Here is a 357,013-nt window from a genome sequence, read left to right on the forward strand (position 1 = left end):
TCTCCGCCAGGGAACTCACCGGTCTGCTCCTCGAAGCGTGCGGCGCGGGCTGGGAGCGCGTGCGGGGCGCGGGGGAGCGCGAGGGGCGTGGCGGGAGCGGGCCGCGGTACGCCGTCGACTGGCGCCGGGCCCGCGACGAACTCGGCTACCGGCCGCGCCACGGCCTCGCCGACGGACTGGCCCGCACCGTCGCCTGGTACCGCGCCCGCCGTGACTGGTGGGAGCCGCTCACCTGACCGCTCACCTGACCGCTCACCGACCGTTCACCCGGCCGCTCACCTGCCCGCTCCGGTGCTCCTTCCCCTACGGATACGGAGTGTTGACGGGTCGCGGACAGATCCGGCGCGTCAAGGCAGTGTCCTAAGCCTGCGTCACTCGGTTAGATGAGCGTGGACACCAGAACACCCGGGTTCGACAACCTGCCCGCGCTGAGCATGGTCAAGGTGCCGTGCGATCCCGCACAGGTCGTCGTCAACCACGCCAGCTTCCGGGTGCAGCTCGCACCGAACTCGATCCGCAGGCCCGCCGGTTCGGGCCTGACGGATACGGCAAGGATGCCCGCGGGCGCACGCGCGCGGCGCAGGGCGCCCGTCGTGTGGAGTGGGAAGTCCGCCCCGGACGACACCGGCGCCATCAGACTCCTGCAGGCCGTACGGAACTCCGGCGTCCAGGAGGTCGGTTACGCCTCCGGCCAGGACGCCGGAGCCACCCAGGTCATCCCGCGCATCTCGGTCGACGACCCGGGCACCGCGGGCACGGCGCTGCTGCCCCGGATGCGGGAGGCGGTCGGCGCGTACGACGAGCCGGAGCGGTACCGGCGCGAGGAGTTCGACGGGCCGCACGAGTACGGCGATCACCACGCGTACGGCGAGTTCGACGAGTTCGACGACGACGGCCAGGACGGCACCCGCCGCCACGGCTCCGACAACGTCCGGCACGCCTACTACCCCGGCCGCCGGATGAACCTCGGCGTGGTGCTGCTGCCGCTCCGGGTGTTCCTCGGGCTCATCTCGATGTACGCCGGAATGGGCAAGCTCTGCGACCCCGTCTACTTCGACGGCGGCGAGCGCGGCTCGATGGTCAAGTGGCTGCACTCGCTGCACCCTTGGGCCCTCGCCGAACCCCTCCGAGACTTCGCGCTCTCGCATCCGGTGGGCGCCGGGCTCACCATCGCGTTCCTTCAGGTCGTCGTCGGAGTGCTCACCGTCCTGGGGCTCTGGCAGCGCGTCGCCGCCGTGTTCGGGGCGCTGCTCTCGATCGCGCTCCTGGTGACGGTCACGTGGCGGACCGTACCGGCGTACGACGCACCGGACATCATCTACCTCGCCGCCTGGTCCCCGCTGATCATCGCCGGAGCGCCCGTCTACTCGGTCGACGGCCGCCTCGCGGGCGAGGCCTGGCGCAAGCTCGGACCGCGCTCCGAACTGACCGAACTGCGGCGGCGGGTGCTGCGGCGCGGCACCGTCGTGGCCACCGTGGTGGTGGGGCTGACGCTGCTCATCGGCTCGCTCCTCGGCGGCGCCGTCCGCTCCGCGCAGGTCGTGACCGTACCGGGCCCGAACACCGATCCCACCAACCGGCTGCCCGGACAGGTGCTGCCGCAGGAGCCCGGCTCGTCCGGCAGCCCGGCGCAGCAGCGCACGTCGAGGCACCCGTCGCCGTCCGCGAGCGGTGCGGCGAGCCCCTCGGGGAAGTCCTCGGCGCCGGGCACGGTACGGGAGAGCGCGACCGCGGGCACCGTCGGCGGGCAGCCCAGCCAGACGCAGGGCACCGCGCAACTGCCGCCGTCGCAGCGGCAGCAACAGCAGGCTCCGCCGCCTCCGGCGACGACCAGCGCGGGCCCGTCGGCCACGGCCGGGACGAGCGGCGGCGGCAGCGGCGGCACGGCGTCCGGCGGCGGGTCCGGGGGCACCTCGGGCGGCGGCAGCAACAAGAACCCGATCGGCGGCCTTCTCGGCTGACGGCCGTACCGGGGGTGCTGACGGTCGTACCGGGGTACCGCGGGACGGATCCGGCCGCCTGATCCGGTGGGCGTAGGACGCAGGCCCGAGGCGGCCGGGACGCCGGACCGAGGCGCTCCGGCGGGGACGCGGGTGAGATGGGGGAATGAGCGATTCCTCGTCCCTTCCCGAGTCTCATCCCGAGCCCCGTCCCGAGCCCCGTCCCGAGTCCCTCACCGATTCCCTCGATGGAGCGGTGCGTGACCGCCTGTACCGGGAGAAGCACGTCTGGCTGTGCACCGTGCGTCCGGACGGGTCCACCCATGTGACGCCCGTCTGGTTCGTCTTCCTGAAGGACAGCTGGTGGATCGGTGCGGACGGAGCGTCGGTCAAGGTCCGCAACATCGAGGCGTTCCCGCGGGTGTCCCTGGCGCTGGAGGACGGCCGGCTTCCCGTCGTGGCCGAGGGGGAGGCGGTGGTGCACCGCGGCCGGTTCCCGGAGCGGATCCTGGATGCCTTCGCCGCGAAGTACGCCTGGGACGCCTCCACCCCGTACCGGCCGGACGGGGAGCGGGTACTGCTCGAAGTCCCGGTCCGGCGCTGGCTGTTGGCCGGTGCGGCCCAGTGACCGCCGGGCGTGGTCCGGTCAGGACCGGCCGAGTTCCCTGGCTGCCTCGGTGAGGTCCTTGGCGGTGTCGATGGCCCGCCAGTACGCCCCGTGCGGCAGCGGATACCCGGCCAGCTTGCGCTCGCGGGCGAGCCGCGGGAAGGTGGTCCGCTCGTGGTCGCCGCGGTCCGGCAGCAGCGCCCTGAAGGCCGCGGAGAAGACGTACACCCCGGCGTTGATGAGATACGGCGAGGGCGGCGCCTCGATGAAGTCGAGGACCTGCCCGAACTCGTTCGTCTCGACGGCGCCCCACGGGATGCGGGGGCGGGCGAGGGCCAGGGTGGCGGTGGCGTCGCGTTCGGCGTGGAAGGCGGCCATCTCGCGCAGCGAGAAGCGCGTCCAGATGTCACCGTTCGTCGCGTACCAGGGGCGGTCGGGGTGCGGGAGATGCCCTGCGGCGTACTTGAGACCGCCGCCGCGGCCCAGCGGTTCGGACTCGACGACCGTCGTGACCCGGAGGGGCAGGGTGCTGGACTCCAGCCATTCCTGGAGCACTTCGGCGAGATGGCCGCAGGAGATGACCGCGTCGGTCACGCCCTCGGCGGCCAGCCAGGCCAGTTGATGGCCGATGATCGGCGTCCCGGTGCCCGGGATCTCGACCATCGGCTTGGGGCGGTCGTCGGTGTACGGGCGCAGCCGGGAACCCTGGCCGCCCGCCAGGATCACGGCCTGGGTGGGCAGTGCGGACGCAGGCGCATGCGCATGCGGTTCAGCGGTCGTCGTCATGAGGCGCACCCTAGACCGGCCTGCACATGGGAGCGGCCCCGACGCCCACGCCGGTGGCGCGCGGCAGCCCCTCCCTCACGGACCGGTGTCCGACGGGTCAGCGCTGGTGGGCCACCCCGGAGGCGAAGGACGTGTCGCAGACCGGGCGGGAGTACGCCTGGGCGCGCGCCGGCCCGTAGTGCTCGACCGCGGCGCGGCCCAGCGAGCGGGCGATCGACATGCAGTGGCTCGCCAGCGAAGGGCGGTTCTCGACCTCGCGCTGGAGGTGCGTGAGGGCGACGCCGGGGTTCTTCTCCTGGAGTTCGGTCAGGAGCTGGTCGCGCAGAACGTCCTGCGGGGTGCGGGTCTTGGCGCGTACCGACACTTCCTTGGAGGAAGCGGTCAGCATCTGCGAGTCGTTGGAGGTGCCTGCCCACGGGACGCGGGTGACCGCGAGCGTCCCGGAGAGAACCAGGACGACGGGCAGGACGAGTGCGAGAGTTCGGCCGATTCGGCGGGCTGTGTGGGTCACGCAGCGAGCGTAGCGGTCGGTGATGAATCGGAGACATTCAGTCACTCTTGTGGGGGATGGTTCGAGTCCGCTTTTCGAATCGGGCGTTGACCCGCCTCCGGCGAAATGCCCGTTCCGGTGGGGTATTTGTCGACAACGCACTGCGGCCCCGCACCTCCGGGAAGGGAGGTGCGGGGCCGCAGTGAGGCGGGAGCGTCAGTCGCTGAGGCGCTCGCCGGTGGAGGTCGAGAAGACGTGGATCTCGCCGGTGCGCGGGACGACGTTGAGCTTGCTGCCCTTGTCCGGGACCTTGCGGCCGTTGACGCGGACGACCAGCTCCTTGGTCACGCCGTTCACCTCGGCGGAGCCGTAGACGTAGGCGTCGGCGCCGAGCTCCTCGACGACGTTGACCGCGACGGCCAGGCCGGCCGGGGCGTCGGCGCTCTCCTTGGTGAGCGTCTTCGAGACCTCGCCGTGCTCGACGACCTCGAAGTGCTCGGGGCGGACACCGACGGTGACCGTGGTGTCACCCTTGTCGGCCGCGGCGGCGAGCGCCTCGCGGGAGACGGGGACGACGCTGTTGCCGAACTTCACGCCACCGTCGGCGATCGGGACCTCGACCAGGTTCATGGCCGGGGAGCCGATGAATCCGGCGACGAAGAGGTTGTTGGGGCGGTCGTACATGTTGCGCGGCGAGTCGATCTGCTGGAGCAGGCCGTCCTTCAGCACGACGACGCGGTCACCCATGGTCATGGCCTCGACCTGGTCGTGGGTGACGTACACGGTGGTGATGCCGAGGCGGCGCTGGAGCGACGCGATCTGCGTACGGGTGGAGACACGGAGCTTGGCGTCGAGGTTCGACAGCGGCTCGTCCATGAGGAAGACCTGCGGCTCACGCACGATGGCGCGGCCCATCGCGACACGCTGACGCTGACCACCGGAGAGCGCCTTCGGCTTGCGGTCCAGGTACTCGGTGAGGTCGAGGATCTTCGCGGCCTCTTCGACCTTGGCGCGGATCTCGGTCTTGTTGATCCCGGCGATCTTGAGCGCGAAGCCCATGTTGTCGGCGACCGTCATGTGCGGGTACAGCGCGTAGTTCTGGAACACCATCGCGATGTCCCGGTCCTTCGGCGGCAGGTGCGTGACGTCGCGGTCACCGATGCGGATCGCGCCGCCGTTGACGTCCTCAAGACCCGCGAGCATGCGCAGGGAGGTCGACTTGCCGCAACCGGAAGGACCGACGAGGACGAGGAACTCGCCGTCCGCGACATCGATCTCCAGCGCGTCCACGGCGGGCTTGGTGGAGCCGGGGTATATCCGGGTCGCCTTGTCGAACGTGACTGTTGCCATGAGCGTGTGCTCCTTCACCGGCAGGAACGTGCCGGACGATCCGAGTAAAGGTGAGTGGTGTAGTCCACATAGGTGAACTGAAACGAGACGGTACCTGGCCGTTTGCGGTATGTCAGTAGTTCCGGGCCGGGGAAATTTTCGACTTGGTCACGTCCGCGGTCCGGTTAGAATGCTGCGACGCGCCTCCTTAGCTCAGCTGGCCAGAGCAACGCACTTGTAATGCGTAGGTCATCGGTTCGAATCCGATAGGGGGCTCCGGAGAGGGCCAGGTCACGTAGTCCGTGACCTGGCCCTTCTTGTGCATGGGGGGGGATTCGTGGTGGGTTCAGGGCCTGCGGGGATCCCTGGCTCCGGTCCGGCAGGTACTGCAAGTGGTGTCGCGATCACCGTGAATCACCGCCGCGGGGGGACCTGGGTCAGGACGGGAGCGATTCCGTCCGCGCACGCGCCTTTTCCAGGTCACGTACCAGGGGTGGGGCGCACAGGCCGAGCAGGATGAACAGTGCTGCCAGGACCAGCCACCCGGTCACCGCGGCGCCGACGATCAGCGAGGTCATCAGCCAGGGGCCGGTGAACTGCTGGAGTCCACGCCCGAGGGAGAAGACCGCCTGGTATTCGCCCTGCCGGTCCGGCCGGGCGAGGCCGAAGGACAGTCCCCACCCCGCGGACGCCTGGTACAGCTCGCCGCACGCGAGGATCAGTACGCCGCCCAGCAGAACCGCGCTGTCGAAGAGCCTGCCGTGGTTCCCACTCAGCGCGAACACCAGGCAGGACGCCCCCAGCAACCAGCCCGCCCGGCGCAGCATGCGGGCCGCTCCGGCGGGGGTTCGCGCGCCTCGGCTGACCGTGACCTGGAAGAGGAGCACCAGGACGGTATCGAGGGTCAGCAGGGCCGACACCATGAGGGCGGGAGCGTCTGTACTGGTCACGATCCACAGCGGCAGGCCGACGGTGAGCAGCGGGTTGTACAGCTCCAGCGCCCCGCAGGCCAGGGCGACCGCGACGTAACGCACGTCCCGCAGTGCCGAGTTGCGCAGCAGACCTCCCGCCTCCTCGCCGTCCGGGCGCTCCGAGGTATCGACGTCGGCGAGGATTTCTTCCGGTGCCCTCGCCGGTGTCCCCGCCGGTACCTTCACCGGTGTCTTCAAGCCCAGGAGCAGTGCTACGGAGACCAGTTGGATGGCGGCGGTGGCAAGGAACATGGCGTACAGAGCGGTCGCGCTGTCGGCTGCCAGCGCGACCCCGGCCAGCGCGGCACCTCCCAGGAAGCCCAGGTTGAAAAGGCTGCGCATCTGCGCGCTGACCCTGAGCCGTTGGTCCGCGCCCACCAGGTCGTTGGTCAGCGACGCCTGTAGGGCGCTCGCGGAGTTCTCCAGCACCGCGACAGCGCAGGCGACAGCTGCGAACCCGGCGAAATTCTCCACCAGGCAATAGGCGGTGAAGCAAGCGGAGGCGAGGAGGAAGTTGGCCGTCAGTACCCGGCGCGGACCGTGCCGGTCGGCGAGCCTGCCGATCGGCACGGTACAGACCAGCCCGCAGAGCCCGGCGACCGACAGTGCGAGACCGACGCGCTGTGCGGGAATGCCGATGGTCCGGGTGAAGAACACCGCGCTGGAGGTGAGGAAGATCCCGAGCCCCAGGGACTGTACGAGGGCGAGACCACCGAGTCGGCGCGCGGGTCCGGACGCTGGGAGGGTTTCCCGCAGCCAGGTGCGCAGGGCGGGTCCGGGCCTGCGGTCGAGGCCGGTCACGGTGCCGTCCCCAGGGACGCCCCCGGGGCCGTGCCGGAGGCATCCACGAGTTCGGTCCGCAGGTCGTAGCGGTCGAGCACCGTGTGTACGGCATCCAGCACGCCGGCCGGGTCGTCCCCCCTGAACCGGAAGGTGCCACAGCCGTTGTCGTAGCCGCCGGGGCTGGTGATGGTCCACCCGACGGGCGGCAGTTCCTCGTGGTACACCTCGGGGACGGTGGCCCGCAGCGAGGTGCGACGGGTGACCCGGCTGGGCAGCCGGCCGGGTGTCGGGTAGATGAGCCATCCGCCGGTGGCGCCCTGGGGGCCGGCACCCGGCTGCCACAGCGGAGGCAGTCCGATGGCTGCCCGGAAGGCCTCGGCGAACAAGTCGATGCCGAAGAGGTCGGCATGGAGGAACGGCACCTGGGCCCCACCCGGCCGCAGACCGACCTCCAGGAACACGAGTTCACCGTCCGGGCGCCGGATCAGCTCCAGGTGGAAGGCGCCGTCGGTGAGCCCGAGGGCCCTGAGGCAGCGTTCGGCGAACTCGGTGAGTTCGGCCCGCTCCCGCCCTTCGCCCAGCAGTACGGACCCGAGCGGCCGGCCGTGCGCGTAGTCCAGGCAGGTGTTGACGTACCGCGACGCGGTGACGAAGTGGAAGCTGTGGGAGCGGTAGACGCCATCGACGTGGAAGACGGCGCCTTCTATGTACTCCTCGCACTCGTACGCGGCAGGGTCGACGCCACTCAGCGCCTGCTCCAGCTGCTCCGTGCTCTCGACCAGAGTGACTCCCTCGGAGCCGGCCGAGGCACGGGGTTTGAGGATCAGGGGGAGGCTCCCGAGTGCCTCGATGACCGCTTCGGCCCGGAGTCCGCCGCCCGAGCCGCCCGAGCCGCCCGAGCTGCCCGAGCGGTCCAGGGGGCAGAAGTCCGGTACGCGCAGTCCGGCACCGCGCACAGCGCTCTTCATGGTGGGCTTGTCCTTGAACCGCCGTACCAGGTCGAGGCCGTGTCCTCCGCGTACGCCGAGTCCGTCCGAAAGCAGGGCGGCGGTGAGGATGTCGTACTCGGACTGCCCGAAGACCGCATCGGGGGTCCCGTGCCGGCCCACCAGCTCGCGTACGACAGGCAGGACGTCCTCGTGGGCGAGGCTGTCGAGCACCCGGATCTCCACGGCCTCGCTCTTCCTGAGCGGGGCCAGGCCGCCGGGGGTGGTGAGGTACACCATCCGGCAAGGGGTGCCGTCGAGGAAGCGCTGGTACTCCCCGAACTCGTCACCGGAGCGGTTGAGTACGACGTACAGCGGAGCCGGGCCGGCGGTCATGAGCGCGCCCCCGATCGCAGCGCGAGCGGCATGCAGGCGTCGAGGTCGTCGGCTTCGGCCCGTACGAAGCCGGGGGCGGCCGGTGTCCCATCGGGTGGCGTCGGCCTGAGGAAGGCCGCCGCTGTGGGCTCTCCGGTGCCACCGAGCCGCAGCCAGAGCTGCTCGGCGAGGTCCGGGACCACCGGGAACCCGAGCAGGCACACACCCTTGAGCCACCAGTAGGCACCGTCCTCGGCCGAGTGGATCAACGCGTCGTCGGCGCACCAGCGGTCGAGTGCGGCGACCGCGCGGGCCGTGGAGATCCGGGAGGAGTCCAGGGCCGCGGACTGCTCGGCGAGCAGGGATTCCAGCAGGTCGGCGACGGCGGGTGCGGGGGGACGGGGAGGCCCGTCGGGCAGGAGCGTCCAGGCGGTGTCGAGGCGCTTGCCGAGGCCATCGGCGAGCGTCACGCGGGCAGTTGTGAGGAAGTCCGCCGACTCGAAGCTCGCAGGGCCCGACTCCAGATCGGCGCGGGCGAGGAAATATCGCACCGTGTCGGCGCCGATGGTGGGTGCTGCCGCGATGTCCGAGGCCCAGATGGCATGGCGGGCGCTGGTGGAGAACTTGCGGCCGGCCAGCCGGTAGAAGTGGTTGACGAGGCACCGGTCGTAGGGCTTCATGTCGCCGTGCAGCAGGCTGGTGCCGACGATGCCGACCAGGGTGGGGATCACGTTGTCGATGCCCAGGGTGGTGATGGTGGTGACCCCGGAGTCCGGGTCGAACGCGTTCACTCCGGTACCCGACAGCTGTCCGTGGACGGCGCCGGCGAGCCGCGCGAACATGAAGATGCCGGCGTAGGGGAACAGCGCGTGCGGTACGCCCGCCTCGGGCGCGGGCAGTGGTACACCCCACGTCTGCGGCGCGCTGAGCCGGAGCGTCAGGCCGTCCCGCTCCAGGAAGCGCGCCACGCTCCGCCGGTAGCGGCGGGCGATGTCCAGGCGCGCGAGTGCGGCATCGAGGACGTCGCGTTCCGGCACGCGCAGGAAGAGGCTGGATATCTCCCGCCAGGTCAGTGGCCCCTCGTCGAGCAAGGGGCGCGGTTCGACGACGGATTCGGGCAGGAAATGGGCACTGCACTCCTCACAGAAGTAGCTGGCCACTCCGGCGCCGCACTCGGGACAGCGGCCCAGCAGCCAACCGCCCACGACCCAGCGGTCCGACGCGGCGCAGTACGGCACGCGCTCGGTACGGCTCAGCACGGCGCCCCTGTCCTTCAGGCGCCCCGACGCGGTGGCCACCTCCGCTTCGAAGAGATCCCGCCAGGGCTCCTGGTCCGGGCTGATGAAGGTGTCGATGCCGATGCGGAGGGCGGCCAGATCGTCCTGGATCCGCCGGCCGTAGCGGGCGGCGACCTCGCTGGGGGTGGATCCCTCGGCGTGGGCCGTCAGGGCGACGTACGACTCGTACACATCGCTTCCGGTGATCACGAGCGGCAGGTCGCCCCGTACACGCAGATGGCGCGCGATCATGTCGGCCCACAGGAACGGTCCGCCGATGTGGCCCAGGTGAAGGGGGCCGTTCGGAGTGGCCTCGGGTGGTACCAGCAGGTAGTGCTTCGGGACGTGTGCGTCCCCCGTCAGCAGTGCGCTCACGTTCACGTTCTCCCATCGAGCAGTTTCAGCGCGTCCTCGGCCATGGCCGGGGCGAGCCGGTAACCGGACCCTGATCCACCGATCGCCATCACCACGCCGTCGTCACCGGCTGTGTCCACGAGAGGCAGATGGCCGGGTGTGAAGCAGTCGCTGAAGACCCGCCCGCCGGACAAGTGCGGGAGGAATCCCGGCACATGGCGTGCGAGCAGGGCGCGGGCGAGCGACCGGTCGCGGGCATCGATGACCAGGGGGCCGTCCGGGCCGCGGTCCCAGTCGGGTGACGTGACGCTGAGAATCCAGTGGCCACGGTTGTGGTCCGGCAGCAGAAAGGCGTCCTCGTCCTCAAGGACGAGGGCGGGTGCGTGCGGCGCGGGCCGCGACCTGACATGGAAGGCCACCACCTTCTTGACCCGGGCGCCCCGGTCGCGGGCTGCTCGCGCCACCGGTCCTTCCAGGGCCCACGGGCCGGGGGCGATGACGGTCCGGTCCGCGGTGACGCGGCTTCCGTCGGTGGCGACCAGCTCGATGTGCTTTCCGACGCGGCGTACGGACGCGACCCGGAAGCCCTCCCACAGGGCGCGGCCGGGTGCGCCGAGCGCCTGGTCCAGCAACAGGTCCGTCAGCGACTGCGCGGAGCCGACCGTCATCGGAGGGGAGGCCAGCAGCACCTCGTCGTCACCGTGGGCGAGCCCGGGAAACGTCTCGGCGAGCATGCGCCGCTGCCGGGGAGTGGGAGGGCAGGTCCGTCTGCCCCCGACCAGACTCTCGTCGAGGGCTGCCGTACCGTCCCGGTTCACCAACCAGTAGGTGTCGACCGGTTCTCGCGGTACGGCAGGCAGTTCGGCCGAGAGTTCGGTGAACAGAGCGGTACTGCGCGCGGCGAGCGCCCGCTGGGCGCTGCCGCGTCCGGTCGGTGTGTCGAACCCCGCGGACAGGCGGGTGGCGCCCACCCCGCGGGTGGCATGGGTGAGGGCGAGTACGCGCCGGCCGGGGTTCTGGCGCACGGCGTAGTACAGGGTCAGGGCGCCCACGATGCCGATGCCGACGACGGCCAGGTCGTAGTGCGGGACGCCACCGGACACAGCGGAGCGCTCAGCCACGGGGCACCGGCCACCAGAAGGAGAAGACGGTCAGTTCCTCGCCCCGGTCGGCGAAGGCTTCGTGGACCGCGTGCGAGGGGAAGCCGACCGTCGAGCCGGGGCCGATGGGCAGTTGCTCCCCATCGACCACCAGCGTGCCGTGTCCGGTATGGACCACCCAGATCTCCCGTACCTCGTGCACATCGGGGGAGGATGTTCCGCCGGGCGGCACGGTGAAGCGGGCCATCTTGAACGGGACCGAGGGGAAGCACGACCGGGCCAGGTCCGCCTCGGCGACGGTCACACCGTCCGGCTCGGTCTCCGTGGGCAGGAAGGGCAACTCGCTCCGATGGGACGCGTGTTGATCGGACGTCATGGGATGTACCTCGTCTCGCCGGGGACGCGATCGGCCTTCTCCGTGTGAGGGTTCGCGCGTGCCTGAGCCGTCAGTTCAGGGCGATGGCGTCCCCCAGCGCCCGCCAGCGATCCGACGCGCTCCGGGGGGAGTCCGCGGTGAACAGGGCGTGGCCGATGCGCGAGCGGCAGTCCTCGACCGCGGGAATGGATTCGCCGGATGCGAAGTAGAGCGAGGTCTCAGTGACCCCGGGCAGTTCCGTCATGTCCTGCCAGCCCGTCAACTCCCGGTAGGACGTACGCCCTTCGGCGGAGAAGAAGCGAATGCCGGCGCTCTTCGCCGACGGAGCGGAGAAGACTCCGGCCTCTTCGGGGGCGAGTCCGAGGGACGCGGCGATCGCCATCCTGGGAAGGCTGACTCCGGTGACGAGCCGCAGCAGTTCCACGATCCGGTCCCCGGGCAGCCGTGCGCCGATCTCGATGAGGACCGGCCCGTCGGCGGTCAGCCGCAGCTCGCAGTGGAACGTGCCCCCTGTCAGGCGCACCGCGCGGACGACGGCGCGGACGTACGCCGTAACGGCTTCCAGCGTGTTGTCGTCGACCTCGGCCGGGGTGAGGTGGCCCATCTCCACGAAGTCCGGCTCGGGACCGAGCAGCGTGCGGGTGAGGGCGATGACCGTGGCTTCCTCGCCGGGCAGGACGTATCCGTCGGCGCTGAACTCGGGGCCGTCGACGTACTCCTCGACGAGCACACGGTGCTCGTGCGGCTGCCCCATGTCCGGGACGGGGTCGGTGACCAGGCGGTGGAACGCGGCGGAGAGCCGGTCCATGTCGTCCGCCCGGCTGACATGGATGCTGCCGGAGCAGGCCACCGGCTTCATCACGCAGGGGAACCCGACATGCGCCGCTGCCGCGCGCAGTTCCTCGTCGGTGGTGGCTTGAGCGAAGCGCGGAGTACGCAGCCCCGCCCCGGCGACGGCGGCCCGCATGACGCTCTTGTCCCTGACGCGGTCGACGGTGTCCACTTCCAGCCCCGGCAGGCCCAGCGCGTCGGCGACGCGGGCGGCCGCGGGCACGTAGATGTCCGATCCGGCCAGGACCGCTTCGAAGGGCTCGCGCCGGTGCAGGTCCCGTACGGCCGCTTCGAGCGCGGCCTGGTCATTGGTCTCCACGGTGAGGACCGTCTCGGCCGCGGCCCGTACGGCGTCGGGGAGCCGGCGGTCGCCGGTGTCCGCCGAGGCCACGACCACCCTCAGTCCCATGCCGGCTGCGACACCGATCAGGGTGGTTCCTCCGGAAGAGGCGGGTTCGACCACGAGGACGTGTGCCGGGTGACGGGAACGCAGGGGTGACAAGGCAGACCTCTCGGGTCAGGGGCGGGTCGGGCAGGGTGCGCGGACGGCCGGGGCACGGGCGGTCCGCGACGCGGCACCGCGAGGAGCGCGGGGAGGCGTCGCCGTGGCGGACCGCGCGGCCCGCCACGGCGTATCACCGGTTCAGCCACCGCTCGGACTCACGGTGAGTCGGGCGGTGCCCCGGCCCTTGCCCTTGACGGAGACGTCAAGGCGGCCCACCTCGCCGGTACGGCGGACATGGGTGCCCCCGCAGGCGATGGCCGCGTGCCCCTCCACCCGCCACTCCCACCGGCCGGCGGCCAGGTCGACGACGTACCGCTCGATGGGCAGGTCGGCCTCGGTGAGGGCGGCCAGCCGGGCGGTGAGAGCGTCGGCGGCGGGCCGCTGTGCGGCATCCCAGACGACATCGAGCCGTGCTTTGTCCGGCCGGATCTCGCCACCGCTGTCCTTCTGCCCCTCGCCGTACTCCCCGACGAGGGCCAGCCACAGCAGATGCTGCGCGCTGTGCATCCGCATCGTGGCGTATCTGCGGTCCCAGTCGATGCGCCCTGTCACCTGCCGGCCCACGCGCAGGGGTTCTCCCGACCACTCCACCCGGTGCAGGACACTGTCCCGGCCGGGCGACACCACCGTATCGACGACCCGGTGACCGCCGAGGTCTCCCTGATCTCCCACCTGGCCACCGCCCCGGGCGTAGAAGGCCGTGGAGTCGAGTTCGACCACGTCGTCCTCGACCCCGGTCACGTTCGCCGTGAACTCGCTGAGGTAGGGGTCCTCACGGTGAAGTTCATGTGTGCGCATATGTCCTCTCCTTTCCTTTCCCGGTTCGTGTCCCACGATCCGTACGACGGGCATCGGGGGAACGGGTCCGGGCAGCTCCCGGAAGCTCTGCTACGACCAGAGCACGATCTTGTTCTCGGTGGTGACACCGCAGAAGAAGGACAGCGATAGCCGGCGCCCTTCCGAATTGGGCTTGATGGCATGGAAGTTGCGTGAGTCGAACCAGATGGAGTCGCCGAGACCCGGCTTGATCTCGACCCGGGGCTCGTCCGCGGCGACGGATTCCGACCAGCCGTAGCCGACCCGGTGCGCTTCGTCGCTCGGCTTCCAGCGGCGCCTGTAGACCACCAGCTCACCGCCGTCGTCCGGGACGGCGATGTAGCAGTTGAAGCCGAACTGGGCGACGAGCTGCTGGTCCAGGACGCCGGGGAACTCCCGCATCAGCTCGTCGAAGTGCATACGCGCACCACCCGTCAGCTCCCTGACCATGCCCACGAAGAGTTCCCGGCCGTCCACGGTGGCCGGCTCCACCGAGCCGCCCCAGATCCGCCGTAGTTCACCGACCAGAAGGTCCAGCGGATCGTGATCTCCGACCAACTGCTTCCAGGTGCGGCGGGATTCAGCGGCGTGTTCCCAGTACTCGTCCCGGATGCCGTCATCCAGGTAGTAGTCGAAGACGGCAGGGCCGAGCTTCATCACCGGGGGATAGATCCTGCGCTCGTCGTAGGTGTCGAACTCATGGCTGTCCAGCGCCTGTACCAGGGCTTTGCAGTCGACGTCCCGCAGATGGGCGGGGATGCGTACGGCCGCCAGCGTGCCTGCCGCGAGGCGCAGCAGGTCGGAGCGGGTCGGGTTCTCCAGCGACAGCGCGTCGAACATCGGGTCGATCCGCTGGACGACCTCCGTGTTCTCGGCTATTCGAGTCCTGTCGTCCTGCAAATTGCTGAACATCGGTTCTCTCCCTGTGAGTAGACAGTGAGGTGCAGAGTTCTCGGTCGGCAGGTGGACAGCGCCTGCTCGCGCGGGTGCCCACCGGAGGAGCGATCCGTCGGCCGTCTCCGTGACGGCCTCCGGAGACCTGCGGTCAGCGCTCACCCGCTCCCTTCGGGTACGAGCCCCTCCGCACCTGGGCCGAGCGCCAGGGCCGACGCGTATCCGTCCGTCTTGAAGACGGGCTCACCCACGAGCGCATTGAGGATGGTGGCGCTGCGCCAGGCCGACAGGCTCAGGTTCGGGTCGGCGACGCCGTGACTGTGACGCGCCGCGTTCTGGACGTAGATCTGTCCGCCGTCGCTGCCTGCCCGGTCCAGGCTGTAGTCCAGGCGGGTGCGGAAGGTTCCGTCGTCGTTCAGCGGCAGGTCCGCCAGCAGGGGCGCCAGGAAGGAAGGGACATACGGCTCGAACCCGGTGGCCAGGACGACCGTGTCCACGTCCAGGGTCGCTTCGTTCCCCGGGGCCGTCCCGGCGACGAGTGCCTGGTAGCCGGACGTTCCCCGCGTGAGACCGACCAGGCGGTGGCCGGGCAGGATCGCGTGGTCGAACTCGCCCGGCTCCAGGTAGTCGAGCTCGTAGAGACGCCGGTAGATGTCGTCGAGCAGGCCGGCGCTCACCCCGTCACTGGCGTATCTCTGTGAATCCAGCAACTGTGCTCGTTCCTTGTCGTCCAACTCGTGGAAGTAGCGGACTGCCTGGGGGGTGAACCAGTCGTTGCTGAACGGCGAGTCGTCCAGCGGTGGCAGGCCGAGCCGGCCCGGCGCCCACACGAGACAGCCGGGGAGGGCGCTGCGGTCGCCTCCCAGCAGGTGCCGCACCACTTCGGCGGCGCTCTGTCCGCCACCCACCACCAGCACGCGGCGGCCGGCCGTACGGCGGGGGGCCCTGAGGTAGTCGACGGCGTGGAAGACATCGGCACCGAGGTGGTTCCGCGCGAAGGACGGGACACGGGGACGCTGCCCGACACCGAGCACGAGGCTGCGGGCCAGGTGGGTCTCGTCGCCGGCGTGGACGCGAAAGCCGCGTGGTGCCCGTTCGACGGACCAGGTCTGCTGACCGAACCGGATCGAGTCCAGTCTTTCCGCGGCCCACGCGTAGTACTGCTCGAACTCCCGGCGGCTCACCGTCGTGCGCGAGGCGATGAGGGACCGGTAGATCCTGCCGCTGGAGACCAGGTAGTTGAGAAACGAGTAGGGGTTGGTGGGGGACACCAGGCTCACCAGGTCCTTCACCGGCGAGACCTGGAGCGCCGCGTCCGGGACCATGAGCCCCGGATGCCAGCTCATGGAGTCGTTCCGTTCCAGCACCAGGAGATCGAATCCGCTGATCTCGGTGGCCAGGGCGGCAAGGCTGAGGTTGGAGGGGCCGCAGCCCACCGCTATCGCGTCATGCATACGTTCACTGGACAACCGTGAGCTCCCCGTTCCACCGATTGCTGGTCCGTATCGCGCCCGCACCTCGTCCGAGGTCATTCCACGAGGAAGAGGATCACTCCCAGCGAGATCAGCACCAGGCCCGTGGCGATGTTCAGGACCCGGCGGGCGGCGGGCTTGCGGAAGACCGCCTGGAGGGCCCCGACGGCCAGGGCCACGACGCTGAACCACAGGAGGACGGCCAGGACCGTGATGACACCCAGGACGGTCTTGTCCAGCCAGGTCGACCGGTCCGTCAGGAACTGCGGCAGCAGCGCGACCAGGAAGACGACGGATTTCGGGTTGAGGACATTGGTGATCAGCCCCTGGCGGAACGCCATGGCGGAGGATTCCGTCGCGGAGACCGCAGGCTCCGCCGCGGTCGGGGAACCGACGCCGCTCTCCCGCGCGGCCAGCAGGGAGCGGACACCCAGGTAGAACAGGTAGACCGCCCCCACGATGGCCACGGCCTTGAAGAGAGTGGGGGACGCGGCCACGACCGCGCCGACCCCGAACACCGCTGCCAGTGTGTTGACGGCCATGCCCGCGGCGACACCCGCGGATGCCCCGAGCCCCACACGGCGCCCTCGCAGTGCTGCGAAGCGGCTCACCAGAGCGAAGTCCGGTCCTGGCGACATCGCGCCCAGCAGGGCGACCACCGCGTAGGACCCCACTGCCCCCGCGCCGGTCATCGCGCCGGCTGATCTGCGGACGCCGGCTCCGCCGTCAGGTGCGTGATCTCGCTGTCGACGATGGCGGTGATGTCCGCGAGGTCGGTCCGGGACGGCAGGGCGGCGATGCCGACCGTCCTCCCGGTGAGGGGCTGGCGCATGTCTCTCCACTGTGATTGAGGTGAGTGGGTGGGTGTTCCCGGGGCGCTGGGCGATACGCGCATCAGCGGGCACCGAGGCTCTTGGAGGCGGCGGCGCCGGTTGGCTGCCCGGCAGTCGGAGCCTCCTCGGCGGCGCTGTTGCCGGATCGGCCGATTCTCAGCAGTACGACAACGAAGGTCAGCACGCAGAGGGCAGACACATAGACGGCAAAGGTGTTGCTGGAACCGGAATCGGCCAGCCACACGCTGACGAAGGGAGCCGTCCCGCCGAAGACGGCAACGGTCGCCGCGTAGGGGAGGCCGATCCCGGTGCCTCGCGCCCTGGTGGGAAACAGGCTGGACATCACGGCTGCGGCAGTCGCTCCGTAGCCGCTGAACAGCAGCAGCCCCACCAGTTCGCTGACGAACAGCCATCCGGCGGAGGCACGGGCCAGTGAGTACAACGGCACGCACAGCACCGCGAAGCTGCCGGAGAAGCCGAGGAGCAGCCGGCGCACGCCGACCCGGTCGGCCAGACCGCCGACGAAGGGCAGGGCGGCCAGCAGCGCGACCTGAGCAAGGGTGGAGGCCAGCAGGGCGTCGCCCTTGTCGAGGTGTCCGCCGTCCGCGGCGGTGGCCGGCAGAGCGACGATCCAGGTGTAGTACACGACCGTGGCGCTGGCGGTGATTCCGCAGACCGTGAACACCGCGGCCCTGTTCCGGCGGAACTGGACCAGGGCGGTGCGCAGCGAGGACCGGGGGGCCGCGGCATCGGCCGGGGGCAGCGTCTCGTCCATCTGTCTCCGCAGGAAGGCGATGACCAGTGCTGCCACCCCGCCGATGAGGAAGGGAACGCGCCAGCCCCAGGCGGACAGGGAGGACGTACTCAGGGTGTTGGACAGCAGAGCGCCGAGTCCCGCCGCGAGCAGCGTCCCGGTGACATTCCCGATGTACAGGAAGCTGGAGTACAGGCCCTTGCGGTGGGGCGGCGCCGCCTCGACCAGATAGGCCGCCGACGCCCCGAACTCGCCTCCTGCGGACAGCCCTTGGGCCAGCCGGGAGAGGACGAGCACCAGCGGGGCGAAGATCCCGATCGTCCCGTGCGCGGGGGTCAGTCCGATCAGGAGACTGCCGGCCGCCATCAGCCCGATCGACCACAGCATCGCGGTTCTCCGCCCGAGCCGGTCGCTGATCACACCGAAGACCAAGCCGCCGACCGGCCTGGCCACGAATCCGACGGCGAAGACCGCCAGCGAGGACAGCAGGGCCGAGGTCTGACTCCCGGCGACGAAGAACCGGGCCGCGAAGAACGGCGCCATCAAGGCGTAGACGTTCCAGTCGTACCACTCCAGGGCGTTTCCCACGGTGGCGGCAGCAAGATTACGTCGGCCTGCCGCAGCTGTCGCCCGGTGTTCGGTACCTGTCGGCACGGCTCCCCCTCGCTCTGTGCGAACGAGCAGTCACCCTGACACCGGGAGAATCAATCCGTCAAGGGGATAGTGTCCTCTGCATGATTGCGCCACACTGGGTTCATCCATGAATAAATCTGATGACTTGAGTCTGACTGACAGACGGATCGCGTCCGCTCTCCAGACGCACGGAAGAGCATCCTGGGACCAGATCAGCCAGGTGCTGGGCCTCTCCGACCGCACGGTCGCGCGGCGGGGGCAGCGGCTCCTGGAACGCGGGACGATCCGGGTCGTCGGCGTCCTGGACACCCAGCTGATCGGGCGCCCGGCACCTGTACTCCTGCGGCTCCGCGGTGAGACGGGTGCCGCCCTGGAGAGCATCCGTGCCCTGTCGGCGATCGATGAGACCAGGACCGTGATAGCCCTGCTGGGCTCGTCGGACTACTTCATCGAAGTCATCCCGATCAGTCAGGAGTCGCTGCGGGAGCTGCTGTACAAGGGGATGCCGCCTCAAGTGCGCAGCTCCTCCTCGTACCCCGTGCTGAGGTACTACACGGTGGCGCACGCGTGGAACGGTGGCGCCCTGACGGCCGGGGAGGCGGCGGCGCTCCGATGCCCCGCGCTCCCGCCCTTCGGCAGCCGCCGGATCGACACACCGCTCCAGAACGACGAACTGGAGATCACCACCCTGCTCGCGCAGGACGGCAGGATCTCGACGACCAGGCTCGCCGCCGAACTCGGGGTCAGCCAGGCCACCGCCTCACGCAAGCTCTCCGCGCTGCTGGAATCCGGCGTTTCGCGGATACGGGCGGATGTCGACCCCTCCCTGTTCGGTCTCGGTACGGAAGCCCTGCTCTGGCTCCAGGTCTCCTTCCGTCAGCTGGACAAGGTCGGTATCGCCCTGTCGCGACGGCCCGAAGTCATGACGCTGGCCACGGTCAGCGGGGACTACCAGATCTGCGCTCATGTGGCAGTGGAGGACCACCACGCCCTGCAGACGTTCCTCACCGAGGTCGTCGGCGCCCTGGAAGAGGTGACGGAGACCGACGTGACGATCGTGCTGGAGACCTTCAAACGGGGTGGATTCACCGTGCGCCGGCCTGTACCCGCAGGCAGGCCCTAGGACCTGCTGTTCGGACTCTTCCGCAATCACCGCACAGAAATGGAGCCGCCCCATGCCGTCCGGCACCGAGACGATGACCGCAGAAGAATCGCCGGTAGTCCAGTACTGTTCCGATCTCATACGGCTGGACACCACCGTGGGCCGCCGGTCCGAGAGGTCCGCGGCGGAGTACGTGGCCGCTCATCTCGCCGGAGCGGGTCTCACGCCCCTTCTCCTGGAAGGGGCGCCCGGAAGGACCAATGTGGTGGCCCGCATGGCCGGCCGTGAGCCGGACCTGCCACCACTTCTTCTCCACTGCCATCTCGACGTGGTGCCTGCGGACCCCGCTCCGTGGACCGTCCATCCCTTCTCCGGCGAAGTCATCGGCGGCCATGTCTGGGGCCGTGGGGCCGTCGACATGAAGGACATGGTGGCCATGACACTGGATGTGGTGACCACCCTGGCCGCCTCCGGGCGCAAACCTCGCCGCGATGTCGTTCTCGCCTTCGTCGCGGACGAGGAGGACGGCGGCACACACGGTGCCCAGTGGCTCGTCGAGCACCATCCGGATCTCTTCGCCGACTGCGAGACAGCCATCGGCGAGGTGGGCGGATTCAGCGTGCCGTCTCCCCAGGGTTCGCTCTACCTGCTGGAGACCGCCCAGAAGGGCGCGTTCACACTGGAGCTGACCGCGCAGGGACTGGCCGGCCACGGCTCGATGCTCAACGACCGCAATGCCGTGCAGGTCCTGAGCAGGACCGTTGCCGCCATCGCGGACCATCCCTTTCCGCTGCGCCTGATCGACACCACGAGGACCTTCCTGGAGCGCATCGGGGAGGCGTTCGGTATCGAGGAAGCGGCCCAGCACCCCGAGAAGGCCCTGGCCGCCCTGGGCATGGTGGGCCGCATTGTCGGTGCCACCCTCCGGCACACGGCGACTCCGGTGGTCATTCAGGCGGGCTCCGCCCCCAACGTTGTTCCGTCCCGCGCCCGTGCACAGATCGACTGTCGTGCCGTGCCCGGCTTCGAGGACGAATTCCTGGCCGAACTGCGGCGCCTCATCCCGCCCGAGATCATCTGGAACACCGTTCCCCGGGGCTCCGGGCACGAGAACGCCATGGACACCGCGCTGACGGCCGTGGTGACGGATGCGCTGCTCGCCGAAGATCCCACGGCCCAGGTCGTCCCCTTCTGCATGTCCTCGGCCACCGACGCACGCCACTTCTCCCGCCTCGGCCTCACCTGCTACGGCTTCGTCCCACTCCGGCTTCCGCCCGGCACCGACTTCGCCGCGATGTTCCATGGCGTCGACGAACGCGTTTCCGTCGATTCCCTGGTCTTCGGCAGCCGGGTGCTCGACCGGTTCCTCTCCGCCTTCTGACCCGTGGTCCGGTGGGGGCTCAGCGCGCCGCCGCCGCCAGCAGCGCGGGCAGTTCGCGCATGTCGTCGAAGACGACGGTGGCCGGTCCTTCCAGGCGGGAGGCCGCGGTGAGGCCGCCGCAGTAGCCGAAGGCCCGCATCCCGGCGGCGCGGGCGGCCTGGACTCCGTACGCGCTGTCCTCGATCACCACGCACCGCCCGGGTTCCACGCCCAGGGTGCGGGCCGCGTGCAGGAAGAGGTCGGGGGCGGGCTTGCCCCGGGGGACGTCGGAGGCGCTGAAGACGCGGTCCTCGAAGTGGGCGGACAGCTCGGTGATCTCCAGGTTGCGGCGGATACCGGGGTGGTCGCCGTTCGACGCCACGCAGGCAGGTGTGGTGAGCCCGCGCAGCACCTCCGCGACGCCGTCGACAGCGGTCAGTTCGGCGTCGAAGGCGGCCCGGTACAGGTGGCTGTACTTCTTCTGCCAGCCCTTCTCCAGCCGCCGGCCGAGCCGTTCCTCCACGGCGGCGGTGTAGACCTCGTCGGACGAGCCCACGAAGCGCTCGATGATTTCGGCCTCGGTGAAGGGGCACCCCAGGTCCGCCGTGATGTGCGCGTCCACCTTGACGCATATGCGCTCGCTGTCCACCAGCGTGCCGTCACAGTCGAAGATCACGAGTTCAATGGGGTTCGGAGTCCTGTTCGGAGTCATGATCGGCAGCATAGGGGGCGGTGGGGCGGCCGTGCCGGTCGATTCCCGTGGGGCGGGCGTAGGGCGGGCATGGGGCGGGCGGCTCCTGCGGGCCGGTCAACTCCCTTGCCACGGAAGGCCGTCGACGGATACCGCGGCCCGGGTGCCGGTCGGCTGAGACAGGCGCCCGGGGCCGCGGATCCGCTGCGGGCTACTTCGGCGGTACGGACAGGTGGAGCGCCGCCGACGCCAGGCGCGGAGTGGTCCGGGCCTGGAGGATCCTGATCCGGATGCGGTCGGTGCTCACCGGCGCGGGCAGCGTCAGGATGCGGGCGTAGCCGATGGTGGTGCCGGTCGCGGTCTGCTGCCAGGCGGTGCCGGTCCAGATGTCGACCGCGAACTGTTCCACCTGCTGGCCCCGGGTGATGTCCTCACCGAGCCGGATGCGGTCGAAGGCGCCGGCCGCGGGCAGCTTCAGGGTGACGGCGCCGGTGGTGGCCGCGTGGGACGGCGACCAGGCGGTGGTGAGGCGCCCGTCGGTGAGGGTGCGCAGCACGGGGTCGCGGCGGCCTCGTCCGGCGGCGAGCAGGTCGGGGCCGTACGTCGCGGTGATGGCGTCGCCGAACCTGGTGAGGGAGTCGACGTCCGCCGCGGCGATGCGGCCGTCCTGGGCCGGCGGAACGTTCAGCAGGAGTACGGCGTTGCGGCCCACCGACTGCTCGTAGAGGGTGACCAGTTGCTGGGGTGTCTTGGGCTTCTGGTCCGCGTGGAAGAACCAGCCGGGGCGCAGCGAGACGTCCGCCTCGGCGGGGAACCACTGGAGGTACTCGATCCCGGGCGCGGTGATCTTCTCGCGGGAGCCGATGTCGGCGGCCTCGGGGCCGCCCGGGATCAGTCCTTCGCCGTGTGCGGTGTGGGGGTCGGCGGTGGCGGGGGTGACGCTCCACTCCGTGGTGCGGGCCACCCCGCTCTCGTTGCCGACCCAGCGGGTCCCCTGCGGGCCCGCGAAGGTGACGGTGTCCGGGGAGAGCGCGTGGATGAGCCGGAACCAGGCGGTGAAGTCGTACTTCTCGGTGATCCCCGCGTCGGTCCAGGGGTTGGCGCCATCGAGCCACAGTTCGTCGATGGGGCCGTACTGGGTGAACAGTTCGTAGATCTGGTTCAGGTAGTACGCGTTGTAGTCGTCGGCCTGCACCGTGAAGGACGGGATCCGGTGTGCGGCCAGCGCGGCGGCCCGGTCGTCGTCGGGGACCAGGGTGGGGATCGTGCGGCTGACGATGCTGCTCCCGCTGCCGTAGCGGCCCTGGCCGCCGGGGGCGCGGTCGCCGTCGTCCACGGTGGCCTGTTCCTCGATGCTGAGCCACTGCCCCGAGGCCTGCTTCGCGCGGATCTTCTCGACGTACTGCGCGTGCCAGGCGTGCGGCTGCTCGGAGCCGTCGGCGGGGGAGAGGTACACGCCCACCTTGAGACCGGCCCGGCGGGCGGCCTTGAGGTAGGTGCCGAGGACGTCTCCCTGCGGGTTGTTGCACCCGGCGTTCCGGGCCCGCCAGTACGCGGCCGGGTCGTCGGTGCGGTGGGCCTCGGCCTCGGCGCGGGCCTTGGTGGTGGCGTCGCGTTCGGCGTCGGAGCAGCCGTCGGTACGGATCCACCAGGGGCTGGCGATCACCGAGTGGTTGGTGTAGCGGGTCGGGAAGAGGACGAAGCCGTCGTGGTGCTTGGCCGTGAACATCACCTGCCGGGCGCCCGCCGCCTTGTAGGCGCGCATCCACTGGTCGGCGTCCATGCCGGAAGGGTCGAAGGTCGCCTCGTCCTCGGCGCCGGAGCCCCACTCGCGGTCGGTGAAGGTGTTCATGCCGAAGTGCGTGAAGGCGGTCACCTCCCGCTGCTGCCAGGCGACTTGAGAGGGGCGTGGCACGACGTGGGCGGCCTTGCGGACGATGATGTCCGGGGTGTCGGACGCGTTGATCGCGATCTGCGATGCGGAAGTAATCCGATCTTTGCCGAGCGGGAGGCCGCTGGGGCTGCCCTTCGCCGAGGAGGCGGTCGCGGGTGCGGCGACTGCGGGTGCGGCGGCGAGGAGCGGCAGCGAAGCCGCGCCTACTCCCAGGGCCAGTACGGTTCGTCGCCCGACAGGCGTTCCCATGAATGCTCCTTCGGTCCGTGGACGCAGAGTGCAACGAATGGTCCGACAAGGGCTGACAAGGGATCTGTCAGGACCTGGCAGGACCTGACGAAGGCCTGGAAAATGGTCTAGACATCCAATGTCTGCCCGGCAGCAGTCTGATGGGCGTCCAGTGGCCCTGACAAGGGTTCGTATCGGAAGTTCCGTACGGCGGAGGTTCTGTACGGCGGAAGTTCCGTACGGCGGGAGTTCTGGACGGCGGAAGTTCCGTACGGCGGGAGCCCCGCACCGCGGGCACGCGTACGGCCGACAGCCCCGCACCGCGAGCACCGCGTACGCCGAGGGCCCCGTACGGAAGGTTCCGTACGGGGCCCGTTGCGCGCGGCGGTCGGTCAGGACGTGTAGCCCGAACCGATGCCGCTGACCACGTACGCGCACTCCGTGTACGAGTAGCCCGGCCGGATCTTGGCCGTGCTGCCGCCGGAGCTGGTGGTCGAGTTGTCCAGGGACTTGTGCAGGAAGTACGTGGTGCCCGGCGGGAGGTAGATCGTCTTCTTCGGGTAACTCTTGTTCGCCTTGCACGCGGAGAGCTGGGCCAGCGAGTCGCTGGAGTACCTCGAACAGCCCTTGCACGCCTTGAGCTTGAAGCTGCCGGTGACCGGCCCGGTGTAGAGGATCTCGACCTCGTCGGGGCTGTCGTTGCTGACGGTGACGGAGAGGCTGCCGCCGGTCGACATCGAGGGCAGGTGCTTGCCGGCCGCGGCGTTGGTCTTGGCGATCTCGGCGGCGATGGCGATCTTCTGCGCGTGGGCCCGGTTCTTGTCGTGCGGGTAGGCGCTGGTGAAGCCGTTCAGTGTGGTGAGCGACCCGTCGAAGTCACCGCTCTTGTACTGGTCCACCCCGCAGGCGTACGTCCCGGACTGCACCTTCTTCTCGGCGGTGGCGGCGTCCTTGCTCAGGGCGTCGGTCAGCGAGGCGTCCACCCCCGCCTCCTTGCCGGGCAGGCCCACGGCCTGGCCCTTGAGGATCTTCAGCCGCTCGTTGGCCGCGCACGGCTTGTCGCCCCCGAGGGCCTTCCCGGCCTTGTCGATCTCGGCGCTGACGGCCGGTTCCACCTGGGCGGCCTGCTTCGACGCGGGGAACGTGGTGAGCAGTTCGCCGAGGTTCCCGGTCGGGGACACCACGTCCTTGCCGGTGCCGAGGCCGGTGATCCCGCACGCGTAGAGCGAGGTGGCGAGCCGGTCGTCCGGCCAGCCCGCCAGCGAGCCCAGCCGCTGCTTGCCGAAGGTGTCGGGCACCGTACGGAGGTACTTCAGCGGGGCTATGGCGTCGCAGTACTCTTTCTCGCCGAACGGGGTGCCGACCGCCTCGTAGTACGTCCTGAGGCTGGCCGGGACGCGCTTGGCCGCCCGGGAGCCCGGGTGGGCGGCGTCCAGGTCGTGGTACGTGGACAGCGCCTTGCGGTAGTCGGACTCCGAGGTGGCGAACGGCTCGCCCTTGGCCGCGGTGACCAGCTGGTCCGCCTTGTCCAGCCGGTCCAGCAGCATCTTCTGGGTGGCCTCGTCCCGCGCCCCGTCGTACAGGACGGCCCCGCCGACGGGTGCGGCGAGCAGGACCAGACCGAGCACGATCGCCACCGGGCTCTGCGGCGGCCAGGACAGCGGGGTGCGCAGACCGCGGTACGCGCCGTGGGCGGCTGCCGCCACCAGGAGGACGAGGTAGCCGACGAGGACACCGCCCGGGACGCCGTCCGGGTCGGCGGGCAGGGCGATCACCAGCAGAGCGACGGTCGCGAGCAGACACCCGGCGAGCGGGATCCAGCGGCGCACGAGGAGGTAACCGAGCCCGAGACCGGTGAGGTTGAGCAGGGCCACGGCTATCGCCCGCAGCGGGTCGGCGGGGCCGAGCGGGACAGGGGGAGGCGGGGGAGCGGCGGGCGGGAAGGACGGCATCGGCGGCGGTGCGCCGAATCCGCCGGACCCGCCGGGGGTGTCCGGGCCGCTCGGTGCGCCGAATCCGCCGGGGGCGCCGGTGCTGCCGTATCCACCGGTGCTGCCGTACTCACCGGAGCCGCTGTATCCACCGGAGTCGCCGGATCCGCCCGGGGCGCCCGGTGCGCCGAAGGGCCCGGGGGCCGCCGGTGCACCGAAGCCGACCGGCGGCCCGAACCCGCCCTGCACGCCAGGCGCGTCCGGTGTGCCGTGCACGCCCTGTGTGCCTGCTGCGGCCCCTGTCTCCCTTGTTTCCGCTGCGTTCCCTGCGTTCCCTCTGCCGTCTCCGGTGTCTCCGGTGTCTCTGCCGTCTCCGGCGGCTCTTCCCCCTGCGTCCTGCTGGTCCTGCTGGTCCTCAGACATGGCGACTCCCCCGGCCGTCGGACGCCAACGGCGCCCTTCCCCGTACGGTCTCTCGTGGTGGTTGGTTCCCGTGCTGTGTGTCTACCACGGGCCGGGTACCGACGAACTCCCGATTACGGCCCGTGGCACGGGACTTGGACCGCCGGAAGCCCCAGCGGTCACCGGGATCACCGGGATCACCGGGATCACCGGGATCACCGGGGCAACCAGCGGCCCCCGGTGGCCCCGGCGCCCCCTCGACGTACGTACCCCTCAGCGTCCCGAGATCCGGTCCGCGAGCGCGGCGATGCGGTGGGTGTCCTTGCCGCGCGCGGTGAGTTCACGCCGGTCCGCCGCCCGGTACGCCCGGTACATCCCGTGCACGCCCAGCCAGCGCAGCGGCTCCGGCTCCCACTTGCGGACCTTGTGGTTCACCCAGGGCAGCGTGGTGAGATCGGTCGGTCCCGCCTGGCCGGAGTCCTGCTGGATGAGGTCGCGCAGGGTGCGGGCGGCGAGGTTGGCGGTGGCGACGCCCGAACCGACGTAGCCGCCCGCCCAGCCGAGGCCCGTCGAGCGGTCCAGCGCGACGGTCGCGCACCAGTCGCGCGGCACGCCCAGCACCCCGGACCAGGCGTGGTCGATCCGTACGCCCGCCGTGGTGGGGAAGAAGCGGACCAGGATCTCGCGGAGCGCCTCGATGGTGGCGGGCTCGGTGTGTCCCGCGTTGTCGGCGGTGGCCGCGCGGGAGCCGAACCGGTACGGGACGCCGCGTCCGCCGAGCGCGATCCGGCCGTCGGCGGTGCGCTGCGCGTACATGTACGCGTGCGCCATGTCGCCGAGCGTCTCGCCGCCGTCCCAGCCGATGGTGTCCCAGACGGACTGCGGCAGCGGTTCGGTGGCGATCATGGAGGAGTTCATCGGCAGCCAGGTGCGCCGGTCGCCCTTGAGCGCGGCCGTGAATCCCTCGGTGCAGCGCAGCACGTAGGGGGCGCGGACCGTTCCGTACGGGGTGACCGCGTGCTTGGGCCTGATCTCGGTGACCGGTGTCGACTCGTGGATGGTGACGCCGAGCGCCTCCACGGTCTCGGCCAGCCCCTTGACCAGCTTCGCCGGGTGCAGCCGCGCGCCGTGCGGGGACCAGGTGGAGCCGACGGCGCCGGTCACCCGGATGCGTTCGGCGGTCTCCCGGGCGCCGCGCAGCACGCGATCGGTCTCGCCGAACGCGATCTCCACCGAGTGGAAGTCCTTGAGGCGCTGCAACTGGGCCGGGGTGTGCGCGACTTCGAGGACGCCGCCCTGGTGGATGTCGGCGTCGATGGACTCGTCCGCCGCTGTCCTGACGACTTCGGTGACGGTCTCGTTCATGGCCTGCTGGAGGCGGACGGCGGCTTCGTGGCCGTGCAGTTTCGCGTAACGGTCGCGGCCCGCGATGCCGTTGTAGAGCCAGCCGCCGTTGCGGCCGGACGCGCCGTAGCCGCAGAACCGGGCTTCCAGGACGGTGATGTCGAGGAACGGGACGGCCTTCTTGAGGTAGTACGCCGTCCAGAGCCCGGTGTACCCGCCGCCGACGATCACCACGTCCGCGCTGGTGTCGCCGGGCAGCGGCTCCCGTGCGAGGGGGGTGCCCTGGTCCGCGTACCAGAACGATATGCCGCCGTTGACAGTGCTCATGGTCTCTCTGCCTTCTGAACCGGCCTGCTGGACCGGTCTGTTCGTTCAGGGCCGTCCGGTGTCCCGTCGGCGGTTGCCGGGAGCGTAGCGCCGGACCCGGGTGAGCAGACTCATCGGGTTCCACGGCGCCCCGCCCCGGCCCCGGGTGAGCGGGTAGCAGGCCAGGCCGATGAGCACGGCGACGAAGTGACCCAGGTCGGTGAAGGTGCGGCCGGTGATCAGCGGGGTGCCGTAGACGACGAGAACCCCGGCCAGGTAGAGGTACCGCCAGGGCGGCGCGATCCGGTACGTCAGTACGGCGACGACCCCGGCCAGCGCGTAACTCACCCCCACATCGAGGGTGTGGACGGCCGATTCGGGTGCTCGGTCGTGATGGATGCCCCACAGCAGGGCGCCCTCGCTGATGAACGAGGCGAGGACGTGCGCCAGGACGACCACGGCCAGCCACCGCACGGTGCCGAGCCAGCGTTCGGCCTGGGCGTGGAAGACGGTGTAGAGCACGGCGTACGGGAGCCAGCTGCCGCCGTCGATGTACATCGCGCTCTGGAACAGCACCCGGACCGGATGGGTGGACAGCTCATGGATGTTGGTGGAGCGCCTGTAGAGGAAGTGTCTCTCGAACCGGGGTGACATCTGGTGCAGGGCGATGGTGGTGAAGAAGAGGACCAGGAGCCAGAGGTAGGTGCCCGGGGCGCTGCGGATGTACGCGAGGACGGCGTGGAGGGCGCGCTTCATGGGCTGATTGTGCGGGTCTGCCCTCCGTAGGGTGGAGGTCACCGCGCCGGGGGACGCGCGGGGGAAGGGCAGCGAGCGGGAGGGGACGTCATGAGCGGGCCGGTGGGCGAGCGCGGGCCGGTGGACTGTGGGCTGGTGTCGGGCGGGCTGGTGTCGGGCGGGCCGGTGGAGCCGGTGCCGCCCGGGGCGCGTGCGGCGGAGTTCCTGGAGCGGTGGGGGCTGCGCCAGGAGGGGCCGCCGATGCGCGGACAGGTCGCGGTCGTGCTGCCGGTGGTGCGCACGGCCGACGGGGCGCGGGCCGCGCTGAAGCTCCAGGACGTGGACGAGGAGACCGCCGGGGAGCCGGTCGCGCTGCGGGCGTGGGGCGGGGCGGGCGCGGTACGGCTGCTCGACCACGACCCGGCGACCGGCACGCTGCTGCTGGAACGGCTCGACGAGACCCGGCCGCTGTCCCGCGTACCGGACGTGCTGGCGGCGACCGAGGTGATCGCGGGGCTGCTCGCGAGGCTGACGTCGGTGCCCGCGCCCGAGGGGGTGCGGCGGCTGAGTGACATCGCGGCCCGGATGCTCGACGGCGTACCGGAGGCGGTGGCGTCCCTGGCCGACGCGGCGGACCGGCGGCTGCTGGTGAGTTGCGCGGCTGCCGTGCGTGAGGTCGCCGGGGAGCCCGGGGACCGGCTGCTGCACTGGGACCTGCACTTCGACAACGTCCTGGCGGCCGGACGTGAACCCTGGCTGGCCATCGACCCGAAACCTCTTGCGGGCGACCCGGGCTTCGAACTGCTGCCCGCGCTGTGGAACCGGTTCGGGGAAGGGCAGTTGCTGCGCCGCTTCGACCTGATGACCGAGGTGCTGGGCCTGTCCGGTGAGCGGGAGCGCGCACGGGCCTGGACGCTGGGGCGGGTCCTCCAGAACGGCCTGTGGGATGCGCGCGAGGGTGCGTCGCGGCTGCGGCCGGAGCTGGCGGAGATCGCCCGTCTCCTGCTGCGCTGACCGGCCCTGACTCCCCGCCCTCCGGACGGTCTTAGGCTGCCTGCATGATTCGCAACGCCACACCCGCCGATGTCCCCGTCATCCACGCGATGGTCCAGGACCTCGCGGAGTACGAGAAGGCCCTGCACGAGGTCCGTGCCACCGAGGCGCAGTTGCACGAGGCGCTGTTCGGGGAGCGCCCGGCCGCGTTCGCGTTCATCGCGGAGACACCGGACGGGCAGGTCGCCGGGTTCGCCCTGTGGTTCCTCAACTTCTCCACCTGGCGCGGGGTGCATGGCATCTACCTGGAGGACCTGTACGTACGCCCGGAGCTGCGCGGCGGAGGCTACGGCAAGGCCCTGCTGACGGAGCTGGCCCGGACCTGCGTGGAGCGCGGGTACGAGCGTCTGGAGTGGTCCGTACTGAACTGGAACGAGCCGTCCATCACGTTCTACGAGGCGCTGGGCGCCCGGCCGCAGGACGAGTGGACGGTGTACCGGCTGACGGACGGGGCGCTGGCCGCGCTGGGGTCGTAGCACGCCCCGGAGGGGGCCGCGTGGGTGGCCTGGCGGGGTCTTGAGGGCCCTGGTGCGGGTCAGCCGGATGCGGCCTCCGCCTCGGCCTCCCGGGTCTTCGGTGCCCGTCCCGTCACCATGGTGAACGCGACCACCGCCCCCGCCACCATGAAGATCGCGGCCCAGCCGGTGGCCACGGTGAAGCCGTGCACCACACCGGTGTTCGTGATCTGCGCCTGTTGCTGCTTGCTGTGGGCGGACGCCAGGTGGCTCGCGAGATAGGTGGCGGTGGTGGTGGTCGCGATCGTGTTGAGCAGTGAGGTACCGATCGAACCTCCCACCTGCTGGGCGGTGTTGACGGTCGCCGAGGTGACGCCCGAGTCCTGCGGGGCGACGCCCGCGGTGGCCGTCGCCATCACCGGCATGAAGACGAGGCCTATGCCGAAGCCGAGCAGCAGGGTGCCGGGGAGGATGTGCGTCGGGTAGTCCGAGCGCGTCCCGATGAAGGTCAGGGCGTAGAGCCCGCCCGCGCCGATCAGCATGCCGGGGGCCATGAGCAGGCGCGGCGGTATGAAGTGGAGCAGCCGCGCGGCGATCTGGGTGGAGGCGATGATGAGCATCGCGGACATCGGGAGGTAGGCGAAGCCCGTCTTCATCGGGGAGTAGTCGAGGACGGTCTGCATGTAGTACGTCAGGAACAGGAACATCCCGAACATGGCCAGCGTGGCCAGGGCCATCGTGATGATCGAGCCGCTGCGGTTGCGGTCCTCGATGATGTGCAGCGGCAGCATGGGGTGCGCGGCGTGCTTCTGCCACCAGCCGAAGGTGACGAGCAGGACGACGCCCACGATGAGCAGGGTGATGACGAGCGGTGCGGACCAGCCGTCCGTCTCGGCCTGACTCACCCCGTAGACGATGGCGACCAGGCCGCCGCAGCCGAGGAGCGCGCCGAGGATGTCGAGGTGGCTCTCCTGCTGGCCCTGGCGGTCGCTGAGCTGGGTGACGGCGCCGGTGACGGCGAGGACCGCGATGAGCACGTTGACGTACAGGCACCACCGCCAGTCGAGGTACTCGGTGAGGATGCCGCCGAGGAGCAGGCCGATCGCCGCGCCGGCGCCCGCGATGGCGCCGTAGATGCCGAAGGCCTTGGCCCGATCCCTGCCCCCGGAGAAGGTCGTGGTCAGCAGGGAGAGCGCGGACGGCGCGAGGACGGCGGCGAACGCGCCCTGGAGCGCGCGGGCGCCGAAGAGCATCGCACCGTTGACCGAAGCGCCGCCGAGCGCGGAGGCGACCGCGAATCCGACCAGGCCGAAGATGAAGGTGCGTTTACGGCCGACGAGGTCGGCGACGCGGCCACCGAGCAGCAGCAGCCCGCCGAAGGCGAGGGTGTACGCGGTGACGACCCACTGGCGGTTGCCGTTCGTGAGGTGCAGGTCGTGCTGGGCCGAGGGGAGGGCGATGTTCACGATGGTGGCGTCGAGCACCACCATCAGCTGGGCCAGGGCGATGACGGCCAGGGCCCACCAGCGGTGCGGATCGGGCTGGTCGGGTGTGCCCGGGGGCCCGTCGGGCTCCGGGGTGGATATCGCCGCGTGACTCATCTGTCCAGAGGATCACAGGATGTTGCCGATCGCCCCTTTTGTGCACCCTCTGGTCCGGCCCCGCCTGCGCCCCGTCGTCCGGCCCTGCCCGCGCCCTCCTCCGTCCGGCCCTGTTGCGCCCCTCGTCCTCACCAAGGCGTGATCAGGACGTGCTCTCCAGCCTGCTCGACGCCAGAGCCAGGCCTGCGGCCTCGATCGCACTGTTGAAGGAGACCTCGGCCAGCAGGCCGGGCGCGGCCACCTGGTCGCCCGCGAGGAAGACCCCGTCGCCCCTGCGGACGGCGGGCCGGTCGCGCCAGGTGGTACAGGGGAGGTCGACCGCCCCCGTACGCCCCGCCGAGACGGACGACCGCCGCCAGGTGACGCGCTCCCGCCAGCCGGGGAAGCCCACGTCGAGGAGGCGCTCGGCGTGCGCCACACCGGCCTCCTTGGACTCCTCGGGGGCGAGGGGCAGCTGCGCCTGGAGGAGCTGCTCGCCCGCCGGGGCGAGGGTGGGGTCCTGCGCGGTGAACCGTTCGATCCAGCCGGGGGCGTCGAGGTCGGAGATCACCCAGGGGTCGCCGCGCCGGGTCCTGAGCGCCATGTCGACCAGGGCCGTACGGCCACCGGTCCAGTGGAGGCTCTCGTCGCGCAGCAGCCGCCGGGCCGCGTCGAGGGAGGTGGCGACGATCACCGGCCCCTCCCCGGTGGGGAGTTCGGTCACCCGGGCGTCGGTCTCGATCCGTACGCCCAACTCCCGGGCGCGGCCCGCCATCCGGTCGATGAGGGTGCCCCAGCCGCCCCGTACGAAGCGCGCCTCGGGCGGCACCTTGGCGACGCGGCGCAGCCGGGGCTGGACGAACGCGGCGGACAGCGAGCCGGGGTCGTGGTGGTAGAGGGCCACGCCGATGAAGTGCGCGGCGGCGCGGGCGCCGTCCGCGCCGACCTCACCGGTGGCCCAGGTGAGGAAGTCCTGGTCCACGGGGGCCTGTTCGGGCGCGCGGCGGGCCAGCCTGAGCAGGGCGAACGGGGGCGTCCTGCGCAGCGTCCCGCCGAGGTGCATCCGCAGCCGGGCCAGCGCCAGGGGCGGAGCGGCGACGACCGGGTCGAGCAGCTGCCGCTGCTTGAGCCAGGTCCAGTTCGGGCCGTCGCTGTACAGGGCGTGCGGCCCCTCGTTGGTGCGGTACGGGCCTTCGGCCGTACGGGCACGGCCGCCCAGGGTCCGGTGTGCCTCCCACAGGGTCACCTCGGCGCCCGACTCGGCTGCGGTGATGGCGGCGGTGAGTCCGGCGAATCCGCCGCCGATGACAGTGATGCGTCGCATGGGGTCGCTCCTTGTGCTTCAGCTGCTGCCTGAATGCTCCGTGTTCACCGGGACGGATGGCGCGGGGGCAGATGTGACATCCGGATGGGGGCGATGTCAGTGGCGTGGTTCACCATGGAAGGCATGGCAGCACGGAACGGCGCGAAGAGAACCCCACAGGTGCGGCGGCCGGAGGTGCGGCTTCCGCCGCTCAGCCCGTACTCGGGCCGCGGGCTGGAGCCCGACGGCGACTACGACGGACTGGAGTTCACCGGTGAGGACTTCACCGGCCAGTCGGGCGCGGGAGCGCGCTTCATGGACTGCGCCCTCAGGGAGTGCGTACTCGAAGGGACGGAGCTGGTACGGGCCCGCTTCATCGACTCCGTACTTTCCGGGGCGAGAGGCGTGGGCACGGACCTCGCGGGTGCGTCCCTGCGCGATGTGGAGGTGCTGGACGCGCGGCTCGGCGGCGTGCAGATGCACGGGGCGGTACTGGAGCGGGTGGTGGTGCGCGGCGGGAAGATCGACTATCTGAATCTGCGCGAGGCGCGGCTCAAGGACGTGGTCTTCGAGGGGTGTGTCCTGGCGGAGCCGGACTTCGGGTCGGCGCGGCTGGAGCGGGTGGAGTTCGTGGGGTGCACGCTGCGGGGGGTGGACTTCAGCGGGGTGCGGCTGAAGGACGTGGACCTCAGGACGGTTGCCGCGATGGACATCGCGCGGGGGGTCGAGCGGCTGGCGGGAGCGGTGATCAGCCCGGCACAGCTGCTGGAACTGGCACCGGCGTTCGCGGCACAGATCGGGGTGCGGGTGGCGGGGGCGGGCGAGTAGTCCGGCGGGGGCGCGCGTGGCCGGGTGGAAGCACAGGTCGCCCGGCTCCTGGACGCCGTTGTCCGGCGGGGGCGCGCGGGGCCGGGTGGCGCCTCCCGGCGGCACCTTCCCTGGCGTTGCCTGCACCGCCTGCACCCGGGGGACGCCTGCACCCGGGGACGCCTACACCCGGGGGAACCGCGCCTGGAGCCCCCAGACCGCCGGGTTGTCCACCAGGCCCTCGTGCATGTCGCCCAGATCCGCGATCAGATCGTGCAGGAAGTCCCGCGCCTCCCGACGCAGCACCTTGTGCCCGAACGTGAGCGGCGGCTCCTCGACCGGCATCCAGTCGGCGGCGACATCCACCCACCCGAACCGCCGCTCGAAGAACATCCGGTCCGTCGACTCGGTGAAGTCCAGCTCGGCATGTTGCGGCCGGGCCGCCCGGTTACCGCGAGGGTCCTGGTCGATCTGCTCGACGATGTCGCACAGCGCCCACGCGAAGTCGAGCACCGGCACCCATCCCCAGGCTGTGGACACCTCGCGGTCCGCCTTGGTGTCGGCGAGGTAGACGTCGCCGCAGAACAGGTCGTGCCGCAGCGCGCGGACGTCCGCGCGCCGGTAGTCCGTCTGCGGGGGGTCCGGGAAGCGGCGGGAGAGGGAGTAGCCGATGTCGAGCACGGTTCGATGGTGTCACGGCTGAGAGGCCGTCCCGTCCGGCGGAGCGCACTCGTCCGGATGCGCCCCACCCGGTTGCGCCCCGTCCGGCGGAGCGCAACCGCCCGGTCGCACTCCGTCCCGTGGCCGACGCGGGCCCGGTCACGTTCCGTCCGTACACGGCCCGCCCGGCGGTGCCCCCCGGCCGTCCCCTCCGGCCCTCCCCGTGGGCCGGGCGCCCGGGCCCGTCCGGCGTACGGGAACGGAACACGAGCCGGACGGCTCACGCCCTCGGCGGCACGGGCAGGGAGTCCCGCTCATAGGATCGCGGACGTGGACCAGTACAGACGCCGTACCGCCGCGCCCGCCGCGCTGACCGCTGTCCTGTCCCTGCTCGCGGCGTGCAGCGCGGGTGTGCACGGCAGACCCGGTGGCGACGCGCTGCACGACCCGTACTTCCCCCGGGTCGGCAACGGCGGCTACGACGTCCAGCACTACGGCCTCACCCTCGACTACGACCCGGACACCGACCGGCTCCGGGGCACCGCCGACATCACGGCCCGCGCCAACGAGGACCTCTCGGCGTTCAACCTGGACTTCACGGGGATGAAGGTGGACGGCGCGACCGTCGACGGCGCGTACGCCCCCGCGAACCGGGCGGGCAGCGAGTTGACGCTCCGCCCGCACCACGACCTCGACCGGGGCGCGACCTTCCGTACCGTCGTCCGCTACTCGGGCGAGCCGGAGACCCTCACCGACCCGGACTCCTCGCAGGAGGGCTGGCTGCCCAACGGCGGCGGCGCGCTCGCGCTAGGTGAGCCGGTCGGCTCGATGGCCTGGTTCCCGGGCAACGACCACCCGTCGGACAAGGCGACGTACGACATCACGGTCACCGTCCCGGAAGGCCTCCAGGCCGTCTCCAACGGCGAGTTGACCTCGCAGCGGACCACCGCCGGCCGCACCACCTTCCACTGGCACTGCGCCGAGCCGATGGCGACCTATCTGGCGACCGTGGCGATCGGCCCGTACAAGACCCACTCCTACAAGGCACCTTCGGGACTGCCGGTCTTCACGGCGGTCGACCCGGACGAGGAGGAGAAGACCGCCTCGGTCGTGGCCCGGGTGCCGGAGATCGTCGCCTGGGAGAGCAAGAAGTTCGGCCCGTACCCCTTCGATTCGACGGGCGTGATCATCGCCCCCGAGAAGTCCGCCGGTTACTCGCTGGAGACCCAGACCCGCCCGGTGCTCCCCGGCGACCAGGCCAGCCTCTCGACGCTCGTCCACGAACTGTCCCACCAGTGGTTCGGCGACTCGGTCACTCCGGAGTCCTGGCGGGACATGTGGCTGAACGAGGGCTTCGCGACGTACGCGGCGTGGATGTGGGACGAGGACCACGGCGGCAAGAGCGTCGAGGACCACTTCGATGACGCCTACCAGGAAGCCGCCAACTGGGCCTTCCCGCCAGCGGATCCGCCGGGCCCGAAGGACATCTCCGCCTCGCCGGTCTACGGCCGGGGCGCGATGGTCCTCGACCGGATCCGCCGGACGGTCGGCGACGACGCGTTCTTCGCGATGGTGCGGGGCTGGGCGAAGGACCACCGCTACGGCAACGTCTCGACGTCGGACTTCACCGCGTACGCCGAGAAGAAGACCGGCAAGGACCTGAGCGGGATCTGGGCCACGTGGCTGTACGGCAAGGACAAACCGGCGGAGCCGTAGACCGGCCGTTACCTGGGGGCCCCGCCGGGGCAGATTCCAGGTGGCAGTCTCGCTCGGTCAGGTCGAGTAAGAAATTCAGCTGGTGGGGTCAGAGTTCGGAATCACGTCCGCGTGGTCGCGCCTCTCCGGTGGACCTCATGCTCAGGACGGCCGCGACAGCGAAGAGGCACACTGCTGCGATCGCTGAGAGGGCCGATGTGCTCCCGTGCAGTGGCCAGGCCCACGGATAGGGTCTTCCTCCCGGGCCCATGCCGATGAGGGCACAGCCCACGGGAACCATGGCCACTGCCAGCGGACCGTACCGGGGGCCGAAGAAGTACTGCACGATGAGACCCACACCGATGTATCCGACCAGGTTGCGTGCGACTCCCGGTGCCAGGTCGAAGTCGAGCCACCACATCTCGACCAGCCCAAGAACGAGAGCAACCAGAGCAGTTCCGGCGACCGCGCTGGTCCGGTAGGCCGCGACGGGGCGGACAGCCACAGCATCCGAATCCCACGGCGTCCTGCTCAGTGCGTGCAGGAGTACGCACGCCGGTACTACCGGTAGGGCCAGAGGAATGGGGATGCCGGTTCCCAGACCGCCGAGAAGGGAGGGGATGGGCAGTGCGGAACCAGCCAGTAGGGGTGCTACCGCGAAACTGGCCAGCAAGGTAGCCGCGTACGTGTGCACCATATGGGCGCGCAGCCACCAGATCACGAGTTCCCCGCCAACGGGCCTCGGAAGGAAGCAGGGTTGAGGTCAGGATCCACCGCGCAGTCCAGGACGGATCGCATGTTCCGCTCGTACCAGGCGTGTTGCTGTGCAGGGCGCAACTTCCGCACCTCCTCAGCCAGGTCGACAGCGTCGCTCACCCAATGTTGCACCAGGTCGGCCTTGGTCTCGCCGCCCGTCAGCGCGAGCCACGCGTAGATCGCGGTGTGGGCAGCATCTCCCGGATACTCGGCCCGGGGGCGCATCGCACATGCAGGAGGAGCTGTGGGCAGGACACTTGTGGCCACAGTTGCCCGAATGCTGGCCTCACTGGGCTGGGGCTGGCCGAATTCAATTCGTGCCGCAGTGGAAACACCCACGCTGTGCACGCGCTGACCGGCATCCTTCGCCCAACGCGTGATCTCTTTCCGGCGGTCGTACTGCTCGGGCCATACGCACACCACGGGTTGGGTGCCGGCGCACTTCAGGAGATTCTGATTCCGTGCTTGCGTTCCTTGGAACTCAAGTGGCACCGCGAGCCCTACCGCTCCAGCAGTTCCCAGGACCACGGCAGAGATCACATAGATACGATGCCGTCGTTGCTTTGTCCCGAAAGCGGTGGCCAGGAGAGCAGCGGCCAACAGTCCGGCGGAGAAGGTGATCGTGGCAGCCATGCTGCGCACGGAGGCGGTCTGGTCAAGACCGCAACACTCGACGATGCCCTGGCCGTTCAAGTGCCGCAACCACGGCACTTCCCCCAGGGCCGCAGGCCAGAAGCCCCAGAGATACCCGAAGATCAGCATGGACGCCGCACCCAGCATGCGTGGCATCAGCGGACCGATGAGCCAGCCGAGTGCGATGTGGGAAACGACCACGGCGTAGGCGGTGACCAGTACCCCCAGGCTGGGGAATCCAGGTGCCCCTACAGCGGATGTGGAGATCGCCGCGAGGGAAGCGAGCAGTCCCAACAGCCCCAGTGCTGCGACCGGGGCGAGATGCATCCAAGCGACCTGGAGAGGGTTGCGCGCCGGCGCCCAGCCGTCCACGCCTGCTCGGTGGATCCTTGCTGCCTCCCAAGCGGCGCACGCGCCACAGGCCGCACTCACGAAGCCGAGGACGATCAGGGACTGAGTGGTCGCCGACTCCCAGTACGCGATCACGGAGTCGGTGTTCTGTGCGCCGAACCAGAACAGAACGGGAACGAGGACAAGGGCAATCCAGGCAGCCGGGCCCGATCGCAACAGTGTAGTGATCCGCATGGTTCAGACCTCCCCACGGACCATGGCGCGGTACGCGCTCTCAGCGCGCCGCTCGATTGCCATTCCTTCGGGAGCTCTGGCGAAGAACTCGCCAACAGTGCCTTGAAACACGGCCTGTCCCCGGTCCAGGACCACGACCGTGTCGTACACGTCCGCCAGATCCTCGGTTTGGTGAGTGGACACCACGAAGCTGACGGAGCCGGACAGTTCAGCCAGCAGGTCCCGGAAGACTCCCCGCTGTACGGGGTCGAGTCCGGCAGTGGGCTCATCAAGCAGTACGACGTCGGCCTCGTGGATCAGGGCCTGTGCGATTCCCAAGCGTCGCAGTTGCCCGCCGGACAGCTCGTGACTGCGCCGTTTCGCCAGTTCCGTGAGGCGTACCTGCTCCAGAGCTCCGACCGATCGTTCCCACGCTTCGGACTTCGACAGGCCCTTCAGCCAGCCTGCGTACGCGGCCTGTTCTCGCACGGTCAGGGATGGCACGGGCTTGATCTGCTGTGGCAGCCACCCCACCTTCTGACGGAATGCCCTGCGGTGTTTTCTATCGGTGCTGATCAGGTTGCCCAGCTGGACACGGCCGGTGGCCGGGTACTGAACAGATGCTCCCAGGGACAACAGAGTTGATTTTCCGGCTCCGTTGGGGCCGAGTAGCACGCTGCATCCTGAAGGGAACTCCAGCGTCAAATGATCGAGAACGGGGACTCCCGCGCGATACGCGAAGGAGCAATCGGCGAAGCGAAGCGGCACAGCACGTCCAGGTGGTCAGTCGGAACGATGTAGGTACGGGCAGTGTGCCCGGCCTGCTCACATGCAGAGCCGGGCACAATGCTGGTGGGCCAGAGTCAGTACTTGACAACCACGCTGGAGACACTGAGGTGCCAGCTGGTCTGGTCGGTGCCGTTGAGACCCGAGTAGTTGAAGTAGTACGAGCCGGACGCTACGTCACCGAAGCTGGAGGTGCCGCAGTAGTTGTTATTCCGGGCCACGACCGGGTCCGGAAGGTTCGCCCGCTCCTTCTTCAGCTGGAGTGTGGCGTACTTGAAGGTTCCGCTGGTGCCGCCGTTGGTCAGTGAGCAGCCGGAGAACTTGATGCTCGTCGAGACGCCGTCAGCATTGTTGTCCTTCCAGTGGCGTGACTCCTTGCCCGGCAGCCAACCCCCGATCGAACTGTTGAAGCCCCCCTCAGCCAGAGCTGGTCCAATCCCCAACACGGTGATGACTCCAGCTCCCAGGGCTGCTACAGCCATCTTGCGATACTTGTTCATTTTCCCCTCCGTTTTCAACACTCCGGCACTGGGCACGGTGCGTGACCCCCAGTCACGGATTGAATTCAGCGGTGTGATCATAGGCATCCACCCTCAGTTCCTCGCTAGCAAATATGTTTGATTTGAGCTGGATTTGAGGTTGCGGTGTGAAGGTGATCTGGAGAGCACCCCGGGGGTGTTGTTGCCGGTGGGTTCCAGGATGGGCTTCTCCGGGGCGTTGGTGCCCGCGGCGATGGGCTGGCTCAAGGGTCTGGCCGGTCACTCGGTATTCCTCTACGGTTCACGGCTTCTCTTCGTAGGCCGGTGCGGGCAGGCGTGCCCCGCGGCTTTCCGCGATGCGGTGTACGTCGGTGAGTGACTGCGTCATCAGGCCGCGCATGGAGCGGAGTTGGTCCCGGGGCGCCGTACGGTCGGCCAGTGCTTCCGCCGCGTCGTCGAGGAGATCGTCCGCCATGCCGAGCTGGTCACGCTCGATGGTGTCCGCGATGCGGGAGATGCGGCCGGCGCCGCCGCCGAGGAGGTAGGCGGGTTTGCCGGCCGGCCCCGTCCACGGCAGTAGTCGCGGTACGTGCGTGTGGCTGATCATGCGGACACCTCCACGGTGACGGTGTGGGCGATGTCTTGGTCCAAGTCGACCTGTTCCTTCAGGTTGGCCGCGCCCCCGGGTCGCCTTCGAGCGGCTGCGGAGATCTTGCGTGGGTCCGTCGTCATTCGGACGGCGATTTCACTGTCCGGGACCAGGATTCAGTGACGGCGCGTAACCTGACTAGTAGGTCAAAGGTGACAAGTCGGCGGTCTCGAAGGGGAGTTACGTCATGGCCAATGCTTACGGTGACTGGGTCAAGCAGCAACGCGAAGCGGCTGGGCTGACCCAGCAGGCGCTGGCCGATGCGGCCGTCATGACTCGTTCGCACATCTCGCACATCGAGGCGGGGCGACGCATTCCCTGCAAGGAGGATGCGAAGCGGCTGGACCTGGCGCTGAACACGGGGAACGTGTTGTTGAATTTCCTGCCGAGCGGGGACGAGCGGGCGGTTGCCGATCACTTCGAGGCCGCCCGACAGCTGGAGCAACAGGCGACTGTCATCCGGGAGTTCGACCCGTCCATTGTCCCTGGGCTGCTGCAGACCGAGGCGTATGCGCAAGCGGTCCTGCGCACCAGCTACCCCCCGCTGAGCGATGCGGAGCGTGACAGGGCTGTCGTCACGCGATTGGAGCGGGCTGAGGTCCTCTCCGGCGCGGTGGCCCCCGTGCTGTGGGTGCTTCTCGACGAGGCGGTCATCCGGCGCCCCTTCGGCGACCCGGGCGTCATGGCTGAACAGCTCACCCGTATCGCTGATTTGATCGAGAGTGAGCGCATCCGCCTGCACGTGTTGCCGTTCAGTATGGGGGGCTACATGCTCCTGCAGAGCGCGCTCAAACTCATGTGGTTCGAGGACCAGCCGCCGGTGGCCTACGTGGAGGGCCTGTTCGCCGGAAAGGTCCACGACTCCCCCTCCCTGGTTCAGCGTTACCAGGCCACATACGATCTCGCGCTAGGCGACGCATTGCCGCTGAAGGAGACACTGGCCCTCCTGAGGGCAACAGCGAAGGAATACGAAGACCATGACAATTGAGCGCCACATTCCCCGCGCCTCCGCACTGAGCGGATGGCGGAAGTCCAGCCACAGCGGTGCCGACCAGGGCAATTGCATCGAGGTCGTCGACGGTTTCCCCGCCGCCGTCCCCGTCCGTGACTCGAAGGACCCGCACGGCCCCGCTCTGCTCTTCCCGACGAGTGGCTGGTCCTCGTTCGTGGCAGCCGTCAAGGGTGGCGAGTTCGCCGCCTGAGTCGGTAGGCGTCGGTAGGCGGCAGGAGTCACCGGTACGCACCGAGCCCCCGGCGGGAAAAGCCGGGGGCTCGGTCAGGTCGTGGCAGGCGTGGGTGTCAGACGCTGACGCCGAAGTCCTGGGCGATGCCGACGAGGCCCGAGGCGTAGCCCTGGCCGACCGCGCGGAACTTCCACTCCGCGCCGTTGCGGTAGAGCTCGCCGAAGACCATGGCGGTCTCGGTGGCGGCGTCCTCGCTCAGGTCGTAGCGGGCGATCTCGGCGTCGCCCGCCTGGTTGATGATGCGGATGAAGGCGTTCCGCACCTGGCCGAAGTTCTGCGAGCGGTTCTCCGCGTCGTAGATCGAGACCGGGAAGACGATCTTCTCGATGTCGGCGGGCAGACCGGCCAGGTTGACCTTGATCTGCTCGTCGTCGCCCTCGCCCTGGCCCGTGACGTTGTCGCCGGTGTGGACGATGGTCTGGTCCGGGGTCGCCTTGTTGTTGAAGAAGACGAAGTGGCCGTCGGAGTAGACCTTGCCCTCGCCGTTCACCGCGATGGCCGAGGCGTCGAGGTCGAAGTCGGTGCCGGTGGTCGTACGGACGTCCCAGCCGAGGCCCACCGTGACGGCGGTCAGGCCCGGGGCCTCCTTGGTGAGGGAGACGTTGCCGCCCTTGGACAGGCTTACAGCCATGGGGATGTCCCTTTCCGTTTGGTGCACGGGCTCCGTGTGGTTCACGACGCTACCGTCACCCGACATAACGTCGGCAGAGGACCGAGAGGTTCCAACTCTCTTTACTTTCTTTGCCCTCCCCGCGCGGCCCGGCCGGAAATGCGGGTGACGCGGGCCGTCCGGACCAGCGACCATGGACACATGTCCGGTCCTTACGTCGTCCGTGGTTCCGTCTCCCTGCCGGAGGCCGAACTCATGTGGCGCTTCTCGCGCTCCTCGGGACCCGGCGGCCAGCACGTCAACACCAGTGATACGCAGGTCGAGCTCCGCTTCGACCTCGCGAACACGGAGGCGCTGCCACCGGTGTGGAAGGAGCGTGCCCTGGAGCGGCTGGCCTCGCGGCTGGTGGGTGGCGTCGTCACCGTACGGGCGTCGGAGCACCGTTCCCAGTGGCGTAACCGGGAGATGGCCGCCGTCCGGCTCGCCTCGCTGCTCGCGGAGGCGACCGCGCCGCCGCCGAAGCCGCGGCGGGCGACGAAGATTCCGCGCGGCATCAATGAGCGGCGGCTGCGGAACAAGAAGCAGCGCAGTGACACGAAGCGGGGGAGGACCGGGCGGGGCTGGGAGTGACGCCCCTGCCCTGCACCGCCCCTCCCCGGACCCCCCGGATCCCCCGGGCGCTCGACCGCCCGGCGCGCCTCAGGCCTTCGGCTGGGTGAAGCGGATGCGGTTGCCGAAGGGGTCGCGGAGGCCGCAGTCCGTGCCGTACGGGCGTTCCGTGGGCTCCTCGGTGAACTCGACGCCCTGGCTCAGCAGCGTCTCGTACGTCTTGCGGCAGTCCTCCGTGGTGAAGATCAGCCAGCCGCCCATGGCTCCCTTGGTCACCAATTCGCGGACCTGCTCCGCGGTCTCCTCGGACATCGCCGGGGCGCCCGGCTTCTCCAGCAGGATCTGACGCTCGGGGTGACCGGGCACGCTGACGGCGAGCCAGCGCATGAAGCCCATGTCGACATCGGCGGTGACTTCCAGACCGAGCTTGCCGACGTAGAAGTCGAGGGCCTGGTCCTGGTCGAGGACGTATATCTGCGAGTGCGTGATGGCGTTGAACATGTGCATCACGCTACGGGGGGAGCCGCGCGGAAACTTATCCAAAACTGCTCAGTCGGCTGCGGCGGTCGGCAGTCGGTGCGGGGAGGTCGGTACGGGAGGTCTGTACGGGGAGGTCGGTACGGGGTGGTCGGTACGGGGTGGTCGGTACGGGGTGGTCGGTACGGGGTGGTCGGTACGGGGAGGCCGGTACGGGGTGGTCGGCCCGGACCGTACGGGAAGCGCGGCCGGGGCCGCGGTCAGCCGCTCGGCCGCATCCACGCCATCGCGAAGCACGTCGGCACACCCACGGCCGGCGTCTCCTTGCGGTACGTCCTCGGCGACCGGCCCACGATGTCGCGGAACGTGCGGCTGAAGGTCCCCGGGCTGCCGAAGCCGATCTCGAAGCAGATGTCCGTCACGCTGCGGTCGGTCTCCCGCAGCAGGAACATCGCCCGCTCCACCCGGCGCCGCTGGAGGTAGCGGTGCGGCGTCTCGCCGAACGTGGCCCGGAAGGTGCGCGCGAAGTGGGCCTGCGACACATGGGCGATCCGGGCCAGCGCCGGTACGTCCAGGGGCTGCGCGTAGGCGCGGTCCATTGCGTCCCGGGCCCGCAGCATGCGGCGGTTGGTCTCTTCCGAAGCGCGGCTCACGGCGCCATCACACCACGGGGTCATGACAGCAACGGCGCCATCACACCACGGCTCCGTCGCACCACACTCCGCGCGTACGGGACAGATAGGGGAGAGGTGCGGGGCAGATCAGTCCAGGCGCCGGTAGCGTCCCCGGAAGTACGCCAGCGGTGCGCCCTCCGCGCTCGGCAGCCCGACCGTGAGGACCCGGCCGATCACCAGGGTGTGGTCCCCCGCGACCACCCGCTGCTCGGTCACGCACTCCATCGTCGCCAGTGCGCCGCCCACCACCGGCGCCCCCGACGCCTCGCCGCGGGTGAACGGGATGTCCTGGAACAGCAGCCGGTCGCTGATGCGGCCCTTCATCGCGAACCGGCCCGCGATGTGCCGCTGGCTCTCGGCCAGCAGGGAGGCCGCCCAGCGGGGCTGTTCGGCGAGCAGGTCGTCCATCCGGGAGCCGTTGCGCAGGCTCACCATCGCCAGGGGCGGGTCGAGGGACACCGACATGAACGCGGTCGCCGTCATACCGACGTCCTCGCCGTGCGGACCGCCGTCCGCGTCGTGGGCCGTCACCAGCACCACTCCGGCGGTCAGTCGGGACATGGCGGCACGGAAGTCGTCGTTGCTCACGCCCTCAGGATGGGGGCTCGCGCCCTCGGGGTGGGGGACGGGCTCGGTACGCGGGGTGGGGATCGTCTGGAACACATCAAGAACGCTAGCCGTGGAAGCCAAGCTTCCGCATCGGACCGGAGGACCAGCCTGGTCCTAGGACCTCGCGCGCGCACCAACCCCGTGCGGCCACCGCGCGCAAGAATCCTGCGCGCGTTCAAGAAGCGACTGTCGCTTCCCACCTGCTGTCGCGTTCAACCCTTCATCCCCTGATGTGACTTGAGTCACGACGGACACAAATTGTTGACCCTGTGTACCTGCGGCACAGCTCGCTGTGATTCAGTGGCTGAGACCACTGCACCAAGAGCGCCGATAAGAACCCTGGAGTTGCTGTCGAGGTCTCGGGGGGAGCGAGCGATGGAGACCGAGTCGGAGCCGTACGTCCGTCTTGCGGCCCTGCGGCAGCTGCATCAAGCGGTCGCCAACCTCAACCAGGCCCGCAGCCTCGCGGACACCTTGCAGACCGTGGCCGACGGCATCGTGGCCGGGCTCGGTTACGAACTGGCCTGCGTCAATCTCGTACGGCCCGACGGTGACCTCATGGTCGCCGCGTTCGCCGGGGACGACTCCGCCGCCGCCCTGATGACCGGACGGGTCGGCCCGCGCGCGTCCTGGGAGCGCAGGCTCTCGATGGGCGAGGCCTGGGGCGACCTCCGTTTCATCCCGTACACCGAGGGCTGGGTCCTCGACAGCGACGACGTGCCGCAGGTGTACAACGACGGCCCCGAGCCGCGCTTCGAGGACGAGTGGCACCCCTCCGACCGGCTCTTCGCGCCGATGTACGCGACCGACGCGTCCGGCGGCGAGCTGCTAGGCGTCATATCCGTCGACCGTCCGCGCAACGGCCGCCACCCCGGCGCCTGGGGCCAGGAAGCGCTCCAGATGTACGCGTTCCAGGCCGCCATCGCGATCTCCAACGCCCGGCTGCGCGCCAATATGCAGCGCGCCCTGGTCCGGCTGGAGCGCGAGCAGCAGGCCCTGCGCGCCAGTGAGGAATCCTTCCGGCAGGCGTTCGAGTACGCGCCGAGCGGGATGGCCATCGCCGAGATGGGCGGTGACCAGCACGGGCGGCTGCTGCGCGCCAACGACGCGCTCTGCCGGCTGCTCGGGCGGCCCGCCTCCGCGATGCGCCGCTACTCCTTCGCCGATCTGGTCCACCCCGAGGACGTCGGCACCCTGCTCCGTACGTCCGCCGAGGGGGGCAGGGCCGAGCTGCGGCTGCGGCGGCGCGACACCTCGTACATCTGGGTCTCGCTGCGCAACTCCGTCGTCGCGGACACCGCCGACGGCCCCCGCTTCCTGCTCACCCACGTCGAGGACGTCGAGGAGCGCAAGCGCCACGAACTCGCCCTCGCCCACCGCGCCTCCCACGACTCGCTCACCGGGCTGCCCAACAGCGCCGAGCTGCGCGCCCGGCTCAGCGCCCGGCTCTGCGCCCGGCCGGACGCGGTGCGGGAGACGGCGATCGAGGCGCTCGACGCGGCGTACGAACAGGGCGGTGCCGGGTACGAACAGGGCGGCGCGGGCCTGGACCGGCAGTACGGGGTGGGCGCCTTCGAGTTCGGGAGTGCGCAGGCGGGGGCCGGGTTCCACGACCACGTGCACACCGTCGCCCCGACCGGGGCCGACGCGGAGCCCGGCGGCGAGGCGGAGGCCGACGACGGTACGAAGGGCCTCGCGGTGCTCTTCTGCGACCTCGACGGTTTCAAGTCGATCAACGACCGGTTCGGCCACCACACCGGCGACGCGGTGCTCATCGAGGTGGCCCGCCGGCTGACCTCGGGCGTGCGGGACGGGGACACGGTGGCCAGGCTCGGCGGCGACGAGTTCGTCGTGCTGGCGGACGGCCTCGGTGCGGCGGACGCGGCGGACCTGGCCGTCCGGCTGCGGAACGCGATCATTCCGCCGATCCGGGTCGACGGCCGGGCCGTCCGGGTGGGGGCCAGTTTCGGTATCGGCTGGGCCAGCTGCGGGATGACCGTCGAAGAGGTGCTGCGCTCCGCCGACCAGCGGATGTACGTGGAGAAGCGGTCGCGTTCGAAGGTGCACCGGCGGGCGGGGTAGGCGAAACCCCGCCGGGTGCCCGCACCGGGGCCCGGCCCGGCGGCCGACCGAACCGTTCATCCGTACGGGGTAGGCTCGCCCGCGTCAGCGATGTGTGAGGAGTACTTAGGGATGACGGCCGGCAACAACGGCGCGAGCACGCCCGAGGACGACGATCCGTTCGGTTATCTGTACGAGGACGGCCAGGCGGCAGGTGCCGTCCCGCCGCCCGGTGGCGGCGGATACGGCTACCCGGGTCCGACGTCCGGCGGTCAGCCCGGGGTGCCTCGGACGTCGTACAACCAGGTGCGTGCGGTCGGCGAGCGTCAGTACGGACAGCAGCAGGCGCCGCAGCAGGCCTACGGTCAGCCGCAGCAGGGGTACGGCCAGAACCCGCAGTACGGCCAGCCCCCGCAGCAGCAGTACGGTCAGCCGGCCCCGCAGTACGCCGCGCCCGAGACGTACCCCGGCGGCCCTCCGCCCCAACGGCCCCCGCAGAACAACGGCGGCGGACGCGGTGGCGGCCCCAACCACAAGGGGTTGCTGATCGGCGCGGTCGCGGTGGTCGCGGTCGTCGTCATCGGCATCGGTGCGGCCCTGGTGACCAACGGGGACGACAAGAACAAGGACGCCAAGGCGGGCGGCACCGGCAGCGGTCAGACGTCCTCCGAGTCGGTCGCGCCCAGCGATAAAGCTTCGCCCCCGCCCTCGAAGGCGGCGGACCTGCCGAAGCAGGACGCGGCGACCCTGAAGCTCGACGGCGGTGCCATCACCGACAAGACGGTCAAGGGCGCGCAGGGTCCGGACGGTTCGTACATCAACGGCTTCAACAACGTGGGCGCGTCGGTCACCTGGCAGGCCAACGTCGAGAAGGCCGGTGATTACAAGCTGTCCGTGCGCTACGCCATCCCGGCCCAGGACGCCAACGCCACGCTGACGGTGAACGACAAGGTCAACGGCTCGCCGCTGGGGCTGAAGAACTTCATCAACGGCAGCGATCCCGACTGGGCGAAGAACTGGCAGACCACCTGGGCGCCGGTCACGCTCAAGCAGGGCGAGAACACCATCAAGCTCTCCTGCGAGGACGGCAATCAGTGCAACGCCATCCTCGACTGGCTCCAGATCAAGCCGGTGTAGGACCGCAGGACCTGCACCTGCCGATCGCGTAGTCGATCGCGTATCGCGTGCCCGAGGGGCGTCGCAGCAGCCGGACACCGGCCGCCGCGGCGCCCCTCGGGCGTTGCGGGCTCAAGGATGCGTCGCCCTCGGGCGCGCGGGCTCAGGCCCCGGCCGGTGACGCGATGACCTCGACCTGCGGGAGCAGGTCCTCGTACGCGTCCCGGTCGAACTCGCCCGCCGCGGGCGCCAGTACCGTCGCCGCCGACAGGGCGACCGCGCGGGCCAGCCGCTCCGGCCACGGGAGGTCTTCCACCAGGCCCGACAGCAGTCCGGCGACCGCGGAGTCGCCCGCGCCCGTCGGGTTGCCCTGGAAGCGGGCGGGCGGCAGGGCCTGCCAGTTGCCGTCCGGGGTGGCGGCCAGCATGCCCTCGGCGCCCAGTGAGGCGACCACCGTGTGCGCGCCGCGGCGGCGGGCGTCGCGGGTGGCGCGCAGGGGTTCGCGGGAACCGGTCAGCTGGGCCAGTTCGTCGGCGTTCGGCTTGACCAGGTCGGGGCGGGCGGCGATGCCCCGGCGCAGCGGTTCGCCGCTGGTGTCGAGGAGCACCGGGACGCCCGCGCCGCGGGCCTGCTTGACCAGCTGGGCGTACGCGCCGACCGGGACGCCCGGCGGCAGGCTGCCGCAGAGGGCCACCGCCTCGGCGTCGGCCAGCAGCTTCCCGTACGAGGAGAGGAAGGTGTCCCACTCGGCGGCCGAGACGGACGGGCCCGGCTCGTTCAGCTGGGTGGTGTCGCCGGACGCGGCGTCGACGACCGCGATGGTGCGCCGGGTGGTCCCGGCGACCGGGACGAGCGCGTCGGTGGGCGGCAGATCGGCGAGCAGCTCACGCAGCACCTCGCCCGTCGTGCCGCCGGCGAAGCCGGTCACGACCGTGTCGTGGCCGAGCGCGGAGAGCACCCGGGCCACGTTCAGGCCCTTGCCGCCCGCACGCTCGGTGACCGATTCGACTCGGTGACTGGCGTGCGGTATCAGCGCGGGGACGTGGTAGGTGATGTCGAGCGCGGTGTTCAGGGTGACGGTCAGAAGCACTTGATCGATCATGCCAAAGCGGAAGCGGCAGGCACAGTGTGTGGACCTACCGCTTCCGCTTCGATCGTGCATCAATGCCGCCGCTTAACGGACTATTTCGGCTCAACCACCCAATTGCCCTTGCGCATCACGCCGGCCAGCGCGAAGTCCGCGTCCAGGACGACCAGGTCGGCGTCCTTGCCGGGCTCCAGCGAACCGACCTTGTCGTACACGCCGAGCAGCTTCGCCGGGTTGGCGGAGATGGACCGTACGACGTCCTCCACGGGGAGCTTGTCGACGGTCACCGCGCGCCGGAAAGCGGTGTCCAGGGTGAGCGTGGAACCGGCGATCGAGCCGCCTCCCGCCAGCCGGGCGACGCCGTCCTTCACCTCGACCTCCAGCGGGCCGAGCAGGTAGACCCCGTCGCCGAAGCCCGCCGCGTCCATCGCGTCGGTGATGAAGGCGACCCGTGCGGAGCCCGCCGAGCGGTACGCCAGTTCCAGCGCGGCCGGGTGCAGGTGCGTGCCGTCGTTGATCAGCTCGACGGTGACCCGCTCGTCCTCCAGGAGGGCGGCGATCGGGCCGGGGGCGCGGTGGCCCAGGCCCGGCATCGCGTTGTAGAGGTGGGTGGCGACGCTCGCGCCCGCCTCGATCGCCTCGACGGTCTGGTCGTACGTGGCGTCGGTGTGGCCGATGGCCGCGATGACCCCGTTCTCCTTGAGGAGGCGTACGGAGTCGATGCCGCCGGTCATCTCGGTGGCGAGGGTGAACATCTTGGCCGTACCGCGCGCCGCGTCCATCAGCTTGCGGACGTCGGCCGGGTCCGGGTCGCGCAGCAGCGCCTCGCTGTGGGCGCCCTTGCGGCACGGGGAGATGAACGGGCCCTCGAAGTGGATGCCCGCCAGGTCGCCCTGCTCGACCAGTTCGGAGAGCAGCGCGGCGCGCTCGGCGAGGAAGTCCATCTCGCCGGTGACGGTCGAGGCGACCATCGTCGTGGTGCCGTGCTGCCGGTGGGTGTCGATGCCCTTGAGCACGTCGTCCTGGGTGCCGGACGTGAAGGACGCGCCGCCGCCGCCGTGGACGTGCATGTCGACGAATCCGGGGACCACCCAGTGGCCGGTGAGGTCGAGCACGGTCGCGCTCTCGGGTGAGCTTCCCGCGATGCGTGAACCCTCCACGATGACCCGGCCGCTCTCGACGGTCCCGGTCGGCAGCACCACCCGGGCTCCGGAGAGGACTGTGCTTGCTTCGCTTCCGGCCATCAGGCGGATACCTCCGTGGAGAGAAGATCCCAGGCGAGCAGCCCTGCGCCCAGGCACCCGGCGGTGTCCCCGAGGGCCGCCGGGACGATGTGGGGCGGCTTCTGGAACGTCAGGCGTTCCTCCACCGCTGCCTTCAGTGGGACGAACAGCGTGTCCCCGGCCTCGGCGAGACCGCCGCCGATGATCAGGGTGCGGGGGTCGAGCAGGGTGAGCGCGGTGACCAGGCCGTCGGCGAGGGCGTCCACCGCGTTCTGCCAGACGGCGACGGCCTTCGGGTCGCCGGACTCGACGGCCTTGGCGCAGTCGGCCGCGTCGGCCTCCGGGTCGCCGGACGCCTCGGCCCAGGCCAGCGAGACCGCGGACGCGGAGGCGTACCGCTCCAGACAGCCGCGCTGGCCGCAGCCGCAGGCGACACCGCCGTGCCGGACGATGATGTGGCCGATCTCGCCCGCGTAACCGTGGGCGCCCGCCTCGATGGAGCCCTCGATGCCGATGGCGCCCGCGATACCGGTGCCGAGCGGCATGAAGAGGAACCGGTCGGCGCCCTTGCCCGCCCCGATCCGGCCCTCGGCGAGGCCGCCGGTGCGGACGTCGTGGCCGAGGGCGACCGGGATGCCGTGCAGCCGGGTGCTCAGCAGTTCGCGCATCGGGACGTCGCGCCAGCCGAGGTTGGAGGCGTAGACGGCGATGCCGTTCTCGGCGTCCACGATGCCGGGGATGGCGACACCGGCCGCCGACGCGGTCCGGCCGAGGTGTTCCTCGCCGTACGCGCGCAGCTCGGCGGCGAAGTCGAGGATCGACTCGACGACGGCCTCGGGGCCGCGCTCTCTGTTGGTGGCCCGCCGCGCCTCGTGGAGCAGGGAGCCGTCGGCCCCGACCAGTGCGGCTTTCATGCCGGTGCCGCCCACGTCGAGGGCGATGACATGGTTTTCGGCCGGGGAACCGGGGGTGGATCCCCGGGGGAGTGCAGTCACAGGGACAGTGTGTCTCGGATAACCGAAAAAGGTCTAGTCCACCTGTACCGGATTGTTGCGCGCCCATACAAAGTGCGGGCAAAGTCCCGGCAAAACGCGGCTGCCTGCGAGGACGCGGGTGAGGGCGTGGACGAGGGCGGCGAAGGGGGCGGGGCCGGGGTGCCGGCGGGGCGTGGGCGGGGCGTGGGCGGAGGCGCGCGCCGCTGAACTGGGCCTGGGGCCCGTGGGGTTCGTGTTGCTGAAGCGAGACCCGGCAGCTGTAGACCTCGCAGGTGGCGTACGGGAAGATCCGGCTTAGACCGACCGGCAATTGGGGGGCGGCGTCGCATGGTCTGGCACGCACGCTCGCCGCGTTGTCGTCAATCACCATGGCTCCGCCATGCCTCAATCCTCCGCCTTGCGACCGCACGCACCAGACCACGCTCCTTCCCCACCCCCCAATTGCCGGTCGGTCTTGATGCGACGGGATGACATGGGGGCCCTCGGTGGGCTGTCGCAGGGGATCCAACTGAACACAAGGGTGGTAAAGGGCTGTGCAGCGGCGCTTTTTGGGTCTTACCGCGGCGGCTGCCGCACTCGGTATGACAGCAGTGCTCTCGGGATGCGGATCCGACAGCGGACCGGGCGACGTCACGCTGAAGGTCGTCGCCGCGAACTACGATCCGGCGGACGGGCCGAGCAACCAGCAGTACTGGGACAGACTGGCCGCCGCCTTCGAGGCCAAGAACCCGCACATCAAGGTCGACGTCTCCGTCTACCCCTGGCCGGTCGTCGACGCGAAGGTCGCCGCGATGGTCAAATCCGGCCACGCCCCCGACATCGCCCAGGTCGGCTCCTACTCCGACTACGCGGCTGCGGGCAAGCTCTACAGCGCCGACGACCTGCTCTCCATCGCCGTCCAGTCCAACTTCCTCTCCTCGCTCTCCGACGCGGGTGAGCAGGACCGGGTGCAGTACGGCCTGCCGTTCGTCGCCTCGACCCGGCTCCTCTTCTACAACGAGAAGATGTTCGCGAACGCCGGGATCAAGCCGCCGAAGACCTGGGCCGAGCTCAAGGCCGACGCCGAGGTGCTCAAGGCGCAGGGGGTGAAGTACCCGTACGCGCTGCCGCTCGGCCCGGAGGAGGCCCAGGTCGAGACCATGCAGTGGATGCTCAGCGGGAACGGCGGCTACACCGACGGCGTCGGTACGTACACGCTCGACTCGGCCGAGAACGCCAAGACCTTCAACTGGCTGAAGAACGACCTCGTCGGCGCCCATCTCACCGGCCCGGTGGCCCCCGGCGAGTTCAGTCGTAAGCAGGCGTACGCGGCCTTCACCAAGGGCGAGGTCGGCATGCTCAACGGCCACCCGCAGCTGGTGCAGCAGGCCGTCGCCAAGGGCGTCAAGGTCGGCATGGTCTCGATGCCCGGTATCAACGGCCCGGCCAAGTCGGCCACGGGCGTCGCCGACTGGATCATGGGCTTCAAGCAGAACGGCCACCGCGAGGAGATAGGCAAGTTCCTCAACGACGTCTTCAGCGACAAGAACGTCCTGGACCTCACCGAGAGGTACAACCTGCTGCCGTCCACCACCTCGGCGTCCGGGATGCTGGCGGACGAACCGAAGTACAAGTTCCTCAAGACCTTCCTCGACCAGCTGCCCACCGCGCAGCTGCCGCCCGTCGGCAAGACGTCCTGGTCGCAGGTGAGCACCGACGTCAAGAAGGAGATCGGCAAGGCCGTGCGGCCGGGTGGCAATCCGGTGAGCGTCCTCAACCAGCTCCAGACCCAGGCGTCGACCGCGCAGAACGCCGAGTAGCCCCGGCCCGCTGCCGGGTACGAACGCCGAGCAGCCCGGTCCCGCTGCCGGGGAGGAGCACCGGGTAGCCCCGGCCCCGGGCTCCCCAGTACGTTGGCTCATATGACTGGCGACGACGTGCACGGCCCCGCGCTCTCCGAGCGCGACCGTGCCGTACTCGCCGTGGAACGCCACCCCTGGCCCGGCACCGGCGCCAAGGAGCGGGCCATCAGGGAGCGGCTGGGGATCTCGCCGGTCCGCTACTACCAGCTTCTCAACGCCCTGCTGGACGACGAGGGCGCGCTGGCCCACGACCCGGTGACGATCAACCGCCTCCGCCGGATACGCACGGCGCGCCGCGAACGCCGCTGACGGGCTCCTCCGAGCCCGGCTAGGGTCACCCCCATGGGCAGCTCACCGCACCCCTTGCCGACCCCCGCCACCGACGCCGGCCGCGAAGGCCTCGCGGCTCTCCTCGCCGGGCCCGAAAAGGCCGTCGTGGCCCTCGACTTCGACGGCACGCTCGCCGACATCGTGCCCGACCCCGAACAGGCCCGCGCCCACCCCGACGTCGTCCCGGCGCTCGCCGCGCTCGCCCCACGGGTCGCCTCGGTGGCCGTGGTCACCGGCCGCCCGGCCGACCTCGCCGTCCGGTACGGCGGCTTCGCGGGCGTACCCGGCCTGGAGCGCCTGGTGGTCCTCGGCCACTACGGCGCCGAGCGCTGGGACGCCGTCACCGCCACGGTCCACGCCCCCGCCCCGCACCCGGGCGTCGCCGCGGCCCGTGCGGAGCTTCCCGCCCTCCTCGACGGGGTGGCCGCCGCGCGCGGCGCTTGGACCGAGGAGAAGGGCGGCCGGGCCGTCGCGGTCCACACCCGCCGCGCCGCCGACCCGGCCGCGGCCTTCGCGGCCCTGCGCACCCCGCTGGCCGGACTCGCCGCCCGGCACGGGCTGATCGTCGAACCGGGCCGGATGGTCCTGGAGCTGCGCCCGCCCGGCGTCGACAAGGGCGTGGCGCTGACGGAGCACGTACGGGGAACGGGCGCCGGGGTTGTCCTCTACGCCGGTGACGACCTCGGGGACCTGCCCGCCTACGCCGCGGTCGAGAGCCTCCGCACGGAGGGCGTCCGGGGCCTGCTGGTGTGCGTCGGGGGCGACGAGGTACCCGAACTGGCCGCGCGGGCCGATCTGTTGCTGCCGGATCCGGAGGCGCTCGCGGGGTTCCTGGGGGGACTGGCCTCGGCCCTGGCGGCGCGCTGACCCCCGCCAGGATCGCATCAAGGATCCGGGCGGCCGATGGCAGCGGCAGCGGCGGGGCCACAGGCTGGGACGATGCCTACCGTCTCCTCCACGAACTCCCCGGAACCCACCGGGGGCTACCGCAACAACCCGCTGTCGCTCACCGCCCCGGACTCCACCGTCGGCGGTGGGTACAGCCACGACAACAGCGTCGACTGGTCGGGGGTCCTCGTCGTCGACCTCGGGGAACTGAAGAACGCCCGCGCCGTTTTCGACGACGCCCGAGCCGTCGCACACGACTGCGCCGCCGCCCTGGACCGTACGGTCACGGCCCCCGCGCTGGGGGACCGGCCGTGGGGGACCGACCCGCTGGGGAAGACCTTCGAGGCGAACTACGCGGGGGACGACGGCAGCGGTCCGGCAGTCGTCGTCCAGGGGGCGATCGACACGCTGGAGGCCATCTTCCGGAAGCTGGTGGACGACATCGGCGCCGTGCACGGGGTGCTGGAGGGCGCGGAGGGCCATGCCTCCGCGTTGGCGGACACCGCGTTCGGCGGGGAACAGGGCGAGGCGGAGTAGATGGCGGCCACCACCGTTCCCCCGGGCGTGCAGACCCTGCTGGAGATCCTGGTCGGCAACGACTGGCCGGAGGGCAACCCGGACGACCTGCGGTACCTGGCCACCGGCTGGCGCGACGCGGAGACAGCGGTCAACGACATCGTGGCGCTGGTGGTCTCGGCGTCGGCGGCGGTCGACCGGGGCGTGACCGGGCAGACCGGGGCCGCATTCCACGCGTACGCCGACGACCTCACCCGGGGCGCGGAACCGTACCTCCCGGCCATCGCCGATGCCTGTGAGGCGCTCGCCGGGGCGCTGGAGGCGATGGCGCTGGAGATCGAGACCCTGCGCATCGAGATCATCGGGATGCTGGTGGCCCTGGCGGTGGAGATCGCCATCGCCGTGGCCATGTCGTTCTTCACCTTCGGGGCCAGCGAGGCGGCCATCCCGGCGGAGATGGCACTCACCCGTGCCGTCATCGTCCGCTTCATCCGCAAGGCGATCATCAGGCTCGTCGCGCACGTGGTGGACTCCGAACTCCAGCAGGTGGGCTGGGACCTGGTCGCCCAGCTCGACGAGATGCGCCGCGGCCACCGGCCGGCCGGCATCGACTGGGGCGAGGTCGGCAAGGCGGCGACCGCGGGCGCGGTCGGCGCGCTCGTGGGCTTCGGCACGGGCGGCCTCGGCAAGGGGATCGGCAAGGGGCTGACCAAGGGGGGCGGGAAGCTGCTCGGGGACGCGTTCCCCACGAAGCTCTTCGACGGGTCGACGCCCAAGGGATTCCGGAACAACCTCACCAAGTTCGGCGCCGGCGCACCGTTCGCCGCGCTCTGGGGAGCGGCGTCCGGTACGGCGGAGGCGGCTGCCCAGGACGCGGCGATGGGCAACGCCCCGGGCTCCGACGTGACGTACGGGGCGATGAACGGGGCGTTCGGCGGGATCAAGGGGAAGGGACTGAGCACCCTGAACCCGCACGACTTCGGGTCCCTCTCACCGGGGAAGTACCTCGACGACTACGGGCAGAAGGCGGGCGACAAGCTCTTCGGGGGCGATCCCGCGGGCGGCTCCGGGGGCCGTTCCGCGGGCGGCACGGTCACGACGTACGAGAACGGTGCCCGGATCACCACCACCGCCGACGGTTCGACGATCACCTGGCCGGACGGGGTACGGGGAGAGAGTGCGGCCCCCGGGGAGACGGGAACCGTCCACTGGGGCGACGGCAGCACCACCACCCATCTCGGGGAGGGGATCAGGGTCGACAGCGCGCCCGGCGGTACGGAGACCGTGCACTGGGGCGACGGCACCAGCACGAGCACCCTGGCGGACGGTACGAAGGTGGAGAGCACGGCCGACGGGACCGCGACGGTCCACTGGGGTGACGGTACGACGACGGTCACCCGGCCCGACGGCATCTGGATCGAGACCGCACCCGACGGGACCGAGACGGTCCACTGGGGAGACGGCACGACGACCGTCAACCGGCCGGAGGCCGTGCCCACCGCCGACGACATCACGCGGATCCTCAACCCCTGAGGGGCACCGCGGTCACGAGCCCCTGAGAAGTACTGCGGTCACGACCCTCACGAGCCCCTCAGGGGGTCACTTCTGCTCGGGCATCCCGCGCAGGGACCGCTTCAGCTCCTCCAGCGCGGCCAGGTCCTCCGGCCCCGCGCTCGCCGCCACCACGGGCGCGAACGCCTCCCGCACCTTCGCCGAGGCCTGCTGCCTGACCTCGGCGATCGTCCCCACCAGGAGCGCGCCCAGCTCGGCGGGGGCCATGTCGCGGAAGTCGTCGGTGTCGAACGTGATCTGCCGGATGCCGCCCCGGACATCCCCCACGACCGTCACCGACCGGTCCTTGGAACGGGCGGTGACGGACTGCCCTTCGAGTGACTCCTGCGCGCCGCGGACGAGTGACATGCGCTCGGTGAACTCGCCCATCAGCGCCGCGAGTCGGTTGTCGTACGCGGAACTCATTCTTCGGTCACTCCTGCTGTTCGCCCACGTCTCGGGTGCATTCGGCACCACGCTAAGCGCGCGCGGAGGGCACCGGCCGGGGCGCCGGAGATCTTTGACGCGTGCTTGATCCGCAGGGCATTTCAGGGCGTTCCATGAGCGTTCGCCGAGTCCCGGCCCGAGCGCGCGCGGTCAGTCGCCCGTCCGTTCTCCCGAGGTCAGCCGCCGCCCTGCTCTCCCGAGGTCAGCGCGTTCAACTGGTCCAGGAACCACTGCTGCGGCGGCAGCGCGGTCGCCGCGGCGGCCAGCCGGCCGGTGCGTTCGGCGCGTTCGGCGTCCGGCATGGTGAGCGCCCGGTGCAGGGCGTCGGCGGTGGCGCTCACGTCGTACGGGTTCACGGTGATCGCGTCGTCGCCCAGCTCCTCGTACGCCCCCGCCTCCCGGGAGAGCACCAGGGCGCACCCGTGGTCCGAGACGACCGGGACCTCCTTCGCGACCAGGTTCATCCCGTCGCGGATCGGGTTGACGAGCGCGACGTCCGCCAGCCGGTACGCGGCCAGCGAGCGCGCGAAGTCGTCCTTCAGGTAGAGCGCGACCGGGGTCCAGTCGGGCGTCCCGTAACGGGAGTTGATGTCGTCGGCGACGCGTCGCACCTCGGTCATGTAGTCGCGGTAGACCGCGAGGTCCTGCCGGGACGGGTACGCGAACGCCATGTGCACCACCCGGCCGCGCCACTCGGGCCGGGTGTCGAGCAGTTCCCGGAAGGCGAGCAGCCCGCGCACGATGTTCTTCGACAGCTCGGTGCGGTCCACCCGGACGATCGTCTTCCGGTCCCCCGCACTCTCACCACCACCACCACCACCACCACCGCCGCCGATCCGCTCGCGCAGCGCCGTCATCCGTTCGTCCACGTCCGGCCGGTGGGACCGCTCCCGCAGGAAGTCGGCGTCGGCGCCGAGGCCGTGCACCGAGACCGCGGTGTCCCCGGTGCCGCCCACGACCGCCGTGCAGCAGGCGACGAAGGCGTCGGCCCAGCGCCGGGTCAGGAATCCCGCCCGGTCGGCGCCCAGGATGCCGTGCAGCAGCTCCGCACCGATGTCGTCGGGCAGCAGCCGGAAGTACTCGACCGGCGCCCACGGGGTGTGCGAGAAGTGCGAGATCCGCAGGTCGGGCCGGAGCTCGCGCAGCATGCCGGGCACCAGGGCCAGGTGGTAGTCCTGCACCAGCACGGCGGCCCCGTCGGCGGCCTCGGCGGCCAGCGCGTCGGCGAAGGCGCGGTTGTACGTGCGGTACGCGTCCCACTGGCGCCGGAACGCCACGTCGAACACGGGCTCCAGCGGCGTCTGGTAGAGCATGTGGTGGACGAACCACAGCACGGAGTTGGCGATGCCGTTGTACGCGGCGGCGTGCACCTCGGCGTCGATGTCGAGCATCCGCACACCGTCCTCGCCGACCCCGCGCCGGACTGCCGCGCGGTCGCCGTCACCGAGCGCGGCACACACCCAGAGGGAGTCGGTGTCGCCCTCGATCGCGGAGAGCCCGGAGACGAGCCCGCCGCCACCGCGTGCGGCCTCCAGCTCGCCGTCGTCACGGAGGGTGTACGAGACGGGCCCCCGGTTGGAGGCGACGAGGACGCGGGCGGCATGTACACGGGCGGCATGCGGAGAGGCCATGACGCGAACCTAGCCCGCGCCGGAAGCGGGCAAACCTCGGGCGGGCGAAGCGTGCGTGCCACACCCCGTGAGCCCGGCGTGATCCAGACGAGAGGCCCTACGCCGCCCGCCGGGCCGCGTACTCCTCGATGTCGCGCATCGGCGGCCGTTCCTCCGTGTCCACCGTGTAGGTACGGGGCGTGAAGCCGCCCGGACCCCGCTCGAACTGGGTGAGCCGGGGCCGCACCAGGTGCCCGCGCGACAGCCGCAGTTGCGCGGTCCGGTAGATCGCGGCGGCCATCCGCCCCAGCGCCAGCCCGTCCTGGTGGCGGTGGACGCGCGAGCCGACGTCGACCTGGGCCAGGGCGTCCAGCCCCACCGTGTGCAGCGCGTCGACGAGCAGGCCCAGCTCGACCCCGTAACCGACGGGGAAGGGGAGCTGTTCGAGGAGCGAGCGGCGTACCGCGTACTCACCGCCGAGCGGCTGGACGAAACCGGCCAGCAGGGGCCAGTGCAGGTTGAGCAGCGGCCGGGCCACCAGCTCGGTCACCCGCCCGCCCTGGCCCGGCTCCTCGCCGAGCGGCCGGTCGTACATGGCCTTCACGAACTGCACATCGGGGTCGGTCAGCAGCGGCCCGACGATCCCCGAGACGAAGTCCGCCGAGAAGTCCCTGAGGTCGGCGTCGACGAAGCAGACGATGTCGCCGCCGGTCACCAGCAGTGAGCGCCACAGCACCTCGCCCTTGCCGGGGACGGCCGGAATGCGCGGCAGGATCTCGTCCCGGTGCACCACCCGTGCGCCCGCCGCGGCGGCCTCCTCGGCCGTGCGGTCGGTGGAACCGGAGTCGATGACGACCAGCTCGTCGACCAGCGGCACGGCCTCCATCAGCTCGCGCCGGATGGTCCTGACGATCGCGCCGACCGTCGCCTCCTCGTTGAGCGCGGGGAGCACGACACTCACTCCGACGCCCCGTTTGGCGGCGGTCAGCCGGTCCAGCGGGCGATCGGCCGCCGACCAGGAACGCCTGGTCAGCCAGCGGTCCACCTCATCCAGCACGGCGCGTCTCCTTGACTGTGAGCCATCTCGCGGTTCGGACGACTATCTCAACCGTCCTTGCCTTCGGTTACAGTCTTGAACAACGCGAATGACCGTCGCATGCCGGGGGTCAGCTCGCTGACAAACACCCGGGCCTCGTGGCCCGGCGTCATAAGCGCTCATCCAGAGGGACTGAGGGAACGGCCCGTTGAAGTCCCGGCAACCCTCCTGCCGACCGCGAGGTCATGGTGGGGAAGGTGCCAATTCCGTCTTGCGGCGAAGTACGTCGCGAGGAAGATGAGGAGAGGACCTCGCCAGCATGACTGTGCCGACTGTCGCAAGCACCACCTCCGAGAACGCCGGGACCGCTTCGGACACCGTGGATCTCGGACCCGCCGCCGCTCTTTCCTGCCGCGAGTGCGGAGAGCGTTTCCCGCTGGGCCCCCTGTTCGCCTGCGCGTCCTGTTTCGGGCCGCTCGAAGTGGCGTACGACCTGCCGAGCGGCTCCCCCGACGAGCTGAAGAAGCGCATCGAGGCCGGGCCGAACAACATCTGGCGCTACGCCCCGCTGCTGCCCGTCCCCGCCGACGTGGCCTCGCACCCCAGCCTCAACCCGGGCTTCACCAAGCTCGTCAAGGCCGACAACCTGGCCCGCGAGCTGGGCATCACCGGCGGCCTGCACATCAAGGACGACTCGGGCAATCCGACGCACTCCTTCAAGGACCGCGTCGTCGCCATCGCCGTCGAGGCCGCGCGCGCCTTCGGCTTCACCACGCTCTCCTGCTCGTCGACCGGCAACCTGGCCGGTGCGGTGGGCGCCGCCGCCGCCCGCGCCGGCTTCCGCTCCTGCGTGTTCATCCCGCACGACCTGGAGCAGGGCAAGGTCGTCATGGCCGCGGTGTACGGCGGTGAGCTGGTCGGCATCGAGGGCAACTACGACGACGTCAACCGCTTCTGCTCCGAGCTGATCGGTGACCCGATCGGCGAGGGCTGGGGCTTCGTCAACGTCAACCTCCGCCCGTACTACGGCGAGGGCTCCAAGACCCTGGCGTACGAGATCTGCGAGCAGCTCGGCTGGCAGCTGCCGGACCAGATCGTCATCCCGATCGCCTCGGGATCGCAGCTCACGAAGATCGACAAGGGGCTCCAGGAGCTGATCAAGCTCGGTCTGGTCGAGGACAAGCCGTACCGGATCTTCGGGGCGCAGGCGGAGGGCTGCTCGCCGGTCTCCACCGCGTTCAAGGCCGGACAGGACGTCGTACGGCCGCAGAAGCCGAACACCATCGCCAAGTCCCTGGCCATCGGGAACCCGGCGGACGGGCCGTACGTCCTGGACATCGCCCGGCGTACCGGCGGCGCGGTCGAGGACGTCGACGACGAGCAGATCGTCGACGCGATCAAGCTGCTGGCCCGGACCGAGGGCATCTTCGCGGAGACCGCGGGCGGGGTGACGGTCGGGGTGACGAAGAAGCTGCTCGAAGCCGGGCTGCTCGACCCGGCGCTCAGCACCGTCGTGCTCAACACCGGCGACGGCCTCAAGACGCTGGACGCGGTCGCGCCGACGTCCGGCCCCACCGCGACGATCCGTCCGACCCTGGACGCGTTCCGCGAGGCCGGACTGGCGAAGAGCTGAGGTCTGCGGCCCCCCGGCCGCCCCTCCCGCCGGTCCCGTCCGTCCCGCACCCCGCCACCCGACTCCTGGAAGGCAACCCGCATGAGCGTCAAGGTCCGCATCCCCACCATCCTCCGTACGTACACCGGCGGCCAGGCCGAGGTCGCCGCCGACGGCGGCACCCTCTCCGAGGTCATCGCCGACCTGGAGAAGAACCACACGGGCATCGCGGCCCGCGTCCTGGACGACCAGGGCAAGCTGCGCCGCTTCGTGAACGTGTACGTGAACGACGACGACGTCCGCTTCGAGCAGGGCCTGGAGACGGCCACGCCGGACGGCGCGGGCATCTCGATCATCCCGGCCGTCGCCGGCGGCTGAGCAAGCCCCCACCGTCTTCCTGTTGCCCCCTCCGCGAACGAAGCGGAGGGGGCAATTCCGTAGGGTTGAACGGGGTAGAGTTGGGGCAGCCCCCTTGATCGTCCGTGCCGCGCGCATATGAGAACGCGACAAGCTGTGGGCAAAGTGTTGGATCCCTTTGCGTCGTAAGTGCCCTTTGCCTGGCCTGACTTGCCCGAGGATCCCCGGAAATCCGCCCAATGGGGCGTTCGGCCATGCACAGAATTCTCGTCCGATTGACCTGTTGCAGAGGGCAGTTGGGCAGATACATTCAGCCGCGGTCGACGCGCTCCGGCGCAAGGTCTGACCCGGGTCCCGCGGAGTGCGGGCCTCTGCAAGGGCCAGTTATAGGGGAGTTAGGCATGGCTCAGGGCACCGTCAAGTGGTTCAACGCGGAGAAGGGGTACGGCTTCATCGCGGTCGACGGTGGTGCGGATGTTTTCGTCCACTACAGCGCGATTCAGATGGACGGCTACCGCACCCTTGAAGAGGGTCAGCGAGTTGAGTTCGAGATCTCGCAGGGCCAGAAGGGTCCGCAGGCGGACATGGTCAAACTCGCCGTCTGATCCAAGGCGCGATCGGCCACCGACGCACTCACGCCGAGAGGCCCGTACCCCACAGCGGGGTACGGGCCTCTCGTGCGTCCGCGCGCGTCCACAGATCCTTGAAGGCGCTTGCACTCAAGGGGGTCGAGTGCTAATCATTGCGTTAGCACTCTCCCAGTGAGAGTGACAGAAAGACCGGGTTGGCGAGGCCCGCAGGCCAGGTGGGGCAAGGAACCACCAGGCACGCAGGCCGTCCGTCGCGGGCGCCGCCAGGTCTGACGCATCCACCCCTGTCCGGGAGGACCACTTCACATGGCCAAGATCATCGCGTTCGACGAGGAGGCACGGCGCGGTCTCGAGCGCGGGATGAACCAGCTCGCCGACGCCGTCAAGGTCACCCTCGGCCCCAAGGGCCGTAACGTCGTCCTCGAGAAGAAGTGGGGCGCCCCCACGATCACCAACGATGGTGTTTCCATCGCCAAGGAGATCGAGCTCGAGGACCCGTACGAGAAGATCGGCGCCGAGCTGGTCAAGGAAGTCGCCAAGAAGACGGACGACGTCGCCGGTGACGGTACGACCACCGCGACCGTCCTCGCCCAGGCGCTGGTCCGTGAGGGCCTCCGTAACGTCGCCGCCGGTGCCAACCCGATGGCCCTCAAGCGTGGCATCGAGAAGGCCGTCGAGGCCGTCTCCGCCGCTCTGCTGGAGCAGGCCAAGGACGTGGAGACCAAGGAGCAGATCGCTTCGACCGCCTCCATCTCCGCCGCTGACACCCAGATCGGCGAGCTCATCGCCGAGGCGATGGACAAGGTCGGCAAGGAAGGCGTCATCACCGTCGAGGAGTCGCAGACCTTCGGTCTTGAGCTTGAGCTCACCGAGGGCATGCGCTTCGACAAGGGCTACATCTCGGCGTACTTCGCCACCGACATGGAGCGGATGGAGGCGTCGCTCGACGACCCCTACATCCTGATCGTCAACTCCAAGATCGGCAACGTGAAGGACCTGCTCCCCCTTCTCGAGAAGGTCATGCAGTCCGGCAAGCCGCTGCTGATCATCGCGGAGGACGTCGAGGGCGAGGCCCTGTCCACGCTGGTCGTGAACAAGATCCGTGGCACCTTCAAGTCCGTTGCCGTCAAGGCCCCGGGCTTCGGCGACCGCCGCAAGGCCATGCTCGGTGACATCGCCATCCTCACGGGCGGCACGGTCATCTCCGAGGAGGTCGGCCTCAAGCTGGAGAACGCCGGGCTGGACCTGCTCGGCCGCGCCCGCAAGGTCGTCATCACCAAGGACGAGACCACGATCGTCGACGGCTCCGGTGAGAGCGACCAGGTCCAGGGTCGCGTCAACCAGATCCGCGCCGAGATCGAGAACTCCGACTCGGACTACGACCGCGAGAAGCTCCAGGAGCGCCTCGCGAAGCTGGCCGGCGGCGTGGCCGTCATCAAGGCCGGTGCCGCGACCGAGGTCGAGCTCAAGGAGCGCAAGCACCGCATCGAGGACGCCGTTCGCAACGCGAAGGCGGCCGTCGAGGAGGGCATCGTCGCCGGTGGTGGCGTGGCCCTGCTCCAGGCTTCCGCGGTGTTCGAGAAGCTTGAGCTCGAAGGTGACGAGGCGACCGGCGCCAACGCCGTGAAGCTCGCGCTGGAGGCCCCGCTGAAGCAGATCGCCGTCAACGGTGGTCTCGAAGGCGGAGTCATCGTCGAGAAGGTGCGCAACCTCCCGATCGGTCACGGCCTGAACGCCGCGACCGGCGAGTACGTCGACATGATCGCCGAGGGCATCATCGACCCGGCGAAGGTCACGCGCTCCGCGCTGCAGAACGCCGCGTCGATCGCCGCGCTGTTCCTCACCACCGAGGCCGTCATCGCCGACAAGCCGGAGAAGGCCGCCCCCGGCGGCGCTCCGGGCGGCATGCCGGGCGGTGACATGGACTTCTGAGCCCCGGCTCAGTAGCTCCATCGCTGTACGAACCGAGGGCGGTACCCCTGTTTTCACAGGGGTACCGCCCTCGGGCGTTTCCGCCGGACCTCACCCAGGCGTGTGTGCATCTCACCGAGGAGTGCACACGGCCTAGGCGTTCATGAACTCGCCCGGTTCGAGGGCCCGGCCGGTGATGCGGACATCGCCGATGGTGCCGTGGAAGACCTGGTCGAGCGCACCGTCCCACTGGTAACCGCCGAGCAGGAACGGCATGTTGAGGGTGGTCAGGCCGACGGCGGCGCCGGCGGGGTTGCGGCCCTCTTCGCAGCCGTTGACGTAGAGCTTGCTGGTCCGCCCGTCGTTGGCGACGGCGACGTGCCACCACTGCTCCTTCTGCAGCAGGTGGCTCCAGGCGGTCGTCGGCCCGTTCCGGTTGAGCGGGTAGGCGTTCCACTGCAGCTCGATGCCGGTGGACAGGCTGAGGGCGAGGACGGGCTCCTCCGCGGTGGCGGAGGGGCCGTTCTTGCCCGCCCGGCCCGCGCTGCCCACGCGGCTGAGCATCGACGACCAGCCGTTGCGGTCCCCGTCCCAGTCGGCGGGCACCTTGAAGAACACCTCGAAGGTGTAACCGTGCGCGAACGTCTCACGGTTGACCGGTGCCTTGTCGACCGTCTGCAGGTACACCCCGCTGGCCGGCTTGCCCCCGCCCGCGAAGACCAGACCGGCGTGGCCGGGCTGGTCCGGGTGGTGGTCACCGGTCCAGGTGAGCGCGTGTGCCGGGGTGCCGGGCACGGTGCACAGGACGAGGTCGTTGCCCTTGCCCGTCTGGTCCTTGACGACCGTGCCGGGGGCGACATCGCGTCCGGCGGCGCCGCCCTCGTCGAACCGCCAGTAGGCGAGCGTGCCGGGCAGCAGCATCCGCCGGGCCGGCCGGGCCTTGCGGGGCGGTACGGGCGCGAACCCGGCGAAGCGCTGGTCGAAGTCGATCTCCATCGAGAAGTAGTCGACCTTCGAGGTCAGTTCGATCTCCTTCGCGGCGAGGGCGTTCAGCTCGTTCTTCGCCGCCAGCTCGCGGACCCACGGGGAGAAGGTGGCGACGTCGATCGTGCCGCGGTTGAGGTCGAAGCGGTACGAGCGGATCATGCCGGAGCCGCCGTAGTACCGGTCCTGGTAGTTGGTGATGTGCAGGTGCACGTCGTTGCCCGCGCTGTTCTTCAGGACCGTGCTGCCGGGCGGCCAGTAGTGCCCGTTGAGGGTCAGGAAGATCTGGTCGTTGTCCTTGATCAGCCGGTCCCACAACTGGTGCCCGTAGTCGGACAGTTCGGCCTCGCCGCCGTCGTCGGCGCCGACGATCTCGTGGGTGGTCACGATCACCGGCAGCGTCGGATCGGCCGCGATGACCGTGTTGGCCCACGCGAAGCCCTTGTCCGACAGGCGCCAGTCCAGCGACAGGAGCATCCACTTGCGGCTGCCCGCCCTGAAGATGTGGGCGGTGTTGTACCCGTCGGGGCTGGAGGAGTGGTAGCCGGGTGTCTTCCTGGCCCGCTTCGGGCTGAAGGTGTCCAGGTACGGGGTGGCGCCCCGCTGGTCGTCGTCGTGGACGTCGTGGTTGCCGGCCAGCACGCTGTAGGAGGCGCCCGCCCGGTCCAGCATGTCGAACACCTTCGTCACCGCGGCGTACTCCTCGGGGAGACCGTTCTGGGTCACGTCGCCGAGGTGGGCCAGGAACACGATGTTCTCGTCGTGGCCGTTCGCGCGGCCCTTCGGGTCGAGGACGTACCGGAACGACGCCTCCATCGGCGCCGGGTGGATGCGGTCCTGATCGAACATGTACTGCGTGTCGGGCATCACGACGACGGTGAACCGCGGATCGTCCGGGTCCGGGCTCCACTTGCCGCGCGGTGAGTGAGCCGTCGTGGTCACGTCGTACGGGTCCTCGTGCTTGCCGCTCGGGCCGGACGCGTACGCGGGCGCCGAACCCAGTAGCCCCGCAGTGGTCGCACCGGCGCCGAGCACACCGGCCCGGTGCAGGAAGGTGCGACGGCTGGACGCGGCGACGCCGTTCCCGTCGAGGTCCGCGGTGCGCGGGCACGCGCACCCGGACCGGTGCTCGCCGGGCCCGTTGTGCCCAGTCCCCGCATCCCGGTCCGCCTCCAGGGCCGCCACAGGTATCGGTCCGGCGCCACCGGCGTTGCCGCCTGCGGGAGAACTGTGCATTTCCGCTCCTATGCTGAATATTCGAACGGCTCACCCTAGGGATCACTCCACGACCGCAGAATTGCGCGCCGGGTACCGGATGCCGAACGCTCTCCCAACACCACCTCTGGCCCCGGGCACGGCCCGGCGGACCCGCCACCGGGCTGCACCTCCTGGACATCGGAGCCGAAGAGCCCGCCCGGCCGTTCCTGGCCACAGCTGAACGCCCGGTGTGACCGACGGATGCGCATGGGCCCCGTCCCCGCCCGAGTCGCTCCGGGATCCGCCCGCGCCCTGACCGGTCAGGAATGGAGAAGCGGAACCCGCGCCCCGCCCGTAGCTTGAAATGCAGGGGAAACGACCGCCCAAGACTTCAGGAGTGACGACCATGACCAGCTCTTCCACTCAGGGGATCAAGACCGTCCTGCACCCCGTGTCCGACCTGGCGAAGGCCAAAGCGGTGTACGCCGCCCTGCTCGGCGTGGAGCCGGTGGCCGACGCGGAGTACTACGTCGGCTTCGAGGCCGGGGGCCAGCACATCGGGCTGGTGCCGGGCGGTGCGGCGCAGGGCATGACCGGGCCGGTGGCCTACTGGCACGTGCCGGACATCGAGGCGAAGCTCGCCGAGGTGACCGCCGCGGGGGGCACCGTGAAGGAGGCCGCGCACGATGTCGGCGGGGGCCGCCTGGTGGCCACCTTCACCGACCCCGACGGCAATGTTCTCGGAGTGCTCGAGGACCGGTAGGGTCCGATCCCGCTGCGGTGCCCGGCGTCGTCGTGCGACACCGGGCACCGGCTCACGACCGGAGCCACCGACGCAGACGTAGATGCAGACGCCGACGCAGACGCCGACGCCGACGCAGACGTAGATGCAGACGCAGACCGCGAAGCCGCCCGCGTACACAGATGGAGACACCACGAGCATGGCCACCAGGAAGAACGCGCGGGCGTCTGCGCCGCACGATGCCGACAGCCACGACATGATCCGCGTGCACGGCGCGCGCGTGAACAACCTGAAGGACGTCAGCGTCGAGCTCCCGAAGCGCCGGCTGACGGTGTTCACCGGTGTCTCCGGCTCCGGCAAGAGCTCGCTGGTGTTCGGCACCATCGCCGCCGAGTCGCAGCGGCTGATCAACGAGACGTACAGCACCTTCGTCCAGGGCTTCATGCCGACGCTGGCCCGCCCCGAGGTCGACGTGCTCGACGGGCTGACGACGGCGATCATCGTCGATCAGGAGCGGATGGGCAGCGACCCCCGTTCCACGGTCGGCACCGCCACCGATGCCAACGCCATGCTGCGCATCCTCTTCAGCCGCCTCGGGAAGCCGCACATCGGCTCGCCCCAGGCGTTCTCCTTCAACGTCGCCTCGATCTCCGGGGCGGGCGCGGTCACCATGGAGCGCGGCGGCCGTACGACGAAGGAGCGGCGGAGCTTCAGCGTCCTCGGCGGCATGTGCCCGCGCTGCGAGGGCCGGGGCACGGTCAACGACATCGACCTCACCCAGCTGTACGACGAGACCAAGTCGCTCAACGAGGGCGCGCTCACCATCCCCGGCTACAGCATGGACGGCTGGTACGGCCGGATCTTCGGCGGCTGCGGCTTCTTCTCCCCGGACAAGCCGATCAAGAAGTTCACCAAGCGGGAACTCGCCGACCTGCTCTACAAGGAGCCGACCAAGATCAAGGTCGACGGCGTCAACCTGACCTACGAAGGCCTGATCCCGAAGATCCAGAAGTCGATGCTGTCCAAGGACATCGACGCGCTCCAGCCGCACATCCGCGCCTTCGTGGAGCGGGCGATCACCTTCGACACCTGCCCCGAGTGCGACGGCACCCGGCTCAGCGCGGAGGCCAGGTCGTCGAAGCTCAACAAGATCAACATCGCGGACGCCTGCGCGATGCAGATCAGCGACCTGGCCGCATGGGCCCGGGGCCTCGACGAGCCCTCGGTGGCGCCCCTGGTCACCGCGTTGCGGGACACCCTCGACTCGTTCGTGGAGATCGGGCTGGGCTACCTCTCGCTCGACCGCCCGGCGGGCACGCTCTCCGGCGGCGAGGCGCAGCGCACCAAGATGATCCGCCACCTCGGTTCGTCGCTGACCGACGTGACGTACGTCTTCGACGAGCCGACGATCGGACTTCATCCGCACGACATCGAGCGGATGAACGAACTGCTGCTGCAACTGCGGGACAAGGGCAACACGGTGCTCGTCGTGGAGCACAAGCCGGAGGCCATCGCCATCGCCGACCACGTCGTCGACCTCGGCCCGAAGGCCGGGACCGAGGGCGGCCAGGTGATGTACGAGGGGACCGTCGAGGGCCTGCGGGCGAGCGACACCGTGACCGGCCGCCACCTCGACGACCGGGCCGCCCTCAAGGACGAGGTACGCACCTCGTCGGAGGCGCTGGAGGTCCGGGGCGCCGACACCCACAACCTCCGGGACGTCGACGTCGACATCCCGCTCGGTGTCCTCACCGTCGTCACCGGGGTGGCGGGCTCGGGAAAGAGTTCGCTGATCAGCGGCTCGGTGTCCGGGCGGGACGGCGTGGTGACGGTCGACCAGGGCGCGATCCGGGGCTCGCGGCGGAGCAACCCGGCGACGTACACGGGTCTCCTCGACCCGATCCGCAAGGCGTTCGCCAAGGAGAACGGCGTGAAGCCGGCGCTGTTCAGCGCCAACTCCGAGGGCGCCTGCCCCCATTGCAACGGCGCCGGGGTCATCTACACGGACCTGGGGATGATGGCCGGTGTCTCCACCACCTGCGAGGTGTGCGAGGGGAAGCGGTTCCAGGCCTCGGTACTGGAGTACCGGCTCGGCGGCAAGGACATCAGCGAGGTGCTCACGATGTCGGTCGCCGAGGCGGAGGAGTTCTTCGGCGACGGCGAGGCGAAGCTCCCGGCCGCCCACCGGATCCTCGAACGTCTCGCCGACGTCGGGCTCGGCTACCTCAGGCTCGGCCAGCCGCTCACCACGCTGTCCGGCGGCGAGCGGCAGCGCATCAAGCTGGCCACGCACCTGGGGGAGAAGGGCGGTGTCTACGTCCTCGACGAGCCGACCACCGGCCTCCACCTCGCGGACGTCGAGCGGCTGCTCGGCCTGCTCGACCGGCTCGTCGACTCCGGCAAGTCGGTGATCGTCGTCGAGCACCACCAGGCGGTCATGGCCCACGCCGACTGGATCATCGACCTCGGCCCCGGCGCGGGTCACGACGGCGGGACGATCGTCTTCGAGGGCACCCCCGCCGACCTGGTCGCCGCCCGCTCGACGCTGACGGGCGAGCACCTGGCGGCGTACGTGGGGGGCTGACCGGGAGGTGCCCCGGGGCGCGAACGGTTCGCGCTGGTACGGGCGCCCGGCTGAATAGGGGTGCCCGGATGGTAGGGGTGCCCGTACCGCAGCAGCGGCGCCCGGCACCTTTGGTGCCTACCCGGCGCGGACGACCAGAGCGAATGACGTCCGTAGCCGCCGGAACGACTTGTGCGCGCTGCGGCCCGTGTGGCTCAGGCACTCGACATCGACCGCCGCCGGGTCGGCCGAGGGCTTTGCCTTCCACTCACACCACAAGCACTCGGCCTCAAAGGTCACGTCGGTGTCCGGATGCTCCGTGATGGTGTGCTGGACGTATCGGTACGCGGCCCGTACAGCCCCGCTCACGCGTGCTGCCCAGCACGGTGGCGGCCGATCTCCACGTGGGCGTCGGAGACCTTCGACCAGTCGCCGACCCTGGCCGAATCGGCCCGCGCCCGCGCCAGTGCGGAGCACACGTCGCACCCGGCAACGGGTTCCGGCGAAGCCGAAGGCTCCGTCAGGTGCACCGGGGGTTCCATCGTCGTCCGTCGCTTGCTCATGAACGGGAGGCTAGACGGGCGCAGCGGGAGGAAGCGGGCGATATTCTCGATTATTCTCACGCCAGTGCTCGCTATGCGTCGACATTCCCGTTCCAGCTCGGAGATCCTTTGAGCGGGAAGGCTTCCACGAGGAGGACGCTCGAATGGCACGCAGGTTGCAGTTCAACGGCACGGGCAGCGGCGGCACCGGATGCCCGTCGGTCCATGAAGACCTCGACAGCCGGGAAGTGATTGTTCACGGACCGCCGCTCACCGATCCCCAGGACGTAGCACGGCTCCAGCATCTCTCCGAGGGCGAAGTCGCGGTCGTGGTACCGCGTGAACTGCTGGTCGACTACGCCCCGAAGGACGCCACCCGCGCCGCGCGGATCATCGATCTGGACGAGTTCGAAGGCCTGTTCCGGACGTTCAAGTACACAGCCTGGCGGTTGGAGACCCGACGACGCTACGCGAGCGACGAAACCACCGACACCTACCGCCAGTTCATGGAGACCGGCAGCGCACGGTGGGACCTCGAAGACCCGTACTGCACCATGATCCGTGCGCAGACGGGCGCAGGTAAGCGGGTCGAGCGCGTACGTATCGCCGACGACCCGCCGACGCCCGGCCAGCTGTACCTGCTCGACAACGCGAAGCGCAACAGCGCCATCGGTGAAAGCATCAGGAGTCTGCGGCGCGCGGACGCCGAACGGCTTCACCTGCCCCAGGAAGACTTCTGGATCTTCGACTCGCGGATCGTGGCCAAGCTGAACTTCGACTCCGACGACCAGCTCTTGAACGTCGAACTCATCTCGGAGCCCGCAGAGGTGGTGCGCTGCTCCCTCGTACGTGACGAGGCGTGGCACCACGCGGTGCCGTATGAAGCGTTCGAGGCGTAACCAGCCTTACCGAAGGCGTGTGTTGAACCGTTGAGCACGGACTACCAGCAAGCACGGTCAGCCCTGGGTTCCAGGCTCCGGGAACTCCGGGTGTCGTGTCCAGGTGGCCGCCTCACCGGTACTCAGCTGGCCGCGCGTCTCGGCTGGACACAGTCGAAGGTGAGCAAGCTGGAGAACGGGCGGCAGACAGCGACGGCCGAGGACTTGAGACTCTGGACGGTCGCTACACGCCAGCCCGAGACCTTCGACGAACTCCACGCACGGCTACGGGGGTTCGAGTCCCACATTCGTTCGTGGCGGAGGCAGCTCGCCTCCGGGCACCGACCGGTGCAGGACACGTGGAACGAGCTGGTGGCCGAGACGTCCGTCATCCACGAATGGGAACCGACCATGGTGTCGGGGCTGCTCCAGACCGCCGACTACGCCCGCCACGTCTTCCTCAGCTACTCGGAGCTTCAGAACTCGGTGCGCGATACAGAGGCCGCCGTGCGCTCACGCATGAAGCGGCAGGAGTGGCTCTACCAACCGGGCAAGAAGCTCCAGGTCCTGCTGTGGGAGGCCGCCTTGCGCACCTTGATCTGTCCGCCGTCCGTACTGGCCGCGCAGTTGGACCGCCTCGTGGGCGTCATCGGCATGGACACGGTGACGCTCGGCATCGTCCCTCTGGGGTCCACGGTGAAAGTCCCTCCTGCCAATGGGTTCTACATCCTCGACGGCCGCCTCGCGATCACCGAGGACTGGCACGCCGAACTGTGGCTGGACGATGCGGACAGCGTCTCGACCTATCAGCGGGTGTGGCAGGCGCTGAGGCGGTCAGCTGTCTCCGGGGCCGACGCCCAACGGGTACTCGCCGAGGCACGGCGTGCCCTGTACTGATTTCGGGCAACCCGCCGGGCTACGTGGATCCCTCACCTGGAGACGCAGTCGCGACGCGACGTGACCCGTACCGCAGCAGCGGCGCCCGGTCCGGCAGACCGGGCGCCGCTGCCGCTCACCGTCAGGCCGGTGAGTTGGCCGGTGAGTTGGCCGTCCGGCCGAGGTGCCGGGCGAAGAACCGGACCGCGCTGTCGGCCTCGAACCGGGGGAAGTCGAAGTGCTTGCCCGCGTTGGCGTGCAGCGTCTTCTCCTTCGAGGCGAAGGCGTCGAACAGCGCGAGGCCGGCCTCGCGCGGGATGATCTCGTCGTCCCACTGGATGTCGTACTCGACCGGGACGGTGATCTGCTGCGCCGCCTCGGCCACGGCATCGGGCCACATCAGGCCGAAGACCGCAGCCGTGATCCTGGGCTCGGCCGCCACCAGCGGCACCCCGATCGCGGTGCCCAGGGTGAGGCCGAAGTAGCCCACCGGCCCGTCGGTACCGATCTCCGGAAGTTCCTGGAGGGCGTCCAGGGTCGCCTGCCACTCGGGCACGGCGAGCTCCGCCAGGCGGGCGTTGTAACGGACGACGACCGGGCCTTGCGTGCCCGTCGCCTGTGCCTTGCGCAGCTCGGCGATGTCCTGCTCGTCGTGCGCGGTGCGCGGCCGGTCGCCGTGACCGGGCGCGTCGATGACGACGACGTGGAAGCCGCAGGCGGTCAGGCGCTGTGCCCGGCCCGACATCGAGGGGTGCTTCTTGTGGCCGCCGCCGTTGTGGCCCATCAGGACCAGGGGCGCGCGGTCGGTGCCGGAAGAGGCCGGCGACCAGAGAACACCGGGGACGTCGCCCACGGTGAAGTCGCGCTCGATCATGCCGTTCGACGACGACTCGGCGGTGAACTGCAGAGAGGGCAGAGAGTGCAGAGAATTCATGGGTATTGCCTTTCGGGAGTGCCTTGTTGTCGAGGCGCTCCCGGCGATACCTACGTCAATCGCCCGACCGTGACGGCAAGGGGGAGCACCCACATCGATACTGCGTTCATGGGTCTCACCTCCTCGGGCGTGTCGCGGTCGAGTGCAAAGTACAAGCCCGAGCGTCGTTCCGTCCAATCCTTTTCCCCGGCACGCAGGGGCGCGTATGCCCGGCGTCAGGGACGTACGGACGGCCGTATCGGACGTGTCAACGCCTCTGGAGTGGCCGGGGGGCGGGTGGTCTTCTGTGGGGAGCCGGCGGAACGATCACGGCCGCCGCGCTCTCCCCTCCCCCTCGGAAAGAGGTTTCTCATGTCCACCATGTCCAACCGGGCCAAGCTCCTCGCGTGTACGGCCGCCGCTGCCGGACTCCTCGCGCTCTCCCCGGCCGTCGCGTCCGCCGCGACCGTCGACCCGTCGGCGGCTTCGCACCGGTCCGCCGCCGCTGTCTCGAACGTCCCATCGGCGAAGGCCGAACTGGGCGGTGGCATCCACCCGTTGTTCTGCAGCGAGAACAACCCCTGCATCATGTAGCGGGCGGGAGCGTCGGCGGACGCGCTGAGTGGAGTCAGGGCGCGATCCGCGCCACCGCGTGACGGGCGCGGTGCGCGGGTTGCGCCTTGCCCGTTGCTGCCTTCAGCGGGCGTAGTCCTTGAGCCTCCCGGTCCTCTCGGGTCGCCGGAATGCCGCCGCGCGGGCCTCTGCCGCGCGGGAGCGGACCTGGTCCGGGGTGAGCGGGGCCGGGCGGCGTGCCGGTACGCCCCGGCACTGGGCGCATTCGCCGCCGGGCAGGGTTTCCGGGCGGCCGGGTGCGCCGCACTTGCCGCATTCCAGGATGCGCAGCGGCGGGCGCGGGGCGCGTTCCGGCGGGAGTTTGCCGGTGAGCCGGGTGCGGACGAGGCCGGCGGCGCGGTGTACGGGGGTGGGCAGCCCCTCCGTGAGGGCGTGCAGCAGCTCGGCCTCGCTCGCGCCACGGTCGAACCACAGGGCGGCCAGCGGCTCCAGCGCGGCACAGTCCGCCGCCGACAGGCTCAGCGCGGGCGCGGTACGGCCGAGCGCGGCCAGCAGGATGTACGCGCGGGACCGCGCAGGCCGCTTCGGCGGCGGGGCGTCGTCCGGTACGTCGCCGGAGGCGAACCCCGCCCACCAGGCGTCGTCGCGCGGCGTACGGGAGAACCAGGTGCGCGTCACCCAGCGGGCGCTGCCCGTACCGGTGACGTGTTCGCTGCCCCGGCGCAGATTCCCGGCCGTCTGGAGGCGGTTGAGCGCGGTCCGCAGTGCGCACTGTCCGTACGGCAGCACCTTGGCCAGCGTCTTCACGGAGATGTCCGCGCCGTCCGGGAGCCGGTCGATGTACGCGGCCACGGCTGCTTCGCGCGGCGGGAGGTGGTCGAAGTCCTGTGCGGTACGGGCGTGTTGGTCCGATGCGGTGCGTTTGCCGTAACCCGGATTTGCCATCGGGTGAGGGGCTCCGGACGTGCTGCGGGAGGCAGCATTAAGGTGGCTGTCAGCCATGGGATCGAACCTGTCTCTTCAGCGATCTCGTGGTCAGACCCCCGCAGGTGTTTGCTGACACCGGGCGGGGGTCGTTCGTTATCCGGAACGCTAGACCGCCGCGACGCTCCGTTGCAAGCCGAACGCGGAAAGTCAACAGCCGGGGAGGGTGGGCGGGTTGAGGACCTCCTCCCGTTCCTTGTAAAGAGGGCTCGGAGCGCGGGGCTTGAGCCCCGGGAGCCTTACCCGGAGCCGGATGCCGCGGGACCTCTGGCCGCACGCCGGGCGGCCAGAGGTCCGAGAGTGAGCCGAGGGCGCGGACCGCTACGCGTCCGGCCGCCAGTCGAACGGGAAGTGCTTGCTGGACCCGCCACGGTATTCGCGGGAGAAGTCGAAGCCTTCGGCGTGGTCCGCGCTCACCACACCCCAGGTCGCCACCTGACCCGGTCCCACCTCCGCCCCGGGGGCGTTGATCAGCTGCACCCGGCGCCCGGGGTCCGAGGTGGGGCCGGTCAGCGCCGTGGCGCCCACGCTCACCTTGTCGGACACGGTCGCGCGCCAGTACGCGAGATCCGGTGCGGCATCGAAGAGGATCGGGGCGTACTGCACGCTGCGCACTTCGCTGATCAGTGAGCCGAACTTCCCCGGCCACCCTCCGACGTTGCCACGGAATATCTCCTCCAGGGCGTCCCGCTGCGCCGGCGTGCCCTGCGCGTCGATGTAGAACATCGCCGTCATCGTGGCGTCGGGGTCGTTCACCCACATGTTCCCGGCGAACTCGCCGAGCGCCACGATGCCCAGGCCGTCCAGCCGTACATCCCCGAAGTGCCCTTCGTGGATCTTCCACACGAGCGTGAACAGGCAGGCGCCGTCCGTCGGAGCCTGCGCAAAGGTGCAGGGGCAGGGCGTCGAGCAGCTGCATACGTCGAACCACTCGCCCTTGAGGTGCCAGTTCGTCTCGCTCATTGCTCTCCTCCTCCTGATACCCGCCGGGGGTATCTGTCGGAGGTGAGGCTAGCCCGGCGCTCGCGGCTGCGTCAATTACCCGTGGGGGGTATGTGGGTGCCGGTGGTAGCGGCCCCAATTCGCCCGAATGTCAGGCAAGTTGGCATATCGCACTCTGTGCGGCGGGTACGGGTGCGGCTGCGGATGGGGATGCGGATGAGGTCGACGGTCAGCCGCTCCTCGGGGGACAATCGGCCGCCATGCGGAAGAACAGAGCCACAGTGATCACCCTGCTGATCTCGATCGTCGTCCTGCTGGTGCTCCTGGCCGTCACGAACTGGCCGTTCGCGGGCGGTGTCGCGATAGGCAAGGCCGCCCCCCGGGATGTGGCCGCCAACATTCCGGAACTCAAGGACGGGGCGATCCTGGCCGCGAATCGGTGGCCGGACGCGTGCTCGTTCGTGGACCAGAAGGAGATCAAGGCGATCTTCCCTGACGCCAAGGACATCGGGCAGGAAAGCCGCCCGGTCTACGCCTTGTCGATCAAGGACTTCGCTGCGGACTCCTCGTGGAAGGCGAGGGACGCGTCCGAGTCCGGCCAGTGCCTCTACAGCATGCGCCTCCCGGGCGAGACCTACGCCGCTACCCAGTTCTGGCTCCGCATCGAGGCCGTGGCCGACCCCAAGCTGATTGCCGGCTACGACGACCGTGTCGGGTCAGGAATCAAGACCCCCCAGGGAGCGGGGGGCGCGGACCGCTGTGTCATCACCGGGCTCGCCGAGGGCAGTTGGCACTGCCGTAAAGGTCCGCTGCTGTTCTCCGTGGGCGGGCAGACCACCGTGACCTTCAAGGGCGAGCAGGATGCGGCACCCTTCGCCTGGCGGGACGATGTACTCCCTGAGTTCGTCCGTACCGTCGCCGCGAAGATCAAATAACGCCCTCGGCATCCCCGGCATCCCCGGCATCCCGGCTTCCCAGGCATCCCGGCATCCCCGGGTGGCAGAACTGCGTGCGTCCGAGTCAGCCCAGCCTGAGCAGGAGTTCGGCCAGCTCGACCGGCATGGTGACCATGCAGTCGTGGCCGGTCGGCAGTTCCCACACCTGTGACGGCGTGCCGTTGGGCTGGATCGCGGGGATGGGGCGCCGGCTGATGCCTGCCGGTTGGCCGACCGTGCAGTGGATGTGCGTCCTCGGGATCGTGCGCACGGCGGGGTTGTCCAACCGGACCGGTTGTTGGAGGCAGCGCACCGGCAGATCCGACAGCATCGTGCGCAGCCAGGCGACGTCCGTCGGATCGGTGACCCCGAACAGGCCCATGGGCGGCGGCATTTCGGGGAGCGGCGGAACCCGCCAGCCACTGTCGGACGTCAGCGCGAGGTTGATCCCGGTCTGACTCGCGGGAAGGGCGTCGACCGCGTTCTCGCCGTCCTCCGGGACCATCGCATCCAGGTAGACCAGAGCCGCGATCCGGTCCGGGACCTGGTTGGCGGCGGACGAGATGACCAGGCCCGCGTAGCTGTGCCCGACGAGTACCACCTCGGTGAGGTCTTCCGTCGTGATCAGCCGGGCTATGTCGTCGGCGTGGGTGTCGAGCCCCACCTCGGGGCCGAGCAGATGTGCCTTGTCGCCGAAGCCGGTCAGCGACGGGGCGATCACCCGATGCCCGGCCGACGTCAGCAGCGGGACCACCCGCTCCCAGCACTCTCCGCTGTGCCAGGCGCCGTGTACCAGCAGATACGTGGACATGATTGCGCTCCTTGAGGTCGGTCCGGTGGGGCGCCGACCACGCTGCCGCCGAGACGCCGACCGAGCCAGGGCCCCCGCGACCCTGGGGGTGACAGGGCCAGGCACGCGCGCGATGGCGTCCCTACAGTGGAGAGATGACCGACGGACCGAACCTGCTGGGCGCGTACGTACGCGCCCGCCGTGAGCTGGTCACCCCCGACCAGGCCGGTATCCCCGTGCACGGGGTACGGCGCGTGCCGGGGCTGCGCCGGGAGGAGGTCGCGATGCTCGCGGGCATCAGCGCCGACTACTACCTGCGCCTGGAACAGGGTCGCGACCGCAACCCCTCCGTACAGGTCCTGGAATCCCTCGCCCGCGTCCTCCGGCTCGACGACGACGCGACGGCGTACCTGCTGCGCCTCGGCGCCGACAGACCCCGGCGGAACCGGCGCCGCCGCCGGAAGGAGACCGTTCCCCCGGGCATCGCGAAGCTCGTCGCCACGCTCCCGCTGCCCGCGCTGGTCGAAGGCCGCTACTTCGACGTACTCGCCGCCAACGCCCTGGCGACGGCCCTGTCACCGCGCCTCGTGGTGGGGGCCAACCGGCTGCGGGACGTGTTCCTCGACCCCGCCGAACAGGCCCTCGTACCGGACTGGGAGAACGCCACCGGGGGCATGGTCGCGGGCTTCCGCGAGTCCGTGGGCACCGACACCGACGACCCCCGCTTCATCGAGCTGGTCGGCGAACTCTCCCTCGCCAGCCCCCACTTCAGCCGACTCTGGGCGCGCCACGACGTGGAGGCGTGCGCGGGCGAACCCAAGTACCTGGACCACCCGCAGGTCGGCGGTCTGTCGCTGAACCGGGAGCGGCTGGGCATCGGCGGCGCGGTGGGCCAGTCGCTCGTCATCTACCACCCGGACCCCGGCACCGACAGCGCCGACAAACTGGCCCTCCTCGCCTCCGCCGCACAAGGCACCACGGACGTCGGCGCCCGGCGCGTTACCGGTCGCTCTTGACGTCCTCCACGAACGCGGCCCAGGCCGCCGCCCGGAACACGAGCCCCGGGGTGTCCGGGGTCTTGGAGTCGCGGACGGGGGCGACACCGGGGTGGTCGTCGGAGACTTCGAGGCAGTTGCCGCCGTCGCCGCCGCTGTGGGTGGACTTGCGCCAGGTGGCTACTTCGAGGCAGTCGCCGCCGCTGCCGCCGCTGTAACTGGACTTGTGCCAGGTGGCGATCTCCAGGCAGTTACCACCCTCGCCGCCGCTGTAGCTGGACTTGTGCCAGGTTGCCGTGGACAGGTCGTACTCAGGGCTGGTCTTCATGTTCGTAATCCTCTGCCACTGATTCGATCAGGGCCAGGGAAGCTTCCGGTGACAATGCGCTGGCCCCGAGCAGATCGTAAGTCAGTTCGTGTCGAGCAACGGTGGCAGGACCGTCCTCCAACTGCCCCCACCCTGGGCCGTCCAGATAGGCCAGCGGGGGAGCATCGGAGAAGGCCATCAGTTTGAGTGCGCCGTCCAGGGCTGCGTGCGCACCCGCCGCGAACGGCAACACCTGCACGATCACCCGATGCCGGCGGATCATCTCCGCCACCTTCCGCAGCGCCTCCGCCATCACCTTCGGGCCGCCCGTGGCCCGGCGGAGTACCGCCTCGTCCAGAACGGCCCACAACAACGGCCGTGTTGGATCGTCGAGGAGGTGGCCGCGTTCGAGTCGGGCCTCCACCAGTTCGTCGATCACGTCCTCCGTGGCCGTCGGCTGGTACGCGCGGAACACCGCTCGGGCGTACGCCTCCGTCTGCAACAGGCCCGGGATGAGCTGGGGCGCGTACTCCTTGATGGTCTCCGCGTGTGCCTCGGCCTCCGCCGCCTCCGCGAAGTGGTCCGGGTACTTGGATTTGTTCGCCGCCTTGCAGTTCCGGGCGAAGAAACCCTCCGTGCCGAGGACTTCGTCTATCCGGGAGGCGTACTCCGGCTGCATGCGGCGGGTGCCCGCTTCGAGCTGGCCGATGAACGAGCCGCTCACGAAGAGCGGGGCGCCCAGTTCCTCCTGGGTGAAGCCCGCGCGCTCGCGCGGTGACGCAGCTCGGCGCCGAGCAGAGCGCGCGGAGAAGATGACGGATCGAGTGGTTTCGGGCCGGACATGGTGCCTCCTGGCTGAACGCACGGAGTTGTTGGGCCTTTTGTACTGTTCAGGCTAGCCGGATCTGGACACGCTGTGTGTGGCAGAGCAATACACAGAGTGGAGGACAGTGGTCATGGTGAGGGCGGCGAGCGAGGGGCTCAAGGCGGCGGAGGATGCGGTGGACCAGCTGCGAGCGGGGTTCGCCGGGGTGGGGGTGGTGCTCCCGTCGCTGCGGGTGGACCTGCTGTCGTACGCGAGCAGCGACCCGTTTCCGCTGGTGGAGCTGGGTCGCTGCAATCTCGACACGGCGCTGAGGCTCGCGGACGCGCTGCGGGAGGTGCGGTCATGAACGGTCAGCCGGTGGAGTACGCGATCGACGCGCGGAACGGACGGGTCGGGCAGGTGATGGCACGCGAGGGCGGTTACGTACAGCTGCGGCCGGTGGGCGGTGGCCTGGAATGGGACTGTCCCCCGGAGGCCGTGACCGACGCGCCGCTCGGGGAGGTACTGCGGGCGCGGGTACGGGAGATCAACCGGGCGGGGAGGCTGCCGTGATACGGGCGGGCCCCGCGGGGGAGAAGCCGCCGCGGGGTCCTGGTCGGTCTGCCTCTTGCCGTCGGACGGCTTTCGGACAGTGTGTGGACGCGTGCCGCTGTCCGGAAGGTGGCAGGAGGTGATCTCGGGATTTCGATCGGCGGGCCGGAGCGGGCCATTTATGTACACTCAAGAGAAAGAGTAGGTCGTTTCATGTACATCGAAGGAGGTTCGGTCATGTCTCTCACGCATATCGACATCGATGACGACGCTCTGGACACGGCCAAGCGCTTGGGTGGCCATCGGACCAAGACGGCAGCGGTTGCGCAGGCACTGGAGGAGTACAACAAGCGGTTGGCGCGGGCAGCTGCCTACGACAAATACTTCGAGCTTGCCCAGGACTGGGACCTGGAAGGGGCCGAGGCCGCGCATCGTGCAGACAAGGGAGCCTTCTCGCAGTGAGTGGCTATCTGCTGGATTCCTCTGCGCTCTGGCGCATGCTGCGGGACAAGGATCTCCACGCTGTGTGGCGGGAGTCGGCTACGGATGGCGACGTCCGCTCCTGCTATCCGCAGCGCGCGGAGTTTCTGAGGTCGGCGCGTGGACCAAAGGAGTACGTCGCGTACGAGGCCATGTTCACCGACCTCTACGACGACGTTCCCCTTCCCAAGTCGGCAGCTCGGTGGGTCAGTAGCCTGCATAGGCGTGCTGTCGAGAACGGTGCGCATCAAGCTCTGTCGGCCGTCGATCTCATGGTCTGCGCGACTGCGGCCCATCACGGACTCACGGTTCTTCACGACGACAACGACTTCGTGACCGCAGCTCGCTTCGCGGTTGAGCTTCGTCAGCGCAATGTGCACGACGGTCCTGTCTGAGACAGCCGTTGTGGCCGTGGTCGGTCAGGCGTGGAACCGCGCCGACCCCGGCAACCGTCACCCCGGGCATGACCTCCGTACTCGTACTCGGTATCGACCCGCACTCCGTCCCCGTCCCCGGCATGGACGGGGGCGTCCTGCGTGCCGCGCTCGACGAGGAGTTGGCCCGCTTCGGTGAGTACGGCGTCGATGCGGTGATGACGCTGGTCGCGCTGGACGGGACGGCCGAGGCCGTGATGGTCGCGGCGCTGAGTGCGCGGGCGTGGGACGTCGTCGTCATCGGGGGTGGGATCCGCAAGCCGGAGCCGCTGCTGACCTTCTTCGAGCAGGTCGTGAACCTGGTGCGGCGGCACGCTCCGGGGGCCGCCCTCGCGTTCAACACCAGTGGCGGGGACAGCGTCGAAGCGGCGAAGCGGTGGTGGTGAGCCGGGCTGGTGGGCCGGGGCCGGGACGGTACGACGGCCGAGGGCGGCATCCCTGACCCTCAGGGGTGCCGCCCTCGTGCGTCGGGTCCGTGCTGGCCGTACGGTCCGTATGGTCAGACCCCGGCCGGTTCCTTCAGTGGGCCGCCGTCCGCCGGGCCCGGGTCCGTGCCGTTGCCGGGGAGCAGCGGCGAAGTGGCATCCGAGGCCGTCTCCTCGGTGTTCACGTTGAACTCCGCGAGCAGGGTGCGGCTGAAGCCGAAGAAGTACGTCGCCACGAAGCCCGCGAGGTACCCGGCCAGCAGCCCGCCCGCGTAGATCGCGATCGAGGTGGGCAGCGTGTGGTCGCCCTTGAGCAGCGGGAACAGGGCCCAGCCGGACGGGCCGATCGCCGTCGAACCGACCGTGGTGCCCAGCTGGTTGAAGAGGCCGATGAAGCCGCCGCCGAACGCGCCGCCGATGCACGCCGTGATGAACGGGCGGCCCAGCGGGAGCGAGACACCGTAGATCAGCGGCTCGCCCACGCCCAGGAAGCCCGCCGGGAGCGCGGACTTGATGGTCCGGCGGATCGATACGTTCTTCGGGAGGCGGAGGTAGACCGCGATGGCCGAACCGACCTGGCCCGCGCCCGCCATGGCGAGGATGGGGAGCAGCACGGTGTAGCCCTGCTGCTCGATCAGGGTGGTGTGGATGGGGATCAGGGCCTGGTGCAGACCCAGCATCACCAGCGGGAGGAAGAGCCCGCCGAGGATGAAGCCCGCGCCCGCGCCGCCGTGTGCCAGCAGCCAGGTGGCGAAGTCGCCGATGGCGGTGGAGATCTCACCGGCCACGAACATCAGGCCGAAGAGGGTGACCAGGCCGGAGACCAGCACCGTGATCGTCGGCGTGAGCAGGACGTCCAGGGACTGCGGTACGACCTTGCGGCACCACTTCTCCACGTACACCGCGAGGACCGCCGCGCCCAGGGCGCCCAGCACGCCGCCCTGGCCGGGGGAGAGCTTCTCGCCGAAGGCGGACACGTTCGTCACGCCCGCGTAGACGATGATCGCCGCGACCGCGCCGCCCAGGATGGGGGTGCCGCCGAACTCCTTCGCCGTGTTGTAGCCGACGAACACCGTGATCAGCGACATGAAGCCGGAGGCGATCGCGGCGAGCGCCGGGGTGATGCCGGGCAGCCAGCCCGCGTTGACCAGCAGGCCGTTGATCCCGGCGATGATGCCGCAGCCGATGAGAGCGGGGATCAGCGGGACGAAGATGTTCGCGATCTTGCGCAGGAAGAGCTTGAACGGCGTCGCGTTCTTCGCCTTGCGGGCGGCCCTGATGGCGGCGCCCTGGGCGGCGAGTTCGTCGGCCGTGTGAGCGGTGGGGGTGGCGGCGCTGGGGGGAGTCGCGGCCGGGGCGGTCGTGGCGGCGGCTTGTGCGGTGGCGGCTTGTGCGGTGGCGGTGCGGCCCTCCGCGACCAGTGCCTCGAACTCCGGCGTGACCCGGGCGACCGTGCCGGGGCCCAGCACGATCTGGTACGTGTCGTCATCGACCACACCCATGACGGCGGGCAGAGCCTTCAGCGCCTCTTCCTGCACGAGCGAACGGTCGGCGAGGCCGAGCCGGAGCCGGGTCATGCAGTGGACGGCGGAGGTGACGTTCTGCGCGCCGCCTACGAGAGGCAGGATCGCGGCAGCGGTGGCGCGGTTCTTGTCTTCGGGTGTGCTCATGGTGCGTGGTGCCTTTGGTTCTGGTTCAGGTGGTGCGGGGGTTCCAGATTCAACTGGTGCGGGGGGTGGAACTGAGTGCGGCGCGCAGGTGACCCTTGTTCTCTTCGAGGAGTCGTGTCGCGGTGGGGGCGTCCACGGAGCCCAGGACGATGAGGATGGCGGTCTTCACTTCCCCCTCGGCGGCGGTCAGCGCGGCCTCGATCTCCGTGTCGTCGGCGCCCGTGGCGAGCGCGACGATGCGGCGGGAGCGGGCCTGGAGCTTCTCGTTGGAGGCCCGGACGTCGACCATGAGGTTCCCGTACGTCTTGCCCAGCCGGATCATGGTGATCGTCGAGAGCATGTTGAGCACGAGCTTCTGCGAGGTGCCCGCCTTGAGGCGGGTCGAGCCGGTGAGCAGCTCGGGGCCGACGACGACCTCGATGGGGTGCTCGGCGGCGGCGCCCAGCGCGCTGTCCGCGTTGCAGGACAGGCCGATGGTGAGGGCGCCGAGGGCGCGGGCGTGCTCGACCGCGCCGATCGCGTACGGGGTGCGGCCGGAGGCGGAGATGCCGACGACGGTGTCGTCCGCGGTGAGCTGCAGGGCGTCCAGGTCCTGGGCGGCGAGTTCCTTGGAGTCCTCGGCGCCCTCGACCGCCCTGACCATGGCGGTCGGGCCGCCCGCGATGAGGCCGACGACCTCGGACGGGTCGGTGTTGAAGGTGGGCGGGCACTCGCTGGCGTCCAGCACGCCCATCCGGCCCGCGGTGCCCGCGCCCGCGTAGACGAGCCGGCCGCCGCGGGCCATGCGGGCGGCCGTGGCGTCGATCGCGGCGGCGATCTCCGGGAGGCGCGCGGCGACGGCGGCCGGGACGCTGGTGTCCTCGCCGTTCATCAGCCGGGCGATCTCCTCGGTGGGCAGCTGGTCGATCTCGGCCAGCTCGGGCCGGAACGCCTCGGTGGTGAGGGTGGCCAGCTGGGCGCGGAGCGCGCCGTAGGTGCCGGAGTCGGAGGCGGAGGCGGGGGTGGTGGAGGTCATGATGTGTGCGGCTCTTTCTGGTTCAGCGGTTCAGCAGGAGCGGTTCGGCAGGGGCAGTGCGGCTTGGGGCGGTTCGTCAGGAGCGACGGTGCTTGCGCGGCGGGTGCGTGCGCGGCGGTGCGTGCGCGGTGGTCCCTGCGCGGCGGTCAGCGGTTGCTGCGCGGGGTGTGGCGGTGGGCGAGTGCCTCGTACGAGGCGGACAGCGCAGGGGCCGCCCGGTCGTACGTCCGCTGCATGACCCCGATGAACAGGCAGTCCACGACCAGCAGTTGGCTGGTACGGGAGGACATCGCGGCGGGCCGCAGTTCGCTCTCGCGGGCCGTGGACGTGGTGAGTATGTGGTCGGCGTACTGCGAGACGCGGGCGTCCGGGCGGCCGGTGATCGCGATGGTCGTCGCGCCGTGCTCGAAGGCGGTGTGCAGCGGCTCTATGACGTCACCGGTGGAGCCCGAGTGGCTGATCGCGATCGCCACGTCGCCGGAGCGGAGCTGTACGGCGTTGGTGACGGCGAGGTGCGGGTCGGAGTGCGCGTGCGCGATCAGGCCGATGCGCAGCAGCTTCTGGGCGAGGTCCTGGCCGACCAGGGACGAGGCGCCGACGCCGTAGATGTCGATCCGGCGGGCGGCGGACAGCGCGGTGACCGCGGCGCCGAGCTGGACGGTGTCGAGCGCGGCGGCGGTGTCGGCGAGGGTCTGCTGCTCGTCGTAGGCGAGCTTGGCGACGACGTCCGCGATCGGGTCGTCGACGGCGATGTCGGCGGTGACCGCGGGGGCCCGCCCCGACTGCTGCTGGGCGGCGAGCCCGGCGAGCGCGAGGCGCAGGTCGCGGTAGCCGGGGTAGCCGAGGATGCGGGCGGTACGGACGACGGTGGCCTCGCTGGTGCCGGTGAGCTCGGCGAGACCGGTGACTGTGAGGGCCGCGCAGCCCGCCGGGTCGCCCGCCACGGCCTCGGCGACCAGCTGCATCGAGCGGGTCATGGACGGCGCGAGGGTGCGGACCTTGGCCGCCAGGGCAGCGGGGGCGGGTGGGGCGGAAGTGTCGGTGAAAATTTCCTTCACATTGTTGGTCACCTCTGAAAGATATTTTCGGTCCCGGGTGTCGTCAACCCCCCCTCGGTATGCCGATCCCCTCTCCTGCGCGACCGGGGCCCTTCCGTGCGAGCGGGGACAATGGAGCCATGGATCCCGTGACTCCCCTGGAACAGTCCCTGCACGAAGCGCGCGCCAAGGTGCTCGCCGACCTCGCCCGGCGCGATGTGGCGGAAGCGGACGTCGTGTCGCTGGTGGAGGACGCGGTGGCGCACCGGCGCTGGTGGGTCGAGCAGTGGCCGGACGGCGTGGAGTTCGTCGCCGGGCTGGTCGCCCAGGACGTCCAGGACGCGCTCCTGGAGGAGCACGGTCGCTGGCCGCTCTGTCCTGTTTGCGAAGAACCTCACGCCTTGGAGGTCGAGCCCGAACTGGGCCCCGACCCGCACTGGGTGTGCGCGAAGGAAGCCGTGATCGTGGCCCCGGTGGGCTCGCTCTCATGACGCTGTACATCGACCCGCCGACCTGGCCGGGCCACGGCCGGATGTGGTCGCACCTGGTCAGCGACGTCTCGTACGAGGAACTGCACACGTTCGCGGCCGGCCTGGGCTGCCCGCCGCGCGCCTTCGAACGGGACCACTACGACCTGCCGTCGCACCGGTACGCGGACGCGGTGGCGGCGGGAGCGGTCGAGATCGGCTCGAAGGAACTGGTACGGAGGCTGACGGGGGCGGGACTGCGACGGCCGAAGGGGCGGCCGGCGGCGTAGGGCCCGCGCTGTTCGCCCGGTCCGGATCGGCCTGGTCCGCTTCGGATCAGTCCGGATCAGCCCGGGAAGGCGGCGGTGTCCAGCAGGCAGCCGAACGGCTCCGGCAGTTTGATCTGCTCCCCGAACGGGACGCGCTCGCTGTGCTTGTACGCCCCGTTGAGTGGCGTGGTGAACAGCGTGGCCGTCGGGCCGTGCTCGTCGAACCGGTCGATCAGGAGGTACGTGGGGACGGGCGCGTGGGCGTAGGACCAGAGCTTCTTGGTCCGGTCGTCCTTGGCATTGCTCTTCGAGGTGATCTCGACGACCAGGAGCGCTTCGGCCGCGTCGACGGGGTCGCTGGTGTCCGGATCGGCCGCATCGATCAGCGCGGTCGGCATGACGACGAGATCCGGCACGTAGAGCTTGTCCAGCGGGGCGATGTGGATGCCGAGGGTCTGATAGATCTCCAGTTCCTCGGGCAGAGTGCGGTACAGCAGGCGCTGCACCTTTGCAGCGATGCCGTTGTGATGTGCGTGCGGCGGCGGTACCACGACGATCTGCCCTCCGTCGATCTCGGCGCGCCACCCCTCGGGCACGTCCAGCTCCCGCCAGGCCCGCAGTAGGTCGTCCCAGGGACGACGGTGCGGCATCCGGTCGTTCTCGGCCATCGCGGCGGTCATCGCGACTCCCTTCTCCGGTGGGCCTGACGGGGCGAGCGTAGATCGACTGCACTGCAGCACAGTGCCGTTGTTCTCAGCGTCCCACGGACGAGTGAACGACGCACCGACCCCGCCCCCGTCCGGTCAGACGGAGTCCGCCGTGACCGGCTCGGCAGCCAGGTCCGACGACCGGGCCACCACCAGCGACCCCGACTTCTTCTGGAGCCGCAGGGACACCGCCACCGCCACGATCGCCACCGCCGTCATCGCCGCGCCCGCCCAGGCCGTCGCCGCGTAGCCGAGGCCCGCGCTGATCACCACGCCGCCCAGCCAGGGGCCGCCCGTGTTGCCCAGGTTGAAGGCGGCCGTCGTGGTCGCACCGGCCAGGGTGGGGGCCGCGCCCGCCACGTTGAACATCCGGGCGTTCAGCGCCGGGGCCGTGTAGAAGGCCGACGTGCCCAGCAGGAACGAGAGGATCACCACGGCGGCCGAGTAGTGGGCCAGCAGCGTGAGGGCCACCAGGAACGTCGTCGACGCGGCGATCCCGGTCAGCAGCACACCGAAGAGGTGCGCGTCCGCGACCCGGCCGCCGATCGTCGTACCGACCAGGGCGCCGATCCCGAAGAGCGCGAGGACCATCGGCACCCAGCTGTCGGCCAGGCCCGCCACATCCGTCAGCAGCGGTGCCAGATAGCTGAAGGCGCAGAAGACCCCGCCCGCGGCGAGCGCGGTGATCACGATGGAGAGCCAGACCTGACGGTCCCGGTAGATGGCCAGTTCGCTGCGGAGCCGGGGCCGTTCCGCCGGGAGCGGGATCTTCGGGATCAGCGTGGCCACCCCGGCGAGCGCGACCGCGGAGGCCACGCCGACCGCCCAGAACGCCGAGCGCCAGCCGAAGCTCTCGCCGAGGAACGCTCCTGCGGGGACCCCGAGGACGTTGGCGACCGACAGGCCGCCGATCATCACCGCCATCGCGCGGGCGCGGGCGTTCACCGGCACCATCGCGATGGCCACCGCCGCGCCGACGGCCCAGAAGCCCGCGCAGGCGAACGCGCTGACCACCCGGGAGACGAGGAGCATCGCGTAGTTGGGGGACAGCGCACCGGCCACCTGGCCGAGGCCGAAGACCGTGATGAGGGCGATCAGGGTGGTGCGCCGGGGCAGCCGCAGCGTCGCCACGGCGAGCAGCGGGGCGCCCACCACCATGCCGATCGCGAAGGCCGAGATCAGCAGCCCGGCCCGGGGGATGGACACGTTCATGTCGTCGGCTATGTCCGGCAGCAGCCCGGACAGCATGAATTCGCTGGTGCCCAGGGCGAAGACCGCCAGGCCCAGGATGCGGACGGCGAGGGGCAGGCGGGCGCGTTCATTCGTATCGGACACGCCAGGTGGCAACAGCCGGGTGGCAGACGACATTCCCGGGCGGCCGGGTGGTGCGTGGTCACGCTGTGCATGCGACGGGGGAGTTGGGGGAGGAGAGAGTCATGACGGTGAGCACAGACGCCCAGGAGGCGGACGGCGGGCCGGTGCACGGCTCGTACGTCATGGACACCCGGCGCGAGAAGGTCGGCGAGGTCATCGGGCGCGACGGCGCTTTCGTACGCCTCCGCCCGCCGGCGGGCGGTCCGGAGTGGATCTGCCCGGCGGCTTTCCTGCGGGTGACTACTGCGCGTGAGCAACTCGTCGCACGGAACGCGCTGGCGAACGCGCGCAGCCGGGGCGAGGTCTGCCGCTGAGGGTGGGCCGGACCGCCCCGCCGCCCGGCTCTCAGAGGGTGAGCAGCTCCAGTTCCGTGGCCAGGTTCTGGCGCGCCCGCGTCTCCCACACCGCCCGCCCGTGGGCCGTACGGAACAGGGCGGGCAGCCCGAGCAGTTCGCGCAGCACCGCAGCGCGCCCTTCGCGGAACGCCTCGTCGGGGACGAACGCGTACTCCTCCCGGACGGCAGCCGCGTAGGCCGCGTACGCCGCGGGGGCCGTGCCCAGGATGGCCAGGTCCGCGTCGCAGAGCACCTCGCCGTTGGTGTCGCCGGGCTGCGGATCGTGGCCCACGGTCAGCCTGACCAGCCGGGCCACCTCCTCCGTACGGTCCACCGGGACCGCCGCCTCGGCGAGCGCCCGCTCGGCCAGCTGCGCGCTGCGCTCCTCGTTCTCCGAACGGTCGGGGCGGTACACGGCGTCGTGGAACCAGGCGGCGAGCCGTACGACGGCCGGGTCGGCGGCGTGGTCGGCGAGGGTGTCGATGTGGTCGAGGACCGCGGTGAGGTGGGCGGTGGTGTGGTACTTGCGGTGCGGTTCGGCCCAGCGGGCGAGGAGGTTCTCGGCGTACGGGGCCGGGTCGGGGGTGGTGGCGCCGTCGCGGGCTGCGGTGAGGGTGTGGTGCCAGTGGGTGCGGAGGTCTTCGGGCATCTGGCCATTGTGAGGGTGCGGGTTGCGGTGCGGGTGCGGGTGCGGGTGCCGGTGCGGGTGTGCTGGTGCGGTGCGGTGCGGGCCGTTGCCGGGGCTCCGCCCCGGACCCCGCTCCTCAATCGCCGGAGGGGCTTGAGCGGCTCGCCCGGCCGGGCAGAACGAAATCGCCGGAGGGGCTTGATTTCCAAGCCCCTCCGGTAGAGCGGTCAGGCCTGGGCCTTGAACCCCCGCAGCCGCAGGCTGTTGCCCACCACGAAGACCGACGAGAAGGCCATCGCCGCCCCCGCGATCATCGGGTTCAGCAGCCCCGCCGCCGCCAGTGGAAGCGCCGCGACGTTGTACGCGAAGGCCCAGAACAGGTTCGACCGGATCGTGCCCAGGGTCCGCCGCGCCAGCCTGATCGCGTCGGCCGCCGCCCGCAGGTCGCCGCGGACCAGGGTCAGGTCGCCCGCCTCGATCGCGGCGTCCGTGCCGGTTCCCATGGCCAGGCCCAGGTCGGCCTGGGCGAGAGCCGCCGCGTCGTTGACGCCGTCGCCGACCATCGCGACCGCCCGGCCCGCGGCCTGGAGCCGCTTGACCACGTCGACCTTGTCCTGCGGGAGGACTTCCGCGTACACCTCGTCGATGCCGACCTGGGCCGCCACGGACTCGGCCACCGCCTTGTTGTCACCGGTCAGGAGGATCGGGGTGAGCCCCAGGGCGCGCAGCCGCTGTACGGCCTCCGCACTGGTCTCCTTCACCGCGTCGGCGACTTCGAGTACCGCCCGCGCCTCGCCGTCCCAGGCCACCGCGATAGCCGTACGCCCTGCGGCCTCGGCTTCCGCCTTGAGCTGTGCCAGCTCCGCGGGCAGCGTGATCGCCCACTCGCCGAGCAGCTTCTCCCGGCCCACCAGTACCGCGTGGCCGTCCACCACGCCCTGCACGCCGAGCCCGGCGAGGTTGACGAAGTCCTCGGGGGTGGGCAGCGCGCCGACCCGCTCGGTCGCACCGGCTGCCACCGCCTGGGCGATCGGGTGCTCGGACGCGTGCTCCAGGGCGCCTGCCAGCCGCAGGACCTCCGCCTCGTCGGTGGAGGCGGCCGGGTGCACGGCGAGCAGGGTCATCCGGCCCGTCGTCACGGTGCCCGTCTTGTCGAGCACGATGGTGTCCACGCGGTGCGTCGACTCCAGTACCTCAGGGCCCTTGATCAGGATGCCGAGCTGCGCCCCGCGTCCCGTACCGACCATCAGCGCGGTCGGCGTGGCCAGGCCCAGGGCGCACGGGCAGGCGATGATCAGTACGGCCACGGCTGCGGTGAAGGCGGCCGTCGGGTCGCCGGTGACCAGCAGCCAGCCGGCCAGCGTGGCCAGCGCGAGGGCGATGACGACCGGCACGAAGACCGCCGAGATGCGGTCGGCGAGCCGCTGGGCCGCCGCCTTGCCGTTCTGGGCGTCCTCGACGAGCCGGGCCATTCGGGACAGCTGGGTGTCGGCCCCGACGCGGGTCGCCTCGACGACCAGGCGTCCGCCCGCGTTGAGGGTGGCGCCGGTGACCGGGTCGCCCGGGGCGACCTCCACGGGTACGGACTCGCCGGTGAGCATCGAGGCGTCCACGGCGGACGAACCCTCGATCACCCGGCCGTCGGTGGCGATCTTCTCGCCGGGGCGGACCAGGAAGTGGTCACCGGGCTTCAGATCGGCGACGGGGATCCGGACCTCGGCCGGGCCGCGCAGGACCGTGACCTCCTTGGCGCCCAGTTCCAGCAGCGCCCGGAGCGCGGCGCCCGCCTTGCGCTTGGAGCGGGCCTCGAAGTACCGGCCGGCCAGGATGAACGTCGTCACGCCCGCGGCGGCTTCGAGGTAGATGTTGCCCGCGCCGTCGCTGCGCCCGATGGTCAGCTCGAACGGGTGGGTCATGCCGGTCATCCCGGCCGTACCGAAGAACAGGGCCCACAGCGACCAGCCGAACGCGGCGAGCGTGCCGACCGAGATGAGCGTGTCCATGGTGGCGGCGCCGTGCCGCAGATTGGTCCAGGCGGCGCGGTGGAAGGGCAGCGCGCCCCAGACGACGACCGGCGCGGCGAGGGTGAGGGACAGCCACTGCCAGTTGTCGAACTGCAGCGCGGGGATCATCGCGAGCAGCACGACCGGCAGGCTGAGCAGCGCGGAGACCAGCAGACGCTGCCGGAGCGCGGCCAGCTTGGGATCGGCGGCCCCGGCCCCTTCGGCTCCCTCGGGACCCGACTCCGTACCCCGGTCGGTTACCGGTGCGGGTGCCGGGGGCTCCGGTTCGGCGGCCGTGTAGCCGGTCTTCTCGACCGTGGCGATCAGGTCGGAGACGTCCACGCCCTCCCCGAAGGAGACGCGTGCCTTCTCCGTCGCATAGTTGACGGTGGCCTCGACCCCGTCCATGCGGTTGAGTTTCTTCTCGATACGGGCCGCGCACGAGGCGCAGGTCATCCCCCCGATGGCGAGCTCGACCTGGGTTCCTGTCGGTGCCGACACGGTCTCCTCCTCGGGATCCTGGAGTCATACCCATGGGGGGTATCTCTTCCTTCATGTATACCCCCCAAGGGTATGGGATGCAAGGGACGCCCGTTGACAGTGCAAGCTGCGGAGACAGGAATCAGGACCGTAGGCTGTCTATTGGACTAGACCTATGGCTCACGAAGATGGGGATTTGATGAGCAACCGTGCAGTTCTGGAGGTGATCGCGCTCTCCGCCGAGGACGCGGTCGCCGCCCAGACCGGTGGTGCCGACCGCCTTGAGCTGGTCACCGACATGGCAGCCGATGGGCTGACGCCGACCCGCGAGACGTTCGCGGCGATCCGCGCGGCCGTCGACATCCCGCTGCGCGTGATGCTGCGCCTGGCGGACGGGTTCGCCGCCGGGGACGTCGACGCGCTCGTGGAGCAGGTGCGGACGCTGCGCGGCGAGGGCGCCGACCAGTTCGTACTCGGCTTCCTGGACGCCGACGGCAACCCCGACCTGGTCGCGGTCGAGCGGCTCGTCGCGGAGTTCGAAGGCTGCCCGTGGACCTTCCACCGGGCCATCGACCGCGCGGCCGACCGCGACGCGCTCCGCAAGGAACTCGCCGCGCTGCCCGGCCTCGACACCTACCTCACGGCGGGCTCCCCGTCCGGTGTGTCCGACGGGATGCCCACGCTGCTCGCGGAGGCGGCGCGCGCGGGAGAGCCCGGGTACGAGGCGCGGATGCTGGTGGGCGGCGGGCTCCGGCTCGGCCACCTGCCGGAGCTGCGGGCGGCCGGGATCGACGCGTTCCACATCGGCGGGGCGGCCCGGCCGTCCGGGTGGTCACTGCCGGTCGACGCGGACGCGGTACGGGAGTGGCGGGCAGCGCTGGACGCCTGAGGCCCGCCCGGCAGTACAGCCCCTGAGGCTGCTGGGTGACCTCTGAGGCTGCCGCACCTTCCGGCCCGGCCGGGCCGGAAGGTGGCCGCAGTTCTTCAGACGGTCCGTACGCGGGCGGGGTTCACGGCCCTGGGGTGCACAGTGCTGAGGTTCATAGCACTGAGTTCATAGCGCTGGGACTCACAGTGCGCCGAGCTGCTCCGGCAGCTCCGTCGCGTGCGTCACGATCAGGCCGGACACCGCCCGGGTGAGGGCGACGTACAGGCGGCGCAGGCCGGTCCGTTCGTCGGGTTCGCCGTCGACCACGGCGGACGGCTCGTCCAGTACCACGTAGTCGTACTCCAGGCCCTTGGCGAGCGACGCGGGCACCAGGGTCAGCCGGGACTCGGCGCTGGTCTCCTCACCGGGGTCGAGATACGCGAGCCCCGCCGCCGTCAGCGCCTCCGCCAGCGCGGGGATGCGCGCGTCGGCGGCGATCAGGCCGGTCGAGCCCTCGTGGCGCAGCGAGTCCCGGCAGGCGGTGACGGCCGCCGCGTCCAGGTCCGCCGTCGGCCGCACCTCCAGCGAGCCGGGGTTCTCCCGTACGGAGGAGACCGGCGCCAGCCCCGGCGACATGTGCGGCAGCAGCCGGGACGCGTACGCGATGACCTCGCGCGGCACGCGGAAACCGGCCGTCAGCTCCTCCACGTGCGCGTCGCCCTTGCCCAGATGCCGCAGCGCCTCGTCCCAACTCGACGTCGCCCAGGGCGTGGTGCCCTGCGCGAGGTCGCCGAGGACCGTCGCCGAACCGGTCGTGCAGCGGCGGCCCACCGCGCGGTACTGCATGGGGGAGAGGTCCTGGGCCTCGTCGAGCACGACATGGCCCAGCGAGTGCGTACGGGTGACCAGGTCGGTCGCCTCGTCGATCAGTACGGCGTCCGCGAGCGACCACTTGGCGGACTTCACCGACCGGGCGGGCTTCACCCAGAGGATCGTCTTCTGTTCCTCGTCGGTCAGGATGCCCTCCGCGTGCGCGGCCAGGAACTCCGCGTCGGAGAGCAGCCGCAGCACCAGCTTGGCCGGATCGACCTGCGGCCAGGCCGACTTGACGACGGCCTTCACGGCGGGGTTACGGGCCACCGCGTTCTGCACCCGGTCGTCGGGGGCCTCTCCCGCCTCCTCCATCCGTACGAGCACGGCGTGCGCGATGCGCTGCGGGAGGGCGTCGTGGGCGGCGCCGTACCGGATGTCGCGGGCCAGCAACTCGCGCACCATCTCTTCGAGTTCGTACACCGGTACGCGCCAGCGGCGGGAACCCCGGACGACCACGGCGGGCTCGGTCGGCACGGTCACGTGCGAGCGCAGGGCCCGGCGCAGCACCTCCGCCATCCGGGCGTCGCCCTTGATCACGGCGGCGTCGGCGGCGTCCGCCCCCTTGACCTCGACGGCCGTCACGAGGCTGTCGACCGTCGCCTGCTTGACGTCCAACTCACCCAGCGCGGGCAGCACTTGCTCGATGTAGTGCAGGAATGACTTGTTCGGCCCGATGACCAGGGTGCCGGTGCGGGCGAGCCGCTCGCGGTGCGCGTACAGCAGATACGCGACCCGGTGCAGGCCGACGGCGGTCTTCCCGGTGCCGGGCCCGCCCTGCACGCAGACGGTGCCGCCGAGGTCCGACCGTACGATCTCGTCCTGCTCCGGCTGGATCGTCGCCACGATGTCCCGCATCGGTCCGACGCGGGGCCGCTCGATCTCGGCCTGGAGCAGCTTGCTGGTCTGCTGGTCGCCGACGGCCGGGGAGGTGAGGTGCTCGTCCTCGTACGCCGTGAGGTCACCGGCGGTGTAGCCGAAACGGCGCCGCAGCCCGATGTCCATGGGGTTCTTGGCCGACGCCCGGTAGAAGGGCTGGGAGACCGGCGCGCGCCAGTCGATCACCATCGGGTCGCCGTCGGCGTCGTGCACATGGCGCCGGCCGATGTAGAAGCGCTCCCCCTCGGCTCCTTCGGCGAGGTCGGCGCCGGGGGTGTGCAGGTAGTCGAGCCGCCCGAAGAAGAGCGGGGTGTGGGCGAGATCGGCGAGCGCCTTGATGCGTTCATCCATCTGTGCGGAGAGGACCGCCGCGTTGACCCAGTTCGCCGTGACGTCGCGGATGTCGAGCCCTTCGACGTCCTCGCGCATCGCCCGCAGGGCCGCGCGCGAACCGGTGAGGTGGGCGCGTTCGCGTGCGAGCGGATCGTCGGGGGCGCCGTCGCGGGGGGCCGGTGCGTGTGTGAGTGCGCTGTCGTGCGGATCGTCGGGGGTGTCCTGCGGGACGTGCGTGGGCACGGTGTTGCCTCCGGGCGGGTACGGCTGATCACGGCGTGGCAGCCTCCGGTTCCGGCCGGACGGCGACGCTCCCTGGGGGAGGCGGGGAAGGGGCGATTGTAGTCACCGGGCAGGGGTGGGGGCGAACGGATTTCGCCGGAGCCCCGCCGTCCGGAACGGCGTGCGGAACGGCGTGCGGAACGCCGTCCGGAACGCCGTCCGGAACGGCGTGCGGGTCAGGAGGCCGGTGCGGCCAGGTAGTCGCCGTACTCCAGGTCTTCGAGCAGGGTCGGGTTGGTGGGCGACCAGCCGAGCAGCTCCTGTGTGTGAGCGCTGGAGACGGGCGCGTCGAAGCCGTAGACCGTGGCCATGAACGGGCTGACGTAGTGCCCGGCGGCCTCGTCGGGGGTCAGCGAGACCGTCGGCAGGTCCAGGCCCCGGGCGATCGTCTGCGCGATGCTCTTCATGGTGACGCCGCTCTCGGCCACTCCGTGCAGCACGCTGCCCGCCGGAGCCTGCTCCACTGCCAGGCGGAACAGGACCGCTGCGTCGAGCCGGTGGACCGCGGGCCACCGGTTGGTGCCGTCGCCGACGTGGGCCGAGACGCCGGTCTTCCGTGCGGTGGCGATCAGCATGGGGATGAAGCCGTGGTCCTGGGGGCCGTGCACGGTGGGAGCGAGGCGGACCACGCTCGCGCGTACTCCCCGGGTGGCGAAGTCCAGGCCGGCTCGCTCGCCCGCGATACGGAAGGCCGCGATCCCGGCCGTGTCGGGCTCGTCGTTCTCGGTGGTCTCCCGGCCGGCGGGCATGACCAGCGTGCCCGAGGTGATGACGAGCGGCTTGCCCGAGTGTTCCAACGGCCGTCCGAGGGCCTCGATCGCGGTCCGGTCGCGCCGCATCATGTCGTCGAGGTCGGAGAAGTCGCCGCCGTACGCCATGTGCAGGACGCCGTCGGCGGCCTCGGCGCCACGGCGCAGGCTGTCGTGGTCGTCCAGGGAGCCGCGGTGCGGTGTGGCGCCCAGCGACTCCAGCCGGGCGGCGGCGGCATCCGAGCGCGCCAGCCCGGTGACGTGGTGGCCTGCCGCGACGAGCTCGGCGACGACGGCGGGGCCGGTCTGGCCGGAACCGCCGGTGACGAAGATCTGCATGAACGCTCTCCCTGTGGATGTGTGCACCGGGGTGGCCGAACGGGTCCGGTGGCGGGTGAGGCGGTAACGGCCTGCCTTTCGAGGGCGGCGGCGCAGCGACGCGTCGCATGCGCGCCCTGGCAGCCACCGTCCCGGTAGCGCCAGTCACTGACGTTACGTAGCGCCAGTGACTGGCGTCAAGTAGTGCCAGTCACTGGCGTGTGCGGTATCTTCGAGGGATGCCGAGAAGCGGAGCAGAAGCGCGCAGCCGCCTCAAGCAGGCGGCTCTGGAGCTGTACCAGGAGCGCGGGTTCGACCGGACCACCACGGCCGAGATCGCCGCTCGGGCAGGCGTCAACGAGCGCACCTTCTTCCGGCACTTCCCGGACAAGCGCGAGGTGCTCTTCGACGGCGAGGCCGACCTGCGCGCCGCGCTGACGCAGGAGATCGCCGACGCCCCCGACGGCCTGCAGCCACTCGGTGTTCTGCTGTGCGCCTTCCGGAAAGCCGGACGCGTCCTTGAGGACAACCGCCCGTTCGCCGAGCCGCGGCTGGCGGTCATCGCCAGGACTCCGGTGCTCCGGGAGCGCGACCTGGCCAAGGGCGCGGCCCTCACCGAAGCCGTGGCGGAGGCGCTACGTCTGCGCCACGTCCCCGACCGGCTGGCCGACCTGGCCGCGCGCACCGGCTGGGCCACCTTCCACCACGCGGCGCAAGCCTGGATCGCCGACTCCGCGCGGAGCCTGGACGCACATGTCCTCCAGGCCTTCGACGATCTGCACACCCTCTCCGAGCCCGTCCCGCCGGCGCAGGAGCAGCCCGAAAGCTGACACCGCCGCGCCCCGGCGGCCGGGGCGCGGCGGTGCGGGTGGAGGCGTGGTCAGAGCGTGAGCAGGATCCTGCCGTGGGTGTGGCGTGCGGCTTGCAGCGCCACGGCGTCACGGATCTGCTCGACCGGGAAGGTCGCGGCGATGGGCACGGTGATCCGGCCGGCGAGGATCGCCCCGGTGATCCGGTCCAGGTCGGCCGGCCCGGCGTCGCTGCCCCCGGTCGCGCGCACGCCGCCGGGAGGGTTCGGGCCCGCGGCGATCGTGGAGATCCGCTCGGGCGGTACGCCGAGGGCGAGCGCGGCCCCGGCGGTCTCCGTGCCGAACAGGTCCGTCGCGGCGGTCACGCCGTCGGGAACCAGCGCCCGCACCCGGTCCGCGAGCCCCGGGCCGTACGTCACGGGCTCGGCGCCCAACTGCCGCAGGAAATCGAACGTGCCCTCCGAGGCGGTCCCGATCACTCTGGCGCCGGCGAGCTTCGCGAGCTGTACGGCGAACACGCCCACACCCCCGGCGGCGCCGCCGATCAGGACGGTGTCACCGGCCCGCAGGCCGATCGCCTGGAGAGCGGCGGCGGCGGTCAGTCCGGTCACCGGAAGCGTGGCAGCCACCTCGTCGCTGATGCCGTCCGGTGTGCGGTACAGCGCGTCGGGCGCCTGGGCCGGAGCCCCCACGACCAGGAAGTCGGCGGCGGCCTTCGCCATCGCTCCTCCGTAGACGCGATCACCCACGGCGAAGCCGTCGGCGCCGGGCCCGGCCTCGTCGACGACACCGGCGAATTCGTACCCGAAGCCGGCCGGCGCGGTGACGCCGAACATCGCCGCCGCCTCGGGCGACGAGGAGACGATCCAGTCCATCGGGTTCAGACCGGCGACCGACACGCGGACGCGCACTTCGCCCGGTCCGGCGTGCGGTTCCGGAACGTCCCGCAGCTCCAGCACCTCGGGGTCTCCGAACGTCTGATAGATGACGGCTCGACTCATGGGCGTACCTCCAGATGGACACACGGAACCGTGACGGCACTTGGTCCCATCACCGTACATGAGTGACGGGACCAAGTGCCGTAGGCTTTCCTCATGGCCCGCTGGCAACCCAACGCATCAGAGCGACTCGTTGTCGCCGCCGTCGAACTGTTCGAGGAGCGGGGCTACGAGCGCACGACGGTGATCGAGATCGCGGAGCGTGCGGGGCTGACGAAGAGCACCTTCTTCCGGCACTTCCAGGACAAGCGGGAAGTGCTCTTCGGCGGGCAAGCGGTGACCGGGCTGCTCGTCGAGGGGATCGTCGCGGCGCCCGCGAGCGCCACACCGTTCGAAGCCGTGATGCATGCCCTGGACACGGTCGGGAGGGAAGCCTTCACACCCGAGCGGCGTGAATTCACCGCCCGCAGGGGGGCGGTGATCGCCGCCAGTCCGGAACTGCGGGAACGCGAAGCGCTGAAGGGCCTCGGTCTTGTCGCGGCGATGACCGACGCGCTCAAGCGGCGCGGCGTTCCCGACCTGACGGCGTGCGTGGCCGCGGAACTGAGCGCGCTCGCTCTGAAGATCGCCCATGAGCGCTGGAGCGGCACCACGGACGGCGACGGCTTCGGTGAAGTCGCGCGGCAGGCGTTCGGTGATCTGCGGGCGGCCGGCGCCTTGTGCTGACGCGAGCGGAGCCGGTGTGGTGAACCGGGACGGCCCTCGACTCGGCCCGATGGCTGTCTACTTGTCGAAAACAAGCAGAATGTGGTCATCGTCCAGGTACTTGATATCGACCTCGCAGCCTTTCTGTACCTTCGGAAAGCGAACAGCGGAAATGGTGTCCCTGCCTTCCACGTGCCTGGTTGCACCGTCCTCCCGCCATGAAAGCCGGTATCTTATTTCGATGCTCCCGCTGTCATTCGAGCCGACGTGACGGACATCCTCCACCAGGGCCTTGATGTCTCGCCCCTGTGACATGATTTTTTGGGTGCGCTTGAAAAGGTGAACGATATAGGCGATGGGGGACGCGATGATAATGACGGATAGAGCGATAACGAAATTCATGAACGCATTCCTCGCGTGAACAGTTCCGTACTGGGAACCGGTGCCATGACTCGGACGGCCGCGGAACCGGGGCGCGGACGGCTTCCGGGTCCGCGCGGTCGGCTGTCGGGTCCGTGCAGCCGAGTGTCGGAGTCCCATGGGTGGACAGGGCGTGGCTCCTGTCCTCAGGTACCGGTCGGCCCATCCTCCCGTAGGGGATCGTATGGACCTTGAGTCGTAGGCGACGGCCCTTTACGTTCCGACCCCAGCCGGACGTTTCCGGAGGGCCGGAAAATCATCATGGAGCCATGACCACAGCAGCCAGCACTCAGGCCCGTACCGACGCCGCCCACCCCGTCCGCAGCACGATCCGCGCGGTCAAGGCGTTCGCCTCCGCCGTGTTCAGCGTCGTCATCCTCGGCGAGCACGACAGCGACGGACATGTGGTGACGCGCACGCGTTGACAGGCATACGTGACGCGCACGCGTTGACAGGGATACGTGACGCGCACGCGTTGACAGGGATACGTGACGCGCACGCGCTGACAGGCACAGGCTGACGCGCACGCGCACGTGCTCACACACGCGCACGGTGACGTGCACGCTCCGGCCGGTACGCCTCACGCAGCCCCGTCCCCCGACCCGCTCAGCAGATCGTCCGCGTCCACGATCCGGTACGCGTACCCCTGCTCGGCCAGGAACCGCTGGCGGTGCGCCGCGAAGTCCTGGTCGATCGTGTCCCTCGCCACCACCGAGTAGAAACGGGCCTCGTGCCCGTCCGCCTTCGGGCGCAGCACGCGTCCCAGCCGCTGTGCCTCCTCCTGGCGTGAGCCGAAGGTTCCCGAGACCTGGATCGCGACCGTCGCCTCGGGCAGGTCGATGGAGAAGTTCGCGACCTTCGAGACGACGAGCACGCTGATCTCGCCCTCGCGGAACGCGCCGAAGAGCTTCTCGCGCTGCGCGTTCGACGTCTCGCCCTTGATGACCGGCGCGTTCAGATGCTCGCCCAGTTCGTCGAGCTGGTCGATGTACTGGCCGATGACCAGGGTCTGCTCCCCCTGGTGCTTACGGACCAGCGCCTCCGTGACCTTCCGCTTGGTCGCGGTCGTCGCGCAGAAACGGTACTTCTCCTCCGCCTCGGCGGTGGCGTACGCGAGCCGCTCGGTGTCCGTCAGATTGACCCGGACCTCGACACAGTCGGCGGGCGCGATGTATCCCTGCGCCTCGATCTCCTTCCACGGCGCGTCGAACCGCTTGGGCCCGATCAGCGAGAAGACGTCCGACTCGCGGCCGTCCTCCCGTACGAGCGTCGCGGTGAGCCCGAGCCGGCGGCGGGCCTGGAGGTCGGCGGTGAACTTGAAGACGGGGGCGGGCAGCAGATGCACCTCGTCGTAGATGACCAGACCCCAGTCGCGCGAGTCGAAGAGCTCCAGGTGCGGGTAGACGCCCTTCCTGCGGGTCGTCAGCACCTGGTACGTCGCGATCGTGACCGGGCGGATCTCCTTCTTCGTACCGCTGTACTCACCGATCTCGTCCTCCGTGAGGGAGGTCCGCTTCACCAGCTCGTGCTTCCACTGGCGGGCCGAGACGGTGTTGGTGACCAGGATCAGCGTGGTCGCCTTGGCCTCGGCCATCGCACCGGCGCCGACCAGCGTCTTCCCCGCGCCACAGGGCAGGACGACGACGCCGGAGCCGCCGTGCCAGAAGTTCTCGACGGCCTGCTTCTGGTACGGGCGCAGGGTCCAGCCGTCCTCGGCCAGATCGATCTGGTGCGCCTCGCCGTCGACGTACCCGGCCAGGTCCTCGGCGGGCCAGCCCAGCTTCAGCAGCGTCTGCTTGATCTGCCCCCGCTCGGAGGGATGCACGGCGACCGTGTCCGGGTCGAGCCGCGCACCGACCAGCGGCGCGACCTTCTTCGAGCGCAGGATCTCCTCCAGGACCGGCCGGTCGGTCGAGGTGAGGACCAGCCCGTGCACCGGGTGCTTGGAGAGGGTGAGGCGGCCGTAGCGGGCCATGGTCTCGGCGACGTCCACGAGCAGCGCGTGCGGCACGGGATAGCGGGAGAACTCGACGAGCGCGTCCACGACCTGCTCGGCGTCGTGCCCGGCGGCACGGGCGTTCCACAGACCGAGCGGGGTCAGCCGGTAGGTATGGATGTGCTCCGGCGCACGCTCCAGCTCCGCGAACGGCGCGATGGCCCGGCGGCAGGCGTCGGCCTGCTCGTGGTCCACCTCCAAGAGCAAGGTTTTGTCGCTTTGGACGATGAGCGGTCCATTCACGCGGTGAGTCCCTTCGCGCAGTGAGGCCTTTCCGTACGGGCCAAACCACCAGTGTCGCGCATGGCGCGGTCGCCGCGCGGCTGAGTGCGGGGTGCGGTGGGCGTACCGGGCGCGGGAACTCGTCGGGGTGACGACCGGATCACACCCTGTGCAATGTCGTTGGAGTGGCAGTAGGGTCAAATTCTGACGCCAGGGCCGGTCTGACGACATGCCTCACGCCATCAATCAGTGCTTGGAGGACTGCCTTGCTGCTTCGGTTCCAGGTCACCAATCACGCGTCGTTGCGCGATGAGCAGGAGCTCTCACTGATCGCCGCCGACCGGCATCCGGACCGCGTCGAAACGGAGCTGCCGGGCACTGGCCATCGGGTGGTGCCGGTCGCCGTGGTCTACGGCACGAATGCCTCCGGAAAGTCGAATGTGATCGACGCCCTGCGGTGGATGCGCTCCGCTGTGCTGTCGTCCTTCCGTACGTGGGATCCCAGCGGGGGTGTCCCGCGCCGCCCCTTCGCGATGCGCCAGGACACCACGGCGCATCCGAGTGTGTTCGAGGCTGAATTCGCCCTCGACGGCGTGCGCCACGAGTTCGGCTTCTCCGTGGACGACGACCGGGTCATCGAGGAATGGCTCTTCTACTACCCCGAGGGGAGGCAACGCCGCCTGTACGAGCGCAAGGCGGGTGAGCCCATGATCTTCGGGCGCTGGCTGACCGGGCAGCGCAAGGTCATTGCGGAGCTGCTGCGGCCGAACAGTCTCTACCTGTCCGTAGCGGCGGCGCAGGGTCACAAGCAACTCGGCGCCGTCTACCGCTGGTTCCAGCAGAGCCTGCGAGTGGCCACCGACAACGACTTCGGGCAGCGCCTCGGCCACACCGTCAGCCTCTGCCTCGACGACAGGGGCCAGGGGGGCGGGGCACCCGTGATGGCTCTGCTCCGCTTCGCCGACCTCGGGGTGTCCGGCCTGGAGGTGGCAGAACCCGACGAAGCGGCTCGTGAGGAGTACCGGCGGATCACCCAGGCCGTCAGGGAAGTTCTCGGTGACAAGGGGCGGGTGCAGGAACAGATCCCGGCTCCGGTCCGGGTCGAACACACAACGGCGGACGGTGTCTTCCCGCTGGATCTCGCGGAGGAATCGAGCGGCACGCGCACCTGGATCGGGCTGATCGGCCCTGTTGTCACCGTGCTTTCCTCGGGGTCGGTGCTGTGCGTGGATGAACTGGACGCGCGCCTCCATCCCTACCTGGTGGATGCTCTGGTCGGAATGTTCCAATCACCCGAGGTGAACAGCAGGGGCGCGCAGCTGATTTTCAGTACGCATGAGGCGGCGCTTCTCGGCCGCAATGTGCGGACACAACTGTTCCGGGACCAGGTGTGGTTCACCGAGAAGGATCCGGCGACTCTGGCGACGAGGCTCTTCCCGATGACGGAATTCCGGGTGCGTGATTCTGCCGAGAACCTTGAGAAGCGCTATCTGACCGGGCGTTACGGCGCGGTGCCGTATTTGGACGACGATGCGCTGCGGGACATCGCCGCGGCGTTCCAGCTTGTTGGGGGCGGGCATGGGGCGGGGCAAGCCGCTGGGGCGGACGAAGGGCGCACGCCCGGAGCAGCGTAGGTTCCTGATCTACTCGGAGGGGGAGTGCACGGAGGACCAGTATTTCCGGGGGCTGCGCGGCGATCTGCGCGCGCTTCCGGTGAACATCCAGATCGGTGGGGTGCACGGGGAGCCCAAGTCGCTGGTCAGGGCTGCGATCGCACACAAGGAGCGCGCGGTCGCATCGGTTGCGGTCCGCTTCACCGCGTACGACGAGGTCTGGTGCGTGGTGGACGTCGAAGCGCCTCGCGCGCATGCGTCTCTGGACGAAGCGCTGTCGCTCGCGTCCCGCTCCGGAGTCCAAGTGGCGCTCACCAACCCGTGTTTCGAACTCTGGGTGTTGCTGCACTTCGCCCCGGTCACCGGGTACTGCACCTCGGGAGCGGTGCAGAAGGCCCTGGAAGGGCTGGGGAGTTGTGGCTATACGACGAGCCGCAAGCACCTGGACTACGAGCGTCTGCGCGACCGGCACGAGCAGGCGAGGGAACGGGCCGTGGAGCTGAGGCGGCGGGGTACGAACGGTCGATCGGTGAATCCGTGGACCGAGGTGGACCGGCTGGTGGACTTGTTGAAGGCGGCCCGCGCGAAACGCTGACGCCCGAAACGCTGACGCCCGAAACGTGCGGGGGAGGAGCGGCACTTTCCAACAGGCCCTGTGCCGCCGGAGGTTGCTCAAGGCGTGTCCCCGTAACGCGCGGGTACACGCTGACTCATGGACTCCGAACCGCGACTGCAACGACGGACATGGGGCTCGACCGTGATGCGCGTGCTCGTGCTGCTGGCCGGCTTCTTCTGCATGGTGGGGTTCGCGGTGGCGCTGGCGAAGGTGACGCTTGAGCCTTCTGCCGCCTCGGTGGACCTCACGCACACCAATCTGAAGCCCGGCGATTCGATCCGGACGTACGTCGACCAACCGGCGTTCCGCGACACGGTCAAGCAGATCGGCGGCAATCTGTTGCTCGGCGTGCCGTTCGGTGTGCTGCTGCCGGTGCTGATTCCCAAGGCGCGCGGGCTGCTGCGGGTGGTGCTGGTGACTGCCTTCGTGATGTTCCTCGTCGAGTCGGCGCAGGGGCTCTTCATCACCGGGCGGGCCTTCGACATCGACGACGTGATCCTGAACACGACGGGTGCGCTGATCGGTTACCTGCTGCTGGGGCGGCGGCTGGGACGTGCGCTGCACCCGCGGCGTACGCACTGGTGGCAGCGGTCGGGCGGGGTGGCTGCGGCTGGGCCGCCGGTGGCTGAGTCGAAGCCGAAGCCGAAGCCGTCGCCGACGCCGAGCCCGAAGCCGAGGTCGAGGCCGAAACGGGGTCCGAGTCCGAAGTCGAAACTGAAGGCGGTGCTGGCGGGGAGGCTGAAGTCCCAGCCGAAGAAATCCCAGTCGAAGAAATCCCAGTCAAAGTCTGTGGCCAGGAAGACTGCGGCCAAGAAAGCCTCGGCTGCGAAGGGTGCGGCCAAGAAGACCCCGGCCAAGAAGACCCCGGCCAAGAAGACCGCAGCCAAGCCTGCTGCCGGGACCTCCTCGCGTTGACGGGGTGCGGGCCGGGTGGAGGTCCCCCGCCGGTCCGCACTCCGTGTTCGTGGGGTCTGCCGTGACGGCTACCGCGGTTACTGCGGCTTGAAGGAGCGGATCTGGTAGCTCCCCTGGAGGTTGCCGCCGTGGCCGGCCGGGGTGGATCCGACCCGGTGGTTGTAGTTGGTGTTCGTGTAGTACTGAATGCGGTGGCCTGTCCCGTTCCACAGGGAGCGGACCTTCTCGCCCTTCTGGATGAACGGGCAGTCGTCGGCGGTGTTCGCCTTCTGCCGGGTCGTCCAATGGCAGTAGTGCCCGCTGCCGTTCCAACCGCTGTAGATGCAGAAGTTCCCCGGGCGGCAGTTGTAGGAAGCGCTCGGGCTGTGGACGGTGGGGGACCGGACTTCCGCGGTCGCGGTGGGTCCGGTGCAGAGGCTGACGGCCGCGGCGATCGAGACGAGGCCGAGCGTGGCGATGCGGTTCATGGAGAAACCCCTTTTCCGTGATCCTGATCACCAGCAGCGTGGCATGCCGACAACTTGCCCGGAAAGGGGCGAATCGGGAGCGAATCAGGGGCGCCCGAAGCGCGCGCCCGGGGCCCGAAGCGCGTGTCCCGGACCCGGAACGCATCGCCGTACCCCGGCGTGATCTCGGCGGGCCGGGCCCTCGCCTCTGCCCCACCCTCACCTCCAACCCCAGCCCCGCCTCCGCTCAGGCCGGGTCGTCCGTCAGCTCCGCGACCCCCGTGATGCGGTGCAGCGGATACGTGCGGACGTCGTCCGCCGTGTGGTCGTACGCCGTCACGAAGCCGCCCTCCACCCGGACCGGTGCGATGACCCGTCTGCTCGCCGCGCCGTCGGCGTTGACGTAGCCGATCCAGAGCGCCGCGCCCGTCATGGCCGCGGCCTGCACCGTGGCGAGGGTCTCGGCGGACGGGGTGCGCGGCAGGTTGCCGTACTCCGGTACCGGTTCGTGGACCACCGTGGCGGCCGTGTCACCGGCCCTGATCGCTCGCAGCGCCGCGCCGAGCAGCGTGTCGTCGGGGACCGGCGGACCCTCGGGGACCGGCGCGGGGGCGGTCCGGGGCGGGGTGCGGTAGGCGTCCTGGCGGGTGATCAGGACGTCGCCCTCGGCGGACTCCGCGGCCGGGGCGAAGCCCATCGAGCGCAGCCCGTCGAGGAGCGTGACCGGGTCGGCCGCGGAGGCCAGCACCGTGGGGGCGAGCCGGCGCAGTCGCAGCGACTGGGAGCGGGTGTCCGCCAGGATCTCGCTCAGGACGGCGTCGTCGTCGCAGCGCACGTACGAGGACGCTGCCCCGACCCGCAGATGGCCGTGTTTACGGGCCACGTCGTCGATGAGGTACGTGAGCGGCTGCGGCACCGGCGTACGGCTGTGCGCCGCGAGGAAGGCGTGCAGGTCGGAGGCCGTCTGCCCGGCGTCGAGCGCGCGGCGTACGGAGCCCTGGGTGAAGCGGTAGACGGTGGCGCCGCCCTTGGACTCGACGTCCGCCGCGACGTCGAGCAGTTCGGCGAGCGGGCGCTCCAGCGGGCCGGGTGCGACGGCGGTGAGGTCGGCCTGGAGGAGTACGTGGTCGAGGGGCTCGGGGATGAGCGTGGCGATCGCGGCGGCGGCGCGCTCGCGGGAAGCGGCCACCTCCGCGGCGGTGGGGGCGGGCCGGGCGCCGGTGCCCGGCCCGGACGCTGCGGACTCGCCCAGCAGGGCCCTGCCGTGCGTGGACAGGGCGCCGCGGCCGGTGACGCCCAGCAGTTCCGCCTCGTTCAGCGTCCACCGGGCGATGCGGGAGCGCAGGTCGCCGACGGCGGTCGCGCCGTACGTGTGGCGGGCCGACGGGATGTCCGCCGCCGTGCCCGCGCCCCGGCCCGCCGCCGCACCGCCGGATTGCGCGCCGGAGGCCGTACCGCGCACCGGGCGCTCCCAGCGGAGCCGGGCCAGCAGGGACTCCGGGTCGGGCGCGGTGCCTTCGGGGAGCGTGGCCATCAGGGCCAGGGTTCTGCGGCGCACCTCGGGAGCTGCCGAGCGGTCCAGGTCGGTGCCCAGGGTCGACAGGGCGCGGCCCTTGGCGTCCAGGCCGCCGATGAGCCCGGGGGTGCGGGTGGCGGTGAGCCAGCTGGTGGCCAGGACCGACCACCGTTCCTGGGCGGGGGATTCGAGCCAGGCGTCGTACGCGGGGGTGGCCGCGAAGCGTTCGTCGTCCCCCGCGGACTTCGAGGAGCGGGACGGGCTGCTGCCGCCGTCCGCCGCCAACAGGCCTGCGGCGTAAGCGAGTTCGACCCAGAAGGCGGCCAGTTGTTCGGTCGTGTCCAGTGCGGTGGCGGTCCGCTTCAGATCGCGGACGCTGAGGCCGCCGGAGCGCATGACGGTGGGGCCGCCCTCGTTCCAGTCCTTGAACAGGTCCTCGATGGTGGAGAGCGCCATGAACGCCTGGCCCGCCGCCGCTGCGTCCACAGCCTGTGGACCGTACTCCCGCGTCGGTGCGACGGCGGGCGGCACCGGCTCGGCGTGGCGGTGCGCGCGCCCGGCGCGCAGATGCAGCGCGGCCTCCCGGGGGAGTACCACCGTGCGCGCGCTGGCGGGCAGCAGCAGCCCGTGGTCGCGCAGCCAGCGCACCGGCGGGGTGGGATCGGCGGCCACCTCTCCGTACGGCGGCCCCCAGACCAGCCTGCTCAGTACGTTCAGCGACTCCACGGGCGCCTCGTCGAGCAGCGCCGACATCCGCGTCCGGTCGGTGAACAACGAGGTCAGCGCGGCGACCGCGGACACCGAGTCATGGGTCCCGGCAAGCCCGGCCGCGGTGACGATCTCCTGCACGCGGCCCGGCGACATGCCGACCGTCGCCTCCGCCACGGTCGGTCCGAGACCGGTCGGGGAGGGGTGCGCCGGGGACGGCGCGAGGAGCTCGCGGGCGGTGCGCACCAGCCGGAGCCGGTCGTCCGCGCCCCAGATCAGGGCCTGTTCGCGCAGTACGTCCACCGCGCCGGGCAGCGCGGACGCCACCGCGGGGTCGCACTCGTCACCGCCCATGAGGGCGAGGAGCGTGGTGTACGGCGCGGGGTCCGGCGCGACGGCCAGCGCCTCCGCCGTCTGGAGCGTGAACCGGTCGAGATGTTCGAGCGCCCGGACCACCGAGGCGCGGGTGCCCGCCCGGGTGGCGAGCTGGCCCAGATCGCCCGGCACCGGCGCCAACAGGTCGGGCCGTGCCCGCAGCAGACCCGCCAGGGACGCGTCGTCGCGGATGCGCAGGGCCTCGGCGAGGGTGCGCGGTGGCGTGCTGCGTGTTCGTTCCGGCACGTGCGCCTCCCGTAGTACTGACTAGTGCTGACCGGTCCCCATCCGGCCCACGTTACTGAGATTTGCGTGGAGATGACGCACCGCCCCACTCGGGGCCCGCCGACTTCGGCCCGCTCCGGGGTGTGCGGGAGCGGCGGAGCGGCGCGGAACAGCCGTGCGGGGAGGGCGTGATGAGCGACGGCGCGCGGTGGGGGCGCTACCGTCGGGGCAGAGCGGCTTGAAGGGGAGCGAACTCCGTGGGGATCGAGAGCGATCAGCTCGTCTACGACTATCTGAGCCGGGTCGGCGACCTGGCCCAGCGGCAACTGCCCTCCGCGGAGCGGATGCGGCTGGTGTCCTCGCTGCGCAGCGAGATCGACCGGCAGCGGGCCTCGGCCGACGCGGGGACTCCGGCCGGCGTGCGCCGCATCCTGGGCAGACTCGGCACGCCCGCCGAACAGGTGGCCGCGGCGGCGGGAGGCACGCCACTGGATACCGGGCGCGCCGAGCCGGAGCAGGCCGTACGGGAACGGACCCGCCGGATCCCGCGCCCCCGCAGGACGGAGAAGGCCGAGCCGCCGCCCGCCCGCTCGACCGCCGCGTCCCCGCCGCACCTCGCGGGCGAGGACGAACTCGGTACGGGTGGCGGCGAGCCCGACTGGTGGCGCATCCAGCCGGGCCCCTTCGGCGCCGGTGACGCCGTGCACGGTTTCACGGGCGGGGTGGAGATCCCGGAGATACTGAAGCCGCCGCCCGAGGACGAGGACGCGAACGGGGCTGCTGACGAAGACGGCGCCGACGGACCGGACGGGGAGGGCGCGGAGCCCGTCGAGGCGGCGCCCCGCGGCCGGGCGCTGCTGGGCCGCCGCCGGGCAGCCGGGGGCGGCGACGCGACCGGCGACGAGGGCGACGCGGGCGGCGGGGACGGAGCGGCCGGTGGGCGCGCCGCGTATCTGCGTACCTTCACGGGGGTCTTCTCCAGCCCGGTCCTGCTGCTCGCCGCGGTCCTGCTCGTCGTCGGCGCGGTGCTCGGCTCGCTGCTGGTGCTCGGCGCGGGCTGGATCATCGCGTACATGTCGCGCAGGCTCAGCCGCGCCGAGGCGAAATGGGCGGTGCTCGGGCTCCCGGGCACGGTCGCGCTGGGCGGCATCGTCTGGCTGTGGGGGCGGTCCAGCGGGCACTGGGGTTCGGCGATCCCGGAGCACGGGATGGGCGGCGCGATCTCCGGGGTGTGGCCGGTCGCCCTGCGGGCCGCCGCCGGTGCCTCCGCGCTCTACCTGGTCTGGCGGTCGCGGAGGCGGGCGTAGGGAGGCGTCGCTACCTGGTGAGGTCGGCCCGGAGTTCGTCGAGGATCTTGCCGGCGGCGGTGTATCCGATGCCCTGGAACCACAACTGGTCGTCCACGGCGAAGGACTTGCCGTTCTTCACCGCGGTCAGGTTCTTCCACAGACCGCTGCTCGTGGTCTGCGTCTCCTTGGCCTTCGCCGGGTCGCCGTACGTGGCGTGGAAGAGGACGTCGGCGTTCGCCAGGTCGATCCTCTCCGGGCTGACGTCGTACGAGAAGCCGTCCTTGGCCTTGTCGACGACGGCCGGGCGGCCGACGCCGAGATCGGTGAGGATCGTGCCGATGTAGTTCTTCCTGCCGTAGATGCGGATGTCGGCGCCCTCGACGAACCGCACCGTGTCGACGTCGGTGGCGGCGGCCTTCGCGGGTCCGCCCAGCGCCGCGACGACCCGCTTGGTGTGCGCGGTGTACGCGGCGACGACCTTCCTCGCCTCGGCCTGCCTGCCGAGCGCGTCGGCGTGCACCTGGAAGTTGGCCTTCCAGGGGTAGCCGGTGCTCTCCGTCATCACGGTCGGCGCGATGGCGCTGAGCTGCTGGTACTTGTCGCCGTGCCGGATCTTGCTGGTGAGGATCAGATCGGGCTTGAGCGCGGCGATGGCCTCCAGGTCCGGCGACAGCATCGCGCCGACGTCCTTGATGCCCGCGACCTTGTCCCTGGGCAGGTAGTCGAGGAACCCGGACTTCACGTCGGCGTGCGTGGAGCCGACCGGCCGCACGCCGAGGGTGATGGCGGAGTCCAGCTCGGCGGTGTCCAGGACGACGACCCGGCGGGGGTGGTCGGGGACCTTCACCCGGCCCATGGCGGTGTCCATGGTGTGGGTGCCGGTGCCCGCCGTACCTGCTGAGCCGCCGGAGCCCCCGGTACCGCCGGACCCGCACGCGGCGAGGACCAGGCCACCGGCCAGGACGAGGGCGACCGCGGTGGCGCTGCGGGGGCGGAACGTGCGGGTGCGCGTGCGCGTCATGAGGCAGACCTTTCGACGACGGTGCGAGGACAGTGCGACGACGGTTCAGCGACGGTGCGGGAGCAGCTCAGCGGTGGTGCAGCAGCGGTGCGGCGGCGGTGCGGCGGCGGTGCGGGGGCAGGGAGTTGTTACCCGGCCGGGACCGCGGGGACCCCCGGGGCCCCGGCCGTCGTACCCGCGTACGGCGCGCCCGGCACGACCAGCGGGGACCCCGTGACCGGGTCCGGGATCACCACCGAGTCCAGTCCGAACACCTCCCGTACGAGCTCCGCGGTGACGATCTCCTTCGGGTGCCCCTCGGCGACGATCCGGCCGCTCTTCATCGCCACCAGGTGGTCCGCGTACCGGGCCGCCTGGTTGAGGTCGTGCAGCACCGCCACGACCGTCCTGCCGCGCTCGTGGTTGAGCTGGCGGACCAGGTCGAGCACCTCCACCTGGTGGGCGATGTCGAGGTACGTGGTGGGCTCGTCGAGCAGCAGCAGGTCCGTCTCCTGGGCGAGCGCCATCGCGATCCAGACCCGCTGGCGCTGCCCGCCGGACAGCTCGTCGACGGACCGTTCGGCCAGCGCGGCGGTGTCCGTGCGCTCCATGGCGTCGGTGACCGCCCGCTCGTCCTCCTCGGACCACTGCTGCCACCAGTGCTGGTGCGGCTGCCGGCCGCGTGCCACCAGGTCGGCGACGGTGATCGCCTCGGGCGCGGACGGGGACTGCGGGAGCAGCCCTATCGCCTGGGCGATCTTCCTGGTGGGGATGCGGGCCAGCTCGGCGCCGTCCAGCAGTACGGCGCCGCTGCGCGGCTTCAGCAGCCGTCCCAGCGCCCGCAGAGTGGTGGACTTGCCGCAGGCGTTGGGGCCGACGATGACGGTCACCCGCCCGTCGGGCACGGCCAGGTCGAGTTCCTGGACGACGGTGCGGTCGTCGTAGGCGAGCGTCAGCTCACGGGCCGTCAGCCTGGTGGTCATGCGGTGCCTCCACTACGGCCGCGGGAACCGTGGTTCTTCGCGATCAGCCAGATCAGGTACGGGGCGCCGACCGCCGCCGTGAGGACGCCCACCGGCAGTTCGGTGGGCGCCAGGAGCTTGCGGGCGAGCAGGTCGGCGAGGACGACGACGAACGCGCCCGTCAGCGCCGAGGAGAGCAGCGGGATCTGCGCGGTCCTGGTCATCCGGCGGGCGATCTGCGGGGCGAGCAGCGCGACGAAGTCGACGGGCCCGGCAGCCCCGGTCGCCACCGACGCCAGCACCACGCCGATCAGGACGAGACCGAGCCGTACCCGGCCGAGCCGGACGCCGAGCGCGGTCGCCGTGTCGTCGTCCATGGAGACCGTGCGCTGGGCGTACGCGGCCCACAGGACGGCCGGTACGAGCGCGAGCAGCACCCAGCCGAGCAGAGTGGCCTGGTCCCAGCCGCGGCCGTTCAGGGAGCCCGTCAGCCAGATCTGGGCCTGCTGGGCGACCAGGTAGTCGCCCTTGGTCAGGAAGAGCTGGGTGACCGAGCCGAGGGCGATGGCGAAGCCGATGCCGATGAGTACGAACCGGGTGGCGTGCAGCCCGCCGCGCCAGGCGAAGGCGTACACCAGGGCCGCCGCGACGATCCCGCCGATGACGGAGAGGTAGGGCAGTACGGCCGTCGACGTCACCCCGAGGGACATCGCGCCCACGGTGAGCGCGCCCGCGCCCTTGCTGATGCCGATGATGTCGGGGCTGGCCAGCGGGTTGCGCGCGACGGTCTGGATGAGCGCCCCGGCCACCCCGAACGCGGCGCCGACGAGCAGCCCGACGACCATGCGCGGCAGCCGCAGCGTGCCGACGACGAGTTCGTCCGGCGAGGGGCTCCCGACGATCACCTTGACCACCTCGGCGGGCGACACGAAGCTCTCGCCGACGCAGAGGTACGCGACACAGGTGGCGGCCAGTACGAGGGCGAGTGCCACGGCGACGGCTGCGGCGCGCCGGTGCAGCAGGAACGTTCCCCGGCCGATCCGTACGACGGAGTAACCGGCGGGCCGGATGCGCCCGGTCCGGCCGGCCGCGGGCGCTGCCGCCGTCGTGGCTGTGGGTGCGGTTGTCACGCCGGGACCGCCTTCCGGCGTACGAGGGCGACCAGGAACGGCACCCCGATGAGGGCCGTCATCACCCCGGCCGGGACCTCGCCCGGCGGGAAGATCACCCGGCCGATGACGTCGGAGACCAGCAGCATCACCGGTCCGATGAGTGCCGCCATCGGCAGCACCCAGCGGTGGTCGCTGCCCACGAGCGCGCGGGCGATGTGCGGCACGGCGAGGCCGATGAAGGCGATCGGCCCGGCGGCGGCGACCCCGACGCCGGTCAGTACGGTCGCGCCGATGCCCCCGACGATCCGTACCGTGGCGACCTTCTGGCCGAGCCCCTTCGCCATGTCGTCGCCGAGCGCCAGTGCGTCCAGACCGCGGGCGACCGAGGCCACCAGCACCACGCCCACCAGCAGGAACGGCCAGATCTGACCGACGATGTCGGTCTCCCGGCCGCTGATCGAACCGACCTGCCAGAAGCGGAACTCGTCGAGCGCGGAGGCCTTCGTGGTGAGGACCCCCTGCACCACGGAGACCAGCAGCGCGTTGATCGCGGCGCCGCCGAGCGCGAGTTTCACCGGGGTCGCGCCGCCGCGCCCGCGGGAGGCGATGGCGTACACCGCGACGGACGCGAGCGCCGCGCCCGCGAAGGCGAACCAGACGTACCCGGTGAGCGTGTGGATCCCGGCGAAGGCGATGGCCAGCACCACGCCCACCGAGGCGCCCTGGCTGATGCCGAGGATGCCCGGGTCGGCGATGGGGTTGCGGGTGATGCCCTGGAGCACCGTGCCGGCGAGGGCGAGTGCGACGCCGACCATGAGGCCGATCAGCGTGCGCGGGACCCGCAGCTGGCGGACGACCTCGGCCGTGTTGCTGTGCCCGCCGTGCAGCAGTGCGTCGATCACGGCGGAGGGTGCGATGGCCCGTGCCCCGACCGCGAGGCTGAGCAGGACCGCGAGCAGCAGGGCCACGACGGCGGCGGCCGTCCAGGCGATGCGGCGGCGGGCCACGGGAGTTGACATCTGACCCATTCCGAAGGTTGGTAAGGCTTGGCTAAGCCTAATCGGAGCCGCTTCGGACGGACCGGCCAGGTGGCGGACGCGGGAGAGGGAGGATGGAGGGCATGGCTTCCCCAGCGCTGACGGTCGGCTTCGACCTCGACATGACCCTGATCGACTCCCGGCCCGGCATCAAGGCCGCCTACCAGGCGCTTTCCGCCGAGACCGGTACGTACATCGACGCCGACCTGGCGGTGACCCGGCTCGGCCCGCCGCTGGAGCTGGAGCTGGCGGAGTGGTTCCCCGAGGACCGGATCGAGGCCGTGCGCGACCACTACCGTGAGATCTACCCCACACACGCGATAGAGCCGTCCACGGCGATGGCGGGCGCCGCCGAGGCGGTGGCCGCGGTGCGCCGGCTCGGCGGCCGGGCGATCGTCGTCACGGCCAAGAACCAGCCGGACGCCGTACGCCACCTCGTGCACCTCGGCATCGAGCCGGACGCCGTGGTCGGCTGGCTCTGGGCGGAGGCCAAGGCGGAGGCGCTGAAGGAGCACGGCGCGTCGGTGTACGTCGGCGACCACGTCGGCGACGTACGCGGGGCGCTCACCGCGGGCGCGCTCTCCGTCGCCGTACCCACGGGCCCGATCGGCGCGGACGAACTGCGGGCGGCCGGGGCCGACGTGGTCCTGACCGACCTGACCGAGTTCCCGGCCTGGCTGGAGAGCTACGCGGCGGGGCTCGCCGCGCAGGCCTGAGCCGTAGCCGTGAGAACCGCTACGTAGCCGGAGTGGCCGCGGGCGCCTGGGCGGCAGCCGCCCGGCGGGAGAGCGCGGCGCGGGCCCGGCGGCGCTGGTCCGCGATGGACCGCAGCACTCCGGCCGCCGCCACCAGGAACCCGACGCCCATCAGCATGCACACCGCGTAGGCGATGGACGGGAACGGACGGGTCCCCAGGAAGAGGGGGGCCACCGTGACCAGTGTGGCCACGGCGCCGACGAAGAAGATGATCGCGCCGACCTGGACCAGCCGGTCACCGGCACGGGCGTCGGTCGATTGGGTTTCATTGCTCACCCCGCCAGGGTAGTTCCCTGCGCGGAGGAACTAGCCAGTGACGTCTTGTCACCGGTCCCAGGACCATTAGCCTGAGTCCTGGCGGGTCGAGTGACCCGCTGTAGTGCTATCCAGAGCCGTTTTCTACGACTACGGGGACGAGGACAGACGGTGCCCACCGGCAAGGTCAAATGGTTCAATTCGGAAAAAGGCTTCGGCTTTCTTTCCCGCGACGACGGCGGCGATGTCTTCGTCCATTCGTCGGTGCTCCCGGCCGGAGTGGATGCACTCAAGCCGGGCCAGCGTGTGGAGTTCGGTGTCGTCGCGGGCCAGCGCGGTGACCAGGCCCTGACTGTGACCGTCATCGACCCGACGCCGTCGGTGGCCGCGGCGCAGCGGCGCAAGCCGGACGAACTGGCGTCCATCGTCCAGGACTTGACGACGCTGCTGGAGAACATCACGCCCAGCCTGGAGCGGGGCCGGTACCCCGACAAGGCGGCGGGGGCGAAGATCGCGGGTCTGCTGCGGGCGGTCGCCGACCAGCTGGACGTCTGACCGGACGAGCCTGCGGTCACCCGGTGGGCCGGGTCGGGAGAGGTCTCCCGACCCGGCCCACCGCTCCGTTCACGCCATTTCCCGCAGGCCCGCCGTACGCGCGTCCGCCGCGCCCCGCCGCGCTCGCACCCTGCCGCGTCCGCCCGGTGCGCACCGCTCAGCGCCCGCCGCTCACGGCCGGGGCCAGGGCTGGCCGATGATCGTCTCGATGCTGGAGTTGAAGCGTTCCAGCGCCGCCGCGAAGTCGGCGGCCTCCTCCGGCGTCCAGTCGGCGAGTACCCGTTGCAGGTTGTTCACCGCGTCCTCGCGGTCGGCGGCCAGCTTCCGGGCGCCCTCGTCCGTCATGCGGAACTTCCGGGCGAGCCCGCCCTCCGGGTCCGGGATGCGCTCGACCAGGCCGGCCCGGGTCATGGCGGCGGTCTGCCGGTTGAGGGTCGAGGTGTCCAGGTCCAGGGCGTCGACGAGCTGTCCGATGGACAGCGGTCCGTCGAGCTCGATCCTGCAGAGCAGGATGTAGGCGCTCCGGTCGAGCTGCGTCGTCTGGGCCATGGCCATGTACCGGTACCTGGCCAGCAGGGTCATTTCCCGCTCGATGTTCTCGGTCGCCTGACGCACGCGGCTTGTCCTCTCCGACGTTCTGATCTGCCCCTCGGCATGTATAGCACGCGCAATGTGCATCATGCATGAGGTGTGTAGAATGCATATCGTTGTCATCGACCCCCTGGGCCGAGCCTGAATCCAGATCCGTCTGAACCCAGGGCCGGAGCCCGAGTCCGAGTCCACGAGGAGAACCCGTGACCACCCCCGTTCCGGTGCCGCAGCAGCACACGAGACCCGGTGCCGTCGTCGCCGTACTGGCGGGCGCCGGCATCGTCGCCGCGCTGATGCAGACCCTGGTCGTCCCGCTCATCGCGAAGTTTCCCGAGCTGCTCGGCACCACGCCGGGCAACGCCTCCTGGGTCGTCACCGCGACGCTGCTCGCCGGTGCCGTCGCCACCCCGGTCACCGGGCGGCTGGGAGACCTGTACGGCAAGCGACGGCTGATGCTGGTCTGCATCGGGCTGCTCGTGGCGGGCTCGGTGATCTGCGCGCTGGCGGGCTCGCTGGCCCCGATGGTCATCGGCCGGGCGCTCCAGGGCACCAGCATGGGCATCATCCCGCTCGGCATCAGCATGATGCGTGACCTGCTGCCGCCGGAGAAGGTCGGCTCGTCGGTCGCGCTGATGAGTTCCTCGCTCGGCATCGGCGGTGCACTCGGCCTGCCGATCGCCGCGGCCATCGCGCAGAACACCGACTGGCACACGCTGTTCTGGGGCTCGGCGGTGCTGAGCATCCTCCTGGGCATCCTGATCGTCCTGTTCGTCCCCGCGGCGCCGGTCCGTACCGAGGGCCGGTTCGACTACATCGGAGCCGTCGGGCTCTGCGCGGGCCTGGTCGCCCTGCTGATCGGCGTCTCCAAGGGCAGTGACTGGGGCTGGACCAGCGGCAGCACGCTGGGGCTGTTCGCCGCCGCGGTGGTCGTCCTGCTCGTCTGGGGCCTCTTCGAGCTGCGCACCGGGCACCCGCTCGTCGACCTCCGTACCACCGCGAAGCGCCAGGTCCTGCTGACCAACGTGGCGTCCGTCGTGGTCGGCTTCGCGATGTACGCGCAGTCGCTCGTCTCGCCGCAGCTGCTCCAGCTCCCCGAGGCCACCGGGTACGGCCTCGGCCAGTCGATGGTCGCCGCAGGGCTCTGGATGGCCCCGGCCGGGCTGGTGATGATGGCCGTGTCCCCGCTCGGCGCCAAGCTCTCGGCGGCCCGCGGCCCCAAGATCTCGCTCCTCGTCGGCTCCGTGATCATCGCCGTCGGCTACGCCCTCGCGCTCGCCCTGATGGGCTCCGCCTGGGGCCTGGTGGTCTTCTCGTGCGTGATCAGCGTCGGGGTGGCCTTCGCCTACGGAGCCATGCCCGCCCTGATCATGGGCGCGGTACCGCTCTCCCAGACGGCCGCGGCCAACGGCTTCAACTCGCTGTCGCGGGCGGTCGGTACGGCGGTGTCCGCAGCGGTGATGGGCGTCGTGCTGGCCCAGATGACCGTCTCGATGGGCAGCTTCTCGGTGCCGTCCGAGAAGGGCTTCCGTACGACGTTCGTCATCGGCGCCGCGGTGGCGCTGGTGGCCGCGCTGGTGGTGCTGGCGATCCCCGGCCGCAGCAGGAAGAACGTGGCGGCAGCCACGGAACCGGTGCTGGCCGAGAGCGTGTAGCTTTCCCGCGGCGGTATGTCCGACAGGACCTCGCCGTGACCGCCGACGGCCCCCGCTCCGTACACCTGCCGGCCGGCAGGCGGGGAGCGGGGGCCGTCGGCCGATTCCTGATCCGGCCCGGTCCGGGCCCGCCTCTCAGGCGAAGGTCAGCGCGTCCGGTCCCAGCGCGGGGACCAGGCCCTCCGCCGCCGCGCGGGTCAGCAGACCGCGCACCGCCGCGTACCCGTCCTCGCCGAGGTCCGCCGTGAACTCGTTGACGTACAGCCCGATGTGCTGGTCGGCCACCGCCGGGTCCATCTCCTGGGCGTGCCCGAGCACGTAGGGACGCGAGACCTCCGGGTCGTCCCAGGCCTGCCGTACCGACGCCCGTACCGACTCCGCCAGTTCGCGCAGCCGGGTCGCGCCCAGCGAACGCTTCGCGATGATCGCGCCGAGCGGGATCGGCAGGCCGGTCGTCGACTCCCAGTGCTGCCCCATGTCGGCCAGCGAGTGCAGCCCGTACTCCTGGTACGTGAACCGCGCCTCGTGGATGACCAGACCCGCGTCCACCTTGCCGTCGCGCACGGCCGGCATGATCTCGTTGAACGGCATGACGACGATCTCGCCGACCCCGCCGGGCACCACGTCGGCCGCCCACAGCCGGAAGAGCAGATACGCCGTCGAGCGCTCGCTCGGCACGGCGACGGTCCTGCCGGTGAGGTCGACACCGGCTTCCCTGGTGAGGACCAGCGGCCCGCAGCCCCGGCCGAGTGCCCCGCCGCACGGCAGCAGCGCGTACTCGTCGAGCACCCACGGCAGCACCGCGTACGACACCTTCAGGACGTCGAACTCACCGCGCTCCGCCATCCCGTTGGTGATGTCGATGTCCGCGAAGGTCACATCGAGCGCGGGCGCGCCGGGCACCCGGCCGTGCGCCCAGGCGTCGAAGACGAAGGTGTCGTTGGGGCAGGGCGAGAACGCGATCTGCAGCGGCTGCTCGGTCATATGGTGTCGGTCCAACCTTCCAGTACGGGCGGGAGCTTCGCGAAAGCCCCGGTGAGCGCGGCCAGCGCGTCCCCGATGCGCCAGGCGTCCCGGTCGCGGGGGCCGACGGCGTTGGAGACCGCGCGGATCTCCAGCACCGGGAGCCCGGCCTGGACGGCGGCCTCGGCGACCCCGAAGCCCTCCATCGCCTCGGCGACGGCGCCGGGGTGCGCGGCCAGCAGAGCGGCTGCCCGTCCGGCGGTGCCGGTGACGGTGGAGACGGTCAGTACGGTGCCGGTCGTCGCGGCCGTGGCGTCGGCCACGGCCCGCACCAGCGAGGCCGGCGGGCGGTGTTCCACCGTGCCGAAGCCCAGACCGGTGACCGGGACGAAACCCTCGGGCGTCTCGGCGCCCAGGTCGGCGGCCACGATCGCGTCCGCGACCAGCAGTGCGCCGGGCGGTGCGTGGAATCCGCCGCCGATGCCCGCCGAGACCACCAGGTCGTACGGGGCACGGGCGAGCGCCGTCGCCGCTCCGGCCGCCGCGGCGGCCGGGCCGACCCCGGCCGCGATCACCTCGTACTCCCCGGAGCTTCCGGGAGTGTCCCCGAACGCGCGCGTGACCGCGTCCCGCTCGGCGGGAACCGCGGTCACGACCAGTACACGCAAGGCGTCAGTCGTTCTTCTTGAAGGTGAACGACCACAGGCCGTAGACCTTGGTGGTGCCGTCGCCCTCGGCGATGGCGACGGTCGAGGTGTTGCCCTTGGCGCCGTACTGGGCGTTGAAGAACACGTTGCCCGGGATGGTGGTGTAGGTCTTCTTGCTCACGCCGGTCAGCTGCTGACCGTTCAGCAGGAGCGTCCAGCCCTTGTCGGCGATCTTCGGGTCGACGCCGATGCGCACGGTCGCCTCCGGGTCCACCTTGATGGTCGGAGTGTGCTTCTTCTTTTCGGCGCAGGACTTCGACGCGGCCATGTCCAGCGCCTTGCCGTCGTTGTAGCAAGCGGCGGCGGTGTTCACCGACTTGGTGCCGACCGTCACGGTCGCGAGGGGCGTCGGCTTGTCGCAGGCGGACAGGACGAGGAGTCCGGCGGACACGGCAGCGACGGCGGCTGCGGTGCGGCGGCCCTTACCGGTAAGAAGCGCAACGGTCATGGGGCGAAGGCTATCGTCCGGCGCAGGTCACGCCACGCGGGGGTGCGGCGAGCCGCGTCGCGCGGCCGTGAGGAGCCCTCGAACGGTCGTGATCGCCCCCACCGCGACCAGCGTGGCGCCCACCGAAACCCCCAGTACGCCGTTGAGCGGCACCACCATCGCGATGGCGCCGCCCACCACCCAGGCCATCTGGAGCAGCGTCTCCGACCGGGCGAACGCCGAGGTCCGTACGGACTCCGGCACATCCCGCTGGATCATCGCGTCCAGCGACAGCTTGGCCAGCGCCTGCGCGAACCCGGCGACCGCCGCCACCACCGCGACCAGTACGGAGCTGAAGAAGACCGCCGTCAGCACCGCCGTGGCCAGCACCACCCCGAGCAGGCTCGCGATCATGATCTCCGGACCACGCGAACGGAGCAGCGCGCCGACCGCGGTTCCCAGCGCGTTGCCCGTACCGGCCGAGACCCCGACGATCGTCATGGACACGGCCACACTGAGGCCGGGCATCGGCTGGTCCCGCAGCAGAAAGGCCAGGAAGAAGATCAGGAAGCCGGAGAGCGAGCGCAGCGCGGCGTTCGCCACGAGTCCGTTCAGTACGGAGGGGCCGACGGTGCGCAGCGACGGCTTGCGCTCGTCACGCTCCACCAGCCGCGCCTTGCCCTCGCCCTTCGCGGAGTCCACCTTGCGCGGCAGGGTGAACGCCAGGAACGCGCCGAACAGGAAGACGACGGACGCCCCGTAGAGCGGCCAGGGGGGCCCGATGCGGTGCAGCCCCGCACCGATGGGCGCCCCGATGCCGGTCGCCAGCAGCCCCCCGAGCGTCACCCGGGAATTGGCCCGGACCAGTGAGAACCGGGGTGGCAGCAGCCGGGGGACCACCGCGCTGCGCACCACTCCGTACGCCTTCGACGCCACCAGTACGCCCAGCGCGGCCGGATAGAGCTCCAGCCCGCCGGAGGCCACCGCACCCGACATCACCAGCGCCAGCACCGTCCTGGCCGCCATCGCCGCAGCCATCGCCGCCCTGCGGCCGTGCGGCAGCCGGTCGAGCAGCGGGCCGATCACCGGGGCGAGCACCGCGAAGGGCGCCATGGTGACCGCGAGATAGAGCGCGACCCGGCCGCGGGCCTCGTCCGTGGGCACCGAGAAGAAAACCGTCGAGGCGAGCGCAACCGTGATCATCACGTCACCCGCGCTGTTCACGGCGTGCAGTTCGATCAGCTTGCCGAGCCCCGACTCACCCGCTCCATGGGCGTGCGTCGCCCGTCTGATCCCTTTTGCGGTACCGGTAAACGGACGTTGGAGGGCATGCCCGACAGCCCGGCCCGCCCTGCGCACCGGGCTGAATCCGTCGGACGGCCTTGCGGTGGTCACCCCGTCATAGTGCCCCAAGCCCGTACGACCCGAACCGGGATTCGGACGCGCAGGTGGGACGAGAGCCGGAGAGGGGGTAGCGTGCACGGAGGCTGCCGACCACTCCCGGGCGGGCCCGCGACGCCTGTCACCGCACCTCGCTGCGTTGTCGGAGCCGCCCAGTGACTTCGGTCGTGGGCGATCCTCCGCCTTGCGACGGACGGTGCCGGACGCCGCGGGCTCCTCCGCCCGGGAGCGGTCGGCAGCCACCAGCGCGCCACCGGCGGTTGTCCTTGGCTGTGCGCCTCTCCGTTATCCCGCAGAATGGGTAGGAGAAGGTGCGCCCCCGGGCATGTCGGGCGCGGACGTTGACGCGGTCCCCTGGTCCGCTCCGCCCGTAGCTCGTACGCGATGTTCGTCCGGCGCACCCGTGAGACGGCGTAGGAGAGAAGCGAGACCTGTGAGTGCTGCGACGACGCGAAGCCGTACCCCCGACCGCCTGTGCGCCGAGGCGGTAGACCTCGCCCGCGAGGCCGCCGAGGAAGCCGCCTTCCCCGGGGTGGTCGGTGAGCATGTCTCCGTGGTGGCGGAGGGCGACCGGGTCGTCACCCACTACTTCGAGTGCAAGGAACCCGGCTACCGGGGCTGGCGCTGGGCGGTGACGGTCGCCCGTGCGTCCCGGGCGAAGCTCGTCACGCTCGACGAGACGGTCCTGCTGCCCGGCCCCGACTCGCTGCTGGCCCCCGAGTGGGTGCCGTGGAGCGAGCGGCTGCGCCCCGGCGACATGGGCCCCGGCGATCTGCTGCCCACCGAGGCCGAGGACCTGCGCCTGGAGCCGGGCTACTCCGGCGAGGACGCGCCCCCGCCGAACTCCGTGGTCTCCGAGGAACTGGCCGAGCGGGTCGACGCGGAGGACGCCGAGGTCACCGACCGCACGGCGGTCCCGGCCCGTGGCACGCTCACCGCGGTCGCCGAGGAACTGGGCATGCGTCGTGCGCGGGTCCTGTCCCGCTACGGGCTGCACCTGGCGGCCGACCGCTGGGACGAGGAGTACGGCGCGAAGACCCCGATGGCGCAGGCAGCGCCCGCGTCCTGCGTGACGTGCGCCTTCCTGGTGCCGCTCGCCGGTTCGCTGAAGCAGGCCTTCGGGGTGTGCACGAACGAATTCGGTCCCGCGGACGGGCATGTCGTGTCGCTGGCGTACGGGTGCGGTGGGCACTCGGAGGCGGCGGTCATGCCGAAGCCGCTGCGGCCCGCGCCGCTGGTGCTGGACTCGACGGCCGCGGATCCCTTCACGCTGCGGCCGGACCCCGAGGGCGGGTCGGTGCCGGTGGAGGCGTCCGGGGTGGAGGACCTGGGGCACTCCTGAGGGAGCGGCGGGGCGGGGGTGTTCCGCGGGGGTGAGCCCCCGGGCCTCCCTGTCCTCAAGCGCCGGACGGGCTCGAAGGTGTCCTCAAGCGCCGGACGGGCTGGATTTTCCCCGGCATGGTCCTGCCCGGCCGGCTCGTCTCAGCCCCTCCGGCGTTCGAGGAGCGGGGTCCCGGGGCGGAGCCCCGGTTACCGGAAGGGGCGGGCTGGGGAACGCCCGCCGCAGGCGACCCGCACCCCCGTCACGCGGTACGTTCACCCCCGGCCCCCGCCCCACCCCGCCCCACACGAGGAGCACGAGCCGTGATCGTGAAAGCGACGGACGCAGCCGACCCCTTCGGGACGGCCCGGCTACGGCGCGGTGTGCTCGACGCCTGGTCCGCCACTCCCGCCCGGTTCCGTGAGGACGCCAACGCCGAGGAAGACCTCGCCCTGGGCGGCTACCGCGACCGCCTCGTCGTCGAGCTCGCCCAGAACGCCGCCGACGCGGCGGCCCGCGCGGGCGTACCGGGACGGTTCCGGCTCACGCTGCGGCCGGGCGCGGGCGACGAGCCCGCCGTTCTCGTCGCCGCCAACACCGGCGCCCCGCTGGACGCACCCGGCGTCGAGTCGCTGAGCACGCTCCGCGCCTCCGCCAAGCGCACCGACGCCGACACGGAGGGCGCGGTGGGCCGCTTCGGTGTCGGCTTCGCGGCCGTCCTCGCGGTGAGCGACGAGCCCGCCGTCGTCGGCAGGCACGGCGGTGTGCGGTGGTCCCTCGCGGAGGCCCGCGAGCTGGCCGCCGAGGCCGCGCGGTCCGCCGCCGCCCCGGGTGCGGACACCGAGGCGGCCCGCGCCGCCGAGGGCCTCGCCGACGAACTGCGCCGCCGCGACGGACACGTGCCGCTGCTCCGCCTCCCGCTGCCCGCCGAGGGCACCGCCCCCGACGGCTACGACACCGTCGTCATCCTGCCGCTGCGGGACGGCGGCGCGGAGGACCTGGCCCAGCGGCTGATCGCCGCGATCGACGACGCGCTGCTGCTGACGCTCCCCGGGCTGGCCGAGATCGTGGTCGAGACCCCGGACGGCACCCGCACGCTGACCCGTTCGGCGCACGGCCCGTACGTCCACATCACGGATACGGCCGATGTCACCGAGACGGCCGACGAAGGCGTGGCCGACCGGGCGGCGGACGCGGGCACCGACGCGGGTCCCGCCCCCCACCGCTGGCGCACCGTCGCCCACCACGGCCCGCTGGAGCGGTCGCTCCTCGAAGGGCGTCCCGTCGAGGAACGGCTGCGCCCGCACTGGTCGGTGACCTGGGCCGTCCCGGTGGACGCCGAGGGCGCGCCGGTACGGCCCCGTACCGCCCCCGTCGTGCACGCGCCCACCCCGACCGATGAGCCGCTGGGCGTGCCCGCGCTGCTGATCGCCTCGCTGCCGCTGGACACCGCCCGGCGCCATCCCGCCCCGGGACCGCTGACCGACTTCCTGGTGCAGCGCGCGGCCGACGCGTACGCGGAACTGCTCGGCGACTGGGAGCCGGTGTCCGTCGCCACCATCGACCTGGTGCCGGGACCGCTGGGCAAGGGCGAACTGGACGGCGCGCTGCGGGCCGCGATCCTGGAGCGGCTGGCGCGCGTGGCGTTCCTCGCGCCGGCAGCGCCCGTCGCACCGGCAGCCGGATCCGCCGAGTTCGCCGAGCCCCGGGACGGGGACGCGGCGGGCGAGGACCCGGGCCGCGGGCCCAGGGCCCTGCGGCCCTTCGAGGCCGAGGTCGTCGAGGGCGCGGGCGCCGACACCGTACGGGTACTGGCCGAGGTGCTGCCCACCCTGCTGCCCGCCGGTCTGGAACGCCGCGCCGAGCTGCGCACGCTGGGCGTCGGCCGGCTGCCGCTCGGCGACGCGATCGACCGCATCGGCGGCGCCGAACGCGAACCGTCCTGGTGGCGGCGGCTGTACGAGACCCTCGCCGGCGTCGACCCGGACCGGCTGTCCGGGCTGCCCGTGCCGCTCGCCTCGGGGCGTACGGCCGTCGGCCCCCGGCAGGTCCTGCTGCCGCTGGCCGACACCCCGGCCGACCTCGCCCGGCTCGGCCTCAAAGTCGCGCACCCGGACGCCGCGCATCCGCTCCTGGAGAAGCTGGGGGCCCTGCCCGCCACGCCGCGCGCGGTACTGACGACCCCCCAGGTGCGGGCCGCCGTCGCGGCCTCCCTGGACGACGGCGAGGCCTGGGACAGCGACGCGCTCGACCCGGACGAGCTGGCCGAGGTCGTCCTGGCCCTCGTCCGGGAGGCGGATCTGGAGCCCGGGGACGAACCGTGGCTGGCCGCGCTCGCCCTGCCCGACGAGGACGGCGAGTCCGCCCCGGCCGGTGAACTGGTCCTGCCCGGCAGCCCGTTCGCGCAGCTCATGCGCGAGGGCGAACTGGCCCTCTGCGACAGCGAACTGGCCGACCGCTGGGGCGAACAGCCGCTGACCGCCTGCGGGGTGCTGGCCACCTTCGCCCTCGTACGCACCACGGATGTCGTCCTCGACCCCGACGAACTCGACCCGCGCGAGGGCGACTTCGCGGAACCGGACGACGCCGGGCTGCTGGACGCCGTGGACGTCTGGTGCGAGGACGTGCTCGACCAGCTGCCGGAGACCCCGGTGCCGCCGGTCGCGACGGAGCTGGTCGCGGTACGGGACCTGGACCTGGTCGACGACGACAAGTGGCCGCAGGCCCTCGCCCTGCTCGCCCGGCCGCCGCTGCGGGACGCGCTGACCCAGCCGGTGCGGGTGCTGCTGCCGGACGGGACGACGGCCTCCGTACGTCCGTACACCGCCTGGTGGCTGCGCGATCACCCGGTGCTCGACGGCCGCCGTCCGGCGGGGCTGCGGTCGGCGGGCGGCGATCCGCTGCTGGCCGGGCTGTACGACGAGGTGGACGCGACCGGCTTCGACGACGAGCAGGTGCTGCGCGCCCTCGGCGTGCGGACCTCGGTGGCCGCCCTGCTCGACGAGCCCGGCGGCGCGGCCGAGCTGCTGAACCGGCTCGCCGACCCGGACCGTGAGGTGTCGTCCCGTCAGCTGCACGCGCTGTACGGGGAGTTGGCCCTGCTCGATCCCGAACAGGTCACCCTCGCGGACGAGTTGCGGGCCGTGGTGGACGGAGAAGTACGGGTGGTGGACGCGGCCGATGCGCTGGTCGCCGACGCGCCCGACCTGCTCCCGCTGACGTCCGGGGCCCCGCTGCTCCCGGTCGCCCCGGCGCGCGCCGCGGAGCTGGCCGAGCTGCTCCAGATCAGGCGGCTGAGCGAGACGGTGGACGCCGAGGTGACCACGGCGGGCGAGGAGCACCCGGTGCCGGAAGCGGTCCGTACGCTGCTCGGCCCCGGCACCCCGGCGACGTACCTGGAACACGAGGAACTCCTCGCGGGCGGCGTCGAACTGGACTGGCACCGGACCCGCGACGGGGTGCTCCACGCGGCCACCCTGGAGGGTGTGGCCGCGGGCCTCGCCTGGGCGGCCGGACAGTGGCCGCGCCGGTTCGAGGTCGCGGCGCTGCTGGAGGACCCGTCACGTAAGGAGGAGCTGGCGCGGGACCGCTGGTTCGACTGAGGGTTGTTTGCGCGGCGTACGGCGTGGTTCACCACACGGTTTCGAAATCTTCACACCTGGTACAACCATTCACGCGCGTCGCAGGTCTGGTCTGTGAAGCCACCAGGCTTCGCAGACCACATGGGCCACGCGGATGGACGAAACCTCCGCGGGTCCCCTTCTCCACATGGGGAACAAAAACATGCGTATACGTGCCACTGTCGTTGCCGTCTCCGGCGCCCTGGCCCTCTCCGCTCTCGCCTTCCCGGCCTCCGCGCAGGCGGACGAAACCCCCGTCGCCCGGCTCGCGGCCTCGCCGTTCGGAGCGAAGGCGAAGATCAGCCGCGCCGTAGCCGACACGAAGATCACCAGCGTCGTCGTGAACGGCGGCAAGGACATCACCCTCGGCACCACGGTCCCGAAGACCATCACGGCGACCGTCACCGCCACCGACGACTCGGGCATCCAGGACGCCATCGTCTACCTCTGGCACGGCGCCGACATCGACCACGTCGACGGGTACCTCGGCCCGGACGTGTCCGACGACACGGCCCAGATCGCCAAGTGCACCAAGGTCAACGCCACCACCTCGACCTGCAAGATCACCTTCAAGGTCGACCCGCACTACGACCTGTACAAGAACGACCTCGCCGGTACGTGGAAGGTCGCCGCGGCGGCGCTCGCCAAGGACTACGACTCGGTCGACAACGACAAGTTCAGGACGATGCACGTCCAGCGCGTCTCGACGCTGAACGTCAACGCCGCACCGGAGCCGGTGAAGAAGGGCAAGACGATCACGGTGACGGGCAAGCTCGCCCGCGCCAACTGGGAGACGTACAAGTACCAGGGCTACACCGGCCAGCCGGTCAAGCTGCAGTTCCGCAAGAAGAACAGCAACACGTACACCACGGTCAAGACGATCAAGACGAACAGCACCGGCAACCTGAAGACGACCGTCAAGGCGGTCGAGGACGGCTACTGGCGCTACAACTTCGCGGGTACGACCACCACTCCGGCGGTCGTCGCCACCGGTGACTTCGTCGACGTGAAGTAACAAGCACTGCCGCGAGCGGCCCGTGTCCCGGGGTGGATCCACCACTCCGGGGCACGGGCCCCGTTGCGCCCGGACCCTGCCGGGTGTCAGCCCGGGTACCGCCGGTCGACCCACCGCCAGGCCACCTCGACGCAGAGCGAGGCGACGGCCGCGACACCCACCGCCGTCCACGGCATGGTCGTGCCCTCCAGCTTCAGCGCGAAGAAACGCTGGAGCGCGGGGACCACCAGGACCAGGACGAAGGCCCCGCCCATGGCCAGTACCAGGCAGACCCGCCACCAGGTGTAGGGGCGGGCGATGATCGCCAGGACCCACATCGAGACCAGGAAGAGCGTCAGCGTCGCCACGCTCGTCTCCGCGGTCAGGGCGTCGGCCCCGGTGTAGTAGCTCCGCGCGATCATGTACACCACGAAGGTGGCGACGGCCGCGATGATGCCGCAGGGGATCGAGTACCGCAGCACCCGCCGTACGAAGTGCGGTTTCGCCCGTTCCCTGTTGGGGGCCAGGGCCAGGAAGAAGGCCGGGACGCCGATGGTCAGGGTCGACAGCATCGTCAAGTGCCGTGGCAGGAACGGGTACTCGATCTGGAAGCAGGCCACCAGGATCGCCAGCAGCACCGAGTAGACGGTCTTCACCAGGAAGAGCGTGGCCACCCGGGTGATGTTCCCGATGACCCGTCGGCCCTCCGCGACCACCGAGGGCAGCGTCGCGAAGCTGTTGTTGAGCAGCACGATCTGGGCGACGGCCCGGGTCGCCTCCGAACCCGAGCCCATGCTCACGCCGATGTCGGCGTCCTTCAGGGCCAGTACGTCGTTGACGCCGTCACCCGTCATCGCCACCGTGTGCCCGCGCGACTGGAGAGCGGCGACCATGTCCCGCTTCTGCTGCGGGGTGACCCGGCCGAAGACCGAGTTGCTCTCCAGCGACTGCGCCATCGCCTCCTGGTCGGTGGGCAGGCGGCGGGCATCGATCGTGTTCTGCGCACCGGGCATGCCCAGCTTCGCGGCGACCGCGCCGACCGAGACCGCGTTGTCGCCGGAGATCACCTTGGCGGCGACGTTCTGCTCCGCGAAGTACGCCAGGGTGTCAGCGGCTTCGGGCCGCAGCCGCTGCTCCAGCACCACCAGCGCCGCCGGACGGGCGCCCGCGGCCACCTCTTCGTCGTCCAGACCGCCCGCGGCCCGCGCGAGCAACAGCACCCGCAGGCCCTCCTGGTTGAGCTGCTCGATCTCCTGGAGCGCCGGGTCGTGCTCGGGCAGCAGCACATCGGGCGCGCCGAGCAGCCAGGTGGAGGTCTCCCCGTCGCTCTCGCCGAACGCGGCACCGCTGTACTTGCGCGCCGACGAGAAGGGCAGCGCCTGGGTGCAGCGCCAGCCGGCGGTGTCCGGGTAGGAGTCGATGATCGCCTGGAGACTGGCGTTGGGCCGCGGGTCGGACGCCCCCAGCGCGCCGAGCACCCGCCCGATGTACGCCTCGTCCGCGCCGCCCAGCATCCGCAGCCCGGTGACGTTCATCCCGCCCTCGGTGAGCGTGCCCGTCTTGTCCAGGCAGACCACGTCGACCCGGGCGAGGCCCTCGATCGCGGGGAGTTCCTGGACGAGGCACTGCTGGCGGGCCAGCCGGATCACGCCGATCGCGAAGGCGACCGAGGTGAGCAGCACGAGCCCTTCGGGGATCATCGGGATGATGCCGCCGATGGTGCGGGCGATGGAGTCCTTGATGTCGTGCCGTTCGTGCACGAGCGCGCTGACGACGAGACCCGCCGCCGTCGGGACCATCATCCACGTCACGTACTTGAGGATCGTGGAGATGCCGCTGCGCAGCTCGGAGTGGACGAGGGTGAAGCGGGACGCCTCCTCGGCGAGCTGCGCCGCGTACGCCTCACGGCCGACCCGGGTGGCGGTGAACGCCCCGCCGCCCGCGACCACGAAGCTGCCGGACATCATCGGGTCGCCCGGCTTCTTGTGCACCGGGTCGGCCTCCCCGGTGAGCAGCGACTCGTCGATTTCGAGACCGTCGGCCTCGACGGTCTCGCCGTCGACCACGACCTTGTCGCCCGGACCCAGTTCGATGAGGTCGCCGAGGACGAGTTCGGAGGTGGAGATCTCGCCGGGCACCCCGTCCCGCCGTACGGTCGGTTTGGCCTCGCCGATGACGGCGAGCCCGTCCAGGGTCTTCTTGGCGCGGTACTCCTGGAAGATGCCGATGCCGGTGTTGGCGATGATCACGAAGCCGAAGAGGCTGTCCTGGATCGGCGCGACGAACATCATGATCACCCAGAGCACACCGATGATCGCGTTGAACCGGGTGAAGACGTTCGCCCGGACGATCTCGGCGGTGGACCGGCTGGAGCGCACGGGTACGTCGTTGACCTCGCCCCGGGCCACACGTTCGGCCACTTCGGCGGTGGTCAGCCCGGTGGCGCGGGCGGGCTCCGGCAGCTCGACGGGGTGGACGGGGTCGAGTTCGGACCCTGCGTCGATATACGGCCCATGCGTCATGGATCCGACGTTAAGGCCCGAAGTGCCCCTTCACCCGGCGAGCGGACGGAAGATCAGACCTCGGGAGGAGACGGATCGTCCTGCCGTTGTACAGACCCGCAGCCGGGTCCAGCCCCTTACGCGGACGCGGCCCCTCCGGCGGCTGTGGATCCGCCGCCGGACGCCGGACCACTGCCGGATGCCGGTCCGCTGCCGGTCGTGGGCCCGCCACCGTCCGTGGAACCGCCGCCACCGGCCGCGGCCCGCTTGAGTGCGGCGTCCCGGCCCCGTACGTACCAGATACCGATCAGCCCGAGACCGGCCCCGGCCGCGCAGGTCCAGAGCCACCACAGGTGCCCGTGGTCGTCGAACCAGCCGTAGAAGGGGAGCTGTACCAGGAAGAGGACGAACCAGAGGATCGTGCCGCCGGTGATCGTGGCGACGACGGGCCCCTCAAGGGGCTCGGGTGCCTCGTGTGTTGGTGTCCACTTCGCCATGGCCGACAGTCTATGCGGGGGTGCGGAGGGGGGACGGATAAAGGCCGTCGGGCCAGGTGGCCCAAGGCTCTACGCGCGGAGATAGCGATCTTCGACTTATGTATTCATACTGAAACGGCTTTCGAATGTCTTGTTCCATTCGTGCAAACGTCCAAATCTGGCCGTTTTTCATCGCCCCATGACAACTGAGGTCACGCGCATGTCCCCCTCGGCCACCGCTCCGGTCGACGCCGTCCCGCCGCCTCCCGGTGGTCAGCCGCAGAGTGCCTTCGACCGTTTCTTCAAGATCTCCGAGCGTGGCTCCAGCGTCGCCCGTGAGGTCCGCGGTGGTTTCGCCACCTTCTTCGCGATGGCCTACATCATCGTGCTGAACCCGATCATCCTGGGCAGCGCGAAGGACCTGTACGGGCACCACCTCGACAGTGGCCAGCTGGTCACCGCCACCGTGCTGACCGCGGCCTTCTCCACTCTCCTGATGGGTGTCATCGGCAATGTGCCGATCGCGCTGGCGGCCGGGCTCGGTGTCAACACCGTCGTCGCGCTCCAGCTCGCGCCCCGGATGAGCTGGCCCGACGCGATGGGCCTGGTCGTGCTGGCCGGCATCGTCGTGATGCTGCTCGTCGCCACCGGGCTGCGGGAGCGCGTGATGAACGCCGTTCCGCTCAGTCTGCGCAAGGGCATCGCCATCGGCATCGGCTTCTTCATCATGCTGATCGGCCTCGTCGACTCGGGCTTCGTCTCCCGCATTCCGGACAAGGCGAACACCACGGTGCCCCTCCAGCTCGGCTCCGACGGCCATCTCCACGGCTGGCCGATCCTGATCTTCGTGATCGGCGCGCTGCTCACACTCGCGCTGATCATCCGCAAGGTGTCGGGCGCGATCCTGATCTCCATCGTCACCATGACGATCGTGGCGCTGATCGTCAACGCGGTCACCACGGTGCCCAGCTGGGGCCTGACGACGCCGAAGTGGCCGGGCAACCCGGTCGCCTCCCCGGACTTCGGGCTGCTCGGCAAGGTCAGCCTGTTCGGCGGCTTCGACAAGGTCGGGATACTGACCGGCATCCTCTTCGTCTTCACCGTGCTGCTGTCCTGCTTCTTCGACGCGATGGGCACCATCCTCGGTGTCGGCGACGAGGCGAAGCTGATGGACAAGGACGGCAAGTTCCCCGGTATCAACAGGGTGCTGTTCGTCGACGGCGTCGCGGTCGCGGCGGGCGGTGCCACCTCGGCCTCGGCCGGTACCTGCTTCGTGGAGTCCACGGCCGGTGTCGGTGAAGGCGCCCGCACGGGACTGGCGAGCATCGTCACCGGGCTGCTCTTCACGGTGGCGCTGTTCCTCACCCCGGTGGCGACCATGGTGCCCTCGCAGGCGGCGACCCCGGCACTGCTGGCGGTCGGCTTCCTGATCCTGGCGGGCTCCATCAGGGACATCGACTGGACGGACTTCACGCTCGCCGTCCCGGCGTTCCTGGCCATGGTGATGATGCCGTTCACCTACTCGATCACCAACGGCATCGGCATCGGCTTCATCGCCTTCACCGTGCTGCGGATCGCGGCCGGACGCTGGCGCGAGGTGCCGGTCGCGATGTACATCGTGTCGGCGGTCTTCGTCTTCTACTACGCGATGCCCGCGCTGGGGCTCACGTAGAGAGCGGGGCCTCATACAGCCCCGCTCTCCACCCCGCGGGTCGCCGTCACGTGCGCCCGTAGAACTTCTCTGTCTCGTCGACGGCCGCCTGGAAGCGCTCGTCGAAGTCGTCGCGAATGAGCGTCCGGACCACATAGTCCTGGACGCTCATTCCGCGTTTGGCCGCATGATTCCGGAGCCGGTCGAGCAGCTCACCGTCTATGCGCAGGCTGAGCACGGTCGATCCCATGCCGAACAGGGTCGCGGCACACCGCGGCGCCGCGCGTCACTTTCCTGCCTCGTCTCACTCATATGGGTGACATCGCTCACCGGGAGGCATACCCGGTTGGTCTTTAGCATAGGTAATGAGTTACGCTAACAAACATGCCTGCCCTTCTGCCCGACGACAAGGCTGCGGCCGTCGACTCACTGCGCTCCACGGTGATGCGCCTGAGCCGTCGCCTCAAGCACCAGCGCGTCGACGAGTCACTGAGCCCCACCGAGATGTCGGTGCTCGCGACCCTCGCACGCTGCGGCTCCGCCACCCCGGGGGAGCTGGCCCGCAAGGAGCATGTGCAGCCGCCGTCCATGACCCGCATCGTGGCGCTCCTGGAGGCCAAGGGGCTGGTCAGGCTGGAGCCGCATCCCGACGACCGCCGGCAGAAGGTGGTCAGTCAGACCGAAGAGGCCCAGGCGATGCTCGTGGAGAGCAGGCGCAGGCGCAACGTCTGGCTGGCCGAGCTGGCCGAGGGCCTGGACGAGGAGGAGTGGGCGAAGGTGCTCGCTGCCGCCCCCGTCCTGGAGAAGCTCGCCCAGCTGTAACACCGCAGCACCTGCTGCAACACCGCACCACCAGCTGTAACTCCGCACCACCCGCTGTAACTCCGCACCACCTGCTGCAACACCGCACCACCTGCGTGCAACTCCGCACCACCCGCTCGCTGTAGCACCGCACCACCCGTAAGCCCTTTTTGACCCTGTTGATCTTGTCTACGCCCAGGAGGCGACCACTGTTGAGTTCGGGACCCGGAGCAGACTCCGCCCCCGCACCGCAAGAAACCTCTACCCGGACCTCGATGTTCAGCTCGCTGAAGATCCGTAACTACCGGCTCTTCGCCACCGGTGCGGTCGTCTCCAACACCGGTACCTGGATGGCGCGCATCACCCAGGACTGGCTGGTCCTGAGCATCACCGGTTCCTCCGCAGCCGTCGGTATCACCACGGCCATGCAGTTTCTGCCGATGCTGCTGTTCGGCCTGTACGGCGGCGTCATAGCCGACCGCTTCCCGAAGCGGACCCTGCTCTTCTTCACCCAGGGCGCGATGAGCCTGGGTGGTCTCTTCCTCGCCGTACTGACCCTCACCGGTCACGTCGAGGTGTGGCACGTCTACGTCACCGCCTTCTTCACCGGACTCGTCACGGTCGTGGACAACCCGACCCGTCAGTCCTTCGTCTCCGAGATGGTCGGCCCGGACCAGGTCCGTAACGCCGTCAGTCTCAACTCGGCGAACTTCCAGTCCGCCCGCCTCATCGGCCCCGCCGTCGCGAGTGGTCTCACCGCGGCCGTCGGCCCCGGCTGGGCGTTCCTCGCCAACGGCCTCTCGTTCCTCGCCCCGCTCACCGGCCTGATGCTGATGCGCACGAGCGAGCTGCACCACACCAAACTCAAGGCCCGGGGCAAGGGGCAGCTGCGCGACGGCCTGAACTACGTCTCCAAGCACCCCGACCTGATCTGGCCGATCGTCCTGGTCGGCTTCGTCGGCACCTTCGGCTTCAACTTCCCGATCTGGCTCAGCGCCTTCGCCAACGACACCTTCCACGGTGGCGTCGGCATGTACGGCCTGTTCAACACCCTGATGGCGGTCGGCTCCCTGGTCGGCGCCCTGCTCGCGGCCCGGCGCGGAACGTCGCGGCTACGGGTGCTCGTCGGCGCCGCGATCGGCTTCGGCCTGCTCCAGGTGGTGGCCGCGTGGATGCCGTCCGTCTGGATCTTCACCCCGCTGATCGTGGTGATCGGCATCCTCGGCCTCACCACGAACGTCACCGCCAACTCCACGGTCCAGATGGGCACCGAACCGGAGATGCGGGGCCGGGTGATGAGCCTCTTCATGATGGTCTTCACCGGCGGTACGCCCCTGGGCGGCCCGCTCTTCGGCTGGCTCACCGATACCTACGGGGTCCGGATCAGCTTCACCCTCGGCGGTGGGATCTGTGCGCTGGCGGCGATGGGCGTCGGCCTGATGCTGGCCCGCGCGGCCAACCTCCGCCTGGAAGTGGACCTCAGGCGCGGACGCCGCCACGTCGCGTTCGTACCGCGCGAGCAGCTGGCCACGGCGGCGTAGGACGTCAGTACGGTGCCGGGCGTCCGATCCGGTCGCAGGCGTCCGGTCAGTCGCGGGGGAAGTCGTCGGTCTCCAGGGTGAGACCGACGACGGTCGCCGTCAGGTCGACGGGATAACCGAAGTCGAACGTCACCAGGCCGTGGTAGCCGTCGTCCTTCGGGAGGGTGTGCAGGTGTCACTTGCCGGTGCAGGGGTCGGCGATGAGATACACGGGGACACCGGCGGTGGCGTACGTCGCCGGCTTCGGGCCGTAGTCGTTGGCCGCGGTGTTCTTGGAGACCACTTCGGCGACGAACTCGATGTCCTGGTAGCGCCAGCGGCCTTTCTCGTCCTTCTCGGCGCCGTCGCAGAGTTTGGCCACATCCGGAGCGAACCCATTCAGATGCCCGGGGAAGTCGATACGGACATCCGAGGTCACCTGGACGCCCATGCCGAATTCGTCCTCCATCGCTCGCACGATCCTGCGGATGATCTGCCAGTGTGCGTCCGGCTGCGGCGACGTGAAGATGTTCCCCTCGACGATCTCGACCCTGATTCCCTCGGGGGTCGGCTCAAGCCACTCGAACATCATGTCCAGAGTGCGCTCGTCGCTCGTCCCGGCCATCTCGATCCTGTCGTCGACGGCGGTCATCGTGGCGCTCCTCCCCGCTGCCGCAAGGCTGCGGGCAGTCGCGCGGTACAACGATATGCGCGGAGGCATAGTCACGCCGGGCCGTAGCGGCAGTGGGTCAGAGGTCAGACCCGCCGGGCCAGGATCTGGCCCGGCCAGTCGCCCTCGCTGAAGGCTTCGGTCCGGGTGAAGCCGTTGCGCTCGTAGTACGCGACGAGCGCGCCCCCGCTGCCCGCGTAGCAGTCGACCCGCAGCAGGGAGACGCCCTGCTGGACCGTCTCCGCCGCGGCGTGTTCGAGGAGGGCGCTGCCCACACCCCGGCCCGCGAAGCGGCGGTCGTTGACCAGGAAGTGCACATACACCTCGGGCTCGTCGGCCGGCGCGATCGACGGGCCCGGTGCGGAGGTGAGGATCACGGCCCCGGCCACGGCGCCGTCGATGTCGGCGATCCACAGCGTGCCCTGGTCGAGGTACCCCTGGACCTGCTGCACCGCCTTGGGCCGGGCGGATATCGGCCCGGTGCCCCACTGGCCGTCGCGGCCGTGGGCGACCAGCCAGGCGACCGCCCCGTCCAGCATCGCGAACACCGCGGGGACGTCGTCCGCCCCGCCCTCCCTGATTCTCACCTGGCTGCTCTTCATCCGGACGACACTAGCGTGATGAGACTGTTCGCCGCAGTGCTGCCGCCGGAGCAGGCCGTCAGCCAACTCGCCCTCGTCGTAGAGCCGTTGCACGCCCTTCCGGGGGCCGCCGGGCTCCGCTGGACGGACCGTCCCGGCTGGCACTTCACGCTCGCGTTCCTGGGGGAGGTCGACGACGCCCTGGTCCCCGCCGTCGAGGACCGTCTCGCGCAGGCCGCCCGGGACCACCGTCCCTTCGGGCTCGGCCTGGCCGGTGGCGGGTGCTTCGGGCGGCGGTCGCTGTGGGCGGGGGCCACCGGGGAGGTGGCCGCGATGGCCCGGCTCGCCGCCGCCGCGGAGAGGGCGGCGCGGGACGCGGGGGTCCGTACGGAAGATCCGCACCCCTACGTGCCGCATCTCACCCTCGCCCGCAACGACGCCCGCACCGACCTGCGGCCGTACGCGGAAGCGCTGGACGGGTTCACGAGCGACCCCTGGACCGTGCGGGAGCTGGCTCTCGTACGCAGCGGGGGCAGCCCCCGGTACGAGGTGGTCGCTGCCTGGCCGCTCGGGCCGGGCAAGTAACCTCGCAGCGTGGACCCGAAAACCAGGAACCGGATCATGGCCGGTGCACTCGTGCTGCTGTTCGTCGTCGTCGCCGTGGCGGCTGCCGTCGGTCAGTGACGGCAGCCGCACCGGGGAACCGCCGGGCGGTGATGCACCGGACGGGATCCATCAGGTGGTGATCCACCGCGTGGCGAGCCGGCGCATGGGAAACCAGCGCCTGGGAATCCACCGCATGGGAATCCGCCGCATGGCGAACTACCAGGCGAACGCCTCGGGCGACGGCCCCGGCCCCGGGAAGATCTCGTCGAGCCCGGACAGTACGGCCTCGGGCAGCTCCAGCTCGACCGCGCGCAGCGCCGACTCCAGCTGCTCCTGCGTACGCGGGCCGACGATCGGTCCCGTCACACCCGGACGCGTCAGCAGCCACGCCAGCCCGGCCTCGCCCGGCTGAAGGCCGTGCTTGTCGAGCAGGTCCTCGTACGCCTGGATCTGCGCCCGCACCGTCGGGTTCGCCAGCGCCTCCGCCGATCGCCCCGTCGTGCTGCGCGCGGAGCCGCCCTCGCGCTCCTTGCGGAGCGCGCCGCCGAGCAGCCCGCCGTGCAGCGGGGACCAGGGGATGACCCCGAGGCCGTACTCCTGCGCGGCCGGGATGACCTCCATCTCGGCGCGGCGCTCCATCAGGTTGTAGATGCACTGCTCGCTGACCAGCCCGACCGAGCCGCGCCGGGCGGCCAGCTCATTGGCCTGCGCGATCTTGTATCCGGCGAAGTTCGACGAGCCCGCGTAGAGGATCTTGCCCTGCTGGATCAGGACGTCGATCGCCTGCCAGATCTCCTCGAACGGGGTGTTCCGGTCGACGTGGTGGAACTGGTACAGGTCGATGTGGTCCGTCTGGAGCCGCTTCAGCGAGGCCTCGACGGACCGGCGGATGTTGACCGCCGAGAGCTTGTCGTGGTTGGGCCAGGCGTCGCCCTCGGCGGCCATGTTCCCGTACATCTTGGTGGCGAGCACGACCTTGTCGCGCCGTTCACCGCCCTTCGCGAACCAGGTGCCGATGATCTCCTCGGTGCGGCCCTTGTTCTCGCCCCAGCCGTAGACATTGGCGGTGTCGAAGAAGTTGACGCCCGCGGCGAGCGCGGAGTCCATGATCGTGTGACTGTCGGCCTCGGTGGTCTGCGGGCCGAAGTTCATCGTCCCGAGGACCAGTCGGCTGACCTTGAGTCCGGTGCGTCCAAGCTGCGTGTACTCCATGAGGTCCTAGCCAACCCCTTGGAGTGCGCTCGAATCAAGGATGCGCGGGCCATCCGGGGCGGTGGCCCGCGGAGGGGTGCGGATTCCCGAGCGGCGCGGCCGACGGGCCATCGGGGTCAGACGCGGCCCAGGCGTTGCAGCACCGTCGCCCAGGTGTCCTCGGTGCCCGCTCCGGTGAACTCCCGGTAGCCGGCACCGAAGGCTCTGTCGAGCAGGAAGCTGTCCAGACTGTCGCCGAGCTTCTCGAATCTCTCGCTCTGCCACCAGACGATCCCGGTGTCGGGGAAGCCTCGGACCGCGCCGGTCGCGCGCTCCAGGAACAGCGGATCCTCGTCGGCCTTGCCGAAGCAGAACCAGTCCGACCGGTTCAACTGAACGGGAGTGCCCTCTTGCGGGTCGGCGTAGAACTGGGAGCCGGCAACTACCTCCGCATCGAAGAGCACCAAACGACCGAAGACCGCGCCGTTGCACTTCCGCAGGAAGTCCTTGTAGCTGGTGGGCACTTCCGTGGGCAGTGGCCCTGCGTATCCCTCGGGGACGTCGTTCAGCATGCTCAACTCGAAGTCACTGGACAGCAAGCAGCGGGCGGCTGAGAGGAGTTCAACCAGTTTCCCGAAGCTCATCAGAACTTTGAGGTCTCGTCTTCGGCGCTTCCCATGGGCGGCGGGGCGGTAAGTGCCTTTCCTGGACGGAGAAACCGGACGGAGGTTCCGGTCAATCGGACCTTTGCCTGGTGGGGAGGGTCCACGAAGTCGATCTTTCGCCCGTAGCGGTCGATCCACTCCAGCTTCACCAGAGAGTCTTCGTTCGGGTGCTGGCCACAATGAATTGGTTGGGCGACGGATCGATCGGCAGGAGATGCCCGGACAGCGCCGTCGAGGTCACCGTCGGCTTCGTGTTCGGCTTGATGAACCTCGGTGCAGGGCGCGGCGAACAGCCCTCCAAGCCACGGATGCTCGAATGATGTGCGAGGGGCGATGTGGTCATGGTCGCCGAGAGAATATCTGCCTAGGTGGATCCTCGCCCCCATTCATGGACTCATCATAGGTGATCCAGGAAATGGAGCAAGATTTCAATCGTTTGTTGTATTGATTTCGCCTCCCTGTCCGCCGTGTCTGAATTTGTTAGCTTAATGCGATATCGAGAATCAGGCAAAGGGGTGATCCAGATTTCTCCGGCAGTCCTATCTGAATGGTCCTTGGCGAGACGCAGCACGCCATGACTGAAAAATGGGAAAAGCGCACGCAATTGATCGTTCGAATGGATCTCTTGCAGTAGGGGGCGACTGGAGTGGAAATCAGAGTCAGACAGGAGTAGGCGCCACTGTGTTTTGACTGGATCGCCACTTTCGTACGCCTGAGCCAGCTCACTGTGATGCATGAATGGGAATTTCCTGCCTATCTCATTCAAGCTCGCGCCTTCATGACGCGAATTCGCCACTCTGACCGCAGTCATGAGATCGTCGGTGCCGCCCGACGCCCATGGGTGACCATCACATTCAATGCTGATGGAAAACCAACGCTCGTCCAATCCAAGAAGAATCAAAACTACGCAGTCTGTTGATTCTAGTCGCGCCGTGCTGAACCTTGCTCGACCAGACTGAGATTGCGGGCGGATCGAAGGCAAATCAATCTCGGCCATCTCGGCGACATGAACCATGGCTGGGACGAGGCCACCCAACTGAATCAAGTCAGGGTAGAGAGAAGCATCCAGGAAGCTTGATGATTTCAGATTTGAATCATCATTTTCGAATTCCATCTCAGGTGAAGTCCTTCCGAGTGAATATCAATAGCTTGCATCCATGGTAGCAGTGAACTTCGAAGTGTCGGCCCATGGCTCAATCGATAAAATCGCGAACTCTTCCAAAATTAGGCCAGTCAGGTTCGGGAACATCGACCCTCTTCCCGTCCCTGTCGTAGAACTTAACGGAGTCCCAGTCCCGTCGCCCATGGGCCACGGACCTGGCTATCCATCCCATTTCTTCTTCAGTTGCATGTGGAGCGACCCCTTTTTCGTGACCGAGACCTCGTTTCGCCATGCCTTCGAATCCGCCGGAGAATCCCTTCATGTTCACATGAAGTTTTATCGATCCGTCTTTTATGGCATCCAGAACGGGGCCACGCCATACGTCGGGTGAGAGGTCGAGGAAGTGTTTGAAACCTTTAACCCGCGCGAATGCCTCGGTTCCTTCATTTCTGTATCCGAGCGCCACGTCTTCGCAGGGTGTGAGACCCAGAGGGTCTGCCCAGCTGTGTGGATTGTCGACGTAGGTGACCGGGTTGGGTGCCGGGTTGAGGCCGAGAGGGTCGGGGGAGAAATAGCGGGCTGTTTCAGGATCATAGTGACGGTGATGGTTGTAGTGAAGGCCCGTTTCCGGATCGAAGTACTGGCCTGCGAAGCGCAACGGTGTGTAGGTCGGGCTGTTCGCAGGCCACGTAGTTACGCCCCAGAGAGTGCTGCGGGATTGCCATGCCACCTCGCCGCGTTCGTCGATCAGCTCAGCGGGTGCACCTACGAGATCAGTGACAATGGCGAAGAAGCGGCTATCGATCTCCTCCTGAGAAGCATCGGCTGGGCATGCCTCCGTCGAGGAGGGTGCTGCCGTAGTGATGCGTTCCGTCTGTGCGATGGGGATTAGGCCCCGGTAATCCCAAGTGAGCGTGATGGGGTGGGGCAAGCTGGGGCCGGTAGCCGTCTGCTCGCAGAGGGTGGAGCCGTCCCAGGAGAAGACCGTCTGCTCGACAACCGTCGTACCGTCGGGTGCGAGACGTTGCTTCGCGGTGCGGCGGCCCAGAGGATCGTACTGGTAGCGCCAGCGCGTACCGTCCGGCGTGGTGACAGCCGTAAGACGGTCTTCGGCATCCCATTTGTAACGCCAGGTGTCTGCCTTACGGGAGAGTCGGGTCTTCTGGCGCAAGGTGATGCGCCCTTGGGCGTCATGCTCATAGCGAACGTTGCCGGCACGGGTGATGCGCGTGCCTGTGTAGGCGCGGGGACCTTGTGCCTCGTGACCGGCATGGACCGTGGGCCACGAGGCCGTCGCTTGGTTTCCGGTTTCGTCGTAGCTGTATTTCTCGGTCCACGCCTCGCCGTCGACTTTCGTGACACGACCTGCTGCATCGAGTTCGAAGTGGCGATTGCCGGAGGCTTGATCCTGGATGCGCGTGAGACTGCCATCCGCCCGGTATGAGTAGGCGCGGCGTTGGACAGAGCGGCCGTGAACATTGGCCACCAGCTGAGTAGTGAGGCGGCCCACTTGGTCGAATGTATGCGCAAGGGTGGCGAAGTCACCGAAGTGCCGGGTCACCTCCTGTCCGAGCAGGTCGAACTCGAAGTCGATCACGCGGCCAGAAGTGTTGAGCTGAGTTTGGTTTCCTGCCGCATCGTACGACCAGGTGCTGGTCGCGCCGGTGTGTGTAGTGCGACTTGTGCGGCGGCCTACCTCGTCGTAGGTATAGCTGAGGGTGCGGCCGTCGACTGTCTCCGACAGAAGTTCACCGAAGCGGCCGCGCTCCAGCACAAGGGTGGAGTCGGGATTGGTCGCCCGAGTGAGATGACCGTTCCGGTCATAGGCGAAAGTGGTAACGACTCCGGCGGCGTCCTTGCGGACGGTCTGGCCGAGTGCATCGCGCTCGAACGACAGGGTCTCGCCGAGGCTGTTCGTTTGCGACGCCAGTAGTCCGACTGCGTCATGTGTATAGGTGAGTGTGCGGTTGTCAAAGTCGGTTTCGGAAACCAGCTGCCCGGCTGAATCGTAGGCGTAATTCCATTGAGATCCGAGGGGGTTGGTGACCTGTGTAAGGCGAAGCTCGGTGTCGTGGGTGAATGTGTAGCGGATGCCGTCCGAACTGTTGCGGGCCGCTGTCAGGCCGAAGTCGGTGTACTCAAAGGTAGAGACCGCACCCATGGCATCTGTGTGGCTGGTGCAATTGCCTTCGCCGTCATATTTCCATGACTCGGTGGATCCGTCCGAGACCGTACGACGGGCCGGCTTGCCCTCGACCGTCCACTCCAGACGGGTAGTATTGCCATGCGCATCGGTAATGGCAGTGGTGCGCCCGAAACCATCACGCTCATAGTTGGTGGCTGCCCCCGTCGGGCCGATGATCTCGACGGGTATACCGCGCGGATCGCATCGTACGTGCGTTGTACGCCTGAGCGGGTCGATTACCTCCGTGAGGTGTCCCAACCTGTTGTACGAGAAGTGTGTGACTGCGCCTGTCGGGTCGGTCACCACAATGGGATTGCCGCGCTTATCGCACTCCTGGGACCAGATACCGCTATCCGGTCCAGTCACCGTCGTCGGAAATCCGAGTGCGTTGTATTCGGCTCTCGCCTCGTGGCCGTCCGGACGGATGACCGCTACGGTACGGCCTTCATCATCGTAGGCGTATTGGGTGGTGTGGCCGAGTGGGTCGGTGATGGTGGTGAGTTGGTGGTGGTTGTTCCATTGTTGGTGGGTGGTGTGGCCGAGTGGGTTGGTTTCGCGGATGAGGCGGTAGGCGTTGTTGTGTTCGTAGGTGGTGGTGTGGCCGAGGGAGTTGGTGACGGTGGTGGTGTGGGTGGTGTCGTTGTAGGTGAGGGTGCCGGAGAGGTATCCGCCGCTGCCTTCGGTGCGGATGACCCGGCCGCGCTCGTCGTAGGTGTAGGCGTACCGGGTGTTGTTGCGGTCGGTCCAGGAGGTGATGCGGCCTTCTGTGTCGTAGGTGAAGTGGAGGGGGAGGCCGGAGCTGTTGGTGACGTCGGTGAGGTGGCCGTGTTGGTTGTAGGCGTAGGTGAGGAGTGTGGTGCCGGGGGTGTGGGGGTGTTGGGGGTTGATGAGGCGTAGGGCGGTGATGCGGGGTTGGGTGGGGTGGTGGTCGAGGGCGATGTGGTAGCCGCCGGTGTGGGTGATGTGGGTGGGTGCGCCGTGGTCGTTGTAGTGGAGGGTGATGCGTTGGTTGTTGCGGTCGGTGATGGTCTGTAGGGGGAGGTCGACGGCTTGGGCGTCGTCGGTGGGCTGGGGGGTGTGGAAGACGTGGGTGAGGCCGGTGTCGGGGTCGGTGATGCGCAGGGCGCCGTCGGTTTCGGTGTCCCAGGTCAGTGCGAGGCGTGAACCGGTTTCCGGGTAGACGGGGTTGTTGGTCTCGGTGCCGGTGGGTGGCAGGGGGTAGGTGAGGCGGGCGCCGTCGGGGGTGGTGTAGGTGATGCCTTCGTCGTCGATCTGGAGGCGTTGGTCGAGGGTGGAGGCCCAGGAGGAGCCGAACCAGCCGCCCCACCGGTAGGAGGAGAGGTGGGTGCGTTCCAGGATGAGGGGGAGGGTGCCGGGGAGTTGGACGTCGGTCTGGGGGAGGAGCATGTCGCCGGTGGCGACGTCGATGGGGTCGAGTTTGCATTCCTTGAAGAGGCCGCGGATGGAGGCGGGGAGTTTCTCCCATTCCGAGGGCCGTAGTTTCAGGCGGGAGAGTCCTGATCCGTTGAGTTTGAGGGCTTTCGCGAGGTCGGCTATCTCACCGGGTTTGAGGGCTTTGAGTCCTTTGCCGAGGGCTTTGCCGAGGAACCCGAGCCCGACGCCTGCGATGGCGCCTTCGCTGAGGAGTTTCGCGAGTTTCCCGGGGTCCTTGAATGCGCCGGGGTCTTCGAGGGCGGTGGTGAACGCGGTGAACTTCATGCCCTCGCCGGCGAGTTTCCCGACCTTCGCGACGGTCTTGATGTCTTTGAGGGCTTTCAGGGCGCGTTCGACGTTGCGGACGGCTTCCATGACGGTGCGGACGGTTGTGCCGAGCGCGCCGCCTTCTTCTTCGATCCGGGCGACCAGTGCGATGACCTTCAGTGCCCGCTCTCCGGCGACGAGGGTGGAGGCGACCTCGGACAGTCCGGCGGTGAGGATGGACAGGGCGAGGCCGGCGATCTCGAATTCGGCGATCTCGGCGAGCATCACGCCGATCTGTGAGATCAGTTCGTGTGCCTCGTCGGCGAACTTGTCCAGGGCGGTGGCGCCGTCGCGCAGGGAGTGGGCCATGTCGGTGGCGTGTGTGCGCATGGTGCGGGCGCGTTTGGAGAAGGCTTTGGCGGTTTTGCCTTCCCAGGTCACGTCGGACATGGCGGTCTCGGCGGCTTGGGCGGCGTCTTCGAGGCCTTTGGCGAGGGCCCGCCAGTGTTTGGCGATCTCCCGGACTCCGTCGGGGTCGACGGCCGGGTCGGTGATGCCGAGGAACTCCAGGCCGCTGGCCATGGTGTTCCCGAAGGCGTGGTTGGCCTTGCTGATCCAGTGGAGCGGGTTGAGATCGACCACCGGGTTCAGCCCTTCTTCGTGCGGGCCGCCTGGCTCAACAGCACATCCAGCAGATCGAACGCATCCGAGACATCACCCAGGAGTTTCGCCTCGTCGTCCCATTCGTCGTTCAGGCTCTTCGTCAGCTCCGACAAGGTCTTCATACCGTCACGCACCTCACCGGTCGCCTTCAGCAACGAACCCAACGCGCCCAGCGCGGACAGGTCATGCGAAGCGGCCTTGAAATCCTGCAACGGCTTCGCCGTGTGATGCGGCGCCCCACGTAACCCCGACGCCGCCTTCGCCATCGACGCGGCATCCTTCGCCAAATCCGACACAACAACCACCCCCGTTTACAACCGAGTACACACCAACCAACCCAACTTACGCAGCAAGGTTTTCGGGAAGATATGGCGGACGTCAAGAGGGGGTGAAGTGCATACCGGCAGTCGCTGCCCAGCGGACATCCTGATTTCCGGCAGGTACGTCGACGTGTGCCCGGAGCTCAGTGGTTGACGGCCTGGATCTCCTGGGCGGTGACGTCCCGGGTTGCGCCGAACTCGCCGTCGGGCAGGGGCTGGCCACCGGCGACTCCGGTGCCGGTCCGGTGGATCTTCCAGGTGACGGTGGCGTTGAGTGTGTACTACCGGTTCCGGAGGAGCGTAGGTACTCCACGCCACAGGGCGGAGTTCTGTCTTCCTTGCCCCTGGCGTAGGGCGCACCGATGCGGCCGTTGACGATCGGGCACTCGCCGGAGGCCGGGAACGTGGCAATCCGCGCCGCATCCCGTTCGCCGGCGTCAGCCCGCCGCAGGGGCCGCGGCCTCCAGTTCGTCGATGTTGCCGGACATCAGGGCGCGTACGTGGTCGGTGATGTGTTCGGCGGGCCAGTCCCACCAGGCCAGGGCGAGGAGTCGGGCGATGTCCGGGTCGCTGAAGCGGTGGCGGATGAGGCGGGCCGGGTTGCCTCCGACGATGCCGTAGTCGGGGACGTCGTCGACGACGACCGCGCCGGAGGCGATGATCGCGCCGTGGCCGATCCGGACTCCGGGCATGACCGTGGTGCGGTACCCGAACCAGACGTCGTTGCCGACGACGGTGTCTCCCCGGCCCGGCAGGCCGGTGAGCAGGTCGAAGTGGTCGCCCCAGGAGCCGCCCATGATGGGGAAGGGGAAGGTCGACGGGCCGTCCATCCGGTGGTTCGCGCCGTTCATGATGAACCGCACTCCTTCGCCCAGTGCGCAGTACTTGCCGATGACCAGGCGCTCCGGGCCGTAGTGGTACAGCACGTTGCGGGTCTCGAACGCGGTCGGGTCGTCGGGGTCGTCGTAGTACGAGAAGTCCCCCACCTCGACCAGCGGGGACGTCACCAGGGGCTTGAGGAGCACCACTCGTGGCTGGCCGGGCATCGGGTGGATGGTGTTCGGGTCGGGAGCGGGCATGGGTCCTTCTCTCGGTGCGTGCGGCGCGTATGGCGTGTATGGCGTGTGCGGTGCGTGCGGTGCGTGCGGTGCGTGCGGTGCGTGCGGTGCATGCGGTGCGTGTTGCGGTACTTCGGCTCTTGGGGTGGGGGCACGGGGTGCCGTGAGGCTCGTAACCGGTGTGTGCTGTAAGGGAGTTCGCCCGCGCGTCGGGACAGTGCCCACGCTCACACGAGGTGCACGCCAGGCCGCCCGTCCGGGCGTGCCCGGTACCGCCCGCCCACGCCCCACGCCTGGTGCAGCGCGTCGGCGAAGGCGCCCGCCAGCTTGTGCTCGCCGCTCGCGTTCGGGTGTGTGCCGTCGTACGTGTCCTGGTGGATGTCGTACGACTCCGGGCGCGAGGCCAGCAGCAGCGGTGATGCCGGGGTGTCGAGGTCCGCGACCGTTTTCGCCAGCAGCACGTTGAACCGGGCCACCTCCGCCGCGAAGGGTGCGTCCGTCTCGGCCCGGACGTTCGGGATCACCGGGAGGATCACGGCCTGCACCCGGGGGTTGGCCGCGCGGGCCTCCGCCAGGAAGGTGCGGACGTTGCGGGCGGTCTGGTCGGCGTCCGTGTAGAAGCCGAGGTCTATCAGGCCCAGCGAGATCAGCAGCAGGTCGGCGCGGTGGGTCCGTACCGTTTCGCGGATCACCGGGGCCATGTGCTGCCAGCCCTCGCCCCAGCCCGCCAGATGGCGACGTGCCTCGGCCGGGAAGGCGGGGTCGGCGTAGGCGGTGCTCGACTCGTAGAGCTCGGTGCGGGGGCCGACCGTCTCGTATCCGACGCCGGGGGACCCGCCCAGGTGCTGCCACATGCGGTAGCGCCAGGTGTAGTCGCCGGCGCGGCCTATGGTCATCGAATCACCGACGAACATCATCCTCGGACGCATCCCGTCATCATCGCCGATGCCCTGCGGATGGCAGTCTTGGGGGCATGCGTTCGCTTCCGTACGTCGCCGGGGCCGCGGCCACCGTCCTGTTCGCCGTTCTGCCTGCCACGCCCGCTGCCGCCGACGGCGGGGGCGGGGCTGGGGGCGGGGGCGGGTTCACGATCAAGGACCCCCGGATCGCCGAGTCCAGCGGGCTGGCCGCCAGCCGTCTGCACCCCGGTATCTACTGGACGCACAACGACAGCGGCGACGGGCCGTACGTCTACGCGGTCGATTCGAGGACCGGGCAGACGGTCGCCACCGTGACCATGAGCGGGGTCGGCGCGCCCCGCGACGTGGAGGCGATCTCCATCGGGCCGGACGGTGACATCTACGTCGGGGACATCGGCGACAACCTCGACGGGTCCTGGGACCACGTCTGGATCTACCGATTCCCCGAGCCGAAGCAGTTGCGGAACGAGACGGTCCGGGCGACCCAGTTCACCGTGAAGTACGCCGACGGGCCGCGCAACGCCGAGGCGCTGATGGTGCACCCGAAGACCGGCCGGGTCTACATCGCGTCGAAGAACCAGACCAAGGGCGGGCTGTACGTGGGGCCCGAGAAGCTCTCCACGACCAGCACCAACGTCTTCCGGCGGATCGACAAGGTGCCGTGGGTGACCGACGGCGCGTTCTCCCCGGACGGGAAGCAGTTGACGCTGCGCGGGTACCTCGGGGCGGAGACGTACGACTGGAAGGCCTCCGGCGGGCTCGGTAAGGAGCACGTACTGAACGTGCCGTTCCAGGGACAGGCCGAGTCGGTGACGTACACGCTGGACGGCAAGGCGCTGATGATGGGTTCGGAGGGGGCGCAGAGCAAGGTGCTGCGGTTCCCGGTGGACACCCCGGGCACGACCGAGGACGGGGCCAGGGCGCCCGGCCGGAAGGGGAGTTCGCAGCGGGTCGCGGGGGACAGCGACGACTCGGGGCACTCCGGCATCACCTGGGGCGGCGCGGCGGTGCTGATCGCGCTGTTCGTGGTGTTCCTGGGGGTGCGGAGGCGGTCGGGGAAGAGGTGAAGGACGCGGGTTCGTTTCCGCGGCCCCCGGTCAGGTAAGTACGTCCTACGGCGTCCAGTGCGCCGGCCTGACCAGCGACGGAGGCAGTTTCGTCGTCGCGTCGCCCCGTGCCGCGTTCAGCTGGGGCTGGGTGAGGAAGAAGCAGCCGGTGAGGTCCGCGCCGGTGAGGTCCGTGTCGCGGAGGTCCGCTCCGATGAAGTCGGCGGTGCGCAGGTCCGCGCCGGTGAGGTCCGCGGCTATCAGACAGGCCCCGCGGAGGTCGGCGCCCCTGAGGTCCGCGCCCCGGAGCCGGGCGCCCATCAGGTCGGCGCCCCTGCGATTCTTCTTCTTGCGGCCGGTGGGTCCGGCTCCGGCTCCGGCGCGTACGAGTTCGCTGGTGCGCAGGAGGAGGACGTTGACCTCCGCGCGGTGCGCCGCCACGTCCAGGTCCGCGAGTGCCTCGGGGGTGCCGTGGGTGAGGGCTTCGGTGGCGTCGAGGAGGCGGCGGAGCTCCGGGTGGAGGGGGCGGGCCGGGTCCAGGGTCAGCGCCTCGGTCAAGTACCAGAGCAGTTCGTGGAGTTGGCGGACGACGGGGAACGTGTCGAACATCTGCTGGGCGGTCTCCGGGGCCTGCCGCCAGTCCTGGCCGCCGAAGGTGACCTGCGAGACCTGCTGGCCCGCGCCGAAGCAGTCGTACACCGTGCAGCCCGGGAAGCCCTGGTCGCGCAGCCGGGTGTGGATCCCGCAGCGGAAGTCGGTCCGGAGATGGGTACAGGGCTGGCCGGCGCGCTTGTCGGCCGCGAAGTCGGCGGACGCGGCGAAGGGGAGCGCTACGCAGCACAGCCCGAAGCAGTTCGCGCAGTCGCCCTGCAGGGTGAGTTGTCGGGGCGGGGACGGGGGCTGGGGCACGGGGACGGGGCCTCCGGGGTGTGGGCGCGCGGGACCGGTTGCTCCGGGCTGCCCATGGTAAAGGCCCCAGGCCCTTCGGTTTCGGTGACCCGGACGGAGCTCTCGTCGGTGGCCTGGCCGATGGTCCCATCGGTGGTCCCGTCGGCGGCCCTGCCGCCGGTGGTCCTGTCCCCAGCGACAGGACCACCGCACCCTTCCTGCGCCGCCTGCGCCCCGGCCCGCGTCATGTCCTACGTCACGGTGATGGCCTGCACCGGACAGGCGCGGGCGGCCTCCTTGACCATCGGGTCGGCGGTGCCGTCCTCGTTGCCCGGCAGGAGTTCGCTGAAGCCGTCGTCGTCCTGGGTGAAGACCTTCGGCGCTGTCAGCGCGCACTGACCGGCGCCGATGCACACATCTGTGTCGATATTGATTTCTGTCACAACAGGCGCCTCTCGACGGGGAGTTGGATCATTCGAGTTGCATGGGGAAGTCGGAGAAGTGGGGGAAGTGGGGACTGGCGGGGCAGCAGGGGCAGCAGGGGCGACCGGGGAAGTAGGGATGGCCGGGTCAGCGGAGTCACCACGTCACGGGCAGTTCGAGCATGCCCTGGAGCGTGTCGCCCGGCTTGAACGGGATCTCGTCGGCCGGGGCCGCCAGCCGCAGCTCCGGCAGCCGGTGGAAGAGGGTGCGCAGCGCGATCTCGATCTCGGCCCGCGCGAGGTTCTGGCCGAGGCACTGGTGGACGCCGAATCCGAAGGCGACGTGGTGCCGGGCCTCCCGGGACAGGTCCAGTTCGTCCGGTGACGGGTAGGTGGAACCGTCGCGGTTGATCACCGAGGTGGAGAGGACCACCCCGTCACCGGCCCGGATCGTTTCCCCGCCCACCTCGATGTCCTCCGTCGCCAGCCGCGCCATGCCGTCGGCGATGGACAGGAAGCGCAGCAACTCCTCCACGGCGGTCGGCATCAGGGTGTCGGAGGAACGCAACAGGGCGAGCTGGTCCGGGTGTTGGAGGAGGGTGAAGGTCCCCAGCGAGATCATGTTCGCGGTCGTCTCGTGCCCGGCGACGAGCAGGATCACGGCCATCTGGACGAGTTCCTCGCGGTCGACGGCACCGGTTTCGAGCCGCTGGGCTATCAGTTCGTCGAGCAGCCCTTCGCCCCGGTCGGTGCGTTTGCGCTCGATCAGCGACCGGAAGTAGTCGTTGAGCGCGTCCCGGGCGGCCTCCACCTCGGTGACCCCGGGGCCGCGCAGCAGTTTGCGGGACTGGGCCTCGAAGAACTCGTGGTCGGCGTACGGGACGCCGAGCAGCGCGCAGATCACCATCGAGGGAACCGGCAGGGCGAAGGCGCTGACCAGATCGGCGGACGGCCCCCGCTCGATCATCGCGTCCAGCAGCCGGTCGACGGTCTCCTGGATCTGGGGCCGCAGTGCGGCGGTCCGCTTGACGCTGAAGCTCGGGATGAGCATCCGGCGCTGGGTGTGGTGCTCGGGGTCGTCCATGCCGATCAGCGCGACCCGTTGATCGGAGCTCCTGGCCACCCGCTCGGTGATCCGGGGGAACGCCGGGTTCTCCCGGTCGGACGACAGCCGCCGGTCGACCAGCAGCGCACGCGCCTCGGCGTGCCCGGTGACCAGCCACACCCGGCGGCCGTCGAAGAGGGTGGCGGCCGTCAGCGGCTGTTGCCCGTCGTCCGGGAGCCGGTATCCGGTCGGCGGGTGGTAGGGACAGGTACGGTCCTGCGGGAACGAGACGGCGGTCTCGATGTCTGCCATGGCGGGCCTCACAAACAGATGTGGAGGGTGTCCTACCGGTCCCCTCCACTAGATGCCTCCGGCACCTAATGCTGCTACGCCATGTTCGGCCAACTAGGTTGATTCGTACTCAGGTCGGGCGGCTGGATCTGTACCTGGGCCGGGCCCGCACCCGTGTCAGGCCGGGGCCCGCACCCGTACTCGCATCAGGCCGAACTTGTACCTGTGCCCGTATCAGGCCCGATATCCGTACCCGTACCCGTATCAGGGCCGGGTGGCTGTCCGGGGTCGCCCACCCGTTGCGTAATCTCGCGGCATGACTGTCCTGACGGCCGAGCCCGCGGCCTTTTCCACCGAACGCCTCGATCTGCTGCCGCTGCGCGTGGCGTACGCCGGGGAGATGGCCGAGGTGCTCGCCGACCCCGCCCTCCACGCGTTCATCGGCGGCGACCCGGCGACCGTGGACGAGCTGCGCGCCCGGTACGTACGGCAGGTCGCCGGTTCCCCCGACCCTGCGGTGACCTGGTGGAACTGGGTGATCCGGCTGCGTACGGAAGGGTGCCTGGCCGGGACCGTGCAGGCGACGGTCGAGCCGCCGGTCGCGGAGATCGCCTGGGTGGTGGGGACACCGTGGCAGGGCCGTGGCATCGCCAAGGAGGCCGCGGCGGGGCTGGTCGCGCACCTCGGGTCGGTACCCGGTGTGCGGGACGTGATCGCGCACATCCACCCGGACCACGCGGCGTCCGCCGCTGTGGCCGGGGCGGTCGGTCTCCGGCCGACGGGGGAGTGGCAGGACGGGGAGGTGCGGTGGCAGTCGTCGTTGCCCGTGTCACTGCCTGCATCGCCGACCGGGTCGTCGTCCCCGTACCCGCTGTAACCGTCACCGGCCCGTGCGGTCGGTCGCCTGCCAGCCGTGTTCGAGGAGGTCGAAGGCGGCCCGCACGGCCTGTTGGGCATCGGACCGGTCCCGGGCCAGGCTCGGTGCTTCGAGGGCGAAGCAGGCCAGGGCCGCGCAGGCCGGGGCTGACGGGAGCGGTGGTGGGCGCTGCTGCTTTTGCCGCGGCGCTGCGCGTCAGGGAGGTCCCGCTGTGCGCCGGGCCGGTACGGCCGAAGCAGGCGGGGGAGCCGGTCGGGGCTCCGGCCGACTCGAAGCCCCGGTTCGCCGGTCAGTCGTCGTACGGGTCATCGAGCCACATCGGCTGTCGCAACTCCTCCAGCACGGGCGCCGGGAAGCGTGGGCCCGGGACGTAGTACCGGGCCTTCGTGTTCCCCACCGGCAGGAGCAATTCGGCCTCCACGAGCGCGCGGATGTCCCGGACGGACTGCTGATTGCTGAGATTCTCCGCGCGCTGATAGCGGGCCCGGCGGACGCGTCCAGCCAGAGCGGCGTCGTGCAGCGCCGTGACCTGGCGTTCGTCGACGCCGTTGTGTTCCCCGAATTCGGCGAGCTGGATCCAGCAGCGGGTGGACCGGTCGATGCGGTGCTGCACCGTCTGGGTCTGCTGGTGGTACGCGAGCAGGTTGAACCGGATCCAGAGGGCGGTGTCGCGCCCAGGGGACCACTCGCGGCCTCCCACCTGCTTGAGAACTTTGTAGTACTCCCAGGTGTTGCCCGGCGCGCCCAGCCAGGACTCGATCGAGGAGAACTCCGGGGCCAGGACCCCGCCGCGTGCGATGACCAGGGTCTGCAGGGAGCGTGACATCCGGCCGTTGCCGTCGGACCACGGGTGGATCTTGACCAGGTTCAGATGGGCCATCGCGGCCCGGACCAGGGTGTGGGCTTCCAGGTCGCCCTCGTTGAGCCACGTGATCAACTCATGTGTCAGCGACGGGAGTTCGTCGGCGTCCGGGGCGACGTACGCCGCCTGTGCCGGCTGGCCGGGTTCGTTGATCCAGACTCCGCCCTTGCGCCACCGGCCCGCGGTCATGCCCGGATGGTGATGGCCCTGGAGCATCCAGTGCAAGCTGTTGAGCAGCGACTTCTCGTAGCGGAAGTCGGGGGTGTCGTGCAATGACTGCACGTAGGCCATGGCGTGCTGGTAGGCGAGCGTCTCCGCCCGGTTCTCCGCGGAGACGGCGACTTCCTGTTCGCCGTCCAGCAGGTCTTCGACGTCGACGGAGTCGACCGTGTAGCCCTCGATGCTGTTCGATCCGGCAATGGCCTGCGCGGTGAGGGTCTTGCGCAGGTCGGCCGTCCACTTGGTCGGCGTGCGCTGTACCTGGTGCCGGAGGCTCTCCCGCATCACGTCGACATGCGCGAGGACGTCGCGGTCCTGAGGCGTGAGTGCAGGAGTCTCGTAGAGCATGATTCGACAATACCCAGTGGGTGTCATGGTGCCGCTTCCCCGCTTCCCCGCTTCCCCGCTTCCCCGCTTCCCCGCTTCCCCGCTTCCCCGCGTATCCCTGTGCGCTCCTGGGGTGCACAAGCGTTTACCCTGGGGTGAACGTCTGTGCACCCCAGTCGCGGTGCGCAGCTCCCACGCCAGCCGCAAGCCCGACGGAGAGCCATGTCCCCAGCGATACCCGGACCCGCAGAGCCGACAGCGCTCGCGGGATCCGACGAACCCGGCAGAGCCGCCCACCCCCGCATGTTCGTCGGCGTTCTCGCCTTCTGCGGTGTGGTCGTCGCCGTCATGCAGACGCTCGTCGTGCCGCTGCTGCCGCACGTGCCCGCGCTCACCGGGTCCACCCCCGCCGCCGCCAGCTGGCTGGTCACCGTCACGCTGCTCACCGGCGCCGTCTGTACGCCGGTGCTCGGGCGGGTCGGGGACATGTACGGGAAGCGGCGGGTGCTCGTCGCCGCGCTCGGGGTGCTCGTCGTCGGGTCCGTGCTCTGCGCGGTCAGCTCCCAGATCGGGGTGCTCATCGCCGGGCGCGCGCTCCAAGGGGCCGCGCTCGCCGTCGTACCGCTGGGCATCAGCATCATGCGGGACGAGCTGCCGCCCGCCCGGGTGCTGTCGTCCGTCGCGCTGATGAGTTCGACGCTGGGGATCGGTGCGGCCGTCGGGCTGCCCATCGCCGCGTTCGTCATCGAGCACTACAACTGGCACACCATGTTCTGGGCCTCGGCCGGGCTGGGCGTGCTGGACATCGTGCTGGTACTGATCTTCGTGCCGGAGTCCCCGCTGCGTACGCGTGGCCGGTTCGACGCGCTGGGAGCGCTCGGGCTGAGCGGGGCGCTGGTCTGTCTGCTGCTGGCCACCACCCAGGGCGGCGAGTGGGGCTGGGGTTCCGCCCGGGTCATCGGGCTGTTCGTCGCCGCCGTCGTGATCGGGCTCGTCTGGGGCCGTTACGAGCTGGGCGTCTCCTCGCCCATGGTCGACCTGCGGGTCTCGGCGCGGCCCGCGGTGCTGTTCGCCAACCTGGCCGCGCTGTTCATCGGCTTCGCCTTCTACGCCAACTCCCTGTCCACCGCCCAGATGGTGCAGGAACCCAAGGACACCGGGTACGGCCTCGGCGCCTCGATCGTGGTCGGCGGGCTGTGCCTGCTGCCCGGCGGGCTCTCCATGGTGGCGCTGTCGCCGGTCTCCGCGCGGCTCTCCGCCAGGTACGGCCCGAAGTTCACCCTCGCGCTCGCCTCGGGCGTCCTGGCCGTGGGGTATCTGGTGCGCTTCTTCACCAGCCACAGCCTGTGGCTGATCATCGTGGGCGCCACCGTGGTGGCCTCCGGCACCGCCCTCGCGTACTCCGCGCTGCCCTCGCTGGTGATGCGCGCGGTCCCGGTCAGCGAGACCGGGGCGGCCAACGGGCTCAACACCCTGATGCGCTCGGTCGGACAGGCCTTCTGCTCCGCCGTGGTCGCCGCCGTCCTGGCCAACGTCACCTTCCAGGTCGGAGGCCGCACCGCGCCCACCCTGCACGCGTACCTGCTGGTCTTCCTGATCGCGGGGGCCGTCGCACTCGCCGCGCTGGCCGTCACACTGTGCATTCCGGGCAAGACGTCCGCCGCGGCCGGTAGCGTCGGGGAGCGGGGTACGAAGGTGCTTGTTCGGGAGGACGCATGACCGTCGGCGGTACGGACACGGGTACGGATGCGGATGCGGGGGCCGGTACGGATACGGCGACCGCTGCGGGTACAGGTACAGGTACAGGTACGGGTACGGGTACGGGCCCGAGCGGCCGGGACGCCATCCTGTTCGCCGCCCGGCGGGCGTTCACCCAGCGCCCGTACGCCGAGGTGACCATGCGCGGGATCGCCGCCGACGCCGGGGTCAGTGCCTCGCTGATCGTCAAGCGGTTCGGGACGAAGGAGCAACTGTTCAACAAGGTCGCCGACTTCGGGGCGGCGGCCGACACACTCTTCGACGCGCCCCTGGACGAACTGGGCCGCCACCTGGTGCTCACTCTCGTACGAAGCCGGCGCGCCCAGCAGGCCGACCCGCTGCTGCGCGTCGTGTTCTCCCTCGGCAACCGTGACGAGCGCTCCCTGCTCAAGGAGCGCTTCCGCGAGCAGGTCACCTCCCGGCTGGCCGCCCGCCTCACCGGCGAGGACCACGAACTGCGCGCGGAACTGATCGCCGGCCAACTGCTGGGCATCGGTGCGGCGCTCAGCCTGCACCGGCCCGGCGCCGGTGAACTGGCCACGCCCGAACGGCTGGCCGAGCTCTGCGGGCCTTCGCTCCAGCGGTTGATCGACGGGTGAGCGGACGGCCTTCCCGTACGGGAGAGGCCGTACGGGAGACGCGCTGACCGCAGGGTGCCGCGTTCTGATCAGAGGGTGGCGCGCCAGGCCCCTCGGGCGAGCCGTGTCCGCCCGTCGGGGGTGATCAGGACGTGGGCACCGCGTGCAGGAAGCTCGCCGTGCTGAAGCCAGTAGGAGCGGATCTTGTCGAGGACGTCCCAGAGGTGGCGGGAACCGCTCTGGTGAATGACCGGGGTACCGCCGTCACGGCTGGTGGCACGAGCCCACGAACCGTCCGGGTGAGCGAGCCAGGCCGTACACCGCTCCCCGTCTTCCTCGTATCCGTGGACGACACCGGGCACCTCGATCCCCAGCATCGACGACAGGTCCCACGCCTGTTCCACATCCACCACCGGATACCGGCCCGCGGTGACGAACTCTCCTTCCTGCGTGCGGGCTGCGTCGCCGAGGCCAACCGGCAGGGCGTGGTAGTCGGCACTGTGCCGGGCGTCCATGAAACCCGCCCGGTCCCATTCGACCCGCCCCCTGGCGGTGCCATCGGCCTGTTTCTCCGCAGTGACGATGAGCGTCGTACCGGCGATGGTCGTCACCAGTCGTCCGCCCGGCTTGAGCGCTGTCAGCCAGCTCGTGGGTACGGGCCGGACGCCCACGGTGGCCACGATCCGGTCGTAGGCGTCCGGCAGTTCGCTGCTCGCGTCCAGGGCGTGCAGCCGGGGGTGCAGTCCAACCTCGGCGAGACGCTGCCCAGCTGCCTCGGTGAGGTAGGCGTCCACGTCGATGCTGCTGACCCGGCGTTCTCCCAGGCGCATACAGGCGAGGGCAGTGCCGTATCCCGAGCCGGTGCCGACATCCAGGAGAGTGTCGTCGTCGCCGAACCGGGCGTGCTGGAACATGCGCACCAGTAGCGACGGGAGCGTTGCTGAGGAAGTCGGTCGGCCCACGGGCCGGTCGCCGGGCTGCGCGTGGTCCGCGTGAGCGGTTCCGACGCGGGTGACGAGTGACGTGTCCGTGTACGCGGCGGCCCGCCACCCCTCCTCGGTGTCAGCCCCTGCGCGTAACGACCAACCATCCTCTCCCGCCCACCAGTTCGGAACGAAAAGATGCCGTGGGAGCGCCGCGACAGGTGTCCGCCAGCGTGACCCGGCGTGGGTGACGCTGTCCGCCAGGACTGCGGCAAGGGGTTTCCAGTTCACCGGTGCTTCTCCTGGAACTTCGGGTTGCAAGCAGGGGTGTTGGCGGGACTGCAATCGCCGCCGTCGTTGGGCGGGCACGCGTGGGTAGCCGCTTTGGGCACGGCGGACCGCGCTTCGGCCCACCGGGGGCCGGCCAGGACCTCACGCAGACGTGTCGTGCGTACGTTCCCCGTGGGCAGGTGCCGGGACAGGATGCAGCCGTACACATCACCGTCCGGGGACACTGCGACGCGCTCGTGGAAGCACCGCCCGCACAGCTCACTCACGTGGGGAATGGTGGCGGAATCCGATGCCGCGCGTCCAACTGCGCGTACCCGGTCCACTCGGATGTTCTGCACGCCGAGCGCCCGTAGTTGGGCTTCGGCTTCGGCGACGCGCTGCCCGTCACCGAGGTCGACCAGGCCGACACGCAGCGGGATGCCCCGGCGCAGTACCTCGGTGATGTTGGCCAGGGTGCGGGCATGGCTGCCCCTGCCTCCGGTGATCGTGTCGTGCTGCTCCGGGTCGTCGCTGTAGTAGCTGGTCGCGACACGAACACCGGCCTGGTCCAAGGCAGTCCACAGAGAGGGACGGACATGCGCGAGGTTCGAGTAGACCTCGACGACCAGACCATGCCCGAGCGCGCGGTCGACGAGGGAGACCAAGGACGGGGAGAGAGTCGGCTCACCGCCGATGAACTGGACGGCGGGGATACCGGCAGCGGCGATGTCGTCCACGACGTCAAGCCAGTCGGCGCGAGTCATCGTGCCGTGGCCGGCCTTCGGTCCGGACAAGTGCAGCAGTGCGAGCATTCCAACTGGCAGCGGCCTGTCAGCTCGCACTCGACGGAAAGAATTCCGTCAGCGGGAGAAGTGTTCAATCCCGGACTGTCGATGGTGATGGTCATGCCGAGCCTTTCGATGTGAGACCGGTGGGGTGCGAAGAAGCTCTTCGCTTTTCCTCCTTGGCGGTGTCTCTTCCTGATGCGTTGCGGTGGGAGAGCCGCCCCGGCCGGGTCTTACGGGACTCCGGCCGGGGCGGGTGTTGTCGGGTGCGACCCTTGAACCCGATTCGGTCGCCATGGGGTGTGGTGCTGGGTTATACGGCCAGGTCGTGTACGCGGCACATGAGGAGCGGGACAGCCAGGAGGCAGGAGAGCACTGTCAGGGCGGCGAGGCGGTTCTTCGGCTCACGCATCGCTACTCCGGATGAGCTGGTGATCGCAGGGGCAGGGCCGGGGCGCACTCGGGCGCATCCGTCTGCCCTGCAACTCCGTACTGCTGACGCCTGTGCACCCGTCATGGCTCGTCTCGAAGAGCCGGGCGTGCATGCACGGTTCGCATGCCAGTAGGGTTCGCGGGCCGAGCACCGCGTCCAACTCCTCCTCAAGTACGGCCTTCAGCAGGTCCGCGTCGGTGAGGTAGCGCAGCGGCTCAAGCGGGACCTTCCACCACAGGCCCGGCCCCTCGGTACGTTCCACCGAAGGTACGAACACGTACGAGGCGGTACCCAGGACCGTCACGGACGACCCTGCCTGGTGCTGCCATGTATCGGCCGTGCGGGGCTTGATGAGCCAGTACAGCTTCTGTGCGTAGCCGTCCTGGATCACCGCGCCGCAGTTCTCGCCGAGTTGGTCGACGACGGTGGCTCCGATGCTGCACGGGGCACGGACGGCGTCCCAGGAGCGTCCGGCGGCCACCAGCTCGCCCACGGTTCCCTGCGGAGGCTTCCACGGTGCGACGCAGTCACTCACCGCACGCCTCCAGGTTCTCCAGGTGCGTGCACAGGGCCAGCACCGACCGGGACAGGCGCTGGGCCTCCGCGAGCAGCACGGGTGCGCGGTGCCCGGTGGTGTGGTTCAGGCGGCGACGGGCCTCACCGATTCCGGCCTGCGCGGCGGCCCGCCATACGTCGTCCACGGGACGTCCGGCGGCCAGTGCGCGGACCTCGGGGATGAGCAGGGCGAGGAATCCGCGCAGCATCATGACCAGGGTGAGGAGATCATCCGTCGAGGGCGCCTCTTCCAGGGCGAGAAGCCGATCCGCTACGGCCCGCATCGTTTCGAGATCCACGGGCCTGGGATCCTCTGCCTCTGACCACTGTGAGCCGGTGGCGACTGGCCCCTCGATGGTTTGTTGCGTGTCGGTAGTCGTTTGCACGGTGCCTCCGGTCGTCGGCGTCTTCCCTTCGGGTATCCAGATTCGGTCTGGGGGATCAATATGCCTATGACCAGCGGGTGTTACCGACTCGGCAATGCACTCGTTTCTCTATCGATACGCTATCCATCCCCCATAAGATCGCCTCGGAGTCGACCTATGGACGTCATCTCGCCTGGCCCGCTTGCTCTGGAAGTCCTTGAACGTGAGGAAGTCGGGCGAGCTCTCGCAGAGCACGACTTCGCCACGGCGTTCGCCCTGTTCAAAAAGTGGGGCGGACTGTCGCAGAACAAGATCGCGTCGGCGTGTCAGCTCACGCCCGGCAAGGTCTCGAACATCATTAGCGGGCAGCAACAGGTCACTGCATTCACGGTGATTTGTCGTATCTCCGACGGGCTTTGTATCCCCGGCCCCATGCTCGGTCTCGCTCGTCGGCCGTGGGAGGCGAAACCCGACGAGCAACAGCAGGCCGTAGAGCCGGAGAGACGTACGCCGACAGGAGAGACCCCGTGGAACCCCGACCGCACGGTTGAGCTTGCGGCAGACGTGACCAGGAGTGATCTCGTGATGGATCGGCGCGCGGCAACTCGCGCACTTGCAGGGGCAGCCGTGACCGGATCCGGGCTGCTCAACTCGCTCGAAGGCTGGATGCAGCCAGCTGCAGCTGTCGTACCACGATTGCGCCGAGGTCGACTTGGCGAGAATGACATAGAGCAACTGGAACGCACCACGCGTCATTTCCGGTCATGGGACCACCAGTACGGCGGAGGATTGCGACGCAAAGCAGTGGTTGGACAGCTGAATGAAGTTGCGTCGAATCTCGAAGAGCAGCAGCGGCCGGATGTCGAACGCCGCCTCTATCGGGTGATGGCGCAGCTTTCGGGAACTGCCGCGACGATGGCTTGGGACTTGGGGCAGCAGCGGCAGGCACAGCAGTACTACGTGCTTGCCTTGCGGTCTGCGCACGCTGGCGGCGACACCGTATTCGGGGCGAATGTGCTTGCCGGCATGGCACGGCAGATGTTGTATCGCGATCGGCCGCAGGATGCCCTCGATCTTGTGCGACTTGCGCAGGACGGGGCACGACATGAGCTTGGTCCGCGGGTACGTGCCATGCTCCATACCCGCGAGGCATGGTGCTACGCGGCGCAGGGGCGCCCTGGAGCATTCCATCGGGCAACGGGACAGGCTGTCGATGCACTCGCTGACGCTGACGACGGTGAAGAGCCCTACTGGATCCACTACTTCGATCGTGCAGAGCTCGCGGGTGTGACGGGCGGAAGGCTGCTCGACATGGCACGCACGGACCCCCGGGCACATGCGGAGACAGCTGCCGCAGAGATCAGGCAGGCGCTCGCTGCACGTGGTGTCGAGGCCAGCCGGTCACACGCGCTCGACTGGATCGGGCTTGCTGAGTGCTCGTTTCTCGCAGGGGATGTGTCAGATGCGGCTGACTACACGTACCGCGCTGTCGAGGCAGCCTCGCTCACCCGTTCCGGTCGGGTGCGTAGAAAACTCGGCTCGCTCTATCCCTATACCGTGGGCCGTAGTTCGTCGCCGTCGGTGCGAGGGGCGCGCGATAGTATCCGCGATCTGCTGGCGAGCTGATCGGAGAGTGCACGTGACAACCACCCTTGCCGTCACTGGGCATATGGACATCACAGCCGAAAGTGTCCCGCTCGTGCGTAACGCGCTTCGTGAGGTGCTGGAGTCGCATGCTGACCGGCTGGTCGGGGTGTCGTGCATCGCTGCCGGAGCCGACAGCTTGTTCGCCGAGATGGTGATCGAGGTCGGCGGTCGGCTCGTGGCGGTGATTCCGTCGAGGAACTACCGGGCGACCAAGGTGCACGGCGAGCACGCCCAGGTATTCGATCGTCTGGTCGGGGCTGCCGCCGAAGTCGTTGTGCTGCCCTACGACACTGCGGACCGGAAGGCGTACGAGGCTGCGAACTCCGTCCTTCTGGAGCGCGCCGATCGGCTCGTCGCCGTGTGGGACGGAATGCCCCCGTCGGGCAAGGGCGGAGGCACCGCCGACACGGTGCTCGAAGCGCGCAAGGCCGGACTCGCCGTCGATGTGGTCTGGCCCACGGGTGCCGCACGGCGAGGCTGAGGTTCCCCACCGCACGCGAAGTAGCCCCCTACCGCGCGAGGTAGGGGGCTACTTGGGAGGACAGGGTGTCGGCGAGAGGCCCCGAGGCCTCAGAGCTGCCCGATCACGTAGTCGATGCAGGCCGTCAGCGCCAGGACGTCCGTCGGGTCGATCGCCGGGAACATCGCTACCCGGAGCTGGTTGCGGCCCAGCTTGCGGTACGGCTCGGTGTCCACGATGCCGTTGGCGCGCAGCGCCTTGGCGACCGCCGTGGCGTCGATCTCGTCCGCGAAGTCGATCGTGCCGATGACCTGCGAGCGCTTCGCCGGGTCCGTCACGAACGGGGTCGCGTACTTCGAGTCCTCGGCCCAGCCGTACAGGTGGCCGGACGAGGCGGCCGTGCGGCCGGTGGTGAAGTCCAGGCCGCCCTGGGTGTTCATCCAGGTCAGCTGCTCGTTCAGCAGGAACAGCGTGGCGAGGGCCGGGGTGTTGTACGTCTGGTTCTTGAGGGAGTTGTCGATCGCCGTCGGCAGGCTGAAGAACTCCGGGATGTGCCGTCCCGAGGCGTGGACGCGCGCCGCGCGCTCCAGGGCTGCCGGGGAGAACACGCCGATCCACAGGCCGCCGTCGGAGGCGAAGGACTTCTGCGGGGCGAAGTAGTAGACGTCCGTCTCGGTGATGTCGACCGGCAGGCCGCCCGCGCCCGAGGTGGCGTCCACCAGGACGAGAGCGCCTTCGTCGGCGCCCGCGACCCGCTTGACGGGGGCCGCGACGCCCGTCGACGTCTCGTTGTGCGTGAGCGCGTAGACGTCCACGCCCGCCTCGGCCTTCGGGTCCGGGTGGGTGCCCGGGTCGGAGGCGATCACGGTCGGGTCGGCCAGCCACGGGGCGAGCTTCGACGCCTTCGCGAACTTGGACGAGAACTCACCGAAGTTGAGGTGCTGCGACTTGGACTCGATGAGTCCGTGCGTCGCGACGTCCCAGAAGGCGGTGGAGCCGCCGTTGCCCAGGATCACCTCGTAGCCCTCGGGGAGCTGGAAGAGGTCGCGTACGCCTTGCCGTACCGCACCGACCAGGTTCTTCACCGGGGCCTGGCGGTGGGACGTACCCATGAGAGAAGTGCCGGTCGCGGCGAGGGCGTCCAGCGCCTCCGTGCGCACCTTGGAGGGGCCCGCGCCGAAACGGCCGTCGGCGGGCTTGATGTCAGCGGGAATCCGGATCTCAGCCACGAGCCGGAGCGTAGCCGGTTCCGGGCGGTAACGGACAGCAGGTCCGCCCGGTGAGACGGACGGACCTGCTGGCCGAACGGGTGTACGGGCAGAGGCCCCTGGGGGGACCTGCCCGGCAGCCGCTCAGCCGCCGAGCTTCACCGGCAGTTCGTACAGGTCGTTCTGGGTGACGACCGGCTTGTTGCGCAGTTCCGTCGCGGGAACCGCCAGCCGCAGTTCGGGGAAGCGGTCGAACAGTGCGGGCAGCGCGACACCGGCCTCCAGGCGGGACAGCGCGGCGCCGGGGCAGACGTGCGGGCCGTGGCCGAAGGAGATGTGCCGGTTGGGGGTGCGGGTGACGTCGAAGTCACCGGCCGTCGGTCCGTGCGCCTCCTCGTCGCGGCCGATCGCGCCGAACGAGACGATCAGGCCCTCGCCCTTGGGCAGGACCGCGTCGCCGACCTCGATGTCCTCGGCGGCGAAACGGATCAGGACGTGCGAGGTCGGGGTGGACCAGCGCAGCGTCTCCTCGATGACGTTCTCCCACGGCACCTCGCCGCCGAGCACCAGCTTGCGCTGCTCGGGGTGGGCCTGCAGGGCGACCACCGCGTTCACGATCAGGCTGATCGTCGTCTCGTGCCCGGCCGCGATCATCAGCTGGAGGGTGTTGGTGATCTCCTCCGTGGTGAGCTGGTCACCGTCCTCCGAGGCCGCGATCAGCGCACTGGTCAGGTCGTCGCCCGGGTTCTCCCGCTTCGAATCGACGATCTTGGCGAAGAGCGTGCCGAGGTCCGCCATCATCTGCGGGACCTCCTCCGGCGGCGTCTGCGTCGAGAAGAACTTCTCGAAGAGGGTCTTCAGCCGCGGGTGGTCCGCCGCGTCCACGCCCATCAGTTCGCTGACCACGTTCATCGGCAGCGGGTACGCGAACTCCGCCTTCAGGTCGACGGTCTCGCCGGCGGGGATCTCGGCCAGCCGGTCCAGCATGCCGGTGGTGAGCTTCTCGATGCCCGCGCGCAGCCGCTCCACCCGGCGTACGGTCAGCGCCTGCGCGACCAGCGTACGGAGCCTGCGGTGCTCGCTGCCGTCGACCGTCAGCATCGAACGGCCCGGGTTGGCCAGCCCGATCAGCGGCCAGTCCAGCGGGATCTCGCCGCGCTGCCAGGCACCCCACACGTTGATGTCCTTCACCAGCCGGGCATCGGTGAGGAGTTGCCTGGCCTCCGCGTGACGCGTCACCGCGTAACAGGCCACCCCGCCGGGCAGCACGACCCTGGCGAGCGGGCCCGCCGCGCGCAGGGCGGCGCTCTCCCCGTCCAGGTCCTGGACGAACGGGTCCAGGGCGATGCTCTCGGTGGGTGTTCCGTGGTCGACCGGGCAGGTCATCTGTGGCTCCTGGGTCTTTCGTTGGGGCCGGGCCGGGACGGTCTTCGCGTCACAGCGCCGGTACCGGGGTGAAGGTGACGGGCAGGGTGGACAGACCGCGCAGCCACGGCGAGGGGCGCCGCGTGAGGCTCTCCTCGGGTGCCGCGAGGTCGACGTCGGGGAGGCGGTCGAGGATGACCTCGATGCCCGTACGCGCGATGACCTCCGCGATCTCCTGGGCCGGGAACGGGCAGCGGTGCTCGCCGTGGCCGAAGGAGAAGAAGGCGTTGTTGCCCCCGGTGAGGGCCGAACCGTCGGTGCGTACCTGCGGATCGGCGTTGGCGGCGGCGATGCCGAGCAGCAGCATGTCGCCGGACTGGATGTGCCGACCGCCGAGCGTGGTGTCGCGGGAGGCCCAGCGGCCCGCGACGTTCTGGGTGGGGGTGTCCTCCCAGAGGACCTCGTTCATGGCCTCGGCGACGCTGTGCCGGCCGCCGGACAGCGACGCGGCGAACCGGTCGTCGGTCAGCATCAGCCGCAGCGAGTTGCCGATCCAGTCGGCGGTGGGCTGGTGGCCCGCGGCCATCATGACCATCAGGTCCTGGGCGATCTCCTCGGCGGTGAAGCCCGCGTTGTTGCCCAGCATGTGCGAGGCGACGTCCTCGGCGGGCTGCTCCTGCCGCGAGATGAGCAGGTTCACCATCGACTGCGCGAGGTGCTGCTGCCCGGCGAGGGCGTGCTCCCGGCCGTCGATCATGTCGTTCAACGCCTTGACCAGGGCCGGGCCCTCGTCGTCCGTGAAGCCGTAGATCCGGGCGAGCACCCGGACCGGCAGCATCATCGCGTACCGGCCGATGATCTCCGTCTCTCCGGCGCCGCAGAAGGAGTTGACCAGTTCGTCGGCGAACTGCTCGGAGATCCGGCGCAGTTCGAACGGGTCGACCGACTCCAGCGCGTCGCCGATCATCGCGGCGCGCTCGCGGTGCCGCTCGCCCACGGTGTAGAGGATCGACGGCTGCTTACGGCCGATCATCGGCAGCAGCGGCCAGTCGTCGGGGATGCGGTCCCACTGGCTCCACAGGTCGGAGTCCCGGCTGAAGAGCACCGGGTCGGCGGTGACCTGGTGCAGCTCGCGGTAGTCGAGCACCAGCCAGGCCGGTACGTCGCCGTCGAGGATCACCGGCGCGACCGGGCCGTGGTCGCGGCGCATCTCCCGGTAGAGCTGGGTGGGATCCGTCTGGAAACGCGGGCCGCTCAGCGGGGTGGGCGGGGTTTCGGTGGTCATGTGGTGCTCGGCTCCCGGGCGGAGGACGCGGCAGATGCGGAGGATGACGTGGCAGATGCGGAGGACGCGGCAGAGGAGGCGGACGCGTCGGACGTGGTGGCTGTGTCGGACGTGGCGGAAGCGGCGGACGCGGTGGACAGGGCGTGGAGGTGCTGGAGGAGCGTGATCAGTACGTACTTGCTCGACGTACGGTCCCGCGCGTCGCAGTCGATCAGCGGGATCTCCGGGGAGAGGTCCAGCGCCTCCCTGAGCTGCTCCAGGGAGTGCACCGGGCCGCCGAAGTCGTTGCAGGCGACGATGAACGGGGTGCCGTGGTGCTCCAGGCGGTCGATCGCGTACCAGGAGTCGGCGAGCCTGCGGGTGTCGACGAGGACGACCGCGCCGAGCGTGCCGGAGAACAGCCGGTCCCAGAGGAACCAGAAGCGCTCCTGGCCCGGTGCGCCGAAGAGGTACAGGATCGTGCGCTCGTCGATGGTGATGCGGCCGAAGTCGAAGGCGACGGTGGTGGAGGTCTTGGCCTGCACACCGCTGAGATCGTCGACGGCCGCCCCCGCCTGCGTCATCGTCTCCTCGGTGTTCAGCGGACGGATCTCGCTGACGGACCTGACCATGGTGGTCTTCCCTGCGCCGAACCCGCCGACGATGACGATCTTGAGACCGTTGTCGGCGGTGCCGGCCAGGGCGTTCGGGTTAGAGGTTGCGGAGTCCAACGAGCACCTGCTCCAGGATGTGAGGGTCGGGAAGGCTGTCGGCGCCGCGTGCCGTGCGCGGATGGCGGGCGCTGATCCGGCCGGTGTCGAGCAGGTCGCAGAGCAGGATCCGGGTGATGGACACGGGCAGCTTCAGCTCCGCCGCGATCTCGACGACGGCCGTGGGACGGCCGCACATCCGCAGGATCGAGACGTGCTCGGACTGCATGCCCGGCGTCGGGTCGCACTCGCTGACCACCAGGGTCACCAGGTCGAACACGGTGGCGTCCGACCTGGTGCGCCCGCCGGTGACGGTGTAGAGGCGGTCCGGGTCGTCGTCGCGTCCCGGCCTGGCCCTGCTCAACGGGGGGTTCATGCGCGGGGCTCCGCGCTGAGGTGTTCGCCCAGCTGCTCGACCAGCTCGCTCATGTTGTGCCCGATGAGGCCGACGTCGGCCGACTCGTCGGCGATCACCGAGAGATGCGCGCCGTCGCCCGCCTCCACGATGAACAGCACGCCGCCGTAGAACTCGGCCATCGCGGTGCGTACGCCGCCGCTGCCGTCGCCGAACTCCATGGAGGCGCCGTGCGACAGGCTCTGGATACCGGCCGAGATGGCGGCGAGCTGGTCGGCCTGGTCGACGGAGAGACCGGGCGTACGGCAGAGCTTGAGGCCGTCACGGGAGAGGACCAGGGCGTGCCGGGTGCCGGGAGTGCGCTCAAGGAGGCTCTCCAGCAGCCAGTTGAGCCGCTCGTCGGTGGTGGTCGTGCTCATGAGGTGCTGCCTTCCGGGTTCGGGGATTCGCCACGTACGGCCTGGCGGAAGGTGCTGAACCTGGCGGCGGATGTCGTGGGTGTGGTGGTGGTACGCGGCTGGGTGGAGCCGGGGATCTGGGTTCCTGCCGGGTGCGCCGCGGCCATGGTCCGGCCGCGCTGCCGCTTGGGGAGACCGCTCTCGCCCAACTCGGCGGTGGCGTGATCGGGTTCGGGCTCCGGGGTTCCGGCGGGCTTGGTGACCTCGGTGACGTCTGCGGCGTCTGAGGCTTCTGCGGTGTCTGCGGCTTCTGCGGCTTCTGCAGAGGTGGCGGACGCCGTGGTTCCGGCGGCCGTGTCCGTGCCCCGTACCGGCAGGGGCTCCGCCTCCGTACGGGACCGGGTCTCCGGAGCTGCCGTGGCGGCAGGCGCGGGAGCTGGTGCCGCCGCGCCCGGCGCCGTACCCCGGGACTGGCGGGAGATCAGTTCCTGCGGGAGCAGCACCAGGACGCCGGTGCCGCCGCGCGCGGACGGGCGGAAGGACACGGTCAGCCCGTGCTTGCGGGCCAGCCGCCCCACCACGGCGAGGCCGAGGCGGGTGCCGGAGAGCCCGGCGAGGTCGGTCTGCTGGGTGGTCTCCGCGGTCACGGCCCGCTCGGCGCGGCGCAGCTGGACGTCGCTCATGACCAGGCCGCTGTCCTCGATGGTGAGGATCACCCCGGCCGGTACCTCCTCGACGTACACGTGCACTTCGGCCGTGGGCGGCGAGAAGTTCGCCGCGTTGTCGAGGAGTTCGGCGAGCGCGTGCATGACGCCCTCGGCCGCGTGGCCCGCGATGGAGACCTCACTGGTCGAGTGCAGCCGTACGCGCTGGTACCCGGCGATCCGGCCCATCGCGCCGCGCAGGATCGACTCCATGACGATGGGCTTGGCCCAGCGGCGCCCGGAACGGGCCCCGGTCAGTACGGCGATGGAGTCGGCGAGCCGTCCCGCCTGGGCGGTGCGGTGGTCGAGGTGCAGCAGGTCGCCCAGTACGTCCTCGTCGGTGTGCCGGTGCTCCATCTCGCGCAGGTCGGCGAGCATGCCGGTGGCGAGGGCCTGCATGCGGCCCGCGGCGTTGGCGGCTGCCGACATGGCGGCGGCGCGGACCGATTCGGCGCGGGCGGTGCGGGCGGCCAGCTCGACGGTCTTCGCGTCGAACTGCGCGGTGAGCCCGGCGGCAGTGGCCTCGCGCTGGGCCGTGAGTTCGGCGACCTTCGCCCGGTGCTCGGCGGTGAGCTGCGCGGTCCGCTGCTCGAAGTCGGTGGCGAGCTGGGCGGCGCGCAGTCCGGACTGGGCGGACTCCTCGGTCAGTTGGCCGATACGCGCACCGAGCCTGCGCGAGGTGAGGGTGGCGAGCCGCACGGCGTGCACGGCGGTGGTGACGGCGGCGCTGAACAGCAGGGCGGCCACCGCCGAGCACCAGCCGAGAGGGGTACGTATCTGGTCCGGGGCGGCGGACACCGCCCAGACGCACAGCAGGCCCGAAATGATCACGGAGATCAGCAGAGCCAGCGCGGTCGGGCGGAGCGGGGGGCGCTCTGTCATCTGGCGGAGTCCTCATGGACGGATGGGGCAGAAGGGGGGAAGGTGAAAGCGGCAAGTAGTGGCAAGTGGTGCGGGCGTGACGGAATGGGATGAACGGGATGCATAGGTTGCCGGGCAACGCTTGTCAACTATAGGAGGGTTGGTGATTGGTTTGGGAAGTTCCTGGTGTGGAATTTGTTGACTCGGGTACGCATTTTGCGCAGGGGTGCGGAGAGACCATGAGCGGGCAGCCGGACAGAGGCGAGCTGGCGCACGCGTTGCGTCGCGCGGCACGCGGTGACGTCGAATTCGGGACCGCCGCACGGGCCCTGACGACCATGGACGCCTCCAACTACCGCCGGGTCCCGCTGGGCGTCGTCGCGCCCCGGGACGCCGAGGACGTGGCCGCGGTGCTCACCGTCTGCCGGCTGCACGGCGTACCCGTCGTCCCGCGCGGCGGCGGCACCTCGATCGCCGGACAGGCCACCGGCACCGGTGTCGTACTCGACTTCACCCGGCACATGCGGTCGATCCTCTCGGTGGACCCGGAGGCCAGGACCGCGGTCGTGCAGCCGGGCGTGGTCCTCGACGACCTCCGGGCGGCGGCGGGCGCGCACGGTCTGACCTTCGGCCCCGACCCGTCCACGCACAGCCGCTGCACGCTCGGCGGGATGATCGGCAACAACTCCTGCGGCGCGCACTCCGTGGCCTGGGGCACCACCGCCGACAACGTCCACCGGCTGACCACCACCGGGTTCTGGGGCGACACCCACCACCTCGCCCGGGGCTGGGCCGGAGCACCGGCCGGGCTGCGCGAACTGGTCGACGGCCACCTCGCGCTGCTGCGCACCGGCTACCCCACCGGGCTGCCGCGCCGTATCTCCGGATACGCCGTCGACGCCCTGCTCCCCGAGAACGGCACCGATCTGGCCCGCGCCTTCTGCGGCAGCGAGGGCACCCTCGGCGTGCTGACCGAGGCGACCGTACGGCTGGTCGAGGCGCCCCGCGCCCGCGCGCTCGCCGTACTCGGCTACGCCGACGAGGGCGACGCCGCCGACGCGGCGGCCGGACTCCTCCCGTACCGCCCGCTGACCGTCGAGGGCATGGCCGCCGACCTGGTGCGCGAGCCCGCCGGACTGCCGCGCGGCGGCGCCTGGCTCTTCGTGGAGACCGGCGGCGACAGCCCGGCCGAGGCCCGCGCGCAGGCGGCCGAACTGGTACGGGCGGCGGGCGCCCTGGACGGACTGGTCGTCGACGACCCGGCCGAGCAGCGCGCCCTGTGGCGCATCCGCGAGGACGCCAGCGGCACCGCGACCCGGATGCGGGACGGCAGCGAGGCCTGGCCCGGCTGGGAGGACTGCGCGGTACCGCCCGCCCGGCTCGGCGCGTACCTGCGCGACTTCCGCGCCCTGCTCGGCGCCCACGGCCTGCACGGCACCCCGTACGGGCACTTCGGCGACGGCTGCATCCATGTCCGCATCGACTTCGACCTGTTGACCGCGGGCGGCGTCGCCCGCTTCCGTACCTTCTCCGAGGAACTGGCGGACCTGGTCGTCGCCCACGGCGGCTCCCTCTCCGGCGAACACGGCGACGGACAGGCCCGCGCCGAACTGCTCCCGAAGATGTACGGCGACGAACTGGTCGCCCTCTTCGGCCGGTTCAAGGACATCTGGGACCCGGACGGCCTGCTGAACCCGGGCATGCTCGCCCGCCCGCACCGCCTCGACGAGAACCTCCGCTTCGCGGTGCTGCCGCGCGAACCGGTGGACGTGGAGTTCGGCTACCCGCACGACAACGGCGACTTCTCCGCCGCCGTACGCCGCTGCGTGGGCGTCGCCAAGTGCCGTACAGAGGGGACGTCCGGCGCCGATGTCATGTGCCCGTCGTTCCGCGCGACCGGCGACGAACAGCACTCCACGCGCGGGCGCGCCCGGCTGCTGCACGAAATGCTCGCGGGCGAGATCGTCACCGACGGCTGGCGCTCGACGGAGGTGCGCGACGCCCTCGACCTCTGCCTCTCCTGCAAGGGCTGCCGCAGCGACTGCCCGGTCGGCGTCGACATGGCCACGTACAAGGCGGAATTCCTGCACCACCACTACGCGGGCCGGATCCGCCCCGCCGCCCACTACTCGATGGGCCGGCTGCCACGCTGGCTGCGCGCCGCCGCCCCGTACGCCCGCACGGTCAACGCCCTGGCCCGGGTCCGGCCGCTGGCGGCGCTCGCCAAACGGCTCGGCGGGATCGCCCCCGAACGGGACATTCCGGAGCTCGCCCCGCAGACCTTCCGCCGCTGGTTCGGCACCCGGGCACAGCCGCCCGCGCAGGTCGTCCTGTGGCCCGACACGTTCACCGACCACCTCTCGCCCTCGGTGGGCCGGGCGGCGGTCCGCGTCCTGGAATCGGCCGGGCTCGGCATCGCGCTGCCGCCGGAGGGCGTGTGCTGCGGCCTGACCTACGTCTCGACGGGCCAGCTCGACCGCGCCCGTACGGTCCTGCGCCGCACCCTCGACCGGGTGGAGCCGCTGCTCGACGCGGGCCTGCCGGTCGTCGTACTGGAACCGAGCTGCGCCGCCGCGCTCCGGACCGACCTCCCGGAACTGCTGGCCGACGACCCGCGCGCGGCGCGGCTGGCGGACGCGGTACGGACCTTCGCGCAGGCGCTGGAGGAGTACGCACCACAGTGGCAGCCGCCACGGCTCGACCGCCCGGTGGCGGGCCAGACCCACTGCCACCAGCACGCGGTCCTCGGCGACGCGGCGGAACGGCGCCTGCGCGCGAAGGCGGGCCTGACGGGCGAGCTGAGCGGGGGGTGCTGCGGGCTGGCGGGGAACTTCGGGTTCGAGCGGGGGCGGGGGCGGGGGGACGGGGCGGATTCGGGCTCGGGTCCGGGGATGGGGCACTACGAGGTGTCGGTGGCCTGCGCGGAGGAACAGCTGCTGCCGTCGGTACGGGCGGCAGCGGAGGGGACGGAACTCCTGGCGGACGGCTTCTCGTGCCGTACCCAGCTGGCCCAGCTGGAGGGACGGACGGCACGGCACCTGGCGGAGGTACTGGCGGAGGGGCTGCCCGGTGATCCCCTCCGCTGATGTCGTGCGTCAGGCGCGGCCGAGATTACCTAAGGGCTGTCCCGTAATTCCTGGCGGGCGCACGACGACAGCTACGGCACCTCGCGGCGTTGTCGGAACGCCCGAATACATCCAGTATTCGGGCGCCCCTCCGCCTTGCGATGCACCGCATCTGACGCCGTGCGCTGATCCACCAGGAATTACGGGACAGCCCTTAGTGCGGTGTAGTGCGCAGTAGTGCGCACTCATGTGATGTGGGGGTGTGCGTGCGTCGACGCCCCGGCACGGACGGTTCGACGGGTCTGCTGGGCCGGGAGCCCGCCCCCTGTCCCGGCCAGTGGTCGGTAAGTGAGGGATCCGGCAAACGCCCCTTACTGTAGACAGCATGGATCCGATAGCCCCCGCCGACGCCAAGGCGCTCGATACCGCTCTGACCGCCTCAGCTGACACGGTCGCCGAGCAGCCTGCCGCCGAAGGGCTGCGCGGGAGGTTCGGGCCGCTGGGTCTGGTGCTGGCCGGGGGAATATCGGTGCAGTTCGGGGCGGCCATCGCCGTCTGGCTGATGCCGCGGGCCGGAGCGGTCGGCGTCGTCTCCCTGCGGCTGACCGTCTCCGCGATCGTGCTGCTCATCGCCTGCCGCCCCAAGGTGCGCGGGCTCTCGCGCGCCGACTGGGGCACGGTCCTCGTCTTCGGCATCGCGATGGCCGGCATGAACGGCCTCTTCTACCAGGCGGCGGACCGTATCCCGCTCGGCACGGCGGTGACCCTGGAGGTCCTGGGCCCGCTCGCCCTGTCGGTCGTGGCCTCGCGCCGGCTGGTGAACTTCCTCTGGGCCGGGCTGGCGCTCTGTGGGGTGGCGCTGCTCAGCGGCGGCGGCTTCGGCGGGCTGGACCCGGTGGGAGCGGCCTTCGCGCTCGGCGCGGGCGGGATGTGGGCCGCGTACATCATCTTCAGCGCCCGCACCGGCGCCCGCTTCCCGCGCGCGGACGGTCTGGCCCTGGCGATGACGGTCGGCGCGCTGCTGATCCTGCCGCTGGGCATCATCGACGCGGGCTCGAAACTGCTGGTGCCGAGCACGCTGGGGCTGGGGGCGGCGGTCGCGCTGCTGTCGTCCGTACTCCCGTACACGCTGGAACTGCTCGCACTGCGACGGCTGCCCGCGTCGACCTTCGCCGTACTGATGAGCCTGGAACCCGCGATCGCGGCGACTGCGGGCTTCTTCGTCCTGCACCAGGAGCTGTCCGCCGTCGACGCGCTGGCGATCGCGCTGGTGATCGTGGCGAGCATGGGCGCGGTACGGACGCAGATCTCCGGCAAGTAGACGCGCCCTTCGTCACCGGCGCACCGGCTGGTACGCGGCGCGGAGCCGACCGCCGCATACCGGTCAGCACCGCCGTTGGACGGGTCCTAGAAGATCGTGATCTGCCGGACGTAGAGCCGGTTGTGCCGCACGACCACCAGGTACTCGAACATGCCGCCCGTGATGTACGCCGTAGCACCCTTGGGGTTGTCTCCCTGGTACGTCGTGCCGTCGAGTTAGAGGGCCTCGGCGGCACGGACCAGTTCGTCCGCCCGCTCCCCGATGCGGGCCACGTCGGCGGGGTCCACACCGCCGACGAGGTACTCCTCGCTGGGGTCGTACTCCCAAGCCCAGGTCAAGAGTCCAGCTCCCCGTACACGGCGCGGAGGATGTCACCGGACTCCCGGACATGGCGGCGGGAGGTCTCGGGGTCGGCGGAGACCTGGGCGAGGTACTCGGCCCGGTGGAAACGCTGTGCGGTCGCGGGGTGCCGCTCGATCTCGATCACGACGGCCCAGCGCAACAGAAAGCCGCGCAGCGGGTCGATGCTGCTCTGTCGCACGGCCTCGGCGAGTGCCTTGTCCTTCTCCCGCTCCATCTCCGGCATCCGCGCGGGCGCAACGACGGCCAGTGCCTCCCGGAGTGCGTCGGGGGTGCGGTCCGGGCGGGGAATCAGTTCTCCGCCGGAATGTTCTGGCTGTGCGCTCACGGTGTCCTCCTCGGATGCCCAGCCAGCGTAGCTGTGACCGGAGTGCCTTGTGTGGGTTCCGGGCTTCGGCCGTTCTCGCGAGCGGTCCGGCTACCGCGTCGTGAAGGCGCCGCCGTTGACGTGGATGGTCTGGCCGGTGACGTGCCGGGCGCCGGGGGAGGCGAGGAAGTAGGCGGTCTCGGTGATGTCGTCCAGCGTGCCCGGCCGCTTGTCGTGGGTTTCCTGGACGAGCGCCTGGTGGCGTTCGTCGGTCATCTGCCCGCGGAAGAAGTTGGTGCCCGCGATGTAGCCGGCCGAGATGACGTTGCTGGTGATGCCGCGCGGGCCGAGCTCGGAGGAGAGCGAGGCGTTCCAGGCGGCGAGGGCGGCCTTGGACGCCCCGTAGGAGCCGCCTCGCCGTTCGGCTCCGATCGAGCCGATGCTGAGGATCGAGCTGCCAGGGGTGAGCTTGTCCTGGACCGAGGCGGTGGTCAGGACCGCGCCGAGGAGGTTCTGGGCCAGGTTGGCGTGCCACTGGGCGAGCAGCGATTCCAGCGGCGGGGCGTCGGTGGGTGCGTGGCGCCTGGCGAAGCTCTTCGCGGATGACCGCAACCGGGTCCTGCGCGCCGCCGGGATCGACGGGGCCACCCTCGACCTGTTGTCCGTCATCCGCCGTTCCGGGCCGCCGTACACCCTCAGCACCCGTCAGATCGCACAGCGGACGCTGGTGACCGCCGACGCCATCTCGCAGCGCGTCGCCCGAGCCGAGCGGAGCGGATTCGTACGGCGAGGACCGGGGGCTACCGGGCGCCGAACCGTCCTGGTGTCGTTGACGGCCGAAGGCCAGACGCTCATCGAGTCGTCCGTCGACGCGGTGCTCGGCCGCGAATCCACCCTCGTCGCAGGTCTGTCGAAGTCGGAACGAGCCGTACTCATAGGGCTGTTGGAGAAACTGATGACGGACGTCAGGGGTCGCACGGGCAGCGGGGGCTGAGCCGGTCCTCCGGAAACGGTATGCAGGTCAGGAACCAGGTGGGTGCGCCGACGTTCCGGCGTCGGCACACAACCGCTCACCGAGGACGTGGAAGCACCGCTCCTGAACCAATGCGGGCCGGTGACACCCGACGGCTTTGCTGCCACCCTGAAGGCATGAGCACGGGGAAGACCCAGCTGCTGAGCAGGAACCTGACTCCAGGAACCCGACACCGACCCCGGCCGAACCACCCATCCTGCAATCGAGATGCACGGAGGCACGGTGACCGGTCGAGTGATCTACGCGTCGTTCGAGTTCCAATTCCCGCTGGGCGGCATTCGCGTACTGAACCAACAGGTCAAGCTGCTGCGGTCCATCGGCGTCGAGGCGTACCGCTGGACGCCCACGCCGGGATTCCGCTACACGTGGTTCGACGACGACGTGCCGACGCTGTCCGGCATGACCCTGGATCTCGGGCCCGAGGACGTGCTCGTACTGCACGAGGTCAGCGTGGTCCCGAACCACGACCCGGCGCCCGGCGGCCACAAGGTCATCTACTCGCAGGGGCATTACGTCAACTTCCTGACCTGCCCTGGTCCCGGCCCCTATCCGGGCTGGTCGGAGCGCCCGGCCCTGTGGACGATCTCGCAGGCGGGCGCCGAAATGCTCCGCCGCGCCCTGCCTGAATTCGAACCGCACCTGGTGCCGAACATCATTGACACCGAGTTGTTCCGACCGGCATCGACCGGGCGGGTCAGGCGCATTGCGTGGATGTCCCGCAAGCGCCCGATCGAAAGCACGCTGCTTCGCCGCCTGATCCACGCCGATCCGCGGTCCAAGGACATCGATCTGTACGACATCCACGCGGTTCCCCACGAGGAAGTCGCTCGCGTGCTGTCGGACACGTCGGTGTTCATCGCGTTGGGAGCACCCGAGGGCGAGGGCTTCGGACTACCACCGGCCGAGGCGATGGCCAGCGGCTGCCTGGTGACCGGATATGCCGGTGGCGGCGGTGCGGAAGTGTTCGAGTCGCCGTCTGCGTGGCGAATTCCGGAACTCGAAACGGCGCAGCTGGCCGACAAGGCTCTTGAGCTGCTCGACCTGCCCGACCAGGACGAGGTGCGGCAGGCGGGCCGCCAGTGGATCGCCGACCGCTACACCACCGAGGCCGCCACCGCCGCACTGATCGAGGGCATCCGCAAAGCACGGGCCCTCCCCGGCGGCGCTGCTCCGGCCACCCATCCGGCTGCCTGGATGGAGGAGTTGCTGAGGCACTTCCCGGTGCCGCCGGAGAGGAACACCCGGGTGGAACCATCAGCCGCTTCTCCGAACGGCACTCGTGTCGGCCCGGCGGACGACCTTCCCGTTGAACTCGGCGAACCCGGGTGAGCGGTAGAAGCCAAGCGGAGTGGATTCGTACGGCGAGGACCGGGGCCGACCGGACGCCGAGGTCTGAGCAGGACACCCGGTGTCCGGGCTTCTTGCCCCGGCTCATGCCCGGACTTCGGATGTTGGACGACTACCGGGACATGAACCGCTGAGTGCAGTCGAGTCGGCTGCACCGACCGGCGGAGGTTCCTGCCAGCAGGCTGGCCGGCATCGCCGTACCGCTCTTCGGCGGGCGCGACGCCGCACGGCAAAAACAATGCAAGCACGCTTGATTGTTTTTCGGCGCACTGCCATGCTCCGGGGCACGAAGCCGTGTCCCGGAGGGAGCGTTCCGTGTCCGATGCAGGTGTCGTGCTCGATGATCTGGGCAGTGAGTCCGGCGAACTGGACGCCATCGTCGGTGAGTTGAGCGACGAGACGTGGGCGCGGCCCACCCCCGCGACCGGCTGGACCATTGCCCATCAGATCGCTCATCTCGCCTGGACGGACCGGGCCGCGTTGCTCGCCGTGACCGATGCGGGGGCGTTCGCCGGGGAGGTCGAGAAGGCGCTCGCCGCGCCGGACGCGTTCGTGGACGAGGGGGCGGCGGAGGGCGCGGTGCTCGAACCCGCTGTGCTGCTCGACCGTTGGCGTGCCGGGCGCGAAGGGCTTCGGCGGGCGTTGCGGGCCGCGCCGGGCGGGGTGCGGTTTCCCTGGTACGGGCCGCCGATGAGTGCCGCGTCGATGGCCACCGGTCGGCTGATGGAGACCTGGGCGCACGGTCAGGACGTGGCGGACGCGCTCGGTGTGCGGCGGCAGCCGACCGCGCGGCTGCGGCATGTGGCGCGGATCGGCGTGCGGGCGCGGGACTTCGCCTTCGCGGTACGGGAACTTCCGGTACCCGACGAGGAGTTCCGCATCGAATTGACCGCACCTGGCGGTGAGTTGTGGTCGTACGGTTCCGTCGACGCCGTCCAGCGGGTGACCGGGCCTGCGCTCGACTTCTGCCTTCTCGTCACCCAGCGTGCGCACCGTGACGATCTGTCCCTGCGGGTGGAGGGCGCCGACGCCGATCTGTGGCTGGGTATCGCGCAGGCCTTCGCCGGGCCGCCGGGCCCCGGGCGCGCGCCGCAACAGGGACGTGGAGGTGTCGGGAGTGCGCCGCAGCAGGAGGCCGCCGACCGCACGCCGCGACAAGGGACCGCCGGGTGAGGCCGCTCCGGATAGGCAACGCCTCCGGTTTCTACGGAGACCGTTTCGACGCGATGCGGGAGATGCTCACCGGCGGGCAGCTCGACGTCCTGACCGGCGACTACCTCGCCGAGCTGACCATGCTCATCCTCGGCCGCGACCGCCTGAAGAACCCCGCCCTCGGCTACGCCAAGACCTTCCTGCGTCAGCTGGAGGAGAACCTGGGCGAGGCGCACGACCGGGGCGTGCGGATCGTGGTCAACGCGGGAGGTCTCAACCCGGCCGGTCTCGCCGACGCCGTAAGGGAGTTGAGTACGCGGGTGGGGGTGCCCACGCGCGTCGCGCACGTGGAGGGTGATGCGCTGCCGTTGCCCGAAGGCGCGCTCACCGCCAACGCCTACCTCGGCGGCGCCGGGATCGCGGAGTGCCTGCGGGCCGGCGCGGAGGTGGTGGTGACGGGGCGCGTCACGGACGCGGCGCTGGTCACCGGCCCCGCCGCCTGGCACTTCGGCTGGGGCCCCGACGACCTGGACCGGCTGGCCGGGGCGGTGGTCGCCGGGCATGTGCTGGAGTGCGGCACCCAGGCGACCGGCGGCAACTACTCCTTCTTCACCGGGCACGACGTACGACATCCGGGCTTCCCGCTGGCCGAGCTGTACGAGGACGGCTCGTCGGTCGTGACCAAGCACCCCGGCACGGGCGGCATCGTCGACGTCGGAACGGTCACCGCGCAGCTGCTGTACGAGACGGGCGGCGCCCGGTACGCGGGACCCGACGTCACGGCGCGGCTCGACACCGTACGGCTGACCCAGGACGGACCCGACCGGGTGCGGATCGACGGCACAGGGGGCGGGGGTGAAGGAGCCGGTGGTGCAGGGGGCGACGGTGCGCTGAGCGAAGGTGCGGCGGGCAGCGGCATACGCGGCGAGGCGCCCCCGCCGACGCTCAAGGCCGGCGTGACCCGGATCGGGGGCTGGCGGAACGAAGTGGTGTTCGTCCTGACCGGCCTCGACATCGACGCCAAGGCCGCGCTGGTGCGCGAGCAGGTGACGGATGCGTTCGGCAAGTCCCGTCCGGGCGAGGTGTGTTGGGAGCTGTCCCGGACGGACCGGCCCGATGCGGCGACCGAGGAGTGCGCGAGTGCGCTGCTGCGGCTCGTGGTGCGGGACGGGTCGGCGGAGGCCGTGGGGCGGGGGGTGACCGGGGCCGCGATCGAGCTGGCGCTCGGGAGCTACCCCGGGTTCCATGTGACGGCCCCGCCGGGGAAGGGCGCGCCGTACGGGGTCTTCGACGCGGTGTACGTGGACCGGGCGGAGGTGCGGCAGGTGGCCGTACTGCCGGACGGGCGGCGGGTGACGGTACCCGACCCGCCGGTGACCCGCCCGTTGGAACCGGTGCCGGATCCCCTGGTGCCCAGGCCGCCCGCCCCACCGGTGACCCGCCCGCTGGAGCCGGTGGCCGATCCTGCCCTGCCCGACCCACCGCCCGCGAACACCCCCGTACGCCGCGCCCCGCTCGGCCGCGTCGCCGGAGCACGCAGCGGCGACAAGGGCGGGGACGCGAACGTCGGCGTTTGGGTGCGTACCGACGACGCCTGGCGCTGGCTGGCGCACACCCTGACCGTGGAGCGGTTCAAGGAACTGCTCCCGGAGACGGGCCGGTTGACCGTCACCCGCCACCCCCTGCCGAATCTGCGCGCCCTGAACTTCGTGGTCGAGGGGCTGCTGGGCGAGGGCGTCGCCGCGCAGGCCCGCTTCGACCCGCAGGCCAAGGCCCTGGGCGAGTGGCTGCGCTCCCGTGAACTGGACATCCCGGAAGCCCTGCTTCTGGACATACCGGAAGCCCTGTTGGCGGGGCAGGAAGAGGCGGCCCGATGACGACGCTGCGTACCGCGATCGACCCCACCTCCACCGAGTACACCGCCCACCGCGAAGCCATGCTCGCCAAGATCGCCGCGCTGGAGGCCGAACACACCAAGTCCCTGGCCGGGGGCGGCGAGAAGTACGTCGCCCGGCACCGCAAGCGCGGCAAACTCCTCGCCCGCGAACGCATCGAGCTGCTCATCGACGAGGACACCCCCTTCCTGGAGCTGTCCCCGCTGGCCGCCTGGGGCACCGACTACCCGCTCGGTGCGTCCATGGTCACCGGCATCGGCACCGTCGAGGGCGTCGAGTGCCTGATCACCGCCAACGACCCCACCGTGCGGGGCGGCGCGAGCAACGCCTGGACGCTCAAGAAGGCCTTCCGGGCCAACGAGATCGCGTACGCCAACCGCCTCCCGTGCATCAGCCTGGTCGAGTCCGGCGGCGCCGATCTGCCGTCCCAGAAGGAGATCTTCATCCCCGGCGGCGCGCTCTTCCGGGACCTCACCCGGCTCTCCGCCGCCGGAATCCCCACCATCGCCGTCGTCTTCGGCAATTCCACGGCGGGCGGCGCGTACGTCCCCGGCATGTCCGACCACGTCATCATGATCAAGGAACGGTCCAAGGTCTTCCTCGGCGGTCCGCCGCTGGTCAAGATGGCGACCGGCGAGGAGTCCGACGACGAGTCGCTCGGCGGCGCCGAGATGCACGCCCGGGTCTCCGGCCTCGCCGACTACCTCGCGCACGACGAACCGGACGCCCTGCGTCAGGCCCGCCGGGTCGTCGCCCGCCTCAACTGGCGCAAGGCGCAAGCCGATCCGCCGGGACCGGCTGTCCCGCCGAAGCACGACGAGGACGAACTCCTCGGCATCGTCCCCGGCGACCTGAAGACCCCCTTCGACCCGCTGGAGGTCATCGCCCGCATCACCGACGGCTCGGACTTCGACGCGTTCAAGCCGCTCTACGGCCCGAGCCTCGTCACCGGCTGGGCCGAGCTGCACGGCTACCCCGTCGGCATCCTCGCCAACGCGCAGGGCGTGCTGTTCTCCGAGGAGTCGCAGAAGGCCGCCCAGTTCATCCAGCTGGCCAACCAGCGCGACATCCCGCTGCTCTTCCTGCACAACACCACCGGCTACATGGTCGGCAAGGAGTACGAGCAGGGCGGCATCATCAAACACGGCGCGATGATGATCAACGCCGTCTCCAACTCGAAGGTCCCGCACCTCTCCGTCCTGATGGGCGCCTCGTACGGCGCGGGCCACTACGGCATGTGCGGGAGGGCCTACGACCCCCGGTTCCTCTTCGCCTGGCCCAGCGCCAAGTCCGCCGTGATGGGCCCGCAGCAGCTCGCGGGCGTGCTGTCGATCGTCGCCCGCGCCTCCGCGCAGGCCAAGGGGCAGCCGTACGACGACGAGGCGGACGCCGCGCTGCGCGCCATGGTCGAGCAGCAGATCGAGTCGGAGTCGCTGCCGATGTTCCTGTCCGGGCGGCTGTACGACGACGGGGTCATCGACCCGCGCGACACCAGGACCGTCCTCGGACTGTGCCTGTCCGCCATCCACAACGCACCGGTCGAGGGCGCCCGCGGCGGCTTCGGCATCTTCCGGATGTGAGGACGAGATGTTGAGGACGTCAGATGTTGAGGACGCGAGATGTTGAGGACGCCAGATGTTGAGGACGCCAGATGTTGAGGACGCGATGTTGAGGACGAACGTGATCACCTCCCTCCTGGTCGCCAACCGCGGCGAGATCGCCTGCCGCATCTTCCGCACCTGCCGTGAGCTGGGCATCTCCACGGTCGCCGTCCACTCGGACGCCGACGCGGACGCCCTGCACGTACGGGAGGCCGACACCGCCGTACGGCTGCCGGGCACCGCCCCCGCCGACACGTATCTGCGCGGCGACCTCCTCGTGGCGGCGGCCCGCGCGGCCGGGGCCGACGCCGTCCACCCCGGCTACGGCTTCCTCTCCGAGAACGCCGCCTTCGCCCGCGCCGTCACCGACGCCGGTCTGACCTGGATCGGCCCGTCCGCCGAGGCCATCGAGTCGATGGCCTCCAAGACCCGCGCCAAGAAGCTGATGGCCGACGCCGGGGTCCCGCTGCTCGCCCCCGTCGACCCGGACACCGCGACCGCAGCCGACCTGCCGCTCCTCCTCAAGGCAGCGGCGGGCGGGGGTGGGCGCGGCATGCGCGTCGTACGGGAACTGAGCTGCCTGGAAGGCGAGTTGGAGGCAGCTGTCGCCGAGGCGCGGTCGGCCTTCGGGGACGGTGAGGTCTTCGCCGAGCCGTACGTGGAGCGCGGGCGGCACGTCGAGGTGCAGGTCATGGCCGACGCGTACGGCACGGTCTGGACGCTCGGCACCCGTGACTGCTCCCTCCAGCGCCGCCACCAGAAGGTCATCGAGGAGGCCCCCGCGCCCGGCCTGTCCGACGCGCTGCGCCGTACTCTCCGCGAGGCCGCCACCGCGGCGGCCCGCGCGGTCGACTACCAGGGCGCGGGCACCGTGGAGTTCCTGGTGGCGGAGGGCGGCGACCGGGCGTACTTCCTGGAGATGAACACCCGCCTCCAGGTCGAACACCCCGTCACCGAGGCGGTGTTCGGCCTCGACCTGGTCGCGCTCCAGATCCGTACCGCGGAGGGCGCACCGCTCCCGCCCGACGGCCCGCCGCCCCCGAACGGCCATGCCGTCGAGGCCCGGCTGTACGCGGAGGACCCGGCCCACGACTGGGCCCCGCAGACCGGCGTCCTGCACCGGCTCCGCCTACCGGACCTACCGGTAGGCGGGGCGCCTGCCCTGCGTCTCGACACCGGCTACACCGACGGCGACACGGTGTCCGTCCACTACGACCCGATGCTCGCCAAGGTCATCGCCCACGCGCCCACCCGCGCCGAAGCCGTCCGCAAGCTCGCCCACGCCCTCGACCGGGCGCACGTGCACGGCCCGGCCACCAACCGTGACCTGCTCGTACGGTCCCTGCGCCACCCGGACTTCACCGCGGCCCGCATCGACACCGGCTTCTACGACCGCCATCTGCCCGAACTCACCACCCCCGCCCCCGACCCGCTCGCCGCCCTCGCCGCGGCCCTCGCCGACGCGGCCCGCGCGCGGATCGGCGGCTGGCGGAACGTCCCGTCCCAGCCGCAGACCAAGACGTACCGCTCGGAGCCGGACGGCGCCACGCACGAGATCCGCTACCGGGTCACCCGCGACGGGCTGCACGCCGAGGGCTTCCCGGATGTGCGGCTGCACCGCGCGGCGCCCGACCGTGTGGCGCTCGAAGTCGACGGCGTACTGAGGAAGTTCGACGTCGCGGTGTACGGCGACCGGACCCACGTCGGCCCGCACACCTTCACCCGGCTGCCCCGCTTCCCCGACCCCACGACCCGTACCGCCCCGGGATCGCTGCTGGCCCCGATGCCCGGCACCGTCGTCCGTGTCGCGGAAGGGCTCGCGGTCGGGGCCGAGGTCGCCGCCGGGCAGCCGCTGATCTGGCTGGAGGCGATGAAGATGGAGCACCGCATCACGGCTCCCGCCTCCGGCACGCTCACCGCACTCCACGCCGCCCCCGGCCGCCAGGTCGAGGTCGGCGCGCTGCTCGCCGTCGTACGCGAACCGGCAGAAGACGCCCTGCCCGACGCCTAGCTCGACGGCCGATGCAACACCCCTGCCCGTCGCTCAGTCCGCTGTCCAGTCCGCCGTTCAGGAGGAACCGAAGCCATGAGCACCGCCCGCAACAGCACCGCCGGCAAGAGCACCGCAGGCAAGAGCACCGCCCATAAGAGCACTGTCCTCGAAACCGAGGAGCACCAGGCGCTGCGCGCCGCCGTCGCCGCACTCGGCAAGCGGCACGCGGGCGGCACCCACCGTGACTACGACCGGCAGGCCCTGTGGACCGAGGCCGCCAAGCTCGGCTACCTCGGTGTGAGCCTCCCCGAGGAGTACGGCGGCGGAGGCGGCGGGATCACCGAACTCTCCATCGTGCTGGAGGAGTTGGGTGCCGCCGGCTGCCCGTTGCTGATGATGGTCGTCTCGCCCGCCATCTGCGGCACGGTCATCGCCCGCTTCGGTACCGAGGCACAGAAGCAGAAGTGGTTGCCCGGCCTCGCCGACGGCAGCCTCACCCTGGCCTTCGGCATCACCGAACCCGACGCAGGGTCCAACTCGCACCGCATCACCACCACCGCCCGCCGCGACGGCGAGGACTGGCTGCTCACCGGGCGGAAGGTCTTCATATCCGGGGTGGACATGGCCGACGCGACGCTCATCGTCGGCCGCACCGAGGACGCCAGGACCGGGCGTCTCAAGCCCTGCCTCTTCCTCGTGCCGCGCGACGCCCCCGGCTTCGGGCGGACGCAGATCGACATGGAGATCCAGGCCCCGGAGAAGCAGTTCGAACTGGTTCTGGACGACGTACGGGTGCCCGCCGACGCCTTGGTCGGCAACGAGGACGCCGGGCTGCTCCAGCTCTTCGCCGGGCTCAACCCCGAACGCATCATGACCGCCGCCTTCGCGATCGGCATGGGCCGCTACGCGCTCGCCAAGGCCGTCGACTACGCGAAGACCCGGCAGGTCTGGAAGGAGCCCATCGGCTCCCACCAGGCCATCGCGCACCCGCTCGCACAGGCCCACATCGAGCTGGAGACGGCCAAGCTGATGATGCAGAAGGCGGCGGCCCTGTGCGACGCGGGCGACGACCTCGGCGCGGGGGAGGCCGCCAACATGGCCAAGTACGCGGCGGGCGAGGCCTGCGTGAAGGCCGTGGACCAGTCCGTACACACCCTCGGCGGCAACGGCCTCACCCGGGAGTACGGCCTCGCCGCGCTCATCACCGCGTCCCGCGTCGCGCGGATCGCGCCGGTCAGCCGGGAGATGATCCTGAACTTCATCTCCCACCAGACGCTGGGCCTGCCCAAGTCGTACTGACAGCCGCTCCGAGGTAGTGCGAGATCGAGAGAGGTAGTGCGAGATCGAGAGAGGAAGCGCGCATGCCGACGTCCGAACCGAAGGCCGTCAGGACCGCCCACGAGCGGGGAATCACCACCCTGACCCTGGACTCGCCGAAGAACCGCAACGCGCTCTCCGCGCGTCTCGTCGCCGAACTCGGGGAGGCGCTGGAGACGGCCCGCTCGGACGATTCGGTACGCGCGGTGCTGCTCGCCCACACCGGGAACACCTTCTGCGCGGGCGCGGACCTGAAGGCACCGGCGGACCCCGGGGCGTTCGTGGCGCTGATGCGGGCGGTCGTCGCCCACCCGAAGCCGGTCGTCGCCCGCGTCACCGGCCACGTCCGGGCGGGCGGGCTCGGCCTGCTCGGCTCGTGCGACATCGCACTGGCCGGGCCTGCGGCCGACTTCGCGTTCACCGAGTCCCGGCTCGGCCTGGCCCCCGCCGTCATCTCGATGCCGCTGCTCCCGCGCATGGACCCGCGCGCGGCGGGCCGCTACTACCTCACCGGGGAACGTTTCGACGCGGCGGAAGCGGCCCGTACCGGACTGGTCACCGCGGTCGCCGACGATGTCGACGAGGTGCTGGCCGCCGTACTCGACGGGCTCCGCAGAGCCTCCCCGCAGGGCCTGGCCGCATCGAAGTCCCTGGTCACCGCTACGGTGCTGGAGAACTTCGACCGCAATACGGAAGACCTGACCGCCCGCTCGGCGGCCCTCTTCGCCTCGGCGGAGGCCCAGGAGGGTGTGCAGGCCTTCCTCGAACGACGGGATCCCGCATGGGTGTGGTGAGCAGAGGCCCCGACGGCGGCCCCCGGCAGAACGGCAGCGGCGGACAGGCCGGCACCGGCCCTCACCTCCGAGGCCCCAAACAGGACCGCAGCCGCGCCACCCGGCAGCGGCTCCTGGAGGCCGCCGTGTCCTGCCTGGCCGAACACGGCTGGGCAGGCTCCACGGTGTCCGCCGTCGCCGAACGCGCGGGCGTCTCACGCGGCGCGGCCCAGCACCACTTCCCCACCCGCGAGGATCTGTTCACGGCGGCGGTCGAGTACGTGGCCGAGGAACGCTCCACGGCCCTGCGCACCCTCCCCCCGCAGGACCGCCGGACGGTGGTGGCCGCCCTGGTCGACCTGTACACCGGCCCGCTGTTCCGCGCGGCGCTGCACCTGTGGGTCGCGGCGTCCAACGAGCCGCAGCTGCACGCCCGGGTCACGGAACTGGAGGCCCGGGTGGGCCGCGAGTCGCACCGCATCGCGGTGGAACTGCTCCGCGCGGACGAGTCCGTGCCGGGGGTACGCGAGACGGTGCAGGGCCTGCTCGACATGGCCCGGGGCCTGGGCCTCGCCAACCTGCTGACGGACGACGCGGGGCGGCGGCAGCGCGTGGTGGCGCAGTGGGGAGAGCTGCTGGAGGGCGCGCTGGGGTGAGCGGGACCCACCCCGGCGCGCCCTCCACCCACCCCGCTCACTTCATCCCACCCACCCCACCCGCTCACCTCACCCCGCGAGGTCGGCGAGGTCCTTGATGTCCGCGAACCCCTCGATCTCCCGGGGGTTCCGCGACCCGGGTCCCACGTACCGCGCCGACGGCCGCACCAGCCGCCCCGTCCGCTTCTGCTCCAGGATGTGCGCGCTCCAGCCCGCCGTACGCGCGCAGGTGAACATCGACGTGAACATGTGCGCCGGGACCTCCGCGAAGTCCAGCATGATCGCCGCCCAGAACTCCACGTTCGTGGCCAGCACCCGGTCCGGGCGCCGCGCGTGGAGTTCCTCCAGCGCCGCCTTCTCCAGTGCCTCCGCGACCTCGAACCGCGGCGCGCCCAGCTCCTTGGCCGTACGGCGCAGCACCCGGGCGCGGGGGTCCTCGGCGCGGTAGACGCGGTGGCCGAAGCCCATCAGCCGCTCACCGTTGTCCAGGGCCCGCCTGACGTACGCGTGGGCGTCGCCCGTCCGCTCGATCTCCTCGATCATGCCGAGGACGCGCGAGGGCGCCCCACCGTGCAGCGGCCCGGACATGGCGCCCACGGCCCCCGACAGCGCGGCGGCGACGTCCGCGCCGGTCGACGCGATGACCCGGGCGGTGAAGGTGGAGGCGTTCATCCCGTGCTCGGCGGCGGACGTCCAGTAGGCGTCAACTGCCTTGACGTGCTTGGGATCGGGCTCCCCGCGCCACCGGATCATGAACCGCTCGACGACGGTGTCGGCCTTGTCGATCTCGCTCTGCGGAACCATCGGGCTGCCCTGCCCGCGGGCCGACTGGGCGACGTACGAGAGCGCCATGACGGCGGCCCGCGCCAGGTTGTCGCGGGCGGTCGCCTCGTCGATGTCGAGCAGCGGCTTCAGCCCCCAGACCGGCGCGAGCATCGCCAGCGCGGACTGCACGTCCACCCGGACGTCACCGGAGTGGACGGGGATCGGGAAGGGCTCGGCGGGCGGCAGCCCCGGGCTGAACGCACCGTCGACGAGCAGGCCCCACACGTTCTCGTAGGAGACGTGGCCCACCAGGTCCTCGATGTCGACACCGCGGTACCGGAGCGAGCCGCCCTCCTTGTCAGGTTCGGCGATCTCGGTCTCGAACGCGACGACCCCTTCGAGCCCGGGGACGAAGGCGGGTGCGGGGGCGGCAGCGGAGTCGGTAACGGGGTCGGACATCGGGCGGCTCCTCGTGACGGGGACGATGTACGGAGAGACGAGTCTGCTGGCTCCCGCCGGTGGGGGGAAGCGTGACATCCGGCACACCCCCCGCTTGGGGCAGGATGGCCCCGTGCCGAAACCTGATCTGGACCCCGCCGCGATGCGCGAGCAGTACCGCACCACCGTCCTCGCGGAGAAGGACCTCGCCGCCGGGCCGATGGAGCAGTTCACCCGCTGGTTCGCCGAGGCCGTCGCCGGTGGCCTGCACGAGCCGAACGCGATGGTGGTCTCGACGGCGACCCCGCAGGGCAGCCCCTCGGCCCGTACGGTCCTGCTCAAGCGGTACGACCGGGACGGCTTCGTCTTCTTCACCAACTACGACTCCCGCAAGGGCCGCGAACTGGCGGTGAACCCGCGGGTGTCGCTGCTCTTCCCCTGGCACCAGATCGCCCGCCAGGTCATCGTCACGGGCACGGCGTCCCGGGTCTCCCGCGCGGAGACGGCAGCGTACTTCCGCACCCGCCCGCACGGCTCCCAGCTCGGCGCCTGGGCCAGCGCCCAGTCCGCGGTGATCTCCTCGCGCGAGGAACTGACGGATCAGTACGAGGAGTTGGCGTCCCGCTACCCCCTGGGTACGGAGGTCCCGGTGCCGGAGGACTGGGGCGGCATCCGGGTGGTCCCGTTCGCGGTCGAGTTCTGGCAGGGCCACGAGAACCGGCTGCACGACCGGCTGCGGTACGTGAGCGAGGACACGGGGTGGCGGGTGGAACGGCTCTGCCCGTGAGCGCCCGGCGTCAGGGTGTCCGGCGGTCCGCGCGGCCCCGGCGGCGTACGGTCGGCACCCGCCGTACGGTCGGCACCCGCCGTACGGTCGGCACCCGCCGTACGGTCGGCACACCCCGGCCGCGTACGGAACGCAGAAACCCGCGGGCTCTGGTCCCTCCGGAGAGGGGCCGGCCGGACTAACCGGCGAGCCCGCGGGTCGGTGACTGCTTGGGATTGCGGCCGGCGGTCTGCCGGCACTGCACAGAGTGCGACGACGGGCCGTCAGCCCGCAGCCACCTCGCAAGTCCGAGAAGAAATCACTTCCGGAACACCTCCCTTCTAGCGTGCGGCTTACGTTAGGCACCGCCGCGGCGGCCATCAAGCGATTTATTCGGGGCGGATCCCCGCGCTCGGAGTTCCCCGCAAGGAGCAGCCAGGTGATCACTCAAGGAGCGCAGGTCACAGCGCGATGCGAGGACTGCGGCGGCGTACTGATACGCGACACCGGCCAGTACATCGACCACGGGCAGTTGTGGTGGAGCACCGAAGGTGCCTGCGAGTCCTGCCCCAACAGGTGGTGCGAGCAGGACACGGGCGGAGCGACGCCCGAGGAGATCCGGAACGCCCTGCTGGCAGAGCACGGGCCCGCCCGACTCCGTATCGCGGACAACGAACTGCACCGCCTCCCCGTGCTGCGGGCCCTGCGTGAGGTGCTCCACCTGTCCCTGCACCAGGCACGTGCGACGGCCTGCACTCTCAGAGAGACAGGCCTGGTCGGCACGCTGGTCGAGATGGAGTTCGTCGCCGCCGGGCTGCATCGCCGGTCGGTGGCCACATCGATCGAGACGTGCGGAACGCAGCCCGACTGAACCCCCACACACACCCTCAGAGTTGAACGCCATGCTCCGCCCCGGACCGGGCTGCTGCTGCCGCCTTGAGCAGGGTCTGCTCGCGCTCGGGCGTGAGGGTTTCGACCTTTCCGAAGGCGCGGTATTCGCCGAATGCCTCGTCGAGGCCGGAGGGGCCGAAGAGCCAGGCGGCGGTGTCGTGAACGGACTCGTCGACCGGGCGACAGGTCAGGCCTGCGGCGATGGCCTTGGCGGAGCTGGCCTGCCAGACCGCGGCCGTTGCGTCCCGCTGTGGGGCCCACAGCGGAAGCTCGGTCCAGATCGCGACCTCGTGTTCCGTCAGGATGTCGTCGCCGACCCAGACCAGTTCGGCACCGCCCCCGGTCTCGGTAACGCAGGCTGCGAGGAAGTCGCCCCAGGTCGTGTTCGCGGGCGTGCCGGTGACCAGGTATGTTCCGGCGTCCTCGGCCTCGATCCGGTCCAGGCCGAAGGCCGCGACGTCGCGGGCGTCGATCAACTGCATTACATCTGTGGGGGCTCCCGGGGCGACCATCCGGCCTCCCTGAGCGGCGCGGCGCAGCCACCACGTGGCCCGGCGGCTGCGGTCCTGCGGGCCAATGATCAGGCCGGGTTCAAGGATGAGCGCCCGCCCGGGAAATCCCTCCTCGACGGCCATCTCGCAGCCGACTTTCAGCCGGCCGTAGTCACCGTCGTCCGGACCCGCCTGCGGACTGCCGTCGTGACGGGGTGCGTTCTCGTCCACCGGCTCGGCCGGCCAGTCGGGGCGGGCGTTGACCGAGGAGATGAAGAGATACGTCGATGCCGATGCGGACAGCGCCGCAACCGAGGCCCCGACGACGCGGGGGACGTAGCCGCAGACGTCCACGATCGCGTCCCAGGGGCCGGACCCGGCGAGCCGGGCGAGGTCCGCTTCGTCCTCCCGGTTGCCTCGCAGTGCCTGAACACCGTCCAGGTCGGCTTGGCTCATCCCCCGGTTGAAGGTGGTCACCTCCCACCCGCGCTGCAGCGCCTCCTGGACAAATGTCCTTCCGAGAAACACGGATCCACCGATCACCAGAAGTTTCATGCGGCGAGTCTGCACGCTCGGTACCTGGCACAGAGCCGGACTTAGCCCACAGCAGAGCATGCGTACCAGGCACGAACACCCAGTGACCGACCGGTACGGCGAGCAGGGGAAAATGCGGCGGCACTCTCCAGCAGGCCATGGACAATGTGTCCATGCGTATGCGACACGTGCGCCTGGAGGAACTGCCGCTCCTCCAGGACATCGAAAGGGCCGCCGGACGGTGCTTCCGGGACATCGGGATGCCGGAGATCGCCGACGACGAACCGTTGCCGCTCGATGAGTTGGCCCGCTACCGGCACGCCGGTCTCGCCCGGGTCGCGGTCACCGATGCCGACACTCCGGTTGCCTACCTGATCGCCGACCGCGTCGACGGCAACCTCCACGTGGAGCAGGTCTCGGTGCACCCGGACAGCGCGCGCCACGGCATCGGCCGGGCCCTGCTGGAGCGTCTGGCCGAGCAGGCCGTGCGCGAGGGGGTGCCCGCCCTGACGCTCACCACGTTCATCGAAGTCCCGTGGAACGCCCCGTACTACGCGCGCTGTGGCTTCCAGCTGCTGGATGACAGCAGCCTTACTCCTGGACTGCGGAAGATCCGCGAGCAAGAAGCGGCGCACGGATTGGACCGGTGGCCTCGGGCCTGCATGCGACGGGTGCTGTGACGCCTGGGCGGCTCGCGCGTGAGCGTGGGCGAACCTGCCGACGGTGATGCCGCAGGGGCGGCGACGCGGAGGCTCGCCCGCGAGCGTGGACGAACCTGGTTCCGCCGTGGACATGAGGCGCCGGTCAGCCGGTCGGCGCCCGTCACTCGACCGGCTTCTCCCACACCGAGATGTGCTGGGTGCTGTCCTCCGTGAAGGGTTCGCGTGCCCAGCCGCCCCAGCGTTCGCGCAGGCGCAGCCCCGCGAGCTGGGCCATGAGGTCCAGCTCGGCGGGCCAGACGTAGCGGAAGGGCGTCGAATGGGCCTCGCCTCGACCGTCCTCCGTGATGTCGATGTAGTGGCAGGTCGCGTCCTGCGTGACCGTGTCGTAGACGGTGTAGGCCCACCCGGTCGGGCTCGTGTGGAACGGGACGATGTTCTGCCCGGCCGGGATCTTGCGCAGCTCCGGGACCATGACCTCGATGACGAAGCAGCCGCCCGGCGCGAGGTGCCGTGCGGCGTTGCGGAAGCAGGCGACCTGGCCCTCCTGGTCGGCCACATTCATGATCGTGTTGAAGACCAGGTACGCAAGAGCGAAGGGCCCGTCCGCCTCCGTGTCCACCGTCGTGGTGGTGAAGTCGCCGATCGAGACGCCGATGTCCCTGCCCTCCGGCTTGGCGTGCAAACGGGCCACCATCGCCCTGGACATGTCGATGCCATGGACCGGAACGCCCCGTCGCGCGAGCGGCACGGCAATGCGCCCCGTGCCGATCGCCAACTCCAACGCCCGGCCACCATCAGCGAGTTCGGACAGAAACCCCACGGTCCTGTCGATGGCATCCGGTTGGAACTCGGAGCCCGTGGACTGGTCGTACCGGTCAGCTACTGCTTCTCCGAAGTACCCGTCTTCATCAGTCACCGCCGGACGATATCCCGGTGCCGGGCCCCGGTGCAGATATTTTCGCGGCCGAGAGCAACAACTGGCCCCCCGGAGGCGGCCGTTGACATGGACGGGGGCCTCACCGGCCGGGAAGCTGCACCGCGAGGGCATGGTGGAAGACGTTGCGCGGGTCCCAGCGCGCCTTCACCCGCTGTAGGCGCGGGTAGTTGTCCTTGTAGTAGAGGGTGGTCCAGGGCACCCCCGAGGTGTTCCACGCGGGGTCGGCCAGGTCGGTGTCCGGGTAGTTGATGTACGACCCGTCGCAGTTCCTGCCGGACACGGGTACGCCTCCGGTGTCCTGGTACACGTCACGGTAGAAGTCCCGTACCCAGGTGAGGTTGGCCGCGTCGTCGGCCTCGTCGGTCCAGATGGTGTGGAAGTCGGCCTTCATGACCGCGTCGCGCTGGGCCACCGCGGTCGCCCCCGGCCGGACCGTGTTCACCTGGCCTCCGTACCCGAACAGTTCCAGGGAACCGGCCATCAGGCGTGTACGGGACGCGAGTTCACCCGTTTCCGAACGCGTACGGCTGCGTTCGTGCGCGTACCGGGCGTACGGGATTCTGACCTGGGCCGACCGTCCTCACGGGGTCCGGGTCAGGGCGCGCAGGGCGTCGACCCGTTGGTGTACGTGGTGCGCTACCGCCGATGCGGCCGGTTCGGGTGGGGTCGGCGTACCGGGGCGGCAGGTGCGGCAGAGACCGTCGGGGAGTGCTTCGGGGCGGCCGGGGGTGCCGCACTTGGTGCATTCCACGAGGAGGCGCGGCGGTGCGGTGCTGGTGTTGGTGGTGGTGGGCCGGTGTGGTGGCTTCTTGTCCGTGAGCCTGCGGCGGACGAAGCCCCGGGGCGAGATGATCGGTTCGGCCGGGAGTCCTGTGGTGAGGGCCTGGACGAGGTGGGCGGGGGTGGCACCGCGCTCCAGCCACTCCTGTGCGAGACCTTCCAGGGTTGCGCAGTCGGCAGCCGAGAGGGCTAACCGGGGGTCGGTGCAGCCGAGTTGGGACAGTGCGTCGTACGCGGGCGAGGGGCGGCCGGGGTGTGGTGCCGGGTCCGGTGCCGGGTCTGATGCAGGGTCTGGTTCCGGCTGCTGCGGTACGGGGGGCGGGGCGGGCGCGGGGCTCGCCGATACCTGCGTCTCGGACGGGGATCGGCCGTCCTCGGCGGCAAGGAAGGTGGTCCACCATTCGTTGTCGCGTGCGGTCCGCGACCAGAACGTCCGGAAGACCCAGCGGACTTGGTCGCCGTCTCCGGCCAGGCGGCGGATGCGCCGCAGGTATCCGGCGACGGACAGCGCCGTGAGGGCCGTGCTGACGGCTTGCTGTCCGTAGCGCGGGAGTTGCCGGGCGAGGGTCTTGACCGTCATCGCCGCGCCCTCGGGCAGCCGGTCGATGAACGCGGCGATGTACCGCTCACGCTCGGGCAGAAGAAGGAAGTCGTCCGTACGGCGGGGAGCCTGGTCCGGGGCGGAGCGTTTGCCGTAGCCGGGAGCTGCCATCGGATGGGCGGTGGAGGGTACGGATGATGCGGATGCGGGCGCGCGCAGGGCGGCGCTAAAATTCTCGTTAGCCACGGGATCGTCCTGTTCGATCTTGAGGTGAGACCCCGGCTTGGTGCTGAGAACACCGCGTCGGGGTCGCTTAGTTGTCGTTGTCGGAACGGTAAGCAGCCGCGCCCGCGCGCCGCAAGTTGGTCCCAACTAGTCGTACTTACGCGACGCAGCGGGGTAGGGAGGGGCGGGGAGGACTTCCCTAACCCCCACCCACCTACCAGACTTGGGAAGAAGCTCGACCCTCGAATCCCGCGTCGCGGCTCTCGAATCCCGAGCCCCGAGCTTCGGGCGCACCGACCCCGTACGTACCCCCGAACGAGTGACCGGCCGCTTCACGTGAGGCCCCCGGCCCTCGACTCCCGAGTCTCAAGTCCCGAGTTCCGGGCGCGCGGTCGCAGGTCCGGGCTGAACACGGCGATATCGGCGGCGTTGCGCCGTGGCAGCAACGGTCACGGCCTACTCGCCCGGGTCCCAGGCGCTGAGCTGGTCGAAGAGGCGTCGGTCGCCGTCGAGTTGCAGGGCGTTGAACGGGATGCGGTCGTGCAGGATGAGGACCAGCTCGCTGGCCGTGCCTCGGGCGGAGGCGTTGGCCGCGTCCGGGTCCTGGCCGGCAGCGGTGGCCGATATGGTGCCGGGCCCGGGGAGACGGGTGGTGCGTGCGCCGTCGGCGGAGAGCAAGAGGCGCCAGGAGCGGCCCTCGGAGGCGTGGAAGTCGATGGCAGCGGGCTTGTGCGGCCAGGCACTCGTCGTTGCGACGCAGGTGGACAGGAACTCGTCGACACCATCGAGCGCCACCTCGGCCGGCAGCGGCTGCGGGGCACCCACGGTGATCTGGGCGTCGTACGTGTGCACCGCGAACTGCTGGAGCTGGTGCCGAGCTACGGCACCGGAGGTATGCGGCGACTGCGAGGTCTCCCACCACGTCCAGCAACCGCGATCCGGGCCGGCCTCCCGCAGTGCGTCCACCAGTTGCTCCGTGGACTCCGCCAGCCAGGCCAGCAGGGCCTCGCGCTCCCGAGGCGCAGCCGGGGCGCCCTCCGCTGCGGACTTGGCCGGAGCAGGTCCTGCGGCGACGGTGGCGGCCCAGTCGCGGCGCCCCTCGCCGATGTGCTGCGCCAGATCGAACAGCGTCCACTCGGGGCAGGTCGGCACCTGTACGTCGAGGCTGGGCGCGGAGGCGACCGCGGCGCGGAAGGCGGTCGACCGTTCGTCTATCAGTCGCAGCAGGTCAGGAAGCTCAAGATTCTTTTCCACACCGGCTTTCTACACCGTGCTCCGATCAACCGGAATCGGTTTTTCACGGCCGACGCTGCGGACGCGCAGCACGGCCGCGAGGCACTCGGGTGACGCGGTGTCCTACTCGGACCGAGCGAGCTTCGGCAACGAGAGCACCGCGGCTACGAGGCGTGCGGTAGTGGTGGAGCGGCGCCCGAAACCGTCGTAATACGGAGTGTGCGTGTGGCTCCGAAGCGTTCCTGATCGGTCAGTTGAGCGCCTTCTCGATGGCTTCGAAGATGTCGGCGTCGGTCTCCTGCTGCCAGGACGGCAGGTCGGGCCAGTCCGCTACATAGCCAGGCTTCGGGTCCTCGAAGTGCTTGAACATCTGGGCCGTCCAACACGTCGCGACGAATCGGCTCTTCTGCTCGCGGGACAGCCTCGACGTGTGGCCGGCGCTGAGCTCGATGAACTGCTGGACCTGGTCGTGGACCGATCCGGCGGCTTCCCGCTCCCACTGCGGGGTGTCGTCCCACGGGGTGACGTAGCCGGCCTTCGGCTCTCCGGGGAAGTGCTGGTGCACTCCCGCGATCCAGGTTTCCCGGAACAGTCGTGCACCTTCGGTCAGAGCGTTTTTCAGTGCGCCCTCCGCCAGGTCGAGGCGGCCGAGCTGTACGTATCGCGATCCCCGCGCCTCGGCGAGGCGCGTGTCATCGAATCGGAGCCGTCCTCCGTTGGCGCTGTCAGCACTGAGCTCGCGGACGGTCTCCGCCCAGTCCATGGCGCGCTCGCACCTTTCCAGGTCGCCGAGACCCGCGTACGCCTCGGCCTGGACCGAAGCCACCCAATGCCGCGTCGAGAGGTTGTTGTCACCCCGGACCGCCAGTCGTTCGGCCACGCCGAGCATCTGCGCTGCCTGGTGGTAGCGCTGCTCAGACATGTCCACGTAAGCGTGACGGACGAGCGCGCACGCCCACGGGTCGTACTCTTTCGCGTCCTTGCTGATTGACGCCGCCAGCGAGTACGACGCGGCTGCGTCGGAGTACCGGTTGCCGTCGAACGTCACCTCGCCGGCCAACTGGAAGAGGTCGGCAGCCGCGTTGAGTAGAGGGCGGGTGCTTCCGCGTTACCTGCAAGGGCCTCGTTCAGCGTCGTCAGCTGGTCGCGGATGACGGGGTAGACGGAACCCTTGGAACGAGCCAGTTGATAGACCTGCAAGCGTGTTCGGCCTGGCTGACCTGCTCGTTTCCCATCCTCGGGGCTCCTCGCTGCCGATGGCGGTACACACCTGGCCCGCTGTTCCGCGAGAGGGGGGTTCTACCGTCGGGGCCCTTGGCAGACGAGTATGCCGCCCAGACAGGTCGCCCGAAATGCGCCCTCTGCCTGAATGGCCTCCTGGACCCGCTCTCGGGCGCGCTCGATCGTCTCCTGGAACGGAACGCCCATCTTGTCCGCCCAGGCTTCGTAAGAGGCCAAGTGGGCGACGACCGGTTCAGCGTCGGTCACCTCGATCACCCCGGGTAGAGGGATCGTGCGGATGTCACCGAAGACCGCGCCGAGGATCGCTGGGGCATCCTCCAAGGTGAAACGGGCGGACAACTGAAATCGACCCGGCCCTTCCGGAGTACCCAGCACATCCCCTGCGGCCTGGCGCCAGAGGTGTTCCAGTTCCCTCTTGTCGGTCCGGCTGTTGGTGGAGACGATCGCGATGCCGCCGGGTTCCAGGACGCGGCCCAGTTCCCGTACGGCCTGGGCCTGGTCTTCGACGTGGTAGAGCATGTGCAGCGCAAGGGCCGCGCCAAGTGCGCCATCTGCGATGGGCAGCTGTTGGGCGTCCGCGACGACGGCTCCGGGGATGGCGTCGAGAATGCCGTGGGAGACGTCCACGGGGAGCACGCTCAGTTCGGGACGGTCTTCCCGCACACGGGTGACGAACTTCCCGTTACCGCAACCCACGTCAGCGACCACACCGCGTACGTCGGCCAGTTCGTTCACGACGATGCCCGGTAGGTCGTGGCTCGGGGTCTGCCATTGGTAGAGGGACTGACGGGCGGCCAGGTGCTGACCCGTGCCGTACGCCTTGGTGGAGAGAAGACTGCGGTCGGTGACCAACCGGTCGTGTGAGGGCTTCGCGGTCATCGTGGCTCCGTCGGGTTGCTGGCGAGAGCGGGACGGACAGTCACCTCGTGAATGTGCGCGCGGAGATCGACTGCCGACTGTGCGCCACGGTACGGGTCGCTTCCGAGGAGCGCGGCCAGATTGCGAAGCCTGATGGTGATGCTCGCCGTGTATCCGTCGGCGGTGAACACCTCCGAGAGCTTCGCACCGGCTCCCTCGACCTCACCGCTGGCAAGGTAGGCCGTGGCCAGGTCCAGATGGGAGGCCTGTAGATCGCCGGGGGAGCGGTCGCCTTCCGGCCCGGCCCGGTACAGCTCCACGGCGCGATCGGACGCGCTTATAGCGTGCCGGATCTGCTCGTCGCCCCCGACGGCCAACAGGGTGGTCCCGGCGTAGGCCCACTGCTTGGCCTCGGGAAACGAGAAGACCCCGGGCAACTCGTCGGGTCCCGCAGCACCCCGTGCCTCATGGGCCAGTGCAAGTATCCTCAGCGCGCTGTGGTTGTCCCCTTCGGCTGCGCGGGCCCGTGCCTCCAAGCTCAGCAGCCGAGCCTTGATCGTTCCCGTACCGGGGCCTCGACCCTCGCTCTGCCCGGCCTGCCGCCCTCGGCCCGCCGAGCGGCTCTGCCCGTCGCGACCGCGTCGATCACCGCCGTCCACGACCTCGACGTGATCGTGGAGAGCGCGGAGTGCTCCTGCGACGCCGGTGACGACAACCCCCACTGACCGGCACGATCCGGTCAACTCCGTTCAGGCCCCGGCGTGCTCGCGTCGGGGCCTGAGCCCTGCCCGGCTCGCCGCTAGGGTGCCGCTCATGTTCTTCCGCTGGGACTGGCTCCGGCCCCAACTGACCGCGCCGATCGTGCCGGCCTTCGGCCCTGTCCACCCCGATGCCCTGACCGCCGGCCTCTTCGAGGACGTCCTGGGAGCGGCCGTCACCGGGGACTTCCTGCCCTACGACAAGGATGGGCGCTGGGGCGGCGAGAAGGACGAGAAAGTTCTCCGCGAGGACGTGGTGCACCAACCCGAGCACACCCTCGTCCCCACCCTGAATCGGCGCGGACGTGGCACCGTCAAGGTCTTCGCCTACGGCCTCTGCGACAACGTCGTGGACGAAGCGGCCGAACTGGCTGCGAAGCTCGCAGCCGCGCATGACATGGTCAACGCCCGGGTCGTACGACCCCTCGGTCCCGAGACCACACACCTGCGTGGCACCCGCATCCAGCTGAAGGACTTCACCGCAGGCCTCTGCCCCGCCCCCGGCGGCCCGGTCTGCCCCGTCACCGACTGGCCGACCACTGTGCAGGAGACCTTCGCCCCCTTCGCCCAGGCCATGGCCGCTGACGGCCTGGCATTCCTCCGCACGCAGATGCAGGCCGGCCGGTGCGGCCCCGTCCTTGCCGCCGCCGTTGCGGACCGCATCGTGGGTGCGATCGGCCCCATGGAGGTACGGCCCGACGCCATCGGGCGCCCTCAGCTCATGCCTCAGTACTTCGCCGTCCTGCCCGAGGCCCGAGGCCAGGGCCTGGGGCGTCTCCTGTGGCGGGCCGCCATGCACTGGGGCGAGTCCCATGGCGCCGCCTACCAACTCCTCCAGACTGAGGTCGGCGGCCCCTCCGACAGGCTGTGCCAGGCAGAAGGACTGACCTCTCTCGGTTTCACCCACACCACACGGGCGTAACCGCTGGATCCAACGGCGGAGAGGCGCTCGAAACCGTCGTAATACGGCGTGTGGATGTGGCGACCGCCGGATGATGAGTGATGAGTGGAGGCCTGCACGCCCCCGCTGCCGCAGTTCACCGATGGCGATGACCGGGGGGAATCTTGCTGAAACTGGACGCTCCGAACGGCAGTGTGGCCGAGTCCGCGATCTCCAACCACGATTACCCGGAGTCCTTTTCAGGGCGTACCGGCCCGGGATGGAGCTGGATGTGGGTTCCGTTTCCCTTCAACTCCCAATTTGTGCAGGCACGGTTCGACAGCAGGGTGTACCGGCGGTACCAGACGGCACACACCGACCTCCGGGCCTTCATCGGTGAGAACCTCGTGGGGAACGACGAGCGCTGGTCAAAGGCCGCCGTTGCCGCCCTCCGGGACGTCACCGCGCAGGAATTCGTCCTGGTCTGCTCGCACGTCTGGGCGTTCGCCTCGTTCGAGGTCCGCGCGGGCGGGAGCGCGGAGGCGGGAACGGCCTTCTACAACGGGTGGGTGGGTGCGGTGAACGCCGATCCGCGGGCCTCGTACGCGCTGATGACCTCCGGGAAACCTACGCTCATGGTGTGGGGGTGAGCGGGGTGCCCGACGGTCACCGTCGGCCCGGTCCGGGGGATGCGGACTACGTACGGCTTCGCCTCGATGCGGGCACGAGGGCATAGGCTTGTCGGCCATGGAAGAGACTCCGCACGAGGTCGGCGCATGGCGTCAGGGACGGAATCCGCAGCGCCGGAAGGTCGGGGTGCTCGGCTGGGCGTTGCTGGTGTTGTTGCTGGTGGCCCTGTTCACCCTGTGGCCGCGCTGAGCCGATCCGTTCGCCGGGAGGCAGCGGGCCCGGACTTGGCCTGAGATCGCTTTTCCCCGCAACGATTTCCGAAAGTCGAGTGTGGGCCGCGTCACGTTCGCGTTGAATGATCTGACGTGCGGTACATGCGGTTCACGCGGAGGACGCTTCCTGTTGGGGGTGCCGGATGAGTGGTTCCCGGATCGAGACGAGCAGTGCGCTGGGGCCCGACGAGCCGGAGCACGATGCGGGCTCCGTGGGCGCCTCGGCGGTGCCGGGTCCCGCCCCGGGAGTCTCTGACGAGTCCGGCCGCCCCGGCGCCGATCTGCTCGCCGCGCTGCTCGACGGGATGGACGCCGCGCTCTGCGCGTTCGGCGCGGACGGGGTGATCACCCACTGGAACCGTGAGGCCGAGCGGATCCTCGGCTGGTCCGCCGGCGAGGCCGTCGGGCGGGCCGGTTTCGCGGGCTGGGCGGTGCGGACCGCCGACGCCGACGAGGTGCACGGCCGGCTGATGGCGGTGATGGACCGGCCGGGTCGGCAGGTCCACGAGTTCGCGCTGCTGCGCAAGGACGGCGGGCGGGTGCTCGTACGGACCCAGTCCGCCGGGGTGCGCGGCGCGGACGGGACACCGGCCGGGGTGTACTGCGCGTTCAGTGAGGTCCATACGCAGATCGATCTGGAGCGGGCGATCGCGCTCAGCGAGGCGATGTTCGACGACGCTTCGTGGGGGGTGGTCCTGGTCGATGCCGATCTGCGGCCGACCGTCGTCAACGCCCATGCGGCGCGGGCGCTCTCCACCGGGCGTACCACGCTGCTCGGCCGTCCGCTGGGCGAGTTGATCGTGCAGGGCGTCGAGGAGTTGGAGGGTGCGCTCCAGCACGTACTCGCGGAGGGGGCGCTGCCCGCGCCCGCCGAGATGTGGGTGACCGTACGGACCGCGGAAGGTGAGCGGCGGCGCTGCTGGCGCAGCGGGTTTCTGCGGCTGGCCTCACCGCTCGCGGAAGAACCGGTTCCGCTGGGGGTGGGCTGGCTCTTCCGGGACGTCACCGCGGCCAAGCAGGCCGAGCAGGAGGCGGACCAACTGCGCTTCCGCGGCAATCAGTTGACCCGGGCTTCGCGGACGGCCGCCGAGTGCGAGGATCCGATGGAGGCGGCGACGGCGTATCTGGACTTCGCGCTCGCCGGGTTCGCCGACCATGCGCTGATCGATCTTGCTCCCCGGGGTGGGGAGAAGGCGGACAGCTCGGGTGCTTCGGACGGGCGGTTGGTGCGGGTGGCCGAGACGCCGTCCGGGGGCGCGCCGGGCCCGTGCCTGCCGGGCGCGGGCGCCCTTCCGGTGCGGTACGCGGCCGGGCATCCGGCACGCCAGGCGGTGGACCGGGTGGGCGCGGTACGGGCCAGTGCGGCGGCGGCTTCCCCGGCGGCGGAGTGGGCGGTGGAGCGGCGGTGGCCACGGGACACCGCGCACGCGCTGTGCGTGGTGCTGCGGAGCCGGGGGAGGACGCTGGGGGTGGTGACGTTCCTGCGCGGGGCGAGCCGCAGCGCGTTCGAGCGGCCCGACGCGGTGTACGCGGAGAGCGTGGCGGTACGGGTGGCTTCGGCGGTCGACCTGGCGCAGGCACTGGCAGCGGGCGGCGGGGAGCGGGACGGACGGTAGGGCGCGAGGGGGAAAGGGGGAGAGGGGGGCGCGGGCAGGGCACGGCCCGCCGCGCCCGCCGTGCCCTCGGTGTCAGTGCCGGTAGAAGATCCGGTCGCCGTACTCCGTCATCACCCGGCGGTTCCACTCGTGGCCACCGTCGACGTTTCCGGACCGCAGTAGCGGCGGCTCGATGCCGCGCCGGGCCAGCTCGCCCGCTGCGGACGCCATCATCGCCTGCATCAGCGCGCTGGTGACCACGGTCGAGGCGGGCGCGAACGGTGCCTCGACGCCCTCGGCGGTCAGCTCCGCGTCACCCACCGCGATCCGGCTGTCCAGCACGATGTCGCAGTGGTCCTTCAGGAAGGTGCCCGAGGAGTGCAGGGACGTGGTCTCCTTCGCGTACGCGACCGAGGTCACGCCGATGACCTTCATGCCCAGGGCGCGGGCGTGCGTCGCCATCTCCACCGGGAGGGTGTTCCGCCCGGAGAGCGAGATGATCACGAGTACGTCCCCCGACTGCGCCGGGCCGGAGTCGAGCACGGCGCCCGCGAGGCCGCCGACGCGTTCCAGGGCCGAGCCGAGCGTGGCCGGCATGACGTCGACGCCGAGGGTGCCGGGTACGGCGAGGATGTTCATCAGGGCGAGACCGCCCGCGCGGTAGACGACGTCCTGCGCGGCGAGCGACGAGTGGCCCGCGCCGAAGGCGAAGAGCCGGCCGCCCGCCTCCACGGTGTCGGCGATGGCGGCACCGGCCGCCGCCACGTTCTCCGACTCCTCGTCCCGGACCTGCCGCAGCAGGCCGATCGCGGCATCGAAGAACTCCCCGGCAAGGCTGCTGCTTCCGCTGCTCTCGCTGCTCATGCCGATCACGGTGCGGTCCGGACCAGTGTGGTGTCAATACCGCTTCGGCACGCGCGGCCCGGTTGTCGGAGGTATGCGTCAGAATTGGATGAGGGCCAAAGCAGTAGCGGAACATAGGGGCACGTATGAGTGGGCTGATCGACACTACGGAGATGTACCTCCGCACCATCCTCGAACTGGAGGAGGAAGGTGTGGTTCCCATGCGGGCCCGGATCGCGGAGCGGCTCGACCAGAGCGGCCCCACGGTGAGCCAGACCGTGGCGCGTATGGAGCGCGACGGTCTGGTGGCCGTAGCCAGCGACCGGCATCTGGAGCTGACCGAGGAGGGGCGCAGGCTGGCGACGCGCGTCATGCGCAAGCACCGGCTGGCCGAGTGTCTCCTCGTCGACGTGATCGGCCTGGAGTGGGAGCAGGTCCACGCCGAGGCGTGCCGCTGGGAGCACGTGATGAGCGAGGCGGTGGAGAAGCGGGTGCTGGAACTGCTCCGCCACCCGACGGAGTCTCCGTACGGGAATCCGATTCCGGGCCTGGAGGAGCTGGGCGAGAAGGCCGAGGCGGATCCCTTCCTGAACGAGGGCATGGTGAGCCTGGCGGAGCTGGACCCGGGTGCGGACGGGAAGAACGTGGTCGTACGGCGGATCGGTGAGCCCATCCAGACGGACGCCCAGCTGATGTACACGCTGCGTCGCGCGGGTGTGCAGCCCGGCTCGGTGGTGAGCGTCACGGAGTCGCCCGGCGGGGTACTGGTCGGGAGCGGCGGGGAGGCCGCGGAGCTCAACCCCGAGGTGGCTTCGCACGTGTTCGTGGCCAAGCAGTAGTCCGCTTCGTGGCCTAGCAGTAGTCCGGGCAGTAGTCCGCGCGGTAGTCCGCGAGGGCCGGAGCCGCTTTGCGCGGCAACCTTCTGCAACCCCTGTGCAATGGCGCAGGAACGGCCCCGGCTGTGGGCAACCCGTGCAAGGCTGAGGCTTGTGACCTGACGGCTGCCGGTACGACTCGGCTCGCCCGTCCGGTCGGGGAGGGAGCAGGTGGATGCGTCCGTCGCACACGCACCGCGTCTCACAAGGGGAGGGCCCCGGCGCTCTGGAGCGCCGGGGCCTGACCTCCCCTGTCCCGACCTGGAGCCCCGAGCTCTCAAGGTCGGTCGTGCCGGACCCTCATCCCCGAGTGGTCCGCCCCCGCAGAAAATCTCCCCTGGCCAGCAACCCTCAATCCTTGCGGGGTGTCACTCGAAGGTGGGGTGTTGCGCGAGGAAACCGCGTTTTCGAATGCGGGTTCGATACTCTGCGGTGTGGCGACATCGACCACAGGATCGACCACAGTGGCGAGCACAGGGGCGAGCAGAACGGCCACTGAACGGAACGGCCACGAACGGCCACTGAACGGGAACGGCCACTGAACGGCCACGAACGGCCTGCGGCACTTGCGGGGCCGATCCACTCGGGGGACTGAAGGGGGTGCCAGATCACATGGTGCGGCGCATCGACGTGACCGGACCGGACGGCGTACACCTTGCTGCCTGGGAGTTCGCCGACCCGCCCAAGGAGCCCGGCAGTGACGCCGAGCGTGCTCCCGGCGTCTTACTGCTGCACGGCCTGATGGGCCGCGCCTCGCACTGGGCGTCCACGGCGCGCTGGCTCTCCGAACGCCACCGCGCGATAGCCCTCGACCAGCGGGGTCACGGCCGCAGCGACAAGCCCGCCGACGGTCCGTACACCCGCGATGCGTACGTCGCCGACGCCGAGGCGGCGATCGAGCAGCTGGGCCTGGCGCCCGTGACTCTCATCGGCCACGCGATGGGTGCGCTCACCGCCTGGCAGCTCGCCGCCAAGCGCCCCGACCTGGTCCGGGCCGTGATCATCTGCGACATGCGGGCCTCGGCCCTGGGGACGGCCACCCAGCGCGAGTGGGAGGACTGGTTCGCGTCCTGGCCGGTCCCCTTCGCGACGCTCGCCGACGTCCGGAAGTGGTTCGGCGAGGACGATCCCTGGGTGGAGCGCCCGAACCCGGCCAGGGGCGAGTTCTTCGCCGAGGTCATGGCCGAGCAGGCCGACGGCTGGCGCCCCGTGTTCTCCCCCCGCCAGATGCTGAAGTCCCGCGAGACCTGGGTCTTCGACGCGCACTGGGAGGAGCTGGCCCAGGTCCGGTGCCCGGCCCTGGTGGTCCGTGGCCTGGACGGTGAGCTGGGCCGCGCGGAGTCCCAGGAGATGGTCCGGGTGCTGACCCGCGGTGAGTACGCGGAGGTGGCGGACGCGGCCCACCTGGTCCACTACGACCAGCCCGACGCCTGGCGCGCCGCGATAGAGCCGTTCCTGGACGCGGTGGCCGTGAAGTAGTCCCGGGGCGACCGTGACCGACGGACCGACGGACCGACGGACCGACCGGCCGACGGACCGACCGGCCGACGGACCGACCGGCCGACGGACCGACCGGCCGACGGACCGACCGACCCCCGGTGCCGTCAGCCCTTGCTGACGGCCGTCAGGATCTCCGGGAGCCGGGAGGCCGCCTGCGGTGCGGCCACCCGCAGGCCGGCCCAGGCGGCCAGCGCGCCGTACCCGGTGCCCACCGGCAGCAGGATCCACAGCAACGGCTCGTTGCCCGTGGTGTGCAGCGTGATCAGCAGGACGATCACCGGGGAGCAGAGCAGCGACGCCGAGACCATGCCGCCGAAGATGGAGATCCAGGCGAGGCCCGCCTGGCCGGGGGCCACGTTCTTGTGGGCGTTGTCCTGGGGGATCGAGTACGGGAAGCGCGCCGAGGTCACGGCGCCCGTCGCCAGCATCGCGCCGAGCAGCGCGAAGGCCAGGCCCATCGCCTCCGGCAGCGCCCGCCAGTCGCCGAGCAGCCCGGCCGTGACGACGGTGACCAGGGCGGTGTACGGGAGGGTGACCACGAGCAACGCCAGTGCCCGCGAACGCAGTTCGGTGTAGGCGTCCTGCGGGGTGGAGATCGTCTGCGCGACCATCCAGAACGCCGAGGTGTCCTGGCCGAACTGGTTGTACATCTGGATGCCGAGCATCCCCGACGCGAAGCAGGAGAAGTAGATCGACCCGCTGCCCTGGACCGCGTTGAGGACCGGGACGATCAGCCCGATCGCGAGCGATGCGATCCAGGCGGCCTTGGTCTTCGGGTCGCGCCAGATGTAGCGCAGGGTACGCAGCATCACGGTGCCGGTACGCCCCTCCGGGAGGAAGCGGGAGAGGCCCGCCGCCGACTCCTTGCGGCTCGGTTCGCCCGCCGCGATCGTCGAGCCGTCCGGGGACGTCATCAGCCGGACCAGGGTGCGCTGCCAGGCGAGGAGGAGCACCACCAGGGCCGCGGCGGCGATGAGGAGTTGGGCGGCGGCCTGCCCGTACGAGCCGCGGCCCGCCGAGTCCACCGCGCCGATCGCGGACGCCGGTGGCAGCCACCGCACCACGTCCCCGGCCGGGTCGAGCGCGGAGAGCCCGCCCGCCCTGCCGAGCCGCTGGACGCCGAAGTTGACCGCCTGGATGCCCACCGCGATGACCAGGCCGCTCAGTACGGCCAGATCGCGGCCCTTGCGCGAGGTGAGCAGCCGGACGTTGGCCGCCGCGACCGTCCGGGCCAGCGCCACACAGACCAGCACCGTGAGGGGCACCGCGACCACCGCCACCACCGCGCCCGCCGGGCCCGTCGCCACCGCGACGGCCGAGCCCAGGACGAGGCAGAGCGTGAACAGCGGGCCGATGCCCACGAGTGAGGTGACGAGCAGCGCCCGTACCAGCGGTTCGGGGCGCAGCGGCAGCATCACCAGACGGCTGGGGTCCAGCGTCTCGTCGCCGCCGGGGAAGAAGAGCGGCATCGCCGACCAGCCCACCGCCAGGACGGTGACGAGGATGACGGTCAGGGTGCCCGCGTGGGCGTTGCCGTGCAGGGCGATCAGCCCGAGGAGCAGCAGCACGGCGAGGAACAGTGCGAGCACCACCGAGGCGAGGTACGCGGCCCGGCGGCCCGACGACTGGCGCAGGCCGTTGCGCAGCAGCGACAGCTTGAGCCGGACGAAGACGGCGGTGAGGGGTTCGGCGGGTTGCTGGACGGTCGGCCCGGCGGGCGCGACCGGGGCCGCGGTCATCGGGGGCCACCGCCCAGCCAGTCGAGGCTGTCCCCGGTGTTCCTGCCGTGCGCGCCGACCAGTTCCAGAAAGGCCTGCTGGAGCGAGGGGGCGGCCCCGCGCACCTCGGCGAGCGGACCCTGCGCGCGGATGCGGCCCGCCGCCATCACCGCCACCCAGTCGCAGAGCGACTCGACCAGCTCCATCACATGGCTGGAGAAGACGACGGTCGCACCGGAGTGCGTGTAGCGCTCCAGGACGGTGCGGATCGTCTGGGCGGACACCGGGTCGACACCCTCGAACGGCTCGTCCAGGAAGAGCACTTCGGGGTTGTGGAGCAGCGCGGCGGCCAGCCCGATCTTCTTGCGCATCCCGGTCGAGTAGTCGACGACCAGCTTGTGCTGGGCGCCCGCCAGGTCCAGTACGTCCAGCAGCTGGGTCGCCCGTTTGTCGACCTCGGTGCCGGGCAGACCGCGCAACCGCCCGCTGTACGCGAGGAGTTCACGTCCGGAGAGGCGCTCGAACAGCCGCAGCCCCTCGGGCAGTACGCCGATCCGGGACTTGACCGCGACCGGGTCCTGCCAGACGTCGTGACCCGCCACCTCGATGGTGCCCTGATCGGGCCGGAGCAGCCCGGTCACCATGGACAGGGTGGTGGTCTTGCCCGCGCCGTTCGGCCCGACCAGACCGATGAACTGGCCTGCGGGCAGTTCGAGATCGATCCCGGCGACCGCGATCTGTTCCCCGAACCGCTTCCACAGTCCCTCTACCCGTACGGCTGCCTGGTCCGGCATGGTGCAGCGCCTCTCGGAGTCCCAGCTCTTGGGGCCACCCTACGGGCGGACGCTGCACGACCCGGCGTTCCCGGGCGGTCGGACCCGTTGCGGGAGGGCAGGTCCTACGCGCGGCGGTCCCGTGTCTCCTGGCCGCAGGCGTACGCGAGCGGGCCGGTCAGCTCGTCCGCGTCCGGCAGCCAGCGGTTGGCGGCCGTCGGGCGGCGCACCCACTGCACCGCGCCGCCCGCCCCGACCCGGGTCGGCGGCGCCGCCAGGAAGCCGCCCTCGCCCCGCACCGTGAGGTCGATCGCCGCCGGGTCCCAGCCCAACCTCCGTACCAGGAACGGCACTTTGGCGCCGGTGCCGGGAAGTACGAAGAACTGCATCCGGCGGTCGGGCGTGCGGGTGACCGGACCGAGCGTCACCTCCATGCGTTCCATCCGCGCCAACGCCAGGAATCCGGCCGTCTCGGGGACGTCGACGGCGTCGAAGGCCCGCCCGGTCGGCAGCAGTACGGAGGCCGTCGGCTGCTCGGACCACTGGGCGCGGGCGACGACGGCGCTGCCGGTCGCCTGCGCCGCCCAGTCGGGGCGCGTGGGGTGCGCGCCGGGCGCGGAACACCCCGTATCGGCGCAGGAGCACCGTTCGACACCCTCTTTCGCCACCAGCCAGGTGCCGGAGAGCACGTCCCAGTGCCGTTGTTCGGCGTACCGTACGGCGGTGTCCAGCAGCGTTTCTCCGCGCTGCCCGGGGATCTGTGCGGCTTCCGTGCCCGTGGTGGTGTCATTCACGTTCAGCTCAACTCCCGCTGTCACCCGGGGTTACGGGCGCACCGCACCCGTCGCGGGGGCGGGCTCCCGGCATATGGGGCGCATGGAGGCACGAACGGGGGCGCGTACGCGAATGCACCCCGCGAGCGGGTATCCATGCCGATGTCCATCTGCGGGGGTGCACGGAGAATGCCGGGATTACTCCCGCTTTTCAGCGCATTCTCCCGACATTTGCCGGGCAGTGATCAGCCTGACCGCATCATTGATCGCCGCACGTCTCAGGGGGTACTCATGGCCGCCAGGCCTCTCGTCGCCCGCCAGCCGAACGAACGGCTGCAGACACTCATCCAGGAAGCGGGCTGCTCGAACGCGGGCCTCGCCCGCCGCGTCAACATGGTCGGCGCGGAACGCGGTATCGATCTCCGTTACGACAAGACGTCCGTCGCGCGATGGCTGCGCGGGCAGCAGCCCCGGGGCCGGGCACCGGGCGTCATCGCCGAAGCGCTGGGCCGCAAGCTCACCCGTACGGTCACGATCGACGAGATCGGCATGGCCGACGGCAAGAACCTCGCGTCCGGCGTCGGGCTCCACTTCGCGCCGACGGTGATCGGTGCGATCGAGCAGGTCTGCGAGTTGTGGCGCAGCGACGTGGGGCGCCGGGACTTCCTCTCGGGTTCCACGGTCGCCGCTTCGGCGCTGGTCGAGCCGAGCCGCGACTGGCTGATCACCGGCGCGGACCCACAGGTGGCGCGGGCCGCCGGGGCGCGGGTCGGCAGGTCGGACGTCGAGGCGGTGCGGGCCACGACCGCCGCGCTCACCGAACTCGACCACCGTTTCGGCAGCGGACATGTGCGCCCGATCGTCGTCCACTACCTGAACAGTGTGGTGTCCGGGCTGCTGGCCGGTTCGTACCGGGACGGGGTGGGCCGGGAGTTGTTCGGCGCGGTCGCCCGGCTGACCGAACTCGCCGGGTACATGGCGGTCGACACGGGCCAGCCCGGACTTGCCCAGCGCTACTACATCCAGGCCCTGCGGCTGGCCCAGGCGGCGGGCGACCGCGGTTACGGGGGATATGTGCTGGCCGCCTCGATGAGCCATCTCGCGGCCCAGCTGGGCAACCCGCGCGAGATCGCCCAACTGGCGCGGGCCGCCCAGGAGGGCGCGCGCGGGCGGGTCACGTCCCGTGTGGAGTCGATGTTCTACGCGGCGGAGGCGCGCGGTCACGCGCTGATGGGTGACGCCCGTACGACCCAGGCGGTGGCGGCCCAGGCGCTCGCCGCGATGGACCGCGCCGAGTCCGGCAAGGAATCCGGCGACGACCCGGAGTGGATCACCCACTTCGATCCCGCGTACCTGGCCGACGAACTGGCCCACTGCCACCGCGATCTCGGCCAGGGCGCGGCGGGTGTCCGGCGTGCGGAGGAGGCTCTGGCCGGCCTCCCGGTGACCAAGACCCGCCGCAGGGCGATCGGCCTGGTGCTGCTGGCGACGGCGCACGTCCAGGAACGAGAGGTGGAGGAGGCCTGCCGGACGGGGACGCGGGCGGTGGAGCTGCTGAGCACGGTGCGCTCGCACCGGGGGGCGGACTATCTGGACGATCTGCGGGAGCGGCTGGAACCGTTCGGGGAGGAGAAGTCGGTGCGGGAACTGGGGGCGCGGATGGAGATCCAGGCGGCGTAGCGGTTGTCCGGGACCGCGCCGGGAACGGGGGCGGGAACGGGGGCGGTGGGCGGCCATCGACCGGACAGGTCCTGGACCCGGCCGGTGGCCGTCGTCGATCTCCGGGTGACCACCTGGTGGGGGCGGGAGGGAACAAGCCACGCGAAGCGCCCGCCCGCCTCCACCGCCCCCATATCAGCGCCCCGCACGGCCCATGTGTTACATCCCACACCCCGGTCCGGCGCCCCGTGGCAGACGCGTCGGTTCACCCGGTAGCGTGAACCGACGATTCCGTAGGTCCACGTGCAGTAGGAGTCCCGGTGACGCAGAACGGACAGGGCGACGAGCCGCAGCTTCCCGCTGTACGGCGCGCGCACGAAGGTGTCGTACTGCCCTCGGACGGAAGTGGGCCGTGGGTGCCCGAGGTTGCCGGTGAGCACACGGTGCCCGCCGGTGGGCAGCCGTGGGGTCAGCCCTGGGGGCCGCAGGACGCGCAGGCGCTGCCGCCGCAGCAGATACCGGCGCAACAGCCGCAGTCCCAGCCGTACATGCAGTCGCCCCACCAGCCTCAGGCGCTGTCCCAGCCCCACCAGCCTCAGGCGCTGCCGCAGGCGCAGCAGCCGCAGCAGCACCTCCCGCAGCCGCAGCAGCACCTCCCGCAGCAGCCGCAGCAGCCGCAGCAGCACCTGCCGTACCAGGCCCCTCAGGCCCCTCAGGCCCCCCAGGCGCAGCCGATGCCGCAGATGCAGCACCCGATGCACCCGCAGGCGCAGCCGCAATCGCCTTCGTACGCCCAGCCGTTGCCTCCCGAGGCCGTTCCCGGAATGGGAATGGGGCTGGGGCTGGGGGACAGCGACGCCACCCAGTTCATCGCGCCCATCTCCGTACCGCCCGAGAGCCCGGCGGAATCGACGCAGTTCCTCGGCCACCACCCGCAGCCCGGCGCGGCCCCCGGTTCGGACGCCGACGCGACGCAGTTCCTGCCGCCCGTCCCGGCCGCGCCCGCCGCCGCTCCGTACGACATCAGGCCGGGCGCCCCCGAGGACCGCGTGCCGCCCGCCGAGTTCGACAGCCTCTTCCGTTCGGACGCCGCGTCCGGCCCGCAAGCGGCGGGTGAGACACAGCAGTTGCCGGTCTTCGACGCGCAGCAGCCGTACGGGAACGACCGCCCGGGGAACGGCCCGGCAGGGAACGGCCCGGGGAACGGCCGGGGGAACGCCCCGTACGGCAACGGTGCGTACGGGCAGCAGCCCCCGCCTCCGCCGCAGCAGCAGTACGCCCCGCAGCCCCCGCCGCCCGGCTCCCGCGCCGCCGCCGGCGCGGACCGGCGCAGGTCCTCCCGGGTGCCCCTCATCGCCGCGGCCGTCGTCGGTATCGCCGTCGTGGGGCTGGGAGTGGGCGCACTGCTCAGTGGCGGCGGTTCGGACACCAAGGACGACAAGCAGCCCGCGGCCTCCACCGAGACCGCGGCGTCGAAGCCCGCGCAGGCCGCCGAGGACCCCGCGAAGGCGCAGGCGGTCGCGCTCGACAAGCTCCTCGCCGACAGCAACAGCAGCCGCTCCGCGGTGATCGCGGCGGTCGCCCACATCAACTCCTGCCAGAACCTGGACCAGGCGGAGCAGGACCTGAGCGGCGCGGCGAAGCAGCGGCACTCGCTGGTGACCCGGCTGGGCGCCCTCTCGGTCGACCAGCTCCCGGACCACGCGCAGTTGACGTCCTCCCTCACCACGGCGTGGAACGCGTCGGCCACCGCGGACGAGCAGTACGCCGCGTGGGCCCGCAACGTCGCGGACAAGGGCAAGAAGGGCTGCAAGCACGGCCGCGCCAAGCGGACCGAGGCGGCGGGCCGGGGCGACGCGGCCAGTGGTCAGGCGACCGCGGCGAAGAAGCAGGCGTCGGGCCTGTGGAACACCATCGCGGAGAAGTACAGCCTGACGACGCGCAGGGTCGACCAGCTCTGACGGTGCCAGGGCCGGCGGAAAGGCCGTAACCCGGCGGGACGGCTCTCGCCCCGGCGGGTGGCCGTCACCCCGGCGGGACAGTTCACCCGCCGGGGGACAGGACCGCCCCCCGCCGGGCCGGGCCGTCACCCGGTGAGTGAGGCTTTCTCCAGCGTCGGCCCCACATCCACCGCGCCCTTGCGCAGCGCCACCAGCCGCCCCTCGCGCACCACTTGGTACGTCACCTCGCGGTTGACGAGCCGCGGGAAGTCCCGGGACGCCAGCATGTCCTGGACGCCCCAGCGCAGCGTCGGGGTGAGCCCGCCCGTGCGGACGGCGAGTCCGCCGTCCAGCGCCCGGGTGAGGTCGTCGGCCGTGACGCGGTTCCTGTCGAGCGACTCGACGGCCTGCTTCAGCGCGGTGTACGCGATCCAGGTGGTCTGCACGCCCGCGTCGGCCGGGTCGAGGCTGTTGTCCCCGAAGGCGTACTCCGTGATCACGTCCCGCATCGGCTGCCAGCGCGCGTCCGTGGACTCCGGGTACCAGCCGGTGACGTACGCCCCTTCGTAGGGGCCGTTCTTGCCGCCCGTGCTGTCGACGACGCCCTGCCCGATGCTGCCGAGCACCGAGGCGATCCTGACCTGCTGGCCGGGGCGCTCCAGTCGCCGGAAGGAGTCGAAGAAGGTTTCCGTACGGCCGCCGAGCGCCGCCGTCACGCACCCCTTGGCCGCCTGTTCGGCCGCTCCCGCCCGGCCGAGCCGCGCGGGCTCGTCGGGCCCGGCGCCCACCGCCCGCAGCGCCGCGGCGGCCTGGGCGCCGTACTCGCCCGCGTTCTCGGTGGCCCGGATGTCGGCCGCCGGGGCCTTGCCGGTCTCGGCCAGGCCGGTGTCGAGGAGGACGGGGAGCTCGTCGCCGTCGACGGTCTCGGGGCGGACCAGCGCGACCCGTTCGCAGTCCCGGGCGAGCTGTTTGCCGTTGCCGGCCAGCAGCGCCGCCTGGCCGCCGTTGACCGGGTAGGAGAGCGCCGAGCGGAACTCCTCCGTGGAGACGCCGTAGCCGCCGAGGTACGGGATGCCCGCCGCTTCGAGCACCGGCATGAACGACTGCCCGTAGAGGCTGTACGAGCCGACGACCGCGACCGCGCCCTCGGTGACCGCCCGCCGGGCGCAGGTCCCGGCGGCGATCAGCTCGTTGCGGTCGTTGCAGGTGATGATCCTCAGCCGGTGCCCGTCGATGCCGCCCCGGGCGTTGACCGCGCGGGCGTACGCCCTCGCCAGGGCGGGCATTCCCGGCATGTTCGTCCCGCTGGTGCCCTCGGGTGCCCAGGTCATGACGGTGAGGGGCTCCCGGGAGCCGCCCGAACCGCCCGGCAGTACCCCGCAGCCGGTGAGCGAGGGGACCACGACGGCGGTGCTGAGTGCGAGGACGGTGAGGAAACGTCGCCAACCGGTCATGGACCGGAACACTTCCGCCCCAGGGGTAACGCGACGGTGGTCGGGCCTCGACACAGGGTGACGGCAGGGTGAATTGCGGGGGTCCGACAGGCGCCCCGCGCCAGGAACGTACGATCGAAATCGTGCAAGGTTCCCCGAACGCTTCCCGCCGCGGCCGTAGCTCCACCACCATGGGCGGCATGCCGCTCACCGACATGCCGTGGTGGCGCTGGCGCGCCAATGTGCGCTCTGCGCTGCATATGCTCTCCGACCCCGTCTTCCACCAGGAGTTCTGGCTGACCGGCCGTGAGGAGTACGGGGACGTCACCGACGCCGTGTACCGGCTGGTCGAGGACACCTGGCTCGACAACTGGTCCGCCGAGAAGTACGTCGGGACCGTCTTCCGCGATTCCGGCGAGGCCGCCCTGGTCGATGTGGCCGTGCTGCGGGTGCTCCGCATCATGCACCAGGTGGGCGCGGACGCCCAGGTGTCGGTCTACATGGAGCACCACGGCTGGCCGGAGGCGGTACGGGCCGCGCGCGAGGCGCACGTCAGGCTGGCCGCGGCCGACGGTGACGACCCGGACGTACCGCCCCGCACCCTCGAAGTGCTCCGCATCGTGACCGGCGCCGCCTGACGGCGGACAGGTTGTGGCACCCTACTGGGCATGACCGACCAGTACGTCCTCACCCTTTCCTGCCCGGACAAGCAGGGCATCGTGCATGCCGTGTCGAGCTCCTTGTTCATCACCGGGTGCAACATCGAGGACAGCCAGCAGTTCGGGGACCGCGACACCGGTCTCTTCTTCATGCGCGTGCACTTCGCGGCCGAGCAGCCGGTGACGGTGGAGAAGCTGCGGGCCGGCTTCGCCGCCGTCGGCGACACCTTCGGGATGGACTGGCAGATCCACCGCGCCGAGGAGCGGATGCGGATCGTCCTGATGGTCAGCAAGTTCGGCCACTGCCTGAACGACCTGATGTTCCGCTCCCGTACGGGTGCGCTGCCGGTGGAGATCGCCGCGGTCGTCTCCAACCACCCGGACTTCGCCGAGCTGGTCGGTTCGTACGGGATTCCCTTCCACCACATCCCGGTGACGAAGGACAACAAGGCCGAGGCCGAGGCCGAACTGCTGGAGATCGTCCGCAGGGAGGACGTCGAGCTGGTGGTGCTCGCCCGCTACATGCAGGTCGTCTCCGACGATCTCTGCAAGGCGCTGAACGGCCGGATCATCAACATCCACCACTCCTTCCTGCCGAGCTTCAAGGGCGCGAAGCCGTACCACCAGGCGCACGCCCGGGGCGTGAAGGTGATCGGCGCGACCGCGCACTATGTGACGGCGGACCTCGACGAGGGCCCGATCATCGAGCAGGAGGTCCAGCGGGTGGGCCACCAGGTCACCCCGGACCAACTGGTGGCGATCGGGCGCGATGTGGAGTGCCAGGCGCTGGCGCGGGCGGTGAAGTGGCATGCGGAGCACCGGATCCTGCTCAACGGCAGCCGTACGGTGGTCTTCGCGTAACCCCCGGGCGCGCCCGGCGATCCCGGGCCTTTCGCGAAAGGCCCGGGGCCCGGGGGCGGAGCGCGCGGCTACATCCGGCTCAGCGAAGCCGCCGCGAAGAGTACGTCGCGGATCGCCTCCCGGTCTCCCTCCTGACCGGCCACCGCCTCCTCGGGCTTCACGTGTCCTGCCGCCAGCTGGCAGAACTCCACGCCGTCCAGCGCCACATGCGCCACCGCGTGGTCCGGTGAGCCCGGCGCCGGGGAGTCCAGGGCGATGTACCACTCGCCGCCCCCGATGCCCTCGATCTCCAGCCGCAGCGAACGGCCCGGTGTGCCCGCGACCGGTTCGCGGGGCGGGCCCGCCAGGCCGGTGCTGCGGCGGCCCGCCAGGGTGACCGGGAGCATCCGGGCCGCCAGGTCGATCATCCGGTAGAGGTGCGCGGAGGTCGGCGGGTCGTACGGATAGTCCACCGCGTTCGCGATGTCGTCCGCGTGCACCCAGCACTCGAAGGCCCGGTCGAGGAGCGAGTCGCCCAGCGGGAGGGCGAAGCCCCCGTACGGTACGGCGAATTCGGTGGCCCGGGGGCCCGCGAAGGAAGCCGCGCGGATCAGCGAGTGGGACTGCGCGCGCCACGGCTCCCGGATCGTCCGGGTCGCGGGCTCGGTGAGCGTGCGCCAGTACCGGGCGGTGCGCTCCGCCGGGGAGCGCGGCGCGTCGTCGCCGAGGGCGCCGTTCAGGCCGTCGTCGAGTCCGAGCGCCGTGGACACCAGGCCGTCCACGGCGAGCAGGTGACCGATGACTCCGGCCACCGTCGTCCGCCGGGAGGTCGGGTGCTCCTCCTCGAACCACTTCAGCCGGACCGGGGCGTGCCACTCCGCGTCGCCGAAGTCGTTCAGCAGGGCGTCGAGCCTGGCGGTCTCCGTCTCGTAGGGCGCGGCCCACTCCGGTACCGGGATACGGGCGGGCCTTCGGCCCAGGCAGCCCTGAAGGACCCGGGAACGCAGCAGCGGGTCGAGGTCCAGGCTCCGCTCGGTGTGCAGCAGCGCCACCGCGTCCCGCAGCCGCAGCGCCTCTTCGGCGCAGGGCGCGCACTCGGGGAGATGGGCCTCGACGGACTCCGTCTCCTCCGGCGAGCAGGCCGACAGCGCCCAGGCCCCGAGCAGCGAGCGCAGCACCTTGTGCGAGAGCTCCACCGGCGGCGTGGGCAGGAACGCGAGGTCGTCGGCGGCCCCGCGTGGTCCCGGTATCCGCGAGGGGAGTTCCTCACCGGGGCGTCCGGACCGCTCCTCGGCCGGCCCGGTCACAGCGCACGGCCGTATCCGGGCGGTGGCGCCCCGTCCGCCGGGCGGGTGTTGGCCGTGGAGAGCAGCTGGAGTCCCAGCCGCAGCCGTCTGCGCGCCTCGTCCTCGGTCACGCCGAGGTCGGCGGCGGTCTGCCGGTAGTCCCTGCGCTGGAAGTACGCGAGTTCCAGCGCCTTCCGCAGCGGAGCGGGCATGGAGGTGACGATGTAGTCCGCGCGGGCTGCGGCGGATGCTCTGCGCACTTTCTGCTCCAGCTCCTCCGTGGTGCCTTCGCCGCTGGTGGCGAGTGACGCCGTCTCCGCCAGCCGCAGTTGCTGAACGGCCTGCCGGTGCGCGAGTGCGGCGACCCAGGACCGCATCGGTCCGTGCTTGGGCTCGTACTCGTCGGGGTGCTCCCAGATGTGGACGAAGACCTCGCGGGTGATCCGGTCGGCGGCCTCGTCGTCGTCGAGCACGCGGTGGGCCAGGCTGTGTACGAGGGACGCGAACCGGTCGTAGAGCTCTCCGAGCGCGGCGGCCTCGCCCCGTGCGAGTCGCTGCTGCATCCTGCGGTCCCAGCGGGGTGGTGCGTCCTTCGGCATTAGGCCCCCAAACATCTGCCCCTCGTCGCTCCGACAGTAGTCGGACGGGCAGTGGAGTGCGCCTCTTTGCACCAAGTGCGGCCTCTGGGCGGCCCGAGGTGGTAAAGGGGCCGACAGCGACAGCTTTTGGCCAGACCTGGGCGGTCAAATATGATCTTTCTGTCCGAAACCTTCCGCGTGTTCCCTGTGCGCACGGTGTTTCATGAGGGGGTGGTGGGGCAGCCGCGAGGTGGAACGGAAACTTCCGGATCTTCCGGACCGACAGCTGAAAGGTCCAGTCCCGTGATGCTGAACGTGAGGGAAGCCGAACACGGTGTATGGCTCGTGCTGCGCATATCGGGCGAAATGGATCTGGTCAGCTCGCCCGCTGTCCGCCAGCGCGTGCACGACGCGGTCGCGGTCGGCTGCCACGACGTGGTGCTCGACCTCTCGGACGTGGTGTTCTGCGACTCCAGCGGCGTCAGTGTCCTGATCGCGGCCCGCCGGCTGATGCGCTCCTGTCAGGGACGGCTGCGGCTGATCCTGCCGTCCGACGGTTCGGTGGGCGGCATGTCCGGCCGGGGCGGCGCCGCACACGTCAACAAAGTGCTGGCCGCGCTGGGCGTGCGCCGCCTCTTCGACGTGTACGCGGACGTGTACGAGGCCACGGCGGAGGACGACGCCCACCCGATCTCGGCCTGACCCCGCACCGGGCGCCGCCCACCCGATCTCGGCCTGACCCCGCACCGGACAACGGCCGTCAGCTGTCGGCCCGCCCCCGCACCGGACGGCAGCCGTCAGCTGTACCGCTCCCGCAGCTTGTACTTGAGCACCTTCCGCAGCGCGTCGTTGCGCGGCAGCGCGTCCACCACCTCCAGCTGCTCCGGCAGCTTGTACACCGAGAGCCCCTGGCCGCGCAGGAACGCCGAGACCTCGGCCAGCGTCAACTCCCCGGCGCCGGGCGCCCGCTCGACCACCGCGCAGACCCGCTCCCCGCGCTCCGGGTCCGGCAGCCCGATCACCGCCGCGTCCCCCACCCCCGGGTGTTCATGGAGCAGATCCTCGATCTCCTTGGCGGAGATGTTCTCGCCCTTGCGGATGATGATGTCCTTCACGCGCCCGGTGAGCACGAGGTGGCCGCTCTCCGTGAGGTGCCCGACGTCGCCGGTGATCAGGAACCCGTCCGCGTCGAAGGTGTCCGCCGCCAGGGCCGGGTCCGCGTACCCCTGGCAGACCGCCTCCCCGTGCAGCCGCACGTCCCCGTCCACCCCGGCAGGTACCGGCTTGCCCGCCTCGTCCACGATGCGGATCTCCATCCCGGCAGGCGGACGGCCCTCCGTCGTGGCCAGGTTCTCCGCCGTGTCGTCGGGCGCCCCCATGGTGATCATGGGGACCTCGGTCATGCCGTACCCGTGGGTGAGCTGGACGCCCATCTCGCGTACGACCGCGTGGTAGATCTCCGGCGGTTTCGGCGCCCCGCCCCCGGCCAGCAGCCGCAGGGTGGGGATCAGCTTCCGGTCCGGGTCCTTGCGCTGCTCGGTGAGGAACATCGAGTAGAACGCGGTGGACCCGCCCGCGACCGTGACCCCGTGCCTGCGGTAGCCCTCCAGCGCCGCGGGCATCGCGAAGTGCTCGAACATCACGGCGGGGAAGCCGTAGAGGAGCAGCATCACCGTGTAGTCGGGGCCCGCGATGTGCGCGAAGGGGAAGGCCATCGAGCCGACGTCGGACGCCGACAGCTGGAGCGCGTGGGCCAGGCAGGAGCCGCCCGCGATCAGTGAACGGTCGGTGTGCAGCACGCCCTTGGGGTCGGACGTGGTGCCCGAGGTCCAGTAGATCCACCGCACCGCCGTACCGTCGGTGGGCGGCGGCGGGAGGACGGCGGGGTCGCCGTCCGGCAGGTCGTCGTACGCCTCGAACACCCCGCGCGCGCCCAGTCGTTCGGCCATCGCCCCGTGGTCGAAGCCGCGCCAGGTGCCCGGTACGGCGAAGAAGTCGGCCCGCGACTCGCGCAGCGCGAAGCCGACCTCGCGGTCCCGGTAGAAGGGGATCACCGGGGACTGCACCGCGCCGATCCTGGCCAGCGCGAAGGAGAGCAGCGCGGTCTCGATCCGGGTGGGCAGCTGCCAGGTGACGACGCTTCCCGGCCGTACGCCCATGCCGTACAGCCCGGCGGCGACCCGTTCCGAGCGGTCCCGCAGTTCGCCGAAGGTCAGGCGGCGGTCCTCCTGGAGCAGGACCGGCCGGTCCGGGGTGAGCGCGGCCCGGCGCTCGATGAGCTCCCAGAGCGTGCGGGACGCGCCCAGTGCGTGCGCGGTTTCGTCCATGCGGCGAACTCCCTCGCGGCAGACAGTACAACTGACGGGTAGTCAGATCGTGCGGAGAGCGTAGGGCTCTGCGCCTTGTCGGTCCAGAGGGTCGGGGCTAGCCTGGTTTCTGACGGGCCATCAGATATCCGCGCACCGGATGTCCGGCCACCGGATACGCCGGAAGGGACACCATGACCGAACTGCCCCGGATCATCAGCGTCGACGACCATGTGATCGAACCGGCGCATCTCTTCGAGACCTGGCTGCCCGCGAAGTACCGGGACCGCGGGCCGAAGCCGCTGACGGCGGGCATCGGCGAGCTGGCCTATGTGGCGGGGAAGTACCAGATCACCATGGACCCGGCGGGCCCGCCGACCGACTGGTGGATCTACGAGGACCTGAAGTTCCCGTACAAGCGCAACATCGCCGCCGTCGGCTTCGACCGCGACGAGATGACCCTGGAGGGCATCACCCGCGCCGAGATGCGGCGCGGCTGCTGGGACCCGGCCGCGCGGCTGAAGGACATGGACCTCAACCACGTCGAGGCCTCGCTCTGCTTCCCGACCTTCCCGCGCTTCTGCGGCCAGACCTTCGCGGAGGCGCACGACAAGGAGGTCGCGCTCGCCTGCGTCCGCGCCTACAACGACTGGATGGTCGAGGAGTGGTGCGGTGACAGCGGCGGCCGGCTGATCCCGCTCTGCCTGATACCGCTCTGGGACATCGACCTCGCGGTCGCCGAGATCCGGCGCAACGCCGCGCGCGGGGTGCGGGCGGTGACGTTCAGCGAGATCCCCACCTATCTGGGGCTGCCGTCGATCCACTCCGGGTACTGGGACCCGTTCTTCGCGGTCTGCGAGGAGACCGGGACCGTCGTCAACATGCACATCGGCTCGTCCTCGCAGATGCCCGCCGCCTCCCCGGACGCACCGCCCGCGGTGCAGGCCTCGCTGTCGTTCAACAACGCGATGGCGTCGATGATGGACTTCCTGTTCTCCGGGGTGCTGGTGAAGTTCCCGGCGCTCAAGCTGGCGTACAGCGAGGGCCAGATGGGCTGGATCCCGTACGCCCTGGAGCGCGCCGACGACGTCTGGCAGGAGCACCGGGCCTGGGGCGGGGTGAAGGACCTGATCCCCGAGCCGCCGTCGACGTACTACTACCGGCAGATCTTCTGCTGCTTCTTCCGCGACATGCACGGGGTCGCGTCGCTGGACACCGTCGGCCGGGACAACGCCACCTTCGAGACGGACTACCCGCACGTCGACTCGACCTTCCCGAACACCAAGGAGGTCGCCCTGGAGCACGTCAAGGGGCTCGACGACGAGACCGTCTACAAGCTGATGCGCGGCAACGCGATCCGCATGCTGGACCTCGACTTCGACAAGCCGGGCAGGACCGGCCGCTGATGGACCTCACGTACACGGCGGAGGAGGAGGTCTTCCGCGGGCAGCTGAAGGAGTGGCTGGCCAAGGCCCTCCCGACGCTGCCGCCCGCGCCGGATCCGCTGGACTGGCCGGGACGGCGGGCGTACGACACGGCGTGGCAGCGGATGCTGTACGACGCCGGGTACGCGGGGCTGCACTGGCCCGCCGACGCGGGCGGGCGCGGCGCCACCCCCACCCAGCACCTGATCTTCCTGGAGGAGACGGAGCGGGCCGGGGCGCCGTACGTCGGGGCGAACTTCGTCGGGCTGCTGCACGCGGGCCCGACCGTCGCCGCCGAGGGCACCGCCGAGCAGCGGGCCCGCTGGCTGCCGCCGGTGCTGCGCGGCGACGAGATCTGGTGCCAGGGGTTCAGCGAACCGGACGCGGGCTCCGACCTGGCCTCGCTGCGGACCCGCGCGGTCCGCGACGGCGACCACTACGTGGTCAGCGGGTCCAAGATCTGGACCTCGCACGCCGAGGTCGCGGACTGGTGCGAACTGCTGGTCCGTACCGAGCCGGTCAGCGAGAGCGTCCCCAAGCACCGGGGGATCACCTGGCTGGCGATGCGGATGGACGCGCCCGGGGTGACCGTACGGCCGCTGCGGACCCTCGCCGGATCCACCGAGTTCGCCGAGATGTTCCTCGACGAGGTACGGATCCCGGTGACCGACCGGGTCGGCGAGGAGAACGACGGCTGGCGCGTCACCATGGTGACCCTGTCCTTCGAACGCGGCACCGCCTTCGTCGGCGAAGTGGTCGCCTGCCGCCGCGCGCTGGGCGAACTGGCGCGCGCCGCACGGGAGAACGGCCGCTGGTCCGGCACCGTGCTCCGCCGCCGACTGGGCAGGATCGGCGCCGAGTTCGCCGCGCTGTGGCGGCTCACCCAGTGGAACGTGAGCGAGGCCCAGCGCAGCGGCGGGGTGCCGGGTACCGGTGGTTCGGTATTCAAACTCCGTTACTCGCACGCCCGCCAGGAGTTGTACGAGGTGGCTGCCGAGGTGCTGGGACCGGACGCGCTGGACCTCTCGCACCCCTGGAACCAGGACCGGCTGTCCTCGCTCTCGTACACGATCGCCGCCGGTACCTCGCAGATCCAGCAGAACATCGTCGCCGAGCGCATCCTCGGCCTCCCCAAGGGGCGCTGATGGACTTCCGGCTCACCGACGATCAACTGGCCCTGCGCAACGGCTTCCGTGAGCTGCTCGCCGGACGCTTCGACCGGGAGGCACTGCGGGCGGCCGTGGACCGGGGCACCCTGGACCGGGCGCTGTGGCGGGAGCTGGGCGACGCCGGGCTGTTCTCGCTGCGGCTCCCCGAGGCGCGGGGCGGTGTCGGGCTCGGACTGCCCGAGGCCGTACTCGTCTTCGAGGAGGCGGGGCGGGCGCTGCTGCCGGGCCCGCTGGTCGCCACGCACCTCGCGGCCGGCGCGGTGCCGGGCGCCGACACCGGGGAGGCGGTGGTCACCGCGTCGGACGGCGCCCTGGTGGAGTGGCTGGCGGAAGCCGACGACGTGCTGGGCCAGGACCTCGCCCAGGGCGCCCGCCCCATCCGGTCGGTGGACCCGCTGACCCCGCTGCACCGGGTGGGCGGGGAACGGACCGCCGGGCCGGACGTGGTCCTGCCGCCGGGCACGAACGTGGTGACCCTGACGCTGCCACCGGACGCGCCCGCGCTGACCGCGGCGCTGCTGACGGCGGCGCTCCAGCTCGGCAGCGCCGCCCGCACCACCGAGCTGGCCGTCCAACACGCCCGGCAGCGCGAACAGTTCGGACAGCCCATCGGAGCATTCCAAGCCGTCAAACATCTGTGCGCGCAGATGCTGGTACGGACCGAGATCGCCAGGGCGGCCGTGTACGCGGCTGCCGTCACCGCCGAGGCGGCGGCGGACGAGGCGGACGTGACGGGCGCGTGCGTGCCCGACGCGTACGAGGCGGCCGGTGCGAAGCTGCTCGCCGACGACGCGGCCGTCCGTAACGCCCGGGACTGTCTCCAGGTCCACGGCGGTATGGGATTCACCTGGGAGGCAGATGTTCATCTCCACCTGAAGCGGGCCTGGGTCAGGGCCGGGCAGTGGATCACCGCGGCCGAGGCCGAGGAACTGGTCGCGTCCCGGTTGTGAGGCGCCGGGGGCTCCGCCACCGACGCCGCCGCCGCTGTCCGGCGGGCGCCACGGCGGCCGTCGCGGCGGGGTCACCGAGCGTTGATATCGGGTTGTGTCCTCCGGCGGACTCGTCACGGGCCGGAGTCGGGGCCGCGCTCCGGTACGCTCCGAGTGATGCGAACGACCGTGTTGCGCGGATGTCCCGGTGTTGCCTGTGAGGTGGACACCGGGCGGGGAATGCGTGCCGTTCGCACCGTACGTGGGTGCGAGAAGTGCCCTCGTTCGACTGTCCGCAACAGGCGTCGCACAGTATGCACCACGCCTACTCCTTCGCGCTGGAATATGCCCGAAGCGCTTGTTGCGGTGACTGTACGTCAACCATGCTGTCTCTCAAGGGAATCACGGTCCGTGACTCCTGGGAGGCGCTAGGCGATGTTCCCCCGGTGCTTGAAAAGGGTGGGGGTACCCCCGGCCGGTTCGGATGGTGTGAGCGGTGCAGGTGCTTCAGGTGCAGCTGGAGATCGGACCCGATCCCGCGGAGGTGGGACGGGCCCGTAGATGGGCGCGGTCCAGGCTCGTCGGATGTGGAATAAAGGTCGACGAGCCACTGGCCGAGACGCTCATTCTGTTGATCTCGGAACTGGTCACCAACGCCGTGGTGCACACCGGTTGTCCGGCTGTGCTGCGGATGCTGTTCGGCCCGGCCGACGACGCGGGCACGGTACGGGTCGAGGTCGCCGACACCAGCGCCTGCCCGCCCCGGCCGCGGCACGCGGAGGGCGAGGACACCAACGGCCGTGGCCTGGAGCTGGTCGACGGGCTCGCGGACCGCTGGGGCTGGCAGGCCGAGGGGCGCGGCAAGTCCATCTGGTGCGAGGTGGACCGGGGCGTGTGCGAGGCCGCGGGTGGTGCGCCGGGGCGCACGGAAGGCACCTGCGAGCCCAGGTATCAGCCCGTACGCCAGGTCACCCGTCCTGCGTGACGCGCAAAAGGTAATAAGTCGGTCGTAATGGTGCGGAGATGGCGGGCGGTTCTGCCGTCATCCGGAACGCACCTCCAGCCGGTCGCCCGTCACAGGACGGCCACCGGCGCGACCGGTGATCCCGTGCCACCCGCGAAGGGTTCGGGTGTCGCGGTGAGCAGGAAGGCGTACCGCCGCTCTTCTGCACAGGCTGTGGACAACTTTTCGAGATTCCAGTTCTGGCCCTGGAGCATGCCCATCTCCACCAGGTCCAGGGCGTGCACGGGCATCCAGAGATCCTCGATCTCGGGCGGGAACACCTCGAACGTGACGGTGTCGTTGGCGACCGCGGCGACATCCCTGGCGTGGAACCACTCCGGCGTACGGACGGACAGTCCCGGCGACGGATAGGTGTAGCCGTGCTTGTCGCCGCCCAGGTAGAGCTGCATCTGACCGGTCCGTACGAGCACGACGTCCCCGGCGCGCACCTTGACTCCGCCGAACTCCTCCGCCGCCTCCAGATCTTCGGGCGTCACCGCATGACCTCCCTCCAGGCGGTCCACGCCCCGGGCGCGCGCCACGTCCAGCAGTACGCCGCGCGAGACCAGGTGCCGCACGGTCCCGATCCCGCTGAACTCGGCTCCCGCGTGCGCGGTGACGGAGGTCGCGGGGCGGCCGTTGTAGATCTTCCCGGAGTGCGACGCATGGGTGAGCGCGTCCCAGTGGGTCGCCGTCTGGAGGCTCATCGTCACGATGTCGTCGCTGGTGGCGACGGTGCCGGGGCCGAAGAGCTCCTGGTTGATCTGGACCATCGCGTGCAGCGGGTTCACCCGCCCCGGGATCATGCCGGTCTGTACGCCGTCGTGCTCCAGCGGTATCGCGAGGGGGATCCGGCGGCCGGTGCGCACGGTCGCCGCGGCCTCCCGTACGACCTCGTCGGTGATCAGGTTCAGGGTGCCGATCTGGTCCTCGGAGCCCCAACGCCCCCAGTTGTTCACACGTTTGGCGATGTCGTGGAATTCCGCCGGCAGGGACATCGGGCCTCCAGGGGGCTTGTGCTCGGCTGACTGGCTACCCGTAAAATCTAACGGTCCGTCAGAAACCGCGGGAAGGGGCCGGACATGGGGAACTTCTTGGCAGGCAAAGTCATCGCCGTGACAGGTGCCGGGCGTGGCATCGGCAGGGCGGTCGCATGCGCCGCCGCAGCCGAGGGCGCGAAGGTCGTCGTCAACGACTACGGCGTCTCCATCGAGGGAGGTGAACCCGCCAGCGAGGTCGCCGAGTCCGTCGTCAAGGAGATCGAGGCGGCGGGCGGCGAAGCGGTCGCGGTCGCCGACGACATCTCGACGATGGCGGGCGGTCAGCGGATCGTCGATGTCGCACTGGAGCGGTACGGGCGGATCGACGGCGTCGTGTGCGTCGCCGGGATCCTCCGCGAACGCATGCTCTTCAACATGTCCGAGGAGGAGTGGGACCCGGTGGTCGCCACCCATCTGAAGGGCACGTTCACCGTCTTCCGGGCCGCGTCGGCGGTGATGCGCAAACAGGGCTCGGGCACCCTCATCGGCTTCACCAGCGGCAACCACCAGGGCAGCGTCGCCCAGGCCAACTACAGCGCGGCCAAGGGCGGCATCATCTCGCTGGTCCGCAGTGCGGCGCTCGGCCTCAACAAGTACGGCGTGACCGCGAACGCGGTGGCCCCGGTGGCCCGGACCCGGATGTCCGCGAACGTACCCATGGAGCTGAAGGAGATCGGCGAACCGGAGGACGTGGCCGCCCTGGTGACGTACCTGCTCTCCGACCGGGCGCGCGCGGAGAAGATCACCGGGCAGGTGTACACGATCGCGGGCCCGAAGATCGCGGTCTGGGCCCAGCCGAGGGAGCTGCGGGCCGGTTACGCGGAGGGCGCGCCCTGGACGCCCGAGCGGATCGCGGACTTCCTGCCGGGGACGGTGGGGGTGGACCCGATGCCGATGCTGGCCCAGCTGGAGGAGATGGCGCGGGCGGCGGCGGCGAAGGAGCGGCCCAATGGGTGATCCGGCGGCCGTCCGCCGAGCCGGCCGCCCGTACGCTCCCGTGGAGGAGGCGCACCGTGGACTTCACCCCCGGGCCTGAGGACAGCGCCTTCCGCGCGGAGGCCCGCGCCTGGCTCGAAAGCCACTTCGTGGGCGAGTTCACCGCCGCCGAATCCATCGGCGGACCCGGCACCGAACACGAGGCACCGGAGCTGCGCCGCGCCTGGGAACGCGAACTGGGCGCGGGCGGCTGGGTCGGCATCGGCTGGGACGGCGAAGGTCGGGGCGGCGCCGGTCAGGGCGAAGGCCCGGCCGGTACGGGCCGTGGCCCGTACGGGAACCGGCGCGCCACCCTCACCCAACAGGTCGTCTGGGCCGAGGAGTACGCCAGGATCCGCGCCCCCGGCCGGGTCGGCCACATCGGCGAGAACCTGCTCGCCCCCACCCTCATCGCCTTCGGCGACGACGAACAGCGGGCCCGCTTCCTGCCGCCGATCGCCCGTGGCGAGGCCCTCTGGTGCCAGGGCTACAGCGAGCCGGGCGCCGGTTCCGACCTGGCGGCGGTGCGCACCGCCGCCGTACCGGACGGGGGCGGCGGCTACCGCGTCACCGGCCAGAAGATCTGGACCTCGCTCGCCCGGGAGGCCGACTGGTGCTTCGTACTGGCCCGCACCGAGGCGGGCAGCCGCGGCCACCGCGGGCTGTCGTTCCTGCTGGTCCCGATGGACCAGCCGGGCCGGATCGACGTACGGCCGATCCGCCAGCTCTCCGGCACCAGCGAGTTCAACGAGGTCTTCTTCGACGGTGCGCGGGCGGACTGCGTGGTCGGCGGCGAGGGCAACGGCTGGCGCGTCGCCACCGGCCTGCTCGCGCTGGAGCGCGGGGTCTCCACACTCGTCCAGCAGATCGGCTTCGCCGCCGAACTGGCCGAGGTGGTGCGCACCGCCGTCACGTCCGGGGCCGCCGACGACCCGGTGCTGCGCGACCGGCTGGTACGCCAGTGGGCCGAGCTGCGCACGATGCGCTGGAACGCCCTGCGCACCCTGGGCCGCACCGACGACATCGGCGCCCCGAGCGTGGCCAAGCTGCTCTGGGGCGGCTGGCACCAGCGTCTCGGCGAGCTGGCCGTACAGGTGCGGGGGGCGGGCGGCGCCGTCGGACCGTACGACTGGGAGCCGGCGAACCCGTACCGACTCGACGCACAGCAGAGCCAGTTCCTCTTCAGCCGGGCCGACACGATCTACGGCGGCTCGGACGAGATCCAGCGCACCATCATCGCCGAGCGGGTGCTCGGCCTACCGAGGGAGCCGAGATGAGGGGTGTCGTCTTCGACGGCAAGCAGGCCCGGGTGGTCGACGACCTGGAGATACGTGACCCGGGGCCCGGCGAGGTCCTGGTGGACATCGCGGCGGCCGGTCTCTGCCACAGCGATCTGTCCGTGATCGACGGGACGATTCCCTTTCCCGCACCGGTCGTTCTCGGCCACGAGGGCGCGGGCGTCGTCGAGGCGGTCGGTGCGGGCGTGAAGCACGTGGCGCCTGGTGACCACGTGTCGCTGTCCACGCTGGCCAACTGCGGCGCGTGCGCGGACTGCGACCGGGGCCGCCCGACGATGTGCCGCAAGGCGATCGGCCGGCCGGGGCAGCCGTTCTCGCGCGGTGGCCAACCGCTGTACCAGTTCGCGTCCAACTCGGCCTTCGCCGAACGCACGGTGGTCAAGGCGGTCCAGGCCGTCAAGATCCCCCAGGACATCCCGCTGACCTCGGCCGCCCTGATCGGCTGCGGGGTACTGACGGGTGTGGGGGCGGTACTGAACCGGGCGAAGGTCGACCGCGGCGACTCCGTGGTGGTCATCGGCACCGGCGGCATCGGCCTCAACGTCCTCCAGGGCGCGCGGATCGCGGGCGCGGCGACCGTCGTCGCGGTCGACGCGAACCCCGACAAGGAGGCGGTGGCCCGGCAGTTCGGGGCGACGCACTTCCTGACGTCGGTGGAGGGCGTACGGGAGATCCTGCCCAAGGGCGCCGACCACGCCTTCGAGTGCGTGGGCCGGGTGGAGCTGATCCGCCAGGCGATCGACCTCCTCGACCGGCACGGCCAGGCGATCATGCTGGGCACCCCGCCCGCGACGGCGGAGGCGTCGTTCCTGGTGTCGTCGATGTTCCTGGACAAGTCGATCCTGGGCTGCCGGTACGGGGCCTCGCGCCCGCAGCGGGACATTCCGCTGTACGCCGGGCTGTACCAGCAGGGGCGGCTGCTGCTCGACGAACTGGTGACGGAGACCTACCCGGTGGAGGACTTCGCGAAGGCGGTGGACGACGCGGAGCACGGGCGGGTGGCACGCGGGGTCCTGACGTTCTGATGCTCAGACGTTCTGAAACTCGGACGTTCAGACTCTCTGACTCTCTGACTCTCTGACTCTCTGACGTTCTGAGCCTCGGACTCTCCGACGTTCGTAAGCTCCGATGTCCGGACCTTCCGGCTACCCGGCCTTCCGGCTATCCGGATACCCGGCTATCCGGCCTTCTGACTGTCCGGATACCCGGCTATCCGGCCTTCTGACTGTCCGGTGATCCGGCTGCTCGTTCGGAGCAGCCGGATTCGGCCGGGTTTCGGCCCGCCACGTGCCTTCCCCGCGTGCTCCGTCCAGTCGCTGCGGCCCCGGCGGCGGTACCCGGGGCTCGCGATCGCGCCTTTCCGGCAACCGTCACACGCACGATGCGTGGCGTTCAGCGGTACGGCCACTCGGTCCTGTGACTCTCGTTCGCGACAAGAGGCCCCAGGAGCCAGGGAGTCAATTCGCATGCCCGCAGCAGACGCAGCACGCTCCGCTCTCACCGGCCGCCGCCGGTTCCTCGCAGGTTCCGCCGTCGCGCTCGGCGCCGCGGCCACCGTCCAACTTCCGTTCTCCGGCGCCGCATCCGCCGCCGCACCGGCCCTCCCCGACGGGCTGTTCCGGCTCGGCATTGCGTCCGGCGACCCGCTGCCGGACGCCGTCGTCCTCTGGACCAGGCTCGCACCCGACCCGCTGAACGGCGGCGGGATGCCGGACGCCCCGGTCACCGTCGAATGGCAGATCGCCGAGGACGAGCGCTTCCGCACCATCGTGCGCCACGGCACCGAGAGCGCCGTACCGGAGCGTGCCCACAGCGTGCACGCCGACGCCAAGGGGCTGAAGCCGGACCACAGATACTGGTACCGGTTCCGCTGCGGCGGCCAGGTCTCGCCCGTCGGCCGCACCCGGACCGCGCCGGATCCGCTCTCCTCCGGCGGCAAGCTCCGCATCGCCCTCGCCTCCTGCCAGAACTGGCAGCAGGGGTACTTCACCCCGTACGCGGACATGCGCGCCCAGGACCCCGACCTGGTCCTCTTCGTCGGCGACTACATCTACGAGTCCACCCCGTCGGCCGCCGCCGTGCGCGTCCACGAGGGCCACGGCGAGCCGTACACCCTGGGCCAGTACCGCAACCGCTACGCCCAGTACCGCACCGACCCCGACCTCCAGGCGATCCACGCGCAGGCGCCCTGGGTGGTGACCTTCGACGACCACGAGGTCGACAACGACTACGCCGGCCAGGTCCCGCAGGATCCGGCCAAGCAGTCGCACGAGGCGTTCGTCGCCCGGATCACCGCCGCCTACCAGGCGTACTACGAGCACATGCCGGTGCGCGCCGCGCAGGTCCCGAACGGGCCGCACGTCCAGATGTACCGGCGCTTCGACTACGGCCGCCTCGTCCGGCTGAACGTCCTGGACACCCGCCAGTTCCGCAGCAACCAGGTCAGCACCCAGGCGGGCGCGGAGGACCCGAAGCTCACCATGCTCGGCGCGCGGCAGAAGGAGTGGCTGCTGCAGGGGCTGCACCGCTCACCGGCCCAGTGGAACATCATCGCCTCGCAGATCATGATGGCCGAGACCGACCTGAAGCTCGGGGCGGGCAAGCTCTGGTACTACGACGCCTGGGACGGCTACCAGGTCGAACGCAACGCCCTGATGGCCGAGTTGCAGAAGGTCCACAACCCGGTGGTGCTCTCCGGCGACCGCCATCTGACGATGATCAGCGACCTGAAGAAGGACTTCGCGCACCCGTCGTCGGCGGTGGTCGGCGCGGAGTTCGTCGGTACGTCCATCTCCAGCGGCGGCGACCAGGACCTGGCGGCGTTCCACAAGGAGTGGGACCCGCTGAAGGCCGACAACCCGCACTGGAAGGTCATCGACGCGCACCGCGGCTACCACCTGTTCGACATCGGGCAGTCGTCGGTGGACGCGCAGGTGCGGGTGGTGGACACGGTGCTCAGCCGGAAGGCGAAGGCGAGCACCCTGGCCCGGCTGCAGGTGCGGTCGGGGCGGCCGGGGGTGCAGCTGCTGCGCTGAGCCCGGTCTTACGGTCCCGGCCGGTTCACGGTGCCACGCTCCCGGCCGGGGTGCCGTGTGCCTGGCGGTCCCCGGCCGGGGCGCCGTGTGCCGTACGGAACGTCCGCCGGTACGCGGTCGGCGTCACTCCCAGCGCCGCCTGGAAGTGCTGGCGCAGCGACTGCGCGGTGCCGAACCCCGCGTCCTGTGCCACCTCGTCGACCGACAGGTCCGAGGACTCCAGCAGATACCGGGCACGCTCCACCCGCTGACGGGTCAGCCACTGACCGGGGCTGATGCCCGCCTCCTCCCGGAAGCGGCGGGTGAAGGTGCGGACGGACATCGACTCCCGCGCGGCCAGGTCCCGCAGCCGGATCGGCTCGTGCAGCCGGCCCAGCGCCCAGGCCCGTGCCCCGGTCGTCGTCGCCGACTGCGCGTCCGGCAGCGGGCGTTGGATGTACTGGGCCTGTCCGCCGTCCCGGTGCGGCGGGACGACCGTACGGCGGGCCACGTCGTTGGCGACCGCCGTTCCGTGGTCGCGGCGCACGATGTGCAGACACAGGTCGATGCCCGCGGCCACGCCCGCCGAGGTCAGTACGTCGCCGTCGTCGACGAACAGGACGTCGGGGTCGACGCGCACGGCGGGGAACAGCCGCTGGAAGTGCTCGGCGGACGACCAGTGCGTGGTCGCGGGGCGCCCGTCGAGGTATCCGGCCGCGGCGAGGACGTATCCGCCGGTGCAGATGGAGACGAGCCGGGTGCCGGGCCGGATGTGGGCAAGGGCGGCGGCCAGCTCGCCGGTGAGCCTGCCCTCGGTGTGCACCGGGCCGAGTTCGTACGAGGCGGGGACGACGACGGTGTCGGCGGTGGCGAGCGCCTCGGGTCCGTTCTCGACGCTGATGGAGAAATCGGCGTCGGTACGGACGGGGCCCGGCGGGCGCACGGAGCAGGTGACGACCTCGTAGAGCGGGCGCCCGTCGGGGCCGTGCGGGCGGTCGAAGATGCGGTGCGGGATGCCGAGTTCGAAGGGGAGCAGCCCGTCGAGGGCGAGCACGACGATCCGGTGGGGCCGGGGCATGGGGCTCTCCGTTCCTCCTTGTGAGACAGGACTGGTGGTCCAGACCACTCCTTGATATGCATCAGACACTGTGACTGAAAAGCACCTGACCGACCAGGTCATTCCCGAACTCCCTTCCCCGCTCTCCCCGGCAGGCTTCGACAGTGAGCCGCTGACTCTCTGGAACCGCAACTTCCGCTACTTCTTCACCGCCCGTACCGTGGCCCGCTTCGGCGACGGCATGGTGCCCGTCGCCCTCGCCGCAGGGCTGCTGGACACCGGTCATGGCGCCTCCGCCGTGAGCTTCGCGCTCGGGGCCTGGACGGTGAGCTTCGCCGGGTTCGTCATCGTGGGCGGAGTGCTGGCGGACCGCTTCACCCCTCGCCGGATGATGGTGCTCGCGGATGCGATGCGCCTCGTCGCCACCACGGTGCTCGCGCTGGTCTTCGTGACGGGCGCGCCGCCGCTCTGGCTCGTGTACGGGCTGAGCGCGGTCAACGGCCTGGGCGCCGCGCTCTTCCAGCCGGGCGTCGCGAGCATGCTGCCCAAGGTCGTCCCCGACGTGCAGCGCGGCAACGCACTGCTGCGGGTCGCCGAATCGCTGACGACGATGGCGGGCCCCGCGGTGGCGGGCGCCCTGGCCGGAATGGGCGGCCCCGGCACGGTCTTCGGCCTGAACGCGGCGACCTTCGCGGTCAGCGGCATCTGCCTCTTCCTGATCCGGATGGCCCCGATGGCCCGCAGTCACGGCGAGTCGCTGGTGGCGGAAATCGTGGGCGGCTGGAAGGAGTTCAAGGCACGTACCTGGCTCTGGGGTGTCATCGCCGTCTGGACGGTGTACGGGGTGATGGTCCTGGGCCCGCTGATCCCGCTGGAGGCGGTCGTCGTCACCGGGCGGCACAGCTCCGCGATGTACGGCCTGATGATGACGGTCAACGGCGCGGGCAACGCGGTCGGCGGCCTGATCGCCATGCGCGCCCGCCCCCGCCGCCCGCTCTTCGCCGGTACCTTCGCCCTCTTCGGGATGATCGCCAACCTGCTGGTCCTGGCCTACGACGTACCGCTGGCGCTGCTCTCCCTGGGCTTCTTCATCGGCGGTGTGGCGTCCGCGTTCTGGCTGGTGATGTGGTCGACGACGGTCCAGACCCACGTACCGACGGAGGCCCTGAACCGGCTGCACGCGTACGACGTGGCGGGCTCGATGATCATGCTCGCGGTCGGCCGGGCGCTGGCCGGACCGGTCGCCGACGCGGTCGGTATGAAGCAGGTGCTGGTGACCGGGGTGGTGATCAACGTGCTGGTGTGCGCGGTGCTGTTCGCGGTCCCGGCGATACGGGGGCTGCGGCGCAAGGTGTAGGCGCAGGCCGCGGGGCGTGCAGGCCGTACGGAGGGCGCGCACGCCGTCCGGGTCGCTCAGGGCCGTAACGGTCGCGCAGGCCACTCGGACCCGGTGGCCCGATCGTATCGAAGGCTGTCCCCCGGGCCACTCGTACGGCCCGGCCGCCCGCGTGATGCTGGGCCGCGTGACGCAGACAAGCGAACATCTCGCCGCCCCCGAACGGCCACCCCTCGGCCGCCGACCGCGCCTGCACCGCGCCTGGTTCGTCGCCGCGGTGACCTTTGTGACGATCATCGGCGCCGCGGCCTTCGCGTCGCTGCCGGGGCTCCTGATCGATCCGTTGCATCGGGAGTTCCACTGGTCGCGCGGCACGATCGGCTTCGCGGTCTCGGTGAACCTCGCGCTGTACGGGCTCACGGCGCCGTTCGCCGCGGCCCTGATGGACCGCTTCGGGATCCGCCGGGTGGTGGCGGTCGCGCTCACCGTCATCGCGGTCGGCTCGGTGCTGACGGTGTGGATGACGGCCGCCTGGCAGCTGATCCTCTACTGGGGCGTCCTGGTCGGTCTGGGCAGCGGCTCGATGGCGCTGGCGTTCGCGGCTACGGTCACCAACCGTTGGTTCGTCGCCAAGAGGGGCCTGGTCACCGGCGTCCTCACCGCGGCGGGCGCCTCCGGCCAACTGGTCTTCCTACCGTTCCTGTCCTGGCTGGTCGAACACCACGGCTGGCGCCCGGCCGCGGTCACCGTGGCACTGGCGGCGCTCGCGGTGGTGCCGCTGGTCTGGATCCTGCTGCGCGACCATCCGGCGGACGTCGGCCAATCTCCCTACGGTGCAACAGAGTTCGTACCGAAGCCGCCGTCGGCCACGGGTGCGGCCCGCCGTACCCTGGACGTGTTGTTCCGGGCGGCCCGTACGGGGCCGTTCTGGCTGCTGGCCGGTACGTTCGCGATCTGCGGCGCGTCCACCAACGGCCTGGTGAAGACCCACTTCGTCCCGGCCGCCCACGACCACGGCATGCCCGTCACGGCCGCCGCCTCGCTGCTCGCGGTGATCGGCGTCTTCGACATCATGGGCACGATCGCGTCGGGCTGGTTCACCGACCGCTTCGAGTCCCGCCGGCTGCTGGCGGTCTACTACGCGCTGCGCGGCATCTCGCTGCTCTTCCTCCCGATGCTGCTCGCTCCGTCCGTCCACCCGCCGATGGTCTTCTTCATCGTCTTCTACGGCCTCGACTGGGTGGCCACGGTCCCGCCGACCATCGCCCTCTGCCGTGAGCACTACGGCGAGGACAGCGCGATCGTCTTCGGCTGGGTGCTGGCCTCGCACCAGGTGGGCGCGGCACTGGTCGCGTACCTGGGCGGTCTGGCGCGGGACGTCTTCGGCTCGTACGACGTGATCTGGTACGCGTCGGGGGCGCTCTGCGCGGCGGCGGCGCTGATGGCACTGGTGATCAGGCAGCGGCCGGTGATGGCAGTCGCGGCGGGCTGAAACCTAGAGGGGGGGGAGCTCCTCAGGCCGAGAAGCGGCTGCCCGGGTTCATGCACCGAGGTTCCAGCGTCGGCCGTCCGGTGCGTACCAGGCGTGCACATGGCCGTCCGGTGCACGAGTGATTCCGTAACGGGACTGGTCGGGCATCCCTTGCTCGGTCCACCACCTCCAGGCAGCTTCGACCTCCTCCCACAGCTCTCCGGGGCCGCCCCAGGTGACGGTCGCGCCTCCGTGTGGCGCTGTCAGCGGTGTGCGCGCCCATGCTCCGTCCGGTGTCTGGAGTTGCAGAGCGGTCCGGCCGTCGTCGTCGATGTGGTAGACGAGTTCGGCGTCAGGCAGGGTGAAACCGAGCAGCAGCCGGAACGGGTAGCAGCCACGGATGTCGGTGGCCGTCACCACGGTCGGTCGCGTTCCGGTCTCCGTCGCGTACGGCGCGCGTTGACGGTTCGGGTAGGTCGTGGGTGCGCTCCGTGCGGGCATGAAGCGCCCGCTCGTGCGGGTGTAGTGCCCGGTTGCCGTGCCGTCCGCTTCGACGGCGAGGCGGACGATCCCCCCGTCGATCCCGCACGCGAGGTCGGTGAGGACGAACCCGCCCGGCTCTGTCTGCTCGATCCACGCATCCGGGATCCGGGGCACCGAGCACGTGGCAATGATCCGGTCGAACCGTCCCCCTCCCGGGAAGCCGCTCTGCCCGTCTCCGACTGCGAGGTGCGGATGGAAGCCCAGCTGTCCGAGACGGGTCCGCGCGAGCTGTACGAAGTCCGGGTCCACGTCGACGGAGTGCACCAGATGGTCAGCGAGGCGGGCAGAGAGCAGGCCCGCGTTGTATCCGGTACCCGTTCCGATTTCCAGGACGCGCTGCCCGTCCTGCACCGACAGGTCGTCCAGCATTCCCGCCATCAGGCTCGGCAGAGTGCTGGACGACGTGGGGATCCCCGTCCACGCCTGGTCATCCACCTTCTCGGCCGAAGCCGGGTCGAGGGCCGTGACGAGCGTGCGGTCGCGGTAGACATCCTCAAGCCCGCCCTCGTGGACGGTGTGCCGCAGGCGCCACACCGTGATGCCCCTGGCATTGGTCTCCTGTTCGTACCAGCGGGGCACGAGAACGTGCCGGGGGACCTTGGAGAACGCCTCGGCCCACTGCGGCGTGCGGATCACGCCGGCCTTGGCCAGTTCGTCGGAGAGCACGGCCAGGTGCGGTCGTGCGATGTCGGCAGCTGACTGATTCACGCGGCTGCTCCTTGCAGTTCGTCGGCGATGGCTTCCGCGATCGGCAGATCCGTGGCGTGCGCGATCCAGTCCCCCGTACCTCGGCCGCGAAGGCCCGTACGGATTCAGGTCGGTTGGTGATGAGGGTCGGAGCGATCCGCAGGCCGGCTTCCCGGGCTGCGGCCAGCTGGACCGGCTTGTACTCGGCGCGGGACATGGCAGCTGGGTTGCTGACCCACCGGCAGCCCACCAGAGCAGTGATGACCCCGCCGAGCCCGGCGCGGCCTGCGCGGCGGCGAAACGCCGCTCAGGCCCGGACATGTCTTCGGGGAAGGAGAATCCTCCCGGCGCCCGGAAGTAGACAGCGTCGATGTCCATCGCGCCTCGTTCGTCGTCGCGGTGACCGCACTCGGTGGCCAGGGGCCCGCACGGCCGCTGCCGCTGCTTCCTTGCAGGGGAGCGACCCGATCCCTCACTGACGTGTAGTCGAGTACCGCTCAATGCTCGCGCGGCCTGTCGACCGGTCGAGTAGACGCAGCTCCCACGGGCCCGTGTTCACATCGAATTCCTTGCCGAACCCGACCCACTTGCCCGCCATCCGTCGGCCTGTCGGCTCGACGAGTAGCTGAATCGCACCGTGGTACCGGGCGCCCTGGTAGTACCCGTTGGCCGCCGTCTGCTCGGTCCACGTACCGGTGACGACGTTCCGGTCAACGGTGAGGTCCAGGGACAACGGACTGTCCGGGTTGGTCGATGCTCCGGGCAGGCTCTGGGCTGTCAGCCGGTTGCCGTGCTGGACGATCACGACGTGATGCTTGCAGCCGTATGTCTCGTCGCGGCTGGACGAGTAGAACTCGTACCGGGACAACCAGATGCCCGCGTACTCGCTCTGCGGCTCCGGCTCCGGGCTCGTGGCAGCGTCAGCCGTGCCGATTTCCCCAGCCTCCATGTCGTGACCTCCCGCGCCGTCTGAATGGATGCGTGCCATCGGGATCGCGAACCCCAGCAGTTCAGGGGTGCGGCCGGTGAACCGCTTCAGCGCCCGTGCGTACAGCGGGCGGCACGTCTTGGTCTCCCCGGACTCCCAGCGCTGCACGAGTCGCTTGGAAGCGTCGTTCGGTTCCCCAAGTTCCTCGCCCGTGCCCCGCAGGCCCTGGGCGAACTCGTCTTGGCTCAGGTTCATCGACTTGCGTACGGAGGTCAGCACGTCGTTGGGGATTCGCTCATGCTCGGCCGCAGTTGTCATGATCCGAGGGTAGCCACGTCACGCCTCCAATGACACCGGTTTGACGCCTTCGGCGTGACACCGACATGACGTCCGAGGGACGCCTTGAACGTCGCCGCAATGGTCACGCCCGATGCGGAACATGGACGTCATGTCCATCAGCATCAGCGCTTACCTGGTGAGAGTCGACGGCACTCGGACCGAGCCACGAACCCTGTACGAGGGGGAGGGCGGGGAGCCTCTCGCTACTGGTCTCATGCCGCCGTGCCTGTGTCCCAGGTGTGCGGGTGGACGACGTGACCGGAGCACCACGGAACCCCAATTACGTGGAGGTAAGCCAGCATGAGCACGGTAGTAGTGATTCGCGATCCGAAGGCGTACGTCACCCCGGACGTGTGGGAGCGGGAGGTGGCCCTCCTCCTCCGCAACCCGGAGAACACGCGCGAACTGGCAGAAGCCAAGTTCGGGCAGGCCATCGCCTACCTGGTCACGTGCGGTGAGAACCCGGACCTTCTCATGGGCCCGTCCGGGCAGGTGGACGAGGCCTGGCACTCATTCATGCTCGACTCGATCCCGTACCACCACTTCACCAACCGGCACTTCGGCCGCTACATCCACCACGTTCCGGAGCTTCCCGGTGCGACGGCGGGGGTCCAGTGCGTCAGCGACGACAAGGCGACGCGGGACGGGCACGACTCCGAGACCGGCGGCCCGCTCGTTCTGGAACAGACGATCAAGGCCATCAAGGCGGCCGGGTTCGAGATCGACGCCGACCTGTGGGGCATGGAGAACGCGGCCGACTGCAACCAGTGCCACGCCGGGTGCCACGACTCGCCCAAGTAGCAACACACAGCATGTGAGTTGGGGCCTACTCCGTACGTTGGGGGTGGGCCCCTTTTGCCGGAAAGGATCACCGCATGTCATTGGCTGAGTCCTGGGACAGGTACGCGGTCGGGAGCAAGCCACGCAGGACAGTGAACGCCAAGGGCGAAACGACCTGGCTGAACTGGACCCAGTACGCCGATCACGGGCCGAACGAGAGCGTTCTGGGTCCCGTGGCCGGACGTCGGGTTCTGGAACTCGGCTCGGGGAGCGGTAGCAACCTCGCGCACCTCGTGACGCTTGGCGCGACTGGCCAAGGGGTGGACATCGCCCCCGCCCGAGAGGCGGTCGCGCGGGAACACTGGGGCAGTCTGCCCGGCCTTGAGTTCCGTACGGCGGAGGCGACGGCGTTCCTGAACGAGACGGACGAGACGTTCGATGTCGTGCTCTCGATCTTCGGCGCTGTGTGGTTCGTCGATCCGGACACCCTGCTCCCGCTGATCCGCTCGCGTATGGCGCCAGGAGGCATCCTGGCCTTTTCGCATGTGCCTCCGGGCGGCCAGGGGCCCAAGCCCGCCAGAGCCGGACTGCGGTACGACCGCACCTCGGACGAGTGGGGACACATCCTGACGGTGTACGGCTTCTCTGACGTGCGTGTGTCTCTGATCGACCCGCCAGAGGGCAGGGCCGTGGGCACGATGCTTGTCCGCGCCTTGGCGGGCTCCCTACGGTGCGCCGGAGCTCGTGAGTAGCCGCCGCCCACGACCACGGCATGCCCGTCACGGCCGCTGCTTCGGTGCGCTGGCGCGGGACGTGTTCGGCTCGTACGACGTGATCTGGTACGCGTCGGGGGCGCTCTGCGCGGCGGCGCTGATGGCACTGGTGATCAGGCAGCGGCCGGTGGCGGCAGTCGCGGCGGGCTGAAGGGTGAGGCGGGCCGAGGCCTGAGGAGGCAGCCCCCTCAGGCCGTGAAGCGGCCGAACTTCCCCTGGTGGAACAGCAGCGGCGCACCCTCGCCCGTGCCGCCCAGTGCCTCCACCCGGCCCACCACGATCAGGTGGTCGCCGCCCGTGTGCACGGCGTGGATGCGGCAGTCGATCCAGGCCGGTACGTCCGCGAGCAGCGGTGCGCCCGTCACGGGTGCGGGGGTGTGGACGACGCCCGCGAACTTGTCCGCGCCGCTCACCGCGAAGCCGCGGCACAGTGGGCCCTGGTCCGCGCCCAGGATGTTGACGCAGAAGGTTCCGGCGCGGGCGATGCGGGGCCAGGTCGTCGACGTACGGGCGACCATGAACGCGACCAGTGGCGGGTCCAGGGACAGTGAGGCGAACGACTGGCAGGCGAAGCCGGTCGGGCCGTCGGCGTCGGTGGCCGTGATGACCGTGACGCCGCTGGCGAAGTTGCCCAGTACGCGGCGGAATTCGGCCGGGTCGACCGGCAGCCGCTCGTCGTCCGCGACGGCCCGCAGGTCGGGGCGGGGGAGCGGGTCGACCGGCTGTGCCGTCGTCGGGGCGCCCACGGACCTGAGGTATCGGACGGCGGTGACCGCCATCCCTGCGTGTCCCATCACTCCTCCATTGAAGCTGACGGTGCGTCAGATGGGAACCCCCGGGCGCCCGGACGGCTTGTGGGGGTACCTGTCGGCGTTGCCCTGAGTCTGTGTCATCATCCTTTCACTAACACGTTAGTGAAAGAGGGTGGAGATGGTCGCATTCCGGATCGACCGGCACAGCGGGGTCGCCACGTACCTGCAGATCGTCCATCAGGTGAAGACCGCGCTGCGCCTCGGTGCACTGGAGCCGGGGGACCGGCTCCCCACGACCCGGCAGGTGGTGGAGGCCACCGCGATCAACCCCAACACCGTGCTCAAGGCCTACCGCGAGCTGGAGCGGGAAGGGCTCGTCGAGCCACGGCCCGGCAAGGGGACCTTCGTGTCCCGCTCGCTCTCCAGACCGGAGGCCGCGGCGGGCTCCCCGCTCCGCGCGGAGCTTGCCGACTGGCTGGCGCGGGCCCGCGAGGCCGGGCTCGAACGCGAGGACGTGACGGCCCTGGTGGCCGACGCGCTGGACGAGAGCCATCCGCGTACCCAGAACATCCCGCGCTCCCAGGGCACCCCGCGTTCCCAGGACTCCCCGCGCTCGTCGAAGCCGCGCTCATCGAAGCCGCGCTCATCGAAGCCGGGCTCATCGAAGCCGGACTCGTCGGAGCCGGACTCATTGGAGGAAGAAGAGTGACTGTTCCGACCGCAGACACAGCGGTGCGGGCGCAAGGCCTCGGGCTCAGGTTCGGCAGCGGATGGGCCCTGCGTGACTGCGACTTCGCGGTACCGGCGGGCCGGATCACCGGCCTCGTCGGCCCCAACGGCGCGGGCAAGAGCACCCTGCTGCACCTCGTCTCGGACCTGATGCGCCCCACGACCGGCGAGGTCCGCGTCTTCGGTGCCCTGCCCGGCGCCCCCGGGGCCCGTGACCGTACGGCCTTCCTCGCCCAGGACAAACCGCTCTACGCCGGCTTCACCGTCGCCGACACCCTCCGGTTGGGGCGCAAGCTCAACCGTGGCTGGGACGCCGCCCTGGCCGAGAGCGTCGTACGGGCCGGGGACATCTCCCCGCACGCCCGGGTGGGCACCCTCTCGCCGGGGCAGCGCACCCGGATCGCGCTGGCCGTGGTACTCGGCAAGAAGCCCGATCTGCTGCTGCTCGACGAGCCGTTGGCCGACCTCGACCCCGTCGTACGCCACGAGGTCATGGGCCTGCTGATGGCCGAGGTCGCCGAGCGTTCCATCAGCGTCGTCATGTCCTCGCACGTGCTCGCCGAGCTGGAGAACGTCTGCGACCACGTCCTGCTGCTCAAGGGCGGCGGCGTCCGGCTGACCGGTGACGCCCAGGACCTGTGCGACAGCCACACCCTGCTCACCGGCCGCGCCGACGAGGGCGCCGCCGACGGGCTGCCGCCCGAACTGGACCGCGCCACGGTCGTGGAAGTCACCGTCACCGGGCGCCAGGTCACCGCCATGGTCCGCGGCGGCGGTCCCGCCGGAAGCCGCTGGGACACCGCCCGCCCCTCGCTGGAAGAACTCCTGCTCGCCCACCTCCGCGCCCCGGTGCCGCCGCTCCCGGGCCAGGGCGCCGCACCGTCCGTACCCACCACAGAGGAGGCCGAAGCGTGAGGGGCACCCTCTGGCTGGCCTGGCGCCAGCAGCGCATCCAGATAGCCGTCGGCGTGGTCGTCGTCGCGGCCTGCGCGCTCTATGTCGCGCTGCAGCGCGCGGACATGACGTCGTTCATCGACAGTCATCACGTCGCTCTCTGCAAGGGGTGGAACGGCCCCTGCGTCGACAGCCCGTACGTTCTCGAACTGCTCTACACCCACGCCGACCACATCAGGATGCTCGGCTGGATCAGCGCGGCCCTGCCGGTGCTCATCGGCCTCTTCTGGGGTGCGCCCCTGATCGGCCGCGAGCTGGAGAGCGGCACCTACCGGCTGGCGCTCACCCAGGGCGTGGGACCGGTCCGCTGGTTCGTCTCCCGCTTCGGTCTCGCCGCGCTCTGCACGGTGGTGGGCTCGGCCGCGTTCGCCGGGCTCGTCGCCTGGTGGTGGGCGCCGATCTCCAACATGCTCGACGGCCCCTACTGGTACGACAGCGCCATCTTCGACGCCACCGGCCCGGCCGCCGTGGCCGGCGCCCTCTTCGGCCTCGCCGCCGGAACCGCGGCCGGGCTGCTGGTGCGCCGGGTGCTGCCTGCGATGGGGGTGACGCTGGTCGTCGTCCTGGGCGTCCGCGCCGTACTGGACGCGTGCCGCTTCCACCTCGGCTGGCTCACCCCGCTCACCCGGACCAGCCCCGGTATGCAGCCCAAGGCGCTGATCGGCAGCGCCAGGTCCGCCGGGGACTGGGGATACCTCACCCCGTCCGGCAAGCACGAGGGGATCGTCAACTGCGAGTTCTCGGGCGCCGAACTCAAGCGGTGCATGGCTGAACACGGTTATGTCGGCCGCTTCTACAAGGTCTATCCCAGCAGCGACTTCTGGTCCTTGCAGGCGATCGAGTCGGCCGTCTTCCTGGTGCTGGCCGTGGCGCTGATCGCGCTGATCGTCGTGAGGCTGCGCGGCCGGCGCTTCTAGGACGGGTCCCGGGGGCCGGCCCGACTCAGCCCGTCCCCGCCCGCCCGTCTCCGTTTCCCCGTCTCTGCCTCCCCGTCCACCCGTCCACCCGTCCATCCGTCCACCCGTCCATCCGTACGCACGTCACACCACACCCGCCGTCACCTCGGAGGTCCGCACCGTGTCGTCCAAAGCCATGCTCAAAAACCGAACCAGCTTGTCCCACAAGGTCCGTTATGCAGTGATGAATCCCGCTCGGGTCGCGCCGTACGTGAAGCGGACCGCGCGGGACAGCTGGCTCCGTATCAAGCACCCGAACCACGTCGACTACTACCGCGCCGTCATGGCCTCCGACACTGCCCGCAACCCGGAGGCGGCCGTCGGCAGTCAGACCCACGACCGGTGGCTGGCGCTCGGCAAGATGCAGTTCGACTACCTCGGCGAGCACGGGCTCACTCCCGCGCACCGGATGCTCGACATCGGCTGCGGCAACCTCCGTGCGGGCTGGCGCTTCATCGATTACCTGGACAGCGGCCACTACTACGGCATCGACATCTCGCCCGACATCCTCATATCCGCCAAGGAGACCCTGACCAGGTACAACCTCCAGGCGAAGCTGCCGCACCTGACCATCACCCAGAACCTGAAGCTGGAATTCCTCCCGGACGCCCACTTCGACGTGGTGCATGCGCACAGCGTCTTCTCGCACTCGCCGCTCGACGTCATCGACGAGTGCTTCTCCCACGTCGGCCGCATCCTGGCACCCGGCGGCTTCTTCGACTTCACCTTCGACCGGACCGAGGGGACCGAACACCAGGTACTGCGGGAGGACTTCTACTACCGCACCGGGACACTGATCGCGCTGGCCGAGAAGCGGGGGCTGCGCGGCCGGTTCATGGACGACTGGGAGACCCGCAAGCACGGCCAGTCGAAGATCCGGGTCAGCAACCCGGAGTAGGACCGACCGGCATGGGGGCGGCGGCCGGGCGGCATACGCGCGCCCGGCCCGCTTTCCACCGGCCGGGCGCCCGCTCCGCCTTCCATCGAGAGGGTGCCCGGTCCGCCTTCTACCGGCCCCGGTACTCCGGCGCCCTCCGCTCCACGAAGCTCGCCACTCCCTCGTTCGCGTCGGCCGTCGTCATGTTGATCTCCTGGGCGGCGGCCTCGGCGGCGAACGCGGTGGCGCGGTCCGACTCCAGTGAGCTGTTCACCAGTTGCTTGGTGAGGGCGAGGGCGCGGGTGGGCCCCTGCGCGAGGCGCTCGGCCCAGGCGTGGGCGGTCTTCAGCAGCTCCTCGTCGGGCACCACCCGGTTGACCAGGCCCATCCGTTCCGCGTCGGCCGCCGGGAGCGAGTCGCCGAAGAACATCAGCTCCTTGGCGCGCTGCGGGCCGACCAGCCGGGGCAACAGATACGCGCCGCCGCCGTCCGGGACCAGCCCGCGGCGGACGAACACCTCGATGAACTTGGCGGATTCCGCGGCCAGTACGAGATCACAGGCCAGCGCGAGGTGGGCGCCGATCCCGGCCGCGGTGCCGTTGACCGCGGCGATCACCGGCTTCTCGCAGTCGAGTACGGCGGCTACGAGGCGCTGCGCGCCCAGCCGGATCGTGCGGGCCACATCGCCGGGGACCCGCTCGCCGGTGGCGGGCGCGCCCCGGAGGTCGGCGCCCGCGCAGAATCCCCTGCCGGTCGCGGTGATGACGACCGCCCGGATGTCCGGGTCGGCGGTGGCCTCCGCCAGCAGGCCGATGATGCGCTCGCGCTGCGACCAGGTGACCGCGTTCATCGCCTCGGGCCGGTTGAGGGTGATGAGGGAGACGGAGTCACGGACGGTGTGCAGGACGGTGTCCGGGACGGAGGTGGGGGCCGAGGTCGGGGCTTCGGGCGTCGTGCTCTCGGAAGTCATCGGGGCCTTTCGGCAGTCGGGCGGCCGGGTCACGGCGCCGGGGCGGGCGGGGCGTAACCGCGTGCGCGGACCAGTTCACGGGTCAGGTCGGTGAAGGCGCGGGCGGCGGCGCTCCGGTAGGCGCCCTCACGTCGCAGCAGCGTGACGGTTCGGGCCGGGAGGGGCGGTTCGAGGGGGACGGGCGTCAGATGGGGGTGGTCGTGGGTGATGGCGTCGGGCAGGACCGTGGCCAGCGGGGTGCGCCGGACGATTTCGGTCAGGGCCTGGATGGAGTTGGCCTCCACCGCGATGTGCGGTCGCACCCGGTGGGCCGCGAAGTAGGCATCGATGTGGCCACGGGTGGCGAAGTCCGCGCTGAGCAGCGCGAGTTGTTGTGCGGTCAGCTCCTGTACGGAGCGGGGCGCGCCGGGTTCGGCAGCGGCGCCCGGCCGGTGGTCGCCCACGACCAAGCTCAGGGTCTCGGTGAACAGTGCCGTCGAGGCGATACCGGCCGGACGGGGGCCGTCGAAGGCGATACCGAGGTCGACCGTGTCGGCCAGCAGCCCGGACTCGATGCGGTCCTGGGTCGTCTCCCGCACGTCCAGCGTGATGCCGGGGTGCCGGGTGTGGAGTTCGGCGACCAGGGGACCCACCAGGTAGGCGGTGAAGGTCGGGGTGACCGCCAGCCGCAGCGTTCCCCGCGAGAGGTCGGCGACATCCAGTACGGCGCGTTCGGCCGCAGCCAGATCCCGCAGGGCGCGGCGCGCGTAGTGCGTGTACGCCCGGCCCGCGTCGGTGAGCCGTACGGTGCGGCCCGTGCGGTCGAGGAGCTGGGCTCCCACCGTCCGCTCCAGCTGCCTGACCTGCTGGGACAGGGTGGGCTGGGAGACGCGCAGGTCTTCCGCCGCGCGGGTGAAGCTGCCGTGCTCGGCGACGGCGAGCAGATAGCGCAGATGACGGAGTTCCGGAGCCATGGCCGCAACTATAGATGTCACCAATGGCTGACATGTGTAGTGCGTCTTGGACGCTATAGGGCCAGCTCATGCATGGTGGATTCCGTCGGCCCCGCAGGACCGGCAGCCACCGAAGGGAGTGACCATGCATGACCTTGCCGAAGGCGTCGCCCGATTCCAGCACGACGTCTTCCCCGCCAAGGCGGAACTCTTCACGCACCTCGCCGGTACCCACCGCCCGACGACCCTGTTCATCAGCTGCTCCGACGCCCGGGTGGTGCCCGAGCTGATCACCCAGAGCGAGCCGGGCGAGCTGTTCGTCATCCGGACCGCGGGCAACCTCGTACCGGCGCACGCCCCCGGCCCGGACGGCGTCGCGGCCAGTATCGAGTACGCCGTCGCCGTCCTGGGGGTGTCCGAGATCGTGGTGTGCGGGCACTCCGCCTGCGGCGCCATGACCGCCCTCGCCGAGCAGCACGACCTCACCGGGCTGCCGGCGGTCGCCGACTGGCTGCGGCACGCCGATGCCTCCCGGGCGCGTGCCACCGCCGCGAACGGCGCGATGGACGCGGCTGCTCTGGTGCGCGAGAACGTACGGGCGCAGCTGGTGAACCTCGCGACCCACCCCTCGGTGGCCCGCGCCCTCGCCGAGCGCACGCTGAGCCTGCACGGCTGGGTCTACGACATCCCGGCCGGGACCGTCGAGGTGCTCGACCCCGCGGGGCCGCCACCTGCCATGGGCGCCACCGATTCCACCGATTCCACCGGCTTCACCGATTCCCTGGGCCACCCGGCTGCCCTCGCGGCCTGACCGTTCGCCCGTACCCCCCACCCCGAACCCCCCGCCGCGCCCCGAACCCGGCGCACGGCACCCCTCCGGAAGGAAGTCCCTCCCATGCTGCACGCCCAGCTCGACCCCACCGCCCGCCAGGCCCTGGCCGTGACCGCCGTCGAGGCGAAGGTGCGCAAGGACCTGTCCTGGCAGCAGATCGCCGACGCCGCCGGTCTGTCGGTCGCCTTCGTCACCGCCGCCGTGCTCGGCCAGCACGCCCTGCCCGAGGAGTCCGCGCGCGCCGTCGCCGAGCTGCTGGGCCTGGACGACGATGCGGCGCTGCTGCTCCGTACCGTCCCGATGCGCGGCTCCATCGAGGGCGGCATCCCGACCGACCCGACCATCTACCGCTTCTACGAAATGCTCCAGGTCTACGGCACCACGCTGAAGGCGCTGGTCCACGAGCAGTTCGGCGACGGCATCATCAGCGCGATCAACTTCCGGCTGGACGTGCAGAAGGTCGCCGACCCCGAGGGCGGGGAGCGCGCGGTCATCACCCTGGACGGCAAGTACCTCCCGACGAAGCCCTTCTGAAGGCCGCATCGGTGACTGCCGAGCCGGTGACTGCCGCATCGCGGTGGTCACCGGCGCCCGGCCCCGGCCCCGCCCCTCACGCCCCCTGAAGGAGACCCGATGGACTTCGCACAGCGCACGATCGACCTCGCCCGCCGCAACGTCGAGGAGGGCGGGCGCCCCTTCGCGACCGTCATCGTCAAGGACGGCGAGATCCTGGCCGAGAGCGGCAACAAGGTCGCCCAGACCTCCGACCCCACCGCGCACGCCGAGGTGCTCGCCATCCGCGAGGCGTGCACGAAGCTCGGCACCGAGCACCTGACCGGCACGGTCATCTACGTACTCGCCCACCCGTGCCCGATGTGCCTGGGCGCGCTGTACTACTGCTCCCCGGACGAGGTGGTGTTCCTGACCACCCGCGACGCCTACGAACCGCACTACGTGGACGACCGCAAGTACTTCGAACTGGACACCTTCTACGGTGAGTTCGCCAAGGACTACACCCAGCGCCGCCTGCCGATGCGCCACGAGCCGCGCGAGGCGGCCACTGATGTGTACCGGACGTGGCAGGAGCGCAACGGCGGTGAGCGCCGGGTACCGGGCGCCCCCACCGCCTGACCGCCCACCGCCTGACCGCCCACCGCCTGACGGCCCGCAATCCGGCCGCCGATGGGGCGCCGGGTCCCCACGCCCCGGCGCCCCCGCTCGCGTCACCGGAACCGGAACCGTCACCGGAACCGTCACCGGCACACCGCGAGCGCGTCCAGCGCCACCGCCCCCTGCCCGCGTCCCAGCACCATCAGCGGATTCACATCCAGTTCCGCCAGCTGGTCCCCCAGCTCCAGCGCCATCCGCTGCACCCGGAGCACCACCTCCACCAGCGCGTCCACGTCCGCCGGCGGCGCCCCCCGTACCCCGCCCTCCAGCAGCGGGTGGCCGCGCAGTTCGCCGAGCATCGCCCGTGCCTGGTCCTCGCCGAACGGGGGCACCCGCACCGCCGTGTCGCCGAGCAGTTCGACCAGGACGCCGCCCAGGCCGACCGTCACCGTCGGGCCGAACAGGGCGTCCGTGGTGACGCCCACGACCATCTCCACCCCGCGTTCCACCATCTGGCAGACCAGGATGCCATCCAGTTCGATCCCTTCGTACCGGGCGATGTCGGTCAGCTCGCGGTACGCGTCCCGCACCTGGCTGGCCGAGGTCAACCCGACCTTCACCAGGCCGAGTTCGGTCTTGTGGGCCAGCTGCGCCCCCGACGCCTTCATGACGACCGGGTAGCCGACGAGACCGGCCGCCCGTACCGCGGCGGCGGCGCTCGTCACCAGCTGTTCGCGCGGGACGCGGATCCCGTACGCCCGCAGCAGTTGCTTCGCCGCGTGCTCGCTGAGCTGCTGGTTCGGGCGCATCAGGGCCTGCGCCTTGCGGAAGGAGGGGGACGGGGTGCGGGGCGCCTCGTCGAAGGGGGAGGTGTAGTGGGCGGTGAAGCGGTGGTGGTCCAGGTACGCCTTCACCGCGGTGACGCAGTTGCCGAAGGTACGGAAGGTGGCCACCCGGGACGAGCCGAGCAGCGTCGTGCGGTACGCCTCCTCGGTGCCGACCGGCGACCCCCACACCACACACACCAGCTTGTCCGTGGCCTCGGCCGCGTCCACCAGGTCCTGGGCCAGTTTGTCGCTCATCGGCGGGAACGGGCCGGTGATCGGACAGATCAGGACCCCCACCTCCGGGTCGGCGAGAATCGCGTCGATGATCTTCCGGCCGCGCCAGTCGCCCACCGGGTGGCCGCCGTTGTCGACGGGGTTCGCGACGTTCAGGTACTCCGGTATCCAGGTGTGCAGCTCGTCCTGTTTGTCGGCGGACAGCGTCGGCAGCGCGATGCCCGCCGCCGTCGCCAGGTCGGCGAAGTGCGCACCCGTGCCGCCGGAGATCGAGTAGACCACCACGCCTTCGGCCTGCGGCTTCCTGGCACGGGCCAACAGGGCGGAGGTGTCCTGGAGTTCGTCCAGCCCGTTCACCCGGACCACCCCGAACTGCCGCATGGCCGCGTCGACCACCTGGTCCGCGCCGGTGAGCTTGCCGGTGTGGGAAGCGGCCGACCTGGCGCCAAGCTCCGTACGCCCCACCTTGACCGCGACCACCGGCACCCCCGCGCGCGCCGCCCGGTCCGCGGCGAGCAGGAAGGAACGGCCGTCCTTCAGGCCCTCGACGTAGCACGCGATGGCCCCGACCTCGGGGCGCTCGGCGAAGTACGAGATGAAGTCGGAGGTCTCCAGGTCGGCCTCGTTGCCGGTGGGCGCCCAGTGCGAGAGGCGTATGCCCAGCTCCTGCATGGCGAAGACCGGGCGGCCCTGGTGGCCGGACTGGGTGATCAGCGCGACCGCCGGGCCCTCCAGGTCGTCGCGGAACTTCTCGAAGGCGTTGAGATTGGTGTTCGGGCCCAGCAGCCGCAGGCCCGAGCGCTCCACGGCCGCCGTCAGCCGGGTCTGGGCGCTCGCGCCCTCCTCGCCGGTCTCGGCGAACCCGGAGGCGAAGGCCACCGCGAACTTCACCTTGGCCTCGGCCAGTTGCTGGATGACCGGCAGTGGGTCGGCGACCAGCAGGACGGCCAGGTCGACCTGTTCGGGCAGCGCGGCCACGGTGGGCGAGCAGGGGATGCCGAAGACCGACTCGCGCGTCGGATGTACGGGGAACAGCCGGGCGCCCACCCGTTCCGACCAGGCCATCAGCTGGCGGGTGATCCCGGTGTTGGGCCGCCCTTCGGCGTCGGACGCGCCGATGACGGCCACCGACTCGGGCCGGAAGAACCGGTCCAGGTCGGGCACGGACGCGTACAGCGGGCGCCCGCTGACGTCCAGGTCGCCTTCCGCTGCTGCCGTGCCGTGGACGGCGACGGGGGGCTGCTCCCCGCAGGCCACCACGCGCGCACGGAAGTCGGTGGTGAGGGTGCCGTGAGTCGATCCAAGCATCGTTTCCGCCCGCTCCTGCTCGATGGCCGAAGAACCTGACACTTAGTCAGGTTACTGAACTGACGGCCCGTCAGGAACAGTGCTGCAAGCAAAGACTGTGGCGGAGGGGGCGGCGTGGCCCGTCCCGCTCGGCCGGGCGAGGCGCCCCGGCCCGTCCCGGTCAGCCGGCCGAGGCGGCCCGGCGGTGGCCGCGCAGGGCGTGCACTCCCGCCGCTGCGGTGCCGACGCACAGGGCGGCGGCGCTGAAGCCCAGCGACGCGTGGACGCCGATGGCGGCGCCCAGCAGGCCGACGGTGAAGCCGCTGCCCGCGCGCAGTCCGTTGGCGGACATGCCGTAGACGCCGAGGACCCGGCCGCGGTCGGCGGCGGGGGCGACCAGCTGCACGACGGTCTGGCCGATCGACATCGAGGCCAGGTTGGCGACGCCGCCGACCAGCAGCAGCATCAGGGCCACCGGGTAGCTGGTGGTGAGGGCGAAGAAGAGGCTGGTCACGCCGTACACGGCGGTACTGATGACGGCGGCGGGCACATGGGGTTTGATCCACCCGGTCGCCTCCAGGACGATGCCGCCGACGACTCCGCCCGCACCGTTGGCGAACAGCAGGACCCCGTAGGCGAGTCCGGCACTTCCGGCGCCGAGGTCGTGGGCGAAGATCGGCATCGAGGACTGGAGCGAGGCGCCGACGAAGAAGGAGCCCAGACCGCCCAGGATGATCATGCTGACCAGGGTGCGGTTGGCCGCGATCTGCCGTATGACACGCAGCGATTCCAGTGGTCCCACCCGTGGCCGGCTGTGCCGGTCGCGGGTGTGGCCGGTGAATTTGGTACGGAAGAGGAAGAGCGTCAGCGGCAGGTAGAACGCGACGTTGGCGAAGATGCCGGCGGTGGGGCCGAGCCCCAGCAGCAGCGCGGATCCGACGACCGGGCCGAACAGGACGCCCAGGCTGCGGAAGGTGGCGTTCAGCCGTACCGCGCTGGGCAGTTCGGTGGGGCCGACGAAGTCGTGCAGCATCAACTGCTCGCCCGGACTCCACAGCGAACCGGCCAGGCCGTGCAGGACGAGCAGGACGCACGCCTCCCACATGTGGAGGGAGTCGGTGAGGAACAGGATGCCCCAGGTGACGGAGACCGCCATGAACAGGCCCTGCGCCGCCTGGATGATGCGGCGGCAGTCGTAGCGGTCGGCCAGCGAGCCGAACCACATCGAGAGCAGCAGGAACGGCACCCAGTGGCTGATGACCTGGAACCCGGTCAGCGCCGGGGAGTGGAACGTCTGCCACAGCACCCAGTAGGTGATGACGTGTTCGATGTTGTCGGCCATCATCGAGAGCGCCGCGCCGAACAGGTACGGACGGCAGTCGCGGTTACGCAGCGCGGCGAACCGCTGGGGCGGGCCCGCGGGCGGGGCGGAGTTCAGGGTCTTGTCGGTCAACGCCCCGGTGGGCGGGCCCTCTTCCGGCTCCGCCAGGTGGGTGGAAATGCCGCAGGCGGCACACATCCTCGGTTGTCTCCTCATGAGATTCAGGCTGTGAACGTGTGAGCGAAGGTGTAGCCGCTAGAGTAGACGCACCGTTGCGTGAGGTCTAGGGCGGCTGACTATCCTGGGGTAAAGGGAGGCGCCATGGGAGTTGCGGCAGGATCCGCCCGGGGTGGGGCCGTCGGTACGTCGGGCCGACGCCACCACGGCAATCGGCACGGGCGCAGCGAGATCGCCCGGTTCGCGGTGCTGGAGGCGGCCGACGACCTGCTCGCCGAGAAGGGCTTCGCGGGCGTCACGATGGAGGGCATCGCGGCGCGGGCCGGGGTCGCCAAGCAGACCATCTACCGCTGGTGGCGCACCAAGACCGACGTCCTGATGGACGCCTTCCTGCAGGATGTGGCGGAGGAGCCGCCTTCGCTCGACCACGGCGATGTCGCGCGCGACCTGAGCGATCACCTGGGCCGGCTGGGCCACTTCCTCGGCGGGACCGATCCCGGGGCTGTCTTCAAGGCGCTGATGGCACAGAGCCAGCACGACCCGGCGTTCGCCGAGGTCTTCCGGGCCAGGTACCTCGACGAGCAGCGCCGCCGCGACCGTGCGCCGCTGGAGCGCGCCGTACTGCGCGGGGAGCTGCCCGCGGACCTCGACGTGGCCGCCGAGACCGACCAGATCGTGGGCCCGCTCTACTACCGCGTCCTGGTCACGGACGAGCCGGTCGGCAAGGACTTCACCGACCGGCTGGTCGAATCCTTCCTGCGCCGCCTGGGCTGACAGGGCGGCTGGCAGGGCGAGTGACGGGGCGGGTGACGGGGCGGCGCCCGTCGGGCCGGGCCGGTAGCGCCGTGCTCACCGCCGGGCTATGGCCGAAGCGATCTTCCGCGCGTCGATGGCCAGCTCGCGGAGCATCCCGCTGATCGGGTTGGTGAACCCGGTGAAGTAGAGCCCCGGCGCCTGCTTCGGCGTGCGGCGCCCGTGCGTGACCGGCCGCCCCCGTCCGTCCAGTACGCCCAAGTGCCCCACCAGCGGCTCCAGTCCGCGCCGGTAGCCGGTCGCCGCTATCACCGCGTCCGGTTGGATCCGGGCGCCGTCGGCCAGGACCACCGTGCCGCCGTCGAAGGAGTCCACGGCCGCGACCGGTTCGACCCGTCCGGTGCGCACCGCGGCGATCAGCCCGACGTCCTGCACGGGGATCGCCCCCTGGCGCACCCGCGAGTACAGACCGGTGTCGGGGCGCGGCAGCCCCTGCGCGGAGAGGTCGGGCACCGCGATCCGGCTCATCAGCCCGGCGGCCCGGTCCACCAGCCGGGTCGGCAGTCTGCGGACCAGGATGCCGGTGTACTGCGCGGGCCACCCGGCCGTCGAGCGCCGGAGGATGTGCGGAACCGTACGGATCGCCAGCCGTACCCGGGCCGCGCCGCCCTCCACCAGGTCGACGGCGATCTCCGCACCGGTGTTCCCCGCGCCGACGACGAGCACGTCCCGGCCCGCGTACGGACCCGCCTCGCGGTACTCGCCCGCGTGCAGCAGCTCCCCGCTGTACGTGTCCGCGCCCGCCCGGTCCGGCAGCGCCGGGGTGTGGTTGTAGCCGGTGGCCACGACCACCGCGCGCCCGTTCAACTGCCGCCCGCCGGTGGCGTGCAGCAGCCAGCCGGAGCCCTCGGCGGGGGTGATGCGGGAGACCTCGACCCCCGTGACGATCTCCAGCTCCTGGTGCCGCGCGTACGTCTCCAGGTACCGCACGACGTCCTCGCGCGCCACCCAGCGCCCGAAGGAGCGCGGCATCCGCAGCCCCGGCAGGGACGAGTGCCGCCGGGTGGTGTGCAGGTGCAGCCGGTTGTAGTGGCGGCGCCAGGAGGCCCCGACGGCGTCGGACTTCTCCAGTACGACGGCCCGTACTCCCTGGTCGCGCAGCGCGGCGGCAACGGCCAGGCCACCCGGTCCGGCGCCGATGACGTAGACGGGCCGGGCGTCGTTCGTGTCGTCCATGAATCGGAGCGTAACCGCCCATTCCGTTGATAGGTCACGGTCAAGGTCACAACCGGTTGCGAATCGATCACGCCTGCACGCCCCTTGCGCGCGACACCTTCCATCGGCTGAACTGACGTACCGTCAGAAAGCTGATGGGTACGTTCGGAAGGCGAGTGAGGAAGCCCCGATGCATTCGATCTGGCTCAGCGGCGCCGAATGGCTCGCCGTACTCCGTATCGGACTCGGTCTGTGGTGGCTGGAGAGCTGGCGCCACAAGGACAAGTCGGCCTGGTTCGAACGGGGTACGGGCATCGCCTGGGCGGCGGACGTCGCGGGCAAGCACAAGTGGCCGGTGGTGAAGCGCGGCTTCGAGAAGGTGGTCGCGCCCCGCCCCAAGGTGATGGCATACGTCGTCGTCTACGCCGAACTCGCCCTGGGACTCGGCCTGGTGGTCGGCCTCCTGACCCCCGTGGCGCTCGTCGCGGGCCTCCTCCTGAACCTCCTCTACCTGGTGCTGATGATCCACGACTGGGCCGAACAGGGGCAGAACGCGATGATGGCGCTGATCTCCCTGGCCGCCCTCGGCGCGATGGCCTGGCAGACCTGGTCCCTCGACCACGCGATCGGACTCTTCTCATGACCAAGCCCGCGACCCCGTCCGCGACCCCGCCCGCCACGCCTGCCGCGACCCCGCCCGCGCGCCCGGCCGCACGGTTCGACCTCCCCGAACCCGACGCCTTCACCGAGCCCTACTGGGACGCCGCCCGCGAGGGCCACCTGCTGATCCGGCGCTGCGGCGCCTGCGCGAAGCCGCACCACTATCCGCGCGAGTTCTGCCCGCACTGCTGGAGCGAGGACGTCACCTGGGAACGGGCGAGCGGCCGGGCCACCCTCTACACCTGGTCCGTCGTCCACCGCAACGACCTGCCCCCCTTCGGCTCCCGCGTCCCGTACACGGCCGCGGTCGTCGACCTGGCCGAGGGGCCGCGCATGATGACGGAGATCGTCGACTGCCCGGAGGACGACCTGCGGATCGGCATGGCGCTGGACGTCACCTTCCGGGAGCTGACCCCCGGTACGTCCGTACCGGTCTTCCGGAAGGCTGCGACGCCGGACGCCGCGCGGTAGTCGCCGGAACGGCGGTCGGCGAAAAGGCCTGTGCAGGAAGCCACTTGGACCGCCAAAAGGCAACTTCGACATGGCCCGCAAAGGCAGCTAACTTCACCTGGCGTTCGGCGGTCGCCCATGGTCGTACAGGGGTTCCTTCAGGCTGAGCCACCTGTCACGGGACGAGTGGGTCACACCCCACGAATCCTCGCCCATGCGTAGTCCACCGAATCGGGTCCGCACCAGGCACCCCCGACCAGGGAGAGACGCATGCCCCATCTTGCTCTGTACACCTTCGGCGTCCTGAAATCACCCCTCGCCGATCCCGCACGTCTGACGAGGGAGTTCCACGAGAGCGGTGCGGCCGTCTACCGGGAGATCGGCGGGCACCCCGCGTACATCGCTCGTGCTGAAGCGGCAGATCGCAGCCTGGGCGCACGGACGGATTTCGAATCGGACTGGGGTGAGTGGGGAGAGTTCGCTGTTCCGGCCTGGTACGAGAAGGGCCGCACCCCGGAAACCATCGCCCTGGCCGCGACCCTCTCGCTCTGGACCGACCTGCGCCCCGCCTTCGACTCCCTCTACACCGGTCCGCACCGCGCGGCGCTCAGCAGGCGTTCCGACTGGTTCGAGAGGACGGGACACCCGGGTCATGTGCTCTGGTGGGTCGCCGACGGCACGATACCCACCTGGCAGGAGGGGGTTTCCGGGCTGGAACACCTCCACGACCACGGACCCGCGCCGCACGCCTTCACCTTCCACCACTCGTTCGCACCGGACGGAACTCCGACCAGGAGCGAAGGCGGCGGGCCGGGACCGACGCGCGTCGAAGTGCATTGAGCCGCAGATTCTCTAGAGTTGCCAAGAGCCCCGGCAAGGTCACGGCGGCGTAGAGGCAGCAGCCCGTGAGCCACGCCCTGGGTATCCCCGACGACCAGGACCTGTCCGGTCACGGCCGCAGCGATGAGTTCGGCCGATCCGGCGAGTCTCATCACCGTTGTCGACAACACAGGAGGAACACGTGGCTCAGCTACTGAGAGTCCAGAACATCACCGTCTCCAGTGACGGGATCGGTGCCGGTGAGGACCAGACCCTTGAGAGGCCGTTCGGGCATGTCGATCCCGAGAGGCTGTTCTCCTGGGCCGGCGCCACAGCCAGCTGGCCCATGCGCACCGACTCCGGCGGGAGCCGCGGCATCGACGACTACTTCACTCGGGACTTCACCCGCAACATCGGCGCCGAGATCATGGGCCGCAACAAGTTCGGACCCCAGCGCGGGCCCTGGCAGGACCACGACTGGCTCGGCTGGTGGGGCGACGAGCCGCCGTTCCACACCCCGGTGTTCGTCATGACCCACCACGAGCGGCCTTCGTTCTCGCTCTCCGACACCACGTTCCACTTCGTCGACGGCGACCCGGCCACCGTCCTCGAACAGGCGCGGGAGGCGGCGCAGGGCAAGGACGTCCGACTCGGCGGTGGCGTCACCACCATCCGGGAGTTCCTGGACGCCGACCTCGTCGACACCATGCACGTGGCGGTCTCGCCGGTGGAGCTCGGGTCCGGAGTGCACCTCTGGGAGTCACCCGACGAGCTGCTCGACCGGTTCCACCTCGAGGTCGTGGCCAGCCCGAGTGGTATGTCGCACCACCTGTTCTGGCGGAAGTGACGCGGGGACCCATCCGGGGGTGAGCGGGGTCAGCTGCTGGTTGCCGACCCCGCACATCCACGACGTGGACGGATCCCGGAGTCGAACATCCGGGAGACATCCGGGAGACATCCGCAAAGCCTGAACACCCGCCCCCTCGGCGGACCCCCACCGCCCCCGCGTGTTCAATAGCCGTATGACCGACATGCGGAACCAGCCGGAGGTGTACGGACTCGGCCTCGGCCTGCGCCCCTGGGACGTGGCCGATGCCGCCGTGCTGCTGCGTGGTGTCACCGACCCCGAGTTCCGGCGCTGGAACACCGTCCGGCGCCCCGTCACCGATCTCGAATCCGCCCGCGCCGCGATCGAGAGGCGGGCCGAGGCCTGGCGCCGCGACGAGCTCGCGCAGTTCGCCGTCCTGGAGGACGGAGCGGTCGTCGGGGGCGTGGGGATCACCCGCATCGACCGTCATATGCGCCGCTCGGGCGTCGGCTACTGGGTGCTGCCGGAGCGCCGCCGCCGGGGCATCGCCACCCGCGCGCTGGAGCTGTGCAGCCGCTGGGCCTTCGAGCAGGAGAACCTCCACCGCATCGAGCTGGGCCACGCCCTGGAGAACGCCGGGTCCTGCCGGGTCGCGGAGCGCTGCGGCTATCTGTACGAGGGAACCCGGCGCGGGGCCATGCACCAGGCCCAGCGGATCGGCACCTACCGCGACCAGCATCTGCATGCCCGGCTGGCCTCGGACGCGTATCCGGAAGTCGACCAGCCGTGCCCACCTCGCCCCGGAGCGTAACGCTCCACCGGTCGAGGACGCAGGAACAGATGACGAAGGGGGTCCGGAAATGGGCGAGGGACGCGCGCTGACGGTCACTGGGTGGGTGCTGGGCGGAATCGGTGTCGTACTTCTGGCCGTCGCCGCCTACTGGGGATTCCGGGGGTACGAGTCGGTCACCATGTCGACCGACTCGATGGCACCGACCTTCCGCAAGGGGGACCGGGTGGCCGTCGAGAAGAGCAACGGCAACGGACTGCACCACGGTGAGATGGTCATCTACCGCACCTCCGACCGCTACGACGGCGCCGACGTACTGCAACGCGTCATCGCGCTCGGCGGCGACCACCTCGTCTTCGACGGGACCCAGCTCCTGCTCAACGGCTCGGCACTGGTCGAGCCGTACCTCGACGGCGGGAACCAGGGCACGTCGCCCGCCTACGACGTACAGGTCCCGAAGGGCCGGATGTTCACCCTCGGCGACAACCGCGCCGACTCGATGGACTCCCGCTTCTTCCTGGCCGACCAGTCGGGAACCCTCTCCGTACGGGTGGTGCGCGGCCGGACCATCGACAACCCCGCCATGACGCTGCTGCTGGGCGGGAGCGCCCTCGGCGGCACGCTCCTCGCCCTCGCGGGCGCCGGGTTCGGACTCGCGGGCCGGGTGGTCCGCCGCCGGCACCTGGCCGCCGTGGTGCCCTACGGCCAGAGCAGCTCCCGCCCCCAGCTGCGCCCCTTCGTACGCCGGTAACGCAGCCGCACATGACGCCGCCGGGCGTCGCCCTGGAAGAACTCGACCTCGACCGGGTCCAGTACGTACCGCGTCCAGGACGGCACCGGCGCCTCCGGCTCGGCCTGCGCCCGCTCCCACGCCGCGGCCGAGGCCCGCTCCAACTCGCCGAGCGAGCCCAGCACCTCACTCATCCGCCCGGTCAGCGCGGCGGCCAGCGCCCCCGTCGACCGCCCGTGCAGATCGGCCTGTCCCTCCGCCGACGGCGCCGCCGTCACCGGCCCGCGCACCCGCACCTGCCGGGCCTGCGCCGCCCAGTAGAACCCGAGCGCGGCAGCGGGCCGCTCGGCGAGCTGGCGCCCCTTCGCGCTGCCGGAGTGCGAGGCGAAGTGCCAGCCGCGCTCGTCCGCCCCGTGCAGCATCAGGGTCCGTACGTCGGGACACCCCTCGGCATCGACGGTGGCGAGCGTCATGGTGTGCGGCTCGGGCTGCCCGGCAGCGGCGGCGGAGCGCAGCCACTCCCGGAAGAGGGGGAGCGGCGCGTCGGGGGCCGAGTCCGGGTCGAACTGCGGAAGTTCGGGCAGGTCCCAGACGCGCAGGGTGTGCAGGAACTCGGTGAAGTCGTCCATACGGACATTGTGGCCATGCCGGGCCCCGGTCACCTCATGGTCTCCTCCGGATCGCGGCAGAGCTGCGCCGTGATCACCCCGTGCAGCAGCTCCGGATCGACGAACGTCCCCTCCACCGGCGGATCGCACCGCCACTGGAGCGGATACGTGTTGCCGTCCGGCGCCGGGATCCCGATGTACTGATCCCGCGCGGACGGCCCGTAACAGGTCACCCCCGGCGGCCAGTCGAACTCGTGCGAGGACCCCGGCGGAATCAGGAAGTACGTCCACCGGCCCCCGGCGATCTCCCGCACGACGGGCCCCGGGAACCCGTCGGTGAGCGTGGCGAGATGGTGCAGTACGGCCTCGCCGCGCACACCCCGGACCCGGATGGCATCGAAGTGCACCCCGGTCAGTCGGAGTTGGTGGCCCGTGGCCGGTACCCAATCAGGGAGATTTTCCGTCGTCATGGCTACGAGCATCGGGCCGATTGCGTAGCGTGACCAGAGGAATCCGGTGCACATCGGGACGATGTGGAAAGGCAGGATGATCTTGTGGCAACCAGCAAGCCGAGTGAAGTGAACGCGGCCCAGCCGTCCCCGGCGAGGCGGCACGTAGGGGACCTGATCAGGAACTTCCGCTCCCGGGCGGGCCTGACCCGGCAGGACGTGGGCGAACGCCTGCTCATCTCGGAGTCCCTGGCCGGGGCGTACGAACGGGGCGAGCGCATCCCGACGACGAGCTTCCTGCACGACGCGGACGGGGTACTGGACGCGCGGGGCGCGCTCAAGTCCTGCATCCCGCTGATGGAGGACGAGAAGTACCCGCGCACGTTCGTGGGGTGGGTACGGCTGGAGAAGATCGCGTCCAGCATCAGCGCGTACGAGAACATGTTCTTCCCGGGTCTGTTGCAGACCGAGGAGTACATCCAGGCGCTGTACGAGGAGCGCGTCCCGCAGTTCTCCGAGGCGGAGATCGAGAAGCACGTCGAGGCGCGGCTGGAACGACAGGCGGTGCTGATGCGGGACCCGCTGCCGATCGTCTCGTACGTCATCGAGGAGTCGGTACTTGAGCGCCCGATCGGCGGGCGGACGGTACTGCGGAACCAGATGCTGCACATGCTGAAGTGCATGCAGACGATGCACCATCTGATGGTGCAGGTGATGCCTACGGCGAGGCCTGCGCATGCGGGGTTGAACGGTCCGTTCCAGATGGCCAGCACGCCGGACGGGCGTAATTGGGCCTACGACGAGAGCCAGGCGGGAGGTACGTTGATTTCCAAGCCGCAGCAGGTCAACCAACTGATCGACCGCTTCGGAAAGTTGCGGGCCCAGGCACTTACCCCCTGGGAGTCCGCAGAACTGATCGAGAGGATGGCGGATCGGCTATGAGAACCGAGCTGGCCTGGTTCAAGAGCAGCTACAGCAACAACGAGGGCGGGGCGTGCCTCGAAGTCGCCTGTGAGTGGCGCAAGTCGAGCTACAGCGGCAACGAGGGCGGTGCCTGCGTAGAGGTGGCAGCCCACCCCCACGCCATCCACATCCGCGACTCCAAGGTCCCCGACGGCCCGACCTTCACGGTCGCCCCGGCGGCCTGGACGACCTTCGTGGAGCAGCTCCCCGGCTGACCGCATCGAAGCAGGGCGGCGATCTCCGTACCGTCGACGGCGACACACGAGGTACGGAGAAGCCGCCCGTGCGGGACAGCGGGCTACGAGCACCGGCCGACGCGTTCGGCGGCCAGGCAGGTGCGGACGATCGCCACCCGGATCGTCGGTCCGCCGATGCCGCACTTGATCACGTAGAACAGGAAGACGTTGGTCGAGGCGACGGCGAGCGCGTACACGTAGGTGTCGTGCAGGAGTTGCAGGTAGAGAAAAGTGCCGATGGTCAGTACGGCCGTGGCGTAGAAGAGCGAGGTCGGCACCCACTGGGTGAACTGGGACAGGCCGGTGATCTTGCTGTCGTCGGAGGGGACCGTGCTGAGCCCGAGGTGTCGTGAACGGGCGATGACCGCGCGGATGTAGGCCAGGGTCAGGAAGTTCGCGAGCCAGGTCAGGCACTGCCCGATCGCGGAGTTGATCGGCCACCAGCGTGGCTCGACCAGGGTGATCGCCAGCACGAGCATGCACGGCGCGACGGCCATGATCCGCATGATCGTCTCCGTTGCCAGGGCAAGGCGGCTGAGCGCACCGGCTCTCCATCCGATCACGATGGGCGTGAGGCCGGAGAACAGCATCTGGTAGTACTTGGGCGCCGCGATCGCGTAGGAGAGCCCGACAATCCGGGCAGGCAGGTTCGCCCGCCAGTCGGGCACCCGGTAGTCGCTCGCCCGCCAGGAGTCGACGATCGGCAGGCCCGTGGGGTTGTGGCTGGCGTGCTGCACCAGGTCGACCAGTGAGTTTCCCCAGGAGAGGTTCAGGTCCCGCAGGATCCAGGTGAGGACGACGGTGTTCGTCACTGCCCAGATCAGCGCCGACAGCAGGGACCAGAAGAGCAGCCAGTTGGTGAACTGGCTGCGGTGTGCGTCCGGGCGGTCGCCCTGTCGCCTCCGCATCTGCCACAGCCGCCATTCCCGGCCCGGATCCCCGGCCAGCGGGCGCAGCAGCTTGGGCAGCGCCCGCCAACCGGCCTCGACCCGCAGAACGGTCTCGTCCCGCTCGGCGGCCTGCACCATGTCGAGCTCCGTCAGGAAGCCGCTCTTCAGCTCCGCGAAGGAGAATGCCGGCTCGGGTCCGGTCCCGGGTCCGGTGGAGAAGATGAGCAGTCTGCGCGCCGGGTCGGCATCGATCAGATCCTCGATGAAACGCGCGAGCGGCGTGGCGCGCATGTAGAAGATGTCCGGCACCACGCCGTCGGTGCCTGCTCGTCCGCTGCCGAAGAGGATCAGCAGCTGGCCGAGCGAGTAGAGGTCGGCCCGGCCGATCTCGTTGTCCCCGGCCTTCGCTTCCGGCGCGACGTAACAGGACTCGGCACCCGTCGTCCCCGTGATGGTGTGGGTGTAGAGGTAGTTCCGGCCGAGGTCGATGAGTTTGAAGGTGCCGTCGGCGTCGGACACGATGATGTTGGACGGCGAGAGGTCCGCGTGGAGGCCCTTGACCCGACTGTGCTCCGGACTGTCCTCCGCGATGCGCTGGAGCTCCTCCATCGCCTCGAAGAGCAGCAGCCCCTTTGTTCTGAGCCTGTCGAGCCGGAGCGTGGGTACCTGCCCTGCGGATGATTCCTGTTCCGACTCCTCGCGGACGACCTCGGCGAGCGTCTTGCCCTTGATGAAGTCCATCAGGATCCAGCTGTCGAAGCTGGCCCAGACGCGCACCAGGTGCTGTGAAGCGGTGCTCGAAGTGCCGTACGTCTCCGCGTACGTGCGCGTGGCATGCGCGAGGGTGCTGATCCGGGTGAACGGATAGAGGATGAGCTTGAGAGCGAATTCCGGCCGGGTTCCATGAACGGAACTCGCTGTGTTTCCGCGCAGGATCATGGACGTGGTGCCGTGCCGGTGGAACCGTAACTTCCGGTCCAGGGCCCGCCATTCGCGCTCGGCGGGATCCAGGTTCGCGTCGGCCCGTCGGCGGCCGGTGACCGGCTGCGGGCTGTAGACGGCGCTGACGGCTTCCGCGACCGCGTCCTCGGCGATGAGCACGCCGCAGATGCTGCCGCAGTCATGAGTCAGCGCCTGACCACTGCCGCCGGGGGGCGCCGAAGACTGCGGGAGCGAGCGCTGGGCCTCGGACTCCGCGAGGCCGAGCAGGGTCAGCAGGAACAGGCCGACGAACCCGAACAGCGCGTCCGGCCCCGCCTGGCGCCGCCTGCTCGGCGCGAGGTAGCCGAGGCACCAGGGGACCAGGCTCGCGAGGGTCGCCCGTCTGCTGCCGAGTCCGAACCGGCCGTCGAAGGAGACCTCGTCCAGCGATATGTCCTGGAGCAGCCGCCGCCACAACTTGAGGCGGCGGGTCCGCTGCCTAGCGGTCTCCGGCCGGCCGTCCGTGTCCAGCTCCAACAGGGTCCGCAGGGGAGCCAGACGCCGTTCGCTATACCCCGCCAGCTCGCGAAGTGCCGCTACCAGCAGATCCAGCGTCGCGCCTTGGCTCTCCATCCGCGCTCTCCACCACCATCAGTCTCGGCATGGCCCGTATGCTCCCCCGGCGAATCAGCTCGGGTGGCCTGCCTTCGGTGGCGCAGAACGCCGTCTCGTACGCCATCCGCGCGCTCTCCAGGATTTCGTGCTGGTCCAGTTCGTGGCGCTTGAGTTCGGGCATCCAGGGCAGCGGCGCCAGATCGAGGACGTACGGGGTGCCGGCCTCGGGTGCTGTGCGCATCCGGCGCAGCCATTCCTGGTCCCGGTGCTTCTGGCGGATCGCTGCCAGGTAGCCGCTGCCGAGGCCACGGCGCATGCGCTCAAGGTGCAGGTAGGTGTAGCGGTGCAGCAAGGAGAGCCCGGTACCGCTCGGACGCATCGGCCGCGTACTGAGGGACAGGATGTGCGTGCAGCCGTCGTCGACCGCCAGCCGGAACGGCAGCGCCGTGAGCACCCCTCCGTCGACGGCGCGTCGTCCGTCCGGTGTCCGCGCGGTGCCGGGAACGGCGATCGGCAGCCAGGCGGACGCGCGCAGCGCGGACTTGAGGTCCTGTGCGGAGGAGAACTCCCGCAGGACGACGGTCTCCAGGGCATCCACATCGGTGATCGGAACAGCCAGCCTTATCGGAGAGGCGATGACCGCCTCGTAGTCCAGTGGCTTGACGCGTTCCATGATGCGGTCGAAGGAGTAGCCCAGGTCCAGGATCGGGCGGCGGCGCAGAGCGCGGGAGAAGTCGACGAACTGCTTGGTCGTCAGGTCGTCGTAGTAGATCGAGAGCGGATACCAGGTCTCCCCGGCCAGGAAATAAGCTCCGTTGATTCCGCCGGAGGAGCAGCCGTACACCACGTCGAAGGCGTTCTTGAAGCCGTAGTCCTCAAGTTGGGACAGCATCGCCGCCGACACCACCCCGCGCATGCCGCCGCCCTCGACGGCCAGGGCGACGGTCGCACCGTCGTCGCGCTGCCCCGGTAAGCTCCCGGAATCCCGCCGGGCACGCAGGATCTCCAGAACAGGATGCTCCGGATCCCAGTATTCGAGCGTGCTCTTGGCATCACCGGTCTGCATGGTTCCCCCGCAGGATCAGGTCCTTGGACTCCCGCCACCGCACATCAGCACTCTGGCAGAAACGGCTTCCACCGGCCACGGATTCCCCGAAAATCAGTTCGCAGTAGGGAAATCCGCGAACGAGCGGGAGGTGCCGCCCGGGTACCGCCTCGCCGGTCCCTTCGGTGCGCTGGTCGGTGCGCTGGTCGATGGGCTGGTCGGTGGGCTGGTCGGTGGGCTGGAAATCCCACTCGCCGTCGATCAAGGTTTCTGGAACCATTCCGACATGCACACCGACCCCGTTGACCAGGCACGACGTGTCGCCCGCGACCGTTTCCCCGATGCACTCGCAGTGATCCTCGCCGGTTCGACGGCTGCCGGACGGGCCACCGCCGGCAGCGACTTGGACATCGTGGTTCTGGTCGAGGACGGTGCCGAGGCATGCCGGGAGACCATCCGGTTCGAGGGGCGCGTCGTGGAATTCTTCGTCCAGACCCGTGCGAGCCTCGCTTACTTCTTCGCTTCGGACGTCGCCGCACTTCGCCCGGTCATGCAGACCATGTGCGCCGCCGGTCTCGTCCTGGTCGATACGGATGGTGAGGCCGGGCGTGCCCGCGCCCTGGCCGAGGCGGACCTCAGGAACGGCCCTCCGGCACTGGACCCGCAGGCGGTGGAAACCCAGAGGTACCTGCTGACCGACGCACTGGACGACCTCACCGACGCGACCGACCGCATCGAGCGCCTGGCGGTGGCCGGGTACGTCCTCAACGCTGCGGCCGAACTGCTCTGCGGCTACCACCGCGCCTGGACCGGCAGCGGAAAGTGGCTGCCGCGCCGTGTGCTGGAGGCGGACGAACCGCGTGGGGGCGCCCTGTTGGACGGTCACTTGCACCTGTGCGAGTCGGGCGACCCCGCGCGCCTCATCGACGCGGCGTCGGAGATCCTCGCCCTGGTCGGTGGTCCGCTCCGCGAGGGGTATCGCCGGGTCTGGCACGGCGACACCGAGCCGGTGGGCGCGGCGGTCGGGGGCTGACCGGAGGTCGCGACGCCTCTGACGACGACCTTCGCGGAGCAGCCTCCGGCCTGGCTCACGCCACGGTGTACTCGGCGTCGCCGAAGTCGGCGACCACGCGGAGACGCCCGCCGAGTGCCTGGACGTACGTGGTTTACGTGTCGAGCGTGGGCGCGGCCGGTACTGGTCCCGTGGCGTACTGCCTGCGCCGATCGGCGAGGCTGCGGTCGGTCACATCGGTGCTGTCGATGTACTGGTCGATCGCCCCGACAGGCGGCAGCGCCCTGACCCGGGGGTCGTTGACCGTGGCCATCAGGGCATCGGTGAAGCGGTAGCCGTCGATGACCAGGAACGGCCGGGTGTGGAAGTAGCGGGGTTCTGTCTCCAGCGGTTCGGTCAGGCCCAGGTCGTTGTGCATACCTGCGGCGATCTCGTAGGCCGGGGCCAGATGCCGCTCGCGTTCCTGCCAACTGCGCGCCGCCAGCGCGGCGGAGAGGAGCGGCTTGAGCGTCGCAGCGCACGGAAGTTCGGAGAACGCGGTGCCCAGCCATTTGCTGTAGGGCGGATAGACCCGGTTCATCAGCAGACAGAGCTTCATCAGGTCGCGTACCTGTCGGGCGGCCACCACTGCGGAACCCAGGTCGTCACCGACCTCACCGCAGCGCCCGACGAACGGTTCCTCCTGTGACAGGCGCATCCACTGAGAGGCCAGGACGTAGCGCCAGATGTCGTCCGGATACCAGGCGAGTTCCTTGCGGTAGGAATCCAGCAGGCCGAGCCCGTCGTGGAAGACCGTGCCCCCGGTCAGCTCGCGCAGGACCTGCGTCGGCGTCGTCAGCCAGCCGGACGGCGACAGGCCGGCGGCCGGGTCCTCGCCGAGCTGCTCGGTGAAGAAGGCCTGAAGGTCGTTGACGTGCACCCAGTGCCGGGCCGGTGCGTTGTCGGGAAAGGGGAAGCGGACCGGGTATCCGCGGAACGTCTGCGGCAGCTCGCGGTCCAGCTGGGCATCGAGTGCGTCCGCGTGCGTACGGAAGTCGTCGCTGCTGAGGAACACCTGCATCCTGGGGCCCCAGGCGTGGTCGGTGGAGCGCGCGGTGTCGAAACCCTGCACTTCGGAGCCCCAGCCGAGCAGCGCTGCCGAATACGGCACCCCGCCCAGCGCCGTGCTCAGGATGGGGGCGACGACCTCGGTGTGAAACAGCCGCGCCAGCTCAAGACCGGGCAGGAAGACACGTGTCATGGCCGCCACCCTGACAGAAGCGTGCGACCCGCAGCCAACCGATATCGAGCGCGTTTGTGACGCTCCAGTGGGCGACCGGGCTGCCGCGCTTCAGGCTGGTCTCGTTGTCAACAGGGCGGAAGCCGAATTCCGGCCCTCGATCCACGCCCACGGGAAGCCGTTCTCGCGCGCTGGCTGGCCGTGGCGTGAGGCACCGGCCCAGCTGTCAGGTACGGAGAGCGGCGACCAGCGCAGGCAGTTGATCCAGTTCGCGGTAGGTGCCGAGGCTGTCCATGTAGTCGCGGGCTTGGACGATCCGGCCGTCCCGTACCTGGAGGATCAGAAGCCCGGTTGCCGAGAAGGTACGGGCCTCGGGCGCCGAGGTGCTGCAGGAGCCCATGGACCAGCCCTGGGGCCCACGCGACTGCGCGTTCCGGGACCCCTCGGGCAACATGGTGCGCATCTCGCAGGCGCCGAAGGGGTAGCGCGGCGGGCCGTCGGCATCAGTAGGGGCGCATCCGGTCGAGTACCCGCGCCCCGAGCTTGACGATCTGCTCGGCCTTGGGAAGGTCGTTCTCGACGTCCTCTGCCGTGATCTCGGGTGTGTCACGGTCCGGGTACTCGGCCCCGTTCCGCCGACGCCGCATGCGGTCGAAGGGGCGCAGGATCTTGCCCAGCGGCGGCTCGAACTGTGCCAGAGCCGCGTCGCGGATGGCGAGGTGCCCGCCTCTGCTCGTGGCCCTGAGCCCCTGGTTCTCCAGGGTGGCCGACAGCGCTTTACGCGCGGCGTCGTAGACGAGTTGGTAGGCCCCCACCGCATCGTTGGCTGCCGCTGCGCGCGCCGTTTCGAGGTGTCTGACCGCCTGCGCCATGAGGCGGTCCGCCTGCTCGCGGCTGGCCGCGACCTTCTGCAGTTCACCCTTGCTCAGCATGGCGTCGATTTCCGAACGCCCTTGTTCCCACCGCATGTCGGACCCTCCCCGGTCTCACTCCTCGGGGAGAACGAGCGGGACCATGGGCTGGGTACGCACGGTCTCCAGAAAGGGGCCGCCGTCCGTCTCGGCCCAGCTGCGGCGGGACACGCGGTGGATGTTCACCTCACGGCCCAGCCGGGATTCCGCGGACCGCGCGGCGTCGTCCAGGTCGTCTTCGTCGGCGGTGCCGATCACGAGGACGTCGATGTCGCGGGGGACCGGCCCCGGTACGCCTTCGTGGCGTGCGGCCCACGAGCCGTAGATGTACGCCTCGGCCACCCCGGCCACCTCTGCGAGCAGTTCTCCGAGTACGGGCAGCGGGCCGAAGGTGGCGGCCAGCAGATCCGTCAGTGGGCGGGAGACCACCGTGTCGGTGGCAGCCCGCACGAGCCGCATGTTGCCGTACCTGCGCTCCTTGATCAGCCCGGCCGCGCCCAGACGGTCGGCCTCGCGGCTGACCGTGGCCACGGACACCTGCAGCTGGGCGGCCAGTTCGGAGAGGGAGTACTCCTGCTCCGGGTGGAGGTAGAGCAGAGCGAGCAGCTCGCCCTGTGTCTGCGAGCGCAGTAGAGGCAGGAGCAGCGACACCGGCGTTTGCATAAGATGAAGCTTAGCTTGCATGTTATGCAAACGCCCGGAAGGCCTTCCGGCCGAGAACGCCGTGTGGCTTCAGCTGCGCCATGCCCCCGGTACCTGGTGGATCCCCCTCAGGGCTCTGTCAGTGCTCGCGTCTAGGTTCATGGGCGTGACTGAACCCACCTACCTCACCGCGGTCCGCGAGTCGTACGACACCGTCGCCGCCGACTACGTGGCGCGCGTCAAGAATCCCGCCGAGCTCGATCCCGTGTCGCGCGCGATGCTGGCCGCGTTCGCCGAACTCGTGCGGACCGCCGGCCGGGGGCCGGTCGCGGATCTGGGCTGCGGTCCGGGGAAGGTGACTGCGCACCTGGCGGGGCTGGGGGTGACGGCCTTCGGTGTCGACGTGTCACCGAGGATGGTCGAGCTGGCCCGGGAGGCCTACCCGGAACTGCGGTTCGCCGTGGGCTCGATGACCGCGCTGGAGCTGGAGGACGACGGACTCGGCGGCATTCTCGCCTACTACTCCACTCACCACACGCCGCCGGAACTGCTGCCGGTGGTGTTCGCCGAGTTCCACCGCACCCTGGTGCCCGGTGGCCATCTGATGCTCGCCGGCCATGTGGGCAACGACGAGGTCCGGCGGCCCGTGCAGGCCTACGGCGGTCATCCGGTGTCCTACGAGTCCCACCTGCTGCCACCGGCCCGGATCGCCGACCTGCTGGGCCGGGCCGGACTCGCCGTCAGCGCGCAGCTGGTGGAGGCGCCGGAAGAGGGGGCGACGCGGACGTACGCCACCTTCATGGCCCGCAAACCGGAGTCCGTGGCCGGTTGACGGGATCCCTGGCCCGGCGGGGGCCGGAATCCGCGGGCCTTTGAACGGAGGCCGGAATCCGGGGCCCTCTGGCCGGGGGTCGGCCCCCGTAGCCCGCCGACCGGCGTCCGCCTTCCGGCCGCCGCGCAGGGTCACCCCCGCCCCAGTACCACCGTCCCCGACGAGCAGAACCAGCCGCCCGTGCCCGACGCCACCGCGATCTCCGGGAGGCGTCCGCCCGACTTCAGGACCTGGCGGCCCTCGCCCGCCTCGCCGCGGAGCTGGCGTACCGCCTCCACCAGGAGGAACAGCCCGCGCATCCCCGGATGGCAGGCCGAGAGGCCGCCGCCGTCCGTGTTCACCGGGAGGTCGCCGTCGCGCAGCAGGCGGCCCTTCTCGACGAACGCGCCGCCCTCGCCCTTCGCGCAGAAGCCCAGGTCCTCCAGCGTCACCAGCGTCATATAGGTGAACGCGTCGTAGATCTCCGCGAGGTCCACGTCCGCCGGGCGTACCCCCGCGCGTTCGAAGGCCAGCCGACCGCTCACCGCCGCCGGGGAGACCGTGAAGTCGTCCCACTCGGACATCGTGGTGTGCGAGACGTGTTCGCCCGTGCCCAGCACCCACACCGGGGCCTTCGCGCAGTCCGCCACGTACTCCTCGGCGACCAGCAGGACCGCGCAGCCGCCGTCGCTCCTGATGCAGCAGTGCAGCTTGGTGAACGGGTCCGCGATCATCGGGCCCGCCAGGACCTCGTCCACGGTGATCGGGGTGCGGTACATCGCGTCCGGGTTGTGGGCCGCGTTGGCCCGTGCCTGGACGGCCACCGATGCCAGCTGCTCCAGGGTGGTGCCGTACTCGTGCATGTGGCGGCGGGCGGCCATCGCGTACTTGGCGATGAGCGAGTGGCCGTGGGGCACCTCGAACTGGAGCGGGCCGCGCGCGCCGAACGAGAGGTTGGACGTGCGGCGCTTGGCCTTGATGTCGGCGCGGGCGGTCGAACCGTAGACGAGCAGAACCGCGTTGGCGTGGCCCGCGGCGATCGCGTCGGCCGCGTGGGCCGCCATGACCTCCCAGGTGGAGCCGCCGACAGCGGTGGAGTCCACCCAGGTGGGTTTCAGGCCCAGGTACTCGGCGACCTCCACCGGGGCGAGGGTGCCGAGGCCCGCCGAGCCGAAGCCGTCGATCAGGTCGCGGCTCAGTCCCGAGTCGGCGAGCGCGCGGCGCGCGGCCTGGGCGTGCAGGGCGTAGGGGGTGGCGTCGTCGACCTTGCCGCAGTCCGACAGGGAGACACCGGCGACGGCAACTCGGCGCCGTGGCAGGGCAGATATGACAGAGGACATGAATCTGACGGTACATCAGATTTGGTGGGTGGTGCCGGTCCCGCGGGATCCGTGTACCGGCCGCCTCGTGAATCCCGCCACCGGCCGCCCGGCGCATCTCGCGGACCGGCCGCCTGGCACATCTCCTGCACCGGCTGCCTGGCGCATCTCGTGTACGGACCCTGTGCATCTGGGACGGCGCGCTCTAGTATGACGCGCCGTCAGATCAGGAGAGGGGCCCGCCCATGGATGCCGCCTTCACCGCGGAGCAGGACGAGATCCGTCGTACCCTGCGCGAACTGCTCACCAAGCGATGCGGTCCGGACGAAGTCAAGGCCGCGGCGGCCACCGCTGCCGGGTACGACCGGGAACTCTGGGGGGCCCTCGCCGAGCAGCTGGGGCTGCCCGGCCTCGCGATCCCCGCGGAGTACGGGGGAGTGGGGTGCGGCACCGCCGAACTCGTGCTCGCCTGCGAGGAGACCGGGCGGGCGCTGCTGCCGTCCCCGCTGTTCGCGACCGCCGCGCTCGCCGCGCCGCTGATCGCCGCACTCGGTACGGAGGAACAGCGCGCCGACCTGCTGCCCCGGCTGGCCTGCGGGGAGCTGACCGCCACCCTGGCCGCACCGCTGGGGGCCGCGCTCGGACTGGTCGGTGCCAACACGGGCGACTGGGCGGGCGGCGGCCGGGCCGGTGGCGTACAGGCGCGGCCCGTGTCCGGCGCGTGGCGGCTGTACGGGCAGGCCGAGCAGGTCATCGACGGCCACAGCGCGGGGCTGCTGCTCGTGGCCGCGCACACCGGGGGGTTCGCCCGGAGCCGGACGCTGCTCTTCCTCGTACGGCCGGACGCCGCCGGGGTGTCCCGCGTACGGCAGACCGCCCTGGACGCGACCCGGCCGCAGGCCAGAATCGAACTTCGGGACGCAGAGGCGGAGTTGCTCGGCGGGAGTGACGAGGCCGATGTGCCGGGGGCGTTGGCACGCACCGGGTGCGTGGCGGCGGCCGTCCTGGCCGCCGAGGCGGTCGGCGCGGCGGACCGGGCGCTGGCGCGGACCGTGGAGTACGTCCAGCAGCGCGAGCAGTTCGGGCGGGCGATCGGTTCGTTCCAGGCGGTGAAGCACCGGCTGGCGGGGCTGTACGTCCAGGTGCAGGCGGCCAGGTCGGCCGCGTACTACGCCTCCTGGGACCCCACGGCGGGCGGGCTGGCGCTGGCACAGGGGCTGGAGGCGCTGCGCAGCGCGGCCTCCGAGGCGATCCAGCTGCACGGCGGGATCGGCTTCACCTGGGAGCACGAGGTGCAGCTGTACTTCAAGCGCGCGGCGTCCGACGAGCTGCTGTTCGGGCCGGTGCACGGGCTGCGCGCGCACGCGGCGGAGAGTGCGGGGCTGTTCACCGGCCCAGAGGCGGTCGCGGTCTGATGCTGCCGGGAAAACGACTGGTCCAGAAAGTCTCGTCCACGCGGACGTTCGCGAAGTTCGCGCCGCACGTCGTGCCGGTCATGGACCGCACGGTGCACCGGCTGACCCGCGGAAAGGTGCTGCTCAGCGCCCAGATGCTGCCGGGGGTGATCCTGACGGCGACGGGTGCGAAGTCGGGGCAGCCGCGGGTGACGCCGCTGGCGTGCATGCCGGAGACGGCCACCGGTACGTGGATCCTCGTCGGGTCGAACTTCGGGCGTCCCGGGCATCCCGCGTGGACGGCGAACCTGCTGGCGCACCCGGAGGCCGAGGTGAACTGGAAGGGGCAGGACATCAAGGTCACAGCGCGGTTGCTGCAGGGGGAGGAGCGGCTGCGGGTGTGGGACCGGGCGCTGGTGTTCTGGCCGCCGTACGCCGCGTACCAGGAGCGGGTGGACCGCGAGATCCGGCTGTTCAGGCTGGAGCGCCGCGGCTGAACGGGGGCTGCGGGGTGCCTTTGCGCTGCGGGGTGTCTCCGTGCCGCGGGGTGTCTCCCGGCAGGTACCCGCGGGGTGTCTCCGTGCCGTGGGTGTGGTGCCTCCCGGCAGGAACACCGACGGCGGACCACCTCGGTGGTCCGCCGTCGGCGCGACAGGACGAAGGACGTGGTGCCGTCCCGAGGCCGTTACTTGGTCGGCTTCTTGCCCGTGATGCCCAGATGGACCAACATGGCGAGGTTCGGGCGGAGTTCGGCCTGTTTGACGCCCCAGGTCTGGAACCCCTTCTGGTGCGCGGCCACCGCGGCGAGCATCGCGACCAGGGAGCCCGCCATCGCGGCCGGGCTGACGTCCTTGTCGACCTTGCCCTTGGCCTGGAGCTCCTTGACCGAGTCGGTGAGGGAGTTGGTGACGGAGTTCAGGATCTTCATGCGGATCTTGTAGAACCGCTTGTCGCCCTCCGCCGCACCGAGGTCCACGACCCGGAGGATCGCGTCGTGGCGCCGCCAGAAGTCGAGGAATCCCTCGACGAGTTCTTCGGCGGTCTGCCACCCGGCCTTGCCGACCCAGGAACGGCCGGAGACCAGCTCGGTCAACCCGGCGCCCTCCTTGGCCATTTCCTCCGCGATCTCCAGGACCGCGCCCTCGACGTCGGGGAAGTACTGGTAGAAGGTCGCGGGCGAAGTCCCCGCCTTCCGGGCCACGTCGATGACTTTGACGTCCCGGTACGGCGAGGAGCTGAGCATCTCGCTGAGGCAGTCGAGCAGCTTCTGCCGCGTCGCCTGGCCTCGTCGTCCGGCCACGCGGCCGTCGACGGTGCGTACTTGTCCTGTCATGCCGTCAGCTTACCGAGGGGTGATCGGAGCGCGATTCGGCCGACTGCAAATGGGGTTCGGGCTGGTATTGGGGCGGCTCGTGAGAGCGGCATTGTTATCAACAGCCTGTGGACAACTTCAGTGGACAACTTTGCGAGGGGTGGTTTTCCGAGGGGGCGATGTCCGGGTAATGGGGCAAATGTTCGAATCTGATGGCTGTGGGTAACCGGTAGAAGCTGTGTGGCGATGGTGTGACGGGGGTCACCGTACCCGGGGCTCCGGGCCTGTTCGGCGCTGCTCGGCCCCGTTCGGCGCGTGAGGGCGTCCGGTACGGGCCGGTGCGCCGCCTGTCGGCCCCGGCGTACGCCGCGTCGTGTCCGGATCGCGGTAGGACACCCCGATCCGCCCCCGGGTTCGCCACCACCGCCCCAGCCAGGAACAATCGGGGTGCGCACCGCCAGGTGGTGCCCAGTGGTGAGACGCTGAACTCAGCTGTATGTCGCGGACCCCTTCCGTCGGGGCCGTACGGGGAGGTGGCAAGCGCGTGATGGAGCAGCTGACGCAGCACGATCCGAGGCGGATCGGCCCGTTCGAGGTGCTCGGGCGGCTCGGCGCCGGTGGTATGGGCCTCGTCTATCTGGCGCGTTCCGCGTCGGGCCGCCGGGTGGCGATCAAGACCGTACGGACCGAGCTCGCCGAGGACCAGCTGTTCCGCGTCCGCTTCTCGCGCGAGGTGGAGGCCGCCAGGGCCGTCAGCGGCTTCTACACGGCGGCCGTCGTGGACGCCGACGCACGGGCCGCGGTGCCGTGGCTGGCCACCGCGTACGTACCGGCGCCCTCCCTCGAAGAAATAGTGAACGAGTGCGGGCCGATGCCCGCCCAGGCGGTGCGCTGGCTGGCGGCCGGGATCGCCGAGGCGCTCCAGTCGATCCACGGCGCGGGCCTGGTGCACCGGGACCTGAAGCCGTCCAACGTCCTGGTGGTGGAGGACGGGCCGCGCGTCATCGACTTCGGGATCGCGTCCGGCGTCTCCAACACCCGGCTGACCATGACCAATGTCGCGGTGGGCACGCCCGCGTACATGTCGCCCGAGCAGGCCAAGGACTCGCGCAACGTGAAGGGCGCGAGCGATGTGTTCTCGCTGGGGTCGACGCTGGTGTTCGCGGCCACCGGGCACGCGCCGTTCCACGGGGGGAACCCGGTCGAGACGGTCTTCATGCTGCTGCGCGAAGGTCCCAACCTGGAGGGGCTGCCGGAGGAGCTGAGGCCGCTCATCGAGGCGTGCATGCAGCAGGACTTCAGGCAGCGGCCGAGCCCGGAGGACCTGCAGGCGCAGCTGGCCCCGCACCTGTTCTCCTCGGGCGGTGACGACAGCGGGACCGCGTCCGCGTGGCTGCCCGAGCGGGCCACCGCGATGATCGAGACCCGGCGCGGCGGACGGCCGCCCGCGGCGCCGAGGCCCGCACAGCCGTCCCCGCCGCCGAGGCCGACGTACGACCCGCCGCCGCCCCGCCGCAGGCCCGATGCCGGCCCGCAGCCGCAGCACCAGCCGCAACATCAGCAGCCCCAGCACCAGCAGCCGCAGGCTCCTCCGGGGCATCCGCAGTCCGACTGGCGGGACGGACCGGTACGGCTGCCCGGCGCGCAGGTGCCGATCGGCCCCGGGCCGCGCGTCTCGGAGGCCCGCGCGCACGCCGGCCTGCAGGCCGGACCCGCGACCGGCTGGGTACGGCCCCCCACCGGTCAGACCGGCGCGGAAGGAGCGCCCCCGGCGCCCGTACCGCCGCCGCAGCGCGCCCCCGAGGACCCCGTGCGCTGGCGCCCGTGGCGGTTCCGGATGTCGAACGACGTGTGGGGGACCCCGGCCGTCGAGGGCGACCTGCTGTACGTCACCTCCTTCGAGGTGCACGCCCTGGACGTGGGCAGCGGGCGGCGCCAGTTCAAGACCCGGGACGTGGCCTGGGCGATGGCCGTGTCCGCCGGCCGGATCCACGCCTCCGACGGGCCGACGCTGTACGCACTGGACGGCACCGACGGCTCCGACCGCTGGCGGGTGTCGACGGACGCCTGGGTGTACTCGCTCCAGGCCGTCCGGGGCACGGTCCTCACCGGTACGCGCGGTGGCGGTGTCCAGGCGTGGGAGGCGTCCAACGGCGAGAAGCTGTGGGAACTGACCGGCGCCCAGACCGACTTCGAGACACCGGAGTCAGGGCCCGCGATCCACGACGACACGGTGTACGTCTGGAAGGACGCCAGGCTCTTCGCGCTCGACCCCCGTACGGGCACCGAGCGCTGGTCGTACCCGGTCGGCGACGCGGCCTCGTGCGGGGGCGTGCCCGTCCGCGTGACGTCCGCCGACGACGGCTGCGTGTACATCGCGGCGGGCACCCGCGTCCTGTCCATCGACCGCGTCTCGGGCCTCGTCCGCTGGCACTTCGAGGCCCCCGCGGTGTTCCTCTCCGCCCCGGCCTTCGCCCCGGGACCCGCGGTGGCCGGGGGCGGCGTCTACCTCGCCGACTACCTCGGCACGGTGTACGCGCTCGACGCCACGACCGGCAAGGACCGCTGGCGCATCGCGACGGAGTCCCGGCAGTCGCTCCACCCGGTCCTGGTCACCCAGGGCAACGTCCATGTCGGCAGCGGCAGCGCGCTCTACACGCTGGACGCCGTGACGGGCACGCCGAAGTGGCGGTTCGCGGCGGGCGGCGAGGTGGTCGGCGCACCGGTGGTGGCCGACGGCCGTCTGCACTTCGGCTCGGCGGACCACTGCCTCTACACCCTGGACGCGGTCGGCGGACAGCTGCGCTGGAAGCTCGCGACGGGCGGTGAGATCACCGGGTCGCCGGTGGTCCGCGCGGGCGTCGTCTACGCGTGCAGCAAGGACCGGTGCGTGTACGCGCTGGACGCGGTGAAGGGAACGGGCACGGGGCGCAGCTGACCCCGGGGTCCGGCTCCCGGGGGACTCGTCTACTCCCCGGGCCGCCGCGCCCGCGTCGCCCCGCCAGGCTGGTCGTCCGCCCGCGCCCCCGAGCTCCCCGGCGCCGATTCCGGAGCGCCTTCAGGAGTCCCTTCCGGGGCGCCGTCCGGGGCCGTGAGCTCCGCCGGCAGATCGGCCGAACTGAACGACACGGTGTCGTGCTCCGTCCCCGGCTCGTACGGCTCGTACGGCTGGTACGGCGGCGGCTCCGTCCGCGGCCCCGGTCCCGGCTGCGGGGCGGACTCGTACGGACCGGGCTCGTACGGGGAAGCCCCGTACGGAGCGTCCTGGTACGGGGGAGGCGGGGGCGGCGGAGGCGCGTACCCCGCATCCGGCCCGGCCTGCTGCCGAGCCGCACTCCGCCGTCCGCTCATCAACGCCGAGCCCAGCAGCATCAGCACCCCGCCCGCCAGCGCGTACGCGACGCCGATCCCCAGGCCCGTACCGTCCGAACTGATCGCCAGGGTGTGCTGCGCCATACCGACCCGGACCATCCACAGCACGGTGAAGCCGATGGTGATCACCCCGGCGAGCGCGATCAGCCAACGGGTGCGCAACAGGACGCCGATCACGGTGACCAGCGCGGCGAACGCGAACGGGATCAGGATGGATCCGCCCCAGTCCGGTCTGGTCGCGGTGATCCCGTCGAACAGGTCCTGGATCCGGTACGCACTGCCGTGGCGGCCGTCGTACCAGTTACGGAAGGGGCTGTATACGGCGGCCGCCGCTCCGACGAGAGCGACGAGGGAGCCGGTGACGTTGCGGATCATCTACGGTCTCCTCGCCGGGTCTCGGTTCCGACGCTACGCCGGGGGTGTGGGCGACGCCACCAGGGAACACCCCGCCCGGTTGCGCTCCACATGCGGAGATTCCGTAGGCGCCGGACATCAATTCGGTGACGGAGCCCCCGCACCGGCATCTGCGCCCTCCCGCCCGCGAATTCCGGCCCCGGACGCCTGTTACGGTGACGCCCGAATCCGGGGGAGACAACATGATCGTGCGACGTTTGAAGTTCGGGGCCGTCCTGGTGGGCGTGGTCCTCTCATTGACCGGCTTCTCACGAGGCCACGGCTCCAGCCACGGTTCCAGCCACAGTCACAGCTACGGTCACGGCTCCAGCCACAGTTCCAGCGGGGGCGGCTGCTCCAGCCACAAGACCCACAACAACGACTACAGCTCGTCGAACCGCAACAGTTACGACTCCACGCCCACCCACGCGGCGAAGCCCACGACCACTCCGTCGGCCACCGGCACGGTCGTCACCTGCGTACGGCCGGGCACGACATCGGCCACCGTCCGGGTGTCCGCCACCTCGGGAAGCGGGAAGCGCACCTACCGCGTGAACATGAGCTTCCTGGGGGCGAACGGTTCCGTGGTCGACACCGGCATGGCGGACGTCGATCTGTCCGGCAGCAGAGGCGCGACAGCGACCGTGAAGGTACCGATGAACGTGGCGTCGGAGGTCGCGTCGGTCGACCACTGCCGGGTCGACTCGGTGTCGTTCCAGTACCAGTACTAGCGAGTACCGGTACTGGTGCCAGGGCCGCCTCACCGCACCCTGAACTCGGGCCTCCCGTCCCCCTTCCCCTTCCGCGCCCCGAACAGCTCCGCCTGCCGGTCGGCCGGGAGGTTGCCGAGGGCCACCAGGTGGGGGGCCTGTGCCAGGGCCTGGGTGCGGGCGCTCTCCTTCGCGGCCCATACCGCCCGTACCGTTCCCTGGACCGCATCCGTGGGGTACGAGGCGATCGTCGTCGCGCAGGTGACCGCGGCAGCCAACTCGTCCCCGTCCGGGGTGACTTCGCTGACCAGTCCCGTCTCGTACGCCCGCCGGGCCGAGATGCGTTCCGCCGTGCCCATCAGTGCCATCCGGGCGACCTCCCCGAACGGCATCCGCTGGGCGAGGTAGATGGTCTCGTACGCGCTGACCATCCCGTACGTCGTGTGCGGGTCGAAGAACGTCGCCGTTTCGCCCGCGATGACGAACTCCGCCTCGCCCAGCAGGTAGAACGCCCCGCCGCAGGCCATCCCGCGCACCGCGGCGATCACCGGTTTCCACAGGTCGTTGGCCTTCGGGCCGATGGCGATCATCGGGTCGTCGATGGAGTACGGGGACGGCGGCTGCGCCACCGACACCGAGCGGTCGATCCCCGTGCAGAAGGCCCGGGTGCCCGCGCCGGTGACGACGGCCGCACGTATCGAGTCGTCGAAGCGCAACTCCCGCCAGACCGTGGAGAGTTCCACCGCCGTGGTCAGGTCGATGGCGTTCAGCCGGTCCGGCCGGTCGATGGTGACGACCGCGACGCCGGTCCCGGTGTCCCGCTCCACGCGCAGGCTCATGACCGCTCCTGTCGCCGGTGCGGCACCGTCGCGCCGCTCATGACCGCTCCCGCCGTCGGTCCGGCACCGTCACGCCGCTCATGACCGCTCCAGCAGCCAGCGCGGCAGGGTCATGCCGTCCACCTCGGTGAACGCCACCTGCACCCGCGCCCCGATGCGCAGCCGCGCCGGGTCCACGGAGTTCAGCGGGGCGTCGGCGTCGGCCACGACGTTGCCGACGAGGCGGATCTGCGGGGCGTCGGCGAGTTCCACCAGGACCGCGTTGTACGGGGCCATCGCGGCGTAGTCGGGGAGCAGCGGCGGATGGGGGAGTACGTACGACCAGATACGGCCGCGTCCGCTCATCAGGCGCCACTCGCTGTCGAAGGACTGGCAGTGCGGGCAGCAGGGGCGGGGCGGGAAGCGCGGGGTGTCGCAGTCGGCGCAGCACTGGACGCGGAGCTCGTGCTGTGCGGTGTACTCCCAGAAGGGGGCGCCGTCGTCGTCGGGGACTGGCTGGAGCATCTCTGTCTCAACTCCTCAGGAGCAGTGCGGAGGTGGGGACTCCTTCACCCGCCGTGACCAGGCAGGTGGCGGCGTCGGGGACCTGGGCGGTGGAGTTGCCGCGCAGTTGCTTGACGCCTTCGTTGATGAGGTTGAAGCCGTGGACGTACGCCTCGCTGAGTCCGCCGCCGCCGGTGTTGAGCGGCAGCCGCCCGCCGATCTCCAGGGCGCCGCCCTCGGTGAACGCGCCGCCCTCGCCGCGCCCGCAGAAGCCGTAGCCCTCCAGGGAGAGCGGGATGAGGGGCGTGAAGGCGTCGTAGATCTGTGCGACATCCACGTCTTCGGGGCCGAAATCCGCCTGCTTCCACAGGTGCCGGGCGGCGGTCCAGGCAGGGCCGGTGAGCGGGTCGTCGTTCCAGTAGTTGACCATGCCGTGGTGCTGGGCGGGCAGGCCCTGGGCGGCGGAGTGCACGTACACGGGTTTCTGCCGGCAGTCGCGGGCCCGTTCGGCGGAGACGATCACGCAGGCCAGCGCGCCGTCCGTCTCCAGGCAGTTGTCGAAGAGGCAGAGCGGTTCGCTGATCCAGCGCGAGGTCATATACATGTCGCGGGTCATCGGGCGTTCGTACATCATCGCCGCGGGGTTCTGGTTGGCGCGGTTGCGGCAGGCCAGGGCGACGTTGAAGAGATGGTCGCGGGTGGCGCCGTACTCGTGCATGTAGCGGCGGGCCAGCATCCCGATCTCGTCGGCGGGCCGCAGCAGGCCGAACGGGCGGGTCCACTGGGCCGGGGTGGGGAGTTGGACGGCCGTGTTCTTCCAGGGGCGCGGACCGCTGCCGCGTTTGCGGGAGCGCCAGGCGACCCCGACGGTCGCCTGCCCGGTCGCGACGGCCGCCGCGAGGTGCGCGACGGTGGCGCAGGATCCGCCGCCGCCGTATCCGATCTTGGAGAAGAAGGTCACGTCACCGGCGCCGACGGCCTTGGCGACCTCGACCTCGTCGGTCTCCTCCATGGTGTACGAGGAGAACGCGTCCACCTCGGACGGTGCGATCCCGGCGTCGTCCAGCGCGGCGAGGATCGCCCGGCAGGCCAACGTCTTCTCGGATTCGGGGAGTTGTTTGGCGAAGGGGGTCTGACCGACCCCGACTATCGCTGTTGCGTCTTTGAGCGTCGCCACTGCCATCGGCCACCTCCGGGGACGTCCTGACTGCTGACAGCGGAGAAGGCTACAGCTAATCTGACGGATAGTCAGCTACTGGGTTCTGGGAGGCATGCGATGCGCGGGGACTTGGAGTGGGGCAGCATTCCGGCGCTGGTGCGGTCCGCTGCCGAACGGTACGGGGACCGGGAGGCCGTCGTCGACGGCCGTACCCGGATTTCGTACACGGAACTCGGCGAACGGGTCGAGCGGGCGGCGGCGGCGTGCATGGCGTCGGGGGTCCGCGCGGGCGACCGGGTGGCGGTCTGGGCGCCGAACACCGTCGACTGGATCGTCTCGGCGCTGGGCGCGGTGACGGCGGGCGCGGTGCTCGTTCCGCTGAACACGCGCTTCAAGGGCGCGGAGGCGGCGTACGTACTGGAGCAGAGCCGCGCGCGGATGCTCTTCGTCACCGGCACCTTCCTCGGCACCTCGTACGTGGCGTCCCTGCGGCGGGCCACGGCGAAGGGCCCGGGAACCGGCCCGCTGCCCTCGCTCCCGCATCTGGAGGAGGTGGTGGTCCTGGCGGACGACGCCCCCGACACCTTCCGGACCTGGAAGGACTTCCTGGCCGACGGCGAACACATCCCGGCGGCAGCCGTACGGGAACGGGCGGACGCGGTAGCCACCGACGACCCCTCCGACATCATCTTCACCTCGGGCACCACGGGCCGCCCCAAGGGCGCGGTGATCACCCACGCCCAGACCCTGCGCGGCTACGGCATCTGGTGCGACCTCGCCGGTCTGCGCGAAGGCGACCGCTACCTCATCGTCAACCCCTTCTTCCACACCTTCGGCTACAAGGCGGGCGTCATCGCCTGTCTGATGCGGGGCGCCACGATGGTCCCGCAGCCGGTCTTCAACGTGGACACGGCGCTCGCCAACATCGCGGCCGAACGCATCTCGGTGCTGCCGGGACCGCCCACCCTCCACCAGTCGCTCCTCGACCACCCGGCCCGCGACCAGCACGACCTCAGCGCGCTGCGGCTGGTGGTGACGGGAGCCGCGGTGGTGCCGCTGCGGCTCGTCGAGCGGCTGCGCGGGGAGCTGCACATCTCGACGGTGCTGACCGCGTACGGCCTCTCCGAGGCGAGCGGCATCGTGACGATGTGCCGCCGGGGCGACGAGGCGGAGGTGATCGCCTCGACCTCGGGGCGGGCGATCCCGGACACGGAGGTGCGCGTGGTGTCCGCCGACCCGGACGGGCCCGGCGAGGTGCAGGTACGCGGATTCCACGTCATGCAGGGGTACTTCGAGGCACCCGAGGAGACGGCGGAGGCCTTCACGGAGGACGGCTGGCTGCGGACGGGCGACGTGGGGGTACTGGACGCGGCGGGCAATCTGCGGATCACCGACCGGATCAAGGACATGTTCATCGTCGGCGGCTTCAACGCGTACCCGGCGGAGATAGAGCAACTGCTCGGGCTGCACCCGGACGTGGCCGACGTCGCAGTGATCGGCGTACCGGACGGCCGGCTGGGCGAGGTCGGCAAGGCGTACGCGGTACGGCGCCCTGGCTCGACGCTCACCTCGGACGACCTGATCGCCTGGGCGCGGCGCGAGATGGCGAACTACAAGGTGCCCCGGGCGGTCGAGTTCGTGGCGGAACTGCCGCGGAACGCGAGCGGGAAGGTGCTGAAGACGGTGCTGCGGGGGCAGGGGCAGGGGCTGCGCGCGGAGTGACGGGCCGCGGGCCCCGCATGCCCCTGGGCCTGGCGATCACTGACCGACGGCCTGAAGAAGAAGCTCCGCGGCCCGCGGCCCGCGGGTACCGGTGCGGTCCGTCCGGGGCCGGTGCGGTCCGTCCGGAGCCGTGGGACCGGCAGCGCGTGCCGGTCCCACGGCCGACGGGTTCGTCACCCGGCGCGGGACTCCAGCGGGACCGAAGTGATGTGGCCGTTGTCCGGGCCCACGGTGGGGCCGGTCCGGACGCGGACGGTGTCCGGGCCGGGGGCCGTCGCATGGGCGTTGGCCAGGGCCGGCGCCGCGGACACCGCGGCTGTGGCGACCACTAAGGCGGCGGTGGTGAACAGCTTCTTCGTCAGGGTCATGGCAGCTCTTTTCTTTACGGGTGGGTGCGGACATGCGGCAGTGGCCGTGGTGGCTCCCCCTCCGGGCCACCACAGCCACTGTTCCCCCGGTTCCCCCGTGCCCCGTCGTGATGGTCTCGGCTCACGCGAACCCGGTCCCGGTTCGCGGACTCGATCTCAGCTCACGCGGTCTTGTCGGTGATGTGCGCGTTGGCGGGCTTCACCGTGGCCTTCGCAGCAGTCGGCTTGTCCGTGATGTGCGCGTTGGCAGGCGCGACAGTCGGCTTGTCCGTGATGTGCGCGTTGTCCGGATCGGTGGGCGCATCAGTCTTCGGCTCTGCGGCCATGGTGCTCAACTCCCTGAAAGTATGCGCGGGATGGATATCGAGGTCCGTCCGGCTGCTCCCCCGAGCGCTGCCGGACGGACCTTGCACAGATCCGTCACCCTGGTCCGCGGGTGTGGGACCTGTTCTGACGACCCGTGTACCCCCCGTTGCGGCGGGTCGTCGATGGAATGAAGTATGTCGGACCGCGATAAACAAACGATGAACGGCAACGGCGTTCCGCCTCCGGCCGTACAGCGGGGCCCCTGGGCGGGCCAGGCCGCCGACGACGCGTCAGGCCACCGCTGTCGGGTCTCAGGCCGCCGCTGACGGGGCCTCGGACCACCGCCGACGACGGGCCTCAGGCCGCCGCGGCGGGCGTCAGCAGGGCGCGTACCCCGTCCGCCTCCGGTGACTTCAGCTCCTCGTAGATGGTCAGCGCCTCCAGCCAGCAGACCCGCGCGCGGTCGGACTGCCCTATGCCGGTCAGCGCGCGGCCCAGCGCGGTGAGTACGTTCCCGCGCCGCCACTGGCCACCGATGCCGCGCAGCACGGTCAGCGCCATCTCCGCCCCGGCCGCCGCCTGGGCCGGGCGGCCCGCCGCGATGTCGACCTCGGCCAGCCGGAAGAGAGCCATCCCCTCCCACAGGCGCTGGCGGCTGTCACGGAACACGTCCAAGGCCTCCTTCAGCTGGTCCGCGGCGGCGGTGAGCTGACCGCTCTGGGTCAGCGCGAGCCCCAGCGCGTAGCGGCCGTTGGCCCCCTTGAGCGCGTGTCCCATGCGGTCGTACATCTCCGTGCCCTGACGGGAGAGCAACACCGCGTCGGTGACGTCTCCGGTGACGAGGCGCAGCCGCGACAGATTGCACAGCGCGCTGGCCTCGCCCGCCATGTCCCCGCAGTCGCGGAACCCTTCGAGGGCCCGGGTGAGATGCTCCGTCCCGGTGTCGAAGTGGCCCTGGTAGAACGCCATGATGCCCAGCAGGTTGGCCGCCCAGCACGCGGACAGCCGGTCCGCGGTCCGCAGGGCGAGCCGGTCCGCCTCCTGCGCCTCCTGGCCGGCCTGCTCGAACCGCCCCGCGACATGGTGCACATAGGTCAGCGTGATGGCCGCCCGTCCCTCGGCGTGCTCGTCCCGTCCGGCGCGCGCCGCGTCCCGCAGCAGGGTGGCGGCGTAGCTGTACTCCTTCGAGTTGGCCCCCGACTCGGCCAGGTCCAGCGAGGCCCAGAGCAGGTCCACCGCCCGCCGCAGCGTGCCCGGCTGCGTCGACTGGCGTACGCAGGCCAGCAGCGACATCGCCTCCGAGTACAGCCAGTCCTGCGCGTCGTGCCGGTGCGTGAAGACCAGGCCCTGGTACGTCGTCGGCTCCAGGTGGTCCACCAGCCGGTCGCCGGGCCGCTCGATCGCGTACACCCGCGCCGCCGTCGCCAGATAGAAGTCCAGCAGCCGCGACAGCGCCAGCTCCCGCTCCACCGGCGGGTGTTCGTCGCGCTCGGCGCACGCACGCGCGTAGAGCCGTACGAGGTCGTGGTAGCGGTACCGGCCGGGCGCCGCCGACTCCAGCAGTGAGGTGTCGACCAGCGACTCCAGCAGGTCCTCGGCCTCCCTGGCCGGCATGTTCAGTACGGAGGCGGCAGCCGCCAGTGAGATGTCCGGGCCGTCCGCCAGGCCCAGCAGGCGGAACGCGCGGGCCTGCTGCGGCTCCAGCTGGCCGTAGCCCAGCTCGAACGTCGCCTTCACCGCGAGGTCGCCCGCCTGGAGCTCGTCCAGCCTGCGCCGCTCGTCGGCGAGCTTCGCGGCCAGCACCGAGACCGTCCAGGTGCGGCGGGCGGCCAGGCGGGAGGCCGCGATGCGGATGGCCAGCGGCAGGAAGCCGCAGGCGGCCACCACGTCCAGGGACGCCTGGCGTTCGCTGGTGACCCGCTCCTCGCCGACGATCTTCGTGAAGAGCTGGAGCGCCTCCTCGGGCGACATCACGTCCAGGTCGATCAGGTGCGCGCCCGCCAGGTCGACCATCCGGGCGCGGCTGGTGACCAGTGCCGCCGAGCCCGTCGTACCGGGCAGCAGCGGGCGGATCTGGGCCGCGTCCCGGGCGTTGTCGAGCAGGACCAGCACCCGGCGGCCGTCGAGCGCGGTGCGGTAGAGCGCGGCGCGTTCGTCGAGGGAGTCCGGGATGGCGGAGTCCTGCGTACCGAGGGCGCGCAGGAACGAGCCGAGTACGGTCTCCGGTTCGGCGGCCCGTGCCCCCGCGCCCTGGAGGTCGACGTACAGCTGGCCGTCCGGGAAGTACGGCCGGGCCGCGTGCGCCACGTGCACGGCGAGCGTGGTCTTGCCCACGCCGCCGATGCCCGCCAGCGCCGACACGGCCATCACGGATCCCTCGTCGGTGGCGAGCCGTTCGCTCAGCTCCTTGACGAAGGAGGCCCGGCCGGTGAAGTCCGGGACGGTGGCCGGGAGCTGTGCCGGGCGCGCGGCGGTGGGCGCGGCGGGTTCGGGTTCCTCGGCGGGGCGGGCCAGCTCCGCGTCGGCCTGCAGGATGCGCTGCTGGAGCCTGGCCAGCTCCGGTCTCGGGTCGACGCCCAGTTCGTCGGCGAGCAGCCGGCGCGTGTCGGCGTACACGGCCAGCGCCTCCGCCTGCCGCCCGCTGCGGTACAGCGCCAGCATGAGGAGCTCCCGCAGGCGTTCGCGCAGCGGGTGGGCCGCGGTCAGGGCCGTCAGCTCGGAGACCGCCTCCGCGTGGGCGCCGACCTCCAGGTCCATGTCCAGCCGCGACTCGGTGAGCTGGAGCCGCCACTCCTCCAGGCGGGCGCGCTGGGTCTCGGCGTACGGCCCCGGCACGTTCGCCAGCGGCTCGCCGTCCCACAGTTCGAGGGCCTCGTCGATCAGGGCGCGGGCCGCCGCGCGGTCACCGGACGCGGTGGCCTTCTCGGCGCTCACGGCCAGCTGCTGGGCCCGGTTGAGGTCGACGGCCTCGGCCCGGATCCGGATCGCGTACCCGCCCGACTCGCTGACCAGGACCCCCGGATCGAGGATCTTGCGCAGCCGGGAGGCGTACGTCCGTACCGCGGCCAGCGCCTGCGAGGGCGGGTCGTCGCCCCAGATCGCGTCGATCAGCTCGCCCGCGGTGGCCGTGCGGCCGTCCCGTGTCAGCAGTGCGGCCAGCAGCGCGCGCTGCTGCGGGGAACCCGGCGGCAGCGCCTCGCCGTTCCGCCAGGCGCGTACCGGTCCGAGCACGCTGAAGCAGAGCCCCTGGTCCGGGGTCTGCCGCGGTGTCCGCTGCTCCGGTACGCGCGGCCCGCTGTCACGGTCCATAGCTGCCTCTGCCTCCTGCCGCATGCCCTGCTGCCCGTACCGCTCGTATGGCACAGGCCAGTTTGCCTTGTTCATGGCGACTGCGTCAGCTCTGGGTGGTCCCTCTCCACAAGCTCTTCGCCGAGCTCCTCGCCGAGCTCTTCGCCGACGTACGACGGTACGACGGCGGGACGACCACGGTACAGAGAGCTGACGGTTCGTCAGATCGGCGCTACGGTGGAGGACATGGAGACCTTCCCGAAGATCATCTCGGTGGACGACCACACGGTGGAACCTCCCCATGTCTGGCAGGACCGGCTCCCGTCGAAGTACCGGGACGTCGGCCCGCGTATCGTTCGCGCACCTTTGAAGGAAATGACCTTCATGGGCGGAAAGTTCGCCCCGGTCATGGGTGCCAAGGGCGACGACGGGCCGATCGGCGACTGGTGGGTGTACGAGGACCTGCACCGGCCGCTGACCCGCCTGGACACGGCGGTCGGCTACGACAGGGACGACATCAAACTCGAAGTCATCACCTACGAACAGATGCGGCCCGGCTCCTTCTCGGTGCCCGACCGCCTCGCCGACATGGACGTCAACCACGTCCAGTCCGCCCTCTGCTTCCCGACCTTCCCGCGCTTCTGCGGCCAGACCTTCACCGAGGCGAAGGACCGGGAGCTGGGGCTCCTCGGTGTACGCGCCTACAACGACTGGATGGTCGAGGAGTGGTGCGGCCCCGAGGCGCACGGCCGCCTCATCCCGCTGCCGATCGTCCCGCTGTGGGACGCGGAGCTCGCGGCGGCCGAGGTCAGGCGCAACGCCGCACGCGGGGTGCGCGCGGTGGCGTTCTCCGAGATACCCCCGCACCTGGGACTGCCGTCCATCCACTCGGACGACTGGGACCCCTTCCTCGCCGCGTGCGACGAGACGGGCACGGTCATCGGGATGCACATCGGCTCCTCGTCGAAGATGCCCTCGACCTCGGCGGACGCCCCGCCCGCGGTGGGTTCGACGATCACCTTCGCCAACTGCTGCTACTCGATGGTCGACTGGCTGATGAGCGGCAAGTTCGAGCGCTTCCCGAACCTGAAGATCATGTACGCCGAGGGGCAGATCGGCTGGATCCCGTACATCCTGGAGCGCGCCGACGTGGTCTGGGAGGAGAACCGCGGCTGGGGCGGGGTGGCGGACAAGGTGCACCGGCCGCCGTCCGAGCTGTTCACCGAGCACGTCTACGGCTGCTTCTTCGACGACGCGTTCGGCCTGAAGAACCTCGACTCGATCGGGGTGGGGAACGTGCTGTACGAGACGGACTACCCGCACTCCGACTCGACCTGGCCGAAGTCCAGGGAGGTCGGCGAGGCGCAGATGGGGCACCTCGCGCCCGACGTGGTGGACCGCATCGTCCGCGGCAACGCGATCGACCTGCTCGGCCTCACCCCGGACGGGCTCTGGCCCGGGGCGTAGGACGTGTCCGCAGTGTCCCGCCGTGTCCGCGTCGCACCGACCGGTCGCCGAGCACCGGTCGCTTACTGAGAGGGCTCCCATGACACGGGTCTTTCCCGAAGGGCGGCTGGTGTACGGGATGCAGTTGCCCGTGCAGTCGCAGAGCAGCATCTACGCGGAGGACTGGGAGGCGGCGGCCACCCCCGGTGACCTCGTCGAGATCGCCAGGACCGCCGACCGCAGTGGATTCGCGTACATCGCGTCCTGCGACCACGTCGCCATCCCGCGGCGGCTCGCGGACGCGATGGGCACCGTCTGGTACGACCCGGTCGCCACCCTCGGCTTCCTGGCCGGGGTCACCGAGCGGGTCCGGCTGATGAGCCATGTCGCCGTGGCCGGGCTGCGGCACCCGCTGCTGTCCGCCAAGCAGTACGCGACCCTCGACCACCTCAGCGGGGGCCGGCTGATCCTCGGGGTGGGGGCCGGGCACGTGCCCGAGGAGTTCGACGCCGTCGGCGCCGACTTCCCCGGGCGCGGGGCGGTGCTCAACGAGACCATCGACGCGCTGCGGGCGGCGCTCGGCCCCGAGGAGTACCCCGAGCACCACGGGGAGCGGTACGACTTCGAAGGGCTCGGGCAAATGCCCAGGCCCGCCCAGCGGCAGGTGCCGCTCTGGGTCGGCGGGTCCTCGCCCGCCGCGGTGCGCAGGGCGGCCGAACGCGGCGACGGCTGGCTGCCGCAGGGCGATCCGCGCAGCAGGCTGCCCGAACAGATCGCCCGGGTGAAGGCGCTCCGGGAGGCGGCCGGGGTGAGCGGACCGATCGAGATCGGGGCCATCACCGAGCCGCTGTACGTGGGGGAGCCCGGCTGGCCGACCGGCCGCCGGACGCTCACCGGCAAGGCCGACGCCCTCGCCGAGTCGCTGCGCGCGTACGCGGCGATGGGCGTCGACCAGATCCAGGTGCGGTTCCGCAGCCGGAGCCGCACCGAACTGACCGATCAGATGGCGGCGTTCGCCGCCGACGTGGCTCCGCACCTCAACGAGTAGGACCGGCAGGTCCAGGCAGGGAGAGCGGTATGGGCAAGCTCGACGGGCGGGTCGTCGTCATCACCGGCGCGGCGCGCGGGCAGGGCGAGCAGGAGGCACGGCTGTTCGTCGCCGAGGGGGCGAAGGTCCTCCTCGGCGACGTACTGGACGAGCAGGGATCGGCGCTGGCCAAGGAGTTGGGGGAGGCCGCCGTCTACGTCCACCTCGACGTGACGCAGGAGGCGGACTGGACGGCCGCCGCCGCCGCGGGCAAGGCGGCCTTCGGCAAGATCGACGGGCTGGTCAACAACGCGGGCATCCTGCGCTTCAACGAGCTGGTGTCGACGCCGCTGGACGAGTTCCAGCAGGTGGTGCAGGTCAACCAGGTCGGCGCGTTCCTCGGGATACGCACCATCGCCCCCGAGATCGAGGCGGCGGGCGGCGGGACCATCGTGAACACCGCCTCGTACACGGCGCTGACCGGCATGGCCTTCGTGGGTTCGTACGCCGCGACCAAGGCCGCCATCGTCGGGCTGACCCGGGTGGCGGCGATGGAACTGGCCGCGAAGGGGATCCGGGTCAACGCGATGTGCCCGGGGGCCATCGACACCCCCATGAGCAACCCGGCGCAGCTCGACCCCACCGCGGACCCCGCCGAGTCCTCGGCGGCCCTCGACGAGCTGTACAAGAAGCTGGTGCCGCTTGGGCGGGTGGGCAAGCCGGACGAGGTCGCCAAGCTGGCGCTCTTCCTGTCCGGCGAGGACTCCTCGTACATCACCGGGCAGCCGTTCGTCATCGACGGCGGCTGGCTGGCCGGCGTGAGCATCTTCTGACTCGCTTTCTGACTGACCGTCAGCTATTGACGGCCCATGCGCACGGTGCCACAGTCGACTCCATCGCAAACTGACGGTGTGTCAGATCAAGTTGGATGCGCCGGACGAGTCCCAGAACAGTGGGACAGAGACCTAGGGACGGTGAACCCCTTTGGAATTCGGGCTCTTTGTACAGGGATACGTACCGAAGAAGCGCGCCCAGGCCGATCCCGAGGCCGAGCACAAGGCGCTCATCGAGGAGACCGAGTACGTCATCCAGGCGGACAAGTCCAACTTCAAGTACGCCTGGGTCTCCGAGCACCACTTCCTGGAGGAGTACTCGCACATCTCCGCCAGTGACGTGTACCTCGGGTACCTCGCACACGCCACGGACCGCATCCACCTCGGATCGGGCATCTTCAACCCGCTGGCACCCGTCAACCACCCCGTCAAGGTCGCCGAGAAGGTGGCCATGATGGACCACCTGTCGCGGGGCCGCTTCGAGTTCGGCTCGGGGCGCGGCGCCGGGAGCCACGAGATCCTGGGGTTCATGCCGGGTATCACCGACATGAACCACACCAAGGAGATCTGGGAAGAGACGATCGCCGAGTTCCCCAAGATGTGGCTCCAGGACGAGTACACCGGCTTCCAGGGCAAGCACTGGTCCCTGCCGCCGCGCAAGGTCCTGCCCAAGCCGTACGGGAAGTCGCACCCGGCCATGTGGTACGCCGCCGGGTCGCCCGCCTCGTACGCCATGGCGGGCCGGAAGGGCCTCGGCGTACTGGGGTTCAGCGTCCAGAAGGTCTCGGACATGGAGTGGGTCGTCGAGTCCTACAAGAACGCGGTGAAGGAGGCCAAGGCGGTCGGCGACTTCGTCAACGACAACGTCATGGTGACCTCGACCGCGATCTGCGCCGAGACGCACGACAAGGCGGTGGAGATCGCCGTCAACGGCGGGCTGAACTACCTGCAGTCGCTGCTGTTCCGCTACCACGACACCTTCCCGAGGCCGGAGGGCATTCCGGAGTGGCCGGAACTCCTGCCGGAGTACAGCGCGGAGATCATCGAGCTGCTGATCGCCGAGGAGCTGATGATCTGCGGCGATCCCGGTGAGGTGCTCCAGCAGTGCAAGCGGTGGGAGCAGGCGGGGGCGGACCAGCTGTCGTTCGGGCTGCCGATCGGGATCTCGCCCGAGGACACGCTCAACTCGATCAAGCTGATCGGTGAGCACGTGATCCCGCAGATCGACACGGATCCGGTGCACCGGACGACCCGCTTCCGCCAGGCGGCGGGGGCCTGAGCGGGTCCCATGTCGGACGGCGACCTCATCCCGGAGGGGTGCTGTCCGGTTCCGGCCGGGGCGTACGGGGTGCGCGGCCTGCCCGTACGGCCCGGCCGGAGCCATGTGCGGTGACGGGGGCCTGGCCTGCCCGGCCGGGGTGTGGCCTCAATCGCCGGCCGGGCTCGATGTGGTTGCGCATGCTCCGTCGCCCGCCGGAAGTTACTGCCGGAAGTCGGCGCACGTCGGGCCCGCTCCCAGCCCGTCCGGCGCCTGAGGACGAAAACCTCCCGCCGGACGCGCCAGGCCACTCTCAGCCCGTCCGGCGCCTGAGGACAAGGGGCCCGACCGCCACCCCAGGTCGCACCCCGCCCCGACCACCCCATCCGTACAGAAGGGACCCACCCCCATGCTCGACCACCTCATCCGCAACGCAACCGTCGTGGACGGCACCGGCGCCCCCTCGTACGTCGCCGACCTCGGCATCCGGGACGGCCGTATCGCCGTCATCGCCGAACCCGGCACCGTCCCCGAGCCCGCCACCACCACCGAGGACGCCACCGGCCTCGTCCTCGCCCCGGGTTTCGTCGACCCGCACACGCACTACGACGCCCAGCTGTTCTGGGACCCGTACGCCACCCCGTCCATGAACCACGGCGTGACCACCGTCGCCGGGGGCAACTGCGGCTTCACCCTCGCCCCGCTCAACCCGGACCGGCCCGACGACGCCGACTACACGCGCCGCATGATGTCCAAGGTCGAGGGCATGTCGCTGGTCGCGCTGGAAGAGGGCGCGCCCTGGAACTGGTCGACGTTCGCCGAGTACCTGGACGCCCTGGACGGCCGTACCGCGGTCAACGCCGGTTTCATGGTGGGACACTGCGCCCTGCGCAGGCACGTCATGGGCCCCGACGCGATCGGCGGGCAGCCCACCGGGGAGCAACTGGCCGAGATGCTGCGGATCTTCCACGAGGCGATGGACGCGGGCGCCTGGGGGTTCTCCACCACGCAGTCCTCCACCCACTCCGACGGTGACGGCAAGCCCGTCGCCTCCCGGCACGCCGGGCCCGCCGAACTGCTCGCCCTGTCGAAGGCGGTCGGGGAGCACGAGGGCACCCAGATCGAGGCGATCGTCTCCGGGTGCCTCGACCAGTTCAGCGACGCGGAGATCGATCTCTTCGTGGAGATGAGCGCAGCCGCGGGCCGGCCGCTCAACTGGAACGTGCTGACGATCGACGCCGCCGAACCCGACCGCGTACCGCGCCAGCTCGGCGCCAGCGAACGGGCGCGCGCCGCGGGCGGCCGGATCGTCGCGCTGACCATGCCGATCCTCACCCCGATGAACATGTCGCTGGGCACCTTCTGCGCGCTGAACCTGATCCCCGGCTGGGGCGACATCCTGTCGCTGCCGGTGCCCGAGCGGATCGCGAAGCTGCGCGACCCCGACGTACGGGCGGAGATGCTGCGCCGCGCGGACAGCAAGGAGGCCGGGGTCTTCCGGCGGCTCGCCAACTTCGGGCGGTACGTCATCGGCGACACCTACTCCGACGCCAACGAAGGACTCAGCGGCCGGGTGGTGAACGACATCGCCGCCGAGCGCGGCCAGGAGCCGTTCCACTGCCTCGTCGAGATCTGCGCCAACGACCAGCTGCGCACGGTCCTCTGGCCGATGCCCACCGACAACGACCCGGACTCCTGGGCGCTGCGGCAGCGGACCTGGGAACACGAGGACGTCATGCTCGGCGGTTCGGACGCGGGCGCGCACCTGGACCGGATGTGCGGCGCCCCGTACACCACCCGTTTCCTCGGGGACTGCCTGCGCGGCCGGAAGCTCGTCGGCCTCGAAGCGGCGGTGAAGATGCTGACGGACGACCCGGCGCAGCTGTTCGGGCTGCGTGAGCGGGGCCGGATCGAGGAGGGCTTCCACGCGGACCTGGTGCTCTTCGACCCGGAACGGATAGCGGCGGGGCCCGCGACGCTCGTGCACGACCTGCCCGGCGACAGCCCCCGCCTCGACTCGCGGGCCATCGGCATCGTGTCGGTACGGGTCAACGGGGTCGAGACCATCAGGGACGACGAGATCACCGGCGCGGTACCGGGCACGGTGCTCCGCTCCGGCCGCGACACCAGGACGGTGGCCACCAAGTGAGTGCGGAACAAGTGAGCGCAGAGCAAGGTCTGTTCATCGACGGCGAGTGGGTCGCACCCGACCGCGGCCACTACGACGTGATCAACCCGGCGACCGAGGAGAGCGTGGGCCCGGCGCCGGAGGCCAGCCGCGAGCAGGTGTACGCGGCGGCGGCAGCCGCCCGAGCGGCCTTCGCCGGCTGGTCGCGTACGAAGCCGGAGGAGCGGGCGGCGATCCTCGACCGGGCCGCCGGCATCATGCAGCGGGAGTTCCTGCCGTACGCGGAACTCGCCCAGGCGGAGAGCGGCGCCACCACCGGCACCGCGCGCGGGATGCAGGTCGGGGTGGGCGTGTCCCGCTTCCGGCGGTACGCGAAGGGCGCCCTGGAACCGGTCGAGACCGGGCTGCCCCCGCAGATCAACGAAGCCGGGCCGATGGGCAAGGCGGGCGTCTTCGGCGCGCTCGCCGTGCGCCAGCCGGTCGGGGTCGTCACCTGCATCACCTCGTACAACAACCCCTGGGCCAACCCGGCGGGCAAGATCGCACCCGCGCTCGCCATGGGCAACACGGTGGTCGTGAAACCCGCCCCGCAGGACCCGCTCTCCGTCTACCGCATGGCGGAGGCGCTGGCCGAGGCCGGTGTGCCGCGCGGGGTGGTGAACGTGGTGAGCGGGACCCGTACGGAGGTGGGCGAGGCGGCCGTCGACTCCCCGGACGTCGACATGGTCAGCTTCACCGGCTCCACCGGCGTCGGCCGGAGCATCGCGGAGGTCTGCGGCCGGGGCATGAAACGGCAGCTGATGGAGCTCGGCGGCAAGGGCGCGGCCGTGGTCTTCGACGACGCGGACCTCGACTCGGCGGTCGCCGGGATCGGCACGACGTTCGCCTTCTACAGCGGCCAGATCTGCACGGCCCCCACCCGCGTCCTGGCCCAGCGCGGCATCTACGACCAGCTGGTCACCCAACTGACCGCGTACATGGGCTACTTGAAGGTCGGCGACCCGACGGTACGGGGCACGGTCGTCGGCCCGGTCATCTCGGCGGCGCACCGCGACCGCATCGAGTCGTACGTCGAACTCGGCCGCAAGGAAGGCGCGACCGTCGTCGCGGGCGGCGAACGCCCCGCCTTCGACAAGGGCTTCTACGTCACGCCCACGCTGCTCGCCGACTGCACGAACGACATGCGGGTGGTACGCGAGGAGATCTTCGGCCCGGTCGTCGTGGTCGTCCCCTTCGACGACGAGGACGAGGGCATCGCCCTGGCCAACGACAGCGAGTACGGCCTGCTCGACTATGTCTGGTCGGGCGACGTGGCGAAGGCGTTCCGGGTGGCGCGGCAGCTGCGGGCGGGCGGGGTGGGCGTGAACACCATCGGCCGCAACATGGAGGCGCCGTTCGGCGGGTTCAAGCAGAGCGGGGTGGGCCGGGACGTGGGCTCGTACGCGCTGCACGCGTACAGCGAGACGCAGTCGATCGTCTGGCCGGGATAGGACCTTTCCGGTGCGCTGACTTCCGGAGTTCACCAGGGCGGACGGGTCTCCCGCACCGAAGGGACGGCACGGGCCGGGACGGCACGGCACAGGATGGCACGGGCTTCCGGTCCGTGCCATCCGTCGTTCCCGAAGGCCCGCCTGCTTCCGCGCGGCGGCGAGACGGCCGGGCCGGTCGGGCTATCCATCGAGATACCGGTGTCCGACATGGCCTGCTGACTGGTCTGCCGCGTTGCCCCCTCAGGCGTTCCCCCCTCAGGCGTTCCCCCTCTCAGGCGTTCTCCTCCCCGACGGCTCCCCCGTAGGACCGCGCCTCGGAGGACCGCGCCGCGGCGAGCACCGCAGGGGGCTCGGGCCGGGGGCGGCGGTCGCCGCGGGCCGGGATGCGGAGTCCGCGTTTGCGCATGCGGTCCAGTGCGGCCCCCGGGCTTCGTACCGGCAGGGGTTGCGGCAGGTCCGGCTGGTCGGTCATCGTCGGCCTCCTACGGATGACGTTCTCGGTAGAGACGGATGAATCGCTTCGCGAGGCGGGCGAGTTCGCTCATCTCGTACAGGGCGGAGTACAGCGCGGAGTACGGCGTGCCGTCCGCCGACCGGCCGGTCAGGTCCAGCAGGCGCCGGCCCGCGCGGTACATCTCCAGGGCGGCGGGGTCGGTCTCGTAGCCCAGGTCTTCGCTCATGAAGAGGTGGAGCGCGCGTCTCAGGCGCAGCGTCGTGGCGTGAACGGCCTGCCGGTCGGGCGGGGACAGCCGGATGGACAGGGCGTCCGCGATGGCGGCGCTGATCTCCGCGATGTCGACGGCACCGGGGTGGGGACCGGGGCGGGGACAGGGGTGGCCGTCGGCGGAGTCGGCCTGCTCGGAGCGGTGGTCCTTGTTCGTCGCGGTGGTCATCGCGCGTTCCTCGTTCTGCTCCCCCGGTGGGGAGCGGGTGGGGTGCGAGGCGTCGATCTGCTCGTTCCGCGCACCGATCGATGCGGTACGTGATCGACTGACTCCAGCGTGGCAGCAGAACCGCTAATCTTGAATGCCATCAGCAGAATTCTGATCTCAACTTTCGACGGCAAGTTCCATTGGCATGCGCCCAGTTCGTGGGGGAACGTGCAGCCTTCTGCTGGGACGCAGAACGTTTTTCGCCCGCGTGTGACGTCTTTCGCCGCACTGGGCGATGCCTACAGGGAGGTAGCAAATGATCACGGACATAGAGTCGGCCACGCCCGCTCTGTGCCGCCTGCAACTGGGTAGTGAACTGCGCCAGTTACGCATCGCGGCCGGGATGAAGGCGTCTCAGGTCGTGAAGCAGCTCCTGTGGAGCCCCTCGAAACTGACGAGACTGGAGACCGGCGAGAACGCGTCGGTCGAGAAGCCCGACGTGATGGCGCTCTGCGAGATCTACGGAGCCAGCGCCGAGAAGCGCGCCTTGCTCATCGGGTACGCGGCGGTCACGAAGACACGCCAGGACTGGTGGCAGTCGCCCGAGTACCGGCCGGTCATCAGCCCGGGATTCAAGGCGTTCCTCGGGCTGGAGGCGACCGCGTCCACGCTCCAGACGTACGAGTCCGAGTTCGTGCCGGGGCTGCTCCAGACCGAGTCGTACGTACGGGTCATCCACCAGCGGGCCCATGAGCGTCTCGGCACGGGCGAGGTCGACCGGCTCGTCGCGGTGCGGGTGACCCGGCAGGAGGTACTCCGCCGCGAGGTGGCTCCGCTCAAGTTCACGGCCATCATCAACGAGGCCGTGATCCGCCGGAGAGTGGGCTCCGCCGACATCATGCGTGAACAGCTCCGGCACATCGTCGACATGGCCGAGTCCATGCCCCATGTCCGGGTGCAGGTCGTCCCCTTCGGGCACGGTGCGCACTCCGGGATGAACGGCCCCTTCGTGCTCCTGCAATTTCCGGACAGATCGGTACTCAAGCCCATCGTCTACCTGGAGAACCTGGCGGACGCGTGGATCGCGCGACGGGACGCCACCGTCGAGCGCTACGCCGAAGTGTTCGCGGACCTGACTGCCTTGGCTCCGGGACCGCAGGAGTCCCTGCGCCTGATCAAGACAGTACTCAAGGAGTTTTGAACATCCATGCCCATGAGCACCATGGCTGAGACCGCGATAGTGCGCGGAGCCGACTGGTTCACGTCGTCGTACAGCAACGACCTGGGCGGCAACTGCGTGGAGGGCGCCAGGATAGAAGGGCGCGGGATGGCCGTCCGCGACTCCAAGGACGCCGGGCGCGGCGCGTTCGTGGTCCGGGCCCCTGCCTGGCAGGCGTTCCTCGACGACGTCAAGGCCGGTGTCGGTGCGGGTGCCGGTGCCGGTGCCGTGGTCGCGGACGGGCCGCGCGGCTGACGGATCCCTCCTGCAACCGGAGCCCTCAGCCGGCGGCGTCTCACTCAGCCCCCCAGGAACACCGGGTTCGTGAGCGCGGCCAGCGGTCCCGGCAGCCCCGCCGCCTTCGGGGCGTGCCGCACCTCGGCCCGTACGTAGGCGGCGTACGAGGGAGTCGTCTGCCACTCCACCGTGCCCGAGCCCGAAGCGGGCAGCTCGGTGCTGAAGAGCGTGCCCTGGTCCGTCACGAAGTTCGCCGTGCAGCCGGGCGCGCCGGTGACCTCCAGGCGGACGGTCACCGGGGTGTCGGCCGCCACCCGCAGCCGCTCGCCGATGCCCGCGTGTTGGGCCCGGCCGCCCGAGGCGCCGAAGGTGAGGGAGATCGCCGAGGACTCGGTGATGTACGAGTGGCCCGCGCGGATACCGGCCAGGATCGCGTCCCGGCTGAGGTCGTCTGCGAGGACGACGGTCTGCGGGGTGCCGATCGCGTCGGGGTCCTTGTGGGCGTCGCTGTTGCCCATGGCAGGCGTCCAACTGGCCCCGCTCACGAGCGTGTTGTCCCAGTCGGCCACCGACACCTCGTCGTCCAGGGTGTACGGGCCGTTCCACACCTCCACCGCGTCCGCCTCACCGAAGCCGAACTTCCAGTTGCAGCCGATGCAGGTCGCGTGCGGGTGCGCGGGCACCACCAGGCCGCCCGCGCGGCGGATCTCCCGGGCGTAGTGACCGAAACGGTTGTCGCGGGCCCGGTAGCGCCAGTCCACCCAGGTGCCGTGGTCGGTGGAGATCCCCAGTACATGGCCGTTGCGGGTGGTGATCTCCTCGCCGGTCAGGATCAGCAGGTCGTCACCCCACAGCCCGTCCCACGCGCTGTGCCCCGAACTGGTGTTGTGCTCACTGGTGTTGATGAAGTCCAGCCCCGCCGTGCGGGCCAGCGCGGCGATCTCGGCCGGGGTGCGCTTCCCGTCCGAGTGCACGGAGTGGATGTGGCAGTCGCCCCGGTACCAGGCCCGGCCGCGCCCCTTGGCCCGCACCGGCGGATACACCGGCTTCGGCGAAGCGGGCGTCGGACCGAACCGCAGGGTGATCGTCACGGCGTACGGCAGGCCCCCGGGCGCCGTGGTGTACGGGCCGAGCGCGATGTTCCACCGCCCCGCGCGGACCGGACCCGGCAGATAGCCGGGCGTAGCCGCGTCGGCCCGGATGAAGAACTCGCTGCGCGCCCCGCCCGACCAGCCCCGGAACCCCTGCCCGCCGAGCGCGGTGCCCCGCTCGTCGAAGATGCCGATGTCCAGGGCATTGCCCTGGGTGCCCGCCGGGACGGGCGTCTTCTCGTACGTGTAGGAGACGGCCAGCTCCCGTACGCCACTCGGCACGTCCACCGGGAGATAGACGTAGTCGGGCGAACCGGGCGGGAGCGTGCCCCGCACGGTCTTCGTCCGGTCGGCCTGCGCCCCGCCGTTGTCCGCGCCGTCTGCCGGGGTTGCCGCGCTCGCGAAGCTCACGCTTCCCAACGTAAGCGCGCCGGCGGCTCCCGTCACCAGCAGGCCGCGCCTGCCCATCTCTCCAGTGGTCATGCCAACGGCTCCAAGGTCTGTGGGGGACACGAGCGATGCAGTTGAACCCTGGTATTCAGCCGTGAACCGGGAGAGAAGGGAAGAGGGCGTACGGGGGGCCGGGGCGCGGCGCCCGGACTTCGTTCGCCGCGCGTTCTCCGTACGCACTCGGAATTCCCACCCGTACGTCATAACCTCGCGCCCACGGGCCACCGAGGCCACGCGGCACCGAGGGATGAGGGCAGAAGTCATGCGGCTGAGCACCACGATCTTCCTGACCGACCGGACAGTCACCCCCGTACGACTCGCCCGCGAGCTGGAGCAGCGGGGGTTCGCCGGGCTGTATCTGCCCGAGCACACCCACATCCCGGTGGAGCGGACCACCCCGTACCCGATGGGCGGCGAACTGCCCGAGGAGTACGGCAGGACGCTGGACCCGTTCGTCGCGCTGGGCCAGGCCGCGGCCGTGACGGAGACCCTGACCCTGGGCACCGGCATCACGCTGATCGCCCAGCACGACCCGATCGACCTGGCCAAGCAGATCGCGACCCTCGACCACCTCTCGGGTGGCCGGTTCACACTCGGTCTCGGCTTCGGCTGGAACAAGGAGGAGGCCGCCGACCACGGAGTGAAGTGGACGACCCGGCGCGAACTCGGCAAGGACCGGATGGCGCTGATGCGGGCGTTGTGGGCAGCCGAACCGGCTTCGTACAACGGTGAGTTCGGCTCGGTCCGGGCCAGTCACGCGTACCCGAAACCGCAGGGCGGCAGCGTACGCACCCTGGTCGGCGGGGCGGCCGGTCCGAAGCTGTTCGCGGACATCGTGGAGTACGCGGACGGCTGGATGCCGATCGGCGGGCGCGGCCTGAGCGAGTCGATGCCGGTGCTGCGCCAGGCCTGGACGGACGCGGGCCGCGACCCGTCGAAGCTCCAGGTCGTGCCGTACGCGGTACTGCCGTCGCCCGGAAAGCTGGCGCACTACGCGGAGTTGGGCATCGAGGAGACCGTGCTGCAACTGCCTTCGGAGGGCGAGAAGGGCGTACTGGACGTGCTCGACGCGTACGCCCCTTTTCTGGGCTGAGCACCGTCCGGGGGACCTGCCTGAAAGACCCGAGCCCCGGGCTTCGGGTGTCGGGCTTCGAGTTCCGGTACCGGCCGGTTCACTCTTTCGTGGGTACGAGGTGGGGGCCGGGCCCGGCGCTTGAGCTTCGGGATCCGGCGGCCGGGACCCGGGCTCCGGGATCCGAGCGCTCTCTTCAACCGATGGGTGGGGGAGGGGGGTTGGGGAATCCTCCCTCCCCTCCCGGACCCGTCGCGACCGGTAAGTATGACTATCGTGAGCGGCTTGCGACGCACCGTAACGGCTGCGTACGTTGCCCTCAACGAAAAAAACGACCCCGACGCGGTGCTCACAACACCAGGCCGGGGTCTCACCACAAGATCGATGAAAGGTCGAAAGGTCGACCCCGTGGCTACCGAGAACCATAGCTCTGCCCTGCACGCACCCGCGTCGTCCCGCCCGTACCCGAAGGCCAACCACGGCTACGGCAAGCGATCCGCGTCGGACCAACTGCCTCCGTGTCCCGTGGACTTCACGATGCTGCCCGAACGGGAGCGCTACATCGCCGGTTACGTCGACCGTCTCCCCGACGGTGCGGCGATGGACATCAAGACGCTGGCCAAGAACATCCCGCTGTACGGGCAGATGGCCGTCGGCAGCGCCCTCAAGGCCCTGACCGTGGCCGGTTATCTCCGGCGCGCGCAGTGCCGGACCGGCGGGAGCGACAGCCGCTGGGTCACCCTCACGTACTGGTCCCGCACCGCGCGCGACAACGAGTGGTGGGACGCCTTCGCCGAAGCCGAGAACCACCGGGTCGTGGAGGACGTTACGGCGGCCGAACCCGAGGTTCCGCCGCCGTGGGCCCAGGCGGAAGCTCCCGTGGAGCAGGTCCGTGCGGAAGCCTCCGTGGCACTGCCCGCTCCTACGGCTCCCGTACTTTCCGTGCTTCCCGTGCCTTCCGTACCGTCCGCACCTTCCGTACCGCAGCAGCGAACCGCCGGAACGGTGGCGGCCCCGGACCACTCCTCGCCCGCCTATCTCGCCCTGGCCAGCCTCGGCCGTACCGACCCGCGGCTGGCGCTCTCCGCCGCCGACTGTGCGGTACTGGAGCCTCTGGCCGCCGCCTGGCTGGACCGGGGCGTGAACCCGGACTACCTGACGCACGCGCTCAGTTCGGGCCTCCCGGCCCAGGTCGGCTCTCCTGTCGGCTTCGTACGCCGCCGCCTCCGCGACAAGATCCCGCCGCACCTGCCCGCCATCCCCGCACCGGCCGCGCCCGGCACTCCCGTACAACGCCGACTGCTGCTGGAATGCACGGAGTGCGGCGCCCCCGGACCGTCCGGCGCCCTCCCCGACGGCCTCTGCCGTCTCTGCCGCACACCCGTACCGGGGGCGGCCCCGGTGGCACCTGCTGACGCGCCCGCCGAACGTGACATCCACGCGTTGGTCGGCAACCTCCGCCGACGGATCACCGCCCGGGGCAGGTCCTAGCCGGTCTCGCTGACAGCCGGGCGTACGCGCGCGTGGTTTTCGGCGGCCGGCACGATCCCCGCCAGCAGTGCAGCGCAGGCCGCCAAGACCTGGGGGTAGCCCCACCAAGAACCCGGAGTCCAGGTGCACCGGACACTCACCGTGCAGCCCCATCGTTCGGCGGCCCGCGCCTGGCGAGACTTGAGGAGTTCGCAGCAAGCGTCGAAAGCATTCAACAAGCCGATCGGCGCCCGGTGTTTTCCTCTCCCTCTGGAGCAGAGTCATGAGTGTCATGAATTCATCCGCATCATCGTCGCGCCGCCGCCGCCGCCGTCAGGCAGCATTGACGACCGTGGCCTTGGCCGCTGTGGTGACCGGGGCCCTCGTCGCGTGCGGGAATTCCACGGGCTCGGCTGTCGCCGCCACACCGGCCGCAGCAGGTCGGCATTCGGCCACCGCAGCTGCTACCGGTACCGCAGCCGCTGATCCTTCGCTGCACATGATCGAGAACAACGGGCACAAGCTGGCCTTCCACGTCACGCCCGGCCACCTCCCGGCCATCGTCCTGGATGCCGGGGGCGGTCTGGACTCGTCGCAGTGGAAGAAGATCGCGCCCGCCCTGGCCAAGAAGACCGGATCCGAGGTCATCACCTATGACCGGACCGGAATGGGAAAGAGCGAAGAAATCATCGGCTCCTGGAATGCGGAGAATGCCGCATCGGATCTGGAGGCCGGTCTCACCAAGCTCGGTGTCACCCACAACGTGATTCTCGTATCGCATTCCCAGGCGGGCGAGGTGGCCACCTATTTCGCGAAGAAGAATCCGCGCCGGCTGTCCGGTGCCGTGCTTGTGGACGCGAGCCTGCCCAATTTCTACACGGACAGCGAAACTGCGCGAATCGAGGCGGCGAACCAGGGGCAGGTGGCGGCGCTCGACGGTCAGCTCTCGACGAGGGTGACCCGCCAGCTCCTGGCCACGGCAAGCAACTACGGGCCGATGCACCGGGCTTACCACGCGGTCTCGTGGCCGAAGAGCGTCCCTGCGACCGTTATCGCGTCGTCGGCGACGCCGTTCGACACGCCCGAGGACGCGCAGCTGTGGCGGGACGCGCTGCGGCAGTTCGCGGACGCGTCCGCCAACCGGCAGCTCGTCGTCGCGGAGAAGACCTCGCACGACATTCCGGCCGAGCGTCCGGATGTCGTCATCAAGGCCGTCGAGAACATGGTGAAGGCTCACGGGTGACGTCACGACAACACGGGTGACGTCACCACGACCGGGTGGTCAGGCTGTTCGGTCGACGGCTGTGGTGCACCAGATGTCTGACCTGTCGGGAGCCCTGACCTGTCGGCTCCCGGAGGTCAGCTGTCGGTCAGCAGCGGCCCGAAGGTCGTCCGGCCGATCCTCTCGGCACTCGCCTGGTCGACGACGGTGCCGTTCACATCGGGGTGCTGACCGGCCCAGGCCGAAGCGGAGGTCCGGTCGGCGAAGAAGTTCAGGGTGTCGCAGCAGACGTCGGCAGCCGGCGCCGGGAGACTGCCCCGGCGGCCGACGAACACCACCGCCGAAGAGGGCTCCCACACCGTTCTCCCGCCCTCGCAGGTGACGGTGACCGTCTCGCCGGTGGCCGGGTCGGCGGAGGTGATCACCACGTCCTGGCCCAGCATGGCGGGAATGCCGAGCGCGTCGATCGCACACATCGACCAGAGCCGGACTCCACCGTCGACCACCACCCGATGCGGGGTCGGCACGGCGGAGAACGGATAGGCGGCCCGGATCTGTTCGTCCCGGTCGACGGTCAGGAAGTCCTCCCGCGCCAGCTCGGCCAGGACATCCGCGGCCCTGCGGCCCACGGCCGCCGCGACCGGCTCAAGGACCGCGAGTTCGGGAGCGCTGCCGGTGGCGGCGAAGTGCCGCAGTACCGCCTGATGTACCGCCCGCAACCCGCCCTCGACGGGCGCGAGGCGCCCCCGACCGCCCCGGCCGACCAGGTCCAGCGCGTCCCCCGCGCAGCAGTCGCCGTCCGCCGGGTCGGGCAGGCCCGTCGAAGTCAGGTCCGTTGCAGCCAGGCCCGCCGCAGTCAGGACCGTGCGCAGTTCGTCCACCCTCGGCGCCCCGTCGACTTCGCCACCGGCGTGCCGGTAGATCCGGCACGACACGCTCGGCGTCGCCCCGGCGCTCCCGAACGGGTCGACGCCGTCGAGCAGGACGGTCGGCGAGCCGGACATCCCCGCCCGTTCGGCCTCGGCCTGCTCGGATACCTCGACCAGCTCCATCTCGGCGTCCCGGCCACCCAGCGCGGTCGTGATCCGCGCTTGCACGACCGGCCCGTTGGGACAGTCCGGAACCGTCAGCACCGTGATCCGCATGGCGTCATCCTCCTGGTCGTCCGAAGCCTTTGCAGGCCCGTAGACCTCTGCTGGTCCGTAAGCCTCTGCAGTCGACGCTAGACCTTCCACCGCACTGGAAGGTCAAGAGCTATGGCTCTAGGCTCGTCCGCATGCTGAACCGGCTTCCGTTCGACGAAGCGCTGCGCTCCACCGTGGGCATCCCCAAGCAGAGCAAACTTCTGGACAGCAGTCCGCGGTCACGGGTGTGGCGGGTCCGGCTGGCCGACCGGAGTCTGGTGATCGTGAAACAGATCACCGATGACGGGGACACGGGCGCCGACGCGGACACGCGCTTCGCGCGGGAGGTCGCGGGGCTGCGCCTGGCGGGGCGGGCGATCGGGCCTGCCGTGGCTCCCGCGGTGCTCGCCACGGACCTGCCCGCGCGGGTGATGGTTCTCGATCACCTGGACGACCTCGGCAAGACGGACGACTGGATGCCGGGGTACGCCGAGTCGCTCGCCCGACTGCACGCCCTGACCGGACCCGCCGACGCGGGCGTGCTTCCGGCCTGGTCGGGGCCCACGGCCGCCGACGTGGAGTCCTTCCTCACCCTGGCCCGGGCGCTCGACGTGCCCGTCCCGTCCGCCGTGCTCGATGAACTCACCGCTCTCCTGGACCGCTTGGACCCCACCCCGCATCATGCGCTGCTGCACGGTGACCCATGCCCTGGCAACGACCTGCGCACCACCGACGGTGTCCGTTTCGTCGACTTCGAACGGGCCTCGCTTGGCAACGGACTGGTCGAACTCGCCTACTTCCGCATCGGCTTCCCCACCTGCTGGTGCGCGATGTCGGTCAACGCGGCCCCGCTCGCGGAGGTCGAGGACATCTACCGGACCACCTGGCGCGGGCTCACCGGCAGGGATGTGCCGGGCGACCTCGCTGACGCGTGCGCCGGCTGGCTGATCCAGGGAGACGCGCTCGTCGAGCGGGCCCACCGCGGGACGGTCGACCAGCTCGCTCGGGTACCCACCGAGGACTTCGAGTGGGGCTACATCTCCGCCCGCGAGCGGCTCGTCCACCGCCTCGGCGTGGTCGCCGACATGACCCGCGACCACGACCACCTGCACGCTGTGGGCCGCCTCAGTTCCACCCTGGCCGTGCGCCTGTTGGAATGCTGGCCGAAACTGCGGCCGCTGCCCGCGCACGACACCCGCCCTTGGTTCTAGAAGACATGCGCATCGGGGAACTCGCCGCACGGAGCGGACTGACCACCAAGACGATCCGCTACTACGAACAGGCCGGCCTGATGCCGGAACCGCCACGGACCCCGGGCGGCTACCGCGACTACCCGGCCACCGCCGAGCCCCGCCTCGCGTTCATCCGCGACGCCCAGCACGCCGGCCTCACCCTCGCCGAGATCCGTGGCGTCCTCGCCCTCCGTGACAGTGGCGAGGCACCCTGCGGCCACGTCACCGACCTCATCCACCGGCACCTCGAAGAGATCGACCGGCGCATGGCAGAGCTCCGCAAGACCCGCACCGCCCTGCGTGGCCTCGCCCGGCTGGCCGATGAGACCGACCCGCAGTCCTGCAGCGACGCCGAGAACATCTGCCGCATCATCAGCCCACCCCGGCGGGACGAATCCTGAACTCCGGCTGCTCCGGCTGATCCAGCTACTCCGGCCGCACCGTCCACTTCGGCCAGTCCCGCTACTTCGGCTACTCCGGCCCAGCCGCACCCGCGTGCTCCGCTACCTCGGCGTGTCCGGAACACGCGCGTTGAGATGCCGGTCCCGGCTGTGCCAGCGGCGGGACACCGTGCGCAGGTTGCCCTCCGGGGTGGTGGCGTCCTCGGGGTGGACCGCATACAGCCGCGTGAACGAGCTGGCGGCGAACACGCACAGCCAGGTGGTGACGACGAAGGGCGCCGTCAGGACCGGCAGTCCCACCGGGGCGAGGACCGTGGTGAATGTGCCCTCCACGACGACGCTCAGCGCGGCGGCCACCGCGGCGAACACTGCCGAGCGGTAGCTGAGCAGGTAGTACAGACCTGCGAGGGCGATGGCGGTCAGTACCCCGTTGTACCCGGCCAGCCCGGACCGCAGCGTCGCCTCCGAGGCGCCGAGCCCCCACGCCACGAGCAGCCCGATCAGGCTCCCGGCCACCGTGGCCGCCGCGGAGATCCGCGAGTTGACGGCGATCCCGACCAGCAGCGCCACCCCGGTCCACAGGCCGGTCTGCAGCGGCACCTCGGCGATGCCGTTGAACAAGCCGTGCAGCAGATCGCTCGCTGTCAGGTCCTGCGCCCCGGACAGCGATTCGGTCGGCAGCCGCGCCGCGGGCAGGGCCGTGCTCCCGGACAGCCGGCCGAACTGGCGCAGTCCGGCGAGGAACACCCAGGTCGTCGCCACGAACGCGGCGGTCAGCGTCGGGATGTGCGCGGAGTTCACGAAGTTGTGGACGGCCGCGGTGAAGGCCGTGACGGCGACGCAGGCGAACACGACATAGCCGAACCGCGCGTATCCGTGGGTGGCGTAGGCGGACAGGGCGATCCCGGTCAGCGTGCCGTTGAATCCGTACAGGCCGTGGCGGACCGCTGCCCGGTCCACCCCCGCCAGCATCGCCGTGGCGGTGGCCACCGCGGTGCCCAGCAACGCGTACAGCCCCGCGGTCGTACTGCTCAGGAAGATCCCCACCAGGAAGATCGCCCCGGTCAGCGGGTTGTCCTGCAGCATCACCTGCCCCACACCGCGCAGCACCGCCTCGACGAAACTCCCCACCGGGGAGCGCACCACCGATGTCACCAGGCCCGATGCCACTCCGGTTCACCCCCGGTCCGCTGATGGGTCTTGTGCACGGCGGTCCCCTAACTGAATCTGTATTGATCTGGACGGATCTGTCTCTCTCTGTGAGAGATGTCTGATGTGCTTGATGGTGTCCCGTATCCGTCGTTCTCCAGATGCCTACCAGCCGGCAGGCACCCGGCGTCGGAGACCGGCCGGGGAAGGCGCCGGAGACAGTGCCAAATGACGCTCGTATGCTCGGTTCATGACTGATCCGCAGCCCGCAGGACCCACCGCAAATGCCATGCGTCGCGCGCTCAAGCGGGCCAGGGACGGCGTCGCCCTCGATGCGGGGGAAGCAGCCGTACTGCTCCAGGCGCGCGGCGACGACCTGCGCGATCTCGCCGCTTCGGCCGCCCGCGTCCGGGACGCCGGACTGGAAGCGGCCGGGCGGCCCGGCGTCATCACGTACTCGCGCAAGGTGTTCATCCCGCTGACCCGGCTGTGCCGGGACAAGTGCCACTACTGCACCTTCGTCACCGTGCCCGGCAAGCTCAGGGGTGCTGGACACGGCATGTACCTGTCCCCCGATGAGGTACTGGAGATCGCCCGGCAGGGCGCCGAACTCGGCTGCAAGGAAGCCCTGTTCACCCTCGGTGACCGCCCCGAGGAGCGCTGGCCCGAGGCGCGCGAGTGGCTGGAGGCCGAGGGGTACGACGACACCCTCGCGTACGTCAGGGCCATGGCCGTCCGCGTCCTGGAGGAGACCGGCCTGCTGCCGCACCTCAACCCCGGCGTCATGACCTGGACCGACCTCCAGCGCCTCAAGCCGGTCGCCCCCTCGATGGGCATGATGCTGGAGACCACCGCCACCCGCCTCTGGAGCGAACCGGGCGGCCCCCACCACGGCTCGCCCGACAAGGAACCCGCCGTACGGCTGCGCGTCCTGGAGGACGCCGGGCGCTCCAACGTGCCCTTCACCACCGGGGTGCTGATCGGCATCGGCGAGTCGTACGAGGAGCGCGCCGACGCCTTCTTCGAGCTGCGCAGGACCGCCCGCTCCTACCACGGCATCCAGGAAGTCATCGTCCAGAACTTCCGTGCCAAGCCGGACACCGCGATGCGCGCGATGCCCGACGCGGAGCTGGAGGAACTGGCCGCAGCCATCGCGGTGGCCCGGCACATCCTCGGCCCGTCCGCCCGTATCCAGGCCCCGCCGAACCTGGTCGACGCGGAGTACGCGCTGCTCATCGGCGCGGGCATCGACGACTGGGGTGGCGTCTCCCCGCTGACCCCCGACCACGTCAACCCCGAGCGTCCCTGGCCGCACATCGACGAACTGGCCGCGCGGACCGCCGACGCCGGGTTCCAGCTGCGTGAACGCCTCACCATCTACCCGGAGTTCATCCAGCGTGGCGAACCCTGGCTGGACCCCCGGCTGCTGCCGCACGTCCGGGCGCTGGCCGACCCGGAGACCGGGCTGGCCCGCGAGGGCGTCAAGCCGTCCGGGCTGCCCTGGCAGGAGCCCGACGAGGGCTTCACCGCGACCGGCCGCACCGACCTGCACCACACCATCGACACCGAGGGCCGCACCTCCGACCGGCGCGACGACTTCGACGAGGTGTACGGGGACTGGGAGGCGCTGCGCGAGCAGGCCGCCCCCGGCATGGTCCCGTCCCGTATCGACACGGACGTCAAGCAGGCCCTCAGCCAGGCCGCCGCCGACCCGACGCTGCTCACCGACGACGAGGCCCTCGCCCTGCTGCACGCGGACGGCCCGGCGCTGGACGCCCTGACCCGGATCGCGGACGAGCTGCGCCGGGACGTGTCCGGTGACGACGTCACGTACATCGTCACCAGGAACATCAACTTCACCAACGTCTGCTACACCGGCTGCCGTTTCTGCGCGTTCGCCCAGCGCCGTACGGACGCCGACGCGTACACCCTCTCCCTGGACCAGGTCGCCGACCGCGCCGCCCAGGCGTGGGACGTCGGCGCCGTCGAGGTCTGCATGCAGGGCGGCATCCACCCGGACCTGCCCGGCACGGCGTACTTCGACATCGCGAAGGCGGTCAGGGAGCGCGTCCCGGACATGCACGTCCACGCGTTCTCCCCGATGGAGGTCGTGAACGGCGCGACCCGCACCGGTATGTCCATCCGCGAGTGGCTGATCGCCGCCAAGGAGGCGGGCCTCGGCTCGATCCCCGGCACGGCGGCGGAGATCCTGGACGACGAGGTCCGCTGGGTCCTCACCAAGGGCAAACTGCCCACGGCCACCTGGATCGAGGTCATCACCACCGCCCACGAACTGGGCATCCGCTCCTCGTCCACGATGATGTACGGCCACGTCGACCAGCCCCGCCACTGGCTCGGCCACTTCCGCACCCTGGCGCAGATCCAGCAGACGGCGCTGGCGAAGGGCGTCGAGGGCTTCACGGAGTTCGTGACGCTCCCCTTCATCCACACCAACGCCCCGGTCTACCTGGCCGGAATCGCCCGGCCGGGCCCGACCACCCGCGACAACCGCGCGGTCACCGCGATGGCCCGGCTGCTGCTCCACCCGTACATCCCCAACATCCAGACCAGCTGGGTGAAACTGGGCGCGGAGGGCGCGGCGGAGATGCTCCGCTCCGGGGCGAACGACCTGGGCGGCACGCTCATGGAGGAGACCATCTCCCGCATGGCCGGGTCGAGTTACGGCTCGTACCGCTCGATCCAGGACCTGATCGCCATCGCGGACCTGGCGGGCCGCCCGTCGCGCCCCCGGACGACGCTGTACGGCGAGGTGCCGGAGGAACGGGTGGCGGCGGCGACGGCCTCGGACGGTCATCTGCCGGAGCTGCTACCGGTGTTGGGGGACTGAGAGCTGTGGCATGAGCCGGTCCGCGCGGTGCGGTGCGCGCGGACCGGCTCACGGCTCGGGGCTGTTCGACGCCGTGGCCTCAGCAGAGAAGACCCTGTACGCCAACCCTTGCGAGCCCGGTGAGATCCTGGCATTCGAACTCGACAGCACACTGCGAGTCTTGATCGCTGCCGAGTCTGTTGATTGGCTGGCCGACATGACTGAACTCGGACCCGTCGCCTGGCCGCCTGCCCCGATCCGGACCGAGAGGCTCGTGCTCCGTGAGTCCGAGGCCCGGGACCGTGCGGCGTTCGTCGAGCTGCTGGCGTCGCCAGAGGTGCACACCTACCTCGGCGGTCCCCGCCCTCGCGATGAGCTTGAGCGGGAGATGCCCGGGGTGCCCGAGCGGTGGCCCGGGAGTTTCGTCGTTGATCTCGACGGGGCGATGATCGGCCAGATCCTGCTCAGGAGAGCACCGGAGCACGGTCGCCCGGCTGCCGCGGGGAAGGTCGATCTCGGCTACCTGTTCCTGCCGGGGGCGTGGGGATTCGGGTACGCCGCCGAGGCGTGCGCGGCGGCACTCGACTGGTTCGACGGCGTCCTTCCCGGGAATCCGGTGGTGCTCCACACCCAGAGCGCCAACGTCGGCTCGATGCGCCTCGCGGCAAAGCTGGGATTCACCGAGGTGGAGCGGTTCCGGGCCTGGGACGCCGAGCAGTGGCTCGGCCTGCGGTCCCCGGTCCCGCCGTCCGCTTGAGCTCGTGCTCGACCCAGCCGGGACAGCGCCGGGATCGGTCCCAACAGTGCCGAGCCGACGTCACACATCCGAATTCGGCAGCAGCCCCTGGGCCACCGCCGCGTCCCTGACTTCCCGGTACAGCGTGGTCAGGGCCTCGCTCGCCTGGACGCGCGGCAGCTGGAGCCGGTCCAGTGCGGTCGCGTCGGCGCCGACGTCCTGCCAGCCCTGACCGGTCAGGAGACGCATCAGCGCGGGGTTGAGCCGGTCCACTCCGCGTACGAGCCGGGCCTCGGGCGTCGCGCCCTCCTCGTACTCGTGCCACAGCCCGAGGAACTCGGCACCGAGCCCGTCCGGGAGCCCGGAGAACCGGCGCTGGGCGACCTCCTCCTCGATCCGGGCCTTGTCGCCGTCGGGCTGCGCGCTCCAGGCCGACGGGTCGCCCGCGTCGATCTCCACGAGGTCGTGCATCAGGCACAGCTTGAGCATCTTCTCCAGATCGAGCGCATGGCCGTATTCCCGCTCGAACTCGCGGTGCAGGATCCAGCTGACCAGCGCCAGGTGCCACGAGTGCTCGGCCACGCTCTCCTTCCTGGCGGAGGTGGCGTTGTTGTGCCGTTCGACTTCCCGCAGCCGGGCGGTGAAGGCGATGAAGTCGAAGAGTTCGCGGAGGTTGTCGTCCATGGCATCTGCCCTGCCTTTCCGTGACGTTGCCGAGCCCTGTCCAGCAGTCCGCCGTGAACAGCTTGGCCGGCGCGGGATCAGCACACTTCTACGCCGCCGTCAGCGTGGCGGCCAACTCATCCAGGCTGTTCGACCGCCAGCTGAAGGTGTCGGTCCTCTTCGGAGGATCCCCGACCGGTCTCCGAACGTATGCGGTTCGCATTCCGACCGTCTGAGCTCCGCGAAGGTCCCAGGCGTGGGCGGCGACCATCAATACGCGCTCCGGCGGGCATCCTGCCGCGTCGACCGCGAGCCGGTAGACGTCCGGCGCGGGCTTGTAGGCCTGGGCGTCTTCGGCGGAGAGAGCTTGGTGCCAGCGCAGCCCGGCGTACGCGTTGAGGCGGAGCAGGGTTGCGCGACTGGCGTTGGAGAGCCCCAGTACGGGAAATCGCCGCGCGAGGCGCGTGAGTCCGGAATGGGAGTCGTCCCAGGGACTCAGGCGCTGCCCTGCGGTCGCCAGTCGCTCGATGACCGTCGGATCGGTGAGTCCGGCGCGGGCGGCCACGCGTTGAGCTGCCTCACGGTCGATGATCTCGGTGTTGGCGTATGCCCGGCTGTCTTCGCCGATGCGTTGCTGCTCGTGCTCGACATGCTCTTGCCACACGGTGAGCAGGTGGTCGACAGACGCATCGTCGGACGCGGGCACCGCCTCGCGAATGGCTGCTCGAAGTCCGCCTTGCTCGTCGACCATCGTTCCGAGGACGTCGAAGACGACGACTTCGACGTCGCACACCTCGGCCATCCGGCCTCCTCCCGATGGTTGCGTCACTGGTTCAACCGGTGACGAGTGTTGCTCGACCTCGCGTCACCGGTCAAGATGGTGACGTGAGATTCGCATTCGTGAGTGGCAACCCAGCTCTGGACCTGGTGGGCACCGTGGGGTCCCGTCGGGACAAGCCCGTCGACCTCCTGGTCGCCCCCGCCGATCTCGAGCAGTGGGTCCTCGAATGCGACGAACTCCCCGACCAGGTGACCGCCGATGCCGCGACCTTCACAGCCGCGCTGCAGCTCCGCGAGGCGATCCACCAACTGGCGCTCGATCGCATGCGGGATCGTCGCTTCGCGCCGACCGCCCTGGAGATCGTCAATGACGCAGCCGTCGGGCCGGAACCCACGGTCGAACTCAGCGATGCAGGCTTGCATCTGTCAGGGGATCTCCGCTCCGCGCTGGCCCACGTCGCACGCAGCGGGATCGCCGTGCTCGCCGACCGCCACGCGTGCTTGAAGGAGTGCGGTCGCTCGGGCTGTACTCGCCTCTATCTCGACCGCTCCCGTGGTGCACGTCGCACGTGGTGCGGCATGGAGGCTTGCGGCAATCGCGTAAAAGCCGCGGCCTATCGAGCCCGCAGGCAAGCCGCCGAACAGGGACGCGATGTCGGGGGGAATCAGTCGCCGATGTTCCGGGAGCCGCGGCACCCGGAGTGAGAGCAACTCCCGTCCCGATCAGCCCCGATCAGTCCCGATCGGCCCCAATCGGCCCCGATCAGGCCGGAGATCTGGTCGACCGTTGCCGCCGGACCCTCCGCCACGGGTGCGCCCCACCGGCCGCGGTTCAGTCGTCCTCGCCGTCCTTCAGGGCGAGCAGCACGGTACGGAGGTCGTTGTTCAGGCGGTGCTGGCGCTCCGCGGACAGCGCTGAGAGCAGCCGCAGTTCGGTCTCGGTCTTGGTGGCGAACACTTCCTCGGCGCGGGCGGCCCCCTCCGCAGTGAGGGTGACCGTGACCGAGCGGCGGTCGTGCGGTGCGAAATCGCGTACCAGCCAGCCCTTGGCCTCCAGCCTTCCCACCCGGTTGCTGACGGCTCCCGAGGTCAGCTGCATTTCGGTGGCCAGGGCTCCGGCGGTCAGTTGTCGCTGCGGCGCCCGGAGCAGGCATGCCAGGAGTTCCAGTTCCCACAACTCGATTCCGTGCGGAGCCAGTTCGCGCTTGAGTTCCGTCTCCAGGCGGTGGGCGACCCGGCGCAGCCGGTAGGCGAGCGCCTTGGCCTCCAGCAGTGCGGGGTCGTGCGTCGGCGCGAGGGTGGAAATCAGGCGGTCGATACCGTCGGTGCCACCGGCGCCCTCGATACCGTCGGCATCCTTGACGCCTTTGGCACCCTCGATACCGCCCGCGCCCCCGGTGCCCCCCGCGCCCTCGGTGCCGGATTTCTGGGTCATGTGATGCAGCGCTTCCTCTGTTGCAGCTCGTCTTGCCGGGCGAGTGCCGGAAAGCCCATATGTACAGGGTGAGTTGACCGAACGGCAGTGGCCGGAAGAGGTCTTCCGCCCGCCGAATCACCCGGCATAGGGTTCATTATCTTAACGTTCACAGGTTAGGGGAGAAGCCGATGCGAACAGCTCGGAAGAACGCCGGATCCCTGCCCCCGTCGCCACCGCGCCCGCGAGGAACAGCCCGATGAACGCGGACGTCGTCGTCGCCGGGGCGGGCCCGGTCGGCCTGCTGACCGCCGCACTGCTGGACGCCGCCGGGCTGAGCGTGCAGGTCTTCGAGCGCAACGCCGGGCCCAGCGCGCACTCCAAGGCCATCACCATGCATCCCCGCACGCTGGAGGCGCTCTCCACGCTCGAAGCCGGGGGACAGCGGCTGTCCGAGGTCCTGGTGGAACAGGGCCGGCCGACACCCCGCGCCCATTTCGCGGTGCTGCCCGAGATGCTGGACTACTCGGCGCTCGACACTCCGTATCCCTTCGTGCTGATGATCCCGCAGGCACGCACCGAGCGGATCCTCGCCGACCTCCTGCGCGAGCGCGCGGTCCCGGTGCACTACGGCCAGGCCGTCACCGGGTTCGAGCAGGACGCGTCGGCCGTACGGGTCAGGGTCGGGGACGCGGCGTACGAGGCCCGCTATCTGGTGGCCGCGGACGGTGGGCACAGTCTGCTGCGCGGCCTCGCCGGAATCGACTTCCCGGGCAGCCCGCCGACGACTGCGGGCTTCACGGCCGACGTGGAACTCGCGGATCCGCCCGCTGCGCCGCAGCACCGCTGGCACCGGGACACCGGCAGCCTGAGCATCGTGCCGCTGCCCGACGGGCAGTACCGGATCTTCGGCACCGAGGCCGTGGACACCGGCCTGGCGCCCGACGAGGTACGCAAGGTGCGGGCCGAACCGCTGACGCTGCCCGAGCTGCGGGCGAAGGTGCGGCGGATCACCGGGACCGACTGCGGGATACGGGACGTCTTCTGGAGCTCATGGGCGACGGACAGCACCCGGCACGCCGACCGGTACCGGTCCGGGCGGGTCCTCCTTGCCGGGGACGCCGCACACATCCATCTGCCCGCGGGCGGCCAGGGGATGAACGTCGGGATGCAGGACGCTGCCAACCTCTGCTGGAAACTGGCCGCCGAGCACCACGGCTGGGCCCCGGCCCACCTGGTCGACGGCCCCTTCGACTACACCCACGAACGCCAGCCAATAGCGGCCCGGCTGGCCGCCAACACCCTTGCCCAGGGCGTCCTGATGAACACCTTCACGCCCGGGGTCGAGGCCCTGCGGACGCTCTTCAGCGATCTGATCGCGCGGGGCGGCGACACCGCGCGAGAGCTGGCCGGCTGGCTCTCGGGACTGGACCTGGCCTACCCGGCCCCGGCGGGCGCCCACCCGCTGACCGGCACCAGGGCCCCCGACCTGACGCTGACCGGCGGCACGCTGCTGCACGCACTGCGGCAGGACCGTTTCGTACTGGCGGACTTCACACCGGAGCAGCGCTTCGCCGGGCTCGGTTCGCCCCGCGTGGACGTACGGTCCGCACGCCCGCGCCCCGGCGCCTGGTCGGAGCTGGAGGCCGCCCTGATCCGGCCCGACGGCTACACCGCCGTGGCCACCGGGTCGGCCTCCCCGGACGAACTGTCGGCAGTGGTCGCCGAGTGGACCACGCCTGGCCAGGCCTGCTGACCCGTGCGGGCGGATCACTCGCCGCCCTGACCGGCGCTTCCGATCGGGCCGATCTTCACCGGCTCACCGGAGCCGTCCGTGGCGGGCAGCGAGGCCTCGCCCGGCCAGTTGAGGGCGACCGAGTGCGTCTCGTCCGGCGGGGTCACGACGAGACCCGTGATGCGGACACCGGTGCCGCCCGTCTTGTTGAACGGGTAGTTGATCGGGAAGTCGATCTCCTTCCCGTTCTTGAGGACGGTCGAGATGGTCTCCTGGCCCGTGCGCTTCGCGGAAATGGTCCCCGCGTTGGTCTTCAGGTCGACGCCCGCGTATCCGGAGATCCGGCAGTCGTGGCCGCTGGCGTTCGTGAGCGCCACCACGACGGTGGCGTCGGGGTCGCCGTCGATGGTGTTGTCCGTCGCCGAGATCTTCAGGTCGGAGGTGAGGCACTTGCCGATGCCGCTGCCGCTCGCGTGGGAGCCCGTACCAGCGGCCGTGCCCTTCCCGTTGGCGCTGGTCTCGGTAGCCGTGCCCTTCCCGCTGGTGGAGCTCGTTCCGGCGGCCGTACCCTTCCCGCCGCCCTGATCCGAACTGCCCGAGTCCGAACCGCTGCCCGAGGTGGACGCGGCAGCATCGGTGGACGTGGACGACTGGTCGCTCTTTCCGGTGGCGGCGGCGTTGTCGCTCTGGCAGGCCGTGAGCGAGAGACCGGCGGCAACGGCCAGGGCGGCGATGGTGAGCTTGTGAACGCGCATCGTTTCTTCCTCAGTGTCGGTTGGCAGTGCCGGCCGCTCGGTACGTGTCGGTACGAGCGAACGTTTCTGAACACCAGGACCCACCCGACCCGGTCAGCCGTTCCGCCCAACCACGCCCTAAGACACTCCTGTTACACGTGCGGTCGGGCACGATGCGCACCCACACCGGGCGCACCGTGCAGGGGCCCGCCGGAACGGCGGTTCCTGCCATCTCTCGGCATCCGGTGGCGGTTGCCGTCCCCTGGGACAGACCCGTGACCCGGCGGATCTTGACCGCGGCTGGTGGCATGCCGTCCTCAAGTTGCCTCGCCTGCGCCCGGGGGTAGCCGTCTGACCGTATCGCCCGGCCCGCGAACCGAAAGCGTCGATACATCTGAGTGACGTCGAATCTCTCTGCAACCTGGCCGTAGTGGCCACAAGTGGGACGGCCTGCGAAGCGGTGAAGCTTCTGGCAGACGGTGCCACGCCCAAGAACCACCTGGAAGTTCGGTCAGGCGGAGGCGAGCCCGCGCCCGAGCGTTCGATCGCAGGCGATGCGGGTGAGCCAGCCGAGGCCGACCGTGAAGAGCGGTGGCCACACGATTGGCCCAAGGGAGTAGCCGACCAGCACCACGAGTGGGATCCACCCACGGTTCACGGCCTGGTGGAGCAAGCCGGGCGGGTGGATGCCGACGAGCCGCGCCAGGTCGGGCATCACGAAGAACACCAGCGCCGCGGCCGTGGTTGGCAGGCCGTACTTCTGACTCTCGAAAACGGCGAACGCCAGCAGCGACGCGAGTGCCCCAGGCGGTTCGTCTGTGCCAACTGCGTCTGTGCACAACAGAGGTGGGCAACCTGGCGGCGGTGCCCGAGGGCTCAGTGGTCACGCGCGCCGAGCGTCCAGATGACATCGCATCAGCCAGTCGGAAATCCGCGGGAGCCAGGGATAGCAACGCGTTCAGCAGGGGCGGTGTGCGGCCGGATCGGCGGAACATCACCGGGGCGCCTGGCACCTCGACTGCCATGATTTCTGCCATCTCAGGGCTGGCCCGATGTGAACTCCCCGAGAAGAACCGCACTTTCGTGGAGGCTGTGACCGCACCGGTCGGAGGCCCGTTCACATCGACACTCGTACATCCCTTTCCCGCAAACAATGCAGTGACCGGATAGCAGGCACATTGACTTCCGGTTCCTCATCTGCGCCCGATGGGCGAACTCCGCGGAAATGCTGGTGTATCCGCACGACGGTGTACCGAGGATCGGAACGGTTCAGTGAGGTTGATATGCGAGCTTTCTACCTACTCGCGTGGAGTTCGCTCTGTTGAGGTCGTCACTCCACCGACAGCGTCGATTCATCTGAGTTACATTGACCTCGCGGGGGGAGTCGCCGCAGAACAGCCTCTGTCCGACGGTGGATTGGCCGTGACGTGCGGCGGCGGTGTTTTAACCTCGATCGTTCATGGGTCCTCGTCGGTTCGCTGATGGGGACTCTGTGCTTGCGAGGTGCGGAATTTCGTGGGCTGGGGCAGGTTGGCGGCCCGGCTGTCGCGTCGGGTGGGCGCTGGGTTCCACTGCTCCGGGATGTTGCTGGTTCGTCGGGATGGTTGAAGTGGTTGGTCAGCCGGGGTTCGGCAGGGCTGCGAGTCGCTGGATCGCGCGGGTGATTACATCCGTCCAGGGCCATCGGGCGGTGAAGCGGAGCCAGCGGCGGCGGCCGGTGGTGACCAGCTGGGCAGCAGCGGAGAACAGCCGAAGGCGGAGCCGCTTGGGTTCCCAGCGGCGGGTTTTGCTGGTCAGGGCGAGCATCGGCATCCAGGCGAGGAGGTCGAGTGCGAGGGAGACGATCTCCAGCCAGATCTGGTTCTGTGCGGTGTCGTGCAGCGGCAGGTTGCGCAGGCCGGTGTCGCGGGCGTTTCGGATCCGGTCCTCGCAGCGGCCCCGCCGTCGATGACGTAGTTCCAGGTCGGCGAGCTGGCCGCCCTTGGTGTTCGTCGCGAAGCAGGTGAGCCGGAGTCCGTCGAGGTCGGTGAAGCGCAACTGGGCTCCGGGGTGCGGGCGTTCTTTGCGGACGATCAGCCGCATCCCTTTCGGCCAGGTGGTCAGGTCGGGCATGTCGGTGATCTCTGCGACCCAGGCGCCGGGCCGCTCGGTGCCGTCGGCGTCGTAGGCCGGCGTCCATGCCTTCTTCGGGATCTTCAGCACGGCCTGGTGGATGGCGTCAGTGATGGTCATGCCGACGGAATACGACAGCCACCGGCCCGGCTTGGAGAGCCAGTCCAGGAAGGCATGGGTCCCGCCGGCGGAGTCGGTGCGGATCAGCGTCTGCCGTCCCCGCCGCAGGTACTTGGGAAGTTGAGCCACGGCGAGGCGGGTGGTCTCGATGTGATCGCTCGCGGTGTTGGACCCGGCGTTGCCGGGCCTCAGCAGCGCGGCCACCGGTTCCCCGGACCCGCTCTGGCCGTGGTCGACGAACGCGACGAGCGGATGATGACCGAAGGTCTTCTTCCAGGTCGCGGTGGCGTCCTGCTTCTCGGAGTGCGCAAGGACGAGCACGCCGTCGATGTCCACGATCACCTGGCCGTCGGCGGCCGGACCGTTCGCCCCGGCCAGTTCCCAGACATGCGAGCGTACTTCCGCCCGAGCCGACCGGATCGCGGTGAGCGACTTCGGTCCGGCAGCGGCAAGGGCGTCAATGAGCCGTGAAACCGTCGGGTCGGATGCCACTGGTCCGAACACGTCGGGCTCGGCCCGCAGCATGGCGACATCGGCGAGGCAGTCCCCGCCCAGAGCGACTCCGAGCGCGACATCCAGAAGGATCTTGCCTGGATCATGCACCGTCCGCGGTTTGCGCCACGGCTCCAACGCCGTCGCTATCGCGGTGTCCAGACCCAACTTGCGGACCGTCTCGACCAACAGCACCGCGCCGGCCTGCGAGACCGTCCCGCTGCCACCGCCCTCGACACGGACACGCGGGTACAACCCGATACGCTTACTCACCTGGAGAGTGCTTCTTTCCGTGCAGCCAACAGGACCCTAGACAAGTCCCACCGTTGCAGGTCAGAAGCACTCTCCGCTTATTTGATCAAGACCCGGACAGGCTCACTCGCGAAAGCCCGAGGTTAAGAGGCCCGAGCCATCAACCGGTAAGTCAGTAACGGGGGAAACGATGAGTGATATACGCGTAGATGCCGATGTTCTCCACCGTGTCCGTGGCAATCTCAGGCATATATCCGACATTATGGAGCGGCCTGGCCGGGAGATGGAAACGGTCGACGGGGTATCCATGGGCGTCGCCGAGCTGGCACTGCGGATGAGCGACTTCGGACACGAGTGGTCGTACGGGATCAAGCAGATCAGTAAATTCTCCAGTGCTGCTGTTAAGGCGTTGGACAAGATCGAGGAAGCCTTTGACGGGCTCGACGAAAGGGTGGCGAAGGCGCTTGCGGAGTCCGGGGCAGGCTGCCAGTGACCAGTACCCCGGGGCCGATCTCTGATCCCACCTACAACTCCCCTTTGCTGGTGCGGTTCCCGGCCCTCGGGTTTGTACCCTGCCCCGGGGACGCCCCGGAGGCGAAGCACATCACCGCCATCGTCACCCGGACTGCCAAGGCTTTGGACGGGATCTCCAACGTTCTTCACGGCACAGGAGACGGCGACTGGCAGGGGAAGCATGCCGAAGCATTTCGTGAGCAGTTCGACGACAACTTCCGCCCCAAGATCGATACGGCGAAGAAGTCGTTCCGGAAGGCAGCCGCCGCCCTGCGGGACTGGTCCGAAAGTATGCCGGAGTGGCAGAGCAAGGCCGCTGGCCTGGAGAGCCGAGCCCAGGACGCGCGCGATAAACACGAGGTGATGAGGCACAGGCTGGCCGAACTCCCGCCTAAACACGCATCCTTCGACCTACCGAAGGATGACGCCGAAGCGCTCAAGCGTGAGCGGGTCGAGACGGACCGTTCATCCGCCGAACTGGCTTCCAGTACCGCAGAAGCCGAACTGGAAGTGATCCGCGCACAGGCGCGCAAGCTTGCCAGTGACTACATCCTGGAAGGCCAGTCGGTTGCACGGCGCCTGGACAAGGCGATGGATATCGCACCCAACGAGCCGGGCGCGCTGCACAAGCTCGGTGATGCCATCAAGTCGATCAGCAAGGCGCTGGAGCAACTGGACGACCTTGTGCTCAACGCCATCGACGGCGTTGTGGCAGAGGCCGTCCAATGGATCAAGGAACACGCCAACGCCATCGCTGGCCTTGGTGACATGCTCGGCTTCGTCAGCACGGTGCTGGCCGTGGTGGGCATTGGCCTTCACATTGCCGGGATCTTCTTCCCACCCTTGGAGGTAGCTGCGGGAGGTGTTGACATAGCTTCAGGTGTGACCGCCCTTGGCGCGTTGGGGCTCCACGTCACGGCAAAGCTGGCTGGAGCCGATGTTTCGACCCGTGCTCTCGTCGATGACGGCCTTGGAGCGCTATCGCTGTTCGCCTCACCCAACGTTGCGGCAGCCGCTAAAGCGCCGAGGATGGTGACTGCGTTCACCCGTTTTGGAGAGCGCGCAGGAGGGGCTTCCGTGATCGACGGCACCTTGGGTGCATTTCAGGATCATTCGATTCTCGACAACTTCAAGATCCACAACAGCCGACAGGCGTTGGAGGCCGGCACGGGAAACATACTTCTTGTCGGCTTTGAAAACGTCTGGAACTCTGGCAGCGGAGAAGATCGTGCCGTTGCGAAGGACGGAAAGTAGAACCTCATGGATCCGTACAGCGTCATCGCGCAGTTGGATGGGCGGGAGAAAGTCGCTGTTTCCTGCAAGAGAGGCGATCTCCCAGAGCAGTACGTCTGGCTGGCCCGGTTGTACGGCTACAAGTACTCGCACCTGTATCAGGGCGGAGGAAAGGCGAATCCCTACATTGTGCATTGCGTGCGCGACGAGAGTGAGCAGGCAATGCGTATCGCCTCATGGATGCGGTTCCCGACCTTCGTCCCCGGGGCGCCAGCTCCGGTGGCCTGGTCGTACGGGCAGGCTGGTTGGGCCAGCTGGGCGCCCCCGGGATGGCCGCCGGGCTACACCGCACAGGGCGCGACGCAGGAGCAATTGAGGCTCATACGGGCTGAGTTGGGTGCAGACGTTCTCGGGACCGAGAAGGCCCTGGCGGCCGGGTCTTTCGTTGTGGCCCTCACGGTCTTCTTCCTGTGCGGCGCGGTCGTACGCGTGGGCAATCCGTCCTCCATGGTCGGATGGCTGGTCGCGTTCGCCGTACTCGGTGGGCTTCTGGGCGTGACAGTCCCGCTGCTTCGGCGTAGGAGGCAACAAGACGAGGCTCTGCTCACGCAAGCGGGGCTGAACTTTGACGCCGGACGCTTCGAACGGCAATTCAACGGCGGTCCGCAGGTGGTCGTAGATCTATTTCGGTACGACATGGACAACATGCGGGCCCTGGCAGGTCTTGCAAGAAGTCGTGGTTACGGTCTGTCAGGTGTCCAAGTGGTCGAGGGGCGTACCGCGCGAATGGAATGGCAGTACCTGATGCAAGCTGCTCCAATCCCCGTCTCCCGCAACAGCCAGGCGCAGGAAGATGCTTGGATTACCGCCACGGGATTTTCCCATCAGCGAGTCAGAAGTGTGGTGCTCACATTTCTCATCATGGCAGTGATTTCCATGGGGAATGGGATCTTCGCGCACTCCTCGGCATTCCGTTTGCATACTATTACTGCGGGCGTAGTGCTGACTGCTATCGCCATCGGGTATGCGTTGCTGCATGAGCGGAATTATCTTTCTGCTGCCCGCCTCCTCAAGGGGATCGGGTTCCAGCGGGTGGTCGATGCGTCCGGGCAGCCTCGCTTTCTGCCGCCAGGATCAGTTGTGGATGGCGAGCAGAATTCTGCTCCAGGCCGCCTCGGCGGCGATTGGAGGAATTCACAGTGAATGGACCTGTTCGTGTGGATTTCGCGCTCCCGGAGGACTTCACGGAGATCCGGATCGGCTTGAGTCCGGAGGAGGTGAGGGAAGAAGTTATCCGCCAGGTGGGCGCCGCTGCCTCAACGAGATTCTCTCGGTCCGTCGACGAACTAACCCTCGCATACATGCAGAGCACGTGGCTTCTTGAGCAGCAGGGAGCCTTTTACGCGGCATCCTGCTTCGGTTTGATCGGTCAAGAAGTGTCCAGTGGAACGTTGGTTTTGACATCTAGCCCTCTTGATGATGCCGACCCGCTGGTAGTCGCTCAAGGGATATCCAAGGCAATCGCAGATCATGGGGCACCTGACTGTGGAACCAAGGTTCTTGAAATCCCGATGGGGCCTGCTGCGATTTCTGTAGATCGACGGCAGAGTATCGAGATCCCTAACGAGTACTCGCTGAGTGGATACGCAGAGGAAATTCCGCTTCTGCAATTCAAAGCGTTCGTGCCAGTGTCCAGCTTGAATTCTCTCGAAACTGCAAGTCTTCTCGCTTTGACGTTCACTACTCCTAATATCGGCCACTGGGATTCATATGCTCGCATGCTTGCTGATCTGCTGCGTACTCTCAGATGCTCAGCCGAAACCAGTGAGCCCTTTCCAGTCTGAGGGTGGGAAAGGCTCACTGGACGACTCTGTCTGGAACCTTGGAATCTTTCAGGTTCGGCGGCCTCGGCGTCGCCAGTTACGGTGTGTCCGTCCGTCGTACGTTCTGGATGAAAGTGGTCCAGGCGGTGTCAGGGAAGACGAGCGCGGGGCCAGTGGGTGCCTTGCTGTCGCGTACGGGGATGAGGCTGGGGAAGTTGTCGGCTACCTCGACGCAGTTCGTGTCGCCGCCGTCGCTGTAGGTCGACTTGCGCCAGGTTGCAGTGGATAGGTCGATCACGGTGCGTCCTTCCGTTGTAGGTCCTGGACGAAGGCCGTCCATGCGGCAGCCGGGAAGATGAGTGCGGGGCCGGTGGCGGCCGTCTTGCTGTCGCGTACGGGGGTGAGGCCGGGGTAGTTGTCCGCGATCTCGACGCAGTTGTTCGCTCCGCCGTCGCTGTAACTGGATTTGCGCCAGGAGGCGTTGGAGAGGTCGGGCGTGCGATTCATTCTCTGTGCTCCTTCAGGACGCCCCTGATGAAGGCAATGGAGTCCGACGGGGGCAGCGCCAGATCTCGCAGCCGATCGTAGGACAGACGGGCACGTGTGACGGAGGCCGGATCTTCCATCAGCTCAGCGCATCGATTGCCTTCCGTGTAGGCAACAGCGCTCCCGTCCTCCTCCCACAGCAAGGTCAGCGAGCCGTCCATCAGGTGATGGGCCCCTGCCGAGAGGGGCAGGATCTGAAGCGTGACCATGGGCAACTCGGCCATCGTGACTAGGTGTTCGAGTTGGGCCTCCCACGCCTTGTGGTCGGATACGGGGCGACGGAGAGCGTATTCGTCCATGATGATCCGGACGGAAGGAGCGGGGTTGCGGTGAAGTAGTTGCTGTCGGCCCAGGCGCGCTATGACCTGCTCCTCGACTTGCTCCGCTTCGCTCTCTGTTTCCTGATCACCGGACAACAGCGCACGAGCTACCTCTTCGGTCTGTAGCAGCCCCGGAATCCCCAGCGTGAAGATGTGCATGATCCGAGCAGCCTGCTCCAGGTTCATGAACTCCTTGTACTTGTTCTTGAACACCTCCCGCCGAGCCACCTTCCATAGCTGCACCAGCAACCCCCCGGTCTCGTAGTGCCGATCCAGGTCCTCCATCACCGCGAGCTTCGACAGCCGCTGGCTCACCTCCAGCCGGTACAGATAGCTCTTGTCGTACCGCGTCTCACTGGCCAGCTGGCTCAGTGATTTCCCGGCTTTCTCTCGCAGATACCGCAGGGTCCTCCCGAGCGCCGCGCGCCCCGATCCCTGTTCCACAGCGGTGACTTCGTCGGCCATCGCGTCCCTCCCGTTGCCGTGCGCGAAGGCAATCGCGCGTCTCTTTCCGAGCGTAGGGGCAAGCCGTAATCATCGGGACACGAACGGTAATCGCCGCTCGTCAGTGTGATCTCGACCCGTCCACCCCCACTCCCGTGAGGCACCGACATGTCTGATTCCCTGCTCCGTCTGCTCCCGTGGACCACCCCGGAAGGCAAGCCCTGCTACCTCAGCAGCGACAACCCCCGCAGCATGCTGTCCCGGCTGGCCGACGACCTGGAGGAGCGGCAAATCGACTCCGCCGAGCTGGTGTTGGAGGGGTCGCTCGCCGTGCTTGCCGATCGGGCGGCGGGTGAGCGCGCCGTGCGGTTCGCGCTCACCCGGGCCGCCGAGTCGCTGGGGGATGTGCTCCGTGTCGCGTGCAGCCGGGGTGCCCGCATCGGTGACGACGGGGCGGGTGCGGCGCACTGCGGAGTCGAGGGGGAGTGATGACGGTGACCGACGCGCCTGAGCTATTTGCCTAAAGGTGTTAGGTAAATGCATACTGGCTTCTGGTGAACGGGAGGCAGGATATGGCACGTGTAGGACTGACCAGGGAACGCCTGATCCAGGCGGGAGCGGAACTGGCCGACGAGGTCGGCTTCGAGCAGGTGACCGTCTCGGAGCTGGCCAGGCGGTTCGACGTCAAGGTCGCGAGTCTCTACTCGCACGTGAAGAACTCGCAGGACCTCAAGACGGGCATCGCCCTCTTCGCCCTGGAGGAGCTGGCCGACCGGGGCGCCGCCGCCATGGCGGGCCGGGCTGGGAAGGACGCCCTGGCCGCCCTCGGGAACGTCTACCGCGACTACGCGCAGGAGCACCCCGGCCGTTACGCCGCGACCCGGATGAGGCTCGACCCGGAGACGGCAGCCGCCAGCGCGGGCGTCCGGCACGCGCAGATGACGCGGGCCATCCTGCGTGGTTACGACCTGACGGAGCCGGACGAGACGCACGCGGTCCGGCTCCTCGGCGGCACTTTCCACGGCTACATCAGCCTGGAGCTGGGGGGCGGCTTCAGCCACAGCGCCCCCGACTCGCAGGAGACGTGGTCGCGGATCATCGACGCCCTCGACGCCCTGCTGCGGAACTGGCCCGCGCCCTGACCGGGGCTGTTACGGACGGCGCGAGCCCCGACCCGGGCCGACCTCGCCTCTCGCCCCTCACGACTCATTGACCACCAGGTGGAGAAGAGGAGAAGACCTGAGATGACCACGGACCCGACGGACACCACGGACACCACGGACACCATGGACACCACGGACACAGAGCAGAACTGGATCACGACGCCCGTCACCGAGGACCTGCTGCGCGGCGCCCTGGACCTGGAGCGCACCGAGCACGGGCTCCTGCCGCACCGGCTGCCCGCGCGGGCCCGTGCGCAGTGCGCCGACGGGCAGTTGGCCATGGCGGAGGCCCAGCCCTCCGGCGTACGGCTGGTGTTCCGTACCCGTGCCACTGCCGTCGAGCTGGACACCCTCCGTACGAAGATGGCCTACGTGGGCGCCCCGCCCCGGCCCGACGGGGTGTACGACCTGCTCGTCGACGGCCGCCTCGCCGGGCAGGCCGGTGTGAACGGCGGGAACGTACGGCTGGTGGACATGACCACCGGGTCCGTGGAGAACCGTCCGGGGCCGGTCGGCACCGTACGGTTCCCGGGGCTGCCCGAGGGCGTCAAGGACGTCGAGATCTGGCTGCCGTACAACGAGATCACCGAACTCGTCGCGCTGCGCACCGACGCCCCCGTCGAGCCCGCGACGGACCGGGGACGCAAGGTGTGGCTGCACCACGGGAGTTCGATCAGCCACGGCTCGGACGCCGCCAGCCCGACCACCATCTGGCCCGCGCTCGCCGCCTCGCGCGGTGGCGTGGAACTGATCAACCTGGGCCTGGGCGGCAGCGCGCTGCTCGACCCGTTCACCGCCCGTGCGCTGCGCGATACCCCCGCGGACCTGATCAGCGTCAAGATCGGCATCAACATCGTCAACGCCGACCTGATGCGCCTTCGCGCCTTCGGCCCGGCGGTGCACGGCTTCCTCGACACGATCCGCGAGGGGCACCCGACCACGCCGCTCCTGGTCGTCTCGCCCGTCCTGTGCCCCATCCACGAGGACACCCCGGGCCCCAGCGCACCGGACTTCAGCAACCTCAGCGAGGGGAGGCTCCAGTTCATGGCCGCGGGCGACCCCGCCGAGCGGGCGGCCGGGAAGCTGACGCTCAACGTCGTCCGGGACGAGCTGAGCCGCATCGTGAAGCAGCGGGCGACGGACGACCCGCACCTGTACTACCTCGACGGCCGCGAGCTGTACGGCGAGGCCGACTTCGCCGAACTGCCGCTGCCCGACCAGCTCCACCCGGACGCGGCCACCCACCACCGCATCGGCGAACGGTTCGGCGCGCTGGTCTTCGGGCCCCGGGGGCCGTTCACCACGGACGGTGCCTGAGGCGTCCGGCGTCCGGCGTCGACTGCGGCGCCGGCCGCGCCGGTCACTGTTCGGATCGGCCCTTCACGCAGATCAGTGTCTGCTGACCGGTCGCCACGAGCGTCCGCCGGTCGCCCTCGACCCCGAACGCTTCCAACTGGCAGACGGTCAGCGTCCGTCCGGGCTTCAGGACCGTACCGACCGCCTCGATGTGATCGCTCTCGGCGGGTGCCAGGAGGTTGATCTTGTACTCCACCGTGAGCACCGAGGTGTCCTCGGGGAACAGGGTGAACGCGGCGTAGCCGCCCGCGCTGTCGGCGACGGCGCTGGTGGCGCCCGCGTGGAAGTAGCCGTGCTGCTGGGTCAGTTCCGGCCGATTCGGGAGCACGATGTGCACGCGGCCGAGCCCGATGTGCGCCAGGCGCGCGCCGAGATGGGCCATCAGCCCCTGACGTTCGAAACTGGCCTGGACCCGGGCCTGTACCTCAGCGCTCGCCGGTTCGTGCGGTGTCTGGTCTTCCACGGGCGCTCCTTCAGTGGACGGACGGATGAGATGGACGGACGGGGCAGGGAAGCGGAGACGGTGATTTACGCTCCTCGGGTCCATTCCGAGTGCATCTTCCCGGCGGCCAGGGCGTACACATGGGCCAGTACGTTCGGGCCCTGCTCGCATTCCTCGTCGGTCAGAGTGCAGCCCATGCGGTCCCGCAGCACTTGCCGGGTGGTCGCAACACGCTCGGCGATCTGGGCGGCGCCGGGCTGCCGCGCGGCGATCTGCGCGACGAGTCGGCCCAGGCCCAGGCCCCGTTCCTCGGCGAGTTGGGCAAGATGATCGCGGGTCTCTTCCGGAACCTGGATGGTCGTGGTTGTCATGACGCCACTATGGAGGAGCCTTCGTGGTCCCTGGATGTCGTACATCGTGGGACCGTCCTCTGCCGGTCAAAAACGACCAGCAGGACGCTGAATCACATTCCTACGCGTACCCGGATCGCACCTTCAACCGACCGTTCCGGTTCGATTACAGTGCTGCGCAGTCGCACACGGACGGACCGACGGGGAGGGGCCGGGTGAGCACAGGGACCGCTGCCCTCTGGGGCCGTGCGGAGCAGCAGGACTTCCGCAGTCGTGTTCGCGGCTGTTTGCTCGGCGGTGCTCTCGGTGACGCGCTCGGCGCCGGTGTCGCCGGGCTCAGCCTGGCAGCGATACGGGAGGCCCACGGCGCCGGCGCCCTCACCGACCTCACTCCCGTACACGGCCGACGTGGTGCGGTGACCGCCGTCACCCAGCTCTCCCTGTTCACCGTGGACGGGCTGATCCGGGCCCAGGTGCGCCGCGACACGGGCGCCTGGCACCCGCCCACCGATGTGCACCGCGCGCATCTGCGGTGGGCCGCCACCCAGCGCGACTGGGGGCCCGACGAGCGCCGTGCGGACAACGGCTGGCTCGGCTGCGAGGAGTGGCTGTACCAGCGCAGGGACCCGGCGCGGGCCTGTCTGAACGGGTTCGGCGACGAGGTGATGGGGACCCTGGAGAAGCCCAAGAACCCCGAGGCCCGGGACGCCTCTGCCGTCAGCCGGTCCGCGCCCTTCGGGCTGCTCGTCGGGTGGGAGCCGGGGCTCGTCTTCCAACTGGCCGTCGAGTGCGCCGCGCAGACCCACGGCCATCCGACCGGGTGTCTCAGCGCCGGGGCGTTCGCCGTGATCGTGCACGGGCTGGCGCGCGGGGACAGCCTCGACGCGGCCGTGCAGCAGGCGCTCGGGCAGCTGACTCCGCGCCCGGGGCACCAGCCGGTCACGGACGCCCTGCAGCACGCGCTCGGCACCGTACGCCAGGGCATGCCGAACCCGGAGCGGGTCGAGAAGCTCGGCGACGGCTCGCTGGCCGAGGACGCGCTCGCGATCGGGGTGTACTGCGCGCTGGTCGGCGAGGACGTACGGCACGGGCTGCGGCTCGCGGTGAACCACAGCGGTCCCTCGCAGGCGACCGGCGCGATCTGTGGCAGCCTGCTGGGCGCCCTGCACGGCGAGACCGCGCTGCCGCCCGCCTGGCTGTCGGAGCTGGAGGGCCGGGCCACCGTGCTCGAACTCGCCGACGACTTCGCCATGGAGATGACCCAGGGTCCGGCACTGCACGGGCCCGCACTCACCACACCGGGGTGGCTGGCGCGGTACCCACGGGGGTGACCGGGCACGTGAGTACGGGTGGGCACGTACGGATGGGGCTTGTACCGGTGGAGCACGTACGGGTGGAGCACGTACGGGTGGGGCCCGCCCCTGAAGCCGCTCGGGCTGTCAGAGGCGGGCCCCACCGGGTCCGTAAGGCCAACTGCCGTCAGCCAACTGCCGTCAGCCGTCAGCCGTCAGCCGTCAGCCGTCAGCCGTCCGCGCCTTCGCGCCCCGTCACTTTCCCGTCCCGCGCCCCGGCCTGCGCCGGCACAGCCGCCCCGGCCCCGTCCGGACCGTCGCCGTCCGCGTTCACCTTCGCGATGATCGCGTCGCGTTCCGGGGTGTCCTCCGGCTTCACGAAGCCGATGAGGACGTAGAGCACCAGCGAGATCGCCAGCGGCAGCGAGACCTGCCACTCCAGCGCGACACCGGTGTTGACCGAGCCGTCCAGGTGGTAGTTGGTGAAGTAGAACGCGAGCAGCCCGGCCGCCCAGCTGACCAGCGCCGCCGTCGGCCCGGACTTCCGGAAGCTGCGCAGCAGGCCGAGCATGAACGGGATCGCGATCGGGCCCATCAGACCGGCGACCCACTTGATGACCACCGAGATGATGTCCTTGAACGTCGGCGAGTTGATCTGCGTCGCCAGCGCCATCGACAGGGCCAGGAAGCCGAGCGTCGAGACCCGCGCGGCCAGCAGACCGGTGCGGCTGCTCCACTCGCGGGCCGCCCGGGAGACGGCCGGGGCGATGTCCCGGGTGAAGACGGCCGAGATGGCGTTGGCGTCGGAGGAGCACATGGCCATCGTGTGCGAGAAGAAGCCGACGACGACCAGGCCCAGCAGCCCGTGCGGCAGCAGCGACTCGGTCATCAGGGCGTACGAGTCGGACGCGTCCGGCTTCTGCGCGTGCACCAGCAGCGGGGCACACCACATGGGGAAGAAGAGGACCACGGGCCACACCAGCCACAGCAGGGAGGAGAGCGTGGCCGAACGGGTCGCGGAGCGTGCGGAGTCGGTGGCCATGTAGCGCTGGGCCTGGTTCCACATGCCGCCGTTGTACTCGAAGGTCTTGATGAAGAGGTACGCCAGCAGGAAAGTCACCGTGTACGGCCCGGCCGTCGGGTCGGTGTGGCCGCTGGGCAACTTGTCCCAGACGGTCCAGATCGCGCTGAAGCCGCCCAGCTTGCCCATGGTGGCGACCAGCATCGCGACACCGGCGATCAGCTGGATGATGAACTGCCCCAGCTCCGTGAGCGCGTCGGCCCACAGGCCGCCGACCGTGCAGTAGACGGCCGTGATCACGCCGGTGATCAGGATGCCCTGGGTGATGGTGATGCCGGTGAACACGGCCAACAGGGTGGCGATGGCCGCCCACTTGGCGCCGACGTCCACGATCTTCAGCAGCAGACCGGACCAGGCGAGCGCCTGCTGGGTCTGGATGTTGTAGCGGTCCTTCAGGTACTCCAGCGGCGATGCCACGTGCAGACGTGAGCGGAGCCGGTTGAGCCGGGGGGCGAAGAGCTTCGCGCCGATCCCGATGCCGATGGCGATCGGCAGCGACCAGGTCACCATGGAGGTGAGGCCGTACTGGTAGGAGATTCCGGCGTACCCGGTGAACATCACCGCGCTGTAGCCGGACATGTGGTGCGAGATACCCGACAGCCACCAGGGCATTCTGCCGCCGGCGGTGAAGAAGTCGCTGACGTCGTCCACACGTTTGTGGGACCAGACGCCGATCGCGATCATCACGCCGAAGTAACCGATGAGCACGGTCCAGTCGAGACTGTTCATGTGCCCCCTCCAGGGGTCCGCCTGTACTGAGTTCATCTCGATGAACCTCGATGAACGGGAAACGCTTCGCCAGTACGTCGTGCGGGCCAAGTCCCCGTGCGGGACCGGGGACTTCACGGATTGAACCCTCTGCGCCAAGGGCGGGTCAAGGGTTTCAATGGTCACAAGCATGAACACGGATCAGCAAGTAGAACGAATTTACTCGCTCTTGACCTCTGGACCGGTTGCTCTCGGAGTGACGGGGGCCACACCATGAGCGGGCACTTCGCCAGACACAGCCGGAAGGCAGAGGCCAAAGGGCAGAAGCCGGAAGGAAGAGGTCGGTACGGAGAGGCCGGTACGAAGCGGTCTCGGCGGCCGAACGGAAAGACCGCACGGGATGCGGGTCCCGTGCGGTCGAGAAGAGGAGGTGTCGACGTTCCTGTTCAGTACATCGGTTCAGCGCATCCGTTCAGCGCATCAGTTCACCGGCGTTGACCAGCAGCGACTGGCCGGTGATCGCTCGCGAGCGGTCGGAGGCCAGGAAGATCGCGGCCTCCGCCACGTCTCCGTCCGTGGCGAGTTCGGGCAGTGCCATCCGGTCGGTGAGCCGCGCCAGGACGTCTGCCTCCGGGATCTGCTCGGTGTGCGCGGTGAACTGGACGAACGCCTGCACCGGCGGGCCCCACATCCAGCCGGGCAGCACGGTGTTGACCCGGATCCGGTACGGCCCCAGCTCGCGCGCCATCGAGTACATCGCCGAGGTGAGCGCCCCCTTCGACGCGGCGTACGCGGCCTGGTGCACCTCTGACGGGGCGGCGACGGCCGACTGCGTCCCCACGATGACGACCGCCCCGCCCCGCGCCTTGAGGCCCGGCAGGCAGGCCCGCGTCATCCGCAGCGTGCCGAGCAGATTGACGTCGATGACGCCCTGCCAGGTGCTGAAGTCGGCGTCCTGGATTCCACCGAAGTAGCTGTCCCAGGCGGCGACATGGACGACCGCGTCGATCCCTCCGAACCGCTCGACCGCCAGCGCGGCCAGTGCGTCGCACTGTGCCTCGTCGCCGATGTCCGTGGCCAGCAGGGCGGTGCGCGCGCCCGACGGGTCGATCTCGGCGGCGCACTTCACGAGGTTCGCCTCGGTGCGGGCGCCGAGCACGGCGTTGCCCCCGTCCCGTACGACGGCCGCGGCCACCTGATGACCGAGCCCGGCGCCCACGCCCGACACGACGACGGTCTTCCCGGCGAGCGAACCGGAAGGCGATCCGCCGGGCTGTTCGCCGGGCTGTTCGCCGGGCTGTCCGGTAGCGCGGGTTTCCAGGGGGTCGGTTTCCATGGTCGGGCCCTCCGGACTCTGGCAGTTTGTCTGACGGAGCGTCAGAGTAGGGCGGTCCGGTGGAGGAAGGAAGACGGAGGAAGCGGAAGGATGGCGGATCGGATGAGCCAGTCAGCAGGTGCCGGGAAGGCCGGGGAAGCCGAGAAGGCCGGGGGAGCCGAGAAGGCCGGGAAAGAGGACACCCGCAGCGGGACGTACGCCGAACTGGCGTCGGTCGGGCCGTACGGGGTGCGCCCCGGCCACGCGCTGATCACCATGGTGGAGCCGCACCCGGGCCACGAGTACGCGTACAACCGCTGGTACGAGGACGATCACTTCTACGCGGGCGCCATGGCGATGCCGTGGATGCAGGCGGGCCGCCGCTGGGTCGCCACCCGGGAACTCCAGGAGCTGCGCTACCCGGAGAAGTCGGCGGTCGCCCAGCCGGTGACGGCCGGCTGCTACCTCTCGACGTACTGGGTGACCGAGGGCCGCTACGACGAGCACATGAAGTGGACCGTCGGCATCAACAAGCGGCTGAACCGCGACGGCCGGGTCCATCAGGAACGTACGCATGTCTTCACGTCGTTCCAGGACCACGAGGCGACGGTCTACCGGGACGGGGACACCGGGCCGCGGGACTTCCACGCGCTCGACCATCCGTACGCCGGGCTGGTCCTTGAGGTGATCGACGCCGAAAGGCCCGCGCAGCGCGCCGAGTTGCTGGAGTGGCTGCGGACCTCACACCTGCCGGAGCGGCTGTCCGGCGGGCCCGCAGCGATGGTGACGGTCTTCCGGCCGACACCGTTGCCGGGCGACCGGATGACGTACGTCAAGCAGGTGGAGGGGGTCGATACCCGGCTCACCCTGCTGTGGTTCCTTGAGGCCGACCCGCGGGAGGTCTGGCAGTCGCACTTCGCCGCGCTCGACGGGGACCTGGTCGAGCGCGGCCTCGGGCGGGTGGAGCTGGTCGCGCCTTTCGTACCTACCGTGCCGGGCACCGACCGCTATGTGGATCAGCTGCGGTAGCCCACCACTGCTGTACTCGGCAGCGGTGCGCTCGGTGGCGGCATGCTCGGCAGGGATGCGCTCGTTCGGGAGGAGCCCCCTCGGCTGGGACGGCGATCCAGTCGAGAGGGTCCTGTCCGATGCGCTGGTGAAAGGAGGCCCGGCATCAGCCGAGGTCGAAGGCGCCCCGGCTCACGTCCGTGACGAACGCAGTCCATGATCCGGGGGCGAAATCGATACGGGGCCCCGCGGTGACCTTGGAATCCCGTACGGAAATGGCCTGAACGGAGGGGGACTTGACCTCCACGCACGCGCCATTTCCGGCGGAATACGACGACTTGATCCAGTTCGTTGCTGCGCCTTGCTGAATTGCCATTTTCGCTCCGGTCTCGCCAGTGTCGATGGGTGCCAGCGTTCTCGATGACACGATCGACGCTACTCGTGAACCCTCAGCCACAAGACGGGCGTTCACTCGACCGGATGACATGTCCCCTCGAAGTCTTCCCTTGCCTGCGGGGAGGCCTGTACTCTTCGCCCGCTGCAATGGAATCCCTGTGTCAGAGAGCGAATTCCTTCGCGACCTTCGAGATGAACTCACGGGTCTGGTCGGCGTTCAGGGCCTGCGCCCGCAAGTGCTCGTACATGACGCTGTACCGCTGCACATCCGGCGATTTCTCCAGATACAGATCGCTGGTGACGCCCTCGATGTAGACCACGCTCGAATCGCCGGCGTCGGGGAACTCAAGAATGGCGTACTGCCCGGTCACTCCCGGATGCGCGCCCACCGCGAACGGCAGCACCTGCAGGGTGACATGCGGGAGTTGCGACCATTCGATGAGGGATTCCAGCTGCTCGATCATCGCCTGGCGGTCTCCCACGAGGCGGCGCAGGGTCGCCTCGTCGAGCACCGCCCACAGCCGCAGTGGGGAATCGGCGGCCCGGAGCCGGTCCTGACGGCGCAGGCGGACCTGCACGCGCTTCTCGATGTCGGTCGTCGAGGTCTCCGGCATGGCGCCGGTGATCAGCGCCTCCGCGTACCGGCTGGTCTGCAACAGCCCCGGCAGGACCTGCGACTCGTACACGCGGATCGAGGCGGCGTCCGTCTCCAGGCCGATGTAGACGCTGTACGGGATGTCGCCGAAGGCGTGCCACCAGCCCTGCTGGCGGGAGTCCTTGGCCATCTGCATCAGCGAGTCGACGATCCGGAGGTCCTCGACCTCGTACACCCCGCAGAGGTCGCGGACATCGCGCTGGCTGATGGAACGGCGGCCGTTCTCCAGGCGGCTGATCTTCGACTGGGAGACCAGCAGACGCTCGGCGACCTGCTCGGCCGTCATGTTCTTCTGCTCACGCAGTTTGCGGAGCTCCTGGCCGAGTCGGCGTCGCCTGACTGTGGGATTGACGTTGGACGCCACGGGAACAGCACCTCCGGCTTTTGACGTACACAGACCCACCTTGAGGGGGCGCGGTAGGTCTTACTGCTCAGCAGATTGCCACCAATGCAACGCGCTGCGCTGGGAAATGGCCAGAGAGTGAGCGCGCGGGGCCGACGACGTGTCGGCCCCGCGCGCTCGTGTTGCGGCTCCCGAACCGGGTCTGTGGGGACGTCGGTGCGGCGGTTCGCGTGGTGCTGGTGGTGCCGGCGCCCGGGTGGACCGGGCGCTCCGGTGGTGCGGGTCGCTCGTGTGACGCGTGTGCGGTGATGCGGTGTGCGGTTGCGCTCAGTGCGCCGCCACGCGGGCCATCGGCCCGTGGTGCGACTGCATCGGCGCGGCGTTACCCGGTGCCGGTGCTGTCCGGCGCGGCTGTGCGACCGCTCCGTTCTGGACGTCCATCACGGCGTGCGCCACGAGACCGCCCATGGGGTCGTGTCTGATCAGGTCCCGGAGGCGGGAGCGCGATGAACGCCCCTCGTTGCCGGGGTAGAGGTGCTTGCCGAGCCCCACTGCGTGAGCGAGCGCGGCGAGCGCCGCGGTCCGCGGGTCCGGCGGTACGCCGGTGCGGATCGCACTGTCCAACCGGGCGCGGATGTCCCGGCTGATGGCTGTCTCCGTCGCCTGGTAGCGAGTCGTCGGCAGCACTCCGCACATCTGGCCCGCCACGGCATGCACCATGCCGCACCGCTCCAGATGAGCGAGATAAATCTGGCGGAGCCCCAGCCGGGGCCCGCCGATCCAGTGGACTGCCCGAACCGGGCTGCCACGCCTGCGCAGCAGTTCCAGTGCGGAGTCCAGTGTCGGATCTCCTGTCGGCCGTGCCATCACCACGGCGATACGATCCCCGTCCGGGGCTATCCGTCCTGCCAGAGCCAGCTCTACTAGCTGGGCCCCGGCCAGGCCGAGGTCGAGCGACTGCGGCTGCGCTGTGGTACCCGTGGTCGGGTCCAGAGCGAGCAGTAGAAGCTCTTCCGGAATCGTTCTGCGGCTCCTGCCCATCCATGCCTCCCCGCGTGGATGAGTGACAGGGTGACCCCTCTCACATTGGTCTGTCGAGAGCGCCTGGGTGTTTTGTGCGTCAATCAAGACGTATGTCGTTCTCGTCCAGTGCAGCGGTTAAGCGCCCACACAGGACACTGGTAGATGGTTCGGACAGGCGGGATTTCCCGCGCGGCGTATCGCAGGAGGCATCGGTGGCGGGCGAGTCCCCCGACAAGTCGGAGCAGCGGAAGTCGTCGGGGGTGACGACTCCGGATACCAGCGATCCGAGGCTTGCGGTCTTCCGCGACGCATCGGAACCCGAAGCGAGTGCGGTGTCCGGCTCGCAGTCGGGTGACGCACGGCTGCGCGCGGCGGTCGCCGCGTGGGTGGCGAAGGCGGACGGGCCGTCTTCCCCGGACGCGGAGCCGTCGGAGCCGTCGGGGGAGGACGGCGACGCGGATGCCTCTGCGGCTGCTGACGGCGGCGCGGAGCCCGCAGGGGAGCGCGAGGGGCGCGAAGGTAGCGAACCGGCGGAGGAGGGCGCTCAGGGCGCCTCAGCCGCCGCGCCCGCGGACGTCGCTTCCTCGGGCGCCTCCGAGAGCGCGGAGGCCCGTACGGACGCTTCCGGCGACGCGGATGACGTGGACGACTCGGACGGCGTGGACAGCTCGGACGGTTCGGGTGACGACGGGGATGCGGTGGCCGACGCGCCGAAGGGCGAGGCGTCGAACGATGAGGCGCGTGCGGACGACGCGGAGGAGCCGGAGGCCGCCGACGCGAAGGCGGACACCGCCGAAGCGGATGCCGAGTCCGAGCCCGAGCCCGAGTCCGGGGTCGGCCCCGAGGCGGACTCCACCGCCGATGCCGGTAAGGCGAAGCCGGAGGCGGACGCGAAGTCCGACACGGACGCGGACGACGGCGGGGCCGACGACTCCGACGACACCGAGGGTGACGGCGCGAAGCCGGATGCCAAGGCAAAGGCCAAGGTCAAGGCCGAGTCGGATGCCGACGACGCCCCTGAAGCGGACCTCCCTGAAGCCGACGCCCCTGAAGCGGACGCGAAGGCGACCGCTGGCGACACCGACGCGAAGAAGCCGGCTGCCGACGACACCGACGACGCTGGCGACGGCGACACCGACGACGCCGAGGACTCCTCCGACGTCACGCAAGCAAACCCCGTCGACCAGCCCACCGGCGTCTTCCGTGTGCCCACGCGCCCCGTGGTCGACCGGCCCACCACCACCCTGAAGCGCAGCACCTTCGTGCCGCTGCGCCCCGACGACGTACCCGGTGAGCGGAAGAAGAAGCCCGCACCGGTCCCCGCGCCGGCCGGACCTCCGAGCGAGGCGCCCGCCGCCACGCTCACCGTTCCGACCTGGGCCGCTGGTGGCACCGGCACCGCGGAGGCCGCGCCCGCGGACATCGTCGAGCCGACCCGGCAGCAGCCGATGCCGCCCAAGCCGCCGCTCGATCTGCTGGCCGAGCTGACCAACACGCCGCCCCCGCGGCAGACCCCGGTACGCACCGTCGTGCGCCGGTTCAAGATCTGGACACCGCTGGTCGTACTGCTCCTGATCATCTTTGCGGTTGCGCAGGCCGTACGGCCGCTGCCGACGCCGACCCTCGGGCTCTCCGCGGAGCCGACGTACACCTTCTCCGGCGGCAAGCTCTCCATGCCGTGGCCCGGCCAGGGCCAGTCGGCCGTCACGGTCGACGGCGTCGGCAGCATGGGTACGGACGGGACGCAGACGCCCGCACCCATCGCGAGCATGGCCAAGGTGATGACGGCGTACGTGGTCCTCAAGGACCACCCGCTCAGCGGAAAGCAGCAGGGCCCGGAGATCACGGTCGACAAGCAGGCGGGCGACGAGGCCAATTCGCCCGACGAGTCGACCGCGCCGATCAAGGAGGGGCAGCACTTCACCGAGCGCCAGATGCTCGAACTGCTGCTGGTCCCCTCGGGCAACAACGCGGCCCGGCTGTTCTCCCGCTGGGACGGTCCCTCGGCGGACTTCGTCAAGAAGATGAACGCCGCGGCCAAGGACCTCGGGATGACGCACACCACGTACACCGACCCGAGCGGCCTGAACCGTACGACCCAGAGCACCGCGTCCGACCAGCTCAAGCTGGCCGCCGCGGTCATGAAGAACGACGTCTTCGCCGAGATCGTCAATCTGCCCCAGGTCAAGGTCCCCGGCATCGACACGACGATCTACAACAACAACACCCTGCTGCTGAACCCGGGAGTGAGCGGCATCAAGACCGGTTCGTCCACCCCGGCGGGCGGCAACCTGCTGTGGGCCGCCGACACGGTCGTCGACGGCAAGACGCGCCGGATCCTCGGTGTGGTGATGGGGCAGCAGAGCCCCACGAAGGTCGTGAACGACAGTCTCGACCTGGCGAAGGCCAACGGTCTCAAGCTGATCCAGCACTCCCAGAAGACCGTCACCTCGGCCACGGTCGTGAAGAAGGGTGACGTCGTCGGGTACGTCGACGACGGGCTCGGCGGGAAGACCCCCGTCGTCGCCACCAAGGACCTGAAGGCGGTCGGCTGGCCGGGCCTGAAGGTCGACCTCGAGATCGGCGACGGCGGCAAGGCCGTACCGCACTCCGCGAAGGCGGGCACGGTGGTCGGCCAGGTGACGGTCGGTTCCGGCACCGGCCAGGTGGCCGCCCCCGTCGCCCTCCAGAAGGACCTCGCCGAGCCCGGGTTCGGCGCCAAGCTGACCCGTCTGGGCTGAGGGCCGGCCGAGCGAGAGCCGGGCCGGGCCGCAGCCGCCCGCCGGGCCGAGCGAACGGGATGCAAGGAGATACCCCCGCCGGGGTTCACAACCGGCGGGGGTATCCCATATCCGGAGGGGGCGTCCCATTTCGTACGTGTTAGCGTCGCTGGGCAACTCTGGGCGCGGGGACTGCGTCCTCCTTCGCAGGAGAGCGAGCCTTGGTGACCACTGCAGAACCGACACGTGAAGAAGACGGGAGCAGCCCCCGCGCCGGGGGCCGGATACGCCTGCCCTCATGGGGCGAGTCGCCGCCCGGATCGCGCCCTTCCGGCCGCATGCCGTGGTCCTGGCTGACCCGCCACCCGGTCGTCACGGTGACCGCCGTGGCGGCGGTCACGCACATCCTCTGGTTCTTCTTCTTCGCCAACAGCGGCGGCGACATCGCGGCGCAGGACGCCTGGGCGGAGTTCGTCGGCCGGCACCCGGCGTCCGCGTACAACCTCGCCTGGTACGGCGGGATGCACCCCGTCTCGTACAGCGTCGTCTCCCCGTACCTGATGTCGGTGCTCGGCGTCCGGTCCACGATGATGATCGCCGGTACGGTCTCGGCCGCGCTGACCACGCTGATCCTGGTCCGCCTCCGCGCGGTCCGCAATCCGCTGCTGTGCGGGCTCGCCGCCGACTTCGCGCTGCTCTGCAACGCCCTGTCGGGGCGGGTGACGTTCGGGCTCGGCACGATGTTCGGGCTGGGCGCGGTGGCGGCGGTGTTCTGCTGGCCGCACCGCTGGCGGACGAAGCGCTGGGCGAAGGCCGCGGTCGCCGCCCCGCTCGCCGGGCTCGCGACGGCGAGCAGCCCGGTGGCCGGTCTGTTCCTGGGCGTGGTGGCCACCGCCCTCTTCCTCAACAAACGGCGCCCCGGCGCGTACGCCCTGGGGCTCGCCCCGGTCGCCGTGGTCGCGCTCTCCGCCTGGCTGTTCCCGTTCTCCGGCACCCAGCCGATGTCGGTGGGCACGGTCTCACTGCCCCTCCTGTACGGGATCCTCGTCCTCCTGCTGGTCCCGAAGAAGTGGCGGACCGTCCGTACGGGCGCGGCCGTCTACTCGGTGGGCGTCGTCCTGACGTGGCTGATCGACTCGCAGATCGGCTCGAACATCTCGCGCCTCCCGATGGTCTTCGCCGGGGTGGTGCTGCTGGCGGCGCTGCCGTACACGGTGCCGCGCTCCCGCAAGTGGTACGCGGTGGTGATCGCGTTCATCGGCCTCAACGTGTGGATCGGCTTCAAGGGCGTCGACGACGTGGTGCGCACCGCGCCCGCCGCTTCCTGGAGCCGCGAACTCGCCCCGCTGGTCAACGAACTCCAGAAGCTGGGCGCGGAGAAGGGCCGGGTCGAGGTGGTCCCGGCCAGCAGCCACCGTGAGGCGTCGGCGCTCTCCCCGTACGTCAACCTGGCCCGCGGCTGGAACCGTCAGGCCGACATGCAGCGCAACCCGCTCTTCTACGACGACACCCTGGACTCTGCCAGCTACCGCGCCTGGCTGAGCCGCTGGGCGGTGCGGTACGTGGTGCTGCCGATGGGCCAGCCGGACTCCACCGGGGCGGGCCAGGAGGAGAAGCTGGTCCAGGACGGGCTGCCGTATCTGAAGCGGCTCTGGGGCGACGAGAACTGGCAGCTGTTCGCGGTCGACCGGCCCACTCCGATGGCCGACCCGCCGGGGACGGTGGAGCGGGCGGCGGAGGGCGAGTTGACGCTCCGGGTGAAGAAGGCGGGCCGGGTGCTGATCCGGATTCCGTACTCGCCGTGGCTGGGGCTGGTGGACGAGCACGGCAAGAGCGTCGAGCCGCCGCAGGAGACCGAGGCTTCCAAGGGCCGGGCGGACGGGGAGCCGAAGGTCTTCTCCAACGTCAACGGCTGTCTGGTGAAGACGGACAAGGACGCGGACGGCGACGAATGGACGGAGCTGCTCGCGCCGAAGCCGGGGGTCTACCACCTGGCTTCCCCCTACCAGCTGCCGCGCGGCACCCCGTGCCCGGACGAGCTGAAGGACACGCTTCCGGCGGGCGGCGCGGTCCCCGGGGGCGATGTGCTCCCGGCGGCGAGCAGCGCGAGCGGTCCGGGCGGCTGAGGTAGCGGCAGGTGATCGCTTGCGGTGTTCGCTGCGGTTGCTGGAGAAGCACGTCGCGCCGGTCGGGGACATCCCTGATCCGGATCACTCCACCATCGGGCGGGTCACTGGCACTTCACCACCCACGACGCACGCATCGAACTCCGCCACCGCTGCCCAAAACATCAGCTGCGATGGTCTGCTAGGACACGTCGATGCCGTACTCCTGGACCAGTTCCTCCAGCCCGCCCCGGTATCCCTTGCCGCCGAGGACGAAGTCCCAGTCCCCGCTGGAGCGGCGGCGGAAGGAGCCGAGCACCAGGGCGGTTTCATCCGGACGGCCGTCGGAGACCTCCAGCCGGTCCAGTTGGGTTCCCGCGGAGTCCAGCAGCCGGATACCGGCCAGGGTGAACCCGGACAGGTCAGCCGTGGGATTTGCCTCAGGATCGACTGCGGCAACGATGACGAGGCGGTCGGCTCGTTCGGGCAGTGCGTCGAAGGACACTCGGATGGCAGCCCTGTCCGGAAGGGCGGGAGGGAGCGCGCGGACCGCGCCGTCGGGTGTCTGGGGGTTGTTGAAGAAGACGAAGTGGTGGTCGTCCAAGACCTGACTGCCGTGGCAGACGAGCGCGCACACGTCCAGGGCGACGCTGCCCGACCAGTACATGCCCAACATGTTGTGGTCGTCCGTGCTCGTGCCGGTGCCGTTGTCCGGCGCTGTCCGTGGGGCCGGTACGGTGCGGTCACCGCTGCCCAGTCGTCCGCCCAGTCCGTGCCGGTGGAGCAGGTCGACCAATTCCGGGCCCGAGACCAGTTCCAGGGGCTTGCCATTGGCGAATGTGTGCGAGCCGGGGCCGAATCCGGACGTCGTGACCAGGACGCCCTTGTTGGCACCGGCGTCCTGCACGGTGCCGTACAGGTCGCGGACAGCTGTCGGGGGCACGGTGTTGCGGTAGCGCTTGACCTGCACGACGATCTTGCCGCCACGAATCGGGGTCGGGTCCAGCGCATCGACGTCCACGCCGCCGTCGTTGGAGCGCTGGGTCGTCACCGCCTGCATCCCCATGGCCCGGAACAGTTCCGCGACCAGGGACTCGAAGGCGATGGGGTCCATCTCGTACAGATCCGGCTCTTCGTCCCCTCCGTGCGTGACGACGTCGTTGCCGATGTCTTCGGGAACCCGGCCGGGCCGCACCGTCGCGCCCTGGTCAGGCCGCGGTGACAGCTGGCCCCGTAACCCGTCCACCAGGCAATCGACAGCGTTCACCTGCTCCAGATGCAGTTCGGCGAAGGTCGAACGTGCCGCCATGACCGTGGCCAGGAACATGTGACCCCGTCTGCCGGTCGCCGGATCGTGGGCGTCGACGAAGCCGTTCAGCGCAATGGATTCCAGGGCGCCGAACTCATCTGCCGCGAAGAGATCATGCAGAACCAGCAGAAGACACTGCGCGAGCACATCCCGGTACAGCGCACGACGCTGTGTCACCGGGCGAGGGGTCTCTTTCTCCTGATCGGCGGTAGGCATGTAGCGCACCGACTTCATCTCCGGGACGACGTCATACCGGGGCAGTTCCCAGTTCAGTACCAACTGGCGTGCACCGGAGTCGTATGCGGCGGACACCTGACGCGGCAGATCCTCCGGCCATGCGGTCGAGGCGTAGAGGGCAGCGGAGAAGTACTCCACAGCGGCCTCGGAATCAGCGTTGCGAAGTCCCGCCGTCATCTCGGAGATGCCGGCGTTGTGCCGACGAATTTCCGCCAGCTGGGCATCGGCCCATTGCTGGTACTGAAGTTGGTAGGCGGCCAACTGCTGCTGACGCTGTACCTCCGCAGCCTGGGCAGCCTGCCAGTCACGCTCGAACCGGGACCGCGCTTCCGCCTGCGCCTGGGTCCGCTGGGACGCCGTCCAGCCGCCCTGCGACTGGTACTGGTTCGGATCAGGCATCCGGATGGGATGAGCGAGCGGGCCCGGGGAAAAGGTCTCGATCTGCTCGGGCCGGGCAAGGGCGCCGGCTCTGAACGCCGGAGCCCGGCATCCCGCCACCAGCAGACCCTGCAACGAGTCGACCCGCGCGTCGAGTTCCTCCGTCCGCCGCCTGGCGTCCGCCTCCCGCTGCTGCCGGTACGCCACCCGCTGCTCACGATGACTGAGTGTCAGTTCTCGCTGGTGGGCACGCTGCTGCCGTTCCTGATCGCGCTGATATCTGGCCTGAGCCTCCCGCTGACGTTGCTGTTGACGTTGCGCCTCGGCCCAGATACCGACCAACCCACTGGAGCGACGACTCATGCTCTACAGGCCCTCCCCCACCAGAGACTTGGCATTCATGTGCCAGTCCTGGCCCCATAACCAGCAGTGATGAGGCGACTCCCGTCGGCAATCCTCGCCTCGCTCGTCCACTTGCCACCGTGCTCCAGGACCACCGCGTCGGCGTGCGGTGAACGCGGAGTCGGCCACGGTGGCCGGATCCCGCGTTGCGAGCCGGTCCGGCCCTTCACTTTCCAGCGGTGTCACGTGAACATGGACAACATATGCGATTAATCAGTGACAGCGGCACTTCCTCCAGAGTTTGGCGGCCCTACCTGGATCCGCCCCTGATCTCTCCCGAGATGATCCAGCCCGGCTCGGGCGCTCCTCCGGGCGCGGCACCGCTGCGGCGCTATCTGAGGGAGCTCGTCGCGCACCGAGCCGCGCCTGTGCATACCGCGGTGGCCTTCAACGCTCTCTATTTCGGGTTCGATACGGAAGCAGGCGGGTACGTCGGAGGGCCGCTGGACATCGGAGACTTTCCGTCCGTCGCTCTCGGCGACCAGGTGGAGGCACTACCGGTTGGCGCCATGATCAATGTGCGCACGGGGGGTGACCTGCTGCCGGCCGAGGTGGTCTACAAGGAAGGAGCTCACCCGGACCTCGACAACGGGGGACATACCCCGGGGTGGTTGTCGGGGGCTCCATCCGGCGCCCGAGGGCCCGGCGTGCGGGCGGTGACGGAGACTCCGAGCCTGCGCGAGCGCCTCGTCTTCGATACGGCCGCATTCGGACAGGGTCTTGCCACGACGGCTGAACGACTCAACAGGCTCAGCCGCCGCGGCACGCTCGACGCGTACGGTCACTTGGTCGTCGACGCCCGGTACGCCGGATCCGAGGGCGATCTCGATGACGCTTCCTACTACGCCCGCTACTTGATGACCCGAGGCCGGGAGCAACTGAACAGCTCTCTGGCGCCGATGCCGCTGAGGTTGATGCTGTCTCCCGACAGCTCCTCGGAGGATCTGGAAGCCGCTCTGATCAGGCTCATGAGCGTGATCCGTCAGACGCTGGCGTCGCTGCCCGAGGTGCGGATCTGGGGTGACTATGCATTCACCCGTGTCTCCATGGCCGCCCGGCTTGCGGATCCGGGGCCGGTGGGGCGGGATGCTCTGGAAGCACTTGCCCAGTCTGTTGTCCGGTCGGCAGCGCCGATCGGACGCCGTCGTTCGGACCACCGCAAGAAGACCGTCTACACCGCTCTCGGCCCGGTCCTGCGCACGTTGCCCGGGGCTTCGGGACTCCTCAGGACCACGGCCTATCCGCTTGCCATCAGCCAGGCCAACGTCCTGTTGGCCGATCTCCTCCGCGGGGAGGCGGACGAGGAGACGGGACTTCTCCCCAACGGCGTCCGGCTGTCCCTGGACGACTGCTGGCAGGGCGGCGGGGTGTGGCGTTCCGAGTACGCGGCAGAGGGAGGCCCGGCTGCGACGCCCGCGGTGTCACCGTACGATCCGGCTGGGCGTGGCTGGGCCGAGAGCCAACCGCCTGTTCCGCCGACTCCACAGCCCGGGGGTTCGGGCTCACCGGCCGACGCGAGCGCGGGGAGTGCGGAGCCTGCTGCTGGTGAGGGAGGCTGGCCCGACGACCGGCGGCTCGGAGAGCCAGTCCGTACGGCCGACAGGCCGGACCGGATCGAGTGGACGCAGCCCCTACGGGCTCGGCACGTGTCGGAAGGATTCCTGCCCCTTCCGGAAGACGTCCTGGCCGGTCTCACACGCCCCGGGACGGCCGCGGGTGTGCCGGACGAGTTCGTGCAGATCTCGGTGAGACATGACGGGCACATACTGCCGTCCTCCTTGTCTGACCAGAACGCCCGGTTCGACAGCGAGTGCGGGCTCGCGGAGGTGCTGTGGCCGCCCGGGTTCTTCCCCGGGATCCTGCTCTCTCTGACGTGGTGCCGCGGCAGCCGGGAAATACAGGTCCGAACCGTACGGCTGCCTCGTCCACAGACCATCGACGGGCAGCCGGTCGGGCACCGTTACGACAAGCGGGTGTATACGCGTGACGGAGCGGGGGGAGTACACCCGCACTTGACCGGCAGCGGCACCGAGGTCGAGTTGCTTGTCATGACCGCTGTTCGACGACTCGGCCTGCTCGACGTCTACGGTCGTGCACTGCTCGCCCGCGACCGGTTGCACTCCGCTGTACGACTCGTCATGACGGATGTACTGGTGCACCCCGGGCCGCCGCGTGTGGAGTCTGCCCTCGGACGGCTCCTTGCCGCCGGCCGTCTCACGGCTCTTCGTGGCAGTCGCAGTGTCGACGGCCTTCCCCACTATCCGTCGAAGCCAGGTGAGTCGGCACTGGAACTGGTCTGCTACAGCCCACTGGTGGTGGAGGAGAGGCCGCGTGGGGCAGGTCCGGATGAGCCGTCCGGCCAGGGCCGCTCGGTCAATGTTCATCATGTTCCTGGTTTTCTTCGCTTTATCGGCCATTTGGGGTACGAAGCGAGCGAAGAACAACGACGCTTGTTCCGACAGGACTTCCGGGCTTTCGGGCTGGCGGGAACACCTGAGCTGCCTCCCGGCTACACCTATGTGCGTCCGCACCAACGGGGTTCCTGAGATGCGGTCTCGACGGTCCACCCGCTCGCACCGAGACGTACGTGTCCCAGCGCAGGTGTAGAAGCATCGGCACCGCCTACTTGCAGGAGATTGTGTGACGTCACCTCGTCGCCGGAGTGCGCCGCTGTGTGAAGAATCAGAGACACCCTTCACCGTGGCCGAAGCATCGACGGCCACTTTGGAACCCGCCCTCACCGATGCACTGAACGCACAGTCGGAGGCGCTCAATCTGGTGCCCTCGCCGGTCGGCTCGGCTGTACGACTGCTTGAGCAGGCGGATGTGGAACACGCCCTCAATTCGATGCCGGTCCAGTGGCGCCGCCACCTGCTGGGTGCCCTGCGGATCCCTGTGGTGGGGACACGGGTCAGCCCCGCTCTGTGCCGCGACGTTCTGGCCCGGATGAAGCGAGATCCGGACTCGTCGAAGGCACGTCACGCGTCCGCTCACCTCACCCAGCCCCTCTTGAACGACCTGCTGATGGCCGGAGTCTCGTCGGATTCCCTCACCCGACGGTGGAGCCCGGCGCTGCTCCGGCTCGCCGTGTGGTCCTTGTTGCAGGTCAGTACCGAGGACGCGCCGCTGTGGCTGTGGGCGTTGGACCAGCCGTGGACGACCGACACGTTCCCACCGGAGGCGATTGCCGTCGTACGAGAAGCGACCGAGCGACTGGTGGAGCTCCTTCCGAGCCCGGGGGAGGCCTGCGAGCTGGAGCCTGCACCCATGGAAGCGGAAGGCCGATCGGCCGTACCACCAGCGGTAGTTGTGGCCGACCAGCAGGAGCAGGAGCAGGAGCAGGAGCAGGAGGTGGCACCGGGAGCCGAGACACTCACCGCAGGACTCGACCGCGTCGAACAGGCGCTCGGAGAAGCGGTCGAGCCGGTGCGGAGGATCGCCAAAGCCGTTTCCGAGCAGGCCAGACCCGATGATGCGGACATGGCTCGGCTGATCGAGCTCACGGCCGCCTTCGACGAGACGCTGGCTCGGCTCCGCAGGCACGGAGAAGCGCCAATCCGCACGGATCTGCTGAGCCTGCGGGAACGAACGACCGCTGTGATCACGATGCTGGACATCGGACAGCTCCGGGTCTCCCTGGAACGAGTGGACCGTCTGGTCAGGACACCGGACACCACCCTGCCGGTGGAAACACTGACCGAGGCACAGGGTCGCGCGCAGGCGCTGCGTTCGCGGGAGGTCTGGGGCGACCAGGACCGGGCTGATGCCGAAGCGCTCGACATACTCCTCACCATGGTGGACCTGGCGCAGGGCAGCCATGACAGGCCTGCGGAGATGTTGGAACTGCTCAGGAAGATGTCGGCCAAGGCGCCGGCTCCGGGCCTGGTGATGCTGGCTGCGCAGCACGCCGGGCTCGCTCTGGCACCGTACGGCGTCACGGAAGATTCCGAGTACGAGAGGGATTCGGCAAGTCCGGAAACGCCAGTGGCCGTCGTCCCCGCAGATCCGCCGGCCGTTCACCACGGGGCGTCGACGCCCGTCATGGGCAGGACCATGGTGGTACCGATGCCTGCGGGCCCGGCTGTACATGCCACCGCACCGGCCGCGGCGTCCGTCGACGCCCCGCAGCCGGAGCGGCCTGTGCAGCCAAGTGCCTTCAGAACTGCGCCGATTCCGCCTCAGCCCTCCGGCGAGGCCGAAGCCGCGCCGAACGCAGGGGTTGTCGGCAGCCGGACCGTTGACGTCGCACCGGTCGAAGAAGTACCGACGCGGGACGTCTTCTCCCTCGGCACGCCCTCGACAGCATTGCTCGCCCCGTTGATCGAGGCACAACGCTACGGAGCGGCTGCGGCACTTGCCCACCAGAACGGCGAGCCGGGTTTCCGTGTCTCCGCTCTGCGGATTTCCGCGTACGCCCACGCGATGCGGTCGGCCAGTGGCGAGTGTGCGTCCCGGGTCCGGGCGGAACTTCTTGAGACGGCCGTCGAGGAGCTCGTCGACAGCAAGCCCGATGCGGCCCTCGTCACCGCAGCGTTGCTCCGCATCGTCCTGGTCACAGGGGACCCCGAGGCCAGTGCTCCGCTGGAGCAGGTCGCCTCCGCGTTGCCGCCGAGTCTCGTGTCCATCGCGGGTGAGGTTTCCAAGCGCGCCCTGCAGTCGATGCTTCTCCATTCGCCGCCGCTGGCCCTGGCCCGGGGCGCAGCCGAGTTGGAGAAGACCATGCAGGAGGCCCGCGAGGAGTGCAGGCAGGGTCTCGATCACATCCCCAGGCTTCGGTTCAACCGTGCCACCGAGATCACCCGGCTCTGGCTCGCCCCGGCAGGACTCATCGGTGTCCTGCTCAGCAGCGCCGCGGCGGACGACAGAACTGCTGTCGACAAGGTCGCGGAGCGCGTACGGGAGTTGAGTGTCGACTCCAACCTCCAGGCCGAACTCGACGAGATCGACCGCCGTCTGATGAAGTCCAGCAGAAGCCGTCTGGAGGGTCCCGTACGGCAGAGTCTGCTGCGGCTCATGAACGACCGGCTTCGGACGGTCGAGAACTGGGTTGCCGCCGCCCGCGCACTCAACGCAGGTGCGGCCAACTGGAGTGTGGACCAGGTTCAGGAGATGCGGGTCAACGTTCTGGCGCTGCAGGACAGCGTGCTCGGCGATCTCGAAGAGCAGGACTTCGCTCAGGATCAGTACGCTGCGATGGCCATGAAGGCCGCGGTGGAATCCCTGCACCTGACTTTCCAGCTACTCGCAGGTGATGCCCGTCTTCATCCGGCGGAACCACCCGCTGAAATCGTCCTGGGCGCGGACCTGCTGAAGCTGACAGACGTCCGCGTGGACGACGCGACCGGCCAGATCGTCCCGCCGCGGCTGACCATCGAGGACATCGCTGTCGCGGCGGACACGACGTGGGGGGAGGCCGTCCACGGCCATGCGGTGGCTGAGCGCTTCGACATCACCACCCACTTGTTTGAACTCTCCGAGCGTGGACACCTGCCCGGTCCTGGTGGCGGAGGTGAACTGATCCCCGCAAGACTTCATATGACGGTGTCTCAGATGGCCAAGCGCACCGTGGCGGAGCTCGAAGACAAGCGGAGAATCCTTGAGGACACACTGCGTCGGACACGGGTCAACGGTGTTTTCAGGGAGGAGGAGGAGCGCGATTTCGAGCACCGGCTCCAAGCCTGTGCACTGACTACGACAGCCGATCTCGCCCTCGCACGGCGGCGGCTGAACGGGATGTCCGAGGAACTCGAACGGGCCCACGCGACGGCCACTGCCAAACTGCGGGCCCGTCTCGTGGAGATTCCCGATCTCAAGCCCGAGAACGTGGCCCGGGTCACCCCCCTGCTGGACGACGGGGATCTGCTGACCGCCGAGGAGCTCATCTCGCATCTCTCCAACGGCGAGAGCATCCCCGACACCCGTCAGGCGAGCCATCCGCTCGATGCGTTCTTTCCCGCAGTGCCCGAAGCCCTGCCCAACGGAATCACCGAGGAATTCGTACAGGCGGTGCGGGACCGTCGGCGCTTCCGGGATCTCGACGTCCTCGACTTCTCCACCATGTCGGCGGAGTTCACGGAGCAGGCTGCCCAAGGCCTCTCCGGATGGCGCGAGATGGCGTCCCGTCGAGGCTCGCGACGCCTGGAGGGACTGAGCGAGGAGAACCTGCTCATGCCGGCGCTGCACCTCATCGGCTACCGCAGCCTGCGCAAGCCGCAGCGGGACCGACAGCGAAGCACCACCGCGGAGCACCGATTCCTCGATGTGAACGAGGTGCGGTACACGGGCGAGGCGCTCGTGCCGGCGTTCGGCTCGGGCCTGCGGGGCAGGCTCCGGGTGATGCTGGCATGGGGGCAGCCGACAGCCGGGGCCCTGATGGCCCGAGTACAGCAGGACCCCAGCCAGGACAGCCTGTTGGTGGCCTATTTCGGCACACTCTCCGCGGAGGACCGGACGGCGTTGGCGGTGCTGAGCGTCGGCAGACGCCCGATGCTCGTACTCGACGATGCCGCGCTGGCCTATCTTGCCGCGCGGGGGAATCAGCTGCTCGATCCCGCGATGCGCGTACTGCTGCCGTTCTCGGCGGTCAATCCGTACGTCAGCGAGAAGCGCGGGCGGGTGGCGGAGGAGATGTTCTTCGGCCGCCTCGAAGAACTGGGATCCGTACAGAACCCCGCCGGTAACCAGGTGGTGTTCGGCGGTCGGGGTCTGGGCAAGTCCGCCCTCCTCAAGGAGGCGGGCAGGAAGTTCACCGCGCAGGCTCCGATGTCGCACATCAGCCTCGCGCTGAGCCTCGACTCCACGTACAACGGTACGAGCGCCCAGCCGTCCACCGTGTGGAACATCATCGGGCGTCGGCTGCTGGAGGAAGACGCTCTGCCCTTGCCCAAGAGGGTCCGAGCCGACACGACACTGACGTACGACAACGTACTGACCGGCATCCGGGCTTGGCTGAAGGCGGACACCAGCCGGCGGATGCTCATCATGCTCGACGAGGCCGACGGCTTCTTCGAATCGGATTCGCCGAGATTCACCGAGACCAGGCGTCTGCGTGACCTCAGTGCGGAGACGAATGACGGGGTGAAGATCGTTTTCGCGGGTCTGCACTCGGTACAGCGTTACGCCACACTCGCGGTGAACAATCCGTTCAGCCACCTTTCCCAGCATCCGACTGTCATCGGCCCGCTTCAGCCGCAGGACGCAGCCAATCTGCTTCTCAAGCCGCTGGCAGCCCTGGGCTACCGGTTCTCCGAGCCGTCCCTGGTGCACCGGATCCTCGGGCACTGCTCGTACCAACCGTTCCTCCTGCAGATGTTTGCGCACCGGCTCGTGCAGGTGATGCACGGACGGAGGACGGAAGAGAGTTCCGGGCCGCTGTATTCCATTGCCCGGGCGGATGTGGAACGGGTCCAGTCGGACCGGAATCTTCGAAGGAGCATCACCGCCGCGTTTCACGACACGCTGAGGCTCGACTCGCGTTACAACATGATCGCCAATGTGGTCGCACACCATGCGCACCATCACGGCATCGACGCCAGGATGACCCACGCGGAGCTGCGCGACGAGTGCACCTACTGGTGGGCCGAGGGCTTCCGGGACCTGGATCCCGACCAGTTCCGCGCCTATCTCACCGAGATGGAAGGGCTCGGCGTGCTCGCACCGGACCCTGACCAGCGGGGCTGGCATCTGCGAAGCGCCAATGCTCTGAGCATGATCGGCACGCTGGAGGAGGTGGATGCCCAGTTGCAGAACACCTCCAGCAGAGAGCTGACCGAGCGGCTGACAGCTATGGAGACGCGGCACCAGTCACGCGACTCGCACTCCCACTGCCCGCTCACCGCCGCGCAGATCGCGGACATCCTGCCCGGCCGACAGGTCTCGGGCACCGAGAAGGGGCGCCGCAACCTGGCACGTGTGGTGATCGGTTCTCCCGCCACCGGGATCAATCGGGTCAGCTCGGCGCTGCGTGAGATCGCGGAGAGTACGGGCTGGAAAATGCCCCACGTCAACAGGAGAGCCGACTTCGAACGGGAGCTGGTGAGCGGCGAGGCAGGAACGAGTCGGCTCGTCGTCTCCGATCTGACCGTCAAGTCGCCCGGCGAACAATCCTGCCTGGAATCGCCGGACCTCGCTGTGACCAGGCTTCCCGAAGGCCCGGGCGTCACCCGCTCTGCCGTGGTCGTGGCCGGACTGGGACAGATGTCCTTGTGGACGACCCTGCTGTCGGGCGAGGGTGCACGTGAGGCCGACGTCGTTCCCCTCAGGCGCTTCACACGGCACGGGCTGCGCACATGGGCCCTGGACCAGGGTGCCTTCACCTCGGAAGCCGCGCTTGAACGTCTGGGGACAACCACGGGCGGCTGGCCGCTTCTTGTGGATCGCCTCGCCGAGGAGATGGCTCGCAGGCGTCTCGAGAGTGCCGCGTTGCGAGTGGTCAGTGAGCGGCTGGAGAGTGACGAGGGCGCGAGCGAGTTCTTGAGCCAGGTAGGCCTTGTGCCGCAAACGCTGCTGTGGTCGGCGTTTGCGGTGATTCTGGAACTCATGCCGGAGGAGGGGCTGGCTTCGGAGGACCTCGAAGCCGCGGTGGAGACCGGGATCTCCGGTATGGGACTGACCGCTGGAGAGGCAGTCCGGGCCCTGCGGGCTCTGCAGGTCTTCGACGTCACTGCGGACGGCTTGCACCACCCCGAAGCCGTCGTGTTCGACTGCTGGAGTCGCGTTTCACCGGTCTGATGACGTAAACGCGCCGGTTCCAGGCTTTCGGCCCGGAACCGGCGCGGCCTTCGTTCAGCCCGCTACGAGACGGTGAGATGAACCGGGGCGGTGGCCTCCGACAGCAGGCCGGTCACCGGATCGGTGCCGACCGCGGTGAGTACCGTCCGGCCGGACCGGACGTGCGTGTCGCAGTGCCAGTTGCCGTTCCGGTCGGTGGGGAGGTTCACGCAGGCCGGTGCGCCGGACAGCGAGACGGTGATCAGTTCGCCCGCGGTGGCGGTGCCCTCGATCCGCACCTGGCCGGGGTGGACCGTGGCCCGGTCCGCCGGCCTGGTGACCGTCGGTGTCGGGGCCGGCTTGCCGGGCCTGCTCACCAGGGCTCCGGCGATGGAGGCCCAGGTGCCTTGGGACGCGGGGTTCTTCGTGCCGGTGACGGTCACCGTCAGCGTGTGCTGCTTGTCCGGGTCGAGACCGGTGCGGGTGAACACCGAGGTCGGCGTCGGGCTGCCGCTGTCGCGGTAGAGGTCGACCGCGGTGGGGGTGCCACCGTCCAGCGATACGTCCACGATGCCCTGGTTGCTGTAGGTCAGGGACTGAAGGGTGACGTTGTCCCCCTGGAAGGCCAGCTCCGCGTGGTCACCGGTGGTGTTGTTCCAGGTGTTTCCGCTGCCGGACTGCCAGGTGCCGCTGTACTGCCACTGGTTCGTCGCGCTGCCCGTGGTGTCGTAACCGATGTTCGTCACCACTCCGGGGGCGTGCGCGCCTTCCGGCAGTGACACCGGGACGGCAAGGTCGGTCAGGGTGCTGACCTTGAGGTTGTCGTACTGGTCGCCGCCCGAGTAGCCGTCGGCGACGAGGCCGACCTTGCCCGCGGACAGGGTGGTGTCGGTGACCGAGCCGACCCTGGTGCCGTCGACCGACGCGATGATCAGCGATCCGTCGAAGGTGAGCGCCAGGTTGTGCCAGGTGTTCAGCCCGGCGGCCGAGGGCAGGGTTCCACCGGCGAGGGACTTCGGGATGTTCCCGGAGCCGTTCGCCAGGTTGATCGACCAGGCACCGGCGTCGCTGAGGGTGAGCGAGTAGGAGTTCACCTTCGACGGGTCGCCGGTCTGGGCGCCGAGGTTGCTCTGGCGGCCCAGGATCCCGACGGAGCCCGGCTTGGCGTTCCGTACGTCGGCGGACACCTGGTAGTTGCTCCAGGCTTTGCCGCCGCCCGTCGTGTACGGGTAGAACGACTCGTGGCTGCCCCACTCCAACGGCCGTACCGGGGTGTCGAGTTGGACGCACTTGCCGTGACGGCCCGCGCACGGCTGGACGCTGAACGCGCCCTCCATGTTGGCCAGGAAGCGGGCCTGCTGGCCCTGGGCGCCCTTGTCGAACGAGTCGGCGTACGGCAGCGGGAGCGGCTTGCTCGAAGGCGAGGCGGCGTTCCCCTTGTGCTGCCCGGTCGTGGTGGTGAACGAGTAGATGGAGTCGGGCTTCAGGGTCATCGTGACCGTGCCGTGCGCGTCGGGCACCAGCGTCCGGTCCTGTACGAACCACTGCGAACGGTCACCGGACACCAGGTCGGTGCTCCAGACGTGCACGGGCCGGGTGGACAGGCCGCCGCTGACCGTGAGCGAGACCTTCTGCGGACCGGTGGCCCGGGTCGTCTCGACGACGGAACTCCAGTTCTGGTGGTCGGGCGACTTGAGGGTCACATAACTGCCGACCTGGTCGGAGGTCTCGCCTCCCAGATAGCCGCTCCCGCCGTCCAGGTACTGCCATCCCGGCTGCGCGAACTGCGTCGTGTGCGCGGTCACCCAGGTCGACATCCCGACGTCGTACCGGCCCGACCAGGGTTCGTTGGCCAGGACGAGGCCCTGGTCGGCGTAGGCCACGTCCGAGTAGGCCGAGGCGACGACGGGCCAGTTGACGCTCGCGGTCATCCGGCCGTCGACGTAGTCGATGTTGTTGGCGCGCGCCATCGGCAGGCCGCCGGCGCTGTACTGCATCGAGCCCTGCTCGCTGGCCCACAACGGTGTCTTCAGCGCCTGGGTGTCCGCCGAGGTACGGCAGTCCGTCTCCACGTTCGGGTAATCGGAGACCGGCGTGGGGCCGTTCCACCCGCAGGGGTAGTGCTCGCCGATGACGGAGACGGCCTTGGCGAACTCCGCGTCCTGGGCCATGGAGCCACCGACCTCGGAGAACGAGTCCACCTGATCGGCGGCCACCAGCTTGACGGCTCCGAACCCGTGCTCGTCCAGAGCGGCCCGCAGGTCCTTCCACCAGGCCGTGGTCCAGCCGCCGCGCTCGTTCCAGCCGCCCAGGTAGGAGATGGTGAGACCCTGTTCCTTGGCGCAGCCCAGCCAGTCGAGCAGGAACTGGATGCCGTTCTGCGAGTACATGCTCGAACCGACCCAGCCCGGCGCCGACCAGGTCAGCCCGCTGAGCGTGAGGTGGGGGTTGCGCTTCACCGCCTGGTGGGCGAGCCAGAACTCGTACCCCACCTTGCAGTTGATCACCCCGCGGGTCTCTTCGATGGTCTGCTCCGCGCCGGACGTGGTGTTCCCGTCCCCGCCGGTCTCCAGCTTCAGCATCTGCAGGTTCGCGCCGTAGCCGGGCTTGAAGAGGTAGTCGAGGACGGCGTCGCGCTGCGCGGGCGGGTAGTCGGTCAGCAGTCGGCTGTTGCCGCCGCCGCCGCTGATCGCGCCGATCCCGTCGAAGGTCCGGCCGGTGTCCTGACCGTTTACCGCGATCGAGGTGTCCGGTATGGCGGTTGCGGTTGTAGCTGCGGCTGTGGCTGCGTCCGCTCGGGCCGGGGCCAGCAGGACCGCCGCGGCGGCCATGAGCATGGCCAGAACAGCGGTGATCGCGACGAAACGATCCCCGCCGCTCGCCCATCGCCTCTGTCGGTAGGTGTCCCTGTATGTATCCCTGTACGTGTCCATGGGGCTGTCTCCTGGAGGACGACGTGTTCATCGGGTGGATGACGAAAGCTGTGGAATCCCGTCCGGAAGCCGGCCGGAACCTGTCCGGCCGGTCCGTGCCGGGCCCGGAGGCCCGAACGACCGGGGCCCGAAGGCCCGGCACGGACCGGACCCGGCCGGCCGGACAGTTCTGCGTTCCTGTTGTTCCTGTTGTTTCTGTTGCTCCTGTGTTCCTGGGTTTCTACGCCCTTACGCCCCTACGCCCCTACGCCACGGTCAGCGCGAAGACGTGGATCTTCGGACTGGCCGGGAGCTCGACGGTCGCGATGGTTTTCCCGGAGTCGAGGGGGATCTCGTTGCGGAACACCCGGTAGGCGCCACTGGTGTTGGCGTATCCGCCGGGTGTGTTGCGTCCCTGGGTGGAGACGGCCAGCGTGGAGCCGAACTCGGTCGGGCTGGAGTCCGCCCAGTTCGGGAACCCGACGGACGCGGTGCTGGTGGTGCCGTCGGTGTAGGCGACCGTGACGTGGTCGGTCACGTCACCGGCCTCGGACCCGAGGAAGGCGAGCGTGCTGCCGCCCCGGCCGGAGCCCTGGATCACCGCAGAACTGCCGACGACATTGTCGGGCGTGCCCGCGGCAGCCTTCGGCCAGGCGAACGCCGTGCCCTTCACCGTCACGGTGGAGCCGGGGGTGACGTCGGCCGCGGCGAGCTGTTCGGCGGAGAAGCTGTTGCCGGCTCCGTCGAAGTTGCCGGGCGTGACATCGGTCTGCGAGGTGATTCCCACGTTGTCGAACGCCGATGTCAGGCTCAGCGTCCCGGTGGTGGGCTTCGGGTTCCCCTTGTGGATGGTGAAGGTCTGCCGTGCGTCCGGCGTCCCGGGAGCGCCGGTGCCGGTGAGGGTGAACGTGGAGGTGGCGCCGGTGGCCGGGATACCCGTGATGCCCCCGGTGTCGGCGTTGAGCCGCAGACCGGCGGGCAGGGCGCCCGCGGTGACGCGGTAGCGGATGATCGAGGGGACGTTCGCGGCAGGCCGTGCCTCGTACAGCTTTCCGGCCGTCATGCCTGGCAGGCCGGTGTCCCGGAAGCCCGGCTTCGGGACGGTGACCGTCCGCGGCGCGCCGATGTCCTTGCCGGAGGCGTCGCGCTGCTGAAGCGACCAGGACGAGCCGGGCGTGATGACGCTCAGGTGCCAGTGCGTGGACTGGTCGCGGAACTGCGCGCGCTGTCCGTCGGTGAACGCGCCGAGGTTACGGGCCGTCTCCCACTGCTTGACGGAGTCCAGCAGCGCCGACGTGTTCTGCCCGCCACCGGTCAGGCTGGACACGGAGGTCTCGAACCCGGCACCGGCGTTCAGACCGGCGCCCCGCGCGAGCGTGTCCTCGACGTTCGGCAGACCGGTGTTTCCCGGCAGCGCGATCCAGCCGAGCATCCCGGGCAGGTAATTGGCCTGGTAGTAGGCGTTGTTGATGAGTACCTGGCTCATGCTGGTCGAGCCGACCTCGCCCCAGCTCGCCCGGGACAGCCCGTCCCAGATGTTCGAACCCATCCGGCTGGTCTCGGAGATGAAGCCGTCCTTGGCCTTCAGCTGCGCGTACGCCCCGTTCACCATGCGAGCCATGCCGTACTGGCCCCAGCCGGCGTCCGAGGCGGACTCCAGCCCGTCGAACGAGGTCGCGGTGATGCCGGTGGTGTTCCAGATGTCGGCGAAGCGGGTGGCGACGGAGTTGATGATGTTCAGGTTGCCGTAGGCACCGCCGTAGCCGTTCATCTGCACCCGGGCAACGGTGTCACCGGCGGCGTGGGAGGCCGCCGCCGACGACCACTGCCCGCGGGCCAGTCCGGTCACCTGGCACTCGCCGTCGACCGTGCTGGAACCGGTGTAGGTCAGGAACTCCTTGCCGATCAGCAGTCGGCTGCCCTGCAGTCCGGCGGCCAGCGGGGCGCAGCTCGCCAGGGAGAGCGAGGTGTCGCCGGCTGCCAGCGGCCGGGTCAGCGTGGTGCTCTGCCCGAGTGCGAGATCGGGGCTGGCGGTGGGGCTGACGTAGGAGTCGTTCGTGTCGATGAAGTTCGACAGGGTGTGGGCGCCGACCGCGACCCCGTTGGAGCTGGACGTCTTCACCAGACCGGTCGCGGCGGCGTCGTTGCTGCCGAAGCTGGAATTGAACTGGTAGTGCCCGGCCGACTGCCAGGGACCGTCGGCCCCGGGCAGCGAGTAGACCGTGTCGATGCCTGCGGCCTTGGCGAACTTGTCGGCCGCATCGACGTTGCCGGTGTTGAGGTCCGACAGGACGAGGATGGACTTGGAGGTCGCCTGCGCCGTCTTCTGCCACTGCCCGTCGATCGTCGGGTACGGCAGGTTCTGGCCCTTGGCGATCGTCGACAGCACGGTCGGCGCGAGATCCGGCGTGGTGCCGTACAGCGCGACCTCCGACCCGACGATTCCGCCGCCGCTGGGCAGCGGCCCGACCGGGATCCGGTAGCCGGAATCGTTCATTCGCAGGCGCTGCTTGGTGTAGTCGAAGGTGAAGGCGCGCAGCAGGTTGCCCCAGGAGGTGTGGCCGCCGGTGCTCCACTGCTCCAGCGGCGCCACCTGCAGATCGGAGGGGTTGTTCGACACCTCGCTCTCCCAGCCCATGCTGGTGTCCTCGCGGGGCCAGCCGCCCTCGGTGCGGTCGTTGAGGACCTTCATCCCCGCCGTGAAGCCGCTGTTGCCGGCGACGCCGGCCGACTCCCCGAGCGTGTCGGTGAGCGTGGTGGCCAACGGGCCCCACAACAGGGTCTGCACATCGGCGCCTTGCGGCGCCTTGACCTTGGTGACGGTGAGCGTCGTGTACGTCGTCCGGTCGAGCACCGCCACATCGATCTCGGTTCCGGCGGCGGAGTTCCTGAACACCAGCTTGTCACCGGCCCGCTTCAGCGAGGTCGGCCTCACCTGCTTCCCGCCGACCACCAGACTGACCAGGGGAGCCGTACCGTGCCCTGCCACCAGGTAGTTCCGGCCGTTGCGGGAGTCGACCAGACTCGTGACCGCTCCGGTGTCGTCCATTCCCACGCGCAAGTACCCGGCGTTCACCAGGACATCGCCGGAATGGTTCGATCCGGTCGCGGCCGACGCGCTCTCCGCACCTATCGCTACCGGTCCGGCGGTCAGCATGCCGGTGACCGCGATCGTGGCGGTCAGACGTGCGGTGAGTTTCCGTCTCGGGTTCATTCGTTTCAGGTTCATGCGTGATGCGTCCTTCCACGGACGAGGATGTGCACTTCACGGTGGTGGTGCGATGACGCGATGACGCGGTGGTGCGGTGGCACCGGTGGGACGACACACCCGTCGCTCTCGTGAACCCGACCCCTCTCCTCCCGGAGCGCATCGCAACGGGTGCCTCACGTGACCCGCCGGAGCAGTCGGGGACCGGCGGACGCCTCTCAGGACCCGGCCTCCCCTCCGTCCTTGATTAGATAACAAGACTTCTTTAACATTTGGAGAAGATAGTGCCCCGCTTCGACCGGCTGTCAAGAGGGGAACCAGAACGATCACCTCCGAATCCCACTCCCACTGCGAATCCCACTCCGACTCCGACTCCGACTCTCACCCCGACTCCCGAACCCCGAATCGAGCGATGGGCCAGATGCAAATCACGGGCGGGGGCCCGTCCGCGCTGCGCAGGCGGAACTTGGCGACGATGCTCCACCAGGTGCACGAGCAGGGAGCCCGGACGGTCACCGAACTCGCCCGGTCCACCGGCCTGTCCCGGCCGACCTGCGAGGAGGGGGTGGCCGAGCTGGTGGCCCAGGGCTGGGCCGCCGAGACGGCGCCACCGGACCCGACCGCCGCGCGCCAGCCGGGACGGCCGGCCAAGCGGTACGAGTTCAACGCCGACGCGGGCCGGGTCCTGGGTGTGGACGTCGGCGCCCACAAGATCCTCGCGACGGTGGCGGACCTGCGAGGCACCGTGACCGCGGTCCGGCGTACCGACGTCGATCCAGCCCTCCCCGCCGCCGAGCGACTGGCGGCGATGGGCGACGCCGTCACCGCGTGCCTGGCCGCCGAACGCGCCCCCGGCCGCAGCCCGTTGCTCGCCGCCGTGATCGCCTCCCCCGGGGTCATCGACGCCGAGGGCCGGGTCGTCCTGTCCAACCCGCTGCCGGAGTTGACGGGGCTGAACCTGGTGGACGAACTCGCCCGGGTCCTGGGGCCCGGCAGGGTCGACGGCCCGATCCGAGCCGAGAACGACATGCGCCTGGCCGCTCTCGCCGAACAGTGGCGGGGCGTCGCGGTCGGCGTCCCCGACCTCGTGTACATCCACGCCGGCCACCGCCTGGGTGCGGCTGTCCTGATCGACGGCAAGCCCTATCGCGGCCACCGGGGCGCGGCCGGGGAGATCGGCACCCTCGGCCTCCTGGACTGGGCGAACAGCTACCGCCGACTGCTGTCCTACGCCCCCGACAGCACGACGATCGACGCGACGCTGCGGGTCTTCACCGACCTGCGCGAGGGCAACACCCTGGCCCGCGAATTCGTCGACCGCTTCGCCCGCGACATGGCCACCGGGGTCGCTGTCATGTCGATGACCATCGACCCGACGCTGGTCGTCGTCGGCGGCGGCATCTCCCTGGCCGGCGACGCCATCATCGAACCGGTCCGCCGGCACCTGGTCGACCTGTGCCTGTTCCCACCGGACATCGAAGCCTCGAACCTCGGCGACGAGTCCGTCGCGCTCGGCGCCGTACGCTTCGGCCTCCAGCAGGTGGAGGCCCGCCTGTTCGGGGCAGCTCCTTCGTTTCCCCGGGAGGCCGTCTGACGCAAGGGAATTGCCCTTGATGTGACGGCCACGTGCGACGGAACGGAACCGCTACCGACCTGCCCGGCCTCAGCCGGTTCGTCCAACGCCTCGAACGCGACCGTGACGCCGTTGTCGCGGGCCCGACCCTGCCCTGGAACTCCGGCATCATGGAAGGCCATGCCAGCCGTATCAATGTGCTCAACCGCCCAGATGGTCGGCCGCGCAGGCATCGAACTCCTCCCCGAACGCGCCCTGTTGGCGTGATTGAGCGTCACCTCACCATACGAACCGGACCGACTCCGAAGATCAATGACAAGCCACGCAGCATGAGTCGGCGCGTCACTGCTCATCCAGGGGTGCCTGCCGGGCAAGGAACACCTCGAACGCCGCCTTCTGCTTCGGATCCATGAAGCCTTGACGGACATCGCGGGCCTTCTCCTGGAGCCAGTGCGCCTCGCCGGGGTCCAGGAGCTCGGCGACCACCACGCCTTGGCGAGCAACCGCTGTGCGCCCTCCTACGCGACGGCGGAAGAGCGTGAACGCGCCGTATTCCGCTGGGTGGGCCAGCTCCGGCTCCTCCGCTCCGGCCCGGTTCCTGTCCCCGGCGCCACGCATCGGGTAGGCGGTGGGGGCCCAGTGCTCCCAGAGCGCCAGGGTGGCTGCGGGCACCAGCACCGCGCGTTCCGCCTCTTCACCCCCCTCCCATATGAACGTGACAGCGACGGGCTCGCCGACCGCCTCGGCCAACCCGAGCACCCTCTCCACCTCGTCGTTGACCGGGTAGTCCACCACTGCATTGATCTGAATTCCCATGGCGCCTGAGGCTACTGGCCGCCTCTGACATGCCAGGCCCACAACTCCTGCTCGCGCCTCGTCGACCACGGTGCACCGGGTGGACCGTCCAGGACCGGCGCGGTCCTGCTCGTGAGGGCTCGTACTTCACCGTCCGCTCACGCATCGCTCCCTTGCGAGAACGTTGAACCCCCTGCCGGGCTGTGGCCTTGCCGCGCTGTCGCCCTGGGGGCGGGCGGGTGTCGTCGCGTAGGTGCGGAACATGGCGGGCAGGTAGCCGGGGGCGTCGATCCGGCCGCGCCCGGCACCGAATTCCTTCGGGCCGTGCCCACCTCCGGCCACGGTGCTGAGCTGGTGCGTGCAAGGACCTGCCGTGCTGTACTGGCGAGGTGGAGCGAAAGCACGCACTGGCATCGGTCACCCACCTGCGGCGACACGGCGGGGCGGCGTCCGACCGTGTGAGTGACCGGCGGGCCGAGCAGGTGCGCACCCGGGTCCGGCTCATGATCGAGATCACGGCGCAGGCAGGGGCGTACCGGAAAGGGCTGGTCGCGGCCGCTCTTCGCCTCAGCCCGGAGGAAGCGGCGATCCTTTCGGATCTGGAGCGCCACGGACTACAGGTGCCCCAGTTGCACGACGTGCTGTGCGGCGGCCATGTGCTGGTCGATGATCCGCAGCTGTACGAGGACTGGCGGTTCGCCAAGGTGAGTCACAAGCGCCTGTCCAGTCATCACCGTGACATCGACAAGGCGCTCTATCCCGACATCGGGATGAGCGGGGACGTGGTGCGCGAGAAGCTGCACGGGCGCACCGCCCAGGGCACCTGGGTGCAGTTGGAGAAGACACCGGCTGCTTTCGGCGGGCGGAAGCTGCCCACGGTGAGCGACCTTCGCCACCTCATGGACTACGTGGTCTACCGGGTCACGCGCAGCAATGTCGGGCCCTGGGGGCTCTCCCGGATGACCGAACGGCGCCCGCTGTACCTGGCGCCGCTCCTTACCGTGCCGACGTCCCTGACGCCCCCGGTCGCGCGGGTGCTGACCCAGGCACTGCGCCGGATCGAGGAGGCCGACGACGTCACTGCCGTTTCCGCGGACCTGGCGGCTCGGTTCCCGCCTCCGGACCGGGAGGACCTGGCCGGCGAGCTGGGACAGTCGCTGTCCGGCAGGGCGGGCCGTGGTCTGTTCGGCAACTCCGAGGTGTCGGTGACCGAGACCCTCTCACGCAGCGCTGCCACGGTGCTCCGTGAGAGTCGTGTGCCGCCTGCGGTAGAACTGTTGCAGCCGGGAGGACCGTCATGAGCGGCGACGATCAGCGGGATGTTCCACCTGCGGCGCCGTCGGACGCGGGTGCTGCGTCCGCCCCTTCGGGGCTGGTGTCGGCCGTGGTGAACCTGGTCGACACAGGACCGGTGCTGCTCGGCGCGTACACCATCGCGGAGCTCACCGCTGTGGACGCGATCGTGGACTTCCTGGAGGCCAGGCCGTCGGACGACGTGATCGCCGAGGCCGTCCGCTCGCTGGCGGCCCGACAACTGCTGCTGGCGGGTGACACGGGCGAGCAGGTTCAGGTGCAGGGAGACCTGGGCATCGCCGTGGCGTTCCAGCAAAGGGCCCGCAAGGTGCTCGACGCCCGCACGACCGGGTCGGGTCCGGGTGAGCCGTGGCGGATCCTGTTGCTCCCCCAACCCGAGCGGATCTGTCTCATGGTCCGCATCGATGCGCTCGGCGTCCACCAGATGGGGCTGTACAAGCTCGACGAAGCCCTGAACATGCTCACCGAGTGGCTGCCCCGAGGCTCGTCGGCGGCCCCTGATGAGGCAGCGGACACCGAGGCCGTGCTCGCTGCCGCGGAGCGCTCCGCGCTGATCACCGTCACCGACTACACGGCGCAGGGATCGGCCGAGACCGCGGGCAGCAGCAGGGATCTGGTGCTGGCCCGCAGTGGCGGACGGCTGCACGTCCTTGCCCGGGACCCCGGCGACCGGGAGAAATTGGTGCCGGACCCCGACTCAGGCAAGGACAACGTCCGCGAACGGCTCGTCGGCCTGCTGACGTAGACGACTGCCGAGAGCTCCTCCCTGGGAGAGAAACCCCCAGGTCAGAGCGGTAATGCTTTGTGCCCCCGGCAGGATTCGAACCTGCGACACCCGCTTTAGGAGTGGGATCGAATCCCTGATGGGTGGTTCTTGCTCGTGCCGCGTGGGGCTGTTCTGCCTGATCAGCACCACGCGGCACGGTGCTCAATCCCGCGAGTGACGGCTCATGCTTTGCCGTCCGCTCACGCATCGCTCACGCATCCAGCCTTGCCGATCCACCGCATCAGCCAACAGCTTCGAAGGACCATTCCCCTTGCATCACAGTCAATGCTGCTGAGATGACACCTTCCTCTGCTAGGTCGTGTCGTCAAAGTAGCGCCAACCCTCGTCGGCCTGCGGAGGCGCCACTCTGCGCTCCGACGCAGGGCTGGACGTCGGCTCAAGCGATCAGCGCCTGGCATTCCAGGGTGGGGGGCCTTGCCGCACCGGTACGGGCTCCGGGCCTTGCGAGGGCGGCGGCACTCGTCGCCCTCGACCAGTAGCGCCACCGCCAAATTTCTCATGGACAGACTCACGGACCGCCCTGCGGCCATAGCATGTTGTGGCGCTGTCACGTGATGCTGGAGGAGGCGGGCCATGTGTTCCGAGTGCGCTTCATACGACTGGTCTCTGGATCGTTCGCTGCTCGAATGGCTTGCGGAACTGGTTGGAATCCGGATTGGGCTCAGTGTTACGGAGGCTGAACTGGGTCGCATCGTGCGTGAGGCGATGACGGAATTTCCGGTCCGCAGCTACAAGCAAGTGAACGATATTTTCGGCCGAAGCGCGCTTGAGCGCCTTGGATTGCGGGGTGCCGTCGCCGCTGGAAAGGGGGTGATGGTACGCGTACACGAAAGGGTCGGAGATGCAGAGCTGGTCGCCCGGGCAGTCGCCTTCGTGATGGAACGCATTGTGAGGCCGGGGGTGGTTTCCAAGGAATGCGTGGCGCCGGGGGCAGGGTCCGATCTCATAGATCAAGTTTGCACTACTGGATATCTCCCTCGCGTTCACATTCCACAGCTTGAGTGTGGGATATCCGATACTGGTGCGCGTGATTGTGTAGAGGAATCCTTGCGGCTCCACGGTAAAAAAATGGCGGATGTCGTCGCTGTCGTGGTCTATGAGATGCAGTTTGGTGCGGATCGAAGTCCAGTTGTACTGGGCTCGCAAAGGAATTGGAACGACCTTCTAGAGCTGTCTGATCTTTTTTCTTCGGAGTCAGTGATGGCTTCATACGGAAGGTTCTTTGATCAGCGTTTCGTGAACTACCTAGCTGCCAATTATGAGGTGATTGGGGCGGTTCACTGGAGAAAGTTTGAAGGGCTCGTTGCTGAGTATTTTCATCGGGCAGGTTTCCAGGTGGAAATCGGGCCGGGTAGGAATGATAATGGAGTGGACATTCGAGTCTGGGATGATTCTCTAGCTGCTGATGTATCGCCACCCACGCTCCTAATTCAGTGCAAGCGTGTGAAGCGTGAGATCGACAAAGTCGTTGTGAAGGCTCTGGCTGCAGACGTCGCTTGGGAAGGTGCGCAGCAAGGTTTGCTCGTCGCGACAGCAGGCTGGTCGCCGGGGGCGCGGGAGGTTGTCCGTACCAGGAGCTATCAGGTAACTGAGGTGAATAGAGACGCTGTACAGACGTGGCTGGAGGAGATGCGGGCCGCAGGCAATGGGATGTGGTACCCAGCCTGAAACTGAGCCAGCTTTCATAGGGGCCCGAATTCCGAAGAGTGCCGACGCCAAGAGGCTCGTAGCGTCAGCTTCAATGGCAACCCTCAGAGGACAGGTCCACTGACCTCTTTTGGCAACGAGAGCGCCAATGCCGGGCTCGCTTGCTCTGCACAGGACGCGGGCCCGATGTGGTGCGGGACGCACCCAGCCGCGCCCGCCCTTGCCCCTTGCCGGGCGTCGCCCACGCACGATGAGATGACTGAGGTCGGCGCAACGGTGCTGCCGGGCCGGGGCAATTGCGGCGAGAGGCACTGCGCTGAGGGCCGCGCGGCCCTGGTCCTTACCACCCCGCCCTTCCTGTGCGCCGTGGCCAGCTGCGCAGGGGAGACCGATCGAGGCCGGCCTCCGTGCAGGCAAACCGGACACGGGTGGACACAGGGGGCGTGGGAGGTGCCCCCGGCGTACCGGAAGCCACACCGCCACGTTAGCCGCTCGGACTTTGCCACGATTCCGAGGTCGATCAGCGCGCACCTCGTGTCAGCAACACCATTGTCACAGCGGGCGGTTGCACCCTCCGTGGGCCTTCCGGACGTGCCAGAATGTGCAGCGAAGTGCTTACACCTAACGGCAGAGGCCCGCGCGCGTTCTCCAACATCCCTACCCCCACGCAGAGCGGCCGCAATTCGAGTGTCGGACGCATCGCTGCGGGCCCGGAGGACAGGCCAGTCCCCCACCTTCGGCGCTGCGCTGTCTCTGACTATGGGTCCCTGGCCTGTCCCTCACCCCCGGCGCCAAACGGGAGCGAGGCACTACCCACCCGAACCGGGGTTCCCGCCAAACCCGGTTCCAATCGGAAGGATTTTGCGATGGCCAGCAACCTTGACCCGTGAGCCGCCGGCTGCCGATCGCCCTGAGTGCGCTTGCCGCCACCTCAGCCTCGGTCGCAGTCAGCCCTTGGATTGCCGTCGCCGCAGTCGGCATGCCTCTGCTTGTGTTCGTCGGCATTTTCATGCCGGCCGTCTGGTCTAAGAGGCCCGCCCGACGCCGCGATGCCCGCCTTCTCGCTGAACGCATCCTTCGGATGCTAGAGAGGGGGCACTGACGATTCCCTCACGAGCCACACGTGCGCCGCCGCAATCCTGCGAGCCCCGTTGCCGTCTGTCGGCGACGGGGCTCGCGCATTCAGCGGGTCAGGCAGCCTGGACTCCGCCGAGGTACCGATGCCCGGACCGTACGGAGCAGCCGAGTCGCTCTGCCAGCGTCGTGCCGGTGACCTTCGCATCCTCGGCCTGCACGGATGGCCACGGTGTTCTTAACGACGGTCAGCGGGACGGCCCTCCTGGCAGTGCGCTTCGGAGGGACCGGATCTTACGGGGCACTGTCGCGCTAGCCCGCGCACAACTGCGATTCTCACGTTCCATGGTTCCCGTCGCGGATCGCGGCACTGGAACTACAGTGTGATCTCGTGTTGGTATGGCCCCCGGCTTCCCGGGGAGGGGTGAGGTGACATCATGCAGTTCGTCGTGGTGGAGGGGACACAGGATCTGCCTGAGGACTACAGGGGCGCTTACCTCATTCCAGATAACTGGAATGACTACGGCTACGTGACGATGTACGAGCTGGGCATCAAGCGCCGTGGGCGACGACCGAAGTCCATTGGCGGCGTTCGGATCGGGCATCTTGAGATGGGGTCAAGTCGCCATGATGAGTTCTTTCGGACAGAGCAACGCCTACCACGCCGCTTCGAGACTCTCGCTGAAGGTTTCTTCAGCCTGGGAGTCCAGGACACATACTACGAGTCGCTAAGCGGGCTGGGTGCTCGCGCCAGAGTCGACGTTCTGGCTGCGTTGCGGGATGTGGCTTACGACTACAGCAGGGATGTTGTGGAACGTGTTTGGGGCCTGAGAGTCTTCAAAAAATCTCTGATGCGCGATGTCCGCCATCCGCGCGCGGAGCTGGAGCGTCTCCACCTCATTGCCCGCGGCCGCGATCGCGTTGTTGATTTCCAGTGGGACTACGTGCCTCCCAAGTCTCATGGCTCAGCGTATGAACCACCTATACTGGGCTTCCGTGCCAGTCCTGCCTCGCTGCCGCCGAGCAACGTGCATGCTCTGATCGGCCGCAATGGAGTGGGCAAGACCAGCATGATGCGCGACATGGCTAGCGGCGTGGCGTCGGGGAGTATCGAGGTCACCCAGCTCGCTGAACGCACAGCCAGGAGCACACCGAACGTGGTATTGGTGTCCTTCAGTGCCTTTGACGAACTCCTTCATCACCCGGACGCTCCTGCGGGGTTCGCCTACATCGGGCTGCGTGACGGTGAGGAGCCGCAGCGTTTGAAGACGAGCGAAGACCTGTCCACGGAATTCGCCGACAGTCTTGCTACGGCTCGAATCGGTGCCCGGCGTAGCCGGTGGGAGCAGATTCTGAGCACGCTCAGTTATCCGGAGTCCGGATTCTTGGATGACTACGCAGGCGATCTCGAAGATCTGTTGTCCGAGGGCTCTGACCGCCGGTTCAAGGCCGCTGCGGGGCGGCTCTTTGCACCGCTGAGCTCTGGCCACAAGATCGCCTTGCTGACCTTGACACGACTGGTCCAGGAGGTGACCGAGCGCACGGTCGTCTTCATGGACGAGCCCGAAGCGCATCTGCAGCCACCCCTGTTGTCAGCGTTCATCCGTGCGCTGTCTGACTTCCTTTCCGACGTCAACGGGATGGCGGTCGTGGCCACGCACTCACCGGTGGTCCTGCAGGAAGTACCGAAGACGTGCGTCTACAAGTTGCGCCGCTATGGCGACGTCGTGACAGCCGAGCGGCCGCTGATGGAAACCTACGGTGAGAACGTCAGCGCACTCACCCACGAGGCTTTCGGCTTGGAGTCCACCGCCACCGGCTTCTATGCGGCCCTGGCCAAGGAGGTCGCCGAGGGGCGCAGCTATCAAGAGATCCTGGCGGACTTCGAATCCCTGGGAAGCGAAGCCCGCGGCCTGCTGCGCGTCCTCACTCTCAGCCGGGACGGGAACGCCTCATGATTCCGCTCGATCCCCCCGCGATGAAGGTCAAAGACACACTGACCGCTGCCTGCGGGCGGATGCAGAACTCCGTCTTGAGGTTACGGCTCCTGGCCCGTGAGAAGGACCTGTCTGCTGCCGAGAAGACCTATACCGACGCTGCCGAGCACAACGCCCTCTACGCGCTAGCCGTGACTGCGCGGGATGCCGAGGAGCAGATACCCGACCGCGACGGGGAGCACCTCAGGAATCTCTACAGTGCGGGGCTGGTCGGGCGCAAGCACGGGAGAGAGAAGTACGACGAGCTCAAGGCCCGCGCGCCGTTCGGGCGTTGCCTGCTGTGCGGCAACAGTGAGATCGGCTCGCTCGACCATCACCTGCCCAAGGACACGCTGCCTCTCTTCACGATTTGCCCGGTCAACCTGGTGCCGGCATGCAGCAAGTGCAACCAGGCCAAAGGCGACCGGATCGGCGCCACAGCCAGCCAGCGCACTCTCCATCCCTACTACGACCGCCCCGGCCAGGCCGGACGCTACCTCTTCGCCGACATCACAAGCTGGCCCGTGCAGTTCCGCATTCAGGCCCTGCCTGTATGGGACGCTGAGCTGCGTGCTCGTGTCGAGCACCATTTCGTCACGTTCAACCTGGCACAGCGCTATGCCGAGTTCTGCATATCCGTGCTGACCGCCAACCAGTGGCTCCACCAAAAAATCCGACGCGAGAGCGGCCTCTCGGCCCTGACTGCACACCTGCAAGAGGACGCTGAGCAGCACGCCAGCACCCATGGACTCAACACCTGGGACACAGCGCTGCGTTACGGCCTTGCCGACAGCAACTGGTACCTCCACCACGGAGTCAACCAGAACCCATAACACGCCATGCTTGTGCGTCGCGACGCATCGGCTCGATCTCCAGGGCCGGTTGCCCGCCAGCCAGCGGGTCAGAAGATGCCTTCCGGAGCCCGACACTTGGCTGTGGCTCCTTGCCACAGACCCTGGCGCGGGTACATCGGGGCATGGCACCCGCTGATCTGCTCGACGACTGGCTCCCGATGCCTCGATGCAGGACGAGCTCATCTCGGTGTTCACCGCGCACTTGGAGGCGACCGGCGGCCTGGAGTGACATGGCTCCCCGCGCACCACACGGTGAAGCCTTAGGCGGTGTCGTCAAAGGCATCACGAGCAGAGGCGCCTCACGCCTCGCTCCCGAGGTTCTGATCAGCGGATCGCTACGATCAGGCGCTCACAGCCGGAGAAGGAGATCATGGCCGAGTCGCTACCAAGCCGCGTCGAGTGCTGGACCTGCTCGAACGGACTCGTCGTTTTCTGAGAGCGATCGCATGTTGTTGGAGTGCGAGGAGTGCATGGCCGGCCGGTGGGCACCTCCGGGCGAGGGAGAGCAAGAGTCTGGTTTCCTCACGATCGGCCTGCTCACGCGCCCGGCGACACTCGCCGAGATTCAGGCGAGCGGCTGGGAACACCTCGTCCGTAGCGCCTTGGACACGTGAACGCGCGTCCGCCTGACCCCACCGGCGACGCCATCGAGAGTCAGGCCCACAGGAGCAGCGCGGCCAGCGTGACGGCCGCCCGGTAGGACTCGGCCGTCTTGTCGTAACGGGTTGCTATGCCGCGCCACTGCTTTAGCCGATTGAAGGCCCGTTCGACGACGTTGCGGTCTTGTAGAGCTGACGGTCAAAGGCCGCGGGGTGGCCGCCGATTCGTCCCCGTCGCAGTCGGTTGGCGACCTGGTCGGCCCGCTCCGGGATCGTGTGTCCGATCCCGCGATGCCGTAGCCAGTCGCGGATCGCCTTCGAGCTGTACCTCTTGTCCCCGAGGACGTGATCGGGACGGATCCGGGGCCGTCCCGGTCCTATCCGGGGCACTCGGATCGCGTCCATCGCGGTGGTGAGCTGTGTGCAGTCATTGGTGTTCCCACCGGTCAGGACCAGGGCCAGCGGTCGGCCCCGGCCGTCGACGGCCAGGTGGGGTTTGCTGGTCAGGCCGCCCCGCGAGCGACCGAGCGCCTGGTTCTGAGGCCCCCTTTTCGCGCCCCGGCGGCGTGCTGGTGTGCCCGCACGATAGTGGAGTCGACCGACACGAGCCAGTCGATGTCGCCAGCCGCGTCCGCCTTGGCTTGCGCGGCCCGCAGTATCCGGTCGAAGGTTCCGTCCCCGGCCCAGCGCCGGAAGCGCGTATGCAGGGTGGCCCAGGAGCCGTACCGCGGGGTACGCCTCGCCAGGCCACCCCGGTCCGGTACTTCCACAGGATCCCGTTCAGCACCGTTCGGTCGTCCAGCCGCGGACGACCCTTTGCCGACCTTGGCAGCAGAGGTTTCAACAGCTGCCACTCGGCGTCGGAAAGATCATGACGGCGTATCACCCCGCTAAATCCCCACGCTCAAGCCGTTGACCAGGACATACACCGAAGTCCGGCTGGAGTA

General features: G+C 70.0%; 329 protein-coding genes, 1 tRNA gene, 7 pseudogenes and 1 riboswitch (1 of these 338 running past the window's edge). Of the genes and pseudogenes, 163 read left to right on the plus strand and 174 right to left on the minus strand.

The features are described 5' to 3' along the window. The 3 genes from NBY69_RS13120 to NBY69_RS13130 all read left to right on the plus strand — a co-directional run. Positions 1 to 236 carry the 3' end of a dTDP-glucose 4,6-dehydratase gene (locus tag NBY69_RS13120; protein WP_250301005.1) on the plus strand. It extends 754 nt beyond the left edge of the window, so only the last 236 of its 990 coding nucleotides appear in the window; its start codon lies beyond the left edge, outside the window; its stop codon occupies positions 234 to 236. Between the two features lie 147 nt (positions 237 to 383). Beyond that, on the plus strand, positions 384 to 1,961 hold the full coding sequence (locus NBY69_RS13125; RefSeq protein WP_250301006.1) for a DoxX family membrane protein: 1,578 nt from the start codon (positions 384 to 386) through the stop codon (positions 1,959 to 1,961). Between the two features lie 235 nt (positions 1,962 to 2,196). Next, positions 2,197 to 2,568 carry a pyridoxamine 5'-phosphate oxidase family protein gene (locus NBY69_RS13130; protein WP_250301007.1) on the plus strand — a complete coding sequence of 124 codons (372 nt, stop codon included), beginning with the start codon at positions 2,197 to 2,199 and terminating at the stop codon, positions 2,566 to 2,568. An 18-nt stretch (positions 2,569 to 2,586) separates the two neighbouring features. Here NBY69_RS13130 and NBY69_RS13135 read toward each other — a convergent pair whose 3' ends face one another. From NBY69_RS13135 to NBY69_RS13145, 3 genes are all read right to left on the minus strand, one after another. Continuing rightward, positions 2,587 to 3,333, minus strand: coding sequence for a nucleotidyltransferase family protein (locus tag NBY69_RS13135; RefSeq protein WP_250301008.1), 747 nt, complete (start codon positions 3,331 to 3,333; stop codon positions 2,587 to 2,589). Positions 3,334 to 3,430: 97 nt separating this feature from the next. Further along, positions 3,431 to 3,844 carry a hypothetical protein gene (locus tag NBY69_RS13140; RefSeq protein WP_250301009.1) on the minus strand — a complete coding sequence of 138 codons (414 nt, stop codon included), beginning with the start codon at positions 3,842 to 3,844 and terminating at the stop codon, positions 3,431 to 3,433. 195 nt (positions 3,845 to 4,039) lie between these two features. Beyond that, positions 4,040 to 5,173 (minus strand): ABC transporter ATP-binding protein, encoded by a 1,134-nt coding sequence (locus NBY69_RS13145; protein ID WP_250301010.1) that lies wholly within the window; start codon positions 5,171 to 5,173, stop codon positions 4,040 to 4,042. Between the two features lie 181 nt (positions 5,174 to 5,354). On the opposite strand from NBY69_RS13145, the gene NBY69_RS13150 reads away from it, so the two are divergent. Further along, positions 5,355 to 5,428: transfer RNA gene (locus NBY69_RS13150), tRNA-Thr, on the plus strand. Positions 5,429 to 5,589: 161 nt separating this feature from the next. Here the strand turns inward: NBY69_RS13150 and NBY69_RS13155 are convergent. From NBY69_RS13155 to NBY69_RS13210, 12 genes are all read right to left on the minus strand, one after another. Continuing rightward, entirely contained in the window at positions 5,590 to 6,924 is a 1,335-nt protein-coding gene (locus tag NBY69_RS13155) for an MFS transporter (RefSeq protein ID WP_250301011.1), read from the minus strand. Next, positions 6,921 to 8,228: an acetyl-CoA carboxylase biotin carboxylase subunit family protein gene (locus NBY69_RS13160; RefSeq protein WP_250301012.1), complete on the minus strand. Its 1,308-nt coding sequence runs from the start codon at positions 8,226 to 8,228 to the stop codon at positions 6,921 to 6,923. The genes NBY69_RS13155 and NBY69_RS13160 overlap by 4 nt, the downstream gene beginning before the upstream one ends. Further along, positions 8,225 to 9,859: a class I tRNA ligase family protein gene (locus tag NBY69_RS13165; protein WP_250301013.1), complete on the minus strand. Its 1,635-nt coding sequence runs from the start codon at positions 9,857 to 9,859 to the stop codon at positions 8,225 to 8,227. The genes NBY69_RS13160 and NBY69_RS13165 overlap by 4 nt, the downstream gene beginning before the upstream one ends. A 2-nt stretch (positions 9,860 to 9,861) precedes the next feature. Beyond that, positions 9,862 to 10,959, minus strand: a complete 1,098-nt coding sequence (locus NBY69_RS13170; RefSeq protein WP_250301014.1) for an FAD-binding oxidoreductase — start codon at positions 10,957 to 10,959, stop codon at positions 9,862 to 9,864. Continuing rightward, positions 10,952 to 11,314: a cupin domain-containing protein gene (locus NBY69_RS13175; protein WP_250301015.1), complete on the minus strand. Its 363-nt coding sequence runs from the start codon at positions 11,312 to 11,314 to the stop codon at positions 10,952 to 10,954. Before NBY69_RS13175 ends, NBY69_RS13170 begins: the two co-directional genes overlap by 8 nt. A 70-nt stretch (positions 11,315 to 11,384) precedes the next feature. Further along, a complete protein-coding gene (locus NBY69_RS13180) occupies positions 11,385 to 12,554 on the minus strand; it encodes an ATP-grasp domain-containing protein (protein ID WP_250301016.1) in 1,170 nt (389 codons plus the stop codon). Between the two features lie 234 nt (positions 12,555 to 12,788). Next, a complete protein-coding gene (locus tag NBY69_RS13185; protein ID WP_250301017.1) occupies positions 12,789 to 13,448 on the minus strand; it encodes an alanyl-tRNA editing protein in 660 nt (219 codons plus the stop codon). Positions 13,449 to 13,538: 90 nt separating this feature from the next. Next, entirely contained in the window at positions 13,539 to 14,378 is an 840-nt protein-coding gene (locus tag NBY69_RS13190; RefSeq protein WP_250301018.1) for a hypothetical protein, read from the minus strand. A 140-nt stretch (positions 14,379 to 14,518) separates the two neighbouring features. Next, entirely contained in the window at positions 14,519 to 15,814 is a 1,296-nt protein-coding gene (locus NBY69_RS13195; RefSeq protein WP_250301019.1) for a lysine N(6)-hydroxylase/L-ornithine N(5)-oxygenase family protein, read from the minus strand. Between the two features lie 74 nt (positions 15,815 to 15,888). Further along, a complete protein-coding gene (locus NBY69_RS13200) occupies positions 15,889 to 16,524 on the minus strand; it encodes a LysE family translocator (protein ID WP_250301020.1) in 636 nt (211 codons plus the stop codon). Then, positions 16,521 to 16,664: a hypothetical protein gene (locus NBY69_RS13205; protein ID WP_250301021.1), complete on the minus strand. Its 144-nt coding sequence runs from the start codon at positions 16,662 to 16,664 to the stop codon at positions 16,521 to 16,523. Before NBY69_RS13205 ends, NBY69_RS13200 begins: the two co-directional genes overlap by 4 nt. A gap of 62 nt (positions 16,665 to 16,726) precedes the next feature. Continuing rightward, positions 16,727 to 18,007: an MFS transporter gene (locus tag NBY69_RS13210; RefSeq protein ID WP_250301022.1), complete on the minus strand. Its 1,281-nt coding sequence runs from the start codon at positions 18,005 to 18,007 to the stop codon at positions 16,727 to 16,729. A 190-nt stretch (positions 18,008 to 18,197) separates the two neighbouring features. Here NBY69_RS13210 and NBY69_RS13215 point away from each other — a divergent pair, with 190 nt between their 5' ends. Together NBY69_RS13215 and NBY69_RS13220 are read left to right on the plus strand one after the other, a co-directional pair. Beyond that, on the plus strand, positions 18,198 to 19,175 hold the full coding sequence (locus NBY69_RS13215) for an Lrp/AsnC family transcriptional regulator (RefSeq protein WP_250301023.1): 978 nt from the start codon (positions 18,198 to 18,200) through the stop codon (positions 19,173 to 19,175). Positions 19,176 to 19,227: 52 nt separating this feature from the next. Further along, the gene (locus NBY69_RS13220; RefSeq protein WP_250301024.1) at positions 19,228 to 20,535 is read left to right on the plus strand and encodes a M20/M25/M40 family metallo-hydrolase; all 1,308 of its coding nucleotides are present in this window, start codon (positions 19,228 to 19,230) and stop codon (positions 20,533 to 20,535) included. A 19-nt stretch (positions 20,536 to 20,554) separates the two neighbouring features. Here the strand turns inward: NBY69_RS13220 and NBY69_RS13225 are convergent, their stop codons facing one another. The 5 genes from NBY69_RS13225 to NBY69_RS13245 form a co-directional block, all read right to left on the minus strand. Continuing rightward, the gene (locus NBY69_RS13225) at positions 20,555 to 21,226 is read right to left on the minus strand and encodes an HAD family phosphatase (protein WP_250301025.1); all 672 of its coding nucleotides are present in this window, start codon (positions 21,224 to 21,226) and stop codon (positions 20,555 to 20,557) included. Between the two features lie 190 nt (positions 21,227 to 21,416). Next, entirely contained in the window at positions 21,417 to 23,348 is a 1,932-nt protein-coding gene (locus NBY69_RS13230) for an alpha-L-fucosidase (protein ID WP_250301026.1), read from the minus strand. A gap of 371 nt (positions 23,349 to 23,719) precedes the next feature. Next, positions 23,720 to 25,534 (minus strand): hypothetical protein, encoded by a 1,815-nt coding sequence (locus tag NBY69_RS13235; protein WP_308409477.1) that lies wholly within the window; start codon positions 25,532 to 25,534, stop codon positions 23,720 to 23,722. A gap of 399 nt (positions 25,535 to 25,933) precedes the next feature. After that, positions 25,934 to 27,331 carry an FAD-binding oxidoreductase gene (locus tag NBY69_RS13240; protein ID WP_250301027.1) on the minus strand — a complete coding sequence of 466 codons (1,398 nt, stop codon included), beginning with the start codon at positions 27,329 to 27,331 and terminating at the stop codon, positions 25,934 to 25,936. A gap of 45 nt (positions 27,332 to 27,376) precedes the next feature. Continuing rightward, positions 27,377 to 28,066 carry a rhomboid-like protein gene (locus NBY69_RS13245; RefSeq protein ID WP_250301028.1) on the minus strand — a complete coding sequence of 230 codons (690 nt, stop codon included), beginning with the start codon at positions 28,064 to 28,066 and terminating at the stop codon, positions 27,377 to 27,379. 90 nt (positions 28,067 to 28,156) lie between these two features. On the opposite strand from NBY69_RS13245, the gene NBY69_RS13250 reads away from it, so the two are divergent. Continuing rightward, entirely contained in the window at positions 28,157 to 29,059 is a 903-nt protein-coding gene (locus tag NBY69_RS13250) for an aminoglycoside phosphotransferase family protein (RefSeq protein ID WP_250301029.1), read from the plus strand. A 44-nt stretch (positions 29,060 to 29,103) separates the two neighbouring features. Then, positions 29,104 to 29,574 carry a GNAT family N-acetyltransferase gene (locus tag NBY69_RS13255; protein WP_250301030.1) on the plus strand — a complete coding sequence of 157 codons (471 nt, stop codon included), beginning with the start codon at positions 29,104 to 29,106 and terminating at the stop codon, positions 29,572 to 29,574. A gap of 59 nt (positions 29,575 to 29,633) precedes the next feature. Here the strand turns inward: NBY69_RS13255 and NBY69_RS13260 are convergent, their stop codons facing one another. Both NBY69_RS13260 and NBY69_RS13265 read right to left on the minus strand, forming a co-directional pair. Further along, positions 29,634 to 31,154, minus strand: coding sequence for an MFS transporter (locus tag NBY69_RS13260; RefSeq protein ID WP_250301031.1), 1,521 nt, complete (start codon positions 31,152 to 31,154; stop codon positions 29,634 to 29,636). Positions 31,155 to 31,296: 142 nt separating this feature from the next. After that, on the minus strand, positions 31,297 to 32,457 hold the full coding sequence (locus NBY69_RS13265) for an FAD-dependent oxidoreductase (protein WP_250301032.1): 1,161 nt from the start codon (positions 32,455 to 32,457) through the stop codon (positions 31,297 to 31,299). Positions 32,458 to 32,580: 123 nt separating this feature from the next. Here NBY69_RS13265 and NBY69_RS13270 point away from each other — a divergent pair, with 123 nt between their 5' ends. Next, on the plus strand, positions 32,581 to 33,264 hold the full coding sequence (locus NBY69_RS13270) for a pentapeptide repeat-containing protein (RefSeq protein WP_250301033.1): 684 nt from the start codon (positions 32,581 to 32,583) through the stop codon (positions 33,262 to 33,264). 162 nt (positions 33,265 to 33,426) lie between these two features. On the opposite strand, the gene NBY69_RS13275 is transcribed toward NBY69_RS13270, so the two are convergent. Further along, on the minus strand, positions 33,427 to 33,924 hold the full coding sequence (locus NBY69_RS13275) for a hypothetical protein (RefSeq protein WP_250301034.1): 498 nt from the start codon (positions 33,922 to 33,924) through the stop codon (positions 33,427 to 33,429). Positions 33,925 to 34,233: 309 nt separating this feature from the next. On the opposite strand from NBY69_RS13275, the gene NBY69_RS13280 reads away from it, so the two are divergent. Further along, complete coding sequence (locus NBY69_RS13280; RefSeq protein WP_250301035.1) at positions 34,234 to 35,619, plus strand: M1 family metallopeptidase; 1,386 nt, start codon at positions 34,234 to 34,236, stop codon at positions 35,617 to 35,619. 88 nt (positions 35,620 to 35,707) lie between these two features. On the opposite strand, the gene NBY69_RS13285 is transcribed toward NBY69_RS13280, so the two are convergent. The 5 genes from NBY69_RS13285 to NBY69_RS13305 form a co-directional block, all read right to left on the minus strand. Continuing rightward, complete coding sequence (locus NBY69_RS13285; protein ID WP_250301036.1) at positions 35,708 to 36,103, minus strand: hypothetical protein; 396 nt, start codon at positions 36,101 to 36,103, stop codon at positions 35,708 to 35,710. 212 nt (positions 36,104 to 36,315) lie between these two features. Beyond that, positions 36,316 to 37,572 (minus strand): hypothetical protein, encoded by a 1,257-nt coding sequence (locus NBY69_RS13290; protein ID WP_250301037.1) that lies wholly within the window; start codon positions 37,570 to 37,572, stop codon positions 36,316 to 36,318. Positions 37,573 to 37,575: 3 nt separating this feature from the next. After that, complete coding sequence (locus NBY69_RS13295) at positions 37,576 to 38,319, minus strand: ATP-binding cassette domain-containing protein (protein ID WP_250301038.1); 744 nt, start codon at positions 38,317 to 38,319, stop codon at positions 37,576 to 37,578. Between the two features lie 95 nt (positions 38,320 to 38,414). Further along, positions 38,415 to 38,837, minus strand: a complete 423-nt coding sequence (locus NBY69_RS13300) for a hypothetical protein (protein ID WP_250301039.1) — start codon at positions 38,835 to 38,837, stop codon at positions 38,415 to 38,417. A 280-nt stretch (positions 38,838 to 39,117) separates the two neighbouring features. Further along, positions 39,118 to 39,423, minus strand: coding sequence for a hypothetical protein (locus NBY69_RS13305; RefSeq protein WP_250301040.1), 306 nt, complete (start codon positions 39,421 to 39,423; stop codon positions 39,118 to 39,120). Positions 39,424 to 39,652: 229 nt separating this feature from the next. Between NBY69_RS13305 and NBY69_RS13310 the strand changes: the two genes are divergently transcribed. Continuing rightward, entirely contained in the window at positions 39,653 to 40,453 is an 801-nt protein-coding gene (locus NBY69_RS13310; RefSeq protein ID WP_250301041.1) for a helix-turn-helix transcriptional regulator, read from the plus strand. Beyond that, complete coding sequence (locus tag NBY69_RS13315) at positions 40,443 to 40,667, plus strand: DUF397 domain-containing protein (protein ID WP_250301042.1); 225 nt, start codon at positions 40,443 to 40,445, stop codon at positions 40,665 to 40,667. The genes NBY69_RS13310 and NBY69_RS13315 overlap by 11 nt, the downstream gene beginning before the upstream one ends. A 97-nt stretch (positions 40,668 to 40,764) precedes the next feature. On the opposite strand, the gene NBY69_RS13320 is transcribed toward NBY69_RS13315, so the two are convergent. Continuing rightward, the gene (locus NBY69_RS13320; protein ID WP_250301043.1) at positions 40,765 to 41,340 is read right to left on the minus strand and encodes a TerD family protein; all 576 of its coding nucleotides are present in this window, start codon (positions 41,338 to 41,340) and stop codon (positions 40,765 to 40,767) included. 180 nt (positions 41,341 to 41,520) lie between these two features. On the opposite strand from NBY69_RS13320, the gene arfB reads away from it, so the two are divergent. Next, positions 41,521 to 41,949 (plus strand): alternative ribosome rescue aminoacyl-tRNA hydrolase ArfB, encoded by a 429-nt coding sequence (arfB, locus tag NBY69_RS13325; protein WP_250301044.1) that lies wholly within the window; start codon positions 41,521 to 41,523, stop codon positions 41,947 to 41,949. Positions 41,950 to 42,018: 69 nt separating this feature from the next. Here arfB and NBY69_RS13330 read toward each other — a convergent pair whose 3' ends face one another. From NBY69_RS13330 to NBY69_RS13340, 3 genes are all read right to left on the minus strand, one after another. Then, positions 42,019 to 42,429: a VOC family protein gene (locus NBY69_RS13330; RefSeq protein WP_250301045.1), complete on the minus strand. Its 411-nt coding sequence runs from the start codon at positions 42,427 to 42,429 to the stop codon at positions 42,019 to 42,021. 236 nt (positions 42,430 to 42,665) lie between these two features. Then, on the minus strand, positions 42,666 to 43,058 hold the full coding sequence (locus NBY69_RS13335; RefSeq protein ID WP_250301046.1) for a helix-turn-helix domain-containing protein: 393 nt from the start codon (positions 43,056 to 43,058) through the stop codon (positions 42,666 to 42,668). 108 nt (positions 43,059 to 43,166) lie between these two features. Beyond that, positions 43,167 to 43,742 carry a flavin reductase family protein gene (locus NBY69_RS13340; RefSeq protein WP_374211270.1) on the minus strand — a complete coding sequence of 192 codons (576 nt, stop codon included), beginning with the start codon at positions 43,740 to 43,742 and terminating at the stop codon, positions 43,167 to 43,169. Positions 43,743 to 44,063: 321 nt separating this feature from the next. On the opposite strand from NBY69_RS13340, the gene cdgB reads away from it, so the two are divergent. Both cdgB and NBY69_RS13350 read left to right on the plus strand, forming a co-directional pair. After that, the gene (cdgB, locus tag NBY69_RS13345; protein WP_250301047.1) at positions 44,064 to 45,770 is read left to right on the plus strand and encodes a diguanylate cyclase CdgB; all 1,707 of its coding nucleotides are present in this window, start codon (positions 44,064 to 44,066) and stop codon (positions 45,768 to 45,770) included. A gap of 111 nt (positions 45,771 to 45,881) precedes the next feature. Beyond that, positions 45,882 to 46,886 carry a CBM35 domain-containing protein gene (locus NBY69_RS13350; protein ID WP_250301048.1) on the plus strand — a complete coding sequence of 335 codons (1,005 nt, stop codon included), beginning with the start codon at positions 45,882 to 45,884 and terminating at the stop codon, positions 46,884 to 46,886. A 142-nt stretch (positions 46,887 to 47,028) separates the two neighbouring features. Here the strand turns inward: NBY69_RS13350 and NBY69_RS13355 are convergent, their stop codons facing one another. The 3 genes from NBY69_RS13355 to NBY69_RS13365 all read right to left on the minus strand — a co-directional run bounded on the left by NBY69_RS13355 (position 47,029) and on the right by NBY69_RS13365 (position 50,170). Further along, positions 47,029 to 47,955, minus strand: a complete 927-nt coding sequence (locus tag NBY69_RS13355) for a 1-phosphofructokinase family hexose kinase (protein ID WP_250301049.1) — start codon at positions 47,953 to 47,955, stop codon at positions 47,029 to 47,031. Between the two features lie 92 nt (positions 47,956 to 48,047). After that, positions 48,048 to 49,196, minus strand: a complete 1,149-nt coding sequence (nagA, locus tag NBY69_RS13360) for an N-acetylglucosamine-6-phosphate deacetylase (RefSeq protein WP_250301050.1) — start codon at positions 49,194 to 49,196, stop codon at positions 48,048 to 48,050. After that, complete coding sequence (locus NBY69_RS13365) at positions 49,196 to 50,170, minus strand: ROK family protein (protein WP_266642308.1); 975 nt, start codon at positions 50,168 to 50,170, stop codon at positions 49,196 to 49,198. The genes nagA and NBY69_RS13365 overlap by 1 nt, the downstream gene beginning before the upstream one ends. A gap of 581 nt (positions 50,171 to 50,751) precedes the next feature. On the opposite strand from NBY69_RS13365, the gene NBY69_RS13370 reads away from it, so the two are divergent. The 5 genes from NBY69_RS13370 (at position 50,752) to NBY69_RS13390 (ending at position 55,278) form a co-directional block, all read left to right on the plus strand. Then, positions 50,752 to 51,969, plus strand: coding sequence for an ABC transporter substrate-binding protein (locus NBY69_RS13370; protein WP_250301051.1), 1,218 nt, complete (start codon positions 50,752 to 50,754; stop codon positions 51,967 to 51,969). 102 nt (positions 51,970 to 52,071) lie between these two features. Next, entirely contained in the window at positions 52,072 to 52,320 is a 249-nt protein-coding gene (locus NBY69_RS13375) for a DUF3263 domain-containing protein (RefSeq protein WP_250301052.1), read from the plus strand. A 33-nt stretch (positions 52,321 to 52,353) separates the two neighbouring features. Then, on the plus strand, positions 52,354 to 53,208 hold the full coding sequence (otsB, locus tag NBY69_RS13380) for a trehalose-phosphatase (RefSeq protein ID WP_250301053.1): 855 nt from the start codon (positions 52,354 to 52,356) through the stop codon (positions 53,206 to 53,208). A 72-nt stretch (positions 53,209 to 53,280) separates the two neighbouring features. Next, on the plus strand, positions 53,281 to 53,766 hold the full coding sequence (locus NBY69_RS13385) for a hypothetical protein (RefSeq protein ID WP_250301054.1): 486 nt from the start codon (positions 53,281 to 53,283) through the stop codon (positions 53,764 to 53,766). Beyond that, positions 53,767 to 55,278: a hypothetical protein gene (locus NBY69_RS13390; protein WP_250301055.1), complete on the plus strand. Its 1,512-nt coding sequence runs from the start codon at positions 53,767 to 53,769 to the stop codon at positions 55,276 to 55,278. Between the two features lie 66 nt (positions 55,279 to 55,344). Here the strand turns inward: NBY69_RS13390 and NBY69_RS13395 are convergent, their stop codons facing one another. From NBY69_RS13395 to NBY69_RS13405, 3 genes are all read right to left on the minus strand, one after another. Next, positions 55,345 to 55,722, minus strand: a complete 378-nt coding sequence (locus NBY69_RS13395) for a YbaB/EbfC family nucleoid-associated protein (RefSeq protein ID WP_250301056.1) — start codon at positions 55,720 to 55,722, stop codon at positions 55,345 to 55,347. Positions 55,723 to 55,919: 197 nt separating this feature from the next. Then, entirely contained in the window at positions 55,920 to 57,374 is a 1,455-nt protein-coding gene (locus tag NBY69_RS13400) for a trehalose-6-phosphate synthase (RefSeq protein ID WP_250301057.1), read from the minus strand. A gap of 97 nt (positions 57,375 to 57,471) precedes the next feature. Further along, positions 57,472 to 58,410: a glucosyl-3-phosphoglycerate synthase gene (locus NBY69_RS13405; RefSeq protein WP_250301058.1), complete on the minus strand. Its 939-nt coding sequence runs from the start codon at positions 58,408 to 58,410 to the stop codon at positions 57,472 to 57,474. 155 nt (positions 58,411 to 58,565) lie between these two features. Next, positions 58,566 to 58,693: riboswitch (SAM riboswitch) on the plus strand. Positions 58,694 to 58,708: 15 nt separating this feature from the next. Here NBY69_RS13405 and thrC point away from each other — a divergent pair. The 4 genes from thrC to groL all read left to right on the plus strand — a co-directional run bounded on the left by thrC (position 58,709) and on the right by groL (position 62,880). Then, the gene (gene thrC / locus NBY69_RS13410; RefSeq protein ID WP_250301059.1) at positions 58,709 to 60,022 is read left to right on the plus strand and encodes a threonine synthase; all 1,314 of its coding nucleotides are present in this window, start codon (positions 58,709 to 58,711) and stop codon (positions 60,020 to 60,022) included. Between the two features lie 81 nt (positions 60,023 to 60,103). Then, a complete protein-coding gene (locus NBY69_RS13415; protein WP_164262622.1) occupies positions 60,104 to 60,379 on the plus strand; it encodes a MoaD/ThiS family protein in 276 nt (91 codons plus the stop codon). A 380-nt stretch (positions 60,380 to 60,759) separates the two neighbouring features. Continuing rightward, positions 60,760 to 60,963 carry a cold-shock protein gene (locus NBY69_RS13420; RefSeq protein WP_005315736.1) on the plus strand — a complete coding sequence of 68 codons (204 nt, stop codon included), beginning with the start codon at positions 60,760 to 60,762 and terminating at the stop codon, positions 60,961 to 60,963. 291 nt (positions 60,964 to 61,254) lie between these two features. Further along, positions 61,255 to 62,880 (plus strand): chaperonin GroEL, encoded by a 1,626-nt coding sequence (gene groL, locus NBY69_RS13425; protein WP_250301060.1) that lies wholly within the window; start codon positions 61,255 to 61,257, stop codon positions 62,878 to 62,880. A gap of 132 nt (positions 62,881 to 63,012) precedes the next feature. Here the strand turns inward: groL and NBY69_RS13430 are convergent, their stop codons facing one another. Continuing rightward, positions 63,013 to 65,079 carry a LamG-like jellyroll fold domain-containing protein gene (locus NBY69_RS13430; RefSeq protein WP_250301061.1) on the minus strand — a complete coding sequence of 689 codons (2,067 nt, stop codon included), beginning with the start codon at positions 65,077 to 65,079 and terminating at the stop codon, positions 63,013 to 63,015. Between the two features lie 367 nt (positions 65,080 to 65,446). Between NBY69_RS13430 and NBY69_RS13435 the strand changes: the two genes are divergently transcribed. Beyond that, on the plus strand, positions 65,447 to 65,803 hold the full coding sequence (locus NBY69_RS13435; RefSeq protein ID WP_250301062.1) for a VOC family protein: 357 nt from the start codon (positions 65,447 to 65,449) through the stop codon (positions 65,801 to 65,803). 178 nt (positions 65,804 to 65,981) lie between these two features. Continuing rightward, on the plus strand, positions 65,982 to 68,366 hold the full coding sequence (locus NBY69_RS13440) for an excinuclease ABC subunit UvrA (RefSeq protein WP_250301063.1): 2,385 nt from the start codon (positions 65,982 to 65,984) through the stop codon (positions 68,364 to 68,366). Positions 68,367 to 68,710: 344 nt separating this feature from the next. Here the strand turns inward: NBY69_RS13440 and NBY69_RS13445 are convergent, their stop codons facing one another. Further along, complete coding sequence (locus tag NBY69_RS13445; RefSeq protein WP_250301064.1) at positions 68,711 to 68,908, minus strand: hypothetical protein; 198 nt, start codon at positions 68,906 to 68,908, stop codon at positions 68,711 to 68,713. 143 nt (positions 68,909 to 69,051) lie between these two features. Between NBY69_RS13445 and NBY69_RS13450 the strand changes: the two genes are divergently transcribed. Together NBY69_RS13450 and NBY69_RS13455 are read left to right on the plus strand one after the other, a co-directional pair. After that, complete coding sequence (locus NBY69_RS13450) at positions 69,052 to 69,786, plus strand: DUF6879 family protein (RefSeq protein WP_250301065.1); 735 nt, start codon at positions 69,052 to 69,054, stop codon at positions 69,784 to 69,786. A gap of 30 nt (positions 69,787 to 69,816) precedes the next feature. Continuing rightward, complete coding sequence (locus NBY69_RS13455; protein WP_250301066.1) at positions 69,817 to 70,662, plus strand: helix-turn-helix transcriptional regulator; 846 nt, start codon at positions 69,817 to 69,819, stop codon at positions 70,660 to 70,662. A 121-nt stretch (positions 70,663 to 70,783) separates the two neighbouring features. Here NBY69_RS13455 and NBY69_RS13460 read toward each other — a convergent pair whose 3' ends face one another. Continuing rightward, on the minus strand, positions 70,784 to 71,557 hold the full coding sequence (locus NBY69_RS13460) for an alpha/beta hydrolase (RefSeq protein WP_250301350.1): 774 nt from the start codon (positions 71,555 to 71,557) through the stop codon (positions 70,784 to 70,786). A gap of 369 nt (positions 71,558 to 71,926) precedes the next feature. Here NBY69_RS13460 and NBY69_RS13465 point away from each other — a divergent pair, with 369 nt between their 5' ends. Continuing rightward, positions 71,927 to 72,148 (plus strand): hypothetical protein, encoded by a 222-nt coding sequence (locus tag NBY69_RS13465; RefSeq protein WP_250301067.1) that lies wholly within the window; start codon positions 71,927 to 71,929, stop codon positions 72,146 to 72,148. A gap of 102 nt (positions 72,149 to 72,250) precedes the next feature. Here the strand turns inward: NBY69_RS13465 and NBY69_RS13470 are convergent, their stop codons facing one another. After that, entirely contained in the window at positions 72,251 to 73,072 is an 822-nt protein-coding gene (locus NBY69_RS13470) for a hypothetical protein (protein WP_250301068.1), read from the minus strand. A gap of 360 nt (positions 73,073 to 73,432) precedes the next feature. Beyond that, positions 73,433 to 74,074, minus strand: a complete 642-nt coding sequence (locus tag NBY69_RS13475) for a DUF1326 domain-containing protein (protein WP_250301069.1) — start codon at positions 74,072 to 74,074, stop codon at positions 73,433 to 73,435. A 239-nt stretch (positions 74,075 to 74,313) separates the two neighbouring features. Here NBY69_RS13475 and NBY69_RS13480 point away from each other — a divergent pair, with 239 nt between their 5' ends. Further along, positions 74,314 to 74,988, plus strand: coding sequence for a hypothetical protein (locus NBY69_RS13480; protein ID WP_250301070.1), 675 nt, complete (start codon positions 74,314 to 74,316; stop codon positions 74,986 to 74,988). Between the two features lie 85 nt (positions 74,989 to 75,073). Here NBY69_RS13480 and NBY69_RS13485 read toward each other — a convergent pair whose 3' ends face one another. Beyond that, positions 75,074 to 75,799 carry an alpha/beta fold hydrolase gene (locus tag NBY69_RS13485; protein ID WP_250301071.1) on the minus strand — a complete coding sequence of 242 codons (726 nt, stop codon included), beginning with the start codon at positions 75,797 to 75,799 and terminating at the stop codon, positions 75,074 to 75,076. A gap of 134 nt (positions 75,800 to 75,933) precedes the next feature. On the opposite strand from NBY69_RS13485, the gene NBY69_RS13490 reads away from it, so the two are divergent. Then, a complete protein-coding gene (locus tag NBY69_RS13490; RefSeq protein ID WP_250301072.1) occupies positions 75,934 to 76,794 on the plus strand; it encodes a helix-turn-helix domain-containing protein in 861 nt (286 codons plus the stop codon). Here NBY69_RS13490 and NBY69_RS13495 read toward each other — a convergent pair. Both NBY69_RS13495 and NBY69_RS13500 read right to left on the minus strand, forming a co-directional pair. Beyond that, the gene (locus NBY69_RS13495; protein WP_250301073.1) at positions 76,778 to 77,101 is read right to left on the minus strand and encodes a DUF397 domain-containing protein; all 324 of its coding nucleotides are present in this window, start codon (positions 77,099 to 77,101) and stop codon (positions 76,778 to 76,780) included. The genes NBY69_RS13490 and NBY69_RS13495 overlap by 17 nt on opposite strands. After that, positions 77,085 to 77,923: pseudogene (locus NBY69_RS13500) on the minus strand (helix-turn-helix domain-containing protein). Before NBY69_RS13500 ends, NBY69_RS13495 begins: the two are co-directional and overlap by 17 nt. Before the next feature lie 113 nt (positions 77,924 to 78,036). Between NBY69_RS13500 and NBY69_RS13505 the strand changes: the two are divergent. From NBY69_RS13505 to NBY69_RS13525, 5 genes are all read left to right on the plus strand, one after another. Beyond that, on the plus strand, positions 78,037 to 78,252 hold the full coding sequence (locus tag NBY69_RS13505; protein ID WP_250301074.1) for a hypothetical protein: 216 nt from the start codon (positions 78,037 to 78,039) through the stop codon (positions 78,250 to 78,252). Next, positions 78,249 to 78,458 (plus strand): hypothetical protein, encoded by a 210-nt coding sequence (locus tag NBY69_RS13510; protein ID WP_250301075.1) that lies wholly within the window; start codon positions 78,249 to 78,251, stop codon positions 78,456 to 78,458. The genes NBY69_RS13505 and NBY69_RS13510 overlap by 4 nt, the downstream gene beginning before the upstream one ends. A gap of 216 nt (positions 78,459 to 78,674) precedes the next feature. Further along, positions 78,675 to 78,899: a type II toxin-antitoxin system VapB family antitoxin gene (locus tag NBY69_RS13515; protein ID WP_250301076.1), complete on the plus strand. Its 225-nt coding sequence runs from the start codon at positions 78,675 to 78,677 to the stop codon at positions 78,897 to 78,899. Continuing rightward, positions 78,896 to 79,312: a PIN domain-containing protein gene (locus NBY69_RS13520; protein WP_250301077.1), complete on the plus strand. Its 417-nt coding sequence runs from the start codon at positions 78,896 to 78,898 to the stop codon at positions 79,310 to 79,312. Before NBY69_RS13515 ends, NBY69_RS13520 begins: the two co-directional genes overlap by 4 nt. Positions 79,313 to 79,380: 68 nt before the next feature. Continuing rightward, positions 79,381 to 79,737 carry a hypothetical protein gene (locus NBY69_RS13525; protein ID WP_250301078.1) on the plus strand — a complete coding sequence of 119 codons (357 nt, stop codon included), beginning with the start codon at positions 79,381 to 79,383 and terminating at the stop codon, positions 79,735 to 79,737. Between the two features lie 113 nt (positions 79,738 to 79,850). Here the strand turns inward: NBY69_RS13525 and NBY69_RS13530 are convergent, their stop codons facing one another. From NBY69_RS13530 to NBY69_RS13540, 3 genes are all read right to left on the minus strand, one after another. Further along, complete coding sequence (locus NBY69_RS13530) at positions 79,851 to 81,446, minus strand: PTS transporter subunit EIIC (RefSeq protein ID WP_250301079.1); 1,596 nt, start codon at positions 81,444 to 81,446, stop codon at positions 79,851 to 79,853. A gap of 49 nt (positions 81,447 to 81,495) precedes the next feature. Beyond that, positions 81,496 to 82,461: an N-acetylmuramic acid 6-phosphate etherase gene (murQ, locus tag NBY69_RS13535; protein WP_250301080.1), complete on the minus strand. Its 966-nt coding sequence runs from the start codon at positions 82,459 to 82,461 to the stop codon at positions 81,496 to 81,498. A 146-nt stretch (positions 82,462 to 82,607) separates the two neighbouring features. After that, a complete protein-coding gene (locus tag NBY69_RS13540; protein WP_250301081.1) occupies positions 82,608 to 83,531 on the minus strand; it encodes a MurR/RpiR family transcriptional regulator in 924 nt (307 codons plus the stop codon). 107 nt (positions 83,532 to 83,638) lie between these two features. On the opposite strand from NBY69_RS13540, the gene NBY69_RS13545 reads away from it, so the two are divergent. After that, a complete protein-coding gene (locus NBY69_RS13545) occupies positions 83,639 to 83,989 on the plus strand; it encodes a hypothetical protein (RefSeq protein WP_250301082.1) in 351 nt (116 codons plus the stop codon). Then, positions 83,986 to 84,255 (plus strand): DUF4031 domain-containing protein, encoded by a 270-nt coding sequence (locus NBY69_RS13550; protein WP_250301083.1) that lies wholly within the window; start codon positions 83,986 to 83,988, stop codon positions 84,253 to 84,255. Before NBY69_RS13545 ends, NBY69_RS13550 begins: the two co-directional genes overlap by 4 nt. Positions 84,256 to 84,311: 56 nt before the next feature. Here the strand turns inward: NBY69_RS13550 and NBY69_RS13555 are convergent, their stop codons facing one another. Together NBY69_RS13555 and NBY69_RS13560 are read right to left on the minus strand one after the other, a co-directional pair. Then, entirely contained in the window at positions 84,312 to 84,914 is a 603-nt protein-coding gene (locus tag NBY69_RS13555; protein ID WP_250301084.1) for a Uma2 family endonuclease, read from the minus strand. A 123-nt stretch (positions 84,915 to 85,037) separates the two neighbouring features. Beyond that, entirely contained in the window at positions 85,038 to 86,249 is a 1,212-nt protein-coding gene (locus NBY69_RS13560; protein WP_250301351.1) for a Cmx/CmrA family chloramphenicol efflux MFS transporter, read from the minus strand. 128 nt (positions 86,250 to 86,377) lie between these two features. Here NBY69_RS13560 and NBY69_RS13565 point away from each other — a divergent pair, with 128 nt between their 5' ends. Further along, complete coding sequence (locus NBY69_RS13565) at positions 86,378 to 86,629, plus strand: hypothetical protein (protein ID WP_250301085.1); 252 nt, start codon at positions 86,378 to 86,380, stop codon at positions 86,627 to 86,629. A 31-nt stretch (positions 86,630 to 86,660) separates the two neighbouring features. On the opposite strand, the gene NBY69_RS13570 is transcribed toward NBY69_RS13565, so the two are convergent. Together NBY69_RS13570 and NBY69_RS13575 are read right to left on the minus strand one after the other, a co-directional pair. Then, the gene (locus tag NBY69_RS13570; RefSeq protein WP_250301086.1) at positions 86,661 to 87,299 is read right to left on the minus strand and encodes a hypothetical protein; all 639 of its coding nucleotides are present in this window, start codon (positions 87,297 to 87,299) and stop codon (positions 86,661 to 86,663) included. A gap of 206 nt (positions 87,300 to 87,505) precedes the next feature. Beyond that, entirely contained in the window at positions 87,506 to 89,737 is a 2,232-nt protein-coding gene (locus tag NBY69_RS13575; protein ID WP_250301352.1) for a heavy metal translocating P-type ATPase, read from the minus strand. Between the two features lie 223 nt (positions 89,738 to 89,960). On the opposite strand from NBY69_RS13575, the gene NBY69_RS13580 reads away from it, so the two are divergent. After that, the gene (locus NBY69_RS13580) at positions 89,961 to 90,650 is read left to right on the plus strand and encodes a copper homeostasis protein CutC (protein WP_250301087.1); all 690 of its coding nucleotides are present in this window, start codon (positions 89,961 to 89,963) and stop codon (positions 90,648 to 90,650) included. A gap of 180 nt (positions 90,651 to 90,830) precedes the next feature. Here NBY69_RS13580 and NBY69_RS13585 read toward each other — a convergent pair whose 3' ends face one another. Together NBY69_RS13585 and NBY69_RS13590 are read right to left on the minus strand one after the other, a co-directional pair. Then, positions 90,831 to 92,954: a UvrD-helicase domain-containing protein gene (locus NBY69_RS13585; RefSeq protein ID WP_250301088.1), complete on the minus strand. Its 2,124-nt coding sequence runs from the start codon at positions 92,952 to 92,954 to the stop codon at positions 90,831 to 90,833. Between the two features lie 215 nt (positions 92,955 to 93,169). Then, positions 93,170 to 94,081 (minus strand): SDR family oxidoreductase, encoded by a 912-nt coding sequence (locus tag NBY69_RS13590; protein ID WP_250301089.1) that lies wholly within the window; start codon positions 94,079 to 94,081, stop codon positions 93,170 to 93,172. A gap of 218 nt (positions 94,082 to 94,299) precedes the next feature. On the opposite strand from NBY69_RS13590, the gene NBY69_RS13595 reads away from it, so the two are divergent. Next, a complete protein-coding gene (locus tag NBY69_RS13595; RefSeq protein WP_250301090.1) occupies positions 94,300 to 94,890 on the plus strand; it encodes a TetR family transcriptional regulator in 591 nt (196 codons plus the stop codon). Between the two features lie 50 nt (positions 94,891 to 94,940). Here NBY69_RS13595 and NBY69_RS13600 read toward each other — a convergent pair whose 3' ends face one another. After that, entirely contained in the window at positions 94,941 to 95,870 is a 930-nt protein-coding gene (locus tag NBY69_RS13600) for an NADP-dependent oxidoreductase (protein ID WP_250301091.1), read from the minus strand. Between the two features lie 93 nt (positions 95,871 to 95,963). Between NBY69_RS13600 and NBY69_RS13605 the strand changes: the two genes are divergently transcribed. Further along, complete coding sequence (locus tag NBY69_RS13605) at positions 95,964 to 96,533, plus strand: TetR/AcrR family transcriptional regulator (RefSeq protein WP_250301092.1); 570 nt, start codon at positions 95,964 to 95,966, stop codon at positions 96,531 to 96,533. Positions 96,534 to 96,590: 57 nt separating this feature from the next. Here NBY69_RS13605 and NBY69_RS13610 read toward each other — a convergent pair whose 3' ends face one another. After that, entirely contained in the window at positions 96,591 to 96,914 is a 324-nt protein-coding gene (locus NBY69_RS13610) for a hypothetical protein (RefSeq protein ID WP_250301093.1), read from the minus strand. 287 nt (positions 96,915 to 97,201) lie between these two features. On the opposite strand from NBY69_RS13610, the gene NBY69_RS13615 reads away from it, so the two are divergent. After that, positions 97,202 to 97,357, plus strand: coding sequence for a hypothetical protein (locus NBY69_RS13615; protein WP_250301094.1), 156 nt, complete (start codon positions 97,202 to 97,204; stop codon positions 97,355 to 97,357). Between the two features lie 155 nt (positions 97,358 to 97,512). On the opposite strand, the gene NBY69_RS13620 is transcribed toward NBY69_RS13615, so the two are convergent. Further along, positions 97,513 to 99,171: a DNA repair helicase XPB gene (locus NBY69_RS13620; RefSeq protein ID WP_250301095.1), complete on the minus strand. Its 1,659-nt coding sequence runs from the start codon at positions 99,169 to 99,171 to the stop codon at positions 97,513 to 97,515. 245 nt (positions 99,172 to 99,416) lie between these two features. On the opposite strand from NBY69_RS13620, the gene NBY69_RS13625 reads away from it, so the two are divergent. From NBY69_RS13625 to NBY69_RS37625, 3 genes are all read left to right on the plus strand, one after another. Further along, entirely contained in the window at positions 99,417 to 100,784 is a 1,368-nt protein-coding gene (locus tag NBY69_RS13625) for an ATP/GTP-binding protein (RefSeq protein ID WP_250301096.1), read from the plus strand. Further along, complete coding sequence (locus NBY69_RS13630) at positions 100,729 to 101,358, plus strand: RloB family protein (RefSeq protein WP_250301097.1); 630 nt, start codon at positions 100,729 to 100,731, stop codon at positions 101,356 to 101,358. The genes NBY69_RS13625 and NBY69_RS13630 overlap by 56 nt, the downstream gene beginning before the upstream one ends. Positions 101,359 to 101,529: 171 nt before the next feature. Next, the gene (locus tag NBY69_RS37625) at positions 101,530 to 102,294 is read left to right on the plus strand and encodes a VanZ family protein (protein WP_374211271.1); all 765 of its coding nucleotides are present in this window, start codon (positions 101,530 to 101,532) and stop codon (positions 102,292 to 102,294) included. A gap of 77 nt (positions 102,295 to 102,371) precedes the next feature. Here NBY69_RS37625 and NBY69_RS13640 read toward each other — a convergent pair whose 3' ends face one another. Together NBY69_RS13640 and NBY69_RS13645 are read right to left on the minus strand one after the other, a co-directional pair. Then, positions 102,372 to 102,761 carry a peptidase inhibitor family I36 protein gene (locus NBY69_RS13640; protein WP_250301098.1) on the minus strand — a complete coding sequence of 130 codons (390 nt, stop codon included), beginning with the start codon at positions 102,759 to 102,761 and terminating at the stop codon, positions 102,372 to 102,374. Between the two features lie 226 nt (positions 102,762 to 102,987). Further along, positions 102,988 to 105,585, minus strand: a complete 2,598-nt coding sequence (locus NBY69_RS13645) for a helicase C-terminal domain-containing protein (RefSeq protein WP_250301099.1) — start codon at positions 105,583 to 105,585, stop codon at positions 102,988 to 102,990. Between the two features lie 236 nt (positions 105,586 to 105,821). On the opposite strand from NBY69_RS13645, the gene NBY69_RS13650 reads away from it, so the two are divergent. Beyond that, positions 105,822 to 106,871, plus strand: a complete 1,050-nt coding sequence (locus NBY69_RS13650) for a hypothetical protein (protein WP_250301100.1) — start codon at positions 105,822 to 105,824, stop codon at positions 106,869 to 106,871. A gap of 10 nt (positions 106,872 to 106,881) precedes the next feature. Here NBY69_RS13650 and NBY69_RS13655 read toward each other — a convergent pair whose 3' ends face one another. The 4 genes from NBY69_RS13655 to NBY69_RS13670 all read right to left on the minus strand — a co-directional run bounded on the left by NBY69_RS13655 (position 106,882) and on the right by NBY69_RS13670 (position 110,946). Beyond that, positions 106,882 to 107,874, minus strand: a complete 993-nt coding sequence (locus NBY69_RS13655) for an ABC transporter substrate-binding protein (RefSeq protein WP_250301101.1) — start codon at positions 107,872 to 107,874, stop codon at positions 106,882 to 106,884. Positions 107,875 to 108,002: 128 nt separating this feature from the next. Continuing rightward, positions 108,003 to 108,836, minus strand: a complete 834-nt coding sequence (locus tag NBY69_RS13660) for an ABC transporter ATP-binding protein (protein WP_250301102.1) — start codon at positions 108,834 to 108,836, stop codon at positions 108,003 to 108,005. Next, entirely contained in the window at positions 108,833 to 109,945 is a 1,113-nt protein-coding gene (locus NBY69_RS13665) for an iron chelate uptake ABC transporter family permease subunit (RefSeq protein WP_250301103.1), read from the minus strand. Before NBY69_RS13665 ends, NBY69_RS13660 begins: the two co-directional genes overlap by 4 nt. Beyond that, entirely contained in the window at positions 109,942 to 110,946 is a 1,005-nt protein-coding gene (locus tag NBY69_RS13670) for an iron ABC transporter permease (protein ID WP_250301104.1), read from the minus strand. Before NBY69_RS13670 ends, NBY69_RS13665 begins: the two co-directional genes overlap by 4 nt. Before the next feature lie 92 nt (positions 110,947 to 111,038). Here NBY69_RS13670 and NBY69_RS13675 point away from each other — a divergent pair, with 92 nt between their 5' ends. Further along, positions 111,039 to 111,680 carry an HAD family hydrolase gene (locus NBY69_RS13675; protein ID WP_250301105.1) on the plus strand — a complete coding sequence of 214 codons (642 nt, stop codon included), beginning with the start codon at positions 111,039 to 111,041 and terminating at the stop codon, positions 111,678 to 111,680. Positions 111,681 to 111,699: 19 nt separating this feature from the next. On the opposite strand, the gene NBY69_RS13680 is transcribed toward NBY69_RS13675, so the two are convergent. Beyond that, the gene (locus tag NBY69_RS13680) at positions 111,700 to 111,996 is read right to left on the minus strand and encodes a hypothetical protein (protein ID WP_250301106.1); all 297 of its coding nucleotides are present in this window, start codon (positions 111,994 to 111,996) and stop codon (positions 111,700 to 111,702) included. Positions 111,997 to 112,146: 150 nt separating this feature from the next. Between NBY69_RS13680 and NBY69_RS37330 the strand changes: the two genes are divergently transcribed. Then, on the plus strand, positions 112,147 to 112,530 hold the full coding sequence (locus NBY69_RS37330; protein ID WP_284348028.1) for a cold-shock protein: 384 nt from the start codon (positions 112,147 to 112,149) through the stop codon (positions 112,528 to 112,530). A gap of 171 nt (positions 112,531 to 112,701) precedes the next feature. Here the strand turns inward: NBY69_RS37330 and NBY69_RS13690 are convergent, their stop codons facing one another. Then, the gene (locus NBY69_RS13690) at positions 112,702 to 113,112 is read right to left on the minus strand and encodes a MarR family winged helix-turn-helix transcriptional regulator (RefSeq protein WP_374211275.1); all 411 of its coding nucleotides are present in this window, start codon (positions 113,110 to 113,112) and stop codon (positions 112,702 to 112,704) included. 212 nt (positions 113,113 to 113,324) lie between these two features. Here NBY69_RS13690 and NBY69_RS13695 point away from each other — a divergent pair, with 212 nt between their 5' ends. Continuing rightward, positions 113,325 to 114,773 (plus strand): MFS transporter, encoded by a 1,449-nt coding sequence (locus NBY69_RS13695; protein ID WP_250301108.1) that lies wholly within the window; start codon positions 113,325 to 113,327, stop codon positions 114,771 to 114,773. A 135-nt stretch (positions 114,774 to 114,908) separates the two neighbouring features. On the opposite strand, the gene NBY69_RS13700 is transcribed toward NBY69_RS13695, so the two are convergent. Genes NBY69_RS13700 through NBY69_RS13715 form a run of 4 tightly spaced genes read right to left on the minus strand, consistent with a single transcriptional unit; the run spans position 114,909 to position 118,265 of the window. Further along, positions 114,909 to 115,757, minus strand: a complete 849-nt coding sequence (locus NBY69_RS13700; protein ID WP_250301109.1) for a 1,4-dihydroxy-6-naphthoate synthase — start codon at positions 115,755 to 115,757, stop codon at positions 114,909 to 114,911. After that, positions 115,754 to 116,404 (minus strand): futalosine hydrolase, encoded by a 651-nt coding sequence (locus NBY69_RS13705; RefSeq protein WP_250301110.1) that lies wholly within the window; start codon positions 116,402 to 116,404, stop codon positions 115,754 to 115,756. The genes NBY69_RS13700 and NBY69_RS13705 overlap by 4 nt, the downstream gene beginning before the upstream one ends. A 4-nt stretch (positions 116,405 to 116,408) precedes the next feature. Then, positions 116,409 to 116,891, minus strand: a complete 483-nt coding sequence (locus tag NBY69_RS13710; protein WP_250301111.1) for a DUF2771 domain-containing protein — start codon at positions 116,889 to 116,891, stop codon at positions 116,409 to 116,411. 27 nt (positions 116,892 to 116,918) lie between these two features. Then, entirely contained in the window at positions 116,919 to 118,265 is a 1,347-nt protein-coding gene (locus tag NBY69_RS13715) for an MFS transporter (protein WP_250301112.1), read from the minus strand. Between the two features lie 439 nt (positions 118,266 to 118,704). Between NBY69_RS13715 and NBY69_RS13720 the strand changes: the two genes are divergently transcribed. From NBY69_RS13720 to NBY69_RS13730, 3 genes are all read left to right on the plus strand, one after another. Beyond that, positions 118,705 to 119,613, plus strand: a complete 909-nt coding sequence (locus NBY69_RS13720; protein ID WP_250301113.1) for a DUF3027 domain-containing protein — start codon at positions 118,705 to 118,707, stop codon at positions 119,611 to 119,613. 308 nt (positions 119,614 to 119,921) lie between these two features. Continuing rightward, positions 119,922 to 123,194 carry a sacsin N-terminal ATP-binding-like domain-containing protein gene (locus tag NBY69_RS13725; RefSeq protein ID WP_250301353.1) on the plus strand — a complete coding sequence of 1,091 codons (3,273 nt, stop codon included), beginning with the start codon at positions 119,922 to 119,924 and terminating at the stop codon, positions 123,192 to 123,194. Between the two features lie 181 nt (positions 123,195 to 123,375). Then, a complete protein-coding gene (locus NBY69_RS13730) occupies positions 123,376 to 124,227 on the plus strand; it encodes a DUF5707 domain-containing protein (protein WP_250301114.1) in 852 nt (283 codons plus the stop codon). 86 nt (positions 124,228 to 124,313) lie between these two features. On the opposite strand, the gene NBY69_RS13735 is transcribed toward NBY69_RS13730, so the two are convergent. Together NBY69_RS13735 and NBY69_RS13740 are read right to left on the minus strand one after the other, a co-directional pair. After that, positions 124,314 to 126,728 carry an HAD-IC family P-type ATPase gene (locus NBY69_RS13735; protein WP_250301115.1) on the minus strand — a complete coding sequence of 805 codons (2,415 nt, stop codon included), beginning with the start codon at positions 126,726 to 126,728 and terminating at the stop codon, positions 124,314 to 124,316. A 116-nt stretch (positions 126,729 to 126,844) separates the two neighbouring features. Next, entirely contained in the window at positions 126,845 to 127,204 is a 360-nt protein-coding gene (locus NBY69_RS13740; RefSeq protein WP_250301116.1) for a DUF2530 domain-containing protein, read from the minus strand. Between the two features lie 199 nt (positions 127,205 to 127,403). On the opposite strand from NBY69_RS13740, the gene NBY69_RS13745 reads away from it, so the two are divergent. After that, positions 127,404 to 128,855, plus strand: coding sequence for an NCS2 family permease (locus NBY69_RS13745; RefSeq protein ID WP_250301354.1), 1,452 nt, complete (start codon positions 127,404 to 127,406; stop codon positions 128,853 to 128,855). Positions 128,856 to 128,901: 46 nt separating this feature from the next. Here the strand turns inward: NBY69_RS13745 and NBY69_RS13750 are convergent, their stop codons facing one another. Beyond that, entirely contained in the window at positions 128,902 to 129,084 is a 183-nt protein-coding gene (locus NBY69_RS13750) for a BrnA antitoxin family protein (protein WP_250301117.1), read from the minus strand. 134 nt (positions 129,085 to 129,218) lie between these two features. Here NBY69_RS13750 and NBY69_RS13755 point away from each other — a divergent pair, with 134 nt between their 5' ends. Both NBY69_RS13755 and NBY69_RS13760 read left to right on the plus strand, forming a co-directional pair. Further along, positions 129,219 to 129,656: a MarR family winged helix-turn-helix transcriptional regulator gene (locus tag NBY69_RS13755; protein WP_250301118.1), complete on the plus strand. Its 438-nt coding sequence runs from the start codon at positions 129,219 to 129,221 to the stop codon at positions 129,654 to 129,656. A 191-nt stretch (positions 129,657 to 129,847) separates the two neighbouring features. Continuing rightward, entirely contained in the window at positions 129,848 to 131,176 is a 1,329-nt protein-coding gene (locus NBY69_RS13760) for an MFS transporter (RefSeq protein WP_250301119.1), read from the plus strand. 46 nt (positions 131,177 to 131,222) lie between these two features. Here the strand turns inward: NBY69_RS13760 and NBY69_RS13765 are convergent. Continuing rightward, a pseudogene (locus NBY69_RS13765) lies at positions 131,223 to 131,807 on the minus strand (Uma2 family endonuclease). Between the two features lie 104 nt (positions 131,808 to 131,911). Further along, positions 131,912 to 132,427 (minus strand): GNAT family N-acetyltransferase, encoded by a 516-nt coding sequence (locus NBY69_RS13770; protein ID WP_250301120.1) that lies wholly within the window; start codon positions 132,425 to 132,427, stop codon positions 131,912 to 131,914. Between the two features lie 18 nt (positions 132,428 to 132,445). On the opposite strand from NBY69_RS13770, the gene thpR reads away from it, so the two are divergent. After that, entirely contained in the window at positions 132,446 to 132,991 is a 546-nt protein-coding gene (thpR, locus tag NBY69_RS13775; protein WP_250301121.1) for an RNA 2',3'-cyclic phosphodiesterase, read from the plus strand. A gap of 237 nt (positions 132,992 to 133,228) precedes the next feature. Here the strand turns inward: thpR and NBY69_RS13780 are convergent, their stop codons facing one another. Both NBY69_RS13780 and NBY69_RS13785 read right to left on the minus strand, forming a co-directional pair. After that, positions 133,229 to 134,224 (minus strand): aldo/keto reductase, encoded by a 996-nt coding sequence (locus NBY69_RS13780; protein WP_250301122.1) that lies wholly within the window; start codon positions 134,222 to 134,224, stop codon positions 133,229 to 133,231. Between the two features lie 116 nt (positions 134,225 to 134,340). Beyond that, on the minus strand, positions 134,341 to 134,847 hold the full coding sequence (locus NBY69_RS13785; protein ID WP_250301123.1) for an SMI1/KNR4 family protein: 507 nt from the start codon (positions 134,845 to 134,847) through the stop codon (positions 134,341 to 134,343). 209 nt (positions 134,848 to 135,056) lie between these two features. On the opposite strand from NBY69_RS13785, the gene NBY69_RS37335 reads away from it, so the two are divergent. Further along, positions 135,057 to 135,188 (plus strand): hypothetical protein, encoded by a 132-nt coding sequence (locus tag NBY69_RS37335; RefSeq protein WP_284348039.1) that lies wholly within the window; start codon positions 135,057 to 135,059, stop codon positions 135,186 to 135,188. A 77-nt stretch (positions 135,189 to 135,265) separates the two neighbouring features. Here NBY69_RS37335 and NBY69_RS13790 read toward each other — a convergent pair whose 3' ends face one another. The 6 genes and pseudogenes from NBY69_RS13790 to NBY69_RS13815 all read right to left on the minus strand — a co-directional run bounded on the left by NBY69_RS13790 (position 135,266) and on the right by NBY69_RS13815 (position 142,826). Beyond that, positions 135,266 to 135,982, minus strand: coding sequence for a DUF6193 family natural product biosynthesis protein (locus NBY69_RS13790; RefSeq protein WP_250301124.1), 717 nt, complete (start codon positions 135,980 to 135,982; stop codon positions 135,266 to 135,268). A gap of 79 nt (positions 135,983 to 136,061) precedes the next feature. Continuing rightward, entirely contained in the window at positions 136,062 to 140,498 is a 4,437-nt protein-coding gene (locus NBY69_RS13795; RefSeq protein ID WP_250301125.1) for a DUF6531 domain-containing protein, read from the minus strand. 5 nt (positions 140,499 to 140,503) lie between these two features. Beyond that, positions 140,504 to 140,815: a hypothetical protein gene (locus NBY69_RS13800; RefSeq protein ID WP_250301127.1), complete on the minus strand. Its 312-nt coding sequence runs from the start codon at positions 140,813 to 140,815 to the stop codon at positions 140,504 to 140,506. 167 nt (positions 140,816 to 140,982) lie between these two features. Then, positions 140,983 to 141,284: pseudogene (locus NBY69_RS13805) on the minus strand (hypothetical protein); the annotation flags it as partial. Further along, positions 141,277 to 141,918 (minus strand): CatB-related O-acetyltransferase, encoded by a 642-nt coding sequence (locus NBY69_RS13810; RefSeq protein WP_250301129.1) that lies wholly within the window; start codon positions 141,916 to 141,918, stop codon positions 141,277 to 141,279. The pseudogene NBY69_RS13805 and the gene NBY69_RS13810, both read right to left, overlap by 8 nt. A 206-nt stretch (positions 141,919 to 142,124) precedes the next feature. Then, complete coding sequence (locus tag NBY69_RS13815; RefSeq protein WP_250301131.1) at positions 142,125 to 142,826, minus strand: SGNH/GDSL hydrolase family protein; 702 nt, start codon at positions 142,824 to 142,826, stop codon at positions 142,125 to 142,127. Between the two features lie 44 nt (positions 142,827 to 142,870). On the opposite strand from NBY69_RS13815, the gene NBY69_RS13820 reads away from it, so the two are divergent. After that, positions 142,871 to 143,884, plus strand: coding sequence for a WD40 repeat domain-containing protein (locus NBY69_RS13820; protein ID WP_250301132.1), 1,014 nt, complete (start codon positions 142,871 to 142,873; stop codon positions 143,882 to 143,884). A 45-nt stretch (positions 143,885 to 143,929) separates the two neighbouring features. Here the strand turns inward: NBY69_RS13820 and NBY69_RS13825 are convergent, their stop codons facing one another. From NBY69_RS13825 to NBY69_RS13835, 3 genes are all read right to left on the minus strand, one after another. Further along, a complete protein-coding gene (locus NBY69_RS13825; RefSeq protein WP_250301133.1) occupies positions 143,930 to 144,772 on the minus strand; it encodes a pentapeptide repeat-containing protein in 843 nt (280 codons plus the stop codon). A 230-nt stretch (positions 144,773 to 145,002) separates the two neighbouring features. Beyond that, the gene (locus NBY69_RS13830) at positions 145,003 to 145,194 is read right to left on the minus strand and encodes a ferredoxin (protein ID WP_250301134.1); all 192 of its coding nucleotides are present in this window, start codon (positions 145,192 to 145,194) and stop codon (positions 145,003 to 145,005) included. Positions 145,195 to 145,330: 136 nt separating this feature from the next. Further along, positions 145,331 to 146,530 (minus strand): cytochrome P450, encoded by a 1,200-nt coding sequence (locus NBY69_RS13835; protein WP_250301138.1) that lies wholly within the window; start codon positions 146,528 to 146,530, stop codon positions 145,331 to 145,333. A gap of 295 nt (positions 146,531 to 146,825) precedes the next feature. On the opposite strand from NBY69_RS13835, the gene NBY69_RS13840 reads away from it, so the two are divergent. Continuing rightward, a complete protein-coding gene (locus NBY69_RS13840; protein ID WP_250301140.1) occupies positions 146,826 to 147,386 on the plus strand; it encodes a GNAT family N-acetyltransferase in 561 nt (186 codons plus the stop codon). Between the two features lie 289 nt (positions 147,387 to 147,675). On the opposite strand, the gene NBY69_RS13850 is transcribed toward NBY69_RS13840, so the two are convergent. After that, positions 147,676 to 148,815 (minus strand): Fic family protein, encoded by a 1,140-nt coding sequence (locus NBY69_RS13850; RefSeq protein WP_250301141.1) that lies wholly within the window; start codon positions 148,813 to 148,815, stop codon positions 147,676 to 147,678. A gap of 201 nt (positions 148,816 to 149,016) precedes the next feature. On the opposite strand from NBY69_RS13850, the gene NBY69_RS13855 reads away from it, so the two are divergent. After that, positions 149,017 to 150,513, plus strand: coding sequence for an MFS transporter (locus NBY69_RS13855; RefSeq protein WP_250301143.1), 1,497 nt, complete (start codon positions 149,017 to 149,019; stop codon positions 150,511 to 150,513). Continuing rightward, positions 150,510 to 151,151: a TetR family transcriptional regulator gene (locus tag NBY69_RS13860; RefSeq protein ID WP_250301145.1), complete on the plus strand. Its 642-nt coding sequence runs from the start codon at positions 150,510 to 150,512 to the stop codon at positions 151,149 to 151,151. Before NBY69_RS13855 ends, NBY69_RS13860 begins: the two co-directional genes overlap by 4 nt. A 68-nt stretch (positions 151,152 to 151,219) precedes the next feature. Here the strand turns inward: NBY69_RS13860 and NBY69_RS13865 are convergent, their stop codons facing one another. The 4 genes from NBY69_RS13865 to NBY69_RS13880 all read right to left on the minus strand — a co-directional run bounded on the left by NBY69_RS13865 (position 151,220) and on the right by NBY69_RS13880 (position 154,395). Then, positions 151,220 to 152,422 (minus strand): protein-L-isoaspartate(D-aspartate) O-methyltransferase, encoded by a 1,203-nt coding sequence (locus tag NBY69_RS13865; RefSeq protein ID WP_308409478.1) that lies wholly within the window; start codon positions 152,420 to 152,422, stop codon positions 151,220 to 151,222. Continuing rightward, on the minus strand, positions 152,341 to 153,165 hold the full coding sequence (locus NBY69_RS13870; RefSeq protein ID WP_308409479.1) for a radical SAM/SPASM domain-containing protein: 825 nt from the start codon (positions 153,163 to 153,165) through the stop codon (positions 152,341 to 152,343). The genes NBY69_RS13865 and NBY69_RS13870 overlap by 82 nt, the downstream gene beginning before the upstream one ends. Before the next feature lie 347 nt (positions 153,166 to 153,512). Then, entirely contained in the window at positions 153,513 to 154,076 is a 564-nt protein-coding gene (locus NBY69_RS13875) for a hypothetical protein (RefSeq protein ID WP_250301147.1), read from the minus strand. Next, positions 154,069 to 154,395 (minus strand): DUF6415 family natural product biosynthesis protein, encoded by a 327-nt coding sequence (locus NBY69_RS13880; RefSeq protein ID WP_250301148.1) that lies wholly within the window; start codon positions 154,393 to 154,395, stop codon positions 154,069 to 154,071. The genes NBY69_RS13875 and NBY69_RS13880 overlap by 8 nt, the downstream gene beginning before the upstream one ends. Positions 154,396 to 154,638: 243 nt before the next feature. Here NBY69_RS13880 and NBY69_RS13885 point away from each other — a divergent pair, with 243 nt between their 5' ends. Both NBY69_RS13885 and NBY69_RS13890 read left to right on the plus strand, forming a co-directional pair. Further along, positions 154,639 to 156,087 (plus strand): hypothetical protein, encoded by a 1,449-nt coding sequence (locus NBY69_RS13885; RefSeq protein ID WP_250301150.1) that lies wholly within the window; start codon positions 154,639 to 154,641, stop codon positions 156,085 to 156,087. A 43-nt stretch (positions 156,088 to 156,130) separates the two neighbouring features. After that, on the plus strand, positions 156,131 to 156,589 hold the full coding sequence (locus NBY69_RS13890; RefSeq protein WP_250301152.1) for a hypothetical protein: 459 nt from the start codon (positions 156,131 to 156,133) through the stop codon (positions 156,587 to 156,589). Between the two features lie 89 nt (positions 156,590 to 156,678). Here NBY69_RS13890 and serC read toward each other — a convergent pair whose 3' ends face one another. The 7 genes from serC to NBY69_RS13925 form a co-directional block, all read right to left on the minus strand. Beyond that, the gene (gene serC, locus NBY69_RS13895; protein ID WP_250301153.1) at positions 156,679 to 157,797 is read right to left on the minus strand and encodes a phosphoserine transaminase; all 1,119 of its coding nucleotides are present in this window, start codon (positions 157,795 to 157,797) and stop codon (positions 156,679 to 156,681) included. Between the two features lie 123 nt (positions 157,798 to 157,920). Beyond that, entirely contained in the window at positions 157,921 to 159,162 is a 1,242-nt protein-coding gene (locus NBY69_RS13900) for a cytochrome P450 (protein ID WP_250301155.1), read from the minus strand. Positions 159,163 to 159,211: 49 nt separating this feature from the next. Further along, entirely contained in the window at positions 159,212 to 160,426 is a 1,215-nt protein-coding gene (locus NBY69_RS13905; RefSeq protein ID WP_250301156.1) for a cytochrome P450, read from the minus strand. After that, a complete protein-coding gene (locus NBY69_RS13910; protein WP_250301157.1) occupies positions 160,423 to 161,136 on the minus strand; it encodes an ATP/GTP-binding protein in 714 nt (237 codons plus the stop codon). Before NBY69_RS13910 ends, NBY69_RS13905 begins: the two co-directional genes overlap by 4 nt. Then, a complete protein-coding gene (locus NBY69_RS13915; protein ID WP_250301158.1) occupies positions 161,117 to 161,491 on the minus strand; it encodes a DUF742 domain-containing protein in 375 nt (124 codons plus the stop codon). Before NBY69_RS13915 ends, NBY69_RS13910 begins: the two co-directional genes overlap by 20 nt. Continuing rightward, the gene (locus NBY69_RS13920) at positions 161,488 to 161,889 is read right to left on the minus strand and encodes a roadblock/LC7 domain-containing protein (RefSeq protein WP_250301159.1); all 402 of its coding nucleotides are present in this window, start codon (positions 161,887 to 161,889) and stop codon (positions 161,488 to 161,490) included. The genes NBY69_RS13915 and NBY69_RS13920 overlap by 4 nt, the downstream gene beginning before the upstream one ends. Continuing rightward, the gene (locus tag NBY69_RS13925) at positions 161,886 to 163,454 is read right to left on the minus strand and encodes a sensor histidine kinase (RefSeq protein ID WP_250301161.1); all 1,569 of its coding nucleotides are present in this window, start codon (positions 163,452 to 163,454) and stop codon (positions 161,886 to 161,888) included. The genes NBY69_RS13920 and NBY69_RS13925 overlap by 4 nt, the downstream gene beginning before the upstream one ends. 218 nt (positions 163,455 to 163,672) lie before the next feature. Here NBY69_RS13925 and NBY69_RS13930 point away from each other — a divergent pair, with 218 nt between their 5' ends. Both NBY69_RS13930 and NBY69_RS13935 read left to right on the plus strand, forming a co-directional pair. Beyond that, the gene (locus tag NBY69_RS13930) at positions 163,673 to 166,519 is read left to right on the plus strand and encodes an FAD-binding and (Fe-S)-binding domain-containing protein (protein ID WP_250301162.1); all 2,847 of its coding nucleotides are present in this window, start codon (positions 163,673 to 163,675) and stop codon (positions 166,517 to 166,519) included. Between the two features lie 364 nt (positions 166,520 to 166,883). Continuing rightward, entirely contained in the window at positions 166,884 to 167,819 is a 936-nt protein-coding gene (locus tag NBY69_RS13935; RefSeq protein ID WP_250301163.1) for a DMT family transporter, read from the plus strand. A gap of 215 nt (positions 167,820 to 168,034) precedes the next feature. Here the strand turns inward: NBY69_RS13935 and NBY69_RS37340 are convergent, their stop codons facing one another. The 3 genes from NBY69_RS37340 to NBY69_RS13945 form a co-directional block, all read right to left on the minus strand. Beyond that, positions 168,035 to 168,157 (minus strand): hypothetical protein, encoded by a 123-nt coding sequence (locus tag NBY69_RS37340; RefSeq protein WP_284348051.1) that lies wholly within the window; start codon positions 168,155 to 168,157, stop codon positions 168,035 to 168,037. Then, positions 168,154 to 168,507 carry a DUF6247 family protein gene (locus NBY69_RS13940; RefSeq protein ID WP_250301164.1) on the minus strand — a complete coding sequence of 118 codons (354 nt, stop codon included), beginning with the start codon at positions 168,505 to 168,507 and terminating at the stop codon, positions 168,154 to 168,156. Before NBY69_RS13940 ends, NBY69_RS37340 begins: the two co-directional genes overlap by 4 nt. Before the next feature lie 90 nt (positions 168,508 to 168,597). Then, entirely contained in the window at positions 168,598 to 169,155 is a 558-nt protein-coding gene (locus tag NBY69_RS13945) for an SDR family oxidoreductase (protein WP_250301165.1), read from the minus strand. Between NBY69_RS13945 and NBY69_RS13950 the strand changes: the two genes are divergently transcribed. The 9 genes from NBY69_RS13950 (at position 169,145) to NBY69_RS13990 (ending at position 180,253) form a co-directional block, all read left to right on the plus strand. Further along, positions 169,145 to 169,480, plus strand: coding sequence for a MarR family transcriptional regulator (locus tag NBY69_RS13950; protein ID WP_308409480.1), 336 nt, complete (start codon positions 169,145 to 169,147; stop codon positions 169,478 to 169,480). The genes NBY69_RS13945 and NBY69_RS13950 overlap by 11 nt on opposite strands. A gap of 261 nt (positions 169,481 to 169,741) precedes the next feature. Next, the gene (locus NBY69_RS13955) at positions 169,742 to 170,848 is read left to right on the plus strand and encodes a glycosyltransferase (RefSeq protein ID WP_250301166.1); all 1,107 of its coding nucleotides are present in this window, start codon (positions 169,742 to 169,744) and stop codon (positions 170,846 to 170,848) included. Between the two features lie 333 nt (positions 170,849 to 171,181). Further along, positions 171,182 to 172,039: a TIGR03084 family metal-binding protein gene (locus NBY69_RS13960; protein WP_250301167.1), complete on the plus strand. Its 858-nt coding sequence runs from the start codon at positions 171,182 to 171,184 to the stop codon at positions 172,037 to 172,039. 53 nt (positions 172,040 to 172,092) lie between these two features. Then, on the plus strand, positions 172,093 to 173,895 hold the full coding sequence (locus tag NBY69_RS13965; protein ID WP_250301355.1) for an acyclic terpene utilization AtuA family protein: 1,803 nt from the start codon (positions 172,093 to 172,095) through the stop codon (positions 173,893 to 173,895). Continuing rightward, the gene (locus tag NBY69_RS13970; protein ID WP_250301168.1) at positions 173,892 to 175,493 is read left to right on the plus strand and encodes an acyl-CoA carboxylase subunit beta; all 1,602 of its coding nucleotides are present in this window, start codon (positions 173,892 to 173,894) and stop codon (positions 175,491 to 175,493) included. The genes NBY69_RS13965 and NBY69_RS13970 overlap by 4 nt, the downstream gene beginning before the upstream one ends. Positions 175,494 to 175,593: 100 nt before the next feature. Continuing rightward, complete coding sequence (locus NBY69_RS13975; protein WP_284348056.1) at positions 175,594 to 177,525, plus strand: biotin carboxylase N-terminal domain-containing protein; 1,932 nt, start codon at positions 175,594 to 175,596, stop codon at positions 177,523 to 177,525. A 75-nt stretch (positions 177,526 to 177,600) separates the two neighbouring features. Further along, on the plus strand, positions 177,601 to 178,806 hold the full coding sequence (locus tag NBY69_RS13980; protein WP_250301170.1) for an acyl-CoA dehydrogenase family protein: 1,206 nt from the start codon (positions 177,601 to 177,603) through the stop codon (positions 178,804 to 178,806). Between the two features lie 62 nt (positions 178,807 to 178,868). Beyond that, on the plus strand, positions 178,869 to 179,618 hold the full coding sequence (locus NBY69_RS13985) for an enoyl-CoA hydratase family protein (protein WP_250301171.1): 750 nt from the start codon (positions 178,869 to 178,871) through the stop codon (positions 179,616 to 179,618). Beyond that, positions 179,606 to 180,253, plus strand: coding sequence for a TetR/AcrR family transcriptional regulator (locus tag NBY69_RS13990; RefSeq protein WP_250301172.1), 648 nt, complete (start codon positions 179,606 to 179,608; stop codon positions 180,251 to 180,253). Before NBY69_RS13985 ends, NBY69_RS13990 begins: the two co-directional genes overlap by 13 nt. Before the next feature lie 69 nt (positions 180,254 to 180,322). Here the strand turns inward: NBY69_RS13990 and NBY69_RS13995 are convergent, their stop codons facing one another. Next, a complete protein-coding gene (locus NBY69_RS13995; protein WP_250301173.1) occupies positions 180,323 to 181,477 on the minus strand; it encodes a citrate synthase 2 in 1,155 nt (384 codons plus the stop codon). 142 nt (positions 181,478 to 181,619) lie between these two features. Between NBY69_RS13995 and pdxH the strand changes: the two genes are divergently transcribed. Continuing rightward, on the plus strand, positions 181,620 to 182,243 hold the full coding sequence (gene pdxH / locus NBY69_RS14000) for a pyridoxamine 5'-phosphate oxidase (protein ID WP_250301356.1): 624 nt from the start codon (positions 181,620 to 181,622) through the stop codon (positions 182,241 to 182,243). 418 nt (positions 182,244 to 182,661) lie between these two features. After that, on the plus strand, positions 182,662 to 183,093 hold the full coding sequence (locus NBY69_RS14005; RefSeq protein ID WP_250301174.1) for a hypothetical protein: 432 nt from the start codon (positions 182,662 to 182,664) through the stop codon (positions 183,091 to 183,093). A gap of 16 nt (positions 183,094 to 183,109) precedes the next feature. On the opposite strand, the gene NBY69_RS14010 is transcribed toward NBY69_RS14005, so the two are convergent. Further along, the gene (locus tag NBY69_RS14010) at positions 183,110 to 184,159 is read right to left on the minus strand and encodes an NAD-dependent epimerase/dehydratase family protein (protein ID WP_250301176.1); all 1,050 of its coding nucleotides are present in this window, start codon (positions 184,157 to 184,159) and stop codon (positions 183,110 to 183,112) included. Positions 184,160 to 184,311: 152 nt separating this feature from the next. On the opposite strand from NBY69_RS14010, the gene NBY69_RS14015 reads away from it, so the two are divergent. Then, the gene (locus NBY69_RS14015; protein ID WP_250301177.1) at positions 184,312 to 184,818 is read left to right on the plus strand and encodes a GNAT family N-acetyltransferase; all 507 of its coding nucleotides are present in this window, start codon (positions 184,312 to 184,314) and stop codon (positions 184,816 to 184,818) included. A gap of 142 nt (positions 184,819 to 184,960) precedes the next feature. On the opposite strand, the gene NBY69_RS14020 is transcribed toward NBY69_RS14015, so the two are convergent. The 7 genes and pseudogenes from NBY69_RS14020 to NBY69_RS14055 all read right to left on the minus strand — a co-directional run bounded on the left by NBY69_RS14020 (position 184,961) and on the right by NBY69_RS14055 (position 191,053). Further along, positions 184,961 to 185,716, minus strand: coding sequence for a class I SAM-dependent methyltransferase (locus NBY69_RS14020; RefSeq protein WP_250301178.1), 756 nt, complete (start codon positions 185,714 to 185,716; stop codon positions 184,961 to 184,963). Between the two features lie 100 nt (positions 185,717 to 185,816). Continuing rightward, positions 185,817 to 186,212: pseudogene (locus NBY69_RS14025) on the minus strand (BBE domain-containing protein); the annotation flags it as partial. A gap of 105 nt (positions 186,213 to 186,317) precedes the next feature. Then, on the minus strand, positions 186,318 to 187,304 hold the full coding sequence (locus tag NBY69_RS14030; RefSeq protein ID WP_250301179.1) for a MarR family transcriptional regulator: 987 nt from the start codon (positions 187,302 to 187,304) through the stop codon (positions 186,318 to 186,320). A 435-nt stretch (positions 187,305 to 187,739) separates the two neighbouring features. Continuing rightward, positions 187,740 to 188,537, minus strand: a complete 798-nt coding sequence (locus NBY69_RS14035; protein ID WP_250301180.1) for a maleylpyruvate isomerase family mycothiol-dependent enzyme — start codon at positions 188,535 to 188,537, stop codon at positions 187,740 to 187,742. Positions 188,538 to 188,766: 229 nt separating this feature from the next. After that, positions 188,767 to 189,126 carry a hypothetical protein gene (locus NBY69_RS14040; RefSeq protein WP_250301357.1) on the minus strand — a complete coding sequence of 120 codons (360 nt, stop codon included), beginning with the start codon at positions 189,124 to 189,126 and terminating at the stop codon, positions 188,767 to 188,769. Between the two features lie 689 nt (positions 189,127 to 189,815). Further along, entirely contained in the window at positions 189,816 to 190,637 is an 822-nt protein-coding gene (locus tag NBY69_RS14050; protein ID WP_250301181.1) for a class I SAM-dependent methyltransferase, read from the minus strand. Then, complete coding sequence (locus NBY69_RS14055) at positions 190,634 to 191,053, minus strand: hypothetical protein (protein WP_250301183.1); 420 nt, start codon at positions 191,051 to 191,053, stop codon at positions 190,634 to 190,636. The genes NBY69_RS14050 and NBY69_RS14055 overlap by 4 nt, the downstream gene beginning before the upstream one ends. A 60-nt stretch (positions 191,054 to 191,113) precedes the next feature. Here NBY69_RS14055 and NBY69_RS14060 point away from each other — a divergent pair, with 60 nt between their 5' ends. The 5 genes from NBY69_RS14060 (at position 191,114) to NBY69_RS14075 (ending at position 194,772) form a co-directional block, all read left to right on the plus strand. After that, a complete protein-coding gene (locus NBY69_RS14060) occupies positions 191,114 to 191,341 on the plus strand; it encodes a hypothetical protein (protein ID WP_250301184.1) in 228 nt (75 codons plus the stop codon). Between the two features lie 88 nt (positions 191,342 to 191,429). Further along, positions 191,430 to 192,296: a GNAT family N-acetyltransferase gene (locus NBY69_RS14065; RefSeq protein WP_250301186.1), complete on the plus strand. Its 867-nt coding sequence runs from the start codon at positions 191,430 to 191,432 to the stop codon at positions 192,294 to 192,296. A 248-nt stretch (positions 192,297 to 192,544) separates the two neighbouring features. Beyond that, a complete protein-coding gene (locus tag NBY69_RS14070; RefSeq protein ID WP_250301188.1) occupies positions 192,545 to 192,904 on the plus strand; it encodes a hypothetical protein in 360 nt (119 codons plus the stop codon). Positions 192,905 to 193,001: 97 nt separating this feature from the next. Further along, positions 193,002 to 193,133 carry a hypothetical protein gene (locus NBY69_RS37345; RefSeq protein WP_266642408.1) on the plus strand — a complete coding sequence of 44 codons (132 nt, stop codon included), beginning with the start codon at positions 193,002 to 193,004 and terminating at the stop codon, positions 193,131 to 193,133. Positions 193,134 to 193,299: 166 nt separating this feature from the next. After that, complete coding sequence (locus NBY69_RS14075) at positions 193,300 to 194,772, plus strand: PAS domain-containing protein (RefSeq protein ID WP_250301190.1); 1,473 nt, start codon at positions 193,300 to 193,302, stop codon at positions 194,770 to 194,772. Positions 194,773 to 194,844: 72 nt separating this feature from the next. On the opposite strand, the gene NBY69_RS14080 is transcribed toward NBY69_RS14075, so the two are convergent. Next, complete coding sequence (locus NBY69_RS14080; RefSeq protein WP_250301191.1) at positions 194,845 to 195,615, minus strand: SIS domain-containing protein; 771 nt, start codon at positions 195,613 to 195,615, stop codon at positions 194,845 to 194,847. A gap of 125 nt (positions 195,616 to 195,740) precedes the next feature. Between NBY69_RS14080 and NBY69_RS14085 the strand changes: the two genes are divergently transcribed. Beyond that, positions 195,741 to 196,433, plus strand: coding sequence for a metal-dependent transcriptional regulator (locus tag NBY69_RS14085; RefSeq protein WP_250301196.1), 693 nt, complete (start codon positions 195,741 to 195,743; stop codon positions 196,431 to 196,433). A 648-nt stretch (positions 196,434 to 197,081) separates the two neighbouring features. Then, on the plus strand, positions 197,082 to 197,948 hold the full coding sequence (locus tag NBY69_RS14090; RefSeq protein ID WP_250301358.1) for an alpha/beta fold hydrolase: 867 nt from the start codon (positions 197,082 to 197,084) through the stop codon (positions 197,946 to 197,948). A 125-nt stretch (positions 197,949 to 198,073) separates the two neighbouring features. On the opposite strand, the gene NBY69_RS14095 is transcribed toward NBY69_RS14090, so the two are convergent. The 3 genes from NBY69_RS14095 to NBY69_RS14105 form a co-directional block, all read right to left on the minus strand. Continuing rightward, the gene (locus NBY69_RS14095) at positions 198,074 to 199,708 is read right to left on the minus strand and encodes a transporter (protein ID WP_250301198.1); all 1,635 of its coding nucleotides are present in this window, start codon (positions 199,706 to 199,708) and stop codon (positions 198,074 to 198,076) included. Next, entirely contained in the window at positions 199,705 to 200,481 is a 777-nt protein-coding gene (locus tag NBY69_RS14100; protein WP_250301199.1) for an ABC transporter ATP-binding protein, read from the minus strand. Before NBY69_RS14100 ends, NBY69_RS14095 begins: the two co-directional genes overlap by 4 nt. 104 nt (positions 200,482 to 200,585) lie before the next feature. Further along, entirely contained in the window at positions 200,586 to 201,254 is a 669-nt protein-coding gene (locus NBY69_RS14105; protein ID WP_250301200.1) for a bifunctional DNA primase/polymerase, read from the minus strand. 270 nt (positions 201,255 to 201,524) lie between these two features. On the opposite strand from NBY69_RS14105, the gene NBY69_RS14110 reads away from it, so the two are divergent. Together NBY69_RS14110 and NBY69_RS14115 are read left to right on the plus strand one after the other, a co-directional pair. Beyond that, positions 201,525 to 202,913, plus strand: a complete 1,389-nt coding sequence (locus NBY69_RS14110) for a transcriptional regulator (protein WP_250301201.1) — start codon at positions 201,525 to 201,527, stop codon at positions 202,911 to 202,913. Positions 202,914 to 203,212: 299 nt separating this feature from the next. Further along, positions 203,213 to 204,853, plus strand: a complete 1,641-nt coding sequence (locus NBY69_RS14115) for a hypothetical protein (protein ID WP_250301202.1) — start codon at positions 203,213 to 203,215, stop codon at positions 204,851 to 204,853. A 125-nt stretch (positions 204,854 to 204,978) separates the two neighbouring features. Here NBY69_RS14115 and NBY69_RS14120 read toward each other — a convergent pair whose 3' ends face one another. Next, positions 204,979 to 206,286, minus strand: a complete 1,308-nt coding sequence (locus tag NBY69_RS14120) for an ABC transporter substrate-binding protein (protein WP_250301204.1) — start codon at positions 206,284 to 206,286, stop codon at positions 204,979 to 204,981. A gap of 170 nt (positions 206,287 to 206,456) precedes the next feature. Here NBY69_RS14120 and NBY69_RS14125 point away from each other — a divergent pair, with 170 nt between their 5' ends. Beyond that, complete coding sequence (locus NBY69_RS14125) at positions 206,457 to 206,903, plus strand: SCO4402 family protein (protein WP_250301359.1); 447 nt, start codon at positions 206,457 to 206,459, stop codon at positions 206,901 to 206,903. A gap of 30 nt (positions 206,904 to 206,933) precedes the next feature. Further along, positions 206,934 to 207,785 (plus strand): formyltetrahydrofolate deformylase, encoded by an 852-nt coding sequence (gene purU, locus NBY69_RS14130; protein ID WP_250301206.1) that lies wholly within the window; start codon positions 206,934 to 206,936, stop codon positions 207,783 to 207,785. A gap of 68 nt (positions 207,786 to 207,853) precedes the next feature. Here purU and NBY69_RS14135 read toward each other — a convergent pair whose 3' ends face one another. After that, complete coding sequence (locus tag NBY69_RS14135; RefSeq protein WP_250301210.1) at positions 207,854 to 209,071, minus strand: zf-HC2 domain-containing protein; 1,218 nt, start codon at positions 209,069 to 209,071, stop codon at positions 207,854 to 207,856. Next, positions 209,068 to 209,649 (minus strand): RNA polymerase sigma factor, encoded by a 582-nt coding sequence (locus NBY69_RS14140; RefSeq protein ID WP_250301212.1) that lies wholly within the window; start codon positions 209,647 to 209,649, stop codon positions 209,068 to 209,070. The genes NBY69_RS14135 and NBY69_RS14140 overlap by 4 nt, the downstream gene beginning before the upstream one ends. Positions 209,650 to 209,931: 282 nt before the next feature. Here NBY69_RS14140 and NBY69_RS14145 point away from each other — a divergent pair, with 282 nt between their 5' ends. Next, positions 209,932 to 210,330, plus strand: coding sequence for an STAS domain-containing protein (locus NBY69_RS14145; protein ID WP_250301213.1), 399 nt, complete (start codon positions 209,932 to 209,934; stop codon positions 210,328 to 210,330). A gap of 95 nt (positions 210,331 to 210,425) precedes the next feature. On the opposite strand, the gene NBY69_RS14150 is transcribed toward NBY69_RS14145, so the two are convergent. Beyond that, a complete protein-coding gene (locus NBY69_RS14150) occupies positions 210,426 to 211,955 on the minus strand; it encodes a class I adenylate-forming enzyme family protein (protein ID WP_250301215.1) in 1,530 nt (509 codons plus the stop codon). Between the two features lie 173 nt (positions 211,956 to 212,128). On the opposite strand from NBY69_RS14150, the gene NBY69_RS14155 reads away from it, so the two are divergent. The 4 genes from NBY69_RS14155 to NBY69_RS14170 all read left to right on the plus strand — a co-directional run bounded on the left by NBY69_RS14155 (position 212,129) and on the right by NBY69_RS14170 (position 216,441). Continuing rightward, positions 212,129 to 213,340, plus strand: coding sequence for an amidohydrolase family protein (locus tag NBY69_RS14155; RefSeq protein ID WP_250301217.1), 1,212 nt, complete (start codon positions 212,129 to 212,131; stop codon positions 213,338 to 213,340). Next, positions 213,340 to 214,503 carry an acyl-CoA dehydrogenase family protein gene (locus tag NBY69_RS14160; RefSeq protein ID WP_250301219.1) on the plus strand — a complete coding sequence of 388 codons (1,164 nt, stop codon included), beginning with the start codon at positions 213,340 to 213,342 and terminating at the stop codon, positions 214,501 to 214,503. Before NBY69_RS14155 ends, NBY69_RS14160 begins: the two co-directional genes overlap by 1 nt. Then, a complete protein-coding gene (locus tag NBY69_RS14165) occupies positions 214,503 to 215,477 on the plus strand; it encodes an acyl-CoA dehydrogenase family protein (protein WP_250301220.1) in 975 nt (324 codons plus the stop codon). Before NBY69_RS14160 ends, NBY69_RS14165 begins: the two co-directional genes overlap by 1 nt. Before the next feature lie 475 nt (positions 215,478 to 215,952). Further along, a complete protein-coding gene (locus NBY69_RS14170; RefSeq protein ID WP_250301221.1) occupies positions 215,953 to 216,441 on the plus strand; it encodes an ATP-binding protein in 489 nt (162 codons plus the stop codon). Between the two features lie 89 nt (positions 216,442 to 216,530). Here the strand turns inward: NBY69_RS14170 and NBY69_RS14175 are convergent, their stop codons facing one another. Next, positions 216,531 to 217,457 (minus strand): cyclase family protein, encoded by a 927-nt coding sequence (locus tag NBY69_RS14175; RefSeq protein WP_250301222.1) that lies wholly within the window; start codon positions 217,455 to 217,457, stop codon positions 216,531 to 216,533. Positions 217,458 to 217,541: 84 nt separating this feature from the next. Between NBY69_RS14175 and NBY69_RS14180 the strand changes: the two genes are divergently transcribed. The 4 genes from NBY69_RS14180 to NBY69_RS14195 all read left to right on the plus strand — a co-directional run bounded on the left by NBY69_RS14180 (position 217,542) and on the right by NBY69_RS14195 (position 222,807). Continuing rightward, entirely contained in the window at positions 217,542 to 218,456 is a 915-nt protein-coding gene (locus NBY69_RS14180; protein WP_250301223.1) for an SDR family NAD(P)-dependent oxidoreductase, read from the plus strand. Between the two features lie 56 nt (positions 218,457 to 218,512). Continuing rightward, the gene (locus tag NBY69_RS14185) at positions 218,513 to 219,751 is read left to right on the plus strand and encodes an acyl-CoA dehydrogenase family protein (protein ID WP_250301224.1); all 1,239 of its coding nucleotides are present in this window, start codon (positions 218,513 to 218,515) and stop codon (positions 219,749 to 219,751) included. Further along, entirely contained in the window at positions 219,748 to 220,797 is a 1,050-nt protein-coding gene (locus NBY69_RS14190) for a Zn-dependent alcohol dehydrogenase (protein WP_250301225.1), read from the plus strand. The genes NBY69_RS14185 and NBY69_RS14190 overlap by 4 nt, the downstream gene beginning before the upstream one ends. A gap of 441 nt (positions 220,798 to 221,238) precedes the next feature. Next, entirely contained in the window at positions 221,239 to 222,807 is a 1,569-nt protein-coding gene (locus NBY69_RS14195) for an alkaline phosphatase (protein ID WP_250301226.1), read from the plus strand. A 25-nt stretch (positions 222,808 to 222,832) separates the two neighbouring features. Here the strand turns inward: NBY69_RS14195 and NBY69_RS14200 are convergent, their stop codons facing one another. After that, positions 222,833 to 223,864, minus strand: coding sequence for a GlxA family transcriptional regulator (locus tag NBY69_RS14200; RefSeq protein ID WP_250301227.1), 1,032 nt, complete (start codon positions 223,862 to 223,864; stop codon positions 222,833 to 222,835). Between the two features lie 70 nt (positions 223,865 to 223,934). On the opposite strand from NBY69_RS14200, the gene NBY69_RS14205 reads away from it, so the two are divergent. Then, the gene (locus NBY69_RS14205) at positions 223,935 to 225,200 is read left to right on the plus strand and encodes an MFS transporter (RefSeq protein WP_250301228.1); all 1,266 of its coding nucleotides are present in this window, start codon (positions 223,935 to 223,937) and stop codon (positions 225,198 to 225,200) included. 154 nt (positions 225,201 to 225,354) lie between these two features. After that, the gene (locus NBY69_RS14210) at positions 225,355 to 226,671 is read left to right on the plus strand and encodes an MFS transporter (protein WP_250301229.1); all 1,317 of its coding nucleotides are present in this window, start codon (positions 225,355 to 225,357) and stop codon (positions 226,669 to 226,671) included. Positions 226,672 to 226,719: 48 nt separating this feature from the next. On the opposite strand, the gene NBY69_RS14215 is transcribed toward NBY69_RS14210, so the two are convergent. Both NBY69_RS14215 and NBY69_RS14220 read right to left on the minus strand, forming a co-directional pair. Continuing rightward, on the minus strand, positions 226,720 to 227,901 hold the full coding sequence (locus NBY69_RS14215; protein WP_250301230.1) for a methyltransferase domain-containing protein: 1,182 nt from the start codon (positions 227,899 to 227,901) through the stop codon (positions 226,720 to 226,722). Positions 227,902 to 228,352: 451 nt separating this feature from the next. Next, positions 228,353 to 229,126: a DNA-binding transcriptional regulator gene (locus NBY69_RS14220; RefSeq protein WP_250301231.1), complete on the minus strand. Its 774-nt coding sequence runs from the start codon at positions 229,124 to 229,126 to the stop codon at positions 228,353 to 228,355. Positions 229,127 to 229,447: 321 nt separating this feature from the next. Between NBY69_RS14220 and NBY69_RS14225 the strand changes: the two genes are divergently transcribed. From NBY69_RS14225 to NBY69_RS14235, 3 genes are all read left to right on the plus strand, one after another. Further along, the gene (locus tag NBY69_RS14225; protein WP_250301232.1) at positions 229,448 to 229,948 is read left to right on the plus strand and encodes a hypothetical protein; all 501 of its coding nucleotides are present in this window, start codon (positions 229,448 to 229,450) and stop codon (positions 229,946 to 229,948) included. A gap of 74 nt (positions 229,949 to 230,022) precedes the next feature. Continuing rightward, a complete protein-coding gene (locus NBY69_RS14230; RefSeq protein ID WP_250301233.1) occupies positions 230,023 to 230,679 on the plus strand; it encodes a trans-aconitate 2-methyltransferase in 657 nt (218 codons plus the stop codon). Continuing rightward, a complete protein-coding gene (locus NBY69_RS14235) occupies positions 230,672 to 230,851 on the plus strand; it encodes a hypothetical protein (RefSeq protein ID WP_250301364.1) in 180 nt (59 codons plus the stop codon). The genes NBY69_RS14230 and NBY69_RS14235 overlap by 8 nt, the downstream gene beginning before the upstream one ends. Before the next feature lie 37 nt (positions 230,852 to 230,888). Here NBY69_RS14235 and NBY69_RS14240 read toward each other — a convergent pair whose 3' ends face one another. Further along, positions 230,889 to 231,479, minus strand: coding sequence for a flavin reductase family protein (locus NBY69_RS14240; protein ID WP_250301360.1), 591 nt, complete (start codon positions 231,477 to 231,479; stop codon positions 230,889 to 230,891). Between the two features lie 151 nt (positions 231,480 to 231,630). Between NBY69_RS14240 and NBY69_RS14245 the strand changes: the two genes are divergently transcribed. From NBY69_RS14245 to NBY69_RS14260, 4 genes and pseudogenes are all read left to right on the plus strand, one after another. Then, entirely contained in the window at positions 231,631 to 232,161 is a 531-nt protein-coding gene (locus NBY69_RS14245) for a GntR family transcriptional regulator (protein WP_250301234.1), read from the plus strand. Between the two features lie 23 nt (positions 232,162 to 232,184). Further along, positions 232,185 to 232,652 (plus strand): annotated as a pseudogene (locus NBY69_RS37630) (ATP-binding cassette domain-containing protein); the annotation flags it as partial. Between the two features lie 440 nt (positions 232,653 to 233,092). Next, positions 233,093 to 234,052, plus strand: coding sequence for a transporter (locus tag NBY69_RS14255; protein ID WP_250301236.1), 960 nt, complete (start codon positions 233,093 to 233,095; stop codon positions 234,050 to 234,052). Positions 234,053 to 234,227: 175 nt separating this feature from the next. After that, complete coding sequence (locus NBY69_RS14260) at positions 234,228 to 234,989, plus strand: class I SAM-dependent methyltransferase (RefSeq protein WP_250301237.1); 762 nt, start codon at positions 234,228 to 234,230, stop codon at positions 234,987 to 234,989. A gap of 109 nt (positions 234,990 to 235,098) precedes the next feature. Here NBY69_RS14260 and NBY69_RS14265 read toward each other — a convergent pair whose 3' ends face one another. Next, entirely contained in the window at positions 235,099 to 235,938 is an 840-nt protein-coding gene (locus tag NBY69_RS14265; protein WP_284348080.1) for an enoyl-CoA hydratase/isomerase family protein, read from the minus strand. Between the two features lie 29 nt (positions 235,939 to 235,967). Continuing rightward, positions 235,968 to 236,891, minus strand: a complete 924-nt coding sequence (gene cynR, locus NBY69_RS14270; RefSeq protein WP_250301238.1) for a transcriptional regulator CynR — start codon at positions 236,889 to 236,891, stop codon at positions 235,968 to 235,970. A 124-nt stretch (positions 236,892 to 237,015) separates the two neighbouring features. Here cynR and NBY69_RS14275 point away from each other — a divergent pair, with 124 nt between their 5' ends. From NBY69_RS14275 to NBY69_RS14285, 3 genes are all read left to right on the plus strand, one after another. Further along, a complete protein-coding gene (locus tag NBY69_RS14275) occupies positions 237,016 to 237,681 on the plus strand; it encodes a carbonic anhydrase (protein ID WP_250301239.1) in 666 nt (221 codons plus the stop codon). A gap of 84 nt (positions 237,682 to 237,765) precedes the next feature. Continuing rightward, a complete protein-coding gene (gene cynS / locus NBY69_RS14280) occupies positions 237,766 to 238,236 on the plus strand; it encodes a cyanase (RefSeq protein WP_250301240.1) in 471 nt (156 codons plus the stop codon). 99 nt (positions 238,237 to 238,335) lie between these two features. Next, complete coding sequence (locus tag NBY69_RS14285; RefSeq protein ID WP_250301241.1) at positions 238,336 to 238,833, plus strand: nucleoside deaminase; 498 nt, start codon at positions 238,336 to 238,338, stop codon at positions 238,831 to 238,833. A 122-nt stretch (positions 238,834 to 238,955) separates the two neighbouring features. On the opposite strand, the gene NBY69_RS14290 is transcribed toward NBY69_RS14285, so the two are convergent. After that, positions 238,956 to 241,181: an acetate--CoA ligase family protein gene (locus NBY69_RS14290; protein ID WP_250301242.1), complete on the minus strand. Its 2,226-nt coding sequence runs from the start codon at positions 241,179 to 241,181 to the stop codon at positions 238,956 to 238,958. A 160-nt stretch (positions 241,182 to 241,341) separates the two neighbouring features. Then, entirely contained in the window at positions 241,342 to 242,697 is a 1,356-nt protein-coding gene (locus NBY69_RS14295; protein WP_250301243.1) for an MFS transporter, read from the minus strand. Positions 242,698 to 242,802: 105 nt separating this feature from the next. Here NBY69_RS14295 and NBY69_RS14300 point away from each other — a divergent pair, with 105 nt between their 5' ends. Continuing rightward, positions 242,803 to 243,432 carry a TetR/AcrR family transcriptional regulator gene (locus tag NBY69_RS14300; protein ID WP_250301244.1) on the plus strand — a complete coding sequence of 210 codons (630 nt, stop codon included), beginning with the start codon at positions 242,803 to 242,805 and terminating at the stop codon, positions 243,430 to 243,432. 75 nt (positions 243,433 to 243,507) lie between these two features. On the opposite strand, the gene NBY69_RS14305 is transcribed toward NBY69_RS14300, so the two are convergent. Beyond that, positions 243,508 to 244,647, minus strand: a complete 1,140-nt coding sequence (locus tag NBY69_RS14305; RefSeq protein WP_250301245.1) for an NAD(P)/FAD-dependent oxidoreductase — start codon at positions 244,645 to 244,647, stop codon at positions 243,508 to 243,510. 169 nt (positions 244,648 to 244,816) lie between these two features. Between NBY69_RS14305 and NBY69_RS14310 the strand changes: the two genes are divergently transcribed. From NBY69_RS14310 to lepB, 6 genes are all read left to right on the plus strand, one after another. Continuing rightward, positions 244,817 to 245,269 (plus strand): DoxX family membrane protein, encoded by a 453-nt coding sequence (locus NBY69_RS14310; RefSeq protein ID WP_250301246.1) that lies wholly within the window; start codon positions 244,817 to 244,819, stop codon positions 245,267 to 245,269. Next, complete coding sequence (locus NBY69_RS14315; protein ID WP_250301247.1) at positions 245,266 to 245,757, plus strand: Zn-ribbon domain-containing OB-fold protein; 492 nt, start codon at positions 245,266 to 245,268, stop codon at positions 245,755 to 245,757. The genes NBY69_RS14310 and NBY69_RS14315 overlap by 4 nt, the downstream gene beginning before the upstream one ends. Positions 245,758 to 246,006: 249 nt before the next feature. Continuing rightward, the gene (locus NBY69_RS14320; RefSeq protein ID WP_250301248.1) at positions 246,007 to 246,576 is read left to right on the plus strand and encodes a DUF3291 domain-containing protein; all 570 of its coding nucleotides are present in this window, start codon (positions 246,007 to 246,009) and stop codon (positions 246,574 to 246,576) included. A gap of 181 nt (positions 246,577 to 246,757) precedes the next feature. Next, the gene (locus NBY69_RS14325; protein ID WP_250301249.1) at positions 246,758 to 247,402 is read left to right on the plus strand and encodes a dihydrofolate reductase family protein; all 645 of its coding nucleotides are present in this window, start codon (positions 246,758 to 246,760) and stop codon (positions 247,400 to 247,402) included. Between the two features lie 175 nt (positions 247,403 to 247,577). Continuing rightward, positions 247,578 to 248,174: a GNAT family N-acetyltransferase gene (locus NBY69_RS14330; protein WP_250301250.1), complete on the plus strand. Its 597-nt coding sequence runs from the start codon at positions 247,578 to 247,580 to the stop codon at positions 248,172 to 248,174. Between the two features lie 49 nt (positions 248,175 to 248,223). Then, a complete protein-coding gene (gene lepB / locus NBY69_RS14335) occupies positions 248,224 to 248,904 on the plus strand; it encodes a signal peptidase I (protein ID WP_250301251.1) in 681 nt (226 codons plus the stop codon). Here lepB and NBY69_RS14340 read toward each other — a convergent pair. Both NBY69_RS14340 and NBY69_RS14345 read right to left on the minus strand, forming a co-directional pair. Continuing rightward, on the minus strand, positions 248,853 to 249,512 hold the full coding sequence (locus tag NBY69_RS14340) for a pyridoxal 5'-phosphate synthase (RefSeq protein ID WP_250301252.1): 660 nt from the start codon (positions 249,510 to 249,512) through the stop codon (positions 248,853 to 248,855). The genes lepB and NBY69_RS14340 overlap by 52 nt on opposite strands. A 29-nt stretch (positions 249,513 to 249,541) precedes the next feature. After that, the gene (locus NBY69_RS14345; RefSeq protein WP_250301253.1) at positions 249,542 to 249,961 is read right to left on the minus strand and encodes a hypothetical protein; all 420 of its coding nucleotides are present in this window, start codon (positions 249,959 to 249,961) and stop codon (positions 249,542 to 249,544) included. Positions 249,962 to 250,045: 84 nt separating this feature from the next. Between NBY69_RS14345 and NBY69_RS14350 the strand changes: the two genes are divergently transcribed. Then, entirely contained in the window at positions 250,046 to 250,882 is an 837-nt protein-coding gene (locus NBY69_RS14350) for a helix-turn-helix transcriptional regulator (protein WP_250301254.1), read from the plus strand. Beyond that, positions 250,879 to 251,118, plus strand: a complete 240-nt coding sequence (locus NBY69_RS14355) for a DUF397 domain-containing protein (RefSeq protein ID WP_250301255.1) — start codon at positions 250,879 to 250,881, stop codon at positions 251,116 to 251,118. Before NBY69_RS14350 ends, NBY69_RS14355 begins: the two co-directional genes overlap by 4 nt. Positions 251,119 to 251,201: 83 nt before the next feature. On the opposite strand, the gene NBY69_RS14360 is transcribed toward NBY69_RS14355, so the two are convergent. From NBY69_RS14360 to NBY69_RS14370, 3 genes are read right to left on the minus strand one after another with little or no spacing between them, the layout of a single operon-like run. Further along, on the minus strand, positions 251,202 to 253,583 hold the full coding sequence (locus NBY69_RS14360) for a hypothetical protein (RefSeq protein WP_250301256.1): 2,382 nt from the start codon (positions 253,581 to 253,583) through the stop codon (positions 251,202 to 251,204). Then, on the minus strand, positions 253,519 to 254,631 hold the full coding sequence (locus NBY69_RS14365) for a patatin-like phospholipase family protein (RefSeq protein WP_250301257.1): 1,113 nt from the start codon (positions 254,629 to 254,631) through the stop codon (positions 253,519 to 253,521). Before NBY69_RS14365 ends, NBY69_RS14360 begins: the two co-directional genes overlap by 65 nt. Next, positions 254,618 to 254,890 carry a PT domain-containing protein gene (locus NBY69_RS14370; protein WP_250301258.1) on the minus strand — a complete coding sequence of 91 codons (273 nt, stop codon included), beginning with the start codon at positions 254,888 to 254,890 and terminating at the stop codon, positions 254,618 to 254,620. The genes NBY69_RS14365 and NBY69_RS14370 overlap by 14 nt, the downstream gene beginning before the upstream one ends. Positions 254,891 to 254,896: 6 nt before the next feature. On the opposite strand from NBY69_RS14370, the gene NBY69_RS14375 reads away from it, so the two are divergent. After that, a complete protein-coding gene (locus NBY69_RS14375; protein WP_250301259.1) occupies positions 254,897 to 255,643 on the plus strand; it encodes a nucleotidyltransferase domain-containing protein in 747 nt (248 codons plus the stop codon). Between the two features lie 133 nt (positions 255,644 to 255,776). Here the strand turns inward: NBY69_RS14375 and NBY69_RS14380 are convergent, their stop codons facing one another. Continuing rightward, on the minus strand, positions 255,777 to 256,862 hold the full coding sequence (locus tag NBY69_RS14380) for a DUF4037 domain-containing protein (RefSeq protein WP_250301260.1): 1,086 nt from the start codon (positions 256,860 to 256,862) through the stop codon (positions 255,777 to 255,779). A 205-nt stretch (positions 256,863 to 257,067) separates the two neighbouring features. Beyond that, positions 257,068 to 257,241 carry an ester cyclase gene (locus NBY69_RS14385; protein ID WP_250301261.1) on the minus strand — a complete coding sequence of 58 codons (174 nt, stop codon included), beginning with the start codon at positions 257,239 to 257,241 and terminating at the stop codon, positions 257,068 to 257,070. On the opposite strand from NBY69_RS14385, the pseudogene NBY69_RS14390 reads away from it, so the two are divergent. Continuing rightward, positions 257,198 to 257,326: pseudogene (locus tag NBY69_RS14390) on the plus strand (VOC family protein); the annotation flags it as partial. The gene NBY69_RS14385 and the pseudogene NBY69_RS14390 sit on opposite strands and share 44 nt — an antisense overlap. 18 nt (positions 257,327 to 257,344) lie before the next feature. Here the strand turns inward: NBY69_RS14390 and NBY69_RS14395 are convergent. Continuing rightward, a complete protein-coding gene (locus NBY69_RS14395; RefSeq protein ID WP_250301262.1) occupies positions 257,345 to 257,809 on the minus strand; it encodes a HEPN domain-containing protein in 465 nt (154 codons plus the stop codon). A gap of 18 nt (positions 257,810 to 257,827) precedes the next feature. Next, positions 257,828 to 258,415, minus strand: a complete 588-nt coding sequence (locus tag NBY69_RS14400; RefSeq protein WP_250301263.1) for a MarR family transcriptional regulator — start codon at positions 258,413 to 258,415, stop codon at positions 257,828 to 257,830. Between the two features lie 145 nt (positions 258,416 to 258,560). Between NBY69_RS14400 and NBY69_RS14405 the strand changes: the two genes are divergently transcribed. Continuing rightward, positions 258,561 to 259,226, plus strand: a complete 666-nt coding sequence (locus NBY69_RS14405) for a class I SAM-dependent methyltransferase (RefSeq protein ID WP_250301264.1) — start codon at positions 258,561 to 258,563, stop codon at positions 259,224 to 259,226. Between the two features lie 131 nt (positions 259,227 to 259,357). On the opposite strand, the gene NBY69_RS14410 is transcribed toward NBY69_RS14405, so the two are convergent. Further along, positions 259,358 to 260,545: a thiolase C-terminal domain-containing protein gene (locus NBY69_RS14410; protein ID WP_250301265.1), complete on the minus strand. Its 1,188-nt coding sequence runs from the start codon at positions 260,543 to 260,545 to the stop codon at positions 259,358 to 259,360. Positions 260,546 to 260,769: 224 nt separating this feature from the next. Between NBY69_RS14410 and NBY69_RS14415 the strand changes: the two genes are divergently transcribed. Together NBY69_RS14415 and NBY69_RS14420 are read left to right on the plus strand one after the other, a co-directional pair. Beyond that, positions 260,770 to 261,939, plus strand: a complete 1,170-nt coding sequence (locus NBY69_RS14415; RefSeq protein ID WP_250301266.1) for an acyl-CoA dehydrogenase family protein — start codon at positions 260,770 to 260,772, stop codon at positions 261,937 to 261,939. Beyond that, positions 261,939 to 262,415 (plus strand): nitroreductase family deazaflavin-dependent oxidoreductase, encoded by a 477-nt coding sequence (locus NBY69_RS14420; protein ID WP_250301267.1) that lies wholly within the window; start codon positions 261,939 to 261,941, stop codon positions 262,413 to 262,415. Before NBY69_RS14415 ends, NBY69_RS14420 begins: the two co-directional genes overlap by 1 nt. A gap of 188 nt (positions 262,416 to 262,603) precedes the next feature. Here NBY69_RS14420 and NBY69_RS14425 read toward each other — a convergent pair whose 3' ends face one another. Then, positions 262,604 to 263,251, minus strand: coding sequence for a TetR family transcriptional regulator (locus NBY69_RS14425; RefSeq protein WP_250301268.1), 648 nt, complete (start codon positions 263,249 to 263,251; stop codon positions 262,604 to 262,606). Positions 263,252 to 263,777: 526 nt separating this feature from the next. Between NBY69_RS14425 and NBY69_RS14430 the strand changes: the two genes are divergently transcribed. After that, entirely contained in the window at positions 263,778 to 266,168 is a 2,391-nt protein-coding gene (locus tag NBY69_RS14430) for a PQQ-binding-like beta-propeller repeat protein (RefSeq protein WP_250301269.1), read from the plus strand. Positions 266,169 to 266,197: 29 nt separating this feature from the next. Here the strand turns inward: NBY69_RS14430 and NBY69_RS14435 are convergent, their stop codons facing one another. Continuing rightward, positions 266,198 to 266,977, minus strand: coding sequence for a hypothetical protein (locus NBY69_RS14435; protein WP_250301270.1), 780 nt, complete (start codon positions 266,975 to 266,977; stop codon positions 266,198 to 266,200). 221 nt (positions 266,978 to 267,198) lie between these two features. Here NBY69_RS14435 and NBY69_RS14440 point away from each other — a divergent pair, with 221 nt between their 5' ends. Further along, positions 267,199 to 267,726 carry a hypothetical protein gene (locus tag NBY69_RS14440; protein ID WP_250301271.1) on the plus strand — a complete coding sequence of 176 codons (528 nt, stop codon included), beginning with the start codon at positions 267,199 to 267,201 and terminating at the stop codon, positions 267,724 to 267,726. A gap of 29 nt (positions 267,727 to 267,755) precedes the next feature. Here the strand turns inward: NBY69_RS14440 and NBY69_RS14445 are convergent, their stop codons facing one another. The 3 genes from NBY69_RS14445 to NBY69_RS14455 form a co-directional block, all read right to left on the minus strand. Further along, entirely contained in the window at positions 267,756 to 268,544 is a 789-nt protein-coding gene (locus NBY69_RS14445) for an enoyl-CoA hydratase/isomerase family protein (protein WP_250301272.1), read from the minus strand. 78 nt (positions 268,545 to 268,622) lie between these two features. Beyond that, positions 268,623 to 269,048, minus strand: a complete 426-nt coding sequence (locus tag NBY69_RS14450; protein WP_250301273.1) for a Zn-ribbon domain-containing OB-fold protein — start codon at positions 269,046 to 269,048, stop codon at positions 268,623 to 268,625. A 7-nt stretch (positions 269,049 to 269,055) separates the two neighbouring features. After that, positions 269,056 to 270,210: a lipid-transfer protein gene (locus tag NBY69_RS14455; protein ID WP_250301274.1), complete on the minus strand. Its 1,155-nt coding sequence runs from the start codon at positions 270,208 to 270,210 to the stop codon at positions 269,056 to 269,058. Positions 270,211 to 270,303: 93 nt separating this feature from the next. On the opposite strand from NBY69_RS14455, the gene NBY69_RS14460 reads away from it, so the two are divergent. Continuing rightward, positions 270,304 to 271,908, plus strand: coding sequence for a FadD3 family acyl-CoA ligase (locus NBY69_RS14460; protein WP_250301275.1), 1,605 nt, complete (start codon positions 270,304 to 270,306; stop codon positions 271,906 to 271,908). 173 nt (positions 271,909 to 272,081) lie between these two features. On the opposite strand, the gene NBY69_RS14465 is transcribed toward NBY69_RS14460, so the two are convergent. The 3 genes from NBY69_RS14465 to NBY69_RS14475 all read right to left on the minus strand — a co-directional run bounded on the left by NBY69_RS14465 (position 272,082) and on the right by NBY69_RS14475 (position 275,891). Further along, positions 272,082 to 272,276 (minus strand): hypothetical protein, encoded by a 195-nt coding sequence (locus NBY69_RS14465; protein WP_250301276.1) that lies wholly within the window; start codon positions 272,274 to 272,276, stop codon positions 272,082 to 272,084. Between the two features lie 161 nt (positions 272,277 to 272,437). After that, positions 272,438 to 272,602: a hypothetical protein gene (locus NBY69_RS14470; protein ID WP_250301277.1), complete on the minus strand. Its 165-nt coding sequence runs from the start codon at positions 272,600 to 272,602 to the stop codon at positions 272,438 to 272,440. A 337-nt stretch (positions 272,603 to 272,939) separates the two neighbouring features. Then, complete coding sequence (locus tag NBY69_RS14475) at positions 272,940 to 275,891, minus strand: AfsR/SARP family transcriptional regulator (protein ID WP_250301278.1); 2,952 nt, start codon at positions 275,889 to 275,891, stop codon at positions 272,940 to 272,942. Positions 275,892 to 276,116: 225 nt separating this feature from the next. Here NBY69_RS14475 and NBY69_RS14480 point away from each other — a divergent pair, with 225 nt between their 5' ends. The 6 genes from NBY69_RS14480 (at position 276,117) to NBY69_RS14505 (ending at position 284,052) form a co-directional block, all read left to right on the plus strand. Continuing rightward, complete coding sequence (locus NBY69_RS14480; protein WP_250301279.1) at positions 276,117 to 277,337, plus strand: amidohydrolase family protein; 1,221 nt, start codon at positions 276,117 to 276,119, stop codon at positions 277,335 to 277,337. A gap of 79 nt (positions 277,338 to 277,416) precedes the next feature. Further along, positions 277,417 to 278,364: an LLM class F420-dependent oxidoreductase gene (locus NBY69_RS14485; protein ID WP_250301280.1), complete on the plus strand. Its 948-nt coding sequence runs from the start codon at positions 277,417 to 277,419 to the stop codon at positions 278,362 to 278,364. A 29-nt stretch (positions 278,365 to 278,393) separates the two neighbouring features. Beyond that, positions 278,394 to 279,176, plus strand: a complete 783-nt coding sequence (locus tag NBY69_RS14490) for an SDR family NAD(P)-dependent oxidoreductase (protein WP_250301281.1) — start codon at positions 278,394 to 278,396, stop codon at positions 279,174 to 279,176. 151 nt (positions 279,177 to 279,327) lie between these two features. Continuing rightward, complete coding sequence (locus NBY69_RS14495) at positions 279,328 to 280,455, plus strand: LLM class flavin-dependent oxidoreductase (protein WP_250301282.1); 1,128 nt, start codon at positions 279,328 to 279,330, stop codon at positions 280,453 to 280,455. 388 nt (positions 280,456 to 280,843) lie between these two features. After that, positions 280,844 to 282,583: an amidohydrolase family protein gene (locus NBY69_RS14500; RefSeq protein ID WP_250301283.1), complete on the plus strand. Its 1,740-nt coding sequence runs from the start codon at positions 280,844 to 280,846 to the stop codon at positions 282,581 to 282,583. Between the two features lie 11 nt (positions 282,584 to 282,594). After that, complete coding sequence (locus NBY69_RS14505) at positions 282,595 to 284,052, plus strand: aldehyde dehydrogenase family protein (protein ID WP_250301284.1); 1,458 nt, start codon at positions 282,595 to 282,597, stop codon at positions 284,050 to 284,052. Positions 284,053 to 284,323: 271 nt separating this feature from the next. Here NBY69_RS14505 and NBY69_RS14510 read toward each other — a convergent pair whose 3' ends face one another. Together NBY69_RS14510 and NBY69_RS14515 are read right to left on the minus strand one after the other, a co-directional pair. After that, positions 284,324 to 284,524 carry a hypothetical protein gene (locus NBY69_RS14510; protein WP_250301285.1) on the minus strand — a complete coding sequence of 67 codons (201 nt, stop codon included), beginning with the start codon at positions 284,522 to 284,524 and terminating at the stop codon, positions 284,324 to 284,326. Between the two features lie 10 nt (positions 284,525 to 284,534). Next, positions 284,535 to 284,945 (minus strand): hypothetical protein, encoded by a 411-nt coding sequence (locus tag NBY69_RS14515; RefSeq protein ID WP_250301286.1) that lies wholly within the window; start codon positions 284,943 to 284,945, stop codon positions 284,535 to 284,537. A gap of 295 nt (positions 284,946 to 285,240) precedes the next feature. Here NBY69_RS14515 and NBY69_RS14520 point away from each other — a divergent pair, with 295 nt between their 5' ends. Beyond that, the gene (locus NBY69_RS14520; protein WP_250301287.1) at positions 285,241 to 286,125 is read left to right on the plus strand and encodes a helix-turn-helix transcriptional regulator; all 885 of its coding nucleotides are present in this window, start codon (positions 285,241 to 285,243) and stop codon (positions 286,123 to 286,125) included. Between the two features lie 12 nt (positions 286,126 to 286,137). Beyond that, entirely contained in the window at positions 286,138 to 286,398 is a 261-nt protein-coding gene (locus NBY69_RS14525; RefSeq protein WP_250301288.1) for a DUF397 domain-containing protein, read from the plus strand. A 44-nt stretch (positions 286,399 to 286,442) separates the two neighbouring features. On the opposite strand, the gene NBY69_RS14530 is transcribed toward NBY69_RS14525, so the two are convergent. Beyond that, positions 286,443 to 287,954 (minus strand): CehA/McbA family metallohydrolase, encoded by a 1,512-nt coding sequence (locus tag NBY69_RS14530; protein WP_250301289.1) that lies wholly within the window; start codon positions 287,952 to 287,954, stop codon positions 286,443 to 286,445. Between the two features lie 229 nt (positions 287,955 to 288,183). Here NBY69_RS14530 and NBY69_RS14535 point away from each other — a divergent pair, with 229 nt between their 5' ends. The 3 genes from NBY69_RS14535 (at position 288,184) to NBY69_RS14545 (ending at position 291,706) form a co-directional block, all read left to right on the plus strand. Further along, on the plus strand, positions 288,184 to 289,014 hold the full coding sequence (locus NBY69_RS14535) for an LLM class F420-dependent oxidoreductase (protein ID WP_250301290.1): 831 nt from the start codon (positions 288,184 to 288,186) through the stop codon (positions 289,012 to 289,014). Between the two features lie 387 nt (positions 289,015 to 289,401). Further along, on the plus strand, positions 289,402 to 290,484 hold the full coding sequence (locus NBY69_RS14540; RefSeq protein WP_250301291.1) for a MarR family transcriptional regulator: 1,083 nt from the start codon (positions 289,402 to 289,404) through the stop codon (positions 290,482 to 290,484). Between the two features lie 262 nt (positions 290,485 to 290,746). After that, positions 290,747 to 291,706, plus strand: a complete 960-nt coding sequence (locus tag NBY69_RS14545) for an alpha/beta fold hydrolase (protein WP_250301292.1) — start codon at positions 290,747 to 290,749, stop codon at positions 291,704 to 291,706. A gap of 116 nt (positions 291,707 to 291,822) precedes the next feature. On the opposite strand, the gene NBY69_RS14550 is transcribed toward NBY69_RS14545, so the two are convergent. Beyond that, positions 291,823 to 292,830: an alkylmercury lyase family protein gene (locus NBY69_RS14550; RefSeq protein ID WP_250301293.1), complete on the minus strand. Its 1,008-nt coding sequence runs from the start codon at positions 292,828 to 292,830 to the stop codon at positions 291,823 to 291,825. Between the two features lie 131 nt (positions 292,831 to 292,961). Between NBY69_RS14550 and NBY69_RS14555 the strand changes: the two genes are divergently transcribed. Both NBY69_RS14555 and NBY69_RS14560 read left to right on the plus strand, forming a co-directional pair. After that, on the plus strand, positions 292,962 to 294,020 hold the full coding sequence (locus NBY69_RS14555; RefSeq protein WP_250301294.1) for a phosphotransferase family protein: 1,059 nt from the start codon (positions 292,962 to 292,964) through the stop codon (positions 294,018 to 294,020). Between the two features lie 5 nt (positions 294,021 to 294,025). Further along, positions 294,026 to 294,442: a heavy metal-responsive transcriptional regulator gene (locus tag NBY69_RS14560; protein ID WP_250301295.1), complete on the plus strand. Its 417-nt coding sequence runs from the start codon at positions 294,026 to 294,028 to the stop codon at positions 294,440 to 294,442. A 102-nt stretch (positions 294,443 to 294,544) separates the two neighbouring features. Here the strand turns inward: NBY69_RS14560 and NBY69_RS14565 are convergent, their stop codons facing one another. Next, a complete protein-coding gene (locus NBY69_RS14565) occupies positions 294,545 to 295,612 on the minus strand; it encodes an urea transporter (RefSeq protein ID WP_250301296.1) in 1,068 nt (355 codons plus the stop codon). Positions 295,613 to 295,841: 229 nt separating this feature from the next. Between NBY69_RS14565 and NBY69_RS14570 the strand changes: the two genes are divergently transcribed. Together NBY69_RS14570 and NBY69_RS14575 are read left to right on the plus strand one after the other, a co-directional pair. Further along, positions 295,842 to 298,439, plus strand: coding sequence for a bifunctional FO biosynthesis protein CofGH (locus tag NBY69_RS14570; protein ID WP_250301297.1), 2,598 nt, complete (start codon positions 295,842 to 295,844; stop codon positions 298,437 to 298,439). 196 nt (positions 298,440 to 298,635) lie between these two features. Beyond that, positions 298,636 to 299,175: a GNAT family N-acetyltransferase gene (locus NBY69_RS14575; RefSeq protein WP_250301298.1), complete on the plus strand. Its 540-nt coding sequence runs from the start codon at positions 298,636 to 298,638 to the stop codon at positions 299,173 to 299,175. 60 nt (positions 299,176 to 299,235) lie between these two features. Here the strand turns inward: NBY69_RS14575 and NBY69_RS14580 are convergent, their stop codons facing one another. Together NBY69_RS14580 and NBY69_RS14585 are read right to left on the minus strand one after the other, a co-directional pair. Then, a complete protein-coding gene (locus NBY69_RS14580) occupies positions 299,236 to 299,838 on the minus strand; it encodes an HD family hydrolase (RefSeq protein ID WP_250301299.1) in 603 nt (200 codons plus the stop codon). 88 nt (positions 299,839 to 299,926) lie between these two features. Next, positions 299,927 to 300,619 carry a haloacid dehalogenase type II gene (locus tag NBY69_RS14585; RefSeq protein WP_250301300.1) on the minus strand — a complete coding sequence of 231 codons (693 nt, stop codon included), beginning with the start codon at positions 300,617 to 300,619 and terminating at the stop codon, positions 299,927 to 299,929. A gap of 98 nt (positions 300,620 to 300,717) precedes the next feature. On the opposite strand from NBY69_RS14585, the gene NBY69_RS14590 reads away from it, so the two are divergent. Next, positions 300,718 to 301,302 (plus strand): ABATE domain-containing protein, encoded by a 585-nt coding sequence (locus tag NBY69_RS14590; RefSeq protein ID WP_250301301.1) that lies wholly within the window; start codon positions 300,718 to 300,720, stop codon positions 301,300 to 301,302. Between the two features lie 127 nt (positions 301,303 to 301,429). On the opposite strand, the gene NBY69_RS14595 is transcribed toward NBY69_RS14590, so the two are convergent. Next, positions 301,430 to 302,032: a MarR family winged helix-turn-helix transcriptional regulator gene (locus NBY69_RS14595; RefSeq protein WP_250301302.1), complete on the minus strand. Its 603-nt coding sequence runs from the start codon at positions 302,030 to 302,032 to the stop codon at positions 301,430 to 301,432. Between the two features lie 238 nt (positions 302,033 to 302,270). Here NBY69_RS14595 and NBY69_RS14600 point away from each other — a divergent pair, with 238 nt between their 5' ends. Continuing rightward, on the plus strand, positions 302,271 to 303,767 hold the full coding sequence (locus NBY69_RS14600; RefSeq protein ID WP_250301303.1) for an FAD-dependent monooxygenase: 1,497 nt from the start codon (positions 302,271 to 302,273) through the stop codon (positions 303,765 to 303,767). A 14-nt stretch (positions 303,768 to 303,781) separates the two neighbouring features. Here NBY69_RS14600 and NBY69_RS14605 read toward each other — a convergent pair whose 3' ends face one another. The 3 genes from NBY69_RS14605 to NBY69_RS14615 form a co-directional block, all read right to left on the minus strand. Continuing rightward, complete coding sequence (locus NBY69_RS14605; protein WP_250301304.1) at positions 303,782 to 304,501, minus strand: DUF4232 domain-containing protein; 720 nt, start codon at positions 304,499 to 304,501, stop codon at positions 303,782 to 303,784. A 490-nt stretch (positions 304,502 to 304,991) separates the two neighbouring features. Then, positions 304,992 to 305,321 carry a hypothetical protein gene (locus tag NBY69_RS14610; RefSeq protein ID WP_250301305.1) on the minus strand — a complete coding sequence of 110 codons (330 nt, stop codon included), beginning with the start codon at positions 305,319 to 305,321 and terminating at the stop codon, positions 304,992 to 304,994. 776 nt (positions 305,322 to 306,097) lie between these two features. After that, entirely contained in the window at positions 306,098 to 307,477 is a 1,380-nt protein-coding gene (locus tag NBY69_RS14615) for an IS1380 family transposase (RefSeq protein ID WP_250301306.1), read from the minus strand. A 169-nt stretch (positions 307,478 to 307,646) separates the two neighbouring features. Between NBY69_RS14615 and NBY69_RS14620 the strand changes: the two genes are divergently transcribed. Genes NBY69_RS14620 through NBY69_RS14635 form a run of 4 tightly spaced genes read left to right on the plus strand, consistent with a single transcriptional unit; the run spans position 307,647 to position 311,046 of the window. Next, positions 307,647 to 307,949, plus strand: a complete 303-nt coding sequence (locus tag NBY69_RS14620; RefSeq protein WP_250301307.1) for a hypothetical protein — start codon at positions 307,647 to 307,649, stop codon at positions 307,947 to 307,949. Beyond that, positions 307,946 to 309,223: a hypothetical protein gene (locus NBY69_RS14625; protein WP_250301308.1), complete on the plus strand. Its 1,278-nt coding sequence runs from the start codon at positions 307,946 to 307,948 to the stop codon at positions 309,221 to 309,223. Before NBY69_RS14620 ends, NBY69_RS14625 begins: the two co-directional genes overlap by 4 nt. 6 nt (positions 309,224 to 309,229) lie before the next feature. After that, positions 309,230 to 310,405 carry a hypothetical protein gene (locus tag NBY69_RS14630; protein WP_250301309.1) on the plus strand — a complete coding sequence of 392 codons (1,176 nt, stop codon included), beginning with the start codon at positions 309,230 to 309,232 and terminating at the stop codon, positions 310,403 to 310,405. Positions 310,406 to 310,419: 14 nt separating this feature from the next. Next, entirely contained in the window at positions 310,420 to 311,046 is a 627-nt protein-coding gene (locus NBY69_RS14635; protein WP_250301310.1) for a hypothetical protein, read from the plus strand. A gap of 76 nt (positions 311,047 to 311,122) precedes the next feature. Here NBY69_RS14635 and NBY69_RS14640 read toward each other — a convergent pair whose 3' ends face one another. From NBY69_RS14640 to NBY69_RS14650, 3 genes are read right to left on the minus strand one after another with little or no spacing between them, the layout of a single operon-like run. Continuing rightward, positions 311,123 to 311,365, minus strand: a complete 243-nt coding sequence (locus tag NBY69_RS14640; RefSeq protein ID WP_250301311.1) for a DUF397 domain-containing protein — start codon at positions 311,363 to 311,365, stop codon at positions 311,123 to 311,125. Next, positions 311,320 to 311,532 (minus strand): DUF397 domain-containing protein, encoded by a 213-nt coding sequence (locus tag NBY69_RS14645; protein ID WP_250301312.1) that lies wholly within the window; start codon positions 311,530 to 311,532, stop codon positions 311,320 to 311,322. Before NBY69_RS14645 ends, NBY69_RS14640 begins: the two co-directional genes overlap by 46 nt. Beyond that, positions 311,529 to 312,356, minus strand: a complete 828-nt coding sequence (locus tag NBY69_RS14650) for a helix-turn-helix transcriptional regulator (RefSeq protein ID WP_250301313.1) — start codon at positions 312,354 to 312,356, stop codon at positions 311,529 to 311,531. Before NBY69_RS14650 ends, NBY69_RS14645 begins: the two co-directional genes overlap by 4 nt. 147 nt (positions 312,357 to 312,503) lie before the next feature. Between NBY69_RS14650 and NBY69_RS14655 the strand changes: the two genes are divergently transcribed. The 3 genes from NBY69_RS14655 (at position 312,504) to NBY69_RS14665 (ending at position 314,815) form a co-directional block, all read left to right on the plus strand. After that, positions 312,504 to 312,824 carry a hypothetical protein gene (locus tag NBY69_RS14655; RefSeq protein ID WP_250301314.1) on the plus strand — a complete coding sequence of 107 codons (321 nt, stop codon included), beginning with the start codon at positions 312,504 to 312,506 and terminating at the stop codon, positions 312,822 to 312,824. 83 nt (positions 312,825 to 312,907) lie between these two features. Beyond that, positions 312,908 to 313,477 carry a TetR/AcrR family transcriptional regulator gene (locus NBY69_RS14660; RefSeq protein WP_250301315.1) on the plus strand — a complete coding sequence of 190 codons (570 nt, stop codon included), beginning with the start codon at positions 312,908 to 312,910 and terminating at the stop codon, positions 313,475 to 313,477. 144 nt (positions 313,478 to 313,621) lie between these two features. Beyond that, the gene (locus tag NBY69_RS14665; protein ID WP_250301362.1) at positions 313,622 to 314,815 is read left to right on the plus strand and encodes a GDSL-type esterase/lipase family protein; all 1,194 of its coding nucleotides are present in this window, start codon (positions 313,622 to 313,624) and stop codon (positions 314,813 to 314,815) included. Between the two features lie 43 nt (positions 314,816 to 314,858). On the opposite strand, the gene NBY69_RS14670 is transcribed toward NBY69_RS14665, so the two are convergent. Both NBY69_RS14670 and NBY69_RS14675 read right to left on the minus strand, forming a co-directional pair. Further along, entirely contained in the window at positions 314,859 to 315,317 is a 459-nt protein-coding gene (locus NBY69_RS14670) for a PaaI family thioesterase (protein WP_250301316.1), read from the minus strand. Positions 315,318 to 315,382: 65 nt separating this feature from the next. Beyond that, the gene (locus NBY69_RS14675; RefSeq protein WP_250301317.1) at positions 315,383 to 315,667 is read right to left on the minus strand and encodes a hypothetical protein; all 285 of its coding nucleotides are present in this window, start codon (positions 315,665 to 315,667) and stop codon (positions 315,383 to 315,385) included. Between the two features lie 194 nt (positions 315,668 to 315,861). Between NBY69_RS14675 and NBY69_RS14680 the strand changes: the two genes are divergently transcribed. Next, positions 315,862 to 316,977 (plus strand): ADP-ribosylglycohydrolase family protein, encoded by a 1,116-nt coding sequence (locus tag NBY69_RS14680; protein WP_250301318.1) that lies wholly within the window; start codon positions 315,862 to 315,864, stop codon positions 316,975 to 316,977. 190 nt (positions 316,978 to 317,167) lie between these two features. Here the strand turns inward: NBY69_RS14680 and NBY69_RS14685 are convergent, their stop codons facing one another. Together NBY69_RS14685 and NBY69_RS14690 are read right to left on the minus strand one after the other, a co-directional pair. Continuing rightward, the gene (locus NBY69_RS14685; protein WP_250301319.1) at positions 317,168 to 318,748 is read right to left on the minus strand and encodes a sodium:solute symporter family protein; all 1,581 of its coding nucleotides are present in this window, start codon (positions 318,746 to 318,748) and stop codon (positions 317,168 to 317,170) included. Between the two features lie 451 nt (positions 318,749 to 319,199). Next, complete coding sequence (locus NBY69_RS14690) at positions 319,200 to 320,063, minus strand: SDR family oxidoreductase (RefSeq protein ID WP_250301320.1); 864 nt, start codon at positions 320,061 to 320,063, stop codon at positions 319,200 to 319,202. Between the two features lie 102 nt (positions 320,064 to 320,165). Between NBY69_RS14690 and NBY69_RS14695 the strand changes: the two genes are divergently transcribed. Continuing rightward, positions 320,166 to 321,071, plus strand: coding sequence for a hypothetical protein (locus NBY69_RS14695; RefSeq protein ID WP_250301321.1), 906 nt, complete (start codon positions 320,166 to 320,168; stop codon positions 321,069 to 321,071). Positions 321,072 to 321,216: 145 nt separating this feature from the next. Here NBY69_RS14695 and NBY69_RS14700 read toward each other — a convergent pair whose 3' ends face one another. The 3 genes from NBY69_RS14700 to NBY69_RS14710 all read right to left on the minus strand — a co-directional run bounded on the left by NBY69_RS14700 (position 321,217) and on the right by NBY69_RS14710 (position 323,485). Further along, on the minus strand, positions 321,217 to 321,426 hold the full coding sequence (locus NBY69_RS14700) for a DUF397 domain-containing protein (protein ID WP_250301322.1): 210 nt from the start codon (positions 321,424 to 321,426) through the stop codon (positions 321,217 to 321,219). Positions 321,427 to 321,607: 181 nt separating this feature from the next. Then, positions 321,608 to 322,465, minus strand: a complete 858-nt coding sequence (locus NBY69_RS14705) for a helix-turn-helix transcriptional regulator (protein ID WP_250301323.1) — start codon at positions 322,463 to 322,465, stop codon at positions 321,608 to 321,610. A 306-nt stretch (positions 322,466 to 322,771) separates the two neighbouring features. After that, positions 322,772 to 323,485 (minus strand): GPP34 family phosphoprotein, encoded by a 714-nt coding sequence (locus NBY69_RS14710; RefSeq protein WP_250301324.1) that lies wholly within the window; start codon positions 323,483 to 323,485, stop codon positions 322,772 to 322,774. A 194-nt stretch (positions 323,486 to 323,679) separates the two neighbouring features. Between NBY69_RS14710 and NBY69_RS14715 the strand changes: the two genes are divergently transcribed. Next, on the plus strand, positions 323,680 to 326,208 hold the full coding sequence (locus tag NBY69_RS14715; protein ID WP_250301325.1) for a serine hydrolase: 2,529 nt from the start codon (positions 323,680 to 323,682) through the stop codon (positions 326,206 to 326,208). Between the two features lie 203 nt (positions 326,209 to 326,411). After that, entirely contained in the window at positions 326,412 to 328,313 is a 1,902-nt protein-coding gene (locus tag NBY69_RS14720) for an MFS transporter (RefSeq protein ID WP_374211272.1), read from the plus strand. Between the two features lie 181 nt (positions 328,314 to 328,494). Here the strand turns inward: NBY69_RS14720 and NBY69_RS14725 are convergent, their stop codons facing one another. Continuing rightward, positions 328,495 to 330,579 (minus strand): restriction endonuclease, encoded by a 2,085-nt coding sequence (locus NBY69_RS14725; protein ID WP_250301326.1) that lies wholly within the window; start codon positions 330,577 to 330,579, stop codon positions 328,495 to 328,497. A gap of 320 nt (positions 330,580 to 330,899) precedes the next feature. Between NBY69_RS14725 and NBY69_RS14730 the strand changes: the two genes are divergently transcribed. Further along, on the plus strand, positions 330,900 to 333,164 hold the full coding sequence (locus NBY69_RS14730) for a hypothetical protein (RefSeq protein ID WP_250301327.1): 2,265 nt from the start codon (positions 330,900 to 330,902) through the stop codon (positions 333,162 to 333,164). A 154-nt stretch (positions 333,165 to 333,318) separates the two neighbouring features. Next, a complete protein-coding gene (locus NBY69_RS14735; protein ID WP_250301328.1) occupies positions 333,319 to 339,348 on the plus strand; it encodes a hypothetical protein in 6,030 nt (2,009 codons plus the stop codon). A gap of 62 nt (positions 339,349 to 339,410) precedes the next feature. Here NBY69_RS14735 and NBY69_RS14740 read toward each other — a convergent pair whose 3' ends face one another. Both NBY69_RS14740 and NBY69_RS14745 read right to left on the minus strand, forming a co-directional pair. After that, entirely contained in the window at positions 339,411 to 342,260 is a 2,850-nt protein-coding gene (locus NBY69_RS14740; RefSeq protein ID WP_250301329.1) for a galactosylceramidase, read from the minus strand. 244 nt (positions 342,261 to 342,504) lie between these two features. Beyond that, a complete protein-coding gene (locus tag NBY69_RS14745; RefSeq protein WP_250301330.1) occupies positions 342,505 to 345,468 on the minus strand; it encodes a putative Ig domain-containing protein in 2,964 nt (987 codons plus the stop codon). Positions 345,469 to 345,859: 391 nt separating this feature from the next. Here NBY69_RS14745 and NBY69_RS14750 point away from each other — a divergent pair, with 391 nt between their 5' ends. Further along, positions 345,860 to 347,041, plus strand: coding sequence for an ROK family transcriptional regulator (locus tag NBY69_RS14750; protein WP_250301331.1), 1,182 nt, complete (start codon positions 345,860 to 345,862; stop codon positions 347,039 to 347,041). Positions 347,042 to 347,362: 321 nt separating this feature from the next. Here NBY69_RS14750 and NBY69_RS14755 read toward each other — a convergent pair whose 3' ends face one another. Beyond that, a complete protein-coding gene (locus NBY69_RS14755) occupies positions 347,363 to 347,836 on the minus strand; it encodes a hypothetical protein (RefSeq protein WP_250301332.1) in 474 nt (157 codons plus the stop codon). A 368-nt stretch (positions 347,837 to 348,204) separates the two neighbouring features. Between NBY69_RS14755 and NBY69_RS14760 the strand changes: the two genes are divergently transcribed. From NBY69_RS14760 to NBY69_RS14780, 5 genes are all read left to right on the plus strand, one after another. Continuing rightward, on the plus strand, positions 348,205 to 349,116 hold the full coding sequence (locus tag NBY69_RS14760) for a hypothetical protein (protein ID WP_250301333.1): 912 nt from the start codon (positions 348,205 to 348,207) through the stop codon (positions 349,114 to 349,116). Then, positions 349,113 to 349,874, plus strand: coding sequence for a hypothetical protein (locus NBY69_RS14765; RefSeq protein WP_250301334.1), 762 nt, complete (start codon positions 349,113 to 349,115; stop codon positions 349,872 to 349,874). Before NBY69_RS14760 ends, NBY69_RS14765 begins: the two co-directional genes overlap by 4 nt. Positions 349,875 to 350,489: 615 nt before the next feature. Next, positions 350,490 to 351,584: a restriction endonuclease gene (locus NBY69_RS14770; RefSeq protein WP_250301335.1), complete on the plus strand. Its 1,095-nt coding sequence runs from the start codon at positions 350,490 to 350,492 to the stop codon at positions 351,582 to 351,584. A 1,490-nt stretch (positions 351,585 to 353,074) separates the two neighbouring features. Next, on the plus strand, positions 353,075 to 354,595 hold the full coding sequence (locus NBY69_RS14775) for an AAA family ATPase (RefSeq protein ID WP_250301336.1): 1,521 nt from the start codon (positions 353,075 to 353,077) through the stop codon (positions 354,593 to 354,595). Next, entirely contained in the window at positions 354,592 to 355,446 is an 855-nt protein-coding gene (locus tag NBY69_RS14780; protein WP_250301337.1) for an HNH endonuclease, read from the plus strand. The genes NBY69_RS14775 and NBY69_RS14780 overlap by 4 nt, the downstream gene beginning before the upstream one ends. 675 nt (positions 355,447 to 356,121) lie before the next feature. On the opposite strand, the pseudogene NBY69_RS37635 reads toward NBY69_RS14780, so the two are convergent. The 3 genes and pseudogenes from NBY69_RS37635 to NBY69_RS37645 all read right to left on the minus strand — a co-directional run. Continuing rightward, positions 356,122 to 356,247 (minus strand): annotated as a pseudogene (locus NBY69_RS37635) (transposase); the annotation flags it as partial. After that, positions 356,214 to 356,573 (minus strand): transposase, encoded by a 360-nt coding sequence (locus NBY69_RS37640; protein ID WP_374211276.1) that lies wholly within the window; start codon positions 356,571 to 356,573, stop codon positions 356,214 to 356,216. The gene NBY69_RS37640 and the pseudogene NBY69_RS37635, both read right to left, overlap by 34 nt. Then, on the minus strand, positions 356,494 to 356,952 hold the full coding sequence (locus NBY69_RS37645; RefSeq protein ID WP_374211273.1) for a transposase: 459 nt from the start codon (positions 356,950 to 356,952) through the stop codon (positions 356,494 to 356,496). Before NBY69_RS37645 ends, NBY69_RS37640 begins: the two co-directional genes overlap by 80 nt. Positions 356,953 to 357,013 lie beyond the last annotated feature (61 nt).

The sequence above is a fragment of the Streptomyces sp. A 4/2 genome (assembly GCF_940670765.1).
In the GTDB taxonomy this organism is placed as follows: domain Bacteria; phylum Actinomycetota; class Actinomycetes; order Streptomycetales; family Streptomycetaceae; genus Streptomyces.

Excerpts from the sequence above, each read along its gene's own strand:
- NBY69_RS13125 (WP_250301006.1), top strand. The coding sequence starts at position 384 with ATGAGCGTGGACACCAGAACACCCGGGTTCGACAACCTGCCCGCGCTG.
- NBY69_RS13135 (WP_250301008.1), bottom strand. The coding sequence starts at position 3,333 with ATGACGACGACCGCTGAACCGCATGCGCATGCGCCTGCGTCCGCACTG.
- NBY69_RS13145 (WP_250301010.1), bottom strand. The coding sequence starts at position 5,173 with ATGGCAACAGTCACGTTCGACAAGGCGACCCGGATATACCCCGGCTCC.
- NBY69_RS13160 (WP_250301012.1), bottom strand. The coding sequence starts at position 8,228 with ATGACCGCCGGCCCGGCTCCGCTGTACGTCGTACTCAACCGCTCCGGT.
- NBY69_RS13175 (WP_250301015.1), bottom strand. The coding sequence starts at position 11,314 with ATGACGTCCGATCAACACGCGTCCCATCGGAGCGAGTTGCCCTTCCTG.
- NBY69_RS13180 (WP_250301016.1), bottom strand. The coding sequence starts at position 12,554 with ATGGGACTGAGGGTGGTCGTGGCCTCGGCGGACACCGGCGACCGCCGG.
- NBY69_RS13185 (WP_250301017.1), bottom strand. The coding sequence starts at position 13,448 with ATGCGCACACATGAACTTCACCGTGAGGACCCCTACCTCAGCGAGTTC.
- NBY69_RS13190 (WP_250301018.1), bottom strand. The coding sequence starts at position 14,378 with ATGTTCAGCAATTTGCAGGACGACAGGACTCGAATAGCCGAGAACACG.
- NBY69_RS13195 (WP_250301019.1), bottom strand. The coding sequence starts at position 15,814 with ATGCATGACGCGATAGCGGTGGGCTGCGGCCCCTCCAACCTCAGCCTT.
- NBY69_RS13200 (WP_250301020.1), bottom strand. The coding sequence starts at position 16,524 with ATGACCGGCGCGGGGGCAGTGGGGTCCTACGCGGTGGTCGCCCTGCTG.
- NBY69_RS13205 (WP_250301021.1), bottom strand. The coding sequence starts at position 16,664 with ATGCGCCAGCCCCTCACCGGGAGGACGGTCGGCATCGCCGCCCTGCCG.
- NBY69_RS13220 (WP_250301024.1), top strand. The coding sequence starts at position 19,228 with ATGCCGTCCGGCACCGAGACGATGACCGCAGAAGAATCGCCGGTAGTC.
- NBY69_RS13225 (WP_250301025.1), bottom strand. The coding sequence starts at position 21,226 with ATGACTCCGAACAGGACTCCGAACCCCATTGAACTCGTGATCTTCGAC.
- NBY69_RS13230 (WP_250301026.1), bottom strand. The coding sequence starts at position 23,348 with ATGGGAACGCCTGTCGGGCGACGAACCGTACTGGCCCTGGGAGTAGGC.
- NBY69_RS13240 (WP_250301027.1), bottom strand. The coding sequence starts at position 27,331 with ATGAGCACTGTCAACGGCGGCATATCGTTCTGGTACGCGGACCAGGGC.
- NBY69_RS13245 (WP_250301028.1), bottom strand. The coding sequence starts at position 28,066 with ATGAAGCGCGCCCTCCACGCCGTCCTCGCGTACATCCGCAGCGCCCCG.
- NBY69_RS13250 (WP_250301029.1), top strand. The coding sequence starts at position 28,157 with ATGAGCGGGCCGGTGGGCGAGCGCGGGCCGGTGGACTGTGGGCTGGTG.
- NBY69_RS13255 (WP_250301030.1), top strand. The coding sequence starts at position 29,104 with ATGATTCGCAACGCCACACCCGCCGATGTCCCCGTCATCCACGCGATG.
- NBY69_RS13260 (WP_250301031.1), bottom strand. The coding sequence starts at position 31,154 with ATGAGTCACGCGGCGATATCCACCCCGGAGCCCGACGGGCCCCCGGGC.
- NBY69_RS13265 (WP_250301032.1), bottom strand. The coding sequence starts at position 32,457 with ATGCGACGCATCACTGTCATCGGCGGCGGATTCGCCGGACTCACCGCC.
- NBY69_RS13270 (WP_250301033.1), top strand. The coding sequence starts at position 32,581 with ATGGCAGCACGGAACGGCGCGAAGAGAACCCCACAGGTGCGGCGGCCG.
- NBY69_RS13290 (WP_250301037.1), bottom strand. The coding sequence starts at position 37,572 with ATGCGGATCACTACACTGTTGCGATCGGGCCCGGCTGCCTGGATTGCC.
- NBY69_RS13300 (WP_250301039.1), bottom strand. The coding sequence starts at position 38,837 with ATGAACAAGTATCGCAAGATGGCTGTAGCAGCCCTGGGAGCTGGAGTC.
- NBY69_RS13305 (WP_250301040.1), bottom strand. The coding sequence starts at position 39,423 with ATGATCAGCCACACGCACGTACCGCGACTACTGCCGTGGACGGGGCCG.
- NBY69_RS13310 (WP_250301041.1), top strand. The coding sequence starts at position 39,653 with ATGGCCAATGCTTACGGTGACTGGGTCAAGCAGCAACGCGAAGCGGCT.
- NBY69_RS13315 (WP_250301042.1), top strand. The coding sequence starts at position 40,443 with ATGACAATTGAGCGCCACATTCCCCGCGCCTCCGCACTGAGCGGATGG.
- NBY69_RS13320 (WP_250301043.1), bottom strand. The coding sequence starts at position 41,340 with ATGGCTGTAAGCCTGTCCAAGGGCGGCAACGTCTCCCTCACCAAGGAG.
- arfB (WP_250301044.1), top strand. The coding sequence starts at position 41,521 with ATGTCCGGTCCTTACGTCGTCCGTGGTTCCGTCTCCCTGCCGGAGGCC.
- NBY69_RS13330 (WP_250301045.1), bottom strand. The coding sequence starts at position 42,429 with ATGTTCAACGCCATCACGCACTCGCAGATATACGTCCTCGACCAGGAC.
- cdgB (WP_250301047.1), top strand. The coding sequence starts at position 44,064 with ATGGAGACCGAGTCGGAGCCGTACGTCCGTCTTGCGGCCCTGCGGCAG.
- NBY69_RS13350 (WP_250301048.1), top strand. The coding sequence starts at position 45,882 with ATGACGGCCGGCAACAACGGCGCGAGCACGCCCGAGGACGACGATCCG.
- nagA (WP_250301050.1), bottom strand. The coding sequence starts at position 49,196 with ATGGCCGGAAGCGAAGCAAGCACAGTCCTCTCCGGAGCCCGGGTGGTG.
- NBY69_RS13370 (WP_250301051.1), top strand. The coding sequence starts at position 50,752 with ATGACAGCAGTGCTCTCGGGATGCGGATCCGACAGCGGACCGGGCGAC.
- NBY69_RS13375 (WP_250301052.1), top strand. The coding sequence starts at position 52,072 with ATGACTGGCGACGACGTGCACGGCCCCGCGCTCTCCGAGCGCGACCGT.
- otsB (WP_250301053.1), top strand. The coding sequence starts at position 52,354 with ATGGGCAGCTCACCGCACCCCTTGCCGACCCCCGCCACCGACGCCGGC.
- NBY69_RS13385 (WP_250301054.1), top strand. The coding sequence starts at position 53,281 with ATGCCTACCGTCTCCTCCACGAACTCCCCGGAACCCACCGGGGGCTAC.
- NBY69_RS13390 (WP_250301055.1), top strand. The coding sequence starts at position 53,767 with ATGGCGGCCACCACCGTTCCCCCGGGCGTGCAGACCCTGCTGGAGATC.
- NBY69_RS13395 (WP_250301056.1), bottom strand. The coding sequence starts at position 55,722 with ATGAGTTCCGCGTACGACAACCGACTCGCGGCGCTGATGGGCGAGTTC.
- NBY69_RS13400 (WP_250301057.1), bottom strand. The coding sequence starts at position 57,374 with ATGGCCTCTCCGCATGCCGCCCGTGTACATGCCGCCCGCGTCCTCGTC.
- thrC (WP_250301059.1), top strand. The coding sequence starts at position 58,709 with ATGACTGTGCCGACTGTCGCAAGCACCACCTCCGAGAACGCCGGGACC.
- NBY69_RS13415 (WP_164262622.1), top strand. The coding sequence starts at position 60,104 with ATGAGCGTCAAGGTCCGCATCCCCACCATCCTCCGTACGTACACCGGC.
- NBY69_RS13420 (WP_005315736.1), top strand. The coding sequence starts at position 60,760 with ATGGCTCAGGGCACCGTCAAGTGGTTCAACGCGGAGAAGGGGTACGGC.
- groL (WP_250301060.1), top strand. The coding sequence starts at position 61,255 with ATGGCCAAGATCATCGCGTTCGACGAGGAGGCACGGCGCGGTCTCGAG.
- NBY69_RS13430 (WP_250301061.1), bottom strand. The coding sequence starts at position 65,079 with ATGCACAGTTCTCCCGCAGGCGGCAACGCCGGTGGCGCCGGACCGATA.
- NBY69_RS13435 (WP_250301062.1), top strand. The coding sequence starts at position 65,447 with ATGACCAGCTCTTCCACTCAGGGGATCAAGACCGTCCTGCACCCCGTG.
- NBY69_RS13440 (WP_250301063.1), top strand. The coding sequence starts at position 65,982 with ATGGCCACCAGGAAGAACGCGCGGGCGTCTGCGCCGCACGATGCCGAC.
- NBY69_RS13445 (WP_250301064.1), bottom strand. The coding sequence starts at position 68,908 with ATGAGCAAGCGACGGACGACGATGGAACCCCCGGTGCACCTGACGGAG.
- NBY69_RS13450 (WP_250301065.1), top strand. The coding sequence starts at position 69,052 with ATGGCACGCAGGTTGCAGTTCAACGGCACGGGCAGCGGCGGCACCGGA.
- NBY69_RS13465 (WP_250301067.1), top strand. The coding sequence starts at position 71,927 with ATGTCCACCATGTCCAACCGGGCCAAGCTCCTCGCGTGTACGGCCGCC.
- NBY69_RS13470 (WP_250301068.1), bottom strand. The coding sequence starts at position 73,072 with ATGGCAAATCCGGGTTACGGCAAACGCACCGCATCGGACCAACACGCC.
- NBY69_RS13475 (WP_250301069.1), bottom strand. The coding sequence starts at position 74,074 with ATGAGCGAGACGAACTGGCACCTCAAGGGCGAGTGGTTCGACGTATGC.
- NBY69_RS13480 (WP_250301070.1), top strand. The coding sequence starts at position 74,314 with ATGCGGAAGAACAGAGCCACAGTGATCACCCTGCTGATCTCGATCGTC.
- NBY69_RS13485 (WP_250301071.1), bottom strand. The coding sequence starts at position 75,799 with ATGTCCACGTATCTGCTGGTACACGGCGCCTGGCACAGCGGAGAGTGC.
- NBY69_RS13490 (WP_250301072.1), top strand. The coding sequence starts at position 75,934 with ATGACCGACGGACCGAACCTGCTGGGCGCGTACGTACGCGCCCGCCGT.
- NBY69_RS13495 (WP_250301073.1), bottom strand. The coding sequence starts at position 77,101 with ATGAAGACCAGCCCTGAGTACGACCTGTCCACGGCAACCTGGCACAAG.
- NBY69_RS13505 (WP_250301074.1), top strand. The coding sequence starts at position 78,037 with ATGGTGAGGGCGGCGAGCGAGGGGCTCAAGGCGGCGGAGGATGCGGTG.
- NBY69_RS13510 (WP_250301075.1), top strand. The coding sequence starts at position 78,249 with ATGAACGGTCAGCCGGTGGAGTACGCGATCGACGCGCGGAACGGACGG.
- NBY69_RS13515 (WP_250301076.1), top strand. The coding sequence starts at position 78,675 with ATGTCTCTCACGCATATCGACATCGATGACGACGCTCTGGACACGGCC.
- NBY69_RS13525 (WP_250301078.1), top strand. The coding sequence starts at position 79,381 with ATGACCTCCGTACTCGTACTCGGTATCGACCCGCACTCCGTCCCCGTC.
- NBY69_RS13530 (WP_250301079.1), bottom strand. The coding sequence starts at position 81,446 with ATGAGCACACCCGAAGACAAGAACCGCGCCACCGCTGCCGCGATCCTG.
- murQ (WP_250301080.1), bottom strand. The coding sequence starts at position 82,461 with ATGACCTCCACCACCCCCGCCTCCGCCTCCGACTCCGGCACCTACGGC.
- NBY69_RS13545 (WP_250301082.1), top strand. The coding sequence starts at position 83,639 with ATGGATCCCGTGACTCCCCTGGAACAGTCCCTGCACGAAGCGCGCGCC.
- NBY69_RS13550 (WP_250301083.1), top strand. The coding sequence starts at position 83,986 with ATGACGCTGTACATCGACCCGCCGACCTGGCCGGGCCACGGCCGGATG.
- NBY69_RS13555 (WP_250301084.1), bottom strand. The coding sequence starts at position 84,914 with ATGACCGCCGCGATGGCCGAGAACGACCGGATGCCGCACCGTCGTCCC.
- NBY69_RS13565 (WP_250301085.1), top strand. The coding sequence starts at position 86,378 with ATGACGGTGAGCACAGACGCCCAGGAGGCGGACGGCGGGCCGGTGCAC.
- NBY69_RS13570 (WP_250301086.1), bottom strand. The coding sequence starts at position 87,299 with ATGCCCGAAGACCTCCGCACCCACTGGCACCACACCCTCACCGCAGCC.
- NBY69_RS13575 (WP_250301352.1), bottom strand. The coding sequence starts at position 89,737 with ATGACCTGCGCCTCGTGCGCGGCCCGTATCGAGAAGAAACTCAACCGC.
- NBY69_RS13580 (WP_250301087.1), top strand. The coding sequence starts at position 89,961 with ATGAGCAACCGTGCAGTTCTGGAGGTGATCGCGCTCTCCGCCGAGGAC.
- NBY69_RS13590 (WP_250301089.1), bottom strand. The coding sequence starts at position 94,081 with ATGCAGATCTTCGTCACCGGCGGTTCCGGCCAGACCGGCCCCGCCGTC.
- NBY69_RS13595 (WP_250301090.1), top strand. The coding sequence starts at position 94,300 with ATGCCGAGAAGCGGAGCAGAAGCGCGCAGCCGCCTCAAGCAGGCGGCT.
- NBY69_RS13600 (WP_250301091.1), bottom strand. The coding sequence starts at position 95,870 with ATGAGTCGAGCCGTCATCTATCAGACGTTCGGAGACCCCGAGGTGCTG.
- NBY69_RS13605 (WP_250301092.1), top strand. The coding sequence starts at position 95,964 with ATGGCCCGCTGGCAACCCAACGCATCAGAGCGACTCGTTGTCGCCGCC.
- NBY69_RS13610 (WP_250301093.1), bottom strand. The coding sequence starts at position 96,914 with ATGAATTTCGTTATCGCTCTATCCGTCATTATCATCGCGTCCCCCATC.
- NBY69_RS13615 (WP_250301094.1), top strand. The coding sequence starts at position 97,202 with ATGACCACAGCAGCCAGCACTCAGGCCCGTACCGACGCCGCCCACCCC.
- NBY69_RS13630 (WP_250301097.1), top strand. The coding sequence starts at position 100,729 with ATGGGGCGGGGCAAGCCGCTGGGGCGGACGAAGGGCGCACGCCCGGAG.
- NBY69_RS13640 (WP_250301098.1), bottom strand. The coding sequence starts at position 102,761 with ATGAACCGCATCGCCACGCTCGGCCTCGTCTCGATCGCCGCGGCCGTC.
- NBY69_RS13655 (WP_250301101.1), bottom strand. The coding sequence starts at position 107,874 with ATGACGCGCACGCGCACCCGCACGTTCCGCCCCCGCAGCGCCACCGCG.
- NBY69_RS13660 (WP_250301102.1), bottom strand. The coding sequence starts at position 108,836 with ATGACCACCAGGCTGACGGCCCGTGAGCTGACGCTCGCCTACGACGAC.
- NBY69_RS13670 (WP_250301104.1), bottom strand. The coding sequence starts at position 110,946 with ATGTCAACTCCCGTGGCCCGCCGCCGCATCGCCTGGACGGCCGCCGCC.
- NBY69_RS13675 (WP_250301105.1), top strand. The coding sequence starts at position 111,039 with ATGGAGGGCATGGCTTCCCCAGCGCTGACGGTCGGCTTCGACCTCGAC.
- NBY69_RS13690 (WP_374211275.1), bottom strand. The coding sequence starts at position 113,112 with ATGACCCTGCTGGCCAGGTACCGGTACATGGCCATGGCCCAGACGACG.
- NBY69_RS13700 (WP_250301109.1), bottom strand. The coding sequence starts at position 115,757 with ATGACCGAGCAGCCGCTGCAGATCGCGTTCTCGCCCTGCCCCAACGAC.
- NBY69_RS13710 (WP_250301111.1), bottom strand. The coding sequence starts at position 116,891 with ATGACCGTTGCGCTTCTTACCGGTAAGGGCCGCCGCACCGCAGCCGCC.
- NBY69_RS13730 (WP_250301114.1), top strand. The coding sequence starts at position 123,376 with ATGCGTATACGTGCCACTGTCGTTGCCGTCTCCGGCGCCCTGGCCCTC.
- NBY69_RS13735 (WP_250301115.1), bottom strand. The coding sequence starts at position 126,728 with ATGACGCATGGGCCGTATATCGACGCAGGGTCCGAACTCGACCCCGTC.
- NBY69_RS13740 (WP_250301116.1), bottom strand. The coding sequence starts at position 127,204 with ATGGCGAAGTGGACACCAACACACGAGGCACCCGAGCCCCTTGAGGGG.
- NBY69_RS13745 (WP_250301354.1), top strand. The coding sequence starts at position 127,404 with ATGTCCCCCTCGGCCACCGCTCCGGTCGACGCCGTCCCGCCGCCTCCC.
- NBY69_RS13750 (WP_250301117.1), bottom strand. The coding sequence starts at position 129,084 with ATGGGATCGACCGTGCTCAGCCTGCGCATAGACGGTGAGCTGCTCGAC.
- NBY69_RS13755 (WP_250301118.1), top strand. The coding sequence starts at position 129,219 with ATGCCTGCCCTTCTGCCCGACGACAAGGCTGCGGCCGTCGACTCACTG.
- NBY69_RS13770 (WP_250301120.1), bottom strand. The coding sequence starts at position 132,427 with ATGAAGAGCAGCCAGGTGAGAATCAGGGAGGGCGGGGCGGACGACGTC.
- thpR (WP_250301121.1), top strand. The coding sequence starts at position 132,446 with ATGAGACTGTTCGCCGCAGTGCTGCCGCCGGAGCAGGCCGTCAGCCAA.
- NBY69_RS13780 (WP_250301122.1), bottom strand. The coding sequence starts at position 134,224 with ATGGAGTACACGCAGCTTGGACGCACCGGACTCAAGGTCAGCCGACTG.
- NBY69_RS13785 (WP_250301123.1), bottom strand. The coding sequence starts at position 134,847 with ATGAGCTTCGGGAAACTGGTTGAACTCCTCTCAGCCGCCCGCTGCTTG.
- NBY69_RS13790 (WP_250301124.1), bottom strand. The coding sequence starts at position 135,982 with ATGGAATTCGAAAATGATGATTCAAATCTGAAATCATCAAGCTTCCTG.
- NBY69_RS13810 (WP_250301129.1), bottom strand. The coding sequence starts at position 141,918 with ATGCCCGCTCCCGACCCGAACACCATCCACCCGATGCCCGGCCAGCCA.
- NBY69_RS13815 (WP_250301131.1), bottom strand. The coding sequence starts at position 142,826 with ATGCGTCCGAGGATGATGTTCGTCGGTGATTCGATGACCATAGGCCGC.
- NBY69_RS13820 (WP_250301132.1), top strand. The coding sequence starts at position 142,871 with ATGCGTTCGCTTCCGTACGTCGCCGGGGCCGCGGCCACCGTCCTGTTC.
- NBY69_RS13835 (WP_250301138.1), bottom strand. The coding sequence starts at position 146,530 with ATGGCAGACATCGAGACCGCCGTCTCGTTCCCGCAGGACCGTACCTGT.
- NBY69_RS13840 (WP_250301140.1), top strand. The coding sequence starts at position 146,826 with ATGACTGTCCTGACGGCCGAGCCCGCGGCCTTTTCCACCGAACGCCTC.
- NBY69_RS13850 (WP_250301141.1), bottom strand. The coding sequence starts at position 148,815 with ATGCTCTACGAGACTCCTGCACTCACGCCTCAGGACCGCGACGTCCTC.
- NBY69_RS13855 (WP_250301143.1), top strand. The coding sequence starts at position 149,017 with ATGTCCCCAGCGATACCCGGACCCGCAGAGCCGACAGCGCTCGCGGGA.
- NBY69_RS13860 (WP_250301145.1), top strand. The coding sequence starts at position 150,510 with ATGACCGTCGGCGGTACGGACACGGGTACGGATGCGGATGCGGGGGCC.
- NBY69_RS13885 (WP_250301150.1), top strand. The coding sequence starts at position 154,639 with ATGGACGTCATCTCGCCTGGCCCGCTTGCTCTGGAAGTCCTTGAACGT.
- NBY69_RS13890 (WP_250301152.1), top strand. The coding sequence starts at position 156,131 with ATGGACATCACAGCCGAAAGTGTCCCGCTCGTGCGTAACGCGCTTCGT.
- NBY69_RS13900 (WP_250301155.1), bottom strand. The coding sequence starts at position 159,162 with ATGACCTGCCCGGTCGACCACGGAACACCCACCGAGAGCATCGCCCTG.
- NBY69_RS13905 (WP_250301156.1), bottom strand. The coding sequence starts at position 160,426 with ATGACCACCGAAACCCCGCCCACCCCGCTGAGCGGCCCGCGTTTCCAG.
- NBY69_RS13915 (WP_250301158.1), bottom strand. The coding sequence starts at position 161,491 with ATGAACCCCCCGTTGAGCAGGGCCAGGCCGGGACGCGACGACGACCCG.
- NBY69_RS13920 (WP_250301159.1), bottom strand. The coding sequence starts at position 161,889 with ATGAGCACGACCACCACCGACGAGCGGCTCAACTGGCTGCTGGAGAGC.
- NBY69_RS13925 (WP_250301161.1), bottom strand. The coding sequence starts at position 163,454 with ATGACAGAGCGCCCCCCGCTCCGCCCGACCGCGCTGGCTCTGCTGATC.
- NBY69_RS13930 (WP_250301162.1), top strand. The coding sequence starts at position 163,673 with ATGAGCGGGCAGCCGGACAGAGGCGAGCTGGCGCACGCGTTGCGTCGC.
- NBY69_RS13935 (WP_250301163.1), top strand. The coding sequence starts at position 166,884 with ATGGATCCGATAGCCCCCGCCGACGCCAAGGCGCTCGATACCGCTCTG.
- NBY69_RS13945 (WP_250301165.1), bottom strand. The coding sequence starts at position 169,155 with ATGACGGACAACAGGTCGAGGGTGGCCCCGTCGATCCCGGCGGCGCGC.
- NBY69_RS13965 (WP_250301355.1), top strand. The coding sequence starts at position 172,093 with ATGCGGGAGATGCTCACCGGCGGGCAGCTCGACGTCCTGACCGGCGAC.
- NBY69_RS13970 (WP_250301168.1), top strand. The coding sequence starts at position 173,892 with ATGACGACGCTGCGTACCGCGATCGACCCCACCTCCACCGAGTACACC.
- NBY69_RS13980 (WP_250301170.1), top strand. The coding sequence starts at position 177,601 with ATGAGCACCGCCCGCAACAGCACCGCCGGCAAGAGCACCGCAGGCAAG.
- NBY69_RS13985 (WP_250301171.1), top strand. The coding sequence starts at position 178,869 with ATGCCGACGTCCGAACCGAAGGCCGTCAGGACCGCCCACGAGCGGGGA.
- NBY69_RS13990 (WP_250301172.1), top strand. The coding sequence starts at position 179,606 with ATGGGTGTGGTGAGCAGAGGCCCCGACGGCGGCCCCCGGCAGAACGGC.
- NBY69_RS13995 (WP_250301173.1), bottom strand. The coding sequence starts at position 181,477 with ATGTCCGACCCCGTTACCGACTCCGCTGCCGCCCCCGCACCCGCCTTC.
- pdxH (WP_250301356.1), top strand. The coding sequence starts at position 181,620 with ATGCGCGAGCAGTACCGCACCACCGTCCTCGCGGAGAAGGACCTCGCC.
- NBY69_RS14010 (WP_250301176.1), bottom strand. The coding sequence starts at position 184,159 with ATGAAACTTCTGGTGATCGGTGGATCCGTGTTTCTCGGAAGGACATTT.
- NBY69_RS14015 (WP_250301177.1), top strand. The coding sequence starts at position 184,312 with ATGCGTATGCGACACGTGCGCCTGGAGGAACTGCCGCTCCTCCAGGAC.
- NBY69_RS14050 (WP_250301181.1), bottom strand. The coding sequence starts at position 190,637 with ATGACCGCGAAGCCCTCACACGACCGGTTGGTCACCGACCGCAGTCTT.
- NBY69_RS14065 (WP_250301186.1), top strand. The coding sequence starts at position 191,430 with ATGTTCTTCCGCTGGGACTGGCTCCGGCCCCAACTGACCGCGCCGATC.
- NBY69_RS14070 (WP_250301188.1), top strand. The coding sequence starts at position 192,545 with ATGTGGGTTCCGTTTCCCTTCAACTCCCAATTTGTGCAGGCACGGTTC.
- NBY69_RS37345 (WP_266642408.1), top strand. The coding sequence starts at position 193,002 with ATGGAAGAGACTCCGCACGAGGTCGGCGCATGGCGTCAGGGACGGAAT.
- NBY69_RS14075 (WP_250301190.1), top strand. The coding sequence starts at position 193,300 with ATGAGTGGTTCCCGGATCGAGACGAGCAGTGCGCTGGGGCCCGACGAG.
- NBY69_RS14080 (WP_250301191.1), bottom strand. The coding sequence starts at position 195,615 with ATGAGCAGCGAGAGCAGCGGAAGCAGCAGCCTTGCCGGGGAGTTCTTC.
- NBY69_RS14085 (WP_250301196.1), top strand. The coding sequence starts at position 195,741 with ATGAGTGGGCTGATCGACACTACGGAGATGTACCTCCGCACCATCCTC.
- NBY69_RS14090 (WP_250301358.1), top strand. The coding sequence starts at position 197,082 with ATGGTGCGGCGCATCGACGTGACCGGACCGGACGGCGTACACCTTGCT.
- NBY69_RS14095 (WP_250301198.1), bottom strand. The coding sequence starts at position 199,708 with ATGACCGCGGCCCCGGTCGCGCCCGCCGGGCCGACCGTCCAGCAACCC.
- NBY69_RS14100 (WP_250301199.1), bottom strand. The coding sequence starts at position 200,481 with ATGCCGGACCAGGCAGCCGTACGGGTAGAGGGACTGTGGAAGCGGTTC.
- NBY69_RS14110 (WP_250301201.1), top strand. The coding sequence starts at position 201,525 with ATGGCCGCCAGGCCTCTCGTCGCCCGCCAGCCGAACGAACGGCTGCAG.
- NBY69_RS14120 (WP_250301204.1), bottom strand. The coding sequence starts at position 206,286 with ATGACCGGTTGGCGACGTTTCCTCACCGTCCTCGCACTCAGCACCGCC.
- NBY69_RS14125 (WP_250301359.1), top strand. The coding sequence starts at position 206,457 with ATGGGCGGCATGCCGCTCACCGACATGCCGTGGTGGCGCTGGCGCGCC.
- purU (WP_250301206.1), top strand. The coding sequence starts at position 206,934 with ATGACCGACCAGTACGTCCTCACCCTTTCCTGCCCGGACAAGCAGGGC.
- NBY69_RS14140 (WP_250301212.1), bottom strand. The coding sequence starts at position 209,649 with ATGCCGAAGGACGCACCACCCCGCTGGGACCGCAGGATGCAGCAGCGA.
- NBY69_RS14150 (WP_250301215.1), bottom strand. The coding sequence starts at position 211,955 with ATGGACGAAACCGCGCACGCACTGGGCGCGTCCCGCACGCTCTGGGAG.
- NBY69_RS14155 (WP_250301217.1), top strand. The coding sequence starts at position 212,129 with ATGACCGAACTGCCCCGGATCATCAGCGTCGACGACCATGTGATCGAA.
- NBY69_RS14160 (WP_250301219.1), top strand. The coding sequence starts at position 213,340 with ATGGACCTCACGTACACGGCGGAGGAGGAGGTCTTCCGCGGGCAGCTG.
- NBY69_RS14165 (WP_250301220.1), top strand. The coding sequence starts at position 214,503 with ATGGACTTCCGGCTCACCGACGATCAACTGGCCCTGCGCAACGGCTTC.
- NBY69_RS14175 (WP_250301222.1), bottom strand. The coding sequence starts at position 217,457 with ATGTCCCTGCCGGCGGAATTCCACGACATCGCCAAACGTGTGAACAAC.
- NBY69_RS14180 (WP_250301223.1), top strand. The coding sequence starts at position 217,542 with ATGGGGAACTTCTTGGCAGGCAAAGTCATCGCCGTGACAGGTGCCGGG.
- NBY69_RS14190 (WP_250301225.1), top strand. The coding sequence starts at position 219,748 with ATGAGGGGTGTCGTCTTCGACGGCAAGCAGGCCCGGGTGGTCGACGAC.
- NBY69_RS14195 (WP_250301226.1), top strand. The coding sequence starts at position 221,239 with ATGCCCGCAGCAGACGCAGCACGCTCCGCTCTCACCGGCCGCCGCCGG.
- NBY69_RS14200 (WP_250301227.1), bottom strand. The coding sequence starts at position 223,864 with ATGCCCCGGCCCCACCGGATCGTCGTGCTCGCCCTCGACGGGCTGCTC.
- NBY69_RS14210 (WP_250301229.1), top strand. The coding sequence starts at position 225,355 with ATGCTGGGCCGCGTGACGCAGACAAGCGAACATCTCGCCGCCCCCGAA.
- NBY69_RS14220 (WP_250301231.1), bottom strand. The coding sequence starts at position 229,126 with ATGACAACTGCGGCCGAGCATGAGCGAATCCCCAACGACGTGCTGACC.
- NBY69_RS14225 (WP_250301232.1), top strand. The coding sequence starts at position 229,448 with ATGAGCACGGTAGTAGTGATTCGCGATCCGAAGGCGTACGTCACCCCG.
- NBY69_RS14230 (WP_250301233.1), top strand. The coding sequence starts at position 230,023 with ATGTCATTGGCTGAGTCCTGGGACAGGTACGCGGTCGGGAGCAAGCCA.
- NBY69_RS14240 (WP_250301360.1), bottom strand. The coding sequence starts at position 231,479 with ATGGCGGTCACCGCCGTCCGATACCTCAGGTCCGTGGGCGCCCCGACG.
- NBY69_RS14245 (WP_250301234.1), top strand. The coding sequence starts at position 231,631 with ATGGTCGCATTCCGGATCGACCGGCACAGCGGGGTCGCCACGTACCTG.
- NBY69_RS14260 (WP_250301237.1), top strand. The coding sequence starts at position 234,228 with ATGCTCAAAAACCGAACCAGCTTGTCCCACAAGGTCCGTTATGCAGTG.
- NBY69_RS14265 (WP_284348080.1), bottom strand. The coding sequence starts at position 235,938 with ATGACTTCCGAGAGCACGACGCCCGAAGCCCCGACCTCGGCCCCCACC.
- cynR (WP_250301238.1), bottom strand. The coding sequence starts at position 236,891 with ATGGCTCCGGAACTCCGTCATCTGCGCTATCTGCTCGCCGTCGCCGAG.
- NBY69_RS14275 (WP_250301239.1), top strand. The coding sequence starts at position 237,016 with ATGCATGACCTTGCCGAAGGCGTCGCCCGATTCCAGCACGACGTCTTC.
- cynS (WP_250301240.1), top strand. The coding sequence starts at position 237,766 with ATGCTGCACGCCCAGCTCGACCCCACCGCCCGCCAGGCCCTGGCCGTG.
- NBY69_RS14285 (WP_250301241.1), top strand. The coding sequence starts at position 238,336 with ATGGACTTCGCACAGCGCACGATCGACCTCGCCCGCCGCAACGTCGAG.
- NBY69_RS14290 (WP_250301242.1), bottom strand. The coding sequence starts at position 241,181 with ATGCTTGGATCGACTCACGGCACCCTCACCACCGACTTCCGTGCGCGC.
- NBY69_RS14295 (WP_250301243.1), bottom strand. The coding sequence starts at position 242,697 with ATGAGGAGACAACCGAGGATGTGTGCCGCCTGCGGCATTTCCACCCAC.
- NBY69_RS14300 (WP_250301244.1), top strand. The coding sequence starts at position 242,803 with ATGGGAGTTGCGGCAGGATCCGCCCGGGGTGGGGCCGTCGGTACGTCG.
- NBY69_RS14305 (WP_250301245.1), bottom strand. The coding sequence starts at position 244,647 with ATGGACGACACGAACGACGCCCGGCCCGTCTACGTCATCGGCGCCGGA.
- NBY69_RS14310 (WP_250301246.1), top strand. The coding sequence starts at position 244,817 with ATGCATTCGATCTGGCTCAGCGGCGCCGAATGGCTCGCCGTACTCCGT.
- NBY69_RS14315 (WP_250301247.1), top strand. The coding sequence starts at position 245,266 with ATGACCAAGCCCGCGACCCCGTCCGCGACCCCGCCCGCCACGCCTGCC.
- NBY69_RS14320 (WP_250301248.1), top strand. The coding sequence starts at position 246,007 with ATGCCCCATCTTGCTCTGTACACCTTCGGCGTCCTGAAATCACCCCTC.
- NBY69_RS14330 (WP_250301250.1), top strand. The coding sequence starts at position 247,578 with ATGACCGACATGCGGAACCAGCCGGAGGTGTACGGACTCGGCCTCGGC.
- lepB (WP_250301251.1), top strand. The coding sequence starts at position 248,224 with ATGGGCGAGGGACGCGCGCTGACGGTCACTGGGTGGGTGCTGGGCGGA.
- NBY69_RS14340 (WP_250301252.1), bottom strand. The coding sequence starts at position 249,512 with ATGGACGACTTCACCGAGTTCCTGCACACCCTGCGCGTCTGGGACCTG.
- NBY69_RS14345 (WP_250301253.1), bottom strand. The coding sequence starts at position 249,961 with ATGACGACGGAAAATCTCCCTGATTGGGTACCGGCCACGGGCCACCAA.
- NBY69_RS14355 (WP_250301255.1), top strand. The coding sequence starts at position 250,879 with ATGAGAACCGAGCTGGCCTGGTTCAAGAGCAGCTACAGCAACAACGAG.
- NBY69_RS14360 (WP_250301256.1), bottom strand. The coding sequence starts at position 253,583 with ATGGAGAGCCAAGGCGCGACGCTGGATCTGCTGGTAGCGGCACTTCGC.
- NBY69_RS14365 (WP_250301257.1), bottom strand. The coding sequence starts at position 254,631 with ATGCAGACCGGTGATGCCAAGAGCACGCTCGAATACTGGGATCCGGAG.
- NBY69_RS14370 (WP_250301258.1), bottom strand. The coding sequence starts at position 254,890 with ATGGTTCCAGAAACCTTGATCGACGGCGAGTGGGATTTCCAGCCCACC.
- NBY69_RS14375 (WP_250301259.1), top strand. The coding sequence starts at position 254,897 with ATGCACACCGACCCCGTTGACCAGGCACGACGTGTCGCCCGCGACCGT.
- NBY69_RS14380 (WP_250301260.1), bottom strand. The coding sequence starts at position 256,862 with ATGACACGTGTCTTCCTGCCCGGTCTTGAGCTGGCGCGGCTGTTTCAC.
- NBY69_RS14385 (WP_250301261.1), bottom strand. The coding sequence starts at position 257,241 with ATGGGCTCCTGCAGCACCTCGGCGCCCGAGGCCCGTACCTTCTCGGCA.
- NBY69_RS14395 (WP_250301262.1), bottom strand. The coding sequence starts at position 257,809 with ATGCGGTGGGAACAAGGGCGTTCGGAAATCGACGCCATGCTGAGCAAG.
- NBY69_RS14400 (WP_250301263.1), bottom strand. The coding sequence starts at position 258,415 with ATGCAAACGCCGGTGTCGCTGCTCCTGCCTCTACTGCGCTCGCAGACA.
- NBY69_RS14410 (WP_250301265.1), bottom strand. The coding sequence starts at position 260,545 with ATGTCCTCTGTCATATCTGCCCTGCCACGGCGCCGAGTTGCCGTCGCC.
- NBY69_RS14415 (WP_250301266.1), top strand. The coding sequence starts at position 260,770 with ATGGATGCCGCCTTCACCGCGGAGCAGGACGAGATCCGTCGTACCCTG.
- NBY69_RS14420 (WP_250301267.1), top strand. The coding sequence starts at position 261,939 with ATGCTGCCGGGAAAACGACTGGTCCAGAAAGTCTCGTCCACGCGGACG.
- NBY69_RS14425 (WP_250301268.1), bottom strand. The coding sequence starts at position 263,251 with ATGACAGGACAAGTACGCACCGTCGACGGCCGCGTGGCCGGACGACGA.
- NBY69_RS14430 (WP_250301269.1), top strand. The coding sequence starts at position 263,778 with ATGGAGCAGCTGACGCAGCACGATCCGAGGCGGATCGGCCCGTTCGAG.
- NBY69_RS14435 (WP_250301270.1), bottom strand. The coding sequence starts at position 266,977 with ATGATCCGCAACGTCACCGGCTCCCTCGTCGCTCTCGTCGGAGCGGCG.
- NBY69_RS14440 (WP_250301271.1), top strand. The coding sequence starts at position 267,199 with ATGATCGTGCGACGTTTGAAGTTCGGGGCCGTCCTGGTGGGCGTGGTC.
- NBY69_RS14445 (WP_250301272.1), bottom strand. The coding sequence starts at position 268,544 with ATGAGCCTGCGCGTGGAGCGGGACACCGGGACCGGCGTCGCGGTCGTC.
- NBY69_RS14450 (WP_250301273.1), bottom strand. The coding sequence starts at position 269,048 with ATGCTCCAGCCAGTCCCCGACGACGACGGCGCCCCCTTCTGGGAGTAC.
- NBY69_RS14455 (WP_250301274.1), bottom strand. The coding sequence starts at position 270,210 with ATGGCAGTGGCGACGCTCAAAGACGCAACAGCGATAGTCGGGGTCGGT.
- NBY69_RS14460 (WP_250301275.1), top strand. The coding sequence starts at position 270,304 with ATGCGCGGGGACTTGGAGTGGGGCAGCATTCCGGCGCTGGTGCGGTCC.
- NBY69_RS14465 (WP_250301276.1), bottom strand. The coding sequence starts at position 272,276 with ATGACCCTGACGAAGAAGCTGTTCACCACCGCCGCCTTAGTGGTCGCC.
- NBY69_RS14470 (WP_250301277.1), bottom strand. The coding sequence starts at position 272,602 with ATGGCCGCAGAGCCGAAGACTGATGCGCCCACCGATCCGGACAACGCG.
- NBY69_RS14475 (WP_250301278.1), bottom strand. The coding sequence starts at position 275,891 with ATGGACCGTGACAGCGGGCCGCGCGTACCGGAGCAGCGGACACCGCGG.
- NBY69_RS14480 (WP_250301279.1), top strand. The coding sequence starts at position 276,117 with ATGGAGACCTTCCCGAAGATCATCTCGGTGGACGACCACACGGTGGAA.
- NBY69_RS14485 (WP_250301280.1), top strand. The coding sequence starts at position 277,417 with ATGACACGGGTCTTTCCCGAAGGGCGGCTGGTGTACGGGATGCAGTTG.
- NBY69_RS14490 (WP_250301281.1), top strand. The coding sequence starts at position 278,394 with ATGGGCAAGCTCGACGGGCGGGTCGTCGTCATCACCGGCGCGGCGCGC.
- NBY69_RS14500 (WP_250301283.1), top strand. The coding sequence starts at position 280,844 with ATGCTCGACCACCTCATCCGCAACGCAACCGTCGTGGACGGCACCGGC.
- NBY69_RS14510 (WP_250301285.1), bottom strand. The coding sequence starts at position 284,524 with ATGACCGACCAGCCGGACCTGCCGCAACCCCTGCCGGTACGAAGCCCG.
- NBY69_RS14515 (WP_250301286.1), bottom strand. The coding sequence starts at position 284,945 with ATGACCACCGCGACGAACAAGGACCACCGCTCCGAGCAGGCCGACTCC.
- NBY69_RS14520 (WP_250301287.1), top strand. The coding sequence starts at position 285,241 with ATGATCACGGACATAGAGTCGGCCACGCCCGCTCTGTGCCGCCTGCAA.
- NBY69_RS14525 (WP_250301288.1), top strand. The coding sequence starts at position 286,138 with ATGAGCACCATGGCTGAGACCGCGATAGTGCGCGGAGCCGACTGGTTC.
- NBY69_RS14530 (WP_250301289.1), bottom strand. The coding sequence starts at position 287,954 with ATGACCACTGGAGAGATGGGCAGGCGCGGCCTGCTGGTGACGGGAGCC.
- NBY69_RS14535 (WP_250301290.1), top strand. The coding sequence starts at position 288,184 with ATGCGGCTGAGCACCACGATCTTCCTGACCGACCGGACAGTCACCCCC.
- NBY69_RS14545 (WP_250301292.1), top strand. The coding sequence starts at position 290,747 with ATGAGTGTCATGAATTCATCCGCATCATCGTCGCGCCGCCGCCGCCGC.
- NBY69_RS14550 (WP_250301293.1), bottom strand. The coding sequence starts at position 292,830 with ATGCGGATCACGGTGCTGACGGTTCCGGACTGTCCCAACGGGCCGGTC.
- NBY69_RS14555 (WP_250301294.1), top strand. The coding sequence starts at position 292,962 with ATGCTGAACCGGCTTCCGTTCGACGAAGCGCTGCGCTCCACCGTGGGC.
- NBY69_RS14560 (WP_250301295.1), top strand. The coding sequence starts at position 294,026 with ATGCGCATCGGGGAACTCGCCGCACGGAGCGGACTGACCACCAAGACG.
- NBY69_RS14570 (WP_250301297.1), top strand. The coding sequence starts at position 295,842 with ATGACTGATCCGCAGCCCGCAGGACCCACCGCAAATGCCATGCGTCGC.
- NBY69_RS14575 (WP_250301298.1), top strand. The coding sequence starts at position 298,636 with ATGACTGAACTCGGACCCGTCGCCTGGCCGCCTGCCCCGATCCGGACC.
- NBY69_RS14580 (WP_250301299.1), bottom strand. The coding sequence starts at position 299,838 with ATGGACGACAACCTCCGCGAACTCTTCGACTTCATCGCCTTCACCGCC.
- NBY69_RS14585 (WP_250301300.1), bottom strand. The coding sequence starts at position 300,619 with ATGGCCGAGGTGTGCGACGTCGAAGTCGTCGTCTTCGACGTCCTCGGA.
- NBY69_RS14595 (WP_250301302.1), bottom strand. The coding sequence starts at position 302,032 with ATGACCCAGAAATCCGGCACCGAGGGCGCGGGGGGCACCGGGGGCGCG.
- NBY69_RS14600 (WP_250301303.1), top strand. The coding sequence starts at position 302,271 with ATGAACGCGGACGTCGTCGTCGCCGGGGCGGGCCCGGTCGGCCTGCTG.
- NBY69_RS14605 (WP_250301304.1), bottom strand. The coding sequence starts at position 304,501 with ATGCGCGTTCACAAGCTCACCATCGCCGCCCTGGCCGTTGCCGCCGGT.
- NBY69_RS14620 (WP_250301307.1), top strand. The coding sequence starts at position 307,647 with ATGAGTGATATACGCGTAGATGCCGATGTTCTCCACCGTGTCCGTGGC.
- NBY69_RS14630 (WP_250301309.1), top strand. The coding sequence starts at position 309,230 with ATGGATCCGTACAGCGTCATCGCGCAGTTGGATGGGCGGGAGAAAGTC.
- NBY69_RS14640 (WP_250301311.1), bottom strand. The coding sequence starts at position 311,365 with ATGGACGGCCTTCGTCCAGGACCTACAACGGAAGGACGCACCGTGATC.
- NBY69_RS14645 (WP_250301312.1), bottom strand. The coding sequence starts at position 311,532 with ATGAATCGCACGCCCGACCTCTCCAACGCCTCCTGGCGCAAATCCAGT.
- NBY69_RS14650 (WP_250301313.1), bottom strand. The coding sequence starts at position 312,356 with ATGGCCGACGAAGTCACCGCTGTGGAACAGGGATCGGGGCGCGCGGCG.
- NBY69_RS14655 (WP_250301314.1), top strand. The coding sequence starts at position 312,504 with ATGTCTGATTCCCTGCTCCGTCTGCTCCCGTGGACCACCCCGGAAGGC.
- NBY69_RS14660 (WP_250301315.1), top strand. The coding sequence starts at position 312,908 with ATGGCACGTGTAGGACTGACCAGGGAACGCCTGATCCAGGCGGGAGCG.
- NBY69_RS14665 (WP_250301362.1), top strand. The coding sequence starts at position 313,622 with ATGGACACCACGGACACAGAGCAGAACTGGATCACGACGCCCGTCACC.
- NBY69_RS14675 (WP_250301317.1), bottom strand. The coding sequence starts at position 315,667 with ATGACAACCACGACCATCCAGGTTCCGGAAGAGACCCGCGATCATCTT.
- NBY69_RS14685 (WP_250301319.1), bottom strand. The coding sequence starts at position 318,748 with ATGAACAGTCTCGACTGGACCGTGCTCATCGGTTACTTCGGCGTGATG.
- NBY69_RS14690 (WP_250301320.1), bottom strand. The coding sequence starts at position 320,063 with ATGGAAACCGACCCCCTGGAAACCCGCGCTACCGGACAGCCCGGCGAA.
- NBY69_RS14695 (WP_250301321.1), top strand. The coding sequence starts at position 320,166 with ATGAGCCAGTCAGCAGGTGCCGGGAAGGCCGGGGAAGCCGAGAAGGCC.
- NBY69_RS14700 (WP_250301322.1), bottom strand. The coding sequence starts at position 321,426 with ATGGCAATTCAGCAAGGCGCAGCAACGAACTGGATCAAGTCGTCGTAT.
- NBY69_RS14710 (WP_250301324.1), bottom strand. The coding sequence starts at position 323,485 with ATGGGCAGGAGCCGCAGAACGATTCCGGAAGAGCTTCTACTGCTCGCT.
- NBY69_RS14725 (WP_250301326.1), bottom strand. The coding sequence starts at position 330,579 with ATGAGTCGTCGCTCCAGTGGGTTGGTCGGTATCTGGGCCGAGGCGCAA.
- NBY69_RS14730 (WP_250301327.1), top strand. The coding sequence starts at position 330,900 with ATGATCCAGCCCGGCTCGGGCGCTCCTCCGGGCGCGGCACCGCTGCGG.
- NBY69_RS14740 (WP_250301329.1), bottom strand. The coding sequence starts at position 342,260 with ATGGACACGTACAGGGATACATACAGGGACACCTACCGACAGAGGCGA.
- NBY69_RS14745 (WP_250301330.1), bottom strand. The coding sequence starts at position 345,468 with ATGAACCTGAAACGAATGAACCCGAGACGGAAACTCACCGCACGTCTG.
- NBY69_RS14750 (WP_250301331.1), top strand. The coding sequence starts at position 345,860 with ATGGGCCAGATGCAAATCACGGGCGGGGGCCCGTCCGCGCTGCGCAGG.
- NBY69_RS14755 (WP_250301332.1), bottom strand. The coding sequence starts at position 347,836 with ATGGGAATTCAGATCAATGCAGTGGTGGACTACCCGGTCAACGACGAG.
- NBY69_RS14765 (WP_250301334.1), top strand. The coding sequence starts at position 349,113 with ATGAGCGGCGACGATCAGCGGGATGTTCCACCTGCGGCGCCGTCGGAC.
- NBY69_RS14770 (WP_250301335.1), top strand. The coding sequence starts at position 350,490 with ATGTGTTCCGAGTGCGCTTCATACGACTGGTCTCTGGATCGTTCGCTG.
- NBY69_RS14775 (WP_250301336.1), top strand. The coding sequence starts at position 353,075 with ATGCAGTTCGTCGTGGTGGAGGGGACACAGGATCTGCCTGAGGACTAC.
- NBY69_RS14780 (WP_250301337.1), top strand. The coding sequence starts at position 354,592 with ATGATTCCGCTCGATCCCCCCGCGATGAAGGTCAAAGACACACTGACC.